Genomic DNA, 461,373 nt, shown 5'->3' with positions numbered 1-461,373 from the left:
AATTTCACGGCCGCCCCCGTGCCATTTATCCGGTTTTGACCTATATCCGCCGGAACACGCGCTCTGGAGGAATTTACCCATGCGTTTCAAAATCCCGGCCCTTGCCGTCGTGGCTGGCCTTGCAGCGGCTTTGGCGCCAACCCTGGCTGCGGCCCATGAGGTGACCGTCAAAGGCGTAACGGTTGCGCATCCCTGGGCGCGGGCCACCCCTGAAGGCCAGAAAGTCGGCGCGGCGTTCGCCGAGATCAAGACCGACAAGGATACCTCCGACCGGCTGATCGGCGTTTCATCGCCCGTCGCCGCCAACGGCGAAGTCCACTCGATGACGATGGAGGGCGATGTCATGAAGATGCGCCGCCTCGACGGCATTGACCTGAAGCCCGGCCAATCCGTCGTGCTGAAGCCGATGGCCGATCACATCATGCTGATGGGTTTGAAGGAGCCGCTTAAGGAGGGCGACCTCGTCAAGCTCAAGCTGACTTTCGAAAAGGCAGGACCCATCGAAGTCGAAGGCACGGTCGAAGCGCCAGGCGCCATGGGCCCTCACGGCCTTGCCAAGCAGCCCGATGATGATTCGATGGGCTCAATGCACCACGATATGACACATGAGTAAAACAACGGCGGAAATCCACCGTCGTGCCATCGGCAACTGATCATCTTTCGGGCACCGAAAAATCGAAAATTATTTATGTCGCGCGGTGACTTGACGCAGAAGATCGTTTGGTACATGTTGCCGCCACTTGCGATGGCCGGGACCGGTCGCAGGGCTAAAAAACGAATAAAGGTCCAAGTCTAGGGACGAAACTATTGGGGTGGTTCGGTAACGCGGACCACCCCATTGCCGTTCTAATACCCCTCAAATTTCAAACACGCGGGCCGGCGGCACGAGCCCAACGGACCTGTATCTTGATATCCTGCGCCGCGCCGACGGGCAGGCCACCGGGGCCGATTGTGTCCGCTGCCTTGATCGTAACGCCTTTCTGACGCCAATAGCGCGCTTCGGGTGCTGTGCCGGGGACGCAGAGAGGGTGAAGATGGGTCTGGGGGATATTGCCGGCGCGAGTCGGCCTTCTGGTCGCCTGCTGCTGGCGAGCCTGCTGATTTGGCTGATCTTGGCGATTGCATTGCCGTTGTCGGCTTTGACGCTCAATGTCATTCGCATCGGCGGATTCCCGCTTGGCTTCTGGATTGCGGCACAGGGCGCAATCATCGGTCTCGTTGCGTTAGTCGCTTTCTATGCCTGGAGAGCCGGCGGCGTGCCGGTACGCGAAGGCATCCGCCCTGCTCTCATATTCGCAGGCGAGATCGTCGGCGCAGTCGCGCTTCTAGGTTTCACAGGCTACATCGCGGCAATGGGCTACGACGGCTTGGCGCTGCCACTCGGCCTCGTCGCCGGCGTTGCCTTGCTCGCAATCCTCGTAGCGCCGCGCTTCGTTCTTTATCCCGTGCAATCGATCAGCGGCTTCTTCGCGATCCGCTACGGCGGAAGCCTGACGCGTCGCTTGGCGTTTCTCATCGCGTCGGCTGCAACCGGCCTGCTACTGGCCGCCGACATCAGAGCAGGTTCGCTCGCGTTGCAGAGCCTCATCAACATCCCGATGCACCAGGCGATCCTCGGTATCACGGTGGCGATCGCTGCGACTTGGCTTGCAGGCACTTTCTTCGCGCCGGCAAAAATGAGCGGCGGATTGGGCTTCGTCGCCGTCGCCGCCGGACTGCTCGCAACACTCGTTGCACTCGCAGTCTTCGCAAGCGGCTCGCTGCTGCCCCACTTCACGCTCGGCTCTGCCCTCGAAAGCCACGCCAATCTCAATCAGGCGCTCGTCGTCAATCGATTGTCGGACGTGAAATCCTTGACGCCGATGGCGTCGCCGTTCCTGCTCCTTTCGATGCGGAATTTCGCGGGCCTCCTGCTCGCAGTCGCACTGGGTGTAGTCGCCGCTCCCCATCTGCTCGGGCGTCACGTATCCCAATCGGCTGTCGCTCCAGGCGGCGCCGTGAAGCGGACAGCGGTGGCCCTCGTCGCCGTTGCCATTCTCATTGCCAGTCTTCCCCCGCTCGCGATCTACAGTCGCATCGGCTTCGAAGAAGTGATGTCCAAAGGCATCGAAATCGCAGCAATTCCGCAGTCGTTCGCCGAGGCGAGTGCGCACGGCTGGGTGAAAGTCTGCGACCAGACCTCCCTCGCATCGACCGATCTCGCCGCCGCCTGCGCCAAGGCTTCCGGACAGCGCGGCTTCCTGAGACTTCAGGATCTGGCATTCACGACGGACGGCTTCGTCGTCGCTGCCCCGATGATCTCGGGCCTCAGCCCCATGTTGGAATATCCGCTGCTGCTCGCCGTCGTGCTCGCGTCCGTGCTCGTCGGAAACGCGCTCCTCTCCTCCATCGTCGTCGCCGATCGGGAGATCAGGACGACGCGTGATGAGCGCTCGCCCGATCTGGATTTTCGTTCGGTGTCGGTCGGCGGAACTCTTCTCGTCGTCGCCGCGCTGGTAGCGCTCTTTGCCGCCATCGGAACGGGACTGCTCGCCGCCGAAGGCTTTGCGTTGCTGGCTGCTGGTATCTTCCCGTCCCTCGTTCTTGGGCTGCACTGGCGCCATATGAACGCCGCCGGCGCGATTGCAGCGATGCTCGTAGGATCGCTGATCACCGCTGCCTACCTGCTCGGTGTCCACATCTGGCCGGTTGAACTGTTCAGTATTTCAGGCGCCCTTTCGGATGCCCCGCCAATGGCCGCAAAGCGCTTCGTGGAGTTGCAGGCCGCTCTAGCCGCAGCGACGACACCCGACGCCGTAGCGCTCGCGCACGCGGCTCTCGTCAAACATGTCACGACGATCGCGAACTGGGGCGGTCTGAAACCGGCAGCCATTACGCTCGTTGCTGTCCCTGCGGGCTTCATTGCAGGACTTTTGGTCAGCCTGCTGCTGCGGCCGCGAAAAAAGACGCCCGAAGCGCCCGCTTGAAACCTTCGCGCACGCGAACGAGTCGCCTAGAGTTGGGCGCGTGACCACGCGTCCGATAAGCGGCGCAACGCACGGCGGCACCAACGCAATGGCTGACGAGATTTACGATCTCCTCGTGATTGGCGGCGGCATCAACGGCGCTGGAATTGCGGCCGATGCGGCGATGCGTGGCCTTTCGGTTTTCCTTGCCGAAGCGGACGACCTTGCGGGCGCAACGTCATCGGCAAGCTCCAAACTCATCCACGGCGGCCTCCGGTACCTCGAACATTTTGAATTCCGGCTCGTTCGCGAAGCATTGGCCGAGCGCGAAGTACTTCTCGCGAAAGCGCCGCACATCATCCGCCCGATGCGCTTCATCCTTCCGCAGGTCGCCGGTATGCGGCACGAGCTGATGATGCGCGCGGGACTTTTTCTTTATGATCATCTGGCCTCCCGGGAGTCCCTCGGCGCGTCGCACGCCATCGACCTGCGGCGAGATCCAGCCGGTGCACCTCTCGTTTCCGAATTGCTTCGCGGCTTCACGTACTGGGATTGCGCGGTCGACGATTCCCGTCTCGTCGTTCTGAACGCAATCGCCGCGCGCGACGCGGGAGCACGCATCGCAACGAGAACGCCCGTCACCGAATTGAAGGCCGAAGGCGGCGTCTGGAGCGCAACTCTCGGAAATTCAGGACGGCGCATTGCAGCCCGCGCCGTCGTCAATGCGGCAGGACCGTGGGTTGCGAAAGTAGCGGCCCTCGCGACCGGCCAGCGGAACGCGACACCGCCAACCGTCAGATTGGTCAAAGGCAGCCACATCACCGTGCGGCGGATTGCCGGCGCCGACGACGCATACACCTTTCAAAACCGCGATGGCCGCATCGTCTTCGCGTTGCCATTCGAAGACGCCTTCACGTTGATCGGAACGACCGAGGAAACATTCGCAGGCGATCCGCGAAATGCCAGCGCATCGCGCGAAGAAGAAGATTACCTGCTCGACGCCGCCAATCGCTTTTTCCGCGAGCCCGTCACGCGCCACGACATCGTCTGGAGTTTTGCAGGCGTGCGCCCGCTCGAGGACGACGGCAGCGAAAGCGCGTCCGCCGTAAGCCGCGATTACCGGCTCGATCTCAGCGTGAGCGATCAGCCGCCCATTCTTCACGTCGTCGGCGGCAAGATCACCACCTATCGCAAGCTCGCAGAAGCGGCGCTGAAATTACTGCGCCCGTGTTTTCCGCAAATGCAGGCGAGCCGGACACGAACGACGCCGCTGCCGGGTGGCGATCTCGGCGGCCGAACCTTCGATCATTGGTTTAAGGACTTCGCACGCGAGAACCGCGGGTTCGAGCAGAGCTCCCTTCGCAAGCTTGCCCGGCGGCACGGCGCGCGAACGTCGAAGATCATCGCCGGCGCCACGTCCGAAAAGGGCCTTGGCGAAGATTTCGGCGGCGGCCTCACCGCGCGCGAAGTCGCTTATCTGAAATCAGAAGAATGGGCGGAGACCGCAACCGACGTTCTCTGGCGGCGAACAAAGACAGGCCTGCACCTCAAAGGCGATAGCGCACGCGTCGCCGGTCGCATCCAAGCCTGTCTCGAGAAATCTTGAGCGCTTACATCAAGCGGCGGCGTTGAGCGCGAAGAGCGCACGTCGCGGGGCATACCGATTCAGCGCAAAGCAGCTGATTGGCGCTGCGAAGAGCCGCCGCGAGCGCCAGCGCACCATTCAAGGTGTCGCCGATGTCCTCGGTGCCGATCAGTGCCGCGACTGACGCCGTCAGAGCCTGCCGCTCGTTATGCTGACAGGCAGCAATGATCGAGATCGCGAGACACTCGTCACGGCAGAAACTGCGGCAACCGGCCGGCGAGATTTCGATGTCGCGCTGAGCACTGGCTTTCACCGCGCGCACGAACTTCGAAAGATCGAGAAGCAACGTCTTGGCATTATCGGGGCCGAGCATGCCCGAGAACGTGTTCCACGCATCTTCCCAGCATTTGATGTCGCCGGTCGATAGGCCGGCAAGCCAGCAGCGGAAACCGACGCCAACGAGCCGTTCCGGCGCGCGCGCGGGAAGCGGCACGACCTTGGCCGAGCGCCGCACATGTTGAACGGAGGTGTTCGATGCCGAATTAGCCATTGTTGCAAATCTCCGCCGAGAAGCGCGCGAACGATGCGCAAGAGCTGGAGCGGCAACGGGCGTCGGAATTGATGGCGCTATCGAGCGCCCACAGAGCAGCTGTCATTTCGACTCCAATAATCAGGGTTCAAGGCCCCGGTATCGGTTAGCGCCAACGATGGCGCGGGCATCGCGATGACGCCTTGCATTGAGCTAGCGCGAGGAAGATGGCCCGGTCAACCATTTGTAAGCGGCCGCGCTTACATTAGAATTTTTATAATTTTCAACTGGGTAACTGGGCGCGTTCAACAGCCGGACCGGCTACTCCATCCGCCGCGAGAAGTCGCCGAAAACGATCAGTGCGGCAGTCCCGCCTTCAGGAATGCTTTCGATCTCGAACTCGGCGCCCATCTCGCGAACGAGACGTGCGACGAGCGGCAGGCCGATACCCGTGCTGGCAGCCCACGGCGGCTGCAACTCTGCGGCCGCGGCTCTGTAGGCAGGGGAACGCGTGCCATTCATACCGCGGCCGGTGTCGCTGACGACGAGGAACACACGCCCGTCGCCGATATGGCCCGTCTCCACGCGAACATCTCCGCCGCGCGGCGTGAACTTGATCGCGTTCGTCAACAGGTTCAGCAGGATCTGGCGAAGCGCGGTCGGATTGGCGACGACGTGCGGGCGGCTTCCGTCGCTCTTGAAGTCGAGGGTCAATCCGCACGATTGCGCGAGAGCCTGCACGCTCGACACCGTCCGTTCGACGATCGCATTGAGATCGAGCGCGATGAGCCGCGCAACCGGCACGCTCGACGACCGGTCCCGGTTCAAAAGCAACGACGTAATGACGTCGAGCGCATGCGTCGCGCTTTCGTGGATGTCCGCCGCATAACTCAGATATCGCTCGTTCTTCATCTCGCCGAGCCGTTCGTCGCGCATGATCTCCGAAGCCGCGGCGATGGCCGTCAGCGGGGTTTTGAGCTCATGCGCGAGCTTCGCGAGATGATCGGCATCCATCACGATGAGCGGCTGAGGCGCGGCCTCAACCGCCGCCGCATCCGCTGCTTCCGCCGCTCGCAACGCATCGATTTCCGCGGTGACCGCCGCATACAGCGGAGCCAGATTGCGACTGCCGGAGGACGCGACCGCTGGAATTTTCTGCTCGGGATCAGGCGTCTCGGCTTCGTCGGCAACGTGAAGGAGAAGAACTTTCGAGCCCTTCTTGCCCTGCCTCGTGACCCGGCATTTCAAGCGCTTCAGGAGGCCGCTGTTCCAGAACACCAGCGTCTCGACATCGCCTTTTCGGTAATCGCCCTGAAGTGCGACCTGGGGCGCGATCTGACGCAGCTTCGCGAGGGCGGGCGTCGCGGGATCGAGCGCGATGGGAAACGACGCGTAGGGGAAAAGCCCGAGCGCGGCAGCCCCTGATGGGGTCGCACCGAGAATTTCGGCCGCCTCCGGGTCGATCGTGATGACGGCCTGCGTCGCGGGTGCGGCATCGAGCGGCGCAGGGTCATCGCGCCGGATCGGCATCGCCGGCATTGCGGGTTTAGCGGAGACCGCCATAGGGAAAATCGCCCGTTCAAAAGGCTCATGCGCAACGCACCACGATCATCTACGTGATTTGCGGGCGGCCAGAACGGCAAACGCGTGATTTTCCACTGTCTTCCGCGGCAAGAGAGGGGGCGCTCGCCGAGCACAACCCACTCAAGCATATCGAACTACAATCTCGGGTAGAAATTTAGTTCAGGCCGCGACTCAGGCGGCCTTATCGAGGACGGCGGCGCGCAGTTTCTCTGGATCTCGCTCGCCGTGGTCGGCCAGATCGAACACCATCTCAATGATGTCGTCGTCGGGAATGTTGAGCGACCGCTCGTGAGCCTCCTCGATGATGCTCTTGAGCAGGCGATGGAGGTCCTTCAGCTCGTCGGAACTATAAGGGCAAAGCGTCATGATGTTCTGCATCCCCCCGGAAACAGCGTCGTGATGAACCAGTTGGCGTACGAACGCAACGGGACCGCTCGGGTTCCCCGCGTTGCCGCTACGATCTGTAAGGGCACCCAAAAACAGGTAAACTCAAGGCGAGAGCCATAAGTCGCCCTTGACCCCTGGCTCCCGCTGTGTTGGAAACACGCGGCGTGCGCTCCCATCGGGATCGCGCTGCAGCCGGGATTCATTAAAGCGCGACGACGCGGTGATTTGCACGTGCAACGCCCCGCCCGATCGCCCTAAAATCATCCCAGGCCATTTGGCATGCCGCCTTAGCTCAGTTGGTTAGAGCGCTAGATTGTGGATCTAGAGGTCCCCGGTTCAAATCTGGGAGGCGGTACCATTCCATCCGATACTCTCCGAGCAATATTGATCTTGTCCTGGATTAGGACACGGACGCCACCACTCCACCAGTCGTGTCGATGATCAACATTCAACGTTGCACAGCAAAATCGAATCCCATGCAGAAAATGCTCGTTGCGAGACTCTAGCGACGCAATAGGATATTCAGACTACTGATAGTGAAGCGCAGACGCCGGGGGGCAACATGCGTGCAATTCCGTTTTTCACAATTTTGATATCGCCACTTCTCTTTGCATGCGCTTCGCAAAAAATTCAGCTTTCCGCGGCGCCGGGCCAGGAAGCGATCGTGCGCGATGGCATCCCATCTTTGATATCGAAGAAAAAGAACTTGGTGATGCTACGGCCAAATAATCAGCTTCTGAAAGGCAATGCGCGACCGGCGTTCACCGTAGCCGTGCGGAATCTCGAAAATAAACCGCAGACCTTAATGGAAGCGAATATCAACGCGCACCAGACGGTTGATGGCAGACAAGCTGCGCTGCGCATCTATCGATACGACGAATTGGTACGTGAAGAACAAACACGCCAAACTATTCAAGCCGTCGGCGCGGTCCTCTCGGCCACCGCACGTGGAATCAACGCAGCCAATGCCGGTTACGTCAACACGACGGGAACCGTCCGCGCGAATGGCAACTATGGAACTTACACAGCAACGACTTATGACCCGCTCAGAGCGCAAATCGCGCAGCAAAACGCGAATTACGAAACGCGCGAAGAAATCGCTGCCCTTCAGGCGCAGGGCGAGCAGAATTTATCTCAGCTCCAGAACACCATTCTGAAGGACAACACCGTGATGCCGGGCGAGTGGATCGGCGGCACTATTGTGCTTGACCAACCGGCGTACTCTGGCAGCGCGCCAAAATCCTACGCGATCACAGTCGATTTCGCCGGAGAACAACACGAATTCTTGGTTTCGCAGGTCACGAACTGAGGACCCAAGCCTCACTACCCCTGCCGCTTCTCCAGCTTCCACGCCCAACGTCCGCCGGTGCATCCCAAGCCTTCTTGCGGCTTCGGAGATATTGAAACCGGTATCCACACACGCGTCTGGTGAACGTGCCCCCATTCGAGCGTCTTGATCGACGTCGGCCGCTCGATCAGCGCGACGGCTATCGCCCTCGGCCCTGCCGAACGCTTCCTCGATATCGTCCAAGCTTCAGGGAGGCGCACGAACAAGGCGCTCTGAAGAATGTACGGTTCACCACCTCAAGATTTTCGCGATGAGCCACGGGATAAGGCCGAAAAGAGTGATGAACACTGCAATGGCGGTCGCGCCGACTTTGCCAAGGAGAGCGAGGAACGTAATCAAAAAAGCAAGATGCACTGCGAGCCGCCCCTTTTTGGGCTGTACGCTGAGTGCAGAGGATGATCCAACCGCGGCGCAAGAGATACGGAATTGTAAGGTCATCGAAAAAGCAGAAGAGACCAGACACCTCACCACGCGCTAAGGACTTCGTCGGCGAATTGCCGATGGCATGGGTCTAAAAACACTCTCGAAGAGACTCTGTCTGATCTGCTTCAAAAGCTTTCTGAGCTTCGTCTTCACCTTCGGACGGGCGTAATCGCCATTCGCTTCAGCTAATCGAATGACGGTTTCCCGGAGAACGGAAGCTAAGTCCACTTGGGAGCGATGCTGAAGATCAGTTCTTTCTTCCCGCTCCGAGCAATCGGGAAACCAGTCGCGCGAGAGTTGACCAGCAAAATATCGCTCGCTTATCTCCTGATTGATATCGCTGAACCGCGATTTGATGAGAGTGCGCTCCCCCTCGCTCATCAAGGCTTTCAACGTCCCACTTTCAGGAATGTACGTGGAAACGAGCCGCCTTATATTTTGGGCCCGGCGCCATTCAGCTTCCCCTTCATGAAATGCGGGCAAAGCGCCGTTGATGTATCTGAGGGCTTCCAGGCGTTGCACGTCGAACGACTGATTTTCATCTTCGTCAAACCGCATATCTTCGGACTTAATTCCGAGTAGCGCGCAAAAATCCTTTCGTATGTCACCGTTCTTAAGAAGCGCACGATTGTACTCTCGTACGATTAAATTCGGCTCACCGAAAACCGAGCCCCACAATTTTAGAGTTTCCAGGTGATTATAATATCGACTTTCGGGCGTGACATCATTGACGTTGAACGAGTGTCTTCCACCGTATCGGATGCCAGTCGACCAGGCAGCCAAAGCGAGTTCTGAAGGTTCCCGAATGTAGTAGACGACCTTGATCTCGTCCGCCGGTAAGGCGTTCCGTAACGCCACGAGCTGCCGCTTCTGCATTAATCTCGATGAGAAGTGCTCACAGGATAGAACGACCGCTCCCTCGGTCGCCGCGACCACCCGCGTTAGCACCCTGAGAACGAACGGAAGCGTGCGCTGACTTTTTTCACTCACGAACTCGACTTTTTCGTCGATCAAACAGGCAGCAACAGGGAGATGGGCCATGCTGGCGAAGCAAATGTTGCTTGCTTCGCAGGGGTAGTAGAAACCAGATCTCTTCAAACGCGATGCATTCCGAGTTAGGAAACTCTGCAGAGTACTTGTGCCAGTCTTTTCGCCACCGATGTGCAAAAATACTTGCTTGCTCATCGCGCTCCTCCAGTCACCCCAAGGAGAAGCTATAGGCAATTTGGCGTATCCCGAATGGCCAGGGGTCTATGATCCCCAAGTTTCCGCGTCAGACGTTTCTCACGCCCGATCGAATTGGTGATGGAGCGCGAACGCCTCACTTCACCTGCCACTTTTCCAGCTCCGTCGATGCATCCCGAGCCGCAACGCAGCATCGAAATGTTCTACTCCTCCCCAATAAATCCGCTAACGTAATATCCGGCCAACTGGGGGATGGGGGTCGCGCGTGATCGAAATTTCGACCGGTCTCAGTGAGGCATTGGTCGTCGATATCATAAATCGCAAGGGCTCGGTTGAGCACTACTACCATTTCTTGCTCGGCTTTCTTGCGCCTCTCATTCTGTGGATCACAACGCTCGGTGATAGAGCCGAAACGATTTGCGTGAGAAGCTGTGGGCCGATGGACGGACTCATCCGCGAGGTCCTGCCCCACGGCGTAAGGATACTCCCGAAGCTGGAGCATGCCCTGCTTCTGGAGAATGCGCGGGCAACCAACAATTCAAAACTGCGCGTTGAAACAATCTATGGCTTCGACAACCGCCGCTATTATGACTCGACCGCTTTCAGGTCGTTGAAACGAGAACTGGAAGCGAAATTATTCGACAGTGTGGAACACGAGAAGCGTGCGTTGCGTGATGCGTTTCCGGCCGCCGGACCACGAATAGTCTTCATCGATAGAGGCGACCCCACGCTCCTGTATTCGACAGGCGACTCCGAGATCACATGCGCAGGCCGTGACAGGCGATCGATCAAAAACTTTCCGGAATGTGCCCACTTTCTATTATCGCAAAATCTGAATTTGCTACCATGCACGTTGGAAGGAAAGTCGCTCGCGTTTCAGATGGCCCTATTCGAAACGGCCGATATCGTTATAGCTCAGCACGGGGCGGCCCTTACGAATTTGCTGTGGGCCAGTGATAACCTGGATGTCCTCGAAATCATGCCCCGCGACCGCACCCAAAAATCCGACCACTTCAGTGCTTTGGCGGGCCATCTCGGCCAGCGCTATCATCTGCTGACGCAGGGTGAAAGTCACGGACCCATCGATTGCGATATGCTGGCACGGCAGCTGTCGAAAATAATAAGCGATAAGGCGAAACCTAGAAATTCCGGCGGGCTATTCGCCCGAATTGGAAATCTATTGCGGTCGAACCGGTGATGGAGCGCTCACCCCCTCACTTCACCTGCCGCTTTTCCAGCTTCCGCGCCAGCGTCCGCCGATGCATTCCAAGCCTTCTTGCGGCTTCGGAGATATTGAAGCCGGTGTCCACCAGCGTCTGGTGAATGTGCTCCCATTCGAGCGTCTTGATCGACGTCGGCCGCTCGGTCAGCGCGACGGCGCTGTCGCCCTCGGCCCTGCCGAACGCTTCCTCGATATCGTCCGAGCTCGACGGCTTTACGAGGTAATGCCGCGCGCCGAGCTTGATCGCTTCAACCGCCGTCGCGATGCTCGCAAACCCCGTCAGTACGACGATCACCGTCGAGGGATCGTGCTCGTGTAAAGCCTCGACGCACGCGAGCCCGGATTCGCCGTTGAGCTTCAGATCGACGACCGCGTAGCCCGGCGTCCGCACATCCAAAATCGCCTCCAAGGCCTCGCGCCCCGATGCGACATCGACCACGTATTCGCGCCGCTCGAACGATCGCTTCAACGTGTTCGCGAAGGCGGCATCGTCTTCGACGATCACGAGCGTGCGATTAGTTTCCATGCGATCGCGCTCCGAGGGCCAAGGCAGCAAGCGGCAGCTTCAGCGTCACGGTTGCGCCGCCTCCATGTTCTTGGGGGCGATTGGCTGCCGAGACGCTGCCCCCGAGCTTGCGTACCACATTCACAACGAGGAACAGCCCGAGGCCGCCGCCCGGACGTCCCTTGCTTGATTGATAGGGCTTGCCGAACTGGGCGAGCATCTGCGGCGCGAACCCCGGCCCGCGATCCGAAACGCGTATGGCGAGCGCGTCCCCAATGCGTTCGACGAAAACGCCGATCCATGCGGGCGACGAATCGTAGGCGTTGTCGATCACGTTGAAGACGACCTGTTTCAGCGTCGAGTCCGACACGATCGGGAGATCCGCCCCGAACGCATTGGTGTAGTCGAGCGATGCCGGCGATCGCGCGGCGCGCCATTCTTCCACGAGTTCGTTGACGAAGGTGTTGACCGTCGTCACGCGCGGCGCTTCTCCGCGTGCTTCGCCGGCCGACAACAAGACGCCGGTCAGGATCGATTTGCAGCGCTTCACCGCTGCCTGCATCTCCTCGACCTCTTCCAGCAACTCAGGACTTGATGCGATTGCGGGCACGCGCCGCCAGTCCCCGAGAATGACCGAGAGCGATGAGAGCGGCGTACCGAGTTCATGCGCCGCGCCCGAGGCTAAAAGGCCCATGCGAACTATGTGATCTTCCTCGACAGCGTGCTGCTTCAACGCCGCGAGCCGCGCATCGCGCTCTCGAAGATTGCGCGTGATGCGCGTCACGAACACAACAAGCAAAGCTGCGTCGAGCGCAAAGCAGACGAGCATTCCAATGATATGAAGCCTGAAGAGATCGCCGAAGCCTTCCGGCACGGCGAGCGGCCTGTAATCGACGGTGAGCAGCCCGAAGCTTGCGCATGTCGCAGCAACGACGGCCCACGTCGAACGCCTGTCGAGCAGCACGGCGGCGAGCGTCACCTGCAAGAGATAGAGGAATGTGAACGGGTTCGTCGCACCGCCGCTGAAGTAGAGTTGCGCGGTCAGGGCCGCGACGTCGAACAAAAGCGCGCCGAGTAGACCGGCGTCTCCGGCTTCACGGCCGTTTCTGAGCCAGGCAAGGCTTGCGAGATTGAGTGCGATCAGGGCCGCGATGATCACGGCCATCGGCAAAAGCGGCAGGCCGATGCCGAGGACGAACTCGACGAAAACAATCGTTGCGATCTGCCCCGCGACAGCGATCCAGCGAAGCTGGATCAGCAGCAGCATGTTCTGTGTGGCGGCAGGATCACCGGCTGGTGGAGCGCCAGAAACATTCCGGGCAACGCCGCCCGCAACGCCATCTGAAACACCCGTTCTGTCTTCGTTTCCGGAGCCGGAGACTGTCTCAGTGCGGCCCAGCATGTCGCGCTAAGTCCTATGTCGCTCCGGCGGCGGAACAGACCCATCCGCCATGGAATTTTCGGTCTTACCCATGGCCTCAGATATCTGAGCCGTCCGGCGAATGCGAATTTCCTCGCGCGCAACCCGGACTACCGCCACCGCGAGCATCAACGCCAGCGTGAACCAAGTCAACGCGTAGACGAGGTGATTGTTATGGAAGGTGACCACGGTCAAGCCGCCGACAGGGAATCCGCTGGGGTTTGGCGTTGCATCCGCATCGATGAAATAGGGCGCGACGTTGGTTAGGCCCCGCGCGGACGCGATCGCTGCCACATCGCGGGAAAACCATCGGTTCTGAGCCGGATTGTTGCTCCGCAGAAAGGCGCCCTTGGGCTCGGTCAGACGAAGTAGCCCCGTCACCGTCAGGTCGCCGTCCGGCTCACCAGCACCGCGCGACGCCGGGTCCCGGCGATCCGGCGGCACGAACCCGCGATTGACGAGAACGGTGAAGCCGTCCTTGGTCTCGAGCGGCGTCACGACCCAATAGCCCGCGCCGTTGTTCGTCACGGCGGTGACGAGCGTTTCGCGATCGTTGCGGAAATGACCGGTGGTGGTGACGCGGCGATATTCGTCGGTCTTGGCGTCGATCGACGTCCAGTCGGAAGGACCAGGCGCGGCCGCCGGCTGAGAGTGAACCCGCTTCTCGACACGCTCGATAAGATCGAGCTTCCACGCACGGCGCTCGACCTGCCAGACCCCGAGCGACAACAAACCGGCGATGCCGAGAAGTCCTATGATACCGAGTACGGCAAGAGAAAACGCCGAACGCGGACGCTTCGCGCGCCCGCCGTCCTGTCCTTCGTCCTCTAATCCCCCGCGCCCCTTGGCGTCGGCATTCACGGCAGCTGGCTCGGATCCATGCCCGGCATCATGTTCGTATTCATGTGATACATGACCCACAGTGAACCGGCGAGCGTGATCACCACCATGACGACGGTGAAGATCAAGGCCATCATGGTCCAGCCGTTCTCGGAGCTCGGCGTCATGTGCAGGAAGTAGATCATGTGCACGACAATCTGGATCGCGCCAAGCACCAGGATCGCGACCGTCGTCACGTCCTTGTTGCCGAGCGTGCCGGACATCACGAGCCAAAACGGAATGGCCGTCAGGATGACAGAGAGCACGAAGCCGATCATATACCCTTTGAAGGTCGACTCGGGATGCCCGCTGTCGTGACCGTGCGAATCGTGGCCGCCGTGGCCGTGCGCGCTGTGCGAACCCGTGCTCATCGGAGCACTCCCATCAAATAGACGAAGGTGAAGACGCCGATCCACACGACGTCGAGGAAGTGCCAGAACATGCTGAGGCACAGAAGGCGCCGCTTGTTGGCTTCGATCAGGCCGAACTTCCACACCTGCACGATCAGCGTGATCATCCAGATGATGCCGAAGGTGACGTGCAGGCCGTGCGTACCGACAAGCGTGAAGAACGACGAGAGGAACGCGCTACGCTGCGGCGTCGCACCCTCGTGAATCATATGAGCGAACTCGTAGAGCTCGATGCCGAGGAAGGCGGCGCCGAAAAGCCCCGTCACCACGAGCCAGAACAGCATCGCATTCTGGTTCTTCTTCTGCATCTCGAGCACGGCGAAGCCGTAGGTGATCGACGACAGCAGCAGCATCGACGTGTTCAACGCGACGAGCGGCAGGTCGAAAAGCTCTTTCGGCGAAGGCCCGGCCGCATAGTTGGCGCCGAGAACGCCGTAAGTCGCGAACAGCACCGCGAACACGAGGCAGTCGCTCATCAGATAGAGCCAGAAGCCGAGCATGGTGCTCGAACCTTCCGGATGGTCATGCTCGTCGGCGACGTAGAAGACCGGAGCCTCTTTCGTCTCGGCAAGAGCTGCGCTCGCCGCTGTTGTCGTCGTCATCGATTATGCCCGTGCGGTCTGAAGGAGCTGCGTACGCGCACGCTCGGTTTCAACGACTTGCTCTCGCGGAATATCGAAGCTGCGATGGTAGTTGAACGTGTGGCCGATCGCAGTTCCGATAAGCCCCACGAACCCGACGATCGCCAGCCACCAGATCTGCCAGATCAAAGCGAAGGCCACGAGCGCACTGATACCGGCGAGGATGATGCCTGCACTCGTGTTGCTCGGCATGTGGATCGCCTTGAAGCCGTCGGCCGGACGCTCGTAACCGCGCTTCTTCATATCCCACCACGCATCGTTGTCGTGGATCACCGGAGTGAAGGCGAAGTTGTAGACAGGCGGCGGCGACGACGTCGACCACTCGAGCGTACGCCCGTTCCACGGATCGCCCGTCCAATCGCGCAGCTTCTCGCGGTTCTTGATGCTGACCGCGATCTGGATCAGGAAGCAGGCGATGCCGACGGCGATCATGACCGCGCCGAGCGCCGCGATGATGAACCAGATCTGCAGCGACGGATCGTCGAACACGCGCAGGCGGCGGGTGACGCCCATCAAGCCGAGGACGTAGAGCGGCATGAAGGCGAACCAGAAGCCGATGACCCAGAACCAGAATGACATCTTGCCCCAGAACGGATCGAGCTTGAAGCCGAACGCCTTCGGGAACCAGTAGGTGATACCGGCGAACATGCCGAACACCACGCCGCCGATGATCACGTTATGGAAGTGCGCGATCAGGAAGAGGCTGTTGTGGAGCACGAAGTCTGCAGGCGGAACGGCGAGAAGCACGCCGGTCATGCCGCCGACGACGAACGTCAGCATGAACGCGACCGTCCACATCATCGGCACTTCGAAGCGGATCCGGCCCCGGTACATCGTGAACAGCCAGTTGAACATCTTCGCGCCCGTCGGGATCGAGATAATCATCGTCGTGATGCCGAAGAACGAGTTGACGCTGGCGCCGGAGCCCATCGTGAAGAAGTGATGCAGCCAGACGAGATACGACAGGATAGTGATGACGACCGTCGCATAGACCATCGACGTATAGCCGAAGAGCCGCTTGCCGCAGAACGTCGAGACCACTTCCGAGAAAATGCCGAATGCCGGAAGGATGAGGATGTAAACCTCGGGATGGCCCCAGATCCAGATGAGGTTCACGTACATCATGGCGTTGCCGCCGAAGTCGCTCGTGAAGAAGTTCGTTCCGGCGTAGCGGTCGAGCGACAGCAGCGCGAGGACGCCCGTCAGCACGGGGAACGCGGCGACGATGAGAACGTTGGTGCAGAGCGCCGTCCACGTGAAGACCGGCATCTTCATCAGGGTCATGCCTGGGGCGCGCATCTTTACGATGGTCGCGATCAGGTTCACGCCGGATAGCAGCGTCCCGACGCCCGCCACCTGTAGCGACCATATGTAATAATCGACACCGACATCCGGACTATAGGCGATGTTCGAGAGTGGCGGATACGCAAGCCAGCCTGTGCGCGCGAACTCGCCGATGAACAGCGAAGCCATCACCAGGGCAGCGCCGGCCGTGGTCATCCAGAAGCTGAAGTTGTTGAGGAACGGGAAGGCGACGTCGCGCGCGCCGATCTGCAGAGGCACGACGTAGTTCATCAAACCCGTCACGAGCGGCATCGCCACGAAGAAGATCATGATCACGCCGTGAGCGGTGAAGATCTGATCGTAATGGTGGGCGTTCAGGTAGCCTTCCGAGCCGTTGAAGGCCATCACCTGCTGCGCGCGCATCATGATGGCATCGGCGAAGCCGCGAAGCAGCATCACAAGGCCGAGCACGATGTACATGATGCCGATGCGCTTGTGATCGATGCTCGTGAACCACTCTTTCCAGAGATAGCCCCAGAGCTTGAAGTAGGTGAGCGCGCCGACCATGGCGACGCCGCCGATGGCGACAGCGATGAATGTCGCGACGAGGATCGGCTCATGAAGCGGCAACGCTTCTAGCGACAGCCGTCCGAAGATGGCCTTCATGAGTTCTGGGTTATCAAACATAGTTGTATTCGTTCCCGGTCAGGAGTTTGACGGTCGCGGTGCGAAGGATTGGAACGTCGCGGCCGGACGCGGCAGACCCGCACCCAGAAGGGGCGTAGAGCTCACCGGCGTCACTTGCACGTCCGCCATATCGGCGCCCATCGGAGCATCTGTGGTGCAGACGCTCGCCACGTAGGCCTTCGCCAGGATCGGCGCGGAACCCCGTCGAGCGGATTTATCGTATTCAATGCTCTGAACCAGATTGACGCCCGCGAGACCGAGGCCGCCCTTGGCGTCTATGGCCGCCATTTCGTGCATGCACATTTTGCCGGGCTGGACGCAGAGATTGACGACCCGGTGGAAGAGTTGCGGATCGACGCTTGCATACTTCCTGACGGCCACCCCTTCGCTCGGCTTTTCGAGTTCGAGGTATTCGGTGCGTCCGAGATTGCCGCCGTTCGCCTTGATGTCCGAAACCCACTTCGCGAAATCGGCGTCATCTCTGGCAAGGAAATCGAAGCGCATCTTCGAGAAACCGTCGCCGCTGTAGTTCGCCGAAAAGCCTTTGAAGTCGCCGGGCTTGTTGATGACGGCATGAAGCTGCGTCTGCATTCCCGGCATCGCGTAGATCATGCCGGCAAGCGCCGGTACGTAGAAGGCGTTCATCACCGACGACGCCGAGATGCGGAAATGGATGGGCTGGTCGACAGGGGCCGCCATCTGGTTGACGGTTGCGATGCCGTAATCCGGATAGATGAAGAGCCACTTCCAATCGAGCGCGACGACCTCAACCTTGAGAGGCTTCACCTCGCGCGTCACGGCTTGGCCGGGGGCTGTGCGCCCCAACGGGCGGAACGGATCGAGCAAGTGCGTCGCCATCCACGTGATGGCGCCAAGGCAGATGATGATGAGCAGCGGAGCCGCCCAGATCACGAGCTCGAGATGGGTGGAGTGATCCCAGTCGGGATCGTAAGGCGCCGACTTGTTCGACTGGCGATACCGCCAAGCGAAAAACACCGTCAACGCCATCACCGGAATGATGATGAACAACATCAGCACGGTGGAGATGATCACAAGATCGCGCTGTTGGATGGCGACGTCGCCGGCGGGGTTCAATACGATTGCGTTGCAGCCGCCCAGCAAAGCGAGGAGCGGTAGAAGGGCAATATTCCGAAATAGCTTCAAGGCGGTCCGCGTCCCATCGACAGAGCTTCCTCAGCCTCTCCGCTAAACTTGCAGAGCTTTGAGTGACATTGGACAATTTGCCCAACGCCAGTTGGCCGCAGGATTAAATGCTGCTCAAAATCGCCGAGGATGGGAAATTTTTGCCCAGCCGAACGATGCTTTCGTCACCTGGAACTCTCGGTTCAAAACCGCGACGATCACGTTCGCGTACTTGGTTCTTACACTGCGTAGTTTTTGTGCTTGAAGCAAGTAACACGGACTGAGGTCAGGCAGCCCTGTCAGGCTCTGACATCCGATGTGCAGCAAGGCCGCGAAACTACTTTTCGTTCTTCGCGCCCGTCCGGCCGGTAGCTTGCTTCAACTCGAGTTCGCGAGCACGCTCCTGAAACTCGGGATGCTTCGCAAGCGACGCACGAAGCGTCTTCCATCCAGCAGCCAGTTGCTCGGCGAGGACGACGTCTTCGTCGCTGACAGCCGACGGACGATATTGCGCGGCATGTTTCAGAGCGTTGGCCTGGCGCTCCGTCTCGGCGATGTGCTTGACGGACTCGGCCAGCTTATTGTCGATTTCAGACATGGGAGGATACTCCTCAGTCGATTCAACCGCCGAAGAAGCCGCGGGTTGCATTCGCGTTGCAGCGCGCAACAATGTCTGAAGGGTACGTCATTGGAGGCGGGGGCCGCCCACCCACGCAGGCACGGGAATGCTCCCGATCGGTTGCGCGCCGCAGGAAGCTGCCCGGAAGCCTGCCCGAAAGCCTGAATGTGACAACGGCGTCCGACCTACCGTGAAGGTCGAACGCCGCTGAATAGAACGGGAAAAACCGGGAACGGTGTGAGGGCGAAAGTCCGCTTATGCCGCCCGCGTCGACAACCGGCGCAGCTCGCTGACGAGCGTGTCGGCCCTGCGCTTCGCAGAGTCGTCCTTCGCCGCAGCCAGTTCCGCTTCCGCCGTCTTGAGCTCTTCAGCCATCGTGGCGGCCGAAATGTCGTCAAGGTCGTAAGCCGTCTCGGCGAGAACCGTCAGCCGCGACGGATCGACTTCCACGAAGCCCGACTTGACGAACAGACGCTTGTGCACGCTGCCCGCCGTTACGTCGAGCACGCCCGGACGCAGCGTCGAGATCACCGGCGCGTGGCCGGCGAGAACTGCGAAATCGCCGTCGTCACCCGGCACGACAACCTGATCGGCATCGACCGAAAGCAACACCCGCTCGGGCGAGACGAGTTCAAACCTGAATGTGCCTGCCATTTTAGTTCGTCACCCTTCGAACGCTTCGCTCAACCCTGAGGCGGTTCATCTTCGCCGTCGCCCTCGGCGCCGGCCTTAGCCCTGACTTCTTCCGGCGTTTGCAGCTTGGTGCCGCAAAACGGACAGAAGAACAACGGATGGTCGACGAGACCCGGCTCGTCTTCCTCGAGGTCCACCAACCCGACGGTCATGTAGATGACCCCGTCGTCGCCGACGGTGATCAGTGGCTCGAAATCGCCGCCTTCGAGAGCTTCTTTCAGCTCCTCGCAGCAGCTTCCGAACGTCTTTCCGGCTTCCGCCATGAACATATCTCTCCTGGCGGCGCGTTCGCGCGGACTTGGCCCGCGCGAAACCGCTCGACCTGTGTTATGCCGCTTCCGCGAGCTTCTCTGCCTTGGCGATCGCTTCGTCGATCGAGCCGACCATGTAGAACGCAGGCTCCGGAAGGTGATCGTATTCGCCGTTGCAGAGGCCCTTGAAGGCCTTGATCGTATCCTCGAGCGAAACGAGCTTGCCGGGCGAACCGGTGAACACTTCGGCCACGTGGAACGGCTGCGACATGAAACGCTCGATCTTACGAGCGCGTGCGACGGTCAGCTTGTCCTCTTCCGACAGCTCGTCCATGCCGAGAATTGCGATGATGTCCTGCAGCGACTTGTACTTCTGCAGGATGGCCTGAACCCGGCGAGCGACCTGATAGTGCTCTTCGCCGACGATGCGCGGGTCGAGCATGCGCGAGGTCGAGTCGAGCGGATCGACTGCAGGGTAGATGCCCTTTTCTGCGATCGAACGCGAAAGAACCGTCGTCGCGTCAAGATGCGCGAACGATGCGGCAGGCGCGGGGTCGGTCAAGTCGTCGGCCGGAACGTAGATGGCCTGAACCGAGGTGATCGAACCCTTGTGCGTCGTGGTGATGCGTTCCTGCAGCGCGCCCATGTCCGTCGCGAGCGTCGGCTGATAGCCCACGGCCGAAGGAATACGGCCGAGAAGCGCTGACACTTCCGAGCCCGCCTGCGTAAAGCGGAAGATGTTGTCGACGAAGAACAGAACGTCCTGACCCTGGTCGCGGAAATGCTCGGCAACCGTCAGACCCGAAAGCGCGACGCGAGCGCGAGCGCCCGGCGGCTCGTTCATCTGACCGTACACGAGGGCGCACTTCGAACCGGCAGCCGAACCCTTGTTCTTCTTCGGGTCGATGTTCACCTTCGACTCGATCATTTCGTAATAGAGGTCGTTACCCTCGCGCGTACGCTCGCCGACGCCGGCGAACACCGAGTAGCCGCCGTGGGCCTTGGCGACGTTGTTGATCAATTCCATGATCAAAACCGTCTTGCCGACGCCGGCGCCGCCGAACAGGCCGATCTTGCCGCCCTTGGCATAAGGCGCGAGAAGATCGACGACCTTGATGCCCGTGACGAGAATCTGAGCTTCCGTCGCCTGATCTTCGAAGGTCGGCGAAGGCTGATGGATGGCGCGAAGGGCGCTCGTCTTGATCGGGCCCGCTTCGTCGACCGGCTCACCGATGACGTTCATGATGCGGCCGAGCGTTTCGTCGCCAACCGGCACCGAGATCGGCGATCCCGTGTCCGAGACTTCCTGGCCGCGAACGAGGCCTTCCGTCGAGTCCATGGCAATGGTGCGAACCGTGTTCTCGCCCAAGTGCTGCGCGACTTCGAGAACGAGGCGGTTGCCGTGGTTCGTCGTCTCGAGTGCGTTCAAAATTTCCGGCAGCTGACCGTCGAAATGCACGTCAACGACGGCACCCGTCACCTGGCGAATCTTCCCTACGTTTTTAGCCATTTTTCTTCTCCAACGGATTTGATCAGGCGACGGACAGCGTCACCGGGATGTTGTTGCGCGTCGCCTTGGAATAGGGACAGATCTGATGGGCGTCTTCGATCAGTGCCTGCAGCTTGTCCTTGTCGGCGCCGGGAATCGATAGCGTGAGATGCGCCTTGAGAGCGAAGCTCGTCGCATCCTTGTCGAGTGTCACCTCGCACGTGACCTTCGCTGCTTGACCGTCGAGCCCGTGCTTCTTGGCGAGCAGCAGGACTGCCTGGCCGAAGCACGCTGACCAGCCAAGAGCAAAAAGCTGCTCCGGGTTATGGCCCTCGCCCGACCCGCCGAGATCCTTCGGCAGCGCCATCGCCAGAGCCAGCTTGCCATCTTCGACAACCGCGCGACCGTCTCGGCCACCCTTCGTCGTTGCACGCGTCACATAAGCCATCGCTCAGCCTCCGGATCAGACTGCTTCTGCGCCAGAAATGATCTCGATCAGTTCCTTCGTGATATTCGCCTGACGCTGGCGGTTGTACTTGATCGTAAGCTTGTTGATCATGTCGCCGGCGTTACGGGTCGCATTGTCCATGGCCGTCATCTGCGAACCATAGAACGATGCCGAATTCTCAAGAAGCCCGCGGAAGATCTGCGTTGAGATGTTCCGCGAAAGCAGGAAGCCCAGAACCTCTTCCTCGCTCGGCTCGTATTCATGAACCGCCGCTGCGCCGCCCTTGGTTGCTGCTGCTGCGCCCGGCGCCTCTGAGACCGTTGCCGGGATAAGCTGCAAAGCCGTCGGCTTCTGCGCGATGACCGATTTGAATTCCGAGAAGTAGAGCGTCGCGACGTCGAATTCGCCCGCCTCGAACATCTCGAGGACGCGTTTTCCGAGTCCCTCGGCGTGCGAGAACGTCAATTGCCGAACGCCCTGGAAGTCTTTGCGTTCGACGATGTTCCGGCCGAGATCGCGACGCAGGTTGTCCGCGCCCTTGCGGCCGACCGTCAGAATCTTGACCGTCTTGCCGTTCGCGATGAGGCGATTGGCGTCGGCACGCGCAAGCTTCGCAATGTTCGAGTTGAAGCCACCGCAAAGACCGCGTTCGGCCGTCATGACGATGAGAAGGTGAACCTGGTCCTTGCCCGTACCCACGAGCAGGGGCGAAGCACCCGTCTTGTCGGCAACCTTCGACGCGAGGCTGCCGAGAACCTCGGCCATCCGCTCTGCGTAAGGACGGGCGGCAGTCGCTGCTTCTTGCGCGCGGCGCAGCTTCGCCGCGGCGACCATCTGCATCGCCTTCGTGATCTTCCGCGTCGCCTTCACCGAGGCGATGCGGTTGCGCATATCTTTTAAGCTCGCCATCGGGCGTTCTCCTCAAGGAACCCGATTAAGCTGCAAAACCCTTGGCAAACTTGTCGAGGAACTCGACGAGTTTCTTCTCGGTGTCAGCCGACAGCGCCTTCTCTTTGGCAACCGTGTCGAGGATCGTCTTCTCAGACCGAAGTCCGGCGAGAACGCCCTGCTCGAACTTGCCGACAGCCGAAACCGGAATGTTGTCCAGGTAACCGCGCGTACCGGCGAAGATAACCGCAACCTGTTCTTCCATCTTGAGCGGCGAGAACTGCGGCTGCTTCAGAAGCTCGGTCAGACGAGCACCACGTGCGAGCAAACGCTGCGTCGCGGCATCGAGATCCGAACCGAACTGTGCGAAGGCCGCCATTTCGCGGTACTGCGCGAGCTCGCCTTTGATCTTGCCGGCAACCTGCTTCATCGCCTTCGTCTGTGCCGACGAGCCGACGCGTGACACCGAAAGACCGACGTTCACGGCCGGACGGATGCCCTGATAGAAGAGATCGGACTCGAGGAAGATCTGGCCGTCGGTGATCGAGATGACGTTCGTCGGAATGTAGGCCGACACGTCGTTCGCCTGCGTTTCGATAACCGGAAGAGCCGTCAGCGAGCCGTTGCCGGCTGCATCGCCGAGCTTAGCGGCGCGTTCCAGAAGACGAGAGTGGAGATAGAAAACGTCGCCCGGATAAGCTTCGCGGCCCGGCGGACGGCGAAGAAGAAGCGACATCTGACGATAGGCGACAGCCTGCTTCGAAAGATCGTCATAGGCGATAACGGCGTGCATGCCGTTGTCACGGAAGTATTCGCCCATCGTGCAGCCCGTGAACGGAGCCAGATACTGCATGGGTGCCGGATCCGACGCGGTCGCAGCGACCACGATCGAGTATTCCAGTGCGCCGCGCTCTTCGAGCGTCTTGACGAACTGCGCAACGGTCGACCGCTTCTGTCCGACGGCGACGTAGACGCAATAGAGCTTCGCGCTTTCGTCCTTGCCGGCGTTCAAGGGCTTCTGGTTGAGGAAGGTATCGAGAATGACGGCGGTCTTGCCGGTCTGGCGGTCGCCGATGACGAGCTCGCGCTGGCCGCGGCCGATCGGGATGAGCGAGTCGATCGCCTTGAGGCCCGTCGCCATCGGCTCGTGCACCGACTTGCGCGGCAGGATGCCCGGCGCCTTGACGTCGACGCGCATCTTCTTGTCCGACTTGATCGGACCCTTGCCGTCGATCGGGTTGCCGAGACCGTCGACGACGCGGCCGAGAAGGCCCTTGCCGACAGGAACTTCGACGATGGCGCCAGTCCGCTTTACGGTGTCGCCTTCCTTGATCGTACGGTCGTCGCCGAAAATAACGACGCCGACGTTATCGGCTTCGAGGTTCAGCGCCATGCCGCGGATGCCGCCGGGGAACTCGACCATTTCGCCGGCCTGAACGTTGTCGAGGCCATAGACGCGCGCGATGCCGTCGCCGACCGACAGCACGGTGCCGATCTCCGAGACCTCGGCGTCCTTGCCGAAGTTTTTGATCTGATCCTTGAGGATCGACGAAATTTCTGCGGCCCGGATTTCCATTGAAACCTCTTCCCTGGTCGTTTCCATTACGGAGCCTGGTGCGGCCCCTTGTTCAAATTTCTTAAGCCCCGACCGGCGCGACGCGCCGCCCAGCGCTAGTCGGCCGTCTCGCTTACGCGCCGGCTCCGTTCAACGCCACCTTCAGGTTCTGAAGCTTGGTCTTGAGCGATGAATCGATCATGCGGCTGCCGACCTTGACGATGAGACCGCCAAGGATGCTCGGATCGACGCGCGTCTGAAGCGTCACGTCCTTACCGACCGAAGCCTTGAGCGTCTCCTTCAAGGAGGCGATCTGCGAATCATTGAGAGCGAACGCGCTCGTCACCTCAGCGCCGATTTCGCCGCGAGCTTTCGCTGCGAGCGCGCGATAGGCCTTGATGATGTCCTGAATGACGAACAGACGGCGATTGGCCGTCACGAGCTTCAAGAAGTTTGCTGTGAGGCCGCCGATGCCGGCCCTCTCCAGAATTGCACTCACCGCCCGGCTCTGATCGTCCGCCGCGATGACGGGGCTGCGAACGAGGCGCACGAGATCAGCGCTTTCGTCCAGAAGCCCTTGAAATTTTACGAGATCGCTCTCGATTTCAGCGGTCTTGGAACTTTCATTCGCAAGATCGAACAAAGCCGACGCGTAGCGCCCGGCCACCCCTTCAACGATCGTATCGTTCGTTGCCACGTCGCTCTCACCGTCGCGCCTAAGGCGCATAGAGGGCTGGGCATGAAAAAGCCCGGAATTCCGCCCGCTCCAAGGAAAGGCCTTTGACAAAAGAAGAGCGTACGTAGCCGGTACATTGCCAGCCGCCCCCTTTCAAAGCCGGGGTGTCCTTAACATGCACTCCCAAACGCTTCAACCATGCGCCAAGAGGGCGCGTTGCCGCATAACAAGGCTTGGGCAAGCCAAAAATCCGGCGTTTGGCTGCAACGGCTCGTGGAAGCCCGGCCCGCGAACTCGGCGAATGCTGAACAGAGGCCGTGTATCTCGTTCAAACTGCGTTCAGGCTGGGCGGATTATGAATAGGAGTGTGCCGCGCGCCTAAGCGGCCCGCGCCTGCATGTTTGCGTCATACGTCAGACGTCCCAAAGACTTTAGGGCCCGCTACGGCGGGCCCTTTTTTATAGCGCGTCGCGCATGATGATTGGGAAGCGCCACGGCACGACAAAAACCAAATCGAAACCAACATCGTGGGCCTGATACTGGGGATTGCGCGCAAGCCATAGATCGGCCGCCCGCCGCACCCGCCGGCGCATCGTCAGCGTAATCGCATCCTCTGCATCCGCCACGCTCGGACGCCGCTTGACCTCGATGAACGCCACCCGGTTTTTCCGGATCGCAATAAGGTCGATCTCGCCAACGGGCGTTTTGAACCGCCGCCCGAGAATGCGGTGTCCCGTCGCCAGATAGACGGCCGCAACGATCGTTTCCGCCCTGAGCCCGCTGTGGTGCCGCCTGCGCCGCTCCCACCTTTGCCGGAATTCGTCGTTGACGTTCGAATTCATCACCGGCCCCCCTTCGCCTTGATGCCGAGCCCGTAGACCCGCGCCTTGGGGACTCCGAATTCATCCGCCAGCGCCCGGGCGGCGTCTTTCAAACTCATGACCGCGAGCGCATCGGCGAGGCGAGCGCCGAGCGTCTCGTCGCTGACCGCCTGGGCCTGCTGAGGACCGACGACAATGACGACCTCGCCCTTGAGATCCTCGGTTGCAGCGTCCGCGAGCTCCGCCAAGCTTCCGCGCCCGATCTCTTCGTGCATCTTCGTCAATTCCCGAGCAACCACCGCTTGGCGGTCGCCGAGCAACCCCGCCATATCCGCGAGTGTTTCCGCGACCCGGTGAGGCGCTTCATAGAAAACGAGGCTCCCGGGTATCGGCGAAAGCTCCGATAATCGGGTCCGCCGCGCCGCCTGCTTCGCCGGTAGAAAACCCGCAAAAAAGAAAGCATCCGTCGGCAAGCCGCTCGCGGTCAAAGCCGCCAACAGAGCCGAGGGGCCGGGAACCGGAACAACGGCGACACCCGCCGCCGCAGCCGCGCGAACGAGCTTGAATCCGGGATCGGAAAGAAGCGGCGTTCCGGCATCCGAAATGACGGCAATTCGCTTGCCGGATTCGAGATCCGCGATCGCCCGATCTATTTCGCGGTCTTCGTTATGGTCGTGAAAGGGCCGCGTGCGCGCCGTGATCGAATAATGCTGGAGCAGCTTCGCGGAATGCCGCGTGTCCTCGCAGTAAATAACATCCGCACGCGCAAGAACGCCGAGCGCCCTGAGTGTGATGTCACCAAGATTGCCGATCGGCGTCGCAACCAGATAGAGCCCCGGCGCCAGCGGCTCGGACAAAAGGCGGGCAATCGCATCCTGGGCACGGGCAGCCGGACGCGAACCGGGAACGGCCTCTAACTCAGACTGCAAAGATCGTTGATCGTCAGACACCAATGTCGTCCTACATCCCGGCGACCCGGATAACCATCAATACCAATTGAGGCGAGCCGTCAAAAGACCTCACATGGGAATGCAAAGGATCTTCAGCCTCACGCTTAAGCGCCAAAGGCTTAACGGAATACCGGAAATGAGAACGAGAATAATTGCGGCGGACGCGACGCGCTAGGCGGCGATCGCGCTGCCCATTGCCGGCCGCGACGGAGGCGCAATTCCGAGCACATGGACCGTCGCTCGGCGGCGCCGGCCGCCAACATCCATGACGGCCGAAAGCTCATCGACCAAAGACGTCAAAGCATACTGGGCAAGATCGAGCTGCAGAGTTGCTGAAGCATGGCAACGCGTTGCCTCTTCGGCCCGGGACGCAGCCCCGGTGATAATGCCGCTGATGTGGCCCCACTGCTCCGAGATCGTCAGCCGCCGGGGTTCGATCTGCCGTGACCCAACCTGCCGCGGCGTCTCCCTCGCCGGCGAACGCGCGAGGTGCGAGCAAACGAAATTGAAAATCGGCGCCGCCGCCATGGAAATAGCGGCCCAATAACTGGCAACCCTGATTTTCGGTGTATCTGCCATAGATAACAGAATCCGGATAACTGATTAGAGAATAATTAAAGCTGGGATGATTTGGGGAAAGTTACAAGTATTAGTCTCGGTAAATATGTATTTATTTTTACGATTGGGAGAATAAATATCGAAATGCATGTCCAATTGTGCGGCCGCGAATTGCGACGGGCGAAATACGAATCAATCTTAACTTCGCCCGCTATCGAACCCGCTTTTCCGGATGCCTCTCAATTGACGGCCGCAAAGCGTCGATGGACCAGCCGCACGCTGAATCAGCTGAACACACTGAATCAGCTGAATATGACGCGACGAATATCGTCCGCCGACGCGCCTTCTTCGCGAAGCATTCGCAAGCCCATATCCTGATTTGACTTTGAGAGCTTGCGCCCGTCCGACCACTTGATGAGCCGATGATGCGAATAGACGGGCTGCGGCAAATCCAAGAGCTCCTGTAGAAGCCGCTGCAGATCGGTTGCAGCTAACAGGTCTTGTCCGCGCGTCACGTGCGTCACGCCCTGCCGCGCATCATCGACGACGACGGAAAGATGGTAGCTTGCCGGTACGTCTTTGCGAACGATAACCGCGTCGCCCCAACGCTCCGGGTCGGCAGTCATTGTTTGCTGCGTGCCGTCCTCCGCGACCTCGACGAACGTCAGCGGCGCGTCTCCGCGTTTCTCCTTCAATGCTTTGAGCGCTCCGTCCATGTTGAGACGCAACGCGGGCGCCTCCCCCGCCGCCATCCGTGCTCCGACGGTCTCCGCTGACGCTCCGCGCCAGAGCCCGGGATAACGCGGCGCTCCGTCGGGATCGGTCTTTTCCTGATCTGCCGCGGCTGCGATTTCGCTGCGCGTCGCAAAGCAGGGATAGAGAAGCCCCATTTGAATCAGCCGGTCCGCAGCCGCGAGATATTCGGAAAAATGCTCCGACTGCACGAGGACGGGCTCTTCCCAAGTAAGGCCCAGCCAATTCAGATCTTCGAAGATCGCGGTCACGAACTCCGGACGCCGCCGCTCGATATCGATGTCCTCGATCCGGAGCAGGAAGCGGCCGCCGTTCTTGCGCGCGACGTCGTGGGCGATAATCGCGGAGAGCGCATGGCCAACGTGCAAGAGCCCGTTGGGTGAGGGCGCAAAACGAGTGACGGAAGACATCAGTCGCAAGAGCCGGTTCGGCCCGCTCCCGGCGTATATGTCCGCGCAACCGCCTCGACGACGCGGTCGTATGTTTTTCGTTCACTGGTCGGATAAAGCATGGCCCAACTATTTATGAGTTTGCCGCCGCACGTAAAGCTGACGCGTTGATAAAACGTTTCGCCGTTGCGATCGCCCGATAACACGAACCAGCGCGCCTTCACCGGCGCGTAGTCGATCTTCGCCGTCGCATATTGGTCGGAAATCAGGAATTGGCGATAGTCCTCCAAAGACTGACGATCTGCATTTTCGAATGCCCCGACAAGTAACTTCGCCTTGCCGTCCTTCGATAGGTAGACACCGCCCTCATCGGTCTTTGGTTGATCGCTCTTCTGCGTGAAAATATTGTCGGGGTAGGCAATGGCAAAACCGTGACGCTCATTTATGACGGTCACCCAGCTGCTCTGCCAGGATCGCGCGTCGGCTTGCGAAACGCCGCTTACGTATAAAATTGCGGCAAATAGGATTAGAGCTATCCTTGCCATTTTTACTCTCTCCCACAGGCGAGACGCTCATTAAAACGCAACTCTGGAGCAAAGGTTTGGCCGCGCAACGATATCCGACCGTGACGACCGAGCGCCAGCTGAAAGCTGCTGCAGCGAAACTCGCGCAGCAATGCAAAGTCATGTCGCTCATATTCAAGCGCACGGGAACGCCGCCGATGCGAGACTTTCCGGCCGGTTTTGCAGGTCTCGCAAAAATCGTCGTCGGCCAACAGCTTTCGGCACAAAGCGCCGCCGCGATCTGGTCTCGCGTAGAGGCGGCATTGTCGCCCTTCACGCCGGAAGTAATGTTTGCGCAAAGCGACGACGATCTAAAAATTCTCGGCCTTTCGAACGCCAAGATACGGACGCTTAAAGCGCTTTCGCGCGCCGTCCTCGAAGACGGTCTCGATTTCCAAACGCTGAATACTGCGGGCGAGCACATCATCGTCGAACGGCTCACGTCCATTCACGGCATTGGTCCGTGGACCGCCGACATCTATCTGCTCTTCGCATTGGCACGGCGCGATGCCTTCGCGCCTGGCGACCTCGCTCTTCAGCTCGCGGTTCAACACCACTTCAAGCTTAGAGAGCGCCCGACGCCCGATGAACTCGAGGAAATCGCTGAGCGCTGGCGCCCCGCACGCGCCGTTGCCGCGCGCCTCCTGTGGGCCGATTACGCGTTTGCCCGCCGCGCTCTTCTGGGGAAACCCGCAAAGCCGATTGTCACAAAAACGTACAAGATATTGAAATAAAGCTCGAAATTAGCCGCCGCGACACATCCGACCGAATGCTTCACAGAATTGATATGCGCGGCTAGTATCCCTCGCGTTCAAGTGGGGCCAAAAACGCGATTCGGCGGATCTAAACCGCGAGGTTTGCGCGACGTGAATGCTCACGTGACATTACCGGACAATTGTCCGGCTCTTGTACTGAACGCCGACTTCCGGCCGCTCAGCTACTATCCCCTGTCGCTCTGGAGTTGGCAGGATACGGTAAAAGCTGTCTTCCTCGACCGCGTGAACATCGTCTCCGAATATGAGAGATACGTCCGAAGCCCCTCGTTCGAACTGAAGCTTCCGAGTGTCGTGTCGCTGAAGACGTACGTGAAGCCCGCGCTGTATCCCGCTTTCACACGGTTCAATGTTTTCTTGCGCGACCGCTTCAGCTGCCAGTATTGCGGCGACAAGAGCGATCTGACGTTCGATCACTTGATCCCGCGCTCGCGCGGCGGACAAACGCGATGGGACAACGTCGTCACCGCGTGCGCACCATGTAATCTTAGGAAGGGTGGTTTGATGCCGAGGGCGGCGGGCATGTTCCCCGCTCACGAACCCTATCGGCCGACCGTCTTCGAACTGCATCGCAACGGTCGGCTATTCCCGCCAAACTATCTGCACGAAAGCTGGCTCGACTATCTCTACTGGGATACCGAACTCGAACCGTAGGCCCGGACAGTCGTTTGGCCGCCTACAAGCCCATACTAAGCGGCGTGCTTTATCGGATGCGCGCAAAGCTCTGCGGCGATCAGATCGACGACGCGTTCCCAATTGGCGCCAGTCTCAGAATGAAGCCCGAACGCGAGAAGCGCATCGGTCGGCGCGCCACCATCCCGGAAAATTCGTGCGCACTGCTCGCGGCTGACAGCCACGGCCTGATGCCACTGAATGGGACTGAGATAATCTGGAACAGACGGGGTCATCTGGGCGAACTCCGCAAAAAAAACGTTCTTCGAGGAACGATTCCCGAGGCTTGGCCGTTCCAAACGATGGCGGCAGACACACAGAGCGCCCTGACATCACTACGCGAGACCTTGTCACATGATGTCTCGATTGAGGGCTAACTCGATCACGCTCCGTGCGTCTGCCAGCTCGTTGGAAAGCCAGCTGCTCTCCGAAATCCTTTTGTCCAACGCCTTACAATTCGACACGCACGCGAACGCCACGGTCAGGCTACTGGGGCAATCGCAACTTCGCGACGGCGGCTGAAAGAGCGGCGCTCCGCATGACGGTCAGCGCAACATCTCCAATCGGACGCCAAGCCCAATCTTCTGTCTTCGCACTCACCCACGGATCGGCCTCCTGATAGGCATGACGACCATCGTCGGAAGTGCGGGCGAACCGCCGAGACATACGCATCGACGAAGTTGTCGAGGCGGCTCGCCTGAGATTTTTGAACGCACCGGACAGAACCTCTTTCGGGGTCTGGCCGCACTCGAACTCAACGCTACGCAACGAACGCTTACGAAACGCAACAACGCCACGCTTACTCAAATCCGGGGCGGGGACGGGCTCGGTTGAACGAGTGATATCTGTTCCGAGCAACCCACTCGAAAAACGCAACGCATACGCCACTGGGAAGGCTCCCTACGCTTGACTGATATCCACACAATCCAACTCGTCCGTGTCCCGCGAACGAAGCAAGAATAGCCGTCACATTCGGGCAACGGGAAGGCGCGATTCTGTCTCTGAGATGAAATTCAGACTTTGTTTGCTTGACAGTATCGATGAGGCAACGAAATCAACGTTTTTCCGCGCCACGACATTTGTGGACAAGAGTCAGAGATCGGTGGCGGTCGTCTCGTAGCTCTGCTCGCGAGCGGCCAAAGCGGCGGCGAAAGAGATCATCATCAGGAAAAACGACGCGACGGCATTCCACCCGGCGAAGGATATGCCGAGAAAGCGCAAAGATGCTTCATCGCACTTGATGACGTGGATGTTCTCAATCTCGCTTAAGAGATTGCCGGCCGACGTCGTCAAAGATTGTCCGCCGCCGCACGCCGCCGGACCCGGCCAGAATTTCCACTCGGCACCGGCGTGGTAGATGCCGAGGACGGTGTTCGCCAAAAACGCGAGCCCGACGATCAGAAAGAGCGCGGCGGCAAACCGGCGATGGCCGCCCGCCGTCAGCACCAGCGCAATGAACAGCACCGGGATGGCCGCATAGTAGGCGTAGCGCTCGATCAGGCAGAGCATGCACGGCACATAGCCGCCGATGTATTGAAATCCGAGCGCAGCCGCGATTGTCGCGATCGACAGGAAAAGCGCGAGCGCGCCAAGCTGGTAATCCGTCCCTCGCGCCATTCGCTCGCCAAACGCCATGATCGAGATCCGAGCTAGAAGATGTACCGTACCGCCACGAACCCACCGATGAGCAGCACGAGAAATGCCGTGGTCACGAGCGCAAGCCGGCCCTCGATAAAGGACCGGATAGGCTCACCGAAGAAATATAAGAGACTGGCGACGAGATAGAAGCGCATGGCTCGGGCGACGATGCTTGCGCCGACGAACGCTAGGATATCCATCTTGCCGACACCCGCCGCGATGGTCACGACCTTGTAAGGGATCGGCGTCATGCCTTTGACGATGACGGCGGTGACACCGTACTCCTGAACGAACGTCTGGAAGGCGTCGAGCGCGTGCTCGCGTCCGTAGAACTTCAGAATGGGTTCGCCGATAGCGTCGTAGAGATAGTAGCCGATCGCGTATCCGAGCAATCCGCCGATAACGGAGGCGACGGTTGCGATCGTCGCGTACCACCACGCCTTCCGCGGCTGGCTGAGCACCATCGGAATGAGCATGATGTCGGGAGGAATGGGAAAGAACGAACTTTCCGCGAACGAGACGCCGGCAAGCGCCCACGGCGCCCGGGCGCTGGCCGCCATCCGCATCGTCCAATCGTAAATTCCCCGAAGCATCTTCGCTGATTAACCGGCGCTTCGAAGGTTGTCTACGCGTTCCGGCGACTGAAAACTTTTTGAAAGCTTTGCGACAACCGCGTTAAGCACGAGACGGCCCTGGGGGGTCACGCGAATTCGGTCGGGACCGGGCGCACCCGTTTCAGGCCGCAATCCTGGGCCCGCGCAGGCGACGATCTCGTCCAGCTCGTTTCGCCGCCAGTTTCCCGAGTTGCCCGACTTTCCCGAAGTATCTGGCGCCCGGTCAACTGCAGACTGAAGCAGGCCGAGATCTTCGAGTTCTGTGATGACCGGCCGGGAAGGGCGGGCGCCGCCAAGCACCGCGAGCCGGCCGAGATCGATACCCTCGCTGAGACGTAGACCCATCAAGAGCATTTCATCCGCCTGCTCCTCGCGCGCAAGCGTCGTCATTTCGGTAAAGCCGTGACCCGCCTCCTCGACCCGGGCGGCCCAGGCTTCCGGATTGCGTTCGGCGACCGTCGCCGTGCGGGTATTGCCGATGAGAATGCGGCCGTGCGCGCCGGGGCCCACCCCCGCGTATTCGCCGTAGCGCCAGTAAAGAAGGTTGTGCCGGCTCTCCGAACCGGGCCGCGCGTAGTTTGAAACCTCGTATGCCGCGAGACCACGCTCGCCCGTCATCTCTTCCGTAATCTCATAGAGCGCACTCGCGTCGTGATCGTCCGGAATGATCAGCTTGCCCGCGGCATGAAGCGCAGCGTATGGCGTGTCAGGCTCGATCGTCAGTTGATAGAGCGACAGGTGATCGCCCGCGAGATCGAGAGCTTCGGCAAGCTCCGCGCGCCAAGCCTCGGCCGTCTGACCGGGACGCGCGTAAATGAGATCGAACGAGAAGCGCTCGAATGTTCCGCGCGCAATCTCGAGAGCAGCCTTGGCTTCCGCGACGCTATGAATACGCCCGAGCTTGCGCAGCTCCTGATCTCTGAGCGACTGCACGCCGATTGAAACGCGATTGACGCCCGCTTCCCGAAACCCGCGAAAACGACCGGCTTCGACGCTGCCCGGATTAGCCTCGAGCGTAATCTCAGCGTCCGGCGCAACGCCCCAGCGCTTCGCGATATGCTCGATGATCGACGCAACCGTATGCGCCTGCATCAGCGACGGCGTTCCGCCGCCGAAGAAGATGCTCGTGACGGTGCGCGGCCCTATGCGTTCGGCGACCCAATCGATCTCGCGCTTATACGCTGCGAGAAAGCGCGCCTCGTCCCAGCCGCCGAAACGCACGTGACTATTGAAATCGCAATAGGGGCACTTCTGGGCGCAGAACGGCCAGTGCACATAGACGCCGAATGTCTGATCCACATCAGTCATGACAGCTCGCGGCCAACATGGCCTTGGACAACTGCCGCCACGCAGGTTCCTCGCTTGCCGGCATCCTCCCGAGGGCGCGCGCCAAAGCATCGAGATAGGATTCAAGCGTCGCGTTCTTCCATTCCTGCTGATGCGTAGCAAGATCGTCCTTCAAGCGCTCGATAAACGCTGCCGCCTCGACGCGCGTCGAAAGACTGGCGGCGGCAGCCGAAAATGCAGCGATGTCCCGTGTGTCGGCTTCGGCGTTCCCCGCTCCCCGCGTTATTTCATCGAGCATCGCGGCCTTGAACGCCGTGAATGCGCGGGTCCGGTGCGAAATCGCATATTTCTCGTCCGGCTTCATCTCGCCGAAAGTCCGCGTGTCGCCATTCGGGACGAACATCGGATCGTAGCCGAAGCCGTTCCCGCCGCGCGGCGGCCAAACAAGATTTCCGAAGACCTTGCCCTCGAATGTTTTGACGTCGCCGTTCGGCCAAGCCAGACAAAGGACGGAGATGAAGTTGGCACGCGGACCGCTGCCGTTCCAGCCGTCGCGACGCGTGATCTCGTCGGCGACCTTCTGCATGGCAACGCCGAAGTCCTTGCCGGGTCCCGCCCAGCGCGCCGAATAGATGCCCGGAGCACCGTCGAGGCAATCAACCTCGAGACCAGAATCATCCGCGAGCGCCGGCAATCCCGATCCCTGTGCCGCCGCGACTGCCTTGAGCCGCGCATTGCCTTCGAACGTCGTCTCGGTCTCGTCGGGCTCCGCGAGACCAAGCTCTCCCGCCGATACGGCATCGAGCCCATAGGGATGAATGAGCTGGTTGATTTCCCACACCTTGCCCGGATTGTGGCTCGCAACGACGAGGCGCGTACCTTTCGAAAGCCGCATCACGCGATACCCCAGATACGCGGCTCGGCGATCTCGAGGCAGTTGCCCGCCGGATCACGGAAGTAAATCGACCTTCCCCCGCGCGGCCATTCAAAGTCCGCCTCGATAGGCACGCCGAGGCTTTCAAGTTTCGTCAGCCACTGCTCGATGTCTCCGCCCGACGCGCCAAAGCAAACGTGGCCTTCCCCTTCCGCGCCATGCGGCGGCACGGGAAGCGACGCACCGGCCGTTGGGAATTGCGTCACGTCAGGATTGAAAATCAGCAGCATCTGGTCTCCGCAGCGATAAAATATATGGCGCCCTGGTTCCGCCGCGAACGGCTCCAATCCAAGTGCGCGTCGATAGAAATCCTCGATCCGCGTAAGATCGGGAGCGTAAAGAACCGTTTCAAGAATTCTCAGTGGCGCGGGGGATGAGTTCAGATCGACGCCCATAGGAACAATCCAACGCTGAGCGCGCCAAGCGCGCTTCGAACACCGTGCAGCGTCCCCCACCTCTCGACGAGCGCGCGTGTCGTTTCGTCTGCGCTCTCGAGGGCCGTCGCTTCAAGCTTCTTATTAACGGGCATGATCACAAAAAGCGTAAACGGCCAATTGGCGACGAGCGCCAGCGCGCCGGCGAACCAGATCCACTGTCCCGTGACGATGGCTTCGAGCGTGCCGAGAACGAACCCAATCGAGGCGAGCGAGGCCTGCATCATCAGGCCTCGCGCATAGCTCGGCTTCCATTCGGCAAGCATCGCCTGGTTATCGAGTTCGAGCCGCGCCGGCTGTTCCGCCCAACTGACGTAGATGGCCGCGCCCGTAAAGAGCGCGGCGACGACAAGGGCAAAGTCCCCGAACATGGCTCTCACCTCCGCAAGGCGTTAAGCGACCGTCAGCTTCTGAAGTTGAACCAGCTCCCCGATACCCTTCTTCGCGAGTTGCATAAGGTCGGTAAAACGCTCCTCGCTGAAGGGCGTCGTCTCTGCCGTACCCTGAATTTCGACGATTCCGCCTGTCCCGGTCATGACGAAATTCGCGTCCGCGTCCGCGTTGCTGTCCTCGGCATAATCGAGGTCGAGCACCGGTTCGCCCTTGTAAAGTCCGCAGGAAACCGCCGCCACATGGTCGCGCAAGACGTTTTCCTTCACCATGTCGCGCATTTTCATCCATTGGATGCAATCATGAAGAGCAACCCAGGCGCCGGTGATCGAAGCCGTACGCGTGCCCCCGTCTGCCTGGATGACATCGCAGTCGACCGTGATCTGGCGTTCACCGAGCTTCGTCAGATCGACGACCGCCCTGAGCGCCCGGCCGACAAGCCGCTGAATTTCCTGCGTACGTCCCGACGGGTGACCGCTCGTAACTTCGCGGCGCGTGCGCTCATGCGTGGCGCGCGGCAGCATCGCGTATTCGGCGGTAACCCAGCCGCGGCCCTGACCCTTGAGCCACTGCGGCAGACGCTCTTCCAAGCTGGCGGTGCACAGGACATGCGTATCGCCGAACTTGATCAGGCAGGAGCCCTCGGCGTGTTTAGAAACGGCGCGTTCAATTGAAACGCGGCGCAGCTCGTCCGGCTTGCGTTTAGAAGGTCGCATGATTTCCCTGAAATGTTAACGTTGCGGCCGCGACCCTAATGAAGGCCCTGGGGTCCATCAACCGGAAACAAGGCTAACTTTACCTCATGACGCGCGCGGCATTTGACGCCGGGCCCCGCGGTTCATAGATTCAAAGCCATGAGATTAGAGGAACATATGGTGAGTGCGACGCTGCTCGACGGCAAAACCCAGCTCCAGAGGCTAGACGAGCGGTCCCGGACTATTCTTCGAAGGATTGTCGAAAGTTACCTCGCCACGGGCGAGCCGGTCGGCTCGCGCAACCTGTCTCGCGCCCTGCCGATGGCGCTGTCGCCGGCGTCTATCCGCAACGTCATGTCGGATCTGGAGCAGCTAGGCCTCATCATTTCGCCTCACACCTCCGCCGGCCGCCTGCCGACTCAGCTGGGGCTGAGACTCTTCGTCGATGGCTTGCTCGAAGTCGGCGACGTCTCGATGGAAGAGCGCCGCCAGATCGAGGCGCAGATCGCCTATCGGCGCGATAAGTCGGTCGATCAGCTTTTGAGCGAAGCCGGCGAACTGATCTCCGGCCTATCCCATTGTGCCGGCGTGGTGCTCGCCGAAAAGCAGGTAGCACGCCTGCGCCATATCGAGTTCGTACCGCTGGAACCGCGGCGCGGCTTGGTGATCCTGGTCGACGAGGATCAGAACGTCGAGAACCGCATCATCAATTTGCCCGAAGGCTTGCCGCCCTCCGCGCTCCAGGAAGCGTCGAATTATCTGAACACCCATCTTCGCGGCATGACACTGGCGGAAGCCAAGACCGAGATCGAAAAGTCGTTGAATGCGGCCAAAGCCGAACTCGACCAGCTGACTCAGAAGGTCATCAAGGCCGGGCTTGCCGAGTGGTCCGGCGTCTCCGACGACCGCAAAAGCCTCATCGTTCGCGGCCAAAGCAATCTCCTGAAAGACGTGACCGCGGCTGAAGATCTCGATCGCATCCGTCAGCTCTTCGATGCTTTCGAGTCGAAGCAAGATATTGTGGAGCTGCTGGGCGCTTCGGAAACCGCCGAAGGCGTGCGCATTTTTATCGGCTCGGAGAACAAGTTGTTCTCACTTTCGGGCTCATCATTGATCGTAGCGCCGTTCCGGGACCAGACGCGCCACGTGGTTGGCGTGCTGGGTGTCATAGGGCCGACGCGTCTCAACTACGCCCGGATCATCCCGATGGTGGATTATACGGCGAAGCTTGTAAGCCGCCTCATCGGTTGAGATTTTTGCCTGCCCCATGCATCCGCTGGGCGCGCGCATTTTGAACCGCCTTGATTTTTCCCGTTCCGCGGCCGATATCCCGGCACCCTTCGGAATTCACCATTGGCATTTCAGCGAAGAGAAAAATGAGCGACGAAAAGAAGCCGGTCGACGACACTGTTCAATCGCCCACCGAGGCGGCAGCGACCTCCCCGCCGGACGGCGTCGGCGTTGAGCAGCTCAAGGCCATGATCAGCGCCCTCCAGAGCGATCTCGACAAGAGGATCGATGACTTGGCCGGCAAGCAGGATCAATACCTTCGCGCGGTCGCCGAAACCGAAAACGTCCGGCGACGTCTCGAGCGCGAAAAGGAAGACACGGCGAAGTACGCGATCGCCAAGTTCGCGAAAGACATTTTGTCCGTGGGCGACAATTTCCAGCGCGCCATAGCCGCGGTGCCTATGGATGCGGTCGAATCCGACCCGGCGTTGAAAGCGCTGCTCGATGGCGTCGTTCTGGCGGAGCGCGACTATAAGTCGGCTCTTGAGCGGCATGGCGTCCGCGTCATCGATCCGGTAGGCCAGCCGTTCAACCCGCACCACCATCAAGCCGTGATGGAACAAGAAGATACCGGCGTCCCGGCCGGCACCGTGCTGCAGGTCTATCAGGTCGGTTATCTTCTGGATGACCGTTGCTTGCGCCCCGCCATGGTCGTTGTTTCCCGAGGCGGCCCGAAAGCCGGAAAGCCCGGCGATGCGCCACAGGAGGCTCCGCAGGATAAACCCCAGTCCGATGCTTGAGTCGCAGCTGACGGCTCACCCCCCTAAGGTTTGGCGACAGATGGTCTGGAGACAGACCTTAGGGATTTTAAAATACGAGCCTCCCATAAAGGGGGGCTCACATCGGCCCGGCGGCTATCCCGCCGCCGAAAGCCCTGAAAATAGATGCTTTTTACTAGACCCGTGCTGACCGCAGTCGTGTAATCGAAAAGGCTAGAAAGTGATCTGTAGCGGGTGGAAGAAGCGTTGCACCCCCAAAACAGGCCCCTATATAACCGTCGGTTACGCAATTGAAATCCTGGGGACCGGTGCTTCTAACCTCTCGTTAGGGAGCACGACGGATGCCAAACAGGGTCCACCCGGTCTGCCGCAACTAAGAAGGATTGACTAGAATGGCTAAAGTAATCGGTATCGACCTCGGCACGACCAACTCGTGCGTCTCCGTCATGGAAGGCGGAAAGCCGAAGGTTCTTGAGAACTCCGAAGGCGCGAATACGACGCCTTCTATTGTTGCATTTACCGCCGATGACGAACGCCTCGTCGGTCTGCCGGCCAAGCGCCAGGCCGTGACGAACCCGACGAACACCTTTTTTGCGATCAAGCGCCTGATCGGCCGTCGCTTCGACGACGCCGAGGTGCAGAAGGACGTAAAGCTCGTCCCCTTTCATATCATCAAGGGCCCGAACGGCGACGCCTGGGTTGAAAGCCACGGCAAGCAGTACTCGCCTCAGCAGATCTCCGCTTTCATCCTTCAGAAGATGAAAGAAACCGCCGAAGCCAAGCTCGGCGAGAAGGTTACGCAGGCGGTCATTACCGTTCCGGCTTACTTCAACGACGCCCAGCGCCAGGCGACGAAAGACGCCGGCCGCATCGCGGGTCTTGAAGTTCTCCGCATCATCAACGAGCCGACGGCAGCCGCGCTCGCCTACGGCCTCGACAAGAAGAAGGAAGCCAAGACGATCGCGGTCTACGACCTCGGCGGCGGCACCTTCGACGTCTCCATTCTCGAAATCGGCGACGGCGTCTTCGAAGTGAAGTCGACGAACGGCGACACGCACCTTGGCGGCGAAGACTTCGACATGCTGCTCGTCTCCTACTTGGCCGACGAGTTCAAGAAAGAGCAGGGCATCGATCTCCGCTCCGACAAGCTCGCCCTTCAGCGCCTGAAGGAAGCTGCTGAAAAGGCCAAGATCGAGCTGTCGAGCGCTCCGCAGACCGAAATCAACCTGCCCTTCATCACGGCCGATGCGTCGGGTCCGAAGCATCTCACGATGAAGCTGACGCGCGCCAAGCTCGAAAGCCTCGTCGGTGGCCTCATCGACCGCACGAAAGCGCCTTGCGAAAAGGCATTGAAGGACGCTGGCCTGAAGGCTGCCGAGATCGATGAAGTCGTTCTCGTCGGCGGCATGACGCGCATGCCGAAGGTCCAGGAAGTCGTAAAGCAGCTCTTCGGCAAGGAACCCCATAAGGGCGTCAACCCGGATGAAGTCGTGGCCATCGGCGCGGCGATTCAGGGCGGCGTTCTGCAGGGCGAGGTCAAGGACGTTCTGTTGCTCGACGTGACGCCGCTGTCGCTCGGCATCGAAACGTTGGGCGGCGTCTTCACGCGTCTGATCGATCGCAACACGACGATCCCGACCAAGAAGAGCCAGACCTTCTCGACCGCAGAAGACAGTCAGGGCGCCGTGACCATTCGCGTGTTCCAGGGTGAACGCGAGATGGCGGCCGACAACAAGCTGCTCGGCCAGTTCGATCTCGTCGGCATCCCGCCGGCGCCGCGCGGCGTTCCGCAGATCGAAGTAACCTTCGATATCGACGCCAACGGCATCGTTCATGTCTCGGCGAAGGACAAGGCAACCGGCAAGGAGCAGTCGATCCGCATCCAGGCGTCGGGCGGTCTTTCCGATGCCGACATCGACAAGATGGTCAAGGACGCCGAGGCTCATGCTGCCGAAGACAAGCAGCGTCGTGAGCTCGTCGAAGTGCGCAACCAGACGGAAGCGCTCATCCACGGCACCGAGAAGTCTCTGACCGAAAACAGCTCGATCCCGGCAGTCGCCGCGATCAAGGGCGACGTCGAAGCCGCAATTGCTGCCGCCAAGACGGCGATTGCCGGTGAAGACGTCGAAGCCATCCGCTCCGCGTCGACGGCACTCACCCAGGTCGCGATGAAGATCGGCGAAGCCGTCTACACCGCCAAGGGCGGTGCGGAAGGCGTCGAGGGTGGCGAACCCTCTGCCGAGAAAAAGTCGGACAGCGGCGACGATGTCGTCGACGCCGACTTCGAAGAAGTCAAAGACGACAAGAAGAAATCGGCTTAAGAGTCGAACGCGAAATCGCCCTCGGACCCCCCGGCCCCTCCCGAATGGAGGGCCGGGCTGGCCTGAGGGCGAAAAATTGAGATAAAGACGCTAGTAATCGTTGCGACCATTCGCCGACCAGCAACATTTCACCTAACAGGTCATAGAACAGCGCATCATGGCTAAGCGCGATTATTATGAAATTCTCGGCGTCAAGCGGAGCGCCACCGATATTGAGCTTAAATCCTCCTATCGTACCCTCGCAAAGGAATGTCACCCCGACCGGAACGCGGGCGACAAGGAAGCGGAGCGCCGTTTCAAGGAGCTGAATGAGGCTTACGAAGCCCTGAAGGATCCTCAGAAACGCGCCGCCTACGACCAATTCGGCCATGCGGCGTTCGAAGGAGGCATGGGAGGCCGCGGAGGCCCGGGCTTTGGTCCCGACTTCGCTTCCTCGATGTCAGACATCTTCGACGATCTGTTCGGCGAGTTCATGGGCGGCCGGCGAGGCCAGGGCGGCGGCGGCCGGTCGCGAACAGGCCGGGAAGCCGGCGCCGACCTTCGCTACAACCTCGAAATCACCCTCGCAGAAGCCTACGCCGGCAAGACCGCGCAAATCCGCGTCCCAGCAAGCGTCAAATGCGAAACGTGCTCAGGCGCGGGCGCTAAGCCCGGAACGAAAGCCAAAACCTGCACGACCTGCGGCGGCATGGGTAAAGTCCGCGCCAGCCAGGGCTTCTTCACGATCGAGCGCACCTGCCCCCACTGTCAGGGCCGCGGCGAGATGATCGACGACCCCTGCGCCGATTGCGGCGGATCGGGCCGCGTTCAGAAAGAACGCACGCTATCGGTGAACATTCCGGCAGGCGTCGAGGATGGCACGCGCATCCGCCTCGCGGGTGAAGGCGAAGCCGGCCTCAGAGGCGGCGCGCCAGGCGATCTTTATATCTTCCTGTCGATCAAGCCCCACGAGTTCTTCCAGCGCGATGGCGCCGACATTTTCTGCAAGGTGCCGATCGCGATGACAACCGCCGCGCTCGGAGGCCAGATCGATGTGCCGACGCTCGAAGGCACCACGACGCGCGTCAAGATCCCGGAAGGTACCGAAAGCCGCAAGCAGTTCCGCCTGCGCGGCAAGGGCATGCCCGTGCTCCGCTCGAAGGTCTCCGGCGACATGTACATCGAGGTCGATGTCGAGACGCCGAAGAACCTCACGCGCAAACAGCGCGAACTACTCGAGGAATTCGAGCGCGCGAGTCACAAGGAAACGAGCCCCGAGAGCGCGGGCTTCTTCTCGCGGGTTAAGGAATTCTTCGAAGGCAAGAGTGGCTGATCGATTGTCCGGAAGCGCCGGCGAGGCCGCCGGCCGATCCTTGCCAAAGGTTTGAAAGCCGCTAGGGTCCAGCCTCAGAAACCTCTCTTGTGACCCCTGACGCGCGAATCCCATGACAGCCGCCAACTCATCTGATCCGCGTCTGCTTTTCTTCGCGGGCAGCGCCCGTCAGGGCTCGTTCAACAAGCGGTTGGCGAAGCTCGGCGCCATGATTGCCGATGCCAACAGCATCCCCTCGACGTTCGCCGACCTCGCCGACTATCCGATGCCGATCTATCACGGCGATCTTGAAGCGGAAGAAGGCCAGCCCGAGAACGCTCACAAGCTCAAGAATTTGATGAAGGCCCATACCGGCATTTTCATCGTCAGCCCCGAGTACAACGCCTCGTTCTCGCCGCTCCTCAAGAACACCATCGACTGGATCAGCCACATCCGCGACGACGGAGAAGCGCCGCTCGAAGTCTTCCGGACACGCGTCTTCGCGCTTGCGTCGGCTTCGGGAGGCGGTCTCGGCGGCCTTCGCGGTCTCATCCAAATCCGCGCCGTGCTCGAACTCGGGACCGGAGCCCTGGTGCTCCCTGAACAGTTCGCCCTGCCCCGGGCGCGCGAAGCCTTCGACGACAACGGCCACTTGAAGAACAAGGACCAGACCGAACAGCTGAAGTCGGTCATCCAGAAACTCGCACGCGCCGCCCGCGTGCTTCACGGCTGAGCAGAAAAATGATCGATCGCGCCACCCGGGACAAACTTATCGTCGCTCTCGACCTGCCGACCTATGACGAGGCGCGCGCCCTGGTCGATCGCCTCGGTGACACCGTCAGTTTCTACAAGATCGGGCTTGAGCTTCTGTTCGCCGACGGACTGGCGCTGGCTCAGGAATTGAAGCGTGAAGGCAAGCGCGTCTTTCTCGACCTGAAGTTTCTCGACATCGGCAATACGGTCGAGCACGCCGTCGCCGCCGCGGCGAAGCTCGGCGTCGATTTCATCACGGTGCACGGACACGATACGAAGACGATGACGGCGGCCGTCCGCGGACGTGGGGCCTCGGATCTGAAGCTGCTCGCCGTCACCGTGCTGACGAACCTCGATCAATCCGACCTCGACGAGCAGGGCATCGCGGCAACGCCGGGCGGCTTGGTCGTCGGACGTGCACGCATGGCGGAGAACGCGGGCTTCGACGGTGTGATCGCCTCAGGGCAGGAAGCCGCCGCCGTCCGCGCCGAAACTGGTCCGAAGTTCCTGATCGTCACCCCGGGCATTCGGCTGCCGGGCGCCGAGACCGGCGATCAGAGCCGTATCACCACGCCCGAAGAAGCGCTTCGTTTTGGCGCCAACCACCTCGTCGTCGGCCGTCCGATCAACGCCGCGCGCGACCCGAAGGCGGCTGCCGACACGTTCCTCGCGCATATCGCCGGGGCTTAAGCATCTCGCCTAATTCTTCTGGCCTATCATGGCCTTGCCACAGCATCGCCCATCTCTGACCACGCCGAGCCCATACTCCGGGTTTACCCAGCCTTAACCGTCCAGGGGATTAGCTGAGGCGGCCCACGGGTAAGAGTAGGCGGGGTTTTTTAAAGCGTGATGCGTTGGCGTTGGCATTTGACCAAGCAAGCCCTGTTGCTTGCCGCAATGGTCGTTGTCGCCGGATCGGCCGCGATGCAGAGCCATGCGCGCGCCGATGAAGTTGCAGCCGAGAAGCCGCTGCCCTCGGCAATTGAAGCCGCCCTCATCATGAAAGAGATCGTGCCGGAAGCGCCGGTCTATATCCGCGTCTTCAAGGAGGAATCGGAACTCGAGGTGTGGAAGGCCCGCCCGAACGGCCGCTATGCCCTCGTCAAAACATTCCCCGTCTGCAACTGGGGCGGCACGCTCGGACCCAAACGCGTGATGGGCGATAGCATGTCGCCCGAAGGCTTCTACCGCGTAACGCCTGAAGGGCTGAAGCCGGACAGCAAATACCATCTCGCTTTCAACATCGGCTATCCGAACGCCCTCGATCGCGCGCTCGGCCGCACCGGCAACTACATCATGGTGCACGGCGATTGCCGAAGCGTCGGCTGCTTCGCGATGTCCGACAAATACATCGAAGAAATCTATGCGTTCGTGCGCGATGCGTTGAACGCGGGCGAACCCAGCATTCCGATCCATGTTTTCCCGTTCCGCATGACGGCCGAAAACATGAAGCGCCATGCCGGAAACGAGGCGCGGGACACTTGGAAGCCTCTACGGGAAGCCTTCGACGATTTCGCGCGAACCCGTGAACCGCCAAAGATTGGAATGTGCGGCAAGCGCTACGTCGTCAATGCCCTGACGCCCGTCGGCAACGATCCCTATGCCGACTGCCCGGCTGTCATTGGGAAGCGCATTGCGCCGCTGTCGCCGCGGTCGTCAAAGCGTCTCGTCAAAGCCGATCCGCGCCTCGAAGCCCAAGGCCCCAAACTGAAGTCGGCCGAGGCAAGCTTCGGCTGGACATCACCGATCTCGGGCGCGATGTTCGCGTGGGGTACCGGCGGCAACACCCCGAGCACGCGGCCCGGCAAACCCTCCCAAAACGAAAGCGACGCGGCGCTCGGCGCCTTACAGCCCATCGTGAAGCGCTGACGGCTTCGGCTTCGCCGCCCGGCTCCCGATCTCCGGCCCCCCATTCATGAGTCCAGTTGCCGAAACGGTGCCGCTCCGGCTATGGCTCCTCGCCAGACAACAGCGCCCGACTTCAAGGCCCCAAAACTTCTAGGAAAGAGATTGCAATGCCGAAGGGATACGTCATCGCCCACGCCACAATCACGAACCCCGAGAAATGGGCTGAGTACGTGGCGAAATCGAAAATCGCGCTCGAAAAGTATGAAGGCAAGCCGATCGCACGCGGCGGCAAGAGCGAAATCGTTGAAGGCAACGGAACGCCGCGCAACGTCATCCTCGAGTTTCCGAGCTACGAGCACGCCCGCAGCTATGCGACGTCGCCCGAATATGCGGAAGCGAAGGTGCTTCGCCAGGGCGCGGGCACGCTCGACATGACGATCGTCGAAGGCGTCTGATTACCGTCCGCGACCAGCTGCACTTGTCATCCCGGAGAAACATCCGGGATGACCTGAATCGTGAGATAACGCGCCATGCCTCACTTTCCCGCCAATGATGGACGGCCGGCATGGCAGGCACTCGTCCTGACATTGTTCCCGGAGATGTTTCCGGGACCGCTTGATGTCTCACTCCTCGGCCAAGCCCGTGCAGCGAACATCTGGTCCCTCGATACATTGCAGATCCGCGACTTCGGCCTCGGCCGTCACCGCCAGGTGGACGACACGCCCGCAGGCGGCGGGGCGGGCATGGTGCTGCGCGCCGACGTTCTCGGCCCCGCGCTCGATCATGCGAAATCCATCTCACCAGATGCCCCGCTCATCTATCTCTCGCCGCGCGGCACGCCACTGACGCAGAGTTTGGCGCGAGATCTTTCCGAAGGACCGGGCGTGACCTTGCTCGCCGGCCGCTTCGAAGGCATCGATCAACGCGTTATCGATGCCAGAGGCCTGAAGGAAATTTCGATCGGCGATTATGTGCTCGCAGGCGGCGAGCTGGCCGCGATGGTCCTCATCGAAGCCTGCGTCCGGCTTCTGCCCGGCGTCCTCGGCGCCGCCGAAAGCCTCGCGAGCGAAAGCTTCGAAACGGGCCTCCTCGAATACCCGCAATACACGAAACCGCGTGATTGGGAGGGCCTCTCCATCCCGGATATTCTCCTCTCGGGCGACCACAAGAAAGTTGCGGAGTGGCGTCGGCGCCAGAGCGAGCAGCTGACGGCCGGCCGTCGCCCCGATCTCTTGCGTACCACCCGAACCTCAAAGTGACATCGCAAGGCGCTTCGCCTTTGCATGGCCAGGATTTCTTGGGCAAATACGCGGGGAGAAGATTCGCGGCGGCCTCATGGCATATCGCGAATAGGGCTTCCGGCCACGTGCGCGTTGCCAATTGAGAGACGGGGATGAAGAGTTTCAAGAACCTTCTGCTTAGTCTGCCGCGCCGGACGATTCTCGGCGGAATGCTGATCGCCGGAACGCTGGTTGCATATCCGGCATTTGCAGAAGACGTTTCACCGCCCGCAGCCGCAGCACCGCCGTCGACCGCTGTTACCGAGCCTGCCGCCGCGTCCGAAGTCCAGACCCCGGAAGTGCACGACGACGCCGTTCTGATGGCCGTGCGCAGCAAACTCGCCGGCGGCCCGGCAGCGGAGGAAGACCGCGACCGCAAGGACCAAACCGCGCTCATCGATTTCTACGCGGCCCACCACGGAGAGGCGCTCTGGGTAACGGCGGCCGGCGTGAAGCCTGAAGCCAAGACGCTCGCGACCGAAATCGAGAATGGCTGGGCGTACGGCCTCGATCCGGCGAGGTTCAAGCTTCCGGCGCTCAACGAAGGTGCGCTGTCCGCAACCGACACGGACTCGCTCGCCGACGCCGAAATCGAATATTCGAAAGCGGCGCTTCTCTATGCTCGCGACGCGCGCGGCGGCCGCATTCCTGATCCCGCCGAAATGCTGACGACGAACTTCGACCGGCGTCCGCAATGGATCGAACCCAAGATCGTCATCGGAGCGCTCGCAGCGACGCGTGAGCCCGACGCCTACCTGCGCAGCCTTCAGCCGCAGCAGCCGCAATTCGAAAAACTGCGCCAAGTTTATCTGACGATGCTGCCCAAGGACGGCAAACCCGGGAAGCTGAGCCCCGACGCCAAGCGCATCCGCACCAACATGGAGATGTGGCGCTGGATGTGGACCAACATGGGCGATTTCTACGTCCTGAATAACATCCCCGAGTACATGCAGTACGTCTACAAGGACGGCGAAATCATCCGCTCGGAGAAGATCGTCGTCGGTCTCCTCGACAAGCAGACGACGATATTCTCGCGTCCCTTGAAATACGTCGTACTGCGCCCGGCGTGGCGCGTCCCCGAAAGCATCATGGTCAACGAGCTTTGGCCGAACCTCATCCGCGGCGGCGGCATGATGCGCCAGTACGGTCTGCAGATCGTGACCAAAGATGGCCAGCGCCCCGTCGACTACCGCAGCATCAACTGGGCAACGACCGACATCCGCAACTATGACGTGGTGCAGCCGCCCGGCCCGAAGAGCGTGCTCGGCCGCGTCAAGTTCTCGTTCCCAAGTCAGCACACGATCTACATGCACGACACGCCCGACAAGTGGATGTTCAAACCGGCGCAGCGAACGCTGAGCCACGGCTGTCTGCGGGTCTGGAAGCCGATGCAGTTGGCAGAGCTCATCCTCAATGAAGACAAGGGCTGGGACGCCGACAAGATCGCTGAGCTCGACCGGTCGGGCCCGCTCAACAACGAGATCCCGATCACGAAGGAAATACCGATCCACCTCGTCTATTTCACGGCGTGGGTTGGCGAAGACGGCAAGCTGAAAACCTTCCGCGACGTCTACGGTCACGAGAAGCGCGTTACGCAAGCGCTCGATGGCCAATGGAACAAGATCAACAAGGGCCGCAATCACTTGGCGCCCGTGGAGCCTTCATTCGACCCGTCCGCCGTCGCAGCTCGTAGCCAGAACCTCGAAAACGATTACGGTCCGAACGGCCCGACTTCCAAGACGAAGAAGAGCGCAACCGTCGGCGACATGATCGGCAACGCCTTGGGCCTCAGCTTCTAAGACCGTCTGGCGAAACGAACGTCCGATCACGCACAATCGATCCAGCAAACCATTGCCCGGGCTGTGCAAATGGCGCGTCGGCAGCGGCCGGGAACTTATGACGTACACGCACTAAACCGTGGATAACTTTCCCTCGTAATGGGACTCGCCAGACCTGACGTGGTCAGTTGCCTGTGCAAGAAAGTCGTTCCTCAATTTGAGAGAAAGTGAGTATCGACATGGCACAGAATGAGAAAACATCTGCACGCGTGAGTGCGATTGCCTCCAGGGCTCTGCAGAACCCTCAGTCGCTGAATGCCGACGAAATTAAAGAGCTCGCCGCATCTGTTCTGACACAATCTTCAGATCATCAGAAATCGCAGCAAAACGCTCAGAACCAACAAAATCAGTCGAACCCACAGTCGCAAAGTCAGCAGAAGCGTTAGGTCTGCTTTCGTCTTCCGTCAGCCTTTCGATCGAAAGGACGCAGCGGGTGGGTATCGTCATGATCCCGCTCGCTTGCGCTTTTTCAGGGTGCTCGAGGTCGCCGACGTTCTGGCAGACGACCTTGACGTCCGCCGTATCCTTGACGAGCCAACCGACGCTCGCGACTTCCACTGGCTGCACATCGGGCAGTGTCGAGAGATAGCGCCACTGGCCGCACGGCTGCCTGCTGTCGAGCCACCTGATAATGACGAGCGGACATTCGGCCATTCCGCGCCTCCGAGTGTGATTCGACGCGAATCATAACAGAGTCAGACGCTTTTCGGCCGCTGCCCAGAAGCGACGCTCGGTGCAGTGTGGCAATCCAACCAAGCAGTCGGCCGCTCCGCTGCTTGAACCCCGAAAATCAGCGTCGCGCTGACGCAGGAGGAGGTGATTTCTGAGATGGACATGGACGCCGCTCGACCGTTGAGATGAGTTGGATTACCATCTCCGTAATCGCACCGGCCGAACGCGGAGGCCTTGAACCTTTGACGCAGCCGCGCTGAGGGCCGCGATATGGGCTTGGGCCCACTCGACAAAACCAGCCTCTTCCGCTATCACGCGGCCAACAACAATTCCCTCAAACGGGTTGCCCTTAAGGGCTGCACGACCGGCTCGGGTCCTGATGGACGCCAAGTCGATCCTCTGCGTCATCAAAAAACGAAATGGAATCAATAAGATGAACATTATCCAACAGCTCGAGCGCGAGCAGATGGACGCCGTCCTCGCGAAGCGTGGCGTCCCGGAATTCGGTCCTGGTGATACCGTCAAGGTGATGGTCAAGGTTGTCGAGACCGTCGATGACCCCAAGGACAAGAAGAAGAAAGGCGCCGTCAAAGAAGCGACGGTCCGTTTTCAGGCATACGAAGGCGTCGTGATCGCGCGTTCGGGCGCCGGCATCAACGAGAACTTCACCGTCCGCAAGATTTCCTACGGCGAAGGCGTTGAACGCGTATTCCCGGTCTATTCGCCCTACATCGGCGAGATCGAAGTCGTGCGCCGTGGCAAGGTCCGCCGCGCCAAGCTTTATTACCTCCGCGGCCGCCGCGGCAAAGCCGCCCGTATTTTCGAACGTACGGACGCACGCGCTCGCCGCCTGAACGCTGCCTGGAAGGGCTTCAAGAAGCCGAAGGGCGAGGCCGAGGATCTGACGCAGATCAAGGGCATCGATATCGACCTGCAGAACCGCCTGAAGCAGCTCAACTGCTACAAGGTGGAGCAGATCGCCAACCTTTCGGACGAAGATATCGCCAACATCGACGAGACCTTGAACCTCAAGGGCGCGATCGAGAAGCAGGACTGGGTTGGACAGGCACAGCGTCTTCTCGCTGAGCTGACGGCCGCTGAAGTCCCCGCTGAAGAAGCCAAGGCTTAACCCCAGCCTCGGCTGATGGTGGCTATCGAATTATAAGGCGCCGGGGAATTTCTCCGGCGCTTTTTGCATTAGAATTGCCGCCGGGTGTCACAAGGTATTTTGCCGGCGAACATTTCGCACTAAATATAGAAGCGTAAGCACCGTCCGACGTGGCGTGGAGTCATATGTCCAACATCGAAGTATCGAAAACGGCCAGCCGAGACGGCAAGATTCCGCTGCACGGCCCCGACGCGTTCGCCGCGATGCGCAAAGCTGGAAAGCTCGCAGCCGAAGCTCTCGATATGCTCGTTCCCATCGTCCAGCCGGGCGTCACGACCGCGACGATCGATGAGCTGGTGCTCTCCTTCGCGCTCGACCACGGCGCCATCCCCGCGACGCTCAATTATCGCGGCTATCGCTACGCCACGTGCACGTCGATCAATCACGTCGTCTGCCACGGCATGCCCAATGACAAGCCGCTGAAGGCGGGCGATATCGTCAACATCGACGTCACGCTGATCGTCGACGGCTGGCACGGCGACACGAGCCGCATGTATGCCATCGGCGATGTCTCGCGCCGCGCCGAGCGCCTGATGCATGTGACGTATGAATCCCTGATGCGCGGCATCGCCGTTGTGAAGCCGGGCAACACCACGGGAGACATCGGCGCTGCAATTCAGCGGTTCGCCGAAGGCGAACGCTGCAGCGTCGTCCGCGACTTCTGCGGACACGGCCTCGGCCGCGTTTTCCATGATCGCCCGAACATCCTGCATTACGGCGAGCCGGGCGAAGGCACCGTGCTTGAGCCTGGGATGCTCTTCACGATCGAACCAATGATCAACCTCGGCAAGCCGCACGTGAAAATTCTGGCGGACGGTTGGACCGCCGTAACGCGTGACCGCGAGCTTTCCGCGCAGTTCGAGCACACGGTCGGCGTAACCGAAACCGGCTGCGAGATTTTCACCGAAAGTCCCGCCGGATATCACTTCCCGCCCTACGGCGTTCGCGCCGCCGCTTGATGGAGTGATTGTCGATGTCGCGCTCCGATGGATTTCGCGACAAGACAAGCGCTGCCGAGCAATCGACCTTTTTTTCCGTCGCGCCCGAAGCCGAAGCGAAACGGCCTCCCGGCCAAAAGGTGGCCGACGACAAGGTGGGCCACCGCCGCCGCCTGCGCGAGCGCTTTGAGAACGGCGGCGCCGACGCCATACCTGACTACGAGCTTCTCGAAATGATCCTGTTCCGCGCCTTTCCGCGGATCGACACGAAGCCGATCGCCAAGCGGCTGATCGCGAAATTCGGCTCGTTTGCCGATGTGGTTTCGGCGCCCGCCAACCGGTTGAAGGAAGTCGAGGGCGTCGGCGATCGCGCCGTCGAAGAACTGAAGCTGATCAAGGCCGCGGCCGAGCGCATGACGCGAGGTCAGATCGCCACCCGGCCAGCGCTATCATCGTGGGACGGCGTGCTCGATTATCTGCGCCTTGTGCAGGGCTTCGAAACCCGCGAGCAATTCCGCATCCTTTTTCTCGACAAGAAGAACCAGCTCATCGCCGACGAAGTACAGGGACACGGCACGGTCGATCACACGCCTGTCTACGTGCGCGAGGTCGTGAAGCGCGCGCTCGAACTCTCCGCGAGCGCCATCATCCTCGTGCACAATCATCCCTCGGGCGATCCGACGCCGTCGCGCGCCGACATCGATATGACCAAGCAGATCATCGACGCGTCGCGGCCGCTCGGCGTCGCCGTGCACGATCACATCATCGTCGGCCGCAACGGTCACGCGAGCCTTAAGGCGCTGCGCCTGATTTGAAGTGGACGTGGGTTAGATCGAAGCCTGCTCCTCACCCGGACAAGAGTTCCCCTCCCCCTTGCGGGGAGGGGTTAGGGGTGGGGGTGTCCCGATGCGCCTTCGATTTCGGCAAATAACCCTAGCTCGTCAGAGCCCGAGGAACTTGAACGGCTTTGTCTCGACGAAGCTGTCATTGGCCGCGCCGGAATAGGTATTGCGCTGATCCGGCCCCAGATCCAGCTTGCGCACCTTTCCGGTTTCCTTCGAGAAATCGACCTTGCTGAAATCCACCCAGAACACATTCGGGGTCAGGGCCGAGTCGAAGAAATAGGTCAGGTTCTTCTGGTCAGCCACGGTGCGCCAGCGCGTGGAGGCAATGTTGGGTTGGTTTGGCGTGCTGATGCCGTAGGGCACCGAAGCGTTACGGATAACGCTGAAGACGCTGGCGGTCGCCTCGCGTGTATCCTCTGACTTCGGAATGGCGTTCACATAGAACGCCGCGCGGGCGAAGCGGTCAGCCGCGCGGTTCGTTCCCGGCAGCATCACCGTGCCGCCGATTTCCTTCCAGTATGCGTTGAGCGCCAACTGCTGTCTGAAAGATGGCGAGTTGGTCATGACTTGGAATTCGCGACCGTGGTGAATAATCTGCTTGCCGTCGAGGTATTCGATGATGGCGCTGTCGCCGCTTGCGTCCGAGATCGACAGATGCAGCGTGGCCAGACGGTCCTGCCCCGGCACCTTGTCGGTCACCAGGGTGAAGGGTTCGGACTGCAGATGCTTCACCGCCTCATCAACCGTCCCGAACTGGTCGAGCACATATTGCGCCCAGGCCGAAATCGCGAGCCCCGGCGTTTTGCCATCGTATTCCGGATACTGCGACTCTGCCAGCCACAGCACATTGGCGACGAGGCCCGCCTCGTTCATTCCATCGGTCGTCGAGATGTCATAGGCGGTTGCGATGACGCTGCCGTATTTCGCAGTCCACTTCACCGAATTCGGGCCCGCAGCGCCGTCACGTTCCATGCCGCGCGGCAGAATCCATAAGTTGGTGCCAATCTCTTCGCTCCAGTCCATGGACCGGGCCGTCATGTTCAGATTGTTGGCGCCAAGATAGACAAGGCGGGTGCAGGCGTCTGCGGCTGACGCAAAGGTCATGGCTCCGGCAAGGCCGCCCGCCATGCAGGCGTTGACAAGTGATGTCTTGATTTTCTTCATGACATGTCCTGATCGGATATGGAAAACGTGGGACTGCGGCCAGTTTATCGAGCGGCGCCGTTCATGATCATATCGTCGTTGGCCGCAATGGTTACGCGAGTCTTAAGGTCCTGCGCCTGATCTAGGCTGGATCGTCTCAAGCCCCACCCGCTTTGTCGATCGCACTGTCGTAACGCGTATCTCGCATCGTCCAATAGACGCAGAGCGAGACGGCGATGCACCCCGACACATACCAGTAGAAGTAGTGCTCATTTCCCAACTGCTTCAGCCATAGCGCAACCCATTCCGCCGTGCCGCCGAAAACGGCAACCGTGATCGCGTAGGGCAAGCCGACGCCCAGCGCCCGAACGGATGTCGGAAACAGCTCCGCTTTAACGACCGCGTTGATGGCCGTGTAGCACGAGACGATCGCGAGCCCCGCCATCACCAGAGCGAATGCCTGCAATGGCTCATTCACCGATTGCAATGTGGTGAGGATCGGCACGGTGCAAAGCGATCCAAGCACGCCGAAGGTGATCAGCACAGGACGACGGCCGATGACATCCGACAGCGCACCGACGATCGGCTGCAGCAGCATGTAGATCAACAGCGCCGACGCGGAGATCATCGTCGCCGTGTCCTTCGAGAAACCGGACGTGTTGACGAGGAATTTCTGCATGTAGGTCGTGAAAGTGTAGAACGCCAGCGTGCCGCCAAGCGTCAGCCCGACGACGATCGCGACTTCCTTCGGATGCCTCATCAGAGCCGCTATCGAGCCCTCATGCGACTTCGCGCGCCGGAAGGATTCCGTCTCGACGAGATCGCGGCGCATCACGAACGCGATGACGGCGAGAAGCGCTCCGATGGCGAACGGAATGCGCCAGCCCCACGCTTCGAGCTCAGCCGGCGTCAGCACAAACCTTTGCAGCACGATCAGCACCGACATGGCAGCCAGCTGCCCGCCGATCAGCGTCACATACTGAAAGCTCGAATAGAACCCGCGACGCTCGGATGTCGCCATTTCCGAAAGATAAGTGGCGCTGGTTCCGTATTCCCCGCCGAGACTGAGCCCCTGAATCATGCGCGAGAGAAGCAGAATGATCGGCGCCGCGACACCGATGGTTGCATAGACCGGCGTCACCGCGATGAGAGCCGAACCGAAGCACATCAGCAGCACCGATGTCGTCAGAGCCACACGGCGTCCATGCCGGTCGGCCATGCGGCCGAAAAACCAAGCCCCGATCGGGCGCATCAGAAAGCCGACTGCGAAGATCGCCGCAGTGTTCAAAAGCTGCGCGGTCTGATTGCCCTCGGGGAAGAACGCTTTGGCGAAATAGAGCGAAAAAGCCGTGTAAACGTAGAAATCGTACCACTCGACCAGATTGCCCGACGAACCGATCAGAATGGCCTTTATCCGCTGAGGCATGCTCAGCGCCGGCGTGGCCTTTATGTCTTGCACGCGCCTTTTCCCTCCGCATTTTTCGACGAATCTAGCACGTGCCGCGCCTGAGTGCCGCAGTTCTGCTCGTAACGGGGACGCCATCCCCAGCGACATTGACGATTGGTAGATGGCCCCCCTAATTAGCAACCCTGACCGCACGGCAAGCGTGCCGGAGATTTGAGAGCATGACGAAAAAACCGCATCACGCTAAGGTGATAGTCCTGGGCTCGGGTCCCGCCGGATATACGGCTGCAGTTTACGCCGCCCGCGCCATGCTCGCGCCGACCCTCATCCAAGGTTCGCAGCCCGGCGGTCAGCTGACCATCACGACCGACGTCGAGAACTATCCGGGCTTCGCCGATCCGATCCAGGGTCCGTGGCTGATGGAGCAGATGCAGGCACAGGCCGAGCACGTCGGCACGAACATCGTGATGGACCACATCAACAAGGTCGAACTTCGCACGCGCCCCATCCGGCTCGAAGGCGATAGCGGCGACACCTACACGTGCGACGCGCTCATCATCGCGACGGGCGCCCAGGCGCGTTGGCTCGGGCTGCATTCCGAAGAGCACTTCAAAGGCCACGGCGTATCGGCCTGCGCGACGTGCGATGGCTTCTTCTACAAAGGCAAGGAAGTCGTGGTTGTCGGCGGCGGCAACACGGCCGTCGAGGAAGCGATCTTTCTTACAAACTTCGCCAGCAAGGTGACGCTCGTCCATCGCCGCGATTTCCTGCGCGCAGAAAAAATTCTGCAAGAGCGGCTGTTCAAGAACCCGAAGGTCGATGTCATCTGGGATAGCGTCGTCGAAGAAATCGTCGGCACGCATTCGCCGAAATCGGTGACGGGCATCGTCCTCAAAAATCTCAAGACCGGCGTGACGTCGGAACTGCCGGTCGACGGTGTTTTCACCGCGATCGGCCACGCGCCTGCGACCGAACTGTTTAAAGGGCAGCTTGAGATGACCCCTTCGGGCTACCTGATCACAGCACCGGACTCGACCGCGACGGCAATTCCCGGCGTGTTCGCCGCGGGCGACGTCAAGGACGAGGTCTTCCGCCAGGCCGTGACTGCCGCCGGTATGGGTTGCATGGCCGCGCTCGAGGCTGAGCGCTATCTGGCGCAAGTCGAAGACCAGGCCGACGCCGCCGAATAGGCTCCGGGCGCCGTTTGAAACGCCAAAAAGCGCGACAAGACGGCACTCGGCCAACACGTCCAGTTGCTATTCTGCCATGCACGGGTTGCATTGCGTCCAGTGCATAGCTAAATGCTATGGCCCATCAACTGCATTCGCAGGCTTCCAGAATGGATTGGGATAAGCTTCGCATCTTCCATGCGGCCGCTGAGGCTGGCAGTTTCACCCATGCGGGTGAACAGCTCCACATGAGCCAATCGGCCGTCAGCCGGCAGATTTCCGCGCTCGAAGCGAACCTTCGCGTCACGCTGTTCCATCGCCATGCGCGCGGCCTCGTGCTGACCGAGCAGGGCGAGCTTCTGAACCGGACGGTCGCAGAGGTCTTTGCAAAGCTCCAGACGGCCGAGACGCTGCTGTCCGATTCCACGACGAAGCCGTCCGGCGACCTCCGGATCACGGCGCCGATCGGCTTCGGCACGATCTGGTTGACGCCGCGCCTTCGCGAGTTCGGCGAACTCTATCCCGAAATCCGCGTCGAACTGATCCTCAACGACGATCAGGTCGATATCGGCATGCGTGCCGCCGATGCAGCGATCTGGACCCGCGAACCCGAGCAGGCCGACCTCATCCGGCGGCCCCTGTTCGAAAGCCGCGTCCGCGCCTTCGCATCCGCGCAATACATCCGCAAGCACGGCGCCCCCAAAAGCCTGGCTGATCTCGATCAGCACCGCATCATCGGCTACACGGGGCCGTCAGCCCAGCATCTCGACGCAATGTCCTGGATCGAGACGGCGGGCCGCAACGGCTCGGGCACGCGGGACGCCGCCCTCCGGGTCAACAGCGTCGTGGCGATCAAATACGCGATCCGGGCTGGCATCGGCGTCGGAATGATCCCCGATTACCTGACCGAGGAGCAGACCGACCTCGTGCCGGTGCTGACCGAAATCGAGCAGCCCTCGCTGAATATGGTCTTCGCCTACCCGGAAGAGCTCAAATCCTCGAAAAAGGTCCAGCTTTTGCGGGACTTCCTGGTCTCGAAAGTCTCGAAAAACAGGAACACCTGACGTTAATCGCGATGGTCTAATTCGCGATCCGGCTGGCGCTACGGAGCCCCTCTCAGCTTATCGCACCTGCGACGAGCACTGATTTGCGGAAACCGGCGCTAGACGCTATTTAACCGGCTCATCCTCATCCGCCGTTCTCCAAAGGCTCAACGAAGTCATGGCAAAAACGCTGTACGATAAAATCTTCGAAGATCACGTAGTTGAACAGTCGCCAGACGGAACGAGCCTCCTTTATATCGACCGCCACCTCGTCCACGAAGTCACGAGCCCGCAGGCCTTCGAGGGCCTCCGCATGGCCGGCCGCAAGGTTCGCGCTCCGGAAAAGACGCTCGCCGTCGTCGATCACAACGTCCCGACCACTGACCGCTCCAAAGGCATCGCCGACGAGCAAAGCCGCGTCCAGGTCGAGACCTTGGCGGCAAACGCCCGCGACTTCGGGATCCAGTACTTCAACGAACTCGACAAGCGTCAGGGCATCGTTCACGTCGTCGGCCCCGAGCAGGGCTTCACCCTTCCCGGCACCACGATCGTCTGCGGCGACAGCCACACCTCGACGCATGGCGCGTTCGGCGCATTGGCCCACGGCATCGGCACGTCCGAGGTCGAGCACGTGCTCGCCACCCAGACGCTGATCCAGAAAAAGGCCAAGAACATGCGGGTGACGGTCGACGGCGTCGCCCCGCACGGCGTCGGCGCCAAGGACATCACCTTGGCGATCATCGGCGAGATCGGCACCGCTGGCGGCACCGGCTCCGTCATCGAGTACGCGGGCGAAGCCATTCGCGCGCTCTCGATGGAAGGCCGGATGACGGTCTGCAACATGTCGATCGAAGGCGGCGCCCGCGCCGGCATGATCGCGCCCGACGAGAAAACCTTCGCTTTCCTCAAGGATCGTCCCAAGGCCCCCAAAGGCGCGGCCTGGGACATGGCGATGAAATACTGGGAAACGCTGCGCACGGATGAAGGCGCGCACTTCGATCGCGAAGTTCGCCTCGACGCCGCCAAGCTGCCGCCGATCGTTTCCTGGGGCACGAGTCCCGAGGACGTGACCTCGGTCGCTTCCTCCGTTCCCAATCCCGCCGACGTGCAGGATGAGAACAAGCGCAACTCGATGCAGCGCGCGCTCGAATACATGGGTCTGACGCCCGGCACGAAGATGACCGACATCCCGCTCGATGTCGTGTGGATCGGAAGCTGCACGAACGGCCGCATCGAAGACTTGCGGGCCGTGGCCAAGATCGTCGACGGCAAGAAGATCTCGTCGCGCCTTGCCTACGCGATGATCGTTCCGGGCTCGGGTCTCGTCAAAGAACAGGCGGAAGCCGAAGGCCTCGACAAGATCTTCAAGGATGCCGGATTCGAGTGGCGCGAACCGGGCTGCTCGATGTGCCTCGGTATGAACCCGGATCAGCTGAAGCCGGGCCAGCGTTGCGCCTCGACGTCGAACCGCAACTTCGAAGGCCGCCAGGGCTACAAGGGCCGCACGCACCTCGTCTCACCGATCATGGCGGCAGCTGCAGCGCTCGAAGGCCACTTCGTCGACGTGAGAAACTGGCAGTAAAGAAATTGGCAGGCCAAACGGCCTGCCATCATTTACGCCGATCCGATTTCAGTCCGCACCGTTACGCCGGAACGGCGACCTTGTCGTCGTCGTCCCGAACGGCCGAAGCAGCAAGCGCGGGTTGAATAGCAACACGCATGCTGGCGACCTCTTCCGGCGTGATCTTGAAGAAGCGGTTCTGCAGCTTCTGGCGTGTCTCAGCCTGCTTCAGGCTTCCGCCCAACAGCGTGATCTTGAAATCGCCCGGCGGATAGAGAGCGGGCTCGCCGATCGGCTGGAAGCCGAGCATATATTTGTAGAACTTCACCCAATCGGGCCGCGTCGCAATCAGCAGCATCGAAACCTCTGCTGCTTGCGCCGCCGTCAGAGCCGCGCGCACGAGGAAAGCATAGAGCGTCGTCCGGTACGATGTGTTGCTGACACCCGGCTCGATCGAAAGGCGCGAGACTTCGACCAGTGCGCCATCGACCTTGCTCTTCACTTCCTTCAGCGCGGGATAGTACGGCCCGCACGGAAGCGATGAAACCGTCTGCCACGGATGATTGAAGCAAAGCCTCACGCTGCCGACGAGGCGGCCCTGATCGTAGGCGCCGAGCAGTACCGTGGTGGGAAGCGCATCGAACCTGTCGGTATATTTCCCGTTGTCGCTCGAGACATCGTAGCCGATCGCCTGATAGGCGCGCAGCCGAAGCGCCGTCGCATCGCTGACATCGCTTTCCTTCGACAACACCCTGAGCTCGAAACTTTGCGCGTCGCCATGCCAAGATCCCTCATCGGGCGGCAGAGTGTCTTGCCGGGGACGAAACGACAGCGGTGTCGACATGTATGGAATTCTCAGAATTGGCGGGCAGTGAGCTATACGAATAGAAAGTTCGCGGAGAGATAGTAGTCTTGTAGCCGACGACAACGCGGCATTTGTTCTTTTGTTGCATTAAGATTTACTAGTTACCCTGCGGACACAAAACGTTTTCGACACCGATGCAGAGGTGCCACGTGACCAAGGATTCGGATGCCGTCGTCCGCTCGAAGTTTGGGCCCGCCGCGGCCGACTACGCGACGTCCGAGGTGCATGCGAAAGGCGAAAGCCTCGCTCGCATCGTCGAGCTTGTGGCGCCGCAAAAAACTTGGGTAGCCCTCGATGTTGCGACGGGCGCGGGGCATACGGCGGCCGTCTTCGCGCCCCATGTCGCGACCGTCATCGCGAGCGACATCACCGATGAGATGCTGAAAGAAGCAGCGAAACTCGCGACAGCGCGCGGGCTCGCCAACATGTCGACGGCGACGGCGTCTGCCAGCGCGTTACCATTCCCGAATGAAAGCTTCGATCTCGTCTGCTGCCGCTTGGCGGCACATCACTTCCCGGATCTCGAAAAGTTCGTCGCCGAGGTTCGCCGCGTTTTGAAAAAGGGCGGCCGCTTCGCCCTCGTCGACAACGTCGCGCCCGACCAGGAGCGACTCCCCGGCGCGAGCGTCAGCGACATCGACGAGACGATCCGCACCTACAATGCTTTCGAGAAATTGCGTGATCCGAGCCACGGTTTCGCGCCGCCGCCCGAACACTGGTGTGATCTACTTCGTGCCGCCGGCTTCGAGATTGTGGCGCACGAGCAGATGGAAAAAGAATTGGCGTTCGAACCGTGGGTCGAACGCATGCGCTGCACGCCCGCGGTCATTGCAGATCTGAAACGTATTTTGGACTCGGGCCCGGGGCACCTGCGCTCGTTTCTGAAGCCGCGGCTCGACGAGAACGGTGCCTTGCATTTCACGCTGCAAGAGCTGCTGCTTGTGACCGATCGGACAGATCCAACCGAATAGCCTTCCTATTTGGTCCAACCAGACCTATCTCCTGCACTCAACCCCGGGAGTGCGCCGCAATGTCGACCGATTGGATTCACGCAACGCCGCCAACGCTGGCTGATTTCGAAACGCTCGCACAGGTGGCATGGAATTCGCTGCCGTCCGAGTTCCGCTCGATGGCCGGCGATGTCGTGATTCGCATCGAGGACTTGGCGTCCGACGATCTGCTCGACGAAATGGACATCGACGATCCGTTCGAGCTGACCGGCCTTTACCACGGCGTGAGCCTTGATCGGCAGGGCGCGACGCCCGAAACCCGCGAACCGGACATGGTTATTCTCTACCGCCGCGCCATCCTCGACGAATGGGCCTCCGGCGACGAAGAGCTTGGCCATCTCGTCGCCCATGTGCTGATCCACGAGATTGGTCATCATTTCGGCTTTTCCGACGACGACATGGAGCAGATCGAGGAGCGGGTCTCAGACTGAGCCCGTGGCCGGAAGTCACACCGGCTTAACTCCCTTTGTGTCACAAGATACCGCAGCTTGAGCCGAGAGAAATTTCGGGCCATGTTGTAGTGGCAGGCCGAGCTGGCAGGCGGGGCTCTTCTGAAAGCATGGACGAATGAGAGTGCGACGATTCATTCACGGATTCGTCTTGAGTGTAACTTCGGTGTTGTCGGTAGCAGTCGCATGCGCCCCCGTCGCGTATGCCCAAGACACCACCACGCCCATACGCGATGGCATCCCCACGCCCGAGCAATACATCTCGACCGTCGGTGGTGACAGCCACCTCGTCGCACCCGGCGAATTCAAGCTCGACGGCCGTACGCAATACTGCGGCCAGCGGCCGACCGTAATCGACAACAAGCTCGACGATTACGGCGCTGCCTATCCGGGCTTTCTCATCATGAACCCCAAATTGCTCGATCGCGTCTCGACGCCGGTCAAGCAATGGATCTATGCGCACGAGTGCGGCCACCAGTTCCGCGGACCCGATGAGGAAACGGCGGACTGTTTCGCCGTCCAGCGCGGCCGCCGCCAGGGATGGCTGAAGCCTGACGGTCTCGAAGAGATCTGCACCTTCATCACCCCCGCAAAGGGCGACAGCATGCATTTCTCGGGCTCCTATCGCTGCGAATACATGCGCAAGTGCTACGAAGACCCGAATATCCGCTAGCAGCTTAGGCTGCAATCGTGCCTAGCGACCGCACCAAACTCCGTCATCCCGGCGAAGACCGGGATCCATCCAGGCCGATGTCTGGTGGGATCCCCGCCTGCGCGGGGATGACGTTGGTGTTTGGATAACGCCAATCAGCCGGATAATCTTATCCCCGCCCTCTCCCGGCCCCTTAAAATCGCAGATCCGCCTTCCTGAGGATCTGCAATGCGGCTTGCCGAATATACCCAGCGCCTTTCCGAGCTTGCTCGTACCGTTAACCGTTGGTTAGCGCTGGCGGCACGGCTCGACGTCCTTCGGCGCGAGAAGGTCGCACTTTACGCCGAGGAAGTGGCCGCGACCCTCGCCCGGGCGGCCGCGAACCTTGCGACATTGGAAGTTTACCCAAACGACCGCCCCGCGCTACTTTCCGCCACCCGTGAACTCGGACGCATCGCCGGCTACGTTGAGACGATTGTGGCGACGCTTGAAGATCATCTTGACGGGCGTAAGCGCGCTGGCGTTAAACGACGCCTAGAACATTTGCAGCCCTTCGATCTCGAGGCCGCCATCCGGGAGTTCGGTGCTTTCCGGCACGCCCGGCGTCTCGCCTCGGCCGAAGGCTATTTCCGGGCGCTTGCGGATACGTTGCGCGCCTGACACCCGGAGACTTGAGCGGAGACCTACGTAAGCATGGACAAATTCACGGTTCTGACCGGCGTCGCGGCACCCCTGCCGATCCGCAACGTCGATACCGACATGATCATCCCGAAGCAGTTCTTGAAAACGATCAAGCGCACGGGCCTCGGCAAGTCGCTCTTCTACGAAATGCGCTACGATCCCGCGACCGGTAATGAAATTCCGGATTTCGTCCTGAACAAACCGCAGTACCGCGACGCTACGATCCTCGTCGCCGGCGATAACTTCGGCTGCGGTTCATCGCGCGAGCACGCACCCTGGGCATTATTGGATTTTGGCATCCGCTGCGTTATCGCGACGGACTTCGCCGACATCTTCTACAACAACTGCTTCCAGAACGGGATTCTGCCGATCAAGCTCCCGCAGAGCGACGTCGACAAGCTGATGGACGACGCCAACCGCGGCGCCAACGCGAAGATCACCGTCGATCTCGAGAAGCAGGAGATCACCGGTCCCGACGGCGGCGTCATCAAGTTTGAGATCGATCCGTTCCGCAAGCATTGCCTCTTGAACGGCCTCGATAACATCGGCCTGACGCTCGAAAAGGGTAAGCAGATCTCGTCGTTCGAAACGTCGACCGCCTCAACGCGCCCCTGGCTCTGAACTGAGGAACAACCGAGATGGCCAAAACCGTCCACATGATGATCCGCGTACTCGACGAGGCGCGCTCGGTGAGATTCTATGAGGCATGCTTCGGCCTTAAGGTTGAAGACCGCAAGGAATGGCCCGACTTCACGCTCATCTACATGAAAAACCTCGAGACCGATTTCGAGGTTGAGCTGACCGTCAACAAAGGCCGCACCGAGCCCTACAATCTGGGCGACGGCTACGGCCATCTCGCGTTCGTCACGGGCGATCTCGAAGCGGACCACAAGCGGATCGCGGCCGCCGGCTATCAGCCGAAAGACATCAAGACGATGAACTTTGAAGGCAAACCCTTCGGCACGTTCTTCTTTGTCGAAGATCCGGATGGCTACAAGATCGAGGTTCTTCAGCGCGGCGGACGCTTCCAATAACCGGGGGTCTCGACGATCATGGCCGATGACGACTTCAAGTTCGACGCGGCCATGATGGGGCGCCTCGCAGGCGCGCTGTCTTTCGTCGTTGGCGCCGATCATGCGGCAACGAAAGCCCTGAAGGCCGCGTCCGAGACGGGCGCAGAAAAAGACATCAAGGCCGCGCGCACGCAATTCCTGCGGCTGAAACCCGGCGATCGCCGCGCCGCTCTGACGATGCTGAACGACTAGAGCCGCTGATCGCGCATGCCCCTCACTCTTGAGCATGCGCTGCTACCCATCGTCTTCGCGATCGTCGCCGCGCTCTACGCATCGGTCGGACAGGCAGGCGGCACCGGCTACATCGCGATCATGGGCCTCGCGGGCTTCGGCCCCGAGGTCATCAAACCCACCGCCCTCGCGCTGAACGTCATCGTCGCCGCCATCGGCTGCGTGAGATTTGCCCGCGCAGGCCTGCTGACGTGGCGAAGCTTCTATCCCTTCGCCATCCTCGGCGCGCCGTTCTCGGTTCTTGGCGGCATCAGCGACTTGCCGCACGGCCTCTACCAACCCGTCGTTGGAATATTGCTGCTCGTCGCGAGCGCGTTGATGATCCGCTCCGCCGGGCGCGCGGAAGAGATCGATCGCGCCGCCGCCGTAACGCCGCCCTTCTGGCCGTCCCTCGTGGCGGGCGCCATCGTCGGATACGTCTCCGGACTGACAGGCGTCGGCGGCGGAATATTTCTCTCGCCTCTCGTGCTCGCGCTCGGCTGGATCGGCACGCGACAGGCCGCAGGCGTTTCCGCGGTCTTCAATCTCTTGAACTCCGCCGCAGCGCTCGCCGCAATTTGGACGGTGATCCCCGCAATGCCCGAACCGCTGCCCTGGTGGATGCTCGCGGTCGGAATAGGCGGACTGCTCGGCTCCGGGCTCGGCATCCAATTCCTGCAGCCGAAGGCATTGCGCTACATTCTCGCCGGCCTTCTTCTGGCCGCGGGCGTCAGAATGGTCTTCGCGTAACGTGACGAGTTCTAGAACCGCGACCCGCGCGTCGCGACGAGTGCGCCGGAGAGCGCATCGGCAAAATGGCGCCGCTCATCATCCGTCAGGAATTGTCCGAACAGGACGTCCTTGCCTTGCGCCACGAGATGCAGCGACGTCCGTCCGTCAGGCCGGTCGATCGTGCAGCGAACGCGCGCCCAATAGGGATTGAAATCGAACTCCTCGCGCTTCCCCGATGGATGCACGCGCGTCAGCTTCAAAAGCTCCGGCGACAGCGTCACCGTCTCGTAAAGGCGGCCCGAGCGGTAGTTGAGCTTGAACGCCCAATAGATCAGCGCCACGTCGAGCCCGAAAAATCCGAAGACGGGCCACGCCCCCATAAGGAAGAAGACCATGCCGACGATGAAACTGACGAGGCTGATCAGCACCATCATGATCACGAAACCGCTTGGCGGCAGCGACCGGTGCGGATGAAGCACAAACCGCGCCTCTTTCGAGGATTGATTTTCGGACCGATTATCGATCATTTCGCAACGACTGCCCGTCGTACGTCTCTCGTGTGATTTTCCCAAGGGCGCTGCGCATCAACGAAACGGAGTTCTGATGGCCAAAGCGTCCTCTGATATAAGATCAGCAAGGATCCGAAGTTCCGATTCAAAAGGCAAGCCCAGAAAATCGGCAGCTCGATCGGGAACGATTGTCGCAAATAAAAGCAGGAAGAAAAGCGCCAAGCCTGGCCTCTTGAGCGAAGCGGAGATTCGCGAGGTTTTCCGGCGTTTTCATGCCGCAAACCCCGAACCCAAGGGCGAGCTTGAGCATATCAATCCGTACACGCTCTTGGTCGCAGTCGTCCTTTCCGCGCAGGCGACCGATGCCGGCGTCAACAAAGCGACGCGCGCGCTGTTCAAAGCCGCCGACACGCCGGAGAAGATGCTGGCATTGGGCGAGGAGAAGGTTCGCGACTACATAAAAACAATCGGCCTTTATCGCGCCAAGGCGAAGAACGTCATCGGGCTCTCGCAACGGCTCGTCGACGATTTCGGCGGCGAGGTTCCGGCCCACAGCGACATCTTGGAATCGTTACCCGGCGTCGGCCGCAAGACCGCGAACGTCGTGATGAACATCGCGTTTCAACACCCGACGATCGCCGTCGACACACACGTCTTTCGCGTCGCCAATCGCATCGGCTTGTCGCACGGAACGACGCCGCTCGCCGTCGAAGAAGATCTGCTGCGCGTCGTGCCGCCCGAATATCTGATGCACGCGCACCATTGGCTGATCCTGCACGGTCGCTACGTTTGCAAAGCCCGCAAACCCGAATGCTGGCGCTGCATCGTCAACGACCTTTGCCTCTTCCCGGACAAAACGCCCGCACCCTGAGCAAGGTTGTCATCCCGGGCGAGCCCACTTGCGAGACCCGGGACCCATGTTCGAATAACCCAGCGGCCCTGGTTCCCGGCTCTTCGCTGCGCTCCGGCCGGGATGACAAGGGTAGAGCGGGCGCGGTCGTGTTCGGTATCGCCACACCCACCGTCATGCCGACGGAGGTCGGCACCCAGACAAGCATCAACAGGTACGGTGGATACTGTGGGCTCCGAGCGCACCGCCACTTACTTCTCCCCTCCCCCTTGCGGGGAGGGGTCGGGGGTGGGGGCTTCAAACGTCAGTCGCGCCGCATCGCGAGCCCGGCTTTCGCCATGTAGTCTTTCGCCTCGGGGATTGAGTACGTGCCGAAGTGGAAGATCGACGCCGCGAGCACCGCGCTGGCATGACCTTTTTCGACGCCATCGACCAAATGCTGCAGCGTGCCGACGCCGCCCGATGCGATGACGGGAATGGTAACGGCATCCGCGATCGCCCGCGTCAGCGCTACGTCGAAACCGGCCTTCGTGCCGTCGCGATCCATTGACGTGAGAAGAATTTCGCCCGCCCCCAATTCGGCGACCTCTCGCGCATAGGCAACCGCGTCCAGCCCCGTCGCCTTACGGCCGCCGTGCGTGAAGATCTCCCAGCGCGGTGTCTCCCCCTCGGCAGAAACCTTCTTCGCGTCGATCGCGACGACGATGCACTGCGCGCCGAACTTCTCGCTCGCTTCCTTGACGAAGGCACGATTGTCGACTGCCGCCGTATTGATCGAAACCTTGTCCGCGCCCGCCTCGAGCAGTTTGCGGATATCCTCGACCGTGCGGACCCCGCCGCCGACCGTCAGCGGCATGAAGCACCGGTTAGCGGTGCGCTCGACGACGTCGAAAATCGTCTCGCGGTTCTCGTGGCTCGCCGTGATGTCGAGAAAACAGAGTTCATCCGCGCCGGCTGCATCGTAAGCCGCCGCCGCCTCGACCGGATCTCCGGCATCGATGAGGTCGACGAAATTAACCCCTTTGACGACGCGGCCGTCCTTGACGTCGAGGCATGGAATGATGCGGATTTTCAGCATATTGGGAAAGTTTTCTTCCTGCTGTTAGCGCCGCCAAGTATCACGGAGCGTGAGACGGCGTCGAGAATTTTAACCGAACCGCCTGGAACTTTGGATTGATCTCGTAGTTAAGCTGTCACGTGCGGTTGCGCGCAAGCTTTCAAGGAACTGACATTAATGGTCGACGAATTCGCCCCTAAAAACCTTCGCGCCCGTCTCGACGCGGTGCAGGACCGCATTGCCCAGGCCAGGACGCAGCTCGAGGCCCATGGCTTCATCGGCGACCAGGGCGACGCGCTGACCAACTTCATCGATCAGCACGATGCGATCCGGGGCTCTCTCGACACCGAGGGCACCGTCACCGAGATCCAGCACAGCAAGGCATCTGCTCAAACCGATGCGCTCGAAAAGGCATTGACCGAGTGGCTCGGAACCGTCGAGACCCGCTTCGCCGATCCGAAGCGCCGCGAGCCCAACATTTCGATGTGAGAACGTAACGCTTTAACCTCTACACACCTGACCTCTATTCGCCGCGCTCCCTGAGTGCGGCGAATTTTATATCGGGGAATTTCTCGCTCTTGTACTTCAGCATCCAGGGGCTCTCGGCGAGGTAGATCAGTGCCCCGTCGCGATCCGTCGCGATCTCGCCGCGATGCCCATCGACGAACTTCTGAAGCTTTGCCGGATCGTCGGCCGAAATCCAGCGCGCCAACTCGTAAGGCGATTGCTCGAGCGTCACCGGCACGCCGTACTCGACAGCGACCCGCGACTGCAGCACCTCGAATTGCAGCTGCCCGACGACGCCCAAGATCTGCCGCCCACCGGCAATCGGCGTGAACACCTGCACGATGCCTTCTTCCGCCAGATCGTCGAGCGCGCGATTGAGCTGCTTCGCCTTCATCGCATCCTGAATGACGACGCGGCGCAAAAGCTCCGGCGCGAAATTCGGGATGCCCGTGAATTTCAGGCTTTCCTTCTCCGTCAGCGTATCGCCGACGCGCAGCGTTCCGTGGTTCGGCACGCCGATGATATCGCCAGCCCATGCTTCGTCGGCCGTCTCCCGGCCCTGCCCGAAGAAGAACGTCGGCGAGGATATCGTCATCGCTTTGTTTTCGCGCACATGAATGAGCTTCATGCCGCGCTTGAAGCGCCCCGAACAAAGACGCACGAACGCCATACGATCCCGATGGTTCGGGTCCATGTTCGCCTGCACCTTGAAGACGAAGCCCGTCACCTGCTCTTCGCCGGGCTCGACGGTTCGCTGTGTCGCGGCCCGCGGCAACGGCCCGGGCGCCCATTGCCCGAGCGCATCGAGCAGCTGCTCGACGCCGAAATTCTTCAGCGCACTGCCGAAAAAGACTGGCGACAGATGGCCCTCGCGGAACGCCTCGAGATCGAACTGGGGAAGCGCACCCTGCGCGAGTTCAACGCCTTCGATGGTCCGGTCCGCGATACGCTCGTCGATACCCTCGATCCGCCGCAAGCCTTCGAATGTGTCGAGCGGCTGCGAACGCCCATAGGACGCACCGCGATCATCGCTCTCCGGCAGCAAAATCTTGTTGCCGACGAGATCGAGAACGCCGCGGAAATCTGAGCCCATTCCGACCGGCCAACCCATCGGCACGAGATCGAGCGCCAGGTCGGACGCGATCTGATCGAGCAGCGTCAGCGGATCTTCGGCTTCACGATCGATCTTGTTGATGAACGTGATGATCGGAATGTCGCGCAGCCGGCAAACTTCGAAAAGCTTCCGCGTCTGGGTTTCGATGCCCTTCGCCGCGTCCATCACCATGACTGCGGCGTCGACGGCCGAAAGCGTCCGGTACGTGTCTTCGCTGAAGTCGGAGTGGCCCGGCGTGTCGAGCAGATTGAAGACGATGCCGTTCCGCTCGAACGTCATGACCGACGACGTGACGGAGATGCCGCGCTGCTGCTCGATCTGCATCCAGTCGGAGCGCGTGCGCCGCCGCTCGCCGCGCGCCTTCACGGCGCCCGCCATCTGGATCGCTCCGCCGAACAGAAGAAGCTTTTCCGTCAGCGTCGTCTTGCCGGCGTCAGGATGCGAAATGATCGCGAACGTGCGCCGGCGCGAGATCTCGGGCGGCAGCTCCGCTTTGGCGAGCGAGGATTGGGGCATCACGTTCAAAAGGATCAGGCCTCGACGAGCGAAACGAGGCTCGGTTCGAGCCAGATCTGGTGATATTCGGCGGGCTTTCCGAAAGCTTCGCCGACATGCAGCTCGACTAGGCCGTCGTCGAATTTGACGATCGGGAAGGTCTTGCCGACGCAGCCGCGGAAAAGCGTTGTGAGCTGCTTGTTGTCCTTCGGCAGGTCAGCGGGCGTTCTAAGAACGCGGACTTTGTCACCTATGTTCATGCCGTCTCCAGAAGTTCGAGCGCCTCTTTGGGATCGATCCGTCCATCATATAGTGCACGACCCGTGATCGCGCCTTCGAGCATGCGGTATTCGGTCTTTATGAGTTCTCGGACGTCGGCGATCGAGGCGAGGCCGCCGGACGCGATGACCGGAATGCGCGTCGCGCTGGCCAAGGCAGCCGTCGCGGGTAAATTGAGGCCCTTCAGGACCCCATCGCGCTCGATGTCCGTATAGATGATCGCGGCGACGCCCGCATCCTCGAATCTTTTCGCCAGATCGGCGGCCGTCAGTTCGGACGTCTCCGCCCAGCCTTCGACGGCGACCTTGCCGCCCTTCGCATCGATGCCGACGGCAACCCGCCCCGGAAAGCGCTTCGCAGCCTCACGAACGAGCGCCGGATCGCGCACCGCGACCGTGCCGAGAATGACGCGGCGAATGCCCTTCTCAAGCCAAGCCTCGATCGTCGCCAGATCGCGGATACCGCCGCCGAGCTGCGCCGGGATCGAGATCGCCTTCAAAATCGCCTCGACCGCTGCGCCGTTGACGGGCTTGCCGGCGAACGCGCCGTTGAGGTCCACGATATGCAGGTACTTGAAGCCCTGGCGCTCGAAACTGGCCGCCTGCGCAGCCGGATCGTCGTTGAACACGGTCGCGGCGTCCATCTCGCCGAGCTTCAGCCGGACGCACTGGCCGTCCTTGAGGTCGATTGCAGGAAAAAGGATCAATTCGGGCTCGCCACCTTTTGTGATGGCCCGCGACGAACCATCCATAATTTCCGTCATGCCCGCGCAGGCGGGCATTTATCCAAGCTGATGGCGAACTCCGAACCAACGCTTGGACGGATTCCCGCCTTCGCGGGGATGACGTTTGAACAAGCAGCCATCAGATTGCTATCTTCTCGCGCGATCAATCGCGGATCGCGTCCGGCGTCAAGCACCCGCATTCACGCATTGCGGCCGGCTTGGCGAAGCCAAGTCGTAATGCGAAGACAAAAAAATCATGGCCATCGCGTTCCTTAACGAACCACCGCCAAGCGCCGCACGGCGTCCCCTGACCGAGGACGACGCCATCGACATCTGGATTGCCCGCTGGCTCAAGATCCGCCCTGTGGACCTCCAGCGGCGCTATGCCTGCGATCCGCGACGGCTTTATGAGATATGGGAGGAGACGCGTTTTCCCGGAAGCCGCAAGCGCGCGCTCGACGAATTCCAGAGCCGCTTCCCGGGGCTCGAACCGCGCTTCGATCCAGGCCCCCACCGGCGAATTTCCCTCGCGCCACATCCCGACCAGCTGAGTCTCTTTCCGTAAGTTCTGAGAACGCGCCGCGCAGAACGAGAACGCGTTGGCACCCGGCCATCCCGCGAAACCGCCAGGGCACGGTTAAGAATTACCAAAATCACGCGATTTCCTGGTTAAATCCGCGCCTTGCATAAGCAATGCCGTTAAGTACTTCGCAAGAACATTTTTGGAACAAACACTGGACAAACCCCGTGAGTCGTGGCATGTTCTTCCTATGTTCACTGGCGCCCTAAAACAGGCGCCTCCCCGGGTCAGAGTAGCGTGTTAGACCCTCCCCACAACACTAGGAGAGCCCCCATGCGCACCTACCTCATCTCGTACGATCTCGCCCAACCGAACCGCAACCAGCACGTCCTTGCGCAGGTCATCATGGGCCTCGGCGATAAGTGGGCACGGCCGCTCTCCAACACTTGGTACGTAACGTCGGACCGCGAAGAGTTCGAGCTTGAGACCGAGCTGAAAGAACTTCTCGCCGAAGAGGACGGTCTGGTGATCCAGGCGACGAAGCGCGAAGCGGTGATGACGAATACGTCGCTCCGCTGGTTCCGCCAGCGCCGTCCGGGTCTCGACCTTGCGCCCGATGGCAACGTCATCGCGTTCCCGCTGCCGGCAGTCGCCGCCGCCGAGCCGATGGAGCCCGAGCTGCCGTTCGCAAGAGCCGGTTGATCTCGAACAAACGAATTCCGGTCTTTGGGCGGGGCGGACTTTCTCCCCCCTCGCCGTTCCCAACGGGTCCGTCCCGTCCAAAGCCCCGGTGTTAGACCCGACTGGAAAGGAAGCCTGGCCCTCCTGGGCTCCCTTTTTGAATAACCCCAGACTTACTAGGTTAAGTCAGTTCCGAGCCAAGTCTGTCGGCTAGTTCGTACCCAAGTTGCGTTCCTGCGTACCCGCTTTCCCAGCCCCCCGCACCGGAATGCTCCCATGAAAACGTTCCTTCTCCATCACGCCCCCAAGTCCGCCAACCAGGACACCTGGACGGTGACGTTCTCGCTCCCCTACATCGCGACCGAATACGCGCCCGCCGGCAATGGCGTCTGGTACGTCCGGACGTGGCTCGGAGCCGATCAGATCAAGCGCCGTCTCGCGATCCTTTTCGATCACCCGGACGAACTTGGCGTACACGAACTCAGCCGCGCCGACCGGGCTTTGACGGGGCGGCTGAATTGGCTGCAAGGCCGCCTCGAAGAGGATGAACCTGACGGATCGTCGTGGCACGTGCCCCGCGGCGTCTGGAATGTGCTCCAATCCGCCGTCGGCACAATTACCCGCTGACTGCGGAATTGCGCTCACGCCCACTCCTGATCGTCATCCCGGCGAAGAGCCTGCACCGGCGAAGGCCGGGATCCAGCCAAGTCAATGGCGGTGGAATGAGCTCGCACTTCAGACCTGGACGGATCCCCGCCTACGCGGGGATGACGCCAGAGCGGCGGCGGCCCCGATTGAAGCTGCTATTCAAACGAACGGACCCACGTGGCGTCGCGCCTACGGCTTCCAGCCGAGAAAGTTCGCAATCAGCTTCAGGCCGAGCTTCTGGCTCTTCTCCGGGTGAAACTGCGTGCCCGCGATATTGCCGTCCGCAACGAGCGCCGTAATCGCCCCGCCATAGTCCGTCTCGGCGACGACGACGCGGCGCTCTTTGGGCACCATCGCGAAGGAGTGCACGAAGTACGCGTGCCATCCGTCGGGGCCTGTCGGAATGCCGTCGAGCAGCGCGTGCGGACTGACGACGTTGAGCGTGTTCCAGCCCATGTGAGGGATCTTGAGCGCCGGATCTTTCGGCTCGATCGCCCGAACCTCACCCTTGATCCAGCCAAGCCCCGGCGTCTCGACGAACTCGAGCCCGCGCTCGCTCAAGAGCTGCATGCCGACGCAAATGCCGAGAAACGGCCGGCCCCTTTGCCGAACGGCTTCTTCGAGCGCCGGGATCAATCCCGGAACGCGCTCGAGACCGTGTTTGCAATCGCCATAGGCGCCGACGCCCGGCAGCACGATGCGATCGGCCGCGAGCACGTCCTCCGGCCGCGGACTGACGACGATTTTGGATGGAGTGGAGCTATCCCGAGCAGCGCTCTCGAAAGCTTTGGCGGCCGAATGGAGATTTCCCGACCCGTAATCGATAATGACGACGTTCTGCATCAGTGCTGCGGCCTCAAGCCCTGGCCCCGAACGGCCAGAAGCGCAAACCACCCGGCGTGCCTGAGGGATTGCCCGGCGTCTTCGGCGTATCGCTCTGAATGACCGGCTGATCGGGCAGCCAGCTCTCGAAGAAGCGCCGTTCGCATTCCTCGATCGAGCGTCCGTTGACGACGCCGAGCATGCGCCAGCCTTTTTGGTCGAGCATCCAGCGCCGCAACGTCGAAATCTCGAAGCCGAGATAGATATTGATCATGAGCATGATCAGGCCGATCCAGTCGGGGTCGACTTTGGCCTGGGCAAGCACGTAACCGAGAAGGCCGGCTCCGGCGAGATAAGCGATCGCCATCAGCCACAGACCGTGGGCGAGAAAGCCGAGCGGCGGAAAAATAGCCGTCAGCCAGGAAAACCCATCCTTCACGAATGCGAGTTCGACAGCGCGGTCGACCCGGTCGGAATCGGAAACGGGGGGTTCGTGCACGGTGTAGGTCGCCACGGAACTCAAAACTCCTTGGTCCATCGAACTCCAAGCCGGCGCGAGCCAATGCGGCGCAAGGCTTCGCCGGAAGTCAGCCTTGCAGCATGCCCTTTGTCGACGGGATACGGCCCGCCTGCCGCGGATCGAGAGCAATAGCGGCCCTCAGCGCCCGCGCCAAACCCTTATAGCAGGTCTCGGCAATATGGTGATTGTTCTCGCCGTAAAGGTTTTCGACGTGCAGCGTGATGCCGGCGTTCTGCGCAAAGGCCTGGAACCACTCGCGGAATAGCTCCGTGTCCATCTCGCCGACCTTGTGCCGCGAGAACTCCGCTTTCCAGATCAGAAACGGCCGCCCCGAGACATCGAGCGCAACGCGCGTCAGGGTTTCGTCCATCGGCAGATGCACGTCAGCATAGCGCACGATCCCGGCTTTATCGCCGAGCGCCTTGGCGATGGCCTGCCCGATGACGATGCCCGTATCTTCGGCCGTGTGGTGGAAGTCGATATGCAGGTCGCCCTTGGCCCTGAGCGTGATGTCGATCAGCGAATGCCGGGCGAGTTGCTCCAGCATATGATCGAGAAACCCGATCCCCGTCGAAATATCGTATGCGCCCGTCCCATCGAGATCGACGGTCGCGGAGATCTCCGTCTCCTTGGTCTTGCGCGTGATCGAGGCCTGCCGCTGCTTCACGTGAATCTCTCCGACGCCCGTCATATCCTTAATCCACTCTACCCCGTCGGCCAGCTCTCCGGAGGAGAGTCATCAGGACCGACAGACGTTCCGGTTGCCCGACACATGCGAGAGCGTTTATCAGCTTGTTGCCCGCCCGGCCAAGGTCGCCGCAGCGGCCCCGTGGCCGCAGGCACCCGGCTTCACTTGCATACTGCCTGCAAAAGCTTAACTGACGCGGTACAAATGACCCACCAGAGCCCAAATGCTGGCGATTCGTCGTGGCACGCCACCACAATACTTACCGTTCGCAAGGGCGGCCGTGTTGTAGTTGCCGGTGACGGCCAGGTTAGCCTGGGCCAGACGATCATCAAGGCCAACGCCAAGAAGGTCCGTCGCCTCGGCAAGGGCGACGTCATCGGCGGGTTCGCCGGCGCGACGGCGGACGCCTTCACCCTTTTCGAGCGGCTCGAAGCCAAGCTCGAAATGTACCCGGGTCAGCTGACCCGCGCCGCCGTCGAGCTTGCCAAGGACTGGCGCACCGACCGTTTCCTGCGCCGCCTCGAGGCGATGATGATCGTTGCCGACGCCTCGACGACCCTCGTCCTGACCGGCACCGGCGACGTTCTCGAGCCGGAAAATGCTATCGCCGGCATCGGGTCGGGTGGCAATTATGCGCTCGCGGCCGCCCGCGCGCTGATTGATCAGCCTCTCGACGCCGAAGCCATCGCCCGCAAGGCAATGTCCATAGCCGCCGACATCTGCGTCTATACGAACAAAAACATCGTCGTCGAAACACTCGATACGGCCAGCTAACGACAGGCACGGAAAATCTAGGCTGTTTGCCGAGCGAAAAACCAACACCCGGATCATTGACCAGATGCCAAGCGCATTATCACCTGAAGATCTGAAAGCGGCGGTCGAGGCCGGCGTCATCGACGCGGCACAGGCCGAGAAGTTGCAGGCCATGCGCGGGGGTTCCGCGGTTTTGGGTCCTGACGGCGAACCCGCTATCGCCGATGAAGAGCGCTTTCGCTTCCTCAATGGCTTCAACGACGTCTTCCTGACGATCGGCGTACTGCTCGTCGCCGGCGCGTTCCTTATTGCCAGCTCGACGGCGAGCACCTTTGGCATGAGCTGGTTCGGCACGCTAGCGCTTGCCGCCGTCACGTTCTGGCTCTTGAGCGAAATTCTCGTCACGCGTCTCCGCGCCGTGCTGCCCGGAATGGTTCTCTCGGTTCTGTTCGTCGCCTTCGCTGCAGCTGCCGTCGTCGTTCAAATGCACTGGACGAATTTCGTCTCGTCGAACTGGAGCGCCGATTCCGAATTCGCATTCTGGCGAAATCCCTCACTCAGGTTCGGAACACCGGCCCTTATCGCCGCGATCGTCTACTACGTGCGCTTCCGCTTGCCCTTCGCACTCGCCTTGATCGCCTTCTTTGGCTATGCCGTCGTCAGCCAGAGCCTGCTGCAGATTGCGGGTATCGGCCCATCCTTCGTGGCGTTGGGCTATGGCCTCGCTGTCCTCGTGGTTGCACTTGCCTACGATGCCCGCGATCCGAAGCGTCAGACGCGCCTTTCCGATTGCGCTTTCTGGCTGCAGCTCGTGGCGGCCCCGATGATCGTCTCGCCGGTCATCCTTTTGATCAAAGGCACGACGATCGGCGCCGCGACCTCCGCAGCCATCCTGGTGACGGTGTTCTTCCTCGCACTGTTCGCACTCGCCATCGATAGGCGCGCGCTCCTCGTTTCCTCGCTCGTCTATTTCACGGTCGCCGTCTACGATTTGCTGAACGGCGGCATTCCCCTGACAGGCGGCGAGGGAGGCTCGGGCTCGTTTGTGCTGACGCTCGGCGTCGTCGGCGCATTTGTCCTGTTTCTGGGCGTCTTTTGGCACCCCATCAGGAACAGGCTTTTGCCGCACCTGCAAAAAACCGCCTTCGCTCCCTACCTTCCTGAAGCGAGACAATGACGAATTTTTCACCGCGCGAAATCGTATCTGAACTCGACCGCTACATCGTCGGCCAAGCCGACGCCAAGCGCGCCGTCGCCATAGCCCTTCGTAACCGCTGGCGCCGTCAGCAGTTGACCGGCGAGCTTCGCGACGAAGTTCTGCCGAAGAACATCCTGATGATCGGCCCGACCGGCGTCGGCAAAACCGAGATCTCCCGCCGGTTGGCGAAGCTCGCGGGCGCGCCGTTCCTCAAGGTCGAAGCGACCAAATTCACCGAGGTCGGCTACGTCGGACGCGACGTCGACAGCATCGTTCGCGATCTCGTTGAAGTCGGCATCGCCCTCGTCAAGGAAGCGAAACGCCAGGGCGTCCGCGCAAAAGCCGAAAAGTCCGCGGAAGAACGCGTGCTAGATGCGCTCGTCGGCTCCGGCTCTTCCCCCGCGACGCGCGACAGCTTCCGCAAGAAGCTCCGCAACAACGAATTGAACGACAAGGAGATCGATATCCTCGTCGCCGATACGTCGTCGCCCATTCCATCGTTCGACATGCCGGGCGGCACAATGGCGACGATCAACATCGGCGAGATGCTGGGCAAAGCGCTCGGACAGCGAACGAAGCCCCGGCGCGTTACCGTCAAGGACAGCTTCGACATTCTCATCGCCGAGGAAAGCGACAAGCTGATCGATAGCGATCAGATCGCTGGCGAAGCGATCACCGCAGTCGAGAACAACGGCATCGTGTTCCTCGACGAGATCGATAAGATTTCCTCGCGCGGCGACGCTGCGCGTGGCGGCGCCGACGTCTCGCGCGAAGGCGTGCAGCGCGATCTCCTGCCGTTGATTGAAGGCACGACCGTCGCGACCAAGCACGGCCCCGTGAAGACCGATCATATCCTCTTCATCGCCTCGGGCGCGTTCCACGTCTCGAAACCTTCCGACCTCTTGCCGGAATTGCAGGGCCGTCTCCCGATCCGCGTCGAGCTCAACGCCCTGACGCGCGAAGACATGAAGCGCATCCTGACGGAGCCGCAGGTCAGCCTCATCAGGCAGTCCGTAGCCCTGATGCAGACCGAAGGCGTCACGCTCGAATTCAAGCCGGACGCGATTGACGCCATTGCCGACGCGGCCGTCGAGGTGAACTCGACCGTTGAAAACATCGGCGCGCGGCGGCTGCAGACGGTGCTGGAGCGCGTCCTCGACGACGTCTCGTTCGAAGCCTCCGACCGTGGCGTGCAAACCGTGGTTATCGACGGCCCATACGTCAGCGAGCGGGTCGGAACGCTCTCGAAAAACGCCGATCTGAGCCGCTTTATTTTGTAAGTTAACGCGCGCTTCCGCGCTCGGCGGCCGGCTCGCGGAACGCGAGTCGCCGAGCGCCAAGCAAAACCCAGCGAAAATGTGCCGCTAGGCACTTTTCGCGAACGCCTGTAAAAGGGGCGCTTTCCAAACCGAAAGCATGTTTTCGCTATGACCGCCGCGCCTTTAGTAAAGATTGCCGCAGAAGAACCCGCCGCGAAGCCCTCGCTCGCGGGGCTGACGCGCGACCGCTTGAAACTGGCGCTCGCCGCTGCCGGCGTTCCGGAAAAACAGCTTCGCATGCGCGTCGGCCAGCTCTGGAGCTGGATCTACGTACGTGGCGTCACACGCTTCGAAGACATGACGGACGTGTCGAAAGATCTCCGTCGCCGTCTCGAAGAGCTTTACGTTCTGGACCGTCCCGAAATCGTCTCCGAACAGATCTCGGTCGACGGTACGCGCAAATGGCTCCTCAGACTCCCGAAGCGCGGTCACGAAGCGCGCGCACCGGAAATCGAAACCGTCTACATTCCCGAGAGTGACCGCGGCACGCTTTGCATTTCGAGCCAGGTCGGCTGCACGCTGAATTGCTCGTTCTGCCATACCGGCACTCAGAAGCTCGTGCGCAATCTCGAGACGGAAGAAATCGTCGCCCAGATCATGCTGGCGCGCGACCGCATCGGTGACTGGCCCGGTGCCAAGGGTCCCGGTGACGGCCGTCTGCTGCCGCAGAGCGAACGCAAGATAACGAACGTCGTGCTGATGGGCATGGGCGAACCGCTCTACAATTTCGACAACGTCAAGGCTGCGATGGACATCGCGTCGGACGGCGAAGGCCTCTCGCTCTCGAAGCGGCGCATCACGCTGTCGACGTCGGGTGTCGTTCCCGAAATTCCGCGTTGGGGCGAAGAGGCCGACACCATGCTTGCCATCTCGCTGCACGCGACCAACGATGCGCTGCGCGACGAACTTGTGCCGCTCAATCGCAAATATCCGATCGCTGAGCTTATCGAGGCCTGCCGCAATTATCCGGGGCTCTCGAACGCGCGCCGCATCACGTTCGAATATGTGATGCTGAAAGGCGTCAACGACAGCCTCGCGGAGGCCCGAGCGCTCGTGCGCCTCCTCGCGGGAATTCCCGCCAAAATCAACTTAATACCGTTCAACCCATGGCCGAACACGCGCTATGAGTGCTCGGATTGGGAAACCATCGAACGATTTGCAGACGTCGTAAATCGGGCCGGTTACGCAAGCCCTGTCCGCACACCTCGCGGACGCGATATTCTCGCGGCCTGCGGGCAACTTAGGTCTGAGAGCCTCAAGCTCTCGGCAAGCGAGCGCAACGCCGCGTCCCAGGGCGCCTAACGAGCGGTTCTCGCACGACGCCGCGTTATTTTGATTGAGCCCGCAGCGCTCGCTCATATACATTTCGCCCGAGATGGGACGCAGGGGGCGGGGTCGTCGTGCTAAGGTTCCTCAGCACAATAGCGCGCGTGGTGTTCGGGTTCGTGCTCGCGAGCTTGGCCGCGGGGCTCGTGACCGTCATGTTCGTCACGACGCCTATCGACGTGCTAACGGAGCCCATCGAGCGGTTGCCGAAAACGGCCAGCGAAACAATCGAGCTAGGTCTGCTTGCCGCAACGCATCTCGGAATTTTCGCATCCGTCTTCGTTCTCATCATCGCAATTTTGAGCGAGTCGTTCTCGGTCCGCTCGCTGACGTTCTATCTGTTTGCCGGCGTCGCGATCTCGATGCTCGGTTTCGTCGCGCAATATGCGAGCGAAGTCGTGGGCCAGCCGACGACGATCCTCAACAACTACGCGGTCAAGGCATTCCTCACGATCGGCTTCTTCGGAGGCTTCTTTTATTGGCTCGCCGCTGGTCAGTTCGCAGGGCGTCCGCACGGCGAGCATCGCGCGCGAACGGCTTCGGTGCCCCAAACAGCTGATGTAACGGTTAGCGCGCCTTCCGAAGCAGCGCCACGCGCCGAGAATAATGCCGAGAATAATAATGACGACGCCGAAGTCGTGATCACGAGATCGCCGACCGTGGACGAGCAAACGCGTGGGCAACGTCCGATGATGCAGCGCCTGACGCTGTCGAAGACGAGGTCTGCCCGCCAACGGTCCGACCATGCTGCCACCGGCTCGGCGAACGAGAGCGAAGACGAGATGACCGATAACGACGGCAATCTGACCCCGAACGGCCGCGACAAGAGCCAGACGCTGCACTGACACCGCCCCTCGGAGCGGCCGACCTCGCGAACAGTTGATTAACCAAGAGTGCGGCAGAACGGCTTCAACGTTGCTGCGATGCACCATCCCTGGTACCGTCAAAGCCGAACCGAGGGACTGTATTTTGTTCGATTGCGCCCTGCATTTCCGCTTTCTGCAGAAAGCGACGGAAGCCATGTTCGAGATGGGTCAGGCCTCCGTGGCCGCGGGCTTGGCGTGCCAGAAGCGCCTTTACGACGAAATGACGCCGGAAGGTCTCCTCGCGCCTGAACCTCTCGCCCCGCAACCTTTGGCTTGGTCTGCTTGGTTCGGTGATTGGACCCCCGTGGCCTCCGCGCCCGCACCCCTCCAGAACGAAATCATGCAGGCGTGGTTGGCGATGGCCAGCGCATCTCTCGCCTACTGGCCCGGCGCGCAGCAGGCGGTCGCCGCGTCCCGTGTATTTCCCGGCGGTGATACGTTCTGGCCCGCATCTGTTCAGGCATACTGGGGCAGTTCGCCTTGGACGCTCTATCAGGGTCCCATGATGGCAATGATGCTGTCCTACGGCGTGCCCTACGCCGTGGCGGCACCGACGGCCCGTGCGAGCACGTCAGCCATGGATGCAGCCGACGCCGCATGCACGCAGTGGCGGCTTGTCTTTGGAAATGCCGAGGGGCGCCAAGCGATGGACCGGCATTTCGCGCCGCGTACACCGTGGTCGGCCTATCTGCACTGAAGAAAGAAGAGCCCGCTCGACCAGGACTCGATCAGGCGGGCGCTACGTGTTCAACCTGAAACCTCTATTGCGCGTCAGGCTCCGGAGCTGAACCGGAATCAGGCGCAGGCGCGGCCTCCGCTTCGCCAGCCGCAGGAGCCGGTGCGGCATTGACCGTTTCGGGCTTCGGCTTAGGCGTCTTCTTGACGGCTGCTGTCTTCGTTTTCTTGGCGGCCTTCGTCGCATCGGCCGGAGGAGCCGCGGCGGCCCCATCGGCGGCGGGCGCGGCCGCAGGCGATGCTGCTGCGCCGTTTGTTGCCCACGGCAGAACTTCCGGCGTTGCGCCGGCGGCCTTCGCAGCTTTTGCGGCCTTCTCTTCTTCTCTCTTCAGAATTGCGAGCGACCGGCACCGGGCCTTCGTCGGCTTGCCCGCATCGTTGGTGCCCGCCGCAACCCAGATGCACACTTTACTGAGCTCGGCACAGGCGTTCTCGTCGATGTTGAAACACGGCGAATTCGCCTTTGCCGTCTTCGGCTTTTCGGCGGGCTTCGCCGTTCCGTCGGTCGCAGCCGGGCCGGCCGAACCATCAGCCGGCGCCGGAGCCGGCGCTGCAGCTGGGGCAGCTGCTGCCTTCTGCTTGTGCTTGACCGGAGCAGCTGGAGCTGGCGCGGCAACCGAGTCGGTCGGATGCGCCGTCGGATCGCTGCTGTCGGCGGACTTCTGGAGATTGTCGTGAGGCGTGAATGCCGGGACCGCCGAGGGCTGAGGCGCCGGCTGCGCTGGAGCCGCCGCTTGCGCCGGCGGATCGTCTGGCGGGATCGTTACGGTGATTTCTTCGGCGGCAAGCGGCAGCGCCATGGCGCAACCGAGCAAACCTAACCACACCAGATTCCCGACGATGCGATTCGACCTGATCACGGCCGCTCTCCCCCGATGAGATATATTCCCGAGCTTCTATCAGCTGACGTTGGACAGAAACACCGCAAACACCTTTGCCATGCCTTTTTTATGTTCATGAGTTTGCTGCGGTGCGGAACCAGTTAACGCGCGTCATTTGCGCCACAAATGCCCCCCGAGAAGTGATCAGCCTAAGCCTGCATCTCGCTCAAAACATTGAAAAATCAAGCCTCATTCACCCAGGCGCGCGCTTCCTCGCCCACGTCAAAGCTTGGTCGAGCCGGTCATCACCCCAGAACATTTCGCCGTCCGGTGTGCTGAAACTCGGCGCACCGAATATCCCGAGCGCCTGCGCCTCTTCCGTATTGGCCCGCAACTCCGACTTGACCGCCATGTCCGTGCTGAGCCGCCGCATATCGTCCGCCTCGAGACCAGCGCTCGTAAGGCAATCCGTCAACACAGCGTCATCGGAGATGTCCAAACCCTTGGCGAAGGCAGCGGCAAAGACCGCACGGCTGAAAGCGGCATCCGCGCCTTGGCTGCGCGCCGCGATCGCAAGGCGTGCTGCCTTCAATCCGTTGGCCGGAAACGACGCCGGCATCTGGAAAGGAATTCCGCGCGACGCCGCGGTGCGTCCAATGTCCCGCACCATGTAGCGGCCCTTTGCCGGATAGATATTGAATGGCGAGGTCTCCCAGCCTTGCGATTTGAAAATCGGCCCGAGCAGGAATGGCTTCCAGTCGACGGCGACGTCGGCCCGCGCCGCCGTTTCCTCGATCCGCATGGCGCTCAGGTAAGAGTAGGTCGACGCGAACTCGTACCAGAAGACGATAGTCGGTTTCATTGCGCTTCCTCTGTTGAGCCCGCTGTCGTTAATGTCTAAGCCCGATTGCGACATGTCGCGAAATGGCATCAACCGGACTTGCGGGCAGCGCCGCCGACCCTATAGTGCCGCGCGTTTCCGTCCCATTCCAAATTCGAAAGCCAGATCTCCCATGAGCGCCGCGCCTAAAACCGTGAAAAAGGTCGTACTCGCCTATTCCGGCGGCTTAGACACTTCGATCATCCTCAAGTGGCTGCAGGAGACCTACGGCGCCGAAGTCGTGACGTTCACCGCCGACCTCGGACAGGGCGAAGAGCTGGAGCCGGCTCGCAAGAAGGCCCTGATGCTCGGCATCAAGGAAGAAAACATCTTCATCGAAGACCTGCGCGAGGAATTCGTCCGCGATTTCGTCTTCCCGATGTTCCGCGCCAACACGGTCTACGAAGGCGTTTATTTGCTCGGCACGTCCATCGCCCGTCCGCTGATCGCGAAGAAGCAGATCGAGATCGCCCGCAAGGTCGGCGCCGACGCCGTCTGCCACGGCGCAACAGGCAAGGGCAACGATCAGGTGAGGTTCGAGCTCGGCTATTACGCGCTCGAGCCCGGCATCAAGATCATCGCGCCCTGGCGCGAATGGAAGTTCAAGGGCCGCGAAGACCTTCTGGATTTCGCTCGCCAGAACCAGATCCCCGTCGCGAAGGATAAGGAGGGCGAGTCGCCCTTCTCGGTCGACGCCAACCTTCTGCACTCCTCGTCCGAAGGTAAAGTGCTCGAAGACCCCGCGACGAAGCCGCCCGAGATGGTCTATCAGCGCACCATCTCGCCGATGACCGCGCCCGACAAGGTGACGACCATCAAGATCGGCTTCGAGAAGGGCGACCCGGTTTCGCTCGATGGCAAGAAGCTTTCTCCCGCCACTCTCTTGAAGGCCTTGAACGATCTCGGCCGCGACAACGGCATCGGCCGTCTCGACCTCGTCGAGAACCGCTTCGTCGGCATGAAATCACGTGGCGTTTACGAGACGCCCGGCGGCACGATCCTGCTCACCGCCCATCGCGCCATCGAAAGCCTGACGCTCGATCGCGGCGCATCGCATCTCAAAGACGAAATCATGCCGCGCTACGCCGAGCTGATCTACAACGGCTTTTGGTTGTCGCCCGAGCGCGAGATGCTTCAGGCCCTGATCGACAAGAGCCAGGAGAACGTCGAGGGCGAAGTCACGCTCGAGCTCTATAAGGGCAATGTCATCGTCATCGGCCGCGCGAGCCCGAAGTCGCTCTATTCGCCGACGCTCGTCACGTTCGAGGACGACAAAGGCGCCTACGACCAGAAGGACGCGGAAGGCTTCATCAAGCTCAATGCGTTGCGTTTGCGCACGCTCGGCCGGCGAAACAAGACCTAGGCCTCGCTTCTCCCGACGTGACCATCTGCGGCGCGCCCAAAGCGTCGCGATGGTCACAAGGTTGAAATTATACCGCGCGTAGTGAAAAGTGCTGCTTCCTCCACTCGGAAGCAGGAATTGATGCCGCACGAAACGCCTCTTATCGCAACGATCGTCGTTGGCCTCAGCTTGGCCTTCCTGTTTGGAGCGATAGCGCAGCGTCTCCGGGCTTCCCCTCTAGTCGGATACCTCCTCGCGGGCGTCGTGCTCGGGCCACGAACGCCGGGTTTTGTTGCAGATCAGACGATCGCCTCCGAACTCGCGGAAGTCGGCATCATTCTATTGATGTTCGGCGTCGGACTCCATTTTTCGCTGAAAGATCTTTGGTCGGTCCGCAAGATCGCCATTCCCGGCGCCGTAGTTCAGATCATCGTCGCGACGCTGCTCGGCTTAGGCCTTTCGCTTCATCTCGGCTGGCAGCCCGGAGCCGGCATCGTTATGGGCCTCGCGCTCTCCGTCGCGAGTACCGTCGTATTGCTGCGAGCGATGCAGGCGAGACGGCTTCTCAATACCGATCGTGGCCGCATAGCCGTCGGATGGCTCATCGTCGAAGACATCGTGATGGTGCTGACGCTGGTGCTGCTGCCGGCGCTGCTCCCACTGTTCAACTCCGCCACGGCGGACCAACCGGTAAGCGATGCCGAGAACTTCAATCTTCTGAAGACGTTTGCGGTTACCGTATTCCAGATCGTCGCCTTCGTCGTTCTGATGCTCGTCGCGGGACGCCGAATTATTCCATGGATTTTGCACTACGCAGCCCATACCGGGTCGCGAGAACTGTTCCGCCTGGCCGTGCTCGCGATTGCGCTCGGAACGGCCTTCGGGGCGGCCAAGCTGTTCGGCGTGTCGTTCGCACTCGGCGCCTTCTTTGCTGGCATGATCCTAAGCGAATCGACGCTCAGTCAGCAGGCGGCATCTGAAACGCTTCCGTTGCGCGACGCCTTTGCCGTGCTGTTCTTCATATCCGTCGGCATGTTGTTCGATCCGGCCATTCTCCTCCGCGATCCCCTTGCCGTCGTGGCGACACTGACGATCGTCATCGTCGGCAAATCGGTGGCGGCCTACGGGATCGTTCGCGCATTCGGATATCACCCGACGACCGCACTCACGATTTCCGTCAGCCTGGCTCAGATCGGCGAGTTCTCGTTTATTCTGGCGGGCATGGGCGTCACGCTCGGCGTCTTGCCCGAACTTGGCCGGGAGCTCGTCCTGGCCGGCGCCATCGGCTCCATAATGTTGAACCCGCTGCTATTCTTCGCGCTCGACCGGTATGAGCAGAAGCTCGAAAAGCGTGAGGCGGCGGCGAACGCGGTGCCTGAGCCGGCACCACCCGTCAAAATCGAAAAGACGAAGTTGCAGGATCACGCCGTATTGATTGGCTATGGCCGCGTAGGACGTCCTATCGGCGAAACACTCAAACAACGGAATATACCGATGTACGTCATCGACGAGAACGATGACGTCGTTAATAAGCTCAAGGAAAAGAAGGTCGAAGCGGTCGCAGGCAACGCCGTGGCCCTTCTCAAGTTTGCCAATCTGCCGCAAGCGAAATGCTTGCTCGTCGCCATTCCCGACAGCTTCGAAGCAGGGCAAATTGTGTCCCAGGCGCGGGCGGCGAACCCCGAGTTGCCAATCATCGTGCGAGGTCATTCCGACGCCGAGGTAACGCACCTCAAAGCTTGTGGCACAAATATCGTCATCCAAGGATCGCAGGAAATCGCCGACGCGATGGCTGCACGAGTTCCCTGACGACACTAAATACTGAACCGGTATGAAATAGAGAACGAGACCATGATCGTCATTACGAGAAACGGCGAGACGACGGTGCTCACCGGCTGGCGCGAATGGGCAGTCAAGTTTCTGGTGTTCATGGCGGCGATCCTGCTGTTCGCCGTCATGGCGTTCCTGATGCTCGGCATCGCGGTAACGATCGGCGCCATCGCGCTCATCGTCATCCCCGCGCTGATCATCGTCGGCCTGTTCGCATCGATGTTCGGCAAGCGCGTTTGAGGCATTCCGGCGCGCTCATCCGAACGATCGCGCCGCACGCTGACGAGTTAACGGCGCGTTAAAGAATCAATCGGCATTTTATGGTTCAACGGGACCGGCTGAGCCCCCCGATGGTGTCCAGGGCGTTTCACTCGGCACGCGCTCCAATCACCGGGCAGTCGCTCCCGTTTCGCCTTTTTCAGGGCCCCGTGATGCCGGGCCTGTAGAATTGGCCCGATTGCCGCCGGCCGGCTTCTGCCCTTCGGCCGCCCCATACCGTCATCTCACCATCGTCATTGTCGGATAGGCACCGCTCGCCCGCGCGATTTTGCGGTGTGACGCACCCTCTCGGCCATCTCTGGCCTTGACGAGGGGGTCTCGATCCCCGACATCGCGTGCTCGATGATAAAATGCGTCTCGAAACGATAATTGTGAGGACTTGAGAATGAACGCAGTGGCGGACAAAACGCCGGTGGTGACGCCCGCCGAATGGGCGCCTCAAAAGGCGATTTGGACCGCGTGGCCGGCCGATCCTGATGAATGGCGCGGCGATCTCGAAACGCCCCGTCGCGACGTGGCGGCGCTCATCCGCGCGCTCAGCATCGCTGGCAACAAGGTCCGGCTTCTCGCGAACGGCGAAGAAGCGCGCAACTCGGCGCTCGCAGCACTCGGCAATGCCGCCGAAATCATCCCCGCGAAGTATGGCGACATCTGGCTGCGCGACACCGGCCCGATTTTCGCACAGATCCGCAACAGCGCCGTTGCTCTTCGCTTCAAGACGAACAGCTGGGGCGGAAAATACGATCTCCCCGATGACGCGACCGTTGGCGACGACGTTGCCGAGCTTGCGAAGACACCCATTCGCCGCTTTGACTTTGTGCTCGAAGGCGGCGCCGTCGATCACGACGGAGAAGGCACGATCCTGACGACGCGGCAGACGTTGCTCAACCCCAATCGCAATGGCTGGACGAAAGAAGCCGCCGAACAGGCCCTCGCCGAAGCCTTCGGCGCGAAGACGGTCATCTGGATCGATGAAGGCCTGAAGAACGACCACACCGACGGGCACGTCGACAACATCGCTCGCTTCGTCGCGCCGGGCCGCGTCGTCTGCCAGGCGCCCGCCGGCCCCGACGATCCGAACGCCGAAACGTTGAACGCCATCGCGGCGCGCCTTGAAACCGCGACCGACGCGATGGGCCGCAAGCTCGAGGTCATTCGCATTCCGGGTGTCGGCCTTTACCGCAACGCCCTTGGAGACGTTTCGCCAGCTTCCCATATGAACTTCATAATCGCCAACGATGTTGTCGTTGTGCCGATTTATGGAACTGCGACCGAGGCGGACGCGCTTCAGGCATTGCAGGCCGTTTTTCCCACCCGTGCAGTTGTCGGCGTATCGTCTCGCGGTCTGCTTGGCTGCGGACTGGCAGGCGGCGGATCATTTCACTGCATCACACAACAGGAGCCCCTGTAGATGGCGCGACGCTCGATCACGGTCGGCAGCATTCAGACGTCCTACGGACACGACATCAAAATCAATATCGCCAAGACGGAAGCGCTTGTTCGCGAGGCGGCTGACCGCGGCGCAGAAATCATTCTGCCGTCGGAGCTGTTCGAGGGCATCTACTTCTGCACGCGCCAGGAACCGAAGTGGTTTGAAACCGCGCATCCGGTGATGGAGCATCCGTGCGTCATCGCACTCCGCGAGGTCGCGAAGTCGCTGAAGGTCGTCATCCCGATATCGTTCTTCGAGAAGGACGGCCCCCGCTACTACAACAGCATCGCAATTGCCGACGCAGACGGCGAAATCCTCGGCGTCTATCGTAAGAGCCACATTCCGGATGGCCCCGGTTACCAGGAAAAATATTATTTCCGGCCGGGCGATACCGGCTTCAAGACGTGGAATACGAAACGCGGCAAGATCGGCGTCGGCATCTGCTGGGATCAGTGGTACCCGGAAAGCGCGCGCGCCATGGTTCTCCAAGGCGCCGAGATATTGTTCTATCCGACCGCAATCGGATCAGAACCCTATGATCCGTCACTGGACACGCATCTGCAGTGGCAGCGCGCGATGCAGGGCCACGCCGTTTCGAACTCCGTGCCGATCGTTGCAGCCAATCGCATCGGCGAGGAAGACAACGACGGCGTGAAGCAGAAATACTACGGCCACTCTTTCATCTCGGACCATCGCGGCGAGCTCGTCCAGAAATTCGGCGCCGAAGACGAAGGCGTTCTCATTCACACCTTCGATCTCGACCTCATCGAAACGTATCGCGCCGAGTGGGGATTCTTCCGCGATCGCCGCACCGATCTCTACGCAAAGAGCATCATCTGAGCCGACGAGACCGCGTCGCTATCCTGCCGCTTCGCGAGCAACGATAAATCTCGCCTGACGTCCGATTTACCTGCTCCGCGCCGATAATAATCGGCGCGGACATTTCCGCTTGCGCAGCGTTATAGCTTTATGACTATATAGCCGCGAAACTATAGCGGACGAACGGTGCGGGGGCACCGCGTAAGAACTTAATTGGGGGGAAGATGTCGCGGATTGCGTTGGCCGCCGTAGCGGCCGTGTGCGTTGTCGTGGTTGAATCGCATCAAGCAGAAGCTCAACAGGCGCCGACACCAGGTGGCGATGTAACTGCCGACGAGGCCTCGGTTCTGCCGCCTGTCGTTGTGCAGTCGCCGACCGAACCGCTCGGTCAACGCGCGAAGCGCAAACCATCATCACAAATTGTGAAAGCCTCCCCGTCCGGCACGGCGCAAGAAAACACGGCCGACGCGAGTGAAGGATCGGCTGGAGGCGCAGGTCCTACCGGCTCGACGTCAGGCTCAGGCGGGCCTGCTATCGGCGTGTTTACGCTCGGCCAGATCGATATGATCGGCGGCAGCACCGTCACCAACGAAGCGATGTGGACGTTCAACAAGAACTCGCTCGATCAGGCCGTCAACCTGTTGCCGGGCGTGTCGTCGACCAATTCCGGCGGCAGCCGCAACGAAAAAGATATCTTCGTGCGCGGCTTCAATCGCTACCAGGTTCCGCTGTCGATCGACGGCGTTCGCGTTTATCTGCCGGCCGATAACCGGCTCGATTTCAGCCGCTTCCTGACGCCTGACCTTGCTGAAGTCCAGGTTGCGAAAGGTTACGTCTCCGTCCTGAACGGTCCGGGCGGCGAAGGCGGCGCGATCAACCTCGTCAGCCGCAAGCCGACGAAGGAAATCGAACTCGAGGGCCGCACGGGTCTCGTCACCGATGGCGACCTCAGCAGCCTCAATTCCTGGAATGCTTACGCCTACGCTGGCACGCGTCAGAAGGGTTACTACGCCCAGGTCAGCAGTAACATCGTCGACCAGGACCACTTCAATCTCTCGCACGACTTCAAGCCCGCCAATTCCTCGACTCTTGGCTATAACCAGGGCGTCGCAGCGGGCTTCCCCTACCAGCAGAAAGGTGAGCGCGATAATTCTGATTTCCGCGATTGGCGCATCAACGCCAAGGTCGGCCTCACGCCGAACGCGACTGACGAATACAGCATCAACTACACCAATCAGCAGGGCCAGAAGGGCGCGCCGCTCAGCACCGAACGGCAGATCGTGCAGGGCTACTTCAACGGCAACACGGTTCGCTATTGGGATTGGCCGCAATGGGATACGTCATCACTGTCGTGGCTGTCGAAGACGAAGCTCGGCGATGCGTCATACATCAAGACCAACGCCTACTATAACACCTTCCAGAACTCGATCTCGTTCTATCCGAACGCAACCTATACGCAGCAATTCACCGACAGTCCCTACGATGACTATTCCTACGGCGGCTTCGTCGAAATGGGCACCGACCTCATTCCGATGAACACGCTGAAGGGCGCGATCCACTTCCGTCGCGACTTCCACAACGAGCAGAGCATCAACTACAAATATGTGCCGACCTACTCAGAGACCCTTGATCCCGCGAAACGGCAGTCGGAAGAGACATGGTCGTTCGCCCTCGAGAACACGTTCCACGCAACCCGATCGCTCGATATCGTGACCGGCGCCAGCTACGACACCAATCAAGTTCTCTACGCCAACGGCAACACCGATAAGCCCGACATCGATGCCTGGAACTGGCAAGCCGCAGCGATCTACAGCTATAGCGACACCGGCAAGGTCCACGCCGACGTATCGAGCCGCACGCGCTTCCCGACGCTGTTCGAGCGCTACAGCACGCGCTTTGGCTCGAAGACGGCAAACCCCGACATCGCTCCCGAGCGCGCGACCAATTACGAAATCGGCATCAGCGATACCGTGTTCCGCAATGTCCACGTCTCGTCGGCGATCTTCTACGCCAACATCGACGACAGCATCCAGAACGCCTTCTCAGGCGGCGCCAACAGCAAGAACTCCATCATCGGCTTCAATGCCGATGGCTATAACTATGGCTTCGAACTGTCGGCCGACTGGGACGTGATGCCCGGCCTGCGGCTCGGCGGCAACTACACATACCTCGAGCGCCACCTCGACTTCGACTCGGCGACCCTGGCCGCGGGCTCGACAACGACGGAATACAATTCCGTTGCCGCCACTCAGCTCGAAGGCACGCCCCGGCATAAGGCTCTCATCTATCTTGCCTGGAAAGCGACCGACAGGCTGACGCTGACGCCGAGCGTCGAACTCGCGTCCGACCGCACGGCCCTCGTCACCAGCTGCAAATCGACGCTTGTGAATACGACAGGCCCCGCCAACGCAACCGGCAACTGCGGTAAGACGAGCGGCTACACCGGCAAGCCGAACTACATCGATCTCGGCGCCTATGCTCTGGTGAACTTCCAGGCCGAATATACGTTTACCGAGGGCACCTCAATTGCGATTGGCGCCATGAACCAGCTCGACGAAAATTATTCGCTCGCAGACGGTTTCCCCGAGCCAGGCCGCCAGTTGTTCGCTAATGTGCGGGCCCGCTTCTGACGCAGAGGAACTCTTATGAAGATCAGCGCTAGAAACGTCATCAAGGGAACGATCGTCGACGTCCATAAAGGCGCGACGACCTCCCACGTCCGGATCGATGTCGGCGGCGGCACCATCGTGATGGCGTCGATCACCAACGAGGCCGTTGATGACCTCGGACTCGTCAAAGGCATGGCGGCGTCCGCCGTAATCAAAGCGACCGACGTCATGGTGATGGTAAGCTAGCATGAGAAAATTCGGATTGTTGCCCGTCGCTGTCTGCACGGTCGTGTTGACAGCGGCATCGACGGCTTTTGCCGCCGAAACCGGGGGCTGCGATAGCTTTCCCTGGTCGGTCAAAACGGAACTTCAATGGATGAAGGCTTCCGAAAGCGAAGCCTTGAAATCCGGCGCGAAGCTTCCCTCGCCTCCGGAAAAAGCCATTGCACTTTCATTGCAACCCATGAGCGCCGTGTCGTTTCCCGTGGCGCCGACCGGCAGGTTGAAACCCGAAGGAGACGTTTACGGCGGCTTCGTCAACTTCGATGGTCCGAGCAGCGCCCCGGGTCTGTATCAGGTGACACTGCAAACCGGCGGCTGGGTTGACGTCGTCCAGGACGGCAAGTCCTTAAAGCCCACCGCCCACAGCGGCAAATCCGATTGCGATGGCGTCCGAAAGACACTTCGTTTTAATTTGGATCCCGGACCGTTTACCGTCGAGTTCAGCAACATTAAGAAGGACTCGATAAAGTTTGCCATCCGGCAAGCCGAGTAGAGGCCGGGCGATAAAATTCTGAAGGATTTACCGCTCGGCGGATTGGCAGGGCTGACATGAATTACCTTGCCGATACGCCGAGACTGGAAATCTTCCGCCTCGCCGGAATTCCGATCAAGGTCGACATAACGTTCGCTCTGGTGCCGCTATTCCTGTTCGGCATCTTCCAGCAGTCCCCGGTTGCCTTCTCCGTCCTCGTGGCCGGCGTTTTTCTGTCGGTCCTGCTGCACGAAATCGGCCACGCAATCGTCGCCCGGCTTTTCGCCGTTCCCGTCGGTGAAATTCTTGTCGGCGGTTTCTACGGCTGGACCCGGATGCTACGCCCGCCCCCGTCCAAGCTCGCAAACATCATCATCCTGTTTGCGGGACCTTTGACCAACGGATTGATCTTTCTTCTTTGCTGGAATGCTCTCGGCCAACCCGATGTCGGCTTCAATGGCGGCTTCGGCCCAATCGACCCCGCACCGTGGCTCGAAGACAGTCCTTGGAAGTTGCAAGCCGCACTGACCCTCGGCGGCATCAACCTGGCGATGCTCATCTTCAATCTGCTCCCGGCCTTCCCCCTCGACGGCGGCAGGATCTACCGGGACATTCTGGGCGCGATACTGCCTGAATCGGGCGCCGTCCGGACAATTGCTCTGCTCGGCGTCATTGTCGGACTGTGGAGCGCTTTCATCGGGTTTCGCATGAATCTTGTGATGCTGCTGATCGGCGCCCAGATCGCCATCATCAACTGGTCAATCCTGAAGCAGCCCGCCGACGCGGAAAATAATTAGCAGGCGGCATTTGCAAAAGACCGGCTTCTCCGGCCATATCTCGCGCGTAGCGTAGCGCCCGCCGGAGTTTTGATGTCATGACCCGCGTCTCCGTCAACCGCACGCTCTCGCGGCTGTACTGGCTGCTCGCCGTCGTCTTGGCTTTGCTGCTCGCGTCGAAGTTCGCCAACGACATTCCGGGCCTTCCGCCCTTCGTCGTCTCCGCCGCCAGCAACGTCTACGAATTCATGCGCGATATGTCGTTGCTCATCGCGACGGGCGGCGTCGCCTATATTTCCAACGTCTTCCAGAAGCGGTCGAATTTCATCGATAGCCTCGAAGAAGAATGGCGCAACATCGTGCGGACGAAGTCCGTCCTGCTGTCGACCTGCGAAAAGCCTTACCTCGCGACCGACGATTATCTGGCGGCCTACTACCGGATCAGCGAGACGATCGACACGATGCGCATCGTCTATCGCAACACCGGCGAGACCGACGGCCTGATCGGCCTTTACCCCTACGCGCCGCTTCACGACATGCGCCGGGCGCTTCAGACGCTCGATCCAAGGGTGGCGCCTGAGGCATCGAACGAGAAGAAGGCGCTCGTCCGCGATGCGATTTTGCAAGCGTTCGCGGCACTTCGCGAAACCTTCCTGGAAGAGCTCGACCTGGAAGAGCCGCAGCATCCGCTGTTGATCCCCGGAAGCCGCCGCCTGAAGACCCCGGGCGCCGCAGTCTCGGCGCTCGTCGTTGCGGAAAACCAGCGTCGGCGCCTTGCGCGCGAACCCTCGCCGCGGCCCGATATTGACGAATTTCTGACAACCCTGCGGACCGAGGAAGAAGCCCAAAAACCGGCCGCCGAAACCGCCGCTGTCCGCTAGCAACGTCCTGAGCGGTCTGATCGGGTTGGATATGCGCCTCTGCAGCACCACTTAACAAATATCGTGCCAAAGGGCGCCATGTCGCGCTTCCCGACTGTTAAGCCGCACCCTAATTTTCGGAAGCTGCCTAGCCCAGCGCCGTGCCGCCATGCTACGTGCGACCCCTATATTGCGCCGCAGTGGCACTGCCCGTGGCGCTCATCCATAACTCAGGTTGTAAATGGCCCTTCGCAATATCGCGATCATCGCTCACGTTGACCATGGCAAGACGACACTCGTCGACGAGCTTCTGAAGCAGTCCGGCTCGTTCCGGGAAAACCAGAAGGTTGCCGAACGAGCGATGGATTCGAACGACATCGAACGCGAGCGGGGCATCACCATCCTCGCCAAATGTACGAGTGTTGAGTGGAAAGGTACCCACATCAACATCGTCGATACGCCCGGTCACGCCGACTTCGGCGGCGAAGTCGAACGTATCCTCAACATGGTCGACGGCGTCATCGTTCTGGTAGACGCCTCCGAAGGCCCGCTGCCGCAGACGAAATTCGTCGTCTCGAAGGCCCTGAAGCGCGGCCTCCGCCCGATCGTCGCGATCAACAAGATCGACCGCCCGGACGAACGTCACCTCGACGTCTTGAACGAAGTCTTCGACCTCTTCGCCAACCTCGACGCGACCGACGAGCAGCTCGACTTCCCCGTTCTTTACGGCTCGGGCCGCTCGGGCTGGATGGCGCGCGATCCTGCGGGGCCGCAGGAAAATCTGGCGCCGATGTTCGATCTCATCCTCGATCACGTGCCGCCGCCGGCCGTCGACGATGGCCCGTTCCGTATGCTTGCGACGACGCTGGACGCCGATCCGTTCCTTGGCCGTATTCTCACGGGCCGCGTCACGTCGGGCACCGTTAAGCCGAACCAGCAGCTGAAGGCTCTCGACCGCGAGGGCAAGGTTCTGGAGAGCTTCCGCGTTCAAAAGGTTCTGGCGTTCCACGGCCTTGAGCGCACCCCGGTTGAATCGGCAGGCGCCGGCGACATCATCGCGCTCGCAGGCATGAGCATGGCGAACGTTGCCGACACGCTCTGCGATCCCGTCGTTACCGATCCGCTGCCCGCCCAGCCCGTCGATCCGCCGACGCTGTCGATGACGTTCCGCATCAACGACGGCCCGTTTGCGGGCCAGGAAGGCGACAAGGTTCAAAGCCGCGTCATCCGCGATCGCCTCCTGAAGGAAGCCGAACGCAATATCGCCATTCGCATTGAACAAAGCGAAGACAACGACAGCTTCGTCGTCTCGGGCCGCGGCGAGCTTCAGCTCGCGATCCTGATCGAGAATATGCGCCGCGAAGGCTTCGAGCTGACCGTGTCGCGGCCGAAGGTGGTGTTCGAGACCGATCCCGAAACCAACCAGCGCCTTGAGCCGATCGAGGAAGTCATCGTCGACGTCGACGACAACTATACGGGCGTCGTCGTGCAGAAGCTCGCCGAGCGCAAAGGCGATCTTCTCGAGATGCGCCCCTCCGGTGGCGGACGCACGCGCATGGTGTTCCACGTGCCGACGCGCGGGCTTCTCGGCTATCAGTCGGAGCTTCTGTCCGACACGCGCGGCACCGGCATCATGAACAAGCTGTTTCATGCCTATAAGCCGTACCGGGGTGAAATTGCCGGACGCCGCACGGGGGTACTGATTTCCAACAGCCCCGGCGAAGCCGTCGCCTACGCGATCTTCAACCTTCAGGATCGCGGGCCCTTCATGGTCAACCCGCAGGACCGCGTTTACGAGGGCATGATCGTCGGCGAGCACTCGCGCGAGAACGATCTCGAAGTCAACGTCGTCAAGGGCAAGAAGCTGACGAACGTCCGCGCCTCGGGCAAGGACGACGCCGTTCTGCTGACCCCGCCGATGCGTCTGACGCTCGAAAAGGCGATGAGCTACATCACCGACGAAGAGCTCGTCGAGGTAACGCCGAAGTCGATCCGCCTGCGCAAGCGCTGGCTCGATCCCAACGAACGCAAGCGCCAGAGCCGCAAGAGCGAAGCCGATCGCGCGAGTGGCGCTGCGTAAACTCGCTTTAACAATATTGTGACAATCCGGCGGAACATCGCAGCTCGGCCTTGTCCCCTCGCGCCCCGCGCCCAAGTGAAAGACTTCTGAGGCAGAACCACAGGAGTTTTCGATGAAGCAGCTCTTTTTCGCAATGTGCGCGGCATGTGCACTGTCAGCCCCGGCATTTGCCGATGCTCCCCTATCTGACGACGAGATGAAGCGCGCGACCGCTGCAGCCGCCGCATGGGGATGCGAAGGCGGCAAGTGGGAAAAGGAAACCGAAAGCACCGGCGTTTACGAGCTCGACGACGCCAAATGCAAAGAGGGCGGCCAGTACGACCTGAAGTTTGATAAGAACTTTAAGCTGATCGATATGAGCGCCGACTGACATCGCAAACCCAATTTACTGACACTGCGGGCGGCTCCTTCGGGAGTTCCGCCCGTAATTTTATCTGCATCCCAGCGCTGCGCATCGCCCCGAAGCGCCGATTTGACTTATGAGACGACGTTTGGTTTGACTGCCGGGCGCCAATTCGGCGTCACCGGGGAAATGGGCCGAACCACCTGACAATGCCTCTTTCCATCGACACCTCATTGGAGACGGCCTTCGACAGCCGTTGGCTGCAGTGATCGACTGGCCCAATGGCGTAACGCCGACACCGGCTTTCGAGCGTGCGGCCGCCTTCATGGAAGAAGAGACCGGCAACCTGTTCGTCACCGGACGGGCCGGAACCGGCAAGTCGACACTGCTCAAAGCGCTGCGCGACGCCTACGAAGACCGCATGGTCGTGCTCGCACCGACGGGCCTCGCCGCGATCAACATCGGCGGCCAGACGATCCATTCATTCTTCGGCTTTCCACCTCGGCTCATCCAGGAAAGCGACATTCGCCGAAGCCGCAACGGCCGCGTGATGCGCGAACTCGATTTCGTCGTCATCGACGAAGCCTCGATGGTGCGATCCGATATGATGTGGGCGATAGACCGCTCGCTTCGCGTCAACCGCGGACGTCCGCGCGAGCCCTTCGGCGGCGCACGCATCTTGCTGTTCGCCGACCTCCATCAATTGCCGCCCGTCATTCAGGAGCGCGAAGTCCTCGCGCATCTCGTCGAAGCGCACGGAAGCCCGTTTTTCTTTTCGATCCCTGCGCTGCGGGAAGGAAGCGGCACGGCGCTTCTCGAACTCGACCAGATCTTCCGCCAGACCGACGACGCGCTGATCCATGTGCTGAACTCCGTCCGCGAAGGCAGTGTCAGCGACGACGATCTCGCCTTCATCAATAAGCGCGTCAGCCCGATCCGCACGCTTGCCGAAGGCGAGCCCTATGTGATCCTGACGACGACGAACGCAGCCGCCAAGCGCATCAACACCGCTTATCTCGAAGCGCTGAAAGGCCAGCCGACGCGTTTCGATGCGAATATCACCGGAGACTTTGCAACGAACGTCCAGCCGGCCGACGTCGCTCTCGAGCTGAAAGTCGGCGCCAAGGTGATGATGCTGAGGAACGATCCCGACAAGCGTTGGGTCAACGGCACGATCGCCCGCGTCTCGCGCCTGACGGAAAAGCAGATCTTCGTCGAAGTTGCAGGCAAGGAATACGAAGTCGAGCAGGTCGCCTGGGAGCATCGGCGTTATGCTTTCGATCAATCCGCCGAAAAGATCGTCGAGACGATTGCAGGGACGTTCAAGCAATTCCCGCTTCGTTTGGCTTGGGCGCTGACGATTCACAAAGCCCAGGGGCTGACCCTCGATAAGGTCTATGTCGACCTCGGCGGAGGCACGTTCGCGCACGGCCAGACGTACGTCGCGCTTTCGCGCTGCCGGACGCTCGAAGGACTGGCTCTGGCCCGCCCTCTCACGCGCCGCGACGTTATGTTCGATCCGAGCGCGATCGGCTATCGCGATGTTTTTTCAAAACTTTGACGCATTTGAAACGGGCACTGGCCTTCGCACGTGCGAAGAAGAGGATAGGGGATAACTGCCCTTCCGGGTCGGCGTTTAAACATATTTGAGGCATAACGACGCGCTTTAGGCATTGAAACTCGCATTTCTCGAAGTGCGAAGCAAAAACATATTGCATCGCACAATGACTTTGCATATATATCGAGCACTGGTTTCGCCATCGGGCGCCAGCCCCTCTTTAGAAGTCGCACTCGATTTATTGAAAAATTAGGAGTCACCCCATGACCGATGCTTTTACCCGCCAAGTCCAAGACTTCACCAAGCAAGCTCAAGAGATGTTCACCGCTGGCAAGGACGCCAAGGTTCCTGAGAACATTTCCGCGTTTGCAGAAGATGCGATCGCAAAATCGCGCGACGCCTATCACAAGTTCACATCCCTCGCGAAAGACAACGCCAAGGTCGCCGAGGAAGTCCTTTTGACGACCCAGGCCGGCGCTAAGTCGATCGGCGAGAAGATCGTTGCCAACACGCTTGCCAACACGGAAGCGGCTTTCGAAGCCGCCCAGGCCATGGCACGCGCCCGCACGTTCCCGGAAATCGCACGCCTGCAGGCAAACTATTGGCAGCAGCAGTTCGCTGTTGCTGGCTCCCAGTCGAAGGAGCTCTTCGAGCTCTCGAACAAGGTCACCAAGCAGACTCTTGAAACGGTTGGCGCCGCGACGACGAAGTCGTTCGAGCAGTTCAAGAGCGTCGGCTAAGGACTCGAGTATGACAACGGCCGCCTTTGAGGCCGGTCGAGTGGGGCACTTCGGTCGAAGACTGGACGCGGGACACTAGTTCCGCGTCTTTTTTTATTTCGATCGGGGTCAGAACCGCTGATGCGTTTTACCCGTCTTAGCGCTAGACTATTTTTATGCTGAACCAGAGCCTCGAGGTTTCTGTCCGCAACGCCCGGTCTGCCGACGCCGGCGAGATCGCTCAGGTTTTCCGCGATTCATGGCGGCTCGCGTATACCGGCATCCTCCCCGCTCTCCATCTCGAACGAGAAATTATGCGCCGGGATGCCACTTGGTGGCGTCGCGCAATCGCAGCCGAACGAAATCTGCTCGTCGCTCTGCATGGCGACACCATCGCAGGCTATGCAACGTGCGGACGCGCCCGTGGCGGCGGCCGTGACGGTGGCGAGATCTACGAGCTTTACTTAACGCCCGTTTACCAAGGCCTCGGCATCGGCGAACATTTGTTCGAGGCCTGCCGCGCGACGCTCGACGGCCTCGACTTGGAGCGCTTGATCGTCTGGGCACTCGAAGGCAATGACAGGGCCCGGGCCTTCTACATCAGCTGCGGCGGCCGACCGACGCGCCGGTCCTGCGTCCGATTTGGCAAAGTCCTCAGCACCCGCATCGCGTTCGAGTGGTAAAGGCACCATTGGCCTATGGCCAGCGGGCTGCTTTTGCCGCATGTGATGCTTGCAAGCCGTGACCTAAGCGGTCGTGGAACCGCCGTTCTTCCACGCGAAGTCCGGCCGCCAAACGAAACGATTTAATTTGAGGTCCACCATGCGTCTCGACGCAATCAGCCCGGGCAACAACCCGCCGGATGATATCAATGTCGTAATTGAAGTGCCGGTCGGCGGCGAGCCGATCAAATACGAGATGGACAAGGCGTCCGGCGCTCTCGTCGTCGATCGCTTTCTCTACACGCCGATGCGCTACCCCGGCAATTACGGCTTCGTCCCCCATACATTGGGAAGTGACGGCGATCCGATCGACGTTCTCGTCTGCAACACGCGCGCAATCGTCCCGGGCGCCGTCATCAACTGCCGCCCCGTCGGCGTTCTTGTGATGTCGGACGACGGCGGCGGCGACGAAAAGATCATCGCGGTGCCCTCGAGCAAGCTGACGAAGCGCTACGAGACCGTGACGAGCTATACCGACCTGCCGAAGATCTCCATCGAGCAGATCGAGCACTTCTTTGCCCACTACAAAGACCTCGAGCCGGGCAAATGGGTGAAGATCGATCACTGGGGCCACGCCGACGAAGCCAAATCGCTCATTGTGGATGCCCTGAAGCGCGCCAAAACCCCCGCTTAAGGGATTTGACGACGATTGCTCGCCGTTAAGGGCCTCAATCCGGTAATTATCCCGGACCTGCCCTTTACGGTCGAGCAACCGAGTTGCTATATCCGCCCGGCTGAACGGCTTACCTTCGAGCTACCGGAGACGTCATGAAGATCGCCGTCATGGGCGCGGCCGGCCGAATGGGCCGCGAACTGATCCGCGCGATCGCCGCCGAACCCGGCTGCACCGTTAGCGGCGCCACCGAAACGCCGGGCTCGTCGGTCCTTGGAAAGGACATCGGCGAACTCGCGGGGCTCGAGCATCTCGGCATCGCCGTGACGAGCGACGCCGCTGCCGTTATCGCCGCGGCCGACGCCATCGTCGATTTCACCATTCCGAAAGCGAGCGTGGAATTCGCCCGGCTGGCGGCAAGCTCCGGAACAGCCGACATCATCGGCACGACCGGCTTCGACGCAGAAGGCTTGGCTGCGATTGCAGACGCCGCAAAGCGGACGCCGATCGTCAAGGCCGGAAACATGAGCCTTGGCCTCAACCTCCTGCAGGCGCTGACACGCCAGGTGGCCGCCGCGCTCGGGAACGACTACGACATCGAAATTGTTGAAATGCATCACAGGGCGAAAATAGACGCCCCGTCCGGAACGGCCTTGATGTTGGGAGAAGCCGCTGCCGCTGGCCGAAAAATTGCGCTCGAAGATCATTCCGTTCGCGTTCGCGACGGACACACCGGTCCCCGCCGGGCGGGCGATATCGGGTTTGCAACGTTGCGCGGAGGCAGCGTCGTCGGCGATCACACGGTGATTTTTGCTGGCGAGGGAGAGCGGATCGAGCTCACTCATCGTGCAGCCGATCGAGGGATTTTTGCCCGGGGCGCAGTGAAAGCGGCCCTTTGGTCAAAAGGCCGCGCGCCGGGTCTCTACGCGATGACCGACGTGCTGGGTATCTAATCAGGCAATTGCCGACCGCTGCTGGAGACGCCGGGATGAAGATATGACGGACGCTCTGACAGACAACATTCTTGTGCTTGTCCGCCACGGCGAGAGCGAGTGGAACAAGCTCAATCTGTTCACTGGCTGGCGCAATCCGGATCTGACGGAGAAGGGCGTGATAGAGGCTCGCGTGGCGGGCCGGATGATCCGCGACCACCGCGTCAAGTTCGATATCGCGTTCACGAGTGCTCTGAAGCGCGCTCAGCGTACGCTCGATATCATCCTGTCGGAGCTTCACCAGCCCGATGTGCCGATCATTCGCAACCCCGCTTTGAACGAACGCGACTATGGCGCGCTCTCCGGCCTCAATAAGGATGAGGCGCGCAAGAAGTGGGGCGAATCCCAGGTCCAGCTCTGGCGCCGATCTTACGACATTGCGCCCCCCGACGGCGAAAGCCTGAAGGACACGCTCGCCCGCGTCCGCCCCTATTACGATGAAGCCATCTGGCCGCAAATCACGGCGGGCAAGAACGTGATCATCGTGGCGCACGGCAACTCGCTTCGCTCCCTCGTGATGATCCTGGAAAATCTGTCGAAGGATGAAATCCTCGAGCGCGAGCTCGCGACGGGCGCTCCAATTCTTTACAGGCTCGGGGCAGACGGCAAGGCAATCGACCGCAAGGATCTGCTTCCGGCACGCTCACTTGCAGCGCCGCCTGAGGATCGTATTGTCTAACCCTCAGACCGCATCGACTAAGGACCATATCGTCTAGACAGTGCTGATCGACCGGGGGGTGAGATGGCGTTGGAAGAACTTAGTGGCGACGCGGCCGGAGAAAACGTCAACCGGGAAAGCACAAGCTACCACGCCGTAAAAACCCGAGAGAAGCTCATCGGCGTCTATGTCGGCATTCTCGCTGTCGTTCTGGCTCTTTGCAGCCTCGGCGACAGCAACTCCCAGCAAGACGCGACCCAGCACAATATCGCCGCCGCGAACGTCTGGTCCTTCTTCCAGGCCAAGAATGCCCGCCGCCAGTCACTGCGACTTCACGCCGACGAATTCGATGTGATGCTGAAGTCGACGCCCGCGATGCCGGACGACGCCCAAAAGTACATCGAAGCAAAAATCGCCGACTACAAGCTTCAGGATAAGCTGCTCACCTCCGATCCGGAACGGGGCGAGGGTCTCGATGAACTCTTTGCGAAGGGCAAAGCCCTCGAAGCTTCGCGTGATGAAGCGCTGAAGCGCGGCCCCTATTTCGACTACGGCCAGGCACTCCTGCAAATCGCGATCGTGCTTGCTTCCGTTGCGCTGATCTCGGGCGGCAACTTCCTCCTTTTCGCAAGCTTTGTGCTCGGCGGCTTCGGCGCGGTTCTCACCATCGGCGGCTTCACGCTGCTCGTTCCGCTACCGGGCTTCCTGTCCTGACGCGCCAGACTTCTCGGACCCAGACTTCTCGGAGCCCGTCGCCGCGGGCCCGGGCGCCCCAGGGAGATCGAAGCTGACGAGGTTCGTCGCGATCACGCCTCTATCGCGAATAAGCTCCACGCGCCCGCTGTAGTGTCCGGCGGGCCAAGCATCGCCGAGGCGCCGTTTGCCGGCAAAAGCAACGTACGTCGCCTTATCGCGCTCGAGCGGAGCGGCGTTCTCGTCAAAAATCTCACTCCCCGGCCCCGAGGCGACGAAACGCACGAGGTCGCCTTTCATCAGATTGATAAAGCGGCCGTAGAGGATGATCGCGGGCGATGACGCCGTCAGCGGAACGACGTCGCGATCGTTGATCTCAAGCGCCTCGACAGTCGGCGGCGCGCCTGCGAACGCCGCGCCGATCATCTCGCCGTTTTTATAAGGAAACGCCGCTGCGGCCGCCGGCTGCCACATCCCGGGCCCGCGCGCGTTGGGATCGCATTTTCCCTCCGCCGCATCGGGGAGAAAAGGATCGATGATTTTCCCGTCGTGACGAACGCTGATGTGGACTTGCGCGAAGTCCGCCATGCCGGAAAATCCGGCGTCACCCAGCTGATCGCCGCGCTTGACGGCTTGGTCTTTGGCGACGCGCACGCTGCCCTGGCGCATGTGGCAATACTGGGTTTCCCAGCCGCCCCCATGATCGAGAATGACGCCGTTGCCGCATTCGCGGCCCGCAACGTCTTGCGGCTTCGCCTTTTTGAAGAAAACGTCCGCGACCCCGTCCCTCACCGCTTTAACGGTTCCGTCGGCGGACGCGAGGACGGCCACCGGTGGCGTCGTCGCGGCTGCGGAGAGCAGGCGGAAATCGACGCCGCTATGCTTTTCATAGGTGGCCCGGCCGCACATGTAGTCCTTGGCGGAGCGTCCAGGGTCGATATCGACGTAGTTCTGAATGAAGCAGGTCTTATGGGGCTGGCAGGCAAGCGGCAGCGAGAGCTCCGGCCGGTCCTCTGAAGCCGCGCCCTGGCTTAGAAGGCCTGTCAGCAGAAGTCCTAATGCCGCCGAAGCGGACCGACACCGTCGAAGCTGCATATCACCCCTCTGCGCCAAAGTGCCGTTTTTCGCGGCCGGGAGCTTGCCGCGCGCCTGTCCAAACGCTAGCACTCCCCCCGACTGATTTCCCCACCTGAGTTGGACCAAGGATTGTTAACCGATGACGACGCACAACCTTCTTTTGCTCCCTGGCGATGGCATCGGCGTTGAAACAATCGCAGAGGTCGAACGGCTCATCGGTTTCTTCAACAGCAAGAGCAATGTCGTCCGCTTCTCGGTTGACCGCGATCTCGTCGGCGGCGCCGCCTACGACGCGCATGGCGTCGCGATCACCGACGAGGCAATGGCGAAGGCGGAAAAAGCCGACGCCGTGATCTTCGGCGCCGTCGGCGGACCGAAGTGGGCAAACGTTCCCTATCAGCACCGCCCGGAAGCCGGCCTCCTGCGCCTGCGGAAAGATCTCGATCTCTTCGCCAATCTTCGCCCGGCGATCTGCTACCCCGCGCTCGCCGATGCTTCGAGCCTGAAGCGCGAGCTGGTCGAAGGCCTCGACATCATGATCGTGCGCGAGCTGACGGGCGGCGTCTATTTTGGCGAGCCGAAAGAAATCGTAACGCTCGAGAACGGCGAACGGCGCGCAGTCGATACGCAGGTCTACACCACGCATGAAGTGGAGCGGATCACCAAGGTTGCTTTCGACCTCGCTCGGAAGCGCAAAAACCTCGTCCACTCGGCCGAAAAGCACAACGTCATGCGGACCGGCGTGCTCTGGAAGCAGGTCACGACCGACGTCCATAAGTCTTACGCACCCGACGTAACGCTCGAGCACATTCTCGCCGACAACTGCGCGATGCAGCTGATCCGCAATCCGAAGCAGTTCGACGTCATCGTCACCGACAATCTCTTCGGCGACGTCCTGTCCGACGAAGCAGCCATGATGACGGGCTCGCTCGGCATGTTGCCGTCGGCATCCCTTGGCGCTCCCGATCCCAAGACCGGCCGCCGCAAAGCGCTTTACGAGCCCGTGCATGGCTCAGCGCCCGACATCGCCGGCAAGGGTCTCGCGAACCCGATCGCGACGATCGCCTCGTTCGCGATGGCGCTTCGCTATTCGTTCGACCTCGGCGCAGAAGCCGATCTCGTCGACAAGGCGATTGCGCGCGTCCTTGATAAGGGCCTGAGAACCGGCGACATCATGCAGCCTGGAATGACCAAGGTCGGCACGAGCGAGATGGGCAAGGCAATCGAAGACGAACTGAAGTCGCTCGCCGCCTGATCGCACTTCACAAGGTGCTCTAGATCCAGGCTCTCTGCTTCGCTACAGCGGGGATGACAGCCGAAGAACGAAGAAACATCCCGCGCTTGGCGGCCGGCTCGCGGAACGCGAGTCGCCAAGCGCAATTAAACAGCCGGCTCGTCTTGGCAGGCGCTTGGATGGCCCTGTATGGCCCCGCGCGCTGTCCAGCGCGGCTTGCCATCGCCCGGCCCCGGCGCTGCTTGTTCCGTTCGCGAAACGAAATAGAATTCGTAGCAGTTCGTATCAACGCGGCTGACGCGGTAGCAGCCGCCCGTCTCATCGAAATCGTAGATCGTGCACAGCGTGCCTTGGGTGATCGACCAATGCCCACGGAGCGTCATCGCGGCTTCGACGTAGTTGAGCCGCCCGTCGCTCCCGTAGTGTTCGGTGAAATGCTTGCCGTTCACATAGCGGCCATCGATTGTCGCACCCTTGAACCGCTGAAGCTCCGTATCGTCCAGCCACGCGCTGATCGCGAAGCTGGATGGCGAGAATGCTGGAGCAGTAAGCACAAGCGCCCCGATGGCAAACATCGTAAGCGTCTTCAACGGATTCACTAGCGGCCCCCTTTTTCCTCTGTCGCGAACGGCGAACTGTTGCCGCTACTAAAGACATAAAATGTTTCCTTCGCGGCCGCGGACGCATGGGCGGGATGTCGCCACCCTCATTTTCCGTACGCGAAGTTCAATTAAGAACGCGTGCAGCTGCCATGCCTCGACAATCCTTGAAAATCTTGGGCTGGCCGAGTATGTGAACGCCCAGGAAGACATGCGTCGCACGAGCGAATCTCGTAGATAAAAACCAAGATTTTCAAGGACATAACGTTATGGGCTATAAGGTCGCCATCGTCGGCGCCACGGGCAACGTAGGCCGCGAGATGCTGAATGTGCTCGCGGAACGCAAATTTCCCGTCAGCGAACTCCATGCTCTGGCATCGCGCCGTTCGATGGGCACAGAGGTTTCGTTCGGCGATCGCGTCATCAAATGCCAGGATTTGGAAACGTTTGACTTCACCGGCGTTGACTTCTGCTTGATGTCGGCAGGATCGACCGTTTCGAAGGAATGGTCGCCGCGTATCGGCGCTCAGGGAACGATCGTCATCGATAACTCATCGTGCTGGCGCTACGACCAGGACGTGCCCCTCGTCGTGCCGGAAGTGAACGCCGACGCGATCCGCGGTTTCACGAAGAAGAACATCATCGCGAACCCGAACTGCTCGACTGCCCAGCTCGTTGTGGCCCTGAAGCCGCTCCACGATGCAGCGAAGATCAAGCGCGTCGTCGTTTCGACCTACCAGTCCGTCTCCGGCGCCGGCAAGGACGCGATGGATGAACTTTGGCAGCAGACCAAAGGCAAGTACGTGCCTGGCCAGGAAGTTGACCCGAAGAAGTTTCCGAAGCAGATCGCCTTCAACTGCATTCCTCACATCGACGTCTTCATGGAGGACGGATACACGAAGGAGGAATGGAAGATGCTCGCCGAAACCAAGAAGATCTTGGACCCCAAGATCAAGCTTACGGCGACATGCGTGCGCGTTCCGGTCTTCGTCGGACATTCCGAAGCGGTGAACATCGAGTTCGAGAAAGCGATCAGCCCCGAAGAAGCCCGCGAAATTCTGCGCGCTTCGCCCGGCATCGTCGTCATCGATAAGCGCGAGCCCGGCGGCTACATCACGCCCGTCGAGGCGGCCGGCGAATTCTCGACATTCGTATCGCGCATCCGCGAAGACGCGACCGTCGAAAACGGTCTCGCGATGTGGATCGTCTCCGACAATCTACTCAAGGGCGCAGCCCTCAATGCTGTGCAGATTGCAGAGACGATCGTCAATCAGCGGCTTGTACCGAAGGCCGCTTAAGCTCCACGCCGCTGAGTTGAGGGAGCGTCCGCAGATTTGCCGGCGCTCTCTTTTTCTCTCAGGCGGTTGAGCGTCTGAATGATCGCGCCGAGATCCTGGAGAAACCGGTCTCGTTGCGATGCGGGCAGCCCCGACAGGATGCGCTCGTCGACCTTGCGAGCAAGCGGATCGCGCGCTTTCAGAACTTTCGCACCCTCTTCCGTCACCTTGACGGCATAGGCTCGTGCGTCGTCCCGCGTACGGCGGCGTTGAAGCAAGCCCTTCTTGAGCATGCGGCGAACCACGTCCGCCAGTGTCGAGCGGTCGATGCCCGTCAGCTCCACGAGCTGAGTCTGGCTCACGCCCTCGTTGTTAGCGACCGTCAACAAGATCGCATACTGGCGAGGTGTTAGATCATCCTCGCCAAGTTCACTTTGGAAGATTTCGGCCGCACATTGTCCGGCTCGGTGTAGAAGATGCAAAGGCGACCGTTCAAGGCGGTTGATTGTATCTCGTGCCATTCCATGCCCCAGTACATTCCACCCAATCTCCCCCCCGAAAGATTCATCGAAGCTCCAAGACCCAAAAACCGTGGCTCAGCGATAAGGCGAAATGATCAAACCTAAAGTTCAGTCCGGTAGTTCCTGCCAAGAAATACTACCTGGAGTGCTCCGTCCAGTGAAAAGGCAAACGGCGTTCAAAAATTTGCGAATAACAGAAAGGGACTGGAGTCAGGCTTGCGAATTACGACGCATTCGGACCATTTCTGTCAGCGGCCTCGTGTTTCTTCAGAAGGCCTATTTGTGCGAGCGCAAAAAGGAACGTGATCGGCATAATGCCGAAGACCTTGAACGCCACCCACGTGTCGGTGGAGAACAGCCGCCACATCACTTCGTTGAGGATCGCGAGAAAAACGAAGAATAACGCCCATCTGAGCGTCAGAATCCGCCAGCCCTCTTCGGAGAGGCGCATGACGTCACCAAATACGATCTTGAGAAACAGACGGCCCGAGACAAGCCCGGCGAATAGAATTGCCGCGAAAAGACCGTTCACGATGGTCGGCTTGATCTTGATGAAATGGTCGTCCTGCAGCCACAACGTCAAGCCGCCGAACACAAGAACGAATGCGCCGGTAACGAGCGGCATCGTGGCGATCCGCCCGAGCAGGAAGTGCGAAGCCACAAGCGAAATGACCGTCGCGACCATGAAGGCCCCGGTCCCAGCGAAGATGCCGTAGCGGCTGTTGCCGATGAAAAATACGACGAGCGGGCCAAGCTCGACGAGCAGCTTGATCAACTGCTTGCGATCGAACTGCGGCTCATCGCTCGTACCTGGCACCTTTTGCTGATCCGACATGTTCTCTAGCCTTCAACGTGCGCCGGATCGGGCAAGCGATATTTCTGCATGATCCTGGTGAGGACCCACGCATAAAGTCCAGACACCGGCAGGACGATCGCGACCTTGAACAGGATCCAGACGTTCACACCGTCCATTTCATGGCCCAAAATCTCGTACATCCGGTTTTCTTGAAAGGTCTGCCGAACGTATTCGTTCGCTGCAGCCGTCAAAAAGAAGAAGAGCGCGAAGCTCCAGGTAAACTTGTGCCAGCCTTCATCGGTGTAATGGAACGTTTTCTCGAAAACATATTTGAAAAAGTTCTGATTCAACCAAAGCCCTGAAATCAGGAACACACCGAACAAAGCATTGAAGATCGTAACTTTGATCTGAACCCACATCGGGTCGTGCGTGATGAGCGTCAGAGCAGCAAAGACGATCGTGACGCTCGACGCGATAAGCGGGAAAATCGGCGGCCGGTGGAACATGTAAAGCATCACGCCGATGGACAGAACCGTCGTGCCGATCAGCGCCCAGGTCCCCGCGTTGATGCCGAAGAAGGCGTTGACGACGAACATCGTCACCAACGGACCGAATTCACTGAGAATGTTGATCGTCTGCTCGGCGTTGAATGGAAAGAAGCGCTTGCGTGCCTTCATCAGTGGAGGATTCCCGATATTTAAGTCTTGGGTCATATGGTGTTCCGTTCCCCGCGAACTCAGATGCCTGCGATGGCCCGCGCAAAATCCGCTGCCGAAAAGGCCTGCAGATCGTCCGCCCCTTCTCCGACCCCGATGGCGTGCACCGGTAAGCCGAACTTGGCGGCGATCGCAACAAGAATGCCCCCGCGAGCCGTCCCATCGAGTTTCGTCATGATCAAGCCTGTCACACCGGCGCGGTCTCGAAAAACCTCGACTTGGTTCAGGGCGTTCTGACCTGTCGTCGCATCAAGCACAAGCACAACGTCGTGCGGAGCGCTCGGATCAAGCTTCTTTAGAACGCGTGTGACTTTTTCGAGTTCTTCCATCAGCACCTGCTTATTTTGCAGCCGCCCGGCCGTATCGAGCAAAAGCACATCCGCGCCAGTTGCTTGCGCCTGTTTCAAGGCGTCAAACGCCAATCCTGAGGAATCACCGCCGACCTCACGCGCAACGACGGGAACGCCCGCGCGCTCGCCCCATACCTTCAACTGGTCTATGGCCGCCGCACGGAACGTATCACCCGCGGCGAGCACAACCGATTTTCCTTCCGATTTGAATTTGTTGGCGAGCTTGCCGATCGTCGTCGTCTTGCCCGTGCCGTTGACGCCGACCATCATGATCACATGCGGTTTATGCGACGGCTCGATGACAAGTGGCTTGGCGACGGGCGTCAGCACACGCTCGACCTCCGTCGCGAGAACGCTTCGCACCTCATCGGCGGAAATGCCCTTCTCGAAGCGCCCCTTGCCGATGGCGTCCGTGATCCGGCTCGTCGTCTCAAGACCGAGATCCGACTGGATCAAGAGATCTTCGAGATCGTCGAGCGTATTGGCGTCGAGCTTTCGCTTCGAAAAAAGATCCGTGATGCCGGACGTCAATTTCGATGACGTTTTGCCGAGCCCGGACTTTAGCCGTTGAAACCAGCTCTGTTTCACCGGCGCCTCAGCTGCAGGGGCGATGTCCGGGGCCACGGCGACCGGCGGCGCGGCGTCCGGAGCAACGGACGGAACAACGTCTTCGCTGCGTTTCGCGTCTTGTTCAGGGGCAGGCTCTGACGCACCTTTGAAAAAGCGGCCGAAGATCCCTTTGCCTTTTTCCTTGGGTTCGCTCACGCGCAAACCTCGCCGACGAGCCGTTGCGCATCCGCGCGCTTGATGTGGGCACTCACGATCGCGCCCGCACTGTGAACACGCTCGCCCTGCATGAGAACCTCTGCAAATTGCGGCGTGCGTCCGTTGCCGTCGCGTTCGACCAGCACTTCAACCACCTTCCCGCGTTGACTTTCGAGATATGAAGCGAGCACCTCTCGGCCCTTGGCGCGAAGCTTCGCTGCGCGCTCCTTCACGACGTTCCCCGGAACTTGCGGCATACGCGCTGCAGGCGTCCCGTGGCGAGCAGAAAATGGAAACACGTGAAGATACGTAAGTCCGCATTCATCGACGATGCTGTGAGAATTTTCGAACATGTCATCCGTTTCGGTTGGAAACCCCGCGATGAGATCGGCGCCGAACACGATGTCAGGCCGTAGCGCCCGCGCTTTCTCGCAGAACGCAATCGCGTCGGCGCGCAAATGCCGCCGCTTCATTCGCTTCAACGTAAGATCGTCGCCGGCTTGCAGCGACAAATGCAGATGCGGCATCAACCGCTCCTCTTCGCCGAGCGCGATCATCAGATCGGCATCGGCTTCGACTTGATCGATCGACGACAGGCGAAGGCGCACGAGTTCCGGCACATGCTTCAACACGTGCCGAACGAGCTGGCCGAGTGTCTGTGCGCCCGGAAGATCGCGGCCATAAGACGTGATGTCGACGCCCGTCAGCACGACTTCCAAGTATCCACGCTCGACGAGCCCGCGCACCTGCGTGACGATTTCTCCGGCAGGCACCGAGCGCGACGGACCGCGGCCGAACGGAATGATACAAAACGTGCAACGATGATCGCACCCATTCTGAATCTGCAAATACGCGCGCGTGTGCGAATGAAAACCGTCGATCATATGGAGCGCCGACTCGCGCACGCTCATGATGTCGTTCACCAGAACCCGCTCGCTCGTCGATGTCGACAGGCCGGCGAAGGTCTCCGCCTTCATCTTCTCGCCATTGCCGATGACGTGATCGACTTCGGCCATATCGGCAAAGCGCTCTGGCTCGATCTGCGCCGCGCAGCCGGTAACGATAATGCGCGCGTCCGGTCTCTCGCGTCGCAGCCTGCGCACGGTCTGCGCTGCCTGGCGAACGGCTTCGCCCGTCACTGCACACGTATTGACGATGACGGCGTTATCAAGCCCCGCCTCGCGCGCGTGACGCCGCATAACCTCGGATTCATAAACATTCAGCCGGCAGCCGAGCGTTATCACTTCGGGTTCGGACATAAGCTTCGTCGTCGTCCTTTTGAGAGGCGCTCGCAAAAGCGAAGCCGGGCGTCGAACTAAACCGACACCTTTGCCAATTTGGAGAAATCGATCGCGCCCTCGTACTCGAACTCCACGGGGCCCGTCATCAGGATGTGGTTATTGGCCGCCCACTCGATCATGAGGTCACCGCCGGGCAAGGTTACTTTCACGCGGCGGCCAGTGAGACGCTTCCGGGCAGCCGACACCGCCACGGCGCACGCCGCCGAGCCGCATGCCAACGTTAAGCCCGCTCCGCGCTCCCACGTTCTGACGAGAATGGATTCCGAAGACGTCACCTGCGCCAGCGAGATATTCGCGCGCTCCGGAAAAATGGGATGGTTCTCGAGCAACGGCCCGAACCGTCCGAGGTCGTAGAGATCGAGATCCTCGACCCAGAAGATCGCATGCGGATTGCCGACATTGACGACGGACGGAGAATGCAAGACCGGATTGTCGATCGGCCCCACTTGCAGCTCGATGGCCCGAGTGTCGCGAAATTCTTCCGCCAGCGGAATATCCTGCCAATCGAATTTGGGCTCACCCATGTCGACGGTTATCGAAGCCTGATTTTTGACGACCGTGCCGAGAACGCCAGCGCGCGTTTCGACCAGAAAGCGCTCGCCTGCGCCGCCTTGGGCAAGAAACCAGCCGACGCAGCGCATGCCGTTGCCGCACGCACCGGCTTCCGATCCGTCGGCGTTGTAAATGCGCACGAACGATAGGGTGCCCGCCGTTCTGGGCGCGTGCAGAACCATCATCTGGTCGAACCGCGAAATGCGATCCGCGGCCACCGCCGCGACTTCTTCCGGCGTGAACGTCCGCGAGCTATTGCGCAAATCGACAACGACGATCTCGTTGCCGAGTCCGTTCATTTTTAGGAAGGGAAGGGTCGTTGCGGTATTCATGTGAGCCTATATGGCGAGAAGCGCGAAAAATGACAATCGGAACAGGGTCACGGCGCGGAGAGGCCGCGCTATGATCGATATCGCGGCAGCTGCCTTGGCCTCGTCGCGGAACAAACATCGTCGCTTGCCCGTTAGTGTGCCGCAAATGCTTGTTTTAGTTGAACGAACTGCGAGCGTCGCTCAAATCACATGAGATCATAAATGGCGCAACCATCGTCAAACCCGCTCCTTTTCAAAATCGCCTTCGCCCGCGCACGCCCTTGCTATTGCTACGGTTGTATTTGCCTCACCGCCGACGAGCGAGCCTACGAACGCCGCGTTTTCAACTTGGCGCGCGCTTGGGGCAGGCAACGCAAGCGACCCACCCCAGCATTGCAAAGTTAGCAACTAGGCCGGCCGGACAGTGTGACAGGGGCGCAAGCCGGCTCGAGTTTCTCTAGTTCGCGGCTTGCGCAAATACCGAAATCACGCACAACTACTCCCTCAGTCGTCGGGGACAGGGTTTTGGGGATGAGGGTTTTCGTGCGCATCGCGGCGACGGTCGGTCTGGCCGCCGTCATTGCGATAGGAGCAGAAAACGGCGCGTCGGCCGAAAGCCTTCTCTATGCCCTCAAAGTCGGCGTGCTCGCCCACGACGTGCCGGACCTCTGGAGCGGCTTCCAGGTCGAGCGCAACGCCGTTGACATCAATATCGAAGCCCAATTTGCAGCGGCCTGGGCGCTGCCCTGGGGCGCCATTCGGCCGGTCATCGGCGGATCGATCAACACCCGCGGCGACACCAGCGACGGCTATATCGACGCCCGCTGGCAGGGCGATTGCCCGTCGGGATTATTCTTTGGGCTGGGCCTCGGCGCCGCCATCCACGACGGCGAAATCGGCGGACCGGGCTCCGATCCCGACAAGAAGTGGCTAGGCTCGCGCGTCCTGTTCCACATCCCGATGGAAGTTGGTTACCATCTCGACGAGCATTCCGACGTTTCGGTCTATTTCGAGCACATGTCGAACGCCTACACCCAGAAATTCAACGAAGGCATGGACCGCATCGGCCTCCGTTACGGTTACCGGTTCTAAGGTTCCTTGCGCCGCTGAGATCCTGCGCTTGGCCGGCCCTGCGCAGAGGCGTCGCACCCGCCGGCAAAGTTGACTTTTTCGGCCCTTTCCCCCATACCCACGCCATTCCGACGGCCCTGACTTCAGAGCCGCCGCCCTGCACATGGCCTTTTTTCGCGAAAAGCGTCCGGGAGGCAGGGGGGTAAACATCCGGCGGCGCGTGGCGCTCCCGGGTGCGTTTGTGCTTTGCGCAGTACGGCTTTGCGCATGGGACGGACGTTCCCACATCTAACGTCATCCCGGCGAGGCCGGGATCCATCCAGGCTTCAGGCTTGGGCGGATCCCCGCCTGCGCGGGGATGACGACCGAAACGAGTTAGCAAGAACGGGTTTGCAAGGCCGAATGTTTCAATCGCTGACAGAACGCCTCTCAGGCGTCCTTGATAAGCTGACCCGACGCGGCGCGCTGACCGAAGGCGACGTCGTCGAGGCCATGCGCGAAGTTCGCCGCGCCCTTCTCGAAGCCGACGTCGCGCTCGATGTCGTCAAGGATTTCACCGAGAAGGTCAAAGCCAAGGCCGTCGGCGCCGAAGTCCTCCGCTCCGTCACGCCCGGCCAGATGGTCGTCAAGATCGTCAACGACGAGCTCGTGGCGATGCTGGGCTCCGATGCGCAGCCGATTGACCTCCATGCGGCCCCGCCCGTTGGCATCCTGATGGTCGGCTTGCAGGGCTCGGGCAAGACGACGACGACCGCCAAGATCGCCTACCGCCTCACGAACCGCGATCGCAAGAAAGTGCTGATGGCGTCGCTCGACACGCGGCGACCGGCAGCACAGGAACAGCTCCGCGTCCTCGGTGAGCAGACAGGCGTCGCGACGCTCCCGATAATCGCGGGTCAAAATCCGCTTCAGATCGCCCGCCGCGCCGAAGACGCAGCCAAGCTCGGCGGTTTCGATGTCATCATTTACGATACCGCCGGCCGCGTCACCGTCGACGAAGAGCTGATGGATGAGGTTCGCGACGTCAAAGCCGCGATCCACCCGCACGAAGTTCTTCTCGTCGCTGACTCGCTGACCGGCCAGGACGCCGTCAACACCGCGAAAGCCTTCGATGGCCATATCGGCGTGACAGGCATCGTCCTGACCCGCGCCGACGGTGACGGCCGCGGCGGCGCCGCGCTCTCGATGCGCGCTGTAACCGGTAAGCCCATCAAGCTGATCGGCGTCGGCGAGAAATGGGACGCGCTCGAAGATTTCCATCCGGGCCGCATCGCCTCGCGCATTCTCGGCATGGGCGACGTCGTCTCGCTCGTCGAAAAAGCCGCTCAAACGATCGACGTCGAAAAAGCGACGAAGATCGCCGAGAAGATGAAGAAGGGGTCGTTCGACCTCGAAGACCTTTCCGATCAGTTGCAGCAGATGCAGAAGCTCGGCGGCATGGGCGGCGTGCTCGGCATGTTGCCGGGCGTCGCCAAGATCAAAGGCCAGATCAACGAAGCCGGTCTCGACAAAAGCCTCGTTCATCAACGGGCGATCATTTCGTCGATGACGCCGAAGGAACGGCGCAATCCGAAAATTCTAGACGCCAAGCGCAAGCGCCGCATCGCGGCGGGCTCGGGCACCAAGGTCGAAGAACTCAACAAGCTTCTCAAGATGCACCGCCAGATGGCGGACATGATGAAAACCATGGGCCGCAACGGCGGCATGCTGAACAAATTCCTCGGGCGCACTGGTGGTGGGCCTTCGGAAGCCGAGATGCAGGCGATGCAGGCCGATCTCGCAAAGCTCGACCCGAAGGCGCTGGAACAGCTTCCCGCCGAACTCAAGGAGCAGGTCGCCAAGGGCCTCGCTGGTGGCGGCGGATCCACGCCAAGCCTTCCTCCCGGTTTCGGCCGTGGCCTTCCGGGCCTTGGTGGCGCACTACCGAAAGGCCTTCCAGGCCTCGGCGGCGGAATGCCGAAGTTCCCCGGGCTTCCCGGAAAGAAAAGATGACGTCTCAAACAACCACTTCAAGAACACATTCGATTTGAACAGGAGAACAGTACTATGTCGGTGAAAATTCGCTTGTCGCGCGGTGGCGCCAAGAAGCGTCCCTACTACTACGTGGTCGTTGCCCACCACACGAGCCCGCGCGACGGCCGTTACATCGAGCAGATCGGCACCTTCGATCCGATGCTCAAGAAGGACGATCCGAACCGGATCAAGCTCGTTGAAGAGCGCGTAAAGCATTGGCTGAGCGTTGGCGCGCAGCCGACCGATCGCGTTCTCCGCCTGCTCGACGCTACCGGCCTTGCCAAGCGCACCGCCTCGGTCAATCCCGAGAAGGCGAAGCCGAAGAAGAAGGCGCAGGAGCGCGCCGCTGCAGCTGCAGAGAAAGCCGCCAAGGCTGCCGAAGCCGCGCAGGGCGAGACCGCCTGAACCGCGAGCTGAGCCGCAAGGCATTTCGTGTTTCCAAAAAACCTCTCGAGTGCAACTCGGGAGGTTTTTTCGTTGCAGCTCTCACTGGCCCGAATTTTGGAGCACCACCTCTGGGTGTGTGGGAGTGGACCGCAATGATAGAGCGTAAGGCCGCAGATGGCCTGTACGAGATCACGAGTGCGCGCGAGCGCAAACAGGCACATGCATTTGAGCGATTCATTTTGATACGCCGCAATGGCCGGCTGTTCGGCGCGGATCCGCAAGGCAGGGTCTATATGGGCGAGCTGGATTCACACCCGAAGCACGCAACTGCGAGGACTTTCCTGCGTGGCACTTACAAAATTCCGCTGCGCTATCGATCGGCGCGGCACCCCGCGCACCCCAAGCCGAGCTATGCCGTTCAGATAACCGGCGAGATCGATCCGTATGCATTATCTCAGAACGCGACAGTCCTCGTCGGCGGCAAACAGATCGATATCCAGATTACCTATCTCGGCCCCTTGCCGAGCCAGTAGCGCGCCCTGCAACAATAAAACTTCGAAAATAAAAACTGCGGCTTTGCGCGATTGAAAATATAACGCCACTTGCAACCCGAGACTTGGCTGGAACCTCAATTGCCGAACAACAAGACCACGAACCGAATTCTCGTCGGCGAAATCTCCGGCGCTCATGGCATCCGCGGCGACGTCCTGGTCCGCGCTTACACCGGAGCCCCCGAAGCCATCGCCTCCTACGGGCCGCTGGCCGACGCGACGGGACAGCGAAGTTTCACGCTCCGCGTCGTGCGCGTGACGAGCAAAGGCATCGTTGCGCGAATTAGTGGAATTGAGGATCGTAATGCAGCCGAGCCATTGCGAGGGACCAAACTTTACATAAGCCGCGATAAATTGCCGGAACCGGCAAGCGCGGAATACTATTACGCCGATCTCATCGGTCTTCGCGCAGTGGCAAGCGACGGCAGCGCACTCGGAAAGATCGTCTCCGTACAGAATTTCGGCGCGGGAGATTTACTCGAGCTGAAACCCGGCGACGGCACCGAGACGGAGTTCATTCCGTTCGAGGACAGATGGGTACCGGCAGTCGACCTTGCAGCCGGCACCATAGTCATCAATCGCCCCGAATTGACGGGAAGCGATGACGAGGAATCTGAGGAACAATCCGAAGGCGCGGAAGTATCGGGCGAAGATGATCGCTCCTAGACTGGGCAGCCTCTCGCAAGCTTCGGCAAATCTCCGGTAACGCCCGCCGCCTCGGCGATAATGAAATCCTTGAGGCTCGGCAGACGGTCGAGAACTCCCAGCGCAGCACCACGGCCTGCTCTGAGCACCATGTTGTCGACGGCGAAGGCGCGATTGAGGCTGTCGTAAAGCGTAGCGGACATCGTGGAATCGAAACGGCGCCAGCGCTGGTAACGCTCGAGATGCGTGCCGTTGCCGAAATCGATCCCGAGACGTCCGGCATCCGCCAAAACTTCAATCATCGCAGCCGCGTCTCTGAGAGCGAGATTGACGCCTTGTCCGGCGATGGGATGCACGCCGTGCGCCGCGTCGCCGACGAGCGCGAACCGCGGCGCGATGAGCCGCCGCGCAATGCGAACATCGAGCGGCCAGGACTGGCGGGGCCCGTCGAGCGCAATCGCGCCGAAACGGCCTCCGATGCGCCGATCGAGCTCAGCGAGAAAATCATCGTCATCGAGAGCCGTCATCCGCGCTGCTTCATCTTTGTCCGCGCTCCACGTGATGCAGGCGCGATTGTTCGGCAGCGGCAGGATCGCGAATGGACCGCCCGGCAAGAAGTGCTGGATCGCGACGCCACCATGCGGCTCTTCGAATTTCACGCGCGCCACGATGCCGGTTTGCGGATAGGCCCAGCCGATCGTCTTGATGCCGGCGTCGTCTCTGAGCTTTGAATTTCTTCCGTCGGCGGCAATAGTGAGTTGAGCGCTGATCACTCTTCCGTCGCGAAGCGTAAGTTCGCTCGAATATTCTCCGAGCAACATCCCATCGACGTCCGCCGGAGCGATCCAGCTGATGGATGAATCGTTGGCGACCGACTTGTAGAGCGCCGCCTGAAGCGACGTTGCCGGTACGATGTAGGCGGCGGGCGACCCGTCCTTCGTGTGCGCGTCGTAAGTGACGCGCGACGGCCTGAAGGCATCGTCGATATTCGAATCCGAAATCTCGATCGACGTGACGACCTGAGCGTCGCTGCTCACCGCATCCCAGACGCCGAGCCCTTCGAGGATTTTCTTTGTCCCGGCCCAGATCGCAAACGCCCGGCTGTCGGAACCGGCGGACGTCGTCGCGAGATCGGCGCGCTCGATGACGCCAATTTTGATATCCGGCCCAAGGGCCTGAGCGAGACCTCGCGCAACGGCCAAGCCCGCGAAGCTGCCGCCCGCAATCGCCACATCAAATTTCAAAACACGCACCACCGACTGCACCACCGGACCGCTCTGTGCCGCGACAGCAACTTGCTTTTCGCGCACGCCGTGACAGCCTAGATATCTTCGCGCCGGCCTTCAATGCGTCGGCCAGACCGTCGACGTCTTCATCTCACTACAACTTCCTTGCGAAAGTCCATCATGACAGCATCGCCTTCGTCGCATTCGGCCCTGGACAAGCTCCTTGAGACGCTGACCCTGGAACCGCTTGAAGACAACCTGTTCCGCGGCCCGAAGGCGAGCGAAGGCTGGCAACGCGTTTACGGCGGCTTGGTTCTTGGCCAAGCAGTAGTTGCAGCCGCATCGACGGTTGACGAGAGCCGCCCGATCCACTCGTTGCATGGCTACTTCCTGCTCGCCGGCGATCCCGAGCGCGAAATCGTCTACGACGTTGAACGTATCCGCGACGGCGGCAGTTTCACGACCCGCCGGGTGCGCGCCATCCAGCACGGACGTGCCATTTTCTCGATGAGCGCCTCGTTCCACAAGCCGGAGGCGGGTTTCGAGCATCAGTCGAAAATGCCCGACGTTCCCGCGCCCGAGGCTCTCCCCAGCAGCCAGGATCTCCTGCGCGCCGGCAATGCCGATCTGCCAGAAAGCATGCGTTCCTACCTCAGCCGCGACCGCCCGATCGACGTTCGCATTGTAGATGCCTCTCGCTACGCCAGCCGTGAGCCGAGGCCCGCGACGCAATCGATCTGGCTCAAGACCAACGGCCCCCTGAATGGCAATGCCTACATCCACCAGGCGGTCCTCGCCTACGCGTCGGACTTCACCCTGCTCGACACGGCCCTGGTCGCCCACGGCAAGCTGCTGTTCGACAGCGACATCCAATTAGCGAGCCTCGACCACGCGATGTGGTTCCACCGGCCGTTCCGCGCCGACGACTGGCTGCTCTACGTCCAGGACAGCCCCAGCGCCTCGGGTGCACGCGCCTATTGCCGGGGCGCGATATTCAACCGCCAGGGGCAGCTGGTTGCGTCTGCAGTCCAGGAAGGATTGATGCGCCCCAGAGAAACCGCATTCCTGCCCAAATAGCGTTCAATCGGCCCAAAATGCACAATTTCTGTGCTTACTATGTGTGCTGAACGCGCGCCGGATCTGCGGGCTGACAAACTTTCCGTTGTCTAATCAACACCTTGAGTAAGCGCTGCGAAACTGGCACGCGTCTTGACTCCCTACGTCGCGAAGTCTGCTTCCCGGCGTGGGGATGAGACTGTTTTGTCGATCACCCGGTCACGGCCGGTTCAACGAGAAAAGGGGGCCCTATGAAGCTCATTACCGCGGTTATCAAGCCATTCAAGCTCGAGGAGGTTCGCTCGGCGCTGACCGATCTCGGTCTGCAGGGCATGACCGTTACTGAAGTCAAAGGCTACGGCCGCCAGAAGGGCCACACGGAAATCTACCGCGGCGCCGAGTACGCGGTGAGCTTTCTTCCCAAGATCAAGATCGAAGTCGTCGTGCCGGGCGCACAGGTGGACAAGGCGCTCGCTGCGATCCAGCGCGCTGCGAAAACCGGTCAGATCGGCGACGGCAAAATCTTCGTTTCGCCGATCGAGCACACGGTCCGCATACGGACCGGTGAATCGGACGACGACGCGCTCTAAAGCCCAGGATTTCGCTTTTTAGACGTCAATCAGGGAGCACACACATGGAGTTTCGAACTGTAGCGCGGTGCGCAGGGGTCTTGGGGGCCCTCGGCGCCATTGCGCTTATTATCGACCCGGCGTTGGCCCAGGACGCAGCGACGACCGCTGCCCCTGCGGCTCCCGCCGCGGCCGCAGCGGCGCCCCCGGTGCCGAATAAGGGCGATTCCGCCTTTATGTACGTCGCATCAGTCCTCGTTCTTCTGATGACGGTGCCGGGCCTCGCATTGTTCTACGGCGGATTGGTCCGTTCGAAGAACATGCTCTCGATGATGATGCAGGTGTTCGCAACGCTCTGCCTCGTCGCGATTCTTTGGGTGCTCTACGGCTACTCCATGGCCTTTACCAACGGCGGCAACCTCAACGACTTCGTTGGCGGTTTCTCCAAAGCGTTCTTGAAGGGCGTCGATTCGAACTCGCTCGCCGCCACCTTCTCGAACGGCGTCTACATTCCTGAATACACCTACATCATCTTCCAGATGACGTTCGCGTGTATCACACCCTGCCTTATCCTGGGTGCCGTTGCCGAGCGTCTGAAATTTTCGGCGATGCTCGTGTTCATGGCGCTCTGGGTAACGTTCATCTATTTCCCGATCGCGCATATGGTCTGGTACTGGGGCGGCCCGGATACGTTCGGTAACGCCGCAAAGGCCGTTGCCGCCGCGACGGGCGACGCAAAAGTCCAGGCACAAGCAGCTCTCGACGCCGTGCTGAAGGACGCAGGCATCGGCTTCCAGTGGGGCGCACTCGACTTCGCTGGCGGCACCGTCGTTCACATCAACTCCGGCATCGCCGCACTCGTCGGCTGTCTGATCCTCGGCAAGCGCATCGGCTACGGTAAAGAACCCATGCCTCCGCACTCGCTGGTGATGACGATGATCGGCGCCGCTCTTCTGTGGGTCGGCTGGTTCGGCTTCAACGTTGGTTCGAACCTCGAAATCAACCAGTTTGCGGGCGTTCCGTTCATCAACACGTTCATCGCGACCTGCGCAGCGGGCCTCTCGTGGACGCTCATTGAGTGGATCGCGAAGGGCAAGCCGTCGGCACTCGGCATGGCGTCGGGCGTCGTCGCCGGTCTCGTGGCGATCACACCGGCTTGCGGCTTCTCCGGCGTCATGGGCTCGATCATCCTCGGCCTCGTCGTCAGCCCGATCTGCTTCTTCTTCTGCTCGGCAGTTAAGGGAGCGCTCGGTTACGACGACAGCTTGGATGTCTTCGGCGTCCACTGCATCGGCGGCATCGTCGGCGCAATCGGCACGGGCCTTCTCGTCAATCCCGAGTGGGGCGGAGCCGGCATCGCCGACTACCTCTCGAAGCCCGGCGAAATGGCGGCAGGCACCTACGACATGGTCGCTCAGGTAACCGCTCAGGCCAAGATGGTTGGACTGACCCTTCTCTGGAGCGGCATCGGCTCCGCCGTTCTCTTCAAGCTGGTCGATATCGTCATCGGTCTCCGCCCGTCGGAAGAGAAAGAGCGCGAAGGTCTCGATCTCGTCGATCACGGCGAGAGCGCCTACCACTACTGATTCACGCATTTCCCGTGGCCTTGAAAGGGGCCGCGGGGATCTCTCCTCCCGAGCACGCGTCTCCACCTAGACGTGCTCAACCTTGGGCCCGGCGCTTCGAGCATCGGGCCCTTTTTTTATGTCTTCAAATTGAAACGATGACTTCGCATCCGCGCGGCAGCACCGATAAGAGCCGCCGGAGATCCTTGGCCCGCAGCGCGATGCAACCTTCCGTCGGCTTGAAACCATCCCTCGCGATATGCATGAAAATGGCGCTGCCGCGATTGCGCATGCGCGGCGCATCGTTATAGCCGAGCACCACCACGACATCGTAGAGCCGGTCGGAGCGCCAAAGACGCTCCGCACTTGCGGGATAGGGCAGCTTGACCGGGCGATTGTAATTCCGGTCGAAGGGACTGTCGCACCATCCGTCATTCGGATGAATGGCGTAAACAGGGAGCGCCGTACGCGGCCGCAGCGCATCCGGCCGATAGAGCGCATAGCGCACCGCAAACCGCCCCGTCGGTGTTGCGCCATCCCCCTCGCGCTTCAATACCTTGATGCCACCGAGCCCCAATGCGCAGGGCACGTTGAACTGGCCGAATTGCAAGCGGCCTCGCCGCGAGGCCCGAGACAACGCCCTAACGAAGAGCTTTGCCTCTGGTTTTGGGCCGCTCTGAGAGGCGTTGCGCACGCGCCGTCCACGGGTCTTCAATGCCGCCATTCAAGGAACCAGCCATTCCCCTTGCCTGTTTGCTTCGAGACCCTATGTTGCCCCCGCACGCGATGCTAGTGTTCCACGCTAAAAGCAAGCCAAGAAACTGGAGCCACGTCCATGAGCACGGCCCGAAAGGTCCTCCTCGTCGACGACGATGAAGATCTGCGTACGTCGTTGAAAGATCAACTCGTCCTACACGATGAATTCGAGGTGTCAGAAGCCGCCACCGCGAGCAAAGGAATAGAAGCGGCAAAGACAGGCCGTTTCGATCTCGTTGTTTTCGACGTCGGCCTGCCGGACATGGACGGCCGCGAGGCCGTGAAGTTGCTTCGCAAATCGGGATTTAAAACGCCGATCGTGATGTTGACCGGCAATACATCGGATGCCGACCAGATCTTGGGGCTCGATGCCGGCGCCAATGATTACGTTCTGAAGCCGTTCAAGTTCGCGGTGCTCCTCGCGCGCATTCGCGCTCAGCTCCGCCAGCATGAGCAGAGCGAGGACGCTGTCTTCGCGATCGGCAGTTACACCTTCAAACCCGCATCGAAACTTCTGATCGATCAGACCGGCAGCAAGATCCGCCTGACGGAAAAAGAGACATCGATCCTGAAGTATCTCTATCGCTCCGGCGACAAGGTCGTTTCGCGAGACGTCCTGCTGCACGAAGTCTGGGGCTACAACGCCGGCGTCACCACGCACACTCTCGAAACGCACATCTATCGGTTGCGTCAGAAAATCGAGAAAGATCCTTCCAACGCCGAGCTGCTGATTACCGAGAGTGGTGGCTACAAGCTTGCGCCTTAGGCGAGTTGCATTAACCCTTCGGGAAGCACAACGACTGCGTATCCGTTGCTAATCGGATGCATCCACAGGCCCCTTCGCCGTTTCGCGCGGCGATTGTTTCAGGGACTGGCGAGTCATGTTTTAAATTTCCCTCGCATGCGGCCAAGCCACGTCGCTGGCGCGTTCAATCTGTCCTGTCTGCATGGAGTTCGAGAACGATGGCTATCGACGCCCTCGTCAAACCGCTTTTGGCGTTACCGCTTTTCCAAGGTCTAACGCCATTGCAATTGACCGAGATCGTTCGGCGCGCGGAACGCATCATCTATCGGCCTGGCGATGCCATCATCGCCGAGGATGACCCGAGCGACGCGGCAATCGTCATCGTCTCGGGCACCAGCGTCCGCATCAACGATCATCGCGACGTTCCGCAAAAATCGCGCGGCGAAACTCTCCCCGAAGGAGTGATGATCGCGGAATTGGCGATGTTCATCGAACTCGTGCACACGACGACGGTGATTGCGCAGAGCCAAGTGAAAGCATTGCGCCTCACGCGGCAGAAAATGCACGAGCTGATGGAGGAGGACACCGAGCTCGCCCGGCACTTCTCCTCGTGCATCACCACTCGACTGAAACTATTGGCGCACGACATGAAAGCTGTTGATACGATCTTGGAGCGTGCAACCGTCGCCCCACAGCTACCTCAGGTTCGCCCTAATCTCCCCATTGAAGCGCACCCAGGCTGACGCCTGACAGCACCTCACGCTGACCCAGCGTTGGGGCGCGGAAGACCTTGTCCAAATCTTGGCAAAAAAGGGGCTGAAAAAGAGTGCGCCCAGTCCCGGGGGGAGGAACTGGGCGCTATGCGCTTGTCGCGCTCGGCACCGGGAGGGAAGCCGGTACCAGAGGCAGCGTCTTCGGCTAGACGGGGGGCACTACCGAATACAGGGTGACGCCACCTGCATGACTGGACTTAAGCGCAAGCAGAAAGAATTCAATAGTGCCTGCGCGGGCACATCACGAAAATGTGAAGACAAACTTGAGTTTATCCACAGGTTGGGTATTGCGTCGCGTCAAAAGCGCAACAACCTGATTTGCTTCGGAAAACTCAGAATGGGGTCGACTTTTTGGGCCCAAGCGGTTGAATTTTAAATAAATTCCCATCGAGTTCATCGCTTTTGACAAGCTGCGATAACTCGATTCGGGTGGCTTGGCCTTGCGGATCGGTTGTCACCCATTCCTTCAATTCCAACGCCGGCTTGGTTGCGAGATACAGCTTTATCTTGCCCGGAGAATTGGGATCTTTGTCTTCCAGCGAGAGGACAATGAGGTCGTCGGCCTGCTGCACTTCGATGATGCGCGCATCGCGAATGAGATTGACGTCTTTACGCAGCAACAGCCGGAAAGGCGTTTGATCGAGTGACACCCGATCTTCGTTGTTCAAATCGAGATCTTGAATGGCAAGGTTCTCGCCGTCCGAAACGATGACTTGTTTCGACGGCAGCGCGTAATCGAACCGGAAGCGACCCGGTCGCTTGACGAAGAACTTCCCCTTCATCCGCTTGTTCTCGGCGTCCGTCTGAACGAACTGGCCCTTCAAGTTCTCGATCGACTGGAAATACCCGCTGACCTGCTCAACGAGCTTCGTCTGATTCGCATCGAGCGTGATGCCGTCAGGGCTATTCGCCGGTGAAACCTCTCCCGTCCAACCCTTGACGGCGGGCTTGGCACTATTGGCTGCATCTGCGGGCTTGGCTGCGTTGGCCGGCGGATTGACGATCGTATTCGTCGGCCCGTCCGGATCCTGCGCCGTGGCAGCTCCGATCGATGCGAGGGCAAAGCCCACCGACAAGGCGCCTACGCGCAGAATTTCGCTCATGAATCGTCCCATCGTGGCCCCCCAAAGCCCCGAAGCCCCCATTGCGGGGCTCTGTACGCAGATTACGGTTTCGGCAAAGATTGCGTCCAGAACTAGGCGGAAACGCCAATGCATTCGTTGCCTACGGCGAATGACGTGTCACACGCAAGCCGCGATAGGATTGACGCGGCGATTATCCTCAGTTGCGGCGCCGCGTGTTTTCGATGTCACGCCGCAGCGTCGGTACCGCCACCGCGCGGAACGAGAATTTCGCGCTTTCCGACGGAGTTAGCCGCAGAAATAAGCCCTTCGCGTTCCATGCGCTCGATCAAATCCGCGGCCCGATTGTAACCGATCGAAAGCCGGCGTTGCACATAGCTCGTCGACGCCTTGCCGTCCCGAAGCACGATGGCGACGGCGCGATCGTAGAGGTCGTCGTCGCTCGCTTCCCGAACCCCGCCCGCAACGTCCGACGGCGGCGGCGCATCTGTGATGCCCTCGACGTATTTCGGTGATCCCTCTTGTCTCAGCGCCTCTGCAAACGCCACGACTTCTTCGTCGGTGACGAATGCGCCGTGCACACGCACCAGCTGCCCTGCCCCTGTCGAGTAGAGCATGTCGCCCTGGCCGAGCAGCTGCTCTGCGCCCTGCTCGTTGAGAATGGTGCGGCTGTCGATCTTCGATGTGACCTTGAACGAAATGCGCGTCGGGAAGTTCGCCTTGATCGTTCCGGTGATGATATCGACCGAAGGCCGCTGCGTCGCCATGATGAGATGGATACCGGCGGCGCGTGCCATCTGCGCAAGACGCTGCACCGAAGCTTCGACCTCGCGGCCCGCGACGATCATCAGGTCCGCGAACTCATCGACGATGATGACGATGCGCGGCAATGGCTCGAGATCCATTTTCTGCGTCTCGAACCGCGCCTGGCCTGACTTGTCGAATCCCGTTTGAACCGTGCGCGATAGCATCTCGCCGCGCTTCTTCGCGTTGCGCACGCGATTGTTGAAGACGTCGATATTGCGCACCGAAAGCCCGGCCATGCGCTTGTAGCGCTCTTCCATTTCGCGCACGGCCCAATTGAGCGCGGCGACGGCTTTATGCGGATCGGTGATGACAGGCGTCAGCAAATGCGGAATGCCGTTGTAGACCGAAAGCTCGAGCATCTTCGGGTCGATCATCAGCATGCGGCAATCATCGGGCGAATGACGATAGAGAAGCGACAGCACCATCGAATTGATGCCGACGGATTTGCCGGACCCCGTCGTACCCGCGACCAAGAGGTGGGGCATGCGCGCAAGGTCGGCGACGACCGGATCGCCGCTGATCGATTTACCGAGCCCGAGCGGCAAGCCTGCGCTTTCCGCCTTGAATGCATCGGCTTCGAGAATTTCGCGTAAAAGCACGGTTTCGCGCCGCGTGTTCGGCAATTCGAGACCGATGGCATTGCGGCCGGGAACGACGGCGGCGCGAACGCTCGCGACACTCATCGAGCGAGCGATGTCTTCCGCAAGTCCGATGACGCGCGAAGACTTCGTGCCGCGCGACGGCTCGAGTTCGTAAAGCGTCACGACCGGACCGGGACGGATATCCTTGATTTCGCCTTTGATGCCGAAGTCCGCGAGCACGTCCTCGAGCAGTCGCGCGTTTCCGCGCATGACCGTTTGCGACAGCTCAGGACGCGGCTTCTGAGCGCTAGGCCGCTTCAGCATATTGAGCGAAGGGCGTTTCCATTGTGGCTGCACGCGCGCCCGCGCCATACCTGCGAGAAGCCCATTGCTCTGAGTTGCAGCTGGCTTTGCCGGTGAAGCAGGCTGTTGCGGCTGAGGAACAGCCGTCGCTGCCGGAATAGGCGGCGGCATGACCGCAGGCGCCCGGTCGGACGGCCTCACCGGAGACCTGTCGTAGTCCCGGCCTGCGGAAGCGGGCGCAAAGCGCGCTGCGATTTCGCGGCTGGAATTGTCGATGCTGTCGTCGAAATCGAACTCGCGGTTGAGGATATCGTCCGCGGAATGATCGCGCGGAACATCCGCCGCATTAGCTCCGGAAGTGATGCCAGGCCGGTCGAAGTCATGCCCGGCACCATGCATCTCGTCGCGAGGCGAAAGATCGAGCGACACATCGGAATGGACGTCGGCATCGGTATCCCGGCGCGGACGCGCGGTGCGTTCCGGATTGAGATCGAGCGTCCGCGTCGGCGCATCGGCATAGGCGTCGAGCGAAGAATAGGTGTCAGCCGGTCCCGCGGGCTCGGAGGATCGACCGAACCAGCCCTTTCGAACGCGGGCGGCACCCGCCATGACGGTCGGAGCGATTGCAGCCGCCTCTTCCCAGCGGCGTTTGCTCGTCGCGTAGCGGAGACCGGAACTCAAAGAGCGCAGCAGCGACTTGAATACGGTCTCGGGCTCGAACCCGATCGCTTTGCCAGACGTCTGGATCGCCGCGGCCAAGAGCACACAGCCCGCCGCGAGCGGAGCCCGCTCCTCGTTGAGCAGCGCAAAGATTTTGAGCGCCAAATGATAGACGCCATCGCCCAGGAGCCCGCCGTAGCCATGACGGAGCGGCCACCCGCTCATCATCGGCAGGGCAGAGATCGCCCCTGCAAGCGCCAAAATCGAAAGAGGATAAAAGCCGAGCTTCACGCGGCCCTCGGCGACACGCTCGGATCTGAGCATCTCGATTCCCCAGACGACGGGAGCAACGAGCGCGATGACCGCTCCGAAACCCAACATCTGGAAGAGAAGATCAGAGATGATTGCACCGACCGGCCCCGCGAAGTTGCGAGCGGCAACGGTCGTCGTGTGGGTCAGGCTCGGATCGAGCGCCGACCACGACACAAGGCTGACCCAGATGAGCGCCGTCGAGCCGAGCAAAATTGCCCCGCCAAAGCGGCCTACCCAGCCTAACAGCCGGTCCTCCAGAGACTGCGGAAGCAGCCGCTGAGGATCCAATCCACGCGTATCAAGCGACATAACGGCGAACGTACTCTTTAACGCAGCACGGAAATCGTGCGTTCGAGCGCTTCCCGGATCGTCGAAGAGTCTTGCACCATCGCGACGCGCACATAGTCCGCGCCCGGGTTGATACCGTCCCGTCCCGTCTGAGCCAGAAAGCTGCCGGGAATAACTTTGACGCCTGCACGTTGCCATAAGGTTACCGCCGCCTGAGCGCCGCCACCGAATTGGCTCAAATCAAGCCAGAGACAGAAGCCGCCCGCGGGGCGCTTATAGCCGTAACGGTCACCTAACACATTGTCTGCAATAAGGAATTTGTCTCGATAAGCCGCTCGAGAGGTCTCAACATGAGCCTCGTCGCGCCAAATGGCGGCGGAGGCATGTTGTACCGGCAGCGGCACGGTCGGAGCGCACATGTTGCGGACTTCGCCGTAGGCCTCGAGGAAGGTCTCATCTCCAGCACAAAAGCCGGATCGAAGCCCCGGAAGGTTCGAACGCTTCGACAGCGAATTGAAAACCACGAGATTCCGGAAGCGCTCGGGCGTTTGGATCGCGACTTCGAGACCGCCCGTCGGCGGGGCCTCTGTATAGATCTCCGAATAGCATTCATCGAGAAACAGCATGAAGTCGCGCGCGCGCGCGAGTTCGAGCGCCTTCAGGATGTAACGGGTATCGGCAACCGCGCCCTGCGGATTGGCAGGCGAGTTGATGAAAAGTGCCGCCGTTCGGGCAAGCAGGCTTTTATCGCGCGCAATCTCATCGAGATCCGGAAGGAAGCCCGTCGCCTTCGTCGCGTTGAGATAGACGGGCTCAGCGCCGACCGCCAAAGCACCGGCGACGTAGGCCGAATAATAGGGATTGCACATCAGGATCGCGGGACGCCCCTTGATCTCCTTGCGCCCAACGGCCGGAAGACAAGCGAAGAACAGTCCTTCCCGCGAGCCGCTGAGCATCAGGACTTCCCGCTCGGGATCGACCGCCGAGGGCAACGCGTAACGCTTCTGAAGCCACTCGGAAATCGCGAGCCGCGCATCCGCAGCGCCGCGGATCGGCGGATATTTCCCGTAAAGCGCCGTCGCCTCGTCGAGCTTCGCCGCAATGAAATCCGGCATCGCCTCGCGCGGTTCGCCGATCGTCAGCTCGATCGGCTTCGCATGGCCAGGCGGAATGCCGGCAAGAAGCTTCCGAAGCTGCGTGAAGGGCGAGGAAATCGCGCCGGATGTGAGAGAGGAAAGCGGATGGCTCATCAGCGAACAGTCGAGGCTGCGTCTAAGCCGCTATCGCACGCTCGCGCGCCAGATGGAAGCGGGAAGCGCGGCAACGTTCACGACCTGACATTCGCGAGGCTGCGCGACGCGGGCGCACCGAATATCCGGCGAAATTCGTGCGCGAAGTGGGGCTGATCGTAAAAACCTGCGGCATGTGCGGCGGTCGTGAAGTTGCTGCCGGCGACGACTTCCGAAACGGCGGCCCGCATCCTGGCCCAGGCGGCGTAGCGGCGATAGGAAACGCCGGTCTCCTGTTTGAAGAGATGCTGAAACCGCGACATTGAAAGGCCCGAGCTTCGAGCGGCATCGGCGACACTCGGCGGACGTGTACGATCGACGTCCATTTCGCTCTCGTGGTTCTCCTTCACGGCCATCGCTTCAATGGCCCGCGCCACGCGAACGTCGATCGTCGGGCGAGTGCCGGCCTTCGAAAATTCGATAAGGTCGGCGAGGGCTTCATTGACCCATCGAGAACTTGCCGCATCCTCGTAGATCACCCGGAGCAGACCAAGATCCGACTGCTGACCGATCAGCGCGCCCTGTTCTTCACGCGTCTCCTGGATGAGTGCGACGAGGCCTTCGGCTGACGTTTCGGTCGGCTCAACGTAAAGAACCGCCAACGGACGACCGCCCGCATCGAACTCGTACGCGTCTCCGGCGCGGATGATCGCGGCCCGGCAGGAAAACCAGCCGCCGCGGCCGAGCTTCAATCGAAAATCATCGTAGAGCCCCGCGAGAAGCACTGAAGCGCTGTGACTATGGAGTGCGTTCCGCCCCAGACAGCCGGCGAAAAGCATCTGCCCGTCCCCGACATGCCACAACGGCTTGAGGCCCTCATTTGCGCCAGCAGCAGGTTCGTACAAGCGCGCGTCCTCTCTCCCGGTCTAGCTTGGCCCGACTAGCCTAGCCTGAGCTTTAACACCTCCGTAGGGCCGCAGAAATGTCGAAGACAACCGCAAATGAAATCTCGGGCAAAGAGCCCAACGCGCTGAACTTCGACCGCCGCAAGCTCCTGGCAGCAGGCCTCGGTCTCGCGGCGATGCCCGCCCTCAGCCTGTCGACGGCACCACGAGCCGAAGCCGCGGGCCCACTGCTCGGCGGCTGGCAGCCGAAATTTTACCGGTTCAAGCTCGGCGACTTCGAAATCACGACGATTTCGGATTCGGAAGTCTTCATCGACGGCCCCTTCCCCCTCATCGGTCAAAACGCCGAGGAAGCCGACGTTCGTAAGCTGATGCGCGACAACCTTCTGCCCGAACAGAAATATCAGCCCGGCTTTTCTCCGACGATCATCAACACGGGGAAGGAAATCATCCTGATCGACACGGGGAACGGCTCCAATGGCTTTGTCCCGCGTCCGAACGGCGGTTGGCTCGCAGCCCAGCTGGCACCGGCCGGATTCAAGCGCGAAGACATCGACATCGTTCTGCTGAGCCACGGCCACCCCGATCACATCGGCGGCGTCATTGAGAATGGCGAGCCGCTTTTCCCGAACGCGCGATACGTGATCGCCGGGATCGAGCACGACTTCTGGGCCCCGGAAGGCAAGTTCTCGGGCGACATGGAAAAGTTCGCCAGCGTCTACCGGGCAAACTCGAAACCGATCGTCGACAAGTACACGTTCATTAAGCCCGGCGACGATGTGGTGAGCGGCATCCGCGCCATCGAAGCCCACGGCCACACGCCCGGACACCTCGCCTACATGATCGAGAGCGGCGGCAAATCAATTCTCTTCTGGGGTGATTGCGCCCACCATCAGGTGGCGTCGCTCGCGCACCCGGAATGGCACTGCGTTTTCGACACGGACAAGGAACAGAGCGCGGCGACGCGGCGGCGCATCTTCGATATGGCAGCAACCGATCGCCTGCCGGTCATCGGCTACCATATGCCGTTCCCATCGCTCGGGTATGTGGAGACGATCACGCCCGGCAGCTACCGCTGGCTCGCGCACAGCTACCAGCTCAACCTCTAGCACGAGTGAGCGGACGGATTACTCCGGGAGATGCGTAACGGCCTCGATGTTGTGCCCATCGGGGTCGATGACGAAGCCGCCGTAGTAGTTGGCGTGATAATGCGGCCTGAGCCCCGGCGGTCCGTTGTCTTTGCCGCCCGCAGCAATCGCCGCATCGTAGAAGGCTTGCACTTCCGCCCGGTTCTGCGCGGAAAAAGCGACGTGCAGCCGGCCCTTCAGCGCCGTTCCGGTACCGATCCAAAATTGCGGACGCTCGCGCCCGAAGCCCGCGTAGCCGTCGTCATCCTCTTCCGAAAATTTCATTTCCTTGAGGAGCACGATGCCCAAAGGCGCCAACGCCTTGGTGTAGAAATTCAGTGACCGCTTGTAGTCGGTAATCGGGAAACCGATGTGATCGAGAATGTCCAGCACGGCTGCTCCTAACGACTGGCTGTCTGATCGAGCGGCGCGAATTTCTAGACGCGCCGTTCCACCATCAGCTTCTTCAGTTCAGCAATTGCTTTTGCAGGCGACAAACCTTTCGGGCACGCCTTCGCGCAGTTCATGATCGTATGGCAGCGGTAAAGACGGAACGGATCTTCGAGATTGTCGAGCCGTTCGCCTGTCGCCTCGTCGCGGCTGTCGATCACCCAGCGATAGGCCTGCAACAGAATAGCGGGACCCAGATACCGATCGGAGTTCCACCAATAGCTCGGGCACGATGCCGAGCAGCACGCGCAAAGAATGCACTCGTAGAGACCGTCGAGCTTCTCGCGATCGTCGCGTGATTGGCGCCACTCTTTCGGCGGCGTCGGACTATCCGTCTTCAGCCACGGCTCGATCGAGGCGTGCTGCGCGTAGAAGTTCGTCAGATCAGGGATCAGATCCTTCACGACCTTCATGTGCGGCAAAGGATAGATCTTCACTGCACCCTTGACCTCCTCGATGCCCTTCAGGCAAGCGAGCGTATTTGTGCCGTCGATGTTCATGGAGCACGAGCCGCAGATTCCTTCGCGGCAGGACCGGCGGAACGTCAGCGTCGGGTCGATCTCGTTCTTGATCTTGATGAGCGCGTCGAGCACCATCGGCCCGCACTGCTTCTGATCGATGTGATACGTGTCGATCCGCGGGTTTCGGCTATCGTCCGGGTTCCAGCGATAGATGCGGAACTCCTTCCAGTCGCCGTCATGATCCGGCTTATTCCAGGTCTTGCCCTCGGAAATCTTCGAATTTTTCGGAAGCGTGAGCTGAACCATGAGACTTCGGGGTCCGGTCTGCAAAAGATAATGAACTGTCCAATGACAGAAGCTTGAACAGGCCACCGGTGTCAACATGCGGGACCGCCGCGCGCGGTTCTTTCGCTTAACCGGCTTTCTGGTGCTTCTTGAGCTCCCGGACGAGTGCGGTCAGCTGATCGGCGATCTCGGCCCCCGTATCGACGGCAACCCGCAGCGGCACCCGCGATTGGATGATTTCGTTGAGCCGTTCCTGCTGCTCGCCGAAGCCGAAAAAGATCTCTTCAGGTGCGTCGATATCGCCGTCCTCGATGGCGGTCATCACGTCAAACGCGTTCTGGGCGGCCAGAACCAGCATCGACGCGATGTCGTTCATCAGTTGCAGATAAAGGCGTTGCGCGTCGGCCCGGATGCGCTGCCCGTGCACACCGAATTTGAGGGGTGCCGACGCCTGGCCGCCTTCGCCCGCAAAAACGCGGGGGTGCCGCTGAAAGCGGCGGAAAATCTCTACAAGGCCTATGCAGCAGGTTTCGAGATCACGGACAGCGGCGCTCGTCTTGCGCTTCGTTCGCGTGCGCGTCGCAAGCTTTCCCTCTCCCGACCAGTTGATGGCCGCGATCGACGCGACGGCTCCGAGCGCCGCCAACGCGGGCAGCACCGCCGCGAACGGATCGGGCGACATCCGCGTGTCGGTCTCGTCGGCGTCTTCCCTCGGAACTTTGCTCAAGCCTGATGCGCCTCCTGAGTAGCGGCCGCACCATAGGCGACTTCCCGTGACGGCGCTATTTGTACTCGCGCCATCCAGAACCGCTTAATAAACCCGCGCCTTCGGCTCGATGTACTTGACCTCGTTGGTCATCGTCTTGGTATGCACCGGCCTGTCGTCGATCTTGACGGTCTTCGTCGCGTAATCGGCCCAGGTGAGCGTGTGCTTCATCCAGTTGACGTCATCGCGCTTCGGATAGTCCTCGCGCGCGTGTGCGCCCCGGCTCTCCTTGCGGTTCTCCGCCCCGACGACCGTCACCGCAGCCTGCGAGATCAAGTTGTCGAACTCGAGCGTTTCGACGAGGTCCGAATTCCAAACGAGCGAACGATCCGTGACCGAAATGTCGGCAGCGTCGCGCCACACCGCATTGATCTTCTCGACGCCCTCTTTCAGCACCGGTCCGTCGCGGAACACCGCGCAGTTCGCTTGCATGGTCTTCTGCATGCGGAGCCTGAGCGCCGCCGTCGGCGTTGAGCCCTTGGCGTAACGGAAGCGGTCGAGCCGCGCGAGCGCCGGCTCGTTGGCGTCTTTCGCCATATCGGGCTGCGACGCGCCCGATTCGATCGTCTCCGCGCAGCGAAGCCCGGCCGCGCGACCGAAGACGACGAGATCGATCAGCGAGTTCGAGCCCAAGCGGTTGGCGCCATGCACCGATACGCACGCCGCTTCGCCGATCGCCATCAGGCCCGGCACCACGTGATCTGGATCGCCGTCCTTCTTGGTCAGGACTTCACCGTGATAATTCGTCGGTATGCCGCCCATGTTGTAATGAACCGTCGGCAGCACGGGGATCGGCTGACGGCGAAGATCGACGCCGGCAAAGACTTTCGCGTTCTCGGTGATTCCCGGCAAACGCTCGGCTAGAATTTTCGGATCGAGATGGTCGAGATGCAGATAGATGTGATCTGCTTCCGGACCGACGCCGCGGCCCTCACGAATTTCGATCGTCATCGAGCGCGAGACGACGTCCCGCGACGCGAGATCCTTCGCGTGCGGCGCGTAACGCTCCATGAAGCGCTCGCCCTTCGAGTTGGTGAGATATCCGCCTTCGCCGCGCGCACCTTCCGTAATCAGCACGCCCGCGCCGTAAATTCCGGTCGGATGGAATTGCACGAATTCCATGTCCTGAAGCGGCAGGCCGGCGCGCAGAACCATCGCGTTGCCGTCGCCCGTGCACGTATGCGCCGATGTGCACGAAAAATACGTACGTCCATATCCGCCCGTCGCGAGAATGGTCTTCTTCGCGCGGAAACGATGCACGGTGCCGTCGTCGAGATTGAGCGCCATGATGCCCCGGCAAACCCCGTCGCGATCCATGATCAGATCGAGCGCGAAATACTCGATGAAGAACTCGGCCGACTGCCGGAGTGACTGGCCGTAGAGCGTATGCAGCATCGCGTGACCGGTGCGATCGGCGGCGGCGCACGTGCGCTGCGCGGGCGGACCCTCGCCGTAATCGGTGGTCATGCCGCCGAAAGGCCGCTGATAGATCTTGCCGTCTTCGGTGCGCGAGAACGGAACGCCGTAATGCTCGAGTTCGTAAACGGCGGCGGGAGCGTTCCGGCAAAGATATTCAATCGCGTCCTGGTCGCCGAGCCAATCGGAGCCCTTGACGGTGTCGTACATGTGCCAGCGCCAGTCGTCGCGACCCATGTTGCCGAGCGCAGCGGCAACGCCGCCTTGCGCCGCGACGGTGTGCGAACGGGTCGGAAAAACCTTCGTCACGCACGCGGTTTTAAGTCCCGCCTCGGCACAGCCGAGCGTGGCGCGAAGTCCCGCGCCGCCCGCGCCGACAACGACGACGTCGTAGACATGATCCTGTACGGGATAGGCCTTGCCGACCTGGGAAGGCGCGGCAATCGCACCATTGGCTTTGCCATTCGCTGCCGACATCGGTCTCAGGCTCCAAAGCTCAGTTTCAAAATTGCGAACACGCTCGCGAGCGCGATGAAAATCGCAAAGAATGTATTCAGCATGAGGGCTGCAAGTTTCGGCCCTTCCGCGTGCACATAGTCTTCAATGATCGATTGCATGCCGAGGCGCATGTGAATGGTGCCGGACAGGATGAGCCCAAGCAACGCCAGCGCGATCAGCGGATTTCCGAGCTTCTGGCGCACGGTCGCGTAATCGGCGCCGAGCAGCGACACGATCAGCCAAACGAGGAAGATGCCGAGGAATACGTTGGCAACCGACGTCACGCGCAGCTTCCAAAAGTGATCCGCGCCTTCTTTCGCCGACCCGAGGTAGCGAACCTTCTTCAGCGGCGTGCGCATCGTTTTCATCAGATGCCCCCGAGAGCGACGAACGCCCAGATGATGGCGGTCAGCAGGAAGGATGCTGCGAGCGAGCCCCAGCAGAGGATGTCGATCGTCTTGAGATTGTAGCCGTGCCCCGTATCCCAAAGGAGGTGACGCAAGCCGCCCAGCATGTGGTTCATGAGAGCCCACGTATATCCGAGAAGAATGATCTTGCCGGCCCAGGTGGCGAACCAGCTCGAGACATAGTTGTAATAGTCGGGACCGGACGCCGCCGCGATCAACCACCACGCGAGCAGCAGCGAACCTGCGTAAAGCGCCGCGCCAGTGATGCGATGCAGGATCGACATCACCATGTTGATGAGCGGAGAATAGATTTGAAGGTGTGGCGAAAGCGGCCGCTCGGGTCGCACGCCGCGGCCTGATGTAGCCTCCATCGGACGTCCTTCTGATGCGTGTGGAGCAAACGTGTAGCGGCTCGAAGCGAGCGCGGCAATTCGCCAAATGCCACAGAGAGTCGGACTAAGCCAGCGAATTGACGATCGCCCGGCCGAGCCCGTCGCCGCTTTCGAAGGCATGCTCGGCGGACGCCCCGAGGCACCAGTCACCGGCAACGCCGGCCCTGTGCTCTGGGGAATAGAGATGCGACTTCCCGAGCGGCCGATCGACGAGCCCCTGACGCCAAAGATGCGCCGTCATCCGCGACGGTCTGACGGGTGGCAGATCCAAGGCGTAGCTGACCTGGCTCCAAAGCTCTGCCGCGACATCGTCGGGATCGGCATCCTCCGCCTGCGAACTCCAGGCGGGCGAAGCATGGATGACGAGATTTTCGCCCGCCGGGTTACGGCCGGGCTTCGTATTGTTACGGGCGATCCACCGGATGGTCTCCGACATATCCGTGAAGACGTCTTGAGCCGGAAAGACCTTCTCCTCGATCCGCACCATCGAGGCCCAGCAGGGCGTCATGTGCACGTCCGCGAGCGGCGCCGCGAATTCACCGATGCGCCCGAGAAGCTTCCGCGCTTGCGCCACAGGCACCGCAACGGCGACGGCATCGAACGGACCGGCCGATGTTTGATCCTCGAACCAAAGGTGCCAGCCGCTATCGCGCCGCTCGAGTGACTGAACGTGCCGGCCGGTCGTCACGCGCACCCCCTCGACGAGCGGCCGGAAAAGCGACGACATTCCGGGCATGCCGACGACCCACGGCTGGCTTTGTGCTTCCGCCCGCATCCCGTTGCTCGTCGCACGCGGCGCCCACTGACCCGCGTGGCCGAGGCCGGAAATCTCATCGAGAAATGCTTGAAATCCTTCCGAACGCCCGGAGAGGTACTGCGCCCCGTGATCGAACGTATCGTTGCCGATGCGGATCGTTGCGATGCGACCGCCGATATTTCGGTCTTGCTCGAAGACATCGACGGCAAAGGCCGCCCGCAGAAGCGTACGCGCGCACGACAGCCCGGCCATCCCAGCGCCCATAATGGCAACTTTGCTTGGCACTGAAGTCTCGCTTCGAAGCTCGTCGCGCGCCTCGCCGGCGCAAGCCCGGCGTCAACGTAGCCAGATTGTATAAGAAATCTTGCCCAATCGTTATCGAAGCGAACCGGACAAACGAGTGATCAACGTGCAAATCACGACGCACAAATCACGAAGAATCGGCGGCGACGGCGTTGCTTACTGCGCTTTGAGGACGCCGCAGGCAATTCGGGGCTCTGCCCCGCCTTCGGGATCGGTCTGATAATCGTCGGCTTTTTCGAACAATACGAGCGACGAGCCGTCGGCATCGAAAAGCGTGTCTTCGGTATCTTTGGTGAGATGCAGGTAGGGGCTCAGGATCTCGGCCAATGCTATGCCGTCAGGGCCTGCGACGACATTCGGCAAATCCCCCGCCATCGGACCTTCCTCGTTGAGGAAACCGTGCCTCGCCCCGAGCGGGTTGTAAATGGCGCCCGCGGATGAAAAATCGCCTTCGCACTTGCCGGCTTCGTGAAGGTGCAGTCCGTGCGCGCCGGGCGTCAATCCTTTGAGATCGATCTTCAGGAGAACGCCCGCAGCGATTTCCGTCAGCGTGATGGTGCCTGCGCTGCTGCCGTTGGCAAACTTGATCTCGGCGACCGCGGTTTCACCAATCGCTTCCGCCTTCGGGAGTCCAGCAAGGAGAAAGATCGCCGCCGCTGCAGCTGCCGTCGTTCCGATCTTCATGCGACTGCTCCCCTTGCATCACGTACCGCCGGACGGTTGAACCGCCGCGAACGGCCTCACGCTGACCCAGTGCCGAGTACCGCTTACACCCGCCGAGGCAGCAAAAGCCACGTATCGAGATCGAGGACAACCCCCTCCGCGTACTCGCCCGCCGGGGTTTTGAGCGGCAGCGACGCACAATCCTGGTTTTTGACGCCGACGAGCCGGACACGCAGCGCACCAATGTCCTTGCGGTCTGGAATTTCAGCTTTTTCAAGCACCTCCGACCAGGCGTAGATCGTATCGCCTGCGAATGTCGGCGCCACATGACGTCCGCCATTGATCGCGGCGAGATGGAACGCGTTGCCGAGGCCGTTGTAGGACAGCGCCCGAACGAGCGAGATCACGACGCCGCCATAGACGATGCGCTTGCCGAAACGCCCCTTGGATTCCGTGTGCTGATTGAAGTGCACCTTGGCGGTGTTCTGATAAAGCCGCGTCGCCGTCTGGTGCTCGGCTTCTTCGAGCGTCATGCCGTCGACGTGGTCGATCTTCTCGCCCGGCTCGTAGTCTTCCCAGCGATGCGGCGAGCCCGACAGGGCGAAATCGTATTTGCTGATATCGAGCGGCGGCACGGCGCGGCCCAAGTCCTGCGGGTCGACCCGTTCGGGCAACTTCGGTACGACTGCTTCCGGCGCCGGCGAACCCTTGGTGCGCTTGCGCACCATCACCCAACGGCAATATTCGAGCACGATTTCATCGTGCTGATTGCGTCCCGTCGAACGCACGTAGACGGTGCCCGTCTCGCCATTCGAATTTTCCTTGAGACCGATGACCTCCGACGTCGAAGACAACGTATCGCCAGGGTAGACCGGCTTCAGAAACCGGCAATCGGCGTAACCGAGGTTCGCGATGGCGTTGAGCGAGATATCGGGCGTCGTCTTCCCGAAGACGACATGAAACGTCAGCATGTCGTCGAGTGGCGCCCTCGGATATCCGAGGGCCTTCGCGAAGGTGTCGGCCGATTGGACGGCGAACCGGGAACCGTAAAGGGCGGTGTAAAGCGCGACGTCGCCGTCGGTGACGGTCCTAGGCGTCGCGTGATGGATGACTTGGCCGTATGTGAAATCTTCGAAGAAATTGCCTGCGTTGGTCTTTGTCCCGGCCATCGTCCCCGCCTTGTATTTCGGAAAGCCCCAGAAACCGGGCTTCGGCTATTTACGTCTTTTTCGGTCAGCCTTTTTCGGCCAGTCTTTTTCGGGATGTCCACCCGCAACCGCAACTTTTTTCGCCATTGGAGGACGCGCTCTAGGGCCGCAGAAGACCCGAGAGAAGGGGAGGAGGGGGAAGCGGCCGCCGCTGATCAGAACCAGGGCTCTTCCACTTTGGAGCGAGCGCTGATCGCCTCGGCAATCGCCGCGACCCGCTTCGCCATGACGAGGTGCAGCCGCTCGACCATGCGGCCCTCGACCGTGATGACGCCCTTGCGCGCGTTCTCGGGCTCTTCGAAGGCCCTGATGATCTTGCGCGCCCACGCAATTTCCTCCTCGGTCGGCGAAAAGACCTCGTTGCACGGCACCACCTGCGAGGGATGGATTAACGTTTTCCCGTCCATGCCGAGCGTCCGGCCGTGCTCGCATTCCGCTCGAAAACCCAAATCATCCTTGAAATCGTTGTACACGCCATCGATTACGTCGAGCCCGTAGGCGCGCGCCGCGACGAGCGTCATCGCGAGCCAGGGAACGACCGCGAAACGGTTGCTGCTGGCGAGCGCCCTGCTTTCCTTCAAAAGGTCGTTCGTGCCGAGAACCAAACAGACGAGCCGGTTGTCGGGATCAGGGCCGCACGCCGCGATTTCCTTGGCGTTGATGATGCCCATCGGCGTTTCGATCATCGCCCAGAGCCTGATGCGCGGATCGGCCTCCGCCGCCTTGACGACCTTCGCGGTACCCAAGATATCGCCCGAGTTTGAAACCTTCGGGATGAGGATCGCGTCTGGAACCGCCGCGATCGCCGCGTGAAGATCCACCATCCCCCAGGGCGTTTCGATCGGATTGACGCGCAGGATCACCTCTCGGGACCCGAAGCCGCCCTCATGAATGGCCGCAATCGCCTGATTACGCGCCCGTTCCTTGTTCGCTGGAGCGACCGAGTCTTCGAGATCTATGATGATCGCGTCCGCGGGCAGCGTTCTCGCTTTCTCCAGCGCCCGCTCGTTGTCGCCCGGAAGATAGAGAACACTGCGTCTCGGTCTCATGACCATGGATCGACTCCGAGATGAATGGCCGGATTGTGCAACGCAACCATCCCGCTTTGCAACCTTGAGCGGGACCATGGTTTCACAGCGTTTCACATGAATCATAGTGCTCTGGCTGGGTACGTCCCCGGCGTGCTGGTATAGGACATTGACCCCTCCAACGACCTTGCCGGCCAAATGTCCCGAATCCTGATGATTTCCTCATACGTCGCCCGCGATCCCGTGGGGCTGACCGCCACGATGCCGCCCCTGCAGCAAGCCGGCATCGAGGTCGTGGGATTGCCGACGGTCGTCCTCTCGAACCACCCGATACGGCCCCATATCGCCGGCATGACGCTCGATCCGGCCCTTCTCGGCAATATGATCGGGGCGCTCGAGAAAAATGGCTGGCTCGGAAATTTCGATGCCGTCTTCTCGGGTTATCTCCCGTCCGCCGGGCACGTCGAAATCGTCGCCGCAGCCGTCAAGCGCATGCGGGGATCGAATGCCGCGCTGACTTACATTTGCGACCCGATCTTTGGCGATGATCCGAAAGGCCATTACATCGACGAACAGGCAGCAAGCGCGACCCGTGACCTGTTGCTCCCCCTCGCCGACGTCCTGACGCCGAACCGGTTCGAGCTTTCCTGGCTCTCCGGGATCGACGTCAGATCCCGAGCGGATGCCCTTGAAGCGATTTGCAGGCTTAGAGCGTTTTCGAGCGAAGTGGATACCGGTTCGCGTGAAGAAAACGCGACAGACAAACAACCTATCCGCCCGATCGTCGCCGGCACGTCGATACCGGACGGACCGTCGCAACTGGCGACCGTGCTCGTCGCCGGTGACGAGGCATTCATCGGCAGCGTCGCCAAATGGAACGATGTTCCCCACGGCACCGGCGATATTTTCGCAGGCTGCTTGACGGCCAAGCTGATGCTTGGACAATCGCCGAGCCAAGCGCTCGGATACGCCATCGCGGGCGTGCGGCGAACGCTCGAGGTCTCCCGCGGCAGCGATCATCTGCTGCCCCATCTGGTGGACTGGGAAACCGGCTTCGCGCCGGACGAAATTCAGGCATTCCCGCTGCGCAAATCCGCGCGCAACCAGCCGTAAGCCTTGCTGATCCAGGCTTCGGCTTGCATACCTGTCCCAAACCATGCGTGTCGGAGCGAGGGCCGAAATGAAACCAGAAACGAGCGCCCAAGGCATCAATCGCGAAGCCCTTGCAGGATTGGTTCTGCTGAGCGCCGCCGTATTGGCGCTGATTGTCGCCAATTCGCCGCTCAAGGGCATCTACGACCAAACGCTCGCGACGCACGTTCAACTGGGAATTGCGCCGTTCGCCCTGACGAAGGAGGTGATCCATTGGATCAACGACGGACTGATGTCCGTCTTCTTCTTTGTCGTCGGGCTGGAGATCAAACGCGAATCGATCCGCGGCGCACTCTCGAACCGCCGGGCAGCCCTGCTGCCGATCGTCGGCGCCTTGGGCGGTATGGTCGTTCCGGCCTTGATCTATGCCGTCATCAACTGGGATAACGCCGTCGCGCTTCGCGGCTGGGCAATTCCTGCGGCGACCGACATCGCCTTCGCGGTCGGCATCATGGCGGCGCTCGGCAGCCGCGTGCCGCCGGCGCTCAAGGTGTTCCTGCTCGCGCTCGCCATCATCGACGATCTCGGAGCGATCCTGATCATCGCCTTCTTCTACACAGCCGATCTCTCGATGCAGGCCCTGGCGCTCGCGGCCGTCGGCGTTGCCGGACTAGTCCTTCTCAATCGTTCGGGCGTGATCCGCGCTTGGCCCTATTTGCTCGTCGGCGCCTTCGTCTGGCTCTGCGTGTTGAAGTCCGGCGTCCACGCGACACTGGCCGGCGTCGCAACCGCGCTCGCAATTCCTCTGACGGGAAACAAAAAGGGTACCGAGGGCCCGCTCGAGGGACTTGAGCACACGCTGAGCCCCTGGGTCAGCTTCCTCATTGTGCCGACTTTCGCTTTTGCCAACGCCGGACTATCTCTCAGCGGCATGTCTGCCGACGACATGCTGTCGCAAATCCCCATTGGCATCGCCTTGGGTCTTTTCCTCGGCAAGCCACTCGGAATATACGGCGCCGTCAGAACTGTACTAGCCACCGGTTTAGGAGAAATGCCCCGCGGAGCCTCCCAGATGCAGCTTTTGGGCACAGCTATTTTGGGCGGCATCGGTTTTACCATGAGCCTATTCATCGGCATGCTGGCATTTCCCGAACCTGATGCGAGCGCGGAAGTCCGTCTGGGCGTTCTCGCAGGCTCTCTACTGTCGGCGGTCGTCGGTTACATTGTACTTATTAGAAGCGGGTCGGAACGAGACGTCAGGAGCAATAAGAATAAATGAGCAGTTTCCCCGAATCCCTCACAGACCGCTATCGGCGCTTCAGGCACCGCCACTTCGTTCTCAACGCCGACCATTATGAAGAGTTAGCCACCTACGGGCAGAACCCGGAGACGATGGTTATTTCCTGCTCGGATAGCCGCGTCGATCCGGAAACGATCTTCAGCGCAATGCCCGGCGAACTCTTCATCGTCCGCAACGTGGCAAACCTCGTCCCGCCCTACGAGACAGGCGGCAAATATCACGGCGTCAGTACGGCCGTCGAATTTGCGGTCATGAACCTTCGCATCAAAAATCTCATTATCATGGGCCACTCCGGATGCGGTGGCGTCAAGGCGGCTCTCGATCAGAGCGCGGCAATCCAGACGGAAGCGCAATTCATTTCACGTTGGATGTCGATGCTCGACGAGGCCCGCCTCTCGGTGCTCTCGGCGCATCAAAACAGTCCCCAGGCCATCAAGCAGGAAGCTCTCGAAAAGGAAGGCATCAAGCAGGCGATCAAAAACCTGCGGACGTTCCCGTTCGTTCGCGATCAGGAAGAACGCGGGCGCTTAGCGTTGCACGGAGCGCACTTCGACATCAGAACGGGAACGCTGACCGTGCTGAACCATTCGCGCGGAATGTTCTATCCGCTCTAAGGCGAACGCCGTTCAAGGCGCCGGCGCAGCTTTTGCCTTCTCGATGGCTGGCAGAAGCTTCGTCGTTAGAGAGTCGGCCGAGATCGGCCCGACGTGCTTGTAGACGACTTCGCCCCGGCCATTGACGATGAAGGTCTCAGGCGTGCCGTACACGCCCCAGTCGATTGCCGCGCGCCCGCTTTTGTCCGTTCCGACAGCTGAATAAGGATTGCCGAAACGGCTGACGAAACGGCGCGCCGCGTCCGTCTGGTCCTTGTAGTTGACGCCGTAGATATCGACGCCCGCTTCTTCTTTCAGCTGTTCGAGAAACGGATGCTCTTCAACGCACGGCTGGCACCAGGACGCCCAATAATTGACGACCGAGACTTTGCCCTTCGCAAGATCGGCAGAGCTGAACCCCCGCACCGGGCTGCCGTTGACCTCAAGCCCTTCGAGCGGCGGAAAGGTCGTCTGAGGCACTGTCTTTCCGACGAGCGTAGACGGTAACCGCGACGGATCGCCGGACCTGAGCGCCATTGCGAAAAAACCCGCGACGACTGCAAAAATCACGACCGGTAGAACGCGCACTAAGTTCGACTTGCCGTCAGTCACTCTATCGTACTCCTGGCGCCGCCGAACGGCGCTTCACGCCTTGCCGCTCGAGAGCTTCGAGATCGGCAGCCTGCTTCCGGCCATCCGCGATCAGCCAAAGAATGAGCCCGGTGATGGTCACCGTCACGGCGGCGTAAGAAATCCAGATGAAAGCGGCGTGCGGTCCAAGATCCATGATCGATTACTCCGCCGCGCCTTGATTTGCTGCCTGTGCCGCGAGCCGGTCGCGTCCTGCGACGGCCTGCGTTCTGAGAGCTTTCACCCGCCGGCGCAGAATTTCATTTCGCATGCCCTTGAGATGCATGGCGAAGAACAAAAGCGTGAAGGCAATCGCCATGACGAGAAGCGGCAGCCGCATGCTGGGATCGACCGTCGATGTGAAATCGGTCGACGGCTGATGCAGCGTATTCCACCAGTCGACCGAGAATTTGATGATCGGCAGGATCGTCACGCCGACGAGCGCCAGGATGGCCGTCAGCTTCGCGGCGGCGCTCTCGTCCTCGAGCGCCGACCGGAGCGCCATCAATCCGAGATAGAGAAAGAACAGGATCAGGACCGACGTGAGCCGCGCGTCCCAAACCCAATAGGTACCCCACATCGGCTTACCCCAGAGGGAGCCCGTCAGCAGCGCCAGGAACGTGAAAGCAGCTCCGAGCGGTGCGGCGGCCTTTGCCGAGACATCCGCCAGGGGATGGCGGAAAACCAGAAGCCCGAAGCTCGAAAGCGCAATCAGCCCATAGATCATCATCGAGAGCCACGCACACGGCACGTGGATGTACATGATCCGCACCGTCTCGCCCTGCTGATAGTCGGCGGGCGACGCGAAGAACGCGAGATAAAGCCCATAGGCCAACAGAATGGCGGCCGCTCCCGAAATCCACGGCAGCAGCCGTGCGGAAAGCTCCATGAAGCGGGTCGGGTTGGCGAGGCGTTGCGTCAGTGTCTGCATGTGCGGGATCTAAGACTTTACAAGGTAAGGCGCAATGAAAGGCACATTACAATTATTGTAGCTGGACCCTGAGTGCGGCTGCTGCGGCGAGGGGCCCCAGCACGATTGCAACGAGGGAGATCGCAGCCAGAATGAGAAACGATGCCCCGACCCCCGCGGGCCCGGCCCCGGCGCTGACAGCCGATATCCCGAAAATCAAGGTAGGAACGTAAAGCGGCAGCACGATGAGCGCCAGCAGCAGGCCGCCGCGACGTGTTTTCATCGTCAACGCCGCGCCGATGGCGCCGAGAAAACTAACCGCCGGAGTTCCGGCAAGCGTGGTCGCGACCAGGATCGGATACGCTGCAAGATCGAGGTTCAGCAAAATGCCGAGCACCGGCGCCATGATGGCGAGCGGAATTCCGGTCGTAATCCAGTGTGCCAGGGACTTGGCAACGGTAACCAATTCCAGAGGTAATGGGCCCGTCGCGAGCACATCGAGCGTCCCATCCTCGTGGTCGGCCTCGAAAATCCGGTTGAGCGACAGAAGCGCCGCCAGCAGCAGCGCGATCCACAGCACCCCCGCCGCGATGCGCGACAGCAGATTGAGATCCGGTCCAAGGCCAAGCGGCATGAGCGACACGACGACCAGAAAGAAGCCGAGCGCCGTCCCGATCGCGCCGCCTTCGCGGACCGCAAGTATCACATCCCGGGAAAGGAGAGCCCAAAAGCTCTTCAAGCCGCCATCCTCTGCGCTGCGAGATCCAGCGTCCGCGCGCGCTCGAGACCGAGCGGCAGATGCGTGGCGATGACGGCAAGGCCGCCGGAACTCGTATGATCGTTGACCGCAGCGACAAGCCGCTCCGATGACGCTGTGTCAAGCGACGCGGTTGGTTCGTCGAGCAGCCAGACCGGACGGCGTGCGACAAGCAGCCGTGCAAGTCCGAGCCGCCGCTTCTGCCCGGCCGACAGGTAAGCCGCGGGAAAGTCGCTCAAGTCTTCAAGCCCGAAATGGCGGAGCGATGCCGCGATCCGCAAAGCCGGGTCCTGGCCGGAGTCGAGGCCGACGTTGAGATAAGTATTCCAAAAGCCCGCATTCTCCGCGACCGACAAGCTCGACTTGACCGCATTGGTATGCCCAACGACGTGCGACTGCTCCCCGAGCGTCAGCTCATCGTCGCCGCCATCGAGCCGGATGACCCCGCGGAACGGCCGGATGAACCCCGCCAGCGTACGCAGCAAAGTCGTCTTCCCGATACCGTTCGCACCCGTCAAAACCAGCGCCTCGCCGCCTTTGACGGCAAACGACAGCCCGTCGATGATGCGGCGTGAACCGCGATCTATGACCAAGTCTTCGGCAATCAGCTGCACAGCGGTGAGATTCCGTGGCGTGAGAATGAGCAAGACGGGGGCATTTGCGCGCTATTTTGCCCATCTCGCGATTGGTCTTTTCTTTTTATAACGATTATATAGAAGGCACGTTGTATCCTTCGCTAGCGCAAAAGCGAGGGGGTCGCGCGGACCGACGAGCTCGTGCCGCGGGGACACCTCGATCCGCCGGCACTCCGGCGGCGCAGCCCTTCGTCTTAATCTTTCGGAGGCCTGATCTTGAGCGCCCACACACCCGTGTCCGACGACAGCTTCAATTGCCGCAAAACCCTCACCGTCGAGGGCAAGGAATACGTTTACTATTCGCTGCCCGATGCCGAGGCGAATGGTCTGACAGGGATTTCGCGTCTCCCTTACGCGATGAAGGTCCTGCTCGAAAACCTCTTGCGGCACGAGGACAGCCGCTCGGTCACCAAAGCCGACATCGTCGCCATGGCCGAATGGATCGGCAATAAGGGCAAGACCGAAAAGGAAATCGGTTTCCGCCCGGCACGCGTCCTGATGCAGGATTTCACCGGCGTCCCCGCCGTCGTCGATCTCGCCGCCATGCGCGACGGCATGACGAAGCTCGGTGGCGACCCGACGAAGATCAACCCGCTCGTGCCCGTCGATCTCGTCATCGACCACTCTGTCATCGTCGATGAGTTCGGCACGCCGAAAGCCTTGGCCGATAACGTCGCGCTCGAATATGCGCGCAACGGCGAGCGCTATAACTTCCTGAAATGGGGCCAGGGCGCCTTCCAGAATTTCCGCGTCGTGCCGCCCGGCACCGGCATCTGCCACCAGGTCAATCTCGAATATCTCTCGCAGACGGTGTGGACCAACGAGATGGCGGACGGCAAAACCGTCGCCTATCCCGACACGCTTGTCGGCACCGACAGCCACACGACGATGGTCAACGGTCTCGCCGTGCTCGGTTGGGGCGTCGGCGGCATCGAAGCCGAAGCCGCGATGCTCGGCCAGCCGCAATCGATGCTCATTCCGGAAGTCATCGGCTTCCGCTTGACCGGCAAGCTCCCCGAGGGCGTGACCGCGACCGACCTCGTGCTGACGGTCACGCAGATGTTGCGCAAGAAGGGCGTCGTCAACAAGTTCGTCGAATTCTTCGGACCCGGCCTCGACTCGATGTCGCTCGCCGACCGCGCCACGATCGCCAACATGGCACCCGAATACGGCGCGACGTGCGGTTTCTTCCCCGTCGACAAGGAAACCGTCAATTATCTGACGATGTCGGGACGCGACTCGCATCGCATCGCGCTCGTCGAGGCCTACTGCAAGGCTCAGGGCCTCTATCGCGAAACGGGATCCGCCGACCCGGTCTTCACCGATACGATCTCTCTGGAATTGGGCGATGTCGTACCGTCAATGGCGGGCCCGAAGCGTCCCGAAGGCCGCATCGCGCTGACCGACATCAAGAGCGGCTTCGCAACTGCCCTTGCCGACGAATACAAAAAGCCGGGCGAGCTTGCGAAACGCGTGCCCGTCGAAGGCGAGACGTTCGACATCGGCCACGGCGATGTCGTCATCGCCGCGATCACGAGTTGCACGAACACGTCCAATCCGAGCGTTCTGATTGCTGCGGGCCTCCTCGCCCGCAACGCGGCGAAGCGCGGTCTTAAAAGCAAACCTTGGGTCAAAACCTCGCTGGCGCCGGGATCGCAGGTCGTTGCCGCCTACCTGGAGAAGTCCGGCCTCCAGCCGTACCTCGACCAGATCGGATTCAACCTCGTCGGCTTCGGCTGCACCACCTGCATCGGAAATTCCGGCCCGCTCGCGCCGGAAATTTCAAAGGCGATCAACGGCAACGGCATCGTCGCCGCCGCCGTGCTCTCCGGCAACCGCAACTTCGAAGGACGCGTCAGCCCGGACGTGCAGGCGAACTACCTCGCCTCGCCCCCGCTGGTCGTCGCCTACGCGCTCGCCGGTTCCGTGCAGAAAGACTTGACCAAGGAACCATTGGGCGAAGACAGCGACGGCAAGCCCGTCTTCCTCAAGGACATCTGGCCGACGTCGCAGGAAATCCAGAAATTCATCATCGAAAACGTCACGCGCGAACTCTTCAAGTCTCGCTACGCCGACGTCTTCAAGGGTGACGGCAATTGGCAAGGCATCGCCACGAGCGGCGGCCTGACCTACGGCTGGAATGGTTCCTCGACCTACGTTCAGAACCCGCCCTATTTCCAGAGCATCTCTCGCGATGCGAAGCCGATCAACGATATCGTCAACGCCCGCGTTCTCGGTCTCTTCGGCGACAAGATCACGACCGACCACATCTCGCCCGCGGGATCGATCAAAACCGCGAGCCCCGCAGGAAAGTATCTCCTCGACCACGGCGTCGCACCGGCCGACTTCAACCAGTACGGCACCCGGCGCGGCAATCACGAGGTGATGATGCGCGGCACGTTCGCGAACATCCGCATCAAGAACCACATGGTGAAGGATGTGAACGGCAACGTGAAGGAAGGCGGTCTGACGATCCATTATCCGTCGGGCAAGGAAATGGCGATCTACGACGCCGCGATGCAATACGAAGCGGAAGGCGTGCCGCTCGTGGTGTTCGCCGGCATCGAGTACGGCAACGGCTCATCTCGCGACTGGGCGGCGAAAGGCACAAACCTTCTCGGCGTCCGCGCCGTCATCTCCCAATCGTTCGAGCGAATTCACCGCTCGAACCTCGTCGGCATGGGCATTGCTCCGTTTGTCTTTACCGAAGGCGCTTCCTGGCAGTCCCTCGGCCTCAAGGGCGACGAGCGCGTCACCATCCCGGGCCTTGCCACCATCAAGCCCCGCGAAGTCTTGACGCTCACGATCACGCGCGCCGACGGCACGTCGATCCCCGTACCCGTCCTCTGCCGGATCGATACCCTCGACGAACTCGAGTACTTCCGAAACGGCGGCATCCTGCACTACGTTTTGAGAAACCTGGCGGCCTGAGAGCAGGCCTGCGTCCCGGCCGAGGCCAAAGCCTGAGCCAAGGCCGGGACGAATTAAGAATTTTTCCCGGTAACGATCCTCCTCGCGAGAGCGAACGTCTCGATGCTCACCCGTTCGTGAGAAGGCTTTCGAGCCTTTCACTTTTTCATTCACGGGCGGCGAGCTAAAAGGATTATTCTGGCACCTGCCACTTGAGGCTCGAAGGCTTACCCCGATGCGTTTCCGTGTCCTCGCCCCGTTGGTTCTGACGGCCCTCGCCGCAGCGTTGGCTTTGGCGTCGCCGTCGCGGGCACAGGAAGTTTCCCTCGATGTCCAGACAGCGAAACCCATAAAAGGCGTCATAGAACTCTTCACGAGCCAGGGATGCTCGTCCTGTCCCCCGGCAGACGCGCTCCTCAAAACGCTGTCGGATGATCCCTCGATCATCGCGCTCTCGCTGCCCGTCGATTACTGGAACTATCTCGGCTGGAAGGACACGTTCGGCTCACCGCGCAACAGCGAGCGCCAGCGAAATTACGCCCGCAACCGCGGCGACGGCGCGATCTTCACGCCGCAAGCCATCGTCAATGGTGTGGCGCACGTCAACGGCGCGTCGAATGCCGCGATCCAGCAGGCGATCGACGACACCATGAAAACGGGCGGACCAATGCAGGTGCCCGTGCGGTTTTGGCAGGAGCGCAATACCCTGAACTTCACGTTGGGCGCCGATGCGCCCGGACACAGCCCGCGCGAAGCAACGATCTGGCTTGGCGTCGTCCAAATGACGGGAGCGGTGCAGGTCAAGGAGGGCGAGAACGCCGGCAAGACGCTTACCTATACCAACATCGTTCGCGAATTGACGCCCATCGGCATCTGGAAGGGGATGCCGATGAAAGTGCAGCTCCCCCGCGCCGCCATGATGCAGGCCGACGTGCAAAAGCTCGTCGTTCTCGTTCAGGAAGGACGAAGCGGTCCGATCATCGGAGCGACGATGGCCGGCCTCTGGTAAATAAGTCTCTGGTAATTCCAGAGCTGCCGCGCCCGTCCAACCTATGCGCGGCACCCTTTAAGCGGCGAGCCCGCGCTTCTTCAAAAGACCATCGATCTTCGGCGGCCGTCCACGAAACGCCACGTAGGCCGCGTGCGGATCGCGCCGGTTTCCGGCCGAGTAGATGAACTCGTGAAGCTTCTTCGCCGTACCCGGATGAAAGACGTTTCCGGTTTCCTCGAATGCGGCGAAGGCGTCGGCGTCCATCACTTCCGACCACAGATAGCTGTAATACCCGGCAGCATAGCCCGACATGATGTGCATGAAATGCGGTAGGCGATGCCGCATCACGATCTCTTTCGGCATGTCGATTTGCGCAAGCGCCACGCGCTCGAAGCCTTCGACGTCGGCGATCGATGCCGTTTCCGCCGAATAGAGCGCCATGTCGACGAGCGCCGACGACGTGTATTCGACCGTCGCAAAGCCTTGATTGAAATTACGCGCCGCAGCTAACCGTTGCCGCAAAACCTTCGGCATCGGCTTTCCGGTTTTGTAATGCAGCGCGTGCTTTTCGAGAACTTCCGCCGTCGAAAGCCAATGCTCGTAAAGCTGTGACGGCAGCTCGACGAAATCCCGCGACACCGACGTTCCGGAAATCGACGGATAGGTCACGTTGGAAAGCAACCCGTGCAGCCCATGTCCGAATTCGTGAAACAGCGTGCGCGCATCGTCGAACGACAGAAGCGCCGGCTCGCCCTCGCCGCCCTTCGCGAAGTTCAGCACGTTGACGATGATCGGGCTCTGGCCTTTGCCGAGCTTGTGCTGCGCGCGAAAAGCCGACATCCACGCACCTGAGCGCTTCGTCGGACGCGCGAAATAGTCGCCCATGAAAATGCCAACGTGTGCGCCCTTCTTGTCGAGCACTTCCCACACCCTGACTTCCGGGTGATAGCGCGGCAGATCCTTCCGCTCCTGGAACTTCAACCCGAACAAGCGCGATGCCGTATCGAACGCCGCACGGATCATCTGATCGAGCTCGAGATAGGGCTGCAACTTCGATTCATCGAAATCGTATTTCGCCTTGCGCACGCGCTCGGAATAATACCGCCAGTCCCACGGCATGATCTCCGAGTTATCGCCGCTGCTGACGGCTTCGGCCGTAAGCGCATCGCGCTCCTCGCCTGCGCGAACGACCGCTTTCTCCCACACCGCGCGAAGAAGCTCGTCGACCCTGCCAGGCGTTTTCGCCATCGTGTCTTGCAAGCTGAATTCGGCAAACGAAGCAAAGCCCATCAGCCGCGCGTATTCTCCGCGCAGCGCCACCGCCTCGGCAACGATCTGGCGATTATCCGTCTCGCCGGCATGGGCACCGCGGCGCGTCCACGCGTTGAAAGCCTGCTCGCGCAAATCGCGACGGCTCGAATACGTGAGAAATCCTTCGACGCTCGAACGCGCGAGCGTGATCATCGCCTTGCCGGGGAAACCCGCATCGGCAGCAGCGCGTTCGGCACTTTCTTTCAGAGTGTCAGGCAGACCCGCAAGGTCGTTCTCGCCGTCGAGAACGAGCCGCCACGACTGCTCGTCCTTGAGCACGTTCTGCATAAATTGCGTAACGAGCGTCGCGAGCCGTGCATTGATTTCTTTGACGCGGGATTTATCCGCCGCCGAAAGCCTCGCGCCCGCTCGCACGAATTCGAGGTGATGGCGTTCGAGGACGCGCAGATCTTCTTCGCTGAGCTTCAAGGCGTTACGCCGCTCATTAAGATCGTCGATGCGTTTGAAGAGGCGCTTGTCGAGCAGGATCTGGGTTTCATGGGCCGCAAATCGCGGCGCCATCTCGCGCGCTATTTCCTGAAACTCAGGTGTCGAATCGGAACCCTCGAGATTCCAGAAAACCGACGCGACCCGTGACAGCTGCCAGCCGCTCTTCTCGAAAGCCACGATGGTATTGGCGAATGTCGGCTTCGCCGGGTTTTTCGCGATCTTCTCGATCTCGGCCTTGTGCTCGCGGAAGGCAGCATCGAGGGCCGGTTTGAAATGGCGCGCTTCGATTTTAGCGAACGGCGGCATGGCAAATGGGCCGTTCCACTTCGCCATGAGTGGATTGATACTGGGCTTGGAACGCGGCTTCGGAGCCGCCTTGCGCTTTGCTATCATCCTGAGATCAATCTCTAATCTTCCCCGCTATGTAACTTTATATACGCACAAAACCGCGCGACAACTAATGAAACAGTGGCAATGAAATAAAGCCGGAGAATCGGCTTTTTGGGCCGATTCTCCGGAAGTCAGGACTATCAGGGGAAGAAGTTCGTCTTGGACGGGGGGCCAAAACGCAGGAGGGGAAGAGTTGCCTGTGAACCCAACCTCGAAACTGTGGCCCCGGGGGGCTGGGGGGCTATGAGTCCAGAGCCGGTCCTTTGAAGCTTGATCCAAAGGCAACGGTTATCTTTATTGCGTTTTATTACGGCTGTTTGTGGCCTCCGCGGAGTCGCGAATTTGTCCGCCTGAGGGTCTTTCCGTGCACCAACCATGCAATTCTCGATCATAAGATTATCAACCTTGCTCTCTTGCATTCCTCGGGCGTTGGCGCGATCTTTAACGGGCTAACGATGGACAAGACCGTTTGAGCGAGACAACCGAACCGATAGCTTTTCGCCCGCGGCCTGCGGGCAAGCTCGGGGCTCCCGACACCGCTTCGGAGCCCGGTCGCCGTACCACTTTTGATCGGTACGAGCTGACCGCAATTCTGGATCTTTACGGCCGAAAGGTAGCTTCTGGAGCTTGGCGCGATTACGCCATCGACCTCCTCCGCGATAAGGCGGTTTTCTCCGTTTACCGCAAAGCCAGCGAATATCCGCTCTACCGCATCGAGAAAGACTTGCGCCTGGCCCGCAAGCAGGGGGCGTACAGCGTCATCGCCGCCGGCGGACTGATCATGAAGCGCGGTCAGGACCTGAAACGCGTTCTGAGCGTCCTGGAAGACCGCCCGGGCGTTGTCGGCGCCTAATATCCGCTGATCTCATCAGCACTTCCGGCCGGCTTAAATGGCTTAAATAAAGAGAACCCAACAAAAAAGGCCCCGGAAACCGGGGCCTTTCTCAATTCAAATGATGTCGCGACCGTTATTCGCGGCTCGCCAATCCCAACAGGTTCAGGATGTGGATGAACAGCGTCACGAACGAACCGTAGAGCATGAAGGCGCCGAAGATCGACGAACGCTTCAGCTGGGCTTCATTGCCGTACGACGCCTGCTCGATGTACATCGACTTGATTGCCTGCGTTTCGAAGGCCGTAATGACCGAGAAGAGCAACACGACGACAGCCGAGATGCCCATGCTCACCATCTTGCTGGTGCCGGCATCGTTGATGAAGAAATAGCTGCCCACCATGACGATGATCAGGCCGATCGACGCCATCGACAGGAAGCCGCTCCAGCCGGTCATGTCCTTCTTCGTCGTGTAACCGATGAGGCTCGTCACGGCGAACATCGCAGCAGCGATGAAGAATGCCTGACCGACAATGCCAGCCAAGCCCATGCCGACGTACAGCGACACCATCGGAGCGATCAAAGCGCCCCAGAGAGCGCAGTAGAGCCAGTAAGCGCCGTGCGCGACAACGTCACTGCCGCCGAAGAAAAGACGTGGCGCAAAAAAGCCGAGGCCGAGGACACCCGCGAACACGACCCACTTCATCGGGCCGAGCGCAATGGCCGCCATGACCTGCGGATTAGCCATCAGCAGCATGACGACGACGGCAGTGCCGGCAACGCCGAGCGCCATATAGTTGTAGGTGCCGAGCATGAACGAGCGCAGCCCCTGGTCGATCGCGCCAGCAGTCCGTGCGCCGCCGTACGGGCTATTTGGTCGCGTAAAAACTTCAGCCATGGTCTCGTATCCTCGTATTGTGTCCGGTCAGTCGCCGGGTCCCGCGCAATCATATGTTATTTCATTTGATTGCTTTCAAGCCCCGTAAACAAAAGGGGTTAGTCTTTTATTCCGAGCGCAGATACGGCGCCGGGGGCGCCCGCAGGATAGCCCAAGTACCAATCCCGCCAAATAGGGCAATCATTGCTCCCGCCAGCCCAAGGCTCACGGCGATGGAACTGAGAGAGAAGACGTAGTCGAGTTCCATGACCCGCGTAACCGCAACCCAGGCGACGGCGCTTCCGAGCGCAATGGCGACGAGCGCGGCAATGGCGGCAAGAACTGCATATTCCCAGGCGTGAACCTCGAGGATCTGCCTGCGGCGGGCGCCAATCGTTTTCAGGATAACGGCTTCCAGAATGCGCCGGCGCTGGGCAGTTACCAAAGCGCCCGCGAGCACGAGCGCGCCTGCGGTCAATGTGACGCTGCCCGCCACCTGCACGGCGACCATGACCTTCGCAAAAATCTTGCTGAACTGGTCGATCGCGTCGCGAACCCTGATCGCGCTGACGCTTGGATAGGCCTTCCCGAGGTCCCGCACCATGTCTGACTGGGCTCCCGGCTCGCCGCCAGGCGGCAAACGAACGGTCGCCAGCAGATTGTGCGGCGCCGCCCGAAGCGTATTGGGCGAGAAAACCATGATGAAGTTCAGGGCAATGCTTTCCCATTTGACGTCACGCAGGCTTGCGACCTTGGCGTCGATATTGCGCCCGAGCACATTGACCGTAACGCTGTCGCCCAAGCCGATGCCGAGCTTTTTGGCAATCTCGCCCTCGAACGAGACGAGCGGCGGTCCATCGTACCCCTTATCCCACCAAGCCCCGCTCGAAACCGTCGACCCCTCCGGAACGGTGTCGGCGTAGCTGAGCCCCCGGTCGCTGTTCAAAACCCATTGCGTGTCTGGGGGGAACGTCAGCTCTTCGACAGGCTTCCCCTTTATCGCGACGATCCGGCCCCGCAGCATCGGCGCTTCGACGAGCTTCGCACCGGGCACATGCTGCGAAACGCGTGCCGTGAGCCCTTCGAAGTCGGCAGGCGGAATATCGAGAAGGAAGTAGTCCGGCGCCTCGGCCGGAAGCCGCTCCTGGAGATCGGCGACGAGAGCAGCATTGGCGAGCCCCACCGCAACCAGCAACGAAAGCCCCGTGCCGAGCGACAAGAGGACGGATCGCGTCAACCCGTCCGGCGACGCGATGTTACGGAGCGCGAGAGCAAGTTCGGGCCGCCGCGGTCGCGGCAACCGGCCCGCAAGACGCGAGAGATAGCCGCCAAGCCAACCGAACACCGCCAGCATGACGACGAGGCCCGCAACGACGTAGAGGGCAATCGAGCGCGGCTCCGATGTCAGGACGGCAACGCCGACGAGAAGAGCGGCCAGCACACCCATGATCGCGATGAGCGCTGGGCGGGGTCTGCCGCCGGGCGAGTTGACGGAATCGCGAAAGAGCACGCTCGCGCGCACATTTTCGGCGCGCCCAAGCGGCCAGAGTGCAAACAGCAACGCAATGATGGCGCCGTAAAGCGCGGCAATCCCCAAACTCTGCGGCGAGACCTGAACATCGATGCGGACCGGTAAGAGATCCCCGTAGAACGCATCGATGACCGTCGGAACGGCAACGCCCAACGCCAAACCGATCGCGATCCCGATCGCAGTCATGAGCCCGAGCTGAACGAGAAAAATTCCCATGATCTGCGCGCCCGACGCGCCGACGCTTCTGAGCGTCGCGATCACTTTCATCCGCTTGTCGATGAACGTCGAAACCGCATTGGCAATGCCGACGCCGCCGACGAGCAGCGACGCCAGTCCAATGAGGATGAGAAACTGCCGCAGCCGCTCAAGCACCCTCGTGATCTGGGGCGAAGGATCGAAGCGGTCGCCGCTCGTGAACCCGCCATTGGGAAGCTTTAGCGCGATGTCTCTCCGCAAGTCGCTGAGCGCTTGCCGGTCGCTTACGGTATCCGCTGGAAGCTTGATCGCGTAACGCCAGCGTATCAGCGTACCCGGCTTGACGAGACCCGTCTTTTCGAGCGTTTCAAGGGAGACGAAGATCCGTGGCCCATAGGTCATCCGGTCCGCGACAGCATCGGGCTCGTTATCGAGAATGCCGCCGACCACGACCTCGGCTTCGCCGAGGCGCATCTTGTCGCCGACCTTGAGCCCCAGGCGATCGAGAAGCATCGCGTCGGCGACGACTCCGCCGCCCGCAATCGCATGCGCAAACGAGCCGGGGCTCTTGAGCGTGATGTCGCCCGCCAGCGGATAGAGACCGTCGACGCCCTTGAGTTCCGCCAGCGCCTGATCCGATCCATCGAGACGGCGCGCCATCGTCCGCATGGTGGCCGTTTCGCTGACCTGTCCGAGACTCTGGAACAAGTCCCGCTCGGCCGGAGCCGCCCGCGTGTGCGCACGCGCAAACATCACGTCGCCGCCGAGAATAACTTCGCCTTGCGTCGCAAGCCCAGCGCGCAACGCATCCGCAAGCGCACCGACCGCGGCGATCACCATCACGCCCAGCGCCAGGCAGGCGATGAAGATCCGGAACCCGTCGAACCCATTGCGAAGCTCGCGCAAACCGAGACGCAGGATCGTGCGCAATCCGGCGCGCTGCTGCGGTGGGGCGCTTTCCAACGCCGACACCGTCACGACGACACCGCATGCATCGCGGAACCGGAACCCGCATCGGAGGCGCCCGTACGCTCATCCGATACAATCGCGCCGTCCGCCATGCGGATGATGCGATCCGCCATCGCGGCGAGCTTGTTGTCGTGAGTGACCATCACGAGCGTCGCGTTTCGGCGCTCGCGCAGACCGAAAAGCAGATCGATGATCTGCCGCCCGGTCCGACCATCGAGATTGCCTGTCGGCTCGTCGGCAAAAATGATCTCGGGCGAACGGCTGAGCGCACGCGCGATGGCAACACGCTGTTGCTCGCCGCCCGAGAGTTCCGCCGGAAAATGCTCGACGCGCGCCGCGAGCCCGACCTCGTCCAAAAGACCGCGCGCCGTCTCAAATGCCTTGCTGTCGCCAGCGAGTTCCATCGGCAAAGCGACGTTCTCGAGCGCTGTCATAGTGGGCACAAGGTGAAATGATTGAAACACGATGCCCATATGCGCGCCGCGCAGCATGGCAAGCTCATCCTCGGACAAAGGCCCGATGCTCCGCCCTGATACATTGATCTGGCCGCTTGTCGCCCGCTCGAGCCCCGCCATCGTCATGAGCAGCGACGTCTTGCCGGACCCCGATGGCCCGACGATCGCCGCGGACTGCCCGTGAGGGATCGCAAGCGAAACCCCGCGCAGAATATGGACTGGGCCTGCGCGGCTCGTCAGAGAGAGATGCACATTGTCGAGTTTGATGATGGGTTCGCTCAAGCTAAGATGCCTTGGGTTGTCGTGGCGGGCTTGTACCGTGCGTATCGAGCCTCTACGTCAGCTCATGAATTGCGTGATGTGTGGGGCCGAAAAATGAACGATGGATTTTCCCTTGATCCCCGCATGTATCTGCAGGGCCGGCCAAGCCCATTACTTGCGAAAGCGGCACTCTGCCTCATGACGATTTTTGCCTGCACGGCCGCTCCCATCATGATGTCCCCGGCAGCCGCTCAAGGGCGACCGGCGACGATTGTTGCCTTCGGGGATAGTCTTACCGCCGGCTATGGCGTCAAAACCAGCGATTCGTTCCCCGCGCAGCTTCAGATGGCGCTTGAGGCGAAGGGGCACAAGGTCACCGTCGTCAATGCCGGCGTTTCTGGCGACACGACGTCCGACGGCGTGGCGCGGCTCGACTGGGCGCTCGAGCCCAAACCCGATGCTGTGATCCTGGAGCTTGGCGCCAACGACGCTCTCAGAGGCATCGACCCGAAGGTACCGCGCGCCAATCTCGACAAGATGCTCACCGCGTTGAAGGACAAGGGGATCCCCGTGCTCCTTGCCGGCATGAAGGCGCCGAACAATTGGGGCGACCAATACGCGAAATCGTTCGACGCGATATATCCGGACCTCGCCTCGAAATACGCCCTTCCGCTCTACCCTTTTTTCCTCGAGGGCGTAGCCTTGGATCGATCGTTCACACAGCCTGATGGCTTGCATCCGACGGCAGCCGGGATCGCCGAGATCGTCAAGCGCATCATGCCCGACGTCGAAGCGCTCGTCGCAAGCGTCGAGCAAAAGGAAGCGCAGAAAAAATAACGGCGCCTTCGCCCCTGTTGCGAGCAAGGACATTCCGATGCCCCGCTTGTTCACCGCCATCGAGTTGCCGGACGATATCCGCGAAGAGCTGCATAGTTTGCGTGTGCCGCTGCCCGGCGCGCGTTGGCTGTTGCCCGAGAGCTATCACATCACGCTGAGATTCGGCGGCGATATCGACAACGAGCAAGCGCGCGAGTTCACCGCAAACCTCGCCATGATCGAACCCGACGGATTCGAAGTCCGCCTCTCGAGTCTCGGCGCATTCGGCGGCGATGATCCTCGATCGATTTTCGCCGCGGTTGAAACCCGTCCCGAGCTCGAGGAATTGGCGCGGGCGCACGAGAAGGCCGCGCGCAACGCGGGCTTGCCGCCTGATACGCGCGCATTCAAACCCCACGTCACGATCGCAAGATTGAAACACTCGAACGCCGATGCCGTCGCCCGCTTTCTATCGCGCCATGGCGGCTATCGTTCCGAACCCTTCTTCGTCGGCCGAACCGTATTGATGTCGTCGCGGCCCGGCGTGGGCGGCGGTCCCTATGGGATAGAGGATCGCTTTCCCATGCGCGGACTGGGATTTCTCGCCGACGACAGCGAAGCGAGCTGGTAGCGAGCGTCGCCTACGACGACATCGTCAATACGACCTTACCGGTCGCCTCGCGCCGCTCGAGAACTTCTAGGGCGTCGCAGATCTGCTCAAGCGGGTACATACCGTGGATGCGAGGCTGCAGGCGGCCTTCCCGCACCCAGCGCAAGATTTGCTCCATGTTGCGGCGATGTCCTGCGGAATCGCGCTTCACGGACTCGCCCCAGAAAACACCCGATATCTCCGCGCCCCTGAGCAACAGCAGATTGAGCGGAATCTTCGGAATGTCCCCCGCTGCAAACCCAACGACCAGGAACCGGCCTTGCCAGTTGAGCGCTCGAACCAGCGGTTCCGACGCCTCTCCGCCGATGCAGTCATAGACGACATCGGCGCCGTCGCCGTTCGTCAGCGCACGAACTTTCGTCTTGAGATCCGATCCCGGAAACAGGATCACGTCATCCGCGCCTGCGGCCTTCGCAACCGCACCCTTCTCTTCCGACGAGGCGACCGCGATCACGCGAGCACCCATGAGCTTGGCGATCTCGACACCAGCCTGCCCCGCGCCTCCGGCAGCACCCGTCACGACAACCGTCTCGCCAGGCTGCAAGCGGCCGCGATCGGCAAGCCCGTGCATCGCCGTGCCATACGTCACCGAAAGCCCCGCCGCGACCGTCATCGCCACGCCGTCGGGGATCGGAATGAGCTTATCGGCGTCGACCGCGATCTTCTCGGACGCCCCGCCCCAATTGACATACGCCATGACCGCTTGACCGGGCGAAATACCTGCGTCGTTCGCGCCTATGCTCTCGACGACGCCCGCAATCTCGGCGCCCGGCGAAAATGGCAACTCGGGCTTGAACTGGTATTTGCCGCGCGTGATCAGCGTATCGGCAAAATTGAGACCCACGGCCGCCACCTGAACGATGGCCTGCCCCGGCCCCGCAACCGGCTCCGGCAGTGTTTCGACGGCGAGGCTTTTTGCCCCGTCAAGGCTCTTGCAAAGAGCTGCCTTCATGTGTGACGTCCCACTCGCTGCATATCCCTCTGACACACACGAGCAGAACACAATGTCAAGAAAAGCGACCACATGGCCGCCGCACCCGAAGGGCTATTTCGCAATCGGAGCCGAGCGGATGTCGAAGTCGCTGAACCTCGGCAATCTGATGCGCTCGGCGCACGCCTTCGGCGCGAGCTTCACCTTCACGGTCGGCGCCACCTATAAGGCCCAGGAAGCCCACGCGGACACATCGAAAAGCCAATTGCACCTGCCCCACTACAATTGGGCGACCCTTGACGATATGGCGTTGCCCGGCGGCTGCAAGCTCGTCGGCATTGAGCTTCTCGACGACGCGATCGACCTGCCGAGCTTTCGCCATCCCTTGCGCGCGGCATATGTGCTCGGACCGGAGCTTGGTTCGCTATCCGAGCCCCTGATCGAGCGCTGCGACTATGTCGTCAAGATCCCGACGTCCTTTTGCGTCAATGTCGCGATGGCCGGCGCGATTGTGATGTACGATCGCATGAGGAGCTTGGCGCGGTTCGCCGATCGCCCGATCGGTGAGGGGGGGCCTTGATGGGGAAGCAGAATGTGCGGAACATTTTGTTTATTCTTTTTCTTGGTCTCGTCGCGTTGAGCCCAGCGCCGGGGCCGGCATTTGGCGCAGAGCAGATGACCCGCGTAACGACCTTCGGCGACTGGGTCGTGATGGCTGACGCAAATGACCCGCACCTCTTCTGCTTCGTAACGAGCGAACCGAAAACGAGTGAGCCGCAGGACACGCCCCGCGAAGCGCCCCGGGCCTATATCTCGGCGTGGCCGAAGGATGGCATCCGCGCCGAAGTCAGCTTCCTCATGGGATTCCGGATCAAGAAAAGCGCGCAGGGCACCGCAACGGTCAGCCCCGCAGGCTTCAGGCTTTTCGGCGCGAGCGATCGTGCCTACGTCACCGATTCCACTCAGGAACTGAAGCTCGTCGAGGCCATGCGGAAAGGCAACACGATGACGGTCGCGATCTCATCCGATCGCGGCGCGAACGTCACCGACACATACTCCCTGAACGGCATCGGACAGGCGCTGCAGAAGCTTCAGGAAACCTGCTTCTAAGTTACACCCGGTTCTTCGAACGCAGATGAACGTACATCGCGCCTTCGCCGCCGTGCTGAATGGCGGCCACCGTGAAACTGACGACGATCGCCCTTAACTCGGGCTCATCGAGCCAGCGCGGAACGTTGCGCTTGAGAACACCGCGCTCCCGCTCCCCATATCCCTCTTCCGAAGGGGCTTTGCCGTTCGTCTTGCCCTTGCCGGTTATGACGAGAACGAACCGCAACCCGCGCCGTTGGCAGCTGAAGAGAAAGCTTCTGAGCGCCACGTGGGCTTCGTCCTGGCGCATGCCGTGAAGGTCGACGCGCGCTTCGATCTCAGTCCGGCCGCCCCGTAATTTCCGCACGCTGTTGCGATCGAAAAGCGCAAGGTCGGGAGCTTTCGCCGGGGACGGCTTCGGCCGCGATATTTCGGGATGAGCGTGCGCTGAACGCGGCTTTGCCGGCGGTCTCTCGGGCTCGGTGGAAACCTTCGGCCTCGATGCGCCGACAGCTTTGCCGCCTGCTTTGAGAGCATCGCTCGCCGGATGAAAGCGAGCCTTGGCGCGCTTCAAAGGCTCGATCGTTGCAGCGGTGTGCCGCCAGATTTCGTGATCCAGATCGCTGTCGTCGGCCGACCCCCGCCCTTTGCCACCGCCACTCTGCTTTTTCACGGCCCATCGCCCGCAGTCTTATGCGCGTGCGATCCGACGAGGGGCAGCAGCGCGTAAAGGTGGCCCGGGTGCTTCGTCACGCCCGCTAGCCTTCCCGCCGCATCGCCCGAACCAAAGAAAATATCGCCGCGCTCCGATCCCTTGATCGCTGAGCCGACATCATGGGCAATCATCAGCCTGTGAAATTCCCGCGATGGGGTTGCATGCGTGATTTGCGGAGCGTCGACATAGATCGGAATCCCGATCGGGTAATACGTCGTATCGACAGCGAGACTTCGCAAAGGCTGCAGTGGAATGCAGTGAACGCCCATCGGCGCCTTGGCTTGCTCGCCCGACAGCTCCTTGAAGAAAACGTAGGAATGATTTTTCCGCATCACGGGTTTCGCCCGGTCTTTGTCGGCCTTCAGCCATTTCTTCAAAGACTTCAACGACATCTCGTCCGCCGTTAGATGACCTTCGTCAATCAGTAATCGTCCGATCGAGTTATAGGGATAACCGTTCTTGCCGTCATAGGTAATCCGAACTTTGTCGCCGTTCGGCAATTCGATACGGCCGGATCCCTGGACCTGCATGAAGAAAACGTCGACCGCATCCTTGAGGTAAAAGAGCTCGAGACCCAAGCCGGCTAATCCGCCCTCCTCGATCTCGGTGCGCGTAAGATATGGCTCGAGGCCCCGGTCCGTCTTGCGCTGATGCGTGAGGCCCGCCGACTTGGCGCCGCGCTCGCTTTCCGGAACCATATTTACGAGGTCGTGCGGCCGTCGGTAGACCGGCACCTTGAAGGTCTTGTCCGGCGTCCGCGAACCTTTGATGTCCGGCTCGAAGTACCCGGTGAGCAATCCATCGTGGTCGTTGCCCACGACCCGATTGGGCTGGAAATGAGCCTCGAAGAATTGCCGCGCGCCCTGCCGCGTTTGCGGGGTCTTCGACTTCGACAACGCAACCGCCCGCGAGCAAACATCGAGAAGCTCTTGCGGTAAACCTGCGCTTCCGGGCGTCGGCTCGCGCGGGCCCGATTTCAGCAACGGCCCGCACGACGCCAGGAATGCTTTCCAGGCAGCGAGATGATCGTCCTCTTTCCAGGCGGGAAGATCGTCGAACGAAATGGGCTCGAAGGAGATTGGGTTCGAAGCCATTCGAGGCTGAGCTTTGTTCTGAGACTTATCGGACGATGATTTTTCGGACGACGATTTTGCGAACGTGGGAACATGCGCAATCTGCATCGCTACGAGAGAGAATAATAGCGCGACGAGACGAACGGGGTTGAAAAATTGCGGGCTGAACGCCCATGAGGTGCCTGACGAACGCATGACGCTTCTCCGTGCGAAGCGGCATACCCCGCCCACACGGTCACATCGCGCCTGTTAATCTTTTCTTAATTTGGGGCCTGAGTTGCAACCAACCGCCAATTCAGGTTGCTTCGGGCCTTGGCGTTCGAGATATCGCGGCTGAACGTCCAGATATCGGTCACGTCTGTGATCTTCTGGGCGTCGCCCGCGATGACCTCACCGGCCTTGTCGTGCGTTGCCGAGATCAGCTCGCTGACGAAGCGCACCGTTACAGAGGCCACGCCATTCTTGAGTTCCGCCTCGACGACATCGGCCTTCCGGATGCCGACGAACTGCTGCTCGATCGTCTCGCCGCGAGCTTCCCGCTCCGCGATGGCGGCCGTGAAACCGTCGTAGACTTCTTTGCTCAAAAGGTCCTTCAGCGCCTTGCGGTTTCCTTCCGCGAACGCCGACACGATCATCTCATACGCCCGGCCAGCGCCGGCCACGAAGGCGTCTGGGTCGAACGTCGGATCAACCTTGGCAATATCCAGAAAACCCGTAGTTACGGCCGGATCCGAAACAGGATACGCCCTGATGCGCGCTTCCGCATTGGTTGCGGCTGCTTCAGGCGCGGACACGGGAGCTAATGGCTCGCGGTCGCGCCGCGGCATCGTGATGACGTCGGCCGACGCCGTCTCCGTGGCCGGGCGCTGGCCCGCTTCCCGCTCACGCGTTTTCAACCGCTCGACGCGCTTCTCGTCATCGTCCGTACGGTGGCCGAGCACGTTCCGAAGCTTGATGATCGCTGCAACCGCGATAACGAGAGCAATGATTGTAATAAGATCGAATTGACCGTTCATACTAAAGGTCAGCGCCTCCGGGTGACGTGGTGCCAAAAAGGCTTCTGTTGGATGGCCCGCCACCCTAGTACCCCTATCTAAGGGCCCGGACGGACGATTTGAAGATAGAACTTCTATAACACCTTAAGCATCCGGCGTCTGCCGCCTGTCGCCGCTGGCCTTCAGGGCCGGAATGCGGAGGGCAAAGACCGGCCCGATAATGTGAATATCGTTGAACATGGGGCCCTGCTTCCTGATGGTCGATGGCCGCTGACGCCCATCCGCGCTAAGGTGCCGCAATAGTTTTGCGAGCGCTTATGTCTCAACCGTTCAAAATTGCCCTGATCCTGGCGTTCGCAGCCCTGCCGCTGCTGGAAATCGGGTTGCTGATCCGCCTTGGGCAGGCGATCGGCATCTGGTGGCTCGCTGTAATCGTACTCGGCACCGCCGTCCTCGGAACGTACGTCATTCGCCGGGTCGGCCTTTCCGTCTTCGAGCGTGCGTTATCGCGATTGGGCACGGAACGGGAAGGCTTCCCCCCGCTCTTCGATGGATTTTTGCAGGTCCTCGCCGGCCTTCTCCTGATCTTTCCTGGCGTGATCTCGGATCTGCTCGGTCTGTGCCTGCTCATCCCTCAAGTCCGCCACCTCGTCATCCGGACGGGGCTCTTGAAGCTCGTCACGCTGTTCCACTACCAGGCCGAAGTCAGCCGTGAAACCTTCCGCGCCGGCACCGAAGAAAATCCGGCTGGCGATGAGGGTGTCGTCATCGAGGGCGAATATGAGCGCGTGAGCGAACGCCCGCTGCATCAGGGCAAAGCCGTTCAGCCCAGACGTTCCAGAAACTGAGACGATCGCGAAACTGAGACGTTCGGAACGTTGAACGCGCGTAACGCGGCTGATGCGCTCTCCGTTGCGCGACCCGTCGCGGCGTGCTAGCGACCGCGCTCCGAATTTCTCGATCCATGGATAGATTGAAGAGGGCACGATGGCCGAACAGGGAAACAATGGCAACGGCGCTGCCGCCGCGCAAAAGCCCGAAGGCCAAGTGGCCATCCAGGCCAAGATCGTCAATCAATACATCAAGGATCTGTCGTTCGAAAATCCGAACGTCGCCAAGCTGATTGCGTCTGCGGGCGACCAGCCGACCCTCAAGGTTGAGGTCAACGTCGGCGCTCAGAAAATGGAAGATGATCTCTTCGAAACGTCGATCGAGTTCAAAGCCACCGCCACGAACAACATCGGTACGATCTATGTGCTTGAGACGGTCTACGCGGGCCTGTTGAAGATCGAAAGCATGCCGGAAGGCGCGCTGGAGCCGTTTCTTCTGATCTCCGGCCCCGCGATGATCTTCCCGTTCCTCCGCCGCCTGGTCGCCGACGTAACGCGCGAAGGCGGATTCCCGCCGCTGCTTCTCGATCCGATCGACTTCGGCGACCTTTACAGGCGCCGCCAGCAGCAGCGAAGCCAGGGATCGGGCCGGGCCAACGCCTGAACCCGAATGCGATCTGAGCCTGAGATCGATCTCAGGCTTTTCTCTGAGTCTACGAAGCTGGCGTTTCATCCCAGAAACGCAGCCAGAGCGCTGGCGTTTTCATCTTCTCGACGAACGAACGATGAGCATCGGCCTCCGCCTCTCCAATCCGGGACGGTAGCGGCTGCGACCGAACGGCTGCGGCCGCACGCCGTGCGCCGCCGCGCTGGTTGCCCGACGCGTTAGCGCTCGACGACTGCAAACCGAACGTCGCTTGCCGCTCGCCGAGCAGCTCGACGTACACTTCCGCCAAAAGCAAACTGTCGACGAGCGCGCCGTGCTTCGTGCGCTGCGAATTGTCGATCGAATACCGTTTGCAAAGCGCGTCGAGCGTATTCGGGCCTGCAGGATGCCGTCGCCGCGCAATCGCGAGCGTATCTACCACGCGATCGAAGCTCAGAGCCTTTTCGCCGACGAGGCCCAGCTCGTAGTTCAAGAACATGATGTCGAACTGAGCGTTGTGAATGACGAGAACATCGTCACCGACGAACGCCAGGAACTCGCGCACGACATCGCGGAACAACGGCTTATCGTACAGGAATTCCGTCGCGATCCCGTGGATCTCTTGTGCTTCCCGCGGCACATCGCGTTGCGGATTGATGAAGCGATGGAACTCTCGGCCCGTCGGAATGCGATTGATTATTTCGATGCCGCCGACTTCGATGAGGCGATGACCCTTCTTCGGATCGAGGCCGGTCGTTTCGGTATCGAGTACGATTTCGCGCATTTAGTCCGTTTCCCCCAGGAGGCGTCGTCGGGCGCCGTCGAGCGCCAAGAGCTATCGCCAATACTTGTCGTAAGCCGTGGCGCTCAGGGGGAGTAGCTTAGTGATGATGCGGTCGATTTGGCTGTTGCAGTTTTCGACCGGTCCGTTGGTGTCCACAATGAAATCGGCGCGCGATTGTTTTTCGGCCTCTGGAAGCTGCCGCGCAACCACCGCCTCGAACCTGGCGTCCGTCATCCCTGCACGCGCCAGCACACGCTCGCGCTGCAGCTCGGGCGATGCCGTAACGACGACGATGGCATCGACATGCTCGTCGCGCCCACCCTCGAAGAAGAGCGGAATTTCCAGAACTGCCATCGCTGCGCCGTGCGTCTTCTCGTCTTGCAGGAAGCGGCGCTCCGCCTCATGAACGCGAGGATGCACGATCGCTTCGAGATCCTTGAAGCGATGAGGGTCGGCGACGAGCTGCGCTGCGAGCTTGCCGCGATCGACAACGCCACCAGCAACCGATCCCGGAAAAGCCCGCTCGATCTCCTCGCTCAGCGGGCCCGCGTAGAGCCGGTGCACCTCTGCGTCCGCATCGAAAACGCTAATTCCGCGCGCACGGAACCGTGCCGCTGCGGTCGATTTGCCCATGCCAATCGAACCCGTCAATCCAACGACAAGCATCACGCCTCTCGAATATTTTCTGCAACAAGCCTGTAAAGTTCGGGCGTCACCTCCGGGCGAACTCCGAACCACTTCTCGAACCCGGGAACGGCCTGGTGTAGCAACATCCCGAGGCCGTCCACGCCAACGAGCCCATATGTGCGAGCGGAACTTAACAATCCGGTCTCCAACGGGACGTAAACGAGATCCGCGACAACTGCAGTGTTGGGTGCCCGAGAAAAATCGATGCCCGTATCCCCCGCGCCGTTCATGCCAAGCGTCGTCGTGTTAACGATGACGGAAACGTCCGTGATATGATCATTCCGGACGTCCCAAGGCCAAGCGGAAACACGCGCGCCGAAGTGACGCGCTATCTCCTGCGCCCGCTCGACTGTCCGGTTGTAAACGCGAATGTCGTCGCGGCCGGCTTCCAGAAATCCATGGATCACCGCCCGCGCTGATCCTCCCGCACCGAGGATCATGATGGAGCCCGGCGACTGCTTCCAATGCGGCGCAGACTGATCGAGATTGGCCATGAAGCCATAGGTGTCGGTATTGGTGCACGCCAGCGCCTCGCCCTCGAACCAGAGCGTGTTCGCGGCACCAACCGCAATGGCCGCAGGAGCTTGAATCTTGGCAGCCGCAAACGCCGCTTCCTTATGCGGCACGGTCACATTGCAGCCTGCAAATCCGCGATTCTTCAATGACGCGAGAAACTGCGGCAGCTCCTCGGCGCGAACCGGCTCTTTCGTATACGTGCCCTCGATCCCGTACTTGCGCAGCCAATACTGATGAATGAGCGGCGAGCGCGAGTGCGCGATCGGCCACCCGATGACACAGGCTCGCTTCATGCTGTGATCATCTGTTCTTCGCGAAGACGCGCGAGAAGCGCCAACAGCGGAATGCCGAGAATCGTGAAATAATCGCCCTCGATTTGTTCGAAGAGTTGCACGCCCAAACCTTCCAATTCATAGCAGCCGACACTGCCGAGAACGCGATCTCCCGCGCGCTTCAGATAGGCGCCGAGAAATTCATCGGAATAATTCCGCATGGTCATCGCAGCCGTCGATGTCGCTTGCCAGTGGACGACGCCGTTTCGAGCCAGCGCAACCGCGGAAACGAGATCGTGTGTGCGCCCGCGCAGCATGACGAGATGTTCGCGTGCCTCGCTAACACTCCCGGCCTTTGAAAAAATCTTGGGGCCCAGCGCCAGCACCTGATCGGCGCCAATGACGAGAGCATCTGGATGTTCGACGGAAACGACCCGCGCTTTTTCCGCCGCCAACACGCTCGCAACATCTGCCGCTTCCGCGCCCGATGTCTTTTCCAAAATAGCGTCTCGAATGGCCGTCTCGTCGATGTCCGCGGGAATGACCTCGAATTCGAGGCCCGCTGCTTCGAGCAATGCCCGGCGCGCAACGCTGGCCGAAGCGAGGATCAACTGGGTCACGTCAGACATTGACCGGGTCCGTGTCCGGTTTCGATCCGGCCTTCCGGTCGTTCAAGAGCTTCAGGATCATCGTTGCAGATTCTTCGATGGACCGTCGCGTCACGTCGATGATCGGCCAACCGTACTGAGCGGCGATCTTCCGCGTATAGGCGATTTCGGCCGATATCGTATCACGATCGACATACGTTTCGAGGTCCCGGTCGGCCATGAGGATCGCGCGATTGCGACGCACGTCTGCAATTCGATCCACATTTGCAATCAAACACACCACAAATGCCGAGTGCTGCCGGAACAGTTGCTCCGGCAGCGACACCTGCGGGACGAGCGGCAGGTTGGTCGTCTTGTAGCCGCGCTGCGCGAGATAGAGGCTTGTCGGAGTTTTCGACGTCCGCGAAATGCCGAGCAATATGATGTCCGCATCGCTGAGATTGTCCGGCAGCCGGCCGTCGTCGTGCGCCATCGTGAAATTCATCGCATCGATGCGCCGGAAGTAATCGGCATCGAGAACATGCTGTCCTGCAACCGTCGGCGTTTGCGGCGCGCCGAGATAGCTCTCGAAAACTTGCATGATCGGCCTCAAGACCGCGAGACAAGGAATCTTCAATCGCTGGCAATGCTGCTCGAGCTCGACCGCAAGCGCATTGTTGACGACGGTATAAAGAACGATGCCGGGCTCGGCCTCGATGTCGGCAAGCACGCGCTTCAATTGCCGTTGGGTCCGCACCAATGGGTGAACGTGTTCGATCGCCCGAATGTTCTGATACTGCACGATCGCCGCTTTCGCGATCGCCGCCAGCGTTTCACCGGTCGCATCGGAAACGAGGTGCATATGAAACAGGCTCGGCAACGTCATGACATCGATCTCTTGCGACTGACGGGCGGCAGCCTGTTCAAAACCCCGACGTTATCCCCGGACCCGGTGGGCGCCTTTCGGGTTGAGAGAACAACCATCGGCTCACCCACGGCGATACCCACATCCGGGCAAAAGGGAAAGATGTTGTTCGACAAATGGCCATCCCAAGGGACAACGGGCCTCTCCAGCCTCAGTCCTGCGGTTTTCAACAAACAACCCTTCTGGGTTGCCGTTGCAGGTCGTTCGCAAGTCATTGATTAATGGACGCCTTATCGCCCTATTGCGCTAGGCGCCCCACAAGCCCTATCGCTCGTGCTACACGATCTGACTGACTGAAACCTTGTGGACAGCATGTGGACGATTTCGTCATCCCCGATCCTCGCTGCCCTAAGAGTCTAAAAAATAAGCTTCAAGAAAACTTATCTGATTTGAAGTGAAGGGAAGAACGACGTTGCACGACCCGAATGCCAACCAGCCCCTGAAGCGCTTCCTGACCCCGTTTTCGGGCAAGGCCGTTCAACCACCTCCCGTCTGGCTGATGCGCCAAGCCGGCCGCTATCTGCCGGAATACCGCAAAATCAGGTCCGAAGCCGGGACCTTCCTCGACCTGTGCTACTCGCCGAAGCTCGCTGCCGAAGTGACGCTGCAGCCGATCCGGCGCTACGGCTTCGACGCCGCAATCCTGTTTTCCGACATCCTCGTCGTTCCCGACGCACTTGGCCAAAACGTCCGATTTGCCGAAGGCGAAGGTCCCCGCCTCGAGCCGATAAAGTCGGTTGATGATCTGCGCCGACTCACCTTATCGAACACCCACTACAAGTTCGCAAAAGTTTGCGAGACGGTCGCGCTGCTCGCCCGAGAGCTGCCGCGCGAGACGGCTTTGATTGGATTTTGTGGGGCACCTTGGACCGTTGCGACGTACATGGCGGAAGGCCGCGGATCGACCGACCAGGCCGCAGCGCGAAGCTGGGCTTATCGCGACCGGCAGGGCTTCTCACAGCTCATCGATCTGCTGACCGAAGCCTCGATTGTGTACCTTTCCAACCAGGTGGAAGCCGGCGCCAACGCTCTGCAGATTTTCGACAGCTGGGCTGGTAGTCTCGCCGACGACGAATTCGAGCGCTGGGTCATTGCTCCGACGGCGCGTATTGTAACCGAGATCCGGCGGCGTCACCCGAAAGTCCCGATCATAGGCTTCCCGCGCGGAGCCGCAGCAAGCCTTCAGAAATACATCGACGGAACCAATGTCGATGGCGTCAGCTGCGATACGGCCTGCCCACTGAGCGTGATGCAGGCAATCGCGAAAACAGGCAAAGTCGTCCAGGGCAATCTCGATCCCCTGCTTCTCGTCGCCGGCGGCGACGCGCTCGACGCCCGCGCCGGTGCAATCTGCGAGGCGATGGCTGGCCTGCCATTCGTATTCAACCTCGGACACGGCATCGTACCGGAAACGCCGCCCGAGAACGTCGCCCGGCTTGTTCAAAGGGTCCGCGAAAAGGGAAACTGAAGCATGTCAGACGCTCCCTCCACCGTCTCGCCTTCGGCAGGCTCCCCAGCGCGCCGCGCCGCGATTGCGCTGGTGGTGACCATTCTTCTGGCCACGGCTTTCGTCGTCATCTTCCCGGCCGACGCCTATCTCTGGATCAAATCCTTCCACGTCATCGCCATCATCGCCTGGATGGCGGCCATGCTCTATCTGCCGCGGCTTTTCGTCTATCACGCCGAGGCGCCTGTCGGCTCCCCGCAGTCCGAAAGCTTCAAGGTGATGGAGGGCCGGCTTCTCAACATCATCGCGACGCCGTCGATGATAATCGCCTGGGTGCTCGGCCTATGGCTCGCGACCACGGGCCACTTCTGGTCAGCACCTTGGTTGCACGCCAAAATTACGCTGGTCCTCATCCTCTCCGGGTTGCATGGCTATCTTTCGGCGTCCGCTCGCGCCTTTCGTGAAGATCGCAACACGAAACCCGCGCGTCACTGGCGGATTATCAATGAGGTCCCGGCGGTGCTGATGATCGGCATTGTCATCCTTGTGATTGTAAAGCCATTTTGAGACTTTCCAGAACCGCGCCGATCTGCTATGAAAAATCAGTCCTCATAGGATTTTGGCAGACGGCACGTTTCGACGTTTTGATGCGTCAACGCCCGCCGGTCCATGACGAGGCGCCCGCCTCGTCGCCGTCATGCCAGGCTCATTCATCCCACCTCACCACCCGATTCCGCTCAAATGCGGCGCTCCGTGGAGTTCTTTTTCAATGAAGCAAATGAAGCTCGAGGATTTGAAGCGGAAATCCCCCGCCGAGCTCGTCACCTTCGCCGAAGAGGCCGGTGTCGAAAACGCCTCGACCCTGCGTAAGCAGGAATTGATGTTCGCGACGCTGAAGCAGCTCGCGACCCAGGAAACCGAAATTACTGCGACCGGTGTGGTTGAAGTCCTCCAGGACGGCTTCGGCTTTTTAAGGTCGCCCGACGCGAATTATCTGCCCGGTCCCGACGACATCTATGTCTCACCCTCGCAGATCCGCCGTTTCGCCCTCCGCACCGGCGATACGGTCGAAGGCCAGATCCGATCGCCCAAGGACGGCGAACGCTACTTCGCCCTCCTCAAGGTCTCGAACATCAACTTCGAAGACCCCGAGAAGACCAAACATAAGAGCCACTTCGATAACCTGACGCCGCTCTATCCCACGCAGTGGCTGAAGCTCGAAATCGAAGACCCGACCATCAAAGACCTGTCGTCCCGCGTGATCGACATCGTCTCGCCGCTCGGCAAAGGCCAGCGCGCCCTGATCGTGGCGCCGCCCCGCACCGGCAAGACCGTTCTTCTCCAGAACATCGCCCATTCAATCACGGCCAACCATCCGGAATGCTACCTGATCGTTCTGCTCATCGATGAGCGGCCGGAAGAAGTCACCGATATGCAGCGCAACGTCAAAGGCGAGGTCATCTCCTCGACGTTCGACGAACCGCCGTCGCGCCACGTCCAAGTGTCGGAAATGGTCATCGAGAAGGCTAAACGTCTTGTTGAGCATAAGAGGGATGTCGTCATCCTGCTCGACTCGATCACGCGCCTGGGTCGTGCCTACAACACCGTCGTTCCGTCCTCCGGCAAGGTTCTGACCGGCGGCGTCGACAGTAACGCCCTGCAACGGCCGAAGCGCTTCTTCGGTGCAGCCCGTAACATCGAAGAGGGCGGCTCGCTGACCATCATCGCCACCGCGCTGATCGATACCGGTTCGCGCATGGACGAGGTCATCTTCGAAGAGTTCAAAGGTACCGGCAACTCGGAAATCATCCTGGACCGCAAGGTCTCCGACAAGCGCGTCTTCCCCGCGATCGACGTATCGCGCTCGGGTACGCGCAAAGAAGACCTGCTCGTGCCAAAGGATCAGCTCAAGAAGGTCTACGTCCTCCGCCGTATCCTCAACCCGATGGGTACGATGGATGGCATCGAGTTCCTGATCGACAAGCTCCGGTCCACCAAGACCAACGGCGAGTTCTTCCAGTCGATGAACACGTAGCCGCGAAAAAAAAAGATTCACGTGAAAAAGGCCGCCCAATCGAGCGGCCTTTTTTATTGCTGAAGGAATGCGGAGTCCTACTCCGCCGCGTGAACGATCTGCTCGCGCGCTTCCTGCGCCGGGGTCTTGGCGGCGAGCTTCTTATAGCGCTCGGGCTCACCCTTGCCGGGCTCGTAGTAGAACGGCAGCAGCAGCTGCTCGACGTAGCCCTTCGGGAAATTCGGCAGCTCGTCGATGCCCATATCCTTGGACGTGATCTCGCGCTTCGGCTTGTCGTTGAACGTGCCGAGCATCTTATCCCAGATCGTCAGAAGCAGGCCGAAATTGCAGTCGCCTTCGGTGCCCCAGTTCACGTGATGCATGTGATGGAGACGGCCAATCGACAGATGTCCCTGCAGCGGACCGAGCCGCGCATCGACATTCGAGTGCTGCACGATCAGCGTCACCGAGATCAGGAAGCCCAGCACCACCGCGACCGGAACCGGCATGCCGATGATCACGAGCGGCATGTTGCCGACGACCATATCGATGACCTGATGGATGGGATGGCGGATGACGCCGTTGTAGCCATAAAGCCGGCCGACACCGTGATGGACCGCATGCAGCCTCCAGAGCGGCGCATACCGATGGCTGAGGTAATGCATCATCATGAACGCGAAGTCGGCGACGAGGAACGCCATCAGCACCTGCGTCCACATCGGCCACTCTGTCGGCCAGATACCCTGGAACGGGAAAAGCCAGCAGATGACCGGGATCAGGAAGACGCCATTCATCGCCGACAATTCATACGCCGCGATGTGCGCGGTATTGGCGGCCATGTCGCCGTGTTCGGAGTGTTCGTTCCACTCATCGAAAAACGGGGCGATCTTCTCGGCCGCGAATGAAGTTGCATAGGCGATTGCGAGCAGCGGTAAAAGCCAGAGATAGGCCCAGCTGTTGCCCCGCGCGACGACGAGCTCGCTGACAACCCAGTAGGCGGCCGCGGTCAGCCCGAACATCATGAAGGGGGCGTATCCGTATCGAACGACTTCACGGAGATATTTCATGCGGCGCGGCCTTTCCACACAGCCTCTATATCGCTCCCGGGCTGCTTCAGCCAAGCGTTTGAACTCTGAGACGTTTCAACGCGGTAAAGAGAGTCATCGAAAAGTTGCATCTCTCGTTTCGCCACGCGCTGCCCTGAGCCGTTCGAGGAATTCGTCAGGCTCGTGCAAAGGCGCGCTGCAGGTCGGACCCGTGCACACATAAGCCGTTGATCTACCTCCGATGCTGGACTTATCGCCGAGAGCCGATTGACTGTTTAACGGCGCAGCCGTTGCGGCAATGAACTCGACGTCACCGGGCAACGAAATATGGCGCAAAACCGTCGCGAGACGATCATCGCCGGCGCCGATGACTGCAACCTGAACCAGACGATCCAAATCGAGTTCCGCGGCGATAAGACCGCAGTGCCCGGTTGGCGACCGAGCCTCCGCGCCCGCAAAGGCACGTGTGAGTTCCCGCGCCCGGTCATCGTATCGGCTCTCGCCAGTCAGAGCGTTGAGCACGATCAAATTGGAAAGCTGGATCGCGTTGGCGCTCGGAACTGCATCGTCCATCGCCGTTTTGAGGCGCACGACGACATCGGTCGTGTCGTCGGCCGCCGTGAAATAGCCGCCGCCCTCGCCATCCCAGTAATGCCGATCGAGAACCTCAGCCCAGCGCTGCGCCTGAGCGAGATAGGTTTCCGATTGCGTCGCGCCGAACAAGCGAAGCGCGGCCCAGGTCATGTTCGCATAATCGGATGCAGTCGCCGGTGCCTTCGCGAGACCGTCACGATAGGAATGGAAAAGACGATCGCCGCCGGCTGAGAGCTTCGTCGTGATACACGTGAAAGCGCGTTCGGCGAGAGCAAGCCATTCCGGATTTTCGAACACGACTGCAGCGCGCGACAACGCAGCGATCATCAGCCCGTTCCAGTCGGCGAGGATCTTGTCGTCCCAGCCGGGACGGATGCGCAGCGCGCGACGCGACAGAAGCCTCGCACGCATCTCAAGCAGTCGCTCTTCTTCCGCATCCGAAAGCAAGGCGAGCGAGTCGAGACGATTGAGAATTGTGTGCCCTTCGAAATTGCCGTTGGGCGTCACGCCGTAAATGCGTCCGAAGAATTCCGCATCCTCTGCGCCGAGGATCTCCACGATTTCTGCCGCGCTCCAGACGTAGAACTTGCCTTCTTCGCCTTCGCTGTCGGCATCGAGCGAAGCCGCGAACCCGCCGGCTTCACCGATCATCTCGCGTTCGAGCCACGCGACGGTCTCGGCGATGCGGGTCGCAAACAGCGGCTCCTGCGTCTCGCGCCAAACCTCCGTCATGAGATCGATCAGCAGCGCATTGTCGTAGAGCATCTTTTCAAAGTGCGGCACGAGCCAGCGCTCATCGACGGAATAGCGCGCGAAGCCTCCGCCGAGATGATCGTAGATCCCGCCCTGGCAGATATGACGAAGCGTCGTGACGACAGCATCTTTCGCAGTCTGCTCGTTGAACCGAATGGCTCCACGCCACAGCAGCCAGAAGATGTTCCATTGCGGAAACTTCGGCGCGCCCGAGAGACCGCCATGTTCACGATCGACCGCACGCGCGATGCGCTGAACGAGATCGCGAACGTCGGGACCTGGCACATTCCCGCGAGACTGCGTGACGGCATCGTCCTTCAACGAAGCGAGAAGCGCCTCGGTATTCTTGCGCACGTTATCGGGCTGGTTCTGATAGGCCTCCGCGATACGAAGAAGAACGGTCACGAACGCCGGACGCCCGTAGCGTGATTCACGTGGAAAGTACGTGCCGCCCCAGAAGGGTTTTGCCTCGCTGTCGAGGAACATCGTCAGCGGCCATCCACCCTGCTCGCCGAGCCGATGCAGCGCGCCCATGTAGATCGCATCGATGTCGGGACGTTCCTCGCGATCGACCTTGATGTTGATGAAGAGGCTGTTCATCACCTCCGCCGTCGCTGCATCCTCGAAACTTTCGTGCGCCATCACATGGCACCAGTGGCATGCAGCGTACCCGACGGAGAGCAGAATGGGTTTCCCCGTCCGCTTCGCTTCGGCAAGCGCTTCGGGACCCCACGCCCACCAATGCACGGGATTGTCTTTGTGCTGCAGGAGATAAGGGCTCGTCTCGTACTTCAGCCGGTTTTCGCTCATTGCACTCAGTGGCGTTAGGAGGGTTTTCGTGATCGAGTTGCACCCGACGGCGTCTACGAGTACGCGAACCAAATGAATGAGGCTTCAACTATCTTCGCGCTATCGAGCGCACCGGGACGCGCCGGCGTCGCCGTGATCCGCGTATCGGGTCCGGCCGCTCAAGCTGCTCTCGAAATGATGTCCGGACCATTGCCGAAGCCGCGCTTCGCTGCTTACCGGACCATCAAGCATCCAACGACCGGAGAAGCGCTCGATAGAGCAGTCGTCATTTGGTTCAAGGCGCCTTCGACCGAAACAGGCGAGGACATCGCCGAGTTCCAGATCCACGGAAGTCGCGCCGTCATTGCCGCGATCCTATCCGCGCTTGGTAAAATAGCCGGATGCCGCTTAGCGGAGCCCGGCGAATTCGCCCGTCGCGCCTTCGAAAATGGCAAGCTCGACCTCGCCGAGGTCGAGGGTCTGGCCGATCTGATCGACGCAGAAACCGACGCCCAACGCCGCCAGGCGCTGGCGCAAACGGCAGGCTCTCTCTCGAAAATCTACGAAAGCTGGCGGACGCGATTGATCGAGATTGCCGCGCTGACCGAAGCGGCAATCGACTTCTCCGATGAAGGCGACGTCTCGGCGTCATCGTTCGCCGAAGCCAGAAAACGCGCAGCATCGCTGCAAAAGGAAGTCGCCGCACATCTCGACGACGGCCATCGAGGCGAGATCCTTCGCGATGGCTTTCGCGTCGCCCTGTTGGGGCCGCCGAACGCGGGAAAGTCGAGTCTGCTGAACGTCCTCGCCCGCCGCGAAGCCGCAATCGTCTCCGCTGAAGCAGGTACGACCCGCGACGTCATCGAGGTTCGGCTGGATCTCGCTGGCCTCCCGGTCATCGTCTCCGACACCGCAGGCATTCGCGAAGCCGCGAACGACATCGAGCGCGAGGGCATCCGGCGCAGCCTCGCCGCCGCTCGCGACGCCGACCTGGTGCTGTGGTTAACGGAAAATTATGAATCGATTCCGCCACTTAGTTTTTCACGTGAAACAAGTCTTGAAATCCGTTCCAAACAGGATCTTGGATTTGAGTCGGAAATCAGTGGCTTAGCGATTTCGGCCAAAACCGGTGCCGGCATCGACCAGCTTATCGCCGAGATTGCCCGCCGCGCTCATGCGGCGGTCGGCTCGGGGACTGAACCGGCGCTGACGCGAGCCCGACACCGCGAAGCCCTGGAAAATGCCCTGAAAGATATCGGCGTTTTCCTTAACGGCCCCGCAGATGCCATCGAACTTCGGGCTGAAGACGTGCGCCGCGCCGCACATGCGCTGGGCCGGATCACCGGCCGGGTCGACGTCGAGGACGTCCTTGACCAAATTTTCAGTCGATTCTGCATCGGCAAGTGAGTCCAAAAGGTTTCACGTGAAATGATTCCCGGATTCGCAAGCCCCCATTTTTCAGACTCCTGTGGGCAACGCCGGCGACATACCGCCTTTTGCGCGATCCCCGGATGCGCTAGGTCCAGGCCCATGATCAACGCCATGAACAGCACGTACGACGTCATCGTAGTAGGCGGCGGCCACGCAGGGACCGAAGCGGCCGCAGCCGCGGCGCGGATGGGTGCCCGGACGGCGCTCGTCACCCATGCGCTCGCAACGATCGGCGAAATGTCGTGCAATCCGGCCATCGGCGGCCTCGGAAAGGGCCATCTGGTCCGCGAAATCGATGCCCTAGACGGTCTGATGGGCCGCGTCGCGGACCTAGCGGGCATCCAGTTCAGGCTGCTCAACCGCTCGAAAGGCCCGGCAGTCCACGGCCCCCGCACCCAAGCGGACCGCAAGCTTTACCGCCAGGCCATGCAGGCCGAAATCGCCGCCATCCGAAACCTCGACGTGATCGAAGGCGGAGTCGAAGACCTCATCGTTAACAATGGCCGCGTCCAGGGGGTGATCACCGCCGACGGCCGGCACCTCGGGGCAGGCGCCGTCATTCTGACGACCGGCACCTTCCTGAATGGCCTCATCCATATGGGCGAGCAGAAGATCCCGGCCGGCCGGGCTGGCGAAGCGCCCGCCCTCAAGCTGTCCGACCGGCTCTATGGGCTCGGGTTGAAGCTCGGCCGTCTGAAGACCGGCACCCCAGCGCGCCTCGACGGCAGGTCGATCGATTGGGCGAGCCTCGAAATGCAAAAGGCCGACGACGATCCGGTACCATTTTCATTTCTGACCGAGGCCATCAAGACCCCGCAAATCGCTTGCGGGATCACGTACACGACCGAGGCGACGCACGACATCATCCGCGCGAATCTCGCCCGTTCGCCCATGTATTCCGGCCAAATCGAAAGCGTCGGCCCGCGCTATTGCCCGTCGATCGAAGACAAGGTCGTGCGATTCGCCGATCGCGCCGCCCACCAGATTTTCCTCGAACCCGAAGGTCTCGACGACGACACGATCTACCCGAACGGCGTCTCGACGTCGCTCCCCGTCGAAGTCCAAGAAGCCTTCCTGAAAACGATGCCGGGGCTGGCAAACGTCGTGATCAAGCGTCCGGGCTATGCCATCGAATACGACTACGTCGATCCGCGCGAGCTGACCCCGGGACTCGAGGTCAAGCGGCTGCCCGGCCTCTTCCTCGCCGGTCAGATCAACGGAACGACAGGATATGAGGAAGCCGCCGCCCAAGGCCTTCTCACCGGCATCAACGCCGCCCTGACGGCAAGCCGAACGACGCGCGATTCAACCTCCAGCGATTCACGTGAAACGGATTCACGTGAAACAAATCCAACAGATGTCAAGGATTCACGTGAAACGTATGCCGTTTCGCGTACCACCGGCTACCTTGGCGTCATGGTCGATGACCTCATCACCCGCGGCGTTTCCGAGCCCTATCGCATGTTCACGTCGCGGGCCGAATTCCGGCTGAAGCTGCGCGCCGACAACGCCGATCAACGCCTGACGCCCGAAGGCATAGCCCTCGGCTGCGTCGGCCCTGAGCGTCGCGCGAAGTTCGAAGCCAAGGCCCAGGCCCTCGCGGACGGCCTGAACCTTTTGAACGAGCTCACCATGACCCCGACTGAAGCCGCCCGCCATGGCCTCGCGATCAACCGCGACGGCCGCCGCCGTACGGCCTTCGATTTGTTGGCTTTTCCGGAAATCTCGCTGGACCGCCTGAAGGCCGTCTGGCCGGAGATCGGCAAGATCGATTCGGCCGTGGCTGCCCAGCTCGAGGTTGATGGCCGGTATGCCGCCTATCTGCGGCGCCAGGACGAAGACGTCGCCCAGCTGAAGCGGGACGAGGCCGTTCGCATTCCCGCCGACTTCGATTACGCCGCCATTCCGGGCCTGTCCGCCGAGATCCGGCAGAGGCTGGCTCGCCACCGCCCGGCAACGATTTCCCAGGCCGGACGGCTCGAGGGCATGACCCCTGCCGCACTTCTGACCCTGCTCGCCCGGCTCAAAGCGGCCAAGGACGGGACGAGGGAAAACAGGGGTGATCACCAGGCTGGCCGCCAGACCGATAGCAAGAGCGCCTAGAGCATTTTCGAGCAAAGTGGGCACCGGTTTGCGTAAAGAAAATGCGATGAAACAAATAGCTACGGCCCTGCCGCGCATCGATACCCCGGAAGAATTTCAGCGGCGTTTCGGAATTTCACGTGAAGTCCGTGAAAAGCTAGAGACTTACGCAGCCCTTCTCAAACGCTGGCAGAAAACGATCAACCTCGTCGCGCCGAGCACGCTCGACGAGATCTGGCACCGTCATTTCGCCGATAGTGCCCAGCTCTGGCAGTACCGGCCGGAAGGCGCCCGTACGTGGCTCGACCTCGGGTCCGGCGCCGGTTTTCCGGGCCTCGTCCTGGCGATCATGGCTTCCGAAACCGGCGGGACGCGCCATATCCTGGTCGAGAGCGACAGCCGGAAAGCCGCATTTCTGCGGGAGGTTGCCCGCCAGACCCGCGTTGCTGTGGACATCCAGTGCATGAGGATCGAAAATGCCGAGACTCACGCTAAGGTAGGCAAGGCCGACTGCGTTACCGCGCGCGCTCTTGCTCCACTCTCTCGGCTGGTCGAGATCGCGGCACCTTATTTTGCGTCTTCTACGCTTGGCATGTTCTTGAAGGGCCGTGAGGTAACGGCTGAAATCGAGAATGCAGCTCAAGACTGGCAGTTTGCCTTTGAGCTGATTCCAAGCGTTACGGAAGAGGGCGGCCGTGTTGTGTTGCTCAAAGCGTTGAACCCAAGGACGGAGGGATAACCCGTGGCCGGCTACGTATCAGGCACGGGCGGTGCGAACGCAGGCCCGCGTATCGTTGCTGTCTCCAATCAAAAGGGCGGCGTCGGCAAGACGACGACGGCGATCAATCTCGGAACCGCCTTGGCGGCCGTCGGCGAGCGGGTTCTGATCCTCGATCTCGACTCCCAGGGCAACGCCTCGACCGGCCTCGGCATCGATATTGAGCAGCGCTTCAAGACGACGTTTGACGTATTGACCGGCAATGCCGCGATCCTCGAAACGGTTCTGAAAACCGCAGTCCCGAACCTGTTCGTCGTCCCGGCGAACAGCGATCTGGTCGGCATCGACGCGGCGCTCGCAACCGATCAAAACAAAGCATTCAAGCTCCGCGACGCGATCACGGCCATGATCGGGCATCAGCGCGCGCGCGATGCCGACACCCATTTCACGTATGTCCTGATCGATTGCCCGCCGTCGCTGAACCTGCTGACGCTCAACGCGATGTCGGCAGCGCATGCGGTACTGGTGCCCGTGCAGTGCGAGTTCTTCGCACTCGAAGGTATTTCGCAGTTGAAGGATTCCATCGAGCAGATCCGCGCGACGCTCAACCCACGCCTCGAGATCCAAGGCGTCGTGCTGACGATGCATGACGGGCGCACATCGCTGTCGCGCGAAGTCGCCGACAACGTCCGCGCCTTCTTCGGCAACAAGGTCTACGACACGGTCATTCCGCGCAACACGCGCATCGCCGAGGCGCCGTCGCACGGCAAGCCCATCCTTCTCTACGATTACGATTGCGCCGGCAGCCAGGCCTACATCCGGCTGGCGACGGAAATCATGGAACGCGAACGGCGCTACAAGGCAGCCTGATCGCGAACGGCCGAATTCACTGGGGTTTTGCAGCTATAAACTGACAAGCAGGGGACGAAGAAGCAGATGAATTCCGTAGTGCCGAAGAGCCGCCTGGGCCGTGGCCTTGCCTCTCTGATCGGAGAACCGGCACCCCTCGGACACCGCCTTCCGCCGGAAGGCGAGCAGCGCATGGTCTCGATCGCCGAGGTCAAATCCAGCCCGCTCAATCCCCGCAAGGACTTCCGCGAAGATGAACTCGCGGAACTCGCTGAATCGATCCGCACCAAAGGCCTCGTCCAGCCGATCGTCGTTCGTCCGAACGGCATGTCGGGCGGGTACGAGATCGTCGCCGGCGAACGCCGCTGGCGCGCGGCGCAAAAGGCTGGGATGCATAACATCCCGGTGATCATCCGCGAGCTCACCGACCGCGAAGTCCTCGAGCTGGCGATCATCGAGAACGTCCAGCGCCAGGACCTGAACGCAATTGAAGAAGCCTCTGGCTATCGCGAACTGGTCGAGCGCTTCGACTACAGCCAGGAGCAGCTCTCGGAAATCATCGGCAAGAGCCGCAGCCATGTCGCCAACACGCTCCGGCTGCTGAAACTGCCGACGGGCGTGCAATCGCTCGTCCAGCAGGGTCAGCTCACAGCTGGCCACGCGCGCGCTTTGATCGGCCGCGCCGATGCCGAGGCGCTGGCCAAGAAGATCATCGACGATAGCTTGAACGTCCGCGACGTGGAGGCGCTTGTCCAAACCTTCGGGGAAGAAGGTTCGACCGGCGGCAACCGCCGCGCCCGCGACAAGGATGCCGATACGAAAGCCTTCGAGAAGGAACTGACCGACCTCCTCGGCCTGAAGGTCGAAGTCCGCCGCGGATCAGGCGAAACCGGCACCCTCACGATCAGGTACGGCAACTTCGACCAGCTCGACTACATCCGCCAACGCCTTGGCGGAGGTTGAGTTTTTAAGCTTTTTATCGCAATTCTGAAGCCGCCGCTTGACGCTGTCGCGGCGGCTTGATGCTGTGCGCACCGAAAGGCTCGGGGCTCCGAGCCCAATCGAACTAGAGCATTTTCAGGCAAAGTGGGGCACCGGTTTGCGTATAGAAAATGCGATGAAACAAAGAGATAGAGCGCCGGTCCTGATACTATCAGGACCGGAAGCGCTCGAGACACAAAAATGAGTGAAGTGAATACGTTGGAGCGTCTCGCCGCGCTCATCCGCTCGCGGCGATCCGATACGAGTGGAAAGTCATATACATCTCAGCTGTTGACCGCCGGTACCGAGCGCTGCGCCAAGAAGTTCGGCGAAGAAGCGGTCGAGGCCGTCATCGCCGCGATGGGAACCGATACCGCCGCTCTCAAAGCCGAAGCCGCGGATGTCCTCTATCACCTTCTTGTCTTGCTCGAATCCCGCGACGTGTCGCTCGATGAGGTGCTGAAGGTCCTCGACGGACGCATGGGCACGTCGGGTCTCGAAGAAAAGGCATCCCGCACCAAGGGTGCATCGTGAAGCCTCGCGCCAATCGTCGCAAGAAGTCGAGGGCGCGCGAAGAGGTGCGCTCCGAGGGCGTTCCGTTTTCGCCTTACCGGGTCTTTACCCGTGAGGAATGGGCGAGGCTTCGTGCCGACACACCGATGACGCTGCAGTCGAATGAGCTGGAGCAACTGTCGGGTATCATCGAGGAACTCTCCGTCGACGAGGTCGAGCAGATCTATTTGCCCCTGTCGCGCCTTCTCAATCTCTACGTCGCAGCCGCGCAAAAACTGCATTCCGTCAGCTCGGAATTCCTCGGGCGCAAAGATACGAAAGTCCCTTTCATCATCGGTGTCGCTGGCTCTGTCGCGGTCGGCAAGAGCACGACCGCACGTGTGTTGCGAGCCTTGCTTGCGCGTTGGCCGGATCATCCGCGCGTCGACCTGATGACGACCGACGGCTTTCTTTTTCCCAACGCCGAGCTTGAGCGCCGCGGCCTCATGGAGCGCAAGGGCTTTCCCGAAAGCTTCGATACCGAACGCCTTCTGCGCTTTCTAGGTGACGTGAAATCTGGCGTATCGAGCGTTGCGGCACCCGTCTATTCGCACTTCCAATACGATATTCTTGCCGGCGCCGAAGTGGAGGTTCATCAGCCCGATATCCTCATTATCGAAGGACTGAATATTCTCCAGCCTGCGGAGATGCCGAAAGACGGCAGCACAATTCCATTCGTCTCCGATTTCATCGATTTCTCGATTTATATCGACGCCCACCCGGCAGTGATCGAGAAATGGTATCTGACGCGCTTCATGCGCCTCAGAAGCACCGCGTTTCGCGATCCCGGCGCCTACTTCCATAAATATGCAGCCCTCGCGCCTGACGAGGTGCGCCGCATCGCGCTGAAGCTATGGCGCGAAATCAACCTGAAGAACCTCGAAGAAAACATTCTTCCGACGCGCCGCCGCGCCCAGCTCATTCTGCAAAAAGGCGAGAGCCATCGCGTTGAGGCGGCGTCGCTCCGCAAGCTTTAACGGCGAAAAAAAGGGGCCGCCTGGGGAAGCGGCCCGCGAGTGATTCACAGGATGAGTTCAGAAATCGAATTGTCGATTAGGTCGGCAAAGGTTCAGCGACTTGGCTGCATCGCCTGAGCCGTCTGCTCGGAGGCGTGTCCGGACGATACCGGTGCGGTTCCCCGAAGGTCTTTTGAAAACTCGATACGGGTCTTCAAGGCAAAGACTTTGTATTTGTCGCGAAGGCGACGGATCGCCGACGGGTTTGAATATCCCATCAACCGAATTGCGGTCGTCGGTCTCAATTCGGGGTGTACCCTCAGCAACTCGTCCAGCCGTGCAATACGGTCGCTATCATCGATACCGGTACCTTTCGGACGGCCACGGCGAATGGGAGAGTGAAGCATTTTGAGCGAACCTCGAAACGAAGCGATTCGTTAATTCCGAGACTGCGCGAATACATTCTCCAATTCCAGGGAGAATAAATTTGAGTCCGAATTGGACACGTTTCACCCCCTAAACATTCTCCATATGAACGCCGTTCATCAGAAATAGGTATTTCAAACCCATTCGACGATAAGCGATCGCATGTCCGCGAGTTACGAAATAATGCCGTGTTGCTTCGCGAATTCGGCCAGCGAAACGGATGGCCGTGCGCCGATGTGGCTGATTATTTCCGAAGCGGCGAGACTGGCCAGGCGGCCGCAAATTTCGAGATTTAATCCCCTCGCATATCCGAATAGGAATCCGGCGGCATATAAATCGCCCGCACCGGTCGTATCGACGACTTTATCGACCGGAAATGCCGATATCCGTATGGATTGGCCTTCGCTGTGAATCTCCGAGCCTTTGCCGCTACGCGTCAGAACGGCGAGTTTCGCGTCATTTCGCGCGTTTTCTGCTGCAACCTCGAACAAGTTCGTTTGATAAAGAGATTTGATCTCATTTTCATTGGCGAAAAGAATATCGACGCCGGAACGAATGAGATCGAGAAATTCCCCGCGGTGGCGATCGACGCAAAAGCCATCGGAAAGTGTCAGCGCAGTTTTTCGGCCCGCGCCTTTCGCAGCCTGATGCGCCGCGCGAAATGCGCGTTTCGCTTGCGGTTCGTCGAATAGATATCCTTCGAGATAAAGAATTGAAGCCGCGCGGATCATTTCCAAATCGAGCTGCGTTTCGCCAAGGCTCGTCGAAATGCCAAGGAACGTATTCATCGTGCGCTCGCCGTCGGGCGTAACGAGAATGAGAGAACGCGATGTCGGTGCGCCATTGGTAACGGCGGGCGAAGTAAACGCCACGCCGATCGAGCGGATGTCGTGCGAAAAGACTTTGCCGAAATCGTCGTCTGCAACGGTGCCGACGAATGCAGCGCGTCCGCCGAACGAGGCGACACCCGCGATCGTGTTGGCGGCCGAGCCGCCGGAAATCTCGACGGCGGGTCCCATTGACGAATAGATCTTTTTGATCTCGTAGGCGTCGACGAGGCGCATGCTGCCTTTGGTGACGCCGATCTCTGAAAGAAAGGCGTCGTTACAGCGCCCAATGATATCGACGATCGCGTTACCGATCCCGATTACGTCGTAACGCGCGTCAGTCATGTCGTCCCCCTTGCCATTTGCGCAGGCACTATAGGGACGCGAGAGACGGTCGCAAGCCGCCCGCTAGCGGCCGCCCGCCGCAGCCGCCGACACCGCGGCCATCGATGCGAGAGCCAGAATCAAGCGCTCGGCGATAACGTCTTCGAGGCTCGACGTGAGACGTGCCGCTTTCGCAGCTTCCGAAATCCGCCTGAGCGCCTGATCGAGCTGTCCACGTGACCAGCTTCGCACTTGCCGCGAAAAGCTGTCCTTTTGCTTGAAGAACAGCGGCGGCCGAATGGACTTCAGCGCATCGTCGAGACGCAGGCCTCCATCGACGTCGCTTCTGACGCGATGCAGCTTCAGGAAGTATCTCTGCACGATCGAGATGATCACTTGCGCGTTCTCGCCCGACGCCAGCGCGCGGCCGAAATCGCTGATCGCGCTTTTCGTACGGCCCTCGGCGACGGCTTCTGCAATCCGTTCGAGCGCCAGCCCCGCCGCATCACCAACCAACCCATCGACGTCGTTGTGCGTGATCGATCGACGGCCGAGGCAAAAAAGCGCGAGCTTCTCGATCTCCGCTCGCGACAAAGCGCGATCAGCGCCGAGCCGGCTTTGCAGCAACGCCCGGGCGTCGCCTTCGATCGTCAACGAGAAGGAAGAGAGGACTTCCGATATCAGCGCGTCGATGTCGGCGGCGCTGTCGGGATAGCAGGCGACGGCAAAACAATGAGGCTGGGATTCGAAAAGCGCCCGCAGGCTGTCGTCCGCTTTGAGATTGCCCGCTTCGACGACCAGCAAGCCTTCGAGCGGCCCTGAATTGAGAAGCGGCTTCAGAAGCGCCGTTGAAATGCGCCGGCCGGCGATAGCGCGGACTATCCTTCGCCCCGAAAACATTGGGCGTGTCTGCAACTCGGTCTCGAGCCGTGAGGGGTCTTCGTCGAGTTCCGTTTCGTCAAGCTTCAGGACTTCGCCCGGCGGGTTTTCGCGAGCAGCCAGGCTCTTGGCCAGCGCTGCGGCACGTTCGCTGACGAGGCCAGGATCCGAGCCATGGAAGAGCACAGCCGCCAAATCGGCAGGGGGCGCCTTCATGAACGCTGGGGCTTGTTGTGGTTTGACGGCGGTCATCGTGATGCTCTTCTAGGGCGATGCCTAGATACCAGAGCTAGACGTTGCCGGTCGATAAAACTGCGAGCAGCCGGGTCTGGATTTCCTGGCCGACAGTCTCGGCCGCCCGGTTTTCTGCGTTCTGACGCGCCTCGACGTTGGCAAAAACCGACGACACGCGATCGAACGAAGCGCGGCCGTAGCTTGTGCCGCTCGCCACGACCTTCTTGTCGGAAAGCCTGATGAGGCTGAACGAAGCGTCGATGCTGTAAATCTGGCTGCCCGCGTTGCCGTCGACGGCAACGAGCATCGAAGTGACGGATTCGCGGATGGCGACGTCGAGACGGTACTGCGGCGGCTTCGGAGCGCCCCCGCCGGTAGCCTGGAAGATCAGTTCGTTGCGAATCCGCTGGCCGACGCGGCCCGGAATGGGCGCGATGTCGACGGTAGCCATTCTTTCGGTGACGGCCGAACCGTTGATCAACGCCGAGCCGTAAAGGGGACGGAAACCGCCGTCGCCGCAACCGCCCAAAGCTGAAACGGCAATGAAGACCGAAGACGCCAAAAGGCAGCGTGCAACCCACCGGCTGCCCACGCTACGTCTCCCAACCCGCCCCTCAACCAACGACATTCACGATCCTCTGCGGAACGACGATAACTTTTTTCGGCGGTCGCCCGTCCAACGCACGCACCACCGATCCAAGCTGCAACGCCGCCGCTTCAACTTCCTCGGACTTCGCACTACGCGAAATCACAAGTTCGTCCCGTCGCTTACCATTAACCTGTACGGCAATGGTCACTTGATCGTCAACGAGCAGCTCGGGTTCTGGGGCTGGCCAAGGTTCATTCGCAACCAGCGTGTTGTATCCGAGCCGCGCCCAGCATTCTTCAGCCAAATGCGGCATCATCGGGCCGATCATGACAATCAGCAGGTCTCCGGCCTCCCGAACGGCCCAGGCAATGTCCGGTCCGCGCTTGGATAAAGCCGATTGGAGCACATTGGAAAACTCGTGGATATTGGCCACCGCCACGTTGAATCGCAGCGCTTCGATCGCCCGCCCAACGGCGTCGAGAGCCCGGTGAGCCGCCTTTCGGACCTCCAGGGCCTCCGGGCCGAATGAACCCGGTTTCGGGCCTTTTTCGCCGGGATACGCTTCGGCAATCTCCTCGACGATCCGCCAGACGCGCTGGATGAACCGGCCTGCACCCGCAACACCGGCTTCCGTCCAAATGACGTCGCGCTCCGGCGGGCTGTCCGAAAGCATGAACCAGCGGGCGCAATCGGCGCCGTAATGGGCGATGATGTCGTCAGGGTCCACGAGGTTCTTCTTGGACTTCGACATCTTCTCGATGCTGCCGATCACGGCCGGACGCCCGGACGAAACCTCGACGGCCTTGCGATTTGCACCCTCGCCTTCGAACCGGACTTCGTTCGGCAAGAGCCAAAGGCCGTCCTCGGACTTGTAGGTTTCGTGGGTCACCATGCCTTGCGTGAAGAGCGCAGCAAATGGCTCGCGCGTGTTCGTCGCGAACGACAAATGACCCGTGTCGCACATCGCCCGCACGAAGAAGCGCGAATAGAGAAGGTGCAAAATCGCGTGCTCGATGCCACCGATATATTGATCGACCGGCAGCCAATAGTGGGCCGCGTTGAGATCGACCGGCGTCTGAGCTTCAGGCGCGGTGAAGCGGACGAAATACCAGGACGAGTCGACGAACGTATCCATCGTGTCGGTTTCGCGAACCGCCGGCTCACCGCAAATCGGGCAATTGACGTGCTTCCACGTCGGATGCCGGTCCAGCGGATTGCCGGGCTTATCGAACGTCGCATCCTCGGGAAGCTCGATCGGCAGGTCCTTCTCGGGAACTGGAACAGGCCCGTGCGTTTTGCAGTGGATGATGGGGATCGGACAGCCCCAATAGCGCTGCCGCGAGATGCCCCAGTCGCGCAGCCGGTAATTCACCTTCCGCGCGCCCTGCGGACGCGAACCGAGCGACTGCTTTTCGAGACGGTTCGCCGCCTCCTCGAAGGCGGCCGACGTCGAAAGGCCGTCGAGAAACCGCGAATTGATCATCGTGCCGTCGTCGACGTACGCCTTGTCGGTCAGCTGAAACGTCTCGGCGTTTTCACCGGGCGGCAAGATGACGGGCACGACGGGAAGATTGTAGCGGCGCGCGAAATCCATGTCGCGCTGATCGCCTGACGGGCAGCCGAAGATCGCGCCCGTGCCGTAGTCCATCAAAACGAAATTCGCGACGTAGACCGGAAGCTCCCAGCTGTCGTCGAACGGATGGATGGCGCGAATTCCCGTGTCGTAGCCGCGCTTTTCAGCGGCTTCGATGTCGGCGACCGACGTGCCCATGCGGCGGCACTCGTCGCAGAACGCGGCGAGCTTCGGATCGCGTTCAGCTGCTGCTTTTGCCAGCGGATGATCGGCCGCCACGGCGAGAAACGACGCGCCGAACAGCGTGTCGGGCCGCGTCGTATAAACTTCGAGCTCGCTGAAATCTTTCGGCGCGGCCTTCTTGTCGAGAGCCCACCGGACCAGCATGCCTTCCGAGCGCCCGATCCAATTCGCCTGCATCAGGCGCACTTTCTCGGGCCAGTTCACGAGCGTATCGAGATCGCTCAACAGCTCATCGGCATAGTCGGTGATCTTGAAGAACCACTGCGTCAGCTCGCGCTGTTCGACGAGCGCGCCGGACCGCCAGCCGCGGCCGTCGATAACCTGCTCGTTCGCGAGCACCGTCTGATCGACCGGGTCCCAATTGACCTTCGAAGACTTCCGGTACGCGATCCCCTTCTTCAGGAAATCGAGGAACAGCTTTTGCTGATGCTTGTAATAGCTCGGCGAGCACGTCGCGATCTCGCGCGACCAGTCGAGCGACAAGCCCATCGATTTGAGCTGTCCGCGCATCGTGTCGATATTGGCATATGTCCACGCGCCGGGATGGACTTTGCGTTCCATCGCCGCGTTTTCCGCCGGCATGCCGAACGCATCCCAACCCATGGGGTGCAGCACGTTGAAACCGCGAGCCCGCTTGTAACGCGCGACGACGTCGCCCATCGCGTAGTTGCGGACATGGCCCATATGGATGCGCCCCGAAGGATACGGGAACATCTCGAGCACGTAGGATTTCGGACGTGAGGGATCTTCGGAAGCGCGAAAGATCTCGCCCTTCTCCCAAACGGACTGCCAGTATTTTTCGCGCTCGGCCGCGTTGTAACGTTCATTGGCCATGGGGGCCTTGGATCTCGTTCAAGAATTCGTCGGAAGGCCGTAAAGAGCCCGAATGGTAAAGCCGGTCAAGTCGTTGGGACAACAATTGGCTGGCCGGGGCCAGCGGGATCGGAGCGGGCCCGCGTAATCGCCTACATGAGCGCGCAGCCACGTCAAGGTTGCGGCAACAACTAATGTGTACGATGGGGAGACGCTATCAGGGGAATTGGAAGGGCGTGCGAGGAACCCCTAAGCGCAGCGATGCGGGCGACCGATGGCAATTCGCCCTAAAAAACATAAAAGCGTCCGGACGGTGCCCGAACGCTGTGCGGTAACGTCAAACACCGGACCATGCGCCCGAATGCCGAGCACATGATCCGGCGAGAACGTCACTTGTCAGCACGTATGCGCGCCGGCACCCGCTTCTGCCACGGTCTGATCCTGCACGCCGCTGCCGCCTGAAACGCCGATGGCGCCGATGACTTCGCCCTTCGAATCCTTCAGCGGAATGCCGCCCGCGAAGATCATCACACGGTCGTGGTTGGAAACATGGATGCCGAAGAACTGGTCGCCAGGCTGGCTGTTCTCGGCCAATTCCTTCGTCGAAATGTTGAAGGCGCGCGACGTGAAAGCCTTGTTGATCGCAATGTTGATCGATCCGAGCCACGCCCCGTCCATGCGAATGTGCGAGATCAAGTTCGCGCCCTCGTCCACGACGGCGATGTTCATGGGCTGACCGATCTCCTTCGCCTTCTTTTCTGCGGCGTCGATGATGCGGCGAGCGTCGGCGAGTTTCAGCATAGGAAATGCTCCTCAGGTTCGGTCTAAAGGTTCGGGGGATAACGGTGAGCGAAGCCGGACGTTTCGGTCGTGCCTCGACCCTTTACATAGAGTGCCCGCGCGAAATTACGACACTTGTTCCTCATGGGCCGGAATGTCTATGGAAAGGCTTGAGACCAACGAGGACCACGCGTGCAACAGAACGACTATCAGGAAAGCGCAGTCGACAGGTTAAAGCGCGTAAACGACGAAATAGCCGCCGCCGCGAAAGCCGCCGGCCGTAATGCGGAAAGCGTTGAATTGGTTGCGGTTTCCAAAACTTTCGATGCCGACGCGATCCGCCCGGTCATCGAGGCTGGGCAGCGCGTATTCGGTGAAAATCGCGTCCAGGAGGCAGAGCGCAAATGGCCCCCGCTCCGCGCCGAGTTCCCGGACGTAAAGTTGCATCTCATTGGTCCGCTGCAATCCAACAAGGCGAAGGAAGCAGTCGCCTTCTTCGATGCGATCCATACGATCGATCGCGAAAAAATTGCGCGTGCCATCGCGGGTGAAATGACGGCGCAGGGCCGTAGCCTCGAACTCTTCGTTCAAGTGAATACCGGCGAAGAGCCGCAGAAGGCGGGGATCATGCCGGGTGATGCGCGAGCCTTCGTCGCGTTTTGCCGCGATGACCTGAAGCTCGAGATCAAAGGGCTCATGTGCATCCCGCCGGTGGACGAAGAACCGGCAGTGCATTTCGCATTTCTCGCGAAGCTTGCGCGCGAAATGGGGCTCGCCGGCCTCAGCATGGGAATGAGCGGAGATTTCGAAACCGCAATCGCCTTTGGCGCGACGCATGTCCGTGTGGGTTCAGCTATTTTCGGCGTCCGCTGATCCGGCTTTTCCCACGGCAATTTTGCTCACGACCACAGTGACAAGCACTCGCGGTGCTACCTTCCCCAAGTGATTCGCTTGATGTGTGGGCGTTGGCGCACGCGAGGTAGCTTTCCCCGATGACTGCATCTGCTCAGAAAAAAGATATCGCCGAAGTCGAAGCCAACACGGCCGCTGCCGAAGCTGCGAACGTCGCGCGCGCGGAGGTGCTGGACCAGGCGAAAAAGGAAGAAACCGCCAACGCCAAGACAGCCGTTTCAAAGCTCGAGAAGGGCAAAAAGGACGCGACCAGCGCAGCGCGCAAAACCTGGCACGATTTCCAGGTCGATGTCTGGATCACGAATTTCAATTCGTACGAATTCGGCTTCTGGAAGAAAGACCGCAATCGCGGCAAGTCGCGTCAGTTTACGACCGACATGGATATCTTCGCCGAGGTCATCGAAAACGGCAAACGCACCGGAGTCCTTGGTTATCGCAGGGAGCTTTGGAAAGACGCGACCGGCATGAACAAGCGGCTCGTCTTCAAGCTGTTTTCCGAGACTTTGAATTGGAAGGCCAGCATGGACATGATGCTAGGCCGGTCCGTTCAGCAGACGCTCGCAGCTCACGGCCTTCCCGTACCTTGCTACTCGATCAATACGAGTCCCGACGACTATATCGTCTATCTCGAACGCTCAGCCCACAAATGGCCGCTGATGCCCGAGAACTTCTCGTTCTTCCTGATGGAAGGCGGAGAGCCGAAATTCTACAGGTTCCGTCGCGATTTCATCAATCTCGGGGGTGACTACACGCTGATCGATCAGCACGGCGAGCACGTCGGCCATATTGATGGTGCTGTGCTCACGATCGGCGGCAAATGGCGTTGCAAGGTGCGCGGCGATCATGCCGATCCGCGGCTGCTGATGGTGATGAAGCTTTTCACCGGGATGATCGTCTTCAATGGCGGAGCTCGACGTCACGTCAAGAAACTGGCGCGTGATATTCATGACGGACGCATTAAGCCCGACATCCAGCGCCAGGAAGCTGACCTTTATTTGAACCCGCGCCGGATGCGCTAGCGGATGGCCTTTAGGGCGTGCGCTGGGCGGTCAGCTGGGCTGTCCGCTCCAACGGCAATACGCGCCGGCGCCGGTCAGTAGATCTCCGGCACGTAGAGATCATCCGGCACGGGCGCCCGGCTATAATCCGGATGATACACGCGCTCCGGCAGCGCCACCGGCGCACGCGGAACCTCCTGATACGGCATTTGGCTCAGCAGATGATGAATGCAATTGAGCCGTGCACGCTTCTTGTCGTCGGCTTCAACCACCCACCAGCGCGCCTCCGGAATATGCGTATGCTCGAGCATCGCTTCCTTGGCTTTTGTGTAGTCTTCCCATCGCCGCCGCGACTCGAGATCCATCGGCGATAGCTTCCACTGCTTGATCGGATCGTGGATGCGCATCTCGAATCGCAAATGCTGTTCGTCGTCGGAAATCGAGAACCAGTATTTGATGAGCGTGATCCCCGAACGCACCAGCATCTTTTCGAATTCGGGAACGGTGCGGAAGAATTCTTCGAGATCGGACTCCGTGCAGAAGCCCATGACGCGTTCGACGCCAGCGCGATTATACCAGGAGCGATCGAAGAGAACGATTTCGCCGCCAGCCGGGAGATGCGGAACGTAACGCTGGAAATACCATTGCGAACGCTCTCTCTCGCTCGGCGCCGGCAACGCGACGACGCGCACGACACGCGGATTGAGACGTTGTGTAATCCTCTTGATGACGCCGCCTTTACCGGCCGCGTCGCGCCCTTCGAAAATGACGACGACCTTGGCCTTGGTGTTGACGACCCAGTCCTGCAGCTTGATCAGTTCGCGCTGCAGCCGGAACAGCTCCTTGAAGTAGACCTGGCGATCGAGAAGGCCCGCATCGCCATCGCGATCGCGTCCGTCTAGAAGCCGTTCGAGCCGGCCATCGTCCATTTCCATTTCCAGCTCCTCGTCGAAGCTGTCGGCAATTTCGGCCTCGATGCGTGCTGATAGTGTCCGCTCGGCTTTATCCTGCTCGTCCATGATCGCCCGTCTATTTCCGCCCAATTTCTCGCGATCCTTTCGCGAGCCATATGACAACGCTGTGACAATGCGGTTCCACCCCTCAAACCGGCGGCGGGTTGCGTTCCGTAAAGTTCTTCTGATGCCAATATGGATAGGCTTTCGCCGTCTCGCTGGCGGCGTCGAGCTTCGTCATTTGCTCAGGCGTCAGGCTCCAGCCGGTCGCACCGAGGTTGTCCCGCAGTTGCTGCTCGTTGCGCGCGCCGATGATGACGCTCGAAACCGTCGGGCGATGGAATAGCCAATTGAGTGCGATTTGCGGAATGCTTTTGCCGGTTTCTTTCGCGATCTCATCGAGAGCATCGACGACATTATATACATGCTCGTCCGGAACAGGCGGCCCCTGCTCTGCCGTCTTGTGGAGACGGCTCGTCTCCGGCAACGGCTGTCCACGTCTGATCTTGCCGGTAAGTCGTCCCCACCCGAGCGGACTCCAGACGAGCGCGCCGAGACCTTGATCGAGCCCGAGCGGCATGAGCTCCCATTCGTAATCGCGACCGACAAGTGAATAATAAGTCTGGTTCGCAACGTAGCGCGGATAGCCGTAGCGATCGGCGACGGCGAGCGACTTCATCAAATGCCAGCCGGAGAAATTCGATACGCCGACGTAGCGAATTTTGCCGTCGCGAACGAGTTGATCGAGCGTCGAGAGCACTTCTTCCGGCGGCGTCAACGCATCGAAACCGTGAAGCTGGAAAATATCGATGTGATCCGTCTGCAGACGTTTCAGCGCCTGCTCGCAGGTTTTCAAGACATGAAAACGCGATGATCCGACGTCGTTGGGATCATCACCGAAACGGAATGTCGCTTTCGTCGAGATGAGAGCTTTGTCTCGGCGCCCCTTCAGAGCTTCGCCGAGCACCGTCTCGGAATTTCCGTTGGAGTAGATGTCGGCCGTGTCGAAAAGCGTGACGCCGGCATCGAGGCAGAGATCCACCATACGGCGCGCCTCCGCGACATCGGTAGAGCCCCACGCACTGAAGAATTCGCCCGAACCACCGAAAGTCGCCGCGCCGAAACTCAAGAGTGGAACCGATAGTCCGGATGCGCCAAGCCTTCGGTATTCCATCGGAGTCGACCTCTTTTGGCTGTGATTTAGGCGTCTGCGTGCGGATTGTCGCCGCACCCCCATTCGCAAAAAATGCCCGATGTGACGGTTAAAATCGATCACATATGGCGTCGTTCCTTACGCAAACTTCACAATTTACTCGCCCAAAGGTAGTGAACGAACCTTTGAATGCACCGGTTTATTTGAGTTAACTTTTTAATAAATAGGCGGAAATTCCCTAACCCGCGCCAGTTGTGCATCCGCAAGACGATATGCCGCGCGTCGAATCCTCTCTTGTTTTCGCCCCATTACGACGGTGAGTGCGCCCCGTTTGTGAAGACAAGTAGTAAGGAGAGTTAAAATGCGATTGAGTTTAATCGCAGTGGCGATGTGTTTTGCTTGGTTTGCCGGAATGGCATCTGCGGAGGCGCGCCCTCAACACGGTTACAAGGGTGACCGATACGAGCGCTCCCATGCGCATTCGGCTGGCAAGCGCCAGTATTCGGCCCGCTACGCTCAGCGCGGTCGTTCTGCCCACCGTCAATACTCACACCGAAAGTCTGGTTCCGGATATGCGTCTCGTTCCGGAACACGCCGTCACTATGCCAATAGCGGCAACGGTCAACGGAAGTACGCTCAGCACCGCTCCAGCGGTCGCAAATATGCGTCGGCCGGCAACGTCGGCGGCCGCCCCCGTGCGTGGTGCGGTTGGTGGATGCGCACGCAGCTGGGCGGGGGCCCGGAATACAATCTCGCTGCCAACTGGAAGCGCTACGGACGCGCGAGCGGACCGCAGGTCGGTGCCGTGGTCGTCTGGCCGCATCACGTCGGCATGATCACCGGTCGCGCGGCCAACGGGCAGTGGATCGTGAAATCCGGCAACGACGGAAACGCAGTACGCGAGCGGGCGAGGTCGGTCGCCGGTGCCGTGTTCCGCGTAGGCTAAATGCAATATGGGCAGGTCGAGCAATCGGCCTGCTCATATTTCGCCGTTTTGAACGAAAGCATGCGGATTGCCGATCGATATCGGCGGCGAATTCCGCGGCCTGTCTGGCGGAATCGCCGGTTTATATCGGAAAAAAGATATGGCCGGTGATGCTTGTCGCAATCGCCCGGCCATTGGATAGTACCGTTTGGAGAGAAAGGGGCGCTTCGAGAGCGCCCATTCGCCATTTGCATTTGCGTCCGAAGCCTGAGTGCCCGGTCCAGAGCTCCGGGACGCGAAATGGAATTAAGCGGCTTTCCGCTTGGCGACTTTCTTGACTGCCTTCTTGACGGTCTTCTTCGCAGGTGCTGCCTTCTTGGCAACGGGTTTCTTGCGCTTCGCGACCGTCTTAACTGCCTTAGCTGCCTTAGCCATAGTATTAATCTCCCTCTAGGATGTTCGAATCAGCTCGAACTTCACAAACATGAGCAAATTCGAGAGCTTTGTAGACGGAGAAGTTTGAAATCGCGGGCAAAAAGGCGTTTATTAACGCAAACTGTTGCGATAATGACTCAATTTTTCTTATTTTTCGACGTCTATTGGCCTTTAGACCGACTCGCGGGCTCGAATTACCGCGCTGCAAACATCTCGTTGTATCTGAATTGAGTGATATCGAATTACCCAATTCGCGTTCGGACAGCCAAATCGCAATTATAATTCGGCCGTGCCTCTGAGACGCTTTTGGAAATCGAGCGCAGAGTGAAGGTACGTCATTCGCTCATCCAACAATTCGCCGACCCACGACTGATAATCGGCATCTTTGGGAATGATGTCCGCGATGACCGACCCGTCCTCGACCTTGATCTCTGCTCCGTAGTGACGCGCGATCGCTTGCATCTTCGCGTTATCCGGCAAGCACACGAGAATGAGGTGGCGCAGTCCACGATTGCGTGCAGTGCGTATCACGCGACCCATCAACTGTGTAGCAATACCGCGATTGACGAACGGCTTCTCCACTGAGAATGCAACCTCTGCACCGGGGCGATGCATGAGATCATCCGGACGCAATTCCGCGACAGCACGCAATTCGCCGTCGACGAAATAGCCGAACGTCACGTTGCCGAAATCGCCCGCGTGCGACGCATAGCGAGTGATGAATTCATCAGAAACATCGTGACCGAAGCGGCGATGACGCGCCTCGGGGTCGAGCCGCTGCAAATGTTCGGTGAGCAAGTAGCTCTCGCTTGTCAGCAGTCGCCTGATGGAACCAAGACGGTCCGCGCTTGCTTCCGGGGCCTCTTTCAACATTATTCAATCTCCTCGCTTCACGCCGCGCCGGCGCGCGCTAAGCGCTTGTAACGTCCCCTAAAGTGGGACTTATTCTGTGCGGGGCGATAGAAAATGCTGCACAGCAGCAATGCGTTTTTAGGCGACGGACGGCGCCGAACCTCTGATTGCTGGGAGCTGAGCGATGCGACGCAATTGGAGAGCGACATTCGGCGCACCCCAATTCGTCGCGGCGATCTGCTGTTGCATCTCTCGGCTTCCGCCGATTACCGAAAGCGGATCACGATTGGGGGCCGGATGGCGACGATCATCGAGGGATATAACCGGCGGCTCGCCGAGCAAGAGATCGAGCCTGACGCCGCGCAGGCCGCACTCGCGATACGTCTCGACGAGCTGGAGATTGAACTCGGGGCGTATCGGCCGAAAAACGGCATGCTCGCGAAAGTGTTCAGCAAACCGCCGGTACCGCCGAAGGGCCTCTACATTTGGGGCTTGGTCGGCCGCGGCAAGACAATGCTGATGGACCTCTTTTTTGAGGAGACATCCTTCGAGCCGAAACGGCGCGCGCATTTTCACGAATTCATGGCCGACGTGCATGACCGCATCGGCGAAGCAAGAAAGACAGTCGATGGCGATCCAATTCCGCACGTCGCGGAAGCTATCGCAAAAGAAGCGCGGCTTCTGTGCTTCGATGAGCTGCACGTCACCGATATCGCCGATGCCATGATCCTTGGCCGGCTGTTCGAAGCGCTCTTCGCAGCAGGTACCGTCGTCGTCGCAACGTCGAACGCGCGCCCATCGGAGCTTTATAAGAACGGCCTCAATCGCCTGCTTTTCCTTCCCTTCATATCGTCGCTCGAAAAGCGGCTCGACGTGGTCGAGCTCGGCGCGAAGAAGGATTTCCGGCTCGATAAGCTTTCAGGCGAGACGCTTTACTTTCATCCGATCGATACAGCGGCCAAAGCCGCTCTCGATGCGCATTGGAAACGGCTGACCGGCAACCATCCGGGAAAACCGCAAACGCTGGATGTCAAAGGCCGCAAGGTCCAGGTGCCGGTGGCATCCATGGGCGTCGCCCGCTTTCAGTTCGCCGATCTTTGCGATCAGCCATTGGGCGCGAACGATTACATTCATATCGCCCACGCCTTCCACACCGTCATTATTGATGGGATCCCACTACTCACGCCCGATCGGCGGGACGTCGCGCGTCGCTTCATCAATCTTGTCGACGCTCTCTATGATGGCCGCATCTGTCTCATCGCCTCCGCCGCTGCTGAGCCGGCCGCGCTTTATCCCAAGGGCGATGGCGCCGATCTCTTCCAGCGAACCGCGTCTCGGCTGACCGAAATGCGTTCAGAGGCCTATTTGGCGGGCCATTCCGGAGGCCGCACCCGTCATTGAAGCCGCAAATGGCAGGCCCATGTCCTGTCGTTCCGATCGTACCAAATCACGGCGCGCAGCCAGACTTTGAGAAGAAAGTTGCGTCTTGTGCTTGACGGGCCGCTGAATTTGATTACGCAGCTGCGACATCGCGGTTCGCAATCGCGGCCGTCATTTTATTAGTGATCTCCGGGGGAGCAGCCATGGCGCGCACCAAAATCGCACTGATCGGATCGGGACAGATTGGTGGCACGCTCGCCCTTTTGGCAGGCCTCAAGGAACTCGGCGACATCGTCATGACCGACATCATTGAGGGTGTCGCGAAGGGCAAAGCCCTGGATCTCTCGCAGACTGCAGCCGTCGAAGGATATAATGCCAGAATTTCGGGAACGGGCCCCGATGGCTACGCGGCAATCGCTGGAGCAGACGTTTGCATCGTCACCGCCGGCGTTCCTCGCAAGCCCGGCATGAGCCGCGACGATCTCCTCGGCATCAACCTGAAAGTGATGGAGCAGGTCGGCGAAGCCATCAAAACGCACGCCCCCAATGCCTTCGTTATCTGCATCACGAACCCGCTCGATGCGATGGTCTGGGCGCTTCAGAAGTTTTCGGGGCTTCCCACGAACAAGGTCGTCGGCATGGCCGGTGTGCTCGACAGCGCTCGCTTCTCCCACTTCCTCGCCGAAGCAGCCGGCGTCTCGATCGAGGACGTTCGCGCCCTGACGCTGGGCGGCCACGGCGATGACATGGTGCCGATGGTTCGCTATTCGACGATCGGCGGCGTTCCGCTTCCCGATTGCGTGAAGCTCGGCTTCTTCAGCCAGGAAAGCCTCGACGCGATGATCAAGCGCACGCGGGGCGGCGGCGGCGAAATCGTCGCTCTTCTGGGCACGGGCTCGGCATTCTATGCCCCGGCGGCTTCCGCCATCTCCATGGCCGAGAGCTACCTGAAGGATAAGAAGCGCATGCTGCCCTGCGCCGCCTATTTGAGCGGCGAATACGGCCTGAAAGACACCTACGTCGGCGTTCCCGCCATCATCGGCGCGGGCGGCATCGAAAAGATCGTCGAGCTTTCGCTGGATGATGGCGAAAAGGCGATGTTCGAGAAGTCGGTCGCCTCCGTGCAGGGCCTCATCGAGGCCTGCAAGAAAATCAATCCGGTCCTCGCAAACTAGAAGGGTGGCGCAACCTTGCCGGCACGCCACCCTCAGGAAGATGAGATAAGGGTTTCGGCCTCAGCCGAACTTGAACATTTTCTTCAGGTTGTGCGAAAGCGCGCCGCGCTTCTCCTTGCGGGCGACATCGGCTTCGCTTCTAAGCCACGTCATTTGAACGACCCGGCGTTCGCCAACGAACGGCGTGTGCCCGTGCCAGGAAGAATCGGACCGCCGGAAGGCGAAAACCGTGCCGGTGAGCGGGCTGATCTGCTCGACGTAATCCTCGAAGTCGTGATCGTTGCGCAGAACGCGGAGGCAACCGGCTCCGGTGCCGTCCCACTTATCGTTGAGATAGGTGAGCATCGTCGCGATCTTGGCTTCGCCATCCGTGTGGATGCGTCCGTCCTTCGCGGCCGACAGCTTGCGAATGGTGATCATCTTCGGCTTGCCGACGAGATCGATATCGAGTTTCTCGGAAACGATCTTCGAAACTTCGGGGCTCTTCAGATCTGCGAGCAGCTTCTGGAAGGCGCCATGGATGCCCTCGCCAATGTCGGTCTCTGTCAGAAACCCGGGCTCCTTCAGATCAGGAAAATCCTTTTTCAGCGGCTCGACGGTCGAGGGCTGGATGAAATTCTCGCCGACCAGGAAATTGAAGGGATCGCGGCCAGTCCGCGCCGCCTTCAGGCCGTCGATGTTGATGCAGGCAAATGTCATAGACGTTCCCCGTTATTGACTAAGCGAGTATCGAAACCAGTTTTACGGTTCTTGAATGGCCGACTCAATAGGCGGCCGAGGCGCACCCCGGAAATGCGGGTGCATCGCGACCTTATTGTTGGGAATTTGGACAAAAAGCGGCACGCGCTGCCGCGATGCGCATGATGACGGAGATTTGTTCTGTGAGGGCACGCTTATGAACATCCACGAATATCAGGCCAAAGAACTCTACCGGGAATACGGCGTGCCGACCCCGAACGGGTTTCCCGCATTTTCCGTGGAAGAGGCAGTCGAGGCAGCGAAAAAGCTTCCCGGCCCCGTTTGGGTCGTCAAGGCCCAGATCCATGCTGGCGGCCGCGGCAAAGGCAAGTTCAAGCAGCCGTCTGCTGGGGACAAGGGCGGCGTCCGCCTCGCCAAGTCTCTGGAGGAGGTTGAGAAGTTCGCCAAGGAAATGCTCGGCAAGACATTGGTGACCGTCCAGACGGGTCCGGCAGGCCGCGTCGTCAACCGGCTCTATATCGAAGACGGCTCCGCGATCGCGCGCGAGCTTTATCTCTCGGCGCTCGTCGACCGCGCAACGTCGCGCGTTGCTTTCATCGTCAGCGAAGCCGGCGGCATGAACATTGAGGACGTGGCCCACGACACGCCCGAAAAAATCCACACCCTCACCATCGACCCCGCGACCGGCTATCAACCGTTCCATGGCCGCAAGGTGGGCTTCGCGCTGGGCCTCAAGGGCGACCAGTTGAAAGCCTGTGGAAACCTTGTTGAGAACCTCTACCGCATGGTCGTCGAGAAGGACATGAGCCTGCTCGAGATCAATCCCCTCGTCGTCACGAAGGACGGCAAGCTCATCTGCCTCGATGGCAAGATGAACTTTGATTCAAATGCGCTCTACCGCCACCCCGAGATCGTCGCCCTGCGCGACCTCGGCGAGGAAGATCCGACCGAAATCGAAGCTTCGAAATACGATCTCGCCTTCGTCAAGCTGGACGGCAACATCGGCTGCCTCGTGAACGGCGCCGGTCTCGCCATGGCGACCATGGACATCATCAAGCTCTACGGTGCCGAGCCTGCAAACTTCCTCGATGTCGGCGGCGGTGCCTCGAAGGAAAAGGTTCAGGCAGCGTTCAAGATCATTCTGGCAGACGAGTCCGTCAAAGGCATCTTGGTCAATATTTTCGGGGGCATCATGCGTTGTGACATCATCGCCGAAGGCGTCGTCGCCGCCGCGCGCGAGATGGATATCAAGGTCCCGCTCGTCGTCCGGCTGGAAGGGACGAACGTCGATCTCGGCAAGAAAATCCTGAAGGAATCGGGTCTGAAAATCATCCCCGCCGATGATCTCGCCGACGCTGCCAAGAAAATCACCGATCAGCTGAAGAACGCAGCTTAGCGGTGTTGTGCGGTTGAAACTTCGTACGCTTATGAGTTAAACACCCGGTTCTACTTGCTGCGGTGCAAAAAATGCGCAAAATGTAGGCGCTGTGACGCGCCTTCACGCGGGGTTGGAATGTCTATTCTTATCGACCAAAATACCAAGGTCATTTGCCAAGGTATAACGGGAAGCCAAGGCACTTTTCACACGAAGCAGGCCCGCGCCTACGGCACCAAGATCGTCGGCGGCGTCACGCCCGGTAAGGGCGGCTCGAAGCACCCCGACGCCGAACTCGCGGACGTTCCGCTTTTCGACAGCGTCGGCGAGGCGGTCGCCAAGACGGGTGCCACGGCAACCTCGATTTACGTTCCCCCGCCCTTCGCGGCTGACGCCATTCTCGAAGCTATCGACGCGGAATTGCCGCTCATCGTGTGCATCACCGAAGGCATCCCGGTGATGGATATGGTCCGCGTCAAAAGGGCCCTCGATGGCTCGAAGTCGCGCCTCGTCGGACCCAACTGCCCGGGTCTCCTGACGCCTGGCCAATGCAAGATCGGCATCATGCCCGGCAACATTTTCCAGAAGGGCTCCGTCGGCATTGTATCGCGCTCCGGAACGCTCACATATGAGGCCGTGAAACAGACAACTGATGTTGGGCTCGGGCAGACGACCGCCGTCGGCATCGGCGGCGACCCCGTCAAGGGCACGGAATTCATCGACGTCCTCGACCTGTTCCTTTCCGACGACGACACGCAGTCGATCATCATGATCGGCGAAATCGGCGGTTCCGCTGAGGAAGACGCCGCTGAGTTCCTGATGCGCGAAGCGCAGAAGGGACGCAAAAAGCCGATGGCAGGTTTCATCGCTGGCGTGACCGCGCCCCCTGGGCGGCGCATGGGTCATGCGGGCGCAATCATTTCGGGCGGCAAGGGTAAAGCAGAGGACAAGCTTGAGGCGATGAAAGCCGCAGGCATCGCCATCGCGCCGAGCCCTGCCGCTCTGGGTCGTACTCTTGTTGAAGTCTTGCGAGCGTAGCCTCCGCCAGAACCAATAGGCCGAACGACCGGCGGCACGCATTATCCGGTCTTGTCCGCGTCATCCGGAGCATGAAGGCCATGCTTCTGGAGTATGAATAAGGACGAATTTCATGGCACGAAATGGCCAGAACGAAGCTTTTCTACGCACTTCATTTTTGAGCGCTGCCAACGCGCCCTACATCGAAGACATGCAGGCCGAATACGAGCGCAATCCCGGCGCCGTCAGCGATGAATGGCGAAGGTTTTTCGAAAGCATAAAAGAAGCGCCCTCATCCGTCCCCGCAAATTCCGGAGGCCCCGCGTGGGCTCCGCCGCTCTCGGCACTTCTGAACGAGAACGGCGCGGACCGCGATCTCGTCGGCGCTTTGACCGGCGATTACGGCGAAGGCGAACGCACCATTCGCGATAAGATCGAACGCCGTGCGCAGATCGCCGGTTTCGAGCTGACGCCGGCGGCTTCCCTCCGTGCGACGCAGGATTCCATTCGCGCCCTGATGCTGATCCGCGCCTATCGCGTCATCGGCCACTTGGCAGCTGACCTCGATCCGCTCGGTCTCGCAGACCGCCGCGCCCATCGCGAGCTGATGCCGGAAACGTACGGATTTACCGAAGCCGATCTCGATCGCCCGATTTTCATCGACCGCGTGATGGGCCTCGAAACGGCAACGATGCGCCAGATCGTTACGATCCTGCGGCGGACCTATTGCCGGAAAATCGGCGTCCAGTTCACCCACATCACCGACCCGACGCAAAAAGGCTGGATCCAGGAGCGCATCGAAGGCGCGGAGAAGGACATTCGGTTCACGCCCGAGGGCCGCAAGGCCATTCTGCGAAAACTGATCGAGACCGAAACCTTCGAGAAATTCTGCGATCTCAAATATACCGGCACGAAGCGCTTCGGCCTCGACGGCGCGGAATCGATCATTCCAGCGCTCGAGCAGATCATCAAGCGCGGCGGCCATTTGGGCGTTCGGGAAATCGCCATGGGCATGGCCCACCGCGGCCGTCTCAACGTGCTCGCGAACGTGATGTCGAAGCCGCTCCGCGCCATCTTCAAGGAGTTCAAGGGCGGCTCATTCAAGCCCGACGACGTCGAAGGCTCGGGCGACGTGAAGTATCACCTCGGCGCATCGTCGGACCGTATGTTCGACGGCAATACCGTTCACTTGTCGCTGACCGCCAATCCCTCGCATCTCGAAATCGTCGATCCGGTCGTGCTCGGCAAAGTCCGCGCAAAGCAGGATCAGGCGGGCTGCCCGAGCGGCGATCGCACGCGAGTCATGCCCCTTCTCATTCACGGCGACGCCGCGTTCGCAGGCCAAGGCGTGGTCGCCGAATGCTTCGGTCTCTCGGGTCTCCGGGGCCATCGGACCGGCGGATCCATTCACTTCATCATCAACAATCAGATCGGCTTTACGACCGCGCCGCATCACTCGCGGTCATCGCCCTATTGCTCTGATGTGGCGCTGATGATCGAAGCGCCGATCTTCCACGTGAACGGCGACAGCCCCGAGGCCGTCGTCCACGTCGCGAAAATTGCGACCGAGTTCCGCCAGCGCTTCCAGAAGCCCGTCGTCATCGACATGTTCTGCTATCGCCGTCACGGTCACAACGAGACGGACGAGCCGATGTTCACGCAGCCGGCGATGTACAAGCGCATCAAATCGCACCCGACGGTCGTCGACATCTATTCGAAAGAACTCATGGATGAGGGTGTGATGACCCCCGCCGAGTTCACCGAGATGAAGGCGGCGGTCCGCGCCAACCTCGACAAGGAGTTCAGTTTCTCCGACGGCTACAAGCCCAACAAGGCCGACTGGCTCGACGGACGCTGGTCCGGCATCACCCGCCCCGATAGCGATGATTGGCGCGGCAACACGGGCATTCCGATCGATACGCTGAAAGACATCGGGCATCGCATCACCACGATCCCGAACGATTTCCACATGCACAAGACGGCCGCCAAGCTGCTCGAGCGCCGTCGCGAGATGATCGATACGGGCCTCGGCATCGACTGGGCGATGGCCGAGCACATGGCGTTTGCGTCGCTTTTGATGGAGGGCTTCCGCGTCCGCCTGTCCGGCCAGGATTGCGAACGAGGCACCTTCTCGCAGCGTCACGCCGTTTTCATCGACCAGGAAAACGAACGCCGGTTTTCTCCGTTGAAGCACCTCTCGACCAATCAGGCGAGCTTCGAAATCGTCAACTCGATGTTGTCGGAAGAAGCGGTTCTAGGCTTCGAATACGGCTACTCCCTCGCCGAACCCAACGCGTTGACGCTTTGGGAAGCGCAATTCGGCGACTTCGCAAACGGTGCGCAGGTTATCTTCGACCAGTTCCTGTCGTCGGGTGAGCGCAAGTGGCTGCGCATGTCCGGATTGGTATGCCTGCTGCCGCACGGCTATGAGGGCCAGGGACCGGAGCACTCCTCGGCGCGCCTCGAGCGTTATCTGCAGCTTTCCGCTGAAGACAATTGGCAGGTCGCCAACTGCACGACGCCCGCAAACTACTTTCATATTTTACGCCGGCAATTGCATCGCAATTTCCGCAAACCCCTGATCCTGATGACGCCGAAGTCGCTGCTGCGCCACAAACGCGTCGTTTCGAAACTCGAGGATTTCGGACCCAACGCCGGCTTCCATCGCCTGCTGTGGGACGATGCCGAGCGTGGCACCTCCTCCGTCAAGCTCAAGCCCGACAACGAGATCAAGCGCGTCGTCATCTGCACCGGCAAAGTCTACTATGACCTTCTCGACGCGCGCGACGCGCAAGGCCGTGACGACGTCTATATCCTTCGCGTCGAGCAGCTTTACCCATTTGCGGCACGCGCATTTATCCAGGAACTCGGTCGCTTCAAGTTCGCCGAGATCGTCTGGTGCCAGGAGGAGCCCAAGAATATGGGTGCCTGGTACTTCATGGATGCGAACATCGAGTGGGTTCTGAACCATCTCGGATACATTCATCGCCGCCCGCGGTATGCAGGACGGCCCGCATCCGCGTCCACGGCAACAGGATTACTTTCGCAGCATATCAAGGAGCAGACCGCGCTCGTCGCCGACGCGCTCGGAACTTAGGAAGGTTTGAGAGGCTCAGATGTCGATCGAGATTCGCGTCCCCGCGCTCGGAGAAAGCGTAACGGAAGCGACTGTGGGCAAATGGTTCAAGAAAGAAGGCGAGACCGTCAACGCGGACGAGCCGCTTGTCGAGCTTGAAACCGACAAGGTGACGGTTGAAGTCCCCGCGCCTTCCTCAGGAGTGCTCAGCGAAATTCTCGTTCCATCCGGATCGACAGTCGCCGTTGGATCGCTGCTCGCCGCATTGAGAGAAGGCGCCGGCAAGTCTCAACCGCAAAAGCCCGAGGCAAAATCTCAGCCCGCGCAGTCTGCTCCCGAGCGCGAGCCGGAAAAGCCGGCGCCCGCAGCCGCAAGTGCTCCTCCTCCGCCACCCCCGGCAGCTCAGAAGGCGATGACCGAGGCGGGCCTCGAAGCGTCGGAAATACGTGGCTCGGGAAGGCGCGGGCAAATCCTGAAAGAGGATGTCGCCAACGCCACCCCATCGGCGCCGAGACCCGCTGCCCCGCCGCCGGTGCATGAGGTTCTAAGCTCTGCGCCCGCGACCAACGTCGTCGCCATTCAAACCGCGCCGGCGCTGAAGGCCGTGCCGCAGGATACGCGGCTTCCCTCGCCCGGCAACGACGCGACGCGCGAAGAACGCGTCAAGATGACGAGGCTGCGCCAGACCATCGCCCGCCGCCTCAAGGATGCGCAGAACACGGCCGCGATGCTGACGACGTTCAACGACGTCGACATGAGCGCCGTGATGGCGCTCCGCTCTCAGTACAAAGATATTTTCGAGAAGCGCCACGGCGTGAAGCTCGGCTTCATGGGGCTGTTCGTCAAAGCCTGCATCCAGGCGCTGCGCGACGTCCCGGCCGTCAACGCCGAGATCGATGGCGACGATCTCATCTACAAGAATTACTATCATATCGGTGTCGCTGTCGGGACGGAGAAAGGCCTCGTCGTGCCCGTCGTGCGCGATGCCGATCGCCTGAGCCTCGCCGAGATCGAGCAGCGGATCAACGAGTTCGGCAAGCGCGCAAGAGACGGCAAGCTGTCGATCGAGGACATGCAGGGCGGCACGTTCACGATTTCGAATGGCGGCGTCTACGGATCGCTGATGTCGACGCCGATTTTGAACGCGCCGCAATCCGGCATTCTGGGCATGCATCGCATAGAAGAGCGCCCCGTCGTTCGCGCCGGCCAAGTCGTGGTCCGGCCGATGATGTACCTTGCGCTCTCCTACGATCACCGCGTCGTCGACGGCAAAGAGGCAGTCACCTTCCTTGTTCGCGTCAAGGAATGCCTTGAGGACCCGCAGCGCTTCATTCTGGAATTGTAATCCAAGGGCGAAATGATGCGTCGAAGCGCAGCCGTGAATGTCGTCATCGCACTCTGGGGCATGGCGGCCCTTCAAACCTCGGGGTTCGCCGAACCACTCGCCGCAAAAAATCCCATCGACGCGGTACTTTCCCGTGCACTTCTGGAACGGGGCGCAATGATTGCCTGTGCCGCTCTTGACGATGACGCCGACACGCTGAAATTCCTCAAAATCAGCTGGGAACGCGACATAGCCTCCGTCAAGGAGGTCCTTCAGAAATCAGGATTCGACGATAGCGCCATCCACACGCTGGTCGATCATCTTGATATCGAGAAGGCGACGCCAAGATTTGCTGACCGCGCCGCGTTATCCGCCTATTGTTCGACCCTGGGCGATTGGAAGCTGCGATGGGAGCTATTCATGGTTTCGGTGCCCCAATTCGAAATACGTCGCGTACTCGAAAAATAGACTAGCCGTTAAGGTTCCAACCCGACGAGACCGCATTTATGTCCTACGACCTCATCGTCATCGGCACAGGCCCTGGAGGCTACGTCTGCGCGATCCGCGCCGCGCAATTGGGCATGAAGGTCGCCGTCGTCGAAAAACGGTCGACGTTTGGCGGCACCTGCTTGAACGTCGGCTGCATTCCCTCAAAGGCCCTTCTCCACGCCTCGCATTCCTATGACGAGACGAAGAACGGCTTCGCGTCGATGGGCATCAACACCGATGCGAAGCTCGACCTCGCGAAGATGCAGGCGTTCAAACGCGAAGGCGTCAAAGGCAACGTCGATGGCGTCGCCTATCTCTTGAAGAAGAACAAGATCGACAGCGTCTTCGGCACCGGCCGCATCGTCAGATCGGGTCAGGTCGCCGTCACGTCGCCAAGCGGCGAGACGCAGACGCTCGAGACCAAATGGATCGTGATCGCGACCGGCTCCGACGTGACGCGGCTTCCCGGCATCGAGATCGATGAGAAGCGCGTCGTCTCATCGACGGGCGCACTCGACTTCACGACCGTCCCGAAAAAGCTGATCGTCGTCGGCGCTGGCGTCATCGGACTTGAATTGGGATCGGTGTGGCGGCGGCTCGGCTCGGAAGTCCTCGTCATCGAATATTTGAACCGCATTCTGCCCGGCATGGATGCCGAAATCGGCCGGTCGTTCCAACGCATCCTCGAAAAGCAGGGCATCGCATTCAGGCTGTCGAGCAAAGTCTCCGCCGTCGAAACGACGGGCACCGGCGTGACCGCGAAGGTCGAACCTGCCGAAGGCGGCGTTGCCGAATCCGTCGAGGCCGATGCCGTGCTCGTTGCCGTCGGCCGCGTGCCCTTCACCGAGGGACTGGGTCTGGCTGAAACCGGTATCGCCCTCGATCCGAAAAAGCGCGTTCTGGTCGATGGTCACTATCAAACGAACGTCACGGGCGTTTTCGCCATCGGCGACGTCATCGCCGGTCCGATGCTGGCGCATAAAGCGGAAGACGAAGGCGTCGCCGTTGCGGAGATCATCGCCGGCCAGGCCGGGCACGTGAATTACGATGTGATCCCGAACGTCATCTACACGAGCCCCGAGGTCGCAAGCGTCGGCAAGACCGAAGAGGAATTGAAGGCAGCGGGCATCGCCTACAATGTCGGCAAGTTCCCGTTCACCGCGAACGGCCGCGCCAAAGCGATCCACATGACCGACGGCTTTGTAAAAATCCTTGCCGACGCCAAGACCGATCGCGTTCTCGGCGTTCACATCATCGGCGCCAATGCCGGCGAGCTGATCGCGGAAGCCTGCGTCCTGATGGAATTCAGCGGCTCGGCGGAAGATCTGGCCCGCACCTGCCACGCGCACCCGACGTTCTCGGAAGCCGTCAAGGAAGCGGCGTTGGCCGTCGCCAAGCGCGCCATCCACTTCTGACGCACTACTCGATCGGCGTGACGGTGTAGCCCGACTCCCGCAGCAACGCGACGAGGCCGGTCGGGCCGGGGAGATGCAGCGCGCCGACCGCGACGAAGGCATTGCCCTTCTCGAGCAGCGGCAACGCCGCGTCGCGCATCCCTGCATTGCGGTCGATCAGCAGTGCTTTCTTGAACCCATCGAAAACGTCCGGAGCCGCTCCGCTCTCGGCCGCAAGCGCCAGCTGGAACGGCATCGCCGCACCGATCTGCCGCTTCACGTACATCTGCACCATCGTTTCCATCATGTCGTCGGCGCGGTCGATGGTGTCGAGTTCGACTTTCAAAATCGCCACTTGCTGATCGTCGGGAATGGACGCGAGCGCACGAAGCTGACTCTCGATCGTCTCCAACCCCGTTACTGTAATGCCGGCCTTCTTGGCCTCAGCCGCAACGCGGAGATCCAGAACGACCTTGCCCGAAGCGATCTGCTTGCGTTCGCAATCGGACGTCGCGAGCAGCATGCTGACGAGCCAGGGCTTCATCATCGCCGCCAATTCTCCCGGCATGCCGGATTTGACGACGACCCGCTCGACCTTATTGTAGTCGTCCGCCGAAAGCGCGCTCTTCAGAGAGGACCCGTCCGTATAGACGATAAGCCCGGCGGCTTTCGCCATTGCCGCCGCCACGGCTTCGGGAGAGAGATCTGCAACTTCAAGTGCCACTGATTTCGAATGCGCGATGGCGTCGATCGCTGCTGCCGGAAGTTCGGTGATGCGCGGATCGCTGAGGTGCATCGTCCCGAGCAAATAGGATGCCGGAATGCCGGGCTTTTCGACTTTCCAAAGCATGGCCTCGGCGTTCGCCGTCGCGTTGCTTTCCGCCATGATCTTATCGAAAAGCGCGGGCTGCTTGACCTGCATCTCGGCCAGCATGTCGGTGCCCTGACATCGCGCCGGCGCGTCCTCCGCAGCAACGGGACCTGCAGCGAATGCGAGAACGAAAACCGTCAGAGCGTAAAACGAACGGCGGCTGAATCTCAGCCGGCGGAAAGACGTCATGGCGATACTCTTGAACAAGTCGGAGCGGCCTTCAACTGCGCGACGCTCTCGGATGGGCCTGATCATACACCGTCAGCAAGCGCGCCCGGTCCACTTCCGTATAGACTTGCGTCGTCGAGAGCGAGGCGTGACCCAAAAGCTCCTGAATTTGGCGTAAATCCGCGCCTGCCGAAAGCAGGTGCGTCGCGAATGAATGCCGCAGCGCATGTGGCGTCGCCGTATCCGGCAGCTGAAGTTCGTAACGCAACTTCTCCATCGCGAGCTGTATGAGGCGCGGCGACAGTGGCCCGCCCCGAGCCCCGCGAAAAAGCGGCCTGTCCGGTTCCAAAGGATAAGGACAAAGCCGCATATATTTGGAGATCGCCTCGGAGACGACGGCGAGCGCTGGGACCAGCCGCTCCTTACCACCCTTGCCCGTCACGTGCATGATATCGCGGCCGTCGATCGGCGCCGTGCGTGGCATGAGGCTCAAGGCTTCGCTGATGCGCAGCCCCGATCCATAGAGCAACAGCATCACCGCGACGTCGCGAGCCGTGATCCAATCCTCAGGCCCGCCTCCGTCGCGCTCGATCAACGAGGCCGCGCCTTGAACGGTCAAAGGCTTCGGAATCGAATGCGGGATCTTCGGCGCCGCGACTTGCAAAATCGCGCGGTTTTTTAAGGTGTCCTCGCGTTCCAGCCAGCGGAACAACGTGCGCAGCGCCGATAGCGACCGTGCGAGTGACCGGGACGTCACGCCCGCCTTACGACGCCCGGCGAGGAAAGCCCGTATCGTCTTGGCATTCAGCCGTTCGAGATCGGCGAGGCAAGGCGGATGGCCGAGCTGCGTCTTGAGGAATGCGAGGAACTGGCGCGCGTCGCGCTCATAGGCTTCGCGCGTCGCCGCACTTTGCCCACGCTCCACGATGAGATGATCGAGCCATGCCACGATGACGTTCTTCAGATCGTCGTTAAGCGGCAGCTCGGCATCCCCGGCCAATACGTCGTCGAGCGATTGCGCCAATGGTTGTTCCCCATGCCGGGTGTTCGGCAATGCTTCCGAACGTTACCCGCGTTGGTTAATCAAACGTTAACGCGACGCTAAAGCAACTTACCCGGATTGAGAATCCCCTTGGGATCGAGCGCACGCTTGATCGATCTCATCATGTCGATCTCGACCGCGGACTTGTGGCGGACGAGAGCGTCCCGCTTCATTTGCCCGATTCCGTGCTCGGCAGAAATCGAACCGTCGAGTTCCGCAATGAGCGCAAAGATCGCGTCCGACATCGCATCCCAAAGGGCGAGATACTGCGCGCGATCCATCCCCTCGGGTTGGCTGACGTTGTAATGCAGGTTGCCATCCCCGAAGTGTCCGAACGGAACCGGCCGCGCACCTGGGCAAATGTCCTCGACGACGGCGGCAGCGCGTTCGAGAAACTCTGGAATTCGCGCAACGGGCACCGAGATATCGTGCTTGATGCTCCCGCCCGCGCCCTTTTGCGCTTCCGAAAAGGCGTCGCGTAAGCGCCAGAAATCCTCCGCCTGCCGGAGTGACCGCGTAATGGCGGCATCGAGGATGAGACCCTTCGAATGCGCATTCGTCAGCATTCGTTCGATCGTATTCGAGACACGCGCTCCGGTCCCGCCATGCGAGAGCTCGATCAGCGCATACCAAGGGTAAGCATCCGTGAAGGGGTCGCGGAGACCCGGAACGTAGTTCAACGCGAACTCTTGCGCGCGATGCGCCCAGAACTCGAATGCGGTCAGCGATCCCCCGGCCTCCGCTTCGGCCATCCGAAAGAGCCGGAGCGCATGCTTCGGTGATTGCAGCGCGACGATCGCTGTCTCGCGTTCCGCGGGCGTCGGAAAGAGCTTCAAGCAAGCCGCCGTGATGATGCCGAGCGTCCCCTCCGAGCCGATCAGAAGATCGCGCAGATCGTAACCGGTGTTGTCCTTCTTGAGCCGTCTCAAGCCATGCCAAACGCGGCCGTCGGCAAGAACGGCTTCAAGTCCGAGCGTCAGGCTGCGCGCGTTTCCATATGCGAGAACTGCGGTGCCGCCCGCATTCGTCGCCAGCACGCCGCCGATTTGCGCGCTGCCTTCCGAGGCAAGGCTCAACGGAAAGATGCGCCCCGCTTCGTTGGCCGCGATCTGCGCCGCGTGCAGCGTGACACCGGCTTCGACGATCATCGTTCCGCCGGCCGCATCGACGTCGCGAACGGCCTTGAGACGGCCGAGCGACAGCACAATCTCATCACCCTCGGACGACGGGATTTGTCCGCCGACCAACCCGGTATTGCCGCCTTGCGGAACGATCGCGACGCTGTGGGCGTCCGCAAGCGCGAGAATGCGCGAAACCTCCTCCGTCGACCCCGGACGCAAAACGACCGGCGTCTTGCCGGTGTAGCGGTCCCGCCATTCAGTGAGATATCCGGCTTGGTCCTCGGCGCGCGTCAACGCGTTCGCGTCGCCGACGATGTGTGCGAAGCGTCCGATCAGATCGTTGGATAAGGTCCGTGCTCGCACTTTGCCGTGCCTGCCTCACACGATCGCTTGTCCGGTCTTCTTCCAATCGTTGACGAAGGTGACGAGACCGGCGTCCGTAAGCGGATGTTTCACCAGCGCCTTCAGAATGCTCGGCGGAATGGTCGCGACGTCGGCGCCGATGAGAGCCGCTTCCTTCACATGGTTCACCGTGCGGATCGACGCCGCGAGAATGTCGGTCGAGAGATCCGGATAGTTGTCGTAGATCGTGCGGATTTCACGAATGACGTCCATGCCGTTGAGACCGATGTCGTCGAGACGCCCAATGAACGGCGAAACGAACGTCGCCCCGGCCTTCGCTGCGAGCAACGCCTGGTTGGCCGAAAAGCAGAGCGTGACGTTCACCATCGTGCCGTCGCCCGTCAGAGCCTTGCAGGCTTTGAGACCGTCGAGCGTCAGCGGGACTTTGATGGCTACGTTCTTCGCGATCTTCCGCAGCACTTCGGCTTCCAGCATCATGCCCGCGTAGTCGGTAGCTGCCACCTCGGCAGATACGGGCCCCGGCACAACCGCGCAGATTTCTTTGACGATTTCCTTGAAGTCGCGGCCGGCTTTCGCAACAAGTGACGGGTTCGTCGTAACGCCGTCCAGCAAGCCCGTCGCCGCCAACTCCTTGATCTCGGCCACGTCGGCGGTATCGACGAAGAATTTCATTTCTTTCTCCTCACCTCGTCCTTAAGTCTTGGCCCTGCCTTTGGTGCGCCGCAACTTCCCGGCAAACCTAGCACGACCGATTCTCGGAGGAAGCTTCTAGTCCGTTGAACGCCCCTTTGGATAGCCTGCTTCAAATCCTGGATAACAACGCCGTCGAGGCCGCCCGCAGCGTGCCTGTGCTCATGCCCGTGGCGCTCGACCAGACCTACGACTATCTCGTGCCCGAGGGCATGGATGCCGCACCCGGCGCCTTCGTGCTGGTGCCCTTTGGGCCGCAGACACGCATAGGGATCGTTTGGGATGCGCCGCGCGGCGAGGGAAAGCCCGTCGATCCGAAGAAGCTCAAGGCCCTGACGAGCCGCATTGACGCACCGTGCCTGCCCGAAATTTCGATGCGCTTCGCCGAATGGGTCGCACGTTACACCCTGGCGCCGCTCGGCATGGTCGCGCGCATGATGATGAGCGCCGACGCTGCGTTCGAGCCCCCTAAACATCGTTTCGGCGTGTGTATCGTCGAAGGCGCGACCCCACCGCCGAAAATGACCCAGGCGCGCACCCGCGTCATGGAAATCGCAGCCGATGGCCTTGTCCGTGCGAAATCCGATCTCGCAAATCTCGCCGGCTGCTCGACGGGCGTGGTGGATGGCCTCGCCGCCGCGGGTATGCTCGTCGAAGTGGCGATCCCCGAGCGGAGCTTTCCGCGGCCCTTGCCGCAGCACGGAGAGACAGGCTTCACCGCCGATCAGACGCGTGCGGTCGAAAGCCTGCGCAGCGCGGTCGATGCCAACAATTTTTCCGTGACCTTACTCGATGGCGTCACGGGTTCGGGCAAAACCGAGGTCTATTTCGAAGCCGTAGCGCGTGCGCTCGAAGCGGGCGGCCAAACCCTCATTCTGCTCCCGGAAATTGCGCTGACCAGCCAGTTCCTTGATCGCTTCGCCCGCCGCTTTGGTGCGCGCCCCGTCGAATGGCATTCGGCGCTCAGCCCAGCCGAACGTGGCCGCATCTGGAAAGGCGTCGCGCGGGGAGACGTGCGCTGTGTCGTCGGCGCGCGCTCGGCATTGTTCCTGCCGTACTGCGAACTCGGACTGATCGTCGTCGACGAAGAGCACGATCAGGGTTTCAAGCAGGATGACCGCGTCCACTATCAAGGGCGCGACATGGCCGTCGTGCGCGGCAACCTCGGAAAGTTTCCCGTTATCCTCGCCTCCGCGACGCCGTCGATCGAGAGCCACGTGAACGCGCTTATCGGGCGATATCGCCATGCCGTGCTTCCGGGCCGCTTTTCGGGCGTCGAAATGCCGGATGTATCGGCGATCGATCTCCGCTCCGAAAAGCTGGTGCCTGGCAAATGGTTGGCCGAGCGTCTCGTCGCGTCGATGACCGAGACCCTCGAAAAAGGCCAGCAGACACTGCTGTTCCTGAATAGACGCGGATACGCGCCGCTGACGCTATGCCGTTCCTGCGGGCACCGCCTCGAATGCCCGCAATGCACAGCTTGGCTTGTCGAGCACCGCTTCAAGAAGAAGCTGTCATGCCACCACTGCGGCTTCCAGCTGTCGCTCCCGGAGAAATGCCCGAAGTGTGCAGCACCCGGTTCGCTTGTGGCCTGCGGTCCGGGTGTCGAGCGCGTCCAGGAAGAAGTCGCCGAGCGATTCCCCGACGCGCGCGTCGCGCTGCTCTCGTCCGATCTCATTCCGGGATTGCCCGAGATGCGTGAGATGATCCGCGGCATCGAAGCCCGCGAGTTCGACATCATCATCGGCACGCAGATCGTCGCGAAGGGCCACAACTTTCCGGGCCTCGCCCTCGTCGGCGTGGTTGACGGCGATTTGGGGCTGGCGCACGGCGCTGATCCGCGCTCCGCCGAACGCACGTTCCAGCTTTTGCATCAGGTGACGGGCCGCGCCGGGCGAACGACCTTCGTCGGCCGCGGCTTCGTGCAAACCTATTCGCCTGACCACCCGGTGATGACCGCAATCGTCGCCGGCGACCGCAACGCCTTCCTCAATTACGAGGTCAAGACGCGCCAGGCGGGCCTTCTGCCCCCCTATGGCCGGTTGGCGGCGATCATTGTCTCCGCACGCGACAAAGCTCTGACTGAGCAGGTCGCCCGCGAAATTGCGCGCCGCGCGCCCCCGAGCGAAATGATTTCGGTGCTCGGCCCCTCCGAAGCCCCGATCGCCGTCGTCCGCGGCCGTCACCGCTGGCGGCTTCTCGTGAAAGCCCCGCGCGACGTCGATTTGCAAACGTATCTCCGGGCGTGGGCTGGAATGATTCCAAAACTCAAGACCGACGTCCGCATCACCGTCGATATCGACCCCTACAATTTCCTATGAATTGGCGCCGGGTTTCGAGCGCGTGTGCGGCAAGTTTGCCATAAGCCGCGGCGCTTACCGATGAGCACGCTTCCTGACATTCCGCCCGGTGCGCAAATCGTCTAAACGACGATGAGTATTCGAATAACCCGTGCCGCTTCGGCGGCCGCAGCACCACGCCTCGAAAGTCATTCATGCCACTTCGCATTGCCGTCCAGATGGACCCGATCGATCGCATCGACATTAGCGGCGATTCGACGTTCGCCATCCTCCTCGAAGCGCAGAAGCGCGGACACGACATTTTCTATTACACGCCGTTCGATCTCGCGTTGCACGGAGACAAGCTTCTCGCGCGCGGTCACACGCTCAAGGTCGAGGACAAGCACGGCGCGCATCACGCGCTTTCAAATCCGCGTATCGAAAATCTGGGCGGCCTCGATGTCGTCCTGCTGCGGCAAGACCCGCCGTTCGACATGGCCTACATCACCACGACCCATCTGCTCGAACGCATCCATCCGAAAACGCTCGTCGTCAACGATCCGGCAAGCGTGCGCAACGCGCCGGAAAAACTGTTCGTCCTGGATTTCCTCGACCTGATGCCGCCGACGCTCGTCACGCGCTCGCTCGCCGACGTGCAGGCCTTCCGCGCCGAGTATAAGGACATCATCGTCAAGCCGCTCTACGGCAACGGCGGCGCCGCCGTATTCCGCATCAGGCCGGAGGACGGCAATCTCGGCTCCCTCGTCGAGCTCTTTCAAACCGTGTTCCGCGAGCCCTTCATGGTGCAGGAATTCCGCGCCGAGGTGAAGGAAGGCGACAAGCGCATCATCCTGGTCGATGGCGAAATCGCAGGCGCGATCAACCGTGTTCCCCAAGCCGGAGAAACGCGTTCGAACCTGCACGTGGGCGGCACCGCGACGCCCGTCGAACTGACCGACCGCGATCGCGAGATCTGCGCGCGTCTCAAACCCGAATTGAAACGCCGCGGACTGATCTTCACCGGCATCGACGTGATTGGACCCTTCATCACCGAAATCAACGTCACGTCGCCGACGGGCATTCGCCAGGTGAAGAAGTTCGGCGGCAACGACATCGCCGCGATGATCTGGGACGTCATCGAAGACAAGAGAAAATCGCAACCATGAACGCGCGTATCGATATCAGGACGATGAAAGGCCAATTCACGATGAGATCGATCACGATCGCAGGCTCGCTGGCAGCGCTTTTGTTCGTTGCCCATGAAGCGTCGGCCGTTACCGCCTCACCGTTCGCGCCGCTTCTCGGGCGGTGGTCCGGCATCGGCATGATCGGCTACAAGGCGAGCCCGGCCGAAAAAATCAAATGCCGCGCGACTTACCTTCTGACCGACACCGAGGACGAGCTGAAGCAAACGATCCGCTGCGCGACGGCAGGCGGCGCGGTCGAGATCATCAGCAACGTGAAGGAAACGGGCGGCAAGCTGACGGGCCACTGGAAAGAGACGATCCACAATTTCGAGGGCGACTTGAGCGGCGACGTCACGCCGAAAGGTTTTCACGTCGTCATCCAGGGCAGCGACGTCGCCGCCAACATGGACATCGTCGTCAACAACGATAAGCAGGCTGTCGAAATTCAGTTCACCAATTCATCCCTGATCGGCATGACGCTCGTAATGACGAAGGGGTAATCATATCGCGCCGCCAGCCTACCACATCTTCAGCGACGAGTTTGGTGATCAAGCACTCAAGGCAGCAGCTTCAGAGTTCTTCATCGTTTCTGCCGTTGTGGTTGCAGCTCATCGCGAGCCCGATCTGCCTCACTGGGTGAATAGGATCAACCAGCAACGGCGGCATTGGCGTGGACAACCGCTCCACTTTACCGACCTCGATGAGCGGGCAAAGCTCCGGGCGACCCGTTTCATCGGCAAGTTGCCCCTTCGCTGTTTCACTCTGATTTCTCACAAGGGCAATATGATCAACTACCGCAATGTGCGCGCCGAGCGAGCCGCGGATTTGCGAGTCTATTCGGACGATGCCACAAGCTTCACGATCGAGCCCAGGCGGAAGCTGTGGTACTCCCACATGGTTCTTAAAGCCCTCCTGGAGCGGGCGACGGAGTGGTGTCTCGCGCGCAGCCATCGTGATTACGGCGAACCTCGACCGGTGGCGATCACAATCGCGCAGCGCGGCGGATTCTATTTAGATCGGTTTAAAACATACCTCGAGAAAGACCGGAGAAATCTTGCTGCGGGCACGAACACGCTGCCACGCAATCTAGCTTGGCCGGTCGTAGATTTGGATCTAATAACGACGGCGCCGGCAAGCAACGTCGCAGGGTTGCAGCTTGCTGATATAGTAAGCGGGTCATTTTCAAGAGCAGTCGACGAGCGACGGTTCCACTCTTGCGATACTCGATTTGTCGCAAATCTTGGCTGGCGAATTGCTCGGAAAGGAAAAGGCCGCCGCATCGCTGGATGGGGCGTCACGGGCCTTCCTTGGAATCTTTGGGAAGCCAATCTAAGCGCCGACCAAGAAAAGCTGTTTCGAATGTTTGGCTACGACGATGAAAAGCTGGTGCGCCCCGGTCCGATTCTTCCAGAGGATTGATAGACGACCATTCCGGCAGTCATTCCTTCAGGGAGCCACATCAGCTGCAGCTTCGGATATTTCCAGCGTTTCGCACCAGCAAAATAGAAATATCACATTTCGATTCGCACAGCAAGATAAACCGTTTTGAATCAATCAGTTGCGCAACTTACTGATTTCGATTCAATTTTTGGTTTCGCGGAGTCTCGGCGAATGGGACCGGCGCTTCAGAGCTACTGTTCCCTATTCGTTCTTGACTTTCGCTCAGCCCGCTGATTAGCTCCCAATAGGGGGCAAAATGTACGGTCAGATCTCCACGCTCGCGTTCATCGGCATCGAAGCCCGGCCTGTCGAAGTGCAGGTCCGCGTGACGCCCGGAGCCGCCGCCTTCGCCATCGTCGGCTTGCCCGACAAGGCGGTCGCAGAAAGCCGAGAACGCGTCCGCAACGCCCTCCACGCCGTCGGCCTCGGGCTCCCCTTCAAGCACATCACCGTCAACCTCGCGCCCGCCGACCTGCCGAAGGAAGGCAGCCATTTCGATTTGCCCATCGTGCTCGCCATGATGTGCGCGATGGAGGCGATCGCGCCCGACGCCATCGCGGGCTACGCCGCCATCGGCGAACTGGCGCTGGACGGCTCCATCCGGCCCGTGCCGGGCACGCTCCCCGCTGCGATGGGCGCCAACGCCATTGGTAAGGGCCTCATCTGCCCCGCAGCCTCGGGCCCCGAAGCGGCCTGGGCCAGCGAAGACCTCGCGATCCTGGCCGCACCGCATCTCCTGTCGCTCGTCAATCACTTCAAGGGCACGCAGACGCTCTCCCGGCCCGAGGCCAACGTCCTCCCAACGCAGAGCTACGCGGCCGACCTCCGCGATATCAAAGGCCAGGAAACCGCCAAGCGCGTCCTGGAAATCGCAGCAGCGGGCAACCACAACCTGCTGATGATCGGCCCGCCCGGCTCCGGCAAATCGATGCTGGCCTCGCGCCTGCCGTCGATCCTGCCGCATCTGCAACCCGAAGAGATCCTTGAAGTCTCGATGGTGCATTCGCTCGCGGGCGAGCTCGTCGGCGGCAAGCTCACGGTCGAACGCCCGTTTCGCGCGCCGCATCATTCGGCAAGCATGGCTTCTCTCGTTGGCGGCGGCTCGCGGCCAAGGCCCGGCGAGGTCTCGCTTGCGCATCATGGCGTCCTCTTCCTCGATGAGCTGCCCGAGTTCCAGCCGAACGTGCTCGACGCTTTGCGCCAGCCGTTGGAATCGGGCGAGACGGTCATCGCCCGGGCCAACCACCGCATTGCCTACCCCTCTCGCATTCAGCTGATCGCCGCGATGAACCCGTGCAAATGCGGAGGCAGCAATCCCGGCGAACCATGCCGCCGTGGTCCGCGCTGCGCTGGCGATTATCAAGCGCGCGTGTCCGGGCCGCTGCTTGATCGCATCGATTTGCAGATCGAGGTCCCGGCCATATCGGCGGCTGATCTCGTCTTGCCCGCACCGTCCGAGGGCAGCGCCGAAGTTCGCTCTCGCGTCGCCGCGGCTCGTGATCGTCAACGCACGCGGTTCGCGGCGCTGGGCGCAAAAGGTGTCCGCACGAATGCAGATTGCTCCGCAACTCTTCTCGAACAAACGGCGACGCCCGATGAAGCGGGCGTGGCGCTACTTCGTCACGCGGCGGGAACTCTTGGATTATCGGCGCGAGGCTTTCACCGCACGCTCAAGGTCGCTCGAACCATAGCGGACCTGGAGAGTTGTGAGACGGTGGCTCGCGCTCATGTCGCCGAAGCCCTGAGCTATCGAGGGGAGACGTTGCGGCAAGTCAGAGTATCGTGAAGCCGAGAATGGTGAAGAAAATGGAGTTTCAAAAAACGTCGGTCATTCATGCCGCTGAATACGATGCCGCAAGCCGGACGCTGGATATTTTCTTTTCGAACGGCAGCTGCATCACCTACTTCGGGGTGCCCCGGCCGGAATACGAGGGCCTCGTCAACGCAGATTCCGTCGCAGAATATTTCAAGACCCGCATCCGCGGCCACTACGAGTGCGAAGAGTGCGTTGAAACGCGCCGCTGGCGATCAACGAAAAACGCCGGGACACGAAGGTCCCGGCGCACAATTCACTGACTTGAGTTTGTCGCGCTCAGCCGAACGCTGACTTGACGCCGGCCTGCATCGCGGCCGCCTGAGCGGAATTCCGCAAAAGGCACGCGATCGTCATCGGTCCAACGCCGCCGGGAACCGGCGTAATCGCGCCGGCAACCTTCGCGCACTCTTCGTAAGCGACGTCGCCGACGATCTTCGTCTTTCCGTTGTCCGACGGAACGCGATTGATGCCGACATCGATGATGGTCGCGCCGGGCTTGATCCAGCTTCCCTTGACCATCTCCGGAATGCCGACGGCGGCGATGACGAGATCGGCGCCGCGAACGACGTCTTCGATGTTCTTCGTGCGCGAGTGCGCGATCGTCACCGTGCAGTTTTCCCTGAGCAGCAGCGCCGCGACCGGCTTGCCGACGATGTTCGAACGGCCGATGACGACGGCGTTGAGGCCCGAGAGGTTTTGCAGCACGCTCTTCGCGAGAATGACCGAGCCGGTCGGCGTGCACGGAACGAGTGCGCGTTCGCCAACCCAAAGCCGGCCGACGTTCACCGGATGAAACCCGTCGACGTCCTTATCGGGGCTGATGAGGTTCAGCACCTTCTCGGCGTTGATGTGCTTCGGCAGCGGCAGCTGCACGAGAATCCCGTGGCAGGACGGATCGTTGTTCAGCTTTTCGACGAGGGCGAGCACGTCGGCCTCGGGCGTTTCGGCCGGAAGGCGATGCTCCCACGAGTTCATGCCGACTTCGACGGTCTGCTTCGCCTTGTTCGCCACGTAGACCTTGCTGGCCGGATCTTCGCCGACAAGCACGACGGCAAGTCCGGGCTTCAGGCCATGTTCTTTCTGAAGACGCGCGACCTCCGCAGCCACTTCAGCGCGGACCTTCGCCGCAATCTCTTTCCCATCGATGATTTGCGCCACGGACATTCCCGTCTTTCCTCCTGGTTCGTCTATTTTCGCAATTCGTTTGTTCGTTCTTGCAGTAGCCGTTCAAGCGTCTCCGGATCACCGGAAATCTTCAAGGATTTGAGCCGCGACTTCCCGCCCGTTGCGAGCGAAACCGAGCTCTTGGTCACTCCGAGCCACCGGGCGGCCAGCTCTTCGAGCGCCCTGTTGGCGGCTCCATCCTCGGGAAGTGCGCGGACACGCGCCTGGAAGGCCGGACCGTCGGGGGTTTCGACGATCCCGTCAATCGCCTCTTTGGAAGATTTCGGCGTCAGCCGAAAGTGCGCAATGACGCACGCGCTCCCATGCCGCCAGGCCTTGCGAGCCGGCGGTTGGGACGCCAGACGGCTGGTCACACCACCGCCTTGGCGATATTCGGAAGAATGACCGTCTGAATGAAATAGCAGAGCAGCAGCAGAATAACGGGCGAAATATCGAGGCCGCCCATGTTGGGAAGCGCGTTCCGGATGGGCCGCAGTAACGGCTCCGTCACCGCATTCAACCCCTGCCAGATCGAACGCACCATGGGGTTGTAGGCGTTGATGACCCCAAAGGCCATGAGCCAGCTGACGATCACCACTGCGATGACGACGTAAGTGTAAAGAGTGATGAGATAACTGATAAATTGCAAAAGCTCGAGCATTCGCCGTCCCGCAGTTGTCGACCGTTGCGCCATGTAGCCCTGACGACCTCTGCGCCGCAAGTAGTTGATCCCGCTTGTCTTGGGACTTGGCCGGTAGACAGCGGCAATTGTGGCTTGGGGCGCGGCTCCGCCAGCCGCGCTTTCTTGACAATGAACGAGGCCAAATTCTAAATGCGCGCCCATTGGGGCCGTAGCTCAGATGGGAGAGCGCTGCAATCGCACTGCAGAGGTCAGGGGTTCGATTCCCCTCGGCTCCACCATCGGCCTTAAATCGTTGAAAACAAAAAGATTATTCCCATCTAAGATCTCACCTAATTTGGGTTCGTCATGCAGGCAAACGTGTGCGCGTTTGGTGAGAACGGGAATTCGAATGGATCACAGCGATTTCAAAATTGGCGCAACGTTCTGGATGAGCGGAGCGCAATGGCGCTGCACCGATGTAGGAACTCGAACTGTGAGCGCGATCAAACTCGATGGCCGAAGTGAGGATTGGTTTTGTGGCCCGCCTTATGCCGTTGCGGAATACTGCTTGGACGAGAATGACATCGAGGGGTGCTCTCTGGACAACGTTCTGTAGCGTGAGTCTGTGCCAGCTCAACGAAAGTCTCCAAGCTCCAACGAAGCTCTGAAACTCACTTTCAATGATCGAAAGGACGATCGATCGCGCATGCTGAAAAGCATGATCGAACGACTCTTCTTGAAAAATCAGAACTGCAGGCGGACTATCTCACCGGAGCTTCTGGATCGGGTTTCTCGCCAGGCTCATCGAGCGGCACGGGAGATGGCTGGGGCGGCTCTTTCGGTGCAGGGGGCAGCGTCGGAAGCTCTCCGGGCTCCTGCGTGGGAAAAGGAATTCGTGGAGGATCGTTGCCGTTTTCCATCCCTGCTTCCTTTGCTTCTTCCCAATCGTCTGACGGATCGCCGTATCAACTTCGCAACGCCTTCTGAACGCTGTGCGTTCCCTCGAGGGCCGGCAGAAGCAGGTGGGTTGCCCATGAGTGGGCCGAAAGCATGAAGGCCCGGCAGGGATTGCTGATCCCCGCCGGGCCTGTGATGGGCGCACCGCTGACTTTCGAAATTCTAATGTCCCGCCGCGGTCGAATCTTTGCTCAATGGCGTGACGAGGCCAAAGGGATTGCCGTCGGGATCGGCGACAATCGCAAGTCTACCGATGTTATTGGCATCGGTCGGAGCCTTGAGAACTTTGCCGCCCTTCTTCAATGCTTCGACAACGGCGTCGTCGACATTGCTGACTTGAATGTAGGTCAGCCAGCCGGGCTTGGGATCGGTCGGCTCCTTGCCGTCATACTTCGCGAGCCCGGCGCTCTCGTTACCGTTCTGCATGAATAGAGTGTACTCGTTTTCGCCGGCGGCGGGCGGACGAGAGGTATCTTCCGCTGCCACGATCTTCGGTGTCCAGCCGATCACGCCAGCATAGAAGTCGCGGCTGCGCTCCGGGTTGGCGCTGATGAGTTCGTTCCACCAGACGCTTCCGTTATCGGCCTGCGCGGCTGGTGCCGCGTTCTGGGCATTAGCCGGGAGCGAAAAGAAAGCGGCGAATACTGCCGAGAATAATGAGATGACGGCGATGCGCGGCTTCGAAATAATTTGGGACATGTGACCCCACTCCTGGTTCGGATCGAATTTGGAGATATCTAAGCAAGCGTAATGCCAACTATGAGCCTACAGCCGGATCGAGGTTTTCCGTGCGGAACACGGCTCACTTCGGAGTACACGGCATAATATAGGTGAATCCGCGAAAGCCGTCGTAGTCTTTGCCATTTACGAACGGGACAATAGCAACGCTCTTATCCTCAGTCGGCGGATTATTCAGGCCGAGAAGCGATAAAGGGTCGACAAGCTCCGCGCTGTCGTTCCACCAATCGGGTGCGTCGTAACGATTGGTACGCCACGTCAGATTGTCATGATCAGCCTTCCAGACTTCCCAATGAACCTCCGGCAGATAGGTCTGGTTTTCACCGGGATGCGTGACACGAGCCAGCCGCTGACCGCGCTTCACCTTTTGCCCTTCGCGAAAATGTTTGATTTCGTCGAAGTCGAGATGGTCGAACTCGGAGTAATAGAATTTCGGCCCTTTGGTGAGATTTAGATCGTCGCGATCATGCTGGATCAGGAGGGCGCCTTCGGTGCCCCATTTCCAATTTGCCTTCCAAGCCGCGCGCACCGTTCCCGAGGCGGGCGCCAATATCCATTCGCCCAATCGGCCGACATCGACACCGGTATGAATTTCATCGCGGCGCGTGCCGTCGACATCAATCCAACTCCCATATGGTGACGAAATGGGTGTGCAATTGTAGCCGGCCGGGTAATTTGGTTTTAAGCCGGTGGGTGTAACAGTTGGCGTATCGTCTGAATCAGTGGCATTTCCCATTGTGACCGTGAGCGTGACGAAGAAGCCAGCGACGATAAAAATCGCATATCGAAATAAAAGCACGTCCTTTAAACTCTCTGGAATTTTCAAACCAATACCAATACCGTTGCGACACTGATTTGAAAGTGTCGCGGTCTTTTTGACAGAAAAATGAAGTTTACCTTTATATCAGCAATTTGATCAGTAAGCATAGTTTAGCATTCCATTAACACCCAATTCTTTTTAGAGCAGATCGCATGCGACCCGCGATGACGCGCGTCTGTGTTCGACTGCATTGATTGCAAAATGGCTCGTCTATTTTCTTTTCCGGGGAAATTAACCCAAGGCCCGCCCGCGCGCGGCGCAGAGGTGGAAATCTCTGTTAACGCGTTCGAGGCCGAGCACGATTTCCCGGGTGTACGAATTTGGTACGTGCCACACGCTACCGCAAGTAACCTTACGGAGCATTTCGGGACACTGGCCCAAGCTGACATCGACGAATTTGCTTCGATACGTAACGTCGAAATGCGTCGTCGTTCGCTTGCGACGCGTGCCGTTCTTCGGAAAGCACTGACTGAAAGTGTCGGCGGCCGGACGGCAGCACACGAGTGGAGTTTTAAAAGGTCAGCCTGGGGAAAACCAACGCTATCGAACAACGCTGGCAGTTTGAATTTCAGCTGTTCTCACACGCGTTTGGCGTCGGTTGTCGCTGTATCTACGTGCGGCCCAGTTGGTATCGATATTGAAAACGCCATCGTTGATACGAATGACACATGGCTTTCTGACGTCTTCACGACTGACGAACAGACGGCACTGAAATCGATGGCTGTGGGGGAGCGGGAAACGGCGGTTTCTCGGCTTTGGGCGCTCAAAGAAGCCTACCTCAAGATGCTTGGCACCGGAATTGCTGAAGCATCGACAGTTGCATTTGATCTCCGCAACGATCGCCTTTGGTCGGGACATCCGAACCCCCAGGGCGAACCGGTAACGTTCCGGACATGGATCGCCAAATGCCAAGGGCATCGACTTTCCGTGGCCGTCGCAATGGGCGGCCGCAAAGAAAGGGGCTCGTGGCGTCAGCCCCTCGAGGAAGCCCGTGTCAGTATACGAACCAAATTGGCATTCGCTGGAAACTGGGCGAACAAGAGAGCCGCGGCTCCTCCACCACTATTTCGAATTCCAAGCGCAGCGGCGGCCTGATCATCCTGCAATCGAATTTGCGGGTGAAACGCTCACATATGAAGAACTTGATGCGGCCGCAAATCGCATAGCCAATTATTTGGTTTCTTGCGGAATAGGCGCTGAAGATCTCGTCGGAATTTATCTTAAGAAATCGCCGGAGCTTTACGCGGCAATTCTCGGCATTTTGAAAGCCGGCGCCGCCTATGTGCCGATTGATCCGCGTTCGCCGTTGGAGCGTATCCGCGCGATCGAAGACGATGCGCAGCTACGTTTGATCATCTCGGAAAATGCACTCGCAGGCGTGATCGAAGGTAAAGTCGTGACGCCGCTCCTGCTGGTTGACCGCCAACGGCACGTTCTGGCCGGGCAATCGGACGAATCCGTCGACCTTCTGCTCGATGCGGAAATCCACCCGAGTGCGTTGAGCTACATTATTTACACATCGGGTTCGACGGGTCGCCCAAAGGGCGTGATGATCGAACATCGCAACGTCGTCGCTTTCGTCAAATCGCTGCGCTCAGTCTACAAGGTGACGGCGGACGACCGCATCTACCAGGGATTTTCGACCGCCTTTGACGCATCGGTGGAAGAAATCTGGGCTGCGTTTTCTCGCGGCGGAACGTTGGTGGTTCCGCCCGAAGAAGTCGAAAGGTCGCCGGCTGACGTCGCCCAATTTATCGACGACATGCAGATCAGCTATTTTTCGACCGTGCCGACGATGCTCGCGATGATCGATCGCGATCTTCCGACGGTGACGACGCTCGTTCTTGGCGGCGAAGCCTGCTCGCAAGAGCTGGTGACGCGATGGGCAAAGCCGGGACGCCGCATGCTGAATACGTACGGCCCGACGGAGGCGACCGTCGTTGCGACCTGGCATGAGTGTGTAAGCGGCGAGCCGGTTGCCATCGGCAAGCCTCTGCCGGGCTATTCCACGCACGTCCTCGACGAAAATTTTCAACCCGTGGCGCCGGGCGAAAACGGCGAGCTGTTCATCGGCGGCGCTGGCGTCGGACGCGGCTACATGCATCTCGAAGCGCTTACCGATCAGCGCTTTATTGCCGATCCATTCGAACCGGCAAAGAGAGGCCGATTGTATCGCACCTACGATCATGTGCGGCTCGGGCATGAAGGCGAACTCTATTTTCTCGGGCGCCTCGACGATCAGGTGAAGCTCCGCGGTTTTCGCATCGAGCTTTCCGAGATCGAAGCCGTCCTGATGGAGCATCCTCAAATCAAGGCCGCGGCGGCTGCGGTCATCGCGGTCGGAGACGACATCAAGGAGCTTGCGGCTTTCGTCGTCTGTCACGGAGCGGACGAAAGCCTCGATCGTCAAGCGGTCGACGAACTGCTGCGACGGCGCGTGCCCGCTTACATGGTGCCCCAATATCTCGATGTCATCGCCGAGCTTCCGATGTCGACGAGCGGCAAGGTCGACCGGAAAAAGTTGCCCCAGCCCAAGACGCTGCTGAAGGGCCTCGGCAATGTCGTCGCTCCTGCGAGCGAGCTCGAGGCGCGCATCGCGGCGGCTTGGTCTGAAGCGTTTCGCCTACCGAGCATTTCGGTCACCGACGATTTCTTTCTCGATCTCGGCGGACATTCACTCTTGGCATCGCGATGCGCGAGCCTCGTTCGTGAAGCCATCGCCGGCGTTCAAATCTCGGTTCGCGATTTCTACGAGCATCGCTCCGTACGGGCACTCGCCTCCGTTCTCGAAGGCCGCATGGGCGCAGAAAAACAGGAAAACCCGGCCCGGGCGGACGTATCAAAGGAAGCCTTCAAAAGCGTGCATCCGCTAATGCGCTGGACGACGGTGTCGCTCCAGGCTTTGAGCATCGCGGCCTATTACGGCATTCTCTTAGCGCCGCTCGCGTACATGGTGCTGATAGCGACCGCCGTGGTCGACGGTCAGATCACGTGGCAGCGCGCAGCGCAAATCTCGACGGTGGTCGGCTTCGCCATCTGGCCGAGCATGCTGTTCTTGAGCATCGCGCTCAAGTGGTTGGTCATCGGTCGCGTCAAGCCTGGCCGCTATCCACTCTGGAGCTTCTATTACTTCCGATGGTGGTTTGTGACGCGTTTCCAAGCTTTGAGCTGGTCGGACATGTTCGCGGGCACGCCGTTGATGAATCTCTATTGGCGCGCAATGGGTGCCAAGATTGGCCGCAACGTCTCGCTGTCGACATCTCTGTGCGGCGCCTACGACGTTGTCTCGATCGGCCGCGGTTCGAGCATCGGTCTCGAAAGCCAGATCCTCGGATATCGCGTTGAGGACGGCTACCTCGTTATCGAACCGGTCGATATCGGCGAGAATTGCTTCATCGGCATGCACTGCAGTCTCGGTCTCGGCACGAGCATGGGCGACGGTGCACGGCTCGACGATATGTCCTCGCTGCCCGACGGCACCGCCATGGGAAGTTACGAATGCCGTCGCGGATCGCCCGCGCTGCTGGCCGAAGTCGTAACTCCGGAAGCGACGACGCCTTCGCCAACGCTGCTGCGAACGTTCACGTTCGGCGTGCTGCATCTCGCGCTTATTTACGTGATGGGATATTTTCTGATCGCGACGATCATCCCATCCGCCATCATCATCGCGGCTGGACTGTCGTTCGGCGGACCTCTGGGTGGCGCGATCGGCGCGTTCATCGCGGTACCGGTCGGAGTCCTGACCTACGCGCTCGGCGCAATTACGCTTGTCACCCTGCTCCAGCCGTCCGAGGCTGGCCAAATGCCGGTCTTCAGCCTCGCCTACCTGAGGCATTGGTTCGTCAGCTATCTGCTGAAGAACACGAAGACCATCCTGCTGCCGGTTTACGCGACCGTCTACTGCCCGGTCTTTCTCCGCGCCCTGGGTGCGAAGATCGGCGCTGGCTCGGAAGTTTCAACCGTCTCGCATGTTGTGCCTAGTCTCCTCGATGTCGGCGATGGGAGCTTCCTGGCCGACGCTTGCCTCATCGGCGGAGAGCGGCTCAACGCCGGTACAGTCGAGATCGGAGCAGTGCGCATCGGCTCGCGCTCTTTCATCGGCAACAGTGCGCTCATTCCGGGCGGTCATGCCGTGGGCGACAACGCGTTGATCGGCGTTGCGTCGACGCCGCCAGCGAACGCCACTGAAATTCCCGACGATACGCGCTGGCTGGGTTCGCCTGGGTTTGCTCTCCCGCAGACGCAACGCAATGTTTGCTTCAACGACGCCGAAATTTTTAAGCCGGCGCTCGGCGCGAAGATCGCACGGACGATGACCGATACCCTTCGCATACTATTGCCGGGCTTTATCGTCGCCGCGGAAGGCATCGCGTTCACGAGCTATCTTGTCATCGGCTATCGCACCTTGCCGCTCTGGGTCGTGGTCGCGGGCATTCCCTTTGTCGCGGCGGCTCTTGCGGCCGGGTCCATAGTACTCACGGCTCTCGTCAAGGCGCTGTTCGTCGGCCGTATCGCGCCGACAGTGAAGCCCCTCTGGTGCCGGTTCATCTGGAACAACGAGCTCGTGAATGGCGTGTACGAAACAGTGGCGGCGACAACCATGACGCCGCTGATGGGAACGCCGTTCATCTCATCGTGCTTGCGCATGATGGGCTGCAAAATCGGGAAGTGGTGCTATCTCGAAACGACCCTCTTTTCCGAATTCGATCTCGTCGACATCGATGACCGCGCGTGCCTGAACGTCGGCGCGACGATTCAGAACCATCTATTCGAGGATCGCGTCTTCAAGGCCGATCGCATCAAAATCGGCGAAGGCTGCACCGTCGGCAATATGGCGGTCGTTCTCTACGGAACGGAAATGCACGCCGCGTCGAACCTCGGTGCCCTATCGGTCCTGATGAAAGGCGACGTCCTGCCGGCCGGAACGCGCTGGCACGGCACACCGTGCGAGCCTCTTGCCGCGCCTAAGGCAAGAGTCGCCATAAGCGACAATCTGCGGGTCGTCGACGGCCGCTCTTATGCACAACATAGGAGGCCAGCGCGGCTGGTGAAAAAGCAAAACGAGTTGATACACGTCTCCGTGTGAGTACAACTAATGTGAAACTGTGGCACCGCGGACATCACTGCGGCGCCTACGCATTTGATCGTTGACGTTCAAACTCGACTCTGGCACGCGAATCACATTCCCTCGATACCTTAGAGAAGTACCAGACGGTGTTTCGACATCTTCGTATTGAGGATGGTCGTCTGCGCTCGCGACTTTGCGCTTTGAGGAAGACCAATGAAGAAGCTTTTTGCGGCAATGGCGTGCGGAGCGGCTATGCCCGCGATGGTCGCACCCGCCCTCGCCGATGGACCTTTCTCTTTGAAGGACACGCCAGTTCAGGTCGAAGCGCCGAGCTGGTCGGGAATATATTTCGGAGTTAGCGGCGGCTTCGGGCACAACCACTCGAAAAACAACTATCACGATAGCGAGGACACGACCTCGTCCAGGAACGAGTTCGCCGATGGCGGCCTGGTCTCGCTGATTTATGGTATCGACCGTCAGGTAGGCAGCCGCTACGTCGTCGGCGCCTTCGCCGACTTCTCGGTCTCCGAATTGAATCGCGGCAACGAAGACATTCACAACGCGATGACGATCGATCGCTCATGGGCGATCGGCGCGCGCGCCGGCATCCTGGTCAACGAGCAGACGCTGGTCTACGCGACGGGCGGTTACACGCAGGCTCACTTCTCCAATGATGGATGGTGGGACATCGACACCGACGATACGACGGCCCACGGCAAGGGCGGCCAGAACTTCGGCGGCTATTTTGTCGGTGGCGGCGTCGAGCGGCGAATTTCCGATAACTTCTATCTGCGCGGCGAGGCGCGTTATTCGGACTTCTCAGGCAGAATTACGAATAGTGGCACCGTTGACGGGGTCGATTTCGTAGACCGCGAAGTTCCCTCGATTTGGACGGTGCAGGCAGGGCTCGTCTATAAGCTCGACCGCTCGAAAGTTTTGAACCCCGACCCGATCACGGAAGATCGCGGCCCGAAGGTCATCACTTACAACGGCATCGACGCAGCAAACGACTCGGTCGCATGGTACGGCGGTACTGTCTTCGGCTTGAGCGGCGATCTTTACAAGAATGGTTTCCTGCTCCGGACGCAGGGCATCATCGCGGATTACAGCTATCAGGCGGGTGAGCCGGTCAATTCGACGGTCGATGCGGACGACCGGTCGCTCGACATCATGCTCGGCTATCAATGGGTCTTCTCCAACTGGAGCGCCATTGCCTACCTCGGCTACGAGGTGCGCAACGTCCATCTGTCACCCTTTGACCCGAACAACGACGTTCGCGGCGGCGCTGATGGCTTCAAAGTCGCGGTCGAACTCGAGACCGACGATGAAAGCCCGCTGTACGGAAGCTTGGAAGGCAGCTACTCGACCGCCTTCAACTCCTACTACGCGGAAGCTCGCGTAGGCTACAACGCGAAGACGTTCATCTTCGGACCTGAAAGCTCCATCTACAGTGACGAGGGTGATATCGCGACGCGCGTCGGCGCATTCGCAACGATCCCGTTCCATCTCTGGTGGAGTGGTTTGCCGGCCAAGGTGACCTTCAACGTCGGCCAGCAGTTCGTGAACAACAGCGGCGAAACGAGAGCCGGCGGCGAAGGTGCTTACGGCGGATCGATGCTGCGCGTCGATTTCTAAACGCGGCGCGAAGCCAAGCCCGAGACGTATAAAAAGGCGCGTGCTGTGCTCTACATGAGCTGGCCGCGCCTTTCTCTTTGAGCGCTATTCGGACTTAATTGACGGCACCGGTGGTGACAGTGCGCTTCTCGCCGGCCTGCGGTGGTGGAGCGGTAAGAGGCTGCACCGGAGATCCAGGCCCGATCTTTTGCAGATTCCCAGTGATGACGAGATCTTTCTCGTTCACGCCGACGACGCTGATGAGATCCCCATCCGTCGGGCCTGTCGTCACCAGTTTCTGCTCCGCCATGTTCTTCTCGCCGACCACGTACACATACTTGCCGAGCTGGCTCGAGCCGAGCGCGGTCTGGGGCACCATCAGGGCATTGGCGTCCTCGCCGGCATGAATGCGGATGCGAACGTATTGCCCCGGCAGGAGCGCGCGATCGGCGTTGGCGATGGTGGCGCGCGCCGTGAGCGTCCCAGTCAGCCGGTCGACACTATTGTCGATGAACGTGATCGTGCCTTTGTGCTTCACCTTGTCGTTCCCGGGAACGAAGATCTCGGCCGCAGTTTGGCCGCTGGCATGAACTTTCTGGATGGCGCCGAGATCCGCCTCGCTCGGATTGAACGTCACATAAATGGGATCGATCTGGACCAGCGTATTGAGGACCGCACCTGCGACGTTGATGAGCGCACCGATCGCCGCTTGGTTCTTGCCCAGCCGCCCGGCGAACGGCGCACGGATTTCGGTATATTCGAGATTGAGCTCGGCCTCCCGGATGGCGGCCTCGTCAATCGCTATGGCGGCGTCGGCCTGGCGCAGCGAACTCGATCGCTGATCGAAAGTATCCTTGGCGAGCCACCCGCTTTTGGTGAGTTCCGACCCACGCTCGAGACTGGAGCTGGCGTATTCCCGGGCGGCGATGTCGCGCTGCTTCTGAGCTTTCGCGCGATCGAGGGCCGCTTGATAATCCCGCGGATCGATCACGTACAGAAGGTCGCCGGCGGCGACGTCCGCGCCATCGGGAACAACCTGCTTCTGGACGTAACCTGAAACCCGCGCCTGTAGCGTGATGTCACGAATGGATTCCGTCCGCGCCGGATATTCCAGATAAATACTCACCGGGCGTTTGACGACAGGCGCGACCGGTACGGGCATGACGAGAGCGGCCTGAGGCTGCTCGGCCGCCGGCTGCTCGAGCGAGGCGACAAGCTTCTCGATTTCTTGCCGGTGAACGTAGGCCGCACTGCCAGCGGCAACCAGCAAAGCCAAGCCAATGATCTTCCAAAGGCGCATCGCGAAATCCCTGTCTATTCGGCGGCAGCCGGATGCGAAGCATCGCTGCCTGATGTGTCGACCTTCCCGGAAGTGTGGGCATCACGCCCTTCCCGCCACTCTTCGATGACCGCGTAGAACACCGGAACGAACAGCAGCGTAAGCAGCGTCGCAGCCAGCATTCCTCCGAAAACCGTCGTGCCGATCGATTGCCGGCTGGCGGCGCCCGCTCCACTCGCGATCATGAGCGGAACGACGCCAAGAATGAAGGCGAATGCGGTCATCAATATCGGGCGCAACCGGAGCCGCGCCGCTTCCATCGCAGCCTCGACGATGGACAAGCCCTCGAGACGCCGCCTCTTCGCGAACTCGACGATCAGAATGGCATTTTTCGCCGAAAGACCGATGAGCATGACGAATCCGATCTGCGAATAGACGTCGATTTGCAGGCCGCGGACCCAGATCGCAAGGAGCGCGCCGAACAGCGCGAGCGGCACTGCAAGCAGCACCATGAACGGCATCGACCAGCTTTCGTATTGCGCGGCAAGGATCAAGAACACGAAAATGCTGGCCAACCCAAAGACGACGAGGGCGATCGAACCCGCCTTCAGTTCCTGGAAGGTAATGCCTGTCCATTCATAACCGAAGTCGCGAGGGAGCGCTGCCGCAGCCGCGCGTTCCATCGCCTGAATGGCCTGCCCGGTGCTGTACCCCGGCGCGGGACCGCCGTTGATCAGTGCCGAAGCATAGTTGTTGTAATGAGGAACCGTCTCGGGCCCGACGATCGGCTTTAGCGTGCCGAGCGTGCTGAGCGGCACCATTCCGCCCGTCGCATTGCGAACGTAAAGCCGGGAAAGGCTCGACGGATCGGCGCGCGCATTGGTGTCCGCTTGCAGCGTCACGCGGAACGTGCGCCCGAAAAGGTTGAAGTCGTTCACATAGAGCGAACCGAGATAGATCTGCAGCGTGTTGAATACGTCCGGCAGATTGAGCCCCAGCAGTTTCGCCTTCGACCGATCGAGATCGTAGTTGAACTGCGGCGTCGAGGTCGAAAACGACGTGAAGAGCTGCTGCGCATCGAGCTCCGGTTGTTTGCGGGCTTCTGCAATCAGCGCCTGTGTGGCGTCGTTGAGGGCAGCGCTGCCGCGGCCCGTCAGATCTTCAACCTGGAATTCAAATCCGCCCGTCGTCCCAAGGCCCGGTATCGACGGCGGGTCGAAACTGAGCACGACGGCCTCGGGAATCATGAGCAGCTGGCCGCGAACCGCTTGCACCAGACGCGACGCGCTTTGCTCGGGTGGCCGCTCGTTCCATGGCTTGAGAATGGCGAATTCGACGGCGGAGTTCGATTGCGCCGCGTTCGTCAGGAAGTTGAGGCCGCTGATCGAGCCGACGATATCGACGCCCGGAGTGTTTTCCAGAATGTCTCTGACCTTCTTGGCGACAGCATCGGTTCGTTCGAGCGAAGCCCCGTCCGGCAGCTGGACGACGACGAAAAAGTATCCCTGGTCCTCGACGGGCAAAAATGTCGAAGGAATGCGCTGGGAGATCAGATACGTGGCGCCGAGCACTGCCGCAAAAAGAAAGAGCATCACCCAGCGGATGCGTATCATGAAGTGCACCAGGTGTGCATAGCCGTGCGAAATCCGGTCGAAGCCGGCGTTGAACCACCGAAAGAGCACGAACGATGGCGGACCGCGATGGCGAAGGAAGACCGCGGCCAGCGCCGGGCTTAGCGTCAACGAGTTGAAAGCCGATATTCCCACTGAAATCGCGACCGTCAGTGCGAACTGATTATAGAGACGGCCCGAGACGCCCGGGATGAAAGCCACGGGAATGAACACGGCCATGAGCACGCCGGTCGTCGCGATGATCGGACCCGTCACTTCCGACATGGCCTTCAAAGCCGCGGCCATTGGCTTGAGACCGTTTTCCAGCTGCCGCTCGACATTCTCCACGACCACGATGGCGTCATCGACGACGAGGCCGATCGCTAGCACCATGCCGAGAAGACTGAGCATGTTCAGCGAGAATCCGAGCACGTGCATGATCACGAGCGTCGCAATCAGCGAAACCGGTATGGCAATCGTCGGAATGATCGTCGTGCGCCAGCTTTGTAGAAAGATGTAAACAACGAGAACGACCAGGATCAACGCCTCGAGCAGCGTGAAAACCACGTCATGCATGGCCGCCGAAACGAAACGGGTCGTGTCATAATGCATGCCGTAGGCGATCCCCTTCGGGAACCGCTTCGACAGCTCGTCCATCTTGGTCAGCACGCGTTCCTGCAGATCGAGCGCGTTCGATCCGGGCATCTGAAATACGGCAAGCACGACTGAAGGGTCTTTGCCGAAAAATGCCGATGACGAATATTGAAGCGCCCCAAGCTCGATGCGGGCGACATCCCGAAGGCGCACGATGGCGCCCGTCGACGGATTAGACCGCACGACGATATTTCCGAATTCTTCCGGATTGCTCAGGCGCCCGGTCGCGTTGACCTGCATCTCGAATGGCGTCCCCGGCGGCGCCGGCGACTGACCGATCTTTCCGGCCGCGACCTGAATGTTTTGTTCCGCGACCGCGTTCTGAACGTCGACAGCCGTAATCCCAAGCTGGGATAGCTTGTCAGGATCGAGCCACAACCGCATCGAGTAGCGCCGTTCGCCGAATATCTGCACGTCGCCCACGCCCGGCAGCCGCTTCAGCGGATCGACGATCTGAAGATAGGCGTAATTGCTGAGCGTAACCGGATCGACGGATTGATCCGGCGACGTCAAATTGACGATCAAAACGAAATTCGGGTTTTGTTTCCTGATCGAGATGCCGGCTTGGTTGACGATGGGCGGCAACGAAGATGCAGCTTCTGCCACGCGGTTCTGGACGTCGACGGCGGCGATGCTGAGCGGATAACCGACATCGAATGTGATCGTGATGTTCGAAGAGCCGTCGTTGGAACTCGACGACGACATGTACGTCATTCCTTCGACGCCGTTGATCTGCTGTTCGAGCGGCGTCGTGACCGTATCGGCAACAACCTGGGCGCTGGCGCCCGGATAAATCGCGCTCACGACGACTTGCGGCGGCGTGACGTCAGGAAGTTGCGAGACGGGCAGCAGGAAATAGCAAATGGTCCCTGCCAGAACCATGATGACGGCGATCGCCGAGGCGAAGATGGGCCGGTGGATGAAGAAGTTGACCATGCGCCGTCCACATTAATGCGGGTAGCCGCAGATGGCGGCTTGGGTGTCCCGTTTTAGGATCGCTTGCCCTTCTTAAAGCCTTTAAACCTGTCTCACCTCAAGCGGCCATTGAGACGATCTTTGGGCGAGGTAAATATGCTGCGGCCTGACGGTCCGTCTGATGAAAAGTAGGAAACCCTGCTGGGTTCGCCACGTTTCATGGCCTCTTCTGCCGACAATCGTATCTTTGCGGCCACAAATCATCCCTGAGCTGCGTGGCGATATGTCGTATGGCCCGCAATTTGGGCCGGCTCACCTGCCGGCGGCTCGGGAAAAATGCCCGATGATTGATCGCTGGCAGCGATCGGCTCTCAATGAAATTAGACCCCACGAATAATGCTGCACCGAGACCGATCAAAAAGCGCCGCACGAGCGCAGAACTCAAGATCAGACGGGCAGACAGGCTGCGAGATCAGGCAATGATCAGAACCAGGGCCGTTATGGGCAATGCACTTTGAGAGATCGACAAATGACGAGCATATGAAACCAGGGAAATCCGATTGCCGATACTGTGAGTTTGATTTGCCGCAAAGTTCGACCGATCCCGGCCACAAAAGCAGATGGGACTCACAGTTTGTGACGATTGCCGCCCGTGCGCGAGCCCGAGAGAGCGTACGGCAATTTTTTCAAAAGCGCCGGAACCAAAAAAGTGAAACGACAATTTCACGGCGCGGCGCGAGCGCTTACAGCTCCCCTTGCGGGCTTCCCTTGCCATTGAGAGCGCGGCCAATCTCCTTTTCGAGATCGGCGAGATCCAGGAATTGATCGGCCTGACGCCGCAACTCGTCGGCAATCATCGGCGGCTGCGTCTGCAGCGTCGACACGATGCTTACCCTTTTGCCCATTTGCTGCAGGGCAGCGACCAGACTGCGAAAATCGCCGTCGCCGGAGAAGATCACGATGTGATCGAGATTCCCCGCAAGCCGCATCGCGTCAACGGCAAGCTCGATGTCCATATTGCCTTTGATGCGGCGCCGTCCCGCGCTGTCGACGAACTCTTTCGATGGCTTAGTCACCATCGAAAACCCATTATACTCGAGCCAGTCGATCAAAGGACGTATTGACGAATATTGCTGCTCGTCAGCAATCGCCGTGTAATAGAGCGCCCTTACAAGCTGCACCTTGCTCCTAAAAAGCCGGAGCAATCTCCTGTAATCGATGTCGAATCCGAGCAATTTCGCCGCGGCGTAAAGGTTGGCGCCATCAATAAATAACGCGACCCGCTCAGTCGGATAAAAATGCATGAGGGGTTTCCGAGTCCTGCAGCAGAAGAATCCTCGCACCGAGTATTTTCAGTCTATATCCCCGATTGTCAATGGTTGTCGGCTCTCGGTCACGTTCGTTTTGATCGATCGTCGCGTCGTTCGGTCGAGTGGCAATTATTTTTCCAATGAATAGTCTCAGCCAATTCGGTCAATTTGACAGCACGAATTTTGGGACGAAGGCCATTGATTGCACCCACCAATTGGTTCCACGTTTATAAAAAAAATATATCACGTGGTGAAAGCGAAGTTGATGTGGCGATCGGCCAATCTCTGCGCGACGGGCGCTGCGGGCGCTCGCGAGCGTGTAGTGCCGCCCGTCCGCCCTTTCGTCGCAGAAATGCCATGGACCAGCTGGGTGACGAACGGGGAGCCGCGTGCTAACCAGCGCCCGAAAAAGCGGCAACGAGACAGATGCCGCGTTCGCGCGATTTCAACGCTGAGCGACGGGCGTTGCCCCGTATCAGCCGCAAAAGGCTTCAGGACCATCACATGACCACGTCAGAACGGGAGGCGCGCATTCAAGCGTCGCGCCCGGACACACCGGCTATTTCGTTATCGATTCCGTTTGTCGAATTTGTCGTTCTGATCGCCGCGCTTATGGCGCTGACCGCGTTGTCGATCGACATCATGCTGCCCGCGTTACCGGAAATTGCCTCGACTTTCGGCGTCGTCAGGGACAACGACCGGCAGCTCGTCGTCATTCTCTATATGGTCGGGTTCGCGGTGGGCCAGATGTTGTTCGGCCCGCTTTCAGACCGCCTTGGCCGTAAGCCGGTGCTTATGACCGGCCTCGCGATTTTCATTTTGGGAACCCTCGGGGCGATTCTGGCAGGAACGTTCGAAACGCTACTGATCGCCCGCATTATTCAAGGCGTCGGCGCAGCGTCTCCACGCATCATCGCCGTCGCGGTCGTTCGAGATCTCTATAGCGGCCGGCAAATGGCGCGGGTGATGTCGTTTGCGATGATGGTGTTCATCATGATCCCGGTCTTCGCGCCCTCCATCGGGCAGGCCGTCGTTCTTTTCGGAGACTGGCACTGGATCTTCGCCGTGCTGCTGGCGATGGCGGTGCTCGCGGCGGTCTGGTCCGGTGCGAGATTACCGGAAACCGCCGGCCCCGCACTTGGGACAGACCGCGCGATGACGCTCGGAAAATCGCTGATGGCCGCCATCCTCAATCCGCAGACATCGGGCTACGGAGTGGCGGGCGGCTTCATGTTCGGCTGCTTGCTGGCCTATGTCGCGAGCGCCCAGCAGGTATTCGTGGGCGTGTTCGGCATGGGCGAGATCTTTCCCGTCATTTTCGGCGCGCTCGCGTCTACGATCGCTTTCGCTTCATTCGCCAACGCGCGTCTTGTCGGCCGGCTTGGAATGCGGTGGGTGTCGCACTGGGCGCTGGTCGCCTTCATCGGCGTTGCAGTTCTGCTGGCAATAGCGGCCGCGTTGGGCGTGGCCGGCTTTTGGTTCTTCGCGGCGGCTGTCGGCGTTCAGTTTTTCCTATTCGGATTGATTGCGCCGAACTTCAACGCACTCGCCATGGAGCCGCAAGGTCACAATGCTGGGATGGCATCGTCGGTCATCGGCTCGCTTGGGACCGCCATCGCCGCCGTTGCGGGCGGGTTCGTCGGTGCATCCTTCGACGGCTCGATCTTTCCGATAACGGCTGGATTTGCAGTATGCAGCATAATTGCGGCCCTCATTGTCGTCTATGTCGAGGGCTCGAAGGGCCTGTTCGGACGAAACCGCCCGGCGTAATATGAGGTTTGCCACCTAAAATTTACGTAACGAGCGCCTAGGAGCCATCTCGCACTGGCCACCCATCGCCTCGTGTACTACATGCTGCGGCGGCGACGGTCATTGCTGACGGCTCGATCCCGAGGCGCGAGGGCAGTACGGACATGAGAATTCTGCTGCTTGAAGACGACTTGAATACCGCACGATATATCTTGAAGGGCCTTGAGGAAGAAGGTCATACGGTTGATCACCTCGCCGATGGCCGCGATGCGGTCGCCCAAGCCGTCGCCGAGAATTACGATGTGATCATCCTTGATCGCATGCTTCCGGGCCTCGACGGCCTCGCGATCATCAAGACAATTCGAAGTGCCGGACGCGGCGTGCCCGTATTATTCCTGACGGCCCTCGGGGGCGTCGACGATCGCGTCGAAGGTCTCGATGCGGGCGCCGATGATTACCTCGTCAAGCCATTTGCGTTCTCCGAGCTTCTCGCCCGCGTCAACGCGCTGGCCCGCCGCCCGCACACGAAAGGTGAAGAGACGCGCCTCAAGGTCGGCGATCTCGAGATCGACCTCGTGAGCAGAAAGGTGACGCGCGGGGGGGATATCATCGATCTCCAACCGCGTGAGTTTCGCCTGCTCGAAGTGCTCATGCGCAATCGCGGTCGCGTCGTGACGCGCACAATGCTGTTGGAGCGCGTTTGGAGCTTCCATTTCGATCCGAAGACGAGCGTCGTCGAAACGCACATTTCCCGGCTGCGCGCCAAGATCGATAAGCCCTACAGCAAAGAGCTGATCCACACCATTCGTGGGAGCGGATACACGGTCCATGACGGCTCGTGACCTCTTCAAACGGACGCCGTTTCGATTGGCGGCGACGTTCTCGCTATTCTTCCTAACGACGATATTGGCGCTTTTCACGGCAGTCTATTTCGTCGCCAGCGAGCGTCTCGTGACCGACATTCGCGACCGCGTCGAGACGACACTCGATTCCCTCGCAGCTCTCGACGGCGAGCGCACGTTCGATGATCTCGTCGCCCTCGTCGCCAGCGAAAGCGAATCCGTCCGCGATCCCGACTTCATCATGGAACTCGTCGACAAGAACGGCAATTTTCTGGCGGGCAATGTTCGGGGCGTTAAAGATTCGAAGCAATGGATGACGTTGAAGCGTTCCGACGTGTTTCTCACCCTCGATCGCGGTGAGCCCGACGACGAATTTCTCGCAATATGGAGGCCCCTCGTCAAAGGGCGGCTGCTCGTCGGCAGCGATAATAGCGAAGTCAAGCAGATGAAATCGTTTCTGCTGAAGCTGCTCGCCTACGGCGTGGTTGCGGCCGCCTTGGCGCTGGCTCTTTGCGCGGCGTATTTCGCACGTGAAGCGCAACATCGCATCAATGCGTTCGCTCGGCCCCTCGCGCGGGTATCACAAGGCGAAATCACCGCCCGCGTTCCGATCTCCGGACAGCATGACGACATCGACCAGGTCGCACTGCAAGTGAACCGCATGCTGGGCGATTTGCAGAGACTGATCGAGAACGTAAATCAATCATCCTCAGACATCGCGCACGATCTGAAGAAGCCGCTCGGCCGATTGCGCCAACGCCTGGACGACGCGCGCAACGGGGAAGACAAGGCGGAGTTTCAAAACGCAATCGATGCAGCCCTCGGCGATATCGATTCCATATCGGAAACATTCGACGCGCTGCTGCGGATCACGCAGATCGAGGCGGGCGCTCGTAAATCGCGCTTCGTAATGGTGGATCTTTCGCTTCTGCTCGCCGATGTCCGCGACGTCTACGATGTCGTGGCGGAGGACGCGGGCGACAAGCTGAAGTACGTCAGCGAGTGCATGGGACCAGCGTACGTTCGGGGGGATCCGGAACTCCTCGTTCAGCTCGTCGCGAACCTCGTCGAGAATTCCATTCGCCATTGCCCGGCGGGCACTGAAATTACGATTCGACTCTCCTCGCGCGGCGCCGTGCACGTCGTCGAAGTCTCGGACACGGGACCGAGTATCCCGGAGCACGAACGGGTGAATGTGTTTCGTCGCCTTTACCGGTTGGAGCGTGCCCGCTCGACCGAGGGGAGCGGCTTGGGCCTCAGCCTCGTTGCGGCGATCGTCGAGCTTCATTCGGCAAAGATCGAACTCTTCGACAATGCGCCGGGCCTCCGCGCCGAAGTGAGGTTCCCGAGCATGTGAGCCGCGGCAGCGGCCGCAAAAATTAAGGGGCGCAATTTTGATGCGCCCCTTGGAAATTTCCGTTGAGCGACGCGTGTTAGCCCGCGAAGCTCTTCCTCAGCTCATCGAACAGCGCAACTTGCTCCTGGATCAATTCGCGCTTCTCGTCGCGGCGGACGAAGATTTTGAACATCGCTTCGCCAGCACCGTTGAAGAACTGAACCGACCGCGACTCCCGCCCCATGAAGGGACGTGAAACAAAGACGATGTGCGTGCAGTTCTCTGCTTTGATATGGCCGCCGATGGGGCTGTCGCCATGCAGATTGAAATATCCGCGGCCGATTGTGCCGGGCGGGATAGGCCCTTCGCATTCGAGCACGATGTCGGGCGTGTGAACGATGAAGACCACAGGCCCCCACGCGGTCAGAGCAGTCAATATCTTCTCGAAGGCGCTGCCGGGAACAATGGCCCGGTGCGCATCCGGAAGCGCTTCGACCGCCTCGAACGTGCTGACGCCGTATTCGCGGGCGATCTGCTCGAGGATACCGTCGGCATTCTTCGCCAAACGCTCGCGGAGCGGCGGGCGCGCGGCAGCTTCGGATGTCAGAGTTTCGCTCATGCTACTCACTCGGCCGCCGCTGCGAACACCGACTTCGAACCGTCGGCGCGAACTTCCTGGATCGCTTCGAAACCTTCAAACTCGGGATGGCCGAGATAAAGCTTCTTCGTCGTTCCGGCGCTGGAGTGCGACTTGCGGAACGATTCAGATTTCGTCCACGCCTCGAAGTCTGCGAACGAACGCCACACCGTGTGCGATGAATAGAGAAGGTGATCCTCGCGCTCGGGTCCGCGAAGCAAGTGGAACGACACGAAACCGGGTTCTTTATGCAGGTGCACTTCCCGCGCGATCCACAGCTGCTCGAAATCTTTTCCGAGGCCGGGCTCAACTTTGAATCGGTTCATCGCGATGTACATTTGGCACCTTTCTTGTGAGAAAACGGCGAACCGGGAGCTGGGATTTCCGGTCCGCCGGTCATCTCAGAGCTGCGAGAGTTGCTCTAAGACGCATTTTGAATTCTTGTTGTTTGCGGAGCGTTGCCGCGGCGGCACGCTATTGTTGTATCCGTAAAAAGTCAACATTATCGTCACGCTGCGCCTATGCGGTATTCCGTATGCGTTGGCAGCATCTGGCCGATGTTGAGAAGATTGCCGTCGTCGTCGATAAAGTGGAATTCCCGCATTCCCCAAGGCTTGTCCGAAACCTCCGATAGCCGCTTGGACGGGCCGTTTTTGAATGCGGAATACCATTCGTCGACGTCGTTGACGCGAATGTAGGCGGAGACGCAATGCGGTTCGGGAATGACCGCAACGGAAGATATATGCAGCTCCACAGCGCGCCGGCGCAGGATCAGATAGTTGTGCGCGGGGTGCACGACGACGAAACCTTTGCTGTCATAGATTTCGGCCGACCGTTCGATGTTGGTTGAAAGCAGGACGGGGATCGCCAATGGCACCGCTACGCCGTTGGCCGCCAGTTCGTCAGGTAACGTCATCATTCTGCAGCCGCTCCCATGATCGCTTTGCCTGTGATGGCCGAAGGTAACACCAGTCGCCCGCCATCTTCGGACGAAACGACCCGCAATCGACACCCGAACGTGTGGCTGAGTAGATCCTCATTCAAGAGGTCGTCGGGTTTACCTTTTCCGGCGATCCTACCCGCCGCCATCAGTACGATTTCATCAGCAAATGCTGCGGCAAGATTGAGATCGTGAATGACGAGCATGACTGCCCGTCCCATTTCGGCCTGCGCTTTGATGAGTGCGAGCACATCGCATTGATGCTTGAGATCGAGGCTCGCAGTTGGTTCATCGAGCAGGATTGCGGCCGTTCCCGCTTGCGACGGCGGAGCGGTGGCCAATTGGCATAGAGCTCTAGCAATATGGACGCGCTGCCGCTCGCCGCCGGAAAGCTCATTGAGCATCCGCGTTTCGAATTCTGCGAGGCCCACGGCGTCTAGTGCTTCGCGTGCAGCATCTGCCGCAGCGGAATCGCGAATGCCAAATCCCGGCACTGTCGCGCCCAGCATGACGACTTCGAGAACTGTGAACGGGAATGACAGCGTCGTCGATTGCGCGACTACCGATCGACGTGCCGCAAGACGGGCGACCGGCACTTTCAGGAGATCGGTGTCGTCGAGGAACACCGTGCCCTCGCTCGGCTTGAGTTCTCCCGCCATGACGCGCAGCAGTGTAGATTTTCCGGCGCCATTCGGGCCGATCACGGCAGTGAGGCGGCCGGGCGTAATCGTCAGCGACACATTGTCGATGAGCCGTTTCGAACCTGCCACTACGGAGACGCTACGTGCTTCAAGCATCGCTTATTCTCCCCCGCCGATGCCGCGCCTCAGCACGAGATGAAGGAACACGGGTGCGCCGACGAGCGCGAGCACGATACCGATGGGCAACTCTGCAGGCCGTATCGCCATGCGCGCGATGATGTCGGCAACGATGACGAGTGTTGCACCGAGAATGGCGCTTCCCGGAAGAACGACGCGATGGTCGGGGCCGGAAAGCAGCCGCATGACGTGAGGCGCAACGAGACCGACAAAGCCGATGACACCGGCAACGGCCACGGCGGCTCCAACGGCCGCGGCCGTGGTCGCAATGGTAATCCGCTTTGTCCGCTCGGTATCGATGCCGAGGTGCATCGCTTCCGACTCTCCGAGTAGAAATCCGTTGAGCCCCCGCACGAGGTGCGGCACGGCGAGACAGATGGCTGCCGCAAAGGGAAGAACCGCAAAAACTTTCTGCCAGCTCGCGCCGGAAAGGCTGCCCATCGACCAGAGTGTCAGATCCCGCAAATCCCGGTCATCGCTCGCGTACGCCAGAAATCCGCCGAGCGAACCAGCCAATGCGCCGAGAGCGATGCCGGCAAGCAGCAACGTTCCAACAGCCAGCCGTCCCCGGCGCGCCGCGATGGCGACAAGCGTGATCGTCGTGATAAGGCCGCCGAAGAACGCGGCGATCGGCAATGCGTAAATTCCGAGAGGTGCAATTAGCGGCGCAGCGATCCCGTGACCGAGCACGATCGTCGCAATCGCAGCAAGCGCCGCGCCCGAAGAAACGCCGATGAGGCCCGGGTCTGCGAGCGGATTGCGGAATAGGCCCTGCATCATCGCGCCCGACGTCGCGAGCGCGGCGCCGACGAAAGCAGCGAGCAGCGTTCGCGGCAGCCTGAGATCGATCAGAACCAACCTGTCCCGCTCAGCGCTGGAATCGGCGGCATAGCCGGCAGCCGCCGCGAGCGCGCGGGGCAGTGACTGCAGCGAAACGCCGGTCGGTCCGATGGCGAGCGATAAGATTGCCGAAAGGAGCAAGAGCCCGGTGAGCGCGAGAAAAACCTTGGCTCGCGCAGGCCTCACTGCACCGGCAACTTTAGCAAACCTGGCGTCGATGGCTGTCACGGCGTTGCAGCGGTCTGGCCGGGCTCGGGATAAAGAGCCTTCATCAAGTCATGCGCGGCTGAAGGAGCGCGCGGTCCGAAGCCGAGAAGATACAGGCTGTCCATCTCGATGAGATTTTTGGTCTTTGCAGCCGGGGTCTGGCTGAGGCCCGGCAACTCCAGCGCCGTGCTGGCGCCATGGCGATCGGCTGTGCCGCGGCTCATCACGACAACCGCGTCGGGAGAAAACTCTGCCAGCTGTTCATCGCTCACCGGCTTGTAGCCGTTGACGCCGGCCGCTGCATTGTCGGCACCTGCAAGCTGCAGAACGGCGTCAGCGCCCGTGCCCACGCCACCGACTGTCGCGCGGCCGTTTTGAACGGCGAGAACGAACAGCACCTTCTTGCGATCTTTTATCTGCTTGCGATCGCTTTCGAGAGACGCGAAATCGGCTTCGATTTTCGACGCAAGCGTCTGGGCTTCGCTGGCAGCGCCGACAACCTCGCCGATACGGCGAACCTTTTCGGGCACGCTCTCAGCCGTCTGCTTTTCCGCAATATCGATGTATTGGACGCCGCTGCCCTTGATGGCTTTGACGACCTCGGGCGGCCCAGCCTGCTCGGACGCGATAATGAGCGTGGGATTCATGGAAAGCACACCCTCTGCCGAGAGTGCACGCAAATATCCAACCGACTTCTTGTCGGTGAGGGCACTCGCGGGGAACTGGCTCGTCGTGTCGACGGCGACAATCTTTTGCTCTTGCCCAAGCGCGTAAAGGATCTCTGTCACGTCGCCGCCGAGAGACAGAATCCGCACCTCGGCCGCATCGGCTGCGACAGCACGGGAGCGATCAAAGCCGAGTTCGGTCAAGAACCCGGCCAGCGCGAGAGCCGCGCCAGCAATTGCAAATCGTCGTGTTGCCACGCCCATATCGTGCGTCCCTGGTTGTGTCTTACTTGGTTAGGATCAGCTTGCCGGTCGCGGTAATGCGCAAGCGATACTCTTGCCCTCGGTGCACGAGAGTTGCTTCGCGGTGACCTTTGAGCAATTCGTCGATTCGATAGCGGACGCCGTTCTCGGTCGGGCCATCGGTATTTGGCACTTCGGTCGTTGAATTAGGGCTTTGCCCCGCTTGGCGCAGTACGGATGCTGCGACCTCTTTTTTTTGAGGCATTCGCTCGATCAAGGATAAGTGGCTGGGAGCGGGCATATCTTTCAATATCCGCTCTAGTGAAGATAATGGGCCGGTGCAGTCTTCTTTTGCGACGCGCGGCTCTCGTCACGAACGTTCGCATCGGAAGCAATGTGCTGCGACTGCATTGAGGCGAGTGCGCGAGCGGCAAACTGCGTGCGCGCCGGCGCCTGCGGATCCTCCACCAGCAGCTTCAATCCACGATCCAATGCGCTCTCGTTGCCGGAGCGGGCAGCTTTCAAAAGCCCCGATACCGAAAGCTCGTCGGGCGAAACATGCTGGCAGCCGATGCTGAGATAGGAAAAGCCGACTTTGCGTTCGGATCGGAGCGCTCTGAGGAGCGCCGTCACACGCGCGACAAGAAGAGGACCTTCGGCGGGCCCGAGCTTGGCCTCGGCCTCTTTCATCGCAATCTCCCACGGCTGCGCCGAGCCAGTGGTGTACACCTCGCAAAGGCAGCGGAAGATATCGAGCGTGACGTTCTCGATCGGCAGAAAGTCGAGTTCGGCGCGCAGGGGAAATCCGAGTGCGTGGCCCGCACAGGTATCCTCGCCGCCGGTCTTGCCGTCGCCAGCCTTGCCGTCGTTCGGCTTCGGAGATTTGTTCCGCATTTATCGCTCATCCCCTTCATCGTCGGAAAGGTTGGAGAGCATGCGGTCGAATGCCGAGACATCGCCCGTCGCTAAATCCCAAATCATTCCCGCGGAGGCGGCGAACAGCGATGCGGCCAGGACTGCGCCGGAATTATCGCGCACGTCCAATCGCTCACCGCTTAGGTGCGATTGTTTCATGGTTTTCTATCCAAAATATCGAGGTTCAAGGCCCCGCAAATGGCGAATGGAGCCATTAAGCTAAAGTATACTACAAGAGTCAAGTTTAAACTTTGGAGGTCTCTGGCGCCGCCGACCGCTGAGTGCGCTCGTGGATGACGCGATGCACGAATGCGAGTTTGTCGTAAGCTGCGCCGGGAATTACGAACGGATAAAAATCGTCATGACCCATGCTGCGGCTGAGGCTGTTCATGGCGATCGTCAGCGGAATCCATCTCGCCATCAGCGCGCCGAACGTCCCGCTTGAATAGATATCGTCGCGCAGATCGAGATGAACGCCATGGCCCTCCATGCCTTCGGCCGCAGCGGTGTCGAGAGCATCGACCATGTGCAGATAGTGCGCCCAAGTTTCCGCCCAGTCTTCCCACGGGTGCGCGCTGGCATAGGCGGAAACGTGCCGCTTCTGCCAATCGGGCGTGGGGCCGGCGCTATGATGGCGCGTAAGCGCCGCGTCATAGTCTTCGCGCTCGTCGCCGAAGAGTGCGCGAAACTCGTCGAGCCGATCGCGCTCTTCGACGAGAACCATCCAGTAGTAATGCCCGCTTTCATGGCGCAGATGGCCGAGTAGCGAACGGTAGGGTTCATCGAACCGCTGCCGTTGCAGTTCCCGTTGCACGGAGTCGGCTTCGCTGACGTCGATGGTGACGACGCCATCGAGATGGCCGGTCAGCGAGTCGCGCACGAAATCGAACGTCAGCGGACCCTTTGCCGAAGCCGAACCATCGAACGGAAGCCCAAATCGCAGAAGCGAATAAACGAGGCGCTTTTTCGCATGTTCGAGCGCGCGCCAGGCTCGTAATCCGTCGCGCTCCGAAAGGTTCGGGATAAGGCGGTTGAGGTCGCACGCCTTGCAGAAAACGTTGCTCTCGGACTCAGGCGTCAGCCAGTTGCAAACGCCGAACTCCGCATTGGCGCAATATCGAAGCGGAACGTCGCTTGGCGTACTGCTCAGCTTGCGAAAAATGGGGGTGTCGAGCGCGACTGTACTGTCGCCGGCTTCCGCTATCGCAACGACGGCCATTTCCCCGGTATCGAAACCGAGCGTGCTGCCGCATTCCATGCACTTCACATTCTCGAAATAGACCGTGTTTCCGCAGTGCGAGCAGGCGAAATTCTTCATGCCGCGTACCGAATGCTCCGGTGCCGGCAGGCAAACGCGCAAATGGCCCCGAACGGGGTTTCCCGGCGGCGGCGGACCGCTCCTTGCTGGCTCATTGGGCCTTGCCGATAAAACACGTTGATGCCCTTATAAATCGCACTGGGGTCCGAATTTTTCAGCACCCTGCTCAAACCTCATGCAGAATTGGCAGCTGCGAACTTTTTAGGCTAACCCGCGCTTGTACCATAACTTTCGGCCCGGTAACGCAGGTAAGACTATTTCGTTGCCTGGGGCCCTCCCCGAAGGCCCGGCACCGCGATCAGATCAAACAGGGATGATGCTGCTTCATGGTCCTTCACGTCGCGCTGACCCATCAAACGAGTTACCGCTACGATCGACGGGTAAGCATGGCGCCACAGGTGATCAGGCTTCGCCCCGCCCCGCATTGCCGGACGCCCATTCTGAGCTACTCGCTCACCATCACGCCGAAATCGCACTTCCTGAACTGGCAGCAGGACCCGTTCGGCAACTTCCTTGCCCGCGTCGTCATCCCCGAAGAGATCACGGAACTCTCCGTCACCGTCGATCTCGTTGCCGACATGGCGGTGATCAACCCGTTCGACTTCTTCATCGAGGAAAAGGCCGAGGCTTGGCCGTTCGTCTACGATGACGTCGTCAAGAAAGAACTCGCGCCCTACCTCGCTGCAGCGCCTCTCGGCCCCAATCTCGAGCGCTATCTCAAGAAGATCGTTCCCAAATCGCAAACGACGATCGACTTCATCTGCGATCTCAATCGCATGGTGCAGGCCGATGTCAGCTATCTCATTCGCATGGAGCCGGGCGTTCAGACGCCCGAAGAAACGCTCGCGAAGGGTTCGGGCTCCTGTCGCGACAGCGCCTGGCTTCTGACCCAGATCCTGCGCAACGTCGGCCTCGCGGCGCGTTTCGTATCGGGCTACCTCATTCAGCTGAAGCCGGACGTGAAGCCTCACGACGGTCCCGCAGGCGCCGATACGGACTTCACCGATCTCCACGCCTGGACGGAGGTCTATATTCCCGGTGCCGGATGGATCGGCCTCGACGCGACGTCCGGTCTATTGGCGGGCGAAGGCCACATTCCGCTTGCCGCGACGCCTCATCCCGTCAGCGCCGCGCCCGTCAGCGGCAGCCACACGAAGGCGGAAGTCGCATTCGACTTCAAGATGGCCGTCACGCGCATCCGCGAGACGCCGCGCGTAACGAAACCCTATGATGACGAAACGTGGAAAACCATCGTCGCAACCGGCAACGCGATCGACGAGCGGCTCGTCAAGGGCGATGTGCGCCTCAGCATGGGTGGCGAACCGACCTTCGTCGCCGCCGACGATATGGAAGCTGCCGAGTGGAACACGGCGGCCGTCGGACCAACCAAACGTCGTTACGCTGATCAACTGATCCGTCGGCTGCAACGCCGCTTCGCGCCGGGTGGACTGCTCCACTACGGCCAAGGCAAATGGTATCCCGGCGAACAGCTCCCGCGCTGGGCGTTCGCCCTTTATTGGCGCGGCGACGGGCTGCCGCTCTGGGAAAACCAGGACCTCATCGTCAGCGAGAGCGTGGCACGCCCCGCGATGATCGAAGACGCCGACAATCTGATGCGCGGCCTGTGTGCGAAGCTCGGCCTTCCGGTCGATAGCGCCATCCCGGCCTACGAAGATCCGGCGCACTTCCTGCTCGTCGAGCGCAAGCTGCCGATCAATGTCACGGCCGAAGCCAATAGGCTGGACGACCCCGCCGAGCGCGAACGGATCGCGCGCGTTTTCGATCGCGGACTGGGTCAGGTTGCGAGCTATGTTCTTCCGATACAAGCATGGCAGACGGCGGATCGCGGCCGTCGATGGGTCACCGAACGCTGGGCGCTCCGGCGCGACCATCTTTTCCTCGTGCCGGGCGATTCTCCCGCCGGCTTCCGGCTTCCCTTGCAATCCTTCCCGGTGCTGGCGCCAATCGAGCAATCGAACGTCATCCCGCGCGATCCGATGGGCCAATCCCGGCCGCTGCCCGAACGTTCCGTCCTGCTGCAAGAACGCCGCGTCGTGACGCTGGAAGCCGCCAAGCCGAACACACCCATCGAGATCACGCCGGACATCGCAGGCTCTGTCAGAACCGCGTTGACGGTCGAGCCGCGCGGCAACGCCATTTGCGTGTTCATGCCGCCGCTGACCGACGCGGAAGACTATGCGGCTCTCGTTGCGGCGATCGAGGAAGCGGCGAAAGATACCGGCGTTCCGGTGCAGATCGAAGGCTACAATCCGCCGCCGGATGCGCGCCTCAACGTGATCAAGGTCACGCCCGATCCCGGCGTCATCGAAGTCAACATCCATCCCTCGGCGAGCTGGGAGAGCACAGTCGCGATAACGACCGCGCTCTATGAGGAAGCGCACGATACGCGCCTGTCCGCCGAAAAGTTCATGCTCGATGGCCGTCATACCGGAACCGGCGGCGGCAACCACATCGTCGTCGGCGGCATGGAACCGGCCGACAGTCCGTTCCTGCGCCGCCCCGATCTATTGGCCTCCATCATTGCCTATTGGCAAAATCATCCGGCACTTTCCTATTTCTTTTCCGGCATGTTCATCGGGCCGACGAGCCAAGCGCCGCGCGCCGACGAGGGCCGCCACGAAGCGCTCTACGAACTCGAAATCGCTCTTTCGCAAGTGCCGGATCCAGGAGTTGGCCACATCCCGCCCTGGCTGGTCGATCGGCTCTTCCGCAACTTGCTGATCGATGTCTCGGGCAACACGCATCGTGCCGAGATCTGCATCGATAAACTCTATTCCCCCGATAGCGCGACAGGCAGGCTGGGGCTTGTCGAGTTCCGCTCGTTCGAAATGCCGCCGCACGCTCGCATGAGCCTCGCTCAGCAACTTCTGCTGCGTGCACTGATTGTGATGTTCTGGGAAAAGCCATATCGCCAGAAGCTGGTGCGCTGGGGTACGGCGCTGCACGATCGATTCATGCTGCCGCATTACCTTTGGTCCGACTTCGCGACGATCATCGCTGACCTCAAGTCCGCCAACCTGCCGGTGGAACTTGAATGGTTCCGTCCGCACTTTGAATTCCGCTTCCCGCTTTACGGCACCGTGTCGGCATCGAACCTCACGCTCGAATTGCGTCAGGCACTCGAGCCCTGGCATGTGCTCGGCGAGGAGAGTGTCGCGGGCGGCACCGCGCGTTACGTCGATTCCTCGCTCGAGCGCGTCGAAGTAAAGGTCAAAGGCCAGACGGGCGATCGCTTCGTCGTAACGTGCAACGGGCGTCCGCTTCCGTTGGCCCCGACTGGAAACTGGGGCGAAGCCGTCGCTGGCGTCCGCTATCGCGCTTGGTGGCCACCGTCCGCTTTGCATCCGACAATCCCCACGCACGTGCCGTTGGCGTTCGACATTGTCGATACGTGGAGCGGGCGGTCGATTGCCGGCTGCCGGTATCACGTCGCACATCCGGGCGGTCGCAATTTCGAGGTGTTCCCGATCAATGCCTACGAAGCCGAAGGCCGCCGCCTTGCGCGTTTCGACGCGGAAGGCCACACGGCCGGATCGATGTCCATCAAGCCCGAGAGCGTTAACCCGGATTATCCATGCACACTGGACCTGCGCCGGAGTCCGGTGTGAAAGGCAAGCTGTGCGTTGAGGGCGATCGCTTCCCCTCGCCTGGTACCGTCGCTTGCGGACCGCGCCTCGTCGCACGATAGTGCGCTGATTGATTTGGGGGAGGACGTCGCGGCGTGGACCGGTCGGAATGACGACAGCAGCGGCAATGCAAGAACAGCCAATATCCGCTCTCTTGGACGCCTACCGGCGCAAGGAGATAACGGGATTCGATGAGCTGCTGGATGCGTCGGGAACGGTCCGCGCGCATTGGCGACGGCTGCTCGAGGAATTGGCCGAGCTTCCCGAAACCGAACGGCAGGCGCGATGTGGCCGCCTCGCATCTCGCGTCCGTGAAACGGGCATCGCCTACGATATTTTCGCCGACCCGCATACGACGCCGCAGCGCTGGACGCTGGACCTCTTGCCGGTCGTCATTTCGGCAAGCGAATGGCAAGGGTTGGAAACGGCGCTCATTCAGCGTGCGAGGCTCTTCGATGCGTTGTTGAATGATGTCTATGGCGAGCAGAAACTTCTGCGTGAAGGGCTTGTGCCTGCCGAGCTGATTTTCTCCGACGCCGCATATCTGGCACCCGCTAACGGCATCCTGCCGAATGCCGGCGGCTTGATGTTTTACGCTGCCGACATCGCCCGCGGCGAAGACGGCAAATGGCACATCATCGACAATCACACCGAGACGCTGGCGGGCATCGGCTTTGCTTTGGCAAACCGCGTCGTGCACACGCACGTTGCCGGTGATCTCTTTAAAGATTGCAACGCGCGCCGCTTGGCGCCCTATTTCCAGGAACTGCAATCGACGCTGACGCTCCACAGCGGCCGCGAAAACGCGCGCATCGCGCTGATGACTCCGGGCCCGCATCACGAAGACTATTTCTCGCACGCCTATCTCGCGCGCTACCTCGGCTATTTGCTCATTGAAGGCCACGATCTCAAAACGCGAAACGAGCAAGTCTATCTGAAGACGCTCGAAGGCCTGAAAGAGATCGACCTTCTCGTGCGCTGTATCGATGGCAAATCGAGCGATCCGCTCGAACTCGATCCGACGGGCTTCATCGGCCCCTCCGGCCTCCTCCGCGTCTGCCGCAGGTCGCCGCGCATCGTCGTCAACGCCATAGGATCGGCCCTCGCACAAAACCGCGGCCTCGGACCTTATTTGCCGGAACTTGCCCGTCATGTTCTGGGAGAGGAACTCGAGCTCGCGGATGCGCCGCGCCGCTGGCTTGGCGATCCCGACGCGCGCCGCGAACTTTTCGCGCGGCCGGATAAGTTCATCATCCGCAAGGCACAGGAGGGCACAGGGCGGCCGGGCCAGGCCGCGCTCGGCTGGGAAGCCCGCAGACTTTCCGCCCCCGAGCGCGAGAAAATGAAGCGCGAAATCGCACTTCACGGTGCAACGCTCGTCGCCGAAGAGAAAGTCGAATTCAGCTCTGCGCCGATCCTTGGTCGCGACGGGCTCGTGCCGAAGCCCTTCGCCGTCCGCCTCTTCATTTGCAGAACGGACGGCGGCTATCAGGTCATGCCGGGAGGGCTCGCAATGAGCATCGATCCCGAACGCGCCGTGGCGCTCAGCGCTCCTGACGGCCGCACGCGCGACGTCTGGGTCCTGTCGGAAAGCGAACTCGCGCCGCACATCAGCCTTTGGCGGCCGACGCTGGCAACGACGCGCATCGAGCGTTCGCAGCGCGTCATTCAAAGCCGCGTCGCCGACGACATGTTCTGGCTTGGCCGCTACAGCGAGCGCGCCGACTGGACCATGCGGGTGCTGCGCGGCGCACTTCGGCGGATCGAGGAAGATAACGGGCCCGCTACCGGCCGCCGCGCGGCGCGCAAATGCCTCGAAGTTCTTCTCGGCAAGGATCTGGGGCTCGTCACCGGCTCTCGTGACGCGCCGCCCGATGCCGAAATCGAACGACTGTGTGAAAGCCTCATCACAGGCGGTATCGGCTCGCGCACTCTGGAGCGCACGCTCGATGGGCTCTATCGCGTTGCCCATCTCGTGCGTGATCGTCTGTCGCTCGAAGCTTGGCAGACGCTGAGCAAGTTCCGCTCCGGCGACCGCTGGAGAGAGGCGTTGAACTCCGCGCAACCGCTCGAAGTCCTCGATGTCTTGGATGAAGGTCTCGCGGCGATCGCCGCCTTCAACGGCTTCATGCACGAGAACATGACGCGGAATTCGGGCTGGGCGTTTCTCGACATGGGGCGGCGCATAGAGAGAGCGCAAAATCTCAGCGAGGCGATCGTCACGCTGTTCATTCCGTTGCCGGATCCGGAAGAGACGCAGAGCAGCTTGTTGCTTTTGCTCGAACTCGCCGACAGCTTCATTACCTATCGCTCGCGCTACAGGCTCGACCCGATGCTGGCGCTGGTGCTCGACCTTCTTCTGCTCGACGAAGCAAACCCGCGAAGCCTTGCCTATCAGCTCTCGGCAATCGCCCGGCATTTGGAAGGGCTTCCGGATACGTACAAGGGCACGGGATTGCCGGAAGATCGCCGGCTCATCCTCGCGCTGCTGACTTCCATCCGCATGGCCGACGTCGAGGCGATGGCGAAGGAAGAGAGCGGCGCAATGCTCGAACGCCTCCTGCTCGATCAGCTGGAAATGCTGCCCGAGCTTTCTAACGAAATAACGAGGCACTACTTCAACGTCATGGACGAAGCGCCCCATCGGACCCACACGAGGGTAGAGCCCTCGCTATGATCTTCGATATTACGCACAAGACGCATTACCGCTATCGCTCGATGGTCGTGCAGTCTCTGCATATCGTGCACATGACGCCGCGCTCGCTGCCAGGGCAGACCGTCCGCCATCACAGCCTGACCGTTGAGCCGGTGCCGACGTCGCGGCAGGACGGGATCGACGCATTCGGAAACATCGACATCATTCTCGATATGGAGTCGCAGCACAAAGAGCTTGTGCTGCTGGCGCGGAGCACGGTCGAGAAGCGGACGCCGCCGCCCGTTGATCTCGCGTCAACGACGCCGTGGGATCAGCTCGATGATTGCCTGCTGAAAGCCGGCGGCGAGCGCGATGTCCAAGTTCTGATGTACCGCTGCGCCTCGCGCATCACGCTGCCGACGCTCGAGTTCGCCGACTATGCCGCGCCGTCGTTCGCGCCGGGACGGCCTGTCCTCGATGCGGCGATGGGTTTCGTCATGCGGATGTACAACGATTTCACATTTGATCCGCACGCAACCGATGTCTCGACCCCGTTGACGCAAGTCTTCCAGACGAAGCGCGGCGTCTGCCAGGATTTCGCGCACGCTGCCTTGGCGTGCTTTCGTGCGCTTCGCATTCCCGCCCGTTACGTCAGCGGTTATCTCCACACGAGGCCGCCGCCGGGACGTCCGAAGCTGCAAGGCGCGGACGCGACGCACGCCTGGATTTCGGTCTGGTCGCCGGAATACGGCTGGGTGGATTTCGATCCGACCAATGGCATCATCGTTCGTGACGAACACGTGACCGTCGCATACGGCCGCGACTACGATGACGTGAGCCCGATCAGCGGTGTGCTCCGCGGCGGCGGTGAGCATTCCGTCAGCGTCGGCGTTGACGTCAATATGATTGCAGGCGCGCCCGCCGACGCGCTGAGCGGCCGCTAAACGTCGCGAGTAGTTACCTTTTTGTGCCCTCTTGAAGGAGCCGCACACCGGTCGCATTTCTTTCGCATCAGGGGGCGCCGAGAGGCGTTGCGCCTTCGCGCAAGCTTGGTGCTACGATGCTTATTCGCGATACAACGGAGGGCTACGGGGTCGTCTCGCGTCTCTTCCATTGGCTCATGGCGATCGCGATCATCGCCATGTTCGCACTTGGCCTATGGATGGTACGCCTCGACTACTACAGCCCGTATTACAATTCCGCGCCCGACGTTCATCGCAGCGTCGGCATGCTCCTGCTATTTGCGCTCCTCGTTCGCTGGATCTGGCGAGCGGCGAACGTCAAGCCGTCCGACCGCGAGCTATCACCTCTTGAGCAAAAGGCCTCGAACGCCGTCCATTGGGGATTTTATGTTCTGCTGTTCGCTCTGATGGCGAGTGGCTATCTGATATCGACAGCGGGCGGCGAGCCGATCAGCGTCTTCGGATGGTTTTCAGTCCCGTCGATCTTCCAAATGCACGGGCTCGAAAGCCGCGCCGGCTACGTTCACAGAATTCTGAGCTACGCGACGATCGCACTCGCCGTCGTTCATGCAGGCGCCGCTTTGAAGCATCATTATCTCGACAAGAGCCCGGTCCTGACGCGCATGTGGTCGGGGCCCCCGCCAATTGAATCACTCGTCCAAGAAAAGGAAAATCGTCAATGAACTTCAGATTAGCGGCTCTTGCGGCATCGATGACCGTTTCGCTGCTCGCGCTCCCCGCGTCGGCAGCCGACTACGTCATCGACACCAAGAACGCCCACGCGTCGATCACCTTCCGCATCAAGCATCTTGGCTTCAGCTGGCTGACCGGCCGCTTCGATAAGTTCTCCGGCAACTTTACCTTCGACGACAAGAACCCCGACGCTTCGAAAGTGAAGGTCGAAATCGATACGACGAGCATCGATACAAATCACGCCGAACGCGACAAGCATCTGCGCGCCGCCGATCTGCTTGATACCGACAAGTTCCCGACGGCGACATTCGAGAGCACGAGCGTCAAGGCGTCCGGGCCCGACAAGGCAAAGATCACCGGCAATCTCACGCTACACGGCGTGACGAAAGAAATCACGATCGATGCTGAGCGCCTCGGCGGCGGCAAGGATCCCTGGGGCGGCTACCGCGATGGCTTCACGGGCACGACGGAGTTGACGCTCGCCGATTTCGGCATCAACCGCGATCTCGGCCCCGCATCGAAGACCGTAGAACTCATGCTCAACGTCGAGGGCATCCGCCAATAACGGCTGCGAGTAACGGCCGGCGTGAAATTACAATCTGAAGACTGCGGCGCCGCCGGTTAATCCGGCGCCCGCCGCGGTCATGAGTATGGTCTCGCCCGCCGCGTACGGCCGATCGGCCGCTGTGGCCGACAACGTGAACGGGATCGTCGCAGCCGAGCTGTTACCGAAATTCTCGATCGTAGATCTGAGACGCTCGGGCGGAACGTGAAGCTGGTGCGCCAAGGTATTCATCATCCGCTCATTGGCCTGATGCGGGATGAGATGATCGACTTCCGCAGTGGACATCCCGGCCTTTGCCAACGCCTTTTCCGCGCACTCCGTCATCATATCGACGGCCGCCGCGTAGACGGCTTTACCGTCGTTCATCACCATCAGCACGTCTTGTGGATCGCGGATTTTTGAAAAGGGCTTCCGGCTGCCGCCGCCCGGTATCGTGATCAGATCGTAGTGCTCGCCCTTGGCTGCCAGATGCGCGCCTTGAATGCCGGCCTCCGCCCGCGCGGACGGCGCCAGCAAGACGGCTCCTGCTGCGTCCGCGAAGAGCACGCAGCTTGCGCGATCCGCTTCGTTGATACGGCGAGAGAGAATGTTGGCTGCGATGACGAGAACCGGCGTTCCCTGCGTGCGCACGAAACAGTCGGCCAGCGTCAGCGCATAGATGAAACCTGCGCAAGCGCCCGCCATGTCGATCGCACCGGCGTTCGCCAATCCGAGACGATGCGCGACGAGCGGTGATGACGGAGGCAGTAAATGATCCGGCGTCGAAGTCGCGAGTAAGAGCAGCCCGACGTCGCCGCGTGAAAACCCCGTTCGGGCGAGCGCCATGTCGCCGGCCTTCACCGCAATATCCGAAAGCGCTTCGCCGTCCGCCGCATATCGGCGTTCCTCGATGCCGGTACGCCGCTTGATCCAGCCGGCCTCAAGACCGAGGCGCGCCTCGATTTCCCGATTGGATACGATGCGCTCCGGCGCGTAATGGCCATAGCTGATGATTTCCACGCCCGTCACGACAGCACCTCATCGACGGTATCGACGAGACTGCGATAGACGAACTTGAGTTCATCCTTGGTCGTGCAATAGGGCGGCATCACGTAAACGGTCGATCCCAATGGTCGAAGAAGCACGCCGCGTTCGAGAAGGCGCGCCCGCAGCGCGAGCGTAATGTCGGCAAGATAGCCTTGTTGAGCATTGGCAAGCTCGAAGGCCGTGATTGTACCAAGCTGCCGAAGGTTCGAGAAGCGCGGGTCGGCTTCCAAGTCTTTGAGACACAGGGCCTGGTTCGCCGTCAGCGTCAAAATCCGCTCGATGACCGGCTCGCGACGCCACACCTCGAGATTGGCAGCCGCCGCGGCGCAAGCAATCGGATTGGCCGTGTAAGAGCTTGAGTGAAAGAACGTCCGCGAACGGTCCTTCGAGAGATGAGCGTCGTAAATGGGCGCACTGCACATCGTAACCGCGAGCGGTATCGACCCGCCGGTAATTCCCTTGGCGATGCAGAGGATATCGGGCGATATTCCCGCTTGCTCGCACGCAAACACGGTTCCCGTTCTGCCGAAACCGGTCATCACCTCATCTGCAATGAAGAGCACGTCGTGCGCCTTGCAGATCCGGTGCATCTCTTTGAGGGCGTCCGCGTCGTACATCAGCATGCCGCCCGCGCCGAGGATCAGCGGCTCGCAAATGAACGCGGCGACGTCCCCTTTCCGGCACGCGATTTCGAGTGCATCGAACGTCGGCTGCGCATGGTGCGGCTTGGGAAGCGGAATGCGGCCGACTTCAAACAGCAGCGGCTCGTAAGCCGCGTTGAAAACACCGCGAGCCCCGGCCGACATCGTGCCGATGGTGTCGCCATGATAGGCATCTTCCAACGCGAGAATGCGCGTGCGGCGCCGGCCCGTATTCTTCCAATATCCGAGCGCCATTTTGAGAGCGACTTCGACGGACGTTGAACCGCTGTCGGAAAAGAACACGTGGCGCAAACCTGGCGGCGCGATCTTCAACAGACCAGCCGCAACGGCTTCCGCAGGCTCGTGCGTGAAGCCGGCGAAGATGACCTGGTCGAGCAGCTCGGCTTGCGCGCGAATGGCTTCGATGATCTTCGGATGCCGATGCCCGTGCGTTATCACCCACCACGAAGAGACGCCGTCGAATATGCGCTTCCCCTCCGGGGTTTCGAGCCACGCACCTTCGGCCCGGGAAATGCGGGTCATGGATGGTTCGAGCGCGTGCTGCGTGAACGGATGCCAGATGGCTGAGGACGTCATGGGCCGACGGCCCCGATATCGAGAACGTCCGCAACCGCGAAATTCTCGGCGAATGCCGCCTGCAGAGTGTCCGCATTGAGATTGTCGATGCGCGGTAGACGGCCGAGTCGCCTCACGGCCCCGAACGTCACGATCGTGCGCTCGCTATCGGGATTTTCGTTGCCGATGAAAGCGACGCCGAGAATTGGAATGGCGCGGCGTTTCAGGGCTTCGATGGAGAGCAGCGAGTGATTGATCGTTCCAAGCTGCGTTGAGGCGCAGAGGATGACAGGCAGTCTCCATTGCGCCAACAGGTCGATCTGTAACAAGCGCCGTGTCAGCGGCACCATGAGGCCGCCAGCCGTCTCGATGACCAGGGGCGTCGGCAGCCCGAACGGCGAAAGCTTCTTGGAATCGATCTCGACGCCGTCGATCTCGGCTGCAAAATGCGGCGAGGCCGGCGTATTCAGCCGGTATCTCTCGGGAAGAATGCGAGATTCCGCCAAGGTCGTCAGCCGATTGACGGTCTCGGCATCGGTATCGCCTGCAAGGCCCGCCTGCACGGGCTTCCAATAATATCCGTCGAGCGCTTCCGTGAGTGCGGCGGCGAAAATGGTTTTGCCGATATCCGTTCCGGTGCCGGCAACGACGATACGAATGGTCATGCCGCGGTCTCCGCTTCGGCCGCTGCGATATCGTCGACAAGCCGTGTGATTGCGACTTCATCCACGTTGAGCGTAATCGTCAGCCGCAGCCGGGACGTGCCTTCCGGCACCGTCGGCGGACGGATGGCGCGGATGTCGTAGCCGCGGCTCTGCATCGATCTCGCAAGCGCCACCGCAGGGACATCGCCGCCGACGACCAGCGGCAGGATTTGCGAACCCGAAGGGGTAAAGCGCGTCTTCGCGGTGAGTTCCCGTTCCGCATGCGCGACGAGGCTCATCAGACGCTCCCGCCGTTCGGGCTGCGTCTCACAGATCTCGAGTGCCGCGCGCACCGTCGCCGCGATCAGCGGTGATGGGGCGGTCGCGTAAATGAATGGCCTTCCTCGGTTGACGAGAAAATCGCGAATAACCCGTGGTCCAATCACCAGTGCGCCCATGGCGCCGAGCGCCTTGCCGCACGTATGCAAACTAATGACGTTGTCGTTGCCTTCGAGATCGGCTGCAAGTCCGCGGCCGCTCGCGCCGAAGACGCCGGTCGCGTGCGCTTCGTCGATGATGAGCATCGCATCGTGACGCCGCGCGATGTCGAAGAGATCCCTGATCGGCGCCCGGTCGCCATCCATGCTGTAGAGGCTCTCGATGACGATCCACGCCTGACCCGTGCCGCCATCGCGCCGCCAAGCTGCGATGCTGTCCTCGAAGGCCTGCGCATCGTTGTGACGAACCGCGACGGAGTTCGCCTTCGACAAGCGCATCCCGTCGTGAGCGCTGGCATGAATGAACTCGTCATAGGCGATGAGATCGCCCCGTGATGGCAACGTCGAAAGCAAAGCCGAATTCGCGATGAAGCCGCCGCCAAAGAACAGCGCCGTCTCGCCGCCGAAAAAGCGCGCCGCTTCGTACTCCAGCGCCTCGTGTTCTTCGTGATTGCCGCGCAGCAGGCGTGAGCCGCCGGCGCCGACCGGCACGCCGCGAGCAACCGCCCGCTCAACCGCCTGCGCCAGCTCGCGCGATTGCGCGAGCCCGAGATAGTCGTTCGACGTGAAATCGATGCCGTGCGCCGTTTCGAGCGTCCTCAAACGCCCGCGGCGCAGGAGCGCGTCGAGCGCACGCTCATGATTGCCGGGCATCCCGTTGAACCGCAGTGGACGCTAGCTCCGCCTCGTGAGGATCGGCGATTTGAATGTCGAGCGCCGACAGGCCGAGTTTCGCAAAAAGCTTGCTGTCCTTGTCTTCGCCCGGATTGTCCGCCGTCAGCAGCGTATCGCCGACAAAGATGGAATTAGCCCCCGCGAAGAAGCAAAGCGCCTGCATCTCGTCGCTCATTTCAGTGCGTCCCGCCGAGAGACGCACGAAGGACTTCGGCATCATGATGCGGGCGACCGCGATGGTGCGGACGAAATCGATGGGGTCGATCCGCTCGGTGTCTCCGAGCGGCGTTCCGGGAATGGCGACGAGCATATTGATCGGCACGCTCTCCGGATGCTCTTCGAGGTTGGCGAGCGTCACGAGCATGTCGACGCGATCTTGCCGCTCTTCGCCCATGCCGACGATGCCGCCCGAGCAAACCTTCATGCCGGCATCGCGAACGCGCGCCAGCGTATCGAGCCGGTCTGCATACGTCCGCGTAGTGATGACCTTGTCGTAGTAGGCTTCGGACGTATCGACGTTGTGATTGTAATAGTCGAGGCCGGCGTCGCGCAGCTTGACGATATCGTCGTCCGAAAGCATGCCGAGCGTCATGCACGTTTCCATGCCGAGCGCTTTGACGCCTTCAACCATCGCGACGACGACGTCCATGTCGCGCGCTTTGGGGCTGCGCCATGCCGCGCCCATGCAATAGCGCGTCGCGCCGGCGGCCTTGGCCTTCTTGGCCTCGGTGAGGACGCGCTCGACCTCCATCAGCTTCGATGCCTTTAGGCCGGTCTTGTGGTGAGCGGACTGGCTGCAGTAGCCGCAGTCTTCCGCGCAGCCGCCCGTCTTGATCGACAGGAGACGGCTCATCTGAACTTTGTTCGGGTCGAAAGACGTCCGATGCACGCTTTGGGCGCGAAAGAGCAAATCCATGAGCGGAAGCTCGTAGAGCGCCAGAGCTTCGGCGCCCGTCCAGTCATGGCGGATTGCCGGGCCTCCGCGGGTACGGCCAGAGGCATCGAGACGGGTAACGGGTGAGGTCATTCAGGTGCGATCTCCGCGGGGGCGGACACCGCCCCGATCCGGAGAAGATGTTTGCACCGCTTCCGCCCCGGCTAGCAACCGCCAAAATGCCTCTCTGAGCCGGACAGGCCCACGGAAAACGGCAATCGGGAGCTTTCCCTCGAGCTTTAGTTAAGATCCTCGGGAAGGGCGGGGAGGATGCCGAACGGCACGCCGTCGTCGACGAGCTCGCGCGCCTCTTCAAGGGTCGAGCTTCCGCGAATTTGCCGCTCTTCAATTTCGCCGAAATGCATTTTGCGCGCTTCGTCCGCGAAACGCGGTCCGACGTCTTCGGTGTTCTCGAAGACGGTCTTCTTGATGGCGCGCAGTGCTTCGAGAGTGGCCTTCGAGTCCCCGCTCTGCATCGCCGCGGGACCAGCGGACCGCGAGGCGACGGCTGCCTTCGTCACGATTGAGGGTGCCATCGGCTGCTTCTCGATGTCGATCGAGCCGCAGAACGGGCAGGCGATCTCGCCCGCAAGCGATTGGGAATCGAAATCGGCGCTCGCGCGGAACCAGCTTTCGAATTCATGTCCCGACGAACATTCAAGACGATACTTGATCACGATCCGTGCACCAGTGACGGCGCCTTCGAGTTGGCGACCACGACATCGAAATCGCGGTCGTGAGTGAGTGACGGCAGCTTTCGTCGCACTTGGTCGACGTATGCTCCATCTATGTCGGCGACGACGACCTCGGGATCAACACCTGCTTCCGCCAAAACCTCGCCCCAAGGCGAAATAATGAGGCTGTGGCCGAACGTTTCCCGGCCGTTTTCGTGCCGGCCGCCCTGATCCGCCGCCAGAATATAAGCGCCGGTCTCGATGGCGCGCGCCTTGAGCAGCGTATGCCAATGCGCTTCGCCCGTTGTCCGCGTGAACGCTGCCGGCGCGGTGATGAATTTAGCTCCGGCCTTCGCCAGCGCCCGATGCAGCGCGGGGAAGCGCAAATCGTAGCAAATGGTCAGGCCAAGACGGCCCCACGGAAGCTCCGCGATAATTGCGCTCGGCCCGGCCTGATAGTTCACGCTTTCGCTGTAGGACTCGCCACCGCCGAGATCGACATCGAACATGTGAATCTTATCATATCGCGCGGCTATCGCACCATCGGGAGCAATGACGTATGTGCGATTGGCGAGACGCCGCTCGCCGACCTTCACGGCCATCGATCCGATGTGCAACCAGATCTTGCGCTTGCGGGCGGCATCGATGAACGCCGCGAGCGCGACGTTGCCGTCCTCGGGCTTCGTCTCTGCCATGAGACGTGCTTGATCGAGCTCCATCAAGGTCGTGCATTCCGGCGTCTGAACGTAATCGGCTCCGCGGTCCGCCGCTTCGTTGATGAGCGACACCGCGTCGGCAACGTTGCGTTCGACGCTGCGGCCCGCTCGCATTTGTACGAGAGCGGCGCGGAAAGCTGTTTTGGAACGTGATGACATGATCAGGCTGCGGTCAAAAGCGTATCGAGGCGTCCGCTGCGCTCGAGGTCGAAAAGGTCGTCGCAGCCACCCACGTGTACATCCCCGATCCAGATTTGAGGAACTGTTCTTCGGCCGCCCGCGCGCAAGGTAAGGTCAGCGCGCAAATCGTTGCGGCCCGACAGGTCGATTTCCTCGAAGGCGGCACCTTTGCGCCGCAATAGGTCTTTGGCCATATGGCAGTAGCAGCAGTTGCCAGCAGTGTAGACCGTCACCTTCTGCATTTCTTCGGCGCCTCTCAACACGCCATATAAATAGTTCGAATCAAAACTAAACCGTTCCCGAGGTCATGCAACCTTGCATCGCTGATTTGCGCCGCTGTGCCGCGCCTTTGTCACGCCCTTTGCAGCCTCAGGAATAACGTTCTGAAACTATCGCAAGTGCGAGCACGTCGACTTTGCAAGCGCCCGCCTGTTTCAAGGCCCGGGCCGCGGCCGATGCCGTTGCACCGCTCGTGATGACATCGTCGACCAAAACTATGGCTTTTCCTGAGATATTCGGCACTTCACGGTCAGGTACGCGGAAAACGCCCGCCACGTTCCGGCTCCGCTGAGCCCGGGTGAGGCCGATTTGATGTGGCGTTGAACGGATTCTTACGAGCGCGAACGGATTGACGGGCTTGCCGGTTCGCCGCCCGGCCTCTGCCGCCAGAATTTGCGCTTGGTTAAATCGCCGTGCCAGCAGCCGCCACCGCGCGAGCGGCACCGGCACGAGAAGGTCGGCATCGGCAAGCACTTCGCGCCCCGCGTCCGCCATCCATCGCCCGAAAAGCCGCCGGGCGTTATGATTGTCGTGAAATTTGAACCCGTGAATGAGCACCTGCAAGAGGCCGCCGAAGCTGGCGACCGCCCGGGCGCGATCGTAGTCCGGCGGGTTCGCAACGGCGGCAGCTGAGAGCGTGACGCCGCCGGTATCGATGGCCAGCGGCAATCCGAGCCGGTCGCACACCGGAGGGCGGACGAAATTGATTTGGCTCCAGCAGGATGGGCACAGGGAATCGTGGTCCATGATCCGCGTCCGGCAGCCGAGGCAAACCGGGGGCAGCAACAGATCGAGGGCTGCACGTCGAAGCCGGCGGAAAGGACGATGCTGCGAGAGCACTCCTGAGCTGCCGCTCGTGCTATCTCCCGTGTCGTCTTCCGCAACCGTGTTACTGTTCGACATTGCACAACACTAGCGCAACGCGCTAACGCCAGCGAGAGCTTCGACGCCGGCCCTTGCAGGGTCAGGGCTATCGGCCCCGGCCATCTACGAGCCGGATCCAACTTACGAGAAAGACAGGCGATGCCCGGCGCACCGCAGATATTCGATCGCAATTTTATGAGAATGCGCCGCGATCGCATCGCCAAGGCGACCGGCGGCGCGAACCTTCCCGATTTTCTGCTGGAGCGCGTGGCGGCCGATTTCGCCGAACGTCTTTCGCTCGTGCGCCGGGATTTTCCGGTTGCCGTCAGTCTGGGTGCGTATAACGGGCTCGTCGCCGAACGGCTCCGGACGCTCCCCGCGATCGGCACGATCATCGATGTCGAATCGTCTCTCGCGAGCCTGGTGCGCGCACGCGGTTTGAAAGTCGTTGCCGACGAGGAAGCACTGCCGTTCGCGGCGGAGAGCCTCGATCTCGTGGTGTCCGGTCTTGCGCTCCATCTCGTCAACGATCTCCCCGGAGCTCTCATCCAGATCAATCGCGCGCTGAAGCCAGACGGGCTTTTTCTCGGCGCGCTGCTCGGCGGCGAAACGCTCAGAGAACTGCGCGAGGCCTGGATTCTCGCTGAGGATGAAGTTCTCGGCGGCGCCTCTCCTCGCGTCGCGCCATTCGCCGACGTCCGCGAGCTTGGCGGGCTTCTCCAGCGCGCGGGCTTCGCGCTGCCGGTCGCCGATAGTGACCTCGTTGAGGTAACCTACGCCTCGCCTCTCGCCTTGATGCAGGAAATCAAGGCCATGGCGGCGAGCAATGCCCTGACGGAGCGCCGCCGCACGCCGGTGACACGCACCCTGCTGTTACGGGCAGCGCAAATCTATCAAGAGCGTTTTGGGCTTCCTGGCGGCCGCGTGCCCGCAACATTCGAGATCGTCACGTTGACCGGATGGGTTCCGCACGAAAGCCAGCAGAAACCGCTGCGGCCGGGATCGGCCGAAGTCAGTCTCAAAGATGTGCTGAAGCCCCGCTCAAAAGATCTCTGAGCCACGGAATGAGCGGCTCGTCCGCAGGCGGCATCGGATAGCGGTTGAGATCGAGCGCCCTGACCCACTTGACGGTCTGGCCCTCCCGGGGGGTGATGTCGCCCTCCCATGTACGGCAGAGGTAGAGCGGCATCAGAAGGTGGAAATTCTCGTACGCATGGCTCGCGAAGTTGAAGGGCGCGAGGCACGTCCGGCAAAGCTCGATGTCGAGTTCTTCCTTGATTTCGCGGCAAAGCGCGTCCTCGGGCGTCTCGCCCGCTTCCACTTTGCCGCCAGGAAACTCCCAAAGGCCGGCCATGGACTTTCGCGCCGGGCGCTGGGCGATCAGCACCCGCTTATCGTCGTCGATGAGCGCCACGGCGGCAACGAGAAGCAACGGCTTCATGCGCGCCGCCTCAGCAGGTAAGCGGTCTCTTCGAGACGCGTCACGCCGCGCTTCTTCAGGTTGTCGCTGTCTGCGAGGCCATCGCGCGTCTCGAGCACTTCGATCTCGAACGTATCCCCGTAAAGACGTTGAACCTCGTCGCGCGAAACCGGAAATGGCGGCCCGGAAATCTCACCCTCGGGATAATCGATCGCGATGAGGAAAATGATCGCCTCACGCGGCACGATCCGGGCAAGCGTCTCGGCGTAATAGGCGCGCATTCCAGGTGGCAGCGCGATCAGAGCGGCACGGTCGTAAACCGCCACGACGTCCTTCAGGACATCGGCATCGAGTTCGAAAAAATCGCCGCAATAAAGCTCGAACGGCCCGGCGGACGAAATCTCGAACGCGCCCGCCGAGGAGCGATTTGGCACTTGGCCGCCTTCGCCGAAAAATTCGCGGACCGCAACGTCAGACAGCTCGACCCCGATGACGCGATGCCCCTGCGTCGCGAGCCAGACCATGTCGCGGCTCTTACCCGCAAGAGGCACGAAAACGGCGGTCTCCTGGGGTAATCCAAGCTTCGGCCAGACGCGCAAAAGCTGCGAATGGATTCGCTGCTGATGAAAACCGATTTCGCGGCGCTGCCAGCGCTCGTGCCAGAACGCCTTATCCATTGGCTCTCAGCTTTTCAACTCCTGTAATCGGCATTGATCGATACGTATTCGTGCGTGAGATCGCAGGTCCAGACCCGCGCTCCCGACTTACCAACCCCGACGTCGACGCGAATGACGATCTCGGGGTTCTTCATGTACGCGGCAACTGTCTTCTCGTCGTAATCCGCGGCGCGCTCCCCGTCGCGCGCAACGCAGTGGGGACCGAACCAGATCGCGAGCCTGTCGCGGTCAGCGGCTTCGCCGGACTTGCCGACCGCCATCACGACCCGGCCCCAGTTCGGATCTTCTCCGGCAATCGCCGTCTTGAGAATGGGTGAATTGGCGCAGGAGAGAGCGATCGCCCGCGCCGCGTGCCATGATTTGGCGCCGCCGACCTCGAACGTCACGAACTTTGTAAGCCCCTCGCCGTCCTTCGCGACCTGGATCGCGAGATCGCGCATCAAGTCGTAGAGAGCCTCCGAGAACGCCTGGAGCTTTTTCGACTTGGCCTTCGTGATGAGCTTTTGCCCGCGAGCTTCCGCCTTCCCAGTCGCGAACATCAGGCAAGTATCGCTCGTCGACGTGTCGCCATCGACCGTCATGCAGTTGAACGTGGTCGCGGCGTGCTCGGCCAGCAGCTCTTGCAGCGCATCGGACGAGATCGCGGCATCCGTGAAGATGAAGCACAGCATCGTCGCCATGTCGGGCGCGATCATCCCCGCGCCCTTGCAGAAACCGTTGATGGTGACCTCGGTGTCCCCGATCAGCGCGGTGCGCGTCGCGAGCTTCGGAAAGGTATCGGTGGTCATGATCGCCCGCGCCGCCTTTTCGAAAGCGTCGGGCTCGGCCCGTTTGGCGAGGTCACCGAGAAGATGCGCGAACTTTTCCGCGTTGAGCGGTTCGCCGATGACGCCGGTCGAAGCGACGAAGACTTCGTGCGGTTTGCAGCCAACGGCCTCAGCGGCATGTGCAACCGTGATGTCGACCGCCTCGCTGCCCTTTTTCCCCGTGAAAGCGTTGGCGTTGCCCGAATTCACGACGACCGCCCGCGCCGCCCCTTTCTTCAGGTGCTTCCGGCAGGCGAGCACCGGAGCCGACGCGGTTTTCGATTGCGTGAGGACGCCCGCAACCGACGTCCCTTCGTCGACCACGGCGAGCAAGAGATCGGTGCGGTTCTTGTAGCGGATACCGGCTTCCGCAGTGGCAAAGGCAACGCCCTCGATACTCGGCAATTTCGCGAGTGTTTTAGGGGCGAACGGCGAAACGCTCGAAGCTTTGCTCATAAGGGATCTCCGGAGAGGGCGCGAGGCTCCCTGAAACAGATCGGGCCGCCATAATCAAGCGGCCCGAGCAAGAACTTTTTGACTTGGCGGGGAAGCTTAGGGCTTCGCCGCCTCGGCCGGACCCTCCTTGGGAGCATCCTTCGGAGCGTCCTTGGGCGGTTCAGCGGCCGCCGGCTTCGACTGGGCCTGCATCGCCGCATTGCGAGCGTCCACCGTCTTCTTGATCTCCGGATCGACGATCTCGATCTTCGACTTTCCGCGAAGGCCTACAGCCGTTTGCTGAGCTTTTTGCAGAAGCAGGGACTGGACGATCCGGTCCTTCACGATCTCGAACGCCGGCGGCTGCTTGGTCCGGCGATCCTCGAGCTTCACGAGATGCCAGCCGAACTGCGTCTTTACCGGGTCGGAGACTTCGCCCTTCTTCAGCTTGAAGACGATCTCTTCGAACTGCGGCACCATTTGCCCATGACCGAAGTAACCAAGGTTCCCGCCGTCTTCCTTCGAGCCCGGATCTTTGGAGCTTTCTTTGGCGAGCTCAGCAAAGTCGGCGCCCTTGTCGAGCTTTTCTTTCAGAGCCTTGGCCTCATCTTCAGTAGCGACGAGAATATGTCTCGCCGATACTTCCTCTTCCGGCTTCAAAAGCTTCACTTGGTCGTCGTAAATCTTGCGCGCATCAGCATCGCTGACCGAGGCCTTGATGACCTTGTCGAAATAGAGTTCCCGAAGGGCGCGGCGCTTCAAATAGTTGAGGCGCGTCTCGAAGTCGGCGCCCTCATTCAGCTTCTGGGCTTCGGCCGCTTCCGCAAAAAGCTGATTGTCGATGAGGAATTCGAGAAGGGATGTGCGCTTCTGCTCGGGCGGCATTGTGCCCATGTCTGAGCCGATTTCGCTCTCGGCCACCGCAAGATCGCCTTCGGTAATGGGTTTGCCGTCGATCGTGGCGACAACCTTGTCCTCGGCAGCCGCCGTGAAAGGTGCGGCCATGCCCGCGAGCGCGAAAGTCATAAGAATAAGGGTGATACGCTTCATCAGCGTTGGCTCCGCGTTGGAGGTTGAGGACCTTAAATTGCCGTCTCAAAGCTCGTTTGGGGCACGACGGCAAGACCGCGGCAGGCGGCCAACAAGCGGGTTTCGATAGCGGGCTAGGCCAAGAAAACCAAGTTAATTCTTGGCCACAGGAAGAAAATCCCTTACGTCGGCGTTATAGCGCATAACATTGACAGTCGGGGGGGCGAGTTCTTATGTCTGCCCCTAATCGGGTCGGGCGTTAAAGCCCGTGTCGACCGCGCAATTAAGAGCGCTGTGGGGACGTCGACGCAGGCGTGGCGGGGAGGCCTTTGCCGCGCATTTTTTGGCTTTATTGCCCGGCGACAAGAGACTGAGCCGGCCGTGCCAGGGGGTGCGGCCAAGACGAATTTGTAGGACGGATCTAAAAATATGCTCTCGTTCGGTGATCTCGCTTCGAAGATTTTCGGTTCCTCGAACGAGAGGAGAGTCAAAGGCTTTCGGTCTCGCGTCGCGGCCATCAATGCGCTCGAGCCCGAGCTGCAGGACCTGTCCGATGAAGAGCTTCGAGCGCGCACGGAGCAATTCCGTCAGCAGCTGAACGACGGCGCCTCGCTCGACGACCTGCTCGTTCCCGCATTCGCGACGGTCCGCGAAGCGGCAAAGCGCACGCTTGGCCAGCGCCACTTCGACGTCCAGCTCATCGGCGGCATGGTCCTCCATCAAGGCGACATCGCCGAAATGAAAACGGGCGAAGGTAAAACGCTCGTCGCCACGCTGCCCGTTTACCTGAACGCTCTCACCGGCAAAGGTGTCCACGTCGTTACCGTCAACGACTACCTCGCCAAGCGCGACGCGGACTGGATGGGTCAGGTCTATCGCTTCCTGGGTCTCACCGTCGGCTGCATCATCCACGACATGAGCGACGAGTCCCGCAAGATCGCCTACGCTTGCGACGTGACGTATGGCACGAACAACGAGCTCGGCTTCGATTATCTCCGCGATAATATGAAGATGAACTACACCGAGATGGTGCAGCGTCCGCACACGTACGCAATCGTCGACGAAGTGGACTCGATCCTCATCGACGAAGCCCGCACGCCCTTGATCATCTCCGGCCCATTGGAAGACCGGGCCGATCTGTATCAGCAGATCGATGCGTTGATGAAGATCGTCACGCCGGAAGACTTCGAACTCGACGAAAAGCAGCGTCAGGTCTCGTTCTCGGAAGCCGGCAACGAAAAGATGGAGCGCGAGCTCGAAGCCGCTGGCCTTCTGAAGGGCACGCTCTACGACATCGACAACGTCACGATCGTCCATCACCTGACGCAGGCGCTGAAGGCGCACAAGCTGTTCCAGCGCGATAAGGACTACATCGTCAAAGGCGGACAGGTCGTCATCATCGACGAGTTCACCGGCCGTATGATGCCCGGCCGCCGCTATTCGGAAGGCCTGCATCAGGCTCTCGAAGCCAAAGAGAAGGTCGAGGTCCAGCCCGAAAACCAGACGCTCGCGTCGATCACGTTCCAGAACTACTTCCGTCTCTACAAGAAGCTCGCCGGCATGACCGGTACGGCAATGACCGAAGCCAGCGAGTTCATGGATATCTACGGGCTCGAAGTCATCGACATCCCGACCAATCTTCCCGTCAGCCGTGTCGACGAGGATGACGAGATCTACCGGACGCAGCGTGAGAAGCTCGCCGCTATCGTGCAGTCGATCGCGGAAGCCAGAACGCGCGGCCAGCCGATCCTTGTCGGCACCACGTCGATCGAGAAGTCCGAGCAACTTTCGGAGCTTCTGAAGGACCACAAGTATTTCAAGGAACTTGCCAAGCAGCTCGAAGAGCAGGCGGCTGCCATCAAGCCCGGTAAGGAAGAAGAACTCCGCAAGCATTTGACGGAAACGGCGGCACATCTAAACAAGTTGGCGACCGAATCCAAGGGTAAGGGCGACCCGATCCCGCATCAGGTGCTCAACGCGCGCTATCACGAGCAGGAAGCGAGCATCGTTGCACAGGCCGGCCAGCCCGGCGCCGTGACGATCGCAACCAACATGGCTGGCCGCGGTACCGATATTCAGCTGGGCGGCAACGCCGAGTTCCGTCTGCGCGACTGGATCGCCGAAGAAACGGCAAAGGGAACGCCGCCGGACGAGTCGGCCATTAGCACCAAGCGCGCTGAACTTGTCACCGACGTCGCCGCCAATAAGAAAAAGGCGCTCGAAGCCGGCGGCCTCTACGTGCTCGCGACCGAACGCCATGAAAGCCGCCGCATCGACAATCAGCTGCGCGGTCGTTCCGGCCGTCAGGGCGACCCTGGCCGTTCCAAGTTCTATCTGGCGCTCGATGACGACCTGATGCGCATCTTCGGATCCGAGCGCATGGACAAGGTGCTGCAGACGCTCGGCCTGAAGGACGGCGAAGCGATCACGCATCCATGGATGAACAAGTCGCTCGAAACCGCACAAAAGAAGGTTGAGCAGCGCAACTTCGATATCCGCAAGCAGATCCTGAAGTACGACGACGTGATGAATGACCAGCGCAAGGTCATCTTCGACCAGCGGCTCGACATCATGGGCCAGGAGAACGTTTCCGAGACGGTCGTCGAGCTTCGCAATGAACTGATCGACGAATACGTCACGCGCTTCATTCCGCCCGCAGCCTATGCCGAGCAGTGGGACACGAAGGGCCTCTACGAGCAGGTCAACGACGTCCTCGCGCTGGATCTCCCGATCGACGCGTGGGCTGCCGAGGAAGGCATCGCCGACGAAGAGATCAAGGAACGCATCAAGGCCGCCGCGGACGCCAAGGCGGACGAAAAAGCCAAGGAACTCGGACCGGAGCTCTATCACCAGATCGAGAAGATGGTGCTGCTCCAGACGCTGGATCACCTCTGGCGCGAGCACCTTGTGACGCTTGAGCATTTGCGCCAGGTGATCGGCTTCCGCGCTTACGGCCAGCGCGATCCGCTGAACGAATACAAATCCGAAGCGTTCATCCTCTTCGAGAGCATGCTTGGACGTCTGCGCGAAAACGTGACGGGCCAGCTGATGCACGTCGAACTGGCGCCGCCCGAGGATCAGCCCGCGCTGCAGCCCGTCGATCTGCCGCCGATGGAAGCCCACCACGTCGACGCGACGACGGGCTTCGACGAATTCGAGCGCGATCCCGAACTGGCGATGGCCGATGCCGCCATTCAAGGGGCTCGTGCACGCCGCGCAGCGGGACCCGAGCCCGAGAGGCGCGCACCGCTGCAGAGCCGTAAGAATGAGGGCGCGGTCGATCCGAAAGACCCCGCCACCTGGGGCCGCGTCTCGCGCAATGCCCTCTGCCCTTGCGGCTCGGGCAAGAAATACAAGCACTGCCACGGCAAGATGGATTAACAGCATTGAGGCGCCGAAAGGCGCCTCAATTGTATTCCGTCATCTGAGCGAAGTGATTGATTGCGTCGAGTAGCTCGACAGACCCTGCGAGCTGGAGAGGTGGATCGGCGCCGCCTCAAGTGGAGCGCCGATCGACCGGTTGCCAATTAGTGGCCGTTCCCCTTCGACGAGTCGGATGCCGGCTGTTCGTCATGTCCGCCGCCCGCAATCCGGTCGGACAGCGCCAAGAGCACGCTCGAAACGACGAACACCACGTGGATGATGACGAGCCACATCAGCTCTTTCTCGCGCTCTGGCGTGACCGTGGTGAGCGACATGAATTGACGGAGAAGCTGCACGGCAGATATCGCGACGATCGATGAAAGCATCTTGAGCTTCAGAGCAGCGAAGTCGATCGTTCCCATCCAGGCCGGCCGGTCGCCGTCATCCGAATGATCCATCTTCGAGACGAAATTTTCATACCCCGAGAAAATGACGATGATCAGCAGCGATCCTGTCAGCGTCAAATCGACGAGCGTCAGCAAGCCAAGGATCACATCGGACTCTGATGATGAGAACGCGACGGCCGCGAGGTGAAAAAGCTCCATCATGAACTTGATGAGGAGAATGATGAGCGACAGTGCGAGGCCGAAATAGAATGGCGCGAGTAGCCAGCGCGAACTGAATAACCAGCCCTCCAGGACGATCTCTACGCGCTTCGCAATTGTTTTTTCGGCCATCGATGATCCTCAATCCGTGAATTTGTGTGCTCTATCGCAACGTTGGCCACGCAAGGCAAGCGCCCGGCAGTGCGGCGACTAGGCGCTTACGTAAGTAGGATAGCGAGGCAAAATCACAAGCGGCAGCTACAGTTAGCGGCACTATGTGTCAGCGCGGCGAAGTCAGCGAATAAGCCGCCACGAGAACATGGGCGGGGGCGCATCGCTTTCGAGGCTCGTCTGGATCTGCGGAATAGGCGGCGTGTTCGACTGAGCCGTTTGGGCCTGAGCCTTGGGCACAATACGCGAGGGCGGCGGCACGTTCGCGAGCCACTGATCTTGCTCGCGGATGGAGGCGATCGTCGGTCCGCACGCGTCGAGCTGACCTGGCAATTCCTTCGCCCGCGCCTCGCGGAAAATATAGCGGCCGCTGCACACCCCGACCTGCGGGGGACGCTTCGTGCGCTCGAAGACGTCGTAACCGTCCTTGAGGTTGTTCCAGAATGGCGACCACGGCGACGCACTCTGTGCAGCCATGTTCTCATCCGTCATGCGGAACGGCAGGATGTGCACCGGCACGAGCTGCTCGCCCGCATCGATCGCAGCTATCGTCAGCTGATGGATCTCTTCCGATACCGGGTTCGTCATCGCGAAGCAGCCGACCGACGAGCATCCGCCGTGAATGAGGATGTCGGACCCGGTCCGCGCCTGTGACTGGTCGAGGATGTTGGGAAAGCCGATATCGAGCGACACCGGCCATCGCCCCACGTGCCGCGCCTGCGCGCGCGTAACCGTGTAATAGCCTTCGGGCGCTTGCCGGTCCCCGTCGCGAAGTTTCGGCCCGAGCGTGCCCGACCAGTGGCAGATGGGATAGGTCGCGAACAGGATGAAGGCGTCATCCTTCTGCTTCCAGACCTCGAGCTCGGACTCGGCTTTGAAGATGCGGATGAGGATGGGCGACGACAGCGTCACGCCCTTTTCCTTCAAGCGCTGCTGCAGCACGCCGACGTCGGGAGTTCCGGGGAGCGGCAGCGCGCCCGTCGCAGCCGCACGCTGGCGTTCGACGCGATCGGCGGCAACGTCCTTGAGTTCGATCGTCAGCGCGTTCGCTGGGTCAATTACGGCATGACTGATCGCGACGAGACCGAGGATCATCGCCGCGACGAGCTTCAGACGCGTTGAACCGTACGACACCATGGACTTGCGACCGAGTACCTTGCCCTCTCGCGAACGGAACATTAACGCCCCGAGCACGCAATTCGAAGTGACTTTTCGCCAACACCGGCGAGATAAGCGACGCTGTGAACGGTTAACTTTTGGCGTTTTCGCCGACGCACGTGTCGTCGATCGTAGAGACGTCGGCGGAGCCTTTTTCCCCTAGCCCGAACTGGTACTTGCCCGCGCAGACATTCACCTTCGGAGGCAGCATGCTTGATTCGAACAGGTCATTGCCAGCCTTCAGGTTTTTCCAGAAGTCGAGAGCAGGGCTCTGGGCATGCCCGTTCATCCGCTCGTCCGTCATCCGGAACGGATAGACCTGAACTTGAAAGCGCTTTTGGCCGCCCGAAAGCGCCGCGGTTACGAGCGTCCAGATCTCCTTCATCTGCGCGTCCGTCATCGCGAAGCAGCCGATGGACCCGCAGCCGCCATGAACCATAATCAGCGAACCCGTGCGCCCATGCGCCCGGTCGAAGGCGTTCGGGTAGCCAAGATTGAATGACCGGTACCAGCGGCTATTGGGATTAAGGGCCGAGGAATCGACCGTGTAGAAGCCTTCCGGCGCTTGCCTGTCGCCCTCTTGCAGCTTCGGCCCGAGATCACCCGACCAGCGGCAGATCGGATACGTCGCGAAATGGCGGAACACGCCGTCGCGCTGCATCCAGAGTTCAAGCTCGAATTCGCTCTTGAAGATCCGGATCAGCACCGGCGCGCCCTCGGTGACGCCGGCGCTCCGAAGCCGCTCGGAATAGTTCGCGAGATCTGGCTCGCCCGGCATGGGCAGACCGAAATCCCAGTGAAGCCGCCGTAGTTTTCGCTCGTACTTGATCAGAGTGGCTTCGCCGCCAGGCAGTTTCGGCAGCCATACCGGTACCGAAAAAAACGCGGCCGCAGCGACCGCCAAAAGCACGGCGCCGAAGCCGAGCACCTTGCCCACCCGGAGTCGCCGTGGCTGTCGCGATTTGGACGAGGTCGCGCTTTGCTGTGTCATTGAATTGCCCGCGACGCCGAAGGATCAGTTCGCCGCGTTCGCAAGGGACGATTGCGAACTCTGCTGCTGCTTGGCAGTCTTGATCTCGGCAAGCGATGGTTCGTTATCGGGATTTGCAATTCCCTTGAGCTTGTTGCCGCTCGCTACATCCATCTGAGCAGGCTCGGGCAGCGGCGTAAAGGCCGTGACGAAGGGTCGATCAAACGCCGGGCAACGTCCAGCCGGATCAGGGCGGCTGCGGGCAACGGCGTCGACGACGTACCGCCGTTCGCAGACGGTGATGCTCGGCGGAATGCGATACTTTTCGAAGTAGTCGTATCCCTGCTTCATGGTTTTCCAGAAGCCGTACCACTTGTTGGACTTCTCTCGAGCCAACCGCGCGTCTGTCATGCGGAACGGATAGGCGTGAAGCTGGAAGCTCGGTTGGCCCGCCTTCAACGACTCGCGCGTAAGCCCGTAGATCTCTTCCATCAGCGCGTCTGTCATGGCGTAGCAGCCTGCCGAGCGGCAGTTGCCGTGCACCATGACGGAATCGCCCGTGCGGCCCCAAGACCGGTCAAAGGCGTTGGGATACCCGAGGTTGAACGACAGATAGAATTTTGAGTTCGGATTCATAAGGACAGGCGTGATCGTATAGAAGCCCTCGGGAGCTTGCCGGTCGCCCGTACTCTGCTTCGGCCCGATCTCGCCCGACCAATTACAGATCGGGTACGTCCTGAAATGATAGAAGCGGCCGTCGTCCCGCTGCTTCCAGATTTCGAGCTCGGATTCTTCCTTGAAGACCCGCACGAAAACCGGTGACCCGGGCTGCATGCCCTTCTTGGCGAGGAGCGACAGCGCCTCGTTCGACAACGGCACTTCGGATGGCGGAGGAATTGTGGGCGCGCTCGAGCACGCCGCGAGCGTCGCGACGGCGATTGTAGTCATGAGCAGCACAACGGCTCTCATCGTCGAGCCAGTGTTGGTTCCCACCAATACGCCCTTCCCGTCCCGAACAAATTCCCCGTGCCGCGGGCTGGCGGACTGTTAGCACAATGAACTCAAACGATTACTGAAATCGGAGAAGATCCGAGTCAACTCAAGTATCGTGTCCAAATGCGGCGTCACGGTGGGCGGGTCGGCCCCGCCGGTCGGAATGTCGGACAGGAATTTCGTTCGCGACTAACGCCCTATCGACAAAAACCGCTCGTGACGCTGAGCCCGAATATCTTCGGCCGACTTGCCGTCGAACTCCGAAAGCATGCGGGCAATCGCGTTACCGGTCGCGATAATTACTGATTCGCGGTCGCGATGCGCGCCGCCCGTCGGTTCCTTTACGATCGCGTCGATGACCCCGAGCTGATCGAGGTCCTGCGCCGTGATCTTCATGTTGGTCGCGGCTTCTTCTTTCTTGTTGCTGTCGCGCCAGATGATCGACGCGGCGCCTTCGGGCGATATGACCGAATAAATGGCGTGCTCGAGCATAAGAATCCGGTTGGCCGTCGCAATGGCGATCGCACCGCCCGAACCGCCTTCGCCGACGATCACGGTGACAATCGGAACGCCGAGCCTGAGGCAGCATTCCGTCGAGCGCGCGATGGCTTCGGCTTGCCCGCGCTCCTCGGCCCCGATGCCGGGATAAGCGCCGGGCGTATCGACGAACGTGATGATCGGGAGATTGAAGCGTTCGGCGAGTTCCATCAGCCGCACGGCCTTGCGGTAGCCTTCGGGGCGCGCCATGCCGAAATTGTGTTTGATGCGCTGCTCGGTGTCGGCACCCTTCTCGTGCCCGAGAACGACGACCGATCTGTTCCGGAACTTGCCGATGCCGCCGACGATGGCTTCATCCTCGGCGAAATACCGGTCGCCCGCGAGCGGCGTGAATTCCTCGATGAGGCCGCCGATGAAGTCGAGCGCGTGCGGCCGTTCCGGATGCCGCGCAACCAGCGTCTTCTGCCAAGGCGTCAGCTTGGCATAGGTATCCGCCAGAGCGGCCTTCGCCTTCTGTTCGAGCTTGGTGATCTCGTCAGCGATGTGCGGACCCTTGCCTTCGGTCTGCATGGCCTTGAGCTCGGCAACTTTGTTCTCAAGCTCGAGGATCGGCTTTTCGAAGTCGAGGTAGGTACGCAATGCGGTCGTAGCGTTCACGGAACTTGGCTTTCTGCTGTGCAACTGAAGCGTGCGGCAAGCGCCTTTTTCACGCGCGACATTCGCCACGGCTGGCCGCGGGTGTCAAGGCGTCAAGACCTGCGGCACCCAGTTCAGGCACGCCGGGCTCTGAGATTGTTTAACTTTCGCCCTCCGAAAGTCGCCGCACCGTTGGCGCGATCGCGAACATCAGCGCCGCCGCGACGGCAACCAGCCCGGCCTGCGCCAGGAACGAGAGCGCGAGTGCGTCCGGATCGCTGGCGGTGAAGGCGCCGCCGATGTCGCCGGCGAGCTTGTTTCCGAATGCGGTTGCGAGGAACCAGATCCCCAGCACCTGGCCCGACATTCTGGGCGGCGCAATGCGGGTCATCGTCGAAAGTCCAACCGGGCTCAGCATCAGCTCGCCGATGGTGAACAGAAGGTAGAGCCCGAGCAGCCAAAGCGGCGAGACACGACCGTCTGCAGCGTAGGTGGCGGCTGGAACCATCAGGAGAAACGCCCCAGCGAGGAATACAAGGCCGAGGCCGAACTTGACGGGCGAGGACGGCTGCAGTTTGCCGAGCTTTATCCATAACGCCGCGACGATCGGCGCCAGCAGTATGACGAAGATCGGATTGGCCGATTGGAACCACGATGACGGGAAAGAGAACCCCAAGACTTCGTTGCGCGTCAGCGCGTCGGCGAAAAGCGACAGCGTGGTGCCAGCCTGTTCGAAGACCGCCCAGAAAATCATGGCCGCGATGAAGAAGACGCCGACGGCCGCCATGCGGCGAGCATCCGGGTCGTTCTGGCGCGTCGCGCCGTAAGCGATGCCGAGGAGCGGCAGCACGACGAAGAGCCAGCGCAGCCAATGGAAACCCTCGACGTCGGAGAGAAGTGCAATCGCGAGGAGAGCCAGCGAGCCGACGCTGACAAGAATACCCTGACGGACCACCGACGACGTCGATTCAGGCGCCGCGACATCGGGATCTTTGAGCTCGTTCCTGTTCAGATAGAAGAGCACCATCGATATCGTCATGCCGACGCCGGCCGCGGCGAAGCCCCAGTGCCAGCTCATTCTGGGATCGAAACCGGCCGCGGCAAGCCAGCCCTTGAACATGCTGCTCTGCGCGAGAAAGCCCGTCACCAGCGGCGCCAAAAACGCTCCGATGTTGATGCCCATGTAAAAGAGCGAGAAACCGGCGTCGCGCCGCGTGTCGTCCTTTGAATAAAGGCCGCCGACAAGAGCTGAGATATTCGGTTTGAAAAGACCCGTGCCGATCGCGATCAGCGCGAGGCCGAGATAGAACGTCGAAGGCGAGGGCCACGCCAGGGCGTAGTGCCCGCAGGCGATCGTCGCCCCTCCGAAGAGCACGCTTCGCTTCGCGCCCAGAAGCCGGTCCGCGATGAAGCCACCGGGAAGGGCCAGGAGATAGACCGCCATCGCGTAGGTGCCGTAGATGCTGCCGGCGTTGGGTGTCGCGAAGCCGAGCCCGCCTTCGGTGATCGGAGCCACCATGAACAAAACCAAGAGCGCCCGCATTCCGTAATACGAAAAGCGCTCCCAAAGCTCGGTGAAGTAAAGTGCCGAAAGCCCGCGCGGATGCGATGAGAGGCCGAGCCCGAGGCCAAACCAAGAGCTGCGCGGCTCCGCTACGATCGAAGCCGCGCCTCCGTTTGCAGAAACGTGTTCGCTCTTGCGCGAAGGCATCAGGCGCCTTTGTCGCCGGTCATGACTTTGCCCATCCACTCATCGATGGTTGTTGTTCCGAGTTCTTCCACTTTGGACCGCTCGAACGGACGCAGCACATCTTGCATCGCGTCGATGCGCTTCCACTCGCAAAATGGCGTTTCGGTTTCGACGCCCGGCGCATAACGCGAAGCTTCGACCCTCGCGTGGCGGTGAACATATCGCGGGCAATTCATCCAGACTTCGTGAATGCTCACCTTCACCACCATTTCGGCCTCTTTGAAGCCGTCGAGCTCCGGCCCGCTCACGATGAGTTCGGCACGCCCTTGCGCGCGCAGGCGAAACGGCTTCTCGAAGTCGATGAACAGCATGCCGATCTCCGGGTTGGCCGAGATATTGCCCATCGACAGGTACATTCCGTTGCCGTCGTAGCTCGGAAAAAGCAGCGTGTTGGCATCGAGCACCTTGATAAAGCCGGGTGTCCCGCCTTTGTAAGAGACCGTCGGACGGCCACGATCGTCGATCGTCGTTAGGAAGAACATATCGCGGCTTTCGATGAAAGCCTTCGCAGTCTCGTCGATCTCCGGCTTGACGGCAACCGCCTCGACCCGGTCTGCCATCCCCCGCGTATCGAAGGCCATTTGCATGGCGCGATGGACGTCTCCGTAAAGGCGGCTCATTGGCGTCTCCCCTTGAGTTGAACGCGCCGCCATCCTGAGGGATCGCCGGCGTCTGTCTAGTTCGTTTTTTTGGCGAGCGGGTGATGTGCGTTGACGAGTGCCTTCAGCCGCTCCTGCAGCACATGCGTATAAATCTCCGTCGTCGAAATGTCAGCATGGCCAAGAAGCTGTTGCACGGCCCTCAAGTCCGCGCCGCGATCGAGTAAATGACTTGCGAACGCATGGCGGAGCACGTGAGGCGACACGCGTTCCGGCGCAATTCCCGCCGCTTCGGCAACGCTTTTGAGATCCTGCGCGAAACCCTGCCGCGTCACGTGGCCAAGCGCCGATTTCGACGGAAATAGCCATTCCGAATTATCGAGCCGCGCCGAAACGCCAAGAAACGCGTCGAGCGCCCGCCGCGCTGTCGCGTTGAGCGGAACGAGCCGCTCGCGGCCGCCTTTGCCCTTGATGGTGAGAACGCGCTGATCGCCTCTGAGAACGTTGCGCGGCAGCCCAACGAGTTCGGAAACGCGCATGCCTGTCGCGTAAAGAACTTCGAGGAGACAGTGAAACCGCAAGGCGCGAAAGAGCGCTCGGCCCTCTTGGCCCTCGCACTGCTGCTGCGAAACGGCGAGCAGCCGGTCCACTTCGGCGATGCTCAGAACTTTCGGAAGAGCGCGCTGCTTCTTCGGCCCCTGGAGGCCGGACGTCGGATCGAGCGCGATCATGTCTTCGGCGAGCAGAAAACGATAGTACTGCTTGATCGCCGAGAGCCGCCGTGCGCGTGACGTCGCCGCTTGTCCCTCGCTCGCGAGACATCCGATATAGGCCTGCACGTCGGTTGACTTGGCGTCCGCCGGCGCGATCCCTTTCTCCGATAAAAAGCCGAGAAAGTTTTCGAGGTCGGCCGTGTAGGCTTCGATGGTATTTGCCGAGGCGCCGCGCTCGGCCGATAGCATCGCAAGAAAGTCCGCGAGGTAGCCATCGCGTTCCGCGACACCCGTCATCAAGCCCTCAATTCGTTTCTGTGCGCGGCCATGAAGGGAGCAGCGCTTCAAGGCCGAGCCTCCGCGCGTCGGCTTCGAGACCGGCGCGCTTCAGAGCCCGGATGCTGTCGCCGAGCGCGATGAGGTTCGCGTCTTGCGCTCCGTTCGGCCCAAGCGCCTTCATGACCAGCAGAACAGTGTGCCCGAATTCCTGCTTTTTCGATGCCACCTGCAATTCAGTCAAAACGCCCGTTTCCGGCAGATAGCCGGACGTCGGCTGCGGTGTCCTGTTCGCGGCATCCCAGAGCGGAATAGGCACCAGATAGTCGAGCGCTTCGAGCACCGTCGTCAGGCGATAGAGCGCGGCCGACGGAAAGCGGCCGTTCGCGGCATAGGTCTCGAGAGCCGAAAAGCTTCGGCCGCGGTCGGGCTCTTTGGCGTCGGCGATATCGATCAAGGCGCGCCAATGCCCGAGGCCCGGACCGCCGCCCTGATCGGCAACGGCGATCCAATCGCGAGCCATGTTGAATTGACCTGATGCCAAGCCGATCTCGACGCCGGTTTCGGCAAACCAGACGATTTCGGGAGCCGGCCGGAGTTGTGCGGTGGTTGGCGCAATCATCTGGGCGCCGATCATGCCGAGACCTTCATGCTTGGCGTCATCGAGGAAGGTCCGGATAAGTCGCGCCTTGCGCATCGGCGTGCGTTCGTCTTCGGCAGCTCTGAAGAGCGCCGCGCGGCGGCCAACGCCCTGCGGTACGCGGCCTGCTAAAAGTTCATCCGCGGGCACCTGCTCCGCATTGACGCGATAGATGCCCGCAAGTTGCTCAGGCGTGAGCGCGTTCAATCGCGCCGCCGCCTCAGTCGATGGCATTCCGAGATCGGCCGGCGTCGAATGATCGCTCGCGAGCGAGACCAGCAACGCCGGTTCGCCCTTCTCCAAAACCGTTTTGTGAGGAAGCCCTCCAACCCGTTCGGCGATCCGGTAGTCGAGGAGCGTTATCTGTTTGACCGGCGAATAGTGAGGCTTGGAATTGAGCGCGAGAGCATCCAGCGCCTCGAGGCCGGGAGACGTCTCGACGCCTTCCTCGCGTGCCAGATCGGCGGCAAGGCCCGCCGATGATTTGTCGTCCTGGATAGCCGAGCAATAGCCCGCCATCAGGATGGACTGTCCCTTGAGCCGCGCTGGGATGTTGCCCTTGAGCGTCGCCGACCTGGCGACGAGTTCGCAGGCCTTGTCCGAGTGTCCGGAGGCAAGCTCGTTGCGAGCCTGAAGTGTGACGAGCAGCGGGCTGTCGTTGCCACCCTGTTTCGCGATTTCAGCGGCGGCTTCCCGCGCCAATCCCGAGCGGTAAAGCGCTTCGAGCCGCAATGCTGCGAAATTCGCGCTCGACGTGCCGGGCGAAGGCGAAGTGATCAGCCGCTTCCACAGGTCGTGCAAAACCGGCGATCTGGGCGGGATCTCGATCGTGCTGATCAGCTTTTCGAGTGCGGCGACGTCCATGCCGCCCCACAGTTCGTAAGGCAACCCGGAGCCGTCCTCCGACATGACGGGCGCAAGATCGTCCTTTTCGACGCCGGGCAGAATAGCGCCGCGGACGACGCCGTTCTGCGGGGCCGGCCGGCTGTCGCGATTCGGGCCGGCCCTGTCGTGGCCGGAGGAACTGTCGCCGCCGGAGGAAGGAGGGGGCTGGGACCACATATCGCCCCCGCCGGGATTGCCGGCCGCTGGGCTGCCCGATGGCTGCAGATAGGTGCGCTGATCAGCGGGTGGCGAATAAGCGTCGTTCCGATCGACTTTCTTCTTCTTTGCGGGTGCGGCAGAAGGTGCGGCGGGCGCGTCCTGCGCGGAAGCTGGCATTGACGCGGTGGCGGCGGCGAGGGGAAGAAGCGGGAGCACCAGGAGGCATTTGGCTGCCGCTGTCAGTCTTCGGTGTGCATACACCATCGTCATTCACCGCCGGATTTTGATATTCTGCACGGGCTTGCTGATCGTCTGCTGCTCCGGCTCAAACCGGGTCGCCAGCACGTAAAGGCTGCCCAGAACCAGCGCTGTCAGCGCGCAAAGTACGAATAAAAGCCGGAAAAGGCTCGGCATTTTCTGTGTCCCGTCCCGGCCGTTAGGTGAACATCTTTGTGGGCGCGATTATGACTCATTATGGTATTTTGCCGAAGAGCCCCTCCGTGGATCGGCAAGATGGTATGGGTTCGCTGTGGCTTTCCAGTGAGTTTCCAATTTGCGAACGTTTTTGGTTCGTGGCATGACGGCGCCGAAATGACCATCCCGCCGCGCGAACCACCGCCAGAAACCAGCCTAGAAACCAACCAACTCGCCGAACCCGTCGGTATTGAGCCTCGGATGATGGAAGCCGAAGCGATAGAGCGCGCGAAAAAGAACGTCGGAGGGCGACCCATCGTCGTGGTCGGCCTCATGGGCTGCGGCAAGTCGTCGGTCGGCAAAAGGCTGGCCTTCAAACTCAATCTACCCTTCGTCGACGCCGACGACGAGATCGAGCGTGCCGCCGCCAAAACTATCAACGAGATTTTTGCAGATCACGGCGAGGCTCATTTTCGCGCCGGTGAGCGCAAGGTGATCGCCCGGCTGCTCGGCAACGGGCCGCAGGTGCTCGCGACCGGAGGCGGCGCCTTCATAAATCCGGAAACGCGCCTGCGCATTAAAGACGTCGCCGTTTCCGTTTGGCTCCGAGCGGAACTGCCGGTCCTCATGCGTCGCGTGTCGAAGCGCGATCACCGGCCGCTCCTGCGCGACGGCAATCCCGAAGCCACGATGCGAAAGCTGATTGAAGAACGGTACCCAATATATGCTGAAGCCGACATGACGATTGACAGCCGCGACGAGCCCCATGACGTCATCGTCACCGAAATCATAAACCGCCTCGCAGCCGGAACCGAGTTCGCCGCGGCCTCTGCCGCGGATGCAAATCCATCTCGAACGGTGCACGTCGAACTCGGCGATCGCTCCTACGATGTTTTGATTGCGCGCGGGATTCTTCGCGAAACCGGCGCACTTCTCAAGGCGCGCTTCGGTGAGGTCAAATGCGGGGTCGTGACCGACGAGAATGTCGCCCGTCACCATCTTGCGACGCTTGAGGAAAGCCTGAAAAGCCAGGGGATGTTTGCGGGTTCCGTGATCATGAAGCCCGGCGAAGCGACGAAAAACTTCCGCGATTTGGCATCGCTTTCGGAACGCCTTTTGGAGATGGGCCTCGAACGCGGCGATCTCGTCCTGCCCTTCGGCGGCGGCGTCATCGGCGATCTCGCCGGCTTCGCGGCGGGTATCCTGCGCCGCGGCGTGCGCTTCGTTCAAATTCCGACGTCGCTGCTGGCTCAGGTCGATAGCTCCGTCGGCGGCAAGACGGGCATCAACACCCCGCAAGGCAAAAATCTCATCGGCGTATTTCACCAGCCAAGTCTCGTGGTCGCCGACACCGCCGTGTTGACGACGCTACCCCCGCGCGAGATGCGCGCTGGGTATGCCGAAGTCGCCAAATACGGTCTGCTGGGCGACGCGGAATTCTTTACCTGGCTCGAGGCCAACTGGCAGAGCGTTTTCGGCAACAACGGTCCGGCTCTGACGCAGGCCATCGAAACGAGTGTGTCGGCCAAAGCGGCAATCGTCGCCCGCGACGAGACGGAAACGGGCGACCGCGCGTTGCTCAATCTGGGCCACACGTTCGGCCACGCGCTCGAAGCGTGGACCGGCTACTCTGACCGCCTTTTGCATGGTGAAGGCGTCGCCATCGGGATGTGCCTGGCGATCCGCCTCTCGGAGGAGTTGGGGATCTGTCCGGCAGGCCGCGCCGAGCGGGCGGCGAAGCATCTGAGCGCCGTGGGGCTTCCGACGAAGATCAGCGACATTCCGGGCGGACGGGCAAGTCCCGAAGAGTTGCTCCGGCTGATGGGGCAAGACAAGAAAGTTAAGGCCGGAAAGCTCGCGTTTATTCTCGTCCGCGATATCGGCCAGGCCTTCGTTTCACGCGATGTCCCGCCCGAAACCGTGCTGGCATTCCTCGCCCGGGAAATTGATCGCTGAGCATATTAAGCGTCCACAACCGATTGATGTGCTAGATTGCTGCCTCTCCTGATCAGGAACAGCGAACACCGACCATGACCATCGTCATAAGCTTGGCAGCCATTTTTCTGCTGATTGTGTTGTCGGCATTCTTCAACGGCAGCGAGACATCGCTCACCGCCGCGTCCCGAGCGCGGATGCACTCCCTCGAGGAAGACGGCAACACGGCCGCCGCCCTCGTGAACAAGGTGCTGTCACGCCCGGAAAAGATGATCGGCACGGTTCTGCTCGGAAACACGCTGGTCGACGTTCTGGCAGCTGCCCTCGCCTCCAACATCGCCGTGCACCTCTATGGCGAGGTCGGCGTCGCTTACGCGACCGCCATAATAACGATCCTGATCGTGATCTTCGCCGCTGTCCTCCCGAAGACCTACGCCCTCGCCTACGCCGATCGCGTGGCGCTCATTGTGGCGCCGGTCATGCAGGTATTGATCTATGCTCTGACGCCGTTCACGAAAGCGATCGAGTTCGTCGTTCGCAGCATTCTGATATGGACGCCCGGCAAAGCCGACGACGAGGCAAACATCCTCGCGGCGCACGAGGAGATTCGCGGCACCATCGATCTTCAGGCGAAAGAAGGCACGGTCGCGAAGGGCGATGCCGAAATGCTCGGCGGCGTGCTCGACCTGCGTGACCTGCAGGTGGCCGACATCATGGTCCACCGGACGAAAATGGAAACGATCGACGTCGACGATCCGCCCGCCAAGATCCTCGATCTGGTGCTGCGCTCGCAATATACCCGCGTACCGCTTTGGAAGGATGAGCCCGAGAATATCGTCGGCGTGCTGCATACGAAAAATCTGCTGCAGGCGTTGTCGCGCACGGACTGGCAGCCCGATAAACTCGACATCCTGAAGTCGGCGTCCGAGCCGTGGTTCGTTCCCGACACGACGACGCTGAAGGATCAGCTCAATCAGTTTCTGAAAAAGAAAATGCAGATGGCACTCGTCGTCGATGAATACGGCGAGGTGCAAGGTCTCATCACGCTCGAAGACATTCTCGAAGAAATCGTCGGGCAGATCACCGATGAGCACGACATGCCCGACAGCCACATCCGCATGCAGTCGGATGGAACCGTCAACGTCGACGGCACCGTTGCAATTCGCGACCTCAATCGCCATCTGGATTGGGAGCTGCCCGATGATGAGGCGACGACCGTTGCGGGGCTCGTGATACACGAGGCTCAGACGATCCCCGAGCCCGGTCAGGTCTTCACCTTCCACGGCTTTAGATTTGAGATTTTGCGCAAAAGCCGCAATAAAATCACGGCTATCCGCATCAAGCCCGTGTCCAAATCTGACACTGTAGGCGTTGGATCGAACGCCGCGAGGGCTGCGCGGTGACGAATTCTCAACGGTTGGACGCTTAGCCCTTCGGCAGAGGTTCTCCGGGCGCGAGGGGCGACAGTGCCAAGGCGTGAATGCCGCCGGCCAGTTCGTCCTTCAAGAGGTCGTTGATGAGCCGATGGCGCTCGATGCGCGACTTCCCCGAAAAAACTTCGGAGACGATGAGAATGCGAAAATGACTGTCGCCCGTTCCAGGCGAATTGCGATGTCCGGCATGCAGCTCGGACTCATTGATGACGTCGAGCCGCGTCGGACGAAGCGCGATCATAAGCTTTTCTCGAACTCGACCCGTAACCGACATTTTTGTCTCTTAAAGAAAATCTTCTGAACGGCCAGATCGCGATGGCGCCGAAAGGGCCTATTAAGGGATTGACCGCACAGTCGGGACGGAAATCAAGAGTTTTCTTGCCGCCTTGTTTCGGGCCGCGCCAACCCTCATAATTCAGACGATGAAACTGGAATCGAAATACTTCGACAGCATCCGCGTCTCCTCGAAGCGCCAAGGCGCCAAGAAGGAAGAGCGCGCGCCCGTTTGCCAATGGAAGGGGTGCGATAAGCCCGGCGGCCACAAGGCGCCGAAGGGCCGTGGACGCGACGGCGAGTTTTTCAGCTTCTGCATCGACCACGTGCGCCAGTACAATGCGGAGTACAACTACTTCGAAGGTATGAGCGACACCGAGGTCAGCAATTTCCGCAAGGACGCGCTGACGGGTCACCGTCCCACCTGGAAGACGGGCGCGAACGCCTGGGCGCACGGCACGCGCGACGAGGCAAGAACGGCCGACGCCGAGGCCCGCGTAAACGCTACGCAGCGAACGAACCGGAAAGCCCGCTCGTCTCGTACAGCGACGGGGCCGACGACATTTCGCCGCCAGTTGAAGCCATTGGAGCAGAAATCGCTCCGCGTTCTGGATCTTGGCAACGAGGCGACGCCTCAAGATATCAAGACGCGCTTTAAGGAATTGGTGAAGATGCACCATCCGGATGCCAACGGCGGCGATAGCCGGTCTGAGGAAAAGTTGCGCGAAATCCTCCAAGCCTATAATTACTTGAAGCAATCTGGCCTGGCCTAATCCTCTGACCCTTTGAACTGAGTGCACCCCACAGGAGTTGCACCCGTTCAAGGCGTACGCGGCAGCTGGGCGATTTGATTGGGAACTCCATGGAAATGCGCACGTCATCTAGCGCGGCCGGCGCGCCAGTCGCCAATCTTCCGGACATGAAGCTGTCTGTCCGCCAAGTGTTCAATATCGATAGCGATCTGGAGGTTCCGGCCTATTCGCAGGTCGATGCCCACGTGCCGGATGTCGATCCCGACTATCTCTTCAATCGGGATGTGACCCTCGCGATCCTCGCGGGCTTTAAGCATAACCGCCGCGTGATGATCCAGGGCTATCACGGCACCGGTAAGTCGACCCACATCGAGCAGGTGGCGGCACGCCTCAATTGGCCGTGCGTCCGCGTCAACCTTGATAGCCACGTCTCGCGCATCGATCTCGTCGGCAAGGACGCGATCGTGCTGAAGGAAGGCAAGCAGATCACCGAGTTCCGGGAAGGCATTCTTCCGTGGGCGCTGCAGAACAACATCGCGCTCGTGTTCGACGAGTACGACGCCGGCCGGCCCGACGTCATGTTCGTCATTCAGCGCGTGCTCGAAGTGTCGGGCAAGCTGACGCTTCTCGATCAGTCGAAGGTTATTCGCCCGCATCCCGCGTTCCGGCTGTTCTCAACGACGAACACGATCGGTCTCGGCGATACGTCGGGCCTTTATCACGGCACGCAGCAGATCAACCAGGGCCAGATGGACCGCTGGTCGATCGTCGCGACGCTGAACTATCTTCCGCATGACGACGAAGCAAAGATCGTGCTGTCGAAGGTCAAGTCGTTCGGCAAGACGGAAGCCAAGCGCAAGCAGATCTCGCACATGGTCCGCGTCGCGGATCTGACGCGGTCTGCCTTCATCAACGGCGATCTCTCGACGGTGATGAGCCCGCGCACCGTGATCACTTGGGCTGAGAACGCCGAGATCTTCGGCGACATCGGCTTCGCCTTCCGCGTCACGTTCCTCAACAAATGCGATGATCTCGAAAAGCCGCTGGTTGCAGAATTCTATCAGCGTTGCTTCGGCGAAGAGCTACCCGAGAGCACGGCAAACGTTGCGCTGAGCTAGTTCCGGTTTCTCACGCCGCCGCGGGCGTCACTTTCTCCCCTCCCCAGCGGGGAGGGGTCGGGGGCGGGGAGACACCACAACCGTAATGTCAGCATTTGTTGCAAGACGGTCCCAAAAATGCGTCTTTTGCGGTTAGATCTTCACCCCACCCCTAACCCCTCCCCTGAGGGGAGGGGAATTCACGAAGCTGACCCAAGATTGGACCTTAGCCAGTGAGTTCGCCTTCCATAAAACGCCGCGAAGCTCCATCCGAACCGCTGAAGCGTGTACTCGGTCCCGCTGTCCGTGCCATCGCTGGTGACAGCGAGGTCGAGGTCGACTTCGGCCCGGGTAAGGGTGACGTCGCCGGCAAGGCCGTGCACATTCCCGATCTGCCACGCGCGCCGTCCGCGAAAGACATCGCGCTGACGCGCGGCTGGGCCGATAGCTTGGCGCTGCGCATCGGTTGCCATGACGCCAAGCTTCACCGCCGCATCGCTCCATCCGCAGGTCCTGCCCGCGCGGTGTTCGAAGCAGCGGAACGCGCGCGCGTCGAAGGCGTCGGATCGGCTCGCATGCCGGGAATGGCGGCGAACCTGACGGCCCGCCTCGAAGACCACTATAGCCACGGCCGTTTCCGCACCGTCTCGACACGTGCCGAAGCGCCGCTCGAAGATGCGCTTGCCCTGCTCATTCGCGAACGCATCACCGGCCAGGCACCGCCTCCTACGACGAAGGGTCTCGTCGACGTTTGGCGGCCGCTGATCGAATCTCGCGGCGGCAAGCTTCTGAGCAGACTCGAGGCTCTGTCCGAAAACCAGGAGCAGTTCGGCCGCCAGATCCGCGATCTGCTGAAGATCCTCGAAATGGTCGATCAGAACGACCAGCCGCAGTCCGAGGACGAAGAGCAGGAGAGCGACGAGGGTGCAGCCGAGGGCGGCGCCGAAGACTCGAGCGATAAGAGCGAGGACGCGTCCGAAGGCCAGGATCAGCAGAGCGAAGAGCAGCTCTCCGAAGGTGACCTTTCGGAATCCGAGGAAACGATGGAGTCGGGCGAGACCGAACCGCAAGACCTCGACGAAGGCGATCTGAACGACGACGAGACGCCCGCGCCGTGGCGTCCGAACATGACCGTTCTCGATAACCCGGAAGCCTTCGGCTACAAGGTTTTCACGCACGCCTACGACGAAGAGATAGGCGCCGATCACCTGTCGACGCCGGAAGAACTCGAACGGCTGCGCTCGTTTCTCGACAAGGAATTGAAGACGCTCTCGGCGGCTGTCGCAAAACTCGCCAACAAGCTGCAGCGGCGTCTCTTGGCGCAGCAGAACCGCGGCTGGGATTTCGATCTCGAGGAAGGCCAGCTCGATGCCGCGCGCTTGACGCGTATCATCACCGATCCAACGGGCGCGCTGTCCTTCAAGCGCGAGCGCGATACCGATTTCCGCGATACCGTCGTAACGCTGCTGCTTGACAATTCAGGCTCGATGCGCGGCCGGCCGATCATGGTCGCGGCATGTTGCGCCGATATTCTCGCGCGCACCCTGGAGCGTTGCGGCGTCAAAGTTGAAATTCTCGGCTTCACGACGAAGGCCTGGAAGGGCGGACAGTCGCGCGAAGAATGGCTCGCCGCAGGAAAGCCCTCGTCGCCCGGACGGCTGAACGATCTCCGGCATATCATCTACAAGACGGCGGATGCGCCGTGGCGCCGCTCGAAGAATGCGCTCGCCCTGATGATGCGCGAAGGCCTGCTGAAAGAAAACATCGACGGCGAAGCGCTGGCTTGGGCTCATTCCCGCATCGTCAATCGCCCCGAGCAACGCCGCATCCTGATGATGATCTCGGACGGAGCGCCGGTCGACGATTCAACGCTTTCGGTGAACTCCGGAAGCTATCTCGAGCACCACCTTCGCCAGGTCATCCACGAGATCGAAACGCACTCGCCGGTTGAACTCATCGCCATCGGCATCGGGCATGACGTTACGCGCTACTACCAGCGCGCCGTCACGATTACGGATGCTTCCGAACTCGCTGGCGCGATGACCGAAAAGCTCGTGGAACTGTTCGAGGAAAAGCCTGACGCCGACGAGCCGATCGCGGCGCGGCGCCGGTACGCACGCGCTCATTGAGGGTCGACGCTTGTCGCTGAACAGCTTTCAACGCATCGGCATCGCCGTCGCGCAATGCAGCTTGGCCGTCGCGCTTTTTGGCATCATGGCCGGAGCCGCTTCAGCCGACGGTAAGCCGGACATCTCGAAGCTCAAGCCCGGCCCGATCGTCGTCGAAAGCAAGCGCATCACGTCGTTCAAGCGCTTCGAAGCCGATAAGCCCCTCGCCAAGGTGACGTTCCGTGGTGGCTTGCAGTTGACGTCGCCCGCGCCGCAATTCGGCGGCTGGTCCGCCCTCCTGATGGACGACGACGCGAAAATGTTCGTTTCGGTTTCCGACGCCGGCGAATGGCTGACGGGAACACTCGTTTACGACGGCATTCATCCGGCAGGCATAACGAACGCGCGCATCGGCCCGCTCGCCGACACGACGGGCCAACCCATCCGGCGGGACCGTGATCGCGATTCTGAATCGATCGCGCTTGAAAGCGGAACCTTGGAGCGCGGTTCGGCTCTCATCAGTTTTGAAGGAAGGCACCGCATCGAGCGCTACGACTTGACGTCCGCCGGTATTTCGACGGGCCGCGGAAGTCTCAAGCTGCCAGCCGGCGCCAAGAAAATGCACTCCAATCAGGGCCTCGAAGCGCTGACGGTTATGAAGGGCGGTCCCTATAAGGGCGCACCCGTCGCGTTCTCGGAACGGCTCTACGATCCGTCCCGCAACCACACCGGCTGGCTCTGGACGGCAAGCGGGCCGCGAACCATCCACCTGAAAAACATCGGTGACTACGACGTCACCGACATTTCGAGCCTCGATGACGGAACGCTATTCGTCCTGGAACGCCGCTTTCGCTGGCTGGAGGGCGTCAAGATGCGCCTGAGGCGCATCGCGCCCGATGACCTGGGTCCCGATCACACCTCGGAAGGCGAGATACTGATCGAAGCCGATATGAATGATCAGATCGACAATATGGAAGGTCTCGCCGTCACGCGCCTCAAGACGGGAGAAATCCTGATTACGATGATCTCGGACGATAACTTCAACAAGGTTCTGCAGCGCACGCTGCTTTTGCAATTCGTTCGGAACGACGAAGAGCAAGCGAAAGCCCGGCCGCCGGATTAAGGAGCCGGGCCTTGCCAGAATACCGTTCAATAACGGGGCTATCTACTTCGCCTTGACAGGCGCCGCACCCTTGAACACGATGGTTATTGATTACAGTTGTGCGCATGCCCGGCAACTGTATCGCCCGCCTTGGCGAGGGGGACTGGGGCGAATGAAGATATTGCCAGAAATCCATTCCATACCGAGATCTCATCCTTCGCGAATAGCCGCTCTCGATATGCTGAGAGCCTGCGCGCTTCTCTCGGTCGTCATTTATCACTCAGTTCAAATGTCGCCGGTGCCACTGCCAACGCTGTCTCTGGTAACGACGAATGGCCAATATGGCGTCGACCTGTTTTTCGTCCTGAGCGGTTGGCTCATTGGCGGCCTATATTGGCGCGAGATGCAATTGGATGGCCAGGTCAACATCGCGCGCTTTTGGGGGCGGCGCTGGTTGCGAACACTGCCTCCGTATTTTGTTGCGCTTGCACTATCGTGGGGGGCAGTGCGTTTTTCGAGAGGCGAGCCGTTTGATCCAGGCTACTTGCTATTTCTCCAAAACTACGAAGAGAGAATTCCCTATTTCCTTGTCAGCTGGTCGCTTTGTGTTGAAGAGCACTTTTATCTTGTCGCTCCGTTGCTGGCAGGCGCTCTATTTGCCCTGACCGCGCGCCGCTATTTTTGGATCGCGTGCGTGGGTTTACTGGCTGTCTCGCCGTTGTGCAGATGGCTGGAATGGAACCGGCACCCGGCGATGGATTTCGGCTACATTCAGACGGCAACGCACTTACGGCTCGACGGTCTCGTCATGGGATTCGCAATGAGCTTCATCGCCATTCATTCACCACGCAGCTTCGGTCAGCTGAGGTCTTCAGCGCTTCCGATATTAGCAGCGACTATCGGCGGTCTGGTCGCAATCCGAATGATCGGCGGCCCCACGTGTTTTGCTCTGTGGCCACTGCTCGTCTCGATAGTCTTCGCCGCGGTGCTGGTTGCTACCGGCACAAAAAAGAGCGACGACCGTGGTTGGTTCCCTTGGTCGGCCATAGCTCTATCGTCGTACTCGGCTTACTTGGTTCACCCGTTGGCCATCCATGTCGCAATCTTGCTGGCGGCGGGCAACTCGATCATTTACTGGCCGGCGGCGGCGACCGTCACCATAGCCGGAACGGCGCTATTATATTTCACCGTTGAGAAGCCAGCTATTTTGCTTCGAGATACCTATCTGCCGCGTCGCGCATTGATGCGAGGGAAGGCCATGAGCCTCGGCGGCAAATCCTGATTACGATGATCTCGGACGATAACTTCAACAAGGTGCTGCAGCGCACGCTGCTTTTGCAATTCGTTCTGAAGGACGAAGAGCAAGCGAAAGCCCGGCCGCCGGGTTAAGGGCGCCGGGCTGAATTTCGGCTAAAGGGCGATGAGTCCGCTTTAGGCAGCAGCCTTCGAAGCCTGCGCTTTCTGAATTTCGCGCTTCAGCTTGAGGCAGGTCGGCGACAGCACGTCGTTGTCAGCCTTCAGAAGGAAAGCATCGAGGCCGCCGCGGTGTTCGACGGTTTTCAAAGCCCGGGCCGAAACGCGCAAGCGGACTTTCCGGCCGAGAACGTCGCTCAGCAAGGTCACGACGTGCAAATTCGGACGAAACGTGCGCTTCGTCTTGTTTTCAGCGTGGCTTCTGAGGTTGCCTGAGAGGGGCAAAGTCCCCGTCAGCTCGCAGCGCCTGGTCATAACTCTCTCCTGTGCCGCGGCTTTACGAGCGCGGTTGATCTAAAGTCTGCTATTGCAGCAAAAAATTGTGCCCCGCAAGCAGAGCCTACGGGGTTTCGCCAGCTGTATAATGGACATGCCGGACGCACGTCAAGACTGGGTTCTAACGGTACCCGAAGTCCAACATTCGTCGCAAATCGGCCCTACCACCGGCTGGTGTAAGGGGATTGCAGGGAAGAACAATGCCGAATTCGCGTGCTGGGGCCACGAGACATGGCGCCTTTTGCTCTTTTCTGCTGGCCGCCGCGGCGGTTTTGCCGCTTCAGGCCGCCAAGGCGGGCGACGCAACCTATCCGAGCGAGGTTGACGCAGTTTACCGGCTTTCGTTCAACGGCTTGAGCGTCGGGAAATACCGGTTCAGCTCCCACTACGACGGAAGATCTTACACGGCGAACGGCAAGACCGAAATTTCAGCCCTGTTCGGCGCCTTCAAATGGGCGGGAAATTTCCTTGGTAGCGGTTCTGTCGAGACGACGACGGGCAGCCCTCGGCCCGCAAGCTTCGAGATGAGCACCAAGACGAAGTCGAAAACGACCTCCGTGAAGCTCAGCTTCGATGGCAGCCGTGTCGCTTCGATTGCCCTGGTTCCCAACAAATCCCCGTCGGCGGAAGCCGTCAAGTTGAAGCCGGAAAACCTGCAGAACGTATTCGATCCGATGGGCGCGACGCTCGCGATCTCGAACGCCAATGCCGCAGATGCCTGCAATCGCACCATCCCCGTTTTCGATGGCAAGGCGCGCTACGATCTTCGCTTGTCCTTAAAGGGGCGCGAACCGATCAAGGAGAAGAAGCCGTCGGGCCAGCCGCCCGAACTCGTAGTTTGCCAGGTAAAATATGTTCCGATCGCGGGCCATAAACCCAAGGATTTCGTCAATCCCTGGATTGACTACGATCATATTGAAATTGCACTGCGCGCCGTGCCTGCGGCCGGAATTTATGTGCCTTACCGGATCACGGTCCCCTCAACCATCGGCTCCGCCGTCATGGCGATCGATACCATTAACATCACCGCCCCGAACAACCAGCAGATTGCGTTGAAGCAATAATACGCCTAGGGCGCAGGGTTGCGCGACCCGATACCCTTCGCAGTGGGGCCGAATAACCCTTGATCTCTTGGCCCTCCTCTGCAATGCCAGGGCTCGATCGGAGTCAAGTACGACATGGCAAGTGATCTCGAGGCCCGCATCCGAAACGTGACCGCGGTGCTCGGACCAACGAATACCGGCAAGACGCACCTCGCAATTGAGCGGATGCTCGGCCACGAAAGCGGCATGATAGGCCTTCCGCTGCGACTGCTCGCGCGCGAAGTCTATGACAAAATCAAGCAGCGCGTGGGGGCGGACAAGGTCGCGCTCATTACGGGCGAGGAAAAGATCAAGCCGGAGCGCGCGCGCTACTGGGTCTCGACCGTCGAGGCGATGCCGCGCGACATCGACGTCGACTTCCTCGCGATCGATGAAATCCAGCTTTGCGGCGATCCCGAGCGGGGCCACGTCTTCACCGACCGCCTGCTACATGCCCGCGGCCGGTCCGAAACGCTGCTCCTCGGTGCGCAGACGATGCGCGAGGCGATCAGCGATCTCATCCCCGGTGCCAACTTCATTTCGCGGCCGAGGCTTTCGAAGCTGACCTACAGCGGCGAGAAGAAGATAACGCGTCTTCCCTCGCGGACCGCGATCGTCGCTTTTTCGGCGCAGGAAGTTTATGCGCTTGCGGAATTGATCCGTCGCCAGCGCGGCGGCGCGGCCGTCGTTCTCGGCGCGCTGTCTCCCCGGACGCGCAATGCGCAAGTCGCGCTCTATCAATCCGGCGACGTCGAATTCCTGATCGCGACCGACGCCATCGGCATGGGCCTGAACCTCGACGTCGATCACGTCGCATTCTCTGCACTTCGCAAATTCGACGGCTACAACCACCGCAATCTGACGCCGGCTGAGATCGGCCAGATCGCCGGCCGCGCCGGCCGCCATATGAATGATGGCACCTTCGGCGTAACGGGCGGCGCCGACGGTCTCGACGCCGATATGGTCGAGCGCCTCGAGACTCATAGCTTCGACAGCGTCAAGACACTGCAATGGCGTAACCGCGAACTTAATTTCTCGTCGCTCGATGCTCTGCACACATCACTTCGCGAACTGCCGCGCGAGCAGCGCCTGACGCGGGCCCGCACGGCTGATGACGTCGCGGCGCTCGAAGCTTTGTCGGCGGATCGCGAAATCACCGATATTGCAACAAACCGCGATCGCGTCGCGTTGCTGTGGGACGTCTGTCAGGTTCCTGATTACAGGAAGATTTCAGGCCAGAGCCACGCCGAACTGGTCGGCAATCTCTACCGGCATTTGACGAGCGGCAACAACCGTATCGATGAAGATTGGTTCTCCAAGCAGGTCTCGTTGGCCGATCGCACCGACGGTGATATCGACACCCTCGCGAACCGTATCGCGCACATCCGGACCTGGACATTCGTCGCCAATCGCCCCGATTGGCTGGGCGACCCACAACACTGGCAGGAACGGACAAGGGCCATCGAAGACAGCCTGTCCGATGCTCTGCATGAGTGTCTGACACAACGATTTGTAGATCGGCGGACGAGCGCTTTGATGAAGGGCATGCGAGACAAAGACGAGTTGACAGCCGACATCGCCGACGATGGCGCGATCACTGTCGAAAATCACTTCGTAGGACGCCTCAAGGGCTTCCGTTTCACCCTCGACGCGGCTGGCGACGGCATCCACGAGAAAGCGACGCGTCAGGCAGCAATGCAGGTCGTGACGCGCGAACTCGGCATGCGGGCGCGCCGGGTCGCGGCGGCTCAGAACGAAGCGTTCAAGCTGACGCGCACCGGCAGCATCATGTGGCGCGAGGACGAGCTTGCAAAGCTCGAACGCAGCGAAGATCCGTTGCAGCCGGGCCTGACGCTCCTCGCCGACGATGCGATGAGCGAAGCCGATCGCGAGAAGGTCCAGGCGCGTCTCAAGACGTGGCTTGACGATACGATCGCCGATAAATTGAAGCCGCTCGTTGAGATGTCACGCAGCACGGAGCTCCAGGGCTTGGCGCGCGGCATCGCCTTCCAGCTCAAGGAAGGTCTCGGCGCATTGAAGCGCGAGACGGTCGCGAACGAGATCAACGCACTTGATCAGGCGGCACGTGCGGAACTCCGCAAATTCGGGCTGCGCTTCGGTGCGTTCAATATCTTCTTCCCGCTCATGCTGAAGCCCGCGCCGGCCGACCTCGCGGCGACGCTTTGGCTGCTGAAGAACCCGACGCCAGCAGGGACGGCGCCGCAACTTCCGCGCCCCGGTTTGACAAGCGTTGCGGTCGATCCGGCAACGCCGGAAGCGCTCTATCGCGCCCACGGATTCCACCTCTGCGGCCCGCGCGCCATTCGCCTCGATATCCTTGAGCGGCTCGCCGATCTGATCAGGCCGTTGCTCGCCTGGCGGTCAGGCCCCGGCAAAACCGAAGCCCCCCCCAAAGGATCGACCGGCGACGGCGGCTTCCGGGCGACCGACGACATGATGTCGATCCTCGGGTGTTCCGTCGACGAGCTGAGCGAGGTTTTGAAGGCGCTGGGCTTCCGGCTCGAGAGACGCCCGATCGTAGCCGCGGCACCTGCACCTGCGCCCGCAACGGAAACAAGCGCGTCGCCCGAAGCAACAACCGGCGGCGAAGCGAAACCAGCCGAGACCGAGACCGAGCCCGAACCCGAACTTGCCGCAGCGGAAGCGCCTGCGGACGAGGCCGCGACAGCGGCTGCCGTTCCTTCGCCGGCAGAGGAAGCCGAGCCCGCAGTCGCAACTCCATCGGATACCACTCAAGCCGCCGCCGCCCCGGAAGCAGAAAAATTCGAAGAGATCTGGCGGCCGCGCCGGCACCAGCGGCCTGAGCGCCGGGACGGGCCGCCGCGCCGCGAGGGCGGCCAGAACCGCCACCAGCGCCCGCATTCGAACAGGCCCGCCGCAGGCGTGCCGCACGCAGCATCGTCAGCAACGGCGAATTCCGAAGCTCCGGCCTCTGAGACGCCGGCCGGCAACGATCGCGCCGAGCATCAGCGTCACCGCCGTCCCGAGCGCCAGGAAAATCGCGGCGAACGCCCGCGCTTCGAAGGCCGCAAAGGTGGTGGAGATCGGCGCCCCGACCAGGGCGGCAGGAAAGAAGATGCAAACCGTCCGCGCCGCGACGACAATAGAAATGGCCGCCGCGAAGAACGCCGGTCGCCGCAAGTGATCACTGCGGCGCCGCCGAAATCAGCTGCAGCCGATTCATCGTCGCCGTTTGCCGCGCTCGCCGCGCTGAAGGCTCAAATGGAGAAGCGGAGCGAAGGCTCCGGCTCGACCTGATCTCATGCCTGACGCGGCTCCTGGGTCCGTTCAGCGCATCGATCAATGGCTTTGGTTTGCACGGATCGCCAAGTCTCGGACATTGGCGCAGGCGCTGATTGAGCGTGGGAAAGTCCGCGTCAATCGTGAAAAGGTATATAAGACAGCTACGATCGTCCGGCCGGGCGATGTCCTAACGCTTTCACTCGGGCCACGCGTTCTCAGCATCGAAATCCTCGGTATTGGGACGCGGCGTGGCCCGGCCTCCGAAGCGGTGACGCTCTACCGTGATCTTACACCAGCACCGCAGCGCACCACGTCGACGACTGAAGGGGAAAACGAGCGGACCGAAGCGGATCCGCAGCAGGCCTTGCGCTCCGAAGGGAGCGGCAGGCCGACAAAGCTGGAGCGGCGCCAGTTGGACAAGCTGCGAGGCAGAAGGTGAACTGTGACGCCCCGTCCACCTAGGCAGGCGTAATGCCTATGCTAATAAAGGCGCCGCTAGATCGAGCCGCCGGGTAGGGGAGCGTCGTGCCCCAATCATCAATCGATCGTCTTCGATGGACCAGGATTCCGAATGACCTACGTCGTCAATGAAAAGTGCATTAAATGCAAGTACACCGATTGCGTCGAGGTCTGTCCCGTAGACTGCTTCTATGAAGGCGAGAACATGCTCGTCATCCATCCCGACGAGTGTATCGACTGCGGCGTCTGCGAGCCGGAGTGCCCGGTCGACGCCATCAAGCCGGACACCGAGCCGAACTTGGAAAAATGGATGGAGCTCAATCGCCAGTATTCGGAAGTTTGGCCGAACATCACGGCCAAGAAGCCGGCCCTTCCGGAGGCCGAAGCCGTAAAGGACGAAACCGGAAAATTCGAGAAATATTTTTCTCCGAATCCGGGTTCCGGCGACTGAAATTTGCTTTCGCGCGACGGATTAAACCCGTGCGGAGCAATTCCAGGTTAAGACGTTGGAATTGCGCAGTATTTTAAAGAAGGTCTTAATCTCGACCAGATTGTCTCAGAACGCCGCCCTTCATTTACCCCCAAAACTGTGTTAGGGTCAGTTGTGATGGCGTTAAGTCTGCACAAATCCGGAACGGCCGCGAACAAACAGGGGCTGCCTCGCTCTGATGGGCAGCTTCTTATAAGGCGTTATGGGGCGTCGCTGGGCCACTTCAGAGTCGGACAGGATTTGCAAAGCTAGGCCACAAATAAGCGCGCAGGGGAACGGCTTCCCGACAAAGGAGGCTCGGATCAATGCGCGCATGTTGTTCGGATGCAACAAGTATCCGCCACACTGATGCTCCGCCCCCACAGGGCGGACTGACGGCCGAGCCGACCCGTCCGGCGAGGCCCAGTATGCGAGAGTGAGAGATCGATATGGCTCAGAAGAAAAAAGCTCCGGTCGTCCCCAAGTCCGCAGCGAAAAATGCCGCGCGAAAAACCGTTCCTCTGAAGTCCGCCGCGAGCGCCACCAAGGTCGCCGCGAAGCATCCTGCTAAGCCGAAAACCGAAGCTCCCGCCAAGGCGAAGGTAGCGCAGCCGGCCGCTGCTAAGCCGGTCAAGAAATCAGTTCCAGTAACCGCGGCGCCTGCAAAGGCGGCGCCTAAGATCGAGGCCACTTCCGTTTTGAAAAAACCGCTCCCGCATTCGCCTGCAACTGCCCATCTCGCTGCCAAGGCTGCACCCGCGCCGCAGCGCACTGTTGCCGTTCCGGCTAACGCGCACAAAGCGGCGAGCCAGAAACTCACGGCACCGGTCGCGCCCGCCCAGCAGCCTGTCACGCCGAAGGCAATTGCTGAAAAGGCTGCAGCTGCCCGCCAGATCCTGGCCGCGCAGAAGAAGCCGGTTAGCCAGCGTCACGGTTTCAAGGCCAATGAATTTGTCGTCTACCCGGCCCACGGTGTCGGCCGCATCGTCGGCATCGAGGAGCAGGAAATCGCGGGCATGTCGCTCGAACTCTTTGTCATTACGTTCGACAAGGAGAAGCTGACCTTGCGCGTGCCGACCGGCAAGCTCGCAAGCGTCGGAATGCGCAAGCTGGCGGACGAAACTCTCGTCAAGAAGGCGATGGAAACGTTGAAGGGCCGCGCGCGCATCAAGCGCACGATGTGGAGCCGTAGGGCGCAGGAGTACGTCGCGAAGATCAACTCCGGTGATTTGATTGCGATCGCCGAAGTCGTACGCGATCTCTATCGCTCCGAAGCTCAGCCCGAGCAGTCGTATTCCGAACGTCAACTCTACGAGGACGCGCTCGACCGCATGGCGCGCGAACTCGCGGCTGTCGAGAAGCTTGACGAGCGTGGCGCAGTTCAGAGGATCACCGAGATCCTTTCGAAGAGCGCCAAGGGCCGTCGCTTGGCTGAAGGCGAGTCCGTCGGCGAAGCCGCTTAAGACTGAAACACTGACGCTTATGAATTACAGCGCTCGGTTCCGCACCTTCCGGCGGGGCCGGGCGCAACTCTTTTTGGCTGCCATCATCAGATCGGATCACCCGGCGCTCGCACCGAAAGGAGCGGGTTCAAAGGGCTTTGATCACTGACAGTGGCCGGAGTTCCGGGCGGCAGCGGCATTTCAAGCTGCGATGGATCGGCAATGTCGATCATCGGACCATTCCGCCGCTCGATCCATCCGCGTACGACGACGGTCTTGCCTGTCAGGCCATCGAGCGCGCGGTCGAACTCGGGATTTGCAGCAAGTACTTTCTTGTCGACGCGCGCGGTGAAATCCGTTTGCCAGTCGTTGCTGAAGTTGATGTACGCCGCGCTTTTCGTGCGGCCGATGGAAGCCACAGTCCCCGTCACGCGAACGTACTTGCCGCGCTGCTTCATCACTTCGCCTGCGCGGTCGGCGGGCAAGGTGCGATAGACGCCATTATTCCAAAGCCCTAACCGTTTCTCCCGCGCTTCCGCTTCATGCGCGAGTAGCTCAGCAGAGCATGTAAAGCTTTCGGGAAACCCGTAGGCGCGCGCAAAGCCCTTGGCGAGCAGCGCTCCCTGCACCCAGCTCTGCTGCCCGTGATCATCCACGAAAACGTGCGCGAGCGTCCGCCCGTAGCGGTCGATACGCCGCCCCGCGAACGCGAGCTTGATCTTCTTCGCAAGGACGAGATCCGATAGCGCCCTGATGGTGTCGACTTCCGGAGGCCACGCCCCGTGAGCCGCATTGGCGTCGCGTGCCCTGGGCGCAAGCGCGCCGATCAGCCGGACGACTTTACCGTCATCGAGAATGATTGTTTCGCCATCGACGATCCGCGTGACCGTCCGGATGGGACCGGGCTCTAGAGTGCAGGTCTGAGCCTGATTGTCGTCCGCAGCAACCGCGCGAGGATGCACCCCGAGCAGCACCAGAACGCCGAATATCGCTGCCGAACCCCGCCAAGCCATAACGCAAATCTGATCATAGTCGCCCCTCTTCGCCAAGGTGCGAAAGAAGCCGATGCCGCCCTCGATTGAACGCCGGGATCCGGGCCCAACCGAAAAGAGCATAAATGACAGGGTGTCATCGTGCCTGCGGCCGCGAGAATTAACCCCCACGCTTGACCTGCGCCCATGCTCACCGCATAGCTTTCCGGCGCGCCGCGAAAGCGGCCAGCTCCCGGCGGCCCACTGCCGGACAGCGCGGACCGGCCCCGTAGCTCAGCTGGATAGAGCAACGGTTTCCTAAACCGTAGGTCGCAGGTTCAAATCCTGCCGGGGTCGCCACCTTCGAACGTGACGCTGACGTCATCCGCATAAGCGAGCTTCGCTCGGGATCGCCCCTTCGGAACGGCCGACATACGTCGACGCGACCCAAATTTTTTTAACGCTGTGCACGCCGTCGCCAGAAACGTTCCTTCTCACCGTAGAGCCAATCTTCAGTCCGCGTGAAAACACGCTCGGCGTTCCGCCTGCATCATTGCGCAAGGGAACGCCGGTCTCGCCGCTCATCCGCATGCGATGCGCGGCGAGCGTCGCACATGAAAATTTTTAAAAATTAGGGCTCAAGGAGATTCGTATGGAAACGTTTCGAAGCACGAACGCGCGACCGAAGTCGCGTTGTGCCGGGCTGCTTGCGACAGCTTTGTTCGCAGCAGGCGCATTCGCATCGATGCCCGCACTTGCGCATGACCACGATGACGATAGCGGCCCGACGGTCAGAACGGCCGAAGGCCCGGTTCGCGGATTTACGAAAAATGGCGTCAACATCTTTCTCGGTATTCCTTATGCCGCGCCACCTGTCGGCAATTTGCGCTGGCAGCCGCCGCAGCCGGTGAAGAAGTGGAAAGAAACCTACGACGCGACGGAGTACAAGAGCACCTGCCCGCAGGTGACCGAACTCGGCGCCTTCGCAGGACCTTCGAGCGTGAATGAAGACTGCCTGTACCTCAGCGTTTTCACATCGAACAAGAGCAACGGAAAGAAGCCGGTTCTGGTCTGGATCCACGGCGGCGGCAACGTCGACGGCGAATCCAACGACTATGATGCGAGCAAGCTCGCAACGGGCGGCCCCTATGGCAAAGATACCGTCGTTGTCGTGATCAACTATCGCCTGGGACTTTTCGGCTACTTCTCGCAGCAAGCGATCAACAACGAAGGTCATCTGTGGGGCAACTACGGCATCCTCGACATTCAGGCGGTGCTCCACTGGGTTCAGAGAAACGCCGCTGCGTTCGGCGGTGACCCGACGAAAGTTGCTCTCGGAGGACAGTCCGCCGGTGCGCAAGACACAGGCGCCAACCAGCTTTCGCCTCTAGCGACGGGACTGTTCAACCGGGCGATCTATGAAAGCTCGCCACTGTCGTCATTGGCGAACGCCACGACCGCGCTTTCGCACGGCAACGACTTCGCAACCGCCGCGGGATGCACCGGTTCCAACGTTTCCCAATGCCTGCGTAGCCTATCCGCCTCGCGCATCCTGCAGCTGCAGGGGACGCCGAACGCGAACGGGCCCTACATAACCGGCCCGTTCGTTGACGGGACAATCATACCAAGGCAACCCGAAGCCGCCTGGACGTCCGGCAACTTCAACAAGATGCCGACCATGGGCGGTGCCGTGAAAGATGAAGGCAACTTCGGTATCGGCATCACAGAATACTTCTCAGGGCCGCCACAGGTGCCGATGACGGTCGACCAATATAACGCTCGCGTTACGGGCGCGGTCGCGGCGCAGTACCCGCTCAGCAACTACGGCGGCAATACGCAGCTGGCGTTTGATCGCGTCAGCACCGATCGCGGCAAGTGCAGCGGTCTGCATGTTCTCAAATTGTGGGGACCGCAGATGGCGACCTATGGCTACGACTTCACCTATCAGAACGCGCCCTATTACTTCCCCAAGATGCCGGGCTTCCAACCCCTGGCGGCACACACGATCGACATCCAGTTTCTGTTCGCGAACTGGCATGGCGGTCCGTTGGGCGTGAATCTCGACCAGACGACTGGCGTCCCGCGTGAAATTCAAGGCGCCGAAATCGGGCTGTCCGATCAGCTTGTTGCAGCGTGGACGAACTTCGCGGCAACGGGAAATCCGAACGGTAACGGCAACTCGCCGTGGCCGAAGGTCAACGGCTCGTCGGTGCAATTCTTGAATGAGAACACGCCGCTGTCGACGGAATCGGAAGCCGATTACAGAGCCGCATACAAGTGCGATTTCTGGGATACGCAGATCGTCTATCCGCTGATGTAGTCACTTGCGAGGACCGAGTTCTGAGCGCGGCTGCATCTTCGAAGCTGCAGCCGCTCTTTGATTGGCCCTAGGGACAGAGGGCGCGGGCGCGTCCAGGCGTTATCCCGAATCGCTCCTTGAAGATGCGATTGAAAGCCGATGGATCCCCGAAACCCCGGCGAGCCGCGACGGCATAAATCGGCTCATGGCGAAGTGCTGGGAGGCAAAGATCTTTCCGCACGTGGTCGAGCCTCTGCGACGTCACATAACCGCAGAATGTCATTCCCTTCTCGGCGCAAAGCTTGTGGACATAGCGGAGGGAAATTCCGAGCTTCGCCGCAGCCGATCTGGGTGAGAGATCAGGAGCATCCAGGTTTGCATTTATGTAGTCCAAGAGATCGCTCAGCAACGATCGCTGGGCAACGTTGCCTCGCGCCGGTCTCTCATGCTCCTTTGGAACGGCCAATGCCGCAACCGGTAACAGCGAAGCAAAAACATTGAAAAGCGAGACGGCTTCAAAATCCGGAATGACGAGAAAGTTTTCGGAGAGATAACCGAGACAGGCCGTCAGCGGCGCAATCATGCTGTCCGCGGAAATCAGCGCGCAGCTCAGATCACCGTTCGCGCTTTCGAACGCCGCAAATTGGTTCCGGTCGAAGCGAAACGTCAGGCACTCGAACTGCCCGTCGCACTTTTCCGTCATCACGACAGGATAGCGACTCTCGTGAATGACAAGGTCTCCGCGCTCGGCCGTAAAGTCATGCAGGCCCTGTTGAACGTTGAGCTCGCCGGAAAGCACGTAATTCGCGAAAATGCACTCGAACGGCGAACTGTCGAGTTCAGTCTTGTGACGTGCTGCGATGATCGGAGATGTCTTCATTTTCGCGACGGCGCCCATGGGAAGAAGCAGCCCTTCTGCTCGCCCGTGAAATGGGTCGTCCTGTTGCCGCTCTATTGACCATGGAAGAAATGCGCCACAGACGAATTTGCGAAAAGTGCTGAATGCGGTCGTCGACGGCCCATATTGGCTGTCCCACAGGCAGGTCTTCGGTGTGGCGCGCTCGTTGACGGAGTTGTTCAACGTATGCCCCCCTGCATCCGCGTTAAGGGTCGCTGCGCGTCCTGAACCTGCTGGGCGTGCAAGCGTACCTCGATTTGAAAGCTCGGTTGAACGTCGAGAGATCGCCGAAGCCCCACCGGTATGCCATGGCCGCAATCGGCGGTCGTTTGCTCGATGCAAGCAAGTCCCACTTGACCCTTTCGAGCCGCCGCTCGGTCACGTAGGAACCAAACGTTTCGCTGGTGTTTGCAAAGAGCTTGTGAATATAGCGGACCGATACGCCGAGTTGATCAGCAACGAGCGCAGGCGACAAATCCGGATTGGAGAGGTTGCGATCGATATAGCGCAGTACCTCGCGCAGTGTCCGCCCACTCTTGGCGACGCCGATACTCCGCTCGCCGGAGTCTGCGACCATCACCAAAGGCAGCAACGTAACGCACGCTTCGAAGAGGCCGGAAAGTTCGGCCTCCGATGCCATCGTGAGCTCCTTGACCAGAAGGTTCAAGCATCCGCCGAGTGGACCGGCCAATCTGTCCGCCCCGACAACCACGTTGCGAAAAATGTCGTCGGCGTGGATTGCGGGCGGAAATACGGACCTCCGGATAATGAACGCGAGATTGTCGAACGGCTGGCCGGATCTCTCCGTCAAGACGACGGGCTCATAGCTTTGATAAAGAACGAGTTCGCCCGGCTTCGCAAAATTCGTTCGTCCGCCTTGCTCGACCTTGAGCTCGCCGGAAAGAATAAGGTTGCCGTGAATGCAGTCCATGGCGGATCTGGCGATATTCGATTTCGTCTTCGTGGCGGTGATCGACGTCATTCGCACACGGCCGACGGTTCCGCTCTCGAAGCCCAGGCTTTCAACACGCGCATGAAAATTGTCGTCGATCAGTTCAGGCGTCCAAGGCATGAATTCGTTGCAGATCGTTTCGCGAAAGTTGCTGAAGGCCTCAGCGTGCGGTCCTGACCGGCTATCCCAAACGGAAAGTCGAGCAGCGCTTGCGGGCGCGCTCTCCATAATCGACATTTCGTTTCCTCCCACCTACGGTTCTACGCCGCTTCGATGAGTGCCCGCTTCACAGTTCATCGAACGCGCGCCGGGTGTAATTTGTTTGCTTCTAGAGTACTGAAAGTCGTGAAGAATATTAGTTTGTATGACCGTTTCTGCAGCGCTGTATAGAGCGCTCATGGGGCGCGCGCTTGGCGGTGAGGGAACATTTCTAACGAGCCAGTGCACAAAGTTCATCTCTCGCTTTTGCGTGCCCTGATGGGTATGAGTGCACAGTTCGTCTTCTCAAAGAGCTAAAAATATCGATCCATCAGGGTTGGTAGGGAAACCAGTTGCCGATCCGGATGAAATGAAGTCGCCGAGCACAAACTTGATCGCCATCGCCGCGGCCGTCGGCGTCGCATTGATGTCATTCGCTCTTTTCGAGCCACAGCGCGCAATCGTCTCGTGCATCCTCGGCTGGGTGATGATCGCCATCGCCGCTTACGATGCCGAGAACTTCATCATTCCCGATGTTCTGTCGTTACCGATGATTCCAGCCGGTCTCATCATCGTCTGGCTGTGGGATGACATCGACGCCGGCCGGACGCTGGTGCTCGAACACTTCCTGGCGGCAATTGCCGGAGGCATTCTCTTGTATGCCGTTCGGTACGGTTACTATGTTTGGCGCGGGCGCGAAGGGCTTGGGCTCGGAGACGTCAAGCTCGCAGCGGTCGCGGGAGCGTGGACCGGACTTCAAGGCATGAGCAATGCCTTGCTTCTCGCCTGTGTGACGGCGATTTTCTGCGTGGCGCTTGTGCGCGTTCGCGGCAAATCTTCGGTCACTGCCACGTCTGCGGTGCCGTTCGGCGTCTTCTTCGGACCTGCGATCTGGGTGATCTGGTGCGTGAATGCGTTGGCCGCGCGAATGGAACTCACCCAACTTGCGGCTTGGTAATCGCGTCTTGGGATAAAGTGACTCTCACTTTATCACCGACGCCTGGCCTCCCGCTCCCCGTTCTTGAACGTCGACATCCCAGGCCGTTGGCCTTGGCGCGAGCGATTGCATACCCGCACGCAGCGCTTCAGCAGCGTTGCTCGCGTCTTCCGGATTGTGAATGACCGTCGGCCGAATAAACACGATGAGCTCGGTTCTCACCTTCGTGTTGTTGGTATCCCCACCGAGAACGTCGCCGATGTAGGGGATTTTGTTGAGCACGGGAATGCTGGATTTCGAGCGGTTCACTTCCTCGCGGATGAGGCCGCCGAGAACCACCATCTGGCCGCTCTGGACGGCAATCGTGCTCGTCACGCGCCGTTGCGATATCGTTGGTGTCAGCGACGTCGATGAAGATGAGCTCTGGCCCGCAGGGTTCTGAACCGCGCTCACTTCCTGCTGGATTTCCATCGTCACGAGACCGTTGCTGTTGATGCGCGGCGTTACATTCAGGATGACGCCCGTATTCTTGAACTCGATCTCGTTGACGGTAGGCGAGTCCGGATTGATCACGCTCTGTGCCTGGCGTGTGATGATCGGAACCTCGTCGCCGACTTCCAATGTCGCCGGCTGGTTGTGAAGCACGACGACGGATGGCGATGAAACGACCCGGACGGCAGTCTCCTGCGCCAGCGCATCGAGGATCACGCGGGGATCTGATCCAACGGCTCCCGCAATGAGATTGAGACCGGGCGCCACTGGCGCGATGGCAAGTGCATCGGCGGTGCTGAACCCGATTGCGCCGGCCTTGCCGCGGTTTTTCTGCAGATAGAATTGTACGCCGTAGGCCAGATTGTCGTTGAGCGTCACTTCGGCGAGCGTCGCATTGATGAGCACCTGCAACGGCGGTTGATCGATGCGCCGGAGGATCTGGAGGATCTTCCGGTAGTTGCGTTCCGATGCCTTGATCAGCAGCTTGTTGTTTCGCTCGTCCGGAGTGATCCGCACCTGATCTGACGACGTGGAAGAGCCCCCCGAAGACGCCGAGCTATCATCTGCGGAGGTGTCGTCCGCGGCTGCCGCTGGAGGTGGCGCGCTCTTCAACGGACCGCTGCTGCTGCTGGAACTGCCCGGAGTATCGCTGCTGGCAAAACCGGCCCCTGTGCCGGCAGAGCTGTTGCTGCCGTTGCTGCTGCCAAAGCTGCTTCCAAAGCTACTTCCGCTGCCCCCACCCGAACCCATCCGGGAAGCTCCGGAAGTCGGTGCAACTTCTTTCTCTTCCGCGCCGCGAAGGGAGCCGCCGCTCGATCCGGAAAACGCCGCCATCAACAGCTGCGCCAAATCTTTCGCGCGTCCGTTTTCAACCCGATACACGTAGAAGTTGTTGTCGTCGGCGCCGCCGTGGTCGAGCCGCGAAATCCATTCCGCCGCCTTGTCGATCGATTGCGATTTCGGCGCGAGCACCAGGATGGCATTGAGGCGCGCGATCGGCTGAAACTTGACGAGGCCCCTGCCTTGCCGCTCCGTCTGGAAAACTTGCGCCAGCTCCCGGATGACGTCGTCGGGCGCTGCATTGTTCAGCTTGAAGAGCCCCGCTGACTGCCCCTTCATCCAATCGACGTCGAACATCGAAATGATTTCGACGACGGACTGCCGCGCTTGGCTGGAACCGCGGACGAAGAGAAGGTTGTTGTAGACGCTTGCGCGCAGGTCCTCCTGCTTGACCAACAGTCCATCGAGCATGCGCATGATCGCATCCGTCGAGACGTACCGCAGCGGGAAGATCGAAACGCCGTAACCGGCGCCGACCTCCCGGCTTTCCTTGACGTAGTCGAACGCAGAGATGCCCTGCTGGTGCGCGTCGGCTTCAGGAACCACACGGTAGACGTTGTTTTCGATGAGGAGGACCGCTTTATAGGTCGCAAGCACGCTCTCCAGGATTGAAATGAGCTGGGTCCGCGACACCGGACCGCCGGTCGACAGCGTGACCCGGCCTTCGACCTTCGAATCGAAGACGTACGTTATTCCAAGCGTGTCTTTCAGCACGACCTTTACGAACTCGGATAGCTCCGTATCGTTGAAAGTCAGCTCATAACCCGAGCCGCTTTCGCTCACGCCCGCATTCATTTGCCGCGTCGCTGAGGAGGTGATGCGATTATCGCCGGGGAATTTCTGGGAAACCGTTTGCGAGCTGCCGACCGAGCTATATTGCGGCCGGTTTATGGGGCTTGCGGGAGCAAGGCTCGCATTTGAAAGTTTTGCCATCTCATCGGGCGGCTCAATGAGGGGCTTTTCGAGCGAAGAGCACCCCGAGAAACTAACCGACGCAAAAAAACTTACGGCTAGGCTCAACCAGCGACCCATAAAAAACTTCCTCTAGAAGTCCTACGCGACAAAAATTTTGTTTGGACTTCGCGACGACACCTTCAACAGAGCCACTGTGCCGTCGCCGACTTTTCCCGCTGTACGCGTACGCAATAGTCTGCAGACGTAATCCGCAAGAAAATTTCGACCCGCATTACATTGTTGGATCAAGGTCTGTTGCCATGGCGTAACTTATGCTCCGCGCCACCACTGTAGAAACTTGCCGTGAGTGAACTGAATTGGACGCCAGTGCACTCGCACGCCGTCATTCACCTTGCTCGTTAGCCTCTTCGAGAAATACGCATACGGCGCGAGGCGCTTACGGGAAAATTGGGATTTATAGACCCCCGCTTTGTTGATACGGTTCGACGTTCCCCGGCTGCAGTACGCGTATACGTCCGGGGGTGGGGCAGTTGTTATGAGTGGCAGTTTCGAAGAGTACCTGCTCAGCGAGCGCATCGTTTCGCAAAGCGATCTCGACAGCGTCGGGAAGTTTCGCCAGGAGACAGGCGCTTCCATATTCTCCGCATTGCGGAAGGCGTCGGGTGTTCAGCCGCAGACGCTCGTGCGCGCGGTGGCGGATTTTCATAAAGTCCCGAAAGTCGAAGAGACCGACTGGCAGAAATTTCAGCCGCCGCAAGCGAACATCTCCTACGCGTTTTTGCGCGAAAACAAGGTGTTTCCGTTCGGCGAAGTCGACGACGGCGTGCTGCTCGCGATGGAAGATCCATCGGATGATCAGTCCATAAACGCCGTTCGTATTGCGCTTCAGCGCGAAATCCTGCCGCGCGTTGCCTCGTCCGAAGACATCCTGTCAGCGATCGAGCGTGCAGCACGCGAACGCGGCAGTTCCGCGATGTGGCAGGACACAGCGAAGACCACGCCGGGTGCCGACGACGTCGAGCACCTGCGCGATATGGCGCTCGGCGCGCCGGTCGTGCGCTTCGTTAACCAGATGATCCAGCACGCCGTGCATGCGCGAGCGACTGACATCCATATCGAGCCGTTCGACGGACGCGTGGCGATTCGCATGCGCGTCGATGGCATGCTCCGCGACGTCGCTCCGCCGCCCGCGCAAATGGCCAAGGCCGTCGTTTCGCGCGTTAAGATTCTGTCGGGACTGAATATCGCCGAACGCCGCCTGCCGCAGGATGGCCGCTCACGCATCCGGATTAACGAGCATCGTCTCGATCTGCGCATCGCCACCATTCCGACGATCCACGGCGAGGCTGTCGCCATTCGTCTGCTCGATAACGTCAGGCGGATGCTCGACTTTGCCCCGCTCGGCTTCGGCGCGTGGGACGAGCGGGAAATCCGCAGCCATCTCTCGGCGCCCTACGGCTTGATGCTGGTGACGGGTCCGACCGGTTCGGGCAAGACGACGACGCTCGCGACCGCGCTTTCGCTGCTCAATCAGACGCACCGGAAAATTCTGACGATCGAAGATCCGATCGAGTATGAGCTCGACGGCGTCAACCAGACCCAAGCCAAGCCGGCGATCGGCCTCACCTTCGCCGACGCGTTGCGCTCGTTCCTCCGGCACGACCCTGACGTGTTAATGGTCGGCGAAATGCGCGACGGCGAAACCGCCAGCATCTCCATTCACGCGGCGCTGACGGGCCATCTCGTCCTTTCGACGCTGCACACCAACACCGCCGCTGGCGCCATTCCGCGACTGCTCGACATGGGGATCGACGCGTTTCTCCTCGCGTCCTCGCTGAGGTGCGTCGTCGGCCAACGGCTGGTTCGCGTGCTCTGCCAGCACTGCAAGCAACCCTCCGACGAGGAGCTTACACTGGGCAGTATCGAGCAGCGGCGGTTGATCGGTGGCGACGGCCATTGGCGCGCAGTCGGATGCGAACGCTGCTTTGGCACCGGCTACAGCGGACGCATCGTGATCGCGGAAGTCATGACCGTCGATGACGAAATTCGCCAGCTGATACAGCCCAACGCCAGAACGGCGGACATCGAGGCGGCCGCCCGTCGCAACGGCATGACCACGATGATCATGGACGGCCTTGCGAAATGCCATGCGGGCATCACTACGCAAGAGGAGGTCCGCCGCGTCGCGCTTGATATTTAACGGCACTTAGAAAAAGCGCCGTCACACAAGAAAAGAAACTGAGGGGAAATATCATGAAGGCGCACGTGAGCGCGCATTGGCCCAGCGATCCTATTCGGATGGCCTGACGATGCTCTACCGCTATAAAGCGCTCAGCCGCACGGGCGTCAGCTTGTCGGGTGAGATGGAAGCAGTCAGTCGAGCGACGGTCCTCGAGGACCTGCATCAGCTCGGCCATTTTCCGATCGAGGTCAAAGAACTCGCTCAGACGGCGGGCGGCAATGCGCGCGGGGCATCGTCGATCTTCTCCGGGCTGCCGTCGTCCCGGCAGATCACGCACTTTACGCGCGAGCTGGCGATGCTCCTCAAGGCGGGATTGCCGCTCGATCAGGCATTGGGATTTCTCGAACGCGACGCCGGGTCGAAAGCACTGTCTCGACTGGTCGGCCGCGTCGGCGACGCCGTCAGCAGCGGCAAAAGTCTGTGCGAAGCTTTGGAGATGCAAGGCGAGGCGTTCCCGCCGATTTACTCCCGAATGGTGCGCGTCGCTGAGGCGAGCGGCACGCTGGAGACGGTTCTCGAGCGCATCGCGCATGGCCGCGAGAAGGCCCAAAAGCTCAAAAGCATGGCCATCTCTGAAGTGCTCTATCCATGCCTGCTGATCGTCATGGCCATCGCCGCCGTGACCATCATGCTGACGTTCGTCGTCCCGCGCTTCAAGGACATGATCGGCAACGCCGGCACCGAAATTCCCGAGCAGGCGCGCTTTGTGATCGGCGCCTCCGACTGGCTTCTCGCGAACTGGGAATATTTGCTGGCGAGCATCGGCGGTGTTGTGATCCTTGCGATCGTTGCCTGGCCGAAGATCCGCGGCAACGTCCAGATGCTGCTGATGCGCCTCCCGCTCGTCGGCACCGTTCTGCAAATGAATTTGACGATCCGTTTCTGCCGCACGCTCGGCATGCTGCTCGAAAACGGCGTCGATCTTCCCGCGGCGATGAAGCTCGTGGGGGGCGTTATCGGCAATAAGCTCGCCGCCGAGGCGCTCGATCAATCCTACGACGCGCTGCGCAAGGGCCGCAGCTTTCTCGAACCGCTATCGCAATCGGGGCTGTTCCCGCCGGTTCTGATCAACATGCTCCGCGTCGGCGAAGAGACGGGAAACTTGGCGTCGTCGTTGCTCCACATGTCGGAGGTATTCGAAGAGAAGTTGGAGCGCACGGTCGAGCGTACGTTCACGATTTTCGAGCCGATGATCATTCTGGTCGTCAGCGGCGTCATCGCATTCATCATCGTCTCGATATTGAGCGCGGTTATCAGCATCAACGACTTGGCAATGTAATAGAAAGCGGACGACCGATGAGTGCCGAAGAAATCATACGAAACCTGCGCAACCTGAAACGCCGCCGCAAAGCGTCGCCCGATAACGTGCGCGCCAGCGAAGCCGGATTCACGCTGATCGAACTTCTGGTCGTGATGGTGATCCTTGTTCTGCTGGCAAGTCTCGTTGCGCCACGCGTCATTGGCTATCTCGGCAGCTCGCGGACGAAATCCGCAAAAGTGCAGATCGAAAGCCTGAGCACATCACTCGAACTCTACAAGCTCGACACGGGTAGGTATCCCGACGCGCGCGAGGGACTGAACGCGCTCGTGCAGCGCCCGGGCGACGTGCCGGGCTGGAACGGCCCGTATCTGAAGAAAGACAAGGTGCCCCCCGATCCGTGGGGTCAGCCGTACATCTATCGCTATCCCGGAAAACACGGGCCATTCGATATTCTGACGCTCGGCGCCGACAAGAAAGAAGGCGGACAAGGTGAGGACCAGGACGTTGCGAGCTGGCAATAGGCAGAGAAGCGCAAGCGGCAGCGCCGGCTTTACGCTGATGGAGGTGCTGGCGGTGATGCTGATCATCGCCATGACCGCTGCTGCGATCGCGACTTTGTATCGTTCGCCATCCGGTAGCGCGCAGATCAAGACCGCCGCGCTGCTGGCGGCCTCGCGCCTTCGCGACTTGCGCGCCAATGCGATGACTTCAGGCAACGAGAGGGTCGCAACCATCCACCTTGATGCGCGCGCGATGGAGTTCAGCGATGGCAGCGCGCCGATCTCTTTTTCGCGCGCGATGAAAATGGACGTGACGGCCGCCGACGGCGAGATCCGCTCTCCCACGGTAACGGGTGTTCGCTTCTACCCGAACGGCAGCTCGACCGGCGCAACGATAAATCTGGAAATGGAAGGGCGGGGTTATGAAATCCGCGTCAACTGGCTCACCGGCCGCGTGTCGACAGGCGCACTCAACTAACGCGCCTCAGGCCGCGACGGAGGCGGGCTTCACATTGTTTGAGACGCTGACGGCAATGTTGGTGATGTCGATCGGGCTCGTCAGCTTGTTCGAAGCCCATTCGCGCGCTTTACGAACTGCGGGCGTCGCGGAGGACTACGCGCGCGCGAGAATTTTCGCGCAAGGATTGCTCGCCGATACGATCGCAAGCTGGAGCGGCCGAGTCTTTTCGAAGTCCGGAAACGCCGATGGATTTGCCTGGACGATCGATGTCGCATCGGAAGGCGCTTCCTGGGCCAACGTCGCCATGCACGACAATTGGAAACTTCGGCGCGTGCGTGTGGTCGTCAGTTGGGCCGGCGGCCGTCAATTCGAGCTCGATACACTGAAACTCGGGCGCACCAATGGATAGCAACGCGACAGCGATGGCATCTCCGCGTCGGGACAGCGGCTTCACGCTCATCGAATTGCTCGTGAGCTTGACGATTTTGACTGGCGTCCTGGCGATTCTGAGTTCCACGCTGAGAACGCTGTCCCAACATTGGAATGCCAATGCGAACCGGCTTGAGCGGATCGAGATGGTTGCGCGCGCGTTCGATATTTTTCAACGCGACGTTTCCGGTCTTCAGCGCCTTATCGTGACGAACGACAACAAGCAGCGGTTCCTTTTCACGGGAACGCCAAACCGTCTTTCGTTCGTAACGATCGAGCCGCCCTACCCGACCGTGCCCGGCCCCTATTTCATCGACTACTCCATCGCCCCCAATGGGCCGTCGGTCGATCTCGTCAGGGCTCGCGCCCCGTACGTGACGAACATGCAAGCCTTTCCTGGCGCGACTCCGGCAAATCGCGTGTCGCTGATGCAGGGCCCGTTCAAATACCAGTTCTCGTACGCCCTAAAAGAAAAGCCGGATGCGGCGTGGACTCCGACCTGGCGCCAGCAGAATAAATTGCCTGGCGTCATCCGGCTGGAAATCATCGATCTCGCCAATGGTGGGTACGCGTCGCAACCATTTGTTGCCGCACTTCGAACCGACGCGGAGATCAGCTGCATAGGGGAAGGTTCAAGTGAGTGCAGCCCAAAGACCGGCGGCGAGTTGACCCGGATCGGCGATCAGAGCGCCGCTCTTGGAACAGCAGGGAGGTAGGCGGTGGAGCGCGGTGACGCACAGAATTCGCCTGCTCGCGACGCCGCCATGAACGGTGGCCGCGAAGCGGGCTTTGTGCTGCTCGTCGTCCTCTGGGTTCTGACTTCGGCGGTCATTCTCGTCGCATCCTTCAACGCCGCCGCGCGTAGCGGCGCCTCCTCCGCGATTTCCGAAATCGGGTTGACGAGATCGGAAGCCCTGCTCGATGCCGGGTTGGAGATTGCAGCAGCGCATTTGATCGATGAGGACGAAAACCGCCGTTGGCCGGGGAACGGCGCGACCCATTCAATGACGTTCGCCGGCGCCGATCTGGAAATCACGGTGCGGGACGCCAGCAGTCTGATCGATCTCAACAAGAGCGATGAGAAGCTGTTGCGGTCCTTCTTCGCCAAACTGACGAATTCCACGGAGAAGGCCGCGCATTATACCAACATCATTCTGGACGCGCGCGACGCGGCCTCTGGCGAGAAGAGGAAACGCCGCGACCAGTCAGAGTCAGATGATGACAACGAGCAGTCGTCCACGTCGCACATCGCCTTCATAGACGTCGCGCAGCTGGGCCGTACCCAAGGCATCGACCGCGACGTCTTCGAAAAAGCCGCGCCGTTCCTGACTGTATTCAGCCGCAGCGGCATGATCTACCCGCAGTCGGCACCGATGACGGTTCTTGAAGCGATCCCCGATATCAGCCGGGCGGACATCGAGAAGATCAAGTATGCGGACAAATCCGCCTTTGATGATTTGATCAACAAGAGCCACTCATATGTGTCTGAAGAGAGTGGCCCGGCCTACGTCGTCACCGTTCGCGCGCATCGGCCGGATGATACCTATAGCGCCGTCAGGACTTTCGTGATTGCGACAGGGCTCGATCCACGAGCTCCCTACAGGCTGTTGGCAAAGTTGCCGACAACGAGCATTGCTGCGGAGAAAACCCGGTGAAAATGGAAGCAGTCAATAGAGGCCGAATTCGCGAGGCTTACTCGTGGTGGCTCCGCGAGCTGAGCAAGCTTCTGACGCCCAAGCGGATGAGCGAGCGGCCGTGGCGCACGATGCTGTTCCATACGCCCGCGGGTTTGGAAATATTGACGAAGACCGGTAGCCAGATAACCAACCTCGGCGTTCTGAGGAGCGATGCTTCCGCCGAAGAAATTGCAGCGATCAGACGATCACTGTTGCAAAGGGCTGCGCAAGAATCGAAGCAGGTCCTGCTTCGCTTGTCGCCAACCGATGTCGTCCGAAGAACCATCCAGGTGCCGAAAGCCGCCGCTGATTTGATGGATTCGGTCGTCGAGAACAAGATCGAAACGATCGTTGCGTGGCCGCAGGAAGATACGCGCTACAGCTACCGCGTCATCGGCGCGGATCCGGGGTCTCCCACGCAAATAAATACCGAAATTGTCGCGACGACGAAGAAGATTGTCGACACGGCGCTAGATGCCGCGAGAACGGTAGGGCTATCTCCCGGCGCCGTCGACTTCGCACCCGCGCCGGACGCAGCATCGATCGTCGAACTGGCGCACCTCGAGGCCGACCCGGTCAGCAAGATGGCGGGCAGGCTTCATGTCGGGCTCTGCGCGCTTGCCCTCTGCAGCGTGGCGATTTGCATGTTCGGCATCTACCAACTCTCGGACCTCAACGATCAGTATGGCGATATGGAATCGAAAATAATCGGGGTGACGTCCCGGGTTGACGAAGTCAAACGCCTCAACGACGAAAATACCAAATTGAAAGACCAGCGCGAGCGCCTCGCAAAGCAGAAGATCGATTTTCCTCCGGTCATGACTTTGATCGAAGCGTTGAGTCGCTCGCTTCCCGACACGGCCTATCTCGACGAGTTCGAGATCCACGACAACGAAGCCCGCATCGTCGGAAAATCCGCCGATCCAACGGGATTGATCGGCCTGCTCGAAAGCACGCCTGAATTCGAGGACGTACGCTTTGCCGCGCCGACGACGCGCGAGGACGGCCAAACCCTGGGGACATTTTCGATTGTCGCAAAGCTCCGGGGCGTGGCGCATACGGAGAGCAGCCAATGACGATGCCATCATCGGGTTTTTCACGCGCATCTCTGGCACTCGCCGTACTGGCGATCGTGCTGACGGCCCTCGGCGCGCTCGCCGCAGCGCCTTTTTTGCAAACGAGAAAGCTTGAGGCGGCGATTGCGGAAAAGCAGCGGCGTCTCCCCGAATTGCGCGCGCAGATCGCTCACGAAAGCGAGTTGAAGAAAGAGCATGCCGATCTCGCCGCGCTCGGGCAGGACAAGAGTCTACTGCTTGAAGGCGACAAGACGGGCGTTGCCGGCGCAAACTTGCAGAGCCTGGTCAACGGGCTTGTTACCGCGAACGGCGGCACGGCCTCGAGCATCCAGATTTTGCCGCCGAAAGAGGATGGCAATCTCATGCGGATTTCGGTGAGCTTGTCGATCAACGTCGGCACCGATGGGCTCCGCGATATCGTGCATAGTCTGGAGACGGGCACGCCGCTGATATTTATCGACGACATCGTTGTCCGCGGGATCCACGAAGACTTCCGCCCGACCGAGCCGCACTATCTCGGCCCGCTCGAAGTTACGCTGCAAGTGAGCGGCTTCGCCGTTCAGAACGGATCATCCTGATATGATGGAAAAGTATCGTCCGGCTCTGCTGATTTTGGTCTCTCTTGTGCTCGGCGCCCTGACTTGGCTCGATAACCGCGCCGTGCCGGTCCCGGAAGCGACGGCGCCAGCCGTCACGGCTGAGACTGCTGCCGCGGAAACACCTGAAGCGACGACCGAGCCGGAGGAAAGCGCCGAGCCGGAGGAGGACGTCGCATCCGAGGAGCCCCCGACGAGCGGAAATCCTCTGGCGTCCTTCGATAAGGCGTCGTTGGAAAATTGGGTGGAGCGACCGCTGTTTGCGCCAAGCCGCAAGCGCCCGCCGGCGCAAGCTGTTGCGGACGCCGGACCGAAGCTGCAGCCCCCGCCGGACTACCGGCTGCTCGGGGTCGTGCTCAATCCGCATCGTACGATCGCGCTATTGCGCCGCGAGGGGACCAACGTCGACGTTCGCGTTCAGGTCGGCGACATGATTGGCGGATGGCACGTTGCTTCTGTCGAGCGGGAAGCCGTAACGCTTCGGCGCGACGAAGACACCTCGCAGATCGTGCGCTTCAAAAAAGATTGCGCCAACGCGCCAGGCATCGCGTGTCCGTGACACGGGCTCGCGGGAACTAAACGCGATGCCTCAAGGCATCGGCGGCGGCTCCTCCCTGGGAGCGCCTGGCGTGCTTTTCGGCGGCCCTGGCGGGCTGGCGGCAGAGATCAGAATGCGCTCCACGCCCGTGGCGTTCTTTTCCGATCGCACGATCATGTAGTTCTGATTGCGGAGCAGTCTTTCGAGAATGCTCGGCAGACTGCCGGTCAGCGTCAGCGACACCTGATCGCTCGCAAGGTCCGTGCTGTTGTTGATGACTTCGATGCCATATTTCTCGTGCAGAGCCTGAAGAACCGCGCTGATCGGTGCCTTGTCGATACTGATATCGAGGCTCTGCGCCGGACTTTCACCCGCAATCGTTACGCCGTCCGCCAGCAGTGCGGACGACCCCAACAGACATGTGACGGCGGCGGCCAACGGCAAACCGCGAAGTATTCGCCGCGGAACGAGGTGAAGCGTAGGTCGGGATAGACGGCTCATCGCGAGTGTCCATGTTGGACGGAGAGCCACGCGCTCCCCACCGCTCTTCGTTCAGTAGCAGCCTTCATTGAGCATGCACTTGTCATAGCGCCAGTTGTCGAACCCCCACCGCTCATACGACCAAGCTTCCCAGCCCCGGCCCATGACCAGATTGCAGCGATACATGACGCGAAGGCACCGGTGTTGATCCCGGCAGATGGCCGGATGCCGATGCAGGCGATAAACGCCAAAACGAGGGTCCCACCCGACCATCGGACGGCAATGAAACCCATGCGCCAATTGCACGGGCGAATCTCCCGAAGACCCGGGGGACCTTGGGTCGAGCGCCAGCGGCCCAGCGAGCGCCGCCGAGGCTAGGGTCCCGGCGAAAATTGAATAAATGAGGGTCCTGAGCCGCAGTCGTCCACTCTGCTTTTGCAAATCATCCTCCCCGTGAGCGCATTTAAGCTATCACCCATGAGCTTTACAGCATGCAATGCCAAATTCGCATCGCATCCGTTGAACACTATAACGGATTCACCCCGCCGTCGCCCGATTACCACGATTCCACTTTTTATCAGCATGATTACTTCAGCAGAAAGATATCTCTATCCGGCAAATAATCCGAATAGAGATGATGCGTATAAGTCGCAAATTACATGTCCAGGAGCCGCAAAAGAATTTTGGCGATCGTAGATCCAATGTGCGTCTTCATTTGCAGCGCGGTAGATCGAGTTTCGCGCATAAACATTCCGTTCTGAGATCGTCAGAACGGTCCGGAAATTTGAGTATCCAGCTCAAGGAATGCTTTGACTGCGGAGAGCTTTCGTCTAAGTTTTTTTTAAAAAGCGGGTGAAAAATTCAACCCGAGCGGGATTGCGAATGTAACCCGCGGAGAGGAGACGTTAATGAGGGCCGTTGGTGGTGACTGGCGCTCGTCGTTACTTGCCAATTCCGAATGGGACATCTGCGATACCCAATATTGCGCTCGCAGCGGCGGTCTCTCCGCATTTCGCGATGCGATGTCGAGCGCGTTCATGCCATGGCAAATAGAATATACTGAGGAATCGGAATTCGAAGCGCGCATGGTTTGCGGGTCTTCAGAGTACGGAGCAATTGCTCGAGTTGCGATGTCGCCCGCGGTTTCAACTCGCAAAAGCGCAGAAATTGCGAAGTCGGCAAGCGATTGCTTGTACGGCAGTTACGTTATTTCCGGAGAACTGGTCGTAGAGCAGCGGGGAAGGACGACGATCGCCAGAAGAGGCGATCTCGTCCTGTACGACAGCGCTTTGCCGGTGAAACTCATAGAGGTGAGCACCGGCCTCTATGAGGATATGGCGATCCGCATCCCCAAGGAAAAACTAACCCCGGTTCGAGATCAGGATGCCGTTTTGGGGAACGTCGTCATTTCGGCCGAGCAGATGATCACTCCCTTATCCAGCGCCCTTTCGTTTCTGGCGCAAAATATGGCGGTCACGACAGCACAAGAGCTTCATGCGCTTCAGGCTACATGCGCGGCGCTTGTGCCCGTCGCGGCATTGCGGTCGTACACTGGAAGCGAACAGGCGGACGAGGTGTCGGCGACGCCCAACTACTATACGCGGGAGCTTGCGAGATTCATTGATGCCAACATTGGCGACGCGATGCTGTCGCCGCGCAGCGCAGCGCAGCATCTCGGCATTTCGGTGCGATATGTGCATAAGCAGTTCGCCGCGAAGGGCACGACATTCGGCACATATGTTACGGACAAGCGTCTTGAGTTCGTGCGCCAGGATCTGATTTGCGAAGCTTGTCGCCATCACCCAATCTTCGCAGTGGCTTACCGATGGGGCTTCAACGACCTGTCGACGTTTATAAGAGCCTTCAAGAAAAAGTTTGGATGCTCGCCCCGGGAGTACCGGCTGACATTTTTATGAACGCGATTGAAGTCCAACCGGCGTTCGCCCGGCGCCGAACTAGCGGTTAGGCGGAGTGGGCAGGTCGCGATCCACGAGCCTGTTCTTCATTCATCGTTCTACCTGCAACCGGCCCCTTCGCGGGTTATTAATGGCGGGGGAGCGCTCCAAGCTCCTGACGCCCGACATAAGTTATTGATTTATCATGCTGATTTGCGTGCTTGGCTGACCTGGAAGAGTTCGATAGGTATCCTCGGGAAAGCACTGCCTCGCGCGCACCGCTGAGTCGCGCGAAGTTCGAACCATTTTCCTCGTTTAGGAGACCACTACCCGGATGACCGCCAAGATCGAGGTCACGATCGCCGATCAAAATCCGGTCGTACGTGCAGGTCTCGACGCGCTGATCGCACGGGATGGACGCTTCACCGTCTGTGGAGTTCACTCGACCGGCGAGGGACTGATCAACGCCCTGAAGGCCAAGCCGGTCGAGATCGCCGTCGTCGGTTGGGCACTGCCTGACATGACCGGCGGTGCTGTGCTTGCCCGCGTCAAACAGGAAAAGTGGCAGACGCGGATCATCATTTACACGGGCGAGCGGTCGCACGACGTCCTGCGCAACTCTATCAAGGGAGGCGCTTGGGGCTTCGTATCGAAGACGGAAGATCCGCAGGTCTTGCTTGAAGCGGTTGTTTCCGTCGCGCGTGGCCGCTTGTCGCTGCCCTACGTCGACATCGACCTTTTGAATCACGATCCTCTCGAAGGCCTGACGGCGCGCGAGCGGGAATTGCTTGCTGCACTTGCTAATGGCTGGACCAATCTGCAGATCGCGGCGCGAACGGGAATCTCGCGTAATACGGTGAAATACCATCTCAAAAATCTGTACGACAAACTTGGCGTATCGAACCGCGCCATGGCTGTTGCACTGCACGTGTCCGTTAACCGTGATGGGCAGCAATAAAAGCGCCGGCGCACCTGCAACATAGTGCGGCGCTCCGCCTCAATGAGGTGGGTAGCAGCGGCTGCCCAACCGGGTGTTGATAGTTTTTCGTTCACACCGTCACTGTCCCCCTGCTAGTTAAGACCGACGCCCGCATCTGCGATCGGGCGGAAGGATCAGCAAAAGAATGCCGGAACGTCTCCCCTGCTGCGTCGGGGACCGTCGGCTTGGCACAACGCAGCGCGGAGGAACGCTTCTATGACTGTTACGCCTCATCTTTTCATACCCGGCCCGACGAATGTTCCTGATGCCGTTCGCATGGCAATGAACGTCCCGATGGAGGACATGCGTTCGCCGGAATTTCCGAAATTCACGCTGCCGGTATTTGAAGACCTGAAGAAGGTTTTCAAAATGAAGGATGGCCGCGTTTTCATCTTCCCGTCGTCGGGCACCGGCGCTTGGGAATCGGCAATCGAGAACACGCTCGCCGTCGGCGATAAGGTTCTGATGAGCCGTTTTGGCCAGTTCTCGCTGCTCTGGGTCGATATGGCCGAGCGGATGGGCCTCAAGGTCGAGCTTTGCGACGAAGAGTGGGGCACGGGCGTGCCGCTCGAGAAATACGCTGACATTCTCGCGAAGGACAAGAATCACGAGATTAAGGCTGTCTTCGCCACGCACAACGAAACCGCGACGGGCGTCAGCTCCGATATCGCAGGCGTCAGGAAAGCGCTCGATGCTGCCAAGCATCCGGCCCTCCTCTTCGTCGATGGCGTCTCGTCTGTCGGCTCGCTCGACATGCGTATGGGCGAATGGGGCGTCGACTGCTGCGTCTCGGGTTCGCAGAAGGGCTTCATGCTCCCGACGGGTCTCGGCATTCTCGCCGTGAGCCAGAAGGCGCTCGACGCCAACAAGACGCAGAACGGGCGTATGAACCGCTGCTTCTTCTCCTGGGAAGATATGATCAAGACGAACGATCTTGGATATTTCCCCTACACCCCGGCGACCCAGCTCATCCGTGGTCTTCGCGCGTCGCTCGACATCATCTTCGCTGAAGGTCTCGACAACGTCATCGCTCGCCACCATCGCCTGGCGACCGGCGTCCGTCACGCCGTCGATGCGTGGGGCCTGAAGCTCTGCGCGAAGGAGCCGAAGTGGCACTCGGACACCGTCTCGGCGATCCTCGTTCCGGAAGGCTTTGACAGCAACGCCGTCGTGAAGACCGCGTACTACCGCTACAACACGTCGCTCGGAGTTGGCCTCAACAAGGTTGCCGGCAAGGTCTTCCGCATCGGCCACCTGGGTGCGCTCGATGAGTTCATGATTGGCGGCGTTCTCTTCGCTGTCGAAATGGCGCTCAAGGATTCCGGCATCAACGTCAAGCTCGGTTCCGGCACCGGCGCAGCTGCGGAATACTTCAGCAAGACCGCAACGAAGTCGGCAACCGCCCCGACGCCGAAGCAAGCGAAAGCTGCCTAAGATAATCACGCCCGGCCTCCTGCGAGGCCGGGCGGTTTCGTCCGACATGGTTACCCTCATTTCCAAATAACAAACGCGAAATCCTAGGAAGGCACGCCCCCATGAGCTTCACGCTTTACCCGACCCGCAAGCAGAGACTGCAGCGCTCGTATCTCGCGGTTCCGGGTTCCAACCCGACCATGATCGATCGCGCACTGAAGAGCGCCGCTGATTACGTGTTTCTCGATTGCGAAGATGCTGTTGCCCCGCCCGAGAAGGAACAGGCGCGTAAGAACATCATCCAGGCACTGAACGATCTGGACTGGAAGGCAGCTGGCAAAAGCGTCAGCGTCCGTATCAACGGCCTCGACACGCACTACATGTACCGCGACGTCGTCGACATCGTGGAGCAGGCCGGTCACAAGCTCGACACGATCCTGATCCCGAAGGTTGGCGTTCCCGCCGACGTCTACGCGGTCGAGACCATCGTCAGCCAGATCGAAGTCGCCAAGGGCCTTCCCCACCAGATCGGCACCGAAGCCCTGATTGAAACGCCGCTCGGCATGGCCAACGTCGAAGCCATTGCATCCGCCAATAGCCGCCTCGAGTCGATGCACTTCGGCGTCGCCGACTACTCGGCCTTCAACAAGGCCCGCACCGTCGTCATCGGCGGCTTGAACCCCGACTATCCGGGCGACCAGTGGCACTTCCCGCTGTCGCGCATGACCGTCGCCTGCCGCGCCTTCGGCTTGCGTCCGATTGACGGTCCGTTCGGCGGCATCGACGATCCGGAAGGCTACAAGGCCGCCGCCCGTCGCGGCGCAGCGCTCGGCATGGAAGGCAAGTGGGCCATCCATCCTTCGCAGATCGAACTCGCCAACGAAGTGTATTCGCCGACCGCCAAGGAAGTCGAACGCGCAGAGCGCATCCTCGTCGCGCTGAAGGAAGCCGAAGCCCAAGGTAAGGGCGCAGCCTCCCTCGACGGCAAGATGATCGACGCCGCGTCCGAGAAGATGGCCCGTAACCTGCTCGTCACGGCCGCAGCCATCAAGGCGGCTGAAGCAGCGCGCGCCAAATAAGAACAAGCCCGGAAACGTCAAGAATTCCAAGGAGTCCAAGATGGACATTCATGAATACCAGGCGAAAGAACTTCTTTCGAAGTTCGGCGTGCCGATCCCCCGCGGCGGCCTCGCCTACAGCCCTGAACAGGCAACCTATCGCGCGAGCGAACTCGGCGGCGCCGTTGTCGTAAAGGCCCAGATCCATTCTGGCGCTCGCGGCAAAGCCGGTGGCGTCAAGCTCTGCCGCAACGAGCGGGAGATCGAGGAAGCGGCTGAGTTCATGCTCGGCCGGAAACTCGTCACGCACCAGACCGGTCCGGCAGGCAAGCTCGTTTCTCGCCTTTACATCGAGGAAGCGACGAACATCGATCGCGAAATCTATCTCGGTTTCGTGATGGATCGCGCTTCCGAGCGCATCGTGGTGGTTGCCTCTGCGGCAGGCGGCATGGACATCGAGGAAATCTCGGCGTCCCAGCCCGACACCATCATTCGCGTAACGGTCGATCCGGCTGTCGGCATGCAGCAGTTCCAGGCGCGGGAACTCGCGTTTGGCCTGGGAGTTGATCCCGAAATCGTCAACAAGATCGTGCCCGCGATCATGGGATGCTATCGCGCGTTCCGCGATCTCGACGCGATGATGGTGGAGATCAATCCGCTCGTCATCACCAAGGAAAAGCAGGTCGTCGCGCTCGACGCCAAGATGTCGTTCGACGAGAACGCCCTGTTCCGCCGTCCCCACATCGCTGAGCTGCGCGACAAGAGCCAGGAAGACCCGCGCGAGACCTACGCGTCCGACCGCGGATTGTCCTACGTCGGCCTCGATGGCGATATCGGCTGCATCGTGAACGGCGCCGGCCTCGCGATGGCGACGCTCGACATGATCAAGCTTGCAGGTGGCGAACCGGCAAACTTCCTCGACATCGGCGGTGGCGCTTCTCCCGAACGCGTGACGAAGTCGTTCAAGGCCGTGCTTCGCGACAAGAACGTTCGCGCGATCATGGTCAACGTCTTCGCCGGCATCAATCGCTGCGATTGGGTTGCGAAGGGTGTCGTCGACGCCGTCAAGGAACTTGAGATCACGATGCCGATCGTCGTCCGCCTCGCCGGCACGAACGTCGAGGAAGGTCGCAAGATCATCGACACGAGCGGTCTCACTGTGATCAGCGCCGATACGCTTGCGGAAGCGGCGAAAAAAGCGGTCGAAGCAGCGAAAAAATCGGCCTAGTCAGGAGAAACGCACCAATGGCAATCTTCATCAATGAAAAGACGCCGATCCTGATCCAGGGCTTCACCGGACGTATCGGCACGTTCCACGCGCAGGAAATGATCGACTACGGTTCGAACGTCGTCGGCGGCGTGACCCCCGGCAAGGGCGGCACGTCCCACCTCGGCCGGCCGGTGTTCAACACCGTCAAAGGCGCGGTCGACGAGACGGGCGCAGAAGCCTCGATCGTGTTCGTGCCGCCGCCGTTCGCGGCTGATGCGATCATGGAAGCGGCCGACGCCGGCATCAGATACTGCGTCTGCATCACCGACGGCATTCCCGCCCAGGACATGATCCGGGTGAAGCGCTACATGCGGCGCTACAAGAAGGAAAGCCGCATGGTCCTCACGGGGCCGAACTGCGCCGGTACGATTTCGCCCGGTAAAGCGATGCTCGGCATCATGCCCGGCCACATCTATCTTCCGGGCCGCGTCGGCATCGTCGGCCGGTCGGGCACGCTCGGCTACGAGGCTGCATCCCAGATGATGGCCCTCGGCATCGGCGTTTCGACCTCTGTCGGCATCGGCGGCGACCCGATCAACGGATCTTCGCATCGCGACGTTCTCGAAGCCTTCGAGAACGATCCCGATACGGATGCCGTTCTGATGATCGGCGAAATCGGTGGACCGCAGGAAGCCGAAGCCGGCGTCTTCGCCCAGGAGCACATGAAAAAGCCTGTGATCGCTTACATCGCAGGTCTTTCCGCTCCCAAGGGCCGCCGCATGGGCCACGCGGGCGCCATCGTTTCGGCGTTCGGAGAATCGGCTGCCGAGAAGGTCGAGATCCTCAAGGGCTGCGGCGTGACGATCGCCCCGACGCCTTCGGAGATGGGCGCGACCGTCGCGCAAGTCCTCGGCCGGATGAAAAAAGTCGCCTAAGATTGGTGCTGGCCGGAGCGAAGTTTTTTGCCTCCGGCCGCCCTCTCCGGTAATCTAATGAACTATGCACGAATACTGTCCCCTTTTAGGGACGTGGAGCCTTGGTGATGCAGGATACGACGCCGTCGGTTGGCTCGACCAAACTCGATGAAACCGAGCTGATCAACGAGCTGAAGCGTCTCAGAACTCAGATCCCCGACAATCCTTCGCTTAATCCGATTTTGAACGTCGCGTTCGACCTGTCGCGCCGGCTTGAATCGAATTTGGTGTCGTTTGATGAGGTCAAGGGTCTAGCGGGGCGATTGATGGATCGCGCCTGCGTTCGCCGGGCCCGCAGGCTTCGCGAAAAGATCGGCTACGTCGATCAGGCGACGACGCTCAAGGATTTCACGTCCTACGTCGAAAGGACGGCGAACGAATCCGGCAACTCCATTGAAGCCTTCGCCGAGCGGTGGTCTCGCGCCCGGACCGGCATCGTTCTGACCGCGCATCCGACCTTCGGCCTTTCCGACGCGCTTTATCGCCGTATGGTCGAGATTGCGGTCTCCGATCCGGCCGCTGACGTCTCGCTTGGCCTGCCGCACCGCCCCGAACAGGCGCTGACGCTGCGTCACGAACACAAGTGCGCCCAAGACGCGATCCGTAACCTGCGCAACGCGTACGAAGAGCTTCTGCACGGCTTCTATAGCGTTGCATCCCAGAAGTTCGGTGACGCGGCTTTCAAGGTGCGCCCGAAGATGACGACGTTCGCGTCCTGGGTCGGCTACGATCTCGACGGCCGGACCGACATCGCCTGGTCGTTCTCCTTCGAAGTTCGCCTCCGCGAAAAGCGCGCCGCGCTCGCCGACGTCCGCGAGCGCTTCGTCGTGCTGAAGCACAAGCTCGAAAGCGGCGATGCCGCTCAGCGCATTGCCCGCCAGATCGTCGGCAAGCTCGACCTCGGCATTGCGGCCGTCGACGAGCAGATCAAGGCGCTCGAGAGCTTTGCGAACGATGCCGATGGCCTCGCGAAAGCGGCGAACGTCATCACCAAGACGGACGGCTACAACCTTCTGACCGTCGAGCCGCTTCAGACGTTGTTCGACAATCTGATTGACGCCGTGGAAGCGCCTCAGATGAAGCGTGCGACAGCGGCGCTCGCCGGTCTCGTCGAGGCAACCGGTCTCGGCATGTCCCACATTCACTTGCGCATCAACGCGCTGCAGCTTCACAACGCATTCCGCGCCTACGTGCACGAGCCGTGGACCCGCGACCTGACCGAAAGCCAGTCGCTGGCCCGCATCGTGGACATGATCAAGAACTGCTCGCCGGAGACGGTGAACTTCGCGACGCTCGATCTCGAGACCGCGACGGCAATTCGCCAGTTCGCGCTCACGGCTCAGATCAAGAAGCACGTCGACAAGGAAACGCCGATCCGCTTCCTCATCGCCGAATGCGAATCGCCTGCGACCGTTCTGATCGCGGTCTTCTTCGCGAAGCTCTTCGGCGTCGACGACATCACCGATATCTCACCGCTCTTCGAGACGCCTTCGGGCTTGGAGAACGGCGCTCGCATCATGGAGCGCCTCGTCGAGGAAGAGGCCTATCGCAAGTACGTCGAGGGACGGAAACGCCTGAGCATCCAGACGGGCTTCTCCGACGCGGGCCGTTTCATCGGCCAGGTCCCGGCGACGCTCGCGGTCGAGCGCTATTACCACGGCCTGGCTGCGCTGATCGATAAGGCGAAGCTCGAGAATGTCGAGACGCTCGTCTTCTCGACCCACGGCGAGTCGATGGGCCGGGGCGCTCATCCGGGCAATCTCTACCGCCGCCTCCATTACGTCATGACGAACGAGGCACGCCGCCGCTTTGGCGCCGCCAACCTCCCCGTCAAGCACGAGACGAGCTTCCAGGGCGGCGACGGCTATATGTTCTTCGGCAATCGCGGGCTGACGACGCGCGCGCTGGCGACGATCGTGATGGACGGTGATATTCCGCCCGCCGAGACGGATCCGTTCTATTCGGAGCAGAATTTCAGCCTCGACTTCTTCCTTCGCCTCCGCGCCTTCCAACAGAAGCTTTTCGCGCACGATGGCTATCGCGCGGTGCTCGGAGCGTTCGGTCCCAATCTGCTGTTCAAGACAGGTTCGCGGCCGGTGAAGCGCCAAGGCGATCACGCGTCCGATCGCGGCAATCCCGCGCGCATGCGCGCCATCCCGAACAACGCCATCCTTCAACAGTTCGGTTACATCGCAAACGTCGTGGCGGGCCTTGGCACCGCGGTGGGCGACGATCGCGAGCGCTTCAAGAAGCTCGTGAAATCGTCGAAGCGTCTGCAATCGCTGCTGGCGATGATCGGATACGGCAAGACGATTTCGAGCCTCAACGCGATGGACGCCAATTCGCAGGTCTTCAATGCGGGGCTCTGGGCAGCCCGTGCATCGTGGGGCCGCGAGGAAGCGCTGAGCAGTGCCTTCCGTACGCTCGCAACGCACCTGCTGCCGGACGACCGGCACGGAGACATCTCCGAGCTCGTCCATCTCCTGCGCCTCGATGCGATCGATCTCCACGCGATCCTGTCCGATCAGAACATCGAGGATGGTCTCGTGCCCGACGAGAACCGGCTCGAGCTCGATCTGCTGCAGGCCATCAGGCTCGCGCTGATCATGCGCATCTTCATCCTCGCGGCGCAGCTGCCCCGCTTCGCTCCGCAGGATGGACTGTCTCACACGCAGGTTCTGGAAATGGCGCTGAGCCTCGAGATCCCCGAGGTCTTGAGCATTCTGCGCAGAGCCTTCCCGCACGATGCGAAGAATCTCGCCGGCAAAACCTTCGACGAGCCCGCCAGCTATCGCCCGCGCGGTATCGACGACTATGCCCGTCTGGAAACGGAAATCCTGACGCCGATGGAGATTTCGTACGAGTTCGTGCGCGAAATCGGCACTGGCATTTCGCACCACTTCGGCGCGTTCGGCTGAGAGACCTCAGACGTTATGCGGCCGCGCGGTTTCTCGCCGGCCGCTGCTACTTCAGGTCGACCGCGTGAAGCGCGAAAACTTCGCCCTCGCTCGTCTCGCTGTCCGGCCACAAAAACGGCAAGTCGGGCCGCGAGGCTTCAAGAGCTTCCTGGCCCGTGCCGATCTCGACGACGAGACTTCCGTCCGCCGAAAGCCGGCTCGGTGCGCCGTCCAAAATGCGCCTCACAAGGTCCATTCCGTCGACGCCGCCAATATGCGCAAGCGTCGGCTCAGCCTGATATTCAGGCGGAAATGCTGCAACCGCCTCCGCCGTTACGTAGGGCGGATTTGAGATAATGAGATCGTAGGTCGCGGGCGGAAGGCCCTCGAACAAATCCGCTTTGAAAGTGCGGATGCGTGTCTCCAAGCCATAGTCGGCGATGTTGCGTCGAGCGACGGCCAGGGCATCCTCGGAAATATCACTCGCGTCGATCTCGGCGTTCGGAAATGCAAGCGCCGCGAGAATGGCAAGGCAGCCCGAACCGGTGCAGAGATCGAGCACGCGCCGGACCGCGAGCGGGGCGGGCACGATTGTCCCGAGATGGTCCTGAACGAGGAGTTCCCCGATGAACGAGCGGGGCACGATCACGCGCTCATCCACGTAGAACTTATGTCCCTGGATGTAAGCGGCGTTCGTTATGTAGGCGGCTGGCTTCCGCGTCTCGATGCGTTTTGAAATGACCGCATTGACGGCCTCGCGTTCGGCCAAGGTCAGCCGGCAATCGAGCCAAGGGTTGATGTCTTCGATCGGCAGATCGAGCGTCGCGAGTATGAGATAAGCTGCCTCGTCGACCGCATTCGTCGTGCCATGCCCGTAGACAAGCCCGGCGCGGTTCATAGAGGTTACGGCGTATCGCAGCCAATCGCGAATACGAACAAGTTCATCGACTGGCGTCTGGCCGGCTTTCGCTGTCATGACGATAGAATAGCAAATCGTCTCAAGCTGTCGCCGGAAGCTCGTCGAACCTGATCAAACGGCGCTGATCCTCGTCCCAAAGCTTGAGACGCGCACACCGGATGCTGTCGCGCAGCGTCAGCCGGTTGATCGACTTCAACTCGGGGCTCGCCTCGAGACAAGCCGAAAGCCGGTAGTTCGGGATCGTGCTGTTGAGGTGATGAATGTGGTGCAGACCGATATTGCCGGTGAACCAGTTCAGGATCTTCGGCAATTGGTAATAGGACGACCCGAGCAACGCTGCGACCTGGAAATCCCAGCCTTCAGCCTTGTCCCACGTCGTCTCCTCGAACTGATGCTGAATGAAGAACAGCCAGCCGCCCGTCGCCGACGCGAGATGCAAAACCGGCAGTCCGACCCACAACACGTTGGCGAAGCCGAAGAAGTAGCAAAGGGGAGCATAGAGCGCCACGAGGCCGGCGTTGAGCGCCATCACGCTCTTCCAGGTGTCGCGCGGCGGCAGCGCGTGAAACCACGGCAACCGTTGCAGAATGAGGAAGTAGGCAGGCACGCCGAAGCCGAACAGGAACAGCGGATTGCGATAGAGCCTGTAGTGCAGCTTCCCGAACGTCGAGAGCTGCTGGTATTCTTTGACCGTCATAGTGTCGATGTCGCCTGCGCCGCGACGATCGAGATTTCCCGATGACGCATGATGGTGCGCATGCTCCCGCCGCCAGAGCCCATAAGGGGCGAGCGTGAACACGCTCATGCAGCGTCCGACGAAATCGTTGAGGGACCGGGAGGCGAAGAATGAGCCGTGGCCGCAATCGTGCTGGATGATGAAGGCGCGAACGACGAGCCCTGCAGCCGGGAAGGCAAGAAGCAGCGTCGCCCAGTAAGCATGTTCGACCGTCGCGAACATGACGCCGACGATGAGGACGAGCGGGACGAACGTCGTCAACAATTGCTGCACTGCGACCCGCGGGACCGCACCGCGGTATTTCTGACAGTGAGCTGCGAGCCGGCGAACACGCTGCTTCTGCGTTTCCGGCATGAGAGCCTGCGGCGTGGCTGTTGGTCGCGCGTCGCCGATCAAAATGTCGGCGCGGCTCTCCGCTCGCAAAGGCTGCTTAAGGCTTAAATTCAAAGATCTGGTCCTCTAGGAGTGGAATCGACAACCGTCCGCCCGACGGCGTCGCGTAGCATATTCGACGTGCTTCGCGAAATGCTGTTGACGCCATTTGCCTGAGGAATGCGTGCGCAGTGACGCATTTCTGGCGCAAAACACTCATGATTTCGGGCCGATGCTCATACGTGCGAAAAGAAGAGGGCCGGATTGTGCTCGGCCCTCTTGATTCGTTATCGCAGCGTCCATTCGCGCCATTCTCTCTAGAAGTGCTGGCCCCAGATTTCGACAATCGCTGAGCCTTTACCTTTCGCGGAGGAGTCGAAGAACCGTGAACGGTACTTCGCCTCGATGTGGTCGATGGACTGGCGGCGCTTGCCCCGGAGATCGATGGGCCCGTAGGTGCCGCCGGCATCCACACGCGTCCGGACCGGAACGATCTCTTCTTCGCCGTCGGTATAGACGACCTTCACCTCGTTAAGGGTGATCGCACGGTCCCGAACGGTAACCCTGATGCGACGGAAGCCGCCTTCATTGGAGCCGACCGGGATGATGTCTTTGTCAAACCCGATGAAGCCTGCGGTCTGCGCGCCGAGAAGCACCCAGCCCTGGTTATATTTGCGGCCTTCGCCATTCGGCCCGAGCCAACCAGGAGCATATTGTCCGAACACTTCGATCCGGGCCTGACCGTTGAAGCTCGGCCGCGAACGATAGACCAGCTGAATTTCCTTGATGAAGCGATCGCCTCTAAGATCGATCCAGTTGGTACGCGAGTTTTTCGGAATATCGGCGTTAACGGCAAGCGTGTCGCTTTCGCCGTTCGCGTAAACGACTTTCATCTCGTTGATGTGAATATCGTTGTCGAGCACGCGCAGCCGGATTTTTGCAAATTTGCCGACTTCGTTGCCAACCCGGATGACGTCGCGATCCGTCAGGAAGCCGACATACTGAGCGCCAAACAGGACATCGCCACCGGACGTTGCCTGTCCGGGCTTGGTCGGTGTCGCAACGGGGACCGTCGGCCGGACGGAGATATCGCCGGACGATGCGCTACCACGGCGATCGTCGTAGCGCACGGAGCCGCCGCGGCCGCTCCGATCCATTTGCCGGCCTTCTCTGTCTTGAATGCCGATGATCTGGAGCCGCCCGCGGCCGTAGCCGGGAACCTGCTCGATGACGATCTGATCGATGAATTTGCTGTCGTACGTCTGATTGATGGGTCGGCTGCGTTCGCCCCAGTACATGTCGATCTGACGGTCTTCATTCCAGACCGAGCCGTCGCTGTAGACGATCTGTACGTGCCGCACATCGAAGAGCTTACCCATCGCGTTCTTGATGCGAATGCCTTTGTAAGCCCCTTTCGCCTGGCGCACGTCGATCGTGTAGCGATCGAGGGCCAAGTCGACGTCCGTTTCAGAAATCAGGATCAGCTGATCGCCACGTTGCTGATGATGATGGCGATGATGGTGTCGCGTGTGCCGGGCTTCAGCGGCGGCGGTGATTGCGCCCGTGGCCAAAACGACGCTCAGCCCCAGTACCAGTTTGCGCAACATAAACATAATCCCTCTGATTACTAACGCCCGTGCCCCTTGCGGCGGCACTTTAGCGACGGCAAATAAAAAAGGCAGCGGGCAGACCGTCGTTCGGCTGTTCAAAAGACGACATGATGTGAATCTGCAACACAGAATCTGGCTGCGACGCCGACGAGGGGCGAGTGAGAGTCGGTTGGTAGCCAGTTGCGATCGGCTGGGACGGATCGGAGCCACATCCCCACGACAAATTTAAAAGCGCGCGAGAGGTGCTCTTGCGACTTCTGCGACTTTAGGCTGTACTGTCTGTGCAAAGATCTAGCGCCGCCTTCCGGCCTCGCGGCGCAAAGCCTCAACTTCCGGCCCGCAGTCTCCCCCGGCTGCGGGTATTTTTTTTTGGGCTAAAGCCGCGACCCGGTCAGGACCGGTCGGAAGACGAAAATCCCGCGGCCTTCGCTTCATCCTCGCTGCAGAACCAGCGCTCGCCGCGCTCCGGCCGGACCTTGGCGTTGGCGTAGGCGTCCGACCACGGCAGGGCGTAGACCTTTGACGAAGCCCTGACGACGCCCTTGATCGGGCAACCGTCTGGCGCCTGGCGTTTGGCCGCTTCCCAGGTCTGGTCGCGCCACGCTTGCGGGCGGACGACGTCGCCCTGCCAGATGCCGGCTTTGGCGTTGCGCGCGGCGGTCTCCTCGCTGGCGAGCGAGCTGAAATAGGAGCTGACGGCAAAGACGTATCCGTTTCGGACGAGCTGGGTCGCGACGTCGTTGCCGTCGACCGCGCAACGCACGAGCGTACGCCCGGCATCGTCCTGGCTCGAGTGGGTGCACGTCACCACGCGACCGCGGATGATCTTGTTGAGGCCGGTCTTGGCCGACGCCGCGCAGTTCCACCGGCGGCCATTGGCTCGCAAGCAGGGCTGTTGCGGTGCGGGCGCTTCAACCCCCTCGATACGCACGAGAGCGCCATCGACGCGCATCACATCGCCGGTGATTGCCGTCGCCGGTCCCGAGATCTCGGAGGAAATCGTTACCTGGCGGGCCCCACTGGGCGCGAGGTCGACAATGGCGGCGGCTCCGGCTCCCACGCCGTCGGCGCTGCGAAGCATAGGCCCGCCGACATAGATCAGGCCGATAGCCAGCGCCGCGCTGATCAGATGATGGGCCTTGATCGGGAAATTGCGGGCGATATCCGGCACCAACTTGGCCTTGTCGCGTGCCGCATCAATGGGAACGCGCAAAGCCCCGAGCACAGGGGCAAGAAGGCCGCCGAGTGAATCCTTGAGAACGCCCCAGAAGAACTTCGCCCACCGCGAGAGCTCGGAAAATACAGCTGCCGCAATATCGAGGAGCGCATCACCAAGGAACGCGAGCAACCGCGAAAGTTGCGAGCGCGCGGCGGAAACACCCGCGCGGCCGGCACCCACGCCTGCATCGGCGACGTTCTTGACTTTTTCGACGGCGGCGACGCGCACATCCTCGACCCGGCGCTGCCGGTCGGCACGGCGCACGAGAACGGTCGTGCGCACATACTCGCGCCATTCAAAGCCTTCGCTACGTCTACGCCACCCGAACATCGAGCGCTCCTCCCCGCATGATTCGGCTCTATTCAGTTTGGTGCGAATGATGGCGGCCCTTTGGCCCCAAAGTGCGCCCCACAGGCTTCTTCAATGTTCCCGTCGCGACTTTCGAAGCGGTTTAACGAAGGCGCTTACCGCTCGCAAGCGCAGGGCCGCGCCCTCGGCGGCCAAGCTCAATTGCGCTGCGCGATCTGTGCTTCTGGCAGCGACCACATCCTGATGACGCCGTCCTGACCACCTGTCAGTAGGGTATGGCCGTCGTTCGAGAAGGCCACGGTTTTGGCGCCGGAACCGGCGCCCGTGAGAGGAATGTAGGTTCGGAGCCGCTTCAGGCTTCTGATCCGGACGACGCCGTCCTCGGACGCGGACGCCATCAAATCATCGGAACTCGAAAATGCCAGCGATGTGATGCGCCCGCTGTGCCCCGTGAGCGTTCGCTGCATGCGATACGAAGACATCGATAACAGCCTGATAGAGCCGTCGAGACCACCCGCGACCAGCATGCTCCCGTCCGGTGAGAACCCGAGCTGAGAGATGAAATCGGAATTGTTGCGATAGATTCGCCGCGTCTCGCGCGTCTCGGCGTTCCAAACCCTGATGGCGCGATCGGCGCCGCCGGACGCAATCCATTGGCCCGCTGCGTCAGTGGCAAGAGCCTGGACGGCGTTTTCATGCCCTTGGAGGATTGCAGCGGGTGCGGCCTCGGAAGCCGTCTCCCACAACGCGACACTCCAGTCGTGACTTGCCGCTGCGATGCGATCCTCCGAGCCCGCGAAGGCGACGGACCATATGGTCGCGTCGTTGCGCTTGAACCGGTAGAGACGCCGCCGCGTGTCGAGGTCGTACACGCCGATCGCGCCGTTCGAATGTCCGGTAACGACGCGATTGTTGCGCACCGCGAGCGCGGTTGCCGGCCCGTCTTCAAGCGGGATCGAACCTTGCTGATAATGAGAATCGTAAGACCATATCTTGAGCCTCGATTCGTCGGACGCCGTGACGATCAAACGTCCGTCGCCGCTGAGGGCAAGCTCGTCGATTGCGCCGTCGTGGGCCTTGATCTGAGCCGTCTGCTTCAGCGACGGATCGTTATTTGCAGCAGGCTTCGTGATCGCCCCTGTCGTGATGGCATTGCCGCGGGCCGTAAGCAGCTGCGGAATACGATCATGGAATGCGAAGGCGACACCCACGATCGCCGCGGCAATGATGAGCCGCGTTTTGAGCCGCCGCAGGAAAGGACGCCGCCCGACATCCGGTTTCGGGCGGATCTTCGGCTTGGACTTGACCTTCTCGGCGACGACGCGCGGTGGCGGCGGCAATGGCGGCAGCTTCTCGGCCGGCTTCGGCTTCTCCGCCTTGACCTTCTCGACCTTCGCCTTTTCGGCGCGCAATGATTTTTTCGCAGCCGCCGGGGGCGGCGCTGGCGGTGCCGCGGGCGGTGCCGTCTGAGCGGCCTGCCGCTTTCCGGCCGACGGGTTCTTCAAGGCGTCGACAAAGTCCAGAAGAACGCCTTTGGGACCGGGCGCATCGGGCGGCGGCGGAACGGGCGCCATGGTGGCGGATTCCGCAACCCGCTGCGCCTCGTCATTGCGGCGGCGGACTTCCGTCTTCTCCTTGAAGCGCTGGAATATGCCGGGCTTCTCGGGCTCTGGCGCGAGAAGCGCACCCCGCCATTCCGCCACCGATTGCGGCCGTCCATCCGGCGTCAGCGACAGAGCCTGCTGGATAGCGTCGAGGAACGACGCGCGATACCCGCCGAGGGCCGCCTCGCGTACCGGCACCAGCTCGTCCTTGAGCATGCGCGACGGCGAGTCGGCTGGCCGCTTTCCGGTGACGGCATGATAGAGCGTCGCAGCGAACGCGTAGATGTCGGTCCAGGCGCCCTGCTGGCGGCTCGTCTCGGCATACTGCTCGTAGGGGCTGTAGCCGGGTTTGACGAGCGCTGACACCGTTTTGGTCTTCGAATGCGCGGCGATATCGCTTCGCGCGGCGCCGAAGTCGATAAGGACCGGATCGCCGTTGTTTCGAATGATGATGTTGTCGGGCGCGATATCGCGATGCAGGAAGTCCGCCTTATGGATGACCTCCAGCGCATCGAGCAGCGGCGCAACGATTTGATCGAGTTCTTTCTGCCGGGGCGCCCGCCCGAGGTCTTTCAACCAGGCTTTGAGATTCTTTCCTTCCTCGAAGCGCAACACCATGTAGGCCGTGTTGTTCGCCCGGAAGATCCGGTGCACCTTGACGATGTTGTGGTGGTCGAACTTCGCGAGCGTCTGAGCTTCTTCAATGAAGCGATCAAGACCCCAATTGTAGTCGCTCCTGCAACCCGATGAGCGCGGCGTGGCTTCGAGGCTGTCGGTTCTGAGCGCGAAATCGCTCGGGAAATATTCTTTGATGCTGACTTTGCGCGTCAGCTCCGGTTCGTCCGCGAGATACGTGACGCCGAAACCGCCTGCGCCGAGAACGCGCACGATTTTGTAATCGCCCGCGAGTTCCGTGCCGTCCGGTAAAGCGACAAGCTGCGTCATGGTCCTCGTGCGCGGGCCGTCCGCGCGCTTGCAATGATGCGCTTCTGACGATCGTTCTGATTTAGGCTCAGAGCCAGTACTACGTCTTGTCTCCGTTTTGTCCCAATGGCGCAAGAATGTGGCGTATCGACGGGCGATGAACCCGTGATGAATAAATCCACATGGTGTCGCCATTGAGCCATGTTGCCGCCGCCATCTCCGAACCTAAATCGCCCCACGCGATTGGGCGAATCATCATGCACGAGCAAATAACGACTCGATGCGCCGTAGCCGGTACGGCGATTCTGTCAGGCATGGCAGTCTTGACTTTCCCCGCCGATGTCAGCGGCGCAGAAAGTGTGGTCGATACGTCTCTCCACTTGGCGAGCGCCACGGAAGCGATGCTGTCCGAAGGCTATCGGGCCGCTCCCGCATTGATCCTCGGCCTTGTTCTCGCTGCGGTTTTGCCGGTTCTGACGATGCTCATGAAAATTTCTGAGCCCCTCCGGCGCTCGCCCGATGCAACGACGCGTTACCGGGCTGGGCGAGACGAAAGATTCGACGCGGCGGTCGCGAATGTCGAAGGTGGCCGCCGCCGGGCGCCCTTTGTTGAAATCGAAAGCACCGGCCGCAACCTGCGCTGCGCAATCCTGCGCGACATGCTGCGGATTGGCCGGGAGCACGACAACGACATTCGGATCCCGAGCAAGGCTGTGCATCGTTATCATGCAGCCATCCACCGTGATTCGGACGACTGGCACATCACCGACCTGACAGGTGTTGAAAGCAATGGTTTGATCGTCAACGGGCGGCGGTGCTGCGAAGCGCGGTTGAACGATGGCGATATTATTCAGCTGGGGCCCGGCAAGCTGCGTTTTCGTGCCGGTCTTGGATAGAACGCTCGAATAATACTCACGTTGTCGCCAAGGTTCTGTCCAGGTTCCAGTTCATTGCGTTTGACCAACGGTGTTCGACACTGCGGCAGTCTGTGCTTGTTTAAATCGGAGGGAGATTTTAATGGCCATCGAGCGCGGGGAAACGACCGCAGGAAACGAAGCGAAAGCCGTGAAACCGCACAAATTTCTTGGCTCCTTGAGAGATGCGCTGCTCGCGGCCGGCCGCGATGATACGGCGCCCGCTGGGGCCGCCCGCGCCAGAAGCCCCGATCCCGCCTCCGCTGCTGCACCGGCAAGCGCTCCTGCAGCGCCCGCCGCTGCAATCGCCGAAAAAGCCCCGCCCGTTCCCGCGCCAGCGCCCGAGACCCTCAGCGCCGAGGAAGCCGCGCGGTTGGCCCGAACACCACCCGCACCCAAAGTGCCGGACCTCGCCGCCGCTCCGAGTGACTCGGACCAGCCGCCAACCACACGCGTTATCCGCCCGGACCCAGCAAAGCCCCGCAAAATCGAGCCGGAGGCGCCCGCGCGCACCGTCCTGGTCCGGGGCAAGCAGAAAATCCAGCACGGAGTCTTCGAGCGCGATCCGGTCGTCGGCTTCCTTATCGTGGTCGGCGGCCCGGGCCTCGGCTCGTACCGGCCGATCTTCGAAGGCAATAATACGGTCGGCAGGTCGGCCGAAAATCGCATTCCGCTCGACTTTGGCGACGATGCCATCTCGAACGAAGCGCAGGCGTACGTCCGCTACGATTCGAGCGATCGGTCTTTCCTCTTCGTGCCAAACCTTGCTAAGACGAATGTCGTCTCTGTGAATGACAAGCGACCGGCAGGCCCCGTGCCGCTGCAGCCGATGGACGTAATAACATTCGGACGCACGCAAGTCGCATTTCTTCCGTTCTGCGGAAGTGACTTCGACTGGTCCGAGATATCCGAAGCTTAAGGATCGAATGCCGCCGTTCGAGCACGCAATCGCCGCGACGCGCGGAGCCCGGGACTATCAGGAAGACACCGCTGCCTTCATGTCTGACGGCAGCGAGCCGGTAGCTATGTCGAGCGAAGGTCCGGGGTTTGATCGGGGCGGCTTCGCAGTTCTGGCCGACGGCATGGGTGGCCACGCCGGGGGCGCGCTCGCGAGCAAGACCGTCTGCGAGAATTTTCTGGAATTCGTCGCATCCGCCAAGGGTGACGTGGGCGAGCGCCTCATCACAGGTCTCGGCGCGGCGAACGCCGCTGTCGCGAGCAAAATCTCCGAGAACCCTCTCCTTGCGGGAATGGGTTCGACGCTCATCGGCGCGGCCTTCGGACCGGCCGGCGTCGAATGGGTCAGCGTCGGCGATAGCCCGCTCTTTCTTTTCCGTCGCGGCGAGATGGCCCTTTTGAACGAGGATCACTCTCTCGCGCCCGAGCTTGATCGAATGGTCGCTGAAGGCAAATTGACTGCCGCCGAAGCACGCCACGATCCGCGCCGCCACATGTTGCGATCGGCAGTCACGGGCGAAGAAATCGATCTTCTCGATGTCTCGCAACAGCCATTGAAATTGGAGCCGGGCGATTATGTCGTTCTCGCGAGCGATGGCATCGCGACGCTTGAAACCGGTGAAATCGCCCGCGTCATTCAGGGCTACGCGAAGGACGGCGCATCCGCCGTGGCCAAAGCCATAATCCGCGCGATCGAAGCACTGCGCGAGCCTTATCAGGATAACGCGACCGTGCTCGTCGTGAGAGCGGTCGGCTAAACGATTTTCCACGAGCTTTTATTGTGATCGCTTATCGCTTGCCCGCTTAAGCGTGCGTGGAATTTTGCCCGCAGGCGAAAAGAACTGATTGAAATCAATATCGGCGCGGAGAAAGCAGCGCTGACTTTTTCATATTCTATGGCGAAGTCTCAGCCCCACCTTACGCAAATGTATACTGGCCGCCAGAAACTGGCAAAGAACCTTCCTTATTGCAGCGCCTGCCTGACGGCCGTTATGGCCGAAAGAAACGCGAAGGAGAGACATATGATTTCGAAGGTTCTCAGCGGCGCCGTACTTGCAGGTCTTCTGCTGTCCGTTTCGGCTCCGATCGTCGCTTATGCTGAAGATGCAGCGCCCAAGACCAAAGCCGACTGCAAGAAGGCTAAGGGCACGTGGGATAAAGCGACGAAAACCTGCACCGTGAAGAAGTAATTTCCGAAAATTTCGATTTTCAGAGAAAGCAGTGGGTTCTCGAACCCGCTGCTTTTTTTATTTCTTACGCACACCGACACGTGCAGTCACGAAAGGACGCGATACGCGGCAGCTGTATCGAGACGATGGAAGCACTTCGATAAGATAGCGACAGCGCCGCAATCCTGTTCTCGTCAAACAGCGCCGCAACGCCGAAAACGTCTCCCGCGCGATACGTCCGCTCGCCGTCATTGGGCCGCGTGTCGATTTTGCCAGAAAGAATGCCGGAAAGAATGAAAGACGCGGGCTTCGCGAAGCTCGCGAGGACTCGGCCTCTCGAGGCGCCGTACCCCCCGCGACGCGGGAAGATCTTGCGCCATACCGCTAACTGAGGCATCAGCGGATCGCCCGCTGGGCATCACGTCGAATTCCGATTTTTCGGCGGCCGGTGCTTGGCTTACCACCCATGACAGTCCACTATCGGGGCCCGCCCACAAGATTTGTGCACTGCCAATAAAAAAAGATTTCTCGGAGGAAAGCCGTGTCTGTCAAGTCCGACATAGAGATTGCGCGCGAAGCGAAGATTAAGCCGATCGCCGAAGTCGCAGCCAAAATCGGCGTGCCGTCGAATGCGCTCATTCCTTATGGGTGGACGAAGGCGAAGGTCTCCACCGATTACATCAACCAGATCCAGTCGAATAAGAACGGCAAGCTGATCCTCGTGACGGCGATCAGCCCGACGCCGGCGGGCGAGGGCAAGACGACGACGACGGTCGGCCTCAGCGACGGCTTGAACCACATCGGCAAGAAGGCGATCGCGGCGCTGCGCGAGCCGTCGCTCGGGCCGTGCTTCGGCGTCAAGGGCGGCGCGGCGGGCGGCGGTTACGCCCAGGTCGTGCCGATGGAGGACATCAACCTCCACTTCACCGGCGACTTCCACGCCATCACCAGCGCCCACAATCTGCTGTCGGCGCTGATCGACAATCACATCTACTGGGGCAACGCGCTGGGCATCGACCAGCGCCGCGTCGGCTGGAAGCGCGTGCTCGATATGAACGATCGCGCTCTCCGCTCGATCGTCAATTCCTTGGGCGGCGTCTCGAACGGCTTCCCGCGCGAGGACGGCTTCGACATCACCGTCGCCTCCGAGGTCATGGCCATCCTCTGTCTGTCGAAGGATCTCAAAGACCTCGAGAACCGCCTCGGCAACATCATCGTCGCCTACACGCGCGATAAGAAGCCGATCCGCGCCCGCGACTTGAAGGCCGATGGCGCCATGACGGTGCTCTTGAAGGACGCGCTGCAGCCGAACCTGGTGCAGACGCTCGAGAACAACCCCGTGTTCATCCACGGCGGTCCGTTCGCGAACATCGCGCACGGCTGCAACTCGGTGCTGGCGACGAAGACGGCGATGAAGCTTGCCGATTACGTCGTCACCGAAGCCGGCTTCGGCGCCGACTTGGGCGCCGAGAAGTTCTTCGACATCAAGTGCCGCAAGGCCGGCATCGCACCGTCCGTCGTCGTCATCGTCGCCACGGTGCGCGCGCTGAAGATGCACGGCGGCGTCGCCAAGGACGATCTCAAGGCCGAGAACGCGGCCGCGGTCGCCAAGGGCTGCGAAAACCTCAAGCGCCACATCGAGAACGTCAACAAGTTCGGTGTGCCGGCCGTCGTCGCGGTGAACAAGTTCATCACCGACACCGACGCCGAAATCGCCGAGGTGCAGAAGGCCGCCGAAAGCATGGGCACGAAGGCGTTCCTGTGCACGCACTGGGCCGATGGCGGCAAGGGCACGGAGGGTCTGGCGCATCACGTCGTCAAGGTGATCGACGAAGGCAAGGCGAACTTCAAGCCGCTCTATCCCGACGACATGAAGCTGCGCGACAAGGTGAAGACGATCGCGACGGAAATCTATCGCGCCGCCGACATCGCCTGCGATGCGAGTGTCGAAAATCAGTTCAAGGATCTCGAGGCCGCGGGCTTCGGGCACTTCCCGGTGTGCATGGCGAAGACGCAGTACTCGTTCTCGACCGACGCCTCGAAGCGCGGCGCGCCGACGGGCCACATCGTGCCGATCCGGGAGCTGAGGCTCTCCGCCGGCGCCGAGTTCATCGTCGTCGTCACGGGCGAGATCATGACGATGCCGGGCCTGCCGAAGGTTCCCGCCGCCGATTCCATCCGTCTCGACGACAAGGGCCAGATCCAGGGACTGTTCTAAACCTCCTATCGTCGTCTTCGGCCGACCGAACCGTCCGAGAACGACGAGGATCGAAACATATCAGCCATACGGGGCAGGTCGTATCGCGGCTTGCCCCGTTGCTTTAGGAAGTACGCGCTTCCCTCCGAGTTGATTGCCCCCCGAATGCGCCTTCTCCCTATCCTTGCCGCGAGCTGCTTTGTCAGCTCGATGTCGATGCGGATCATCGATCCCGTCGTGCCCGACATTTCTCGCGACCTCGGCGTCGATGCCGCGTCCGTCGCTATGCTGGCGTCGTTCTTCGCCTTTCCGTACGCGTTCGCGCAGCCCGTTCTCGGTGCGCTGGGTGACGCCGTCGGCAAAGCCCGCATCATCAAGATCGCACTTCTGATGCTTGCTTTGTGCCTAGCGGCTTCCGCTGCCGCGCCGACCCTCGATATGCTTGCATTCACGCGCCTCGTCGGAGGTGCGGCTGCGGGCGGCATTATTCCTTTGGCGTTTGCGATCGTCGGCGACGCGTTCGCCATGAACGAGCGCCAGATTGCATTGTCGCGCGTGCTGACGGCTATCATCGCTGGCAACCTTGCAGGCTCGATCGGCGCCGGTTTCGTGGCATCCGAGTTCGGCTGGCGGATTTCCACTCTGGTCGCGGCGGGTCTCACACTGGCGGCTCTTGTCGTGACGGTGTGGCAGTTGCGGCCGCCCGTTCCGCCCCGATCGCAAGAGCGTCGTCGTGGCGAGTTCATCGATGGCTACCGGGTGGTGTTCGCCAATCCGCTATCCGTCGTTTGCTTCGCCGCGGTGTTCGTCGAAGGTATCGTGATCTTCGGCCTTTTTCCTTACGTCGCGGTCCTGCTCGAACAGCGCGGCGCCGGTGGCCTAAGAGAAGCGGGCTTTGTCCTCTCGGGGTTCGCGCTCGGCGGCTTCATTTATACGGTTATGGTGCGCCTGATGCTGGGGCGGCTCGGGCTTTACAACTTGATCACGGCAGGTGGCGTTGTTTCCGGCCTCGGTCTTGCGATGCTGTCGTTGGGAACCTCTTGGCCGGCCGAAATGGCGATCTTCGTCGTCGTCGGCGTCGGCTTCTACATGATCCATAACTCGCTGCAGACGCAGGCGACCGAACTTGCGCCGAGCCATCGGGGTTCCGGCGTCGCCGCGCACGCATTCTTTGTCTTCCTGGGCCAAGCCTTCGGTCCGTTGGCTTACGGGACTGGGCTCGACAGCGCTGGTACGCTGGCGACGATGCTCGTCGCAGGAACCGCGATGGGGATGCTCGGCGTTCTGACGGCGTGGGGCCTGAAATCGAGGGCGGCCCCGCCCGTCCTGGGCGTCACCGACTCGGCGCGACCGTAATCCGCTCACGCTTTGAGGCAGCGGCCGGTGTGTGCTGAGCAATGCCGGAATTTTATGCTCCGAACGCCGTGCGCTGCATAATTCAGAAGCAAATTGATGCTGATGTGGGTACTAAGGTCCAGAGTTTCCGGGCTTTCCGTAAACTGGCCTAGGCTTTGCGATGCCGATCCCAAAAACATCGTGACTGGAGGGTGGTCTTGGTCGCGGCATTCGACGAAATGAACGGCTTCGGCGGCGAGGTGCGTGCACCGTATCGCGCGCTCGCCGAGTGGCTCGGCGTTCAGCATCTCGATACGCTTCGACAGAAGTCGGCCGAAGCGGAGGTGCTCTTTCGCCGGTCCGGCATCACCTTTGCCGTTTACGGCGCCGAGGAAGCCGGCGAGCGGCTCATCCCATTCGACATCCTTCCACGGATCATCGCGGCGGAGGAATGGCGCCGTCTCGAGCTTGGCATCGAGCAACGCGTCAGGGCGCTCAACGCGTTTTTGTACGACATCTACCACCGGCAGGAGATCCTGAAGGCTGGCAAGATCCCCGAAGAGCTCATCACGCAGAACTCGGCCTTTCTGCCGGAGATGATTGGCGTCGACCCGCCGCGCGGCGTCTACAGTCACATCATCGGCGTTGATCTCGTCCGCACCGGCGAGAACGAGTTCATGGTCCTCGAAGACAATACCCGCACGCCGTCCGGCGTCTCCTACATGCTGGAGAACCGCGAGACGATGATGCATCTCTTCCCCGACCTCTTCAGCCGCAATCGGGTGAGGCCGGTCGAAAATTATCCGGACGCCCTCCTGAAGACGCTCGAAAGCGTCGCGCCTGGAAACCTCGATGCCGAGCCGACGATCGCGCTGTTGACGCCCGGCGTCTATAACAGCGCCTATTTCGAACACTCGTTCCTTGCCGACCAGATGGGCGTGGAACTGGTCGAAAGCTCCGATCTCGTCGTTATCGACGGTCTTCTCCGCATGAAGACGACCGAGGGGCTGAAGCGCGTCGACGTTCTTTATCGCCGCGTCGACGACGATTTTCTCGACCCTCTCGTTTTCGACCCGACGTCCCTGCTTGGTGTGCCCGGCATATTCGATGTCTACCGTTCCGGCCGCGTGACGATCGTCAACGCTCCGGGCGCAGGTATCGCCGACGACAAGGCGATTTACAGCTATATTCCCGCGATTATCGAGTTCTACACCGGCAAGCAGCCGATCCTCGCCAACGTCGAAACATACAACTGTCGAGAACCGGCGAGCCTCAAGTATGTGCTCGAACATCTGGCGGAGCTTGTCGTCAAGGAAGTTCACGGGTCCGGCGGCTACGGTATGCTCGTCGGTCCGAAGTCGACGAAGGATCAGATCGAGACTTTCCGGGCGAAGCTCGTCGCTAATCCAAGTAATTATATCGCCCAGCCGACGCTTTCGCTTTCGACATGTCCAACGCTCGCCGACTCGAGCGTTGCGCCCCGGCATCTCGACTTGCGTCCCTTCGTGCTCATTGGCGATCAGGTGCGGCTGATGCCGGGAGGGTTGACACGCGTTGCTCTGAAAAAGGGTTCGCTCGTAGTCAACTCGAGCCAGGGTGGCGGCACCAAGGACACATGGGTGCTGCAGGAATAGTTTCGGAATGCTTGGACGTACGGCAAACGATCTCTACTGGCTGTCGCGCTATATCGAGCGCGCGGAGAATATCGCTCGCCTCCTCGAGGTCGGCTATCGCATCGTGCTGCTACCGCGCGAGGGCGAAGGCTTTCACGAGGAATGGCGCTCGACGCTGGAAAGCGCGGGCTGCCTCCAAGGGTACGTGCAACGGCATGGCGAGCTGCTGACTCAGAACGTCATCGACTACATGCTGTTCGACACGTCCAATCCGTCGAGCATCGCATCTTGCCTTGCGAGCGCCCGCCGCAACGGCCGCGCTCAGCGGACAGCACTTACCCGCGAAATGTGGGAAAGCTTGAATAGCGCTTGGCTCGAATTCTCCGCGATCCGTCCGGCGACCGTCACGTCGAACTCGCTTCCCGAGCTTCTGGATTGGGTGCGCTCGCGCTCCGCGCTCTATCGCGGCGCTCTGCTGAATACGATTTTGCGCAACGATACGTTTTATTTCAGCCAAGTTGGAACGTTCATCGAGCGCGCCGACAGCACGGCACGTATTCTTGACGTCAAATACTATCATCTCCTGCCGTCGAGCGAGATGGTCGGCAGCGAGAAGGACAACTATCAGTGGGCGGCGCTGTTGCGTTCGGTGTCGGCACATCGCAGCTATCGCTGGGTCTTCAAGGATCATTACCGCCCGCTCAAGATCGCGGACTTCATGATTCTCAATCGTCAGATGCCGCGCTCTCTTCGCTCTTGCTACGACGAGCTGACGGCCGCCCTTCGTGACCTCGCGGTCTTTTATGGCGTCAGGCACGATTGCCAGATGACGGCGGAATCGACGCGCGATCTGCTGCTCGAAGCCGACATGCACAACATTTTTCAATCTGGGCTGCACGAGTTCGTGCAGGACTTCATAGGCAGAAACAACAAGCTCGGTAACGAGATCTCTACCGCTTATCACTTTAGCGATTGAGGGTCCGGCGATGCGTATTTCGATTGGGCATGTGTCGCGTTACGTCTACAGCGAGCCGACGAAATATTCCATTCTCGCTCTGCGCCTCACGCCGCCGTCGTTTCAAGGGCAGCGCGTGGTTGAATGGCGCGTCAGCGCTCCGGGCATCGACGCGGTGAAGCCTTTCCGTGATGGCTTCGGTAACATGGTGCATCTCACGAGCTGCACGGAAGAGCACTACGAGTCTCTGATCATCGCGAAAGGTGTCGTCGAGACTGAAGATCGCGCCGGCGTCGTACGCGGTTTTTCCGATCCCGCGCCCATTAGGGTCTACCGCCGTCAAACCGCGAAGACCGCCGTAACTGACGAAATTCGCGCCCTCTGCCGAGCCGCAGGCGCCAAGCTCGACATTCGTGGAATGCACAACCTGATGCATGCCGTGCGCGATGCCGTGGAATACCGGATCGGCGCGACGAACGCGCATACGACCGCCGCCGAAGCATTGAGGGACGGCGAAGGCGTCTGCCAGGATCACGCGCACGTCTTCATTGCCGCCGCACGAGCACTTAATGTTCCGGCCCGCTACGTCAGCGGCTATTTCCTGTCGGGAGCAGACGAGCCGTCAGACGCCAATCACGCCTGGGCGGAAGTGTGGCTCGAAGGGCTGGGATGGGTTGGCTTCGACCCCGCTAATCGGATATGTCCCACCGAGAAATATGTACGGCTCGCCTCGGGGCTGGACGCGACATGTGCAGCTCCCATTCGCGGCTCTCGACGGGGCATCGCAAACGAAGAGCTTGACGTGATCGTCGAAGTTCAGCAGCAGAGCAGCCAGCAACAGTAGCCGCCTGCCGGTCTGGAGATCTTGTAATGACATACGCCGTAGCATTCCGCCTGGAGAGCGGACTCGTGTTTGCGGCGGATACGCGCACGAATGCCGGTGTCGACAACATTGCCCAATATAAAAAACTGCAGCTCTGGCGCCGCCCGGGAGATCGGGTGCTCGTTCTTTTGGCCGCCGGAAATCTCGCGGTGACGCAGGCCGTCGTCAGTTTGCTGAATGAGCATCTCGCGGAAGAGGAAGCCGGCGAAGATGCGGCAACGCTCTATACCGCGCCCAACATGTACCGCGCCGCGCGCGTCGTCGGCGACGCCATTCGCGAGGCGCGCCGCATCGATGGCGCGGCCCTCGAAGCAAGCAAGCTCGGCTTCAATACCAACTTCATCTTCGGCGGTCAGATCAAAGGCGAACGGCCCCGCCTCTTCCAGATCTACCCGGAAGGCAACTTCATCGAAGCGACGGACGATACGCCGTTCTTTCAAATCGGTGAGCACAAGTACGGCAAGCCGATCCTCGATCGCGTCGCACGCTCCGATATGCGTCTCGGCGAGGCAGCGAAGCTCATGCTCCTGTCGTTCGATTCCACGTTGCGATCGAACCTTTCCGTCGGCATGCCGATCGATCTTGTCATCTACGAGCGCGATTCATTCGATGTGACGCGCGAGAAGCGCATCAGCGCGGATGACGAATATTTTCGTCAGCTTTCGAGTTCGTGGTCCGACGCGCTGCGGCAGGCATTCTCCAAGATCGAGGAGTTCGACGTCTGATCGGCGTCGGTTTTTGCCGCGATTGATTAACGTCCATAAACCGCTGCAGATTGGTGGAGGCGCGTCTTTGTGACCCTCCGCTCGCGCGGAGTTATGTTGCACCCCAGCAAAAAAACGGCGACTTGCCTATGCACAGATCGAACTGAAACTGCAGTCTCGCTTCTGTCCATCAAGTAAGCTTAGATGTGACTGGCGCGGCGAAGGGCAGGTGAGCGCTGGAAGGGCATAATGGGTCTCGCGACACTCAAAGAATATCTTTCGAATTGGACGCTGGATGGCCGCACGCGCGGCCAGGTCGCAGACACCGTCCTCGCGATCGCAGAAGCGAGCGTCCGTCTGTCGGAAGTTGTCGCTCGCGGTGCACTCGGCGCCAAGCTTGGCCGGGTCGTTGCCCGTGCAGGCGAGGTCGATGAGCAGAAGGAAGTCGACGTCCTCGCCAACGACATCTTCATCGAGGCGCTGAAGGGTCAGCCCGTCGCAGCGTTGGCTTCCGAGGAAGCAGAGCAACCGATTTCAATTGGAGATGACGGCGCGCTCCTGGTCGCCACCGATCCGCTGGATGGCTCATCGAATGTCGATGCCAACGTTTCAGTAGGAACGATCTTCTCGGTTCTTCCGCGTCATCCGTCGTCTAAGGGCGAGGCGGCATTTCTTCGGCCGGGTTCGCATCAGCTCGCAGCGGGCTTTTTCGTGTATGGCCCGCAAACCGTTCTGGCGCTGACAGTCGGCCACGGCACGCAGATCTTCACCCTCGATCGCGAGACCCGCACCTATCGTTTGACGACGCGTAACGTCGCGATCCCTGCGGAAGCCAGCGAGTACGCCATTAACGCTTCCAACGCTCGGCACTGGGACGACCCGATCCGCATCTATATTCACGACTGCGAGAACGGCGCCAACGGACCCCGCGGCCATGATTTCAACATGCGATGGACAGGCTCACCGGTGGCGGACATTTACCGGATCCTGACGCGGGGCGGAATTTACCTTTATCCTGGCGATCGCCGGAAGGGGTTCCACCAAGGTCGCATTCGCCTGATCTACGAAGCCAATCCGTTGGCCTGGATCGTGGAGCAGGCGGGCGGGCGTGCGACGACCGGAAGAGAGCGTGTGCTGGACGTTGTGCCGGCCGCCCTCCATCAGAAAACGCCGCTGATCTGCGGCTCACGCGATGAGGTGGATCGAGTTATGCGCATTTACAGCGGCCAGGAATTCAAGGGCGAACGCTCACCGCTATTCGGCCGCCGCGGCCTGTTCAGGGCGCTTCCATGAGCATTTCAACCGTGAACCGCAGCGCATCGAGCCTCCGCAATGTCGATTAAGCATCCGATCATATCCGTCACCGGTTCTTCAGGCGCGGGAACGACGTCGGTGCGGCAGACCTTTGAAAATATCTTCCGGCGCGAGCACGTGCGCGCGGCTTTTGTGCAGGGTGACGCCTTTCATCGCTACGATCGCTGCGGCATGGAAAAGGCGATGAAGGAAGCAGCGAAACGGGGCAACCCCAATTTCAGCCACTTCGGCCTCGAGGCAAACCTCATCGAGGAACTCGAGACGCTCTTTCAAACTTATTCGGAGAGCGGCAAGGGCCTGATCCGTCATTACATCCATGACGATGCGGAAGAGCGCGCGTTCGGAACACCCATCGGCAGCTTCACGCCTTGGACCGATATCGAACCCGACACCGATCTCTTGATGTACGAAGGCCTGCACGGTGCCATCGTGACCGGCACGTGCGATGTCGCCCGTCACGCCGACCTGAAAATCGGCGTCGTACCGGTGATCAACCTCGAATGGATCCAGAAGATTCAGCGCGACCGTTCCGAACGCGGCTATACGACCGAAGAAGTGACGCAATCGATTCTGCGACGCATGCCGGACTACGTGCAGTACATCTGCCCGCAGTTTACGCAGACGGACATCAATTTTCAGCGCATTCCGACCGTCGATACGTCGAACCCGTTCATTGCGCGCTGGATCCCGACGCCGGACGAATCGATGGTGATCATTCGGTTCAAGGAGCCGCGCGGCATCGATTTCGCGTATCTCCTGTCAATGATCGGCGACAGCTTCATGTCGCGTGCCAATTCAATCGTTATTCCTGGTAGTAAGCTCGATCTCGCCATGCAGCTCATTCTGACGCCGCTGATCCTGCAACTCGTCGAGCGCCGCCGCCGAGTGATGTGATCGAACCCTCGAAAGGTCTTCCGTGTCTCGCCCTCTCTTGATCGCCCCGTCCATTCTCTCGGCCGACTTCTCTAAGCTCGGCGATGAAATTCGCGCCGTCGATGCGGCGGGCGCCGACTGGATTCATTGCGACGTGATGGATGGGCATTTCGTGCCGAACATTACGTATGGCGCGCCGGTCATAAAAGCCGTACGCGGCGCATCAAAGAAAATCTTCGACGTGCATTTGATGATCGCGCCGGCCGACCCCTATCTCGCGGACTTTGCCGCGGCGGGCGCCGATATCATCACCGTCCACGCTGAGGCAGGGCCGCATTTGGATCGTTCGCTGCAGGCGATACGAGCGCTCGGCAAGAAGGCCGGCGTATCGCTCAATCCGGGCACGCCTGAGAACGTGATCGAATACGTTCTCGATCGTCTCGATCTCATCCTGGTGATGAGCGTCAATCCCGGCTTTGGCGGCCAATCGTTCATCCCCGCAGTCGTCGAGAAAATTCGCCGCATCAAGGCGATGGTCGGCTCACGGCCGATCGACATCGAGGTTGACGGCGGTGTGACACCCGAGACGGCACGGCAAGTCGTCGAGGCCGGCGCTAACGTCCTGGTCGCAGGCTCGGCCGTCTTCAAGGGCGGCAGCGAAGCCAGCTATCGCACCAACATAAACGCCATAAGGTCGGCGACGAGGCTCGAGGCCTAAGACGCCGCTTGAATTCGCAGGCCGCGAGCGTATTTCGGCGGGTTATGACCCAAACCAAATTTTCCGAACCACTGCCGATCGATGACGTGCTTGCCGATATCCAGGCAGCGCTTCGATCGAGTGGCGCGGCCGTGCTCGTGGCCCCGCCCGGCGCCGGCAAAACGACGCGCGTGCCGCTCGCCCTTCTCGATGAAACGTGGAGGGGCAACGGCAAAATTCTCGTTCTCGAACCGCGTCGCATTGCGGCGCGAGCCGCGGCCGAGCGCATGGCGGCGAACATCGGCAGCCGTCTCGGTGACAAAATCGGATTGCGCGCGCGGCTCAATTCCAAGACCGGCCCGCACGTCGCGGTCGAAGTCGTGACGGAAGGCGTGTTCACGCGCATGATCCTCGACGATCCCGAACTTTCGGGCGTTGCCGCGGTCCTGTTCGATGAATTCCACGAGCGCTCGCTCGATGCCGACCTCGGACTTGCTTTGGCGCTCGACGCGCGTTCGGGCTTTCGCCCCGATCTCAAAATCCTGGTGATGTCGGCGACGCTTGAGGCCGCGAACGTCGCGAAGCTGCTCGGCGATGCACCGATCGTCAGAAGCGAAGGCCGGGCATTTCCCGTTGAAACCCGCTACTTCGGCCGCCGCGCTCAGCGCGTCGAGGATGACGTTGCCGATGCCGTGCAGCGCGCAATCGCAACGGACGGAGGCTCCATCCTTGTTTTCCTCCCTGGCCAAGGCGAGATCGCACGCGTCTCGGAGCGCTTGAGTGCGCACACATTGCCGCCGGAGATAGACGTTGTTCCGCTTTACGGCGGTCTCGACCCGTCAACGCAGGATCGCGCCATAGCGCCGGCGAAAAACGGCCGCCGGAAAGTCGTTCTCGCAACGTCGATTGCGGAAACGTCGATTACCATCGAAGGCGTCCGCGTGGTCGTCGATAGCGGCGTCGCGCGCGTACCGCGCTTCGAGCCCGATGTCGGCATAACACGGCTCGAGACCGTGCGCGTTTCGCGCGCGTCCGCCGATCAGCGACGCGGTCGTGCGGGCCGAACGGCGCCCGGCGTTTGCTATCGCTTGTGGGAAGAGCCTGAAACGCAAGGCCTCGTACCGTTCGCCGAACCTGAAATCCGTTCCGCCGATCTTTCCGGCCTGATGCTCGATTGCGCAGAGTGGGGTGCGAGCGATCCGCGGTCGCTGGCGTGGCTTGATCCTCCGGCTGAAGGCGCGCTTGCCGCCGCCCGTTCCGGCCTCCAGGCCGTCGATGCGCTCGACCGGGATGGCCGCATTACGGATGAAGGGAGACGGCTCCGTGCGCTCCCGCTTCCGCCCCGCTTGGCGCGAATGGTGCTGAAAGCCGGCGAGAGCGGCAATGCGCCGGCCGCTGCAGATCTCGCAGCGATCCTCGTCGAGCGTGGTGTCGGCGGTAACGATCTCGATCTTGCGGTTCGCCTCGAGAATTTCCGCCGCGACCGGTCTCAGCGTGCCGAGAGCATGCGCGCTCTCTCCCGGCAATGGGCGCGGACAGCAAACAAGGACGCAGGCAAATCAAAGGTGCAGTCGCCCGCTGCCCTTCTCGCCCTGGCGTATCCTGAGCGCATCGCCAAGAACCGGGGAAAGCGCGGCAGCTTTCTGCTCGCGAACGGCCGGGCCGGGATTATCGACGACAGCCATCACTTGGCATCAGCACCCTATCTTGTCGTCGCCGAACTGCAGGGACGAGCGGCGGCGACGCGGATCATGCTTGCAGTCGCGACGGATGAAGCGGAGATCGAAGCATTCGCCGCCGATCGGATAGAAACGAGCGACGAAGTCCTGTTCGACAAGGAAGCACGCGCCGTACGCGCCCGCCGTACTCGCCGCCTTGCCGCCATCGCTCTGACTAGCGAGCCGCGCTCGCTTCGCCCTGACGAGGACGTCTCTGCCGCGCTTGCGCGAGGCGTAGCGGATCTCGGAGCGGAGGCGTTGCCGTGGACGAAAGCGCAGCTTCAGCTTCGCAGCCGCGTCGCGTTTTTGCGCAAAGGCGACGATACATGGCCGGATATGTCGGACGCGGCGCTGACCGCGACCGTAGACGAATGGCTGAGCCCGTTTTTAGCGGGTAAGTCACGGGTCTCCGAAATCAACGCCGATATCTTGGAGAGCGCGCTCGGCTCATTGCTACCCCGTCAGATGTGCTTGCGCCTCGATGCCGAAGCTCCAACGCATTTCGCAGCGCCGACCGGGAACAGCTTCGCGCTGGACTACGATGTAGCGGACGCGCCCGCGCTTCATATTCGCGTGCAGGAACTCTTCGGATTGAAGAACCATCCCGCCATCGCGCGCGGCCGCCTGCCGCTGACGCTGCATTTGCTATCGCCCGCACACCGCCCCATTCAAATCACGCGCGATCTGCCGGGCTTCTGGGCGGGTTCATGGAGGGCGGTGAGAGCCGACATGCGCGGCCAATACCCCAAGCACGTCTGGCCTGAGGATCCTGCGAACGCGACGCCGACGGCGCGGGCCAAGCCCCGAGGTACGTGAGCGGAGCTTTTAACCCGAGCACGAGCAGGCAAGAAAAAACCCCGGCCAAAGCGGCAGCCGGGGGTAGTAGCTCGTGGAGGAACACGAACGGAAATTAGCAATCCAGCGTGTGGTCCTTCTCCCACTGCGTGAAATGTGAGGCGAAGGAATTCCAGTCTTTCATCTTGAGCTTAATGTAAGCTGCCGAGAATTCTTCGCCGAGAGCGCTCTTGAGCGAAGTGTCGTTATCGAAGGCGCGGATCGCATCGAGCAGGTTCAGCGGCAAGAGAGGAGCATCCTTCACGGTATGCCCGTCCTGGTACATGTCGATATCGTACCGTTTGCCCGGGTTGGCCTTCGAGCGAATTCCGTCGAGGCCCGCGGCGATGATGATGGCCTGCAGCAAATAAGGATTAGCGGCGCCGTCCGGCAGGCGCAACTCGAAGCGCCCCTTGCCCGGCACGCGAACCATATGAGTCCGGTTGTTGCCGGTCCAGGTGACGGAGTTGGGCGCCCACGTTGCGCCTGACGTCGTGCGCGGTGCGTTGATCCGCTTGTACGAATTGACCGTCGGGTTGGTGATCGCTGCGAGAGCTGAGGCATGTTTCATGATGCCGCCGAGGAAGTTGTAGCCCTGTTGCGACAGGCCCATTTCATCATGCCCGTCGTAGAACATGTTGGTCTTGCCGTCCTTATCCCAGACGGAGATATGGGCGTGGCAACCATTGCCGGTAAGGTTCGGGAACGGCTTCGGCATGAACGTTGCGCGCAAGCCGTGCTTTTCAGCAATCGAGCGCGTCATGAATTTGAAGAACGAGTGTCTGTCCGCGGTGAGCAGGGCATCATCGAAGTTCCAGTTCATTTCCCACTGGCCGTTCGCGTCCTCGTGGTCGTTCTGGTACGGACCCCAGCCGAGTTCGGCCATGTAATCGCAAATTTCTGCGATGACATCGTAGCGGCGCATCAACGCTTGCTGATCGTAACAGGGCTTTGCAGCGGTATCTTTGCTATCCGATATCTCGGTTCCATCCGGAGAAATCAGGAAGAATTCAGCTTCAACGCCGGTTTTGACGTAAAGGCCGAGCTCGGCGGCTTCCGCCATGACCTTCTTCAGGACAACCCGCGGCGCCTGCGGAACATGCTTGTCTTCCATCACGCAGTCGGCGGCGACCCAGGCGACGTCCTTCTTCCACGGCAGCTGGATGACCGACGCCGCGTCCGGCAAACCAAAGAGATCGGGATGCGCCGGCGTCATGTCGAACCAGGTCGCGAAGCCAGCGAAGCCCGCGCCGTCTTTCTGCATGTCGGCGATCGCCGACGAAGGGACGAGCTTGGCGCGCTGTGAACCGAAAAGGTCCGTATACGAGATCATGAAGTAGCGAATGCCGCGCTCTTTGGCGAGCTGGGCTAGATCTTGAGCCATGGGGTCTTTCCTCGACGCTAGATTTGTTTAATTCGTGCGTTTTCTTATTTATCGTTACCCGAGCGAAGGCGAAAAAAAGGGGCAGCTTATAAGCCGCCCGATCCGTTCACTCCAGGAATCCATGACGTTCCAGCCAGAGGTACGCGAGCCATAGCGGCCGCTTCGAGCGTCAACGCACAGAGGTCTTCAGGTTCGAGATTGTGAATGTTGTTGTGGCCCGCCGCGCGAGCGATGGTCTGCACCTCGAGCGTCATAACCTTCAGGTAATTGGCGAGACGGCGTCCGGCCCGCACAGGGTCGAGGCGCTTCGAGAGTTCGGGATCCTGCGTTGTGATGCCCGCCGGATCGCGGCCCTCATGCCAATCGTCGTAGCAGCCGGCTTTGGTGCCGAGCTTCGCGTATTCAGCATCGAGTGCTGGATCGTTATCGCCCAGAGCAACGAGCGCTGCCATGCCGATCGCGACGGCGTCAGCGCCAAGCGCCAGCGCCTTGGCAACGTCGGCACCGTTGCGAATACCGCCCGACACGATGAGCTGAACCTTGCGGTGCATGCCCAGATCCTGCAAAGCCTGAACGGCCGGCCGGATGCAAGCGAGTGTCGGAAGGCCGACGTTCTCGATAAAGACTTCCTGCGTGGCGGCGGTGCCGCCCTGCATGCCGTCGAGCACGATGACGTCGGCGCCTGCTTTGACGGCAAGAGCAATGTCGTAGTAGGGACGCGTACCACCGACCTTCACGTAGATTGGCTTTTGCCAGTCGGTGATTTCACGGATTTCGAGAATCTTGATTTCAAGATCGTCCGGACCCGTCCAATCGGGATGACGGCAAGCCGAGCGCTGGTCGATGCCCTTCGGCAGATTTCGCATCTCGGCAACGCGATCCGAAATCTTCTGACCGAGCAGCATGCCGCCGCCACCTGGCTTCGCGCCCTGACCGACGACGACTTCAATCGCGTCCGCCTTGCGGAGATCGTCAGGATTCATGCCGTAGCGCGACGGCAAGTACTGATAAACGAGCGTCTTCGACTGGCCGCGCTCTTCCGGCGTCATGCCGCCGTCGCCCGTTGTCGTCGAGGTGCCTGCGATCGAGGCGCCACGGCCGAGGGCTTCCTTCGCATTTGCCGACAGTGCGCCGAAGCTCATGCCTGCAATCGTGATCGGAATTTTGAGCTCGATCGGCTTCTTGGCGAACCGCGTGCCGAGCGTCACGCTCGTGCTGCAGCGCTCGCGATAGCCTTCGAGAGGATAGCGCGATACGGAGGCACCAAGAAACAGAAGATCGTCGAAGTGCGGTACACGGCGCTTGGCGCCGCCGCCGCGGATATCGTAGATGCCGGTCGATGCCGCGCGCCGGATTTCGGAGAGCGTGTAATCATCGAATGTGGCCGAGGGACGAGGCGTTGTAAGCGGGATTTTCGGCGACATCAGTATGCATCCGCGTTGTCGATGTTGAAGTTATAGAGCTTGCGAGCAGAGCCGTATCTCCGGAACTCCGAAGCTTTGGCGTCCTTGATACCGGCGTTCTTGAGCAGGTTCGTAAGCGCTTCCTGATGCTCGGGCCGCATCTCTTTCTCGATGCAGTCTGCGCCAAGGCTTTTCACCTTGCCACGAACGAAGAGCTTCGCTTCGTAGATGGAATCGCCCAGAGCGTCGCCGGCATCACCGAGAACGACCAAGTGACCTGACTGCGCCATAAAGGCAGACATGTGACCGATATTGCCCTTAACTACGATGTCGATGCCCTTCATCGAAATGCCGCACCGCGAGGACGCGTTGCCTTCGATGACAAGGAGACCGCCGCGGCCGGTGGCCCCGGCGTATTGGCTCGCGTCGCCCTTGATAACGACGCGACCCGACATCATGTTTTCGGCAACTCCCGGACCTGCCGAGCCGTGTACGGTGACAGTCGCCTTCTTGTTCATCCCCGCACAGTAATATCCGACGCTACCGCGGACATCGACGTTGATGGGAGCATCGAGGCCGACAGCGATGGCATGTCCGCCGCGTGGATTGAGAATTTCCCACTGAGCTTCATTGGAGCCATCGGTCTGCCGATGCAGTGTTTCGTTTAGTTCGCGCAACGGGCTTTGTGCCAGATCATACGTACGCATAAGTTCCCCAATAAGCTGCTGCATCAGCGTTGCCAGAAGTAGACGGTTGACGGTTCAGGCTCCCAGACCTTCGCCTTATCAATTCCAGGCAAGCCTGCGAGCGCGCGATATTCGGAACCGAATGCAACGTAGTCGTCGGTTTCCGCCATGACTGCTGGTTTGCACGCGATCGGATCGCGTACGACGCCGAACCCTTCCTTCGTACCCACGACGAAATTGAAGAAGCCGTCGAGATCGTCGAGGCTCTTCTCGAGCGCCTCGCCGAGGTTCATGCCCTGCTTCATTCGCCACGTGAGATAGGAAGCGGCGACTTCAGTGTCGTTCTCTGTATTGAACTTCATGCCGTCGCGAATGAGTTCGCGGCGCAGGCTGTTGTGGTTCGAAAGCGAGCCGTTGTGCACGAGACACTCGTCTGCGCCCGTCGAGAAGGGATGCGCACCGAGCGTCGTCACAGCTGACTCGGTGGCCATGCGGGTATGTCCGATCGCATGCGTGCCCGACATGTGAGCTAAATCGAAGCGCTTGGCGACCTCGGTCGGGTAGCCGACTTCCTTGTAGATTTCGATATTTTCGCCGGTCGCCATGATGCGGATCGACGGGAAGTCGGCGCTGAGCATGGCTTTGACGGCGTCAAGCTTATCCGACGGAACGCTGAGAACAGCGTGCGTGTCCTTGGTGGTAAGCTGCGCATCCAATTTCTTGTCTTTCGCGAGAGCTGCATTGAGCTTCGCGAAGTCTTCCGCAGCAGTCGCGGACTGCAGCGTGATTTTGGATCGACCTTCAGTACCGGAGCCATAGATGGCGAACCCGGCCGAGTCGGGCCCTCGCTCGCACATCGTCGACAGCATGCCAGAAAGCAGCTGGCCGAGCTGTGGCTCCATTTTTTTGTTTTTTAGAAATAGTCCGACAATTCCGCACATATTTGCCTCCAGACCGGGCCGCGAAGGAACGGACTTGGACCATAATGACGCGGCATTAAGTTGTCAACTGAGGAGAAAGAAGTTTTCTTCAAAAGAAATGTGGGGCCTGACGAGACGAGTCAGGGGCGCGGATAAATGATGATGGAAAGGTATGTCATCGGCGTTTTCACCAAGCGCGCCGGGCCATGCGGAGCAGCACTATCGAAAAGGATCGCATCACCCGGACTCAGGTGATAGCTGCGATCGGCGTGAGCGTATTCGACTTCACCCGTCAGCATAAAGATGAATTCGACGCCTTCGTGTTGGAAGCCGGTGTACGCAACCGCATCATCCGTCAGCGTGATGAGATACGGCTCGATGATGACGGGGCCATCGAGCGAGTGGCCGAGGAGCTGATACTGATGCCCGACCTTCGTCCCGCGCCGGCGTATCACCACGCCTTCTCCGGACTTCACGTAAGAGCAATCGCGGCGCTGCTCGAACGAGGCAAACAGCACTGTCAGCGGGATATTCAATGCAGAAGCCAGCATCTGCAACGTGCTGAGCGACGGAGAAATCTGACCGTTTTCGATCTTCGACAACATGCCGGGAGATATCTGCGATGCAGTGGCGAGCTCCGCGACGGTCAATCCGGCGTGCTTGCGGTGGTGTCGAACCTGATGACCGATGGCTTGCTCGAGCGTGTGCTCGGCGGCGCCTGGTGCATTCGATCCGGTTGCAAGAGGTTCCGGCTCCAGCAGAGCAATAGGATTTTTACGTGTTTTATCTGACATGAACGACCTTCCGCCGATAACGGCGGCTCAAATCATTATTGGAAAAAAATAAGTTCGCACGTCGGGAGTGATTATTCCACTACCCGAACGGAAAATGTCTATTGCCTGAAGGACGCAGGGACCGAAAAAGGCCCCGCTATTGAACGATGGCTATCGTATTAGGCCATCGTTTTGCGAAGCCAATCCGCAAAATCCCTCGAATACGTGCGGGCGCAGGCGAAATCGTACGCTGTACCATCCGGAAGCCGCCAGACGATTACACCAAGATGTGAGACGTGCGTGATCGCAACGTCTCCCGGCCGGAAGCTGTTGTCGTGGAAATCAATTCCCATGCTTCTTAAAAGCGTTTCGGATGGACGCGATACGGCAATTCGAAAAATAGTACGACTGTCCGTAACATCGACGAGCGAAGCCAATCCATTGAATGTCTTTGCAAGTTCAGCGTAGTGGTCAAGACCGGTTTCGTCTTTCTGAACGATGAGCCATTGATCTGGACCCGTCCAGACGATCAGCGCGCCTTGGGCTTCGACCGCTTTCGGCGACGACGGGAGAGAAACTCCGAAGGCCGTGCGAGCGACGTCGTCCAACGAAGCGCGAGCGCCTCGCCGGGCGGCGATATGAGTGACCGTGAGGCCTGTTCGCTCGGAAGCTTCGAGGCTGGCTTTTTTGATGTCGTTGGCTAGCTCAGACACGCAGGCGCGCTCCTTCACCATCATAAAACACTGGCGAGACCACTTCGACGAGGATGTCGCTATTCCGAACCGGATCGACCGCCCTCAAAATCTCGCCCATTCGCGATTCGGCGCCCGCCAGGAACCCGAGGCCAACCCAATGACCGAGCGACGGCGAGAACGCGACCGAAGTCATGAAGCCGAGATCGTTCCGGGCGACAGGCTCGGCGTCCTTGGCGATGAAATGCGCGCCGCCTCTCAGTCGTGCCGATTTGTCGACAGGCTTGAAGCCGACGACGCGCGGCCGGTTGGGATCGGCGAGGCCCGGCCGTTGCGAAAGAATGCGGCCGATGAAGTCCTTCTTCGTCGATGCCATCTTGCCAAGGCCGAGATCAGCACAGGTCGTTGTTCCATTGAGCTCGGGACCTGCGACGTGCCCCTTCTCGATGCGCATGACGCCAAGTGCTTCGGTTCCGTAGGGCGTAACGCCGAATTCTTCGCCCTTCGACATCAGCGTCCGCATCAAGAGATCGCCATGCCGTGCCGGAACGGCGATTTCGTATGCCATTTCGCCCGAAAACGAGAGGCGATAGAGCCTCGCCTTGATGCCGCCGAGCACGGTGAGCTCGGCCACCGCCATGTACGGGAATGCAGCGTTCGAAATATCGAATGGAGCATCGACGATCTTCGCGAGAAGATCGCGGGCGCGAGGACCCGCAACGGAATACTGCGCCCACTGATCGCTCACAGGGAAGAGCTGCACATCGAGTTCGGGCCATACCCATTGGCGGCAGAACTCGAGATGCTGAAGAACCTTGATCGCATTCGCCGTGGTCGTGGTGATGAAATAGCGGTCGTCGGCGAAGCGCGCCGCGGTTCCGTCATCCATCGCAATGCCGTCTTCGCGCAGCATCATGCCATAGCGCGCTTTTCCGACGCCAAGCGTGCTCATCATGTTGATGTAGACGCGATCCAGGAACTTGCCTGCATCGGTGCCATGGATCTCGATCTTACCGAGCGTCGAGACATCGCACACGCCGACGGAATTTCTGACCGTGGTCACTTCCCGGCTGACCGTTGTGAGCCAATCGGTTTCGCCGGGCTTCGGGAAATACTGCGCCCTGAGCCATAGCCCCGTCTCGATGAAGACAGCGCCTCGCTCTTTTGCCCAATCGTGCGACGGGGTGAGCCGTGTCGGCTTGAAATGCTTGTCGCGATGTTCGCCGGCAAGGGCTCCGATTGCTACCGGCGTGTATGGCGGACGCGCCGCCGTTACGCCGGTCGCCGGAATGGTCTTGCCCGTCAGCGCCGCCAGCATGGCGAGGCCGTTGACGTTTGAAGTCTTGCCCTGATCGGTCGCCATGCCGAGCGTCGTGTAGCGCTTCAAGTGCTCGACGGATTGGAAACCCTCGCGTTCCGCCAAGCGAACGTCGGCCGCCGTAACGTCGTTCTGCTGGTCGACGAACGCCTTATGCTTCGAACTCTCCACATGCCAGAAGGCAGAGACTTCAGTTGGCTCGTCATCGGCGGCGGGAATAGCCGCAGCCGTTGCTACAAATCCACCTGCGGCGGCAGCAGCCGCACCGGCCTGCGCACCTTCCTTGAGGCAGGAAGCCAAGCCATAGGTGCCCTTTGCAGAGCCCGAAACGGCCATGCCCTTCGGCAATGCGCCGGGCACGAAAGCAGCCAAGTCATCCCGCCACTGGGGACGGCTGCCCTGATGTGTCGTGACTTGAAGATTGGGGTTGAAACCGCCGGAGACGGCAATGAGATTGCACGCAACGGTTTGCGGGGCGCCGTACGATGCGATGATGCGCGCACCCGTCACGCGAGAACCTCCGAGCGCGTCGGCAACGACGGCACCCTCGAAGACGCGAATTCCGTGCTTGCGTGCCAACGATTTGATAGCAGGCGGCAGCGAAGTGCGCGTGTCGACGAGACCCGCGACCGTAACGCCGGCGCTCACAAGATCTTCGATCGTGCTCGCGCCTTCGTCGTTGTTCGAGAACACGACCGCCGTTTCGCCCGGAGCCACGCCAAACCGGTTGATGTAGGTGCGGACCGCGCTTGCGAGCATGACGCCCGGACGATCGTTATTTCCGAATACGATCGGACGTTCCCCTGCACCTTGGGCGATGATGGAATGCTTCGCGACGATGCGCCAAAGCCGTTGGCGCGGCACACCCGCTGCAGGGATGGCGACGTGATCGGCGACGCGTTCGACCGCTCCGAAAGTTCCTGTGTCATAGGCACCGAAGACAGTCGTTCGCGACATCAATTGGACGCCAGGGAAAGACTTCAATTCCGCGATGACTGACGCGACCCAGTCTGCGCCGCTTTTGCCGTCGACAGTTCGAGCGTCGCTGAGCAGTCGTCCGCCGAAAGCAAAGCTTTCGTCAGCGAGAATGACTCGTGCGCCTGCTCGCGCGGCCGAAAGCGCCGCCATCAATCCCGATGGGCCCGAACCGACGACAAGCACGTCGCAGTACGCAGTGGCCTTATCGTAGCTGTCGGGGTCGTGTTCCGGCGCCGCCCGGCCAAGGCCAGCCGCACGCCGGATCATCGGCTCGTAAAGCTTCTCCCAGAAGGCGGCCGGCCACATGAATGTCTTGTAGTAGAAGCCGGCCGAGAGAAACGGCGACACAAGTCCGTTGATGGCGAGAAGGTCGAGCGACAGCGACGGAAAACGGTTCTGGCTCTTCGCTTCGAGACCATTGAAAAGTTCAGCAACGGTCGCTCTGGTGTTGGGCTCGCGGCGGGCTCCCGAACGAAGCTCGACGAGCGCGTTGGGCTCCTCCGAGCCGGCAGTGAGGATGCCCCGCGGGCGGTGATACTTGAACGAGCGGCCGACCAGGCGAACGCCGTTCGCGAGCAACGCGGAAGCCAGCGTGTCGCCCGCGTATCCCGTGTAGGGAACGCCGTCGAAAGTAAAATCGAGAGGCTGCGAACGGTCGATCAGCCCGCGATTCTTGAGTCGTGAAGTTTGGGACGATTGTATCATTGCGCCGTGCCCGCAACTTTCTGCCGCGCGAGGGCGACCTCTTGAGCGGATTTGACTTCGGAAATTTCATGAGTGCGCGTGTCGCGCGTGACGACGAGCCAGGCGTGGCATCCCGCGGCGTGATACCAGAGTTCCTGCATCGGTCCGGCGACGTTGGCACGCTCATACCCGTACGCGTAAAACGCGTCTTGGGCATTCGGCGACGCGGGATCGGGGCGCACGACGGCATCTCCGAGATAGGAGAATTCGTCGAGGCTGCGTTCGCCGCAATGGGGGCAATTGATGCGCATGTTGGCTCGCCTTCAGTGCAGGTTGGGCTGATTGCCCATGCCCTTCTCATCGATCATGTGACCAGTGCGGAAGCGATCGAGGCGATAGGCTCGCGCTACCTCGTGCGGTTCGTTGCGGGCAATAAGGTGCGCAAAGCACAAGCCCGAAGCCGGTGTCGCTTTGAAGCCGCCGTAACACCAGCCGCCGTTGAAATAGAGTCCCTCTGTCGGCGTCCGGTCGATGATCGGCGAGCCGTCCATGCTCATGTCCATGATGCCGCCCCAGGAGCGCAGCAGGCGCACCCGGCCGATACGCGGCATCAGCGCCATCCCGCCTTCGAGGACATCCTCGACGACGGGAAGGTTACCCCGCTGCGCGTAGGTGTTGTAACCGTCGATGTCGCCACCGAAGACAAGGCCGCCCTTGTCCGATTGGCTGACGTAGAAGTGTCCGGCGCCGAACGTCACGACGCCGTCGATGAGTGGCTTGATGCCTTCGGATACGAAGGCTTGCAAAACATGACTTTCGATCGGCAGCGTCAAACCCGCCATCGCCGCGACGCGCGAGGAATTGCCGGCAACGGCCAGTCCGACTTTGTTGGCGCCGATGAAGCCGCGCGTCGTCTCAACGCCGGTGATTTTGCCCTTGTCTAGGCGGAAGCCGGTAACTTCGGCGTTCTCGATGATATCGACGCCGAGCCGGTCGGCGCCTCGCGCATAACCCCAAGCCACAGCATCGTGGCGCACCGTTCCGCCGCGGCGCTGCAAGAGGCCGCCCTGGATCGGAAAGCGGGCGCTATCGTAGTTGAGCCATGGATACATGGAGCGAACCGCTTCGCGATCGAGCAGTTCGGCATCGATGCCATGAAGGCGCATCGCATTTCCGCGCCGCGCATAGGCGTCGCGCTGGGCATCCGAATGATAAAGATTGAGGACGCCGCGCTGCGAGACCATCGCATTGTAGTTCAGGTCCTGCTCCAGCCCCTCCCAGAGCTTCATGCTCATCTCGTAGAACGGGATGTTGCCCGGCAGGAGATAATTGGAGCGAACGATCGTCGTGTTGCGGCCGACGTTGCCGGAACCGATCCAGCCCTTTTCGACGACAGCGACGTTGGTCAGCCCGTATCTCTTTGCGAGGTAATAGGCCGTCGCGAGGCCATGCCCGCCGCCGCCGACGATGACGACATCGTAGCTGGGTTTGGGAGATGCCTTACGCCAGGCAGGACCCCAACCGGTCTGCCCACGGAGCCCCTCGAGAAAAACCGAAAAGATAGAATAGCGATCTGAGCGCGGCATGAGATGCTCTGCTTTTTCACGCGCGCCAGAGAGTCCAGCCCGCCGTGTATCAACGCTCATGCTTATATATCGCCCCGTAATTGACGATAATATAAGAAATACTTATAGTAGGCGGCTATGACGACACGCCCGGCCCGGCTTCCTTTCGATCTGCACGTCCTCGAAGCGTTTCTCGGCGTTTGCGAGGCGCGCTCCATGGCGCTTGCTGCCAAGAGCCTCGCGATGACGCAGCCGGCGATCTCTCAAGCCATCGCCGATCTTGAGCAGCGGATCGGCGTAAAGCTGTTCGACCGCAGTGTCCGCCCGCTCGCGCTGACCCCCGCTGGCGAATTGATGCGCCAGCGCGCGTCCGCCCTCGTCTCCGAAGCCCGGCAGATTGCGATGGCCATCCGGCACACGTCCCGTGGCCGCCTTGCGCTGATCCGCGCGGGATTGGTTGACAGCCTGTCGCGGGCGTTAACCGGGCCGCTTGCGTCCTTTCTCGTCACCCACGCCGATCACGTGTCTGTGCAATCCGGACTGACGTCTGCGCACGCCGGCGCGCTGCTGACGCGAAACCTCGACCTTTTCATCGGCGTCGACGATATGAGCGACGTCGAAGGGTTCGACCGCCATGAGATCGTTACCGAGCCCTACATTCTCGTGCTGCCCCCGAGGCACAAAATCCCGCGCTCCGTAGCGGACCTCGAGGCCTGCGCGGAGAAGCTGCCCCTTATTCGCTACAGCGCCCGTTCGAAGACCGGCATCGATATCGAGCGCCATCTCCGCCGTCTCAATATCGACTTCCCGCAAGGTCTTGAGTTCGATACGCCGTTTGGCGTGAGCGACATGGTCGCGAGAGGTAAAGGCTTCGCGATAACGACGCCGATATGCCTCGCCGAAGCAGCCCTCGATGGCAGCGATGTTCGAACCGCACCGTTGCCCGGTCCAAAGCTTAAGCGAACCTTAACGCTCGTAAGCCGAAGGCAAGAGCTTGGGACCCTTCCCCGCGACCTGACGAAGGCCTGCAAATCGTCACTCGAAGCATCGACCCTTGCTCCGCTCCGCAGCGCGATGCCGTGGCTGGACGAAGATTTCCGAGCATAACGAGTTAAGCTGACCGAGAGCCCTCTGGGCGACCGCCGAAGCGCCGCGCCCGCTGTTGCACTGCAATGCGATAGGTCAATATTTCCGCAGCGCAATTGGGCCGAGTTAATGGCGGAACTCCCTGACTTTACGTCGCGTTGGCGCGGTTCAAAACCAGGAGTACCTTTCCCAAATACTTGAAATCCAGATTGGATAATGACTGGCAGATGACGCTGCAGTCTATCATCATTCGAGCAGATGGTGCTCTTGCCGAAACGGAAGACGTTCGCCGGCGAGCGTTCGCACAAACGTTTTCCGAAGCTGGCTTTGATTGGTCCTGCGATCGCGAGGGATTTGCCCTCACCGCCAAGCTTGGCGGCGGCGAGGCGCGTATGGCGCACTACGTACGCTCCATTCTTCGCGGTAAGCCTGAGACTGAGGATCTTTCGCTCCTCATTCAGGCCATGCATCGCCGCGCTTCCAAAATTTTCGGCGAGATGCTTTCCACGACGGCGGTCGAACCCCGTCCCGGCATTCGCGACTTGATCATCGCTGCACGCAGCGACGGGCTGCGCCTCATCCTTGTTTCGCTTCTCGAACCCAAAGATACCGAGCGCCTGCTCACCACGCTTCTCGGCGATCGTGGACGAACGCTGTTCGACGCCGTCGTCCCAGGCGATAAGGCCGGAAAGGGCGAGTGTGAGCGGCTGTACACCGAAGCGCGCACGACGCTGGGCATCGACCCCAAGCACACTCTCGTCATCGAAGGTGGACGCCGCGGCGCATTGGCTGCGAAGGCGGCGGGATACGATGTCATCACGACCAGAAGCGCCTTCTGTCGGGAAAGTCCGGCCTTCAGCGAGGACACGGTCATCGTGGACGACCTCACGAGCCTCTTGGCGGCGCGTGATCGCAACCCGCACGATCCGCTGACCGCGGAGGACCGGGAAGATCTTTTAGCGGCTTTATACCGTCTGCACGCAAGCAATTGCGAAGGGCTGACGGGTCTTGATTGGAGCGATCAGATGAAGGTCTCAGACATTCTGAAGACCAAGGGGTCTGCAGTTAAAACCATCGAGGCAAATGCCACGATGCGCGCCTTGGCGCATAGCTTCAGAAAAGAATCCGTTGGCGCGATGCTTGTTCTCGACAACAAGGGCGGTCTCGAGGGAATCATTTCCGAAAGAGATTTGGCACGCGGTATCGACGAGTTCGGCATGGACTTGCCCCAGATGCGCGTCGCCAATCTGATGACCCGCTCTGTGGTCACGTGTGCGCCCGAAGATCGCGTGGCAGCCGTCGCCAGCATCATGACCCAGCGGCGCATTCGTCATTTGCCCGTGGTCGTCGAAGGCAAGGTCGTCGGCCTCATCAGTATCGGTGACGTGCTGAAGCACCGGTTGGACGAGGTGCAACTCGAAGCGAGCGTGCTGAGAGACGTCGCGCGGTCGCGGCGCTAGACCGTCATAGTCCTCGGGCGAAACCCTCGACACCAGCTTGCCGCAAGGTACCCATGGCAAAGCAACGGGTATGGTCGACCCAAGCTATCTTGACGCGATAAAGCAGTTCGAAGGCTACACAGCCAAGGCCCGTTGGGATTATGCCCAGAACTCCAACGGTTACGGCACACGCGCGCGCTTCGCGGGCGAAGTCATCGATCAGGCCGAAGCCGAGCGGCGCTTCTCGGACGAGATAAAAAAGGCGACAGACTTCGTCGATAAGTTTGCGCCTGGTCTCGACGACGGCAGCAGAGCCGCATTGACGTCTCTGACATACAACGCGGGAACCGCTTGGTCGAAAAGCGGGCTTGGCCAGGCCGTCGCGAGTGGCGATCTCGATACTGCACGCTCGCTCTTCCTCCAATATAATAAGGCCGGCGGCAACGTCCTGGACGGTCTCGTGCAGCGGCGGCTGCAGGAAGTTGCATGGTTTGGCCAGGGAGGGCCGACCGCGCAAGTCGCCAATGCAAGTCTTGCAGCGATGGCCGCGGCAGCGAGCGGCGCAGCGACCCCACAGAACTCGGATTCGGACACACCGACAGTGGCAACGTTCGTGGCAGCGCCACGGCCCGTGGTTCAGTCGACGGCGTCATCGTCGATCGATTCCGGGCCCACGGCATTCGCCAGTCTGACCAGCGATCAGGTCCTCCTGTCGCTGCTTTCGCAAATGTCGACCGCGGCAGCGAGACGTGAGGACGACGACGACACCAAGAAGCCGGATCGCCGGACCGATCAGAAATCGCAGGAAAATGATGTTCGGGTGAGCACCGGCTGAGGCAAGCCCCGCTAACCGAAGAACCTCACCGCAACGACAACCAGCGCCATTACCGCGACGACAGCAATCGCCGCGAACTTAGCCGTTGCTAGGCTTGGCTGAGACGCGTCATCGGACTTGGGTCCGCGCGCGCCTCCGGGGGTGCTCCTGCCATCCGCGGGAATGCTCCTCACCTTCCCCATCAAAAACCGCTGCATGAACGTCTGAAGATCGAGCGACGATACCGTTTGGGCGATCTGCGGATAGTTTTGGCCGGGCGGCAATGCCGTTCCATTGGCCGGCAGATCCGCCCGAAAAACCGTATCGTCTTCTGCATAACGGGCAGCAATACGGTTTGGCGCGGATGGCGCGTCTTGCCCGCGCGCGGCGGCCCGGTTTGCGTCAGGGGCGACCGAGGCGCCGAGCTGCTCGTCGAGCAACGTCAGCAATACGGGCGCCATGGTTTTGTCGTTGTGCGAGATCGGCGGAGCAACTGTACGCGCCGCATCGTCGCCTGCCTCCTGGGGTACGGGAGTTTGATTGCGAAGGAGCTGCCGCTCGCCACGCATCAGCGTGTCGCTGGCAATCAGACGGGCAATGGTATCCGTATTCGTCACCATGTTCGTTCCCCTCGGATGTCAGATCCTTTTCTCGACGTTACGAGAGCGCCGTACGATCTCCTAACGTGGCGATGCGGAGTTGGACCGCTGCCCACCGGGCAACGTCTCGGAAAGATAGGCAAACACATCAGCGACAGGCTCTTCGTCGAGATCCTGCTTCATGGCCTCGTAAACGCGCGGAACGATTTCCATCGCGCGATCGAGCGTCGCGTCGGTACCGGGCCTGTAGCCACTGATGGCGCGAAGATCGCGCGTGTCCTCGTAACGGGAAATGACCTCGATGAGTTGGGTCACGAACTGGGCTTGGTTTTTCGTTCTGATCTTCGGTGCCAAGCGCGATAGCGAAGCCAGCGGATCGACGGCCGGAAGCCGGCCTTGGCTGGCGATGCCGCGATCGAGAACAATATGCCCGTCGAGGATGCCTCTCGCGGCGTCGGCGATCGGATCGTTGTGATCGTCGCCGTCGACGAGAACAGACAGGATCGCTGTGATCGTACCGGCACCTTCTTCCCCGGGTCCGGCCCGTTCGAGCAGACGTGGCAGGTTGCTGAAGACGCTCGGCGGATACCCGCGAGCGACGGGTGGCTCGTCGGCAGCGAGCGCTAGCTCGCGCATGGCGTGCGCGTAACGCGTCAGGGAATCGATAATGAGAAGAACGTTTTTGCCGCGATCCCGGTAATATTCGGCGATGCACATCGCGGTGCTCGGCGCTAAGCGTCGCATCATCGGGCTCTCGTCGGATGTGGCGACGACCGAAACGACCCGCGAGCGCGAGGCCGCAAGCGTATCGTCTAGAAAATCTCTCACCTCCCGGCTTCGTTCGCCGACGAGAGCCAGGACCGTAACGTCGCTCGACGGCGCCCGGCTCAGCATGGCGAGCAACGTCGATTTGCCGACGCCGGAGCCCGCGAAGATGCCAAGTCTCTGGCCCGCGCAGATGGGAGTGAAAAGATCGATCGCCTTGACGCCGGTCGTCAGCGGCGTGCCGAGCCTATTCCGGCGGAGCGGCGAAGGCGGCGTGCCATGGATCGTGAACGCCCGGTCGCCGATGATGAGAGGATCGCCATCGTCGATCGGCTGCCCCAACGCGTTGAGCGTTCTGCCGAGCCAGGATTCGTGAGGCGAAAGCGTCAATTGCCCGGACAACGCCGTGACCCGCGCGCCAAGTTCGATCCTGTGGTCGGCAATGAACGGCGTGACGTTGATCGCTTCGGCTTCGATCGTCGCGACCTCCGCGAGCACGGGGCCGCCGAGGCCCGCAATCGATACCGCATCACCGATTGAAACGAATTTTGAAAGGCCGGAAACGACCAGGAACGTCGTGCTGATCCGAACGACGCGTCCAGATACCCGGTGCGCCGGTGTTCGCGAAGCCGTCGCCATCAGCTCGTCCAACCGGTCGAACGGCGTCGCTGTTGCCTCGGCGGTCAATAATGCCCCCTCCGGCTACACATTATGAGCCCGCGAGAGTTTTCAGAGAATCGTCGAGCGAGTTTTCGGTTGCGCTCAGCATGTTGGTGACGGCCTGGAAATTCCGTTGAATGGTAATGAGGTGCGTCATTTCCAGGATCGGATTGACGTTCGATTTCTCGACGTATCCTTGCACGACGCCATTGTTGAGGAAGTCGATCTCGGGCGTTGGTGCAATGTCGGACACGACCGACGCGCCTTCGGCTCTCGTCAGAATTGCTCCGCGCGGCATCCGGTAAAGCCCGAGCGCGCCGAGATTGTTGCCCGACTGTTCGATTGTGCCGGCTTTGTTGATGGTCGGCGCCGGATCATTGGGATTGAGCTGCACCGGCGATCCGCCGGCGTCGAGAATGGGGTAGCCCGCAAGCGTCGTCAGCACGCCTTCGCTCGTCATCTGCATGCGCCCGTCGCGCGTATAGGCAACTCCGTTCGGCGTTTGGATGGCCAGGAACGAATCGCCTCTCACCGCGACATCGAGGGGGTTTCCGGTCTGCGTAACTTCGCCGGTCTTCATCGAAAGATGGTTCTTGCCTTTTGAAACGAAGCTGACCGGTTCCTTGCCCGTTGGGGTCAGTAGCTCCTCGAAGGACATTTCTTCGCCGCGGAATCCCACCGTGTTGGTGTTCGCGACATTGTTCGCGACCGTATCGAGGCGTCGTTGCAGCGCCATCTGAGCAGAGAGGGCGACGTAGATATTCGATGGCATGCGTTGCAATCCGTCTTCGTGGATCTCGTCCTGTCGCCGAAACCTAGCGACGCGAACTTGTGGGTGGCTGACACCCCGCGCTGGGACGAGCAAGTCCCACGCAAGCCAAAGCGCCCTTTATGGGATTTCGCCTAAATTGGCATTTGGGATACCCTCGTGACCATTCTGCTCGGCCTGATTATCACACTGGTCTGCATGCTCGGCGGCTTCACCGCCATGGGTGGCCACGTCTGGGTTATCTGGCAGCCCTGGGAATACGTCATCATTTGCGGCTCGGCCCTGGGCACCTTCGTCGTCGCCAATCCGATGAAGACGATCAAGGACACCGGGACAGCGACGATCGAGGCGGTCAAAAGCGGTACGCCGACGAAGGCCGAGAACATCGAGCTTCTTGCGCTGCTATTTTTCATGATGCGCGAGCTTCGCGATAAATCCCGCGCCGAAATGGAAATGATCATCGACGCGCCTCAGGACGCCGAAGTCTTCAAGAGGTCGCCGACCGTTACCGCGAACGAAGAACTGACAACCTTCATCTGCGACTATTTCCGCCTCATCATCATGGGGAATGCCCGAACCCACGAGATCGAATCCTTGATGGACGAGGAAATCGAGACCGTGCGGCATGATAAGCTCAAGGCCTATCATGCGCTCGTCGCGGTGGGTGACGGTCTACCGGCTCTCGGCATCATCGCTGCGGTTCTTGGCGTCGTGAAAGCCATGGGCGCGATCGACCAGTCTCCGGAAATCCTCGGTCACCTCATCGCCTCCGCTCTCGTCGGAACGTTCGCGGGTATCTTCTTTTCCTACGCGGTCGTCGGCCCCCTCGCGACGAAGGTGAAGGTCATCCGTGAAAAGAATTTGCGATCTTATGTAATCGTCAAGCAATCGCTGTTGGCGTTCATGAACGGCGCCATGCCCCAGGTTGCTATCGAGCACGGCCGTAAAGCGATTTCGGCTTACGAACGGCCGACGATCAACGAGGTCGAAGCAGCGACCATGGGCGGCGGGCTGGATCGCCGCCCTCAAGAAAGAAAGGCAGCCTGATGTTCCGGCAAGCGCTTTGCGTCTTCTCCGGGCCATCTGCAAACGCGGCGATGACATCGCGGGGCAGCCGATATGTCGAATAGCGCTCTGAGCGAAGCCACGGCCAAGAAGCGGATGGAAACGGAAAGATCGCTCGAGCGCGCGCTTTCGACCGGTCAAAACAGCCCCGATCGCCTGCCGGGGCTGCAGATGATTTTTGGTCAGCTGCCGCGCGTGATGACCGAGGAGATCGGCAACCTATCGCTTTTGCCGCTGAAAGTGCGCCTTCTCGATCTCTCGGCCTCGACCATTGGCGATATCTGCGCGCTGCCGCAGGGCGCGTTCGCCGGTGTGGTGCGAGCCGAAAGATGGAGAAGCTGGCTCTATTTTCTCGCCGATCCGGCCGCGACGACACTTTTCGTAGAGGCAGCAACAGGCTGCGAGGGCTTTCCGCCAGGTGGTCTGCCAGCGAGGAAGCCAACCCGAACCGATGCGAACGTCCTGCGTGTTCTGTTCCGGCGCGTTGCGCGCGCCCTGACGAGCGCTTTCTCGATTCTCGTCGATGTCGGCTTCGACATCGGAGCCGTTGTCGAGAAGATCGAGCTCGAACCGCAGCTGACGGCTTCGTCGCCCGTCATCGCCGCGCGGCTGTCTTTGGATTACGGCGGCCACATCGGCGTCATAACGATCGTCATCCCACAAGCGGCGCTTGATCCCATCCGCCATGTGCTTGCGGGCGCAGCGCCGAGCGAGTCGCTGAACGTCGCGGCGCACCGCTCTCGCGACGACCCCGCGTGGTCGAAGCAGCTTTCCGAGGAAATCGCCCGATCCTTCATCGAACTCAATGGCGTTCTCGAGGAACGCCCCATTTCCCTCGGTGAAGTGCAACGTTTTGCCGTCGGCTCGGTCGTCGAGCTGCAGTTGTCGTCGATGTCGCGCGTTCGGCTCGATGCCGATGAAAGCCCGGTGTTCTGGTGCGAATTGGGCAAGCGCGACAACGCGCTGATACTGCGTGTTGACGACGAATTCGATCAGCAAAGGGAAACCGTGGATGAATACTACGGGCTTTAGCGCGCCCTGCCACAAGGCTGCGGCATGTTTCGAATGTCAGAATTTGAGTCGGAATACCTTAGGACGAGGAAATGGCCGGAATGACGCCGAGTAATGCAGTAGAAGCGGAAGTCGCTTCCGAAGCGACAGAAGCCGGCTTCGATCAAGCGCTCGCTGGAATGGGCGATTTCAGCGAAGCGATGGCCGCGGGCTTGGCGGCGGAAAGTTCGCACAACGCCGCCCATGTCGACGCGCACGCCGATGCGACGGACTTCGGCGGCAACAGTGCTTTGATCATGGGCCTGCCGGTGATGATGAAAGTCGTCCTCGGTTCGACCAAGATGCCGGTCGCGAGCCTGGCGAAGTTGACGAAAGGCTCGGTGGTCAAGCTCGATAAGATGGTCGGCGATCCGGTCGACATTCTCGTCAATGGCCGGCTGATAGCGCGCGGCGAGGTCGTCGTTCTGAACGAAGGAACCTCGCGCTTCGGTGTCGTGCTGACCCAGGTTGGCGCCTTACCCACCGCCGGGAAATAGTGACGTACATGCAGTCCATGCGCGACTCGTTGTCAGATTCCGGAAGAACGCTGACGGGACCCGAGAAAGTCGGAGTGCTTCTCCTTGCGCTCGGCAAGCAACGCGCAAGCGGGCTCCTCAAAAAATTCAATCCCGAAGAACTGAACATTCTCGTTCGCTCCGCCGAGGTCATGCCGACGATTTCAGCGGCGGAACTCGAAGAGATCGTCCAGGAATTCGAAAGCCAGTTCGGTCAAGGTACGCCGTTTCTCGGTCGCGCCGAAGATGTCAAACGTCTGGTGACGGACGTCATTTCCGAAAACAAATCGACGGGCGACCCCAATGATCAGTTCATTGCACGCCAGGACATTTGGAGCCAGCTCGCCGGACTTCCCGACGATGTGCTGCAGGCGCATTTCCATCAACAGTCGCCGCAAGTTGCCGCGTATTATCTCGACCGCCTCGGTAGCGAGCGGGCATCCGTGGTTCTGAAGGGCTTTCCGGTCGCTGAACGCAACGATCTTCTCTACCGCATACTCGGCCTCGGTCAGGTAGCGCCGCAGATCGTCGAAGCTCTCGAAAGCGGATTGAACGAAGAACTGTTCGACAATGATCGGCGCTCTTCCGATAAGCATTTGTCTCTCGCGGGCATCCTGAACAATCTGGACCGCGAGGATTCGACCCAGGCCCTGCAGTACCTTGCCAGCATCAAACCGAAGGACGCCGAAGCGATCCGCAAGATGCTCTTCAAGTTCGAGGACTTGTTGAGGCTGCCGGCGCGTTCGCTGACTGTGCTGATGGATGGCATTCCGGTGGAGCGCACGGTTCTTGCGCTTCAAGGCGCCGATGCGGAATTGCAGAACAAAGTTCTTTCCGCGCTGTCGCCGCGGGCTCGCCGTATGGCGGAAGCCGAATTGCAAAGCCCCGCCAACGTTCCCGCGCGCGACATTGCTGATGCGCGGCGAGCGATGGTCGATTCGGTTCTGCGGCTTTCGGCCGAAGGCGCAATCGACATATCGAGCACGTCCTTGGAAACCGCCTAGTCGGCAGGACGCTGGAGCTCGATCGTGGCCGAAGGGCAGGATAAAGATAGCCGCACAGAAGAAGCGACAGACAAGCGAATGTCTGACGCTCGCGGAGAGGGCAACATCCCGATCTCGCGGGAGGCAACCAATTTCTCGTATCTTCTCGCAGCGCTTCTGGTCATCTCAGTCCTCGGCCAAGTTTTTCTGACCCACTTCGCTGAGCTTCTGATGGGGCTGCTTGCGAACGCCGGCTCCATTCGCCTGGAGAGCGCCGGTGATCTCGGCATGGTCTTCGACGTGGTGGGAAGAAGCGCCGCGCTTATGACGGCTCCCATCATACTCTGCTTTTCCGCAGCTGGCATATTGGCATCGGTGCTCCAGACGCCGCCTATGCTGATCTTCAAGCGGGTGACGCCGGAGCTTTCCCGGTTATCTCCGGCGAAGGGCTGGAAGCGCATCTTCAGTGCGAACGGATCGTTTGAGTTTCTCAAGCTCACGCTGAGATTGATCATGGTCGCAGCAACGTCGGGCGCGATCCTGATGCTGCTGTGGAACGAGTTCGCCAATTCGATCTGGAGCGATCCAGCAGCGATTCTCAGACTGTCGCAGAAGAGCGTCACCCTTTTGCTCACATCGCTGGCGGTCCTTTCGTTTTGCCTTCTGATTTTCGATCTGCCGGTCACGCATGTGCTTTGGCGCCGCCAGCTCCGAATGAAGCCGCAGGAAGTCAAAGACGAACGAAAGCAGTCGGAAGGCGATCCGCTCATCAAGGCGCGGCGGCGTTCCATCGCCCGATCCCGCGCGCGTCAGCGTATGCTTCACGCGGTGCCGCGTGCAACTTTGGTCATCGCCAACCCGACGCACTTTGCCGTGGCGCTCCGCTACGTCCGTTCCGAAGGCGGCGCACCGCGTGTCGTCGCCAAGGGGCAGGATCTCATAGCGCTCACGATTCGCAGAATTGCCGAAGAAAATGACATTCCAGTCATAGAAGACAAGGCCCTCGCAAGGTCCCTCTATGCAAAAGTGAGCGTGGATCAAATGATCCCTGTCGAATTCTACAAGGCGGTCGCCGCGATTCTCCTTCGCCTTCAGGCGGGGCGAAACCGGTCCGGTCCTGTACGTGCTTAAAGGGAAAAGGCGTTGATGATTCCATTTCGCATCGATCATTCGGAAGTTCGGGAAAAGATTCTCGGCGAGAGCATCCGTTGCGTCGCATCCGACTTGCGCTTGATCGACCTTCCCGACCTCGTCAGCTATTTGAAAACCGGTCAGATCGCGAGCATTGGCTCGCTTGTGCAGTCCTCGATCGAGCTGTCGTTCAAGCCGGAAACGTTGACCTTCGGCCACGCGGGCGACGTCTACCTGGAGTGGGGATCGCTGCCCCGCGTATTACTCGACATGGAATTTCATCATCAGTCCGTCCACGTTTATTTCAGGCTGATTCTCGAGGCCGAGGAAGCGGGCGTCGAAATCACCTACATCTCGTTCGAAGGCGAATCCGTCAGCCCGGGCCGCAACACGACGAGGTTGCACGAGGCGCTCGGAGAAGCACGCCTCAATTGAGGACGTCTAAGGCGCCGCGCGAGAAGATGCGGCCGCTGAGTTAACTGTTCAGGCCGACGCAAGGGAGCGGGTGCACATAGGAAAGCAGGGCCACCCAAGGATCGCTTTTCATGCAGCCCATGCAACTTTTCAATCTGGCGTTTCGCCAAAATGAGTGGCTCGCGCAGCGCCAGTCGGTGATTTCGTCGAACATCGCGAACGCCAATACGCCCGGTTACAAAGCGAAAGACGTCGAAAGTTTCGAAGACGTGATGAGCAAATCCGTTCGGATGACGGTGACCGACGGTCAGCACATGGCCCCGGCCGATATCGGGAATTTGCGCCAGCAGGAAAGCGGTTTCGGTGAGGCCGAGGTTCTCGTTTCCGGCAACGACGTCAATCTCGAACAGGAATTCCTCAAGTCCAGCGAAGTCGTGCGCAGTTACACGATGAACACGCAGATCATGAAGACGTTCGATCGGATGCTGCAATCCGTTACGAAAGGCTAATCCATGAGTGATCCGCTTATCGCCGCCAGCAGGGCGGCAGCGAACGGTCTTTTCGCTCAGTCGACCCGCATGCGGGTCCTGTCGGAAAACATCGCCAACGCCGAAACGACCGGAAAGACCGCCGGGTCCGACCCCTATCAGCGCAAGACGATCAGTTTCCAGTCAATCACCGACGATATGGACGGCATCGATATGGTGCAGGTCGACAATGTCGACCGGGATAACGCGCCGTTTCGCACGGAATACATGCCCGGGCATCCGGCCGCCGACGGCAAAGGCTTCGTCAAGTTGCCCAACGTCGACATGCTCGTCGAGCTGGCCGACATGCGCGAAGCGTCGCGCTCGTATACCGCCAACACGCAAGTCATCAAGCAGGTCCGCGAGATTGTCTCGATGACCCTCGATCTATTGAGGCCGAATTCATGAGCCTGAGCATCGCAATGCTATCGCCCGATATCGACCGCATCGGAGGCGCTGCGGCGTCGAAGGGCATCGGCGGGGCGCCGAACGTTTCTTCAGGAGCCGCGCCGCAAACCGATTTTGCACAAACCTTGGCGAGCATGGCGGCCGACGCCATCGGAACGGTGAAGGCAGGCGAAACGACCGCCATCGCCGGCATGCAAGGTAAGGCGCCGCTGCAGCAGGTCGTTCAAGCTGTCATGCAGGCCGATCAGGCGCTTCGCACCGTTGTCGCCGTCCGCGACAAGGTCGTGGGCGCCTACCAAGAAATCAGCCGTATGCAAATTTGAGGTCGTAATTCATGAGAGCGCTTTCAATCGCTGCGACCGGCATGTCGGCACAGCAGACCAACGTCGAAGTGATCGCCAACAACGTTGCGAACATCAATACGACCGGCTTCAAGCGCTCGCGCGCCGAATTCGCTGATCTGCTGTATCAAACGGACCGCGCAGCGGGAACGGCCGCGCGCGATGACGACACCATCATTCCTGAAGGCAATACGATCGGCCTCGGCGTTCGTACCGTCGCCATCCGCAATCTTTCCATGCAGGGTGCGCTGGCATCGACGAGCAACAAGCTGGATCTCGCCTTGAACGGGCGCGGCTACTTCCAGGTCCAGGGCGAGAACAACGAGATCCTGTACACGCGCGCTGGTGCTTTCAATAAGAATGGGTCGGGGCAGCTCGTCACCCTCGAGGGCAACCTCGTCATCCCGAATATCACCATCCCGAACACCGCGACGGACGTAGTGGTCAACGCGGCGGGCCAGGTTTATGCGGTCATCGGCGCAACCGGAACGCAGCAGCTTCTCGGGCAATTGTCTCTCGCGAATTTTGCAAACGAGACGGGCCTCGCGCCACTCGGCGGCAACCTCCTCCAGGAAACGCTGGCATCCGGAAGCCCCGTGATCGGAAGCCCCGGCGACGAAGGCTTTGCGACGATCCAACAAGGCTATCTCGAAAGCTCCAACGTCGACCCCGTAAAGGAAATCACCGAGCTGATTTCCGCACAGCGTGCCTATGAAATGAATTCCAAGGTCATTTCCGCCGCCGACGACATGTACAACGTCATCACCAAGGATATTCGCTGATGATACGGGTGCGCAGCATGCGGAACACGCGCGGCTTCGCGGCAGCGACGCTGCTGGCGATTTTCGCCGCCTCTGCTGTTGCGCACGCGACGGAAGGCGGCCGCACGGTTTTCGTTCCGCGCGCCGTCATTTATCCGGGCGACGTCATCACGACGGAAACACTCGTAGAGCGCAAACTGCTGGTCAACCCAAACAACCCGCCGGTTTTTGGCGAACGTTCGGAAGAGCTGCTGGGCAAGGTCGCTCGCCGCACGTTGCTGCCGGGAGAGCTGATCCCGGGTACGGCCGTCAAAACGCAGGAACTCATAAAGCAGGGCAAAACCTACAAGCTCACCTATGAGTCCCCGTTCGTATCGATCGTTGGTGTCGGCGTGCCGCTGCAGTCCGGATCCGCCGGCGAAATCATAAACGTTCGGAATCCAGACACTGGGCTCATCATCAAGGCGCGCATCAAGGCCGATCAAACACTCACGGTGGACGATCAATGAGATTGGCCGCGGCACTATTCTTTTTTTTTCTCAGCCTGGCGCACGTTGCCGAGGCCGGCACGCGCATCAAGGACATAACCGACCTCAAAGGCGTTCGGGTTAACCAGATCGTCGGCTACGGCCTTGTCGTCGGTCTGAACGGAACGGGCGACACGTTGCGAAATTCGCCGTTTACGCAGCAGTCGGTTCAGGCAATGCTGGATCGCATGGGCATCAACATTCGCGGATCGCAGAACGAGCCGCGGACGCGAAACGTTGCCGCCGTCATGGTCACGGCGGAACTCCCGCCGTTTGCTTCCAAAGGCTCGCGTTTCGACGTAACCGTTTCATCGATTGGCGACGCCAAGTCGTTGGCCGGCGGCTCGCTCGTGTTGACGCCGCTCGCCGGCGCCGACCAGAAGATCTACGCGGCAGCCCAAGGCCAGGTCACGATTTCAGGATACCTCGCGAAGGGAGCGGCCGAGTCCATAACGTCGGGAATTCCGACACGCGGCAGAATTCCGAACGGTGCCATCGTCGAGCAGGACGCTCCGGGCGCCTTCAGCGAGGACATGCCGCTCGAATTCGAACTCCGCAATCCCGATTTCACCACCGCCGTCCGCATCATGGACGTCATCAACGAATTCGCAAAAGACCGCTACGGCATGCCGATAGCACGCGCGAAAGATCAGCAATCGGTAATGATTCGTAAGCCGCCGCGTATGCTGTCTTCGCGGCTGCTCGCGGAAATAGGCGAGCTTGAGGTCGACCCGGATCAGTCCGCACGCGTCGTCATAGACGAGCGTACGGGCACGATCGTGATCGGGAGCGAAGTGCGCATTTCGACCGTTGCAGTTGCTCATGGCAACATCACGGTCCGTGTTACGGAAACGCCCAAGGTCTCTCAACCGGCACCATTCTCCAGGGGAGGAGAGACGGTCGTCGTTCCCGATACAGAGGTCGATGTGCACGAAGCAGGCGGAGCCGTGCAGATCACGCGCGGAGCCAATCTGCGAGAACTCGTCGCTGCCCTCAACAGAATGGGCCTGAAGCCCCTTGGAATTATCGCAATCCTGCAGGCCATGAAAACGGCCGGTGCGCTGCAAGCCGAGCTGGTGGTTCAATGAGATTGTTCGCTCGCCTGATCTCGGCCTCGCTCGCTCTGATGTTGTTTGCGCCGGTCGCCGGCGCCGAAGACGCAAAGTCGGACGACAAGGAAATGGAAGTTCTGCAGATGCCGGCGCCGACCGCCCCCGAGTTGAGTCCGGCTCAGCAGTACTGTTCAAACGTTCTGGACGAAGCGACCGCCGCACAAATCGCGCAGCAGACCCGTAACCTGGAAAAGGCGCAGAAGCAGCTCGATGATCGGATCGGTCTGCTCTCTGAAAAGGCGGAAGTTCTAAAGAGCTGGATCAAGATGCGCGAGGATTTCACCGTGCGCGCGACCGAGTCTCTGGTCCAAATTTATAGCAAGATGAAGCCCGACGCCGCAGCCGCACAACTAGCGGTAATGGACGAGATGGTCGCCGCTGCCGTCGTCTCGAAGCTCACCCCGAAAGTGTCGAGTCTCATCATGACCGAGATGGAAGCTGCCAAGGCGGCGCGACTGTCGGCCGTCATTGCGGGAGCTGGAGAAATTGCGGTTCATCCGGAGCGCAAGCCCAATGTCCAGTAAAATACGTTGGGCAGCGCCGGCAGTCGCATTGCTCACTTTGCTGCTGACGGCCTGCGCCGATCAATTGCGCGAAATCGGCCGCGAACCGACGTTGTCGCCGGTCGGAAGTGGCTTGGCGCCGGATCGCACCGCGCATGTCGATCTTCCCGTTACGCCGGTCGCTTACCACTCGGGGAATTCAACGTGGCAGGATTCCGGAGCCGATCTCTTTCGTGACGCGCGCGCCTTGCACGTTGGAGACGTCGTTACGGTAAAAATTCAAATCAACGACAAGGCCTCGCTGGATAACAACCTGAACCGGTCGCGCGATGCGAGCGTCGGGCTCAAGTCTTCCGCCGACTTCGATTTCGGCTTCGGCGGCACCGGGCCGTCCGGCTCCGGTAAGCTCGATGGCAGTCTCGATCGAACGACGTCCACGGGTTCGAAAGGCGCGATCGCAAGATCTGAAAGCATCAATTTGCTTGTCGGCGCCGTCGTCAGCCAGGTGCTTCCAAACGGAAACCTTGTCGTGAGCGGGTCGCAGGAAGTGCGCGTCAATTATGAACTTCGCGTCTTGAACGTCCAGGGTGTGGTTCGTCCGCGCGATATCGCGACCGACAATACGATCTCCTACGAGAAGATTGCCGAGGCCCGCATTTCCTACGGCGGCCGGGGGACTGTGATGGAAATCCAGAAGCCACCGTATGGCCAGCAGATTCTCGACATCGTGTCTCCGTTCTAGGCAAGGATCGGAGGGCGCAGGCACATGGCGGAAGAAAAAGGCGATCCAGGTGGCGCCGCGGACTTGGTGAAGTCGGCTATTGCCGCGGCTATCATCGGCGCCGTCGGTGGTGGAGCATTCGGCTATTTCGCGTTGCCGGACGCCGCAAGCGCGCTGGCTCCGCCGCCCGCCGAAACAATAGAAGAGAAGACGCCCGCGGCCGGCCGGTTTCCGAAGGACGCGCTGGCGGTCGAAATTTCTTCCATCATCGCCGATCTCGAAACTGCACCGAAAATGCGGGTCCGACTCGATGTCTCGATCATCGTCGCGTATGGAACGCCGGAAACCACGACACTGAAAAATGAAGTGAAGGAGGATGTGATCGCCTATCTGAAGGGGCTCACTATCTCCGACTTTCAGGGCGTAAGAGGATTCCAAAACCTGCGCGAGCAACTCGACGACCGTGCGAGAGTACGCGGCCGCGGCGCGATCCTTGGTCTTTTGATCGGCGGCTTGGTGCTCGAATGACAGTACGCAGAATTCTCGCCGCAACGGCCGTTTTGGCTCTGTATTCCGATGCAGCGCTGGCCCAGACGATTGACCTCCAGACGTTGTTTCCAGCAGGAGATGCAAGCGTCTCGGGCCGTATCGTTCAGCTTCTGGTGGTGATGACCGTTTTATCGGTCGCCCCCGGTCTGCTGATGATGGTGACGTCGTTCGCGCGATTTGTGATCGCGTTTTCGTTTTTGCGGGCAGGCCTCGGCCTCCAGACGACGCCGAACAACCTGATCATCATAAGCTTGGCGTTATTCATGACGCTGTTCGTTATGGCGCCGACGTTCCAGCAGGCTTGGGACAATGGCGTCAAACCGATGGTCGAGAACAAAATCAGTCAGCAGGAGGGATATATCCGCACCACCGCTCCCTTCCGTGCATTTATGCAAGCCAACGTTCGCGACAAAGATCTTGCTCTTTTTCAGGAAATGTCTTCAGAACGTTTCGGCGAGCAAAACAAAGCCGAATCAGACGACTTACGCGTCCTGATCCCGGCTTTCATGATTTCCGAAATTCGGAGAGGCTTCGAAATCGGTTTTCTCGTAGCCCTTCCGTTTCTCGTCATCGATCTTGTCGTTGCAACGATTATGACAGCGATGGGCATGATGATGATGCCACCCACAGTGGTGTCGCTGCCGTTGAAGGTTCTGTTTTTTGTGCTTGTCGACGGGTGGACTCTACTCGTCGGTGCACTCGTTAAATCGTTCGTCTAGGACGGTGAACGCTGTGAAGTTAATCGCCTGAGCCGGTGATTAACGTTTGGTCGCCAAAAAGTAACTATTGGGAAACAAGTCTCAGTTATTTCAAGTTTGATGACAGAGTGGTCGCCGACATCCGCGCCACAGGCATGATGCCGATCTGTCAAGCCGGAAGACCCGGCATGTCCCCAGTGTGCGTGCGCTTTTTTAGTGCCGAGTAGAAGGACAAGGGACATGGGCATGAGCAGTATCAATACCAATCTTTCCGCAATGACCGCACTTCAGTCGTTGCAGCAGACCTCTAAAGACCTCCTGACGACGCAGAATCGCATCTCGACCGGCTTGAAAGTTGCTAGCGCTTCGGACAACGCCGCTTACTGGTCGATCGCGACGACGATGAAATCTGACAACGACGCGCTCTCGACGGTTCAAGACGCGCTCGGCCTGGGCAAGGGCACAGTCGACGTTGCATACAACGCGCTGAACCAGTCCATCACGCTCGTCGGCCAGATCAAGGAAAAGCTGACGGCAGCCGCTGCTCCGGGCGTTGATCGCGCCAAGGTTCAGTCGGAAATCACGCAGCTCCAGGAGCAGCTCAAGGGCATCGCTGCTTCGGCGAACTTCTCCGGCCAGAACTGGGTTTCGGTTGACTCGTCGGTCACCGGCTACAGCTCGACGAAGTCGATCGTTGCCTCGTTTGCTCGTACAACGACGGGCGCCGTTTCGATCGGCACGATCTCGGTTGATACGTCGAAGTCGGTTCTCTTCGACGCCTCGACCGCTACAACCGGTACCTCCGGCGGCATCCTCGACTCGCAGCGCGGTACGACGGGCGCCATCGTGACGACTGGCGGTACGTCGGTCATGAAGATCGACATCAGCAAGCTCACGGACAGCTCGACCGACCAGCAGACGCTGGTCGCGTACATCTCTGGCGTCGATACCGCGTTCCAGGAAATGACCACGGCAGCTACGAACCTCGGCGCAGCCCAGAAGCGTATCGACCTTCAGACGAGCTTCATCTCGTCCTTGCGGGATTCGATCACCACGGGCGTCTCCCAGTTGGTCGATGCCGACATGAACCAAGAGTCGACAAGATTGCAGGCACTTCAGGTTAAGCAGCAGCTGGGTGTACAGGCACTCAGCATTGCGAACCAGTCGAGCCAGAACATCCTCTCGCTCTTCCGCTAATGACTGAAGCTCGGCGCCTACCAGCGCCGAGCCCTTCACAAAGCTCAGTCTAGCCTAACTGACGCATCAGACGGGCCGCATCCCCGAGGCAACGCTCCGCAAACGCGGAATGCCTCGCGGGGGCGGCCCGTCACCTTTGCACAAGGTTCCCTCTCTACCGTCGGCATCTCACTTTGCCGGTAAGGTTGAAGATGGATTGGCGTCAATTCGAAAATCTGTATCAGAGCTTGAAAGGCCTGGGCCGCCAGCGCCTTATGGCCCTCGGAGCCGCCGGCGCGTTCGTATTCGCACTGATAACGATCGGCAGCTTTTTTGCCTCCCGCTCGAGCTACGACACCCTGTACGTCGGCCTGACGCCGTCGGACATAAGCCGCATGGGCTCGGTGCTGAGCGAGGCGGGGATCGCCTTTGAAACCAGCATCGACGGCACCAAGCTGAGCGTTCCCGTTGGTGAGACAGCGCAAGCGCGCGCACTTCTCGCCGAAAAGGGTCTGCCGGGAAGTCAGACCGCCGGATATGAGCTGTTCGACAAACTTGGCGCATTGGGTCTCACCTCGTTCATGCAAGAGGTCACCCGCGTCCGCGCTCTCGAAGGAGAGCTTTCGCGCACCATTCAGTACCTGAAGGGCATCCGCGCCGCTCGCGTGCACATCTTCCTTCCCGATCAGAACGCGTTGCGCGTCAAGAAGCAGCCGCCGTCTGCATCCGTCGTGATTAGAACCGACATTTCTGGCGATGCCGCTGCCGCCCCCGCGATCAAGCACCTTGTGGCTTCCGCGATTCCCGAGATGACGCCGGACCAGGTGCAGGTGATCGGCACCGACGGAACGATTCTCGGAGGCGGCCGCGGTGTAGCGGGCGATGCGCCCGTCCAGATGCTCGACCTGGAACGCACCGTCGCCCAACAAGTACAGGACAGCGTCCGCCGCACGCTGGCGCCCTATTTGGGTCTCGATAATTTCGAGGTCAGCGCGATCGCACGCCTGAACATGGACAAGCATCAAACGACCGAAACGAACTTCGATCCGGAAAGCAAGGTCGAGCGTTCGACTAGGTTCGTCAAAGAGGCGCAGAGCTCGCAGGACTCTTCCGGAAAGACGAACGTCAGCGTTGAGCAGAATATTCCCGGCGAGACGCCTCCGGCCAAAGACCAGACTAAGAAGGCCCAGGATCGCAAGGAAGAAACGACGAACTACGAAATCAGCTCGAAGTCCGCTTCCACCTCGAGCGAGGGATATAAGGTCGATAATCTCTCGGTCGCGGTGGTCATCAATAAGAAGCGCCTCGCCGACGTCATCGGCAAGGACGCGAAGGCGGAAGACTTCGACAAGCAGGTCGCCGAAATCGAAAAGCTGGCGCTTTCGGCCGCCGGCATCGATAAGAAGCGCGGCGATCTTATCAGCGTCGCAGCAGTCGACTTCGCTCCGTCGCCATTCGACGAAGCATCGTCCGCCTCTGGGTGGGCGCCGTTGCTGTTGGGTCTTGCGGGAACGGGAATAAAATCGCTGACGATACTTCTCGTCGCCGCCATTGTGGTGATGGCTGGCTTCAGACCCGTCATGCGTACGCTGCTGTCGAACGGAGTAGCCGTCGAGGGACCGGGCAACGTCGCGGCACTTGGGTCTCCGCTCGCGTCGATCAGCGGATCGGGGGCTGCTCCCATAGATATGCCTGAGATGGCATCGCCGTTGTTGGAGCCGGGGGCCAATCCATTCGAGGCCGAAGGCGGAATGGGCATGGGGATGGGAATGGGAATGGGGTCCGGCTTTGGAACCGGCCTATCGTTCGGCCGGTCGCTCACGCTGGGGCCGGTCGAAAAGCTCGGAGCCATCATCGATAGTGACGAGGAGCAGGCGACAGCCATCCTGAAGCACTGGGTCAAGAACGGATGACGGCGAGACTTCACAGTTCGGCGTTTTCGCTCCTGTCTGACTTCGATCGCGAGAATGGCGAAGCCAAACTTGATTTTGAAGCCGAAATAAAGTTGGCGTTCGAGGATGGGTATCGGCGAGGTCACGCCGATGGAAGAACGGAAGCAGACGCCGATGCGGAGCTTCGCCTGACGGAGGCAACGAACCTTCATTCCGAACAGCTCGCCGAGGAAAAGCAGAACTGGCAGCGCGACTGCGCCGACGTCCTGGCCCAGCGTTTGGAAAACGTCACGAAACTTATCGAGTTGAGCATCGAGGAGCGTGTAGCGGCGCTGTTGCGCCCGTGGCTCATGGATCGATTGCGTGAACGCGCCTTGCAGGAACTGGAGAACGCGATTTCACGTGCACTTGTCGAAGGCGCGAAAGTTCATGTCGAGGCGCCGGCCGAAATTGTCGAACGCCTTCGTGAGCGATTGCCGACGGAAGGCTTTCAAATCGGATACTCCGAAAGTCCGAACAGCGATATTCGCGCTCACATTGAGGACACCAAGATCGAACTCAATGTTTCTGCGTGGATTGCGGCGCTTGAGGCGATAGCACCATGAGCAACGGCCAGGAAGACGTTTCATCCCAACCGCTCGTCATCATTCGGCGGCGGCGCAACACCGACGAGCCGCACCACGGCGGAGTTTGGAAAATCGCCTACGCGGATTTCATGACCGCGATGATGGCCTTCTTCCTGGTGATGTGGCTGATCAATGCGGCGGACAAAAAGACGATCGTCCAGGTGGCCGCATATTTCAATCCGATGCGGCTGACGGACCGCTACGCTGCGCCGAAGGGCCTTGAGGACTTGACGGAAACGGCGACGAAGCCAACCGAAGAGCGAGGCAAAAAGGGCTTCGAAAAGCAGGTCATCAACAGCCAGCAGAAGCAGGAAGCAGAGCAAGAGAGCAAAGAACGTACCGGCGACGCGATGGACGAAGCGGCGCAGAAATCGAGCGCGGCCGCCGGTGGAAAAAGCACCGAAGCTCAAAAGGAACAGGCGCTTTTCGATAATCCGGGCGATCTTCTCGAGAAGCTTGCGGACGAGGCACGCGCCAATTCCCCGACGACGGCCTCGAGCCCGGCGGATGGCAACATCAGCGATCCGTTCGACCGCACCAATCGGCGAGCCGGCAAATCTCAGGACACGTTGAAGCCAGCGCAGCAGCCGGCGACCGCAGCTCCCCCACCCAGTGGGGCGAAGGCCGTTACAGCCAACAATTCAAAACCGCCGTCTCAAGAGACCGCCAAGCAGACGCCGCCGGTTCCGCAGGCGGCGAACCAACTCGACAAGCCGAAGCAACAGGACGTCGTAGCGAAGCAGACGCCTGCTGCATTGGATCAGACGAAGACCGAAGAGAAGCAAGAAGAGAAGAAGGAAGAAAAGAAGCACGATAAGGATAAGGACGAACAGGCGAAAAAGCTCGAAGACCAAATCACGAGCGCGATTTCGAACATCTCGAAAGACCTGCCGCAGGTCGAGGTAAAGGCAACTCCAGAAGGAGTGCTCATCAGCCTGACGGACGACGCGCATTTCGGCATGTTCGAAGTGGGCTCGGCCAAGCCGCGCCCCGAGCTCGTGCTCGTGATGGATAAGATCGGAAATGTTCTTCAAGCCCAGCCGGGAACGATAGTCGTCCGCGGTCACACCGATAGTCGCGCCTACAAGAGCGGAAACTACGATAACTGGCGGCTCTCTGCGGCGCGCGCGCAAATGGCCTATTACATGCTTGTCCGAGGCGGCGTTCCCGAAACGCGCGTTACCGCCATCGAAGGGCGTGCCGACCGCGACCCGAAAATTCCGTCCGATACGTTGGCGGCGCCAAACCGCAGGATCGACATCCTCGTCAAAGAGGATCAGAAATGAAGCGCCTTGCGCTGATTTCTGCTGCTTTGTTCGTTGCGCTGGCCGGCGCCGCGGCCGGCGCGGCGTTTTACTTCCAGCCGGCATTCATATTCGGCGAGCCGAAATCGGATGCGCCACTCGCTCATGCCGTCCCCTCGTATGACGCAAAGGCTGCGAGCGAGATGCAGGCGAGGGAGGCCACGCTTCGCCTCGTCGAGCAATTGGGCGCAATCCAGGACAAAATTATACATGGCGACCGTGAAGCGCTTGCCGACCAGGCGCGACTGTTGAGGGAGATCGCCAGTGAAGTCCGCCACTTCGGTCCGGAAGATTGGAAAGACTACATCAACGTGCGGACGAGCTTGCTCTATGTATTGAGCGGCGGCGATGCGCATGTTCTCACGCCCCTGATCGACAGCAACACGCTTGGAACGGCCGATCAGAAATTGGCGGCAGGAATCGTGAGTTTTGCCCAAGGCCAGCCGAGGGCCGCTCGGAAGTTATTCATGGAGATCGATCCGAGGTCCCTCGACGTCAGCTTAGTAGGACCATTCGCGCTGGCTCGCGCCTCGCTCTATCTCGACGACAACCACGCGAAAGCAATTGAGCTGCTTGATGATGCCCGGCTTGCTTGCCCGCATACCGCAATCGACGAAGCCGCAACGCGAAGGCAAATCCCGATTCTCATTGGCATGGGAGAGCGGAACCGTGCGCTCATGCTGACGACGAGCTACGTCCGCGAGTTCGGGAAGTCTATTTATGCATGGAAGCTCTTTCGCGAATTCGCGGAAGCAACGGCAAAGCGCAGCGATATGGATGATCCAACGATCGTCGATAAGTTGGCCGATTCCTTCGATGATCGGAACATGCAGGTTGCGTCGGAACTCTTTATCGATGTCGCCGGCGAAGCGCTTCTGCAAGGCAGGTTGAAGCTGGCTCGGGCCGCGGCCGACAGAATTCTGAAGATCGAAAGCGCAGCACCCGAAACATTGGATAAAGCCCGCCTCTATCGGGCAGCGGCAGAAGCGCCTTCAGCAGATGCGGGAGATGCTTTGAGGGCACTGAATCAGATCACGGCAGATCGGCTTTCCGACGAGGATACGGAAATTCGCGAAGTGGCGGGCTTTATCGCAAAGAGCGTAGTTGGCGACGAAATTGCCGCTGGTCGCGATGGCATCAAAGTGCGGGCGGCTGGAACGACCGCCGAAAATCCGGTTCTGCCGAAAGCTGCCGCGGCCATCGGCGAGGCGGATGCCCTCTTGAAAGAAGCCGATCAGATCATTGCACGGAGTGAAAAATGACAGCCCCGGTCAGAGGCGCCGCGCCAAACACTGTCGATCAACTTCTGCAATCCGTTCGCATGCGTGTCGGTTCGCATCGAGACGCAGCCAAGCAGTCTCGGGACGGCGACGACAAGTCTGAAGACGCGACGAAGGATACCACTAAGGCCAAAGCGCCTTCGGCCGACAACTCCGTTAGACGCAGCGATAACATATCGACGCGAAAGCAGGGCAATTCCAAAACGGACGATGGTGATCCGTCGTTCGAGGAAACGTTCGACAGCATTGGTCAGCAGGAACCGAAAGCCAACGCAAGTGCCGAGCGAAGTGATAATGGGCCGTCGATTACGATTGCGGCTCTCGTGAACGGCAATGGCCCTGTTGAGCAGGCGCCGGATAGCGTCGAGACGCCTGTCGACAATATGCAGCGCGCGGCGCGGCCTGGAAATCTGCTGCTGCAGGATAGCATCGCCGCATTGCTCGACGCGAAATCGCGTCTGGTTCCGAGTGACGACAATACGAATCTCGCCCAGGCCACCGTGCCGAATGCGATGCCGCCGGAGCATAGCGATGAGATCGGCGATGCAACGACCGCGGTCGTCAACAGCCAAGAGACGCATTGGAATTTCGCCGAGACAACGGTCGCAGCCGCGGCTTCGCAGGTCTCCAGGCTGACACCCGAGGAGCGCATCGCGCCGCATCCACTCGCGTCCGCCCCCTTCTCGTTGCCTCGTCCGCCGACGGTGGAGCAAAGGAATGCCGACCCGTCAGCCAAGACATCGAATGAGTCGCTGCATCAGCTCCAGCCGCAAGCCGTCTCGGCAGCCGCGACGGACACGCCGGACAATTCCTTCCTCGCCGATAAGGATCAGACCGGCGCACGCTTTCAGCAGCAGGCGACCGGCGACGTGATGAACAGCAAGGTCGCGAAAGCGGATGCATCCGATTCCAACGAACGGATCTTTTCGATCGAGTCCAAACCCGCGCAGCAGGGACAACCGAGCGTAAGCGCGCAAATTCGCAACGGTGTCATCGATGCACTCGCCGGAAAAGCCGGGGCATTGGCCCCGAACACCACCGCAATGGACCTTCAGGATCGCGCTCCGGCACCGACACCGGTATTGCGTTCGCTCGATCTGACGCTTTCTCCGCCAGACCTCGGCTCCGTGAGATTGCGTCTCAGCCTCAAGTCGAATTCGCTCGCGATCGAAGCTGAAGCTTCAAAGGCAGCGACAGCAAAAATTCTCAACGATGATCGCACATCGCTAGAGCGAGGATTGAAAGACGCGGGCTACGACGTCTCCAGTTTGAAGATCACCGAAACATCTTCGAGCAACTCGGCAAGCTCCAACGGGCAAACGAGCGGATCGCCGTTCCGCGACGGTGACCAGGCGCGCTCCAACTTCGCGGGACGACAAGATGGGGATGCGCAACGGCGCGATGGCTCAACGTCGGATCAAGCGCAGCGTCGTCAGAAGGATAACTCGCAGCAGACATCTGCCGGCGACTTACCGAATAGCCGGCAAGGCAACGCAGTCTATATCTAGGTATCGTTTAGATGACGCAGCAGGAACTGACAGGCACAGGGCTGCATGGCCCCTTCTCGCTCGCGGCCGACGCCATCGATGAAGAGCTCGTCGAAAATTGTCCTGGCGCCTACGCGCTCGGCTTTATCGATTACCTTGGCCGCTTTTCGATTACGTATGTCGGCAGCGCCGGCGAAAATTTGAAATCGAAACTGAAAGCGCACATCGGCACGGCATCGCAGTTCAAATTCCGCCACTTCGCGGAAGAGCGGCTAGCCTTTGAAAAAGAGTGCGAAATGTTTCATCAATTTCTGCCCCGCGGAAACTTCTTACATCCTAGCCGGCCGCACGGTACCGATTGGTCATGTCCGAGGTGTCGACGTTAGTCGACGGCTTCGCGATGAGATCGAGAACGTCTGCGAGGGCTTGATAATAGCCCGAATGCCAATAAGCGCATTCCGCTGTGTCGAGATCGAGATGCAATTGGTGTTGCAGTTTCTCTGCCCAGTCACCGCCGAGGCGAGAGCCGATGCCCGCCATACGAGCTTGCAACGCACCGAGATCCGCACCCACGTCTTTCATATTCGTTCCTCACCGCACTTCGCCGGCCATTCCACTGATTGTGAAAATACACGGCATTGATGGGAACATCGCCAACAAAGCTATTTGCATTTTAGCAAATTTCGCGCGTTTCTAGCTGCGAGATTTGCGTAGCCCGGCGACATATCTGTCAATGAGATCGTTCGCGATCATCATACGTTGCGTCGCAAGTGCCCTGAGTTCAGCCGGAACCCGGTCGGGATGATTGCGCAAGGCAAATTCTCGTCGAAGACTTGCGACGTCGGCCTCCGGGACACCTGAGCCGAGACCCAGCTCGAGTAATATTTTGTTAGGATCTAACGAAGCTTCGGGCTCAATGTCACTGCCGCTGTCGTCGCCGTAATGTTTGGGGCGCGGTTGACTTATGCGAGAAGCGGTTCCGCCCCGCGCAGCAGCGAAGTCCCACGCGGCCTCGAGGCCGCTCATCGAAAATCGGCGCGACGAACTCGGCGCGCTGAGCACCTCATCCTCTCGACGGACCAGATCGTCGATGAGAATGTCGAAGTTTGATGGAAGCGGCGCCCGCGATCGCATTGCTTAGCCGGGTAAAAAGGAAGGCACAAAGATAGGCCTACCTTATATTTGACTCGGCTTGCGGAGCGCTGACAGGTTTGCGATGAAACTAGGTCCGGCGCGCAGATTTCTGAAGTTTGACGGCTTTGCCGAAATAATCTCTGCCGAGATTTTCGAAATCCAATCGCTCGTCCACGTCGCTGACAGGAGCAGCGAATTCAACGCCGATATGCTTTTCCCGTAACCACGACACGGTGCCGGCAATGACCGTTCCGTCGAATAGCGTCAGCGTTACCGTCTCATCGACATTCGGCACAACACCGTCGAGCACGGCGATCTTCGCTCCCGTCTCCGAAAGATCAGTCAGATCACAGATCAAATGCGAATTGCGAAAGCGCATGGCGACGTGCTGACGCGAAGAATGCCTCTCGCTAGTCCGGCGCTCATCTGACGACAGAACTTCTTCTGCGATAACTCCAGGAGCGGTCATGCTGCGGAAGAGCTTTCGAATTTTCGTCTGCCTCATATTACGCACCTGAACAAGACCCGCTCTGCTCTCTGCAATTAAAACGTATTCCCCGCCGCTTTTCCGATTCCTCGTATTCGGCTCTTCGCCGTGCGGTGGAATATCTATTCAACCGCAATAAGCTTACGGAGCTGAGAGAAAAACTCATAAAATTATATGCATTTTGAATTGGGTAGGGAGCGCGCCTCGACGTCGAATGCTCATCTCGCATGTATCTGCACCGAGTGTAACCTCCGTGTGATTTGGCGTGTCTTTTGCGCCCCATGCAATAATGAAATAGTTGTTAATAATGAGCGTGAATCACTGTATTTCCTTTTATGCCAATGATTTGCGGGGCTTGGGGGGCAACATGTTCGTAGTGCTTGACGACCGTTCGACGGTCGCGGGAGGGTATGTTGCGTGTTTCGAACGCGAGGGGATTGCAGCTACAGCTGTAGAGCCATCCGAGTTCTTCGAGTGGTTTGAACTCATCAACGATCAGGATGTCGCCGTTATCGAGGGATTTTTGCTCGGCACGGTTTCAAGTCGCCGGCAGATTTCGGCGCGTGTTCGGTCACGTTGCAGGGCGCCGCTTATCGGCTTGATCGAAGCGAGGGCGCTTAGCGAAACGCTCGAGCTCTTCTCGCTGGGTTTCGATGATGTGCTCGCGAAGCCATTTCACGTCCGGGAGATATTGGCCCGTAGCGGTGCAATTCGCCGTCGAATGCAAATTACCGATGAGTGCGTGGATGTCGGCGGCATACGGATATTCTTTGATGGCCGCGATCCCATTGTGAATGGCGAGGTCCTTCCATTGCCGCGGCGAGAACGCCGGATTTTGGAATGCCTGGTCCTAAGCCGCAATACGCGGATCACCAAAACGCAGATATTCAACCGTGTATATGGAATCTTTAATGATGAGATTCACGAGAACGTAATTGAAAGTCACATCAGCCGGCTTCGCAAAAGGCTGAAGCAGAAGCTCGGATATGACCCGATCGATTCTCAGCGTTTCCTCGGTTACCGTCTGAAAGACTTCGCCCTCGAAGACGCTTCGCACCCGGTTCAAGGGTCGGCAGCAACCAGTCTCACGCAAGGCACAGATGCTTTGCTTGCTCCGAGCATCATGCGCGACGAGGAGAATGTCGATGGGTCTCTACGGAGTAATGACTACCAGCGTCTCGGGGATGTCTGTCCAGTCTGACCGAATGGGTACGGTTGCGGACAACATCGCGAACGTCAACACGACTGGCTATAAAACGGCATCGACAGAGTTCGCGACGCTCATCGCGCAGGGTAGCGTCGCGGCATACGTTCCGGGCTCCGTTTCGACGATCGCGCGTCGCGCCATCTCGGCGCAGGGTGACTTCACATATACCAAATCACCGACGGACCTTGCGATCAGTGGAGATGGCTTCTTCATGGTCCAGAGTTCGGCGGGCACGCCATTTCTCACGCGCGCCGGCAGTTTCATTCCTGATGCCAACGGCGACCTTATCAACGCCGCAGGTTTCAAGTTGCTGGGCTACAACCTTTTGGACGGTAGCTCGAGTTCGGTTATCAATAGCGCAGCAGGGCTTCAGGTCGTCAGCACCGCCGGCCTGGGCATGAAGGCGACACCTTCGACATCCGGAAAGTTTGACGTCAACCTTCCGGCCGACGCCGCCATCACGGCCGCAGGTAACCTCCCCTCCGCAAACGCGGCTACCGCACAATTCGCCGGCAAAACGTCAATCGTGACGTACGACAACCTCGGGCATCAGGTCACGCTCGACGTCTATTCGGCGAAAACCGCAAATAATACGTGGGAATTCAGCGTTTATAACGCAAGTGGCGCATCGGCATCCGGCGGCTTTCCCTATGCTACAGGTTCGCAGCTGACGACGACGGCTTTGACGTTCGACCCCTCGACAGGACAGCTTACGTCGCCGACTTCGGGCGTGCTCAGCGTCAACATTCCGAACGGAGCCACGCTGACGCTTGACATAAGCAAGACCACCCAGCTTGCGGCTGCCTATACGCCGCAAAATGCAAGCGCGAACGGCAGTCCTCCAACCGCTGTCGACCGTCTTGAAATCAGCCCCGACGGCACCGTCACGGCCGTCTACGCCGATGGATCGCGCGTTGACGCGTTCAGTATCCCGCTCGCAAAGGTCGCAAGTCCCGACAACCTGACGGCAATCTCCGGCAACGTTTTCGCGACGAATAAGAGCTCGGGCGATCTACAGCTCGGTTTGGCCAACTCGGGCGGGTTTGGCTCGGTCGTTTCCGGGGCGTTGGAAAATTCGACAGTCGATCTTGCGTCCGAGTTGACCACCATGGTCCAGGCGCAACGCAACTACACCGCAAATTCGAAAGTGTTCCAGACGGGTACCGAACTATTGGACGTGCTCGTGAATCTCGTCCGCTGACGTGAAGTGAAATAGCCAAAGGTCCTATTGATGACGCTTACACAGAGTATCGGCAACGCGCGTTCAAGTCTGTCGACGGTTTCTGAGCAAATCTCGGTAGTCTCGCAGAATATTGCGCGCGTAAACGATTCCGACGCGACGCGTAAGATCGCAAACGTCGTCACGGTAGGGGGCGGCGGCGTCAGCGTTGCTGGCATATCGCGGACTGCAAACAAGCTTCTGCTTGATACTTATTTGAGCGCGAATGCCAGTAATCAGACACAAACCGTGGTCAACTCGGCGCTCGACCGGCTTGAGAACACGGTCGGAGACACAGACTCTGAGAGCTCGCCCGCGGCTCTCATCTCCAAACTGAATTCGGCGCTACAAAACTATTCGGCTGCGCCTCAGAATGGTGCCGTTGCAGCGACAGTCGTCTCGGCGGCCCAGTCGTTGGCAACGGCTCTCAATTCCGCCACCCAGACCGTAACGAATATCCGAAATCAGGCCGATTCCGACATTGCGACGTCGGTCTCCAACGTCAACAATCTGCTCGCTCAATTCGAGAAGCTCAATCAGAGCATCGTGAAAGGAACGAGCAGCGGCGCAGACATCACGGACGTCCTCGATCAGCGCGATGCCGTCCTGAAGCAGTTGTCGACGGAAGTCGGCATACGCACCGTTTCGCGCGCCGGCGGCGATATGGCGATCTATACCGACAGCGGCGTCACGCTATTTGATAAAACCGCGCGCCAGGTCACGTTCGCTCCAACGTCCAATCTTTCGCCGAGTTCTGTCGGGTCTCCGATATACGCGGACGGGGTTCCGATCGCGGGCACGCCGCACACGATGTCGATCAGTTCCGGCAAGCTCGCGGGCCTTGTCGACGTCAGGGACAACATTACGCGGACCTATCAGAGCCAGCTCGATGAGATCGCTCGCGGCTTGATCGAAGCGACCGCCGAGACCGATCAATCCGCAACGCCGACGCTTCCGGCCGCAGCAGGTCTATTTACGTACGGTGGTGGGCCGGCAATTCCGGCATCGGGAACGGTCATCGCAGGCCTCGCGGGCTCGATCAAAATCAATTCGGCTGTCGACCCTTCGCAAGGCGGAAACGCGCAGCTTGTGCGAGACGGTGGCATCGCTGGAAACGCAGCTTATACGTACAACTCTACGGGAGCTGCATCCTACACGGATCGAATTCAGCAGTTGATTGCGAGTCTCACCGCGTCACGCTCGTTCGACGCTTCGTCCCAGCTGCCGCAAACGGTATCCGTCTCCGATTACGCAAAATCTTCCGTGGCATGGCTCGAAGCGCTGAGACAATCGGCAAGCTCCGAAGCCGAGTCCCGGCAAACCCTGGCCGACCGGGCGAGTTCCGCGCTCTCGAGGGAAACAGGCGTGAGCTTGGACGAAGAGATGACCAACCTTCTCGACCTGGAACGCACCTTCCAGGCCTCTTCGCGGCTGATAAATACGGTCGATAACATGCTTGCAACCCTCCTACAGTCGATCAACTAACATCATGATCACAGCATCATTCATATCGTCGGCTGGCCTAACGGATGAGACTCGTCGTTCGATGGCTCGCCTGCAGTCGCAACTCGTCGATGTTCAAAAGGAGTTGGCGACCGGAAGGCATGCCGACGTCGGAGTAACTCTTGGCGCGACCACAGGCGTCAGTGTTTCCATGCGGCAGGATCTCGAACAGATCGAGGCTATCAAGAATTCGAACAACCTCGTTCTGAGTCGGATGGAAGCTTCGCAATCCGCATTGCAGACCGTAGCGAAAAGCACATCGTCGTTCCTGTCGGCCTTGGTCAGCGGTGGCTCGGCATCGACGTCGCCCGAGACCCTCCTTCAAGCGGCCCAGGCCGGCATGCAAACACTTCAGGACCAGCTCAATTCGTCGCTTGACGGGCAGTATCTTTTTGCTGGCATCAACTCTGACGTCAAACCGATGGACGATTTCTTCGGATCGCCTCCGTCAGCTGCGCAACAGGCAGTTACGAATGCGTTCGTCACGAAGTTTGGCTTTAATCCGAGTGATCCCGCAGCGGCCAATATCTCGCCCTCGGACATGCAGGATTTTCTCGATAACGAGTTCGCTGCCCTGTTCACCGCTTCGAGCTGGTCGAGCACGTGGTCGGGTGCGTCCGACAAAGCAGTAAGCAGCAGGATTTCGCGAACCGAAATCGCCAATACTTCGGTAACCGCAAACGACGCCAATTTCCGCTCGTTGACCCAAGCTTTTGTGATGTTTGCGGGCCTCGGCTTCGGCAATCTCGGAAGCGGAACTCAGCAAGTCATCGTATCGAAGGCGCGAGATCTCGTCGCCAACGCAACGGGCGGACTTACTCAGGTCCAATCGTATCTTGGCGTAACGCAGAAGCGCGTTTCCGACTCGAACGACCAGATCGGCTCGCAGATCGATTTCCTCACGAAATCTATCGACAACCTCGAGCAAGTCGATCCGGCCGCCATCTCGACGAAGCTTTCAGAAATTTCGACGGCGCTTCAAGCGGCGTACTCGATCACCAACAAGCTGAACAATCTCACCATCATGGACTATCTCACGTGAGCTTAGGCAGCATCTAATATCAGGCTTCCGGAAGGCAGAAGATGTACAAGTTCTCATACGAAGAGACGTTGAGTGAATCCGGCAGCCGGCAACGCGAGAACGAGCGGCTGGCCATCGAGCAGTCGGTTGCACTCCTAAGGACGGCAGAAAAGGCAGGACCGCAGTCGCGTGAAGCGATCGATGCCATTTTCTTTCTCAATCGGCTTTGGAGCTTTTTCCTCGATGATCTCGCGAAGCCCGAAAATGGGTTGCCGGATGAAGTCCGGGCGGGTCTGATCTCGATCGGCATTTGGATGCTCAAGGAAGCCGATGCGATCAGCAAAGGCAACTCGCGGAATTTTGCGGGGCTGATCGACGTCTCGAATGTCATCGCGGAAGGGTTGTGATGGCCGGCGGCTTGAAAATTACCCTGCGTGCCGGTGAGCGGCTCTTCGTCAACGGCGGAGTCCTGCGCGTCGACCGGAAGGTCAGCATCGAGCTCATGAACGACGTCATTTTCCTTCTCGAGCAGCATGTGATGAAGCCCGAGGATACGACAACGCCGTTCAAGCAATTGTACTTCATGATCCAGATGATGCTGATCGACCCCTCATTGCACATGAAGGCGCAAACGATGGCGCGGGAATCCGTAGCCAATCTGCTCGGCAGTATCAGCGATAGGATTCTAAGGCAGGGTCTGCTCGACACCGCGGATTTGCTCGATAACGATCGCCCGTTCGAAGCTTTGAAGAAAGTCAGATCGCTGCTTCCGCAAGAGGCGGCGCTATTGAACACTGAGGAACAGAGCAAGGAGGTCGCATGACAGCCGTTTCGTCGACCAGCGGCACGACCGCTCAAACCGCCACCCAGGCGGCAGGAAAGTCAAACACGCTCAATTACAATGATTTCTTGAAGCTGATGATCGCCCAGTTGAAGAATCAGGACCCCCTGAATCCAACGGACTCGACACAGTACATGACGCAGATCGCTCAGTTTTCGAGCGTCGAGCAAGCCATCAACACGAACTCCAAGCTCGATCAGCTCCTCGTAAACTCGAATATCTCTCAAGCCAGCACCATGATTGGGCTGACGTTGAAGGCCCCGGATGGCACAACGGGTGTGATCCAATCTGTTCGGATCGATTCTTCCGGCTCCACAGCTATTCTGACCACCGGCAAGGAAGTGCCGATCGCGGCCGGAGTAACGATAGGCTTCCCGATGACATGACGGAAGGTGATGCGCTTCAAATCGTCCAGCAAGCGATCTGGCTGACCATTGTATTGGCAGGGCCCGTCGTCGGCTCTGCCATGGTAATTGGCGTAGGCGTCGCGTTCATTCAGGCGCTGACCCAAATTCAAGAAATGACGCTGACATTCGTCCCGAAAATCATCGCGGGCTTTCTGATCCTCCTGCTGACCGGTAGCTACAGTGGCAACTTGTTAAAGGTGTTCACTGAGCAGCTTTATCTGAGAATCGCGCTTGGCTTTAAGTGAACTAGCGTGCGTCCAAAGACCATTAATTGCGTTTTGCAAGCCGTAGCTCTTTGTGTAATCACATAAATAATCAATAAGAGTATTGCGCCTGCGGGCGACTCATGGTCCGTAGGCTGCGCCATGCGTTCCATTGCGTGGAGCGTCGTTAGTCATTCCTCGCTTGGTGATATCGGGAAAAATTCCGTCGCCAGGCGGATCGTCACTAAATCTGCCCAAGGTTTCCGCTTGGAAACCGGATGTGCAATAAATCTCAGGCAGATGTTCTTTTCAGCGAGACTAATCCCCTCGCCACTTTAGAGCTGAGCAAGATTATGAGCGCATCTGCACTTAAACAATTGCCTTCGTCCGCCATCATCATGTTGGGCAGTATCGCAGCAATCTGTTCAACCTTTCTGCTGTGGCATCTGCTGATGCACACGCAGATCGACGTTACCGCGATATCGAGCTGGTCGGACGTTTCTTGGCAAATTGCTGAAGTGGATTCGCGAGGCCGCATCGTGCGGCTAGGTTCTCATCCGTTTGCCCTTGCTATCTTGTTTGGAGCTGTCACGGCGGGATGCATGTCTTTCGCTTGGGGGGCTGTTCAGTTTTTCCGCGGCGGATTTGCTGCAGATAAGGAAGTTGACGAGCGGCTGTCGGAGCGTCTCGAGAAAGTCGGACAGGAACTGGACGACGAAGTCTTTTCAGTAATGCGCCTGCTGAAGGAGCATCTCGAGCTGAGCGGAACGCATTCAGACTCCCTGACGAAGGTCAGCAACACGCTCGTATCGTCGACGTCGCCCGAACGCGTCCGGTCGATAATCCAGATGCTGATCAGCGAGAACAAGAAAGTTCAGAATGAAGTGCGTGACCTCAATACGCGCTTACAGCAATCGCAACAGCAAATCGAAAAGCTAAGGGTTAGCCTTAGCGATAGCCATAAATTGGGAATGCTTGATGCCGTCACGTCGCTGAAAAACCGGCATTGGTTGGAGATCCACCTTCCGAAAGAGGTCGGCACCGCGAATGAAACGAAGGGCTCACTCTCATTGATCATGGCCGACGTCGATCATTTCAAGCGGATCAACGACTCGTTCGGGCATGCCGTGGGTGACGAGATATTGAGACGGTTCGCCGAGCTTCTCTCGAAAAATATCAAGGGCCGCGATACGGCAGCTCGCTATGGCGGTGAAGAGTTCATTATACTATTGCCGCAAACCAGGCTTGAAGGTGCGAAGAACCTCGGTGAACAGATCCGGGGAGAGCTTGAAAACAAGAAATGGATGCACCACAGAACGGGCCAGCCGATCGGCAAGGTCACCGCGTCATTCGGCGTCGCAGAATTACGCCCTGGCGAGGATTGCTATGCTCTCTTGGATCGCGCCGACTCCAAGCTTTACGAAGCAAAGGCCGGCGGCCGCAATCGTATTGTCGCCGACGAATAGAGCCCCCGGCCCAAATCTCTAAAGAAGAACGCTCAACGCGCTATCAATGGGTCGCCGTCGGTCAACGGCTCGTCGAATTGTACGCTGACCCGCTTGTTACGAGACCAGACGACAGTCCCCTTCAGTTTTTGACCGCTGCGAAGTTCGACGAGAACCCGCTCCTTCAATGCGAGATCCCGCTCGCAATCCAGGCCGATGCCGCTCTTCGAGATATCGCGTGCAAAGGCAATGGAGCTGCCAACTTTGTCGCTGATCTTGCATGGTTGCAGCAGGACATATCTCGGTGTCTTGCGGCGTTGCGGCAAAACAGGGATGGCGGCTTCCCCGAATTGATTGACGCAACCGTACGAGCCTGACTGCGCTTCCTGCAAGAATTTGCTGAGAATGAGCGCGTTGCCGGTGTAGACGCCGTTGAAGCGCCAGCGTGTCTCAGGTTCAAGTCGGCGCACCGCAATTTTGCAGTCCTCCGCCAGCTTCCGCCACAGCGCTGTAATTTGCTCGAGCTTCGCGAGCGATACGCCTGATCCGGAAAAGGCGCCGGCCTGGTCTATCAGCGGTATCGCGAGCTTCTTGGCGTCCAACAAATCGAAATAGATCTTGCTGATCGATGCGGCGAGTTCGCCGGAAATCCCGATCTCCTGCCACGCCCGTAGCGCGACGTTGATAATTGGCGGCTCGACGGGGACCAAGTTGCTGCACGATCGAAGAGTCCAGGTGCGTCCAAGAGCAAGCGCTGCATTCATGCAAGCCGCGATGCCCCCGATCTGTAGTGCCGTCCAATGAAATTCACAGATGAGCGCTTCGAAAAGCGCGTTGCCTTCGTCCGGTTCGTTGGAAATCCGCGTTCGCGGTACCGACGACCGCCGTGGTTCCGAAATCTTTAGCAGCGCCCTAAACACAGGTCAGTTCTCTCGGATGATATCGAAGTGGTGGGACGCACGGAGCACATAAGTCTTCAAAGAGGCTTCGAGAACAGCGTGCGAAGCTTTGCGGCAGGCACGGCCCGGGAAAAGAGAAAGCCTTGCGCCTCTACGCACCCTTCGGCCCGCAAACGATCGAGCTGTTGTTCGGTTTCGACGCCTTCGCCGACGCTCGTCATGCCGAGATTGTAGCCGAGCTGGATAATGGATCGCCGCAGGGTCGCAGACCGCTTGACGTTCGCGACCGCGGAGACGAACGAGCGATCGATTTTGATTTTATCGAACGGAAAGCTCTGTAGATAGCTGAGCGAAGAGAAGCCCGTCCCGAAGTCATCGATCGCAAATCGGACGCCCATTTTGCGCAAACGCTCGAGCGTGTCCGATGCAACGTCCCGATCCTTCATGAGGAGCGTCTCTGTAATCTCGAGGATGAGACGCGAGAGGGGAAGCCCTCTGCAAGCGTTCGTAACCTTATCTACGAGATCCTGGCCGCGGAACTGGGCAGGGGAAATATTGACCGCGACCCAGATGTCGTCGGGCCAGAGGCTCGCCTCGGCGCATGCCGTTTTCAGCACCCAATCACCGATCTGCCCAATCAACCCGCATTCTTCGGCGATTGGAATGAATTCGGAGGCCGGAATGAGCCCCCTCACCGGATGCGACCAGCGTATCAATGCTTCGCAGCCCACAATCCTGCGCGTTTTGACGTTCACGATCGGCTGATAGTGAAGCTCGAATTTGCTGTTCGCGATCGCCTCGCGCAGCCCCATGATGATTTGGTGCCGCGTCTGCAATCGTTCATGCATCGAGTGTTCGAAGAAACCAAATGTGCCTCTACCGAGCGATTTGGTCCGGTAAAGAGCCATGTCCGCGTTCATCATCAGCTGGCCGACTTCGATGCCGTCGGACGGTGCGACGGCAATTCCGATGCTCGTTCCGATCGAGACCGTATTCTCTTCGAGAACGAACGGCTCGGCGAAGGCGGCAATGATCCGCTTTGCAAGAGCCTCGATTTCTTCGATTGATCGGGGGGCCATTTGAATGATTGCGAATTCATCGCCGCCGAGTCGCGCGACCGTATCGGTTTCCCTGATCTCGGCCCGTAGCCTTTCGGCCACGGCGACCAATAGAGAATCTCCGATGGGGTGACCGAGCGTGTCGTTGACGGACTTGAACCGGTCGAGGTCCAGACAATGAAGCGCCAAGGACGAGCCGTTCTGGACCTGCTTTAGACCGACCCGGATGCGTTCTTGAAAAAGGGCGCGGTTCGGCAGGCCCGTCAGAACATCCTGGTGCGCAAGCCGCCCGATGGTCTCCTGATACCGCTTCCGCTCAGTCACATCGAGGTGGGCAGTCACGAACCCGCCGCCGGGCAATGCCGTGCCGCGAATCTCAAGGTAGGTTCCGTTGGGTCGTTGCCGCTCGAAGATATGTGTCTCGCCCTTGCGCGCGAGTTCGAGACGAGTGAGCACCTGTTCCTCGGCATCCCCCGGCCCGTATTCTCCGCGATTGGCGTTGAAGCGGTAAAGCTCTTCCAGCGTTGGGGGAGCGTTCTCGAAAAGTGAATCCGGATATTCGAGCAGCTCCCGCTGCTTGCTGTTGCAGAGGATTAGGCGAAGGTCGCGGTCGAAGACTGTGAGGCCGCCGGGGAAGCTGTCGACCACGGCTTGCAGCAGGGCGTTGCGGTCCTGGAGTGCCATGTGAAGCGTGACGGCAGTCGTGATGTCGATCTGAAACGACAGGAAGCCCTTGCTCTGGCGATCTCTGCCCTTGAGCGGAACGATGATTGAATCGACCCAATAGAACGAACCGTCCTTCGCCCGATTTTTCACGGGCGCGCGCCAGGTCTCGCCTTTGCGAAGCTTTCCATAGGCATCAGCCCAGAACTTCTTCGGGTGGTACCCGGAATTTAGAATCGAGTGGTCTTTGCCGACGACTTCGCCAATGCTGTAGCCGCTGATGCGCGAGAATTCGCTGTTCGCATGAACGATGCGGCCCTCAATATCCGTGATCGAAACGATGCCCACCTGATCAAGTGCGGACACGAAGGCCTTCGCATCCGAACTGGTGGTGAAATACGGACTGGTCGCATCTCTCTTGCGACCCCGCTTTGCAACAGGAGCGTTATAGGCAAGTCCGTCGAGATTGAAAGCCATGACGCCTTTAACCGATGAGCCTCGCATTGTTCCGCCCCGCTCTTTTCTACCGGTCGTAGTTGATCCCTTCGGATAGCCCTCGACCGAGAGGCAGCCCTTGACGGCAATTCCGTATTCTAAACCTTCTTTGGCAATCTAGGTTGGCATTATGCCTCCGCCCCCGACAGGAGTCGGTGACAGCCCATAACTCCAACAATTAAACGTAATGTCTTAAGGCGAGATTAGCTCGATCAGACGGCGAATCGTGTAGAGCTAACATGTTCCGTAAGCGGAGGAATCGTTTGTGGAACAGAAGCCGAATCCCTAGCCGCGATCAAGAACCGCACAATTATACCCACCTTATTATGGGTTTGTTTTTCCACGCTGATGTACGGCTGTCGGAGCAGGGTCCTTAATAGAATAGAAATACCGAGAAGAACTTTGGCGATAGAACGTCCCCGAGATCTGCGCAAATTTGGCCGGCGGCCGGTCTTCAAAGCCGCCGTTATCGAGCTTCACGATGGGCAACGGCTTTCCGGAACGGTCCTGGATTTATCGGAGGGAGGAGCGCGAATTAAGCTCCCCGAGCCCGAGCGCCTGAATGGCGAATTCTATTTGGAGATCCCGGGAGACGATTTAATTGTGAAATGCAGGCTCATCCGCATTGATGATGCGATAGCTGGTCTCAGCTATGTCAGGCCGCCGCGGCGCCTTTCGTGGGTGAGGAAATAGGCTGAATCCATCGCTGCCCAATAATAAATAGAAATTAACGTCTGAATCGCGCGAGAAATAAGCAGCGTAAGTCATTTAATAGGCAATGCCGGATTGTTTCAAATAAAAACGCATCGGCGCTAGTTTCGTAAACGAATTCGATAGTTTTTCAGACTAATTCTTGTGCACGGCTGCTTGATTAGTAAATCATAGGCATGACGCCGCGCAGCTGAGTCGGCAAGATCCGACATGTTCCAGGCTTTTAGAAAAAAGCAGGAACTACCGATGGGGCACGACAATTCGCGGCCGCTTCTTTCGTCAGTCCCGAAAGATCTAACGATCGCCGATCATTTCCACCGACGCAGCCTTCGCTGCTTTGGGGGCGATTGCTCGCGTCAGCTCCCCCCCTCTTTGAGTCCCTACAACCCGAATTCATGAATGGCATTGCGGGCGCCTGGGTCGATGCCGAATCGCACCGCACAATAATCGCTAGAAACAAGAGCAACGTTCCGAGGAAACAGGTTCAGCTATGGTCATAGGATATATCAATAGCAAATGGTCGATGCCGCGCCGGCTTGCCCTGATATCTGCGGTGTTTTTAATTCCATCGCTGATCCAGCTGTATATCTATGCAGATCATCAGCTCCAGCAGATCAGCACCCTTGATCGCGAAATCGATGGAGGCCGATTGGCATCCGCCGTCTGGACGAAGATGGCCGCCGATGAAACGACAAGGTCGGGCGACGGCGAGCTCGCCAAGCTCTCCAACATTTCACAAAGCCTCGGGGTTCAGCCGAGCGTAAACGCCTTCGAGAATGCCCGGTCGACGGACGAGCGAGTCCGTCTCGGCGTCGAGCTTTTGGATCAGATTGCGAGTTCGTCGGGTCTGGCCGCCGATGCTTCGGCTGCTACTTTCCACGCGCAGGACTTGATTGTGCAGCGCTTGTCTGGAGTGAAGCAGGCGCTGATCGATCTCAAATCCACGCTTGATACCGTGAGCGCCGTAGACGACCAAGCCAAGCTCGCAATCAATTACGCCGTATTAAGGCGAACCACGGAGAAATTCCGCGGCTCGCTGAATAAGCTTATGAGCGCCGATCTATCCGGTGAATCGAAGAGCGCGCTCGGCGACACGAACGTCAGGCTTCTCACGACGCTCGATCAGATTGCTGCGAAAATCAAAGCGGCTGACTATCGGCGAGCAGCGATCGGCAGCGACGTTATTGCATCGGTGAGCGACGCCAATAGCCTCGTCGCAACGTCGGCTGGCCAAATCAGCGATCTTTTTGACCGTCTCGCAAAAGACCATGCGGATGCTGCACGATCCTCTCTATACCGGACGCTTGCGCTGTTGATTGCTGCAACGGTCGCTGCTGTTGTCATGGTCGGTCTCATCGCAAAGGGCATTTCGGTGCGGCTCTCGAGCCTCGTCCGCGCGATGGATCAAATCAGCCATAAGGATTTGAGTGTCGAAGTCCCGTATCTCGCCGACAGCAACGAAAACGGCATGATCGCGAGTGCGCTCGCGCGCTTCAAGGAAGCCGTCGTCGAAAATAAGGCGATGACCGACGCCGCCGTCGATGCTGCAAAACAGCAGCAGGAGCAGAGCGAGCACTATGCGAAGGAGCACGAGCGCTTCATGGACGCGTTCACAAGCGCGGCCGAGCGTATAGCGAGCGGCGACTTCACGCATCGGATTACCGAAAAGGTCATTCCGGAGTACGAGGCCATCATCAACCAAATGAACCTGATGATGGGTCAGCTCGATGCCGCGCAAGCCGCGAAGATCGAGGCCGAGGGCCAGATCAATGTCGTCGTCCAATCGCTCGGAACCTCTCTGTCGGAACTCGCGCAAGGAAACCTCGAGACCTCCGTATACGCCGACATCGCTCCGGAGTTCGCGAAGCTCAAGACAGACTTCAATTCTGCGGCTTCGCAGCTGAGAAGCACGATCGAGCTTGTGAAAAAAGGTGCCGCCAGCATCAAGCTCGGCACTGAGGAAATTTCGCAAGCGTCCGACGATCTTTCGCGGCGCACGGAAAACCAGGCAGCAAGTCTTGAGCAAACGGCAGCTGCCGTTAAGGAGATTACCGATACCGTCAACAAGACGGCCCGCGGCGCCACCCATGCCCGGGAAACGGTGTCGACTGCCAAGGCAGACGCCGAGAAGAGCGGAGAAATCGTTCGCAAAGCGATTTCAGCGATGAACGGTATCGAAAGTTCGTCGAAGCAGATCAGTCAGATCATCGGCGTCATCGACGAGATCGCGTTCCAGACGAACCTGCTTGCTTTGAACGCTGGCGTCGAAGCAGCACGTGCTGGCGATGCGGGCCGAGGCTTCGCGGTCGTCGCATCGGAAGTGCGAGCCCTGGCGCAGCGTTCTGCCGAGGCGGCAAAGGAGATCAAAGGCCTCATTTCTGCTTCGACCGGACAGGTCGCACAGGGTGTGCAACTCGTTGGTGAGACAGGCTTGGCGTTGACTCGTATCGTGACCCAGGTCGCGGAAATCAACACCATCGTCACGGACATCGCGACCAGCGCCAACGAGCAGGCGCATGGACTTGAGCAAGTCAACACGGCCGTCAACGAGATGGATCAGGTCACGCAGCAGAACGCTGCGATGGTCGAGGAAGCGACGGCTGCAACGCAAACGCTTGCTCAACAGACCGAAGAACTCGTCCGCCTCGTCAGCCGCTTCAACACCGGCGACGACACGGTCATTGAAATGTCGACCCGGCGTGAACCGCCGAAGTCGATTGCCCGCCCGCAGCGCGCGCCGGCAAAGTCGAAGGTTGCCGCTGCCGGAGGCATGGGCCGGCGCAATGTGGCCTCCTCTGACGCCGGCTGGGAGGAATTTTAATGGCGCGCGCTAAAGCGAAAGCGGGGGCCAACGGTCCCCGCACGAAGAGCGTGCCGCGCAAGCCCGCAAAGTCGCGCCGCAAGGATGATGGTGGGGCGCAACTGATGGAAGGGGCCGCCGAAATGCCAAGTCCGGTTGAAGACGCCAAACTCGTCCTTCCGGATTCGTGCGATTCTTCGTCGGCTGCCTCCATCAAGGATCTGCTGGTCGCCCGTCGTGGCGCTCCGCTGGTCGTTGACGCGGGTCAAGTGAACCGGGTCGGCGTGCAGACGTTGCAGGTTTTGATGGCCGCGGCCAACACCTGGCGCAACGATGGCCAGAGCTATGCGGTGACAAATCCGAGCGCAGCCCTTCTCGACACGATCGCGCTCGTCGGATTGTCAGGCGACCAATTTCTTCTCGAAGGATTTTCCCCATGATGCAAACGATACTTACCGTCGACGATTCGCGCACGATGCGCGACATGCTGAAAATGGCACTCGCAGAAGCGGGCTTCAATGTTGTGCAAGCGGTTGACGGCGTTCATGGCCTGGAGGTGCTTCAGACATCCATGCCGGACGTTATCGTAACCGACATCAACATGCCGAAGATGGATGGCTTCGGACTTATCGAGGCTGTGCGGAAAGACAGCCGCTACCGCAGAGTGCCGATACTTGTTCTCACCACCGAGAGCGATGCCGCGAAGAAAGCGCGCGCGAAGGAAGCTGGTGCGACGGGCTGGATCGTAAAGCCGTTCGAACCGACGAAGCTCATCGCCGCTATCCGCCGTGTCGCCGCCTAAATCGAAATAAAAGAGCATCAACGATGACCGTCGATACGATGGCCGCAATCCGCCAGACGTTCTTCCAGGAGTGCGAAGAGCAGCTCTCGGAAATGGAACTCGGCTTACTTTCAATGGACGAAGGCAACACCGATTCCGAAACGGTGAATGCCGTCTTCCGCGCAGTGCACTCGATCAAGGGAGGCGCAGGCGCTTTCAAGCTGACGGCGCTCGTGCAATTCGCGCATACGTTCGAAACGGCACTGGATTACGTGCGGAGCGGCAAACTTCACCCGTCCGCCGACGTGATGAAAGCGATGCTCCGCGCCGCCGACGTGCTGGCCGATCTCGTGGCAGCATCTCGTGACGGCAAGGAAATCGACGAGTCGAGCTACGCGGGCGTCGCTGCAGACGTCAAGGCGCTGACGACCGTCGAAGGCGAGGAAGAAGTCGAGGAAGTCATCGAGTTCCAGCCGACGGTCATAGATTTCGGTCTTCCCGATATGGCGCCGGAGCCCACCGCGGCGCCAGTACATGAATATCGCGTCGGCTTTACGCCCAGGCCGGAACTCTACCTCAATGGCAACGAGACGGTGTTGATCGTCCGAGAGCTTTCTCGATTGGGCAATGCGGAAGTCAGCTGCGATGCGTCCGCAGTGCCGGGTCTCGATACGATCGATCCCAACGGCGCATATCTCTCTTGGAACATCAAGCTTTCATCGGAAGCACCGATCGAGGCCGTTCGCGAGGTGTTCGAATTCGTCGACGGAGAAGCGGAAATCTCCATCGAAGCAGATGGTCAATCCGAAGTTTCGGATGCAGCGATTGCCGCTCTGTTGGCGCAGGCGCTTGGCAACGCGTCCGCGGGCGAACCTGAAACGGCAGTGACTGAAACGAATTCTGAAGACCATCCACAATCTGCCCCCGCGCCGACGGAAGTGATCGCGAGCGAAACCGCGGCGGTGTCACCGCAAGCGACCGAGGCGAAGGCCGTCGCTGTGCAAACGCAGACGACCATCCGCGTCGAGTTCGATCGTGTCGACCGGCTGATCAATCTCGTCGGCGAGCTTGTGATCAATCAGGCGATGCTGTCTCAACGTGTGATCGAAGCGAATTTCGCCGGTTCATCATCGGTTATTATCGGCCTCGAAGAACTCGAGCAGCTGACGCGCGAGATTCAGGAAAGCGTGATGGCGATCCGCGCGCAGCCTGTTAAGCCTCTCTTTCAGCGCATGTCGCGCATCGTGCGCGAGCTGGCGGATACAACGGGCAAACAGGTTCGCCTCAAAACCGACGGCGAAGCGACAGAGGTCGACAAAACCGTCGTGGAGCGTCTGGCAGAGCCGCTGACGCACATGATCCGTAACGCGGTCGATCACGGTATCGAATCACCCGAGGAGCGTATTGCGGCCGGGAAGTCCCCCGAAGGCAACGTTCGTTTGAGCGCGGCTCACCGATCGGGGCGTATCGTCATCGAGATTTCGGATGATGGCGCCGGCATCAATCGGCCGAAGGTCCGCGCATCCGCGATCAAGAAGGGTCTTATCTCGCCCGACGCGCAGCTCTCCGATAGCGACATCGATAATCTTCTCTTCCTGCCCGGCTTCTCGACGGCCGCCACGATCTCGAACATCTCCGGCCGCGGCGTCGGCATGGACGTCGTCAAGCGCTCGATCTTGGCCCTCGGCGGCCGTATATCGATCTCGTCGCGACCGGGACAGGGCTCGACGTTCTCGATGAGTCTGCCGCTGACGCTTGCCGTCCTCGACGGTATGGCCGTGTCGGTCGCAGGTCAGACGCTCGTCGTGCCGTTGACGGCGATTGTCGAGACGTTGAAGCCGAAGAAGGGCGAGATTCACGGCATCGGCGCCGACAGCCGGGTCATGGCCATCCGCAATACCTTCGTACCGCTCATTGACGTCGGCACCCAGATGGGCTTCCGCGACACGCCGGCGGATCCGGAACGCAGCGTGGCGATACTGGTCGAGACCGGCGGCGGCGCGCGCAACGCGCTCTTGGTCGACTCGATCCAGGATCAGCGCCAGGTCGTCATCAAAAGTCTTGAAGCGAACTACGGCACAGTTGCCGGTATAGCCGCCGCCACGATTCTCGGCGATGGCCGCGTAGCACTCATTCTCGACGTCGACGCTTTGGTCTCGGGCTCGCTCGAAGAGCAGATCGGCGGCGACGTACACTATGGAACTGGAGGATAACGATCATGCAGGAAGTCGGTTCGTCTGCCAACTCCGCAAACCGCGAGTTCGTCGCTTTCCGCGTGGGAGCGCAAGAATTCTGCATCGACATTATGGGTGTTCGCGAAATCCGCGGTTGGACGCCCGCAACGCCGTTGCCGCACGCCCCCGCTTACGTGCGTGGCGTAATCAACCTCCGCGGCGCGGTTCTTCCGATCGTCGATCTCGCCATGCGGTTCGGCATAGGTCTCACTGAGCCGACAGCGCGAAGTGTCATCATCGTCGTGCAGGTCTATCAGCAGGTCGTGGGCCTGCTCGTGGATGCAGTTTCCGACATCCTGACGACGTCCGAAGCCTCGATGCAGCCGACGCCCGACGTTGCGTCGGATCTCGCGAAAACTTTTGTCAAAGGCGTCTATGCCGTTGAAGGCCGCATGATCAGCATCGTCACGCTGGAAAGCGTGCTGCCGATAAGCGCCAAGGCGGCCGCATGACATCCGCATTGGGGAGTTCCTCGTCGCGCGATTCCGGAGCTCTCGTAACAGGCGAGTTCGCGTTTTCGGCCGCAAATTTCCGCGAGATCGCAGACATCGCGAAGGCGGAGGCCGGCATTGACTTGCCGCAGTCGAAGGCGACCCTCGTATATTCGCGGCTTGCGAAGCGTTTGCGGGCGCGAGGGATCGCGACGTTTACCGATTACTGCGCGACGGTACGCGCCGATGCAGACGAGCGCGGCAGCATGATCGCTGCGCTGACCACGAATGTGACGCGCTTCTTCCGCGAGCCCCATCACTTCGAGCATTTGCGCACCAAGATCGTCGAGCCGCTTGCGGAGCGTGCCCGTCGGGGCGATCGCGTCCGACTTTGGTCGGCCGCGTGCTCAACCGGACAGGAGCCATATTCCATGGCGCTTACGGTGCTCTCGGCCATTCCAAATGCCGCCTCGCTCGACGTCCGCATCCTGGCAACTGATCTCAATCCCCACGTCGTCGCGCATGGAAAGAAGGGGCAGTATCAGAAGGAAGAGGTGCGTGATGTGCCGGCCGATCTGCGCTCCAAATGGTTCGAGCCCGTGCCTGGTGACAGCCGCGGCGCGATGCTGAAAATCTCTGACGAGGTACGCTCTCTCGTTTCGTTTCGTGAGCTGAATTTGATGGGGACCTGGCCGTTCAACGGCCCGTTTGACGCGATATTCTGCAGGAACGTCGTCATTTATTTCGACCGCGATACACAAAGCATGATTTGGAGCCGCTTGGCGCGTCTGCTGCGCGACGACGGCGCGCTCTACATCGGACATTCCGAACGTATGTCCGGACCCGCATCAGCATCGTTGTCCAGCGATGGCATCACGAGCTATCGCAAGAAGGGCGGCAAGCCATCATGAGAAAAGTCAAAGTTCTCGTGGTCGACGATTCGCCCACCATGCGCGGGCTGATCGCCACGGCGCTGACAAAGGATCCCGATATCGTCGTTGTGGGCGAGGCCGAGGATCCGCTTCAGGCGCGTCAGGCCATCAAGACGCTCAACCCCGATGTTGTCACGCTCGACGTCGAGATGCCGAATATGAGCGGCTTGGAATTTCTCGAAAAGATCATGCGGCTGCGTCCGATGCCGGTCATCATGGTTTCGACCCTGACGAAACGCGGTGCCGAGGAAACGCTTCAGGCGCTGGAGATGGGCGCGATCGACTGCATAGAAAAACCGCGGCCGGGAAATGAGCACAGCTTCGAAGAGCTGCCATACAAGGTCAAGATCGCAGCGTCGGCCCGCGTGAAGCCTCTGATCAGAACGGAAGACAGCCATCGGCAGGCAAGAGGCATCCGATCGGCACATGAGTCGTATGTTTCCGACGGCCGCGTGGTTGCCATCGGCGCATCGACAGGCGGCGTTGAAGCTCTTCTGGAACTGCTGTCCGGATTTCCAGAGAATTGTCCGCCGACCGTCATAACTCAGCATATGCCGCCTGCATTCACGCACAGCTTTGCCGACCGTCTCGATAGGCTCTGCGCGCCGAAGGTTCAGGAAGCGACCGACCATGCAAAGCTCTTGCCGGGGAACGTCTTTCTCGCGCCGGGAGGAACGCGTCACCTCGAAATCACGCCGGATCTTCGTTGCCGTTTGAAGGCCGGCGAACGCGTCAGCGGGCATTGTCCGTCGGTGGACGTGCTCTTCAACTCCGTAGCGCGCTCTTGCAAGGGGAACGCAGTCGGCGTCATTCTGACCGGCATGGGAAAGGACGGCGCGGCGGGCCTGCTCGCCATGCGTCAGGCTGGCGCCAAAACGTTCGGCCAAAATGAATCCAGCTGCATCGTCTATGGAATGCCGAAAGCGGCATTCGAAGTCGGTGCCGTTGAAAGTCAGCTGCCCCTCGACCGCCTTGCGGCAGCGATCATCGCAGAAACGTCAATGAAGAAGAAAAACTAGGAGGCGAATACCATGCCCTCAATGCAGCAATTGCAGATTCTGGTCGTTGATGACACGTCCGTCAGCCGGGCGCTTCTAACCGACGGTCTTGATCAGATTGGGTTGAAGAACTTCAAAGTCGCCAAAGACGGCGAAGAGGGGCTGAAAATGATGATGACGGCGCCCTGCCATCTCGTCATTTCGGACTACAACATGCCCAAGATCGACGGCATTCAGCTTTTGCGTGCGCTGCGCCAGCATGCGCCCACAAGCAAAGTCGGCTTCATCCTCGTGACGGGTAAGGGCGACAAAGCTCTGATCGACGAAGGCAAGAAGTGGGGGCTCAATAACTTCCTCGCGAAGCCGTTCGCTGTGCCACAACTCAAAACGTGCATCGAAGCTGTTGTCGGTAAGTTGACATGACGTCCGCCGTAAAGACGGAAAATCGCGTCCACATAATTCAAGGCGAGTTCTTCGTCACTAGCGACCGGGATGTCATGGTGACGACGATTCTCGGGTCTTGCATTGCCGCATGCATTCGCGATCCGCTTGCGGGAGTGGGCGGCATCAACCACTTTCTTCTGCCCGGTAACCTCGGTGCGACCGCAGCAGAGGACGAACGCATGGGCGTCCATCTGATGGAAATGCTCGTCAACGGCCTGCTGAAGGCTGGTGGCCGGCGTGATCGGCTGGAGGCGAAATTGTTCGGAGGCGCCCGCACGGTTCGCTCTCACTCCGACATCGGAAAGCACAACGCTGAATTCGCGCAACGCTTTCTCAAGGCCGAAGGTATTTCCTATGTCGGTGGCAGCACCGGCGGTTTGCAGGGGCGGCGTATCCAGTATTGGCCGGTTTCAGGACGTGCGCGGCAAATTTTGCTCGCGGGCCCCGCGAAAATCGAAAAGCCCGTGCAGATGCCCGTCGCAACGGTCGATGTCAATGCCGGCGAACTCGAACTTTTCTGATCGCTTTTTTGGGGACTGGGAAGAGATGAACGACGGCAATCGACACGATGGATCGCGGCGCACAGGCGTGCCCGTACAGGAGATCTTGACGACGGTCTCTGAAGAGATGCGGATGATGTCGGATACCGCCAGCGATCTTCAGGATCTGATCAGCAACCTCGTCGTGGCCGGAGCGTTCGGCGGCTCGCAATCCCTGTACGAGCTGCAAAGCCTCGATCGGCTCTGCCAGAATCTCGGTGCAGTCGCCGACTTTCTCGCTGGCGTCTCAAAAAGCTCGTCGCTCGATTGGAAGGTCGACATTGCCGATGCCGCTCAAGCAGTAAAACTCGCCGATCTTTCTGATCGGCTGACCGGGCGGCAGACGCCAAGTGATCCGCCCAATGAAGAGACGGGCGAGTTCGATGATTTCGGCAATTGGCCTATGACGGGCTGACCGGCGCTTAGGATCCGACGAATTCGCGTGCGGCCGCAAGCGACGCGAAGCGACGTCGCCCGATAAGCGTATCGATCTCGATGGATCCATCGTCATATTCAAGATATTCGCGGCCGGCGAGCTTTCCGCCAATGACGGGCTTTCTGGGCTCTGGCAGCGGCGGTGGAACCGTTGCGGCAGGCAGCGCAGGCTTGCGTGCGTCGTCGGCAGGCGCTTGCCAGAAATTGAGTTGCTCCCCAATGCGGATCATTGACCCGCGGCGCTCGATGATGGGAGCGAGCTTCATCGTCACCGCTGCAATCAGGATGCTTTGCATGACCGCGAGCGCCATCAGTCGATGAATCCAGATCTCGGGCTCATCGGACAGCAGCGCCGAATAGCCGATCGCGAAGATCAGCACCGATAAGAATCCAAGACCGGCGAATATCGCGAAGGCTGCCATGCCGCCGCGCTGCCGTGGAGTCACGGGCTTGCGGGAAAGCCCTGCATCGCGCGCTAGCCGAAGCTTGAGCTCGGCGGCTGTTTGGCGGAAGACGGCATCGAAGCCGAAGTTACTATCGATTGCGCTCATTGTTTTTCATCATGTCCGCTTTTGAGAGATAGGTCCAACTGTCGATCACGATGTCCTTGATCACGTCCCGGCCGAGTCGCTTATTGGCTCCGGCCGCGATGTTGGCTGCGAGATCTTTGATGGCCTGTTTGCGTCCGGTCCTGATATCGTTCGGCGTGGTCTCGTAGATCTGCCGAAACGCTTCGTCGGCCACGAACACTTCCGGTTGGATCGTGCTGAGTTTAACAAGTTCGGAGTCCGCCGTGAACTGCATGCGCGTCACGACATAACCCATGACTTCACCGTTCGTCAGGATCGGCACGCTGACCATATGAGTTTTCATCATCTGCAGCTTGGGGCCCGTTTCCTTCGCCGTATCCGTCTTCGCATTGGATTTCCAGGAAACAGCGCCATAGACGCCGCCGATCGTGGAGAGACAGGCGATGAGCGATAAGACGAGTAGTCGGATCACGTCGGGCTCCGCTGCGGTCCGATGTGACGAGTATAAGTGCCGTCCGATTCCGCGCTCTGGATGGCGAGGGACAGCATCGCCGTGATCTCCTTGACCGCATCGAGGTGAAGGCAGATCTTGCGAAGATTGATGGCGAGCTTGGCGCGGAATGCCTGAAGCTGCATGTTGAGTTCGTCATCGACGTCGGCCGGTTTCAACCGCCGCATGGCCTGGCTGAGATCAACGAGACCCTGGCTCTTGCGATCGTTTGAAGCCTTGAGATCGAAGTTTGGCACTTTGTCCAAAGCTGCGATTTCCTCGTCGAGGCAACTGTCGATACGCTGGATGACCTGGATCACAAGTGCGCGCGCGGCTTCGATGTCGCGCGTAACGGCGCGGCTAGGCAGCACAGACCGAAGGCCGCTTTGAACAACAGCGCCGGCGCGCGTGACGGCTGCGGGCGAAGGTTGGTGAGATCCGGCTTTTGCTTCCGCCGCCGCACTGCTCATTTTACTGTCCTCTGGAACCGTCGGGTTCCGGTTTGATGATCATTTGCGCGATGCCGATCGTTCCCGATTTCGACAGAGTGGTCGCTAAGGTATCGACCATCATTCCCCGCCATACCGTTCCCGCGGTGCCATCGCCGAAGAGAGATTCCGAATCCTTCGGCATCCACTCTTCCAGCATCTGCCGGAGATACATTGCCTCGAACTGTTGGCCGGCTTCCTTGGCCTTGCTCTTCTGCGTCTGGCCGGTCTGTTCCTGCGCTGCGGCGTCAACGGAGCGAACGTCGGCGGATGGCGCCGGCCGGACTGTCTGTCGGGCGGTCCACATGGCCTGATCGGCGGCAGCTGTGGGCGAAATGATAGGCATAGCTCGTTTCGGTTGCGGAGGATGAAGCCTCACGATGAACGAGTAGACTTACCCCGGCCTTGCGCCGCCGTAGCTTGCTGAAATTCGAGCAAAGCCTCGAGTTCCCGCTGCTCGGATTTGCGGGATTCCTCGGCTCGAACGTCAGCCAGCAAGGAATTCGCAGCGCGCGTACGGGCTGCAGCCGCGGCATAGCGAGCGAGCACCGCCGCATGTTCGTTCGAGAGACGCTGAAGGCGCCGCTGAATGTTCCCAAGGCTCCGCGACATCAGCGCCAGAAAGGGCTCGTGGACCGCGGATGGATTGGCGAGGGTGGCGATGATCTCTTCCTGCGAGCTCCGAAGTTCACTGATTTGGCGGGTCAATTCGCCGACCCTGGCTCTCTCGGTGGTCTCGAGATCACGAAAGACTTCGACGAGCCGACTGACTTTTTTCGATGATCTAGCCATTTTGGCCAAGGTTCTGGATCGCCTGTGTCACCAGGGAGGAAAAAATCTCCATGGCCGATTTGTCGATCTGCAGCAACAGAAAGAGACCGCCGAGCACGACGAACGGTGTCGATACAAAATAAATCGGTATCTGCGGCACCATCTTGTTCAGGAAGCCGAACGCGAGATTGACCGTCAGCGAATAGACGATGAGCGCAGCGCTTAGCTGCAGCGTCAACTTGAAGGCGAGCCCGACCTGCCCGACGATCATCTGCAGATTTGGCGGCGCCGCAATCGCCACCCCGACTTTGAAGGCGTCGTATGACCGTTCCAGCATACGAATGATGTTGATGTGCTGGTTGGTGATGAAGAAAAGCACGACGGCGGGCATCGTTACGAGAGACGCAAACGGCGAAGAAGGGTCGTTGTTGTCGATTGCACGAGAGAAGACCGATCCGTATCCGGCCAAGTTCGCCATGGCCGTGGCGACGAACTCGAGTGCCATGAATAGAACGCGCACCAGAAATCCCAAAAGGATTCCGGTCGAGGTTTCGATCATGATCATTCCGAGCAAGTTGCTCGGTGTTTCCCCCGCCGACGGACGAACGGAATCGTACACGAGCGGCGTAATCGCGAGAGAAACGGCCACGGCAACGAAAAGTCGAAGCTGAACCGGAATGCGCTCGCTCGAAAGTCCGGGCAGCAGCATGAAGCAAGCGCCCACGCGACAGAAGACAAGGAACGGAACCAGAATGGTTTCGTGAGTGAATTCGGTCATGAAACCGAGCCGAGAGATTGAATCTGGACGCCGCGGCTGATCTCGAGATGAGAGAGGACAGGCAGCGTTCCGTAGAGGCGCTCCGTAACCGTGTGAACGTAGGGGCGCGTCTCGGCGGCAGTGACGAGAACGAATTGATGGCCCGCGTCCATGAGCGGCTGAACCATTCGGCTGAGATCGCCCCCGAACTGCTCGATGAGACGCGGTTCGATGTCGAACTCGACGACTTCGCCCTTGGCATCGCGCTTGAGCGCCTGATGGAAGGCGAGCTCCCAGCGATTTCCAAGCCGCACGACCTTGAGATAGTTGCCTTCGCTGAGATCGCCGCAAATCTGCGACGCGAGGCGCATGCGCACGTGTTCTGAGATCTGCTCGGCCTTGCGCGAGAACGGTGCGATCTCCGCAACGGCTTCGAGAATGAGGTGCAGGTTCCGGATCGAAATGCGCTCGGCGAGCAACAATTTGAGGACGCTCTGCAGGCCGGAGTACGAGATCTGCGCCGGGCAGATTTCTTCCAGCAGCTTGCGATACTCGGGGTCGAGCCGCTCGAGAAGCGCGCGAAGATCGCGATATGAAAAGAGCTGCGCCAAGCTGTTGCGGATGACTTCGGCAACATGCGTCAGCAGCACGGATGTGTTTTCGACCGGAACGAAACCGTCGCGCTTCAGCGCGTTCGTGAAAATGTCCGGTATCCACAAGGCCTTCATGCCGAATGCAGGTTCGCGTGTCTCGTCTCCCGGCGCCTCGGGCTTCGGGCCGTCGCCGACAACGACGAGCACGTCCCCGAGCCGAAGCTCGGCAGTCGCGATCACCGTCCCATGGACCTTGATCTGATAACTCTTCGGCGGAACAGAAAGATCTTCGACGAGCTTGATGTCCGGAACGACGAAACCGTACTGCTTGGCGAACTTTCGCCGCATCTTGGCGACGCGCAGAGGCAGATCGCCGGTCGTGCGCATCAGGACGGTCGAAATTTGCTTGCCGAAGCAGATCTCGATTTCCGTCGTCTTGAGCTGTTCGCGGATGGACTGACGCGATTGCTCTTCGGCAGACGGAATTTCGCTCGCGGATTGCGCTTTGGATGCAGCTTGCGCGCTTTCGCCTCTCTGTCGAACGATGCGCATGCTGATGAACGAAAGCATGCCGCCGATAGGGGCGAATACATACCAGGGCAGACCCGGTGCCAGAGCCAGCAGCAACATCACGCCGCCTGTCACCATCAACGCGCGGGGATAATTGCCGAGCTGGCTGACGATGATGCCTTCCGTCGAGCCCTGGGTGCCGCCCTTCGACACGAGAAGGCCCGCCGCGAGCGCGACGATGAGCGCGGGCATCTGGGTGACGAGGCCGTCGCCCACCGACAGCAACGTAAAAGTCTTGGCTGCGGTATCGAATGCCAGATCGTGCTGCGTAACGCCGATGATGATTCCGCCGAAGATATTGACCGCAGTGATGATCAACCCAGCGATGGCGTCGCCGCGAACGAACTTCGAGGCGCCGTCCATGGCGCCGAAGAATTGGCTTTCTTCTTCAAGTTCCCTGCGGCGCCGGATGGCTTCCTTCTCGTCTATCGACCCGGCCGCGAGATCGGCGTCGACGGCCATCTGCTTGCCCGGCAGCGAATCGAGCGTGAAGCGCGCACCGACCTCGGCGATACGCGTCGCGCCCTTCGTGATGACCACGAAGTTCACGGTGATGAGAATGATGAAGACGATGATGCCGATGACGAAATTGCCGCCCATGACGAATTGGGCGAAACCGGCGATGACGTGGCCGGCGGCGTTTGGTCCCTCGGCGCCTTGCGAGAGAATAAGGCGCGTCGTCGCGACGTTGAGAGACAGCCGGAGCAGCGTCGCGATCAGCAAGATAGTCGGAAAGGCGGAAAATTCGAGCGGCCGGCGTATCCACAACGCGACCATCAGGATCACGATCGACAGCGCGATGGACAAAGCCAGCCCAAGATCGATCATGAACGCCGGAAGCGGCAGGAACAGGATCATCAGGATGGCGATCATGCCCACGGCCAAACCGGCGTCGCGCTGACCCAAATTTAGGTCGACGCCGCCCTCAGCGGTTTTCGTGGCTGCCATGATCGAAAAAATCCCCCAAACTTTGGGGGCGAGCTTCCTATCCGAAGCTTGCGCGAGGTCGTCATCGACCGCCAAACAGCGGAGAAAAATGCGAAAATAAGAAATTTACACGGAATTCAAAAGGATGGTTGGCGCCATTGCATCGCCAACCCGTGATGGTGTCAGGTCTCTCCGCGCCTGGACGGATCTATTTTGCGGCTTCGACGGAATGCAGCGCCGTTTGAACGGGTGCAGCATTTGCTTCGCCCTTCGCAGCGTCGAGCCGGCCGCGGCCAATGCCGGAATAACTGAGTCCGAGTTCGCGAACGGCATCGGCATCGAAGACGTTCCGCAGGTCGACAATGGTATTGCCGGTCATGCGCGCCTTGAGCGCTTCGAGATTGAGCGCCCGGTACTCGTTCCACTCCGTAACGACGACGAGGACGTCGGCGCCTTCCGCGGCCTGGTCGGCACTATCGCACCAGACGATGCCGGGCAGCAAAGGCTCGGCATGACGCCGGCCCTGCGGATCGCAGGCCCGAATCGTCGCGCCGCGTTCCTGCAGCATGGGCACGATGACGAGGCTCGGCGCGTCGCGCATGTCGTCGGTGTTCGGCTTGAAGGTCAGTCCCAGGACCGCGATCGTCTTGTTGCGAACCGAACCCCCCGCGGCTTCTACGACGCGGATTGCCATGGCGAGCTTGCGCTCGTGGTTGACGCGTTCGACCTGCTCGATGATCGACACCGGCGCTCTCGCCTCCCGTGCGGTCCGGATAAGCGCCGAAACGTCTTTGGGAAAGCAGGAGCCGCCGTAACCCGGACCCGGATGAAGAAACTTGTCGCCGATACGCCGGTCCTTGCCGATTGCAGAGGCAACCTGCTGAACGTCGGCGCCTACGCTCTCGCAGAGATCCGCGATCTCGTTGATGAAGCTGATCTTGAGGGCCAGGAAGGCGTTTGCCGCGTACTTCGCGAGTTCCGCCGATTCGCGCTCGACGAACATCACCGGTGAGCCGCGCAGCGCCAGGGGCTTGTAAAGCCGCTCCATCACGTCGCGCGCACGATCGTCGTCGGTGCCGACGAGAACCCGGTCGGGATGGGTGAAGTCCTGGATCGCCGATCCTTCGCGCAGAAACTCGGGGTTGGAGCAGATGGCAACGTCGGCATCGGGGCGCTTTGCCTTGAGACGGCGCTCGATCTCGCGGCTGGTCCCGACCGGCACGGTGGATTTCGTCGTGACGACCGTGAATCCGTTGAAATGGGGAGCAGCCTCTTCGACGGCTGAGAACACATAGGAAAGGTCGGCATACCCGTCGCCACGCCGCATCGGCGTTCCGACCGCCAGGAAGACAACGTCGGCGTCCGCAACGGCCGGTCCGAGCTTCTCCGTAAACACCAAGCGACCGGCCTTGATGTTTCGCTCCAACAAATCGTCAAGCCCGGGCTCATAGATGGGGGAGCGGCCTGCCTTCAGGTCGGCAAGCCGGTTCGGGTCCTTGTCGACACAGGTAACGGTCCAGCCGAAGTCCGAAAAGCAGGCGGCAGAGACGAGCCCGACATACCCCGCGCCGACCATACAAATCTTCATACTTGAGGTCCCCCTTCCCCTGCTGAATTCGTCGCCGAACCTGACGAGGTGTAGCACCGGAGCGGTATGTGGGAAATTGCCACGGCGGATCGGGCACTCCCCATACCTGTGAGCAAGCCACTGAGCATCAGGAAAAGACTGCAATCCTTAACCGCGTTCAATTGAACGGCGTGATTTCTCACCTTGAATCGGCCTCTCCGGTCGGCGCACCGGTCGGCGATCCAGAGAATCCAGGCGTCCCCTTCGTCGAGATTTCGCCGTCCGCCCCGACTTTATCCCTGACCTCATAAGCATCGAAGTTCTTGTTATTTGACCCGACACCTCGATCAAGGCTTTCATGCGTCTGTCGGCACGCTGCTGTGCTGGCCGCGGTGATTTCGAAAGCGACTTGCGCCGCGTCATCAAACGCTAAGCCCTACGAAATGCTCGTAGGCTCCGCAATGGAGACCGCTATGAAAAACTTAGACCCCCGCTCTAATGCCTCTCGCGCGATGATGATGGGCTGCATGTGTATGCCCGGCTGCTGTTGAGATCACGCAGCCCGGACTGAGCCATTTCAATTGAACAATCGCACTCAAGAGGACGCTGGCGACCGCCGGCAGAGCAAAGACATGTCTAAATCTTACGTCATCGAGGTCGGCGACGACCAGGCAGGACTTATTATCCGTGAAGAAGGAGAACATGAGTATCTCTTCCATGCGGCACTTAACGAATACAGCGCACTCGAAGGGCGCCGCTTCGCAAATCCGCTTCTCGCGGAACGCGCAGCGATCGCTCATTCGGTAAGCCGGCGTCGTCGCCGCGCTTCGGGCCGCGTTGCGGAGGCGTTCGCTCTATGAGCCGAAGCAACAGCACATCCGGCCAGCCGGCGGTCGAGGCACAGCAGGTTACCGATTTGCCGCGACCCGCCACATCGGCCCCGCGGCGGCACTTGACGTTAGTGGTGAACCGCGACTGGGACCTCGACCCCGTTCCCGCGCTCGCGGCGATCGGACCGTCGACAGACTTCTAAGGCGCAGGCTAGCACGCTTGCCGGCGCTTCCTTCCTCCCTGGACCTGCTCGCTCACACTCTGCGATCGGGTTACTTGAGACCGGTGGCTCCATCGGCTGCCGGTCTCTCTTTCATTACCGAGACGGCGTCGCGATGCTGAAAAAGCACGCGATGTCTTCTTCAGTTCTTCGTGCTGAACAACACCCAGTCAAAGAATTCGCTACATAAAAAGGATCTGCATATGACGATCGGGCGGACGATATCGCGGCTTGGTTTGGCGACAGCTCTTCTCGTGGCGGTATCGCCCGGAGCGTTCGCACAATCGAGCATTCTCAATGCTTCGTATGACGTCTCGCGTGAGCTTTACAAAGAAATCAACCCGGCGTTCGTTGCGAGCTGGAAGAAGTCGTCGGGAGGCGACATTGAAGTCAAGCAAGCGCACGGCGGATCGACAAAGCAGGCGCAAGCCGTCGCTGAAGGCCTCGAGGCCGATGTCGTCACGCTCAATCAGCCGACGGACCTCGATTTTCTCGTGAGCAAAGGCGCCGTCGCGAGCGACTGGCGGACGAAATTCCCCAACGGCGCGGCACCCTATACGACCACCACGGTCTTTCTCGTCCGCAAAGGCAATCCAAAGGGCATCGCCGACTGGGATGATCTGGTAAAGTCCGGCACTTCTGTTGTCATTCCCAACCCGAAAACCTCAGGGAACGGACGCTATACGTATCTTGCGGCTTGGGGCTATGCGGTTGACAAGCTCGGTTCAGACGAAAAGGCACGAGAATTCGTCGCCAAGCTTTTCGCCAACGTACCGGTGTTCGATGGTGGCGGACGCGGCGCCACGACAAGCTTTACGCAGCGCGCCATCGGCGACGTTCTGGTGACGTTTGAGAACGAAGCCGCTCTCATCAAGGCAGAGGTCGATGGGCAGAACTTCGACGTCGTTTATCCCTCGCTCAGCGTCGAGGCGGCGCCCCCTATCGCAATCGTCGATACCGTCGTCGCAAAACGCAAGACAGCGGACGTCGCCAAGGCCTATCTCGATTTCCTTTATTCTGACGACGCGCAGAAAATCATAGCCAAGCACCATTTTCGCCCGCGTAACGAAGCCGTGCTGAAGGAAGCGAACCTTCCGGCCATCAAGACCTTCTCGGTCGAAGACAAGCTTGGTCCTTGGGCGACCGTCCAGAAAACACACTTTGCCGATGGCGGCGTCTACGATCAGATTACGACCAAGCAGAATTGATCGAGGCTGCACGCGCCCACGCACACAATTGGCAAGCCGCGACAACCTGCGCGGCTTGCTTCCTCCCATTCAATCCCTCGTCGAAGCTTCAATTGACTGATAGAAGCGCTACGGGACGCAGCCGTTCGTATTAGCGTCGCCGGGACAAGGGAAATGGGGAGAGGTTCCGATGGGTGATCACTTTTGGCCGGCAATGTATCCGGGCCTGATAGTCGGAATCCTCTACGGCTTATCACTGCGTGGAGTATTCAATACGGTCGTCTCCGCGCTCGGCGGTCTGGTGGGCGCGGCTATTGCCTATGCGGGCTTGCTCGCAGTCGACCTTAACGACGGCCTGCCATCGGTAATTAGTTTGGTTGTTGCCGCCTTCGCCGGCGCATACCTTTTGACGAGCGCCGCGCAAAGGGTGCGCGGCCCCGGCGTGAAATCCTGAGCGTCGCTGAACAAGCCCGCGCGAAATGCACCGCTTCCGCGTCGGCTTGCGTTGCCGCGCGGTAGTTTTCCTCTATGTCATAAATGCGTCGCGCAACTGTCGTCGAAATTTCACTGAATCCTGGAATGCAGCGGTTGGATTTTTAACCGGGTAGGTGAGATGGCCGATTTCGTCACGGCGGCGGCTCTAATCTTCTGCGCAGCGGCTACGGCCACACATCTCGTATCGATTGCACTCGCGTTATCGCGCGTTACGTCGTCTCGGAGCCGCCAGCGCGGCCTGAACGTCGAGCCCGTCAGCATCATCCGGCCGGTATGCGGTCTAGATCATTTTGACGAAATGACATTGCGCTCGACCTTTGAGCTCCCCGACAGCGGCTATGAGGTCATTTTCTGCGCCGCCCGCGAAGACGACCCGGCGGTGCCATTCGTCAGGAAACTGATCGCGAAATACCCGCATGTCGAAGCGCGGCTGCTCATCGGTGATGACCGGCCGACAAGCAATCCGAAGCTGAACAATATCGTCAAGGGTTGGGCCGCGGCGCGCTTCCCTTGGATTGTGCTCGCCGACAACAACGTTTTGATGCCCGAGAACTATCTGGGTGATCTCTTCCGCAGCTTCGAGCCGGGCGTCGGTCTGGTTTGCTCGCCGCCCGTCGGCAGCCATCCAATAGGATTTTGGGCCGAACTCGAATGCGCGTTCCTCAATACGTATCAAGCCCGCTGGCAAAGCGCCGCCGACACGATCGGCTTGGGTTTCGCGCAAGGCAAGTCGATGCTTTGGCGCCGCGATATTCTAGATGAGGCGGGTGGCGTCGAAGCGCTGGGCGCCGAGATCGCCGAAGATGCCGCCGCGACGAAGATCGTCCGCGCGCATGGCCTTCGCGTGCGCCTTGTTGATCGCCCGTTCGAGCAGCCGCTGGGTCCGCGATCCGTAAAGCAGGTATGGGCGCGACAAGTGCGCTGGGCGAGATTGCGCCGCGTAACCTTCCCGGTTTTCTACGCGCCGGAAATTCTTTCTGGCAGCATGCTTCCGATCGCATCGGGCTTCGCGGCTGCTTCGAGCGTCGGCCTTGATCCGCTGACGGTGCTCGCCGGCCTGCTTGTTGTCTGGTACGGAGCCGAAGCGCTTTTGGCGCGCGTGGCAGGCTGGCACTTGAAATGGCCGTCCCCCCTCGCGTGGATGCTGCGCGATGCATTGCTCCCGCTCCTTTGGGTCGAAGGTTGGGCGGGAGATACGTTCGTTTGGCGCGGCAACGACATGAGCGTCGCCAAAGCGGACGCAGCGAATTCGAGCCGCGAACTCGCCGTCACGACGAAAAGCATGTAGGGCGACAGCCGCGAAGTCCTACTTCGTGAGCGCCAAGGCCGGATCCGGTGAGAGGCCGACCGTGCCTCCTTCAAAGCCAGCCGCGTCGAAATATTTGGTCTCGCCCACTACCTGATAATTGAGGATCGTCCGCAGGCCAGAAGGCGACGGCCCAGAAGCGATCGTCTTGCGCTCCCATGTCGGCACGGCACCCTCCGGCAACGCTTCCGTCAGCGCTCTGCCGACGAGCTTGCCTTGACTTTCCGGCTTCATCCCGAGGATCTGAGCGACCGTCTGCCCGATGTCGGCATTGCTCGCAGGTGCCTCGCTGACGAAGCCCTTCTTGAAGCTTGGACCGAACGCCGCCATGAAATTGGCGGTATCGGCACGGCTGAAGCTGCCGTGCATTCCTTGGCCTTGCTGCAGACCGGTGTCGGCGACCTCGGCGGTGCAAAGAACCGGTTGTGCGCATCCCGTCGAGAAGCTTTTGAAATTGACGACGATCGATGGTCGCGGCATCAGCGACGAGCCCTGGAGGTTGATCGCGCTTAACGGCAACGTCCCGGCAAAAGTGCCGAGGCTATCGTCGACAAATAGCCCGCTGACATAGTCCTGCGCGAGCAGCGCATCGATTGTCTTCTTGACGAGTCCGGAGTCACCGCTCGGAATATAGATGAGATCTGACCCGCCGTTTGCCGCGATGACAACCTTCGGCGCGTTCGCATCTTCGCCGATCAAGCCGTCTCCGTTTTTCGGATGCGTTCCGCTCTCGACTTTGGCGTTCCCGGCTTCGGCATCGTAAAGCGGAAGGTTGAGCGCCGCCGCAATGTCGATCGCCAGAAATCCCGGAGGCAACATACCTGCAGGCACGTCTGCATAGCTGGCGCGAGCGGCAGTACTCGTTTCGCTCTGTTTCGAGATCGTCGAGAAGCCGTGGTCCGCCGAGACGACGATATCGGTCGTGTCGGAAAGCCCAAGGTCGTCGAGCGTTCGCCGGATCACCGCGAGGTTCGAGTCGGCATTGCGGATTGCCGCCATGGACGTCGGTCCGTTGATACCGGGCTCGAGCTTCAACAGGCTGTCGCCCTGGTTATGCTGCGTACCATCCGGATCGCGCGACCAGAAGACGACGACGAACGGCTTTCCGTCGGATTTGAATTTCGGCAGAACGACCCTTGTCAGAGCCGCAGTGAAATACCCCTGCTGAACGACATTGGCGTCTTCGTGCCGGGCTCGTGGGAATTTCCGCTCTCTTTGTTCGTAAGCCGGCTGGGAGCTTCCGTTGGCAGTCCTTGTGCCTTGAGACCGTCGCTTACCCATGACGCGAGCGGAATACCAGCCGGCGTCCCCGTCGCATCATCCACGATGACACTTTCGCCGCCACCGCGCGACGTGTGATCGAAAACGAGTGTCGGGCCGATCTTGCCGATCGCAGCGGTGTTAAACCCGGCGCGATGCGCAACGTGAAGGATCGTCTCCTCGTCGATGAAGTTGCCGGCAAAATGCTCGTCGATGTCGCCAATCACGCCATCGTTCTCGATGAAGGCCATTCGCGCCGACGCCGCCGTACGGATCGGGAAGCCCGCGTAAAGTACATTTCCGAAAATGCTGGTGTCGCCGAGATAGTGTCCGGTCGCCATGCCGCTGGAGTTCGGCATCGTGAACGTCGGAAAAAGTGAATGGCTGTTGGCGAAGTTGACGCCCTTGTCCCGGATGTCGGCAAGCGTCGGAGCAGTCTCCGGCGTCACGATTCCTGCGCGCAGGCCGTCCGGAACAAACAGCACGACGTTGTGCCGGGGCGCGTCCGCAAAAGCGGGGACTGTACTCGCGAGTACGGCCAGACATGCAAACGCGATAAAATATTTTGTCTTCATCTTCGCTCACTCATTCGAACGGAAAATTGCATTTTTTATATCGATAAGCCCGCGAGCGTAACGCCCGACAATGAACCTCTGATGTCGGGCACGTCATCGCGAAACGGCGGGAACCGGGCAGTCAAACAGTTCAGGCTTCCGCACCGCTCTCCCACGGATGGAAATATCCGCTCGATTATGCCACAAGACGCGCCTCAATAGCAGGCATAGGGGGCCGCGTGCGGTTTCTCGTTTTTCAGCACATTGCGTGCGAGCATCCTGGCATCTTCCGTAAGTTCTTTGCCGCCGATGGCATTTCATGGGACGCTGTCGAACTCGACGAGGGCGAGCCCATTCCCGCACTCGAGAACTATGATGCGCTTTGGGTGATGGGCGGCCCCATGGACGTGTGGGACATCGAGGAATGCCCGTGGCTCATCGAGGAAAAGCGTGCGATCCGGCGCTGGGTTCGCGACCTCGGCCGTCCTTTTGTCGGGCTGTGCCTCGGGCACCAGCTCCTCGCCGATGCGCTGGGCGGCACATGCGGACCGCAACGTCCTTCTGAAATCGGCGTACTCGACGTCGCGCTGACGCCCGAGGCCGGCAGCGATCCGGTGTTCGGTGATCTGCCAAAGTGGTTCAAAGCGGTCCAATGGCATTCAGTACGCGTGGCTCAACCGCCGGAAGGCGCTGTCGTGCTCGCGCAATCGGACGTGTGCCCGTGTCAGGCAATGCGCGTCGGTCGCAATGCCTGGAGCATGCAGTACCACGTCGAGATCGAGGAAAATACGATCGCGGACTGGGGCAATATCCCCGCGTACGCCGCGGCTTTGGAGCGAACGCACGGACCGGGCGCACTGCCGCGCATGGCCGAGACCGCGAAACCTCACATGGCAAATTTCTCCGCCGACGCAGAAAAACTCTATCGCAACTTCATGCGCGAAATCAGTTCGCGCTAACGCCTCGCCAAAATTATCAGCGCTCCGCGCGGTGCCTCCGGCGAAATCGATTTTATCCAGAATGCTCCAAATCCGTTGCGTTCACTGATTGCTGTGATAGCTTGAAATACCGCTGATTTAGCGGCCTAATTGGTTGTGATTGGTACAGGGGTTCGCATGTCCGGATCGGGCACCGCGCAACTAACCGGAGCCGCAGCAGACGGAAATGTCTGCAGCGCCTGGCTATGTCCCAGGCGCGATCCACTTTTCGGAATTCTGCTGATCGTTTAGCGCCACGCGCCGGAGACCCGGTTCGTGGCGTTTGTCGTTTTATCACATCGCACGCGGATCAATCTCAAGCATCGGGGGATGCGTATGGCAGCGACTTACGAACCAGCCACCGGGGCAGATTCCGGCAACACACTTCATCGAGCCATCGATTGGCGGGGCGCCTTCTGGGTGGCGAGCGGCGTACCCGCTCTCGTCCTCTTCTCGATTGGCGGCATCGCCGGCACCGCAGGCAAGCTCGCCTTCGTTGTCTGGACGGTCTCCATGATCATGGGGTTCTTGCAGTCCTTCACCTACGCAGAGATAGCTGGGCTTTTTCCCAATAAATCCGGCGGTGCTTCGGTCTATGGCGCGACGGCCTGGCTCCGCTATTCCAAACTGATCGCGCCCTTATCGGTGTGGTGTAACTGGTTCGCGTGGTCGCCGGTTCTATCCCTCGGATGCGCAATCGCAGCCGGCTATATCTTGAATGCCGTCGCGCCGATTCCGGCCTTCACTGAGCAATCGCCGGAAGTCATCGCTTGGCTCGCTGATCCCGCGAATACCGGCAAAGCCGCAGCCGACGCCATCACGGCCGTGACCGCGGTCCACACGCCAGCTATTCAATCGTTCAATGCGCTGAGCGTTGCAGTGCCGGGGCTTGGAACGCTGAACTTCAACTCTTCGTTCTTCATCGGCGCCGTATTGATGTTGATCGTCTTCGCCATTCAGCATCGTGGCATCCTCGGCACCGCGAACGCGCAAAAGTACATCGGCCTCCTCGTCATTATCCCGATGTTGATCGTCGGAATCGTCCCGCTCATCAACGGCCAGTTCCACGCGTCGAATGTTGCTGGACCATATCTCCCGGGTGTTGGCGACAACGTCGGATGGACGCTCTTTCTCGGCGCTATGTTCATCGCCGCGTGGTCCACCTACGCGTTCGAAACGGCGATCTGCTATACGCGGGAATTCCGCAATCCTCGAACCGACACGTTCAAGGCGATCTTCTATTCCGGGCTCCTTTGCCTTCTGCTCTACATCCTCGTGCCTTTCACGTTTCAGGGCGTTCTCGGCGTCGATGGAATGAAGGACCCGGGCATCGTGGCGGGCACGGGTGTGGCCGACGCCATGGCCAACATGGTCGCCAGCGGCAACGCGTTCATCAAAGAAGTGTTCGTTGCACTTATGATCCTGGCGCTCGTCCTCGCGATCATGACGGCAATGGCCGGATCATCGCGCACGCTCTATCAGGGCTCGGTCGACGGGTGGCTGCCGCGCTATCTCAGCCATACCAACGAGCATGGTGCACCAACACGCGCCATGTGGACTGACCTTGTCTTCAACCTCTTTCTGCTCGCGATCGCATCCGACTCGGGCGGCTACTTCTTCATCCTCGCCGTATCGAACGTCGGCTACATCATCTTCAACTTCCTGAACCTCAATGCGGGCTGGATGCATCGCGTCGATAGCGGCCATCTCGACCGCCCCTATCGCGCGCCGACGTGGCTGATCGGATTGAATACGGTTCTCGCATTCGTCAATGCGCTCTTCATGGGCGCCGGTGCGAAAGTCTGGGGCTATTCGAACGCGCTCTTGGTCGGCTTCATCTTTGCAGGCCTCATCATCCCAGTCTTCGCCTTCCGGCACTACGTCCAAGACAAAGGCCAATTCCCGAAAGGCGCGCTCGAAGATTTGGGATTGACCGGTCAGGACCTCGGCGAGCGGAAAGCCGGCATACTTCCTTACTTGGCGCTGCTCGGCGGCCTCGCCGTCGTGCTCGTTGCGAATTGGTACTTCCAGATGCCGCCATCGTGACGGAGGTCGGGCTGAGTTAGCGGCAACACGTCTTGCGAAGGGGTCGAACGGCAGACCCTCACACCATCGCGAATGATGAAATTCGCGATGCGCTGATGCGCGCGGAATTCCACACTGACAGTTTTCTTTTAACGAAAGGGGGAACGCGAATTGCTCGAACTGTGCTGCCAGAATAATCGCCGATTGCCTTGAATTTGGCCTTGTACGGATCAGGTCATCAGCAGCATAGTTCAAAAATTATCACTCACAGGAAAAACCGGGCGATGCCGATTTCCTTACTTTGATGTCAACAAAGTTGGCTTGGAGGCTAACCAATGTACCGTTCTGTCAAACGTGTTTTGACCGGTGGAGCTTGCGCTGCGTTGCTGTCTTTGACGGGCCTGCCTCTAGCCATGGCGGCACCCGAATCCAATGACCCGATCAAGATCGCGCTCTTCGATTGGACGAGCGTCAATCTCAACGCCAAAATCCTCGGCGGCATTCTCACCAAGCTCGGCTACAACGTCGAATATCCGACGGCTGACTATCTTTCGAGCCTGACCACAGGTCTCACCAACGGCGACATCGATATCGGCGTCGAATTTTGGGATACGACGGCGGCCGAGGCCATGAAGGCTTCCGACGCGACGGGTCAGACCGAGCGTCTCGGCTCGCTTGGCCCCAAGGCAAAGGAAGAGTGGTGGTATCCGCTCTACATGAAGGAAAAGTGCCCGGGGTTGCCCGATTGGAAGGCGCTGAAAGATCCCAAATGCGCGGCGGCATTTTCAACCGCTGATACGGCGCCCAAGGGTCGGTATCTCGGTGGACCCGTAACGTGGGAAGGATTCGATGATGAGCGTGTCGAAGCGCTAGGTCTTCCGTTCACCGTCGTGCACGCGGGAACCGACGGCGCGATGTTCGCGGAGCTTGATTCTGCATATCAACGCAAAGCGCCGATCCTGCTGTGGATTTACTCGCCACACTGGGCGCCTGCGAAATATCAAGGCGAATGGGTGCAATTCCCCGAGTTCGAAGCGGCCTGCTACACCGATCCGAAGTGGGGCGTTAATCCGGACAAGAAATACGATTGCGGTAAGCCGCACGGCGAAATCTGGAAGTACTCCTGGAAGGGTCTGAAGGATAAGTGGCCCGGCGCATACAAGGTCGCCAAGGCGTACACGATCGACGTCAACGAATTGAACAAGATGTCGGGTCAAGTCGATCTCGATGGCAAATCGATTGACGATGTTGCCGCCGAATGGATCGCCGCCAATGAGGCGAAGTGGAAGGAATGGGCGAAGTAAGAACCGGATTTTTCTTTGCCGCACGTACTGAAACGACCAGAACCGGCGGCCTTTGCCAAGGCTGTCCGGTTCTCTTTGTTTAGAAGCAAATCCCAAGCGAGCGCATGAGGCAATTTGGAATGAACGATCAAGCGCCGATGCGCAAAGAAGCGGAACTGACCGAAGACGACCGGCCGGTGAAGCTGCGTTGCAAGAATGTCTGGAAGGTATTTGGCGCCGGAGCTGCGAAGTTTCTTGCCGATCGCGCGGCCGTGGTGACGTCGGAAAATCTCAGCGAGGCAAAGCTCGTCGGCGCCGTGCGGAATGCCTCGATCGAAGTGAGGCGCGGTGAAATTTTCATTGTCATGGGCCTGTCCGGATCGGGGAAGTCCACACTTGTACGCTGCCTTTCGCGTCTCATCGAGCCGACATGGGGAAGTGTCGAGCTCGACGGCATGGATCTGCTCAAAGCAAAGCCCGACGAGCTCATCGAAATTCGCCGCCACCGCATGGGTATGGTGTTTCAGCACTTCGCGCTGCTGCCGCATCTGACAGTGCTCGAGAATATCGCGTTTCCATTGTCGGTGCAGGGCGTGGACCGCAAAACGCGTGAAGCCCGAGCCCGTAAAGTCATCGAACTTGTCGGCCTCAATGGCCGTGAGCAGTTCTATCCGCGAGAGCTGTCAGGCGGCCAGCAGCAACGTGTCGGCATCGCACGAAGCCTCTGCGTCGAACCGGAGATCTGGTTTCTGGACGAACCGTTCTCGGCGCTCGATCCGCTCATTCGCAGGGAGATGCAAACGGAACTTCTTCGCTTGCAGAGCGTGCTGAAGAAAACGATTGTATTCATTACGCACGACTTCGACGAGGCGATCCGGCTGGCCGATCGCATCGCCATCATGAAGGACGGCGAGATAATTCAAACCGGCACCCCCGAAGAACTCGTCCTGCACCCGGCGACGGATTATGTCGCGGAATTCACACGCGACGTGCAGCGCGCCAAGGTTATGTCGGCTGCCCGCCTGATGCAGCCCGTATCGCCGTCTGCGGATTACGGTGGAACGGTGCAGGCAACAGATAAAGTGTCGACGTTCTCTGCGCGCATCGTCGGCGTCCGGAAAAACTTTCTAGTGACCGGAGCCGACGGCAAGCCACTGGGAGAAGTGACGCCGGACGCGGTCATCGATTTGCTCGCCGATCGTGATCTGACGCGCGAGGAACGCATATGACCGTCGCCGATACGTCCATAACGGCGCGGCCCGCCCAGATATCCTCCTGGACGCTCATATGGATCGCGGCCGTCACCGTCGTTGCAATTCTCTACATGATGCCCGGCATCGCACCTTGGGCTGTCAAATATCCCTCCGACGCCGTCATCCCGATCTCTGACTGGATCTCCGCGTTCATGGCGTGGGTGAAAGCCAATTTCACGTGGTTGACTCGAGGCATAACGGACATCGTCAACGTTCCTCTTCAGTGGGCCATCTCTCTGCTCGCAAAGGGCTGGAAATTCGGCTACGGCCCCGACGCACTCGTGCTTCCTCGCCTATCGTGGATTGGTATCTGCGCCGCGTTCGCCCTCGCAGGCTTTGCCTTCGGTGGCGGCAGGCTCGCCGCACTCGCGGCGGGCTGCATGATCTACATCGCGCTTTTCGGACAGTGGGATAGCGCCATGCTTACGCTGGCGCTCATTGCAATCAGCGTCCCGCTTTGCGTCGTCATCGGGCTCGGGCTCGGCATCGTCGCCTTTCGTAAGCCTTGGTTCGATCGCGCCATCATTCAGCCGATGCTCGATCTGATGCAGACGATGCCGACATTCGCCTATCTCATCCCGATGTTGCTCCTGTTCGGCAACAGCCCGGTGTCCGGCATGCTTGCAACGGCGATATTCGCCATGCCGCCGATGGTGCGCGCGACGGTGCTGGCGCTGAAGCGGGTGCCACACGAGATCGACGATTTCGGCGAGATGGTTGGATGCACTGAGCGCCAGAAGCTGCTGAAGGTCCTGCTGCCGTCCGGCCGCCCGACGCTGATGGTCGGCGTCAATCAGGTCATTATGCTTGCGCTGAACATGGTCATCATTTCCTCGATGATCGGCGCAGGCGGCCTCGGCTACGACGTCTTGCTCGCTCTTCGGGCTTTGAAGATTGGGCAGGGCATGGAAGCAGGCCTCGCGATCGTCGCGCTCGCCATCGTGCTGGATCGACTGAGCCAGGCGGCCGCGCGCCAGCGGCCGTCCGTCCACGTCGCCGATCAGAATTTCGTGCACCGGTATCCAATGCTGACGGCCGCGGTCGCCGTTCTTGCTGGCACAACCTTGTTGAGCCTTTTCCTGCCTGCGTTCGCGTCAGTCCCGGCCGCTATCAAGATGTCGACCGCGCCGTGGTGGAAGGCCGTCGTCGATTGGGTGAATATCCATTTCTTCGATGCCATCGAAGCCTTCCGGACAATTCTATTGCTCTATGTCCTCAATCCGATCCGGGATTTTCTTGTCGAATTCCCTTGGCTCGGAATGGTCCTTCTGGTGGGCCTCGCCGGTTATCGCCTTTCCGGTCCGCGTCTCGCCGTGCTCGTCGTTTTGATGACGGCTTTCTGCGCCGCGACCGGGCTTTGGGAAAAATCGATGGCGACCCTGTATTTGTGTGGCGTATCGGCGGTGATAGCCGCGATATTCGGCATAGCGCTCGGCATCGCGGCGTCTCGAAGCGATCGTTTTGCCGCCTTCCTCATGCCGATTTGCGACACGCTGCAGACGCTTCCGTCCTTCTGCTTCATCATTCCGGTGGTGATGCTGTTCCGCGTGGGTGACGTGACGGCAATGATCGCAACCGTCCTTTTCGCGATTGTCCCCGCAATCCGCTATACGAACCACGGCATTCGGCAGATCCCCGAAAGCCTCATCGAAGCGGCGACCGTATCGGGCTGCACGCCCCGTCAGATGTTTTGGCGGGTTCAGCTGCCGCTGGCGCTGCCGGAAATCATGCTGGGATTGAACCAGACCGTGCTGCTCGCACTCAGCATGATCATCATTTGCGCGATGATCGGAACGCGGGATCTTGGACAGGAAGTGTTCATTGCTCTCGCAAAAGCCGACGCCGGGCGAGGCCTCACTGCTGGCTTTGCCATCGCTTTCATCGGCATCGTCGCCGACCGCCTTCTCAGGGCATCGACCGATCGATTGCAGTCGCGGCTGGGCCTCGTCTAAGAGGCCTAACCGCAGCTCCGGGTTTACTGAAGCACGCGCTCGATGGCGATGGCGGTAGCTTCGCCGCCGCCGATGCAGGCGGACGCGATTCCCTTGGTGACGCCCCGATGCTCGAGCGCGTGAAGCAGCGTCACGATGAGTCGCGCGCCTGTCGCGCCAATCGGATGCCCGAGGGCACATGCGCCACCGTTCACGTTGAGCTTGTCGCGCGGGATCGAAAGTTCTTTCTGCGCAGCCATGGCAACCGCCGCGAAGGCTTCGTTGATCTCATAAAGATCGACATCGCCCGCAGCCCATCCGGCCTTGGCGAGAACTTTGCGCATCGCCGGTATCGGAGCCGTCGTGAACCACGCCGGTTCCTGACTGTGCGTCGCGTGGGCGCGGATCTCCGCAAGAATGGGAAGTCCTTCACGCTCGGCGATCGAACGGCGCGTGAGAACCAGCGCGGCGGCGCCATCGGCATTCGCTGAGGCGCTCGCAGCGGTGATCGTTCCGTTTGGCCGGAAAGCCGGCTTCAATTTCGCGATCTTCTCCGGCGAAACCTTCAGCGGGTTCTCGTCGTCCGAAATGACTTTTTCGCCATCCTTGGCCGCAATTTTAATGGGCGCAATCTCAGCTTTGAACGCCCCGCCTTGCACCGCCGCTCGCGCTCGCGTCAAAGTCTCGACCGCGAACGCGTCCTGGTCTGCACGTGTGAACTGGTAGGCTTCCGCGGTGGCTTCACCGAAATCGCCCATGCTCCGGCCTTTTTCATAAGCGTCTTCGAGGCCGTCGAGCAGCATGTGATCCAAGACCTGCCCATGGCCCATGCGGAAACCGGTGCGCGCCTTCTCGAGAAGATACGGCGCGTTCGACATGGACTCCATGCCACCTGAAACGATGATATCCGCAGAACCGGCCACCAGGAGATCATGGGCAAGAAACGTTGCCTTCATCCCGGACCCGCAAACCTTGTTGATCGTCGTCGCGCCGGTCGCATCGGGAAGCCCGGCAGCCCTCGCAGCCTGACGCGCCGGAGCTTGGCCCTGGCCGGCGGTCAACACATTACCGAAAACGACTTCGTCGACTTTCTCAGGTGAGAGATTCGCGCGTTCGAGCGCCGAGCGGATTGCATGCGCGCCGAGTTCTGACGCCCGGAGAGGCGCGAGGTCCCCCAAGAAGCGGCCTAACGGCGTCCTGACCGCAGATACGATGACGATTGGGTCTTGCGACATCTCTTGGATCCTCCCTCGATTGGCTATGCATGCCGTGAAGAATAATATATGATGATCGTCATTAAATAAGGCGAGGCCCGCCGCAACGCCGATGTTGCCGCACCCGGTTTGCCGGGAATGCGCGGGTTGGCAGCCGCCTCGACACAGCGATGACTTGTGCTAATCAAGGCGCGGGTGGAACCACGCCAATAATGAAAATATATCCCCGGCAGCCGGAAAGTCGGATGCGCGGGGCCGAAGGAGGAAAATTATGCCGCGGGTATCGCGCAAGCAGGCGGATCAGCACCGGAAAGACGTTCTCGACGCTGCGTCCCGGCTTTTTCTCGAGCACGGCATTGACGGCGTCAGCGTTCCCGATGTGATGGCTGAAGCCGGCCTCACCCACGGCGGCTTTTACGGACATTTCAGTTCGAAGGAGGCGCTCGTAGCGGAAGCATGCGCGAAGGCCTTCGAAGATCGGCGTAGCACTTACGAAGGGTTCATCGAGCGAAACGGCTCGGACCGGAAGGCAGCGCGAGCCGAGTTCATCAAGCGCTATGCATCAAAAAATCACCGCGACTCCGTTGGTCTTGGCTGTCCCGCAGCTGCGATGTGCGGCGACCTCGCGCGCAAAAATCCGAGAGGACCAGTGCGCGCCGCGTTCGCGACGGCAATGGACACGCTGGTCGATAGGCTTGCCCCTGTATTGTCAGGAAAAAAGAAAGCCGCGACACGTGAAGAAACTCTGGCGCAGCTCTCGATGCTCGTCGGCGGACTGGTGCTCGCGCGGTCGACCAAAGGTCACCCCATTTCGGATGAGATTTTACAGTCCGTCCGATCCGCGCTCATCGACGAATAGTCTTCGCCGACACGTTCTCGGTCGGCCGGTATTTGCCGATGTATTGCGCCGGCCGAGACATGGATCCAGAGGATCCCATTTACTTTCCAGCGAGAAGCCGGTTTTATTCTGAAAAGGGACGTGAGCAGATGAAATTCTGGGTCGCTCCCGCTGTCGAAAATTTTATTTAATTTTGCGATAGCTGGAACCGCCTTAGGTATTTGGAACGGATCGTCTGGAACAAGCTATACTAGCTCTCAAATGTCCAACCAAAGGTTGCCAAGTCATGGTCAATGGAGTGGCCACGCATCGAAGCCACCACCGGGCGAGAGAGACCGCCGATAGGTTGGCCGCTGCGGTATCCGAACAGGGACAAACCCTAATGGCCCGCATCGATCATGCAGCCGCAGCAAAAAAGGTGGGACTTGATCTTCGGCCGACCGAAGTGCTGTTCTTTGGCAACCCAAACGTCGGAACACTGCTTATGCAGCAGTCGCAGGCAATTGGATTAGAACTTCCACTGAAGGTTCTCGTTTGGGAGGATGACAAAGGCGTCGCGTGGGTCGCGCATATCGATTTGGATTGGCTGGTAAGTCAGTATGGAATAGCGTCGGCCGTTCAACCGACTTTAGACAAAATGTCCGCCATGTTAAAAGCCGTGCTCGAAGAGGCAACGGGAGACCATAATTTATAATGAGCTGTGCTGAGAGGTTTGCGGCGCGCTCTCTGAAGGAACTCTACCGAAGCAACCAAAGGTAAGGAACTGCCAGTCATGAAAGCGGAATCCGCGAAAGCCCGACGCAAGCTTCCACTCGACACGCCCTCTCGCTTTAGCGACAACGCCATCAAAGATCTTTCTGGTGCACTGACGGCGCTTCTAGCAGATTTTTTCGCAGTATATATCAAGACCAAGAACTTCCATTGGCACATGTCCGGCCCGCATTTCCGTGATTATCACTTGCTGCTGGATGAGCAGGGCGATCAGATTTTTGCTGCAACGGATGATATTGCAGAGCGGGTTCGCAAGATCGGCGGTACGACTCTCCGCTCCATTGGCCAGATCAATAGCCAGAAGCGCATCCTCGATAACGATGCTCCCTTCGTTACCCCGAACGATATGCTCTCCGAGCTGAGAGACGACAATCTCCAACTCGTCGACGAAATGCGGCAGGTTCACGATCTATGCGACGAGCATGGCGATGTAGCCACCGCAAGTCTTCTCGAAAACTGGATCGACGAAGCGGAGCGGCGCGTGTGGTTCCTGTTCGAGGCGACGCGAGATATTTCTCATAAGGCCTGAGGTCTTCACTCGAAGAAACTTCGGTCATGAAGACATTCTGATACTTACGCGTGGTGGCGCCGGAATTCCGTTTCGGCGCCACTTTCGACGCCGGCAGACGATCAAGGCCGGTCGATCTGAAACATCCCATCCGCCGATGTATACCAGCCTCGGCCGTGCATGCGCCCGATGAGATCCATCGCAATGGTATCGACATAAAATTTCTCGGGGTCGAGAATGAACACGTCGTCGACGTGCGCTTGCACGACTTGTCCAAGCGCGATCAGCTGATTTGGAAACTCGACCGGCGTATGCAATCGGCATTCGAATGCAACAGGGCTTATAGCGATACGTTCGGGTTTGACCTTGAGCGACGGCCGGGTTTCGAGATTGGCGATCTCGAGTTCGTCGACACCCGGCGGCACCACGCTGGACGTCAGGTTCATGGAGTGCGAAGCACTGCGCGGCACTAAATTGACGACGAACTCGTGCGTATCGAGTATATTCCGCGCCGTGTCTTTCATGGTGCCGTCGCCGCCCGGCGAGATGCCGAGCACGAGCAGCGGCGGATCTTTGCTGAGAGCCGTAAAAAAGCTGAACGGCGCCGCGTTGCGGACGCCGTCCTTGGATGTGGTGGTTACCCAGGCGATGGGCCGCGGTACGATCGTGCTGGTCAGAATCTTGTAACGATCGTCCGCGGTCATTTTCTCGAAGTCGAATTCCATTCCATTACCTGCTTTCCGGCGATCCAATGCCAGCCAAGATCTTTTTGACGTGGTCGACTTCGTCCTGAATGATGGTGTGACCCATTCCGCGATAGATTTTCTCGGTAACATCGCCCCCGAGCTTTGTCAGCACCGCCGTCGATTCATGCACCCGCGCCAGCGGAATGTGAGAATCGACATCGCTGCAGCCAAGAAACACCGGCGTGCCCGCAAGCGTGCCCGCGTCGTTTCTCTTCATGCCCTCGGGCCCGATGAGACCGCCGCTCAGTGCGACGACCCCGCCGAAGCGACGAGCGTTGCGGGCCGCGAATTCGACCGCAAGGCAAGCGCCTTGAGAAAATCCCAAGAGAACGATGCGCTCGGAAGGCATGCTTTGCCGGTGAAGATCCTCGACAACGCCGCCAAGCGTCTCAAGCGCGCGGCTGAGGTACGGCTCGTTTTGCGAAATGGGGCTCATGAACGAGTACGGATACCAGCTTCCGCCGTCCGCTTGCGGCGCAACGTAGGCGACGTCGCGCGCATCGAAGGCGTCCGCGAGTCCGAGGATGCCCTCAGCGCTCGCGCCGCGTCCATGAACCATGATCATCGCCGCGCGGGCGGCACCGATGGGTGCGCCCGCGCGGATGAGGTCTGTCGTAAGCGTCGTCATGCTGCTTGCTCCAAAGGCTCCAAGACGGCTTCGATCTCTTTGCGGCGGTCTTCGAGGAATCGCGGCAGCTTCAAGGATTGGCCGAGAGAAGCCAGAGGCTCATCGATGGCAAATCCCGGTTCGTCCGTTGCGATCTCGAAGAGTACGCCGCCCGGCTCGCGGAAATAGATTGACCGGAAGTAGTCCCGATCTCTCTGCTCCGTGGGACGGATGCCGTGGTTCTCGACCAGCTTCTTCCGCATCTCGGCCTGCACTTCATCGTTCGCGGCGCGGAACGCCACGTGATGGACCGAGCCGCGCCCCATGTGCCCGGGGAGAAATCCCTTGGCTTCACGGATCTCGACGATGCCGCCGGCCACCGTGCCGTTCGCGACGAACCGTCTGATCGGTCCCTCGCTCTCGGTTTCGGTAAATCCGAAAACATCCGTCAAGATAGCTCCGGTACGTGTCGCGTCCTCAAGGAGAAGACTGACGCCGTGGAAGCCGCGCAGTGCGTGCTCTGCCGGGACGTCGCCGCCCTGCCAAGCCGGTTCCGCTTCGGCACCGGGCACGCCGACGAGACTGAGGCTCATGCCATCAGGATCGCTGAATGCCAGGACCGAACGCCCGAAGCGCTTCTCGATCGCCTCATGCGGCACGCCCTTCTCGATGAAGCGATGCGCCCAATAGCCGATCGCGCTTTCCGGTACGCGGAACATCGTCTGCTGCGCTGTGCCGACGCCGTTGCGTCCACGCGGAGCATGATCCCACGGGAAGAAGGTCAGGATCGTACCCGGATTGCCTGTCTCATCTCCGAAATAGAAATGGTAGGTGCCCGGATCGTCGAAGTTGACCGTCTTCTTGACCAGCCTGAGGCCAAGAACCTTGGTGTAGAAGTCGAGATTGCGGGACGGATTGCCAGCAATCGCAGTCACGTGATGAATTCCAGACATGACTTCTCCTTTCTCGTTTGCACGAGATTTGCTGTGTTGCTTTCCAATGTGGTTAGGCGATCCGGCGCTTCAATCGTCGCCGGCGGAACTAGACCGTCGCCAATTCGGCGACGATCCGTAGGAGTGCGGTTAGCCCTTCAGGCGTCCCGCGATCTGCGCGACGTGACGGCCCTGGAAGCGCGCGCCTGCCAATTCGTTTTCCGAAGGCTGTCTCGAGCCATCGCCGCCCGCAATCGTCGACGCGCCATAAGGCGAACCGCCGGTGATTTCCGTCAGGCCCATCTGACCCGCGAACGAGTAAGGGAGCCCGACGATCACCATGCCCTGGTGCAGCAGCACGGTATGCGTCGAGAGAATTGTGCTCTCCTGGCCGCCGTGCTGAGTGGCCGTCGATGTGAAGACGCTCCCGACTTTGCCGATCAACTTGCCGGACAACCAAAGGCCACCCGTCTGATCGAGGAAGTTCTTCATCTGCGCCGGCATGTTTCCGAACCGCGTCGGGACACCGATGATGATGGCGTCATAGTCCGCGAGTTCGTCGACCGTCGCGATCGGTGCCGGCTGATCGAGCTTGAAATGGCTGGCCTTCGCGACCGCTTCCGGCACGAGTTCCGGAACGCGCTTGATCGTCACCTCGGCACCGCCTTCCCGGGCCCCCTCAGCCACGGCCCCGGCCATCGTTTCGATGTGGCCGTAGCTCGAGTAGTAGAGAACGAGAACCTTAGTCATGGCGTGCCTCCGGGACCTGTGAATGTGCTGGGCGACGCGTCGCCGCCCGATGAAGACACCATATGTCTGTTGACCGGATTCGCTCAATCCGTCAAAATTCACTCATACTGTTTCCAAAAAGGATGCAATGGATAAGCTCGAGGCCATGAACGCGCTGGTGAAGGTGATCGCGAGCGGCAGCTACGCGGAAGCCGCGCGCCGGCTTGGCCTCACGAGGTCCGCCGTCAGCAAGGCCGTCATGGAGCTGGAGGAGACCCTCGGTGCGCGCCTTCTGGATCGCACGACACGTCGCGTGACGCCGACCGAGGCCGGTCTCGCCTATTACGAGCGGTGCCTCGCAATCCTCGCCCAGGTCGAGGAGACGGAAGCGCAAATATCCCGCCTTCACGATGAGCCGAAAGGCACTCTGAAGGTCAACGCTCCGATGTCGTTCGGCACGCTCTATCTGGGTGACGCCGTCGCCGACTTCATGATCCGCTACGGCGATCTCAAGGTCGAACTGATATTGACCGACAGGTTCATCGACCCGCTGGAAGAAGGCGCCGACGTGACGGTTCGGATCGGCACCCCGGCCGACTCAAGCCTCATCGCGCGCCGCATCACCCCCGCCCGCGTCGTACTTGTCGCGTCGCCCGGCTACATCGAGAAGCACGGCGCGCCGCAGACGCCCGCCGACTTGGTCGATCACCGCTGCCTGAGCTACGGCCATACAACTTCATTGCAACGCTGGCATCTGACCGAAAACGGCGAGCCGATTTCCGTTTCCATTGGGGCGTGCATGGCGTCAAACAACGGCGATGCGTTGCGCGACGCGGCCGTGAAAGGTATCGGCATTGCGATGCTTCCGATGTTTATCGTGGGAAAAGACATCGCCGCCGGCCGATTGGAAATCGTCCTGCCGCACAATTGTCCTGCCGATCTGACGATCCACGCGCTTTACGCGCCCAACCGATACCTCGCCGCAAAAAGCCGCGTATTTATTGATTTTCTCGTCGATCGGTTCGGGAAGCGGCCCCCGTGGGACGACTGGGGCAGCAACGGCTAAGACTGGTTGCCTAAGGCCGCGGTTTTCGCCGTAGCAGATAAGTGTCCATGATCCAGCCTTTGCGCTTTCTTTCTTCCGAGCGCGCCTCTTCGATCGCTTCGACACACTCCTTGAGTTTTCCGGAAATCAGGACTTGATCGGGCGTCCCGAGATAGGCGCCCCAGAAAATATCGACGTCTTCATCGATGAGAGCTCGGAGACCCGATCCATTGTCGAGCATGACCACGGCGGTGTCGACGCCGTCAGGTAGACCTTCGTTGAGCCGTCTCCCCGTCGTGATGTGAACGGGCTCACCGATCGGGTTCAGCGCAATCTTGTGCTCCGCCGCGAGCGCCTGGACGCTGGTGATCCCGGGAATGATCTTGTATTCGAACGCCAGCAAGCCTTCAGCGATGATGTGCTCAATCACCCGCACGGTGCTGTCGTAGAGGGAAGGGTCACCCCAAACGAGGAACGCGCCCACCTCGCCATCCGCAAGCTCGTTGCCGATGAGATCGGAGAAGATTTTCGCCTTGTCGCGGTGCCATGCCTGCACGCCGGATTTATAGTCCGGCGCCTCCACGTCCCTGACGGGACCCGGAACCTCGACAATCCGGTACGATTTGTCCTCTATGAACCGCTCGCAAATGGTTCTTCGCAGATTGATGAGGTCTTCCTTCTCCTGTCCCTTGTCGAGGAAGAAGAAAACGTCCGCCTCGTTGAGCGCCTTGACGGCCTGCATCGTCACGTAATCGGGATTTCCGGCGCCGATACCTATGAGAAGAACCGTCTTCATGGCAACGCATCTCCATATTGAGCAACGACGAAAACCGTAAATCCAGTGATTTGTCGATGGGAAGCGCTGGGGTGATTGCGCCGCGCCCCGTTCGGTGCCACTTCACGCAAGACGCACACGTAAAGGGAAATGCCCGCCTATGGCCAAGCGCATTGTATTGGTAACCGGATCGCTGGCCGAGCCCCGGGTCAAGCGTATCGCCGGCGAACTCAATGACGCCGATCTGGAACCGATCGTCGCCAGCGTCGGCGTCAAGGTCGCCGCGTTGATGACGACGGAGATCGTCGAGAGGCGGCTGAAGCTCCCCGAGAATGCCGACAGGGTAATTCTCCCGGGCCGTTTTCGCGGCGATATCGACCGGCTTTCCGACCACTTCGGCACGCGTTTCGAACGCGGCCCTGAAGAGATCGCAGATCTGCCGGCCTATCTCGGGCAGACGGCTCGCAAAGTCGACCTCTCGGAATACGACGTCACGATCTTCGGCGAAATCGTCGACGCGACGCTGCTGACGCCGGAACAGATTGTCGAACGTTCGCGCAAGATGCGTGCCGATGGCGCAGACGTCATCGATCTTGGCTGCCTCCCGGATAGCCCGTTTCCGCATCTCGAAGCGGCAATTGCAGCGCTGCACGCCGACGGCGCGAAGGTGAGCGTGGATTCCTTCAACTCCGAGGAACTGTCCAGGGCAACGCGCGCAGGCGCCGACTATCTTTTCAGCCTCAACGAAAAGACCATATCGATTGTCGACGAAGGCCCAGCGACCCCGATCCTGATCTCTGCGGGAGCGGCGGATATGGCCTCGCTCGATCGTGTGATCGATATCATGATCGCCAAAGGCAAGCCGTTTTACGCCGATCCCATTCTCGATCCGATCCATTACGGATTCACGGCGTCAGTCGCTCGTTACTATGACTTGCGCAAACGCCGCCCCGATATTCCGATACTCATGGGGATCGGCAACGTCACCGAACTGACGGACGCCGATACGACCGGCATCAACGCGCTGCTGATGGGCATGTGCTCGGAGCTACATATCACGGCGGTTCTCGCCGTGCAGGTCAGTCCGCATTGCCGAACGGCGATCAAGGAATTCGACCGGGCACGACGCGAATTCTTTGCGGCACGCAAGGCGGAAGCGCTTCCTCAAGGATTTGGCGAAGGCCTCATGGCCCTCAGGGACCGCAAGGGATTTGCATCGACGCCTGCGGAAATAAAGGCGCTCGCGGCCGAGATTCGCGATCAGAATTATCGCATCGAGGTCGCGGAAGATGGCGTCCATATTTACAACCGCAACGGTCATCACGTCTCTGAAGATCCGTTTCAGCTCTTCCCGCATCTCGATACGCGTGCAGATCCCGGCCACGCGTTTTATCTCGGCGTCGAGACCGCCCGCGCCGAGATCGCATACCGGTTGGGAAAGCGTTACGCGCAGGACGAGCCGCTTCAATTCGGCGTCGTTGCCGAGACGAAGGGCGCCGCTGACGATGCGCACTTGCTGAAGTTCAAGGAAGCGGGAACCACCCTGCCGAAGTCGTCAAAGACTGACTGAAGAGCCGCGCCGAGCTTTGGTCTTCGCCGGCATCACGCATGAGTTCCGGCGAAGAAAGTCACGTCGGGCTGTCGGCGTTTTTTGCCGGCTGAACTCCGAAATGAGCCCGTCGAAGAATAATGGGCCGGGCGAATTGGCGAATAGGATCGATCCAGAATCCCCGAATTCGCAATTGGCGAAATAACTCGGAAACGGCGTTTTTTAAATAAATGAGCAGGAATGGGTCGAATTGGAAAACATATTAACTTTTTGTTTACCGAAGCATTGCGGACTCTCTATATAGCCAGAATCATTAAACATCGGACCGAATGCAATGGCGTTTCTCAGGTTTGTGGCGATTGCCGTCATATGTGCCGCAACAACTTTGGCTGACGTCCGAAGCAGCTTCGCTCAGGGCCTCAGTGATGCCTCGTTGGTGATCGGGACGAATTGGTCGGGCGGGTACATGGCGCTGGGCGGTCACTTGGGTAAAGCCATCGCCAAGGAGCGCACCCGTGCCAAGCCGACTGTGTCACACCAGCGGCCGCGAGCTCGCAAGGCTCCGAGGGTCGTTGCTGTCAACTACCGTCGCGACGTGACGGCCTCATACCTGGTTGCGGAATCTCTGGATCCGACAGGGTTGAACGTCGCAGGCCTTCGTTTTCGTTCCCCGGCGCCCTAGCTGCACGCGACACTTGTGCTCTGTGCCGCTATCCGCAGCTTCATCGAGCGCTTGTTTAGGCTGAATTCTCGGCGCAGCGGCGAGTGTGTCGACGAAATCTGAAGTTAGGGGTTTCCAGACGATTTTTTTGTGCTATACGGCGGGCAGAGGCCGCTCCGAAACGAGCGGCCTTGTTTATCCTACGGACGCGCATGCCATACCGGGCCGCGCGTTTTGGTGACGCGGGGTGGAGCAGCCCGGTAGCTCGTCAGGCTCATAACCTGAAGGTCGTTGGTTCAAATCCAGCCCCCGCAACCAACGTTTTCACTACACGGTTCGCGCTAGGTTCCAAAAATAGCGCCGTCAAGTTTCCGACGAGATCGATGTCAACCGGCGTCCCTTTGCGGGTCGGGCGAATTTCAATTCGGTCGATAAGCTCGCGGACGAAGCCGACGGCCTGCCCCGTATTCGGCGGACCAGCGCCCAGGACCTTGAAGCTTACGGACCGTCTCCGCAAAGTCCGAGGCTGCCTTCGGGTGTACGGCGACGCCGCCGCCTTGCCGGGCTTCACTTGCTCAAGCGTGCGCCGCTCGGCCTCGAGTTCGTTGAGCTTGGCGGCCAGGGCCCGCGGATCGCCTCCCGCTTCGATCGCAGCGACGACGCTTTGAATTTTTCTCTCGACGGCCGCCAGGTCGTGCTCGACGTTGCGACGGTTCCTCGCCATTTCTTTTGCCGTCGACGAAGGCGGCTTCGAAGGTGAAACTGAGAGAGCGGAGGAGGCTCCCGAAGCTTCGAGCTAATGGGCCGAAAGCCCCGGGAGTTGCGAGCTTCTGCGAATGCGCTAGGAGGCTTGGCTTTAGGAAGCGATCTCTTAGATCGTTGCCGTCACAGCGAGCCTAAGACCGACTATCCAAATGACGGAAAAGGGTCCGAACATCGCATGAGAGTGTCAGGCGAACGCTGATGATCTGCGTGCTAACGGCCCGACGAAAGCACTTATGTTTGAAGTCGGAGCAATCCCGTATAGGGCTATTCGGCCGCAATTGCTGGCTCAAGTAGCCTTGCCGAGTAGTGCGAAGCGTTGCGCCGACCTGCGACCGCCTCGCGAGAAAACATGATGAGATGATGCGCGACGAGCGGGACCGCGATGAGATTTTCTATGTCGCCACGTCGAAGCAGTGGTCGCGCAAACTTCCAGAACTCCGCGCGATAATCGCTCCGGACGCCGACCTCCCAAATGATCCGGCACAGCATGTAGACGGCCCGGCGAATGTTTCGAAATGACAGCCGCTGCGGGCTGTTTGGCAGCTTTATGCGGTGCGGGTAGGTTTCACGGATCTGGTAGGCAAAGCGTGCGAACACCGCTTCGGGTTCATAGGCGCGCGCCATGCAATCTCGCCAAGTGGAAAGTACCTGCGCGTATGGGAGTTTGAAATCCACATTGGACTCGCGTGAGTCGTCATGAACCAGCCGCCCTTCTCGCGCGAGGCGATCCCATAGCGGGGTACGCGGCAGCGCTTGAAGCAGGTTGATGGTCAGCATCGGAATATTGGAACGTTCGATGAATTCGAGCAACGCCTCGCCGGAGTTCTCCTTGTCTGTGTCGAGACCAAGGATGATGCCAGAGACCACTTCTAGCCCATAACTGTTGAGGGTGCCGATCGCCTCAATGATCGGCACCATCAAGTTGTGCTCTTTCGACATAGCCCGCAGCGCGTCCGGGTCCGGCGTTTCGATTCCGCAGAATACGGTTCCGAATGAGGCTTCCCGCATCAGCTCAAGAATCTCGGGCCGCTTTGCGATGTTGAGGGTGGCTTCGCAGGCAAAGTAGAACGGATAGCCATTCCGTTTCTGCCATTCCACGAGATGGGGTAGCAGTTCTCGAACTGCCCGCCGATGCGCAATGAAGTTGTCATCGACAAAATAGACCGCTCCGTTGGTACCGCGTGCCAACAATTCGTCGAGTTCGGCGATGATCTGCTCGGGCGTCTTGAGCCTGGGCGTTCGACCATAGAGACCCGGTATGTCGCAGAACTCGCACTGATAGGGGCAGCCACTAGAGAATTGGATGCTGCCGATGAAATACCGTTCGAGCGGCACGAGCTCGTAGGCCGGAATCGGAAAGTCGCCGAGATCTCGCCGTTCGCGAGTCGTCAAGACAACCTGCCGGATGGGGCGGGACGGATCGCGCGCCAGCCGCGCGATCACCTCGTCGGTCGCGTCTCCGAGCTCGCCGACGTGCAGGTAATCGAACTCGGGATATTGCTCAGGACACGCTGAAACGGAAGGGCCACCCAGTACAGTCGTCTTGCCATGCGCGTGAGCGAGGCGGCAGATATCGCTTATTTGGGGACGCTGGATGTGCATGCCGCTAACGAACACGGCATCGGCCCATGCAAAATCCTCGGCCGTCGCTGATTCAATGTTCTCGTCGCGAAAACGGACCTCCCAAGTCGGGGGAAGTGCGGCCGCCACCACGAGAAGGCCCTGCGGCGGCATGAAGGCGCTCACGCCGTCCAACAATGGGAACGCGTACTCGAAGGTCCCAAAAGATGGCGAATAACGGGGAAACACGCAGAGGATTTTGCGACGCTCGGCCGGCAAGCTTGTCATGCGATGCTCCAGGCGTTCGTGAACCGGGCATGTGATGCTCGTAGGGAGATTCGGGTTTGCAGTGCAACTTGCTCGAAAGAGGAAGAAGTGGAAATTGCGCGAGCGCGCCGAATGCGACGTTCTCGAGTGGCCCTGCCGCCGCCAGTCGTGACTATTTTTTCTTGGGAACAATGGGCATCCGAGACCGCTTAGAGAGCCATCAACTTTCAATGAAGGCTTCTATGACAAAAGCACTCAAATCCCTGGCCTTAATCTCGGGCTTGCTCCTTTCCGTTAGCGCGACATCGGTTCCCGCCTTTGCTGCGGATAACACGCAGTCGGCGGACGAATTTCGCACCAGCAAACTGGTCGGAAGCAAGGTGTATAACAACGCCAACGAAAACATCGGAAGTATCGAGGATATTGTCCTCAAGGCTGATGGCTCGATGGACGAAGTTGTGTTGAGCGTTGGCGGCTTTCTTGGCGTCGGAACCAAGTACGTCAGCGTACCGTTCAGTGAACTGAAAGTTTCCCGCGACGGCAGTAGCTTCAAGATCTTGAGCAACAACACCAAGGAATCGCTCAAGGGCCTGCCTGACTATCAGTTCTTTAAGTCGTAGATTTTAGGCGGCAAACTAAACCTCAGCACTGGCCCCTCTCGTTCTCGGGCCGGTGCTTCGTATTTCGTTAAGTGACATTCGAAGCAGTTTCGGGCTCGCGCCGCTCGTCATGAAGGGACGGGTGAGAATGAAAGCGATCTTTCTCGATATCGATGGTGTGCTCAATTGTGATCGCACGCCCAATCCACGCCACTTTCCCTATATCGTCGACCAAACGCTGCTTGCCCGCTTCCGCAAGCTGGTCGAGGCCAGCGGGGCGCACGTGGTGCTCACCTCCTCCTGGCGGGTCGATCCCATTGGACTGTACGCTGCCCGGTTCTACGAAGTGCCGTTCGGTGACATTTGTCCCGACATGCCGGATGAGCCGCGACGCACGGAAATCCTTCGATGGCTCGCCGCGCATACGGATTGCAGCCGTTATGTCGTAATCGACGATGAGGATGACGAACTCGACGGGCTGCCGCTTTTCCAACCCTCGGGACGGGAAGGCCTCTCCTCAGAGATCTGTAACGGGGTGCTCGACTACTTAGCAGGCAAGACCAACCGCGACATGCGAGCAGGCTTGATCACGAGGGTGGCTGAGAATATCCGCTCGGCGTTCCACAGAAACAAAGATTAAGCGGGGGACAGTGCACGTGCCCGGAACAGGTTAGATGTCAGCGCGTACCAATGCGTTGTTGTCGCGGCCAGAAACCGGCAAAATGTCCGCGTCCATCATTCTCCGTTGTGGCCGGTTGGCACCGGGCACATGCAAGAATCAAACGCACCGTACGAAGAAGAGTTCATCAAAAAGAGTTCGAGCTAATGAGCGGCATTCATCACGCAATTTGGAAACTTGAGATCGATGCGAATTGGACCTGCGCGTTATCCTAACAGCACTTCTAACGGCGTATGACGAGATTGATGCGCGGGAACGGCAGCTTTCGCCATATGGAAATAGCCGTAGAGGTTGATCTTGATGGTGCGATCAAAGTGTTCTTCCGTCAGATCTTCGAACGCATTCACGTGTTCTTGAAACGCCGCGTTATTGACGAGGGTGTCGAGCTTGCCAAGCTCCTCGACGGTTTTCTTCACTGCTGCTTTGCAAAATGCAGGATCGGCAACATCGCCGGACAGGAAAATGCAGCGGCGTCCCTCTTTTTCGATGGCGCGCTTCGTATCTTTCGCATCCTGGTCCTCAGTCAGATACGCTATGGCGATATCAGCTCCCTCCCGTGCGAAGAGGACGGCGACCGATCGACCGATGCCCGAGTGGCCGCCTGTGACGAGCGCGACTTTTTTCTTCAGTTTCTCTGACCCCTTGTAGTACGGGGCGTCGTACATTGGCTGAGCCGAAAGCGCTGCTTCCTCACCGGGCTTCGCAAGATGTTGATCTGGCAGCGGCGGTTCGGGATAAGCCCGCGCACCTGCTTGCATTGCGTGAGTTTTCTTCTCGGTCTTGCGGCTCTTTTCCTTCTCATCAATCTCGCGCTGGATGTTGCGGTGCGGGCCGCGGCCTCGGCGCCTTTGCGGAATTTAGTAAAGTCCGAAGCATTTGACCTGTGGTCGCAGCGACGGCACGACGGCCGAGGCGCGATGGGGAGGTCGCGTTCCTGGCGGTGCCTCCACATTTGCCGTCCGCTCGATCGGCTATCGCGCGGCCATTGCGGCAGCGGCCGCGCCGATCCTCACTCGGGGGGCGCAGGCGAGAAACAGAATCGGCGTCGCGATTAGAAACGGGAACACCCGCCAAGCCATTCGCCCGGGTGCGGAGTCTTCATGTCGGTTAATAAAGCTGTCTGCCATTCGCAAGAAGCGTGAAGACGCAACGAAATCGCAATGAAGAGCGTTCAAAGCATTGTTAGCTTCGAGGATCCACGTGAAAGAGACTGGCCTACCCGGCAGCGTACTTGTTGAGCTTTACATCCGGCTCCGAGATCAAATGGAGAGCGGCGAGAGCAACCTAGATGCGAACCACAAAGACCGAGTTTGCATCGCCATGGCCATTTTCGCGGCAGAGGATAGGCTTGGCGCCAACATCACAGAAGTTGAAGCGCACGTGCGCGAAGTTTTAGGATTGGTGGGACCGGTGCAGATCGCGGCTTGATTGTCCTGGTGCAATTGCGACTGGCCGAAATCGGCATTTTCTGCCAGGGCCTAGCGAGACGACGGCTGGTCCGCAACAAGGGCATGGAGCATGAGTGAATCGATTGCCAATCGTGTCCGAAGCGGGTGGCCTGCCGGCAGCGGTGAAATGGCGGAACGCATTCGCTGTTTGGATTGGGCTAGCACACCACTGGGTCCAACCGATAGTTGGCCGTCCAATCTAATCCACACGGTAGAGGTGATGCTCGCCGCCGGCGTTCAAATCGTCCTCTTTTGGGGACCTCAGTATGTGGCGCTCTACAATGACACCTACGCGCCAACGATCGGAAGAAAGCATCCGGCCGCTCTCGGCCGTCCAGCAATCGAGAATTGGCGGGAACTATGGGACGACCTCGAGCCGCTGCTTCGCTCGGTGCGCCTAAGCGGGCAAACGGTGGTGGCAAAAGACAGGCCCTTCTACATCGAGCGGAATGGTTACGGTGAGCATGTTTTTTTCGACATATCGTACTCTGCTGTCCCCGATGAGGTGGGCAACGTCGCGGGAGTAATGTGCATTGTCAATGAAACGACCACCCGCGTTGCTGCTGAACGTGCTCAAAGGGAGGCGGAAGCAGCAGCCGCAAGACTGGCTGCAATTGTCCAATCATCGGACGACGCCATCGTCAGCAAGGACCTGAATGGAATCATCACGAGCTGGAATGAGGGGGCACAACGCCTCTTCGGTTACACAGCCGATGAAGTGATTGGAAAGCCAATCACGATGCTCATTCCTTCCGACCGGCAGGACGAGGAGGTCAACATCCTCGCCCGGATCCGCCGCGGCGAGCGCACCAAGCACTTCGAGACGAAGCGAAGACGCAGGGATGGTTCGATCTTTGACATTTCTCTGACTATTTCACCTGTGAAGGACCGGGACGGCAACATCATCGGTGCTTCCAAAATCGGCCGTGACATCACCGAACGGAAGCGCGCTCAAGAAACGCAGGCGTTGTTGATCGGTGAGCTGAACCATCGGGTCAAGAACACGCTTGCCAGCGTCCAGGCCATCGCCCAACAAACCCTGCGACGAGCGCGCAGCTCAGAGGATTTTGTCAGCAGTTTCTCGGGGCGCATCCAATCTCTGGCTCGCGTTCACACCCTCCTGGGAGCAACATCGTGGCGCAGCGCCGAGCTTGGGGAACTCGTACGCGATCAGCTGCGGTACGGCGCGATTGATGAAGCGCGGGTTACCTCTTCGGGACCGCAGGTTCAACTTGGCCCGCAAACCGCGCTCCATCTGGCGATGATGCTGCACGAGCTTGCCACGAATGCCATCAAATACGGAGCACTGTCTGTTCAAGACGGGCGCGTCCTGGTGGAGTGGAGTGTGGACGACAGCACCCTCCATCTCCGCTGGCGGGAAAGTGGGAGCATCCCTGTCCGAGTGAGCGGAAGACGAGGTTTCGGCTCCACGCTGATCGAGCAGAGCGCGAAAGGGGAGGGGGGAAGCGCGCATATGCGAATCTCCGCAGACGGAATTAGCTGGGACGTCGACCTCCCGCTGCCACGCTCTGCATTTCCGGCTCCTGAAACAGGCCCAGAAGCACAACCAGCTGCGCTACCCCCGCTTCCAGCCCCTAAGCCAACCCTCAATGGAAAAAGGGTTCTGATCATCGAAGACGAACCACTCGTGGCTCTCGATTTGCAGGATACGCTCCTATCGGCTGGCGCGGTTGTGGTGGCGATGATCGCATCGGCTCCCGATGCGCTTAACATCGTGAAAAGCGAACGCCTCGATGCGGCCGTTCTCGATGGCAATCTTCACGGAAAGCCAGTCGATGAGATTGCTGCGGCATTGACCAGAAGCAACGTTCCTTTCGTCTTCATATCAGGCTACGGCAGAGAAAGCCTGCCTCGCGGGTTTGGTGACGCACCCTTGCTCAACAAGCCGTTTAGCTCTTCCGCGCTGCTGGAGGCGACTACGCGCCTCTTTGAGGCCAGGGAAGGCACTATCGCCATCCGGAGGCTATAAGACGGGACCAGGAAGCGGCATGACGGTTGGTCCTCGAACGAGGTCCGTACCGTGTCGATTGTTTCTTTTGTCACGTTACAGGCGAGGGCAGATAGTGATGCTCCCGCGCCAAGCGATCGTTTGAGAATTCTCTTTCGATTTCGCTCCTAGCGGCGCCTTGAATCCACAGTTTGCGGGAGGCGAGACATCTCCGTTGTCGTCCAGGTGAGGCGCCCGTTAGCCCGCTTTCTGGAGGCCAATCGCGATCAGCGTTGCTTACCCCCTTGCTCGGCGTCCTTGGCCCATGAAGTTTGCGGTCCCCGCTTGAATGTTGGAAATGACCTACCATCTGCCATCCATACGGATGGTCTATGGATGGTTGGATATGGCGAAGGATAATGTTCGCGAGCTCAGGCCGCGGGGGCCCGAGTCAGAGAAAATAACGATCAATCTCGGTCATGTTGATCTCGGACAGATCGATCTGCTGGTCGACGAAGGTTTCTATTCAAACAGAACCGATTTCATACGCACCGCCATTCGAAACCAGATCGAGCGGCACGCCGAGGTCGTCAACAAAGCCGTGACGCGGCAATCGCTTGATCTCGGGCTGCGACGGCTCGATCGCCAGGAGCTTGAGGCCGCACGTGCCGCAGGCCAGCAACTTGATCTCCGCGTTCTCGGCCTTCTGACCATCGCGCCCGACGTTTCGGCGAAGTTAGCGCGCGCAACGATCGCATCTCTCACGGTGCTTGGCACTCTGCACGCAAGCGCTGAAGTCAAAGCCGCCCTGGCCGATCGCATCCGGTAACGAACCATCCATCGCCACGTCCACGCACCTTCAGGTGGCAACCCAATGGAGCCTTCTCAACATGAAGACTTTCGATCTTGGAAAAATTCACGAAGCGACTCGTCTTACCCGAGCGGGTCGCCTAAACGAGGCCCTCGCGTTGCTGCAAGCCGCCGCGATAAGCCCGACAACGGCGGTAGCGTCTGCCCCGAGAACAATCGACGGCGAGATCGTCTCCGACCAGGTCCGCCCGGCAAAGCTTTCGGCCGTTCTTCCGGAGCTGCTCCGGTCCTTTGATGGGGCAAACCTGCCAGGGGCACGGCGCTACGCGTTGCGCGCTGCCGACATCGCGCCGGAAGGAGGCCGCTACATCAGCGGTTCGTTTTCAAACTCGGAAGGAAGGCGTTCTTACAAACTATATATTCCAACCATTCGCGATGCCGGACCAAGGCCGTTGATCGTGATGCTGCACGGGTGCACGCAGTCGGCGGACGACTTTGCTGCGGGTACCCGCATGAACTTCGTGGCAGAAGAGCACGGGTGTTTCGTCGTGTACCCCGAGCAGCCGCAGGCGGCCAACGCATCGAAATGTTGGAATTGGTTCAGGCCGGGCGATCAGGCACGCGGGAAAGGCGAACCATCGTTGATCGCCGGAATCACGCGTCAGGTCGTTGAGGAGCACGACATCGATCAGGCGCGTATCTACGTCGCTGGGTTGTCAGCGGGGGGCGCTGCTGCGGCAATTATGGGAGAGGCCTATCCCGAGCTTTATGCCGCCGTCGGCGTGCATTCTGGTCTCGCTTGTGGCTCAGCCGAAGATGTCGCGTCGGCGTTCAACGCAATGCGCGGATTGGGGAAGGACGTGGGCAGTGGCGCTTCTGGTGCGATCAAGCCGACGATTGTTTTCCACGGCGATAGGGACGCTACGGTCCACCCTTCCAACGGCGCGAAGGTGATTGCTCGTGTCGCTGGAAATACCAATTTTCAAGTGCGGACCGAGCGGAAGACTACGTCTCAAGGGTACAGCGTTTCGCATTCCGTGCATCGCGATGCGTTTGGGCTTAACATTCTTGAATTGTGGGAACTCCACGGCGGGGGGCATTCCTGGTCAGGCGGCAGTTCGGCGGGCTCATTCACCAGCGACGGTCCGGACGCCTCGAAGGAAATGTTGCGCTTCTTTCTTGAACACCGTCGCGCTTTGTAAGCCGAATATCAACCGTGAGCGTTCGTTGCGGCGGGAAGCAAGCGAAGCGATCAGTGTTCGGAACATGCGATGCGATAGAGGGTATTCTCAAAGAAGCCGAAGAACTCATGAAAGAGGCCAAGACCGACACCGTTCGGGATGCCGCTATGGTCGGTGCAGCCCAGGCCGTCGAACACTACGAGATTTTCCGTTACGGCACGCTCATGGCATGGGCAAGTAAGCTCGGAATGGACGACGCTGCCGACCTGCTAGGCGAGACGCTTGCAGAGGAGAAGGCGACGGACAAAGCTTTGTCTGAGCTGGCTGAGTCCGAAATCAATGTTGAAGCGGACGATTTGCCCGAGAAGCACGAAGGCGCGATGACTGCAAAGAAGCGTGCGGCTTCGAAGTAGACAATGACTCATGGGTGTCGGGGTGGGGGGCCGCGAATTGCGATCAGTTCGAGCTTGTGCACGAGCTAAAGGAGTTTTTTGCGCATCATGGACGGATGGCCTCGAAAGTCCTAACAGCCACTGCCGCAAGCTCTTCGGCATCGAGGCCGCATCTATGATGCGTAGCTTCCGTCTCTCGTTGTTGAAGACGCTGACATGAGTTGAATGTCGACTAATCGCATCGCGCAACTTGTTTGCTGAAGCCGCCAGGATTTGCCGACTGGTGCCTATTCCGCGATTTTCCTTGGGAACAGGTGCTCGCTGACGAAGGTTTTGAAACGTGAAACGGCTTCAGAACACCGGCTGGCAGGTCTAAACTGTCGTCAGGCCAACAAGGAGTGACCACTGTGAAAAGCTCCGACTTAGTTCGTATGGCTAATCAGATTACTGACTTCTTCGGCGTTTACCCAAAACCCGAAGCGCTCGACGGCGTTGCCAAGCATATTCACAATACGTGGGAACCGCGCATGCGCGATGAATTGAGGGAAATTTTGGAATCGGGCGGGAAAGGACTGAATCCCTTATGCGTTGAAGCGATGACAATCTATTTTCAGGGACCCAAATCCGATGGACGGCGATCCAATGTCAAACCGGGCCCACACGCACCGATGGGCGGAAAGCCAAGTTTTGCTGAAGGAGGAGGCGACGCTGGATAGATTCACGCGCACGCGATTGCGGTATCGAGCCTAGACCGCTCTGGGTCGCCCATCGCCCCGCACCGAACATGGCCTTTGCTGCGGCCGCGGCGTTTATCTTTGCGATCCGCAAGAGGCTTGGGCTGCTCAGCCAAGCCAGATCTGCCGGAAACCCACGTCGGTGACTTCTTGGTTGAGGCGTTCACCGCCGCCGTTTCTTCGACAAGCGCTTGACCTTATGAGTGTTGTCGAGCGGATCGTTGGCGGCGATCCGCTTCGTGCTCGTCAGCGAGTGCTTTTAGACTCGGGGCTTGGCTCGATGGGCGGAGATTTTCTGCGCATCATTTCTTCGTGGTTTGCCATGGTGGCCAGCACCTTCCGCGCCTCGGTGTCTCTCCCCGACCGCTCCAATGCAACGCTCAGATTGTAGAGAAGATCGCTTTTCGCAGCGTCAGCGACATTGACATCGAGCGCCTTCTGAAAGCTCGCCGCCGCGCTATCGTATTTCTTTTGCCCTAGCTGAATCAGCCCAATCATGTTGTAGGCGGTCACCACGTAACCTGGATGGAACCGGATAGACTGTTCATAGGCCGCGATGCTTTCGTCAAATTGCTGTAACTGGGCTAACGCATAGGCCATCGTGAAGTGGGCTGGCGCGTGATAAGGCTTCTGGCTCAACAAAGTGCGGCACTCGCCGATGCCGTCCTCGAAATTGCCCATGCGGATGAGCGTTTCCGCAAGCTTCTGGCGCGATCCGTAGTCCCCCGGAAGGATATCGAGGGCGCGGCGGAACTCTGCCGCTGCAGCCGCGGGCTCGCTCTGCTCGAGAAGGATACCGAAATTGAAGTGCAGCCAGCGATCGTCGGGAGCCTTGCCGATCGCCGAACGATAAGCAGCCGCCGTGCTTTCAAAATCGCCGCTCACGGCACCTGCTTCTTGCGTGAGCAGCCCCACCTGCTCCTCGTGATTGATCTGGTTGGTGAATGGCGGCTGGCTAAGCCAGCTAGCCGCTGTCTTGGCAACCCGGCTCCGGTCGAATGGCGTCATCGCAAGGAGCTTCTCGACCTCCTCGGCGGAGGGAGCCTCGACGAGTCCAGCATTCTGGCGAACCTTTTCCGGCAGCAGTGCGAAGATGCGCGGAAACAGGGTCCGGGCAATCAGGTAATTGCCATGAGGGCTCATGTGGACATGATCGTAAAAGAACTCGCGTCCCGGTGATCCGTTTTGGCTTCCGCCGGCAAAGGTCGCTTCGGTATCGATGAGTTCGACGTGAGGTCCCGACGTTTTTGCCACTGAGCGGATGATGTCGTTAATTCGGCCGTCGGCGCGAAAGCGCAAGGCGTCGAGATTACGGGCTTGCGCGAACCGCTCACGAGCTTGCGCAAAGTCGCCGAGGTTCCATGATGCGCGCGCTATCCTGAACTGCAACTCGGCATGGCGGTCGTCGATCGCGGCGGCCGCAAGATAGCGTTTCAACGCCTCCGCGTGTTGCCCGCTCTCCTCGTTGACCGCGCCCTCCTTCATGGACGCCTCCCAGGCTGCGCGCTCGCTGTCGGCAAGGCCGGCGCGATGGACCGAGGCAAACGGCGCATTGTCCTTGAGATTAACGCCAACCGTGCTTAAGAGAACTTTCGCGCCCGGCCCCTTCGCCGCCTCGACCATGTCGCGTAGGTTGACTTCGAAGTTCTCGTACACTCCGGCCAAAGCGGGCGCGTCGGCCGGCACCCGCTGCTCAAGGAATGTCTCCATGCCGTGCCACATGCCCTGCGAGCTCTTCGGGCGGAGCGCATTGCCGAGAAGTTGCCCTGTGCGTGACGATTTCAAGAGAACGCTGCTGCGAATGAGTGCGAGGCTTGAGCCGCTCGCCGTGGAGGGGTTGCCTGCGCCGAACGGGCCGACCACCTCGTTGTTGCCGGTGTAGATGACAAAGAGATCCGGCTCGTGGTGTGCGAGATCGCGGACCAACGGCAGGAGCACGTGTGAGTTCACCGCCGTGATGCCGGCGTTTATGATCTCGAAGTGCACTTTCGGAAAGCGCTCGCGCAGCATCACCTCGAGATAGCGGGAGAACGAATAGGAGGGCTCGGGATCGCCCTGGGCGGCCGACTCGCCGATAACGAAGATGCGGTAAGCGTCTGCGGGCTTCTTTGCGGGAAAGGCAAAACTCAGCGGCAGCCGGAAGGCGCCGGCGGGAAAGAATTGCCACGTGAAGCGATCGTTGTCGCAATAGGAGTCGCGGCCATCGACCGTGCAGGGGACAGTGAACGTCGCGGCGTGGCCGTATCCGACAAGACGCAGCGTGGTTTCGATTGCGGCCAGTGCCAGCACGGGCAGAAAGATTGCAGTGACGATCCGGAAAGCCCAAAGCCGTGCACTCTTACTCATGTTCTCATATTGCCCTTCCAGGACCTGCAACGAGCGTTAGGAACATGGCGAAGATCGGGGGCTTCGGCCACTTTTCTTGCCGGCGCTTGTTCCTGGGCGGATGACGCAAGTGCAAAAAGTAGCTGCCGCCCGCGCCTGCCACAGCCCAACTAATGATGTGAAGTTAACCGTGGCCATGACCATGGCGCGTGATGGTCTTACTTCCGAGTTCCGCGAAGGCGATGCACACCGCAATCTAGAACAGAGCGTAGATGAACGGGGCGAGCGGGCTACCCTGCGTCAGGAGTATGAGCGAGCCGAAAAGCAGGAGGACGGCCACGATCGGGAACATCCACCATTTCTTTTCCTGCCGTAGAAAAGCGAAATATTCTCCAACGATCTTGAGCTTGCTCATGCTTCCCGTCCGGCAGGTTCGAGTTCGTGAGCAGCGGCCGCCGCCGAGGCGGCCGGTGCAAGTCGGCTTCAGGATATCTTAGCGACGTCAGTGGCGGTGGTCACGATGATCGTGGTGGTCGCCGTCGTCGTCGACGTCGCCCCGCGAATTTGGCCTTGCGCAGGCGACCTTCTTGCTCGAGCCCGGAACGTTCTTGCCGATCCACTTCTGGATGACGTCGAAGACGTCAAGGTGACCCTGACCCATCATCATCATATGCGTGACGCCCTTGAATCTATCCTTGTAGATCGGGTTGCTCAGCGAAACGAGGTCCGCCTTGCCGCCTGCTGCATTGATGGCGTCAATGTTGGCCTGATAGGTCGCGGTCGCGAGCCCCGGATAGTACGGAATAAGCGCCATGTAAGGGATCTTTTTATAGTCGGCTGCTGAAGTGCCGCTCTGCGCCAGAGTCGTGCCGACGCCATCTATGGTGACCAGACCCTTGAGACTATCGAGCTGGCCGGCTGCCTTCAGATAGCGGACAGCATGATGGCCAATTGGTCCCGCTTGCGAATGGGTCGCGATAATGGCGCCGCCGAGCTTTATGACCAGCTTGGCCAAGTCTTGGCCCGACCACGTGACGTCGCCAGCGAGGTTTTGATTGGGAGAGCACTCGGTGCACACGCTTCCCGGCAAGGTCGAGTTGGTGTTCGGCACAGCCCACTTGTAGTGCTCGAGAGCCAGCGCCTTTGCGTTGGCGGGATTGGGCGGGGGCCCGATGGCGCCGACGCGTGCCTGGATGTCCGGGTCGATCTCGTTGAAGTTATGGGCCGGATTGAACTTGCAGTGAGCGGGATCGGCCGCGCACTGGGGGTCACCCGCCTCACCGTGCTTGATGAGCGTGCCGGTTGTGATGTCGGTGCCATTGATCAGATGGCCGAACCAAGCCGTCCAGATACCGCTGCTGCTCGTTGTTCCGAGGCTCGGGAATCCGGCGAGATTGTTGGTCGCAATGCGCTCGTGAATCATGGAGCGGTCGAATCCAGAGCGACCGCGGCCGGCCTGATCGACAACGTAAGTCGCGTTGCCGTTGCGCACTGAGTACGCAAACCAGCCTTCGTGCCCGTCGGGGGTCGATTCCACGCCCGATCCCGAATAGCCGCCACCATGCACCATGATGACCGGCCAGCCGCGCTGGTTCTCTGGGATCATGAACTGCACGTACATTTGGCCTATGATCACTTCTTGCCAAGGGGTGGTTGGCGTCGCGGGCGTGGGGGAATTGGCATACTGAGTGAGCTTCGCAACGCCGCCGACGAAAAATGAACCGAAATCGCAAACTTCGAGCGATCCGGTCATGTGACGCGTCGTCTTCTCGGGTTTTTTGCCGCCGTCGTGCGCCGAAGCGCTCGTCGCTGCAAGCAACACTGTCGACGCGATGCCGACACTGCGGAAGAACCTAGTCGCGGGTTTCATGTTTCCTCACCTTATATGGTTCTATGCGTCTCCTCATCGACGGCGTCCCGTGCGCGTAACAGCTGTGCTGAGAGCGGACGCCAGCTCGCGGCGCGCAAGAACCCTAGTCTGAACTTCAGTCGGTCAGCGACGCGCTGAGCGAACATCCTTGGTCGTGAGCGAACCCCAAGTCGACGTTATCCCGCGAACCGAGCAATGCCGACGTCGCGGCATGCGCGAGTTACGCCGGGCCGCAAATAGAACGGCCGCCCGAAGGCGGCCGCTCCATGAGTTGCGACGGTGAAACAGCTACAGCCTATTGTTAGCCACGCCCCCGACTGGGGGTGTCACGATCGTTCGAGTTGTTGTTCTTCTTCCCGCAGCTGTTCTTCACAGTAGGGTTGGAAATGTTCTTGTCAGCCCATTTGAGGAAGTAGTCGAACAGCAGCAAATTGTTCGTTCCCAACATATTCATGTGCGTCTGGCCGTTGAACTTGGACCCAAGCGTCTCGGTGTCGACATAGGCCGCCTTGCTCACCTTGCGTGTTCCGGTCGAGTTCATGGCTTCCACGGCCGAGCGGTTCACGACGCGCGTTGCATCGGCACGGTAGTCACCGTTTACGATCAGGAACGGCACCGTATCGAAGTCCTGCGGCGTGAGGCCGGCGTTCGGGAAGGTCGTACCGCCGCCCTCAGGAACGATGATGCCCTTGAGGAGGTGCAGCTTGCCCTTTTCCTTGAGCACACGAACCATGTGGAACACTTGGCTCGTTGACTGCGAGTGCGGCGACACGACCGCGCCGCCTAGGCCGATGACGAGCTCGGCTAACGCTTGCGAACTCCACCAGTCTGACGAAGGCACGGTCGTCGGCGTACACGCGGCGCAGGTGCCCGTCGGCAGAGTGGCCTCCGTGTTGGGCACGAGATATTTGTAGCTTTCGAGAGCCAGATATTTGTTGTTTGCCGGATTCGGAGCAGGTCCGATGGCTCCAACGCGAGCAGCGATCTTTTCGTCGATTGAGTTCGGGACCGGCGGGATCGGATAGGCTGGTGGATAATTGCCGTGGGCCTGCCCGGGCATCGCCGGATTCTCGGCGGGATCCGGGTCGCCGGGATCGCCGTGGCGGATCATCGTGCCGGTGACAATGTTCGAGCCGGCAGGAATGAGATGGCCGAACCACGAAGTCCAGATGTTGTTGCTCGAGCCGCCGCCGAGCGTCGGGATGAGGTTCAGGTTTCCGGTAACTCTCGCCTCATGGAAGACGGAGCGGTCGAAGCCCGAGCGTCCCCGGCCTGGCTGATCGACGATGAAGGTCGCAAGACCGTTGCGCACCGCATAGGAATACCAGCCTTCGCGCCCGTCCGGGGTCGCATCGAGGGCGGATCCCGTATAGCCAGACCCATGCACCATGATAAGCGGCCACTTTTTGCGCTTCTCAGGGATCTGGAACTGCACGTAGGCTTGGCCGATGATGATCTGCTCCGGCTGGCCTTCCACCGTCGCCGATGAGGCGAAGTTCGTGACCTTGGGCACGCCGCCGACGAAAAAACCACCCTGATCGCAGACTTTATACGATTTGCCGACGTAACGGGTCTCCAGTGGGCTTTGCCATGCCATTGCGCCGGTGGTGAATGCGGTGGTTGTCAACGCTGCGGTGAGTGTAGCGAGACTGAACGCGCCTTTCTTGGACGTTACGCGTAAGTTCATTGAGTTTTTCACTGAGTTTCTCCCTAGAAGTAACCTCATTATCGATGGCGGCCTTAGCGATCCGCCTTACGTGCAAGCAAAAGCCACGCACCGTCGAGCGCCGGAAACCGGCGCCGTCGCTGCCTGCCTTTAGGCGGCTGCCGGTAATCCGCTGTTGGGCGATCAAGCCATTCGGAAAAAACGTGCCGCCACCGCTCGCGGGCCATGCGCGTCTGACGTCCGTGAAATGTCCTCATGACTTCGCGGGCACGTCAGTAATAGGAGAACGTGCGCCACTTCGCTTGGCGCTGGGTGCACTGATGTGGCCGAGGGTGACCTGCGCAATCGGCATCTCGCGGTTGCGTCACAGGCGGCGTGGCTTCCGCTCTGCAGCGATTGCTATCGTCGGCGTCGAGACACCGTTGCCGCTCTGTGCGTACTTTTTGCGACTGGAACTAGAAGAAACTGGGTAGACAGCAGGGTCGACTTTCTGCTCGTGTTGAAGCGATGAGCAGAAATTTCCACGAGTCCTTTACCCAGAATGAGATCGCTCCCCCAACAGAGCGCGCGACAGGACTGGTTCTTGCCGCCGTGGCCGGCATTGTCGCGATCATCTGGCGAGAGTCGCACATCACGCTGTGGACAGCTTCGGCCGCTGGCGTCGCTCTGGCCGCCGCGAGCCTTTTCGCGCCGGCGATTTTGAGGCCGCTCAACAGAGCGTGGTTCTATTTCGGCCTGCTGCTGCACCGGATCGTAAATCCGTTGGTGATGTTAGCCATATTCGCCGTGGTCTTCGTGCCGGCGGGACTGCTAATGCGGATCTGGCACGATCCTTTGAGATCAAAGCGCGCGAAAAATGCAGCCACTTATTGGATCGATCGGGGTGAGGAGCCCAACACGACGAAGTCCATGACAAATCAATTCTGAATACGCATCGGCTTGCTGCAAAAGGATAGCCATGGGAGAGACACGAATGGTCGTGACGAACGAATGGTTGCCGAAGCCTGCTTACACGCTGTCTTCTTAGTTCGGGAGCCTGCTGCCCGTGCGCTTGCTTGGTCTCTCGGCGTTCTACCACGACAGTGCGGCAGCTCTCATCGAGGATGGGCGGATCATTGCGGCCGCACAGGAGGAGAGGTTCACGCGCAAGAAGCATGACGCGGGTTTCCCGGCCAAGGCTATTCAATATTGCCTTGAGGCCGGAAAAATAAGTCTCGATGACGTTGCCAACGTTGTGTTTTTCGAGAAGCCGCTGGTCAAATTCGAGCGCTTGATCGAAACCTACCTCTCGAACGCGCCACGCGGCTTTACCTCCTTTCGCATGGCCATGCCGCTGTGGATCAAGGAAAAGCTTTTCCAGAAGTCTGAGCTTGAGAAGCTGCTCGCGGAGATTTCTCCGAGCGGAAGCGTCGAGGGTAAGCTGCTTTTCGCCGAGCATCATGAAAGCCACGCCGCCTCCGCCTTCTTTCCCTCGCCGTTCGAGGAAGCCGTCGTGCTGACGATGGATGGCGTCGGCGAGTGGGCGACGACGTCTGTCTGGATCGGCCGCGGCAATGCCCTCGAGCCCAAACGCGAGATCCGCTGGCCGCACAGTTTGGGCCTGCTCTACTCGGCCTTCACCTACTACACCGGTTTCAAGGTCAACTCGGGCGAGTACAAGGTTATGGGGTTGGCGCCGTATGGCGAGCCCAGGTACGCCGACCTCATCTTGGCGAACGTGATCGACCTCAAGGAGGACGGCTCGTTCTGGCTTGATCAGAGCTACTTCAACTACGCGACTGGCCTCACCATGACATCGCGGAAATTCCACGATCTGTTCGGCGGGCCGCCGCGCGACGCGGAAGCGCGCCTCACGCAGCGCGACATGGATCTTGCCGCGTCCGTGCAGAAGGTCACCGAAGAGATCATGTTGCGCATGACGCGCAGCCTCGCCAAGACATATGGCATCAACAACCTTTGCCTTGCTGGTGGCGTGGCACTCAACTGCGTGGGGAACGGAAGAGTGCTGCGCGACGGCGCCTTCAAACGCATCTGGGTCCAGCCCGCCGCAGGCGACGCTGGCGGCGCGGTGGGCGCCGCGCTGGCGGCCTATCATACGCACCACGCGCAACCGCGGCGTTCGAACAGCGGACGCGACGCGATGCAGGGGGCCTATCTCGGGCCCGAGTTCTCTCAGGCGGAAATCGAAAGGCGGCTCTCGGGTGCCGGAGCCAAATTCTCGGTCGTCGCGGAACCGGAGATTTTCGAGCGCGCCTGCGATGCGCTCGAAGCGGGTCACGCGGTCGGCTGGTTCCAGGGCCGCATGGAGTTCGGGCCGCGCGCCCTCGGCGCCCGTTCGATTCTTGGCGACCCGCGCAATCCCGAGATGCAGAAGACGCTCAATCTCAAGATCAAGTACCGAGAAAGCTTCAGGCCGTTCGCGCCGTCAGTGCTGCGAGAGGACGTCGCCGACTATTTCGACCTCGACGAGGACAGTCCCTACATGCTGTTTGTCGCCGACGTGCGGAGTAGCCGTCGTCGGGCGATTGATGTGTCGAAGGAGTGTCTATTCGGTATCGACAAGCTCAATGTCCTTCGGTCGGATATCCCGGCGGTCACACATGTCGATTACTCAGCGCGTGTCCAGACGGTGCACGCGGAGACAAACCCCCGTTATCATCAGCTGCTTTCTGCCTTCAAACGCAGGACCGGATGCGCCGTTCTGGTCAATACGAGCTTCAACGTGCGCGGCGAGCCGATCGTCTGCACACCCGAGGACGCTTTCAATTGCTTTATGGGTACGGGGATGGAAACGCTTGTCATCGGCAATTGCATCCTCGCCAAGGTCGATCAGGAAAAGCGGCTTGCACGCGAATACGCAAAGGGGCTTGAGGCCGACTAAGGCCAATTCCGACGGCATGCGATAATCCAACGGCAACGTAGGTCTTATTCCCAAGGACGATCAATCAACACGAGGCGATTGATCGATACCGGGCACCAATCCGGGGGCGAGATCCTTCGACGACGGAGCAGGCCCCTCCTGCGGAGCGGGAAGCGATTCGGGAACGGGCCGTCCTTGCAATTCGGCGCCCAGGCAATTCGGTCGTGACATCGGCGGCTCGAACAACTGACCCAGCTTGTCAAAGCGGCCTTTGACTTTACCGAGCCAGCTTTGACGTTCAGACGCGTTGGACGGAGCGACAGTCACCGTAGCGGTCATGCCAGAGACCAGCGGCACGCCCTGAGGAACATTGTCGATCGCGACCCGTACCGGAATCCGCTGTGCGAGCCGCACCCAAGTATAAATCGGGTCGACACTCGGAAGGCCCTGCGCGCCTCCGGCAGCATTGGCGACGCTGATGCCGCGAGTGATGGTCTCGACATGGCCGGTGATCGGCTCTGGATAACTCATCAGCTTTGCTTCGACGCGATCACCGAGGCAGATCTGCGATAGCTTCGTCTCCTCGAAATAGCCGTCGACCCAGAAGCTGTCGGAATCTGCGACTGATACATTGCTTTGGCCCGCCACGGCGTAATCTCCGACGCGCAACAGCAGATTTGTAACATAACCGTTGACCGGACTCGTCACTCGCGTGCGCTTCAGGTTGAGTTTTGCGAGGGCGAGTTGTTGTACTGCTGCGTCGTATGCGGCCTGCGCCTGTGCTGCAGTACCGGCGTAGACCTGCTGCTCCTCCGGCGTCGTCGCGTTATCGGTCAAGCGTTGGCGACGCGCGGACTGCCCCTGTTTGACCTGCAAATCGGCCGCTCGTTGGTCCACCGCAGCCTGGGCCGTGCGGACGGCGACCTCGAAATCGAATGGATCGATTGCGTAGAGCAGATCACCCTTATGGACGAATTTATTGTCGGTGACAGGCAGCTGGATGATTTGGCCAGAAACCTGCGGAGCGACATTGGCGACCTGCACGCGCACGGCGCCGTTCCGTGTCCATGGCGTTTGCACATAGTATTGCCACGTCATAGCCGCGAGCACGACCGCGATACCGGCGATGGCGACCGTAGGAAGGATTTTGGCTGCTGCTCGAAAATGCGGCTTCCGAGTAAGTCCCTCCAATGTCGGAACCCAAGACGGTGTCCGGAAAGGACGAGCATTCGCCGGTGCAGGTGCGGATCGCGCCTGAGCTGTCATGGGATCGCCAACGGACTCTTCCATCCTAACCTCCTAGGCAAACAGGGTGAAAAGGCTGAAAATTGTTACGTAGAGACTGAACTCTGCGATCGCCGAACTCGCGAATAGCCGCGTGAAACCAATCCTCCGAAGGACAGGCCTGAGCGCGAGTACGGTGACGATGGTCATCCCGACCGAGGTGATGATGGGCGCTAGCATGATGCCGCCGATGACGACCTCATTGAATACCGGTGTCACTTCGCCTTCTCCGTATTAGCAGCGGTGAGCCCGAGAAGATTCGCCGCCGCGGCGAGCGCTGATGCGGCATCCTCAGTCGGACATCTCTTCTCAGTTTCAGTGCAGATCATCGCCTCTGCGGCCGCCAGCATCGCGCTGCTATCCGCGTCGCGAACCGCCGACATCGCCGTCTCACGCAACAAGACGGGCGTGTCCGGCGGCAACATGCCGAGGGCGGAATCTGCCAGCCGCAACGCCGCCGCACGATCAAAGCAGGCGAGTGCCTCTTCGATCAGTGGGGCGTCGGAATTTTCTGTTCCGGCGGCGCTTACAATCTGACCGACGCGCACCGCGTCGCGGAACAACGCTTCATCCCGCTCGCGCTGACTGTGCGTTCCAGTGACGGGCATCAGGATGTCGCGTCGCGCTTCCGACAATAGAATTTGCAATTTTCCTGCGGTCGATAGCGGCGGGAAGACATGCTGGCAGACGAACAGAAGAAGGGCCGAGATACTCAAGAACATGCAGGCAAAGAGAAATGTCTGCGGATTGTATGTTTGCGGATTGCTCGGCGCAAAGACAGCGATCGTGAAGACGAGGATACCGCGACCGAAAGATACCAACGCCGGGTTTGGCATGGTGAGCAAGAGGGCCGGTAGCATAATGAAAGGCAACAGGCCAATCGCGAGCAACGGAAAGGCGGTTACGCCGTCGAGCACCACGAATTCCAGGACGCCAGCGAGGAGGCACCCGATGGGAACGGCGACAAGTGCTAGAGTGGTTGCCGCGCTCTGGTTCGGCGACATCGCCGCCAGGCCAATCAGGATGCCGACAAAGGCCAGCGCCACGCTCGTCGAAGGCCATCCTGCGATTGCAAGCGCAATCGCGGACAAAACGAAGTAGGCAAAGGCTCTGATACCGTTCTCCAAAGCGATGCGGTGCGAACGATAGAAGGGGCTGCGACGCGCGTTTTCGAGGGTGGTTCCCCGCCTCAGCGCGCGGATGCTGGTGGCGACATTGCGGTCGCGCCGCAGCAGTTCTGACTTCATCCAGTTCAAAGCGAGCGCGGCTGTTTTGCTCGTGGATTTGCTGATGGTCGGAGGAGCCGGATTTTTATTCTCGGAGTCATCCACGCCCCCTGACGGCGAAGCCGTCAACGCAGCAACGCTGCGGCTAACCTCCAGTTGGACGACCAGATCCACCATCGCGGTCCGGGCTGCAGCACTGCGAGCCGGACCAACGCTCGTCTCTGTGCCGAGACTGGTGACGTCGGGACGAAGCGCTGTGATCGCACGCAAGAGAGCCGCGACGTCTTCCGATGGCAGGCCGACACCGTGCATAGAAGAAGCTGCCACCGCCGATACCTTGCGATGCAGCGCTTCAAGGCGCCCCGCGATCGTGGGGAAGTAGTCAGGCGCAAATAAGAAATCGTTGACGACAGTCACCGACAGAATGCCGATCAATATTGCGGCACCCCGCTCATGCGCGAGTTCAAAAACGCTTTGCGGTGTGTCGAGCGGCTCAACCGCGATGAGGCACACCGTAATTATGCACAGAACGGCGGCGTAGCTGCGAAAGCCATCGAACAGTGATGACGCGTAGACACAAGCCCCGACCCAGGCTCCGAGAATCGCAATCAACAACCATCCTGTCTGCGAGAAGAGGCCGACGATCGCGATCGATGCTATTAAACCGATCACGGTGGCGAAGACCCGGTAGGCCGCTTTCTCCAGTCCCTGTCCTCGCCAGGGAAAGGCCAGGACAGCAACCGTGAGGGCGGATGTCGCGGGGGATTCGAGCTGCAGCCAGAAAGCCGCGTAAAGCGCGAGTACAAGCGAGAGCCAAGTCCGCCATGCAAAGGCCCAGGCTCCGATCGGGAAGCCGGCGAAGCGCATAGGCATACGATTTGCGACGGCGGTCATATCGGCCCCTCCGGTCACGCCGGATGCTCGAAGGAAAGATCGGGTTTGCTGTTTAGGAGACGCGGCGACGCGGCGGCGCCTGATCCAAATGATAAAGCGTCGACTTCACCCCGGCGGCGAGATCGGGTTCACTCGCGGCACAATGAGCGGATCAACCGTGATCATCGGAAATTCCGGCAACGATCGATCGCCAACCCCGAACGCCGCTTCGAGAACCTCACGCGAAAAGCAACTCGGAAGCGTCTGGAATCCAACATCGCCAGGAGTTGGCTGATCGAAGAAAATGAGGATGTGGAGCGTATCGCTTCCGAGATTTTCGATGTGATGCGGGTATGCCGGCGGAATGAAATACGTGTCTCCTGCGGTGATCTCGAACGTTTCGGTATGGCCACCGGGGCTCAGGATGGTAATCCGGCCGCGTCCACTCGCGATGTATCCCATCTCGGCAGTTTCAGGATGCCAATGAGGCTCGCGCATTCCGACACCGGTGATACGCACTGAGAACATCGATATGTTTTTGAGTGCCGGCCACAATTCCTTTTTCGCAGTATGGGCCGAACCAGAGCCGGAGATGATTTGGGGCGGGGTCGCCTCGAGACTGTAATGCAACGGATCGGGGTGTCGCGCCTGTTCCTCGACGATCGCTTTGGCGGCCCGGCGGCCGATATGCGTATCCGTTGTCGAGCGCGTGAATTCGCTGAAATCCCCGGCCTTGAGGCCAAAGGTATTGGCGAGAACCGAATCCGTCATGGCGCCGAATGAACCCGATATTCCGAAGTCTTCTGGCTTTTCGTGAGAGAATGCCAGAATAAACTCGGCCTCGTCGTCACCGGTATTCTCGATGTGATGCAGGGCTCCGCTTGGAACAAAAAACATCTCGCCCGGGGAAAGCGTGAAGGTGTGCCGTACGCTATGGCTATCGGCGATCGTCATCAGCGCGTTGCCGCGAAGGCAATACCCAAGTTCTTGCGCGTTGGCGTGCCAATGAGGTTCCCGCACGCCGAGTGAAGAAAGCAGTAACCGGCGAATCGATAGACGCTTCATCACGGGCAGAATGGAGGCGTCGACGGTCGCAATCGATCCATCGCGACTCTCGAATTGCCGGCGTTGTCCAGAGAGAGACGTTACGCTGGCGCTTGTTTTTTTGCTTTCAATCATGACGGCATCCTCATCGAGCTGACGTTGCGCAACGCTAGAAGAAGCTTGCGCCTATCGAAATCGCTCGAGGGGATGGACGGGTAATACCTTGGGATATCGACTAGGAAACGTTCGTCGTGCCGGCAGCGGCTCGAAGAGGCGGGGAACGAATTATTAATGAACACCGTCTCAGGTTTTTCGCTGAATTCCATGCGCTTGAGACGGAGCCAACCATAAACTCAATTTTTCACCATTTACCGCACCCGGACATTGCAATCTGCAATCGCGCGCGCCGGCGGATTCCGTCCTAGAGCGCTTCTTCACTCAGCCTTTCGTATGATACGGCGAGCCGAACGTACCATACCTGCCCCAAGAGCCCGCTCTTAAGTTCACCCCCGATTTATCCGCGTTCAATATGGAGAAATACTATGAGCACCGTAACCACCAAGGACGGCGTCGACATCTTCTACAAAGATTGGGGCCCAAGAGACGCGCAGCCGATCGTTTTCCATCATGGCTGGCCGCTGTCGAGCGATGATTGGGACACTCAAATCCTGTTCTTTCTTCAGAATGGCTATCGGGTGGTTGCCCACGACCGTCGCGGCCACGGTCGCTCGAGCCAAGTCAGCGATGGGCACGACATGGACCATTATGCGGCCGATGCCGCCGCGGTCGCCGAACATCTCGATCTACGCAACGCCGTTCACATCGGCCATTCGACCGGCGGCGGCGAAGTTGCGCGCTATGTCGCTCGTTACGGACAGCCCCAGGGGCGCGTGGCCAAAGCCGTCCTCGTCAGCGCAGTCCCGCCACTGATGGTGAAGACTGCTCAGAACCCCGGCGGCACGCCGATCGAAGTCTTCGACGGCCTCCGCAAAGGCCTCGCGGCCAATCGCTCCCAATTCTATGTCGACGTTGCTTCCGGCCCGTTCTACGGCTTCAACCGTGCCGGTGCGAAAATCTCGCAGGGCGTGATCGACAATTGGTGGCGCCAAGGCATGACCGGAAGTGCCAAGGCACACTACGAAGGCATCAAGGCGTTCTCAGAGACCGACCAGACGGAAGATCTCAAGCTGATCAGTGTGCCGACGCTCGTCATGCACGGTGACGATGATCAAGTTGTTCCGATCGATGACGCTTCGCGACTCTCGGTTAAGCTCGTGAAAAACGGCACGCTGAAGGTTTATCCCGGCTATCCGCACGGCATGCTCACAACCCATGCCGACGTTATCAATCCGGACCTTCTCGCCTTCGTGAAAAGCTGAGCGATTAGTGATAAACTTTAGGAGGGCGGTTCGCCTGCCCTCCTATTTTACAATTCTCTTTTTAGCTCACACCCCAGGGCGCTCGTCAGAGCGTCCTTCTTTATCAGTACGCAGCCGAAAATTTGGGCATTCGCTTTCGGCAATGCATCGCGCTCGGGGCCATATTCACGATTAAACGCTGTAAATTTATCCCTTGAGCAAACATTTACTTATTGGCAAACAATTATGCTCGGCTTTAGCCTTTAATGGCGGGCGTGGCTTCGCATGTCAGATCGTCATGGGTCTTATGATCAGGTCCCGCCTCGTCCCTCGCTTCGCGATATGACGTACGCCGCCGTTTGAAGTTGCGCCCGAGTTTTGGAACCGCATGAAAAAGCCGCTTGCCGACGCTTCAAGACCGAGCTCCGCTGCGTTGTCGCGATTCTCCGAAGTGACGACGATCGGAGCACTGTCGATCGCGATGGCAATTTTCATCATCGATATCTATACGCCATTGGGAATCGCGGTAGCGGCTCTCTACTCGGTTGTGGTGCTTCTCGCAGCGCGGCTTGCAACACGACGGGGCATCCTTGCCATTGGTGTCGGATGCTTGACGCTGACCGTTTTGGCTTACGCAATTCAGCACGGCCGCCAATATGAAATTGGTCCTTTCATGCGATGCGTCGGGAGCCTACTCACCATCCTGCTGACGACCTTGCTTGCATTGAAGACGCAAGAGTCGGCCAACACCTCTCGAGAACAAGCCGGCCTCCTCGAGTTGACACACGATGGTGTGTTTGTCCGGGAGATCGGCGATTCCATTACCTTTTGGAATTCAGGTGCAGCGCTGCTGTATGGGTGGACCAAAGAAGAAGCACTTGGACAATCGACTGAGAAGCTCTTGCTCACCGTCTATCCGCTACCGTTGACGGATTTAATGGTCGAGCTGTACCGCACAGGTCGCTGGGAGGGCGAACTCCTCCGTACATGCAAAGACGGCCGTCAAATCGCGGTCGCGAGCCGCTGGTCGTTGCGGCGGGATAACAAGTCGCGGCCGATTGCGATTCTCGAAACCAACAATGACGTTTCGGAACGCAAGCGAATAGAGGAAGAGCGCCGCCAACAGGAAATGGAGCTTCGGTTATTCATCGACACTATTCCAACTTTGGGATGGATTTGCCGGCCAGACGGATCCGCCGAATATCTGAACAAGCGCTGGTTGGATTATACGGGCCTCGCATTGAGCGACGCCCTAGGATGGAATTGGAAAGCGGCATTTCATCCCGACGATATTGATCGGATGGTAGAACGCTACCAACGCAGCCTGGCAACCGGAGAACCCTTCGAAGATGAAGGCCGCCTGCGCCGATTTGACGGAACATATCGCTGGCTTCTTTTTCGCGCAGAGGCGAGGCGCGATGCTCACGGCGAAATCGTAAAATGGTACGGGACGAACACCGACATCGAAGATCTGAAAAGTGCAGAGCTCGCCGTATTGCGCAGCCAGGCCTATCTCGATGAAGCGCAGCGCCTCAGTCATACGGGAAGTTTTGCGTGGAAGCCGGCAAACAACGAGATGGTATGGTCGAGAGAAGCCTACCAAATCCTTGGGGTTGATCCGAGTGCCTCACCAACCATCGGATTGATGTTCGATCAGGTGCACGAAGACGAC

General features: G+C 60.2%; 441 protein-coding genes, 4 tRNA genes and 3 pseudogenes (1 of these 448 only partly in view). 247 read left to right on the top strand and 201 right to left on the bottom strand.

Annotated elements, in window-relative coordinates:
- Positions 1-79: 79 nt before the first annotated feature.
- The 3 genes from BM399_RS16935 to glpD all read left to right on the top strand — a co-directional run bounded on the left by BM399_RS16935 (position 80) and on the right by glpD (position 4,551).
- On the top strand, positions 80-613 hold the full coding sequence (locus BM399_RS16935) for a copper chaperone PCu(A)C (RefSeq protein ID WP_092868894.1): 534 nt from the start codon (positions 80-82) through the stop codon (positions 611-613).
- A gap of 421 nt (positions 614-1,034) precedes the next feature.
- Complete coding sequence (locus BM399_RS16930) at positions 1,035-2,966, top strand: sodium:solute symporter family transporter (RefSeq protein WP_092868893.1); 1,932 nt, start codon at positions 1,035-1,037, stop codon at positions 2,964-2,966.
- A gap of 88 nt (positions 2,967-3,054) precedes the next feature.
- Positions 3,055-4,551, top strand: a complete 1,497-nt coding sequence (gene glpD, locus BM399_RS16925) for a glycerol-3-phosphate dehydrogenase (protein WP_092869176.1) — start codon at positions 3,055-3,057, stop codon at positions 4,549-4,551.
- A gap of 4 nt (positions 4,552-4,555) precedes the next feature.
- Here the strand turns inward: glpD and BM399_RS16920 are convergent, their stop codons facing one another.
- From BM399_RS16920 to BM399_RS16910, 3 genes are all read right to left on the bottom strand, one after another.
- Positions 4,556-5,080: a hypothetical protein gene (locus BM399_RS16920; RefSeq protein ID WP_092868892.1), complete on the bottom strand. Its 525-nt coding sequence runs from the start codon at positions 5,078-5,080 to the stop codon at positions 4,556-4,558.
- A 300-nt stretch (positions 5,081-5,380) separates the two neighbouring features.
- Complete coding sequence (locus BM399_RS16915; protein ID WP_092868891.1) at positions 5,381-6,622, bottom strand: sensor histidine kinase; 1,242 nt, start codon at positions 6,620-6,622, stop codon at positions 5,381-5,383.
- A 192-nt stretch (positions 6,623-6,814) separates the two neighbouring features.
- On the bottom strand, positions 6,815-7,009 hold the full coding sequence (locus BM399_RS16910; RefSeq protein WP_143117849.1) for a hypothetical protein: 195 nt from the start codon (positions 7,007-7,009) through the stop codon (positions 6,815-6,817).
- 302 nt (positions 7,010-7,311) lie between these two features.
- Between BM399_RS16910 and BM399_RS16905 the strand changes: the two genes are divergently transcribed.
- Positions 7,312-7,388 (top strand) — tRNA-His (locus BM399_RS16905).
- A 204-nt stretch (positions 7,389-7,592) separates the two neighbouring features.
- Positions 7,593-8,339 (top strand): hypothetical protein, encoded by a 747-nt coding sequence (locus tag BM399_RS21415; RefSeq protein ID WP_244531319.1) that lies wholly within the window; start codon positions 7,593-7,595, stop codon positions 8,337-8,339.
- A 14-nt stretch (positions 8,340-8,353) separates the two neighbouring features.
- Here the strand turns inward: BM399_RS21415 and BM399_RS21410 are convergent.
- A pseudogene (locus BM399_RS21410) lies at positions 8,354-8,558 on the bottom strand (helix-turn-helix domain-containing protein); the annotation flags it as partial.
- A gap of 294 nt (positions 8,559-8,852) precedes the next feature.
- Entirely contained in the window at positions 8,853-9,986 is a 1,134-nt protein-coding gene (locus tag BM399_RS16890; protein ID WP_092868888.1) for a hypothetical protein, read from the bottom strand.
- Between the two features lie 265 nt (positions 9,987-10,251).
- Here BM399_RS16890 and BM399_RS16885 point away from each other — a divergent pair, with 265 nt between their 5' ends.
- A complete protein-coding gene (locus BM399_RS16885) occupies positions 10,252-11,184 on the top strand; it encodes a glycosyltransferase 61 family protein (protein ID WP_177228193.1) in 933 nt (310 codons plus the stop codon).
- Between the two features lie 16 nt (positions 11,185-11,200).
- On the opposite strand, the gene BM399_RS16880 is transcribed toward BM399_RS16885, so the two are convergent.
- The 20 genes from BM399_RS16880 to BM399_RS16785 all read right to left on the bottom strand — a co-directional run bounded on the left by BM399_RS16880 (position 11,201) and on the right by BM399_RS16785 (position 28,812).
- Positions 11,201-11,734, bottom strand: coding sequence for a response regulator transcription factor (locus tag BM399_RS16880; RefSeq protein ID WP_092868886.1), 534 nt, complete (start codon positions 11,732-11,734; stop codon positions 11,201-11,203).
- Positions 11,724-12,980 (bottom strand): ATP-binding protein, encoded by a 1,257-nt coding sequence (locus BM399_RS16875; protein ID WP_092869175.1) that lies wholly within the window; start codon positions 12,978-12,980, stop codon positions 11,724-11,726. Before BM399_RS16875 ends, BM399_RS16880 begins: the two co-directional genes overlap by 11 nt.
- Positions 12,981-13,121: 141 nt before the next feature.
- Complete coding sequence (locus BM399_RS16870; protein WP_092868885.1) at positions 13,122-13,994, bottom strand: SURF1 family protein; 873 nt, start codon at positions 13,992-13,994, stop codon at positions 13,122-13,124.
- Positions 13,991-14,383: a cytochrome o ubiquinol oxidase subunit IV gene (gene cyoD / locus BM399_RS16865; protein WP_092868884.1), complete on the bottom strand. Its 393-nt coding sequence runs from the start codon at positions 14,381-14,383 to the stop codon at positions 13,991-13,993. The genes BM399_RS16870 and cyoD overlap by 4 nt, the downstream gene beginning before the upstream one ends.
- A complete protein-coding gene (cyoC, locus tag BM399_RS16860) occupies positions 14,380-15,024 on the bottom strand; it encodes a cytochrome o ubiquinol oxidase subunit III (protein ID WP_092868883.1) in 645 nt (214 codons plus the stop codon). The genes cyoD and cyoC overlap by 4 nt, the downstream gene beginning before the upstream one ends.
- Before the next feature lie 3 nt (positions 15,025-15,027).
- Entirely contained in the window at positions 15,028-17,034 is a 2,007-nt protein-coding gene (gene cyoB, locus BM399_RS16855) for a cytochrome o ubiquinol oxidase subunit I (protein ID WP_092868882.1), read from the bottom strand.
- Positions 17,035-17,052: 18 nt separating this feature from the next.
- Positions 17,053-18,198, bottom strand: a complete 1,146-nt coding sequence (cyoA, locus tag BM399_RS16850; RefSeq protein ID WP_092868881.1) for a ubiquinol oxidase subunit II — start codon at positions 18,196-18,198, stop codon at positions 17,053-17,055.
- A gap of 316 nt (positions 18,199-18,514) precedes the next feature.
- Positions 18,515-18,775, bottom strand: coding sequence for a hypothetical protein (locus BM399_RS16845; RefSeq protein ID WP_092868880.1), 261 nt, complete (start codon positions 18,773-18,775; stop codon positions 18,515-18,517).
- A gap of 276 nt (positions 18,776-19,051) precedes the next feature.
- Positions 19,052-19,450 carry a F0F1 ATP synthase subunit epsilon gene (locus BM399_RS16840; RefSeq protein WP_092868879.1) on the bottom strand — a complete coding sequence of 133 codons (399 nt, stop codon included), beginning with the start codon at positions 19,448-19,450 and terminating at the stop codon, positions 19,052-19,054.
- Positions 19,451-19,479: 29 nt separating this feature from the next.
- Positions 19,480-19,752 carry a hypothetical protein gene (locus BM399_RS16835; RefSeq protein ID WP_092869174.1) on the bottom strand — a complete coding sequence of 91 codons (273 nt, stop codon included), beginning with the start codon at positions 19,750-19,752 and terminating at the stop codon, positions 19,480-19,482.
- A 64-nt stretch (positions 19,753-19,816) separates the two neighbouring features.
- Entirely contained in the window at positions 19,817-21,250 is a 1,434-nt protein-coding gene (atpD, locus tag BM399_RS16830) for a F0F1 ATP synthase subunit beta (protein ID WP_092868878.1), read from the bottom strand.
- A 22-nt stretch (positions 21,251-21,272) separates the two neighbouring features.
- Complete coding sequence (locus BM399_RS16825; protein ID WP_092868877.1) at positions 21,273-21,677, bottom strand: organic hydroperoxide resistance protein; 405 nt, start codon at positions 21,675-21,677, stop codon at positions 21,273-21,275.
- A 15-nt stretch (positions 21,678-21,692) separates the two neighbouring features.
- On the bottom strand, positions 21,693-22,586 hold the full coding sequence (locus BM399_RS16820) for a F0F1 ATP synthase subunit gamma (RefSeq protein ID WP_092868876.1): 894 nt from the start codon (positions 22,584-22,586) through the stop codon (positions 21,693-21,695).
- A 25-nt stretch (positions 22,587-22,611) separates the two neighbouring features.
- Positions 22,612-24,141, bottom strand: a complete 1,530-nt coding sequence (gene atpA, locus BM399_RS16815) for a F0F1 ATP synthase subunit alpha (protein ID WP_092869173.1) — start codon at positions 24,139-24,141, stop codon at positions 22,612-22,614.
- Between the two features lie 112 nt (positions 24,142-24,253).
- Positions 24,254-24,817 (bottom strand): F0F1 ATP synthase subunit delta, encoded by a 564-nt coding sequence (locus BM399_RS16810; RefSeq protein WP_425284090.1) that lies wholly within the window; start codon positions 24,815-24,817, stop codon positions 24,254-24,256.
- 437 nt (positions 24,818-25,254) lie between these two features.
- A complete protein-coding gene (locus BM399_RS16805; RefSeq protein WP_092868874.1) occupies positions 25,255-25,638 on the bottom strand; it encodes a YraN family protein in 384 nt (127 codons plus the stop codon).
- The gene (gene rsmI / locus BM399_RS16800) at positions 25,638-26,567 is read right to left on the bottom strand and encodes a 16S rRNA (cytidine(1402)-2'-O)-methyltransferase (protein ID WP_092869172.1); all 930 of its coding nucleotides are present in this window, start codon (positions 26,565-26,567) and stop codon (positions 25,638-25,640) included. Before rsmI ends, BM399_RS16805 begins: the two co-directional genes overlap by 1 nt.
- Before the next feature lie 171 nt (positions 26,568-26,738).
- Positions 26,739-27,146 carry a hypothetical protein gene (locus BM399_RS16795; protein WP_244531318.1) on the bottom strand — a complete coding sequence of 136 codons (408 nt, stop codon included), beginning with the start codon at positions 27,144-27,146 and terminating at the stop codon, positions 26,739-26,741.
- 281 nt (positions 27,147-27,427) lie between these two features.
- Entirely contained in the window at positions 27,428-28,288 is an 861-nt protein-coding gene (gene gluQRS / locus BM399_RS16790; RefSeq protein ID WP_092868873.1) for a tRNA glutamyl-Q(34) synthetase GluQRS, read from the bottom strand.
- On the bottom strand, positions 28,288-28,812 hold the full coding sequence (locus BM399_RS16785; protein WP_143117848.1) for a hypothetical protein: 525 nt from the start codon (positions 28,810-28,812) through the stop codon (positions 28,288-28,290). The genes gluQRS and BM399_RS16785 overlap by 1 nt, the downstream gene beginning before the upstream one ends.
- 56 nt (positions 28,813-28,868) lie before the next feature.
- Between BM399_RS16785 and BM399_RS16780 the strand changes: the two genes are divergently transcribed.
- Both BM399_RS16780 and BM399_RS16775 read left to right on the top strand, forming a co-directional pair.
- A complete protein-coding gene (locus BM399_RS16780) occupies positions 28,869-29,564 on the top strand; it encodes a DNA-3-methyladenine glycosylase family protein (protein ID WP_143117847.1) in 696 nt (231 codons plus the stop codon).
- A gap of 132 nt (positions 29,565-29,696) precedes the next feature.
- The gene (locus BM399_RS16775; protein ID WP_092869170.1) at positions 29,697-30,257 is read left to right on the top strand and encodes an HNH endonuclease; all 561 of its coding nucleotides are present in this window, start codon (positions 29,697-29,699) and stop codon (positions 30,255-30,257) included.
- 35 nt (positions 30,258-30,292) lie between these two features.
- Here BM399_RS16775 and BM399_RS16770 read toward each other — a convergent pair whose 3' ends face one another.
- From BM399_RS16770 to rph, 8 genes are all read right to left on the bottom strand, one after another.
- Entirely contained in the window at positions 30,293-30,511 is a 219-nt protein-coding gene (locus BM399_RS16770) for a hypothetical protein (protein ID WP_092868870.1), read from the bottom strand.
- Between the two features lie 856 nt (positions 30,512-31,367).
- On the bottom strand, positions 31,368-31,892 hold the full coding sequence (locus tag BM399_RS16760; protein WP_244531317.1) for a disulfide bond formation protein B: 525 nt from the start codon (positions 31,890-31,892) through the stop codon (positions 31,368-31,370).
- 32 nt (positions 31,893-31,924) lie between these two features.
- The gene (locus BM399_RS16755; protein ID WP_092868867.1) at positions 31,925-32,506 is read right to left on the bottom strand and encodes a YqaA family protein; all 582 of its coding nucleotides are present in this window, start codon (positions 32,504-32,506) and stop codon (positions 31,925-31,927) included.
- A gap of 9 nt (positions 32,507-32,515) precedes the next feature.
- Positions 32,516-33,835 carry a radical SAM family heme chaperone HemW gene (hemW, locus tag BM399_RS16750; protein WP_092868866.1) on the bottom strand — a complete coding sequence of 440 codons (1,320 nt, stop codon included), beginning with the start codon at positions 33,833-33,835 and terminating at the stop codon, positions 32,516-32,518.
- Positions 33,828-34,709 carry an RdgB/HAM1 family non-canonical purine NTP pyrophosphatase gene (gene rdgB, locus BM399_RS16745; protein WP_244531316.1) on the bottom strand — a complete coding sequence of 294 codons (882 nt, stop codon included), beginning with the start codon at positions 34,707-34,709 and terminating at the stop codon, positions 33,828-33,830. Before rdgB ends, hemW begins: the two co-directional genes overlap by 8 nt.
- Entirely contained in the window at positions 34,709-35,143 is a 435-nt protein-coding gene (locus BM399_RS16740) for a VOC family protein (protein ID WP_092868864.1), read from the bottom strand. Before BM399_RS16740 ends, rdgB begins: the two co-directional genes overlap by 1 nt.
- Positions 35,128-35,553, bottom strand: coding sequence for an anthrone oxygenase family protein (locus tag BM399_RS16735; protein WP_092868863.1), 426 nt, complete (start codon positions 35,551-35,553; stop codon positions 35,128-35,130). The genes BM399_RS16740 and BM399_RS16735 overlap by 16 nt, the downstream gene beginning before the upstream one ends.
- A gap of 21 nt (positions 35,554-35,574) precedes the next feature.
- Entirely contained in the window at positions 35,575-36,288 is a 714-nt protein-coding gene (gene rph, locus BM399_RS16730) for a ribonuclease PH (protein WP_092868862.1), read from the bottom strand.
- A 138-nt stretch (positions 36,289-36,426) separates the two neighbouring features.
- Between rph and hrcA the strand changes: the two genes are divergently transcribed.
- From hrcA to BM399_RS16680, 10 genes are all read left to right on the top strand, one after another.
- A complete protein-coding gene (gene hrcA / locus BM399_RS16725) occupies positions 36,427-37,518 on the top strand; it encodes a heat-inducible transcriptional repressor HrcA (RefSeq protein ID WP_425284089.1) in 1,092 nt (363 codons plus the stop codon).
- A 125-nt stretch (positions 37,519-37,643) separates the two neighbouring features.
- Positions 37,644-38,297, top strand: a complete 654-nt coding sequence (gene grpE, locus BM399_RS16720) for a nucleotide exchange factor GrpE (protein WP_092868860.1) — start codon at positions 37,644-37,646, stop codon at positions 38,295-38,297.
- 371 nt (positions 38,298-38,668) lie between these two features.
- Positions 38,669-40,597, top strand: coding sequence for a molecular chaperone DnaK (dnaK, locus tag BM399_RS16715; RefSeq protein ID WP_092868859.1), 1,929 nt, complete (start codon positions 38,669-38,671; stop codon positions 40,595-40,597).
- A 157-nt stretch (positions 40,598-40,754) separates the two neighbouring features.
- Entirely contained in the window at positions 40,755-41,909 is a 1,155-nt protein-coding gene (dnaJ, locus tag BM399_RS16710; RefSeq protein ID WP_092868858.1) for a molecular chaperone DnaJ, read from the top strand.
- 112 nt (positions 41,910-42,021) lie between these two features.
- A complete protein-coding gene (locus tag BM399_RS16705; protein ID WP_092868857.1) occupies positions 42,022-42,621 on the top strand; it encodes an NADPH-dependent FMN reductase in 600 nt (199 codons plus the stop codon).
- 8 nt (positions 42,622-42,629) lie between these two features.
- Complete coding sequence (pyrF, locus tag BM399_RS16700; protein ID WP_092868856.1) at positions 42,630-43,331, top strand: orotidine-5'-phosphate decarboxylase; 702 nt, start codon at positions 42,630-42,632, stop codon at positions 43,329-43,331.
- Between the two features lie 177 nt (positions 43,332-43,508).
- Complete coding sequence (locus BM399_RS16695; RefSeq protein WP_244531315.1) at positions 43,509-44,510, top strand: L,D-transpeptidase family protein; 1,002 nt, start codon at positions 43,509-43,511, stop codon at positions 44,508-44,510.
- Positions 44,511-44,656: 146 nt separating this feature from the next.
- Positions 44,657-44,944 (top strand): DUF1330 domain-containing protein, encoded by a 288-nt coding sequence (locus BM399_RS16690; protein ID WP_092868854.1) that lies wholly within the window; start codon positions 44,657-44,659, stop codon positions 44,942-44,944.
- A 75-nt stretch (positions 44,945-45,019) separates the two neighbouring features.
- Positions 45,020-45,748, top strand: coding sequence for a tRNA (guanosine(37)-N1)-methyltransferase TrmD (gene trmD / locus BM399_RS16685; protein WP_092868853.1), 729 nt, complete (start codon positions 45,020-45,022; stop codon positions 45,746-45,748).
- Between the two features lie 134 nt (positions 45,749-45,882).
- Positions 45,883-47,568, top strand: a complete 1,686-nt coding sequence (locus BM399_RS16680) for a L,D-transpeptidase scaffold domain-containing protein (protein WP_092868852.1) — start codon at positions 45,883-45,885, stop codon at positions 47,566-47,568.
- Positions 47,569-47,874: 306 nt separating this feature from the next.
- On the opposite strand, the gene BM399_RS16675 is transcribed toward BM399_RS16680, so the two are convergent.
- Complete coding sequence (locus BM399_RS16675) at positions 47,875-48,261, bottom strand: hypothetical protein (RefSeq protein ID WP_092868851.1); 387 nt, start codon at positions 48,259-48,261, stop codon at positions 47,875-47,877.
- Between the two features lie 451 nt (positions 48,262-48,712).
- On the opposite strand from BM399_RS16675, the gene rplS reads away from it, so the two are divergent.
- The 3 genes from rplS (at position 48,713) to radC (ending at position 51,200) form a co-directional block, all read left to right on the top strand.
- Complete coding sequence (gene rplS / locus BM399_RS16670) at positions 48,713-49,408, top strand: 50S ribosomal protein L19 (protein ID WP_092869169.1); 696 nt, start codon at positions 48,713-48,715, stop codon at positions 49,406-49,408.
- Between the two features lie 164 nt (positions 49,409-49,572).
- A complete protein-coding gene (gene map / locus BM399_RS16665; protein ID WP_092869168.1) occupies positions 49,573-50,406 on the top strand; it encodes a type I methionyl aminopeptidase in 834 nt (277 codons plus the stop codon).
- Positions 50,407-50,420: 14 nt separating this feature from the next.
- On the top strand, positions 50,421-51,200 hold the full coding sequence (gene radC / locus BM399_RS16660) for a RadC family protein (RefSeq protein ID WP_092868850.1): 780 nt from the start codon (positions 50,421-50,423) through the stop codon (positions 51,198-51,200).
- Between the two features lie 126 nt (positions 51,201-51,326).
- On the opposite strand, the gene BM399_RS16655 is transcribed toward radC, so the two are convergent.
- Entirely contained in the window at positions 51,327-52,358 is a 1,032-nt protein-coding gene (locus tag BM399_RS16655; RefSeq protein WP_244531347.1) for a linear amide C-N hydrolase, read from the bottom strand.
- 172 nt (positions 52,359-52,530) lie between these two features.
- Complete coding sequence (locus tag BM399_RS16650; RefSeq protein ID WP_092869167.1) at positions 52,531-53,799, bottom strand: MFS transporter; 1,269 nt, start codon at positions 53,797-53,799, stop codon at positions 52,531-52,533.
- A gap of 200 nt (positions 53,800-53,999) precedes the next feature.
- Between BM399_RS16650 and trxB the strand changes: the two genes are divergently transcribed.
- From trxB to leuC, 3 genes are all read left to right on the top strand, one after another.
- Positions 54,000-54,968, top strand: a complete 969-nt coding sequence (gene trxB, locus BM399_RS16645) for a thioredoxin-disulfide reductase (RefSeq protein ID WP_092868848.1) — start codon at positions 54,000-54,002, stop codon at positions 54,966-54,968.
- 149 nt (positions 54,969-55,117) lie between these two features.
- A complete protein-coding gene (locus BM399_RS16640; protein ID WP_092869166.1) occupies positions 55,118-56,011 on the top strand; it encodes a LysR family transcriptional regulator in 894 nt (297 codons plus the stop codon).
- 157 nt (positions 56,012-56,168) lie between these two features.
- Entirely contained in the window at positions 56,169-57,572 is a 1,404-nt protein-coding gene (gene leuC, locus BM399_RS16635) for a 3-isopropylmalate dehydratase large subunit (protein WP_092868847.1), read from the top strand.
- Between the two features lie 61 nt (positions 57,573-57,633).
- Here leuC and BM399_RS16630 read toward each other — a convergent pair whose 3' ends face one another.
- On the bottom strand, positions 57,634-58,395 hold the full coding sequence (locus tag BM399_RS16630) for an N-acyl amino acid synthase FeeM domain-containing protein (RefSeq protein WP_092868846.1): 762 nt from the start codon (positions 58,393-58,395) through the stop codon (positions 57,634-57,636).
- A 170-nt stretch (positions 58,396-58,565) separates the two neighbouring features.
- On the opposite strand from BM399_RS16630, the gene BM399_RS16625 reads away from it, so the two are divergent.
- The 8 genes from BM399_RS16625 (at position 58,566) to BM399_RS16590 (ending at position 63,241) form a co-directional block, all read left to right on the top strand.
- Positions 58,566-59,387: a class I SAM-dependent methyltransferase gene (locus BM399_RS16625; protein WP_092868845.1), complete on the top strand. Its 822-nt coding sequence runs from the start codon at positions 58,566-58,568 to the stop codon at positions 59,385-59,387.
- A 122-nt stretch (positions 59,388-59,509) separates the two neighbouring features.
- Positions 59,510-59,857 carry a metallopeptidase family protein gene (locus BM399_RS16620; RefSeq protein ID WP_342028754.1) on the top strand — a complete coding sequence of 116 codons (348 nt, stop codon included), beginning with the start codon at positions 59,510-59,512 and terminating at the stop codon, positions 59,855-59,857.
- Between the two features lie 169 nt (positions 59,858-60,026).
- Entirely contained in the window at positions 60,027-60,548 is a 522-nt protein-coding gene (locus tag BM399_RS16615; protein ID WP_244531314.1) for a hypothetical protein, read from the top strand.
- 207 nt (positions 60,549-60,755) lie between these two features.
- Positions 60,756-61,187, top strand: coding sequence for a hypothetical protein (locus BM399_RS16610; protein WP_092868842.1), 432 nt, complete (start codon positions 60,756-60,758; stop codon positions 61,185-61,187).
- A gap of 33 nt (positions 61,188-61,220) precedes the next feature.
- On the top strand, positions 61,221-61,829 hold the full coding sequence (gene leuD, locus BM399_RS16605; RefSeq protein WP_092868841.1) for a 3-isopropylmalate dehydratase small subunit: 609 nt from the start codon (positions 61,221-61,223) through the stop codon (positions 61,827-61,829).
- A 17-nt stretch (positions 61,830-61,846) separates the two neighbouring features.
- Complete coding sequence (locus tag BM399_RS16600) at positions 61,847-62,242, top strand: VOC family protein (protein ID WP_092868840.1); 396 nt, start codon at positions 61,847-61,849, stop codon at positions 62,240-62,242.
- An 18-nt stretch (positions 62,243-62,260) separates the two neighbouring features.
- Positions 62,261-62,473: a hypothetical protein gene (locus tag BM399_RS16595; RefSeq protein WP_092868839.1), complete on the top strand. Its 213-nt coding sequence runs from the start codon at positions 62,261-62,263 to the stop codon at positions 62,471-62,473.
- A gap of 15 nt (positions 62,474-62,488) precedes the next feature.
- Complete coding sequence (locus tag BM399_RS16590; RefSeq protein ID WP_092868838.1) at positions 62,489-63,241, top strand: sulfite exporter TauE/SafE family protein; 753 nt, start codon at positions 62,489-62,491, stop codon at positions 63,239-63,241.
- A gap of 11 nt (positions 63,242-63,252) precedes the next feature.
- Here the strand turns inward: BM399_RS16590 and BM399_RS16585 are convergent, their stop codons facing one another.
- Complete coding sequence (locus BM399_RS16585; protein WP_092868837.1) at positions 63,253-63,750, bottom strand: DUF2244 domain-containing protein; 498 nt, start codon at positions 63,748-63,750, stop codon at positions 63,253-63,255.
- Positions 63,751-63,826: 76 nt separating this feature from the next.
- On the opposite strand from BM399_RS16585, the gene nth reads away from it, so the two are divergent.
- Entirely contained in the window at positions 63,827-64,603 is a 777-nt protein-coding gene (nth, locus tag BM399_RS16580; protein ID WP_092868836.1) for an endonuclease III, read from the top strand.
- A 283-nt stretch (positions 64,604-64,886) separates the two neighbouring features.
- On the opposite strand, the gene hisF is transcribed toward nth, so the two are convergent.
- Positions 64,887-65,660, bottom strand: coding sequence for an imidazole glycerol phosphate synthase subunit HisF (gene hisF / locus BM399_RS16575; RefSeq protein ID WP_092868835.1), 774 nt, complete (start codon positions 65,658-65,660; stop codon positions 64,887-64,889).
- A gap of 156 nt (positions 65,661-65,816) precedes the next feature.
- On the opposite strand from hisF, the gene BM399_RS16570 reads away from it, so the two are divergent.
- Entirely contained in the window at positions 65,817-66,128 is a 312-nt protein-coding gene (locus tag BM399_RS16570; RefSeq protein ID WP_092868834.1) for a hypothetical protein, read from the top strand.
- Between the two features lie 34 nt (positions 66,129-66,162).
- Here the strand turns inward: BM399_RS16570 and BM399_RS16565 are convergent, their stop codons facing one another.
- From BM399_RS16565 to hisA, 3 genes are read right to left on the bottom strand one after another with little or no spacing between them, the layout of a single operon-like run.
- The gene (locus BM399_RS16565) at positions 66,163-67,776 is read right to left on the bottom strand and encodes a peptide chain release factor 3 (RefSeq protein ID WP_092868833.1); all 1,614 of its coding nucleotides are present in this window, start codon (positions 67,774-67,776) and stop codon (positions 66,163-66,165) included.
- 14 nt (positions 67,777-67,790) lie between these two features.
- Positions 67,791-68,015 (bottom strand): hypothetical protein, encoded by a 225-nt coding sequence (locus BM399_RS16560; RefSeq protein ID WP_092868832.1) that lies wholly within the window; start codon positions 68,013-68,015, stop codon positions 67,791-67,793.
- Positions 68,012-68,740 carry a 1-(5-phosphoribosyl)-5-[(5-phosphoribosylamino)methylideneamino]imidazole-4-carboxamide isomerase gene (hisA, locus tag BM399_RS16555; RefSeq protein WP_092869165.1) on the bottom strand — a complete coding sequence of 243 codons (729 nt, stop codon included), beginning with the start codon at positions 68,738-68,740 and terminating at the stop codon, positions 68,012-68,014. The genes BM399_RS16560 and hisA overlap by 4 nt, the downstream gene beginning before the upstream one ends.
- 274 nt (positions 68,741-69,014) lie before the next feature.
- Here hisA and BM399_RS16550 point away from each other — a divergent pair, with 274 nt between their 5' ends.
- The 3 genes from BM399_RS16550 (at position 69,015) to BM399_RS16540 (ending at position 70,586) form a co-directional block, all read left to right on the top strand.
- Positions 69,015-69,323: a hypothetical protein gene (locus BM399_RS16550; RefSeq protein WP_092868831.1), complete on the top strand. Its 309-nt coding sequence runs from the start codon at positions 69,015-69,017 to the stop codon at positions 69,321-69,323.
- A 288-nt stretch (positions 69,324-69,611) separates the two neighbouring features.
- Positions 69,612-69,980 (top strand): hypothetical protein, encoded by a 369-nt coding sequence (locus BM399_RS16545; RefSeq protein ID WP_092868830.1) that lies wholly within the window; start codon positions 69,612-69,614, stop codon positions 69,978-69,980.
- Positions 69,981-70,235: 255 nt separating this feature from the next.
- Complete coding sequence (locus BM399_RS16540; RefSeq protein WP_092868829.1) at positions 70,236-70,586, top strand: hypothetical protein; 351 nt, start codon at positions 70,236-70,238, stop codon at positions 70,584-70,586.
- 210 nt (positions 70,587-70,796) lie between these two features.
- On the opposite strand, the gene hisH is transcribed toward BM399_RS16540, so the two are convergent.
- The 3 genes from hisH to hisB form a co-directional block, all read right to left on the bottom strand.
- Complete coding sequence (gene hisH, locus BM399_RS16535) at positions 70,797-71,450, bottom strand: imidazole glycerol phosphate synthase subunit HisH (protein ID WP_092868828.1); 654 nt, start codon at positions 71,448-71,450, stop codon at positions 70,797-70,799.
- Between the two features lie 13 nt (positions 71,451-71,463).
- Entirely contained in the window at positions 71,464-71,943 is a 480-nt protein-coding gene (locus BM399_RS16530; protein ID WP_092869164.1) for a DUF2628 domain-containing protein, read from the bottom strand.
- A gap of 73 nt (positions 71,944-72,016) precedes the next feature.
- On the bottom strand, positions 72,017-72,640 hold the full coding sequence (hisB, locus tag BM399_RS16525; protein ID WP_092868827.1) for an imidazoleglycerol-phosphate dehydratase HisB: 624 nt from the start codon (positions 72,638-72,640) through the stop codon (positions 72,017-72,019).
- Between the two features lie 201 nt (positions 72,641-72,841).
- On the opposite strand from hisB, the gene hslV reads away from it, so the two are divergent.
- From hslV to BM399_RS16495, 6 genes are all read left to right on the top strand, one after another.
- Complete coding sequence (hslV, locus tag BM399_RS16520; RefSeq protein ID WP_092868826.1) at positions 72,842-73,411, top strand: ATP-dependent protease subunit HslV; 570 nt, start codon at positions 72,842-72,844, stop codon at positions 73,409-73,411.
- A gap of 64 nt (positions 73,412-73,475) precedes the next feature.
- Positions 73,476-74,567 (top strand): hypothetical protein, encoded by a 1,092-nt coding sequence (locus BM399_RS16515; protein ID WP_092868825.1) that lies wholly within the window; start codon positions 73,476-73,478, stop codon positions 74,565-74,567.
- A complete protein-coding gene (gene hslU / locus BM399_RS16510) occupies positions 74,564-75,868 on the top strand; it encodes an ATP-dependent protease ATPase subunit HslU (RefSeq protein ID WP_092868824.1) in 1,305 nt (434 codons plus the stop codon). Before BM399_RS16515 ends, hslU begins: the two co-directional genes overlap by 4 nt.
- 147 nt (positions 75,869-76,015) lie before the next feature.
- Positions 76,016-77,209 carry a dual-specificity RNA methyltransferase RlmN gene (rlmN, locus tag BM399_RS16505; protein ID WP_092868823.1) on the top strand — a complete coding sequence of 398 codons (1,194 nt, stop codon included), beginning with the start codon at positions 76,016-76,018 and terminating at the stop codon, positions 77,207-77,209.
- 98 nt (positions 77,210-77,307) lie between these two features.
- Positions 77,308-78,078 carry a hypothetical protein gene (locus BM399_RS16500; RefSeq protein ID WP_092868822.1) on the top strand — a complete coding sequence of 257 codons (771 nt, stop codon included), beginning with the start codon at positions 77,308-77,310 and terminating at the stop codon, positions 78,076-78,078.
- Between the two features lie 124 nt (positions 78,079-78,202).
- Positions 78,203-78,796: a hypothetical protein gene (locus BM399_RS16495; RefSeq protein ID WP_092868821.1), complete on the top strand. Its 594-nt coding sequence runs from the start codon at positions 78,203-78,205 to the stop codon at positions 78,794-78,796.
- 64 nt (positions 78,797-78,860) lie between these two features.
- Here the strand turns inward: BM399_RS16495 and BM399_RS16490 are convergent, their stop codons facing one another.
- On the bottom strand, positions 78,861-79,694 hold the full coding sequence (locus BM399_RS16490; RefSeq protein WP_244531313.1) for a hypothetical protein: 834 nt from the start codon (positions 79,692-79,694) through the stop codon (positions 78,861-78,863).
- A gap of 214 nt (positions 79,695-79,908) precedes the next feature.
- Positions 79,909-80,517 (bottom strand): 2-hydroxychromene-2-carboxylate isomerase, encoded by a 609-nt coding sequence (locus BM399_RS16485; RefSeq protein ID WP_092869162.1) that lies wholly within the window; start codon positions 80,515-80,517, stop codon positions 79,909-79,911.
- Positions 80,518-80,668: 151 nt separating this feature from the next.
- On the opposite strand from BM399_RS16485, the gene BM399_RS16480 reads away from it, so the two are divergent.
- From BM399_RS16480 to BM399_RS16390, 19 genes are all read left to right on the top strand, one after another.
- Positions 80,669-81,898 carry an argininosuccinate synthase gene (locus BM399_RS16480; protein ID WP_092868820.1) on the top strand — a complete coding sequence of 410 codons (1,230 nt, stop codon included), beginning with the start codon at positions 80,669-80,671 and terminating at the stop codon, positions 81,896-81,898.
- A 120-nt stretch (positions 81,899-82,018) separates the two neighbouring features.
- A complete protein-coding gene (ybaL, locus tag BM399_RS16475) occupies positions 82,019-83,686 on the top strand; it encodes a YbaL family putative K(+) efflux transporter (RefSeq protein ID WP_092868819.1) in 1,668 nt (555 codons plus the stop codon).
- Positions 83,687-83,728: 42 nt separating this feature from the next.
- Positions 83,729-83,947, top strand: coding sequence for a hypothetical protein (locus BM399_RS16470; RefSeq protein WP_092868818.1), 219 nt, complete (start codon positions 83,729-83,731; stop codon positions 83,945-83,947).
- A gap of 424 nt (positions 83,948-84,371) precedes the next feature.
- Positions 84,372-85,397: an agmatine deiminase family protein gene (locus tag BM399_RS16465; protein WP_092868817.1), complete on the top strand. Its 1,026-nt coding sequence runs from the start codon at positions 84,372-84,374 to the stop codon at positions 85,395-85,397.
- On the top strand, positions 85,398-86,258 hold the full coding sequence (gene aguB, locus BM399_RS16460) for an N-carbamoylputrescine amidase (RefSeq protein WP_092868816.1): 861 nt from the start codon (positions 85,398-85,400) through the stop codon (positions 86,256-86,258).
- A 203-nt stretch (positions 86,259-86,461) separates the two neighbouring features.
- A complete protein-coding gene (locus BM399_RS16455) occupies positions 86,462-88,867 on the top strand; it encodes a TonB-dependent receptor plug domain-containing protein (RefSeq protein WP_092868815.1) in 2,406 nt (801 codons plus the stop codon).
- 15 nt (positions 88,868-88,882) lie between these two features.
- Positions 88,883-89,092, top strand: coding sequence for a TOBE domain-containing protein (locus tag BM399_RS16450; protein WP_092868814.1), 210 nt, complete (start codon positions 88,883-88,885; stop codon positions 89,090-89,092).
- A gap of 1 nt (position 89,093) precedes the next feature.
- Complete coding sequence (locus tag BM399_RS16445) at positions 89,094-89,621, top strand: hypothetical protein (protein ID WP_244531312.1); 528 nt, start codon at positions 89,094-89,096, stop codon at positions 89,619-89,621.
- 56 nt (positions 89,622-89,677) lie between these two features.
- Entirely contained in the window at positions 89,678-90,397 is a 720-nt protein-coding gene (locus tag BM399_RS16440; protein WP_092868813.1) for a site-2 protease family protein, read from the top strand.
- A gap of 77 nt (positions 90,398-90,474) precedes the next feature.
- Positions 90,475-91,257 (top strand): hypothetical protein, encoded by a 783-nt coding sequence (locus tag BM399_RS16435; RefSeq protein WP_092868812.1) that lies wholly within the window; start codon positions 90,475-90,477, stop codon positions 91,255-91,257.
- 220 nt (positions 91,258-91,477) lie between these two features.
- The gene (gene typA, locus BM399_RS16430) at positions 91,478-93,316 is read left to right on the top strand and encodes a translational GTPase TypA (protein ID WP_092868811.1); all 1,839 of its coding nucleotides are present in this window, start codon (positions 91,478-91,480) and stop codon (positions 93,314-93,316) included.
- Positions 93,317-93,428: 112 nt separating this feature from the next.
- Complete coding sequence (locus BM399_RS16425; protein ID WP_092868810.1) at positions 93,429-93,686, top strand: PepSY domain-containing protein; 258 nt, start codon at positions 93,429-93,431, stop codon at positions 93,684-93,686.
- A 238-nt stretch (positions 93,687-93,924) separates the two neighbouring features.
- Positions 93,925-95,220: an ATP-dependent DNA helicase gene (locus BM399_RS16420; RefSeq protein WP_092869160.1), complete on the top strand. Its 1,296-nt coding sequence runs from the start codon at positions 93,925-93,927 to the stop codon at positions 95,218-95,220.
- Between the two features lie 260 nt (positions 95,221-95,480).
- Positions 95,481-95,957, top strand: coding sequence for a phasin family protein (locus BM399_RS16415; RefSeq protein WP_092868809.1), 477 nt, complete (start codon positions 95,481-95,483; stop codon positions 95,955-95,957).
- 155 nt (positions 95,958-96,112) lie between these two features.
- Positions 96,113-96,619 carry a GNAT family N-acetyltransferase gene (locus BM399_RS16410; protein ID WP_092868808.1) on the top strand — a complete coding sequence of 169 codons (507 nt, stop codon included), beginning with the start codon at positions 96,113-96,115 and terminating at the stop codon, positions 96,617-96,619.
- Between the two features lie 139 nt (positions 96,620-96,758).
- Positions 96,759-97,292 (top strand): inorganic diphosphatase, encoded by a 534-nt coding sequence (gene ppa / locus BM399_RS16405; protein WP_092868807.1) that lies wholly within the window; start codon positions 96,759-96,761, stop codon positions 97,290-97,292.
- 134 nt (positions 97,293-97,426) lie between these two features.
- The gene (dapB, locus tag BM399_RS16400) at positions 97,427-98,224 is read left to right on the top strand and encodes a 4-hydroxy-tetrahydrodipicolinate reductase (protein ID WP_092868806.1); all 798 of its coding nucleotides are present in this window, start codon (positions 97,427-97,429) and stop codon (positions 98,222-98,224) included.
- Between the two features lie 43 nt (positions 98,225-98,267).
- Entirely contained in the window at positions 98,268-98,942 is a 675-nt protein-coding gene (locus tag BM399_RS16395; protein WP_092868805.1) for a 2,3-bisphosphoglycerate-dependent phosphoglycerate mutase, read from the top strand.
- Positions 98,943-99,005: 63 nt separating this feature from the next.
- Positions 99,006-99,635, top strand: a complete 630-nt coding sequence (locus BM399_RS16390) for a DUF4337 domain-containing protein (protein WP_092868804.1) — start codon at positions 99,006-99,008, stop codon at positions 99,633-99,635.
- On the opposite strand, the gene BM399_RS16385 is transcribed toward BM399_RS16390, so the two are convergent.
- On the bottom strand, positions 99,615-100,709 hold the full coding sequence (locus BM399_RS16385) for a M23 family metallopeptidase (RefSeq protein ID WP_092868803.1): 1,095 nt from the start codon (positions 100,707-100,709) through the stop codon (positions 99,615-99,617). The genes BM399_RS16390 and BM399_RS16385 overlap by 21 nt on opposite strands.
- A 121-nt stretch (positions 100,710-100,830) precedes the next feature.
- Here BM399_RS16385 and leuB point away from each other — a divergent pair, with 121 nt between their 5' ends.
- On the top strand, positions 100,831-101,946 hold the full coding sequence (gene leuB / locus BM399_RS16380; RefSeq protein WP_092868802.1) for a 3-isopropylmalate dehydrogenase: 1,116 nt from the start codon (positions 100,831-100,833) through the stop codon (positions 101,944-101,946).
- A gap of 125 nt (positions 101,947-102,071) precedes the next feature.
- On the opposite strand, the gene BM399_RS16375 is transcribed toward leuB, so the two are convergent.
- Positions 102,072-102,500 carry a hypothetical protein gene (locus BM399_RS16375; protein ID WP_244531311.1) on the bottom strand — a complete coding sequence of 143 codons (429 nt, stop codon included), beginning with the start codon at positions 102,498-102,500 and terminating at the stop codon, positions 102,072-102,074.
- Positions 102,501-102,793: 293 nt separating this feature from the next.
- Between BM399_RS16375 and BM399_RS16370 the strand changes: the two genes are divergently transcribed.
- Positions 102,794-103,822 (top strand): aspartate-semialdehyde dehydrogenase, encoded by a 1,029-nt coding sequence (locus tag BM399_RS16370; protein ID WP_092868801.1) that lies wholly within the window; start codon positions 102,794-102,796, stop codon positions 103,820-103,822.
- On the opposite strand, the gene BM399_RS16365 is transcribed toward BM399_RS16370, so the two are convergent.
- From BM399_RS16365 to dapF, 6 genes are all read right to left on the bottom strand, one after another.
- Positions 103,819-104,322: a MarR family winged helix-turn-helix transcriptional regulator gene (locus tag BM399_RS16365; protein WP_092868800.1), complete on the bottom strand. Its 504-nt coding sequence runs from the start codon at positions 104,320-104,322 to the stop codon at positions 103,819-103,821. The two genes, BM399_RS16370 and BM399_RS16365, sit on opposite strands and share 4 nt — an antisense overlap.
- A 223-nt stretch (positions 104,323-104,545) precedes the next feature.
- A complete protein-coding gene (locus BM399_RS16360; RefSeq protein WP_092868799.1) occupies positions 104,546-105,157 on the bottom strand; it encodes a septation protein A in 612 nt (203 codons plus the stop codon).
- A gap of 5 nt (positions 105,158-105,162) precedes the next feature.
- Positions 105,163-105,795, bottom strand: coding sequence for an inner membrane-spanning protein YciB (locus BM399_RS16355; RefSeq protein WP_244531310.1), 633 nt, complete (start codon positions 105,793-105,795; stop codon positions 105,163-105,165).
- A 59-nt stretch (positions 105,796-105,854) separates the two neighbouring features.
- Complete coding sequence (gene ftsY / locus BM399_RS16350) at positions 105,855-106,949, bottom strand: signal recognition particle-docking protein FtsY (RefSeq protein WP_092868797.1); 1,095 nt, start codon at positions 106,947-106,949, stop codon at positions 105,855-105,857.
- Complete coding sequence (gene mtaB / locus BM399_RS16345) at positions 106,946-108,208, bottom strand: tRNA (N(6)-L-threonylcarbamoyladenosine(37)-C(2))-methylthiotransferase MtaB (RefSeq protein WP_092868796.1); 1,263 nt, start codon at positions 108,206-108,208, stop codon at positions 106,946-106,948. The genes ftsY and mtaB overlap by 4 nt, the downstream gene beginning before the upstream one ends.
- A 56-nt stretch (positions 108,209-108,264) precedes the next feature.
- A complete protein-coding gene (gene dapF / locus BM399_RS16340; RefSeq protein WP_092868795.1) occupies positions 108,265-109,134 on the bottom strand; it encodes a diaminopimelate epimerase in 870 nt (289 codons plus the stop codon).
- A gap of 510 nt (positions 109,135-109,644) precedes the next feature.
- Here dapF and BM399_RS16335 point away from each other — a divergent pair.
- From BM399_RS16335 to rimM, 5 genes are all read left to right on the top strand, one after another.
- On the top strand, positions 109,645-110,205 hold the full coding sequence (locus tag BM399_RS16335) for an acyloxyacyl hydrolase (protein ID WP_092868794.1): 561 nt from the start codon (positions 109,645-109,647) through the stop codon (positions 110,203-110,205).
- A gap of 381 nt (positions 110,206-110,586) precedes the next feature.
- On the top strand, positions 110,587-112,176 hold the full coding sequence (gene ffh, locus BM399_RS16330) for a signal recognition particle protein (protein ID WP_092868793.1): 1,590 nt from the start codon (positions 110,587-110,589) through the stop codon (positions 112,174-112,176).
- A 54-nt stretch (positions 112,177-112,230) separates the two neighbouring features.
- Positions 112,231-112,602, top strand: a complete 372-nt coding sequence (rpsP, locus tag BM399_RS16325; protein WP_092868792.1) for a 30S ribosomal protein S16 — start codon at positions 112,231-112,233, stop codon at positions 112,600-112,602.
- A 134-nt stretch (positions 112,603-112,736) separates the two neighbouring features.
- Positions 112,737-113,117 (top strand): hypothetical protein, encoded by a 381-nt coding sequence (locus BM399_RS16320; RefSeq protein ID WP_092868791.1) that lies wholly within the window; start codon positions 112,737-112,739, stop codon positions 113,115-113,117.
- A gap of 69 nt (positions 113,118-113,186) precedes the next feature.
- Complete coding sequence (rimM, locus tag BM399_RS16315) at positions 113,187-113,801, top strand: ribosome maturation factor RimM (protein WP_244531309.1); 615 nt, start codon at positions 113,187-113,189, stop codon at positions 113,799-113,801.
- On the opposite strand, the gene BM399_RS16310 is transcribed toward rimM, so the two are convergent.
- Complete coding sequence (locus tag BM399_RS16310) at positions 113,798-115,090, bottom strand: FAD-dependent monooxygenase (protein ID WP_244531308.1); 1,293 nt, start codon at positions 115,088-115,090, stop codon at positions 113,798-113,800. The two genes, rimM and BM399_RS16310, sit on opposite strands and share 4 nt — an antisense overlap.
- Positions 115,091-115,186: 96 nt before the next feature.
- Here BM399_RS16310 and tesB point away from each other — a divergent pair, with 96 nt between their 5' ends.
- The 3 genes from tesB (at position 115,187) to BM399_RS16295 (ending at position 118,217) form a co-directional block, all read left to right on the top strand.
- Positions 115,187-116,083, top strand: a complete 897-nt coding sequence (tesB, locus tag BM399_RS16305; protein ID WP_092868790.1) for an acyl-CoA thioesterase II — start codon at positions 115,187-115,189, stop codon at positions 116,081-116,083.
- 230 nt (positions 116,084-116,313) lie between these two features.
- Entirely contained in the window at positions 116,314-116,652 is a 339-nt protein-coding gene (locus tag BM399_RS16300; RefSeq protein ID WP_013950212.1) for a P-II family nitrogen regulator, read from the top strand.
- Between the two features lie 44 nt (positions 116,653-116,696).
- Positions 116,697-118,217: an ammonium transporter gene (locus tag BM399_RS16295; RefSeq protein ID WP_092868789.1), complete on the top strand. Its 1,521-nt coding sequence runs from the start codon at positions 116,697-116,699 to the stop codon at positions 118,215-118,217.
- Between the two features lie 124 nt (positions 118,218-118,341).
- Here BM399_RS16295 and BM399_RS16290 read toward each other — a convergent pair whose 3' ends face one another.
- Complete coding sequence (locus BM399_RS16290) at positions 118,342-118,806, bottom strand: L,D-transpeptidase family protein (RefSeq protein WP_244531307.1); 465 nt, start codon at positions 118,804-118,806, stop codon at positions 118,342-118,344.
- Positions 118,807-119,031: 225 nt separating this feature from the next.
- On the opposite strand from BM399_RS16290, the gene BM399_RS16285 reads away from it, so the two are divergent.
- Both BM399_RS16285 and BM399_RS16280 read left to right on the top strand, forming a co-directional pair.
- A complete protein-coding gene (locus BM399_RS16285) occupies positions 119,032-119,718 on the top strand; it encodes a response regulator transcription factor (protein WP_045834737.1) in 687 nt (228 codons plus the stop codon).
- Between the two features lie 197 nt (positions 119,719-119,915).
- The gene (locus BM399_RS16280; RefSeq protein ID WP_092868787.1) at positions 119,916-120,440 is read left to right on the top strand and encodes a cyclic nucleotide-binding domain-containing protein; all 525 of its coding nucleotides are present in this window, start codon (positions 119,916-119,918) and stop codon (positions 120,438-120,440) included.
- Positions 120,441-120,802: 362 nt separating this feature from the next.
- On the opposite strand, the gene BM399_RS16275 is transcribed toward BM399_RS16280, so the two are convergent.
- From BM399_RS16275 to BM399_RS16260, 4 genes are all read right to left on the bottom strand, one after another.
- Positions 120,803-121,573 carry a LolA family protein gene (locus tag BM399_RS16275; RefSeq protein ID WP_244531306.1) on the bottom strand — a complete coding sequence of 257 codons (771 nt, stop codon included), beginning with the start codon at positions 121,571-121,573 and terminating at the stop codon, positions 120,803-120,805.
- Positions 121,574-121,779: 206 nt separating this feature from the next.
- On the bottom strand, positions 121,780-124,524 hold the full coding sequence (locus BM399_RS16270) for a DNA translocase FtsK (RefSeq protein ID WP_092868785.1): 2,745 nt from the start codon (positions 124,522-124,524) through the stop codon (positions 121,780-121,782).
- A gap of 17 nt (positions 124,525-124,541) precedes the next feature.
- Positions 124,542-125,753, bottom strand: coding sequence for an aminotransferase class I/II-fold pyridoxal phosphate-dependent enzyme (locus tag BM399_RS16265; protein ID WP_092868784.1), 1,212 nt, complete (start codon positions 125,751-125,753; stop codon positions 124,542-124,544).
- Between the two features lie 77 nt (positions 125,754-125,830).
- Positions 125,831-126,571: a helix-turn-helix transcriptional regulator gene (locus BM399_RS16260; RefSeq protein WP_092869157.1), complete on the bottom strand. Its 741-nt coding sequence runs from the start codon at positions 126,569-126,571 to the stop codon at positions 125,831-125,833.
- A gap of 143 nt (positions 126,572-126,714) precedes the next feature.
- On the opposite strand from BM399_RS16260, the gene BM399_RS16255 reads away from it, so the two are divergent.
- Entirely contained in the window at positions 126,715-127,746 is a 1,032-nt protein-coding gene (locus BM399_RS16255; protein WP_092868783.1) for an MBL fold metallo-hydrolase, read from the top strand.
- Positions 127,747-127,764: 18 nt separating this feature from the next.
- On the opposite strand, the gene BM399_RS16250 is transcribed toward BM399_RS16255, so the two are convergent.
- The 10 genes from BM399_RS16250 to BM399_RS16205 all read right to left on the bottom strand — a co-directional run bounded on the left by BM399_RS16250 (position 127,765) and on the right by BM399_RS16205 (position 136,425).
- The gene (locus tag BM399_RS16250) at positions 127,765-128,148 is read right to left on the bottom strand and encodes a VOC family protein (protein ID WP_177228210.1); all 384 of its coding nucleotides are present in this window, start codon (positions 128,146-128,148) and stop codon (positions 127,765-127,767) included.
- Positions 128,149-128,201: 53 nt separating this feature from the next.
- Positions 128,202-128,981 (bottom strand): succinate dehydrogenase iron-sulfur subunit, encoded by a 780-nt coding sequence (locus BM399_RS16245; RefSeq protein WP_092868781.1) that lies wholly within the window; start codon positions 128,979-128,981, stop codon positions 128,202-128,204.
- 106 nt (positions 128,982-129,087) lie between these two features.
- Positions 129,088-129,687, bottom strand: coding sequence for a hypothetical protein (locus BM399_RS16240; RefSeq protein ID WP_092868780.1), 600 nt, complete (start codon positions 129,685-129,687; stop codon positions 129,088-129,090).
- 84 nt (positions 129,688-129,771) lie between these two features.
- The gene (sdhA, locus tag BM399_RS16235; RefSeq protein ID WP_092868779.1) at positions 129,772-131,619 is read right to left on the bottom strand and encodes a succinate dehydrogenase flavoprotein subunit; all 1,848 of its coding nucleotides are present in this window, start codon (positions 131,617-131,619) and stop codon (positions 129,772-129,774) included.
- Between the two features lie 5 nt (positions 131,620-131,624).
- Positions 131,625-132,008 carry a succinate dehydrogenase, hydrophobic membrane anchor protein gene (gene sdhD / locus BM399_RS16230; protein ID WP_092868778.1) on the bottom strand — a complete coding sequence of 128 codons (384 nt, stop codon included), beginning with the start codon at positions 132,006-132,008 and terminating at the stop codon, positions 131,625-131,627.
- Positions 132,008-132,418, bottom strand: a complete 411-nt coding sequence (gene sdhC / locus BM399_RS16225; protein ID WP_092868777.1) for a succinate dehydrogenase, cytochrome b556 subunit — start codon at positions 132,416-132,418, stop codon at positions 132,008-132,010. Before sdhC ends, sdhD begins: the two co-directional genes overlap by 1 nt.
- Before the next feature lie 85 nt (positions 132,419-132,503).
- Positions 132,504-133,481 (bottom strand): NAD(P)/FAD-dependent oxidoreductase, encoded by a 978-nt coding sequence (locus tag BM399_RS16220; RefSeq protein WP_092868776.1) that lies wholly within the window; start codon positions 133,479-133,481, stop codon positions 132,504-132,506.
- A gap of 174 nt (positions 133,482-133,655) precedes the next feature.
- On the bottom strand, positions 133,656-134,183 hold the full coding sequence (locus BM399_RS16215) for a superoxide dismutase family protein (RefSeq protein ID WP_092868775.1): 528 nt from the start codon (positions 134,181-134,183) through the stop codon (positions 133,656-133,658).
- A gap of 83 nt (positions 134,184-134,266) precedes the next feature.
- Positions 134,267-135,331: a MaoC family dehydratase gene (locus BM399_RS16210; protein ID WP_092868774.1), complete on the bottom strand. Its 1,065-nt coding sequence runs from the start codon at positions 135,329-135,331 to the stop codon at positions 134,267-134,269.
- A 194-nt stretch (positions 135,332-135,525) separates the two neighbouring features.
- Positions 135,526-136,425 carry an HpcH/HpaI aldolase/citrate lyase family protein gene (locus BM399_RS16205; protein WP_092868773.1) on the bottom strand — a complete coding sequence of 300 codons (900 nt, stop codon included), beginning with the start codon at positions 136,423-136,425 and terminating at the stop codon, positions 135,526-135,528.
- 171 nt (positions 136,426-136,596) lie between these two features.
- Between BM399_RS16205 and pdxY the strand changes: the two genes are divergently transcribed.
- The 3 genes from pdxY to BM399_RS16190 all read left to right on the top strand — a co-directional run bounded on the left by pdxY (position 136,597) and on the right by BM399_RS16190 (position 139,404).
- Positions 136,597-137,511 (top strand): pyridoxal kinase, encoded by a 915-nt coding sequence (pdxY, locus tag BM399_RS16200; RefSeq protein WP_092868772.1) that lies wholly within the window; start codon positions 136,597-136,599, stop codon positions 137,509-137,511.
- Between the two features lie 67 nt (positions 137,512-137,578).
- Complete coding sequence (gene nhaA, locus BM399_RS16195; protein WP_092869156.1) at positions 137,579-138,769, top strand: Na+/H+ antiporter NhaA; 1,191 nt, start codon at positions 137,579-137,581, stop codon at positions 138,767-138,769.
- Positions 138,766-139,404, top strand: a complete 639-nt coding sequence (locus tag BM399_RS16190; protein ID WP_092868771.1) for a carbonic anhydrase — start codon at positions 138,766-138,768, stop codon at positions 139,402-139,404. The genes nhaA and BM399_RS16190 overlap by 4 nt, the downstream gene beginning before the upstream one ends.
- Positions 139,405-139,416: 12 nt before the next feature.
- On the opposite strand, the gene BM399_RS16185 is transcribed toward BM399_RS16190, so the two are convergent.
- From BM399_RS16185 to ccmA, 5 genes are read right to left on the bottom strand one after another with little or no spacing between them, the layout of a single operon-like run.
- Entirely contained in the window at positions 139,417-139,995 is a 579-nt protein-coding gene (locus tag BM399_RS16185; RefSeq protein WP_244531304.1) for a DsbE family thiol:disulfide interchange protein, read from the bottom strand.
- A gap of 1 nt (position 139,996) precedes the next feature.
- Positions 139,997-140,170, bottom strand: a complete 174-nt coding sequence (gene ccmD / locus BM399_RS16180) for a heme exporter protein CcmD (RefSeq protein WP_092868770.1) — start codon at positions 140,168-140,170, stop codon at positions 139,997-139,999.
- 6 nt (positions 140,171-140,176) lie between these two features.
- Entirely contained in the window at positions 140,177-140,944 is a 768-nt protein-coding gene (locus tag BM399_RS16175; protein ID WP_092868769.1) for a heme ABC transporter permease, read from the bottom strand.
- A 52-nt stretch (positions 140,945-140,996) separates the two neighbouring features.
- Complete coding sequence (ccmB, locus tag BM399_RS16170) at positions 140,997-141,662, bottom strand: heme exporter protein CcmB (protein ID WP_092868768.1); 666 nt, start codon at positions 141,660-141,662, stop codon at positions 140,997-140,999.
- Positions 141,659-142,294, bottom strand: a complete 636-nt coding sequence (gene ccmA, locus BM399_RS16165) for a heme ABC exporter ATP-binding protein CcmA (protein ID WP_092869154.1) — start codon at positions 142,292-142,294, stop codon at positions 141,659-141,661. The genes ccmB and ccmA overlap by 4 nt, the downstream gene beginning before the upstream one ends.
- A 237-nt stretch (positions 142,295-142,531) precedes the next feature.
- On the opposite strand from ccmA, the gene acnA reads away from it, so the two are divergent.
- Both acnA and BM399_RS16155 read left to right on the top strand, forming a co-directional pair.
- Positions 142,532-145,246 (top strand): aconitate hydratase AcnA, encoded by a 2,715-nt coding sequence (acnA, locus tag BM399_RS16160; RefSeq protein ID WP_092868767.1) that lies wholly within the window; start codon positions 142,532-142,534, stop codon positions 145,244-145,246.
- A 214-nt stretch (positions 145,247-145,460) separates the two neighbouring features.
- On the top strand, positions 145,461-146,234 hold the full coding sequence (locus BM399_RS16155) for a DUF1223 domain-containing protein (protein WP_092868766.1): 774 nt from the start codon (positions 145,461-145,463) through the stop codon (positions 146,232-146,234).
- Between the two features lie 57 nt (positions 146,235-146,291).
- Here the strand turns inward: BM399_RS16155 and BM399_RS16150 are convergent, their stop codons facing one another.
- Positions 146,292-148,370: a M3 family metallopeptidase gene (locus BM399_RS16150; protein WP_092868765.1), complete on the bottom strand. Its 2,079-nt coding sequence runs from the start codon at positions 148,368-148,370 to the stop codon at positions 146,292-146,294.
- Positions 148,371-148,836: 466 nt separating this feature from the next.
- Between BM399_RS16150 and BM399_RS16145 the strand changes: the two genes are divergently transcribed.
- Complete coding sequence (locus BM399_RS16145) at positions 148,837-149,220, top strand: DUF2794 domain-containing protein (protein ID WP_092868764.1); 384 nt, start codon at positions 148,837-148,839, stop codon at positions 149,218-149,220.
- A 115-nt stretch (positions 149,221-149,335) separates the two neighbouring features.
- Here BM399_RS16145 and BM399_RS16140 read toward each other — a convergent pair whose 3' ends face one another.
- The 3 genes from BM399_RS16140 to BM399_RS16130 all read right to left on the bottom strand — a co-directional run bounded on the left by BM399_RS16140 (position 149,336) and on the right by BM399_RS16130 (position 153,508).
- A complete protein-coding gene (locus tag BM399_RS16140; RefSeq protein WP_092868763.1) occupies positions 149,336-150,097 on the bottom strand; it encodes a Bax inhibitor-1/YccA family protein in 762 nt (253 codons plus the stop codon).
- A 106-nt stretch (positions 150,098-150,203) separates the two neighbouring features.
- On the bottom strand, positions 150,204-152,780 hold the full coding sequence (locus tag BM399_RS16135; protein WP_092868762.1) for an ABC transporter permease: 2,577 nt from the start codon (positions 152,778-152,780) through the stop codon (positions 150,204-150,206).
- Positions 152,777-153,508 (bottom strand): ABC transporter ATP-binding protein, encoded by a 732-nt coding sequence (locus BM399_RS16130; protein ID WP_177228191.1) that lies wholly within the window; start codon positions 153,506-153,508, stop codon positions 152,777-152,779. Before BM399_RS16130 ends, BM399_RS16135 begins: the two co-directional genes overlap by 4 nt.
- A 93-nt stretch (positions 153,509-153,601) precedes the next feature.
- Between BM399_RS16130 and BM399_RS16125 the strand changes: the two genes are divergently transcribed.
- Entirely contained in the window at positions 153,602-154,324 is a 723-nt protein-coding gene (locus BM399_RS16125) for an arylesterase (RefSeq protein ID WP_425284088.1), read from the top strand.
- 37 nt (positions 154,325-154,361) lie between these two features.
- Positions 154,362-154,934: an RNA 2',3'-cyclic phosphodiesterase gene (thpR, locus tag BM399_RS16120; RefSeq protein WP_092868760.1), complete on the top strand. Its 573-nt coding sequence runs from the start codon at positions 154,362-154,364 to the stop codon at positions 154,932-154,934.
- A gap of 10 nt (positions 154,935-154,944) precedes the next feature.
- On the opposite strand, the gene BM399_RS16115 is transcribed toward thpR, so the two are convergent.
- On the bottom strand, positions 154,945-155,925 hold the full coding sequence (locus tag BM399_RS16115) for an NADPH:quinone oxidoreductase family protein (protein WP_092868759.1): 981 nt from the start codon (positions 155,923-155,925) through the stop codon (positions 154,945-154,947).
- Positions 155,926-155,977: 52 nt separating this feature from the next.
- On the opposite strand from BM399_RS16115, the gene BM399_RS16110 reads away from it, so the two are divergent.
- Positions 155,978-156,484: an RNA methyltransferase gene (locus BM399_RS16110; RefSeq protein ID WP_092868758.1), complete on the top strand. Its 507-nt coding sequence runs from the start codon at positions 155,978-155,980 to the stop codon at positions 156,482-156,484.
- Positions 156,484-157,014 (top strand): invasion associated locus B family protein, encoded by a 531-nt coding sequence (locus BM399_RS16105; RefSeq protein ID WP_092868757.1) that lies wholly within the window; start codon positions 156,484-156,486, stop codon positions 157,012-157,014. Before BM399_RS16110 ends, BM399_RS16105 begins: the two co-directional genes overlap by 1 nt.
- A gap of 1 nt (position 157,015) precedes the next feature.
- Here BM399_RS16105 and BM399_RS21405 read toward each other — a convergent pair whose 3' ends face one another.
- The 3 genes from BM399_RS21405 to BM399_RS16090 all read right to left on the bottom strand — a co-directional run bounded on the left by BM399_RS21405 (position 157,016) and on the right by BM399_RS16090 (position 159,797).
- Positions 157,016-157,666, bottom strand: a complete 651-nt coding sequence (locus BM399_RS21405) for a Smr/MutS family protein (protein WP_244531303.1) — start codon at positions 157,664-157,666, stop codon at positions 157,016-157,018.
- Positions 157,663-158,976, bottom strand: coding sequence for a murein transglycosylase A (gene mltA / locus BM399_RS16095; RefSeq protein ID WP_244531302.1), 1,314 nt, complete (start codon positions 158,974-158,976; stop codon positions 157,663-157,665). Before mltA ends, BM399_RS21405 begins: the two co-directional genes overlap by 4 nt.
- 65 nt (positions 158,977-159,041) lie before the next feature.
- Entirely contained in the window at positions 159,042-159,797 is a 756-nt protein-coding gene (locus tag BM399_RS16090) for a Tim44/TimA family putative adaptor protein (protein ID WP_092868756.1), read from the bottom strand.
- 296 nt (positions 159,798-160,093) lie between these two features.
- Here BM399_RS16090 and BM399_RS16085 point away from each other — a divergent pair, with 296 nt between their 5' ends.
- Together BM399_RS16085 and secB are read left to right on the top strand one after the other, a co-directional pair.
- Positions 160,094-160,624, top strand: a complete 531-nt coding sequence (locus BM399_RS16085) for an FxsA family protein (RefSeq protein WP_092868755.1) — start codon at positions 160,094-160,096, stop codon at positions 160,622-160,624.
- A gap of 139 nt (positions 160,625-160,763) precedes the next feature.
- The gene (gene secB / locus BM399_RS16080) at positions 160,764-161,270 is read left to right on the top strand and encodes a protein-export chaperone SecB (protein ID WP_092868754.1); all 507 of its coding nucleotides are present in this window, start codon (positions 160,764-160,766) and stop codon (positions 161,268-161,270) included.
- 49 nt (positions 161,271-161,319) lie between these two features.
- On the opposite strand, the gene dnaQ is transcribed toward secB, so the two are convergent.
- From dnaQ to BM399_RS16055, 5 genes are read right to left on the bottom strand one after another with little or no spacing between them, the layout of a single operon-like run.
- Entirely contained in the window at positions 161,320-162,036 is a 717-nt protein-coding gene (dnaQ, locus tag BM399_RS16075) for a DNA polymerase III subunit epsilon (RefSeq protein ID WP_092868753.1), read from the bottom strand.
- Positions 162,037-162,087: 51 nt separating this feature from the next.
- Positions 162,088-162,702, bottom strand: a complete 615-nt coding sequence (gene coaE / locus BM399_RS16070; RefSeq protein ID WP_092868752.1) for a dephospho-CoA kinase — start codon at positions 162,700-162,702, stop codon at positions 162,088-162,090.
- Positions 162,702-163,532 (bottom strand): shikimate dehydrogenase, encoded by an 831-nt coding sequence (locus tag BM399_RS16065; protein ID WP_092868751.1) that lies wholly within the window; start codon positions 163,530-163,532, stop codon positions 162,702-162,704. The genes coaE and BM399_RS16065 overlap by 1 nt, the downstream gene beginning before the upstream one ends.
- Positions 163,529-164,140, bottom strand: coding sequence for a Maf family protein (locus BM399_RS16060; protein ID WP_092868750.1), 612 nt, complete (start codon positions 164,138-164,140; stop codon positions 163,529-163,531). Before BM399_RS16060 ends, BM399_RS16065 begins: the two co-directional genes overlap by 4 nt.
- Complete coding sequence (locus BM399_RS16055; RefSeq protein WP_092868749.1) at positions 164,133-164,984, bottom strand: pyruvate, water dikinase regulatory protein; 852 nt, start codon at positions 164,982-164,984, stop codon at positions 164,133-164,135. Before BM399_RS16055 ends, BM399_RS16060 begins: the two co-directional genes overlap by 8 nt.
- Before the next feature lie 451 nt (positions 164,985-165,435).
- On the opposite strand from BM399_RS16055, the gene hemE reads away from it, so the two are divergent.
- From hemE to rho, 3 genes are all read left to right on the top strand, one after another.
- A complete protein-coding gene (hemE, locus tag BM399_RS16050; RefSeq protein WP_177228190.1) occupies positions 165,436-166,491 on the top strand; it encodes a uroporphyrinogen decarboxylase in 1,056 nt (351 codons plus the stop codon).
- 3 nt (positions 166,492-166,494) lie between these two features.
- Positions 166,495-167,037 carry a protoporphyrinogen oxidase HemJ gene (gene hemJ / locus BM399_RS16045; protein ID WP_092868748.1) on the top strand — a complete coding sequence of 181 codons (543 nt, stop codon included), beginning with the start codon at positions 166,495-166,497 and terminating at the stop codon, positions 167,035-167,037.
- A gap of 202 nt (positions 167,038-167,239) precedes the next feature.
- The gene (gene rho, locus BM399_RS16040; RefSeq protein ID WP_092868747.1) at positions 167,240-168,505 is read left to right on the top strand and encodes a transcription termination factor Rho; all 1,266 of its coding nucleotides are present in this window, start codon (positions 167,240-167,242) and stop codon (positions 168,503-168,505) included.
- A gap of 77 nt (positions 168,506-168,582) precedes the next feature.
- Here rho and BM399_RS16035 read toward each other — a convergent pair whose 3' ends face one another.
- Together BM399_RS16035 and BM399_RS16030 are read right to left on the bottom strand one after the other, a co-directional pair.
- Positions 168,583-169,551, bottom strand: coding sequence for a sterol desaturase family protein (locus tag BM399_RS16035; protein ID WP_092869149.1), 969 nt, complete (start codon positions 169,549-169,551; stop codon positions 168,583-168,585).
- 93 nt (positions 169,552-169,644) lie between these two features.
- A complete protein-coding gene (locus BM399_RS16030; RefSeq protein ID WP_092868746.1) occupies positions 169,645-171,687 on the bottom strand; it encodes a thioredoxin domain-containing protein in 2,043 nt (680 codons plus the stop codon).
- A 72-nt stretch (positions 171,688-171,759) separates the two neighbouring features.
- Here BM399_RS16030 and mnmE point away from each other — a divergent pair, with 72 nt between their 5' ends.
- The 7 genes from mnmE to coaA all read left to right on the top strand — a co-directional run bounded on the left by mnmE (position 171,760) and on the right by coaA (position 179,256).
- Positions 171,760-173,073 (top strand): tRNA uridine-5-carboxymethylaminomethyl(34) synthesis GTPase MnmE, encoded by a 1,314-nt coding sequence (gene mnmE, locus BM399_RS16025; protein ID WP_092868745.1) that lies wholly within the window; start codon positions 171,760-171,762, stop codon positions 173,071-173,073.
- A gap of 135 nt (positions 173,074-173,208) precedes the next feature.
- Positions 173,209-175,200 (top strand): tRNA uridine-5-carboxymethylaminomethyl(34) synthesis enzyme MnmG, encoded by a 1,992-nt coding sequence (gene mnmG, locus BM399_RS16020; RefSeq protein ID WP_092869148.1) that lies wholly within the window; start codon positions 173,209-173,211, stop codon positions 175,198-175,200.
- 46 nt (positions 175,201-175,246) lie between these two features.
- The gene (gene rsmG, locus BM399_RS16015; protein ID WP_092869147.1) at positions 175,247-175,918 is read left to right on the top strand and encodes a 16S rRNA (guanine(527)-N(7))-methyltransferase RsmG; all 672 of its coding nucleotides are present in this window, start codon (positions 175,247-175,249) and stop codon (positions 175,916-175,918) included.
- Positions 175,919-175,921: 3 nt separating this feature from the next.
- A complete protein-coding gene (locus tag BM399_RS16010) occupies positions 175,922-176,767 on the top strand; it encodes a ParA family protein (protein ID WP_092868744.1) in 846 nt (281 codons plus the stop codon).
- Positions 176,768-176,833: 66 nt separating this feature from the next.
- Positions 176,834-177,709, top strand: a complete 876-nt coding sequence (locus tag BM399_RS16005; protein WP_092868743.1) for a ParB/RepB/Spo0J family partition protein — start codon at positions 176,834-176,836, stop codon at positions 177,707-177,709.
- Positions 177,710-177,928: 219 nt separating this feature from the next.
- On the top strand, positions 177,929-178,261 hold the full coding sequence (locus tag BM399_RS16000; protein ID WP_092868742.1) for a phosphoribosyl-ATP diphosphatase: 333 nt from the start codon (positions 177,929-177,931) through the stop codon (positions 178,259-178,261).
- Entirely contained in the window at positions 178,258-179,256 is a 999-nt protein-coding gene (gene coaA, locus BM399_RS15995) for a type I pantothenate kinase (protein WP_177228189.1), read from the top strand. The genes BM399_RS16000 and coaA overlap by 4 nt, the downstream gene beginning before the upstream one ends.
- 92 nt (positions 179,257-179,348) lie before the next feature.
- Here coaA and BM399_RS15990 read toward each other — a convergent pair whose 3' ends face one another.
- The 6 genes from BM399_RS15990 to BM399_RS15965 all read right to left on the bottom strand — a co-directional run bounded on the left by BM399_RS15990 (position 179,349) and on the right by BM399_RS15965 (position 185,944).
- A complete protein-coding gene (locus BM399_RS15990) occupies positions 179,349-179,642 on the bottom strand; it encodes a hypothetical protein (protein ID WP_244531301.1) in 294 nt (97 codons plus the stop codon).
- Between the two features lie 192 nt (positions 179,643-179,834).
- Complete coding sequence (locus tag BM399_RS15985; protein ID WP_092868740.1) at positions 179,835-180,833, bottom strand: adenosine kinase; 999 nt, start codon at positions 180,831-180,833, stop codon at positions 179,835-179,837.
- 63 nt (positions 180,834-180,896) lie between these two features.
- Positions 180,897-181,943, bottom strand: coding sequence for a DNA polymerase III subunit delta (gene holA, locus BM399_RS15980; RefSeq protein ID WP_092868739.1), 1,047 nt, complete (start codon positions 181,941-181,943; stop codon positions 180,897-180,899).
- 37 nt (positions 181,944-181,980) lie between these two features.
- Positions 181,981-182,517 carry an LPS assembly lipoprotein LptE gene (locus BM399_RS15975; RefSeq protein WP_244531300.1) on the bottom strand — a complete coding sequence of 179 codons (537 nt, stop codon included), beginning with the start codon at positions 182,515-182,517 and terminating at the stop codon, positions 181,981-181,983.
- 22 nt (positions 182,518-182,539) lie between these two features.
- On the bottom strand, positions 182,540-185,164 hold the full coding sequence (leuS, locus tag BM399_RS15970) for a leucine--tRNA ligase (RefSeq protein ID WP_092868737.1): 2,625 nt from the start codon (positions 185,162-185,164) through the stop codon (positions 182,540-182,542).
- Positions 185,165-185,539: 375 nt separating this feature from the next.
- Positions 185,540-185,944 carry a GlcG/HbpS family heme-binding protein gene (locus tag BM399_RS15965; RefSeq protein WP_092868736.1) on the bottom strand — a complete coding sequence of 135 codons (405 nt, stop codon included), beginning with the start codon at positions 185,942-185,944 and terminating at the stop codon, positions 185,540-185,542.
- A gap of 171 nt (positions 185,945-186,115) precedes the next feature.
- Here BM399_RS15965 and BM399_RS15960 point away from each other — a divergent pair, with 171 nt between their 5' ends.
- Positions 186,116-186,796: a YggS family pyridoxal phosphate-dependent enzyme gene (locus BM399_RS15960; protein WP_092868735.1), complete on the top strand. Its 681-nt coding sequence runs from the start codon at positions 186,116-186,118 to the stop codon at positions 186,794-186,796.
- A gap of 119 nt (positions 186,797-186,915) precedes the next feature.
- On the top strand, positions 186,916-187,854 hold the full coding sequence (locus tag BM399_RS15955; RefSeq protein WP_092868734.1) for a hypothetical protein: 939 nt from the start codon (positions 186,916-186,918) through the stop codon (positions 187,852-187,854).
- Positions 187,855-187,928: 74 nt separating this feature from the next.
- On the opposite strand, the gene ppk2 is transcribed toward BM399_RS15955, so the two are convergent.
- A complete protein-coding gene (ppk2, locus tag BM399_RS15950; protein ID WP_092868733.1) occupies positions 187,929-188,852 on the bottom strand; it encodes a polyphosphate kinase 2 in 924 nt (307 codons plus the stop codon).
- An 82-nt stretch (positions 188,853-188,934) separates the two neighbouring features.
- The gene (locus BM399_RS15945; protein WP_092868732.1) at positions 188,935-189,960 is read right to left on the bottom strand and encodes an aldo/keto reductase; all 1,026 of its coding nucleotides are present in this window, start codon (positions 189,958-189,960) and stop codon (positions 188,935-188,937) included.
- 694 nt (positions 189,961-190,654) lie between these two features.
- Between BM399_RS15945 and BM399_RS21400 the strand changes: the two genes are divergently transcribed.
- Entirely contained in the window at positions 190,655-190,885 is a 231-nt protein-coding gene (locus BM399_RS21400) for a C40 family peptidase (RefSeq protein ID WP_092868731.1), read from the top strand.
- Positions 190,886-191,170: 285 nt separating this feature from the next.
- Here the strand turns inward: BM399_RS21400 and BM399_RS21520 are convergent, their stop codons facing one another.
- Positions 191,171-191,299, bottom strand: a complete 129-nt coding sequence (locus BM399_RS21520; protein ID WP_280140573.1) for a hypothetical protein — start codon at positions 191,297-191,299, stop codon at positions 191,171-191,173.
- Between the two features lie 276 nt (positions 191,300-191,575).
- Positions 191,576-192,172, bottom strand: a complete 597-nt coding sequence (locus BM399_RS15935) for a GNAT family N-acetyltransferase (RefSeq protein WP_092868730.1) — start codon at positions 192,170-192,172, stop codon at positions 191,576-191,578.
- A gap of 93 nt (positions 192,173-192,265) precedes the next feature.
- Here BM399_RS15935 and zapE point away from each other — a divergent pair, with 93 nt between their 5' ends.
- Together zapE and mdh are read left to right on the top strand one after the other, a co-directional pair.
- On the top strand, positions 192,266-193,552 hold the full coding sequence (zapE, locus tag BM399_RS15930; RefSeq protein WP_244531299.1) for a cell division protein ZapE: 1,287 nt from the start codon (positions 192,266-192,268) through the stop codon (positions 193,550-193,552).
- 182 nt (positions 193,553-193,734) lie between these two features.
- On the top strand, positions 193,735-194,706 hold the full coding sequence (gene mdh / locus BM399_RS15925; protein ID WP_092868729.1) for a malate dehydrogenase: 972 nt from the start codon (positions 193,735-193,737) through the stop codon (positions 194,704-194,706).
- Positions 194,707-194,766: 60 nt separating this feature from the next.
- Here the strand turns inward: mdh and BM399_RS15920 are convergent, their stop codons facing one another.
- The gene (locus BM399_RS15920; protein ID WP_092868728.1) at positions 194,767-195,405 is read right to left on the bottom strand and encodes a 2OG-Fe(II) oxygenase; all 639 of its coding nucleotides are present in this window, start codon (positions 195,403-195,405) and stop codon (positions 194,767-194,769) included.
- A gap of 196 nt (positions 195,406-195,601) precedes the next feature.
- On the opposite strand from BM399_RS15920, the gene sucC reads away from it, so the two are divergent.
- The 6 genes from sucC to lpdA all read left to right on the top strand — a co-directional run bounded on the left by sucC (position 195,602) and on the right by lpdA (position 204,101).
- Complete coding sequence (gene sucC, locus BM399_RS15915; RefSeq protein ID WP_092869145.1) at positions 195,602-196,801, top strand: ADP-forming succinate--CoA ligase subunit beta; 1,200 nt, start codon at positions 195,602-195,604, stop codon at positions 196,799-196,801.
- Between the two features lie 117 nt (positions 196,802-196,918).
- The gene (sucD, locus tag BM399_RS15910) at positions 196,919-197,818 is read left to right on the top strand and encodes a succinate--CoA ligase subunit alpha (protein WP_092868727.1); all 900 of its coding nucleotides are present in this window, start codon (positions 196,919-196,921) and stop codon (positions 197,816-197,818) included.
- 112 nt (positions 197,819-197,930) lie between these two features.
- Positions 197,931-200,894, top strand: coding sequence for a 2-oxoglutarate dehydrogenase E1 component (locus BM399_RS15905; protein WP_092868726.1), 2,964 nt, complete (start codon positions 197,931-197,933; stop codon positions 200,892-200,894).
- A gap of 19 nt (positions 200,895-200,913) precedes the next feature.
- On the top strand, positions 200,914-202,218 hold the full coding sequence (gene odhB, locus BM399_RS15900) for a 2-oxoglutarate dehydrogenase complex dihydrolipoyllysine-residue succinyltransferase (RefSeq protein ID WP_092868725.1): 1,305 nt from the start codon (positions 200,914-200,916) through the stop codon (positions 202,216-202,218).
- A gap of 12 nt (positions 202,219-202,230) precedes the next feature.
- Positions 202,231-202,665 (top strand): hypothetical protein, encoded by a 435-nt coding sequence (locus BM399_RS15895; RefSeq protein ID WP_092868724.1) that lies wholly within the window; start codon positions 202,231-202,233, stop codon positions 202,663-202,665.
- Positions 202,666-202,703: 38 nt separating this feature from the next.
- Complete coding sequence (gene lpdA, locus BM399_RS15890) at positions 202,704-204,101, top strand: dihydrolipoyl dehydrogenase (RefSeq protein WP_092868723.1); 1,398 nt, start codon at positions 202,704-202,706, stop codon at positions 204,099-204,101.
- Positions 204,102-204,105: 4 nt separating this feature from the next.
- Here lpdA and BM399_RS15885 read toward each other — a convergent pair whose 3' ends face one another.
- From BM399_RS15885 to fsa, 4 genes are all read right to left on the bottom strand, one after another.
- A complete protein-coding gene (locus BM399_RS15885; RefSeq protein WP_092869144.1) occupies positions 204,106-205,140 on the bottom strand; it encodes a TraB/GumN family protein in 1,035 nt (344 codons plus the stop codon).
- A 31-nt stretch (positions 205,141-205,171) separates the two neighbouring features.
- The gene (locus BM399_RS15880; protein ID WP_244531298.1) at positions 205,172-206,143 is read right to left on the bottom strand and encodes a tyrosine recombinase XerC; all 972 of its coding nucleotides are present in this window, start codon (positions 206,141-206,143) and stop codon (positions 205,172-205,174) included.
- A gap of 77 nt (positions 206,144-206,220) precedes the next feature.
- Positions 206,221-207,645, bottom strand: coding sequence for an FAD-binding oxidoreductase (locus tag BM399_RS15875; RefSeq protein ID WP_092868721.1), 1,425 nt, complete (start codon positions 207,643-207,645; stop codon positions 206,221-206,223).
- 15 nt (positions 207,646-207,660) lie between these two features.
- Positions 207,661-208,317: a fructose-6-phosphate aldolase gene (fsa, locus tag BM399_RS15870; protein ID WP_092868720.1), complete on the bottom strand. Its 657-nt coding sequence runs from the start codon at positions 208,315-208,317 to the stop codon at positions 207,661-207,663.
- 104 nt (positions 208,318-208,421) lie between these two features.
- Here fsa and BM399_RS15865 point away from each other — a divergent pair, with 104 nt between their 5' ends.
- The 6 genes from BM399_RS15865 (at position 208,422) to BM399_RS15835 (ending at position 215,317) form a co-directional block, all read left to right on the top strand.
- Complete coding sequence (locus BM399_RS15865) at positions 208,422-210,656, top strand: primosomal protein N' (protein ID WP_092868719.1); 2,235 nt, start codon at positions 208,422-208,424, stop codon at positions 210,654-210,656.
- Positions 210,657-210,829: 173 nt separating this feature from the next.
- A complete protein-coding gene (gshB, locus tag BM399_RS15860; protein WP_092868718.1) occupies positions 210,830-211,780 on the top strand; it encodes a glutathione synthase in 951 nt (316 codons plus the stop codon).
- The gene (locus BM399_RS15855) at positions 211,777-212,301 is read left to right on the top strand and encodes a hypothetical protein (RefSeq protein ID WP_244531297.1); all 525 of its coding nucleotides are present in this window, start codon (positions 211,777-211,779) and stop codon (positions 212,299-212,301) included. The genes gshB and BM399_RS15855 overlap by 4 nt, the downstream gene beginning before the upstream one ends.
- 4 nt (positions 212,302-212,305) lie before the next feature.
- Complete coding sequence (locus BM399_RS15845; RefSeq protein ID WP_143117846.1) at positions 212,306-213,220, top strand: DUF3800 domain-containing protein; 915 nt, start codon at positions 212,306-212,308, stop codon at positions 213,218-213,220.
- Positions 213,221-213,497: 277 nt separating this feature from the next.
- Positions 213,498-215,027 (top strand): YifB family Mg chelatase-like AAA ATPase, encoded by a 1,530-nt coding sequence (locus BM399_RS15840; protein ID WP_092868715.1) that lies wholly within the window; start codon positions 213,498-213,500, stop codon positions 215,025-215,027.
- Between the two features lie 8 nt (positions 215,028-215,035).
- The gene (locus BM399_RS15835) at positions 215,036-215,317 is read left to right on the top strand and encodes a KTSC domain-containing protein (RefSeq protein ID WP_244531296.1); all 282 of its coding nucleotides are present in this window, start codon (positions 215,036-215,038) and stop codon (positions 215,315-215,317) included.
- 16 nt (positions 215,318-215,333) lie between these two features.
- Here the strand turns inward: BM399_RS15835 and folD are convergent, their stop codons facing one another.
- The 3 genes from folD to BM399_RS15820 all read right to left on the bottom strand — a co-directional run bounded on the left by folD (position 215,334) and on the right by BM399_RS15820 (position 216,882).
- Positions 215,334-216,221, bottom strand: coding sequence for a bifunctional methylenetetrahydrofolate dehydrogenase/methenyltetrahydrofolate cyclohydrolase FolD (gene folD, locus BM399_RS15830; protein ID WP_092868714.1), 888 nt, complete (start codon positions 216,219-216,221; stop codon positions 215,334-215,336).
- 23 nt (positions 216,222-216,244) lie between these two features.
- Positions 216,245-216,529 (bottom strand): DUF167 family protein, encoded by a 285-nt coding sequence (locus BM399_RS15825; protein ID WP_425284100.1) that lies wholly within the window; start codon positions 216,527-216,529, stop codon positions 216,245-216,247.
- Between the two features lie 62 nt (positions 216,530-216,591).
- Positions 216,592-216,882, bottom strand: a complete 291-nt coding sequence (locus tag BM399_RS15820; protein ID WP_092869141.1) for a YggT family protein — start codon at positions 216,880-216,882, stop codon at positions 216,592-216,594.
- Positions 216,883-217,066: 184 nt separating this feature from the next.
- On the opposite strand from BM399_RS15820, the gene BM399_RS15815 reads away from it, so the two are divergent.
- Positions 217,067-217,142, top strand: a tRNA-Ala gene (locus tag BM399_RS15815).
- Positions 217,143-217,962: 820 nt separating this feature from the next.
- On the opposite strand, the gene BM399_RS15800 is transcribed toward BM399_RS15815, so the two are convergent.
- Both BM399_RS15800 and BM399_RS15795 read right to left on the bottom strand, forming a co-directional pair.
- Positions 217,963-218,499 carry a VOC family protein gene (locus BM399_RS15800; protein WP_092868710.1) on the bottom strand — a complete coding sequence of 179 codons (537 nt, stop codon included), beginning with the start codon at positions 218,497-218,499 and terminating at the stop codon, positions 217,963-217,965.
- Positions 218,500-218,602: 103 nt separating this feature from the next.
- Positions 218,603-219,364, bottom strand: a complete 762-nt coding sequence (locus BM399_RS15795; protein ID WP_244531295.1) for a M23 family metallopeptidase — start codon at positions 219,362-219,364, stop codon at positions 218,603-218,605.
- A 195-nt stretch (positions 219,365-219,559) separates the two neighbouring features.
- On the opposite strand from BM399_RS15795, the gene BM399_RS15790 reads away from it, so the two are divergent.
- The 3 genes from BM399_RS15790 (at position 219,560) to bcsS (ending at position 226,061) form a co-directional block, all read left to right on the top strand.
- Positions 219,560-220,453 carry a 4'-phosphopantetheinyl transferase family protein gene (locus BM399_RS15790; protein WP_092868709.1) on the top strand — a complete coding sequence of 298 codons (894 nt, stop codon included), beginning with the start codon at positions 219,560-219,562 and terminating at the stop codon, positions 220,451-220,453.
- Positions 220,350-224,444, top strand: a complete 4,095-nt coding sequence (locus tag BM399_RS15785; protein WP_092868708.1) for a Pls/PosA family non-ribosomal peptide synthetase — start codon at positions 220,350-220,352, stop codon at positions 224,442-224,444. Before BM399_RS15790 ends, BM399_RS15785 begins: the two co-directional genes overlap by 104 nt.
- Positions 224,445-224,639: 195 nt before the next feature.
- Positions 224,640-226,061, top strand: coding sequence for a cellulose biosynthesis protein BcsS (bcsS, locus tag BM399_RS15780; RefSeq protein WP_092868707.1), 1,422 nt, complete (start codon positions 224,640-224,642; stop codon positions 226,059-226,061).
- A gap of 94 nt (positions 226,062-226,155) precedes the next feature.
- On the opposite strand, the gene BM399_RS15775 is transcribed toward bcsS, so the two are convergent.
- From BM399_RS15775 to BM399_RS15765, 3 genes are all read right to left on the bottom strand, one after another.
- Positions 226,156-227,340, bottom strand: coding sequence for an efflux RND transporter periplasmic adaptor subunit (locus tag BM399_RS15775; RefSeq protein WP_092868706.1), 1,185 nt, complete (start codon positions 227,338-227,340; stop codon positions 226,156-226,158).
- A 14-nt stretch (positions 227,341-227,354) separates the two neighbouring features.
- Complete coding sequence (locus BM399_RS15770) at positions 227,355-230,519, bottom strand: efflux RND transporter permease subunit (protein ID WP_092868705.1); 3,165 nt, start codon at positions 230,517-230,519, stop codon at positions 227,355-227,357.
- 722 nt (positions 230,520-231,241) lie between these two features.
- Positions 231,242-231,802, bottom strand: coding sequence for a LabA-like NYN domain-containing protein (locus BM399_RS15765; RefSeq protein WP_092868704.1), 561 nt, complete (start codon positions 231,800-231,802; stop codon positions 231,242-231,244).
- A 510-nt stretch (positions 231,803-232,312) separates the two neighbouring features.
- Between BM399_RS15765 and BM399_RS15755 the strand changes: the two genes are divergently transcribed.
- The 3 genes from BM399_RS15755 to BM399_RS15745 all read left to right on the top strand — a co-directional run bounded on the left by BM399_RS15755 (position 232,313) and on the right by BM399_RS15745 (position 235,756).
- A complete protein-coding gene (locus BM399_RS15755; RefSeq protein ID WP_092868702.1) occupies positions 232,313-233,578 on the top strand; it encodes a multidrug effflux MFS transporter in 1,266 nt (421 codons plus the stop codon).
- Between the two features lie 143 nt (positions 233,579-233,721).
- Entirely contained in the window at positions 233,722-234,399 is a 678-nt protein-coding gene (locus tag BM399_RS15750) for a winged helix-turn-helix domain-containing protein (protein WP_092868701.1), read from the top strand.
- Positions 234,386-235,756, top strand: coding sequence for a sensor histidine kinase (locus BM399_RS15745; protein WP_092868700.1), 1,371 nt, complete (start codon positions 234,386-234,388; stop codon positions 235,754-235,756). The genes BM399_RS15750 and BM399_RS15745 overlap by 14 nt, the downstream gene beginning before the upstream one ends.
- 76 nt (positions 235,757-235,832) lie before the next feature.
- On the opposite strand, the gene hutX is transcribed toward BM399_RS15745, so the two are convergent.
- From hutX to BM399_RS15695, 10 genes are all read right to left on the bottom strand, one after another.
- Complete coding sequence (gene hutX / locus BM399_RS15740) at positions 235,833-236,354, bottom strand: heme utilization cystosolic carrier protein HutX (protein WP_092868699.1); 522 nt, start codon at positions 236,352-236,354, stop codon at positions 235,833-235,835.
- Positions 236,355-236,359: 5 nt separating this feature from the next.
- Entirely contained in the window at positions 236,360-236,710 is a 351-nt protein-coding gene (hmuQ, locus tag BM399_RS15735) for a heme-degrading protein HmuQ (RefSeq protein ID WP_092868698.1), read from the bottom strand.
- Between the two features lie 170 nt (positions 236,711-236,880).
- A complete protein-coding gene (locus tag BM399_RS15730; protein WP_092868697.1) occupies positions 236,881-237,291 on the bottom strand; it encodes a bleomycin resistance protein in 411 nt (136 codons plus the stop codon).
- On the bottom strand, positions 237,288-238,109 hold the full coding sequence (locus BM399_RS15725) for a heme ABC transporter ATP-binding protein (protein ID WP_092868696.1): 822 nt from the start codon (positions 238,107-238,109) through the stop codon (positions 237,288-237,290). Before BM399_RS15725 ends, BM399_RS15730 begins: the two co-directional genes overlap by 4 nt.
- Before the next feature lie 3 nt (positions 238,110-238,112).
- Entirely contained in the window at positions 238,113-239,198 is a 1,086-nt protein-coding gene (locus tag BM399_RS15720) for a FecCD family ABC transporter permease (RefSeq protein ID WP_092868695.1), read from the bottom strand.
- Positions 239,195-240,106: a heme/hemin ABC transporter substrate-binding protein gene (locus tag BM399_RS15715; protein WP_092868694.1), complete on the bottom strand. Its 912-nt coding sequence runs from the start codon at positions 240,104-240,106 to the stop codon at positions 239,195-239,197. Before BM399_RS15715 ends, BM399_RS15720 begins: the two co-directional genes overlap by 4 nt.
- 22 nt (positions 240,107-240,128) lie before the next feature.
- On the bottom strand, positions 240,129-240,386 hold the full coding sequence (hemP, locus tag BM399_RS15710; RefSeq protein ID WP_244531343.1) for a hemin uptake protein HemP: 258 nt from the start codon (positions 240,384-240,386) through the stop codon (positions 240,129-240,131).
- 17 nt (positions 240,387-240,403) lie between these two features.
- Positions 240,404-240,979, bottom strand: coding sequence for a hypothetical protein (locus BM399_RS15705; RefSeq protein WP_092868693.1), 576 nt, complete (start codon positions 240,977-240,979; stop codon positions 240,404-240,406).
- Positions 240,980-241,159 (bottom strand): hypothetical protein, encoded by a 180-nt coding sequence (locus tag BM399_RS15700; RefSeq protein WP_092868692.1) that lies wholly within the window; start codon positions 241,157-241,159, stop codon positions 240,980-240,982.
- 85 nt (positions 241,160-241,244) lie between these two features.
- Positions 241,245-242,318 (bottom strand): zinc-binding metallopeptidase family protein, encoded by a 1,074-nt coding sequence (locus BM399_RS15695; RefSeq protein ID WP_092868691.1) that lies wholly within the window; start codon positions 242,316-242,318, stop codon positions 241,245-241,247.
- 326 nt (positions 242,319-242,644) lie between these two features.
- On the opposite strand from BM399_RS15695, the gene BM399_RS15690 reads away from it, so the two are divergent.
- The 5 genes from BM399_RS15690 to BM399_RS15670 all read left to right on the top strand — a co-directional run bounded on the left by BM399_RS15690 (position 242,645) and on the right by BM399_RS15670 (position 250,820).
- Positions 242,645-245,947 (top strand): transglutaminase family protein, encoded by a 3,303-nt coding sequence (locus BM399_RS15690; protein WP_092868690.1) that lies wholly within the window; start codon positions 242,645-242,647, stop codon positions 245,945-245,947.
- A gap of 127 nt (positions 245,948-246,074) precedes the next feature.
- Positions 246,075-248,642 (top strand): circularly permuted type 2 ATP-grasp protein, encoded by a 2,568-nt coding sequence (locus BM399_RS15685; protein ID WP_092868689.1) that lies wholly within the window; start codon positions 246,075-246,077, stop codon positions 248,640-248,642.
- The gene (locus BM399_RS15680) at positions 248,639-249,544 is read left to right on the top strand and encodes a transglutaminase family protein (RefSeq protein ID WP_092868688.1); all 906 of its coding nucleotides are present in this window, start codon (positions 248,639-248,641) and stop codon (positions 249,542-249,544) included. The genes BM399_RS15685 and BM399_RS15680 overlap by 4 nt, the downstream gene beginning before the upstream one ends.
- 116 nt (positions 249,545-249,660) lie before the next feature.
- Complete coding sequence (locus tag BM399_RS15675) at positions 249,661-250,245, top strand: cytochrome b (RefSeq protein ID WP_092868687.1); 585 nt, start codon at positions 249,661-249,663, stop codon at positions 250,243-250,245.
- Complete coding sequence (locus BM399_RS15670; RefSeq protein WP_092868686.1) at positions 250,242-250,820, top strand: YceI family protein; 579 nt, start codon at positions 250,242-250,244, stop codon at positions 250,818-250,820. The genes BM399_RS15675 and BM399_RS15670 overlap by 4 nt, the downstream gene beginning before the upstream one ends.
- A 27-nt stretch (positions 250,821-250,847) precedes the next feature.
- Here the strand turns inward: BM399_RS15670 and BM399_RS15665 are convergent, their stop codons facing one another.
- The 9 genes from BM399_RS15665 to BM399_RS15625 all read right to left on the bottom strand — a co-directional run bounded on the left by BM399_RS15665 (position 250,848) and on the right by BM399_RS15625 (position 258,565).
- Entirely contained in the window at positions 250,848-251,828 is a 981-nt protein-coding gene (locus BM399_RS15665) for a beta-ketoacyl-ACP synthase III (RefSeq protein ID WP_092868685.1), read from the bottom strand.
- Entirely contained in the window at positions 251,825-253,084 is a 1,260-nt protein-coding gene (locus BM399_RS15660) for an adenosylmethionine--8-amino-7-oxononanoate transaminase (RefSeq protein WP_092868684.1), read from the bottom strand. The genes BM399_RS15665 and BM399_RS15660 overlap by 4 nt, the downstream gene beginning before the upstream one ends.
- Positions 253,081-253,728, bottom strand: a complete 648-nt coding sequence (bioD, locus tag BM399_RS15655) for a dethiobiotin synthase (RefSeq protein WP_092868683.1) — start codon at positions 253,726-253,728, stop codon at positions 253,081-253,083. Before bioD ends, BM399_RS15660 begins: the two co-directional genes overlap by 4 nt.
- Positions 253,725-254,858, bottom strand: a complete 1,134-nt coding sequence (locus tag BM399_RS15650) for an 8-amino-7-oxononanoate synthase (protein WP_092868682.1) — start codon at positions 254,856-254,858, stop codon at positions 253,725-253,727. Before BM399_RS15650 ends, bioD begins: the two co-directional genes overlap by 4 nt.
- On the bottom strand, positions 254,842-255,906 hold the full coding sequence (bioB, locus tag BM399_RS15645) for a biotin synthase BioB (RefSeq protein WP_092868681.1): 1,065 nt from the start codon (positions 255,904-255,906) through the stop codon (positions 254,842-254,844). Before bioB ends, BM399_RS15650 begins: the two co-directional genes overlap by 17 nt.
- Before the next feature lie 146 nt (positions 255,907-256,052).
- On the bottom strand, positions 256,053-256,490 hold the full coding sequence (locus tag BM399_RS15640) for a DUF1178 family protein (protein WP_092868680.1): 438 nt from the start codon (positions 256,488-256,490) through the stop codon (positions 256,053-256,055).
- Positions 256,487-257,362 (bottom strand): carbon-nitrogen hydrolase family protein, encoded by an 876-nt coding sequence (locus tag BM399_RS15635; protein ID WP_092868679.1) that lies wholly within the window; start codon positions 257,360-257,362, stop codon positions 256,487-256,489. The genes BM399_RS15640 and BM399_RS15635 overlap by 4 nt, the downstream gene beginning before the upstream one ends.
- A 2-nt stretch (positions 257,363-257,364) precedes the next feature.
- The gene (gene grxC, locus BM399_RS15630; RefSeq protein WP_092868678.1) at positions 257,365-257,625 is read right to left on the bottom strand and encodes a glutaredoxin 3; all 261 of its coding nucleotides are present in this window, start codon (positions 257,623-257,625) and stop codon (positions 257,365-257,367) included.
- A gap of 127 nt (positions 257,626-257,752) precedes the next feature.
- Complete coding sequence (locus BM399_RS15625) at positions 257,753-258,565, bottom strand: ComF family protein (protein ID WP_092868677.1); 813 nt, start codon at positions 258,563-258,565, stop codon at positions 257,753-257,755.
- A 120-nt stretch (positions 258,566-258,685) separates the two neighbouring features.
- Between BM399_RS15625 and BM399_RS15620 the strand changes: the two genes are divergently transcribed.
- On the top strand, positions 258,686-259,582 hold the full coding sequence (locus BM399_RS15620; RefSeq protein WP_092868676.1) for a methyltransferase domain-containing protein: 897 nt from the start codon (positions 258,686-258,688) through the stop codon (positions 259,580-259,582).
- Here BM399_RS15620 and mutT read toward each other — a convergent pair.
- The 4 genes from mutT to BM399_RS15600 form a co-directional block, all read right to left on the bottom strand.
- Positions 259,545-259,967: an 8-oxo-dGTP diphosphatase MutT gene (gene mutT, locus BM399_RS15615; protein ID WP_092868675.1), complete on the bottom strand. Its 423-nt coding sequence runs from the start codon at positions 259,965-259,967 to the stop codon at positions 259,545-259,547. The genes BM399_RS15620 and mutT overlap by 38 nt on opposite strands.
- A complete protein-coding gene (locus BM399_RS15610) occupies positions 259,964-260,623 on the bottom strand; it encodes a thiopurine S-methyltransferase (RefSeq protein WP_092868674.1) in 660 nt (219 codons plus the stop codon). The genes mutT and BM399_RS15610 overlap by 4 nt, the downstream gene beginning before the upstream one ends.
- Before the next feature lie 14 nt (positions 260,624-260,637).
- On the bottom strand, positions 260,638-261,885 hold the full coding sequence (gene argJ, locus BM399_RS15605) for a bifunctional glutamate N-acetyltransferase/amino-acid acetyltransferase ArgJ (RefSeq protein WP_092868673.1): 1,248 nt from the start codon (positions 261,883-261,885) through the stop codon (positions 260,638-260,640).
- Positions 261,886-261,981: 96 nt separating this feature from the next.
- A complete protein-coding gene (locus tag BM399_RS15600; protein ID WP_092868672.1) occupies positions 261,982-262,914 on the bottom strand; it encodes a peptidylprolyl isomerase in 933 nt (310 codons plus the stop codon).
- Between the two features lie 408 nt (positions 262,915-263,322).
- Here BM399_RS15600 and secA point away from each other — a divergent pair, with 408 nt between their 5' ends.
- Positions 263,323-266,274 (top strand): preprotein translocase subunit SecA, encoded by a 2,952-nt coding sequence (secA, locus tag BM399_RS15595; protein WP_092868671.1) that lies wholly within the window; start codon positions 263,323-263,325, stop codon positions 266,272-266,274.
- Between the two features lie 146 nt (positions 266,275-266,420).
- Here the strand turns inward: secA and BM399_RS15590 are convergent, their stop codons facing one another.
- From BM399_RS15590 to BM399_RS21255, 10 genes are all read right to left on the bottom strand, one after another.
- Positions 266,421-266,993: a TIGR00645 family protein gene (locus BM399_RS15590; protein WP_092868670.1), complete on the bottom strand. Its 573-nt coding sequence runs from the start codon at positions 266,991-266,993 to the stop codon at positions 266,421-266,423.
- A 162-nt stretch (positions 266,994-267,155) separates the two neighbouring features.
- Complete coding sequence (locus tag BM399_RS15585; RefSeq protein ID WP_244531292.1) at positions 267,156-268,211, bottom strand: L,D-transpeptidase family protein; 1,056 nt, start codon at positions 268,209-268,211, stop codon at positions 267,156-267,158.
- A gap of 70 nt (positions 268,212-268,281) precedes the next feature.
- The gene (locus BM399_RS15580; RefSeq protein WP_092868669.1) at positions 268,282-269,181 is read right to left on the bottom strand and encodes a L,D-transpeptidase family protein; all 900 of its coding nucleotides are present in this window, start codon (positions 269,179-269,181) and stop codon (positions 268,282-268,284) included.
- Positions 269,182-269,205: 24 nt separating this feature from the next.
- On the bottom strand, positions 269,206-270,108 hold the full coding sequence (locus tag BM399_RS15575; protein ID WP_244531291.1) for a L,D-transpeptidase family protein: 903 nt from the start codon (positions 270,106-270,108) through the stop codon (positions 269,206-269,208).
- 234 nt (positions 270,109-270,342) lie between these two features.
- Positions 270,343-271,290, bottom strand: a complete 948-nt coding sequence (locus BM399_RS15570; protein ID WP_092869137.1) for an acetyl-CoA carboxylase carboxyltransferase subunit alpha — start codon at positions 271,288-271,290, stop codon at positions 270,343-270,345.
- 157 nt (positions 271,291-271,447) lie between these two features.
- Positions 271,448-272,998: a peptide MFS transporter gene (locus BM399_RS15565; protein ID WP_092868667.1), complete on the bottom strand. Its 1,551-nt coding sequence runs from the start codon at positions 272,996-272,998 to the stop codon at positions 271,448-271,450.
- Positions 272,998-273,657 (bottom strand): pyridoxamine 5'-phosphate oxidase family protein, encoded by a 660-nt coding sequence (locus BM399_RS15560; RefSeq protein WP_092868666.1) that lies wholly within the window; start codon positions 273,655-273,657, stop codon positions 272,998-273,000. Before BM399_RS15560 ends, BM399_RS15565 begins: the two co-directional genes overlap by 1 nt.
- A 56-nt stretch (positions 273,658-273,713) precedes the next feature.
- Complete coding sequence (locus tag BM399_RS15555; RefSeq protein WP_092868665.1) at positions 273,714-274,646, bottom strand: site-specific tyrosine recombinase XerD; 933 nt, start codon at positions 274,644-274,646, stop codon at positions 273,714-273,716.
- A 7-nt stretch (positions 274,647-274,653) separates the two neighbouring features.
- A complete protein-coding gene (locus tag BM399_RS15550) occupies positions 274,654-276,579 on the bottom strand; it encodes a hypothetical protein (protein ID WP_244531290.1) in 1,926 nt (641 codons plus the stop codon).
- Complete coding sequence (locus BM399_RS21255; protein ID WP_177228187.1) at positions 276,580-276,723, bottom strand: hypothetical protein; 144 nt, start codon at positions 276,721-276,723, stop codon at positions 276,580-276,582.
- Positions 276,724-276,900: 177 nt separating this feature from the next.
- Between BM399_RS21255 and aroB the strand changes: the two genes are divergently transcribed.
- Complete coding sequence (gene aroB / locus BM399_RS15545) at positions 276,901-278,679, top strand: 3-dehydroquinate synthase (RefSeq protein WP_092869135.1); 1,779 nt, start codon at positions 276,901-276,903, stop codon at positions 278,677-278,679.
- 74 nt (positions 278,680-278,753) lie between these two features.
- Positions 278,754-280,061: an HlyC/CorC family transporter gene (locus BM399_RS15540; RefSeq protein WP_092868664.1), complete on the top strand. Its 1,308-nt coding sequence runs from the start codon at positions 278,754-278,756 to the stop codon at positions 280,059-280,061.
- Positions 280,062-280,083: 22 nt separating this feature from the next.
- Here BM399_RS15540 and BM399_RS15535 read toward each other — a convergent pair whose 3' ends face one another.
- A complete protein-coding gene (locus BM399_RS15535) occupies positions 280,084-280,365 on the bottom strand; it encodes a BolA family protein (RefSeq protein WP_092868663.1) in 282 nt (93 codons plus the stop codon).
- Between the two features lie 148 nt (positions 280,366-280,513).
- On the opposite strand from BM399_RS15535, the gene BM399_RS15530 reads away from it, so the two are divergent.
- The 5 genes from BM399_RS15530 to BM399_RS15510 all read left to right on the top strand — a co-directional run bounded on the left by BM399_RS15530 (position 280,514) and on the right by BM399_RS15510 (position 286,705).
- Positions 280,514-281,137 (top strand): J domain-containing protein, encoded by a 624-nt coding sequence (locus BM399_RS15530; RefSeq protein ID WP_092868662.1) that lies wholly within the window; start codon positions 280,514-280,516, stop codon positions 281,135-281,137.
- Positions 281,138-281,232: 95 nt separating this feature from the next.
- On the top strand, positions 281,233-282,234 hold the full coding sequence (gene cobS / locus BM399_RS15525; RefSeq protein ID WP_092869134.1) for a cobaltochelatase subunit CobS: 1,002 nt from the start codon (positions 281,233-281,235) through the stop codon (positions 282,232-282,234).
- Between the two features lie 212 nt (positions 282,235-282,446).
- Entirely contained in the window at positions 282,447-284,342 is a 1,896-nt protein-coding gene (gene cobT, locus BM399_RS15520; protein WP_092868661.1) for a cobaltochelatase subunit CobT, read from the top strand.
- 10 nt (positions 284,343-284,352) lie between these two features.
- On the top strand, positions 284,353-285,444 hold the full coding sequence (locus tag BM399_RS15515; protein ID WP_244531289.1) for an esterase-like activity of phytase family protein: 1,092 nt from the start codon (positions 284,353-284,355) through the stop codon (positions 285,442-285,444).
- Between the two features lie 151 nt (positions 285,445-285,595).
- Positions 285,596-286,705, top strand: a complete 1,110-nt coding sequence (locus BM399_RS15510) for an acyltransferase family protein (RefSeq protein ID WP_177228186.1) — start codon at positions 285,596-285,598, stop codon at positions 286,703-286,705.
- A gap of 149 nt (positions 286,706-286,854) precedes the next feature.
- Here BM399_RS15510 and rpmB read toward each other — a convergent pair whose 3' ends face one another.
- Positions 286,855-287,151: a 50S ribosomal protein L28 gene (gene rpmB / locus BM399_RS15505; protein ID WP_092868659.1), complete on the bottom strand. Its 297-nt coding sequence runs from the start codon at positions 287,149-287,151 to the stop codon at positions 286,855-286,857.
- 221 nt (positions 287,152-287,372) lie between these two features.
- Between rpmB and BM399_RS15500 the strand changes: the two genes are divergently transcribed.
- From BM399_RS15500 to BM399_RS15480, 5 genes are all read left to right on the top strand, one after another.
- Positions 287,373-288,236: a DUF3108 domain-containing protein gene (locus BM399_RS15500; RefSeq protein WP_092868658.1), complete on the top strand. Its 864-nt coding sequence runs from the start codon at positions 287,373-287,375 to the stop codon at positions 288,234-288,236.
- Positions 288,237-288,350: 114 nt separating this feature from the next.
- Entirely contained in the window at positions 288,351-291,533 is a 3,183-nt protein-coding gene (locus BM399_RS15495) for a helicase-related protein (protein ID WP_092868657.1), read from the top strand.
- A 4-nt stretch (positions 291,534-291,537) separates the two neighbouring features.
- Positions 291,538-291,957: an RNA-binding S4 domain-containing protein gene (locus BM399_RS15490; RefSeq protein ID WP_092868656.1), complete on the top strand. Its 420-nt coding sequence runs from the start codon at positions 291,538-291,540 to the stop codon at positions 291,955-291,957.
- A gap of 132 nt (positions 291,958-292,089) precedes the next feature.
- Positions 292,090-292,428: a ferredoxin FdxA gene (gene fdxA / locus BM399_RS15485; protein ID WP_092868655.1), complete on the top strand. Its 339-nt coding sequence runs from the start codon at positions 292,090-292,092 to the stop codon at positions 292,426-292,428.
- A gap of 467 nt (positions 292,429-292,895) precedes the next feature.
- Positions 292,896-293,909 (top strand): CarD family transcriptional regulator, encoded by a 1,014-nt coding sequence (locus BM399_RS15480; protein WP_092868654.1) that lies wholly within the window; start codon positions 292,896-292,898, stop codon positions 293,907-293,909.
- 86 nt (positions 293,910-293,995) lie between these two features.
- On the opposite strand, the gene BM399_RS15475 is transcribed toward BM399_RS15480, so the two are convergent.
- Positions 293,996-294,901, bottom strand: coding sequence for a thermonuclease family protein (locus BM399_RS15475; protein WP_143117844.1), 906 nt, complete (start codon positions 294,899-294,901; stop codon positions 293,996-293,998).
- 241 nt (positions 294,902-295,142) lie between these two features.
- Between BM399_RS15475 and BM399_RS15470 the strand changes: the two genes are divergently transcribed.
- Positions 295,143-295,219: transfer RNA gene (locus BM399_RS15470), tRNA-Arg, on the top strand.
- Positions 295,220-295,511: 292 nt separating this feature from the next.
- On the top strand, positions 295,512-297,179 hold the full coding sequence (locus BM399_RS15460) for a carboxylesterase/lipase family protein (RefSeq protein WP_092868652.1): 1,668 nt from the start codon (positions 295,512-295,514) through the stop codon (positions 297,177-297,179).
- Between the two features lie 67 nt (positions 297,180-297,246).
- On the opposite strand, the gene BM399_RS15455 is transcribed toward BM399_RS15460, so the two are convergent.
- Both BM399_RS15455 and BM399_RS15450 read right to left on the bottom strand, forming a co-directional pair.
- Positions 297,247-298,239, bottom strand: a complete 993-nt coding sequence (locus BM399_RS15455; protein ID WP_177228185.1) for a helix-turn-helix transcriptional regulator — start codon at positions 298,237-298,239, stop codon at positions 297,247-297,249.
- A 22-nt stretch (positions 298,240-298,261) separates the two neighbouring features.
- Positions 298,262-299,245, bottom strand: a complete 984-nt coding sequence (locus tag BM399_RS15450) for a helix-turn-helix domain-containing protein (protein WP_092868650.1) — start codon at positions 299,243-299,245, stop codon at positions 298,262-298,264.
- Positions 299,246-299,576: 331 nt separating this feature from the next.
- Between BM399_RS15450 and BM399_RS15445 the strand changes: the two genes are divergently transcribed.
- Positions 299,577-300,164: a prepilin peptidase gene (locus BM399_RS15445; RefSeq protein ID WP_092868649.1), complete on the top strand. Its 588-nt coding sequence runs from the start codon at positions 299,577-299,579 to the stop codon at positions 300,162-300,164.
- Between the two features lie 24 nt (positions 300,165-300,188).
- Here the strand turns inward: BM399_RS15445 and gspD are convergent, their stop codons facing one another.
- Positions 300,189-302,408 (bottom strand): type II secretion system secretin GspD, encoded by a 2,220-nt coding sequence (gene gspD / locus BM399_RS15440; RefSeq protein WP_244531288.1) that lies wholly within the window; start codon positions 302,406-302,408, stop codon positions 300,189-300,191.
- Positions 302,409-302,925: 517 nt separating this feature from the next.
- Between gspD and BM399_RS15435 the strand changes: the two genes are divergently transcribed.
- The 10 genes from BM399_RS15435 to BM399_RS15390 all read left to right on the top strand — a co-directional run bounded on the left by BM399_RS15435 (position 302,926) and on the right by BM399_RS15390 (position 311,189).
- The gene (locus BM399_RS15435) at positions 302,926-304,590 is read left to right on the top strand and encodes a GspE/PulE family protein (RefSeq protein WP_092868647.1); all 1,665 of its coding nucleotides are present in this window, start codon (positions 302,926-302,928) and stop codon (positions 304,588-304,590) included.
- 76 nt (positions 304,591-304,666) lie between these two features.
- A complete protein-coding gene (locus BM399_RS15430) occupies positions 304,667-305,911 on the top strand; it encodes a type II secretion system F family protein (RefSeq protein WP_244531287.1) in 1,245 nt (414 codons plus the stop codon).
- Positions 305,912-305,928: 17 nt separating this feature from the next.
- The gene (gene gspG / locus BM399_RS15425) at positions 305,929-306,414 is read left to right on the top strand and encodes a type II secretion system major pseudopilin GspG (RefSeq protein WP_092868645.1); all 486 of its coding nucleotides are present in this window, start codon (positions 305,929-305,931) and stop codon (positions 306,412-306,414) included.
- The gene (locus BM399_RS15420; RefSeq protein ID WP_244531286.1) at positions 306,383-306,871 is read left to right on the top strand and encodes a prepilin-type N-terminal cleavage/methylation domain-containing protein; all 489 of its coding nucleotides are present in this window, start codon (positions 306,383-306,385) and stop codon (positions 306,869-306,871) included. The genes gspG and BM399_RS15420 overlap by 32 nt, the downstream gene beginning before the upstream one ends.
- A gap of 34 nt (positions 306,872-306,905) precedes the next feature.
- The gene (locus tag BM399_RS15415; RefSeq protein WP_143117843.1) at positions 306,906-307,262 is read left to right on the top strand and encodes a type IV pilus modification PilV family protein; all 357 of its coding nucleotides are present in this window, start codon (positions 306,906-306,908) and stop codon (positions 307,260-307,262) included.
- Positions 307,263-307,275: 13 nt separating this feature from the next.
- Positions 307,276-307,998 carry a prepilin-type N-terminal cleavage/methylation domain-containing protein gene (locus BM399_RS15410; protein WP_092869132.1) on the top strand — a complete coding sequence of 241 codons (723 nt, stop codon included), beginning with the start codon at positions 307,276-307,278 and terminating at the stop codon, positions 307,996-307,998.
- A gap of 3 nt (positions 307,999-308,001) precedes the next feature.
- Complete coding sequence (locus BM399_RS15405; protein WP_092868642.1) at positions 308,002-308,937, top strand: type II secretion system protein GspK; 936 nt, start codon at positions 308,002-308,004, stop codon at positions 308,935-308,937.
- A gap of 2 nt (positions 308,938-308,939) precedes the next feature.
- Positions 308,940-310,034, top strand: coding sequence for a PilN domain-containing protein (locus BM399_RS15400; RefSeq protein WP_092868641.1), 1,095 nt, complete (start codon positions 308,940-308,942; stop codon positions 310,032-310,034).
- The gene (gene gspM / locus BM399_RS15395; RefSeq protein WP_244531285.1) at positions 310,031-310,612 is read left to right on the top strand and encodes a type II secretion system protein GspM; all 582 of its coding nucleotides are present in this window, start codon (positions 310,031-310,033) and stop codon (positions 310,610-310,612) included. The genes BM399_RS15400 and gspM overlap by 4 nt, the downstream gene beginning before the upstream one ends.
- Position 310,613: 1 nt before the next feature.
- Entirely contained in the window at positions 310,614-311,189 is a 576-nt protein-coding gene (locus tag BM399_RS15390; protein ID WP_092868640.1) for a hypothetical protein, read from the top strand.
- Between the two features lie 30 nt (positions 311,190-311,219).
- Here BM399_RS15390 and BM399_RS15385 read toward each other — a convergent pair whose 3' ends face one another.
- Positions 311,220-311,669 (bottom strand): hypothetical protein, encoded by a 450-nt coding sequence (locus BM399_RS15385; protein WP_143117842.1) that lies wholly within the window; start codon positions 311,667-311,669, stop codon positions 311,220-311,222.
- An 887-nt stretch (positions 311,670-312,556) separates the two neighbouring features.
- Between BM399_RS15385 and BM399_RS15380 the strand changes: the two genes are divergently transcribed.
- The 7 genes from BM399_RS15380 to BM399_RS15350 all read left to right on the top strand — a co-directional run bounded on the left by BM399_RS15380 (position 312,557) and on the right by BM399_RS15350 (position 322,095).
- Complete coding sequence (locus BM399_RS15380; protein ID WP_092868638.1) at positions 312,557-313,564, top strand: helix-turn-helix domain-containing protein; 1,008 nt, start codon at positions 312,557-312,559, stop codon at positions 313,562-313,564.
- A 313-nt stretch (positions 313,565-313,877) separates the two neighbouring features.
- Positions 313,878-314,501 (top strand): response regulator transcription factor, encoded by a 624-nt coding sequence (locus BM399_RS15375; RefSeq protein ID WP_092868637.1) that lies wholly within the window; start codon positions 313,878-313,880, stop codon positions 314,499-314,501.
- Between the two features lie 237 nt (positions 314,502-314,738).
- Positions 314,739-315,956 carry an aminotransferase class V-fold PLP-dependent enzyme gene (locus BM399_RS15370; protein WP_092868636.1) on the top strand — a complete coding sequence of 406 codons (1,218 nt, stop codon included), beginning with the start codon at positions 314,739-314,741 and terminating at the stop codon, positions 315,954-315,956.
- A gap of 101 nt (positions 315,957-316,057) precedes the next feature.
- A complete protein-coding gene (locus BM399_RS15365; RefSeq protein WP_092868635.1) occupies positions 316,058-317,014 on the top strand; it encodes an HpcH/HpaI aldolase/citrate lyase family protein in 957 nt (318 codons plus the stop codon).
- A gap of 40 nt (positions 317,015-317,054) precedes the next feature.
- Complete coding sequence (locus tag BM399_RS15360) at positions 317,055-318,221, top strand: malate--CoA ligase subunit beta (RefSeq protein WP_092868634.1); 1,167 nt, start codon at positions 317,055-317,057, stop codon at positions 318,219-318,221.
- Positions 318,222-318,238: 17 nt separating this feature from the next.
- Positions 318,239-319,138 carry a succinate--CoA ligase subunit alpha gene (gene sucD / locus BM399_RS15355; protein WP_092868633.1) on the top strand — a complete coding sequence of 300 codons (900 nt, stop codon included), beginning with the start codon at positions 318,239-318,241 and terminating at the stop codon, positions 319,136-319,138.
- A 107-nt stretch (positions 319,139-319,245) separates the two neighbouring features.
- Entirely contained in the window at positions 319,246-322,095 is a 2,850-nt protein-coding gene (locus BM399_RS15350; protein WP_092868632.1) for a phosphoenolpyruvate carboxylase, read from the top strand.
- 46 nt (positions 322,096-322,141) lie between these two features.
- On the opposite strand, the gene prmB is transcribed toward BM399_RS15350, so the two are convergent.
- From prmB to BM399_RS15325, 5 genes are all read right to left on the bottom strand, one after another.
- The gene (gene prmB, locus BM399_RS15345; RefSeq protein ID WP_092868631.1) at positions 322,142-323,050 is read right to left on the bottom strand and encodes a 50S ribosomal protein L3 N(5)-glutamine methyltransferase; all 909 of its coding nucleotides are present in this window, start codon (positions 323,048-323,050) and stop codon (positions 322,142-322,144) included.
- A gap of 22 nt (positions 323,051-323,072) precedes the next feature.
- The gene (locus tag BM399_RS15340; RefSeq protein ID WP_092868630.1) at positions 323,073-324,176 is read right to left on the bottom strand and encodes a fatty acid desaturase; all 1,104 of its coding nucleotides are present in this window, start codon (positions 324,174-324,176) and stop codon (positions 323,073-323,075) included.
- Between the two features lie 242 nt (positions 324,177-324,418).
- The gene (locus BM399_RS15335) at positions 324,419-325,708 is read right to left on the bottom strand and encodes a DUF2541 family protein (RefSeq protein ID WP_092868629.1); all 1,290 of its coding nucleotides are present in this window, start codon (positions 325,706-325,708) and stop codon (positions 324,419-324,421) included.
- 394 nt (positions 325,709-326,102) lie between these two features.
- Entirely contained in the window at positions 326,103-327,260 is a 1,158-nt protein-coding gene (locus BM399_RS15330; RefSeq protein ID WP_092868628.1) for a thermonuclease family protein, read from the bottom strand.
- 176 nt (positions 327,261-327,436) lie between these two features.
- Positions 327,437-329,788: a serine/threonine-protein kinase gene (locus tag BM399_RS15325; RefSeq protein ID WP_092868627.1), complete on the bottom strand. Its 2,352-nt coding sequence runs from the start codon at positions 329,786-329,788 to the stop codon at positions 327,437-327,439.
- A 293-nt stretch (positions 329,789-330,081) separates the two neighbouring features.
- Here BM399_RS15325 and BM399_RS15320 point away from each other — a divergent pair, with 293 nt between their 5' ends.
- The 4 genes from BM399_RS15320 (at position 330,082) to BM399_RS21250 (ending at position 332,828) form a co-directional block, all read left to right on the top strand.
- On the top strand, positions 330,082-330,663 hold the full coding sequence (locus BM399_RS15320; protein ID WP_244531284.1) for an FHA domain-containing protein: 582 nt from the start codon (positions 330,082-330,084) through the stop codon (positions 330,661-330,663).
- A gap of 121 nt (positions 330,664-330,784) precedes the next feature.
- Positions 330,785-331,600, top strand: coding sequence for an FHA domain-containing protein (locus BM399_RS15315; protein WP_092868626.1), 816 nt, complete (start codon positions 330,785-330,787; stop codon positions 331,598-331,600).
- A 7-nt stretch (positions 331,601-331,607) separates the two neighbouring features.
- Positions 331,608-332,396, top strand: coding sequence for a PP2C family protein-serine/threonine phosphatase (locus BM399_RS15310; protein WP_092868625.1), 789 nt, complete (start codon positions 331,608-331,610; stop codon positions 332,394-332,396).
- Between the two features lie 264 nt (positions 332,397-332,660).
- The gene (locus tag BM399_RS21250; protein WP_177228184.1) at positions 332,661-332,828 is read left to right on the top strand and encodes a hypothetical protein; all 168 of its coding nucleotides are present in this window, start codon (positions 332,661-332,663) and stop codon (positions 332,826-332,828) included.
- 64 nt (positions 332,829-332,892) lie between these two features.
- Here the strand turns inward: BM399_RS21250 and BM399_RS15300 are convergent, their stop codons facing one another.
- The gene (locus BM399_RS15300; RefSeq protein ID WP_092868623.1) at positions 332,893-333,204 is read right to left on the bottom strand and encodes a cyclic nucleotide-binding domain-containing protein; all 312 of its coding nucleotides are present in this window, start codon (positions 333,202-333,204) and stop codon (positions 332,893-332,895) included.
- Positions 333,205-333,348: 144 nt separating this feature from the next.
- Between BM399_RS15300 and BM399_RS15295 the strand changes: the two genes are divergently transcribed.
- From BM399_RS15295 to hrpB, 10 genes are all read left to right on the top strand, one after another.
- A complete protein-coding gene (locus BM399_RS15295; protein ID WP_092868622.1) occupies positions 333,349-335,025 on the top strand; it encodes a formate--tetrahydrofolate ligase in 1,677 nt (558 codons plus the stop codon).
- 144 nt (positions 335,026-335,169) lie between these two features.
- Positions 335,170-336,360 (top strand): MFS transporter, encoded by a 1,191-nt coding sequence (locus BM399_RS15290; RefSeq protein ID WP_092868621.1) that lies wholly within the window; start codon positions 335,170-335,172, stop codon positions 336,358-336,360.
- A gap of 218 nt (positions 336,361-336,578) precedes the next feature.
- Positions 336,579-337,973, top strand: coding sequence for a circularly permuted type 2 ATP-grasp protein (locus BM399_RS15285; protein ID WP_177228207.1), 1,395 nt, complete (start codon positions 336,579-336,581; stop codon positions 337,971-337,973).
- 7 nt (positions 337,974-337,980) lie between these two features.
- Positions 337,981-338,928 carry an alpha-E domain-containing protein gene (locus tag BM399_RS15280; protein ID WP_092868620.1) on the top strand — a complete coding sequence of 316 codons (948 nt, stop codon included), beginning with the start codon at positions 337,981-337,983 and terminating at the stop codon, positions 338,926-338,928.
- Positions 338,929-338,938: 10 nt separating this feature from the next.
- On the top strand, positions 338,939-339,751 hold the full coding sequence (locus tag BM399_RS15275; protein ID WP_092868619.1) for a transglutaminase family protein: 813 nt from the start codon (positions 338,939-338,941) through the stop codon (positions 339,749-339,751).
- 26 nt (positions 339,752-339,777) lie between these two features.
- The gene (locus BM399_RS15270; RefSeq protein WP_092868618.1) at positions 339,778-340,515 is read left to right on the top strand and encodes a proteasome-type protease; all 738 of its coding nucleotides are present in this window, start codon (positions 339,778-339,780) and stop codon (positions 340,513-340,515) included.
- Between the two features lie 228 nt (positions 340,516-340,743).
- Positions 340,744-341,787, top strand: a complete 1,044-nt coding sequence (locus tag BM399_RS15265; RefSeq protein WP_092868617.1) for a class 1 fructose-bisphosphatase — start codon at positions 340,744-340,746, stop codon at positions 341,785-341,787.
- 39 nt (positions 341,788-341,826) lie between these two features.
- Positions 341,827-342,702: a phosphoribulokinase gene (locus BM399_RS15260; protein ID WP_092868616.1), complete on the top strand. Its 876-nt coding sequence runs from the start codon at positions 341,827-341,829 to the stop codon at positions 342,700-342,702.
- Between the two features lie 22 nt (positions 342,703-342,724).
- On the top strand, positions 342,725-343,399 hold the full coding sequence (gene rpe / locus BM399_RS15255; RefSeq protein WP_092868615.1) for a ribulose-phosphate 3-epimerase: 675 nt from the start codon (positions 342,725-342,727) through the stop codon (positions 343,397-343,399).
- A gap of 44 nt (positions 343,400-343,443) precedes the next feature.
- Positions 343,444-345,912, top strand: a complete 2,469-nt coding sequence (gene hrpB, locus BM399_RS15250; RefSeq protein WP_092868614.1) for an ATP-dependent helicase HrpB — start codon at positions 343,444-343,446, stop codon at positions 345,910-345,912.
- Positions 345,913-346,006: 94 nt separating this feature from the next.
- On the opposite strand, the gene glnT is transcribed toward hrpB, so the two are convergent.
- The 9 genes from glnT to BM399_RS15205 all read right to left on the bottom strand — a co-directional run bounded on the left by glnT (position 346,007) and on the right by BM399_RS15205 (position 356,354).
- Positions 346,007-347,314, bottom strand: a complete 1,308-nt coding sequence (gene glnT, locus BM399_RS15245) for a type III glutamate--ammonia ligase (protein ID WP_092868613.1) — start codon at positions 347,312-347,314, stop codon at positions 346,007-346,009.
- Between the two features lie 86 nt (positions 347,315-347,400).
- Positions 347,401-348,738, bottom strand: a complete 1,338-nt coding sequence (locus BM399_RS15240) for an FMN-binding glutamate synthase family protein (RefSeq protein WP_092868612.1) — start codon at positions 348,736-348,738, stop codon at positions 347,401-347,403.
- Entirely contained in the window at positions 348,738-349,424 is a 687-nt protein-coding gene (locus BM399_RS15235; RefSeq protein ID WP_092868611.1) for a GltB/FmdC/FwdC-like GXGXG domain-containing protein, read from the bottom strand. The genes BM399_RS15240 and BM399_RS15235 overlap by 1 nt, the downstream gene beginning before the upstream one ends.
- Before the next feature lie 23 nt (positions 349,425-349,447).
- Complete coding sequence (locus tag BM399_RS15230; RefSeq protein WP_092868610.1) at positions 349,448-350,344, bottom strand: class II glutamine amidotransferase; 897 nt, start codon at positions 350,342-350,344, stop codon at positions 349,448-349,450.
- A 119-nt stretch (positions 350,345-350,463) separates the two neighbouring features.
- Positions 350,464-351,117, bottom strand: coding sequence for a helix-turn-helix domain-containing protein (locus BM399_RS15225; protein WP_092868609.1), 654 nt, complete (start codon positions 351,115-351,117; stop codon positions 350,464-350,466).
- Positions 351,118-351,275: 158 nt separating this feature from the next.
- Positions 351,276-351,809 carry a sarcosine oxidase subunit gamma gene (locus BM399_RS15220; protein WP_244531283.1) on the bottom strand — a complete coding sequence of 178 codons (534 nt, stop codon included), beginning with the start codon at positions 351,807-351,809 and terminating at the stop codon, positions 351,276-351,278.
- Positions 351,802-354,789, bottom strand: coding sequence for a sarcosine oxidase subunit alpha family protein (locus BM399_RS15215; RefSeq protein ID WP_092868607.1), 2,988 nt, complete (start codon positions 354,787-354,789; stop codon positions 351,802-351,804). Before BM399_RS15215 ends, BM399_RS15220 begins: the two co-directional genes overlap by 8 nt.
- On the bottom strand, positions 354,786-355,079 hold the full coding sequence (locus BM399_RS15210; RefSeq protein WP_092868606.1) for a sarcosine oxidase subunit delta: 294 nt from the start codon (positions 355,077-355,079) through the stop codon (positions 354,786-354,788). Before BM399_RS15210 ends, BM399_RS15215 begins: the two co-directional genes overlap by 4 nt.
- A gap of 12 nt (positions 355,080-355,091) precedes the next feature.
- Positions 355,092-356,354 (bottom strand): sarcosine oxidase subunit beta family protein, encoded by a 1,263-nt coding sequence (locus BM399_RS15205; RefSeq protein ID WP_092869128.1) that lies wholly within the window; start codon positions 356,352-356,354, stop codon positions 355,092-355,094.
- Positions 356,355-356,471: 117 nt separating this feature from the next.
- On the opposite strand from BM399_RS15205, the gene BM399_RS15200 reads away from it, so the two are divergent.
- The 3 genes from BM399_RS15200 to BM399_RS15190 all read left to right on the top strand — a co-directional run bounded on the left by BM399_RS15200 (position 356,472) and on the right by BM399_RS15190 (position 359,693).
- Positions 356,472-357,440 (top strand): LysR family transcriptional regulator, encoded by a 969-nt coding sequence (locus BM399_RS15200; protein WP_092868605.1) that lies wholly within the window; start codon positions 356,472-356,474, stop codon positions 357,438-357,440.
- A gap of 206 nt (positions 357,441-357,646) precedes the next feature.
- A complete protein-coding gene (locus BM399_RS15195; protein ID WP_092868604.1) occupies positions 357,647-358,879 on the top strand; it encodes a CBS domain-containing protein in 1,233 nt (410 codons plus the stop codon).
- A 70-nt stretch (positions 358,880-358,949) separates the two neighbouring features.
- Positions 358,950-359,693 carry a lysozyme gene (locus tag BM399_RS15190; RefSeq protein WP_092868603.1) on the top strand — a complete coding sequence of 248 codons (744 nt, stop codon included), beginning with the start codon at positions 358,950-358,952 and terminating at the stop codon, positions 359,691-359,693.
- A gap of 11 nt (positions 359,694-359,704) precedes the next feature.
- Here BM399_RS15190 and BM399_RS15185 read toward each other — a convergent pair whose 3' ends face one another.
- The 3 genes from BM399_RS15185 to flgF are packed head-to-tail and all read right to left on the bottom strand — an operon-like array spanning position 359,705 to position 362,468.
- Positions 359,705-360,292, bottom strand: a complete 588-nt coding sequence (locus BM399_RS15185; protein ID WP_092868602.1) for a hypothetical protein — start codon at positions 360,290-360,292, stop codon at positions 359,705-359,707.
- A 60-nt stretch (positions 360,293-360,352) separates the two neighbouring features.
- The gene (locus BM399_RS15180) at positions 360,353-361,723 is read right to left on the bottom strand and encodes a FliI/YscN family ATPase (RefSeq protein WP_092868601.1); all 1,371 of its coding nucleotides are present in this window, start codon (positions 361,721-361,723) and stop codon (positions 360,353-360,355) included.
- Between the two features lie 22 nt (positions 361,724-361,745).
- Positions 361,746-362,468: a flagellar basal-body rod protein FlgF gene (gene flgF / locus BM399_RS15175; protein ID WP_092868600.1), complete on the bottom strand. Its 723-nt coding sequence runs from the start codon at positions 362,466-362,468 to the stop codon at positions 361,746-361,748.
- Between the two features lie 156 nt (positions 362,469-362,624).
- Between flgF and motA the strand changes: the two genes are divergently transcribed.
- The 22 genes from motA to fliK all read left to right on the top strand — a co-directional run bounded on the left by motA (position 362,625) and on the right by fliK (position 381,556).
- Positions 362,625-363,512 carry a flagellar motor stator protein MotA gene (gene motA / locus BM399_RS15170; RefSeq protein WP_092868599.1) on the top strand — a complete coding sequence of 296 codons (888 nt, stop codon included), beginning with the start codon at positions 362,625-362,627 and terminating at the stop codon, positions 363,510-363,512.
- Between the two features lie 72 nt (positions 363,513-363,584).
- Positions 363,585-364,562: a FliM/FliN family flagellar motor switch protein gene (locus BM399_RS15165; RefSeq protein WP_092868598.1), complete on the top strand. Its 978-nt coding sequence runs from the start codon at positions 363,585-363,587 to the stop codon at positions 364,560-364,562.
- An 80-nt stretch (positions 364,563-364,642) separates the two neighbouring features.
- Complete coding sequence (fliN, locus tag BM399_RS21395; RefSeq protein ID WP_244531282.1) at positions 364,643-365,077, top strand: flagellar motor switch protein FliN; 435 nt, start codon at positions 364,643-364,645, stop codon at positions 365,075-365,077.
- 8 nt (positions 365,078-365,085) lie between these two features.
- Positions 365,086-366,099 (top strand): FliG C-terminal domain-containing protein, encoded by a 1,014-nt coding sequence (locus BM399_RS15155; protein WP_092868597.1) that lies wholly within the window; start codon positions 365,086-365,088, stop codon positions 366,097-366,099.
- Positions 366,100-366,123: 24 nt separating this feature from the next.
- Positions 366,124-367,209 (top strand): EscU/YscU/HrcU family type III secretion system export apparatus switch protein, encoded by a 1,086-nt coding sequence (locus BM399_RS15150; protein WP_092868596.1) that lies wholly within the window; start codon positions 366,124-366,126, stop codon positions 367,207-367,209.
- Positions 367,210-367,224: 15 nt separating this feature from the next.
- Positions 367,225-367,644: a hypothetical protein gene (locus BM399_RS15145; protein WP_177228183.1), complete on the top strand. Its 420-nt coding sequence runs from the start codon at positions 367,225-367,227 to the stop codon at positions 367,642-367,644.
- Between the two features lie 110 nt (positions 367,645-367,754).
- Positions 367,755-368,132 (top strand): flagellar basal body rod protein FlgB, encoded by a 378-nt coding sequence (flgB, locus tag BM399_RS15140; protein ID WP_092868594.1) that lies wholly within the window; start codon positions 367,755-367,757, stop codon positions 368,130-368,132.
- 3 nt (positions 368,133-368,135) lie between these two features.
- Positions 368,136-368,558: a flagellar basal body rod protein FlgC gene (gene flgC / locus BM399_RS15135; RefSeq protein WP_092868593.1), complete on the top strand. Its 423-nt coding sequence runs from the start codon at positions 368,136-368,138 to the stop codon at positions 368,556-368,558.
- Positions 368,555-368,881, top strand: coding sequence for a flagellar hook-basal body complex protein FliE (gene fliE, locus BM399_RS15130; protein ID WP_092868592.1), 327 nt, complete (start codon positions 368,555-368,557; stop codon positions 368,879-368,881). Before flgC ends, fliE begins: the two co-directional genes overlap by 4 nt.
- A gap of 11 nt (positions 368,882-368,892) precedes the next feature.
- Positions 368,893-369,681 carry a flagellar basal-body rod protein FlgG gene (gene flgG / locus BM399_RS15125; RefSeq protein WP_092868591.1) on the top strand — a complete coding sequence of 263 codons (789 nt, stop codon included), beginning with the start codon at positions 368,893-368,895 and terminating at the stop codon, positions 369,679-369,681.
- Positions 369,681-370,169, top strand: coding sequence for a flagellar basal body P-ring formation chaperone FlgA (gene flgA, locus BM399_RS15120; RefSeq protein ID WP_244531281.1), 489 nt, complete (start codon positions 369,681-369,683; stop codon positions 370,167-370,169). The genes flgG and flgA overlap by 1 nt, the downstream gene beginning before the upstream one ends.
- The gene (locus BM399_RS15115; RefSeq protein ID WP_092868590.1) at positions 370,166-371,275 is read left to right on the top strand and encodes a flagellar basal body P-ring protein FlgI; all 1,110 of its coding nucleotides are present in this window, start codon (positions 370,166-370,168) and stop codon (positions 371,273-371,275) included. Before flgA ends, BM399_RS15115 begins: the two co-directional genes overlap by 4 nt.
- Complete coding sequence (locus tag BM399_RS15110) at positions 371,272-371,823, top strand: MotE family protein (RefSeq protein ID WP_092868589.1); 552 nt, start codon at positions 371,272-371,274, stop codon at positions 371,821-371,823. The genes BM399_RS15115 and BM399_RS15110 overlap by 4 nt, the downstream gene beginning before the upstream one ends.
- On the top strand, positions 371,813-372,544 hold the full coding sequence (gene flgH / locus BM399_RS15105) for a flagellar basal body L-ring protein FlgH (protein WP_092868588.1): 732 nt from the start codon (positions 371,813-371,815) through the stop codon (positions 372,542-372,544). Before BM399_RS15110 ends, flgH begins: the two co-directional genes overlap by 11 nt.
- A 24-nt stretch (positions 372,545-372,568) precedes the next feature.
- Complete coding sequence (locus BM399_RS15100) at positions 372,569-373,051, top strand: flagellar basal body-associated FliL family protein (RefSeq protein WP_092868587.1); 483 nt, start codon at positions 372,569-372,571, stop codon at positions 373,049-373,051.
- Positions 373,048-373,791: a flagellar type III secretion system pore protein FliP gene (gene fliP / locus BM399_RS15095; RefSeq protein WP_092868586.1), complete on the top strand. Its 744-nt coding sequence runs from the start codon at positions 373,048-373,050 to the stop codon at positions 373,789-373,791. The genes BM399_RS15100 and fliP overlap by 4 nt, the downstream gene beginning before the upstream one ends.
- Before the next feature lie 225 nt (positions 373,792-374,016).
- Complete coding sequence (locus BM399_RS15090) at positions 374,017-374,967, top strand: flagellin N-terminal helical domain-containing protein (protein WP_483098402.1); 951 nt, start codon at positions 374,017-374,019, stop codon at positions 374,965-374,967.
- 191 nt (positions 374,968-375,158) lie between these two features.
- Positions 375,159-376,859, top strand: a complete 1,701-nt coding sequence (fliF, locus tag BM399_RS15085; RefSeq protein ID WP_092868584.1) for a flagellar basal-body MS-ring/collar protein FliF — start codon at positions 375,159-375,161, stop codon at positions 376,857-376,859.
- On the top strand, positions 376,856-377,443 hold the full coding sequence (locus tag BM399_RS15080; RefSeq protein WP_092868583.1) for a hypothetical protein: 588 nt from the start codon (positions 376,856-376,858) through the stop codon (positions 377,441-377,443). The genes fliF and BM399_RS15080 overlap by 4 nt, the downstream gene beginning before the upstream one ends.
- Complete coding sequence (locus tag BM399_RS15075) at positions 377,440-378,750, top strand: MotB family protein (RefSeq protein WP_092868582.1); 1,311 nt, start codon at positions 377,440-377,442, stop codon at positions 378,748-378,750. The genes BM399_RS15080 and BM399_RS15075 overlap by 4 nt, the downstream gene beginning before the upstream one ends.
- On the top strand, positions 378,747-380,030 hold the full coding sequence (locus BM399_RS15070) for a hypothetical protein (RefSeq protein WP_092868581.1): 1,284 nt from the start codon (positions 378,747-378,749) through the stop codon (positions 380,028-380,030). Before BM399_RS15075 ends, BM399_RS15070 begins: the two co-directional genes overlap by 4 nt.
- Entirely contained in the window at positions 380,027-381,556 is a 1,530-nt protein-coding gene (fliK, locus tag BM399_RS15065) for a flagellar hook-length control protein FliK (protein ID WP_092868580.1), read from the top strand. Before BM399_RS15070 ends, fliK begins: the two co-directional genes overlap by 4 nt.
- On the opposite strand, the gene BM399_RS21245 is transcribed toward fliK, so the two are convergent.
- From BM399_RS21245 to BM399_RS15045, 3 genes are all read right to left on the bottom strand, one after another.
- The gene (locus tag BM399_RS21245; protein WP_177228182.1) at positions 381,553-381,792 is read right to left on the bottom strand and encodes a hypothetical protein; all 240 of its coding nucleotides are present in this window, start codon (positions 381,790-381,792) and stop codon (positions 381,553-381,555) included. The two genes, fliK and BM399_RS21245, sit on opposite strands and share 4 nt — an antisense overlap.
- 79 nt (positions 381,793-381,871) lie before the next feature.
- The gene (locus BM399_RS15055) at positions 381,872-382,117 is read right to left on the bottom strand and encodes a hypothetical protein (protein ID WP_143117841.1); all 246 of its coding nucleotides are present in this window, start codon (positions 382,115-382,117) and stop codon (positions 381,872-381,874) included.
- A 640-nt stretch (positions 382,118-382,757) separates the two neighbouring features.
- Positions 382,758-383,174: a PilZ domain-containing protein gene (locus BM399_RS15045; protein ID WP_092868576.1), complete on the bottom strand. Its 417-nt coding sequence runs from the start codon at positions 383,172-383,174 to the stop codon at positions 382,758-382,760.
- A 349-nt stretch (positions 383,175-383,523) separates the two neighbouring features.
- Here BM399_RS15045 and BM399_RS15040 point away from each other — a divergent pair, with 349 nt between their 5' ends.
- From BM399_RS15040 to BM399_RS15000, 9 genes are all read left to right on the top strand, one after another.
- A complete protein-coding gene (locus BM399_RS15040; protein WP_092868575.1) occupies positions 383,524-384,357 on the top strand; it encodes a response regulator transcription factor in 834 nt (277 codons plus the stop codon).
- The gene (locus BM399_RS15035; protein WP_092868574.1) at positions 384,302-385,564 is read left to right on the top strand and encodes a flagellar hook protein FlgE; all 1,263 of its coding nucleotides are present in this window, start codon (positions 384,302-384,304) and stop codon (positions 385,562-385,564) included. Before BM399_RS15040 ends, BM399_RS15035 begins: the two co-directional genes overlap by 56 nt.
- A gap of 30 nt (positions 385,565-385,594) precedes the next feature.
- The gene (gene flgK / locus BM399_RS15030) at positions 385,595-387,067 is read left to right on the top strand and encodes a flagellar hook-associated protein FlgK (protein WP_092868573.1); all 1,473 of its coding nucleotides are present in this window, start codon (positions 385,595-385,597) and stop codon (positions 387,065-387,067) included.
- Between the two features lie 4 nt (positions 387,068-387,071).
- Complete coding sequence (locus BM399_RS15025) at positions 387,072-388,127, top strand: flagellar hook-associated family protein (protein WP_092868572.1); 1,056 nt, start codon at positions 387,072-387,074, stop codon at positions 388,125-388,127.
- A 41-nt stretch (positions 388,128-388,168) separates the two neighbouring features.
- Positions 388,169-388,513, top strand: coding sequence for a flagellar biosynthesis regulator FlaF (gene flaF / locus BM399_RS15020; protein ID WP_092868571.1), 345 nt, complete (start codon positions 388,169-388,171; stop codon positions 388,511-388,513).
- On the top strand, positions 388,513-388,929 hold the full coding sequence (gene flbT, locus BM399_RS15015; protein WP_092868570.1) for a flagellar biosynthesis repressor FlbT: 417 nt from the start codon (positions 388,513-388,515) through the stop codon (positions 388,927-388,929). The genes flaF and flbT overlap by 1 nt, the downstream gene beginning before the upstream one ends.
- Positions 388,926-389,333 (top strand): flagellar hook assembly protein FlgD, encoded by a 408-nt coding sequence (gene flgD, locus BM399_RS15010; protein ID WP_092868569.1) that lies wholly within the window; start codon positions 388,926-388,928, stop codon positions 389,331-389,333. Before flbT ends, flgD begins: the two co-directional genes overlap by 4 nt.
- Positions 389,330-389,599, top strand: coding sequence for a flagellar biosynthesis protein FliQ (gene fliQ / locus BM399_RS15005; RefSeq protein ID WP_092868568.1), 270 nt, complete (start codon positions 389,330-389,332; stop codon positions 389,597-389,599). The genes flgD and fliQ overlap by 4 nt, the downstream gene beginning before the upstream one ends.
- A gap of 560 nt (positions 389,600-390,159) precedes the next feature.
- Complete coding sequence (locus tag BM399_RS15000; protein WP_244531279.1) at positions 390,160-391,023, top strand: GGDEF domain-containing protein; 864 nt, start codon at positions 390,160-390,162, stop codon at positions 391,021-391,023.
- A gap of 32 nt (positions 391,024-391,055) precedes the next feature.
- Here BM399_RS15000 and BM399_RS14995 read toward each other — a convergent pair whose 3' ends face one another.
- Together BM399_RS14995 and BM399_RS14990 are read right to left on the bottom strand one after the other, a co-directional pair.
- Positions 391,056-391,922, bottom strand: coding sequence for a PilZ domain-containing protein (locus BM399_RS14995; protein ID WP_092868566.1), 867 nt, complete (start codon positions 391,920-391,922; stop codon positions 391,056-391,058).
- 56 nt (positions 391,923-391,978) lie between these two features.
- Positions 391,979-394,099, bottom strand: a complete 2,121-nt coding sequence (locus tag BM399_RS14990) for a bifunctional diguanylate cyclase/phosphodiesterase (protein ID WP_244531278.1) — start codon at positions 394,097-394,099, stop codon at positions 391,979-391,981.
- A 366-nt stretch (positions 394,100-394,465) separates the two neighbouring features.
- Here BM399_RS14990 and BM399_RS14985 point away from each other — a divergent pair, with 366 nt between their 5' ends.
- The 11 genes from BM399_RS14985 to BM399_RS14935 all read left to right on the top strand — a co-directional run bounded on the left by BM399_RS14985 (position 394,466) and on the right by BM399_RS14935 (position 404,402).
- Entirely contained in the window at positions 394,466-394,810 is a 345-nt protein-coding gene (locus BM399_RS14985) for a PilZ domain-containing protein (RefSeq protein ID WP_244531277.1), read from the top strand.
- Between the two features lie 508 nt (positions 394,811-395,318).
- Positions 395,319-397,649, top strand: coding sequence for a methyl-accepting chemotaxis protein (locus BM399_RS14980; RefSeq protein ID WP_092868564.1), 2,331 nt, complete (start codon positions 395,319-395,321; stop codon positions 397,647-397,649).
- Entirely contained in the window at positions 397,649-398,068 is a 420-nt protein-coding gene (locus BM399_RS14975; RefSeq protein WP_092868563.1) for an STAS domain-containing protein, read from the top strand. The genes BM399_RS14980 and BM399_RS14975 overlap by 1 nt, the downstream gene beginning before the upstream one ends.
- On the top strand, positions 398,065-398,430 hold the full coding sequence (locus tag BM399_RS14970; protein WP_092868562.1) for a response regulator: 366 nt from the start codon (positions 398,065-398,067) through the stop codon (positions 398,428-398,430). The genes BM399_RS14975 and BM399_RS14970 overlap by 4 nt, the downstream gene beginning before the upstream one ends.
- Before the next feature lie 23 nt (positions 398,431-398,453).
- The gene (locus tag BM399_RS14965) at positions 398,454-400,622 is read left to right on the top strand and encodes a chemotaxis protein CheA (RefSeq protein ID WP_092868561.1); all 2,169 of its coding nucleotides are present in this window, start codon (positions 398,454-398,456) and stop codon (positions 400,620-400,622) included.
- 5 nt (positions 400,623-400,627) lie between these two features.
- Positions 400,628-401,095 (top strand): chemotaxis protein CheW, encoded by a 468-nt coding sequence (locus tag BM399_RS14960; protein ID WP_092868560.1) that lies wholly within the window; start codon positions 400,628-400,630, stop codon positions 401,093-401,095.
- Positions 401,092-401,985 carry a CheR family methyltransferase gene (locus tag BM399_RS14955; protein ID WP_092868559.1) on the top strand — a complete coding sequence of 298 codons (894 nt, stop codon included), beginning with the start codon at positions 401,092-401,094 and terminating at the stop codon, positions 401,983-401,985. The genes BM399_RS14960 and BM399_RS14955 overlap by 4 nt, the downstream gene beginning before the upstream one ends.
- Positions 401,979-403,025 carry a protein-glutamate methylesterase/protein-glutamine glutaminase gene (locus tag BM399_RS14950; RefSeq protein WP_425284099.1) on the top strand — a complete coding sequence of 349 codons (1,047 nt, stop codon included), beginning with the start codon at positions 401,979-401,981 and terminating at the stop codon, positions 403,023-403,025. The genes BM399_RS14955 and BM399_RS14950 overlap by 7 nt, the downstream gene beginning before the upstream one ends.
- A gap of 12 nt (positions 403,026-403,037) precedes the next feature.
- Positions 403,038-403,427: a response regulator gene (locus tag BM399_RS14945; RefSeq protein WP_092868557.1), complete on the top strand. Its 390-nt coding sequence runs from the start codon at positions 403,038-403,040 to the stop codon at positions 403,425-403,427.
- The gene (locus tag BM399_RS14940) at positions 403,424-403,969 is read left to right on the top strand and encodes a chemotaxis protein CheD (protein WP_092868556.1); all 546 of its coding nucleotides are present in this window, start codon (positions 403,424-403,426) and stop codon (positions 403,967-403,969) included. The genes BM399_RS14945 and BM399_RS14940 overlap by 4 nt, the downstream gene beginning before the upstream one ends.
- A 25-nt stretch (positions 403,970-403,994) precedes the next feature.
- Complete coding sequence (locus BM399_RS14935; protein ID WP_092868555.1) at positions 403,995-404,402, top strand: hypothetical protein; 408 nt, start codon at positions 403,995-403,997, stop codon at positions 404,400-404,402.
- A 7-nt stretch (positions 404,403-404,409) separates the two neighbouring features.
- Here the strand turns inward: BM399_RS14935 and BM399_RS14930 are convergent, their stop codons facing one another.
- From BM399_RS14930 to BM399_RS14915, 4 genes are read right to left on the bottom strand one after another with little or no spacing between them, the layout of a single operon-like run.
- Positions 404,410-404,973 (bottom strand): hypothetical protein, encoded by a 564-nt coding sequence (locus BM399_RS14930; protein WP_092868554.1) that lies wholly within the window; start codon positions 404,971-404,973, stop codon positions 404,410-404,412.
- Positions 404,957-405,424: a flagellar basal body-associated protein FliL gene (locus BM399_RS14925; RefSeq protein WP_092868553.1), complete on the bottom strand. Its 468-nt coding sequence runs from the start codon at positions 405,422-405,424 to the stop codon at positions 404,957-404,959. The genes BM399_RS14930 and BM399_RS14925 overlap by 17 nt, the downstream gene beginning before the upstream one ends.
- Positions 405,421-405,912 carry a hypothetical protein gene (locus tag BM399_RS14920; protein WP_092868552.1) on the bottom strand — a complete coding sequence of 164 codons (492 nt, stop codon included), beginning with the start codon at positions 405,910-405,912 and terminating at the stop codon, positions 405,421-405,423. The genes BM399_RS14925 and BM399_RS14920 overlap by 4 nt, the downstream gene beginning before the upstream one ends.
- 1 nt (position 405,913) lies before the next feature.
- Positions 405,914-406,276, bottom strand: a complete 363-nt coding sequence (locus BM399_RS14915) for a rod-binding protein (RefSeq protein ID WP_092868551.1) — start codon at positions 406,274-406,276, stop codon at positions 405,914-405,916.
- 74 nt (positions 406,277-406,350) lie between these two features.
- On the opposite strand from BM399_RS14915, the gene BM399_RS21240 reads away from it, so the two are divergent.
- Positions 406,351-406,713 (top strand): hypothetical protein, encoded by a 363-nt coding sequence (locus BM399_RS21240; RefSeq protein ID WP_177228181.1) that lies wholly within the window; start codon positions 406,351-406,353, stop codon positions 406,711-406,713.
- Between the two features lies 1 nt (position 406,714).
- On the opposite strand, the gene BM399_RS14905 is transcribed toward BM399_RS21240, so the two are convergent.
- The 3 genes from BM399_RS14905 to BM399_RS14895 form a co-directional block, all read right to left on the bottom strand.
- Complete coding sequence (locus BM399_RS14905; protein ID WP_092868549.1) at positions 406,715-407,479, bottom strand: flagellar biosynthetic protein FliR; 765 nt, start codon at positions 407,477-407,479, stop codon at positions 406,715-406,717.
- Entirely contained in the window at positions 407,476-409,569 is a 2,094-nt protein-coding gene (flhA, locus tag BM399_RS14900; protein WP_092869125.1) for a flagellar biosynthesis protein FlhA, read from the bottom strand. Before flhA ends, BM399_RS14905 begins: the two co-directional genes overlap by 4 nt.
- A gap of 187 nt (positions 409,570-409,756) precedes the next feature.
- Positions 409,757-411,136 (bottom strand): UDP-glucose dehydrogenase family protein, encoded by a 1,380-nt coding sequence (locus tag BM399_RS14895; RefSeq protein ID WP_092868548.1) that lies wholly within the window; start codon positions 411,134-411,136, stop codon positions 409,757-409,759.
- Between the two features lie 611 nt (positions 411,137-411,747).
- Here BM399_RS14895 and BM399_RS14890 point away from each other — a divergent pair.
- From BM399_RS14890 to BM399_RS14875, 5 genes are all read left to right on the top strand, one after another.
- A complete protein-coding gene (locus tag BM399_RS14890; protein ID WP_092869124.1) occupies positions 411,748-411,975 on the top strand; it encodes a hypothetical protein in 228 nt (75 codons plus the stop codon).
- The gene (locus BM399_RS21235; protein ID WP_177228180.1) at positions 411,972-412,148 is read left to right on the top strand and encodes a hypothetical protein; all 177 of its coding nucleotides are present in this window, start codon (positions 411,972-411,974) and stop codon (positions 412,146-412,148) included. The genes BM399_RS14890 and BM399_RS21235 overlap by 4 nt, the downstream gene beginning before the upstream one ends.
- 221 nt (positions 412,149-412,369) lie before the next feature.
- Entirely contained in the window at positions 412,370-413,374 is a 1,005-nt protein-coding gene (locus BM399_RS14885; protein WP_092868547.1) for a sulfate ABC transporter substrate-binding protein, read from the top strand.
- Between the two features lie 169 nt (positions 413,375-413,543).
- A complete protein-coding gene (locus tag BM399_RS14880; RefSeq protein ID WP_092868546.1) occupies positions 413,544-413,807 on the top strand; it encodes a hypothetical protein in 264 nt (87 codons plus the stop codon).
- 159 nt (positions 413,808-413,966) lie between these two features.
- Positions 413,967-415,136 carry a ceramide glucosyltransferase gene (locus BM399_RS14875; RefSeq protein ID WP_092868545.1) on the top strand — a complete coding sequence of 390 codons (1,170 nt, stop codon included), beginning with the start codon at positions 413,967-413,969 and terminating at the stop codon, positions 415,134-415,136.
- A gap of 18 nt (positions 415,137-415,154) precedes the next feature.
- On the opposite strand, the pseudogene BM399_RS14870 reads toward BM399_RS14875, so the two are convergent.
- Positions 415,155-416,989, bottom strand: a pseudogene (locus tag BM399_RS14870) (alkaline phosphatase family protein).
- Between the two features lie 218 nt (positions 416,990-417,207).
- Between BM399_RS14870 and BM399_RS14865 the strand changes: the two are divergent.
- The 5 genes from BM399_RS14865 to BM399_RS14845 all read left to right on the top strand — a co-directional run bounded on the left by BM399_RS14865 (position 417,208) and on the right by BM399_RS14845 (position 424,458).
- The gene (locus BM399_RS14865) at positions 417,208-417,927 is read left to right on the top strand and encodes a type 1 glutamine amidotransferase (protein ID WP_092868544.1); all 720 of its coding nucleotides are present in this window, start codon (positions 417,208-417,210) and stop codon (positions 417,925-417,927) included.
- Positions 417,928-418,281: 354 nt separating this feature from the next.
- Positions 418,282-419,991: a trimethylamine N-oxide permease gene (locus tag BM399_RS14860; RefSeq protein ID WP_092868543.1), complete on the top strand. Its 1,710-nt coding sequence runs from the start codon at positions 418,282-418,284 to the stop codon at positions 419,989-419,991.
- Between the two features lie 314 nt (positions 419,992-420,305).
- Positions 420,306-421,274, top strand: coding sequence for an ABC transporter substrate-binding protein (locus BM399_RS14855; protein ID WP_092868542.1), 969 nt, complete (start codon positions 420,306-420,308; stop codon positions 421,272-421,274).
- Positions 421,275-421,393: 119 nt separating this feature from the next.
- Positions 421,394-422,482 (top strand): quaternary amine ABC transporter ATP-binding protein, encoded by a 1,089-nt coding sequence (locus tag BM399_RS14850; RefSeq protein WP_092868541.1) that lies wholly within the window; start codon positions 421,394-421,396, stop codon positions 422,480-422,482.
- Positions 422,479-424,458, top strand: coding sequence for an ABC transporter permease (locus BM399_RS14845; RefSeq protein ID WP_092868540.1), 1,980 nt, complete (start codon positions 422,479-422,481; stop codon positions 424,456-424,458). Before BM399_RS14850 ends, BM399_RS14845 begins: the two co-directional genes overlap by 4 nt.
- A gap of 23 nt (positions 424,459-424,481) precedes the next feature.
- Here the strand turns inward: BM399_RS14845 and BM399_RS14840 are convergent, their stop codons facing one another.
- Entirely contained in the window at positions 424,482-425,672 is a 1,191-nt protein-coding gene (locus BM399_RS14840; protein WP_092868539.1) for an acetyl-CoA C-acyltransferase, read from the bottom strand.
- 250 nt (positions 425,673-425,922) lie between these two features.
- On the opposite strand from BM399_RS14840, the gene BM399_RS14835 reads away from it, so the two are divergent.
- The 3 genes from BM399_RS14835 to BM399_RS14825 all read left to right on the top strand — a co-directional run bounded on the left by BM399_RS14835 (position 425,923) and on the right by BM399_RS14825 (position 427,789).
- Positions 425,923-426,510 (top strand): TetR/AcrR family transcriptional regulator, encoded by a 588-nt coding sequence (locus BM399_RS14835; protein WP_092868538.1) that lies wholly within the window; start codon positions 425,923-425,925, stop codon positions 426,508-426,510.
- A gap of 361 nt (positions 426,511-426,871) precedes the next feature.
- Positions 426,872-427,183, top strand: a complete 312-nt coding sequence (locus BM399_RS14830; protein ID WP_244531276.1) for a DUF302 domain-containing protein — start codon at positions 426,872-426,874, stop codon at positions 427,181-427,183.
- Between the two features lie 78 nt (positions 427,184-427,261).
- Positions 427,262-427,789: a Dps family protein gene (locus BM399_RS14825; RefSeq protein ID WP_092868536.1), complete on the top strand. Its 528-nt coding sequence runs from the start codon at positions 427,262-427,264 to the stop codon at positions 427,787-427,789.
- Positions 427,790-427,890: 101 nt separating this feature from the next.
- Here BM399_RS14825 and BM399_RS14820 read toward each other — a convergent pair whose 3' ends face one another.
- The 4 genes from BM399_RS14820 to wrbA form a co-directional block, all read right to left on the bottom strand.
- Entirely contained in the window at positions 427,891-428,493 is a 603-nt protein-coding gene (locus BM399_RS14820; RefSeq protein WP_092868535.1) for a flavin reductase family protein, read from the bottom strand.
- A gap of 4 nt (positions 428,494-428,497) precedes the next feature.
- Positions 428,498-429,142 (bottom strand): alpha/beta hydrolase, encoded by a 645-nt coding sequence (locus BM399_RS14815; protein ID WP_092868534.1) that lies wholly within the window; start codon positions 429,140-429,142, stop codon positions 428,498-428,500.
- Positions 429,139-430,074 carry a ring-cleaving dioxygenase gene (locus tag BM399_RS14810; protein WP_092868533.1) on the bottom strand — a complete coding sequence of 312 codons (936 nt, stop codon included), beginning with the start codon at positions 430,072-430,074 and terminating at the stop codon, positions 429,139-429,141. The genes BM399_RS14815 and BM399_RS14810 overlap by 4 nt, the downstream gene beginning before the upstream one ends.
- Positions 430,075-430,203: 129 nt before the next feature.
- Entirely contained in the window at positions 430,204-430,803 is a 600-nt protein-coding gene (gene wrbA, locus BM399_RS14805; protein WP_092868532.1) for an NAD(P)H:quinone oxidoreductase, read from the bottom strand.
- 127 nt (positions 430,804-430,930) lie between these two features.
- Here wrbA and BM399_RS14800 point away from each other — a divergent pair, with 127 nt between their 5' ends.
- On the top strand, positions 430,931-431,848 hold the full coding sequence (locus BM399_RS14800) for a LysR family transcriptional regulator (RefSeq protein ID WP_092868531.1): 918 nt from the start codon (positions 430,931-430,933) through the stop codon (positions 431,846-431,848).
- 10 nt (positions 431,849-431,858) lie between these two features.
- Here BM399_RS14800 and cobF read toward each other — a convergent pair whose 3' ends face one another.
- Positions 431,859-432,623: a precorrin-6A synthase (deacetylating) gene (gene cobF, locus BM399_RS14795; protein ID WP_092868530.1), complete on the bottom strand. Its 765-nt coding sequence runs from the start codon at positions 432,621-432,623 to the stop codon at positions 431,859-431,861.
- A 139-nt stretch (positions 432,624-432,762) separates the two neighbouring features.
- Here cobF and BM399_RS14790 point away from each other — a divergent pair, with 139 nt between their 5' ends.
- The gene (locus BM399_RS14790; RefSeq protein ID WP_092868529.1) at positions 432,763-434,172 is read left to right on the top strand and encodes a DUF6513 domain-containing protein; all 1,410 of its coding nucleotides are present in this window, start codon (positions 432,763-432,765) and stop codon (positions 434,170-434,172) included.
- A gap of 881 nt (positions 434,173-435,053) precedes the next feature.
- A tRNA-Met gene (locus BM399_RS14780) sits at positions 435,054-435,130 on the top strand.
- A gap of 711 nt (positions 435,131-435,841) precedes the next feature.
- On the opposite strand, the gene BM399_RS14770 is transcribed toward BM399_RS14780, so the two are convergent.
- Positions 435,842-437,425, bottom strand: a complete 1,584-nt coding sequence (locus tag BM399_RS14770) for a B12-binding domain-containing radical SAM protein (protein ID WP_244531275.1) — start codon at positions 437,423-437,425, stop codon at positions 435,842-435,844.
- A gap of 221 nt (positions 437,426-437,646) precedes the next feature.
- On the opposite strand from BM399_RS14770, the gene BM399_RS14765 reads away from it, so the two are divergent.
- Complete coding sequence (locus BM399_RS14765) at positions 437,647-438,024, top strand: PRC-barrel domain-containing protein (protein ID WP_092868526.1); 378 nt, start codon at positions 437,647-437,649, stop codon at positions 438,022-438,024.
- A 127-nt stretch (positions 438,025-438,151) separates the two neighbouring features.
- Positions 438,152-438,643 carry an HAD domain-containing protein gene (locus BM399_RS14760; RefSeq protein ID WP_092868525.1) on the top strand — a complete coding sequence of 164 codons (492 nt, stop codon included), beginning with the start codon at positions 438,152-438,154 and terminating at the stop codon, positions 438,641-438,643.
- A 290-nt stretch (positions 438,644-438,933) separates the two neighbouring features.
- Here BM399_RS14760 and BM399_RS14755 read toward each other — a convergent pair.
- A pseudogene (locus BM399_RS14755) lies at positions 438,934-439,539 on the bottom strand (SDR family NAD(P)-dependent oxidoreductase); the annotation flags it as partial.
- A gap of 661 nt (positions 439,540-440,200) precedes the next feature.
- Between BM399_RS14755 and BM399_RS14740 the strand changes: the two are divergent.
- The 5 genes from BM399_RS14740 to BM399_RS14720 all read left to right on the top strand — a co-directional run bounded on the left by BM399_RS14740 (position 440,201) and on the right by BM399_RS14720 (position 445,177).
- Positions 440,201-442,120, top strand: a complete 1,920-nt coding sequence (locus BM399_RS14740; RefSeq protein WP_092868521.1) for a PAS domain S-box protein — start codon at positions 440,201-440,203, stop codon at positions 442,118-442,120.
- Positions 442,121-442,436: 316 nt separating this feature from the next.
- The gene (locus tag BM399_RS14735) at positions 442,437-442,907 is read left to right on the top strand and encodes a CopG family transcriptional regulator (RefSeq protein WP_244531274.1); all 471 of its coding nucleotides are present in this window, start codon (positions 442,437-442,439) and stop codon (positions 442,905-442,907) included.
- A 61-nt stretch (positions 442,908-442,968) separates the two neighbouring features.
- The gene (locus tag BM399_RS14730) at positions 442,969-444,090 is read left to right on the top strand and encodes an extracellular catalytic domain type 1 short-chain-length polyhydroxyalkanoate depolymerase (protein ID WP_092868520.1); all 1,122 of its coding nucleotides are present in this window, start codon (positions 442,969-442,971) and stop codon (positions 444,088-444,090) included.
- 53 nt (positions 444,091-444,143) lie between these two features.
- A complete protein-coding gene (locus tag BM399_RS14725; RefSeq protein ID WP_244531273.1) occupies positions 444,144-444,482 on the top strand; it encodes a YciE/YciF ferroxidase family protein in 339 nt (112 codons plus the stop codon).
- A gap of 386 nt (positions 444,483-444,868) precedes the next feature.
- Complete coding sequence (locus BM399_RS14720; protein ID WP_244531272.1) at positions 444,869-445,177, top strand: formate dehydrogenase subunit delta; 309 nt, start codon at positions 444,869-444,871, stop codon at positions 445,175-445,177.
- Between the two features lie 264 nt (positions 445,178-445,441).
- Here BM399_RS14720 and BM399_RS14715 read toward each other — a convergent pair whose 3' ends face one another.
- From BM399_RS14715 to BM399_RS14705, 4 genes are all read right to left on the bottom strand, one after another.
- A complete protein-coding gene (locus tag BM399_RS14715; protein WP_092868518.1) occupies positions 445,442-447,541 on the bottom strand; it encodes a tetratricopeptide repeat protein in 2,100 nt (699 codons plus the stop codon).
- 235 nt (positions 447,542-447,776) lie between these two features.
- Complete coding sequence (locus BM399_RS21230) at positions 447,777-447,935, bottom strand: DUF5989 family protein (RefSeq protein WP_177228179.1); 159 nt, start codon at positions 447,933-447,935, stop codon at positions 447,777-447,779.
- A gap of 87 nt (positions 447,936-448,022) precedes the next feature.
- On the bottom strand, positions 448,023-449,390 hold the full coding sequence (locus BM399_RS14710) for an alpha/beta hydrolase family protein (protein WP_143117840.1): 1,368 nt from the start codon (positions 449,388-449,390) through the stop codon (positions 448,023-448,025).
- A 301-nt stretch (positions 449,391-449,691) separates the two neighbouring features.
- A complete protein-coding gene (locus BM399_RS14705; protein WP_092868516.1) occupies positions 449,692-451,077 on the bottom strand; it encodes an alpha/beta hydrolase family protein in 1,386 nt (461 codons plus the stop codon).
- A gap of 486 nt (positions 451,078-451,563) precedes the next feature.
- On the opposite strand from BM399_RS14705, the gene BM399_RS14700 reads away from it, so the two are divergent.
- Both BM399_RS14700 and BM399_RS14695 read left to right on the top strand, forming a co-directional pair.
- Complete coding sequence (locus BM399_RS14700; RefSeq protein ID WP_092868515.1) at positions 451,564-451,983, top strand: hypothetical protein; 420 nt, start codon at positions 451,564-451,566, stop codon at positions 451,981-451,983.
- Positions 451,984-452,101: 118 nt separating this feature from the next.
- Positions 452,102-453,937, top strand: a complete 1,836-nt coding sequence (locus tag BM399_RS14695) for a carbamoyltransferase family protein (protein WP_092868514.1) — start codon at positions 452,102-452,104, stop codon at positions 453,935-453,937.
- Between the two features lie 60 nt (positions 453,938-453,997).
- Here BM399_RS14695 and BM399_RS14690 read toward each other — a convergent pair whose 3' ends face one another.
- From BM399_RS14690 to BM399_RS14675, 4 genes are all read right to left on the bottom strand, one after another.
- Entirely contained in the window at positions 453,998-455,206 is a 1,209-nt protein-coding gene (locus BM399_RS14690; RefSeq protein WP_244531271.1) for an HlyD family secretion protein, read from the bottom strand.
- 9 nt (positions 455,207-455,215) lie between these two features.
- The gene (locus tag BM399_RS14685; protein WP_092868513.1) at positions 455,216-455,419 is read right to left on the bottom strand and encodes a DUF1656 domain-containing protein; all 204 of its coding nucleotides are present in this window, start codon (positions 455,417-455,419) and stop codon (positions 455,216-455,218) included.
- Positions 455,416-457,320, bottom strand: coding sequence for an FUSC family protein (locus BM399_RS14680; protein WP_092868512.1), 1,905 nt, complete (start codon positions 457,318-457,320; stop codon positions 455,416-455,418). The genes BM399_RS14685 and BM399_RS14680 overlap by 4 nt, the downstream gene beginning before the upstream one ends.
- 105 nt (positions 457,321-457,425) lie before the next feature.
- Entirely contained in the window at positions 457,426-458,478 is a 1,053-nt protein-coding gene (locus BM399_RS14675; RefSeq protein WP_092868511.1) for a cupin domain-containing protein, read from the bottom strand.
- A gap of 407 nt (positions 458,479-458,885) precedes the next feature.
- Between BM399_RS14675 and BM399_RS14665 the strand changes: the two genes are divergently transcribed.
- Together BM399_RS14665 and BM399_RS14660 are read left to right on the top strand one after the other, a co-directional pair.
- Positions 458,886-459,722, top strand: coding sequence for an alpha/beta fold hydrolase (locus BM399_RS14665; protein ID WP_092868509.1), 837 nt, complete (start codon positions 458,886-458,888; stop codon positions 459,720-459,722).
- A gap of 430 nt (positions 459,723-460,152) precedes the next feature.
- Positions 460,153-461,373, top strand: partial view of a PAS domain-containing sensor histidine kinase gene (locus tag BM399_RS14660; protein ID WP_177228178.1) — the 5' portion only. The gene runs 942 nt beyond the window's last position; 1,221 of the gene's 2,163 nt are visible here — the first part of the coding sequence; it begins with the start codon at positions 460,153-460,155; the stop codon falls past the right edge of the window.

The organism is Hyphomicrobium facile (genome assembly GCF_900116175.1).
Taxonomy (GTDB): Bacteria; Pseudomonadota; Alphaproteobacteria; order Rhizobiales; family Hyphomicrobiaceae; genus Hyphomicrobium_B; species Hyphomicrobium_B facile.
Note: the sequence above shows the minus strand (reverse complement) of the source record. Positions and strands in the feature narration are given on the sequence as shown.

Bases quoted from the DNA above. Each gene is read 5' to 3' on its own strand.
- typA (WP_092868811.1), top strand. From the start codon at position 91,478: ATGGCCCTTCGCAATATCGCGATCATCGCTCACGTTGACCATGGCAAG.
- BM399_RS15330 (WP_092868628.1), bottom strand. From the start codon at position 327,260: ATGTTCGGGTGGCGTAGACGTAGCGAAGGCTTTGAATGGCGCGAGTAT.
- sucD (WP_092868727.1), top strand. From the start codon at position 196,919: ATGTCTATTCTTATCGACCAAAATACCAAGGTCATTTGCCAAGGTATA.
- rph (WP_092868862.1), bottom strand. From the start codon at position 36,288: ATGCGACCTTCTAAACGCAAGCCGGACGAGCTGCGCCGCGTTTCAATT.
- BM399_RS15670 (WP_092868686.1), top strand. From the start codon at position 250,242: ATGAACTTCAGATTAGCGGCTCTTGCGGCATCGATGACCGTTTCGCTG.
- BM399_RS21250 (WP_177228184.1), top strand. From the start codon at position 332,661: ATGATTTCGAAGGTTCTCAGCGGCGCCGTACTTGCAGGTCTTCTGCTG.
- thpR (WP_092868760.1), top strand. From the start codon at position 154,362: ATGCCCCGCTTGTTCACCGCCATCGAGTTGCCGGACGATATCCGCGAA.
- BM399_RS16650 (WP_092869167.1), bottom strand. From the start codon at position 53,799: ATGCCTCAGCGGATAAAGGCCATTCTGATCGGTTCGTCGGGCAATCTG.
- hemJ (WP_092868748.1), top strand. From the start codon at position 166,495: ATGTCAGACGCTCCCTCCACCGTCTCGCCTTCGGCAGGCTCCCCAGCG.
- BM399_RS15195 (WP_092868604.1), top strand. From the start codon at position 357,647: ATGACGCTGCAGTCTATCATCATTCGAGCAGATGGTGCTCTTGCCGAA.
- BM399_RS14825 (WP_092868536.1), top strand. From the start codon at position 427,262: ATGAAAGCGGAATCCGCGAAAGCCCGACGCAAGCTTCCACTCGACACG.
- BM399_RS16820 (WP_092868876.1), bottom strand. From the start codon at position 22,586: ATGGCGAGCTTAAAAGATATGCGCAACCGCATCGCCTCGGTGAAGGCG.
- BM399_RS15205 (WP_092869128.1), bottom strand. From the start codon at position 356,354: ATGCCGCGCTCAGATCGCTATTCTATCTTTTCGGTTTTTCTCGAGGGG.
- BM399_RS14960 (WP_092868560.1), top strand. From the start codon at position 400,628: ATGCAGGAAGTCGGTTCGTCTGCCAACTCCGCAAACCGCGAGTTCGTC.
- BM399_RS15225 (WP_092868609.1), bottom strand. From the start codon at position 351,117: ATGTCAGATAAAACACGTAAAAATCCTATTGCTCTGCTGGAGCCGGAA.
- BM399_RS15635 (WP_092868679.1), bottom strand. From the start codon at position 257,362: ATGTCATCACGTTCCAAAACAGCTTTCCGCGCCGCTCTCGTACAAATG.
- gspD (WP_244531288.1), bottom strand. From the start codon at position 302,408: ATGGCAAAACTTTCAAATGCGAGCCTTGCTCCCGCAAGCCCCATAAAC.
- BM399_RS16210 (WP_092868774.1), bottom strand. From the start codon at position 135,331: ATGGCCGGGACAAAGACCAACGCAGGCAATTTCTTCGAAGATTTCACA.
- BM399_RS16035 (WP_092869149.1), bottom strand. From the start codon at position 169,551: ATGAAATATCTCCGTGAAGTCGTTCGATACGGATACGCCCCCTTCATG.
- BM399_RS14940 (WP_092868556.1), top strand. From the start codon at position 403,424: ATGACGTCCGCCGTAAAGACGGAAAATCGCGTCCACATAATTCAAGGC.
- leuC (WP_092868847.1), top strand. From the start codon at position 56,169: ATGGCAAAAACGCTGTACGATAAAATCTTCGAAGATCACGTAGTTGAA.
- BM399_RS14700 (WP_092868515.1), top strand. From the start codon at position 451,564: ATGAGCAGAAATTTCCACGAGTCCTTTACCCAGAATGAGATCGCTCCC.
- BM399_RS16385 (WP_092868803.1), bottom strand. From the start codon at position 100,709: ATGCAGCTTCGACGGTGTCGGTCCGCTTCGGCGGCATTAGGACTTCTG.
- fdxA (WP_092868655.1), top strand. From the start codon at position 292,090: ATGACCTACGTCGTCAATGAAAAGTGCATTAAATGCAAGTACACCGAT.
- flgF (WP_092868600.1), bottom strand. From the start codon at position 362,468: ATGCCATCGAATATCTACGTCGCCCTCTCTGCTCAGATGGCGCTGCAA.
- BM399_RS16845 (WP_092868880.1), bottom strand. From the start codon at position 18,775: ATGTCTGAAATCGACAATAAGCTGGCCGAGTCCGTCAAGCACATCGCC.
- bcsS (WP_092868707.1), top strand. From the start codon at position 224,640: ATGAAGAAGCTTTTTGCGGCAATGGCGTGCGGAGCGGCTATGCCCGCG.
- BM399_RS16150 (WP_092868765.1), bottom strand. From the start codon at position 148,370: ATGATAGCAAAGCGCAAGGCGGCTCCGAAGCCGCGTTCCAAGCCCAGT.
- BM399_RS15560 (WP_092868666.1), bottom strand. From the start codon at position 273,657: ATGAGCCGCCTTTACGGAGACGTCCATCGCGCCATGCAAATGGCCTTC.
- BM399_RS16375 (WP_244531311.1), bottom strand. From the start codon at position 102,500: ATGTTTGCCATCGGGGCGCTTGTGCTTACTGCTCCAGCATTCTCGCCA.
- BM399_RS15500 (WP_092868658.1), top strand. From the start codon at position 287,373: ATGCCGAATTCGCGTGCTGGGGCCACGAGACATGGCGCCTTTTGCTCT.
- dnaJ (WP_092868858.1), top strand. From the start codon at position 40,755: ATGGCTAAGCGCGATTATTATGAAATTCTCGGCGTCAAGCGGAGCGCC.
- BM399_RS16915 (WP_092868891.1), bottom strand. From the start codon at position 6,622: ATGGCGGTCTCCGCTAAACCCGCAATGCCGGCGATGCCGATCCGGCGC.
- map (WP_092869168.1), top strand. From the start codon at position 49,573: ATGTCCAACATCGAAGTATCGAAAACGGCCAGCCGAGACGGCAAGATT.
- BM399_RS21520 (WP_280140573.1), bottom strand. From the start codon at position 191,299: ATGGCTAAGGCAGCTAAGGCAGTTAAGACGGTCGCGAAGCGCAAGAAA.
- BM399_RS16840 (WP_092868879.1), bottom strand. From the start codon at position 19,450: ATGGCAGGCACATTCAGGTTTGAACTCGTCTCGCCCGAGCGGGTGTTG.
- BM399_RS16265 (WP_092868784.1), bottom strand. From the start codon at position 125,753: ATGAGCCATCCGCTTTCCTCTCTCACATCCGGCGCGATTTCCTCGCCC.
- BM399_RS15495 (WP_092868657.1), top strand. From the start codon at position 288,351: ATGGCAAGTGATCTCGAGGCCCGCATCCGAAACGTGACCGCGGTGCTC.
- argJ (WP_092868673.1), bottom strand. From the start codon at position 261,885: ATGAGCAAAGCTTCGAGCGTTTCGCCGTTCGCCCCTAAAACACTCGCG.
- BM399_RS16450 (WP_092868814.1), top strand. From the start codon at position 88,883: ATGAAGATCAGCGCTAGAAACGTCATCAAGGGAACGATCGTCGACGTC.
- BM399_RS16355 (WP_244531310.1), bottom strand. From the start codon at position 105,795: ATGAAGGCACGCAAGCGCTTCTTTCCATTCAACGCCGAGCAGACGATC.
- BM399_RS14920 (WP_092868552.1), bottom strand. From the start codon at position 405,912: ATGAGCAGTGCGGCGGCGGAAGCAAAAGCCGGATCTCACCAACCTTCG.
- wrbA (WP_092868532.1), bottom strand. From the start codon at position 430,803: ATGACTAAGGTTCTCGTTCTCTACTACTCGAGCTACGGCCACATCGAA.
- BM399_RS16365 (WP_092868800.1), bottom strand. From the start codon at position 104,322: ATGGCACGAGATACAATCAACCGCCTTGAACGGTCGCCTTTGCATCTT.
- BM399_RS16795 (WP_244531318.1), bottom strand. From the start codon at position 27,146: ATGGCAGATACACCGAAAATCAGGGTTGCCAGTTATTGGGCCGCTATT.
- BM399_RS16215 (WP_092868775.1), bottom strand. From the start codon at position 134,183: ATGAAGATCGGAACGACGGCAGCTGCAGCGGCGGCGATCTTTCTCCTT.
- BM399_RS15790 (WP_092868709.1), top strand. From the start codon at position 219,560: ATGGCTCGTCTATTTTCTTTTCCGGGGAAATTAACCCAAGGCCCGCCC.
- BM399_RS15265 (WP_092868617.1), top strand. From the start codon at position 340,744: ATGGGTCTCGCGACACTCAAAGAATATCTTTCGAATTGGACGCTGGAT.
- BM399_RS16690 (WP_092868854.1), top strand. From the start codon at position 44,657: ATGCCGAAGGGATACGTCATCGCCCACGCCACAATCACGAACCCCGAG.
- BM399_RS15375 (WP_092868637.1), top strand. From the start codon at position 313,878: ATGACCGCCAAGATCGAGGTCACGATCGCCGATCAAAATCCGGTCGTA.
- BM399_RS14765 (WP_092868526.1), top strand. From the start codon at position 437,647: ATGACAAAAGCACTCAAATCCCTGGCCTTAATCTCGGGCTTGCTCCTT.
- BM399_RS15290 (WP_092868621.1), top strand. From the start codon at position 335,170: ATGCGCCTTCTCCCTATCCTTGCCGCGAGCTGCTTTGTCAGCTCGATG.
- BM399_RS15695 (WP_092868691.1), bottom strand. From the start codon at position 242,318: ATGAAGAATTTCGCCTGCTCGCACTGCGGAAACACGGTCTATTTCGAG.
- BM399_RS16740 (WP_092868864.1), bottom strand. From the start codon at position 35,143: ATGGGCGTCGATCTGAACTCATCCCCCGCGCCACTGAGAATTCTTGAA.
- BM399_RS15260 (WP_092868616.1), top strand. From the start codon at position 341,827: ATGTCGATTAAGCATCCGATCATATCCGTCACCGGTTCTTCAGGCGCG.
- mutT (WP_092868675.1), bottom strand. From the start codon at position 259,967: ATGAAGCCGTTGCTTCTCGTTGCCGCCGTGGCGCTCATCGACGACGAT.
- BM399_RS16705 (WP_092868857.1), top strand. From the start codon at position 42,022: ATGACAGCCGCCAACTCATCTGATCCGCGTCTGCTTTTCTTCGCGGGC.
- BM399_RS15690 (WP_092868690.1), top strand. From the start codon at position 242,645: ATGGTCCTTCACGTCGCGCTGACCCATCAAACGAGTTACCGCTACGAT.
- BM399_RS16755 (WP_092868867.1), bottom strand. From the start codon at position 32,506: ATGCTTCGGGGAATTTACGATTGGACGATGCGGATGGCGGCCAGCGCC.
- BM399_RS16005 (WP_092868743.1), top strand. From the start codon at position 176,834: ATGAATTCCGTAGTGCCGAAGAGCCGCCTGGGCCGTGGCCTTGCCTCT.
- BM399_RS16285 (WP_045834737.1), top strand. From the start codon at position 119,032: ATGAGCACGGCCCGAAAGGTCCTCCTCGTCGACGACGATGAAGATCTG.
- rlmN (WP_092868823.1), top strand. From the start codon at position 76,016: ATGACCGCCGCGCCTTTAGTAAAGATTGCCGCAGAAGAACCCGCCGCG.
- rsmG (WP_092869147.1), top strand. From the start codon at position 175,247: ATGAAACAAATAGCTACGGCCCTGCCGCGCATCGATACCCCGGAAGAA.
- BM399_RS15480 (WP_092868654.1), top strand. From the start codon at position 292,896: ATGGCTCAGAAGAAAAAAGCTCCGGTCGTCCCCAAGTCCGCAGCGAAA.
- BM399_RS15800 (WP_092868710.1), bottom strand. From the start codon at position 218,499: ATGTCCCAAATTATTTCGAAGCCGCGCATCGCCGTCATCTCATTATTC.
- flbT (WP_092868570.1), top strand. From the start codon at position 388,513: ATGGCCGGCGGCTTGAAAATTACCCTGCGTGCCGGTGAGCGGCTCTTC.
- flgB (WP_092868594.1), top strand. From the start codon at position 367,755: ATGCAGCCCATGCAACTTTTCAATCTGGCGTTTCGCCAAAATGAGTGG.
- BM399_RS16065 (WP_092868751.1), bottom strand. From the start codon at position 163,532: ATGAAGCGAGCCTGTGTCATCGGGTGGCCGATCGCGCACTCGCGCTCG.
- BM399_RS16760 (WP_244531317.1), bottom strand. From the start codon at position 31,892: ATGGCGCGAGGGACGGATTACCAGCTTGGCGCGCTCGCGCTTTTCCTG.
- BM399_RS16320 (WP_092868791.1), top strand. From the start codon at position 112,737: ATGATAGAGCGTAAGGCCGCAGATGGCCTGTACGAGATCACGAGTGCG.
- BM399_RS14815 (WP_092868534.1), bottom strand. From the start codon at position 429,142: ATGACGACGCTTACGACAGACCTCATCCGCGCGGGCGCACCCATCGGT.
- fliE (WP_092868592.1), top strand. From the start codon at position 368,555: ATGAGCCTGAGCATCGCAATGCTATCGCCCGATATCGACCGCATCGGA.
- BM399_RS15855 (WP_244531297.1), top strand. From the start codon at position 211,777: ATGAACGCGCGTATCGATATCAGGACGATGAAAGGCCAATTCACGATG.
- BM399_RS14880 (WP_092868546.1), top strand. From the start codon at position 413,544: ATGGGTGATCACTTTTGGCCGGCAATGTATCCGGGCCTGATAGTCGGA.
- BM399_RS16425 (WP_092868810.1), top strand. From the start codon at position 93,429: ATGAAGCAGCTCTTTTTCGCAATGTGCGCGGCATGTGCACTGTCAGCC.
- tesB (WP_092868790.1), top strand. From the start codon at position 115,187: ATGACAGCATCGCCTTCGTCGCATTCGGCCCTGGACAAGCTCCTTGAG.
- BM399_RS15090 (WP_483098402.1), top strand. From the start codon at position 374,017: ATGAGCAGTATCAATACCAATCTTTCCGCAATGACCGCACTTCAGTCG.
- BM399_RS15620 (WP_092868676.1), top strand. From the start codon at position 258,686: ATGCCCGGCGCACCGCAGATATTCGATCGCAATTTTATGAGAATGCGC.
- BM399_RS16280 (WP_092868787.1), top strand. From the start codon at position 119,916: ATGGCTATCGACGCCCTCGTCAAACCGCTTTTGGCGTTACCGCTTTTC.
- BM399_RS15965 (WP_092868736.1), bottom strand. From the start codon at position 185,944: ATGCTGAAACTCGCCGACGCTCGCCGCATCATCGACGCCGCAGAAAAG.
- BM399_RS14690 (WP_244531271.1), bottom strand. From the start codon at position 455,206: ATGGAAGAGTCCGTTGGCGATCCCATGACAGCTCAGGCGCGATCCGCA.
- BM399_RS15300 (WP_092868623.1), bottom strand. From the start codon at position 333,204: ATGCCTCAGTTAGCGGTATGGCGCAAGATCTTCCCGCGTCGCGGGGGG.
- BM399_RS21255 (WP_177228187.1), bottom strand. From the start codon at position 276,723: ATGCCGAGCCTTTTCCGGCTTTTATTCGTACTTTGCGCGCTGACAGCG.
- mnmG (WP_092869148.1), top strand. From the start codon at position 173,209: ATGAACAGCACGTACGACGTCATCGTAGTAGGCGGCGGCCACGCAGGG.
- gshB (WP_092868718.1), top strand. From the start codon at position 210,830: ATGCCACTTCGCATTGCCGTCCAGATGGACCCGATCGATCGCATCGAC.
- BM399_RS15745 (WP_092868700.1), top strand. From the start codon at position 234,386: ATGACGGCTCGTGACCTCTTCAAACGGACGCCGTTTCGATTGGCGGCG.
- BM399_RS16480 (WP_092868820.1), top strand. From the start codon at position 80,669: ATGAGCGCCGCGCCTAAAACCGTGAAAAAGGTCGTACTCGCCTATTCC.
- BM399_RS15285 (WP_177228207.1), top strand. From the start codon at position 336,579: ATGAACGGCTTCGGCGGCGAGGTGCGTGCACCGTATCGCGCGCTCGCC.
- BM399_RS14965 (WP_092868561.1), top strand. From the start codon at position 398,454: ATGACCGTCGATACGATGGCCGCAATCCGCCAGACGTTCTTCCAGGAG.
- BM399_RS14945 (WP_092868557.1), top strand. From the start codon at position 403,038: ATGCCCTCAATGCAGCAATTGCAGATTCTGGTCGTTGATGACACGTCC.
- nth (WP_092868836.1), top strand. From the start codon at position 63,827: ATGGCCAAAGCGTCCTCTGATATAAGATCAGCAAGGATCCGAAGTTCC.
- BM399_RS16370 (WP_092868801.1), top strand. From the start codon at position 102,794: ATGGGCTATAAGGTCGCCATCGTCGGCGCCACGGGCAACGTAGGCCGC.
- BM399_RS15315 (WP_092868626.1), top strand. From the start codon at position 330,785: ATGGCCATCGAGCGCGGGGAAACGACCGCAGGAAACGAAGCGAAAGCC.
- BM399_RS16890 (WP_092868888.1), bottom strand. From the start codon at position 9,986: ATGAGCAAGCAAGTATTTTTGCACATCGGTGGCGAAAAGACTGGCACA.
- BM399_RS15895 (WP_092868724.1), top strand. From the start codon at position 202,231: ATGATGCGTCGAAGCGCAGCCGTGAATGTCGTCATCGCACTCTGGGGC.
- BM399_RS16825 (WP_092868877.1), bottom strand. From the start codon at position 21,677: ATGGCTTATGTGACGCGTGCAACGACGAAGGGTGGCCGAGACGGTCGC.
- BM399_RS15240 (WP_092868612.1), bottom strand. From the start codon at position 348,738: ATGTCGCCGAAAATCCCGCTTACAACGCCTCGTCCCTCGGCCACATTC.
- pdxY (WP_092868772.1), top strand. From the start codon at position 136,597: ATGTCCCGAATCCTGATGATTTCCTCATACGTCGCCCGCGATCCCGTG.
- dapF (WP_092868795.1), bottom strand. From the start codon at position 109,134: ATGAATACCGCAACGACCCTTCCCTTCCTAAAAATGAACGGACTCGGC.
- BM399_RS14990 (WP_244531278.1), bottom strand. From the start codon at position 394,099: ATGGCTTTCAATCTCGACGGACTTGCCTATAACGCTCCTGTTGCAAAG.
- hisB (WP_092868827.1), bottom strand. From the start codon at position 72,640: ATGACGGGCGTCGGAGAGATTCACGTGAAGCAGCGGCAGGCCTCGATC.
- BM399_RS15770 (WP_092868705.1), bottom strand. From the start codon at position 230,519: ATGGTCAACTTCTTCATCCACCGGCCCATCTTCGCCTCGGCGATCGCC.
- leuD (WP_092868841.1), top strand. From the start codon at position 61,221: ATGGACAAATTCACGGTTCTGACCGGCGTCGCGGCACCCCTGCCGATC.
- BM399_RS16155 (WP_092868766.1), top strand. From the start codon at position 145,461: ATGCGTTTCCGTGTCCTCGCCCCGTTGGTTCTGACGGCCCTCGCCGCA.
- BM399_RS14680 (WP_092868512.1), bottom strand. From the start codon at position 457,320: ATGACCGCCGTCGCAAATCGTATGCCTATGCGCTTCGCCGGCTTCCCG.
- BM399_RS16085 (WP_092868755.1), top strand. From the start codon at position 160,094: ATGTCTCAACCGTTCAAAATTGCCCTGATCCTGGCGTTCGCAGCCCTG.
- BM399_RS15000 (WP_244531279.1), top strand. From the start codon at position 390,160: ATGTCTTTCGCTTGGGGGGCTGTTCAGTTTTTCCGCGGCGGATTTGCT.
- BM399_RS15765 (WP_092868704.1), bottom strand. From the start codon at position 231,802: ATGCATTTTTATCCGACTGAGCGGGTCGCGTTATTTATTGATGGCGCC.
- sdhC (WP_092868777.1), bottom strand. From the start codon at position 132,418: ATGGAGGCTACATCAGGCCGCGGCGTGCGACCCGAGCGGCCGCTTTCG.
- odhB (WP_092868725.1), top strand. From the start codon at position 200,914: ATGTCGATCGAGATTCGCGTCCCCGCGCTCGGAGAAAGCGTAACGGAA.
- BM399_RS16560 (WP_092868832.1), bottom strand. From the start codon at position 68,015: ATGAACATAGGTGACAAAGTCCGCGTTCTTAGAACGCCCGCTGACCTG.
- BM399_RS14790 (WP_092868529.1), top strand. From the start codon at position 432,763: ATGGCCAAGCGCATTGTATTGGTAACCGGATCGCTGGCCGAGCCCCGG.
- BM399_RS14980 (WP_092868564.1), top strand. From the start codon at position 395,319: ATGGTCATAGGATATATCAATAGCAAATGGTCGATGCCGCGCCGGCTT.
- BM399_RS15155 (WP_092868597.1), top strand. From the start codon at position 365,086: ATGCAGTCCATGCGCGACTCGTTGTCAGATTCCGGAAGAACGCTGACG.
- BM399_RS16935 (WP_092868894.1), top strand. From the start codon at position 80: ATGCGTTTCAAAATCCCGGCCCTTGCCGTCGTGGCTGGCCTTGCAGCG.
- BM399_RS15350 (WP_092868632.1), top strand. From the start codon at position 319,246: ATGCAGGATACGACGCCGTCGGTTGGCTCGACCAAACTCGATGAAACC.
- ppa (WP_092868807.1), top strand. From the start codon at position 96,759: ATGCGTCTCGACGCAATCAGCCCGGGCAACAACCCGCCGGATGATATC.
- BM399_RS14885 (WP_092868547.1), top strand. From the start codon at position 412,370: ATGACGATCGGGCGGACGATATCGCGGCTTGGTTTGGCGACAGCTCTT.
- BM399_RS16610 (WP_092868842.1), top strand. From the start codon at position 60,756: ATGCGGCTTGCCGAATATACCCAGCGCCTTTCCGAGCTTGCTCGTACC.
- BM399_RS15370 (WP_092868636.1), top strand. From the start codon at position 314,739: ATGACTGTTACGCCTCATCTTTTCATACCCGGCCCGACGAATGTTCCT.
- BM399_RS14675 (WP_092868511.1), bottom strand. From the start codon at position 458,478: ATGATTGAAAGCAAAAAAACAAGCGCCAGCGTAACGTCTCTCTCTGGA.
- dnaQ (WP_092868753.1), bottom strand. From the start codon at position 162,036: ATGCGCGAAATCGTACTCGATACCGAAACGACCGGCCTCGATCCGAAG.
- BM399_RS16140 (WP_092868763.1), bottom strand. From the start codon at position 150,097: ATGGCTGAAGTTTTTACGCGACCAAATAGCCCGTACGGCGGCGCACGG.
- mnmE (WP_092868745.1), top strand. From the start codon at position 171,760: ATGAATGAGGCTTCAACTATCTTCGCGCTATCGAGCGCACCGGGACGC.
- BM399_RS15590 (WP_092868670.1), bottom strand. From the start codon at position 266,993: ATGGCCGAAAAAACAATTGCGAAGCGCGTAGAGATCGTCCTGGAGGGC.
- BM399_RS15650 (WP_092868682.1), bottom strand. From the start codon at position 254,858: ATGCCCGGCAATCATGAGCGTGCGCTCGACGCGCTCCTGCGCCGCGGG.
- cyoD (WP_092868884.1), bottom strand. From the start codon at position 14,383: ATGAGCACGGGTTCGCACAGCGCGCACGGCCACGGCGGCCACGATTCG.
- rpmB (WP_092868659.1), bottom strand. From the start codon at position 287,151: ATGACCAGGCGCTGCGAGCTGACGGGGACTTTGCCCCTCTCAGGCAAC.
- BM399_RS15400 (WP_092868641.1), top strand. From the start codon at position 308,940: ATGGAAGCAGTCAATAGAGGCCGAATTCGCGAGGCTTACTCGTGGTGG.
- BM399_RS15210 (WP_092868606.1), bottom strand. From the start codon at position 355,079: ATGCGCATCAATTGCCCCCATTGCGGCGAACGCAGCCTCGACGAATTC.
- hslU (WP_092868824.1), top strand. From the start codon at position 74,564: ATGACGAATTTTTCACCGCGCGAAATCGTATCTGAACTCGACCGCTAC.
- flgD (WP_092868569.1), top strand. From the start codon at position 388,926: ATGACAGCCGTTTCGTCGACCAGCGGCACGACCGCTCAAACCGCCACC.
- BM399_RS15885 (WP_092869144.1), bottom strand. From the start codon at position 205,140: ATGACGTCTTTCCGCCGGCTGAGATTCAGCCGCCGTTCGTTTTACGCT.
- rho (WP_092868747.1), top strand. From the start codon at position 167,240: ATGAAGCAAATGAAGCTCGAGGATTTGAAGCGGAAATCCCCCGCCGAG.
- gspG (WP_092868645.1), top strand. From the start codon at position 305,929: ATGAGTGCCGAAGAAATCATACGAAACCTGCGCAACCTGAAACGCCGC.
- fliP (WP_092868586.1), top strand. From the start codon at position 373,048: ATGACAGTACGCAGAATTCTCGCCGCAACGGCCGTTTTGGCTCTGTAT.
- BM399_RS16570 (WP_092868834.1), top strand. From the start codon at position 65,817: ATGGTCGACGAATTCGCCCCTAAAAACCTTCGCGCCCGTCTCGACGCG.
- sdhD (WP_092868778.1), bottom strand. From the start codon at position 132,008: ATGAAAACGATGCGCACGCCGCTGAAGAAGGTTCGCTACCTCGGGTCG.
- mdh (WP_092868729.1), top strand. From the start codon at position 193,735: ATGGCGCGCACCAAAATCGCACTGATCGGATCGGGACAGATTGGTGGC.
- BM399_RS14895 (WP_092868548.1), bottom strand. From the start codon at position 411,136: ATGAAGATTTGTATGGTCGGCGCGGGGTATGTCGGGCTCGTCTCTGCC.
- cyoC (WP_092868883.1), bottom strand. From the start codon at position 15,024: ATGACGACGACAACAGCGGCGAGCGCAGCTCTTGCCGAGACGAAAGAG.
- BM399_RS15100 (WP_092868587.1), top strand. From the start codon at position 372,569: ATGGCGGAAGAAAAAGGCGATCCAGGTGGCGCCGCGGACTTGGTGAAG.
- BM399_RS14955 (WP_092868559.1), top strand. From the start codon at position 401,092: ATGACATCCGCATTGGGGAGTTCCTCGTCGCGCGATTCCGGAGCTCTC.
- grxC (WP_092868678.1), bottom strand. From the start codon at position 257,625: ATGCAGAAGGTGACGGTCTACACTGCTGGCAACTGCTGCTACTGCCAT.
- BM399_RS14830 (WP_244531276.1), top strand. From the start codon at position 426,872: ATGGCCCGCATCGATCATGCAGCCGCAGCAAAAAAGGTGGGACTTGAT.
- BM399_RS16115 (WP_092868759.1), bottom strand. From the start codon at position 155,925: ATGAAGGCAGCTCTTTGCAAGAGCCTTGACGGGGCAAAAAGCCTCGCC.
- BM399_RS15835 (WP_244531296.1), top strand. From the start codon at position 215,036: ATGGTGAAGAAAATGGAGTTTCAAAAAACGTCGGTCATTCATGCCGCT.
- zapE (WP_244531299.1), top strand. From the start codon at position 192,266: ATGCTGCACAGCAGCAATGCGTTTTTAGGCGACGGACGGCGCCGAACC.
- BM399_RS15335 (WP_092868629.1), bottom strand. From the start codon at position 325,708: ATGTTGCGCAAACTGGTACTGGGGCTGAGCGTCGTTTTGGCCACGGGC.
- BM399_RS15750 (WP_092868701.1), top strand. From the start codon at position 233,722: ATGAGAATTCTGCTGCTTGAAGACGACTTGAATACCGCACGATATATC.
- BM399_RS14985 (WP_244531277.1), top strand. From the start codon at position 394,466: ATGTACGGCTGTCGGAGCAGGGTCCTTAATAGAATAGAAATACCGAGA.
- hslV (WP_092868826.1), top strand. From the start codon at position 72,842: ATGACCCACCAGAGCCCAAATGCTGGCGATTCGTCGTGGCACGCCACC.
- BM399_RS14740 (WP_092868521.1), top strand. From the start codon at position 440,201: ATGAGTGAATCGATTGCCAATCGTGTCCGAAGCGGGTGGCCTGCCGGC.
- BM399_RS16910 (WP_143117849.1), bottom strand. From the start codon at position 7,009: ATGACGCTTTGCCCTTATAGTTCCGACGAGCTGAAGGACCTCCATCGC.
- flgG (WP_092868591.1), top strand. From the start codon at position 368,893: ATGAGAGCGCTTTCAATCGCTGCGACCGGCATGTCGGCACAGCAGACC.
- rpsP (WP_092868792.1), top strand. From the start codon at position 112,231: ATGTCGGTGAAAATTCGCTTGTCGCGCGGTGGCGCCAAGAAGCGTCCC.
- mltA (WP_244531302.1), bottom strand. From the start codon at position 158,976: ATGCGTTCGTCAGGCACCTCATGGGCGTTCAGCCCGCAATTTTTCAAC.
- BM399_RS15535 (WP_092868663.1), bottom strand. From the start codon at position 280,365: ATGTCGGTTACGGGTCGAGTTCGAGAAAAGCTTATGATCGCGCTTCGT.
- cobF (WP_092868530.1), bottom strand. From the start codon at position 432,623: ATGAAGACGGTTCTTCTCATAGGTATCGGCGCCGGAAATCCCGATTAC.
- BM399_RS14850 (WP_092868541.1), top strand. From the start codon at position 421,394: ATGAACGATCAAGCGCCGATGCGCAAAGAAGCGGAACTGACCGAAGAC.
- BM399_RS16125 (WP_425284088.1), top strand. From the start codon at position 153,602: ATGAACGATGGATTTTCCCTTGATCCCCGCATGTATCTGCAGGGCCGG.
- cobS (WP_092869134.1), top strand. From the start codon at position 281,233: ATGCGCACGTCATCTAGCGCGGCCGGCGCGCCAGTCGCCAATCTTCCG.
- BM399_RS15475 (WP_143117844.1), bottom strand. From the start codon at position 294,901: ATGGCTTGGCGGGGTTCGGCAGCGATATTCGGCGTTCTGGTGCTGCTC.
- BM399_RS15580 (WP_092868669.1), bottom strand. From the start codon at position 269,181: ATGACACAGCAAAGCGCGACCTCGTCCAAATCGCGACAGCCACGGCGA.
- BM399_RS16415 (WP_092868809.1), top strand. From the start codon at position 95,481: ATGACCGATGCTTTTACCCGCCAAGTCCAAGACTTCACCAAGCAAGCT.
- BM399_RS15230 (WP_092868610.1), bottom strand. From the start codon at position 350,344: ATGTGCGGAATTGTCGGACTATTTCTAAAAAACAAAAAAATGGAGCCA.
- BM399_RS15280 (WP_092868620.1), top strand. From the start codon at position 337,981: ATGCTTGGACGTACGGCAAACGATCTCTACTGGCTGTCGCGCTATATC.
- BM399_RS16590 (WP_092868838.1), top strand. From the start codon at position 62,489: ATGCCCCTCACTCTTGAGCATGCGCTGCTACCCATCGTCTTCGCGATC.
- BM399_RS15755 (WP_092868702.1), top strand. From the start codon at position 232,313: ATGACCACGTCAGAACGGGAGGCGCGCATTCAAGCGTCGCGCCCGGAC.
- BM399_RS16390 (WP_092868804.1), top strand. From the start codon at position 99,006: ATGGCGTTGGAAGAACTTAGTGGCGACGCGGCCGGAGAAAACGTCAAC.
- BM399_RS15840 (WP_092868715.1), top strand. From the start codon at position 213,498: ATGTACGGTCAGATCTCCACGCTCGCGTTCATCGGCATCGAAGCCCGG.
- BM399_RS16680 (WP_092868852.1), top strand. From the start codon at position 45,883: ATGAAGAGTTTCAAGAACCTTCTGCTTAGTCTGCCGCGCCGGACGATT.
- BM399_RS14705 (WP_092868516.1), bottom strand. From the start codon at position 451,077: ATGAACTTACGCGTAACGTCCAAGAAAGGCGCGTTCAGTCTCGCTACA.
- sucD (WP_092868633.1), top strand. From the start codon at position 318,239: ATGGCAATCTTCATCAATGAAAAGACGCCGATCCTGATCCAGGGCTTC.
- BM399_RS15610 (WP_092868674.1), bottom strand. From the start codon at position 260,623: ATGGATAAGGCGTTCTGGCACGAGCGCTGGCAGCGCCGCGAAATCGGT.
- BM399_RS16595 (WP_092868839.1), top strand. From the start codon at position 62,261: ATGGCCGATGACGACTTCAAGTTCGACGCGGCCATGATGGGGCGCCTC.
- dapB (WP_092868806.1), top strand. From the start codon at position 97,427: ATGAAGATCGCCGTCATGGGCGCGGCCGGCCGAATGGGCCGCGAACTG.
- nhaA (WP_092869156.1), top strand. From the start codon at position 137,579: ATGAAACCAGAAACGAGCGCCCAAGGCATCAATCGCGAAGCCCTTGCA.
- BM399_RS16245 (WP_092868781.1), bottom strand. From the start codon at position 128,981: ATGGTTCAGCTCACGCTTCCGAAAAATTCGAAGATTTCCGAGGGCAAG.
- BM399_RS15715 (WP_092868694.1), bottom strand. From the start codon at position 240,106: ATGGGCGTGGCAACACGACGATTTGCAATTGCTGGCGCGGCTCTCGCG.
- BM399_RS15435 (WP_092868647.1), top strand. From the start codon at position 302,926: ATGAGTGGCAGTTTCGAAGAGTACCTGCTCAGCGAGCGCATCGTTTCG.
- BM399_RS15390 (WP_092868640.1), top strand. From the start codon at position 310,614: ATGATGGAAAAGTATCGTCCGGCTCTGCTGATTTTGGTCTCTCTTGTG.
- sdhA (WP_092868779.1), bottom strand. From the start codon at position 131,619: ATGTCGGCAGCGAATGGCAAAGCCAATGGTGCGATTGCCGCGCCTTCC.
- BM399_RS16300 (WP_013950212.1), top strand. From the start codon at position 116,314: ATGAAGCTCATTACCGCGGTTATCAAGCCATTCAAGCTCGAGGAGGTT.
- BM399_RS15920 (WP_092868728.1), bottom strand. From the start codon at position 195,405: ATGACATTTGCCTGCATCAACATCGACGGCCTGAAGGCGGCGCGGACT.
- BM399_RS14935 (WP_092868555.1), top strand. From the start codon at position 403,995: ATGAACGACGGCAATCGACACGATGGATCGCGGCGCACAGGCGTGCCC.
- BM399_RS16260 (WP_092869157.1), bottom strand. From the start codon at position 126,571: ATGCTTTTCGCCGGCTGTCTGGGGCGGAACGCACTCCATAGTCACAGC.
- BM399_RS16565 (WP_092868833.1), bottom strand. From the start codon at position 67,776: ATGCCCCAATCCTCGCTCGCCAAAGCGGAGCTGCCGCCCGAGATCTCG.
- leuB (WP_092868802.1), top strand. From the start codon at position 100,831: ATGACGACGCACAACCTTCTTTTGCTCCCTGGCGATGGCATCGGCGTT.
- secB (WP_092868754.1), top strand. From the start codon at position 160,764: ATGGCCGAACAGGGAAACAATGGCAACGGCGCTGCCGCCGCGCAAAAG.
- BM399_RS16485 (WP_092869162.1), bottom strand. From the start codon at position 80,517: ATGAAACCGACTATCGTCTTCTGGTACGAGTTCGCGTCGACCTACTCT.
- BM399_RS15450 (WP_092868650.1), bottom strand. From the start codon at position 299,245: ATGTCGATTATGGAGAGCGCGCCCGCAAGCGCTGCTCGACTTTCCGTT.
- BM399_RS14890 (WP_092869124.1), top strand. From the start codon at position 411,748: ATGTCTAAATCTTACGTCATCGAGGTCGGCGACGACCAGGCAGGACTT.
- BM399_RS16515 (WP_092868825.1), top strand. From the start codon at position 73,476: ATGCCAAGCGCATTATCACCTGAAGATCTGAAAGCGGCGGTCGAGGCC.
- BM399_RS16360 (WP_092868799.1), bottom strand. From the start codon at position 105,157: ATGTCGGATCAGCAAAAGGTGCCAGGTACGAGCGATGAGCCGCAGTTC.
- BM399_RS16735 (WP_092868863.1), bottom strand. From the start codon at position 35,553: ATGTTCGGGGACTTTGCCCTTGTCGTCGCCGCGCTCTTTACGGGCGCG.
- BM399_RS15235 (WP_092868611.1), bottom strand. From the start codon at position 349,424: ATGCGTACGTATGATCTGGCACAAAGCCCGTTGCGCGAACTAAACGAA.
- BM399_RS15935 (WP_092868730.1), bottom strand. From the start codon at position 192,172: ATGTTGAAAGAGGCCCCGGAAGCAAGCGCGGACCGTCTTGGTTCCATC.
- BM399_RS16880 (WP_092868886.1), bottom strand. From the start codon at position 11,734: ATGGAAACTAATCGCACGCTCGTGATCGTCGAAGACGATGCCGCCTTC.
- BM399_RS16270 (WP_092868785.1), bottom strand. From the start codon at position 124,524: ATGTCGCTTGATACGCGTGGATTGGATCCTCAGCGGCTGCTTCCGCAG.
- BM399_RS15705 (WP_092868693.1), bottom strand. From the start codon at position 240,979: ATGCGGAACAAATCTCCGAAGCCGAACGACGGCAAGGCTGGCGACGGC.
- BM399_RS16540 (WP_092868829.1), top strand. From the start codon at position 70,236: ATGAAAACGTTCCTTCTCCATCACGCCCCCAAGTCCGCCAACCAGGAC.
- BM399_RS15550 (WP_244531290.1), bottom strand. From the start codon at position 276,579: ATGACGATGGTGTATGCACACCGAAGACTGACAGCGGCAGCCAAATGC.
- BM399_RS16275 (WP_244531306.1), bottom strand. From the start codon at position 121,573: ATGAGCGAAATTCTGCGCGTAGGCGCCTTGTCGGTGGGCTTTGCCCTC.
- BM399_RS15215 (WP_092868607.1), bottom strand. From the start codon at position 354,789: ATGATACAATCGTCCCAAACTTCACGACTCAAGAATCGCGGGCTGATC.
- BM399_RS14730 (WP_092868520.1), top strand. From the start codon at position 442,969: ATGAAGACTTTCGATCTTGGAAAAATTCACGAAGCGACTCGTCTTACC.
- BM399_RS14915 (WP_092868551.1), bottom strand. From the start codon at position 406,276: ATGCCTATCATTTCGCCCACAGCTGCCGCCGATCAGGCCATGTGGACC.
- radC (WP_092868850.1), top strand. From the start codon at position 50,421: ATGTCGCGCTCCGATGGATTTCGCGACAAGACAAGCGCTGCCGAGCAA.
- hisH (WP_092868828.1), bottom strand. From the start codon at position 71,450: ATGCAGAACGTCGTCATTATCGATTACGGGTCGGGAAATCTCCATTCG.
- BM399_RS21235 (WP_177228180.1), top strand. From the start codon at position 411,972: ATGAGCCGAAGCAACAGCACATCCGGCCAGCCGGCGGTCGAGGCACAG.
- BM399_RS15070 (WP_092868581.1), top strand. From the start codon at position 378,747: ATGAAGCGCCTTGCGCTGATTTCTGCTGCTTTGTTCGTTGCGCTGGCC.
- BM399_RS15730 (WP_092868697.1), bottom strand. From the start codon at position 237,291: ATGATGACGTTACCTGACGAACTGGCGGCCAACGGCGTAGCGGTGCCA.
- BM399_RS14905 (WP_092868549.1), bottom strand. From the start codon at position 407,479: ATGACCGAATTCACTCACGAAACCATTCTGGTTCCGTTCCTTGTCTTC.
- bioD (WP_092868683.1), bottom strand. From the start codon at position 253,728: ATGACCATTCGTATCGTCGTTGCCGGCACCGGAACGGATATCGGCAAA.
- glpD (WP_092869176.1), top strand. From the start codon at position 3,055: ATGGCTGACGAGATTTACGATCTCCTCGTGATTGGCGGCGGCATCAAC.
- atpA (WP_092869173.1), bottom strand. From the start codon at position 24,141: ATGGAAATCCGGGCCGCAGAAATTTCGTCGATCCTCAAGGATCAGATC.
- fliN (WP_244531282.1), top strand. From the start codon at position 364,643: ATGACGCCGAGTAATGCAGTAGAAGCGGAAGTCGCTTCCGAAGCGACA.
- BM399_RS15685 (WP_092868689.1), top strand. From the start codon at position 246,075: ATGACGACAGCAGCGGCAATGCAAGAACAGCCAATATCCGCTCTCTTG.
- BM399_RS14845 (WP_092868540.1), top strand. From the start codon at position 422,479: ATGACCGTCGCCGATACGTCCATAACGGCGCGGCCCGCCCAGATATCC.
- BM399_RS14665 (WP_092868509.1), top strand. From the start codon at position 458,886: ATGAGCACCGTAACCACCAAGGACGGCGTCGACATCTTCTACAAAGAT.
- ccmD (WP_092868770.1), bottom strand. From the start codon at position 140,170: ATGGATCTTGGACCGCACGCCGCTTTCATCTGGATTTCTTACGCCGCC.
- hemW (WP_092868866.1), bottom strand. From the start codon at position 33,835: ATGACTGATGTGGATCAGACATTCGGCGTCTATGTGCACTGGCCGTTC.
- bioB (WP_092868681.1), bottom strand. From the start codon at position 255,906: ATGACCTCACCCGTTACCCGTCTCGATGCCTCTGGCCGTACCCGCGGA.
- prmB (WP_092868631.1), bottom strand. From the start codon at position 323,050: ATGACAGCGAAAGCCGGCCAGACGCCAGTCGATGAACTTGTTCGTATT.
- BM399_RS15955 (WP_092868734.1), top strand. From the start codon at position 186,916: ATGACTGCATCTGCTCAGAAAAAAGATATCGCCGAAGTCGAAGCCAAC.
- atpD (WP_092868878.1), bottom strand. From the start codon at position 21,250: ATGGCTAAAAACGTAGGGAAGATTCGCCAGGTGACGGGTGCCGTCGTT.
- BM399_RS15045 (WP_092868576.1), bottom strand. From the start codon at position 383,174: ATGAGGCAGACGAAAATTCGAAAGCTCTTCCGCAGCATGACCGCTCCT.
- BM399_RS16930 (WP_092868893.1), top strand. From the start codon at position 1,035: ATGGGTCTGGGGGATATTGCCGGCGCGAGTCGGCCTTCTGGTCGCCTG.
- BM399_RS15080 (WP_092868583.1), top strand. From the start codon at position 376,856: ATGACGGCGAGACTTCACAGTTCGGCGTTTTCGCTCCTGTCTGACTTC.
- BM399_RS16770 (WP_092868870.1), bottom strand. From the start codon at position 30,511: ATGACCCCGTCTGTTCCAGATTATCTCAGTCCCATTCAGTGGCATCAG.
- fliK (WP_092868580.1), top strand. From the start codon at position 380,027: ATGACAGCCCCGGTCAGAGGCGCCGCGCCAAACACTGTCGATCAACTT.
- BM399_RS16600 (WP_092868840.1), top strand. From the start codon at position 61,847: ATGGCCAAAACCGTCCACATGATGATCCGCGTACTCGACGAGGCGCGC.
- rdgB (WP_244531316.1), bottom strand. From the start codon at position 34,709: ATGCGGCTTTCGAAAGGTACGCGCCTCGTCGTTGCGAGCCACAATCCG.
- BM399_RS16640 (WP_092869166.1), top strand. From the start codon at position 55,118: ATGGATTGGGATAAGCTTCGCATCTTCCATGCGGCCGCTGAGGCTGGC.
- BM399_RS15945 (WP_092868732.1), bottom strand. From the start codon at position 189,960: ATGGAATACCGAAGGCTTGGCGCATCCGGACTATCGGTTCCACTCTTG.
- BM399_RS16550 (WP_092868831.1), top strand. From the start codon at position 69,015: ATGGCCATCGCGTTCCTTAACGAACCACCGCCAAGCGCCGCACGGCGT.
- BM399_RS15325 (WP_092868627.1), bottom strand. From the start codon at position 329,788: ATGACGCAGCTTGTCGCTTTACCGGACGGCACGGAACTCGCGGGCGAT.
- BM399_RS14760 (WP_092868525.1), top strand. From the start codon at position 438,152: ATGAAAGCGATCTTTCTCGATATCGATGGTGTGCTCAATTGTGATCGC.
- BM399_RS15110 (WP_092868589.1), top strand. From the start codon at position 371,272: ATGAGATTGTTCGCTCGCCTGATCTCGGCCTCGCTCGCTCTGATGTTG.
- BM399_RS15320 (WP_244531284.1), top strand. From the start codon at position 330,082: ATGGCAGTCTTGACTTTCCCCGCCGATGTCAGCGGCGCAGAAAGTGTG.
- BM399_RS16090 (WP_092868756.1), bottom strand. From the start codon at position 159,797: ATGAACGGTCAATTCGATCTTATTACAATCATTGCTCTCGTTATCGCG.
- BM399_RS15055 (WP_143117841.1), bottom strand. From the start codon at position 382,117: ATGAAAGACGTGGGTGCGGATCTCGGTGCGTTGCAAGCTCGTATGGCG.
- flgC (WP_092868593.1), top strand. From the start codon at position 368,136: ATGAGTGATCCGCTTATCGCCGCCAGCAGGGCGGCAGCGAACGGTCTT.
- BM399_RS15040 (WP_092868575.1), top strand. From the start codon at position 383,524: ATGTTCGTAGTGCTTGACGACCGTTCGACGGTCGCGGGAGGGTATGTT.
- BM399_RS16785 (WP_143117848.1), bottom strand. From the start codon at position 28,812: ATGGCAAGGATAGCTCTAATCCTATTTGCCGCAATTTTATACGTAAGC.
- BM399_RS15565 (WP_092868667.1), bottom strand. From the start codon at position 272,998: ATGCCTTCGCGCAAGAGCGAACACGTTTCTGCAAACGGAGGCGCGGCT.
- flgA (WP_244531281.1), top strand. From the start codon at position 369,681: ATGATACGGGTGCGCAGCATGCGGAACACGCGCGGCTTCGCGGCAGCG.
- fliQ (WP_092868568.1), top strand. From the start codon at position 389,330: ATGACGGAAGGTGATGCGCTTCAAATCGTCCAGCAAGCGATCTGGCTG.
- hmuQ (WP_092868698.1), bottom strand. From the start codon at position 236,710: ATGTACATCGCGATGAACCGATTCAAAGTTGAGCCCGGCCTCGGAAAA.
- BM399_RS16470 (WP_092868818.1), top strand. From the start codon at position 83,729: ATGATCGTCATTACGAGAAACGGCGAGACGACGGTGCTCACCGGCTGG.
- BM399_RS16000 (WP_092868742.1), top strand. From the start codon at position 177,929: ATGAGTGAAGTGAATACGTTGGAGCGTCTCGCCGCGCTCATCCGCTCG.
- pyrF (WP_092868856.1), top strand. From the start codon at position 42,630: ATGATCGATCGCGCCACCCGGGACAAACTTATCGTCGCTCTCGACCTG.
- BM399_RS14860 (WP_092868543.1), top strand. From the start codon at position 418,282: ATGGCAGCGACTTACGAACCAGCCACCGGGGCAGATTCCGGCAACACA.
- aguB (WP_092868816.1), top strand. From the start codon at position 85,398: ATGGCGCGACGCTCGATCACGGTCGGCAGCATTCAGACGTCCTACGGA.
- BM399_RS21230 (WP_177228179.1), bottom strand. From the start codon at position 447,935: ATGAGCAAGCTCAAGATCGTTGGAGAATATTTCGCTTTTCTACGGCAG.
- BM399_RS14835 (WP_092868538.1), top strand. From the start codon at position 425,923: ATGCCGCGGGTATCGCGCAAGCAGGCGGATCAGCACCGGAAAGACGTT.
- BM399_RS15075 (WP_092868582.1), top strand. From the start codon at position 377,440: ATGAGCAACGGCCAGGAAGACGTTTCATCCCAACCGCTCGTCATCATT.
- flgH (WP_092868588.1), top strand. From the start codon at position 371,813: ATGTCCAGTAAAATACGTTGGGCAGCGCCGGCAGTCGCATTGCTCACT.
- BM399_RS15660 (WP_092868684.1), bottom strand. From the start codon at position 253,084: ATGACGTCCTCAGCCATCTGGCATCCGTTCACGCAGCACGCGCTCGAA.
- coaE (WP_092868752.1), bottom strand. From the start codon at position 162,702: ATGCTTGTCGTTGGATTGACGGGTTCGATTGGCATGGGCAAATCGACC.
- trxB (WP_092868848.1), top strand. From the start codon at position 54,000: ATGACGAAAAAACCGCATCACGCTAAGGTGATAGTCCTGGGCTCGGGT.
- BM399_RS15185 (WP_092868602.1), bottom strand. From the start codon at position 360,292: ATGGTGACGAATACGGATACCATTGCCCGTCTGATTGCCAGCGACACG.
- BM399_RS15410 (WP_092869132.1), top strand. From the start codon at position 307,276: ATGGCATCTCCGCGTCGGGACAGCGGCTTCACGCTCATCGAATTGCTC.
- BM399_RS15985 (WP_092868740.1), bottom strand. From the start codon at position 180,833: ATGACTGACGCGCGTTACGACGTAATCGGGATCGGTAACGCGATCGTC.
- BM399_RS15275 (WP_092868619.1), top strand. From the start codon at position 338,939: ATGCGTATTTCGATTGGGCATGTGTCGCGTTACGTCTACAGCGAGCCG.
- BM399_RS16105 (WP_092868757.1), top strand. From the start codon at position 156,484: ATGGGGAAGCAGAATGTGCGGAACATTTTGTTTATTCTTTTTCTTGGT.
- gluQRS (WP_092868873.1), bottom strand. From the start codon at position 28,288: ATGTCTTCCGTCACTCGTTTTGCGCCCTCACCCAACGGGCTCTTGCAC.
- BM399_RS14855 (WP_092868542.1), top strand. From the start codon at position 420,306: ATGTACCGTTCTGTCAAACGTGTTTTGACCGGTGGAGCTTGCGCTGCG.
- folD (WP_092868714.1), bottom strand. From the start codon at position 216,221: ATGTCCGTGGCGCAAATCATCGATGGGAAAGAGATTGCGGCGAAGGTC.
- BM399_RS15530 (WP_092868662.1), top strand. From the start codon at position 280,514: ATGAAACTGGAATCGAAATACTTCGACAGCATCCGCGTCTCCTCGAAG.
- BM399_RS15445 (WP_092868649.1), top strand. From the start codon at position 299,577: ATGAAGTCGCCGAGCACAAACTTGATCGCCATCGCCGCGGCCGTCGGC.
- BM399_RS14735 (WP_244531274.1), top strand. From the start codon at position 442,437: ATGACCTACCATCTGCCATCCATACGGATGGTCTATGGATGGTTGGAT.
- ppk2 (WP_092868733.1), bottom strand. From the start codon at position 188,852: ATGGACGAGCAGGATAAAGCCGAGCGGACACTATCAGCACGCATCGAG.
- BM399_RS15310 (WP_092868625.1), top strand. From the start codon at position 331,608: ATGCCGCCGTTCGAGCACGCAATCGCCGCGACGCGCGGAGCCCGGGAC.
- BM399_RS16410 (WP_092868808.1), top strand. From the start codon at position 96,113: ATGCTGAACCAGAGCCTCGAGGTTTCTGTCCGCAACGCCCGGTCTGCC.
- BM399_RS14810 (WP_092868533.1), bottom strand. From the start codon at position 430,074: ATGTCTGGAATTCATCACGTGACTGCGATTGCTGGCAATCCGTCCCGC.
- hrcA (WP_425284089.1), top strand. From the start codon at position 36,427: ATGAGATTAGAGGAACATATGGTGAGTGCGACGCTGCTCGACGGCAAA.
- hutX (WP_092868699.1), bottom strand. From the start codon at position 236,354: ATGAGCGAAACTCTGACATCCGAAGCTGCCGCGCGCCCGCCGCTCCGC.
- BM399_RS15035 (WP_092868574.1), top strand. From the start codon at position 384,302: ATGGGTCTCTACGGAGTAATGACTACCAGCGTCTCGGGGATGTCTGTC.
- BM399_RS15490 (WP_092868656.1), top strand. From the start codon at position 291,538: ATGCCTGACGCGGCTCCTGGGTCCGTTCAGCGCATCGATCAATGGCTT.
- BM399_RS16110 (WP_092868758.1), top strand. From the start codon at position 155,978: ATGTCAAGAAAAGCGACCACATGGCCGCCGCACCCGAAGGGCTATTTC.
- fsa (WP_092868720.1), bottom strand. From the start codon at position 208,317: ATGAAATTCTTCGTCGATACCGCCGACGTGGCCGAGATCAAGGAGTTG.
- BM399_RS16875 (WP_092869175.1), bottom strand. From the start codon at position 12,980: ATGCTGCTGCTGATCCAGCTTCGCTGGATCGCTGTCGCGGGGCAGATC.
- BM399_RS16335 (WP_092868794.1), top strand. From the start codon at position 109,645: ATGAGGGTTTTCGTGCGCATCGCGGCGACGGTCGGTCTGGCCGCCGTC.
- BM399_RS16920 (WP_092868892.1), bottom strand. From the start codon at position 5,080: ATGGCTAATTCGGCATCGAACACCTCCGTTCAACATGTGCGGCGCTCG.
- BM399_RS16445 (WP_244531312.1), top strand. From the start codon at position 89,094: ATGAGAAAATTCGGATTGTTGCCCGTCGCTGTCTGCACGGTCGTGTTG.
- trmD (WP_092868853.1), top strand. From the start codon at position 45,020: ATGCCTCACTTTCCCGCCAATGATGGACGGCCGGCATGGCAGGCACTC.
- BM399_RS15380 (WP_092868638.1), top strand. From the start codon at position 312,557: ATGAGGGCCGTTGGTGGTGACTGGCGCTCGTCGTTACTTGCCAATTCC.
- BM399_RS15360 (WP_092868634.1), top strand. From the start codon at position 317,055: ATGGACATTCATGAATACCAGGCGAAAGAACTTCTTTCGAAGTTCGGC.
- BM399_RS16060 (WP_092868750.1), bottom strand. From the start codon at position 164,140: ATGTCTGACGTGACCCAGTTGATCCTCGCTTCGGCCAGCGTTGCGCGC.
- BM399_RS15700 (WP_092868692.1), bottom strand. From the start codon at position 241,159: ATGAAACAATCGCACCTAAGCGGTGAGCGATTGGACGTGCGCGATAAT.
- BM399_RS21415 (WP_244531319.1), top strand. From the start codon at position 7,593: ATGCGTGCAATTCCGTTTTTCACAATTTTGATATCGCCACTTCTCTTT.
- BM399_RS15625 (WP_092868677.1), bottom strand. From the start codon at position 258,565: ATGTCGAACAGTAACACGGTTGCGGAAGACGACACGGGAGATAGCACG.
- dnaK (WP_092868859.1), top strand. From the start codon at position 38,669: ATGGCTAAAGTAATCGGTATCGACCTCGGCACGACCAACTCGTGCGTC.
- BM399_RS14840 (WP_092868539.1), bottom strand. From the start codon at position 425,672: ATGTCGCAAGACCCAATCGTCATCGTATCTGCGGTCAGGACGCCGTTA.
- rplS (WP_092869169.1), top strand. From the start codon at position 48,713: ATGAACATTATCCAACAGCTCGAGCGCGAGCAGATGGACGCCGTCCTC.
- BM399_RS15775 (WP_092868706.1), bottom strand. From the start codon at position 227,340: ATGCGCCTTTGGAAGATCATTGGCTTGGCTTTGCTGGTTGCCGCTGGC.
- BM399_RS15905 (WP_092868726.1), top strand. From the start codon at position 197,931: ATGGCACGAAATGGCCAGAACGAAGCTTTTCTACGCACTTCATTTTTG.
- BM399_RS14930 (WP_092868554.1), bottom strand. From the start codon at position 404,973: ATGAGCGCAATCGATAGTAACTTCGGCTTCGATGCCGTCTTCCGCCAA.
- BM399_RS15190 (WP_092868603.1), top strand. From the start codon at position 358,950: ATGGTCGACCCAAGCTATCTTGACGCGATAAAGCAGTTCGAAGGCTAC.
- BM399_RS15145 (WP_177228183.1), top strand. From the start codon at position 367,225: ATGATTCCATTTCGCATCGATCATTCGGAAGTTCGGGAAAAGATTCTC.
- BM399_RS16190 (WP_092868771.1), top strand. From the start codon at position 138,766: ATGAGCAGTTTCCCCGAATCCCTCACAGACCGCTATCGGCGCTTCAGG.
- BM399_RS14875 (WP_092868545.1), top strand. From the start codon at position 413,967: ATGGCCGATTTCGTCACGGCGGCGGCTCTAATCTTCTGCGCAGCGGCT.
- BM399_RS16585 (WP_092868837.1), bottom strand. From the start codon at position 63,750: ATGATCGATAATCGGTCCGAAAATCAATCCTCGAAAGAGGCGCGGTTT.
- BM399_RS16255 (WP_092868783.1), top strand. From the start codon at position 126,715: ATGTCGAAGACAACCGCAAATGAAATCTCGGGCAAAGAGCCCAACGCG.
- gspM (WP_244531285.1), top strand. From the start codon at position 310,031: ATGACGATGCCATCATCGGGTTTTTCACGCGCATCTCTGGCACTCGCC.
- BM399_RS15725 (WP_092868696.1), bottom strand. From the start codon at position 238,109: ATGCTTGAAGCACGTAGCGTCTCCGTAGTGGCAGGTTCGAAACGGCTC.
- hemP (WP_244531343.1), bottom strand. From the start codon at position 240,386: ATGCCCGCTCCCAGCCACTTATCCTTGATCGAGCGAATGCCTCAAAAA.
- BM399_RS14975 (WP_092868563.1), top strand. From the start codon at position 397,649: ATGGCGCGCGCTAAAGCGAAAGCGGGGGCCAACGGTCCCCGCACGAAG.
- BM399_RS16030 (WP_092868746.1), bottom strand. From the start codon at position 171,687: ATGAGCGAAAACCGGCTGAAGTACGAGACGAGCCCTTATCTCCTGCAG.
- BM399_RS21400 (WP_092868731.1), top strand. From the start codon at position 190,655: ATGCGCACGCAGCTGGGCGGGGGCCCGGAATACAATCTCGCTGCCAAC.
- BM399_RS14710 (WP_143117840.1), bottom strand. From the start codon at position 449,390: ATGAAACCCGCGACTAGGTTCTTCCGCAGTGTCGGCATCGCGTCGACA.
- glnT (WP_092868613.1), bottom strand. From the start codon at position 347,314: ATGGCTCAAGATCTAGCCCAGCTCGCCAAAGAGCGCGGCATTCGCTAC.
- BM399_RS15385 (WP_143117842.1), bottom strand. From the start codon at position 311,669: ATGAGCCGTCTATCCCGACCTACGCTTCACCTCGTTCCGCGGCGAATA.
- BM399_RS15115 (WP_092868590.1), top strand. From the start codon at position 370,166: ATGAGATTGGCCGCGGCACTATTCTTTTTTTTTCTCAGCCTGGCGCAC.
- BM399_RS14970 (WP_092868562.1), top strand. From the start codon at position 398,065: ATGATGCAAACGATACTTACCGTCGACGATTCGCGCACGATGCGCGAC.
- BM399_RS15675 (WP_092868687.1), top strand. From the start codon at position 249,661: ATGCTTATTCGCGATACAACGGAGGGCTACGGGGTCGTCTCGCGTCTC.
- ybaL (WP_092868819.1), top strand. From the start codon at position 82,019: ATGCCGCACGAAACGCCTCTTATCGCAACGATCGTCGTTGGCCTCAGC.
- flaF (WP_092868571.1), top strand. From the start codon at position 388,169: ATGTACAAGTTCTCATACGAAGAGACGTTGAGTGAATCCGGCAGCCGG.
- leuS (WP_092868737.1), bottom strand. From the start codon at position 185,164: ATGGCCAATGAACGTTACAACGCGGCCGAGCGCGAAAAATACTGGCAG.
- BM399_RS15585 (WP_244531292.1), bottom strand. From the start codon at position 268,211: ATGTTCCGTTCGCGAGAGGGCAAGGTACTCGGTCGCAAGTCCATGGTG.
- BM399_RS16465 (WP_092868817.1), top strand. From the start codon at position 84,372: ATGAACGCAGTGGCGGACAAAACGCCGGTGGTGACGCCCGCCGAATGG.
- BM399_RS16545 (WP_092868830.1), top strand. From the start codon at position 69,612: ATGCGCACCTACCTCATCTCGTACGATCTCGCCCAACCGAACCGCAAC.
- holA (WP_092868739.1), bottom strand. From the start codon at position 181,943: ATGACCGCCGTCAAACCACAACAAGCCCCAGCGTTCATGAAGGCGCCC.
- BM399_RS16675 (WP_092868851.1), bottom strand. From the start codon at position 48,261: ATGGCCGAATGTCCGCTCGTCATTATCAGGTGGCTCGACAGCAGGCAG.
- BM399_RS15575 (WP_244531291.1), bottom strand. From the start codon at position 270,108: ATGACTACAATCGCCGTCGCGACGCTCGCGGCGTGCTCGAGCGCGCCC.
- BM399_RS16630 (WP_092868846.1), bottom strand. From the start codon at position 58,395: ATGTCGACACCGCTGTCGTTTCGTCCCCGGCAAGACACTCTGCCGCCC.
- BM399_RS15820 (WP_092869141.1), bottom strand. From the start codon at position 216,882: ATGCTCGAGCTTTTGCAATTTATCAGTTATCTCATCACTCTTTACACT.
- secA (WP_092868671.1), top strand. From the start codon at position 263,323: ATGCTCTCGTTCGGTGATCTCGCTTCGAAGATTTTCGGTTCCTCGAAC.
- BM399_RS16395 (WP_092868805.1), top strand. From the start codon at position 98,268: ATGACGGACGCTCTGACAGACAACATTCTTGTGCTTGTCCGCCACGGC.
- BM399_RS16295 (WP_092868789.1), top strand. From the start codon at position 116,697: ATGGAGTTTCGAACTGTAGCGCGGTGCGCAGGGGTCTTGGGGGCCCTC.
- hisF (WP_092868835.1), bottom strand. From the start codon at position 65,660: ATGCTGAAAATCCGCATCATTCCATGCCTCGACGTCAAGGACGGCCGC.
- BM399_RS16175 (WP_092868769.1), bottom strand. From the start codon at position 140,944: ATGCAGACACTGACGCAACGCCTCGCCAACCCGACCCGCTTCATGGAG.
- BM399_RS15270 (WP_092868618.1), top strand. From the start codon at position 339,778: ATGACATACGCCGTAGCATTCCGCCTGGAGAGCGGACTCGTGTTTGCG.
- BM399_RS15600 (WP_092868672.1), bottom strand. From the start codon at position 262,914: ATGAAGCGTATCACCCTTATTCTTATGACTTTCGCGCTCGCGGGCATG.
- BM399_RS15460 (WP_092868652.1), top strand. From the start codon at position 295,512: ATGGAAACGTTTCGAAGCACGAACGCGCGACCGAAGTCGCGTTGTGCC.
- BM399_RS16435 (WP_092868812.1), top strand. From the start codon at position 90,475: ATGACCCGCGTCTCCGTCAACCGCACGCTCTCGCGGCTGTACTGGCTG.
- BM399_RS14820 (WP_092868535.1), bottom strand. From the start codon at position 428,493: ATGGAATTCGACTTCGAGAAAATGACCGCGGACGATCGTTACAAGATT.
- BM399_RS16835 (WP_092869174.1), bottom strand. From the start codon at position 19,752: ATGGCGGAAGCCGGAAAGACGTTCGGAAGCTGCTGCGAGGAGCTGAAA.
- BM399_RS14800 (WP_092868531.1), top strand. From the start codon at position 430,931: ATGGATAAGCTCGAGGCCATGAACGCGCTGGTGAAGGTGATCGCGAGC.
- mtaB (WP_092868796.1), bottom strand. From the start codon at position 108,208: ATGTCCGAACCCGAAGTGATAACGCTCGGCTGCCGGCTGAATGTTTAT.
- BM399_RS16055 (WP_092868749.1), bottom strand. From the start codon at position 164,984: ATGACGTTGCCGAGCCTGTTTCATATGCACCTCGTTTCCGATGCGACC.
- BM399_RS15365 (WP_092868635.1), top strand. From the start codon at position 316,058: ATGAGCTTCACGCTTTACCCGACCCGCAAGCAGAGACTGCAGCGCTCG.
- BM399_RS15025 (WP_092868572.1), top strand. From the start codon at position 387,072: ATGATCACAGCATCATTCATATCGTCGGCTGGCCTAACGGATGAGACT.
- sucC (WP_092869145.1), top strand. From the start codon at position 195,602: ATGAACATCCACGAATATCAGGCCAAAGAACTCTACCGGGAATACGGC.
- BM399_RS16205 (WP_092868773.1), bottom strand. From the start codon at position 136,425: ATGGTCATGAGACCGAGACGCAGTGTTCTCTATCTTCCGGGCGACAAC.
- aroB (WP_092869135.1), top strand. From the start codon at position 276,901: ATGACCATCCCGCCGCGCGAACCACCGCCAGAAACCAGCCTAGAAACC.
- lpdA (WP_092868723.1), top strand. From the start codon at position 202,704: ATGTCCTACGACCTCATCGTCATCGGCACAGGCCCTGGAGGCTACGTC.
- BM399_RS15165 (WP_092868598.1), top strand. From the start codon at position 363,585: ATGTCGAATAGCGCTCTGAGCGAAGCCACGGCCAAGAAGCGGATGGAA.
- BM399_RS16805 (WP_092868874.1), bottom strand. From the start codon at position 25,638: ATGAATTCGAACGTCAACGACGAATTCCGGCAAAGGTGGGAGCGGCGC.
- BM399_RS14715 (WP_092868518.1), bottom strand. From the start codon at position 447,541: ATGAGTAAGAGTGCACGGCTTTGGGCTTTCCGGATCGTCACTGCAATC.
- ffh (WP_092868793.1), top strand. From the start codon at position 110,587: ATGTTTCAATCGCTGACAGAACGCCTCTCAGGCGTCCTTGATAAGCTG.
- fliF (WP_092868584.1), top strand. From the start codon at position 375,159: ATGGATTGGCGTCAATTCGAAAATCTGTATCAGAGCTTGAAAGGCCTG.
- grpE (WP_092868860.1), top strand. From the start codon at position 37,644: ATGAGCGACGAAAAGAAGCCGGTCGACGACACTGTTCAATCGCCCACC.
- BM399_RS14770 (WP_244531275.1), bottom strand. From the start codon at position 437,425: ATGACAAGCTTGCCGGCCGAGCGTCGCAAAATCCTCTGCGTGTTTCCC.
- BM399_RS16655 (WP_244531347.1), bottom strand. From the start codon at position 52,358: ATGGCGGGCGGCCTTGCCGGAGCCATGACCTTTGCGTCAGCCGCAGAC.
- BM399_RS15555 (WP_092868665.1), bottom strand. From the start codon at position 274,646: ATGACGGGTGTCGCGGAACGCGATGGCTACCTCGCGGACTTTCTTGCG.
- cyoB (WP_092868882.1), bottom strand. From the start codon at position 17,034: ATGTTTGATAACCCAGAACTCATGAAGGCCATCTTCGGACGGCTGTCG.
- hrpB (WP_092868614.1), top strand. From the start codon at position 343,444: ATGACCCAAACCAAATTTTCCGAACCACTGCCGATCGATGACGTGCTT.
- BM399_RS15200 (WP_092868605.1), top strand. From the start codon at position 356,472: ATGACGACACGCCCGGCCCGGCTTCCTTTCGATCTGCACGTCCTCGAA.
- BM399_RS15540 (WP_092868664.1), top strand. From the start codon at position 278,754: ATGACCATCGTCATAAGCTTGGCAGCCATTTTTCTGCTGATTGTGTTG.
- flhA (WP_092869125.1), bottom strand. From the start codon at position 409,569: ATGGCAGCCACGAAAACCGCTGAGGGCGGCGTCGACCTAAATTTGGGT.
- BM399_RS16455 (WP_092868815.1), top strand. From the start codon at position 86,462: ATGTCGCGGATTGCGTTGGCCGCCGTAGCGGCCGTGTGCGTTGTCGTG.
- flgK (WP_092868573.1), top strand. From the start codon at position 385,595: ATGACGCTTACACAGAGTATCGGCAACGCGCGTTCAAGTCTGTCGACG.
- BM399_RS16440 (WP_092868813.1), top strand. From the start codon at position 89,678: ATGAATTACCTTGCCGATACGCCGAGACTGGAAATCTTCCGCCTCGCC.
- BM399_RS15510 (WP_177228186.1), top strand. From the start codon at position 285,596: ATGAAGATATTGCCAGAAATCCATTCCATACCGAGATCTCATCCTTCG.
- BM399_RS15680 (WP_092868688.1), top strand. From the start codon at position 248,639: ATGATCTTCGATATTACGCACAAGACGCATTACCGCTATCGCTCGATG.
- BM399_RS15990 (WP_244531301.1), bottom strand. From the start codon at position 179,642: ATGCTTCACTCTCCCATTCGCCGTGGCCGTCCGAAAGGTACCGGTATC.